This is a genomic window from Leclercia adecarboxylata (assembly GCF_006171285.1).
Lineage (GTDB): Bacteria > Pseudomonadota > Gammaproteobacteria > Enterobacterales > Enterobacteriaceae > Enterobacter > Enterobacter barmai.
In genome coordinates, this window is the sequence record NZ_CP040889.1 from 1,261,661 (window position 1) to 1,723,033 (window position 461,373).

Annotated in this window: 414 protein-coding genes, 6 tRNA genes, 4 rRNA genes, 1 other RNA gene, 30 pseudogenes and 1 riboswitch (2 of these 456 only partly in view); of the genes and pseudogenes, 198 read left to right on the plus strand and 257 right to left on the minus strand. The window is 56.1% G+C overall.

Features of this window, described 5'->3' with window-relative positions; all coding sequences use genetic code 11:
- Positions 1 to 812, plus strand: the 3' portion of a protein-coding gene (locus tag FHN83_RS07755; RefSeq protein WP_139563613.1) for an SDR family oxidoreductase. Its footprint begins 85 nt before the window's first position; the window shows 812 of its 897 coding nt (coding positions 86-897); its start codon lies beyond the left edge, outside the window; the stop codon is at positions 810 to 812.
- 118 nt (positions 813 to 930) lie between these two features.
- On the opposite strand, the gene exbD is transcribed toward FHN83_RS07755, so the two are convergent.
- Both exbD and exbB read right to left on the minus strand, forming a co-directional pair.
- Positions 931 to 1,356 (minus strand): TonB system transport protein ExbD, encoded by a 426-nt coding sequence (gene exbD, locus FHN83_RS07760; RefSeq protein WP_039031800.1) that lies wholly within the window; start codon positions 1,354 to 1,356, stop codon positions 931 to 933.
- A gap of 6 nt (positions 1,357 to 1,362) precedes the next feature.
- Entirely contained in the window at positions 1,363 to 2,094 is a 732-nt protein-coding gene (exbB, locus tag FHN83_RS07765; protein ID WP_039031799.1) for a tol-pal system-associated acyl-CoA thioesterase, read from the minus strand.
- A 251-nt stretch (positions 2,095 to 2,345) separates the two neighbouring features.
- On the opposite strand from exbB, the gene metC reads away from it, so the two are divergent.
- Together metC and yghB are read left to right on the plus strand one after the other, a co-directional pair.
- Positions 2,346 to 3,533: a cystathionine beta-lyase gene (metC, locus tag FHN83_RS07770; protein ID WP_039031798.1), complete on the plus strand. Its 1,188-nt coding sequence runs from the start codon at positions 2,346 to 2,348 to the stop codon at positions 3,531 to 3,533.
- 141 nt (positions 3,534 to 3,674) lie between these two features.
- A complete protein-coding gene (gene yghB / locus FHN83_RS07775; RefSeq protein WP_139563614.1) occupies positions 3,675 to 4,334 on the plus strand; it encodes a DedA family general envelope maintenance protein YghB in 660 nt (219 codons plus the stop codon).
- Between the two features lie 57 nt (positions 4,335 to 4,391).
- On the opposite strand, the gene FHN83_RS07780 is transcribed toward yghB, so the two are convergent.
- Positions 4,392 to 5,288: an AraC family transcriptional regulator gene (locus FHN83_RS07780; protein ID WP_139563615.1), complete on the minus strand. Its 897-nt coding sequence runs from the start codon at positions 5,286 to 5,288 to the stop codon at positions 4,392 to 4,394.
- A 194-nt stretch (positions 5,289 to 5,482) separates the two neighbouring features.
- Between FHN83_RS07780 and yqhD the strand changes: the two genes are divergently transcribed.
- Positions 5,483 to 6,646: an alcohol dehydrogenase gene (gene yqhD / locus FHN83_RS07785; RefSeq protein ID WP_138370221.1), complete on the plus strand. Its 1,164-nt coding sequence runs from the start codon at positions 5,483 to 5,485 to the stop codon at positions 6,644 to 6,646.
- A gap of 105 nt (positions 6,647 to 6,751) precedes the next feature.
- Positions 6,752 to 7,579, plus strand: coding sequence for a 2,5-didehydrogluconate reductase DkgA (gene dkgA, locus FHN83_RS07790; protein WP_039031794.1), 828 nt, complete (start codon positions 6,752 to 6,754; stop codon positions 7,577 to 7,579).
- A gap of 90 nt (positions 7,580 to 7,669) precedes the next feature.
- Here the strand turns inward: dkgA and FHN83_RS07795 are convergent.
- The 5 genes and pseudogenes from FHN83_RS07795 to FHN83_RS07820 form a co-directional block, all read right to left on the minus strand.
- A pseudogene (locus tag FHN83_RS07795) lies at positions 7,670 to 8,680 on the minus strand (DUF3362 domain-containing protein); the annotation flags it as partial.
- A gap of 114 nt (positions 8,681 to 8,794) precedes the next feature.
- Positions 8,795 to 9,124, minus strand: a complete 330-nt coding sequence (locus tag FHN83_RS07800; protein ID WP_000140246.1) for a hypothetical protein — start codon at positions 9,122 to 9,124, stop codon at positions 8,795 to 8,797.
- Between the two features lie 555 nt (positions 9,125 to 9,679).
- Positions 9,680 to 11,200 carry a hypothetical protein gene (locus FHN83_RS07810; RefSeq protein WP_139563618.1) on the minus strand — a complete coding sequence of 507 codons (1,521 nt, stop codon included), beginning with the start codon at positions 11,198 to 11,200 and terminating at the stop codon, positions 9,680 to 9,682.
- 105 nt (positions 11,201 to 11,305) lie between these two features.
- A complete protein-coding gene (locus FHN83_RS07815; RefSeq protein ID WP_176556485.1) occupies positions 11,306 to 12,214 on the minus strand; it encodes a P-loop NTPase fold protein in 909 nt (302 codons plus the stop codon).
- 5 nt (positions 12,215 to 12,219) lie between these two features.
- A complete protein-coding gene (locus FHN83_RS07820; RefSeq protein ID WP_139563620.1) occupies positions 12,220 to 12,576 on the minus strand; it encodes a P-loop NTPase fold protein in 357 nt (118 codons plus the stop codon).
- Positions 12,577 to 13,430: 854 nt separating this feature from the next.
- Between FHN83_RS07820 and FHN83_RS07825 the strand changes: the two genes are divergently transcribed.
- The 8 genes and pseudogenes from FHN83_RS07825 to fghA all read left to right on the plus strand — a co-directional run bounded on the left by FHN83_RS07825 (position 13,431) and on the right by fghA (position 20,180).
- On the plus strand, positions 13,431 to 13,727 hold the full coding sequence (locus FHN83_RS07825) for a helix-turn-helix transcriptional regulator (RefSeq protein WP_017384073.1): 297 nt from the start codon (positions 13,431 to 13,433) through the stop codon (positions 13,725 to 13,727).
- Positions 13,728 to 14,602: 875 nt separating this feature from the next.
- A pseudogene (gene tnpB / locus FHN83_RS07830) lies at positions 14,603 to 14,946 on the plus strand (IS66 family insertion sequence element accessory protein TnpB).
- Positions 14,947 to 14,976: 30 nt separating this feature from the next.
- A pseudogene (gene tnpC, locus FHN83_RS28945) lies at positions 14,977 to 16,540 on the plus strand (IS66 family transposase).
- Positions 16,541 to 16,767: 227 nt separating this feature from the next.
- Positions 16,768 to 17,336: pseudogene (locus FHN83_RS07840) on the plus strand (IS1 family transposase); the annotation flags it as partial.
- A gap of 175 nt (positions 17,337 to 17,511) precedes the next feature.
- Positions 17,512 to 17,784 (plus strand): annotated as a pseudogene (gene frmR, locus FHN83_RS07845) (formaldehyde-responsive transcriptional repressor FrmR).
- Between the two features lie 34 nt (positions 17,785 to 17,818).
- Positions 17,819 to 18,875 (plus strand): annotated as a pseudogene (locus FHN83_RS07850) (S-(hydroxymethyl)glutathione dehydrogenase/class III alcohol dehydrogenase).
- Between the two features lie 43 nt (positions 18,876 to 18,918).
- Positions 18,919 to 19,309: pseudogene (locus tag FHN83_RS07855) on the plus strand (VOC family protein).
- A gap of 60 nt (positions 19,310 to 19,369) precedes the next feature.
- A pseudogene (fghA, locus tag FHN83_RS07860) lies at positions 19,370 to 20,180 on the plus strand (S-formylglutathione hydrolase).
- Positions 20,181 to 20,205: 25 nt separating this feature from the next.
- Here the strand turns inward: fghA and FHN83_RS07865 are convergent.
- The 4 pseudogenes from FHN83_RS07865 to FHN83_RS07880 form a co-directional block, all read right to left on the minus strand.
- Positions 20,206 to 20,360: pseudogene (locus FHN83_RS07865) on the minus strand (resolvase); the annotation flags it as partial.
- A gap of 108 nt (positions 20,361 to 20,468) precedes the next feature.
- Positions 20,469 to 20,732: pseudogene (locus FHN83_RS07870) on the minus strand (IS3 family transposase); the annotation flags it as partial.
- 16 nt (positions 20,733 to 20,748) lie between these two features.
- A pseudogene (locus FHN83_RS07875) lies at positions 20,749 to 21,794 on the minus strand (IS110 family transposase).
- 236 nt (positions 21,795 to 22,030) lie between these two features.
- Positions 22,031 to 22,906: pseudogene (locus tag FHN83_RS07880) on the minus strand (IS3 family transposase); the annotation flags it as partial.
- An 81-nt stretch (positions 22,907 to 22,987) separates the two neighbouring features.
- Between FHN83_RS07880 and FHN83_RS07885 the strand changes: the two are divergent.
- From FHN83_RS07885 to tnpC (FHN83_RS07895), 3 genes and pseudogenes are all read left to right on the plus strand, one after another.
- Positions 22,988 to 23,215 (plus strand): annotated as a pseudogene (locus FHN83_RS07885) (transposase); the annotation flags it as partial.
- 132 nt (positions 23,216 to 23,347) lie between these two features.
- Positions 23,348 to 23,635, plus strand: a complete 288-nt coding sequence (gene tnpB / locus FHN83_RS07890) for an IS66 family insertion sequence element accessory protein TnpB (protein WP_255296512.1) — start codon at positions 23,348 to 23,350, stop codon at positions 23,633 to 23,635.
- Positions 23,636 to 23,665: 30 nt separating this feature from the next.
- A pseudogene (tnpC, locus tag FHN83_RS07895) lies at positions 23,666 to 25,217 on the plus strand (IS66 family transposase).
- Positions 25,218 to 25,394: 177 nt separating this feature from the next.
- Here the strand turns inward: tnpC (FHN83_RS07895) and FHN83_RS07900 are convergent.
- A pseudogene (locus tag FHN83_RS07900) lies at positions 25,395 to 25,671 on the minus strand (copper-binding protein); the annotation flags it as partial.
- A gap of 59 nt (positions 25,672 to 25,730) precedes the next feature.
- Positions 25,731 to 26,620, minus strand: a pseudogene (locus FHN83_RS07905) (IS5 family transposase); the annotation flags it as partial.
- Positions 26,621 to 26,815: 195 nt separating this feature from the next.
- On the opposite strand from FHN83_RS07905, the pseudogene FHN83_RS07910 reads away from it, so the two are divergent.
- The 5 genes and pseudogenes from FHN83_RS07910 to FHN83_RS07930 form a co-directional block, all read left to right on the plus strand.
- Positions 26,816 to 27,957, plus strand: a pseudogene (locus FHN83_RS07910) (FAD-dependent oxidoreductase); the annotation flags it as partial.
- A 234-nt stretch (positions 27,958 to 28,191) separates the two neighbouring features.
- Positions 28,192 to 29,270 (plus strand): annotated as a pseudogene (gene lacI, locus FHN83_RS07915) (DNA-binding transcriptional repressor LacI).
- A 121-nt stretch (positions 29,271 to 29,391) separates the two neighbouring features.
- Positions 29,392 to 32,449 (plus strand): annotated as a pseudogene (gene lacZ, locus FHN83_RS07920) (beta-galactosidase).
- 51 nt (positions 32,450 to 32,500) lie between these two features.
- On the plus strand, positions 32,501 to 33,736 hold the full coding sequence (locus tag FHN83_RS07925) for an MFS transporter (protein WP_255296513.1): 1,236 nt from the start codon (positions 32,501 to 32,503) through the stop codon (positions 33,734 to 33,736).
- 65 nt (positions 33,737 to 33,801) lie between these two features.
- Positions 33,802 to 33,942 (plus strand): annotated as a pseudogene (locus FHN83_RS07930) (maltose acetyltransferase domain-containing protein); the annotation flags it as partial.
- 14 nt (positions 33,943 to 33,956) lie between these two features.
- Here FHN83_RS07930 and FHN83_RS07935 read toward each other — a convergent pair.
- The 9 genes and pseudogenes from FHN83_RS07935 to FHN83_RS28560 form a co-directional block, all read right to left on the minus strand.
- Entirely contained in the window at positions 33,957 to 34,457 is a 501-nt protein-coding gene (locus FHN83_RS07935; RefSeq protein WP_419146409.1) for an IS1 family transposase, read from the minus strand.
- A complete protein-coding gene (locus tag FHN83_RS28950) occupies positions 34,376 to 34,651 on the minus strand; it encodes an IS1-like element transposase (RefSeq protein WP_000179213.1) in 276 nt (91 codons plus the stop codon). Before FHN83_RS28950 ends, FHN83_RS07935 begins: the two co-directional genes overlap by 82 nt.
- Before the next feature lie 164 nt (positions 34,652 to 34,815).
- Complete coding sequence (locus FHN83_RS28535; protein WP_255296515.1) at positions 34,816 to 35,415, minus strand: zinc-binding dehydrogenase; 600 nt, start codon at positions 35,413 to 35,415, stop codon at positions 34,816 to 34,818.
- Positions 35,416 to 35,429: 14 nt separating this feature from the next.
- Positions 35,430 to 35,753, minus strand: a complete 324-nt coding sequence (locus FHN83_RS28540; protein ID WP_255296516.1) for an alcohol dehydrogenase catalytic domain-containing protein — start codon at positions 35,751 to 35,753, stop codon at positions 35,430 to 35,432.
- A gap of 1 nt (position 35,754) precedes the next feature.
- Positions 35,755 to 35,946, minus strand: a complete 192-nt coding sequence (locus tag FHN83_RS28545) for an alcohol dehydrogenase catalytic domain-containing protein (protein WP_255296517.1) — start codon at positions 35,944 to 35,946, stop codon at positions 35,755 to 35,757.
- A 271-nt stretch (positions 35,947 to 36,217) separates the two neighbouring features.
- A pseudogene (locus FHN83_RS28955) lies at positions 36,218 to 36,280 on the minus strand (hypothetical protein); the annotation flags it as partial.
- Between the two features lie 14 nt (positions 36,281 to 36,294).
- Positions 36,295 to 37,423: pseudogene (locus FHN83_RS07950) on the minus strand (IS3 family transposase).
- 511 nt (positions 37,424 to 37,934) lie between these two features.
- A complete protein-coding gene (locus FHN83_RS28555; protein ID WP_255296518.1) occupies positions 37,935 to 38,063 on the minus strand; it encodes a hypothetical protein in 129 nt (42 codons plus the stop codon).
- A 2,008-nt stretch (positions 38,064 to 40,071) separates the two neighbouring features.
- The gene (locus tag FHN83_RS28560) at positions 40,072 to 40,194 is read right to left on the minus strand and encodes a hypothetical protein (protein WP_255296519.1); all 123 of its coding nucleotides are present in this window, start codon (positions 40,192 to 40,194) and stop codon (positions 40,072 to 40,074) included.
- Between the two features lie 1,327 nt (positions 40,195 to 41,521).
- Here FHN83_RS28560 and FHN83_RS28205 point away from each other — a divergent pair.
- The 3 genes from FHN83_RS28205 (at position 41,522) to FHN83_RS07975 (ending at position 43,894) form a co-directional block, all read left to right on the plus strand.
- On the plus strand, positions 41,522 to 42,073 hold the full coding sequence (locus FHN83_RS28205; RefSeq protein ID WP_176556486.1) for a hypothetical protein: 552 nt from the start codon (positions 41,522 to 41,524) through the stop codon (positions 42,071 to 42,073).
- A gap of 1,163 nt (positions 42,074 to 43,236) precedes the next feature.
- Positions 43,237 to 43,437: a hypothetical protein gene (locus FHN83_RS07970; RefSeq protein ID WP_139563623.1), complete on the plus strand. Its 201-nt coding sequence runs from the start codon at positions 43,237 to 43,239 to the stop codon at positions 43,435 to 43,437.
- Complete coding sequence (locus FHN83_RS07975) at positions 43,412 to 43,894, plus strand: hypothetical protein (protein WP_139563624.1); 483 nt, start codon at positions 43,412 to 43,414, stop codon at positions 43,892 to 43,894. The genes FHN83_RS07970 and FHN83_RS07975 overlap by 26 nt, the downstream gene beginning before the upstream one ends.
- Positions 43,895 to 44,029: 135 nt before the next feature.
- On the opposite strand, the pseudogene FHN83_RS07980 reads toward FHN83_RS07975, so the two are convergent.
- A pseudogene (locus FHN83_RS07980) lies at positions 44,030 to 45,205 on the minus strand (YgiQ family radical SAM protein); the annotation flags it as partial.
- A gap of 223 nt (positions 45,206 to 45,428) precedes the next feature.
- Here FHN83_RS07980 and FHN83_RS07985 point away from each other — a divergent pair.
- Positions 45,429 to 46,904: a TrkH family potassium uptake protein gene (locus tag FHN83_RS07985; RefSeq protein ID WP_139563626.1), complete on the plus strand. Its 1,476-nt coding sequence runs from the start codon at positions 45,429 to 45,431 to the stop codon at positions 46,902 to 46,904.
- 37 nt (positions 46,905 to 46,941) lie between these two features.
- On the opposite strand, the gene ftsP is transcribed toward FHN83_RS07985, so the two are convergent.
- From ftsP to FHN83_RS08005, 4 genes are all read right to left on the minus strand, one after another.
- On the minus strand, positions 46,942 to 48,354 hold the full coding sequence (gene ftsP, locus FHN83_RS07990; protein ID WP_039031791.1) for a cell division protein FtsP: 1,413 nt from the start codon (positions 48,352 to 48,354) through the stop codon (positions 46,942 to 46,944).
- 59 nt (positions 48,355 to 48,413) lie between these two features.
- A complete protein-coding gene (plsC, locus tag FHN83_RS07995; RefSeq protein ID WP_039031790.1) occupies positions 48,414 to 49,151 on the minus strand; it encodes a 1-acylglycerol-3-phosphate O-acyltransferase in 738 nt (245 codons plus the stop codon).
- Positions 49,152 to 49,272: 121 nt separating this feature from the next.
- Positions 49,273 to 51,531 carry a DNA topoisomerase IV subunit A gene (parC, locus tag FHN83_RS08000; protein ID WP_139563627.1) on the minus strand — a complete coding sequence of 753 codons (2,259 nt, stop codon included), beginning with the start codon at positions 51,529 to 51,531 and terminating at the stop codon, positions 49,273 to 49,275.
- Between the two features lie 119 nt (positions 51,532 to 51,650).
- Positions 51,651 to 52,052, minus strand: a complete 402-nt coding sequence (locus FHN83_RS08005) for a YgiW/YdeI family stress tolerance OB fold protein (RefSeq protein WP_138370223.1) — start codon at positions 52,050 to 52,052, stop codon at positions 51,651 to 51,653.
- Positions 52,053 to 52,191: 139 nt separating this feature from the next.
- Here FHN83_RS08005 and qseB point away from each other — a divergent pair, with 139 nt between their 5' ends.
- The 5 genes from qseB (at position 52,192) to lysM (ending at position 55,808) form a co-directional block, all read left to right on the plus strand.
- Positions 52,192 to 52,851, plus strand: coding sequence for a quorum sensing response regulator transcription factor QseB (gene qseB / locus FHN83_RS08010; protein WP_139563628.1), 660 nt, complete (start codon positions 52,192 to 52,194; stop codon positions 52,849 to 52,851).
- On the plus strand, positions 52,848 to 54,197 hold the full coding sequence (gene qseC, locus FHN83_RS08015) for a quorum sensing histidine kinase QseC (RefSeq protein ID WP_139563629.1): 1,350 nt from the start codon (positions 52,848 to 52,850) through the stop codon (positions 54,195 to 54,197). The genes qseB and qseC overlap by 4 nt, the downstream gene beginning before the upstream one ends.
- A 106-nt stretch (positions 54,198 to 54,303) precedes the next feature.
- The gene (locus tag FHN83_RS08020) at positions 54,304 to 54,885 is read left to right on the plus strand and encodes an NAD(P)H-dependent oxidoreductase (protein ID WP_139563630.1); all 582 of its coding nucleotides are present in this window, start codon (positions 54,304 to 54,306) and stop codon (positions 54,883 to 54,885) included.
- Positions 54,886 to 54,914: 29 nt separating this feature from the next.
- The gene (locus FHN83_RS08025) at positions 54,915 to 55,229 is read left to right on the plus strand and encodes a putative quinol monooxygenase (protein WP_039031847.1); all 315 of its coding nucleotides are present in this window, start codon (positions 54,915 to 54,917) and stop codon (positions 55,227 to 55,229) included.
- Between the two features lie 138 nt (positions 55,230 to 55,367).
- Positions 55,368 to 55,808 carry a peptidoglycan-binding protein LysM gene (lysM, locus tag FHN83_RS08030; protein ID WP_138370227.1) on the plus strand — a complete coding sequence of 147 codons (441 nt, stop codon included), beginning with the start codon at positions 55,368 to 55,370 and terminating at the stop codon, positions 55,806 to 55,808.
- 43 nt (positions 55,809 to 55,851) lie between these two features.
- Here lysM and FHN83_RS08035 read toward each other — a convergent pair whose 3' ends face one another.
- The 3 genes from FHN83_RS08035 to FHN83_RS08045 are packed head-to-tail and all read right to left on the minus strand — an operon-like array spanning position 55,852 to position 60,152.
- Positions 55,852 to 57,039, minus strand: coding sequence for a glycoside hydrolase family 88 protein (locus tag FHN83_RS08035; protein ID WP_139563631.1), 1,188 nt, complete (start codon positions 57,037 to 57,039; stop codon positions 55,852 to 55,854).
- Positions 57,040 to 57,067: 28 nt separating this feature from the next.
- A complete protein-coding gene (locus tag FHN83_RS08040) occupies positions 57,068 to 58,312 on the minus strand; it encodes an oligosaccharide MFS transporter (protein ID WP_171029962.1) in 1,245 nt (414 codons plus the stop codon).
- Positions 58,313 to 58,343: 31 nt separating this feature from the next.
- On the minus strand, positions 58,344 to 60,152 hold the full coding sequence (locus FHN83_RS08045) for a DUF2264 domain-containing protein (RefSeq protein ID WP_139563632.1): 1,809 nt from the start codon (positions 60,150 to 60,152) through the stop codon (positions 58,344 to 58,346).
- Positions 60,153 to 60,318: 166 nt separating this feature from the next.
- On the opposite strand from FHN83_RS08045, the gene FHN83_RS08050 reads away from it, so the two are divergent.
- On the plus strand, positions 60,319 to 61,155 hold the full coding sequence (locus FHN83_RS08050; RefSeq protein WP_139563633.1) for a helix-turn-helix transcriptional regulator: 837 nt from the start codon (positions 60,319 to 60,321) through the stop codon (positions 61,153 to 61,155).
- A gap of 6 nt (positions 61,156 to 61,161) precedes the next feature.
- On the opposite strand, the gene FHN83_RS08055 is transcribed toward FHN83_RS08050, so the two are convergent.
- Positions 61,162 to 62,634 carry a Cu(+)/Ag(+) sensor histidine kinase gene (locus FHN83_RS08055; protein WP_139563634.1) on the minus strand — a complete coding sequence of 491 codons (1,473 nt, stop codon included), beginning with the start codon at positions 62,632 to 62,634 and terminating at the stop codon, positions 61,162 to 61,164.
- Positions 62,624 to 63,307 (minus strand): copper response regulator transcription factor CusR, encoded by a 684-nt coding sequence (gene cusR, locus FHN83_RS08060; RefSeq protein ID WP_039031778.1) that lies wholly within the window; start codon positions 63,305 to 63,307, stop codon positions 62,624 to 62,626. Before cusR ends, FHN83_RS08055 begins: the two co-directional genes overlap by 11 nt.
- A 189-nt stretch (positions 63,308 to 63,496) precedes the next feature.
- Here cusR and FHN83_RS08065 point away from each other — a divergent pair, with 189 nt between their 5' ends.
- Genes FHN83_RS08065 through FHN83_RS08080 form a run of 4 tightly spaced genes read left to right on the plus strand, consistent with a single transcriptional unit; the run spans position 63,497 to position 69,698 of the window.
- Positions 63,497 to 64,876 (plus strand): efflux transporter outer membrane subunit, encoded by a 1,380-nt coding sequence (locus tag FHN83_RS08065; RefSeq protein WP_139563635.1) that lies wholly within the window; start codon positions 63,497 to 63,499, stop codon positions 64,874 to 64,876.
- A gap of 30 nt (positions 64,877 to 64,906) precedes the next feature.
- A complete protein-coding gene (gene cusF, locus FHN83_RS08070) occupies positions 64,907 to 65,248 on the plus strand; it encodes a cation efflux system protein CusF (RefSeq protein ID WP_139563636.1) in 342 nt (113 codons plus the stop codon).
- 29 nt (positions 65,249 to 65,277) lie between these two features.
- Complete coding sequence (locus FHN83_RS08075; protein WP_419146410.1) at positions 65,278 to 66,555, plus strand: efflux RND transporter periplasmic adaptor subunit; 1,278 nt, start codon at positions 65,278 to 65,280, stop codon at positions 66,553 to 66,555.
- The gene (locus FHN83_RS08080) at positions 66,552 to 69,698 is read left to right on the plus strand and encodes a CusA/CzcA family heavy metal efflux RND transporter (protein ID WP_139563637.1); all 3,147 of its coding nucleotides are present in this window, start codon (positions 66,552 to 66,554) and stop codon (positions 69,696 to 69,698) included. Before FHN83_RS08075 ends, FHN83_RS08080 begins: the two co-directional genes overlap by 4 nt.
- Here the strand turns inward: FHN83_RS08080 and rclR are convergent.
- Positions 69,695 to 70,557 (minus strand): annotated as a pseudogene (gene rclR, locus FHN83_RS08085) (reactive chlorine-specific transcriptional regulator RclR). The gene FHN83_RS08080 and the pseudogene rclR sit on opposite strands and share 4 nt — an antisense overlap.
- A 159-nt stretch (positions 70,558 to 70,716) precedes the next feature.
- Here rclR and rclA point away from each other — a divergent pair.
- Positions 70,717 to 72,048, plus strand: a complete 1,332-nt coding sequence (rclA, locus tag FHN83_RS08090) for a reactive chlorine resistance oxidoreductase RclA (RefSeq protein WP_139563638.1) — start codon at positions 70,717 to 70,719, stop codon at positions 72,046 to 72,048.
- Between the two features lie 34 nt (positions 72,049 to 72,082).
- On the opposite strand, the gene parE is transcribed toward rclA, so the two are convergent.
- Genes parE through nudF form a run of 5 tightly spaced genes read right to left on the minus strand, consistent with a single transcriptional unit; the run spans position 72,083 to position 76,492 of the window.
- Positions 72,083 to 73,975 (minus strand): DNA topoisomerase IV subunit B, encoded by a 1,893-nt coding sequence (gene parE / locus FHN83_RS08095; RefSeq protein WP_139563639.1) that lies wholly within the window; start codon positions 73,973 to 73,975, stop codon positions 72,083 to 72,085.
- A gap of 28 nt (positions 73,976 to 74,003) precedes the next feature.
- Positions 74,004 to 74,585: an esterase YqiA gene (yqiA, locus tag FHN83_RS08100; RefSeq protein WP_039031771.1), complete on the minus strand. Its 582-nt coding sequence runs from the start codon at positions 74,583 to 74,585 to the stop codon at positions 74,004 to 74,006.
- Positions 74,585 to 75,412 (minus strand): 3',5'-cyclic-AMP phosphodiesterase, encoded by an 828-nt coding sequence (cpdA, locus tag FHN83_RS08105; RefSeq protein ID WP_039031770.1) that lies wholly within the window; start codon positions 75,410 to 75,412, stop codon positions 74,585 to 74,587. Before cpdA ends, yqiA begins: the two co-directional genes overlap by 1 nt.
- 28 nt (positions 75,413 to 75,440) lie before the next feature.
- A complete protein-coding gene (locus tag FHN83_RS08110; RefSeq protein WP_003862516.1) occupies positions 75,441 to 75,863 on the minus strand; it encodes a DUF1249 family protein in 423 nt (140 codons plus the stop codon).
- Positions 75,860 to 76,492, minus strand: coding sequence for an ADP-ribose diphosphatase (gene nudF / locus FHN83_RS08115; RefSeq protein ID WP_039031769.1), 633 nt, complete (start codon positions 76,490 to 76,492; stop codon positions 75,860 to 75,862). The genes FHN83_RS08110 and nudF overlap by 4 nt, the downstream gene beginning before the upstream one ends.
- A 205-nt stretch (positions 76,493 to 76,697) precedes the next feature.
- Between nudF and tolC the strand changes: the two genes are divergently transcribed.
- From tolC to FHN83_RS08130, 3 genes are all read left to right on the plus strand, one after another.
- The gene (gene tolC, locus FHN83_RS08120; RefSeq protein WP_039031768.1) at positions 76,698 to 78,119 is read left to right on the plus strand and encodes an outer membrane channel protein TolC; all 1,422 of its coding nucleotides are present in this window, start codon (positions 76,698 to 76,700) and stop codon (positions 78,117 to 78,119) included.
- A gap of 174 nt (positions 78,120 to 78,293) precedes the next feature.
- Entirely contained in the window at positions 78,294 to 78,965 is a 672-nt protein-coding gene (locus FHN83_RS08125) for a DUF1190 family protein (RefSeq protein ID WP_138370236.1), read from the plus strand.
- Positions 78,966 to 78,967: 2 nt separating this feature from the next.
- Positions 78,968 to 80,128 (plus strand): glutathionylspermidine synthase family protein, encoded by a 1,161-nt coding sequence (locus FHN83_RS08130; protein WP_139563640.1) that lies wholly within the window; start codon positions 78,968 to 78,970, stop codon positions 80,126 to 80,128.
- A 94-nt stretch (positions 80,129 to 80,222) separates the two neighbouring features.
- Here the strand turns inward: FHN83_RS08130 and ygiD are convergent, their stop codons facing one another.
- Positions 80,223 to 81,011, minus strand: coding sequence for a 4,5-DOPA dioxygenase extradiol (gene ygiD, locus FHN83_RS08135; protein ID WP_139563641.1), 789 nt, complete (start codon positions 81,009 to 81,011; stop codon positions 80,223 to 80,225).
- A gap of 196 nt (positions 81,012 to 81,207) precedes the next feature.
- Here ygiD and zupT point away from each other — a divergent pair, with 196 nt between their 5' ends.
- Complete coding sequence (gene zupT, locus FHN83_RS08140; RefSeq protein ID WP_039031764.1) at positions 81,208 to 81,981, plus strand: zinc transporter ZupT; 774 nt, start codon at positions 81,208 to 81,210, stop codon at positions 81,979 to 81,981.
- Between the two features lie 41 nt (positions 81,982 to 82,022).
- On the opposite strand, the gene ribB is transcribed toward zupT, so the two are convergent.
- The gene (ribB, locus tag FHN83_RS08145) at positions 82,023 to 82,676 is read right to left on the minus strand and encodes a 3,4-dihydroxy-2-butanone-4-phosphate synthase (protein ID WP_139563642.1); all 654 of its coding nucleotides are present in this window, start codon (positions 82,674 to 82,676) and stop codon (positions 82,023 to 82,025) included.
- A 104-nt stretch (positions 82,677 to 82,780) separates the two neighbouring features.
- Positions 82,781 to 82,931: riboswitch (FMN riboswitch) on the minus strand.
- A gap of 120 nt (positions 82,932 to 83,051) precedes the next feature.
- Between ribB and ubiK the strand changes: the two genes are divergently transcribed.
- Positions 83,052 to 83,348, plus strand: coding sequence for a ubiquinone biosynthesis accessory factor UbiK (gene ubiK, locus FHN83_RS08150; RefSeq protein WP_138370240.1), 297 nt, complete (start codon positions 83,052 to 83,054; stop codon positions 83,346 to 83,348).
- Positions 83,349 to 83,424: 76 nt separating this feature from the next.
- Here the strand turns inward: ubiK and hldE are convergent, their stop codons facing one another.
- Genes hldE through FHN83_RS08165 form a run of 3 tightly spaced genes read right to left on the minus strand, consistent with a single transcriptional unit; the run spans position 83,425 to position 89,074 of the window.
- Positions 83,425 to 84,855, minus strand: a complete 1,431-nt coding sequence (hldE, locus tag FHN83_RS08155; protein WP_138370241.1) for a bifunctional D-glycero-beta-D-manno-heptose-7-phosphate kinase/D-glycero-beta-D-manno-heptose 1-phosphate adenylyltransferase HldE — start codon at positions 84,853 to 84,855, stop codon at positions 83,425 to 83,427.
- A 40-nt stretch (positions 84,856 to 84,895) separates the two neighbouring features.
- Complete coding sequence (glnE, locus tag FHN83_RS08160; RefSeq protein ID WP_139563643.1) at positions 84,896 to 87,754, minus strand: bifunctional [glutamate--ammonia ligase]-adenylyl-L-tyrosine phosphorylase/[glutamate--ammonia-ligase] adenylyltransferase; 2,859 nt, start codon at positions 87,752 to 87,754, stop codon at positions 84,896 to 84,898.
- Positions 87,755 to 87,772: 18 nt separating this feature from the next.
- Positions 87,773 to 89,074, minus strand: a complete 1,302-nt coding sequence (locus tag FHN83_RS08165) for an inorganic triphosphatase (RefSeq protein WP_139563644.1) — start codon at positions 89,072 to 89,074, stop codon at positions 87,773 to 87,775.
- A 238-nt stretch (positions 89,075 to 89,312) separates the two neighbouring features.
- Here FHN83_RS08165 and FHN83_RS08170 point away from each other — a divergent pair, with 238 nt between their 5' ends.
- Both FHN83_RS08170 and FHN83_RS08175 read left to right on the plus strand, forming a co-directional pair.
- Entirely contained in the window at positions 89,313 to 89,933 is a 621-nt protein-coding gene (locus FHN83_RS08170) for a TIGR04211 family SH3 domain-containing protein (RefSeq protein WP_039031844.1), read from the plus strand.
- Between the two features lie 61 nt (positions 89,934 to 89,994).
- The gene (locus FHN83_RS08175; protein WP_039031759.1) at positions 89,995 to 91,236 is read left to right on the plus strand and encodes a multifunctional CCA addition/repair protein; all 1,242 of its coding nucleotides are present in this window, start codon (positions 89,995 to 89,997) and stop codon (positions 91,234 to 91,236) included.
- A gap of 10 nt (positions 91,237 to 91,246) precedes the next feature.
- Here the strand turns inward: FHN83_RS08175 and bacA are convergent, their stop codons facing one another.
- Positions 91,247 to 92,065 (minus strand): undecaprenyl-diphosphate phosphatase, encoded by an 819-nt coding sequence (bacA, locus tag FHN83_RS08180; RefSeq protein WP_039031758.1) that lies wholly within the window; start codon positions 92,063 to 92,065, stop codon positions 91,247 to 91,249.
- 105 nt (positions 92,066 to 92,170) lie between these two features.
- Positions 92,171 to 92,539: a bifunctional dihydroneopterin aldolase/7,8-dihydroneopterin epimerase gene (gene folB, locus FHN83_RS08185; RefSeq protein WP_039031757.1), complete on the minus strand. Its 369-nt coding sequence runs from the start codon at positions 92,537 to 92,539 to the stop codon at positions 92,171 to 92,173.
- Positions 92,540 to 92,646: 107 nt separating this feature from the next.
- On the opposite strand from folB, the gene plsY reads away from it, so the two are divergent.
- The 9 genes from plsY to ureG all read left to right on the plus strand — a co-directional run bounded on the left by plsY (position 92,647) and on the right by ureG (position 98,959).
- Positions 92,647 to 93,261 carry a glycerol-3-phosphate 1-O-acyltransferase PlsY gene (plsY, locus tag FHN83_RS08190; RefSeq protein ID WP_139563645.1) on the plus strand — a complete coding sequence of 205 codons (615 nt, stop codon included), beginning with the start codon at positions 92,647 to 92,649 and terminating at the stop codon, positions 93,259 to 93,261.
- A gap of 213 nt (positions 93,262 to 93,474) precedes the next feature.
- Positions 93,475 to 94,302, plus strand: a complete 828-nt coding sequence (locus FHN83_RS08195; RefSeq protein WP_139563646.1) for an urease accessory protein UreD — start codon at positions 93,475 to 93,477, stop codon at positions 94,300 to 94,302.
- Positions 94,303 to 94,312: 10 nt separating this feature from the next.
- Positions 94,313 to 94,615 carry an urease subunit gamma gene (locus FHN83_RS08200; RefSeq protein ID WP_039031754.1) on the plus strand — a complete coding sequence of 101 codons (303 nt, stop codon included), beginning with the start codon at positions 94,313 to 94,315 and terminating at the stop codon, positions 94,613 to 94,615.
- Between the two features lie 9 nt (positions 94,616 to 94,624).
- Positions 94,625 to 94,939 (plus strand): urease subunit beta, encoded by a 315-nt coding sequence (locus FHN83_RS08205; protein ID WP_039031753.1) that lies wholly within the window; start codon positions 94,625 to 94,627, stop codon positions 94,937 to 94,939.
- The gene (ureC, locus tag FHN83_RS08210; RefSeq protein ID WP_139563647.1) at positions 94,932 to 96,635 is read left to right on the plus strand and encodes an urease subunit alpha; all 1,704 of its coding nucleotides are present in this window, start codon (positions 94,932 to 94,934) and stop codon (positions 96,633 to 96,635) included. Before FHN83_RS08205 ends, ureC begins: the two co-directional genes overlap by 8 nt.
- Positions 96,636 to 96,644: 9 nt before the next feature.
- On the plus strand, positions 96,645 to 97,109 hold the full coding sequence (gene ureE, locus FHN83_RS08215) for an urease accessory protein UreE (RefSeq protein WP_138370247.1): 465 nt from the start codon (positions 96,645 to 96,647) through the stop codon (positions 97,107 to 97,109).
- A 9-nt stretch (positions 97,110 to 97,118) separates the two neighbouring features.
- Entirely contained in the window at positions 97,119 to 97,658 is a 540-nt protein-coding gene (locus tag FHN83_RS08220) for a HupE/UreJ family protein (protein ID WP_138370248.1), read from the plus strand.
- Entirely contained in the window at positions 97,658 to 98,332 is a 675-nt protein-coding gene (locus tag FHN83_RS08225) for an urease accessory protein UreF (RefSeq protein WP_139563648.1), read from the plus strand. The genes FHN83_RS08220 and FHN83_RS08225 overlap by 1 nt, the downstream gene beginning before the upstream one ends.
- Positions 98,333 to 98,341: 9 nt before the next feature.
- A complete protein-coding gene (ureG, locus tag FHN83_RS08230; RefSeq protein WP_039031748.1) occupies positions 98,342 to 98,959 on the plus strand; it encodes an urease accessory protein UreG in 618 nt (205 codons plus the stop codon).
- 47 nt (positions 98,960 to 99,006) lie between these two features.
- Here the strand turns inward: ureG and FHN83_RS08235 are convergent, their stop codons facing one another.
- Entirely contained in the window at positions 99,007 to 100,989 is a 1,983-nt protein-coding gene (locus FHN83_RS08235) for a S8 family serine peptidase (protein ID WP_139563649.1), read from the minus strand.
- A gap of 332 nt (positions 100,990 to 101,321) precedes the next feature.
- Here FHN83_RS08235 and FHN83_RS08240 point away from each other — a divergent pair, with 332 nt between their 5' ends.
- On the plus strand, positions 101,322 to 101,987 hold the full coding sequence (locus FHN83_RS08240) for a response regulator transcription factor (RefSeq protein ID WP_039031746.1): 666 nt from the start codon (positions 101,322 to 101,324) through the stop codon (positions 101,985 to 101,987).
- Positions 101,988 to 102,006: 19 nt separating this feature from the next.
- Here the strand turns inward: FHN83_RS08240 and tsaD are convergent, their stop codons facing one another.
- On the minus strand, positions 102,007 to 103,020 hold the full coding sequence (gene tsaD, locus FHN83_RS08245) for a tRNA (adenosine(37)-N6)-threonylcarbamoyltransferase complex transferase subunit TsaD (protein WP_039031745.1): 1,014 nt from the start codon (positions 103,018 to 103,020) through the stop codon (positions 102,007 to 102,009).
- A 236-nt stretch (positions 103,021 to 103,256) separates the two neighbouring features.
- Between tsaD and rpsU the strand changes: the two genes are divergently transcribed.
- From rpsU to rpoD, 3 genes are all read left to right on the plus strand, one after another.
- Entirely contained in the window at positions 103,257 to 103,472 is a 216-nt protein-coding gene (gene rpsU / locus FHN83_RS08250; protein ID WP_001144069.1) for a 30S ribosomal protein S21, read from the plus strand.
- 116 nt (positions 103,473 to 103,588) lie between these two features.
- Complete coding sequence (gene dnaG, locus FHN83_RS08255) at positions 103,589 to 105,334, plus strand: DNA primase (protein WP_138370252.1); 1,746 nt, start codon at positions 103,589 to 103,591, stop codon at positions 105,332 to 105,334.
- A gap of 14 nt (positions 105,335 to 105,348) precedes the next feature.
- Complete coding sequence (rpoD, locus tag FHN83_RS08260; protein ID WP_072036725.1) at positions 105,349 to 107,331, plus strand: RNA polymerase sigma factor RpoD; 1,983 nt, start codon at positions 105,349 to 105,351, stop codon at positions 107,329 to 107,331.
- 90 nt (positions 107,332 to 107,421) lie between these two features.
- On the opposite strand, the gene mug is transcribed toward rpoD, so the two are convergent.
- Positions 107,422 to 107,928, minus strand: a complete 507-nt coding sequence (mug, locus tag FHN83_RS08265; RefSeq protein WP_039031742.1) for a G/U mismatch-specific DNA glycosylase — start codon at positions 107,926 to 107,928, stop codon at positions 107,422 to 107,424.
- Between the two features lie 125 nt (positions 107,929 to 108,053).
- On the opposite strand from mug, the gene FHN83_RS08270 reads away from it, so the two are divergent.
- Positions 108,054 to 108,129: transfer RNA gene (locus FHN83_RS08270), tRNA-Ile, on the plus strand.
- 60 nt (positions 108,130 to 108,189) lie between these two features.
- Here the strand turns inward: FHN83_RS08270 and FHN83_RS08275 are convergent.
- The 3 genes from FHN83_RS08275 to FHN83_RS08280 all read right to left on the minus strand — a co-directional run bounded on the left by FHN83_RS08275 (position 108,190) and on the right by FHN83_RS08280 (position 111,230).
- On the minus strand, positions 108,190 to 109,572 hold the full coding sequence (locus tag FHN83_RS08275) for an APC family permease (protein ID WP_139563650.1): 1,383 nt from the start codon (positions 109,570 to 109,572) through the stop codon (positions 108,190 to 108,192).
- Complete coding sequence (locus FHN83_RS28210; RefSeq protein ID WP_176556487.1) at positions 109,562 to 109,738, minus strand: hypothetical protein; 177 nt, start codon at positions 109,736 to 109,738, stop codon at positions 109,562 to 109,564. Before FHN83_RS28210 ends, FHN83_RS08275 begins: the two co-directional genes overlap by 11 nt.
- Positions 109,739 to 109,811: 73 nt before the next feature.
- Positions 109,812 to 111,230, minus strand: a complete 1,419-nt coding sequence (locus FHN83_RS08280; protein WP_139563651.1) for a glutamine synthetase family protein — start codon at positions 111,228 to 111,230, stop codon at positions 109,812 to 109,814.
- Positions 111,231 to 111,454: 224 nt separating this feature from the next.
- On the opposite strand from FHN83_RS08280, the gene puuD reads away from it, so the two are divergent.
- The 8 genes from puuD (at position 111,455) to FHN83_RS08320 (ending at position 118,758) form a co-directional block, all read left to right on the plus strand.
- Positions 111,455 to 112,207, plus strand: a complete 753-nt coding sequence (gene puuD, locus FHN83_RS08285) for a gamma-glutamyl-gamma-aminobutyrate hydrolase (RefSeq protein ID WP_197057144.1) — start codon at positions 111,455 to 111,457, stop codon at positions 112,205 to 112,207.
- 25 nt (positions 112,208 to 112,232) lie between these two features.
- Positions 112,233 to 112,790 carry an HTH-type transcriptional regulator PuuR gene (puuR, locus tag FHN83_RS08290; RefSeq protein ID WP_039031738.1) on the plus strand — a complete coding sequence of 186 codons (558 nt, stop codon included), beginning with the start codon at positions 112,233 to 112,235 and terminating at the stop codon, positions 112,788 to 112,790.
- A gap of 257 nt (positions 112,791 to 113,047) precedes the next feature.
- On the plus strand, positions 113,048 to 114,535 hold the full coding sequence (gene puuC / locus FHN83_RS08295) for an aldehyde dehydrogenase PuuC (RefSeq protein WP_139563652.1): 1,488 nt from the start codon (positions 113,048 to 113,050) through the stop codon (positions 114,533 to 114,535).
- 2 nt (positions 114,536 to 114,537) lie between these two features.
- A complete protein-coding gene (locus tag FHN83_RS08300; RefSeq protein ID WP_039031736.1) occupies positions 114,538 to 115,818 on the plus strand; it encodes an NAD(P)/FAD-dependent oxidoreductase in 1,281 nt (426 codons plus the stop codon).
- Positions 115,819 to 115,860: 42 nt separating this feature from the next.
- A complete protein-coding gene (gene puuE / locus FHN83_RS08305; protein ID WP_139563653.1) occupies positions 115,861 to 117,126 on the plus strand; it encodes a 4-aminobutyrate transaminase in 1,266 nt (421 codons plus the stop codon).
- Between the two features lie 326 nt (positions 117,127 to 117,452).
- Positions 117,453 to 117,944, plus strand: a complete 492-nt coding sequence (locus FHN83_RS08310; protein ID WP_138370254.1) for an Hcp family type VI secretion system effector — start codon at positions 117,453 to 117,455, stop codon at positions 117,942 to 117,944.
- Positions 117,945 to 117,953: 9 nt separating this feature from the next.
- Complete coding sequence (locus tag FHN83_RS08315) at positions 117,954 to 118,349, plus strand: polymorphic toxin type 44 domain-containing protein (RefSeq protein WP_139563654.1); 396 nt, start codon at positions 117,954 to 117,956, stop codon at positions 118,347 to 118,349.
- Positions 118,327 to 118,758, plus strand: coding sequence for a hypothetical protein (locus tag FHN83_RS08320; RefSeq protein ID WP_139563655.1), 432 nt, complete (start codon positions 118,327 to 118,329; stop codon positions 118,756 to 118,758). Before FHN83_RS08315 ends, FHN83_RS08320 begins: the two co-directional genes overlap by 23 nt.
- A 42-nt stretch (positions 118,759 to 118,800) precedes the next feature.
- On the opposite strand, the gene FHN83_RS08325 is transcribed toward FHN83_RS08320, so the two are convergent.
- The 11 genes from FHN83_RS08325 to FHN83_RS08380 form a co-directional block, all read right to left on the minus strand.
- Entirely contained in the window at positions 118,801 to 119,253 is a 453-nt protein-coding gene (locus FHN83_RS08325) for a hypothetical protein (protein ID WP_139563656.1), read from the minus strand.
- A 336-nt stretch (positions 119,254 to 119,589) separates the two neighbouring features.
- Positions 119,590 to 120,579, minus strand: coding sequence for a glycosyl hydrolase family 8 (locus tag FHN83_RS08335; protein WP_139563657.1), 990 nt, complete (start codon positions 120,577 to 120,579; stop codon positions 119,590 to 119,592).
- Positions 120,580 to 120,588: 9 nt separating this feature from the next.
- The gene (gene bcsD, locus FHN83_RS08340; RefSeq protein WP_039031732.1) at positions 120,589 to 121,056 is read right to left on the minus strand and encodes a cellulose biosynthesis protein BcsD; all 468 of its coding nucleotides are present in this window, start codon (positions 121,054 to 121,056) and stop codon (positions 120,589 to 120,591) included.
- On the minus strand, positions 121,056 to 124,928 hold the full coding sequence (locus FHN83_RS08345; RefSeq protein ID WP_039031731.1) for a cellulose biosynthesis protein BcsC: 3,873 nt from the start codon (positions 124,926 to 124,928) through the stop codon (positions 121,056 to 121,058). The genes bcsD and FHN83_RS08345 overlap by 1 nt, the downstream gene beginning before the upstream one ends.
- A 13-nt stretch (positions 124,929 to 124,941) precedes the next feature.
- On the minus strand, positions 124,942 to 127,407 hold the full coding sequence (bcsB, locus tag FHN83_RS08350) for a cellulose biosynthesis cyclic di-GMP-binding regulatory protein BcsB (RefSeq protein WP_139563658.1): 2,466 nt from the start codon (positions 127,405 to 127,407) through the stop codon (positions 124,942 to 124,944).
- Complete coding sequence (bcsA, locus tag FHN83_RS08355; protein WP_052246239.1) at positions 127,404 to 129,524, minus strand: UDP-forming cellulose synthase catalytic subunit; 2,121 nt, start codon at positions 129,522 to 129,524, stop codon at positions 127,404 to 127,406. Before bcsA ends, bcsB begins: the two co-directional genes overlap by 4 nt.
- A 21-nt stretch (positions 129,525 to 129,545) precedes the next feature.
- Positions 129,546 to 130,352 carry a cellulose biosynthesis protein BcsQ gene (gene bcsQ, locus FHN83_RS08360; protein ID WP_039031729.1) on the minus strand — a complete coding sequence of 269 codons (807 nt, stop codon included), beginning with the start codon at positions 130,350 to 130,352 and terminating at the stop codon, positions 129,546 to 129,548.
- Positions 130,343 to 130,942: a cellulose biosynthesis protein BcsO gene (bcsO, locus tag FHN83_RS08365; RefSeq protein WP_139563659.1), complete on the minus strand. Its 600-nt coding sequence runs from the start codon at positions 130,940 to 130,942 to the stop codon at positions 130,343 to 130,345. The genes bcsQ and bcsO overlap by 10 nt, the downstream gene beginning before the upstream one ends.
- 461 nt (positions 130,943 to 131,403) lie before the next feature.
- Entirely contained in the window at positions 131,404 to 132,066 is a 663-nt protein-coding gene (locus FHN83_RS08370) for a DUF799 domain-containing protein (protein WP_139563660.1), read from the minus strand.
- A gap of 11 nt (positions 132,067 to 132,077) precedes the next feature.
- Positions 132,078 to 132,422: a DUF4810 domain-containing protein gene (locus FHN83_RS08375; protein WP_139563661.1), complete on the minus strand. Its 345-nt coding sequence runs from the start codon at positions 132,420 to 132,422 to the stop codon at positions 132,078 to 132,080.
- Between the two features lie 12 nt (positions 132,423 to 132,434).
- Positions 132,435 to 133,112 carry a CsgG/HfaB family protein gene (locus FHN83_RS08380; protein WP_139563662.1) on the minus strand — a complete coding sequence of 226 codons (678 nt, stop codon included), beginning with the start codon at positions 133,110 to 133,112 and terminating at the stop codon, positions 132,435 to 132,437.
- Between the two features lie 906 nt (positions 133,113 to 134,018).
- Here FHN83_RS08380 and FHN83_RS28565 point away from each other — a divergent pair.
- Positions 134,019 to 134,147, plus strand: coding sequence for a SymE family type I addiction module toxin (locus FHN83_RS28565; protein ID WP_419146411.1), 129 nt, complete (start codon positions 134,019 to 134,021; stop codon positions 134,145 to 134,147).
- Positions 134,148 to 134,189: 42 nt separating this feature from the next.
- Here the strand turns inward: FHN83_RS28565 and FHN83_RS08390 are convergent, their stop codons facing one another.
- From FHN83_RS08390 to FHN83_RS08415, 5 genes and pseudogenes are all read right to left on the minus strand, one after another.
- Positions 134,190 to 134,504, minus strand: coding sequence for a hypothetical protein (locus FHN83_RS08390; protein WP_039031723.1), 315 nt, complete (start codon positions 134,502 to 134,504; stop codon positions 134,190 to 134,192).
- Between the two features lie 635 nt (positions 134,505 to 135,139).
- A pseudogene (locus tag FHN83_RS08395) lies at positions 135,140 to 137,050 on the minus strand (hemagglutinin repeat-containing protein); the annotation flags it as partial.
- Positions 137,051 to 137,337: 287 nt separating this feature from the next.
- The gene (locus FHN83_RS08405; RefSeq protein ID WP_139563664.1) at positions 137,338 to 137,589 is read right to left on the minus strand and encodes a MafI family immunity protein; all 252 of its coding nucleotides are present in this window, start codon (positions 137,587 to 137,589) and stop codon (positions 137,338 to 137,340) included.
- 10 nt (positions 137,590 to 137,599) lie between these two features.
- The gene (locus FHN83_RS28845; protein ID WP_327062112.1) at positions 137,600 to 138,301 is read right to left on the minus strand and encodes an EndoU domain-containing protein; all 702 of its coding nucleotides are present in this window, start codon (positions 138,299 to 138,301) and stop codon (positions 137,600 to 137,602) included.
- Between the two features lie 23 nt (positions 138,302 to 138,324).
- Positions 138,325 to 140,719 (minus strand): annotated as a pseudogene (locus FHN83_RS08415) (hemagglutinin repeat-containing protein); the annotation flags it as partial.
- 87 nt (positions 140,720 to 140,806) lie between these two features.
- On the opposite strand from FHN83_RS08415, the gene FHN83_RS08420 reads away from it, so the two are divergent.
- Positions 140,807 to 140,944, plus strand: a complete 138-nt coding sequence (locus tag FHN83_RS08420; RefSeq protein WP_139563665.1) for a SymE family type I addiction module toxin — start codon at positions 140,807 to 140,809, stop codon at positions 140,942 to 140,944.
- A 40-nt stretch (positions 140,945 to 140,984) separates the two neighbouring features.
- On the opposite strand, the gene FHN83_RS08425 is transcribed toward FHN83_RS08420, so the two are convergent.
- From FHN83_RS08425 to FHN83_RS08435, 3 genes are read right to left on the minus strand one after another with little or no spacing between them, the layout of a single operon-like run.
- A complete protein-coding gene (locus FHN83_RS08425; protein ID WP_139563666.1) occupies positions 140,985 to 141,290 on the minus strand; it encodes a hypothetical protein in 306 nt (101 codons plus the stop codon).
- Positions 141,287 to 150,712 (minus strand): hemagglutinin repeat-containing protein, encoded by a 9,426-nt coding sequence (locus tag FHN83_RS08430; RefSeq protein WP_327062113.1) that lies wholly within the window; start codon positions 150,710 to 150,712, stop codon positions 141,287 to 141,289. Before FHN83_RS08430 ends, FHN83_RS08425 begins: the two co-directional genes overlap by 4 nt.
- Positions 150,713 to 150,724: 12 nt before the next feature.
- Positions 150,725 to 152,392: a ShlB/FhaC/HecB family hemolysin secretion/activation protein gene (locus tag FHN83_RS08435; protein ID WP_139563668.1), complete on the minus strand. Its 1,668-nt coding sequence runs from the start codon at positions 152,390 to 152,392 to the stop codon at positions 150,725 to 150,727.
- Between the two features lie 292 nt (positions 152,393 to 152,684).
- Here FHN83_RS08435 and FHN83_RS08440 point away from each other — a divergent pair, with 292 nt between their 5' ends.
- Positions 152,685 to 153,854 carry a DNA repair protein gene (locus FHN83_RS08440; RefSeq protein ID WP_139563669.1) on the plus strand — a complete coding sequence of 390 codons (1,170 nt, stop codon included), beginning with the start codon at positions 152,685 to 152,687 and terminating at the stop codon, positions 153,852 to 153,854.
- Here FHN83_RS08440 and FHN83_RS08445 read toward each other — a convergent pair whose 3' ends face one another.
- The gene (locus FHN83_RS08445; RefSeq protein ID WP_139563670.1) at positions 153,855 to 154,619 is read right to left on the minus strand and encodes a siderophore-interacting protein; all 765 of its coding nucleotides are present in this window, start codon (positions 154,617 to 154,619) and stop codon (positions 153,855 to 153,857) included.
- A 147-nt stretch (positions 154,620 to 154,766) separates the two neighbouring features.
- Between FHN83_RS08445 and FHN83_RS08450 the strand changes: the two genes are divergently transcribed.
- Complete coding sequence (locus FHN83_RS08450) at positions 154,767 to 155,261, plus strand: PadR family transcriptional regulator (protein ID WP_039031720.1); 495 nt, start codon at positions 154,767 to 154,769, stop codon at positions 155,259 to 155,261.
- Here the strand turns inward: FHN83_RS08450 and FHN83_RS08455 are convergent.
- Together FHN83_RS08455 and FHN83_RS08460 are read right to left on the minus strand one after the other, a co-directional pair.
- Complete coding sequence (locus FHN83_RS08455; RefSeq protein ID WP_139563671.1) at positions 155,258 to 156,817, minus strand: methyl-accepting chemotaxis protein; 1,560 nt, start codon at positions 156,815 to 156,817, stop codon at positions 155,258 to 155,260. The genes FHN83_RS08450 and FHN83_RS08455 overlap by 4 nt on opposite strands.
- 337 nt (positions 156,818 to 157,154) lie before the next feature.
- A complete protein-coding gene (locus FHN83_RS08460) occupies positions 157,155 to 158,675 on the minus strand; it encodes a PAS domain-containing methyl-accepting chemotaxis protein (protein WP_039031718.1) in 1,521 nt (506 codons plus the stop codon).
- Between the two features lie 431 nt (positions 158,676 to 159,106).
- On the opposite strand from FHN83_RS08460, the gene ygjG reads away from it, so the two are divergent.
- Positions 159,107 to 160,486 carry a putrescine aminotransferase gene (gene ygjG, locus FHN83_RS08465; protein WP_171029964.1) on the plus strand — a complete coding sequence of 460 codons (1,380 nt, stop codon included), beginning with the start codon at positions 159,107 to 159,109 and terminating at the stop codon, positions 160,484 to 160,486.
- Between the two features lie 147 nt (positions 160,487 to 160,633).
- On the opposite strand, the gene FHN83_RS08470 is transcribed toward ygjG, so the two are convergent.
- Positions 160,634 to 161,236 carry a helix-turn-helix domain-containing protein gene (locus tag FHN83_RS08470; RefSeq protein WP_139563672.1) on the minus strand — a complete coding sequence of 201 codons (603 nt, stop codon included), beginning with the start codon at positions 161,234 to 161,236 and terminating at the stop codon, positions 160,634 to 160,636.
- Positions 161,237 to 161,278: 42 nt separating this feature from the next.
- Between FHN83_RS08470 and FHN83_RS08475 the strand changes: the two genes are divergently transcribed.
- Positions 161,279 to 161,968, plus strand: a complete 690-nt coding sequence (locus FHN83_RS08475; RefSeq protein ID WP_139563673.1) for a B3/4 domain-containing protein — start codon at positions 161,279 to 161,281, stop codon at positions 161,966 to 161,968.
- Between the two features lie 105 nt (positions 161,969 to 162,073).
- Here FHN83_RS08475 and lsrG read toward each other — a convergent pair whose 3' ends face one another.
- Genes lsrG through lsrA form a run of 6 tightly spaced genes read right to left on the minus strand, consistent with a single transcriptional unit; the run spans position 162,074 to position 167,759 of the window.
- A complete protein-coding gene (gene lsrG, locus FHN83_RS08480) occupies positions 162,074 to 162,367 on the minus strand; it encodes a (4S)-4-hydroxy-5-phosphonooxypentane-2,3-dione isomerase (RefSeq protein WP_039031714.1) in 294 nt (97 codons plus the stop codon).
- Complete coding sequence (lsrF, locus tag FHN83_RS08485) at positions 162,364 to 163,251, minus strand: 3-hydroxy-5-phosphonooxypentane-2,4-dione thiolase (protein WP_139563674.1); 888 nt, start codon at positions 163,249 to 163,251, stop codon at positions 162,364 to 162,366. The genes lsrG and lsrF overlap by 4 nt, the downstream gene beginning before the upstream one ends.
- A gap of 11 nt (positions 163,252 to 163,262) precedes the next feature.
- A complete protein-coding gene (gene lsrB, locus FHN83_RS08490) occupies positions 163,263 to 164,264 on the minus strand; it encodes an autoinducer 2 ABC transporter substrate-binding protein LsrB (RefSeq protein ID WP_139563675.1) in 1,002 nt (333 codons plus the stop codon).
- 1 nt (position 164,265) lies between these two features.
- Positions 164,266 to 165,243, minus strand: coding sequence for an autoinducer 2 ABC transporter permease LsrD (gene lsrD / locus FHN83_RS08495; RefSeq protein ID WP_139563676.1), 978 nt, complete (start codon positions 165,241 to 165,243; stop codon positions 164,266 to 164,268).
- Positions 165,244 to 166,275 (minus strand): autoinducer 2 ABC transporter permease LsrC, encoded by a 1,032-nt coding sequence (gene lsrC, locus FHN83_RS08500; RefSeq protein ID WP_138370276.1) that lies wholly within the window; start codon positions 166,273 to 166,275, stop codon positions 165,244 to 165,246. It lies immediately after the preceding gene.
- On the minus strand, positions 166,272 to 167,759 hold the full coding sequence (lsrA, locus tag FHN83_RS08505; protein ID WP_139563677.1) for an autoinducer 2 ABC transporter ATP-binding protein LsrA: 1,488 nt from the start codon (positions 167,757 to 167,759) through the stop codon (positions 166,272 to 166,274). The genes lsrC and lsrA overlap by 4 nt, the downstream gene beginning before the upstream one ends.
- Positions 167,760 to 167,973: 214 nt before the next feature.
- Here lsrA and lsrR point away from each other — a divergent pair, with 214 nt between their 5' ends.
- From lsrR to FHN83_RS08520, 3 genes are all read left to right on the plus strand, one after another.
- The gene (gene lsrR / locus FHN83_RS08510; protein WP_039031708.1) at positions 167,974 to 168,945 is read left to right on the plus strand and encodes a transcriptional regulator LsrR; all 972 of its coding nucleotides are present in this window, start codon (positions 167,974 to 167,976) and stop codon (positions 168,943 to 168,945) included.
- Between the two features lie 33 nt (positions 168,946 to 168,978).
- Positions 168,979 to 170,613 (plus strand): autoinducer-2 kinase, encoded by a 1,635-nt coding sequence (lsrK, locus tag FHN83_RS08515; RefSeq protein WP_139563678.1) that lies wholly within the window; start codon positions 168,979 to 168,981, stop codon positions 170,611 to 170,613.
- 166 nt (positions 170,614 to 170,779) lie between these two features.
- A complete protein-coding gene (locus FHN83_RS08520) occupies positions 170,780 to 172,801 on the plus strand; it encodes an NADPH-dependent 2,4-dienoyl-CoA reductase (protein ID WP_139563679.1) in 2,022 nt (673 codons plus the stop codon).
- A 92-nt stretch (positions 172,802 to 172,893) separates the two neighbouring features.
- On the opposite strand, the gene rlmG is transcribed toward FHN83_RS08520, so the two are convergent.
- Positions 172,894 to 174,030: a 23S rRNA (guanine(1835)-N(2))-methyltransferase RlmG gene (gene rlmG, locus FHN83_RS08525; RefSeq protein ID WP_138370281.1), complete on the minus strand. Its 1,137-nt coding sequence runs from the start codon at positions 174,028 to 174,030 to the stop codon at positions 172,894 to 172,896.
- A gap of 85 nt (positions 174,031 to 174,115) precedes the next feature.
- On the opposite strand from rlmG, the gene FHN83_RS08530 reads away from it, so the two are divergent.
- From FHN83_RS08530 to sstT, 4 genes are all read left to right on the plus strand, one after another.
- The gene (locus FHN83_RS08530) at positions 174,116 to 174,619 is read left to right on the plus strand and encodes a YgjP-like metallopeptidase domain-containing protein (protein ID WP_138370282.1); all 504 of its coding nucleotides are present in this window, start codon (positions 174,116 to 174,118) and stop codon (positions 174,617 to 174,619) included.
- A 69-nt stretch (positions 174,620 to 174,688) separates the two neighbouring features.
- Positions 174,689 to 175,687, plus strand: coding sequence for a Gfo/Idh/MocA family protein (locus tag FHN83_RS08535; RefSeq protein WP_138370283.1), 999 nt, complete (start codon positions 174,689 to 174,691; stop codon positions 175,685 to 175,687).
- Between the two features lie 273 nt (positions 175,688 to 175,960).
- Positions 175,961 to 176,929 carry a TerC family protein gene (locus tag FHN83_RS08540; protein ID WP_139563680.1) on the plus strand — a complete coding sequence of 323 codons (969 nt, stop codon included), beginning with the start codon at positions 175,961 to 175,963 and terminating at the stop codon, positions 176,927 to 176,929.
- Positions 176,930 to 177,213: 284 nt separating this feature from the next.
- The gene (gene sstT, locus FHN83_RS08545; protein ID WP_139563681.1) at positions 177,214 to 178,455 is read left to right on the plus strand and encodes a serine/threonine transporter SstT; all 1,242 of its coding nucleotides are present in this window, start codon (positions 177,214 to 177,216) and stop codon (positions 178,453 to 178,455) included.
- A 138-nt stretch (positions 178,456 to 178,593) separates the two neighbouring features.
- Here sstT and FHN83_RS08550 read toward each other — a convergent pair whose 3' ends face one another.
- Positions 178,594 to 180,081, minus strand: a complete 1,488-nt coding sequence (locus FHN83_RS08550) for a UxaA family hydrolase (RefSeq protein WP_039031701.1) — start codon at positions 180,079 to 180,081, stop codon at positions 178,594 to 178,596.
- 17 nt (positions 180,082 to 180,098) lie between these two features.
- Complete coding sequence (gene uxaC, locus FHN83_RS08555; protein WP_139563682.1) at positions 180,099 to 181,511, minus strand: glucuronate isomerase; 1,413 nt, start codon at positions 181,509 to 181,511, stop codon at positions 180,099 to 180,101.
- 468 nt (positions 181,512 to 181,979) lie between these two features.
- Between uxaC and FHN83_RS08560 the strand changes: the two genes are divergently transcribed.
- The 11 genes from FHN83_RS08560 (at position 181,980) to FHN83_RS08610 (ending at position 189,285) form a co-directional block, all read left to right on the plus strand.
- A complete protein-coding gene (locus FHN83_RS08560) occupies positions 181,980 to 183,278 on the plus strand; it encodes an MFS transporter (protein ID WP_039031699.1) in 1,299 nt (432 codons plus the stop codon).
- Between the two features lie 121 nt (positions 183,279 to 183,399).
- The gene (gene exuR, locus FHN83_RS08565; protein WP_138370285.1) at positions 183,400 to 184,176 is read left to right on the plus strand and encodes a transcriptional regulator ExuR; all 777 of its coding nucleotides are present in this window, start codon (positions 183,400 to 183,402) and stop codon (positions 184,174 to 184,176) included.
- A gap of 351 nt (positions 184,177 to 184,527) precedes the next feature.
- Entirely contained in the window at positions 184,528 to 185,190 is a 663-nt protein-coding gene (gene yqjA, locus FHN83_RS08570) for a DedA family general envelope maintenance protein YqjA (protein WP_039031697.1), read from the plus strand.
- A gap of 4 nt (positions 185,191 to 185,194) precedes the next feature.
- Positions 185,195 to 185,578, plus strand: coding sequence for an EnvZ/OmpR regulon moderator MzrA (gene mzrA, locus FHN83_RS08575; RefSeq protein ID WP_039031696.1), 384 nt, complete (start codon positions 185,195 to 185,197; stop codon positions 185,576 to 185,578).
- Positions 185,579 to 185,732: 154 nt separating this feature from the next.
- Positions 185,733 to 186,101, plus strand: a complete 369-nt coding sequence (locus FHN83_RS08580; protein ID WP_139563683.1) for a DUF1090 domain-containing protein — start codon at positions 185,733 to 185,735, stop codon at positions 186,099 to 186,101.
- Positions 186,102 to 186,130: 29 nt separating this feature from the next.
- Complete coding sequence (locus tag FHN83_RS08585) at positions 186,131 to 186,436, plus strand: DUF883 family protein (protein WP_039031694.1); 306 nt, start codon at positions 186,131 to 186,133, stop codon at positions 186,434 to 186,436.
- A gap of 2 nt (positions 186,437 to 186,438) precedes the next feature.
- The gene (locus tag FHN83_RS08590) at positions 186,439 to 186,837 is read left to right on the plus strand and encodes a phage holin family protein (protein ID WP_039031693.1); all 399 of its coding nucleotides are present in this window, start codon (positions 186,439 to 186,441) and stop codon (positions 186,835 to 186,837) included.
- Positions 186,834 to 187,148 (plus strand): YqjK-like family protein, encoded by a 315-nt coding sequence (locus FHN83_RS08595; RefSeq protein WP_039031692.1) that lies wholly within the window; start codon positions 186,834 to 186,836, stop codon positions 187,146 to 187,148. The genes FHN83_RS08590 and FHN83_RS08595 overlap by 4 nt, the downstream gene beginning before the upstream one ends.
- A gap of 221 nt (positions 187,149 to 187,369) precedes the next feature.
- On the plus strand, positions 187,370 to 187,762 hold the full coding sequence (locus tag FHN83_RS08600; RefSeq protein ID WP_176556488.1) for a DoxX family protein: 393 nt from the start codon (positions 187,370 to 187,372) through the stop codon (positions 187,760 to 187,762).
- 65 nt (positions 187,763 to 187,827) lie between these two features.
- Positions 187,828 to 188,814: a glutathione S-transferase family protein gene (locus FHN83_RS08605; protein WP_039031690.1), complete on the plus strand. Its 987-nt coding sequence runs from the start codon at positions 187,828 to 187,830 to the stop codon at positions 188,812 to 188,814.
- 105 nt (positions 188,815 to 188,919) lie between these two features.
- A complete protein-coding gene (locus tag FHN83_RS08610) occupies positions 188,920 to 189,285 on the plus strand; it encodes a DUF805 domain-containing protein (RefSeq protein WP_039031689.1) in 366 nt (121 codons plus the stop codon).
- A 39-nt stretch (positions 189,286 to 189,324) separates the two neighbouring features.
- Here FHN83_RS08610 and FHN83_RS08615 read toward each other — a convergent pair whose 3' ends face one another.
- Positions 189,325 to 190,221 carry a LysR family transcriptional regulator gene (locus FHN83_RS08615; protein ID WP_039031688.1) on the minus strand — a complete coding sequence of 299 codons (897 nt, stop codon included), beginning with the start codon at positions 190,219 to 190,221 and terminating at the stop codon, positions 189,325 to 189,327.
- 105 nt (positions 190,222 to 190,326) lie between these two features.
- Here FHN83_RS08615 and FHN83_RS08620 point away from each other — a divergent pair, with 105 nt between their 5' ends.
- The gene (locus FHN83_RS08620) at positions 190,327 to 191,028 is read left to right on the plus strand and encodes a pirin family protein (RefSeq protein WP_039031687.1); all 702 of its coding nucleotides are present in this window, start codon (positions 190,327 to 190,329) and stop codon (positions 191,026 to 191,028) included.
- Positions 191,029 to 191,076: 48 nt separating this feature from the next.
- On the opposite strand, the gene FHN83_RS08625 is transcribed toward FHN83_RS08620, so the two are convergent.
- Both FHN83_RS08625 and FHN83_RS08630 read right to left on the minus strand, forming a co-directional pair.
- Positions 191,077 to 191,487 (minus strand): Spy/CpxP family protein refolding chaperone, encoded by a 411-nt coding sequence (locus FHN83_RS08625; protein ID WP_039031686.1) that lies wholly within the window; start codon positions 191,485 to 191,487, stop codon positions 191,077 to 191,079.
- Between the two features lie 141 nt (positions 191,488 to 191,628).
- Positions 191,629 to 192,270: a helix-turn-helix domain-containing protein gene (locus tag FHN83_RS08630; protein ID WP_139563684.1), complete on the minus strand. Its 642-nt coding sequence runs from the start codon at positions 192,268 to 192,270 to the stop codon at positions 191,629 to 191,631.
- A 314-nt stretch (positions 192,271 to 192,584) separates the two neighbouring features.
- Here FHN83_RS08630 and FHN83_RS08635 point away from each other — a divergent pair, with 314 nt between their 5' ends.
- On the plus strand, positions 192,585 to 194,048 hold the full coding sequence (locus FHN83_RS08635; RefSeq protein ID WP_139563685.1) for a DUF1254 domain-containing protein: 1,464 nt from the start codon (positions 192,585 to 192,587) through the stop codon (positions 194,046 to 194,048).
- A 220-nt stretch (positions 194,049 to 194,268) separates the two neighbouring features.
- Here the strand turns inward: FHN83_RS08635 and FHN83_RS08640 are convergent, their stop codons facing one another.
- The 12 genes and pseudogenes from FHN83_RS08640 to garP form a co-directional block, all read right to left on the minus strand.
- On the minus strand, positions 194,269 to 194,526 hold the full coding sequence (locus FHN83_RS08640; protein WP_139565432.1) for a bacteriocin immunity protein: 258 nt from the start codon (positions 194,524 to 194,526) through the stop codon (positions 194,269 to 194,271).
- Between the two features lie 4 nt (positions 194,527 to 194,530).
- The gene (locus FHN83_RS28570) at positions 194,531 to 194,965 is read right to left on the minus strand and encodes an HNH endonuclease signature motif containing protein (protein ID WP_419146415.1); all 435 of its coding nucleotides are present in this window, start codon (positions 194,963 to 194,965) and stop codon (positions 194,531 to 194,533) included.
- Positions 194,966 to 194,995: 30 nt separating this feature from the next.
- Positions 194,996 to 195,567, minus strand: a pseudogene (locus tag FHN83_RS28575) (S-type pyocin domain-containing protein); the annotation flags it as partial.
- 138 nt (positions 195,568 to 195,705) lie between these two features.
- Positions 195,706 to 195,959: pseudogene (locus FHN83_RS08650) on the minus strand (bacteriocin immunity protein).
- Positions 195,956 to 196,210 carry a DUF7683 domain-containing protein gene (locus tag FHN83_RS08655; protein WP_419146416.1) on the minus strand — a complete coding sequence of 85 codons (255 nt, stop codon included), beginning with the start codon at positions 196,208 to 196,210 and terminating at the stop codon, positions 195,956 to 195,958. The pseudogene FHN83_RS08650 and the gene FHN83_RS08655 overlap by 4 nt, the downstream one beginning before the upstream one ends.
- Complete coding sequence (locus FHN83_RS08660) at positions 196,210 to 197,766, minus strand: S-type pyocin domain-containing protein (RefSeq protein ID WP_139563687.1); 1,557 nt, start codon at positions 197,764 to 197,766, stop codon at positions 196,210 to 196,212. Before FHN83_RS08660 ends, FHN83_RS08655 begins: the two co-directional genes overlap by 1 nt.
- Positions 197,766 to 198,260, minus strand: coding sequence for a hypothetical protein (locus FHN83_RS28215; RefSeq protein WP_176556489.1), 495 nt, complete (start codon positions 198,258 to 198,260; stop codon positions 197,766 to 197,768). The genes FHN83_RS08660 and FHN83_RS28215 overlap by 1 nt, the downstream gene beginning before the upstream one ends.
- Before the next feature lie 360 nt (positions 198,261 to 198,620).
- Positions 198,621 to 198,997: RNase P RNA component class A (gene rnpB, locus FHN83_RS08670), an RNA gene on the minus strand.
- A 32-nt stretch (positions 198,998 to 199,029) separates the two neighbouring features.
- Positions 199,030 to 200,175, minus strand: a complete 1,146-nt coding sequence (garK, locus tag FHN83_RS08675; protein ID WP_139563688.1) for a glycerate 2-kinase — start codon at positions 200,173 to 200,175, stop codon at positions 199,030 to 199,032.
- Positions 200,176 to 200,235: 60 nt separating this feature from the next.
- On the minus strand, positions 200,236 to 201,126 hold the full coding sequence (gene garR, locus FHN83_RS08680; RefSeq protein WP_139563689.1) for a 2-hydroxy-3-oxopropionate reductase: 891 nt from the start codon (positions 201,124 to 201,126) through the stop codon (positions 200,236 to 200,238).
- Positions 201,127 to 201,157: 31 nt separating this feature from the next.
- A complete protein-coding gene (gene garL / locus FHN83_RS08685; protein WP_039031683.1) occupies positions 201,158 to 201,928 on the minus strand; it encodes a 2-dehydro-3-deoxyglucarate aldolase in 771 nt (256 codons plus the stop codon).
- A gap of 15 nt (positions 201,929 to 201,943) precedes the next feature.
- Complete coding sequence (gene garP / locus FHN83_RS08690; protein ID WP_039031682.1) at positions 201,944 to 203,278, minus strand: galactarate/glucarate/glycerate transporter GarP; 1,335 nt, start codon at positions 203,276 to 203,278, stop codon at positions 201,944 to 201,946.
- A 414-nt stretch (positions 203,279 to 203,692) separates the two neighbouring features.
- On the opposite strand from garP, the gene garD reads away from it, so the two are divergent.
- From garD to FHN83_RS08730, 8 genes are all read left to right on the plus strand, one after another.
- Positions 203,693 to 205,264 carry a galactarate dehydratase gene (gene garD / locus FHN83_RS08695; RefSeq protein WP_039031681.1) on the plus strand — a complete coding sequence of 524 codons (1,572 nt, stop codon included), beginning with the start codon at positions 203,693 to 203,695 and terminating at the stop codon, positions 205,262 to 205,264.
- Between the two features lie 179 nt (positions 205,265 to 205,443).
- Positions 205,444 to 206,298 (plus strand): tagatose bisphosphate family class II aldolase, encoded by an 855-nt coding sequence (locus tag FHN83_RS08700; protein WP_139563690.1) that lies wholly within the window; start codon positions 205,444 to 205,446, stop codon positions 206,296 to 206,298.
- 22 nt (positions 206,299 to 206,320) lie between these two features.
- On the plus strand, positions 206,321 to 207,592 hold the full coding sequence (gatZ, locus tag FHN83_RS08705) for a tagatose-bisphosphate aldolase subunit GatZ (protein ID WP_139563691.1): 1,272 nt from the start codon (positions 206,321 to 206,323) through the stop codon (positions 207,590 to 207,592).
- A 14-nt stretch (positions 207,593 to 207,606) separates the two neighbouring features.
- A complete protein-coding gene (gatA, locus tag FHN83_RS08710) occupies positions 207,607 to 208,074 on the plus strand; it encodes a PTS galactitol transporter subunit IIA (RefSeq protein WP_138370293.1) in 468 nt (155 codons plus the stop codon).
- A gap of 27 nt (positions 208,075 to 208,101) precedes the next feature.
- Positions 208,102 to 208,386, plus strand: coding sequence for a PTS galactitol transporter subunit IIB (gene gatB, locus FHN83_RS08715; protein WP_139563692.1), 285 nt, complete (start codon positions 208,102 to 208,104; stop codon positions 208,384 to 208,386).
- Positions 208,387 to 208,390: 4 nt separating this feature from the next.
- Entirely contained in the window at positions 208,391 to 209,761 is a 1,371-nt protein-coding gene (locus FHN83_RS08720) for a galactitol-specific PTS transporter subunit IIC (protein WP_139563693.1), read from the plus strand.
- Between the two features lie 42 nt (positions 209,762 to 209,803).
- Complete coding sequence (gatD, locus tag FHN83_RS08725) at positions 209,804 to 210,847, plus strand: galactitol-1-phosphate 5-dehydrogenase (protein WP_139563694.1); 1,044 nt, start codon at positions 209,804 to 209,806, stop codon at positions 210,845 to 210,847.
- A gap of 110 nt (positions 210,848 to 210,957) precedes the next feature.
- Entirely contained in the window at positions 210,958 to 211,731 is a 774-nt protein-coding gene (locus FHN83_RS08730) for a DeoR/GlpR family DNA-binding transcription regulator (RefSeq protein WP_139563695.1), read from the plus strand.
- 94 nt (positions 211,732 to 211,825) lie between these two features.
- Here FHN83_RS08730 and rsmI read toward each other — a convergent pair whose 3' ends face one another.
- Positions 211,826 to 212,689, minus strand: coding sequence for a 16S rRNA (cytidine(1402)-2'-O)-methyltransferase (gene rsmI, locus FHN83_RS08735; protein WP_039031672.1), 864 nt, complete (start codon positions 212,687 to 212,689; stop codon positions 211,826 to 211,828).
- A gap of 62 nt (positions 212,690 to 212,751) precedes the next feature.
- On the opposite strand from rsmI, the gene FHN83_RS08740 reads away from it, so the two are divergent.
- The 4 genes from FHN83_RS08740 to dolP are packed head-to-tail and all read left to right on the plus strand — an operon-like array spanning position 212,752 to position 216,404.
- Complete coding sequence (locus tag FHN83_RS08740) at positions 212,752 to 214,854, plus strand: penicillin-binding protein activator (protein ID WP_139563696.1); 2,103 nt, start codon at positions 212,752 to 212,754, stop codon at positions 214,852 to 214,854.
- A complete protein-coding gene (locus FHN83_RS08745) occupies positions 214,812 to 215,207 on the plus strand; it encodes a YraN family protein (RefSeq protein WP_139563697.1) in 396 nt (131 codons plus the stop codon). Before FHN83_RS08740 ends, FHN83_RS08745 begins: the two co-directional genes overlap by 43 nt.
- Before the next feature lie 21 nt (positions 215,208 to 215,228).
- Positions 215,229 to 215,819: a DnaA initiator-associating protein DiaA gene (gene diaA, locus FHN83_RS08750; protein ID WP_032614385.1), complete on the plus strand. Its 591-nt coding sequence runs from the start codon at positions 215,229 to 215,231 to the stop codon at positions 215,817 to 215,819.
- A gap of 9 nt (positions 215,820 to 215,828) precedes the next feature.
- A complete protein-coding gene (dolP, locus tag FHN83_RS08755) occupies positions 215,829 to 216,404 on the plus strand; it encodes a division/outer membrane stress-associated lipid-binding lipoprotein (RefSeq protein WP_039031669.1) in 576 nt (191 codons plus the stop codon).
- Between the two features lie 33 nt (positions 216,405 to 216,437).
- On the opposite strand, the gene FHN83_RS08760 is transcribed toward dolP, so the two are convergent.
- Entirely contained in the window at positions 216,438 to 217,082 is a 645-nt protein-coding gene (locus FHN83_RS08760) for an NAD(P)H-binding protein (RefSeq protein WP_039031668.1), read from the minus strand.
- A 126-nt stretch (positions 217,083 to 217,208) separates the two neighbouring features.
- Between FHN83_RS08760 and FHN83_RS08765 the strand changes: the two genes are divergently transcribed.
- The gene (locus FHN83_RS08765; RefSeq protein WP_039031667.1) at positions 217,209 to 217,727 is read left to right on the plus strand and encodes a type 1 glutamine amidotransferase domain-containing protein; all 519 of its coding nucleotides are present in this window, start codon (positions 217,209 to 217,211) and stop codon (positions 217,725 to 217,727) included.
- Here FHN83_RS08765 and FHN83_RS08770 read toward each other — a convergent pair.
- Positions 217,707 to 218,141, minus strand: a complete 435-nt coding sequence (locus FHN83_RS08770; RefSeq protein WP_039031666.1) for a YhbP family protein — start codon at positions 218,139 to 218,141, stop codon at positions 217,707 to 217,709. The genes FHN83_RS08765 and FHN83_RS08770 overlap by 21 nt on opposite strands.
- Positions 218,142 to 218,155: 14 nt before the next feature.
- Between FHN83_RS08770 and FHN83_RS08775 the strand changes: the two are divergent.
- Positions 218,156 to 218,496 (plus strand): annotated as a pseudogene (locus FHN83_RS08775) (GIY-YIG nuclease family protein).
- Here FHN83_RS08775 and FHN83_RS08780 read toward each other — a convergent pair.
- Together FHN83_RS08780 and ubiT are read right to left on the minus strand one after the other, a co-directional pair.
- On the minus strand, positions 218,483 to 218,986 hold the full coding sequence (locus tag FHN83_RS08780) for a GNAT family N-acetyltransferase (RefSeq protein ID WP_039031664.1): 504 nt from the start codon (positions 218,984 to 218,986) through the stop codon (positions 218,483 to 218,485). The pseudogene FHN83_RS08775 and the gene FHN83_RS08780 sit on opposite strands and share 14 nt — an antisense overlap.
- A complete protein-coding gene (ubiT, locus tag FHN83_RS08785; RefSeq protein WP_039031663.1) occupies positions 218,980 to 219,504 on the minus strand; it encodes a ubiquinone anaerobic biosynthesis accessory factor UbiT in 525 nt (174 codons plus the stop codon). Before ubiT ends, FHN83_RS08780 begins: the two co-directional genes overlap by 7 nt.
- 221 nt (positions 219,505 to 219,725) lie before the next feature.
- Between ubiT and ubiU the strand changes: the two genes are divergently transcribed.
- From ubiU to FHN83_RS08800, 3 genes are all read left to right on the plus strand, one after another.
- A complete protein-coding gene (gene ubiU / locus FHN83_RS08790; RefSeq protein ID WP_139563699.1) occupies positions 219,726 to 220,721 on the plus strand; it encodes a ubiquinone anaerobic biosynthesis protein UbiU in 996 nt (331 codons plus the stop codon).
- A gap of 8 nt (positions 220,722 to 220,729) precedes the next feature.
- Positions 220,730 to 221,608 (plus strand): U32 family peptidase, encoded by an 879-nt coding sequence (locus FHN83_RS08795; protein WP_039031661.1) that lies wholly within the window; start codon positions 220,730 to 220,732, stop codon positions 221,606 to 221,608.
- Positions 221,609 to 221,686: 78 nt separating this feature from the next.
- Positions 221,687 to 222,694 carry a luciferase-like monooxygenase gene (locus tag FHN83_RS08800; RefSeq protein WP_039031660.1) on the plus strand — a complete coding sequence of 336 codons (1,008 nt, stop codon included), beginning with the start codon at positions 221,687 to 221,689 and terminating at the stop codon, positions 222,692 to 222,694.
- A gap of 85 nt (positions 222,695 to 222,779) precedes the next feature.
- On the opposite strand, the gene mtr is transcribed toward FHN83_RS08800, so the two are convergent.
- From mtr to FHN83_RS08860, 12 genes are all read right to left on the minus strand, one after another.
- Positions 222,780 to 224,024 carry a tryptophan permease gene (gene mtr / locus FHN83_RS08805; RefSeq protein ID WP_039031659.1) on the minus strand — a complete coding sequence of 415 codons (1,245 nt, stop codon included), beginning with the start codon at positions 224,022 to 224,024 and terminating at the stop codon, positions 222,780 to 222,782.
- A 142-nt stretch (positions 224,025 to 224,166) separates the two neighbouring features.
- A complete protein-coding gene (locus FHN83_RS08810; protein ID WP_039031658.1) occupies positions 224,167 to 226,074 on the minus strand; it encodes a DEAD/DEAH family ATP-dependent RNA helicase in 1,908 nt (635 codons plus the stop codon).
- The gene (yrbN, locus tag FHN83_RS28960) at positions 226,067 to 226,147 is read right to left on the minus strand and encodes a protein YrbN (protein WP_138370335.1); all 81 of its coding nucleotides are present in this window, start codon (positions 226,145 to 226,147) and stop codon (positions 226,067 to 226,069) included. The genes FHN83_RS08810 and yrbN overlap by 8 nt, the downstream gene beginning before the upstream one ends.
- 110 nt (positions 226,148 to 226,257) lie before the next feature.
- Positions 226,258 to 227,142 carry a lipoprotein NlpI gene (gene nlpI, locus FHN83_RS08820; RefSeq protein ID WP_039031657.1) on the minus strand — a complete coding sequence of 295 codons (885 nt, stop codon included), beginning with the start codon at positions 227,140 to 227,142 and terminating at the stop codon, positions 226,258 to 226,260.
- A gap of 110 nt (positions 227,143 to 227,252) precedes the next feature.
- Positions 227,253 to 229,385, minus strand: a complete 2,133-nt coding sequence (pnp, locus tag FHN83_RS08825; protein ID WP_039031656.1) for a polyribonucleotide nucleotidyltransferase — start codon at positions 229,383 to 229,385, stop codon at positions 227,253 to 227,255.
- A 240-nt stretch (positions 229,386 to 229,625) separates the two neighbouring features.
- Positions 229,626 to 229,895: a 30S ribosomal protein S15 gene (rpsO, locus tag FHN83_RS08830; RefSeq protein ID WP_032614416.1), complete on the minus strand. Its 270-nt coding sequence runs from the start codon at positions 229,893 to 229,895 to the stop codon at positions 229,626 to 229,628.
- A 152-nt stretch (positions 229,896 to 230,047) separates the two neighbouring features.
- Positions 230,048 to 230,992 carry a tRNA pseudouridine(55) synthase TruB gene (gene truB / locus FHN83_RS08835; RefSeq protein ID WP_139563700.1) on the minus strand — a complete coding sequence of 315 codons (945 nt, stop codon included), beginning with the start codon at positions 230,990 to 230,992 and terminating at the stop codon, positions 230,048 to 230,050.
- On the minus strand, positions 230,992 to 231,393 hold the full coding sequence (rbfA, locus tag FHN83_RS08840; RefSeq protein ID WP_039031654.1) for a 30S ribosome-binding factor RbfA: 402 nt from the start codon (positions 231,391 to 231,393) through the stop codon (positions 230,992 to 230,994). The genes truB and rbfA overlap by 1 nt, the downstream gene beginning before the upstream one ends.
- Positions 231,394 to 231,501: 108 nt before the next feature.
- Entirely contained in the window at positions 231,502 to 234,192 is a 2,691-nt protein-coding gene (gene infB, locus FHN83_RS08845) for a translation initiation factor IF-2 (RefSeq protein ID WP_039031653.1), read from the minus strand.
- Between the two features lie 24 nt (positions 234,193 to 234,216).
- Positions 234,217 to 235,719, minus strand: a complete 1,503-nt coding sequence (gene nusA, locus FHN83_RS08850; protein WP_039031652.1) for a transcription termination factor NusA — start codon at positions 235,717 to 235,719, stop codon at positions 234,217 to 234,219.
- 27 nt (positions 235,720 to 235,746) lie between these two features.
- The gene (gene rimP / locus FHN83_RS08855; RefSeq protein WP_032614627.1) at positions 235,747 to 236,199 is read right to left on the minus strand and encodes a ribosome maturation factor RimP; all 453 of its coding nucleotides are present in this window, start codon (positions 236,197 to 236,199) and stop codon (positions 235,747 to 235,749) included.
- Between the two features lie 207 nt (positions 236,200 to 236,406).
- Positions 236,407 to 236,483: transfer RNA gene (locus FHN83_RS08860), tRNA-Met, on the minus strand.
- A 286-nt stretch (positions 236,484 to 236,769) separates the two neighbouring features.
- Between FHN83_RS08860 and argG the strand changes: the two genes are divergently transcribed.
- A complete protein-coding gene (argG, locus tag FHN83_RS08865; RefSeq protein WP_039031651.1) occupies positions 236,770 to 238,104 on the plus strand; it encodes an argininosuccinate synthase in 1,335 nt (444 codons plus the stop codon).
- A 155-nt stretch (positions 238,105 to 238,259) separates the two neighbouring features.
- Here the strand turns inward: argG and FHN83_RS08870 are convergent.
- From FHN83_RS08870 to rlmE, 6 genes are all read right to left on the minus strand, one after another.
- Positions 238,260 to 238,346 (minus strand) — tRNA-Leu (locus tag FHN83_RS08870).
- Between the two features lie 13 nt (positions 238,347 to 238,359).
- Positions 238,360 to 238,692, minus strand: coding sequence for a preprotein translocase subunit SecG (gene secG / locus FHN83_RS08875; RefSeq protein WP_139563701.1), 333 nt, complete (start codon positions 238,690 to 238,692; stop codon positions 238,360 to 238,362).
- 221 nt (positions 238,693 to 238,913) lie between these two features.
- Positions 238,914 to 240,251, minus strand: a complete 1,338-nt coding sequence (gene glmM, locus FHN83_RS08880; protein ID WP_114385673.1) for a phosphoglucosamine mutase — start codon at positions 240,249 to 240,251, stop codon at positions 238,914 to 238,916.
- Positions 240,244 to 241,092, minus strand: coding sequence for a dihydropteroate synthase (gene folP, locus FHN83_RS08885; RefSeq protein ID WP_039031648.1), 849 nt, complete (start codon positions 241,090 to 241,092; stop codon positions 240,244 to 240,246). The genes glmM and folP overlap by 8 nt, the downstream gene beginning before the upstream one ends.
- A 94-nt stretch (positions 241,093 to 241,186) precedes the next feature.
- The gene (gene ftsH / locus FHN83_RS08890; RefSeq protein WP_039031647.1) at positions 241,187 to 243,121 is read right to left on the minus strand and encodes an ATP-dependent zinc metalloprotease FtsH; all 1,935 of its coding nucleotides are present in this window, start codon (positions 243,119 to 243,121) and stop codon (positions 241,187 to 241,189) included.
- A gap of 102 nt (positions 243,122 to 243,223) precedes the next feature.
- Positions 243,224 to 243,850 carry a 23S rRNA (uridine(2552)-2'-O)-methyltransferase RlmE gene (gene rlmE, locus FHN83_RS08895; RefSeq protein WP_039031646.1) on the minus strand — a complete coding sequence of 209 codons (627 nt, stop codon included), beginning with the start codon at positions 243,848 to 243,850 and terminating at the stop codon, positions 243,224 to 243,226.
- A gap of 122 nt (positions 243,851 to 243,972) precedes the next feature.
- On the opposite strand from rlmE, the gene yhbY reads away from it, so the two are divergent.
- Positions 243,973 to 244,266 (plus strand): ribosome assembly RNA-binding protein YhbY, encoded by a 294-nt coding sequence (gene yhbY / locus FHN83_RS08900; protein WP_032614629.1) that lies wholly within the window; start codon positions 243,973 to 243,975, stop codon positions 244,264 to 244,266.
- A 152-nt stretch (positions 244,267 to 244,418) separates the two neighbouring features.
- Here yhbY and greA read toward each other — a convergent pair whose 3' ends face one another.
- On the minus strand, positions 244,419 to 244,895 hold the full coding sequence (gene greA, locus FHN83_RS08905) for a transcription elongation factor GreA (protein WP_039031645.1): 477 nt from the start codon (positions 244,893 to 244,895) through the stop codon (positions 244,419 to 244,421).
- A gap of 246 nt (positions 244,896 to 245,141) precedes the next feature.
- Here greA and dacB point away from each other — a divergent pair, with 246 nt between their 5' ends.
- Genes dacB through pmrB form a run of 3 tightly spaced genes read left to right on the plus strand, consistent with a single transcriptional unit; the run spans position 245,142 to position 248,280 of the window.
- Positions 245,142 to 246,575: a serine-type D-Ala-D-Ala carboxypeptidase gene (gene dacB / locus FHN83_RS08910; RefSeq protein WP_039031644.1), complete on the plus strand. Its 1,434-nt coding sequence runs from the start codon at positions 245,142 to 245,144 to the stop codon at positions 246,573 to 246,575.
- A gap of 2 nt (positions 246,576 to 246,577) precedes the next feature.
- Complete coding sequence (gene pmrA / locus FHN83_RS08915) at positions 246,578 to 247,240, plus strand: two-component system response regulator PmrA (protein WP_039031643.1); 663 nt, start codon at positions 246,578 to 246,580, stop codon at positions 247,238 to 247,240.
- Positions 247,237 to 248,280, plus strand: a complete 1,044-nt coding sequence (gene pmrB, locus FHN83_RS08920; RefSeq protein WP_139563702.1) for a two-component system sensor histidine kinase PmrB — start codon at positions 247,237 to 247,239, stop codon at positions 248,278 to 248,280. Before pmrA ends, pmrB begins: the two co-directional genes overlap by 4 nt.
- 36 nt (positions 248,281 to 248,316) lie before the next feature.
- Here pmrB and cgtA read toward each other — a convergent pair whose 3' ends face one another.
- From cgtA to rplU, 4 genes are all read right to left on the minus strand, one after another.
- Positions 248,317 to 249,492, minus strand: a complete 1,176-nt coding sequence (cgtA, locus tag FHN83_RS08925) for an Obg family GTPase CgtA (RefSeq protein WP_039031641.1) — start codon at positions 249,490 to 249,492, stop codon at positions 248,317 to 248,319.
- On the minus strand, positions 249,489 to 250,472 hold the full coding sequence (locus tag FHN83_RS08930; protein WP_039031640.1) for a DMT family transporter: 984 nt from the start codon (positions 250,470 to 250,472) through the stop codon (positions 249,489 to 249,491). Before FHN83_RS08930 ends, cgtA begins: the two co-directional genes overlap by 4 nt.
- 96 nt (positions 250,473 to 250,568) lie before the next feature.
- On the minus strand, positions 250,569 to 250,826 hold the full coding sequence (rpmA, locus tag FHN83_RS08935; RefSeq protein WP_007673187.1) for a 50S ribosomal protein L27: 258 nt from the start codon (positions 250,824 to 250,826) through the stop codon (positions 250,569 to 250,571).
- A gap of 19 nt (positions 250,827 to 250,845) precedes the next feature.
- A complete protein-coding gene (rplU, locus tag FHN83_RS08940) occupies positions 250,846 to 251,157 on the minus strand; it encodes a 50S ribosomal protein L21 (RefSeq protein ID WP_003025032.1) in 312 nt (103 codons plus the stop codon).
- Between the two features lie 256 nt (positions 251,158 to 251,413).
- Here rplU and ispB point away from each other — a divergent pair, with 256 nt between their 5' ends.
- Positions 251,414 to 252,385 carry an octaprenyl diphosphate synthase gene (ispB, locus tag FHN83_RS08945; RefSeq protein ID WP_039031639.1) on the plus strand — a complete coding sequence of 324 codons (972 nt, stop codon included), beginning with the start codon at positions 251,414 to 251,416 and terminating at the stop codon, positions 252,383 to 252,385.
- Positions 252,386 to 252,615: 230 nt separating this feature from the next.
- Complete coding sequence (gene sfsB / locus FHN83_RS08950) at positions 252,616 to 252,903, plus strand: DNA-binding transcriptional regulator SfsB (RefSeq protein ID WP_039031638.1); 288 nt, start codon at positions 252,616 to 252,618, stop codon at positions 252,901 to 252,903.
- Between the two features lie 60 nt (positions 252,904 to 252,963).
- On the opposite strand, the gene murA is transcribed toward sfsB, so the two are convergent.
- The 7 genes from murA to mlaF all read right to left on the minus strand — a co-directional run bounded on the left by murA (position 252,964) and on the right by mlaF (position 257,755).
- Positions 252,964 to 254,223 (minus strand): UDP-N-acetylglucosamine 1-carboxyvinyltransferase, encoded by a 1,260-nt coding sequence (gene murA, locus FHN83_RS08955; protein WP_039031637.1) that lies wholly within the window; start codon positions 254,221 to 254,223, stop codon positions 252,964 to 252,966.
- A gap of 52 nt (positions 254,224 to 254,275) precedes the next feature.
- Positions 254,276 to 254,530 carry a BolA family iron metabolism protein IbaG gene (gene ibaG, locus FHN83_RS08960; protein ID WP_032614457.1) on the minus strand — a complete coding sequence of 85 codons (255 nt, stop codon included), beginning with the start codon at positions 254,528 to 254,530 and terminating at the stop codon, positions 254,276 to 254,278.
- A 126-nt stretch (positions 254,531 to 254,656) separates the two neighbouring features.
- Positions 254,657 to 254,947: a lipid asymmetry maintenance protein MlaB gene (mlaB, locus tag FHN83_RS08965; protein WP_039031636.1), complete on the minus strand. Its 291-nt coding sequence runs from the start codon at positions 254,945 to 254,947 to the stop codon at positions 254,657 to 254,659.
- A gap of 1 nt (position 254,948) precedes the next feature.
- Positions 254,949 to 255,584 carry a phospholipid-binding protein MlaC gene (gene mlaC, locus FHN83_RS08970; RefSeq protein WP_039031635.1) on the minus strand — a complete coding sequence of 212 codons (636 nt, stop codon included), beginning with the start codon at positions 255,582 to 255,584 and terminating at the stop codon, positions 254,949 to 254,951.
- A gap of 3 nt (positions 255,585 to 255,587) precedes the next feature.
- The gene (mlaD, locus tag FHN83_RS08975; RefSeq protein WP_139563703.1) at positions 255,588 to 256,148 is read right to left on the minus strand and encodes an outer membrane lipid asymmetry maintenance protein MlaD; all 561 of its coding nucleotides are present in this window, start codon (positions 256,146 to 256,148) and stop codon (positions 255,588 to 255,590) included.
- A 4-nt stretch (positions 256,149 to 256,152) separates the two neighbouring features.
- Positions 256,153 to 256,935 (minus strand): lipid asymmetry maintenance ABC transporter permease subunit MlaE, encoded by a 783-nt coding sequence (gene mlaE, locus FHN83_RS08980; RefSeq protein WP_039031634.1) that lies wholly within the window; start codon positions 256,933 to 256,935, stop codon positions 256,153 to 256,155.
- A gap of 7 nt (positions 256,936 to 256,942) precedes the next feature.
- Positions 256,943 to 257,755 (minus strand): phospholipid ABC transporter ATP-binding protein MlaF, encoded by an 813-nt coding sequence (gene mlaF / locus FHN83_RS08985; protein WP_039031633.1) that lies wholly within the window; start codon positions 257,753 to 257,755, stop codon positions 256,943 to 256,945.
- Positions 257,756 to 257,985: 230 nt separating this feature from the next.
- Between mlaF and FHN83_RS08990 the strand changes: the two genes are divergently transcribed.
- The 11 genes from FHN83_RS08990 to npr all read left to right on the plus strand — a co-directional run bounded on the left by FHN83_RS08990 (position 257,986) and on the right by npr (position 265,905).
- The gene (locus FHN83_RS08990; RefSeq protein WP_039031632.1) at positions 257,986 to 258,963 is read left to right on the plus strand and encodes a calcium/sodium antiporter; all 978 of its coding nucleotides are present in this window, start codon (positions 257,986 to 257,988) and stop codon (positions 258,961 to 258,963) included.
- 13 nt (positions 258,964 to 258,976) lie between these two features.
- Complete coding sequence (gene kdsD, locus FHN83_RS08995) at positions 258,977 to 259,963, plus strand: arabinose-5-phosphate isomerase KdsD (protein ID WP_039031631.1); 987 nt, start codon at positions 258,977 to 258,979, stop codon at positions 259,961 to 259,963.
- 14 nt (positions 259,964 to 259,977) lie between these two features.
- A complete protein-coding gene (gene kdsC, locus FHN83_RS09000) occupies positions 259,978 to 260,544 on the plus strand; it encodes a 3-deoxy-manno-octulosonate-8-phosphatase KdsC (RefSeq protein WP_039031836.1) in 567 nt (188 codons plus the stop codon).
- The gene (gene lptC / locus FHN83_RS09005) at positions 260,541 to 261,116 is read left to right on the plus strand and encodes an LPS export ABC transporter periplasmic protein LptC (RefSeq protein WP_039031630.1); all 576 of its coding nucleotides are present in this window, start codon (positions 260,541 to 260,543) and stop codon (positions 261,114 to 261,116) included. Before kdsC ends, lptC begins: the two co-directional genes overlap by 4 nt.
- Entirely contained in the window at positions 261,085 to 261,639 is a 555-nt protein-coding gene (gene lptA, locus FHN83_RS09010) for a lipopolysaccharide ABC transporter substrate-binding protein LptA (RefSeq protein WP_039031629.1), read from the plus strand. Before lptC ends, lptA begins: the two co-directional genes overlap by 32 nt.
- A gap of 6 nt (positions 261,640 to 261,645) precedes the next feature.
- Entirely contained in the window at positions 261,646 to 262,371 is a 726-nt protein-coding gene (gene lptB / locus FHN83_RS09015) for an LPS export ABC transporter ATP-binding protein (RefSeq protein WP_039031628.1), read from the plus strand.
- A gap of 47 nt (positions 262,372 to 262,418) precedes the next feature.
- Complete coding sequence (rpoN, locus tag FHN83_RS09020) at positions 262,419 to 263,852, plus strand: RNA polymerase factor sigma-54 (RefSeq protein WP_039031627.1); 1,434 nt, start codon at positions 262,419 to 262,421, stop codon at positions 263,850 to 263,852.
- A 22-nt stretch (positions 263,853 to 263,874) separates the two neighbouring features.
- Entirely contained in the window at positions 263,875 to 264,162 is a 288-nt protein-coding gene (gene hpf, locus FHN83_RS09025; protein ID WP_039031626.1) for a ribosome hibernation promoting factor, read from the plus strand.
- Between the two features lie 82 nt (positions 264,163 to 264,244).
- Entirely contained in the window at positions 264,245 to 264,736 is a 492-nt protein-coding gene (ptsN, locus tag FHN83_RS09030) for a PTS IIA-like nitrogen regulatory protein PtsN (protein WP_039031625.1), read from the plus strand.
- Positions 264,737 to 264,781: 45 nt separating this feature from the next.
- Positions 264,782 to 265,636 carry an RNase adapter RapZ gene (gene rapZ / locus FHN83_RS09035; protein WP_039031624.1) on the plus strand — a complete coding sequence of 285 codons (855 nt, stop codon included), beginning with the start codon at positions 264,782 to 264,784 and terminating at the stop codon, positions 265,634 to 265,636.
- On the plus strand, positions 265,633 to 265,905 hold the full coding sequence (npr, locus tag FHN83_RS09040) for a PTS phosphocarrier protein NPr (RefSeq protein WP_032614489.1): 273 nt from the start codon (positions 265,633 to 265,635) through the stop codon (positions 265,903 to 265,905). Before rapZ ends, npr begins: the two co-directional genes overlap by 4 nt.
- On the opposite strand, the gene mtgA is transcribed toward npr, so the two are convergent.
- The 5 genes from mtgA to lptF form a co-directional block, all read right to left on the minus strand.
- Positions 265,902 to 266,627 carry a monofunctional biosynthetic peptidoglycan transglycosylase gene (gene mtgA, locus FHN83_RS09045; RefSeq protein ID WP_139563704.1) on the minus strand — a complete coding sequence of 242 codons (726 nt, stop codon included), beginning with the start codon at positions 266,625 to 266,627 and terminating at the stop codon, positions 265,902 to 265,904. The two genes, npr and mtgA, sit on opposite strands and share 4 nt — an antisense overlap.
- The gene (elbB, locus tag FHN83_RS09050) at positions 266,624 to 267,277 is read right to left on the minus strand and encodes an isoprenoid biosynthesis glyoxalase ElbB (protein WP_139563705.1); all 654 of its coding nucleotides are present in this window, start codon (positions 267,275 to 267,277) and stop codon (positions 266,624 to 266,626) included. Before elbB ends, mtgA begins: the two co-directional genes overlap by 4 nt.
- A gap of 233 nt (positions 267,278 to 267,510) precedes the next feature.
- Positions 267,511 to 269,844, minus strand: a complete 2,334-nt coding sequence (arcB, locus tag FHN83_RS09055; protein WP_139563706.1) for an aerobic respiration two-component sensor histidine kinase ArcB — start codon at positions 269,842 to 269,844, stop codon at positions 267,511 to 267,513.
- Positions 269,845 to 269,978: 134 nt separating this feature from the next.
- Entirely contained in the window at positions 269,979 to 271,061 is a 1,083-nt protein-coding gene (gene lptG / locus FHN83_RS09060; protein WP_039031621.1) for an LPS export ABC transporter permease LptG, read from the minus strand.
- A complete protein-coding gene (gene lptF / locus FHN83_RS09065) occupies positions 271,061 to 272,161 on the minus strand; it encodes an LPS export ABC transporter permease LptF (RefSeq protein WP_039031620.1) in 1,101 nt (366 codons plus the stop codon). Before lptF ends, lptG begins: the two co-directional genes overlap by 1 nt.
- A gap of 266 nt (positions 272,162 to 272,427) precedes the next feature.
- Here lptF and pepA point away from each other — a divergent pair, with 266 nt between their 5' ends.
- The 5 genes from pepA (at position 272,428) to ahr (ending at position 278,977) form a co-directional block, all read left to right on the plus strand.
- Positions 272,428 to 273,939, plus strand: a complete 1,512-nt coding sequence (gene pepA / locus FHN83_RS09070; protein ID WP_039031619.1) for a leucyl aminopeptidase — start codon at positions 272,428 to 272,430, stop codon at positions 273,937 to 273,939.
- A gap of 121 nt (positions 273,940 to 274,060) precedes the next feature.
- Positions 274,061 to 274,504, plus strand: coding sequence for a DNA polymerase III subunit chi (gene holC, locus FHN83_RS09075; RefSeq protein WP_039031618.1), 444 nt, complete (start codon positions 274,061 to 274,063; stop codon positions 274,502 to 274,504).
- Positions 274,504 to 277,359, plus strand: a complete 2,856-nt coding sequence (locus FHN83_RS09080; protein WP_139563707.1) for a valine--tRNA ligase — start codon at positions 274,504 to 274,506, stop codon at positions 277,357 to 277,359. Before holC ends, FHN83_RS09080 begins: the two co-directional genes overlap by 1 nt.
- Before the next feature lie 11 nt (positions 277,360 to 277,370).
- Positions 277,371 to 277,874 (plus strand): GNAT family N-acetyltransferase, encoded by a 504-nt coding sequence (locus FHN83_RS09085; protein ID WP_039031834.1) that lies wholly within the window; start codon positions 277,371 to 277,373, stop codon positions 277,872 to 277,874.
- Between the two features lie 83 nt (positions 277,875 to 277,957).
- The gene (gene ahr, locus FHN83_RS09090; RefSeq protein ID WP_039031616.1) at positions 277,958 to 278,977 is read left to right on the plus strand and encodes an NADPH-dependent aldehyde reductase Ahr; all 1,020 of its coding nucleotides are present in this window, start codon (positions 277,958 to 277,960) and stop codon (positions 278,975 to 278,977) included.
- A gap of 91 nt (positions 278,978 to 279,068) precedes the next feature.
- Here the strand turns inward: ahr and FHN83_RS09095 are convergent, their stop codons facing one another.
- Complete coding sequence (locus FHN83_RS09095; protein ID WP_139563708.1) at positions 279,069 to 280,706, minus strand: dihydroxyacetone kinase subunit DhaK; 1,638 nt, start codon at positions 280,704 to 280,706, stop codon at positions 279,069 to 279,071.
- Positions 280,707 to 280,843: 137 nt separating this feature from the next.
- Between FHN83_RS09095 and FHN83_RS09100 the strand changes: the two genes are divergently transcribed.
- On the plus strand, positions 280,844 to 282,346 hold the full coding sequence (locus FHN83_RS09100; protein ID WP_139563709.1) for a helicase HerA-like C-terminal domain-containing protein: 1,503 nt from the start codon (positions 280,844 to 280,846) through the stop codon (positions 282,344 to 282,346).
- Here FHN83_RS09100 and FHN83_RS09105 read toward each other — a convergent pair.
- Positions 282,323 to 283,267 (minus strand): TIGR01212 family radical SAM protein, encoded by a 945-nt coding sequence (locus tag FHN83_RS09105; protein WP_139563710.1) that lies wholly within the window; start codon positions 283,265 to 283,267, stop codon positions 282,323 to 282,325. The genes FHN83_RS09100 and FHN83_RS09105 overlap by 24 nt on opposite strands.
- 681 nt (positions 283,268 to 283,948) lie before the next feature.
- Here FHN83_RS09105 and gltB point away from each other — a divergent pair.
- Together gltB and FHN83_RS09115 are read left to right on the plus strand one after the other, a co-directional pair.
- On the plus strand, positions 283,949 to 288,409 hold the full coding sequence (gene gltB / locus FHN83_RS09110; RefSeq protein ID WP_138370315.1) for a glutamate synthase large subunit: 4,461 nt from the start codon (positions 283,949 to 283,951) through the stop codon (positions 288,407 to 288,409).
- A 9-nt stretch (positions 288,410 to 288,418) separates the two neighbouring features.
- Positions 288,419 to 289,837 (plus strand): glutamate synthase small subunit, encoded by a 1,419-nt coding sequence (locus FHN83_RS09115; RefSeq protein ID WP_039031611.1) that lies wholly within the window; start codon positions 288,419 to 288,421, stop codon positions 289,835 to 289,837.
- A gap of 71 nt (positions 289,838 to 289,908) precedes the next feature.
- On the opposite strand, the gene sspB is transcribed toward FHN83_RS09115, so the two are convergent.
- From sspB to zapE, 5 genes are all read right to left on the minus strand, one after another.
- Positions 289,909 to 290,400 carry a ClpXP protease specificity-enhancing factor gene (gene sspB, locus FHN83_RS09120; protein ID WP_139563711.1) on the minus strand — a complete coding sequence of 164 codons (492 nt, stop codon included), beginning with the start codon at positions 290,398 to 290,400 and terminating at the stop codon, positions 289,909 to 289,911.
- Between the two features lie 5 nt (positions 290,401 to 290,405).
- Positions 290,406 to 291,044 carry a stringent starvation protein SspA gene (gene sspA, locus FHN83_RS09125; protein WP_039031606.1) on the minus strand — a complete coding sequence of 213 codons (639 nt, stop codon included), beginning with the start codon at positions 291,042 to 291,044 and terminating at the stop codon, positions 290,406 to 290,408.
- A 312-nt stretch (positions 291,045 to 291,356) separates the two neighbouring features.
- Positions 291,357 to 291,749, minus strand: a complete 393-nt coding sequence (gene rpsI / locus FHN83_RS09135) for a 30S ribosomal protein S9 (protein ID WP_003025138.1) — start codon at positions 291,747 to 291,749, stop codon at positions 291,357 to 291,359.
- Between the two features lie 15 nt (positions 291,750 to 291,764).
- Positions 291,765 to 292,193: a 50S ribosomal protein L13 gene (gene rplM / locus FHN83_RS09140; RefSeq protein ID WP_024551131.1), complete on the minus strand. Its 429-nt coding sequence runs from the start codon at positions 292,191 to 292,193 to the stop codon at positions 291,765 to 291,767.
- A 292-nt stretch (positions 292,194 to 292,485) separates the two neighbouring features.
- Positions 292,486 to 293,610 carry a cell division protein ZapE gene (zapE, locus tag FHN83_RS09145; RefSeq protein ID WP_139563712.1) on the minus strand — a complete coding sequence of 375 codons (1,125 nt, stop codon included), beginning with the start codon at positions 293,608 to 293,610 and terminating at the stop codon, positions 292,486 to 292,488.
- Between the two features lie 190 nt (positions 293,611 to 293,800).
- Between zapE and zapG the strand changes: the two genes are divergently transcribed.
- The 3 genes from zapG (at position 293,801) to degS (ending at position 296,890) form a co-directional block, all read left to right on the plus strand.
- A complete protein-coding gene (zapG, locus tag FHN83_RS09150) occupies positions 293,801 to 294,199 on the plus strand; it encodes a Z-ring associated protein ZapG (RefSeq protein WP_039031604.1) in 399 nt (132 codons plus the stop codon).
- Between the two features lie 170 nt (positions 294,200 to 294,369).
- A complete protein-coding gene (gene degQ, locus FHN83_RS09155) occupies positions 294,370 to 295,734 on the plus strand; it encodes a serine endoprotease DegQ (RefSeq protein ID WP_139563713.1) in 1,365 nt (454 codons plus the stop codon).
- Positions 295,735 to 295,822: 88 nt separating this feature from the next.
- The gene (gene degS, locus FHN83_RS09160; protein WP_039031831.1) at positions 295,823 to 296,890 is read left to right on the plus strand and encodes an outer membrane-stress sensor serine endopeptidase DegS; all 1,068 of its coding nucleotides are present in this window, start codon (positions 295,823 to 295,825) and stop codon (positions 296,888 to 296,890) included.
- Between the two features lie 67 nt (positions 296,891 to 296,957).
- On the opposite strand, the gene mdh is transcribed toward degS, so the two are convergent.
- Entirely contained in the window at positions 296,958 to 297,896 is a 939-nt protein-coding gene (mdh, locus tag FHN83_RS09165) for a malate dehydrogenase (RefSeq protein WP_039031602.1), read from the minus strand.
- A 404-nt stretch (positions 297,897 to 298,300) separates the two neighbouring features.
- Between mdh and argR the strand changes: the two genes are divergently transcribed.
- From argR to yhcN (FHN83_RS09180), 3 genes are all read left to right on the plus strand, one after another.
- Positions 298,301 to 298,771, plus strand: a complete 471-nt coding sequence (gene argR, locus FHN83_RS09170) for a transcriptional regulator ArgR (protein WP_032614540.1) — start codon at positions 298,301 to 298,303, stop codon at positions 298,769 to 298,771.
- A 376-nt stretch (positions 298,772 to 299,147) separates the two neighbouring features.
- Positions 299,148 to 299,411, plus strand: a complete 264-nt coding sequence (yhcN, locus tag FHN83_RS09175; RefSeq protein ID WP_039031600.1) for a peroxide/acid stress response protein YhcN — start codon at positions 299,148 to 299,150, stop codon at positions 299,409 to 299,411.
- Between the two features lie 113 nt (positions 299,412 to 299,524).
- Positions 299,525 to 299,788 (plus strand): peroxide/acid stress response protein YhcN, encoded by a 264-nt coding sequence (gene yhcN / locus FHN83_RS09180; RefSeq protein ID WP_039031599.1) that lies wholly within the window; start codon positions 299,525 to 299,527, stop codon positions 299,786 to 299,788.
- A gap of 61 nt (positions 299,789 to 299,849) precedes the next feature.
- On the opposite strand, the gene FHN83_RS09185 is transcribed toward yhcN (FHN83_RS09180), so the two are convergent.
- The 5 genes from FHN83_RS09185 to aaeX all read right to left on the minus strand — a co-directional run bounded on the left by FHN83_RS09185 (position 299,850) and on the right by aaeX (position 304,823).
- A complete protein-coding gene (locus tag FHN83_RS09185; protein ID WP_039031598.1) occupies positions 299,850 to 300,119 on the minus strand; it encodes a barstar family protein in 270 nt (89 codons plus the stop codon).
- 45 nt (positions 300,120 to 300,164) lie between these two features.
- A complete protein-coding gene (locus tag FHN83_RS09190; RefSeq protein WP_138370322.1) occupies positions 300,165 to 301,619 on the minus strand; it encodes an NAD-dependent succinate-semialdehyde dehydrogenase in 1,455 nt (484 codons plus the stop codon).
- An 87-nt stretch (positions 301,620 to 301,706) separates the two neighbouring features.
- Positions 301,707 to 303,674: a p-hydroxybenzoic acid efflux pump subunit AaeB gene (gene aaeB / locus FHN83_RS09195; RefSeq protein WP_139563714.1), complete on the minus strand. Its 1,968-nt coding sequence runs from the start codon at positions 303,672 to 303,674 to the stop codon at positions 301,707 to 301,709.
- Between the two features lie 5 nt (positions 303,675 to 303,679).
- Positions 303,680 to 304,612, minus strand: a complete 933-nt coding sequence (aaeA, locus tag FHN83_RS09200) for a p-hydroxybenzoic acid efflux pump subunit AaeA (protein ID WP_139563715.1) — start codon at positions 304,610 to 304,612, stop codon at positions 303,680 to 303,682.
- A 7-nt stretch (positions 304,613 to 304,619) separates the two neighbouring features.
- On the minus strand, positions 304,620 to 304,823 hold the full coding sequence (gene aaeX / locus FHN83_RS09205; protein ID WP_072036688.1) for a p-hydroxybenzoic acid efflux pump operon protein AaeX: 204 nt from the start codon (positions 304,821 to 304,823) through the stop codon (positions 304,620 to 304,622).
- 177 nt (positions 304,824 to 305,000) lie between these two features.
- Here aaeX and aaeR point away from each other — a divergent pair, with 177 nt between their 5' ends.
- Positions 305,001 to 305,924 (plus strand): HTH-type transcriptional activator AaeR, encoded by a 924-nt coding sequence (gene aaeR / locus FHN83_RS09210; protein WP_039030635.1) that lies wholly within the window; start codon positions 305,001 to 305,003, stop codon positions 305,922 to 305,924.
- Positions 305,925 to 305,979: 55 nt separating this feature from the next.
- On the opposite strand, the gene tldD is transcribed toward aaeR, so the two are convergent.
- From tldD to csrD, 8 genes are all read right to left on the minus strand, one after another.
- A complete protein-coding gene (gene tldD / locus FHN83_RS09215; protein WP_139563716.1) occupies positions 305,980 to 307,425 on the minus strand; it encodes a metalloprotease TldD in 1,446 nt (481 codons plus the stop codon).
- Between the two features lie 86 nt (positions 307,426 to 307,511).
- Positions 307,512 to 311,309 (minus strand): AsmA2 domain-containing protein YhdP, encoded by a 3,798-nt coding sequence (gene yhdP / locus FHN83_RS09220; protein ID WP_139563717.1) that lies wholly within the window; start codon positions 311,307 to 311,309, stop codon positions 307,512 to 307,514.
- Positions 311,310 to 311,351: 42 nt separating this feature from the next.
- A complete protein-coding gene (gene rng / locus FHN83_RS09225) occupies positions 311,352 to 312,821 on the minus strand; it encodes a ribonuclease G (protein ID WP_039030638.1) in 1,470 nt (489 codons plus the stop codon).
- Complete coding sequence (locus tag FHN83_RS09230; RefSeq protein ID WP_039030639.1) at positions 312,811 to 313,404, minus strand: Maf family protein; 594 nt, start codon at positions 313,402 to 313,404, stop codon at positions 312,811 to 312,813. The genes rng and FHN83_RS09230 overlap by 11 nt, the downstream gene beginning before the upstream one ends.
- Before the next feature lie 9 nt (positions 313,405 to 313,413).
- Positions 313,414 to 313,902: a rod shape-determining protein MreD gene (gene mreD / locus FHN83_RS09235; RefSeq protein WP_032614566.1), complete on the minus strand. Its 489-nt coding sequence runs from the start codon at positions 313,900 to 313,902 to the stop codon at positions 313,414 to 313,416.
- Complete coding sequence (mreC, locus tag FHN83_RS09240) at positions 313,902 to 314,918, minus strand: rod shape-determining protein MreC (protein WP_039030640.1); 1,017 nt, start codon at positions 314,916 to 314,918, stop codon at positions 313,902 to 313,904. The genes mreD and mreC overlap by 1 nt, the downstream gene beginning before the upstream one ends.
- Positions 314,919 to 314,980: 62 nt before the next feature.
- Positions 314,981 to 316,024: a rod shape-determining protein MreB gene (gene mreB / locus FHN83_RS09245; RefSeq protein WP_000913396.1), complete on the minus strand. Its 1,044-nt coding sequence runs from the start codon at positions 316,022 to 316,024 to the stop codon at positions 314,981 to 314,983.
- Between the two features lie 279 nt (positions 316,025 to 316,303).
- On the minus strand, positions 316,304 to 318,244 hold the full coding sequence (gene csrD, locus FHN83_RS09250; RefSeq protein WP_139563718.1) for an RNase E specificity factor CsrD: 1,941 nt from the start codon (positions 318,242 to 318,244) through the stop codon (positions 316,304 to 316,306).
- 184 nt (positions 318,245 to 318,428) lie between these two features.
- On the opposite strand from csrD, the gene FHN83_RS09255 reads away from it, so the two are divergent.
- The 13 genes from FHN83_RS09255 to FHN83_RS09315 all read left to right on the plus strand — a co-directional run bounded on the left by FHN83_RS09255 (position 318,429) and on the right by FHN83_RS09315 (position 330,546).
- Positions 318,429 to 319,403, plus strand: coding sequence for an MDR family oxidoreductase (locus FHN83_RS09255; protein WP_139563719.1), 975 nt, complete (start codon positions 318,429 to 318,431; stop codon positions 319,401 to 319,403).
- Between the two features lie 77 nt (positions 319,404 to 319,480).
- Entirely contained in the window at positions 319,481 to 320,482 is a 1,002-nt protein-coding gene (gene msrP, locus FHN83_RS09260) for a protein-methionine-sulfoxide reductase catalytic subunit MsrP (protein WP_138370327.1), read from the plus strand.
- Positions 320,483 to 321,082 (plus strand): protein-methionine-sulfoxide reductase heme-binding subunit MsrQ, encoded by a 600-nt coding sequence (gene msrQ, locus FHN83_RS09265; protein WP_139563720.1) that lies wholly within the window; start codon positions 320,483 to 320,485, stop codon positions 321,080 to 321,082.
- A 233-nt stretch (positions 321,083 to 321,315) separates the two neighbouring features.
- Entirely contained in the window at positions 321,316 to 321,768 is a 453-nt protein-coding gene (gene aroQ, locus FHN83_RS09270) for a type II 3-dehydroquinate dehydratase (RefSeq protein ID WP_139563721.1), read from the plus strand.
- A gap of 22 nt (positions 321,769 to 321,790) precedes the next feature.
- Positions 321,791 to 322,261: an acetyl-CoA carboxylase biotin carboxyl carrier protein gene (gene accB / locus FHN83_RS09275; protein WP_039030646.1), complete on the plus strand. Its 471-nt coding sequence runs from the start codon at positions 321,791 to 321,793 to the stop codon at positions 322,259 to 322,261.
- Positions 322,262 to 322,271: 10 nt separating this feature from the next.
- On the plus strand, positions 322,272 to 323,621 hold the full coding sequence (gene accC, locus FHN83_RS09280; RefSeq protein ID WP_039030647.1) for an acetyl-CoA carboxylase biotin carboxylase subunit: 1,350 nt from the start codon (positions 322,272 to 322,274) through the stop codon (positions 323,619 to 323,621).
- Between the two features lie 108 nt (positions 323,622 to 323,729).
- A complete protein-coding gene (locus FHN83_RS09285; RefSeq protein ID WP_039030648.1) occupies positions 323,730 to 323,975 on the plus strand; it encodes a YhdT family protein in 246 nt (81 codons plus the stop codon).
- Entirely contained in the window at positions 323,965 to 325,416 is a 1,452-nt protein-coding gene (gene panF / locus FHN83_RS09290; protein ID WP_138370329.1) for a sodium/pantothenate symporter, read from the plus strand. Before FHN83_RS09285 ends, panF begins: the two co-directional genes overlap by 11 nt.
- A gap of 11 nt (positions 325,417 to 325,427) precedes the next feature.
- Positions 325,428 to 326,309, plus strand: a complete 882-nt coding sequence (gene prmA / locus FHN83_RS09295) for a 50S ribosomal protein L11 methyltransferase (RefSeq protein ID WP_039030650.1) — start codon at positions 325,428 to 325,430, stop codon at positions 326,307 to 326,309.
- A gap of 377 nt (positions 326,310 to 326,686) precedes the next feature.
- Positions 326,687 to 327,652 (plus strand): tRNA dihydrouridine synthase DusB, encoded by a 966-nt coding sequence (gene dusB / locus FHN83_RS09300; RefSeq protein WP_039030651.1) that lies wholly within the window; start codon positions 326,687 to 326,689, stop codon positions 327,650 to 327,652.
- A gap of 23 nt (positions 327,653 to 327,675) precedes the next feature.
- A complete protein-coding gene (gene fis / locus FHN83_RS09305) occupies positions 327,676 to 327,972 on the plus strand; it encodes a DNA-binding transcriptional regulator Fis (RefSeq protein WP_000462905.1) in 297 nt (98 codons plus the stop codon).
- Positions 327,973 to 328,172: 200 nt separating this feature from the next.
- Positions 328,173 to 328,337: a DUF2556 family protein gene (locus tag FHN83_RS09310; protein WP_039030652.1), complete on the plus strand. Its 165-nt coding sequence runs from the start codon at positions 328,173 to 328,175 to the stop codon at positions 328,335 to 328,337.
- Between the two features lie 127 nt (positions 328,338 to 328,464).
- On the plus strand, positions 328,465 to 330,546 hold the full coding sequence (locus FHN83_RS09315) for a putative bifunctional diguanylate cyclase/phosphodiesterase (protein ID WP_139563722.1): 2,082 nt from the start codon (positions 328,465 to 328,467) through the stop codon (positions 330,544 to 330,546).
- A gap of 10 nt (positions 330,547 to 330,556) precedes the next feature.
- On the opposite strand, the gene envR is transcribed toward FHN83_RS09315, so the two are convergent.
- Positions 330,557 to 331,204 carry an acrEF/envCD operon transcriptional regulator gene (gene envR, locus FHN83_RS09320; RefSeq protein ID WP_139563723.1) on the minus strand — a complete coding sequence of 216 codons (648 nt, stop codon included), beginning with the start codon at positions 331,202 to 331,204 and terminating at the stop codon, positions 330,557 to 330,559.
- A gap of 393 nt (positions 331,205 to 331,597) precedes the next feature.
- Here envR and FHN83_RS09325 point away from each other — a divergent pair, with 393 nt between their 5' ends.
- The 7 genes from FHN83_RS09325 to FHN83_RS09355 all read left to right on the plus strand — a co-directional run bounded on the left by FHN83_RS09325 (position 331,598) and on the right by FHN83_RS09355 (position 340,933).
- The gene (locus tag FHN83_RS09325) at positions 331,598 to 332,737 is read left to right on the plus strand and encodes an efflux RND transporter periplasmic adaptor subunit (RefSeq protein ID WP_139563724.1); all 1,140 of its coding nucleotides are present in this window, start codon (positions 331,598 to 331,600) and stop codon (positions 332,735 to 332,737) included.
- Between the two features lie 10 nt (positions 332,738 to 332,747).
- Entirely contained in the window at positions 332,748 to 335,861 is a 3,114-nt protein-coding gene (locus FHN83_RS09330; RefSeq protein WP_138370333.1) for an efflux RND transporter permease subunit, read from the plus strand.
- Positions 335,862 to 336,181: 320 nt separating this feature from the next.
- Positions 336,182 to 336,403 carry a lipoprotein gene (locus tag FHN83_RS09335; RefSeq protein ID WP_039030657.1) on the plus strand — a complete coding sequence of 74 codons (222 nt, stop codon included), beginning with the start codon at positions 336,182 to 336,184 and terminating at the stop codon, positions 336,401 to 336,403.
- Between the two features lie 375 nt (positions 336,404 to 336,778).
- A complete protein-coding gene (locus tag FHN83_RS09340; RefSeq protein ID WP_039030658.1) occupies positions 336,779 to 337,804 on the plus strand; it encodes an amino acid ABC transporter substrate-binding protein in 1,026 nt (341 codons plus the stop codon).
- Between the two features lie 68 nt (positions 337,805 to 337,872).
- Positions 337,873 to 339,054, plus strand: coding sequence for an amino acid ABC transporter permease (locus tag FHN83_RS09345; protein ID WP_139563725.1), 1,182 nt, complete (start codon positions 337,873 to 337,875; stop codon positions 339,052 to 339,054).
- 9 nt (positions 339,055 to 339,063) lie between these two features.
- Positions 339,064 to 340,167: an amino acid ABC transporter permease gene (locus tag FHN83_RS09350; protein WP_139563726.1), complete on the plus strand. Its 1,104-nt coding sequence runs from the start codon at positions 339,064 to 339,066 to the stop codon at positions 340,165 to 340,167.
- 7 nt (positions 340,168 to 340,174) lie between these two features.
- The gene (locus FHN83_RS09355) at positions 340,175 to 340,933 is read left to right on the plus strand and encodes an amino acid ABC transporter ATP-binding protein (RefSeq protein WP_139563727.1); all 759 of its coding nucleotides are present in this window, start codon (positions 340,175 to 340,177) and stop codon (positions 340,931 to 340,933) included.
- A 101-nt stretch (positions 340,934 to 341,034) separates the two neighbouring features.
- Here the strand turns inward: FHN83_RS09355 and rrf (FHN83_RS09360) are convergent.
- The 7 genes from rrf (FHN83_RS09360) to FHN83_RS09390 form a co-directional block, all read right to left on the minus strand.
- A 5S ribosomal RNA gene (gene rrf, locus FHN83_RS09360) occupies positions 341,035 to 341,150 on the minus strand.
- A 43-nt stretch (positions 341,151 to 341,193) separates the two neighbouring features.
- Positions 341,194 to 341,269 (minus strand) — tRNA-Thr (locus tag FHN83_RS09365).
- A gap of 14 nt (positions 341,270 to 341,283) precedes the next feature.
- Positions 341,284 to 341,399 (minus strand): 5S ribosomal RNA (rrf, locus tag FHN83_RS09370).
- Positions 341,400 to 341,463: 64 nt separating this feature from the next.
- Positions 341,464 to 344,367 (minus strand): 23S ribosomal RNA (locus FHN83_RS09375).
- Positions 344,368 to 344,564: 197 nt separating this feature from the next.
- Positions 344,565 to 344,640, minus strand: a tRNA-Ala gene (locus FHN83_RS09380).
- Positions 344,641 to 344,745: 105 nt separating this feature from the next.
- Positions 344,746 to 344,822, minus strand: a tRNA-Ile gene (locus FHN83_RS09385).
- Positions 344,823 to 344,892: 70 nt separating this feature from the next.
- A 16S ribosomal RNA gene (locus tag FHN83_RS09390) occupies positions 344,893 to 346,426 on the minus strand.
- The 16S, 23S and 5S rRNA genes sit together here with 3 tRNA genes alongside, the layout of an rRNA operon.
- Before the next feature lie 472 nt (positions 346,427 to 346,898).
- Between FHN83_RS09390 and FHN83_RS09395 the strand changes: the two genes are divergently transcribed.
- Positions 346,899 to 347,453 (plus strand): gamma carbonic anhydrase family protein, encoded by a 555-nt coding sequence (locus tag FHN83_RS09395; protein ID WP_039032050.1) that lies wholly within the window; start codon positions 346,899 to 346,901, stop codon positions 347,451 to 347,453.
- Here the strand turns inward: FHN83_RS09395 and FHN83_RS09400 are convergent.
- The 6 genes from FHN83_RS09400 to dprA are packed head-to-tail and all read right to left on the minus strand — an operon-like array spanning position 347,429 to position 351,211.
- Entirely contained in the window at positions 347,429 to 347,677 is a 249-nt protein-coding gene (locus FHN83_RS09400; RefSeq protein WP_039032051.1) for a DUF1488 domain-containing protein, read from the minus strand. The genes FHN83_RS09395 and FHN83_RS09400 overlap by 25 nt on opposite strands.
- Complete coding sequence (aroE, locus tag FHN83_RS09405) at positions 347,674 to 348,492, minus strand: shikimate dehydrogenase (RefSeq protein WP_139563728.1); 819 nt, start codon at positions 348,490 to 348,492, stop codon at positions 347,674 to 347,676. Before aroE ends, FHN83_RS09400 begins: the two co-directional genes overlap by 4 nt.
- Before the next feature lie 3 nt (positions 348,493 to 348,495).
- On the minus strand, positions 348,496 to 349,068 hold the full coding sequence (tsaC, locus tag FHN83_RS09410; protein WP_039032053.1) for an L-threonylcarbamoyladenylate synthase type 1 TsaC: 573 nt from the start codon (positions 349,066 to 349,068) through the stop codon (positions 348,496 to 348,498).
- A gap of 4 nt (positions 349,069 to 349,072) precedes the next feature.
- On the minus strand, positions 349,073 to 349,615 hold the full coding sequence (locus tag FHN83_RS09415) for a type I DNA topoisomerase (RefSeq protein ID WP_072036740.1): 543 nt from the start codon (positions 349,613 to 349,615) through the stop codon (positions 349,073 to 349,075).
- A gap of 26 nt (positions 349,616 to 349,641) precedes the next feature.
- Positions 349,642 to 350,115 (minus strand): DUF494 family protein Smg, encoded by a 474-nt coding sequence (gene smg / locus FHN83_RS09420; RefSeq protein WP_039032055.1) that lies wholly within the window; start codon positions 350,113 to 350,115, stop codon positions 349,642 to 349,644.
- Positions 350,087 to 351,211, minus strand: a complete 1,125-nt coding sequence (gene dprA / locus FHN83_RS09425; protein WP_039032056.1) for a DNA-protecting protein DprA — start codon at positions 351,209 to 351,211, stop codon at positions 350,087 to 350,089. The genes smg and dprA overlap by 29 nt, the downstream gene beginning before the upstream one ends.
- 127 nt (positions 351,212 to 351,338) lie before the next feature.
- Between dprA and def the strand changes: the two genes are divergently transcribed.
- The 5 genes from def to mscL all read left to right on the plus strand — a co-directional run bounded on the left by def (position 351,339) and on the right by mscL (position 356,124).
- Entirely contained in the window at positions 351,339 to 351,848 is a 510-nt protein-coding gene (gene def / locus FHN83_RS09430) for a peptide deformylase (protein WP_039032057.1), read from the plus strand.
- Between the two features lie 25 nt (positions 351,849 to 351,873).
- On the plus strand, positions 351,874 to 352,821 hold the full coding sequence (gene fmt / locus FHN83_RS09435) for a methionyl-tRNA formyltransferase (protein ID WP_139563729.1): 948 nt from the start codon (positions 351,874 to 351,876) through the stop codon (positions 352,819 to 352,821).
- 52 nt (positions 352,822 to 352,873) lie between these two features.
- A complete protein-coding gene (rsmB, locus tag FHN83_RS09440; protein WP_139563730.1) occupies positions 352,874 to 354,160 on the plus strand; it encodes a 16S rRNA (cytosine(967)-C(5))-methyltransferase RsmB in 1,287 nt (428 codons plus the stop codon).
- Between the two features lie 22 nt (positions 354,161 to 354,182).
- Entirely contained in the window at positions 354,183 to 355,559 is a 1,377-nt protein-coding gene (trkA, locus tag FHN83_RS09445; protein WP_039032060.1) for a Trk system potassium transporter TrkA, read from the plus strand.
- 148 nt (positions 355,560 to 355,707) lie between these two features.
- On the plus strand, positions 355,708 to 356,124 hold the full coding sequence (gene mscL, locus FHN83_RS09450; protein ID WP_039032061.1) for a large-conductance mechanosensitive channel protein MscL: 417 nt from the start codon (positions 355,708 to 355,710) through the stop codon (positions 356,122 to 356,124).
- On the opposite strand, the gene FHN83_RS09455 is transcribed toward mscL, so the two are convergent.
- From FHN83_RS09455 to rpsJ, 31 genes are all read right to left on the minus strand, one after another.
- Complete coding sequence (locus FHN83_RS09455) at positions 356,092 to 356,337, minus strand: alternative ribosome-rescue factor A (protein ID WP_039032070.1); 246 nt, start codon at positions 356,335 to 356,337, stop codon at positions 356,092 to 356,094. The two genes, mscL and FHN83_RS09455, sit on opposite strands and share 33 nt — an antisense overlap.
- Positions 356,338 to 356,392: 55 nt before the next feature.
- Positions 356,393 to 356,818, minus strand: a complete 426-nt coding sequence (gene zntR, locus FHN83_RS09460) for a Zn(2+)-responsive transcriptional regulator (RefSeq protein WP_138371063.1) — start codon at positions 356,816 to 356,818, stop codon at positions 356,393 to 356,395.
- Between the two features lie 2 nt (positions 356,819 to 356,820).
- A complete protein-coding gene (locus FHN83_RS09465; protein ID WP_139563731.1) occupies positions 356,821 to 357,189 on the minus strand; it encodes a DUF1992 domain-containing protein in 369 nt (122 codons plus the stop codon).
- A gap of 106 nt (positions 357,190 to 357,295) precedes the next feature.
- Positions 357,296 to 357,679, minus strand: coding sequence for a 50S ribosomal protein L17 (gene rplQ / locus FHN83_RS09470; RefSeq protein ID WP_001216368.1), 384 nt, complete (start codon positions 357,677 to 357,679; stop codon positions 357,296 to 357,298).
- 40 nt (positions 357,680 to 357,719) lie between these two features.
- The gene (locus FHN83_RS09475) at positions 357,720 to 358,709 is read right to left on the minus strand and encodes a DNA-directed RNA polymerase subunit alpha (RefSeq protein WP_002919219.1); all 990 of its coding nucleotides are present in this window, start codon (positions 358,707 to 358,709) and stop codon (positions 357,720 to 357,722) included.
- A 25-nt stretch (positions 358,710 to 358,734) separates the two neighbouring features.
- Positions 358,735 to 359,355, minus strand: a complete 621-nt coding sequence (gene rpsD / locus FHN83_RS09480) for a 30S ribosomal protein S4 (RefSeq protein ID WP_032614687.1) — start codon at positions 359,353 to 359,355, stop codon at positions 358,735 to 358,737.
- A 34-nt stretch (positions 359,356 to 359,389) separates the two neighbouring features.
- Positions 359,390 to 359,779: a 30S ribosomal protein S11 gene (gene rpsK, locus FHN83_RS09485; protein WP_003863312.1), complete on the minus strand. Its 390-nt coding sequence runs from the start codon at positions 359,777 to 359,779 to the stop codon at positions 359,390 to 359,392.
- Positions 359,780 to 359,795: 16 nt separating this feature from the next.
- The gene (rpsM, locus tag FHN83_RS09490) at positions 359,796 to 360,152 is read right to left on the minus strand and encodes a 30S ribosomal protein S13 (protein ID WP_003031135.1); all 357 of its coding nucleotides are present in this window, start codon (positions 360,150 to 360,152) and stop codon (positions 359,796 to 359,798) included.
- Between the two features lie 146 nt (positions 360,153 to 360,298).
- Positions 360,299 to 360,415: a 50S ribosomal protein L36 gene (rpmJ, locus tag FHN83_RS09495; RefSeq protein ID WP_000868187.1), complete on the minus strand. Its 117-nt coding sequence runs from the start codon at positions 360,413 to 360,415 to the stop codon at positions 360,299 to 360,301.
- A gap of 31 nt (positions 360,416 to 360,446) precedes the next feature.
- Entirely contained in the window at positions 360,447 to 361,778 is a 1,332-nt protein-coding gene (gene secY / locus FHN83_RS09500; protein WP_039032064.1) for a preprotein translocase subunit SecY, read from the minus strand.
- 7 nt (positions 361,779 to 361,785) lie between these two features.
- Positions 361,786 to 362,220 carry a 50S ribosomal protein L15 gene (rplO, locus tag FHN83_RS09505; RefSeq protein WP_039032065.1) on the minus strand — a complete coding sequence of 145 codons (435 nt, stop codon included), beginning with the start codon at positions 362,218 to 362,220 and terminating at the stop codon, positions 361,786 to 361,788.
- Between the two features lie 3 nt (positions 362,221 to 362,223).
- Positions 362,224 to 362,403 carry a 50S ribosomal protein L30 gene (gene rpmD / locus FHN83_RS09510; RefSeq protein WP_003863301.1) on the minus strand — a complete coding sequence of 60 codons (180 nt, stop codon included), beginning with the start codon at positions 362,401 to 362,403 and terminating at the stop codon, positions 362,224 to 362,226.
- A 6-nt stretch (positions 362,404 to 362,409) separates the two neighbouring features.
- A complete protein-coding gene (gene rpsE, locus FHN83_RS09515) occupies positions 362,410 to 362,910 on the minus strand; it encodes a 30S ribosomal protein S5 (protein ID WP_007369821.1) in 501 nt (166 codons plus the stop codon).
- Between the two features lie 14 nt (positions 362,911 to 362,924).
- A complete protein-coding gene (gene rplR / locus FHN83_RS09520) occupies positions 362,925 to 363,278 on the minus strand; it encodes a 50S ribosomal protein L18 (RefSeq protein WP_032614694.1) in 354 nt (117 codons plus the stop codon).
- Between the two features lie 9 nt (positions 363,279 to 363,287).
- Positions 363,288 to 363,821, minus strand: coding sequence for a 50S ribosomal protein L6 (gene rplF / locus FHN83_RS09525; RefSeq protein WP_039032066.1), 534 nt, complete (start codon positions 363,819 to 363,821; stop codon positions 363,288 to 363,290).
- A gap of 12 nt (positions 363,822 to 363,833) precedes the next feature.
- Positions 363,834 to 364,226, minus strand: coding sequence for a 30S ribosomal protein S8 (rpsH, locus tag FHN83_RS09530; protein WP_032614699.1), 393 nt, complete (start codon positions 364,224 to 364,226; stop codon positions 363,834 to 363,836).
- Between the two features lie 30 nt (positions 364,227 to 364,256).
- Positions 364,257 to 364,562: a 30S ribosomal protein S14 gene (gene rpsN, locus FHN83_RS09535; RefSeq protein WP_032614701.1), complete on the minus strand. Its 306-nt coding sequence runs from the start codon at positions 364,560 to 364,562 to the stop codon at positions 364,257 to 364,259.
- Between the two features lie 14 nt (positions 364,563 to 364,576).
- Positions 364,577 to 365,116, minus strand: coding sequence for a 50S ribosomal protein L5 (rplE, locus tag FHN83_RS09540; RefSeq protein WP_039032067.1), 540 nt, complete (start codon positions 365,114 to 365,116; stop codon positions 364,577 to 364,579).
- Positions 365,117 to 365,130: 14 nt separating this feature from the next.
- Complete coding sequence (gene rplX, locus FHN83_RS09545) at positions 365,131 to 365,445, minus strand: 50S ribosomal protein L24 (protein WP_003863287.1); 315 nt, start codon at positions 365,443 to 365,445, stop codon at positions 365,131 to 365,133.
- Between the two features lie 10 nt (positions 365,446 to 365,455).
- Entirely contained in the window at positions 365,456 to 365,827 is a 372-nt protein-coding gene (rplN, locus tag FHN83_RS09550; RefSeq protein ID WP_004160583.1) for a 50S ribosomal protein L14, read from the minus strand.
- A gap of 165 nt (positions 365,828 to 365,992) precedes the next feature.
- Entirely contained in the window at positions 365,993 to 366,247 is a 255-nt protein-coding gene (gene rpsQ / locus FHN83_RS09555) for a 30S ribosomal protein S17 (RefSeq protein WP_008503489.1), read from the minus strand.
- Complete coding sequence (gene rpmC, locus FHN83_RS09560; RefSeq protein ID WP_032614707.1) at positions 366,247 to 366,438, minus strand: 50S ribosomal protein L29; 192 nt, start codon at positions 366,436 to 366,438, stop codon at positions 366,247 to 366,249. Before rpmC ends, rpsQ begins: the two co-directional genes overlap by 1 nt.
- Positions 366,438 to 366,848, minus strand: a complete 411-nt coding sequence (gene rplP, locus FHN83_RS09565; protein ID WP_002919759.1) for a 50S ribosomal protein L16 — start codon at positions 366,846 to 366,848, stop codon at positions 366,438 to 366,440. The genes rpmC and rplP overlap by 1 nt, the downstream gene beginning before the upstream one ends.
- A 12-nt stretch (positions 366,849 to 366,860) precedes the next feature.
- A complete protein-coding gene (gene rpsC, locus FHN83_RS09570; RefSeq protein WP_000529945.1) occupies positions 366,861 to 367,562 on the minus strand; it encodes a 30S ribosomal protein S3 in 702 nt (233 codons plus the stop codon).
- Positions 367,563 to 367,579: 17 nt separating this feature from the next.
- Positions 367,580 to 367,912, minus strand: a complete 333-nt coding sequence (gene rplV / locus FHN83_RS09575; protein WP_002919773.1) for a 50S ribosomal protein L22 — start codon at positions 367,910 to 367,912, stop codon at positions 367,580 to 367,582.
- 14 nt (positions 367,913 to 367,926) lie between these two features.
- Positions 367,927 to 368,205, minus strand: a complete 279-nt coding sequence (gene rpsS, locus FHN83_RS09580) for a 30S ribosomal protein S19 (protein WP_001138115.1) — start codon at positions 368,203 to 368,205, stop codon at positions 367,927 to 367,929.
- 16 nt (positions 368,206 to 368,221) lie between these two features.
- Positions 368,222 to 369,043 (minus strand): 50S ribosomal protein L2, encoded by an 822-nt coding sequence (gene rplB / locus FHN83_RS09585; RefSeq protein ID WP_000301859.1) that lies wholly within the window; start codon positions 369,041 to 369,043, stop codon positions 368,222 to 368,224.
- A 17-nt stretch (positions 369,044 to 369,060) separates the two neighbouring features.
- Positions 369,061 to 369,363 carry a 50S ribosomal protein L23 gene (gene rplW, locus FHN83_RS09590; protein ID WP_035894975.1) on the minus strand — a complete coding sequence of 101 codons (303 nt, stop codon included), beginning with the start codon at positions 369,361 to 369,363 and terminating at the stop codon, positions 369,061 to 369,063.
- Entirely contained in the window at positions 369,360 to 369,965 is a 606-nt protein-coding gene (gene rplD / locus FHN83_RS09595; protein WP_003031119.1) for a 50S ribosomal protein L4, read from the minus strand. Before rplD ends, rplW begins: the two co-directional genes overlap by 4 nt.
- Positions 369,966 to 369,975: 10 nt before the next feature.
- The gene (rplC, locus tag FHN83_RS09600) at positions 369,976 to 370,605 is read right to left on the minus strand and encodes a 50S ribosomal protein L3 (RefSeq protein WP_016538466.1); all 630 of its coding nucleotides are present in this window, start codon (positions 370,603 to 370,605) and stop codon (positions 369,976 to 369,978) included.
- A 32-nt stretch (positions 370,606 to 370,637) separates the two neighbouring features.
- Positions 370,638 to 370,949 (minus strand): 30S ribosomal protein S10, encoded by a 312-nt coding sequence (gene rpsJ, locus FHN83_RS09605; protein WP_001181005.1) that lies wholly within the window; start codon positions 370,947 to 370,949, stop codon positions 370,638 to 370,640.
- Positions 370,950 to 371,339: 390 nt separating this feature from the next.
- On the opposite strand from rpsJ, the gene FHN83_RS09610 reads away from it, so the two are divergent.
- Positions 371,340 to 371,813: a prepilin peptidase gene (locus FHN83_RS09610; RefSeq protein ID WP_138371061.1), complete on the plus strand. Its 474-nt coding sequence runs from the start codon at positions 371,340 to 371,342 to the stop codon at positions 371,811 to 371,813.
- Here FHN83_RS09610 and bfr read toward each other — a convergent pair.
- The 11 genes from bfr to fkpA all read right to left on the minus strand — a co-directional run bounded on the left by bfr (position 371,797) and on the right by fkpA (position 379,992).
- Positions 371,797 to 372,273, minus strand: a complete 477-nt coding sequence (gene bfr, locus FHN83_RS09615; RefSeq protein WP_032614711.1) for a bacterioferritin — start codon at positions 372,271 to 372,273, stop codon at positions 371,797 to 371,799. The two genes, FHN83_RS09610 and bfr, sit on opposite strands and share 17 nt — an antisense overlap.
- A gap of 70 nt (positions 372,274 to 372,343) precedes the next feature.
- Complete coding sequence (gene bfd / locus FHN83_RS09620; protein WP_039032069.1) at positions 372,344 to 372,538, minus strand: bacterioferritin-associated ferredoxin; 195 nt, start codon at positions 372,536 to 372,538, stop codon at positions 372,344 to 372,346.
- Between the two features lie 177 nt (positions 372,539 to 372,715).
- Positions 372,716 to 373,900 carry an elongation factor Tu gene (gene tuf / locus FHN83_RS09625; protein ID WP_114316183.1) on the minus strand — a complete coding sequence of 395 codons (1,185 nt, stop codon included), beginning with the start codon at positions 373,898 to 373,900 and terminating at the stop codon, positions 372,716 to 372,718.
- Between the two features lie 69 nt (positions 373,901 to 373,969).
- The gene (gene fusA / locus FHN83_RS09630; RefSeq protein WP_138370786.1) at positions 373,970 to 376,084 is read right to left on the minus strand and encodes an elongation factor G; all 2,115 of its coding nucleotides are present in this window, start codon (positions 376,082 to 376,084) and stop codon (positions 373,970 to 373,972) included.
- Positions 376,085 to 376,180: 96 nt separating this feature from the next.
- Complete coding sequence (gene rpsG / locus FHN83_RS09635) at positions 376,181 to 376,651, minus strand: 30S ribosomal protein S7 (RefSeq protein WP_004106370.1); 471 nt, start codon at positions 376,649 to 376,651, stop codon at positions 376,181 to 376,183.
- Positions 376,652 to 376,747: 96 nt separating this feature from the next.
- The gene (gene rpsL, locus FHN83_RS09640; protein WP_003023654.1) at positions 376,748 to 377,122 is read right to left on the minus strand and encodes a 30S ribosomal protein S12; all 375 of its coding nucleotides are present in this window, start codon (positions 377,120 to 377,122) and stop codon (positions 376,748 to 376,750) included.
- 124 nt (positions 377,123 to 377,246) lie between these two features.
- Positions 377,247 to 377,534: a sulfurtransferase complex subunit TusB gene (gene tusB / locus FHN83_RS09645; protein WP_139563732.1), complete on the minus strand. Its 288-nt coding sequence runs from the start codon at positions 377,532 to 377,534 to the stop codon at positions 377,247 to 377,249.
- Between the two features lie 7 nt (positions 377,535 to 377,541).
- Positions 377,542 to 377,901, minus strand: a complete 360-nt coding sequence (tusC, locus tag FHN83_RS09650) for a sulfurtransferase complex subunit TusC (RefSeq protein WP_138370784.1) — start codon at positions 377,899 to 377,901, stop codon at positions 377,542 to 377,544.
- Positions 377,901 to 378,287, minus strand: a complete 387-nt coding sequence (gene tusD / locus FHN83_RS09655; protein ID WP_139563733.1) for a sulfurtransferase complex subunit TusD — start codon at positions 378,285 to 378,287, stop codon at positions 377,901 to 377,903. The genes tusC and tusD overlap by 1 nt, the downstream gene beginning before the upstream one ends.
- Entirely contained in the window at positions 378,287 to 379,009 is a 723-nt protein-coding gene (locus FHN83_RS09660; protein ID WP_039031549.1) for a helix-turn-helix transcriptional regulator, read from the minus strand. Before FHN83_RS09660 ends, tusD begins: the two co-directional genes overlap by 1 nt.
- 164 nt (positions 379,010 to 379,173) lie before the next feature.
- Entirely contained in the window at positions 379,174 to 379,992 is an 819-nt protein-coding gene (fkpA, locus tag FHN83_RS09665; protein WP_039031548.1) for an FKBP-type peptidyl-prolyl cis-trans isomerase, read from the minus strand.
- A gap of 236 nt (positions 379,993 to 380,228) precedes the next feature.
- Between fkpA and FHN83_RS09670 the strand changes: the two genes are divergently transcribed.
- Positions 380,229 to 380,447, plus strand: a complete 219-nt coding sequence (locus FHN83_RS09670) for a protein SlyX (protein WP_039031547.1) — start codon at positions 380,229 to 380,231, stop codon at positions 380,445 to 380,447.
- Positions 380,448 to 380,498: 51 nt separating this feature from the next.
- Here the strand turns inward: FHN83_RS09670 and slyD are convergent, their stop codons facing one another.
- The 4 genes from slyD to kefG form a co-directional block, all read right to left on the minus strand.
- Entirely contained in the window at positions 380,499 to 381,086 is a 588-nt protein-coding gene (gene slyD / locus FHN83_RS09675; RefSeq protein WP_039031546.1) for a peptidylprolyl isomerase, read from the minus strand.
- 94 nt (positions 381,087 to 381,180) lie between these two features.
- Positions 381,181 to 381,381: a YheV family putative zinc ribbon protein gene (locus tag FHN83_RS09680; RefSeq protein ID WP_039031545.1), complete on the minus strand. Its 201-nt coding sequence runs from the start codon at positions 381,379 to 381,381 to the stop codon at positions 381,181 to 381,183.
- Between the two features lie 11 nt (positions 381,382 to 381,392).
- Entirely contained in the window at positions 381,393 to 383,198 is a 1,806-nt protein-coding gene (gene kefB / locus FHN83_RS09685) for a glutathione-regulated potassium-efflux system protein KefB (protein WP_039031544.1), read from the minus strand.
- A complete protein-coding gene (gene kefG, locus FHN83_RS09690; protein WP_039031556.1) occupies positions 383,198 to 383,749 on the minus strand; it encodes a glutathione-regulated potassium-efflux system ancillary protein KefG in 552 nt (183 codons plus the stop codon). The genes kefB and kefG overlap by 1 nt, the downstream gene beginning before the upstream one ends.
- Before the next feature lie 124 nt (positions 383,750 to 383,873).
- On the opposite strand from kefG, the gene FHN83_RS09695 reads away from it, so the two are divergent.
- From FHN83_RS09695 to FHN83_RS09710, 4 genes are read left to right on the plus strand one after another with little or no spacing between them, the layout of a single operon-like run.
- Positions 383,874 to 385,778 (plus strand): ABC transporter ATP-binding protein, encoded by a 1,905-nt coding sequence (locus tag FHN83_RS09695; protein ID WP_139563734.1) that lies wholly within the window; start codon positions 383,874 to 383,876, stop codon positions 385,776 to 385,778.
- On the plus strand, positions 385,775 to 386,791 hold the full coding sequence (locus FHN83_RS09700) for a hydrolase (RefSeq protein WP_139563735.1): 1,017 nt from the start codon (positions 385,775 to 385,777) through the stop codon (positions 386,789 to 386,791). The genes FHN83_RS09695 and FHN83_RS09700 overlap by 4 nt, the downstream gene beginning before the upstream one ends.
- 2 nt (positions 386,792 to 386,793) lie before the next feature.
- On the plus strand, positions 386,794 to 387,012 hold the full coding sequence (locus FHN83_RS09705; protein ID WP_039031541.1) for a YheU family protein: 219 nt from the start codon (positions 386,794 to 386,796) through the stop codon (positions 387,010 to 387,012).
- A 30-nt stretch (positions 387,013 to 387,042) separates the two neighbouring features.
- The gene (locus FHN83_RS09710) at positions 387,043 to 387,912 is read left to right on the plus strand and encodes a phosphoribulokinase (RefSeq protein WP_139563736.1); all 870 of its coding nucleotides are present in this window, start codon (positions 387,043 to 387,045) and stop codon (positions 387,910 to 387,912) included.
- Positions 387,913 to 387,980: 68 nt separating this feature from the next.
- On the opposite strand, the gene FHN83_RS09715 is transcribed toward FHN83_RS09710, so the two are convergent.
- The gene (locus FHN83_RS09715; RefSeq protein WP_039031539.1) at positions 387,981 to 388,385 is read right to left on the minus strand and encodes an OsmC family protein; all 405 of its coding nucleotides are present in this window, start codon (positions 388,383 to 388,385) and stop codon (positions 387,981 to 387,983) included.
- A gap of 310 nt (positions 388,386 to 388,695) precedes the next feature.
- Between FHN83_RS09715 and crp the strand changes: the two genes are divergently transcribed.
- Together crp and FHN83_RS09725 are read left to right on the plus strand one after the other, a co-directional pair.
- Positions 388,696 to 389,328 carry a cAMP-activated global transcriptional regulator CRP gene (gene crp / locus FHN83_RS09720; RefSeq protein WP_000242758.1) on the plus strand — a complete coding sequence of 211 codons (633 nt, stop codon included), beginning with the start codon at positions 388,696 to 388,698 and terminating at the stop codon, positions 389,326 to 389,328.
- 57 nt (positions 389,329 to 389,385) lie between these two features.
- Positions 389,386 to 391,473: a YccS/YhfK family putative transporter gene (locus FHN83_RS09725; RefSeq protein WP_139565433.1), complete on the plus strand. Its 2,088-nt coding sequence runs from the start codon at positions 389,386 to 389,388 to the stop codon at positions 391,471 to 391,473.
- A 76-nt stretch (positions 391,474 to 391,549) separates the two neighbouring features.
- Here the strand turns inward: FHN83_RS09725 and argD are convergent, their stop codons facing one another.
- From argD to ppiA, 5 genes are all read right to left on the minus strand, one after another.
- Positions 391,550 to 392,770, minus strand: a complete 1,221-nt coding sequence (gene argD / locus FHN83_RS09730; RefSeq protein WP_039031537.1) for a bifunctional acetylornithine/succinyldiaminopimelate transaminase — start codon at positions 392,768 to 392,770, stop codon at positions 391,550 to 391,552.
- 87 nt (positions 392,771 to 392,857) lie between these two features.
- On the minus strand, positions 392,858 to 393,421 hold the full coding sequence (gene pabA / locus FHN83_RS09735; RefSeq protein ID WP_139563737.1) for an aminodeoxychorismate synthase component 2: 564 nt from the start codon (positions 393,419 to 393,421) through the stop codon (positions 392,858 to 392,860).
- 30 nt (positions 393,422 to 393,451) lie between these two features.
- On the minus strand, positions 393,452 to 394,054 hold the full coding sequence (locus FHN83_RS09740) for a putative adenosine monophosphate-protein transferase Fic (protein ID WP_039031535.1): 603 nt from the start codon (positions 394,052 to 394,054) through the stop codon (positions 393,452 to 393,454).
- A complete protein-coding gene (locus tag FHN83_RS09745; protein WP_138370778.1) occupies positions 394,044 to 394,211 on the minus strand; it encodes a YhfG family protein in 168 nt (55 codons plus the stop codon). Before FHN83_RS09745 ends, FHN83_RS09740 begins: the two co-directional genes overlap by 11 nt.
- 108 nt (positions 394,212 to 394,319) lie before the next feature.
- Entirely contained in the window at positions 394,320 to 394,892 is a 573-nt protein-coding gene (gene ppiA, locus FHN83_RS09750; RefSeq protein ID WP_039031534.1) for a peptidylprolyl isomerase A, read from the minus strand.
- 278 nt (positions 394,893 to 395,170) lie between these two features.
- On the opposite strand from ppiA, the gene tsgA reads away from it, so the two are divergent.
- Positions 395,171 to 396,352 (plus strand): MFS transporter TsgA, encoded by a 1,182-nt coding sequence (gene tsgA / locus FHN83_RS09755; RefSeq protein WP_139563738.1) that lies wholly within the window; start codon positions 395,171 to 395,173, stop codon positions 396,350 to 396,352.
- Between the two features lie 3 nt (positions 396,353 to 396,355).
- Here the strand turns inward: tsgA and FHN83_RS09760 are convergent, their stop codons facing one another.
- Positions 396,356 to 397,672 carry a cytosine deaminase gene (locus FHN83_RS09760; protein WP_139563739.1) on the minus strand — a complete coding sequence of 439 codons (1,317 nt, stop codon included), beginning with the start codon at positions 397,670 to 397,672 and terminating at the stop codon, positions 396,356 to 396,358.
- Between the two features lie 240 nt (positions 397,673 to 397,912).
- Between FHN83_RS09760 and nirB the strand changes: the two genes are divergently transcribed.
- The 5 genes from nirB to FHN83_RS09785 all read left to right on the plus strand — a co-directional run bounded on the left by nirB (position 397,913) and on the right by FHN83_RS09785 (position 403,433).
- Positions 397,913 to 400,456: a nitrite reductase large subunit NirB gene (gene nirB, locus FHN83_RS09765; protein ID WP_138370776.1), complete on the plus strand. Its 2,544-nt coding sequence runs from the start codon at positions 397,913 to 397,915 to the stop codon at positions 400,454 to 400,456.
- Positions 400,453 to 400,779 (plus strand): nitrite reductase small subunit NirD, encoded by a 327-nt coding sequence (nirD, locus tag FHN83_RS09770; protein ID WP_039031530.1) that lies wholly within the window; start codon positions 400,453 to 400,455, stop codon positions 400,777 to 400,779. Before nirB ends, nirD begins: the two co-directional genes overlap by 4 nt.
- A gap of 155 nt (positions 400,780 to 400,934) precedes the next feature.
- Positions 400,935 to 401,744: a nitrite transporter NirC gene (gene nirC, locus FHN83_RS09775; protein WP_139563740.1), complete on the plus strand. Its 810-nt coding sequence runs from the start codon at positions 400,935 to 400,937 to the stop codon at positions 401,742 to 401,744.
- Between the two features lie 11 nt (positions 401,745 to 401,755).
- Positions 401,756 to 403,129, plus strand: coding sequence for a siroheme synthase CysG (gene cysG / locus FHN83_RS09780; protein WP_139563741.1), 1,374 nt, complete (start codon positions 401,756 to 401,758; stop codon positions 403,127 to 403,129).
- A gap of 133 nt (positions 403,130 to 403,262) precedes the next feature.
- Entirely contained in the window at positions 403,263 to 403,433 is a 171-nt protein-coding gene (locus FHN83_RS09785) for a YhfL family protein (protein ID WP_039031528.1), read from the plus strand.
- Between the two features lie 112 nt (positions 403,434 to 403,545).
- On the opposite strand, the gene trpS is transcribed toward FHN83_RS09785, so the two are convergent.
- The 12 genes and pseudogenes from trpS to pilM form a co-directional block, all read right to left on the minus strand.
- Complete coding sequence (gene trpS / locus FHN83_RS09790) at positions 403,546 to 404,550, minus strand: tryptophan--tRNA ligase (protein ID WP_039031527.1); 1,005 nt, start codon at positions 404,548 to 404,550, stop codon at positions 403,546 to 403,548.
- Entirely contained in the window at positions 404,543 to 405,304 is a 762-nt protein-coding gene (gene gph, locus FHN83_RS09795; protein WP_039031526.1) for a phosphoglycolate phosphatase, read from the minus strand. The genes trpS and gph overlap by 8 nt, the downstream gene beginning before the upstream one ends.
- The gene (rpe, locus tag FHN83_RS09800) at positions 405,297 to 405,974 is read right to left on the minus strand and encodes a ribulose-phosphate 3-epimerase (RefSeq protein WP_039031525.1); all 678 of its coding nucleotides are present in this window, start codon (positions 405,972 to 405,974) and stop codon (positions 405,297 to 405,299) included. The genes gph and rpe overlap by 8 nt, the downstream gene beginning before the upstream one ends.
- Before the next feature lie 41 nt (positions 405,975 to 406,015).
- Positions 406,016 to 406,828 carry an adenine-specific DNA-methyltransferase gene (gene dam / locus FHN83_RS09805; protein WP_039031524.1) on the minus strand — a complete coding sequence of 271 codons (813 nt, stop codon included), beginning with the start codon at positions 406,826 to 406,828 and terminating at the stop codon, positions 406,016 to 406,018.
- A 67-nt stretch (positions 406,829 to 406,895) separates the two neighbouring features.
- Positions 406,896 to 408,218 carry a cell division protein DamX gene (gene damX, locus FHN83_RS09810; protein ID WP_139563742.1) on the minus strand — a complete coding sequence of 441 codons (1,323 nt, stop codon included), beginning with the start codon at positions 408,216 to 408,218 and terminating at the stop codon, positions 406,896 to 406,898.
- Positions 408,219 to 408,310: 92 nt separating this feature from the next.
- Positions 408,311 to 409,399: a 3-dehydroquinate synthase gene (gene aroB, locus FHN83_RS09815; protein ID WP_039031522.1), complete on the minus strand. Its 1,089-nt coding sequence runs from the start codon at positions 409,397 to 409,399 to the stop codon at positions 408,311 to 408,313.
- 57 nt (positions 409,400 to 409,456) lie between these two features.
- On the minus strand, positions 409,457 to 409,978 hold the full coding sequence (gene aroK, locus FHN83_RS09820) for a shikimate kinase AroK (protein ID WP_010436374.1): 522 nt from the start codon (positions 409,976 to 409,978) through the stop codon (positions 409,457 to 409,459).
- A 302-nt stretch (positions 409,979 to 410,280) separates the two neighbouring features.
- Positions 410,281 to 411,510, minus strand: a pseudogene (gene hofQ, locus FHN83_RS09825) (DNA uptake porin HofQ); the annotation flags it as partial.
- The gene (locus FHN83_RS09830) at positions 411,425 to 411,817 is read right to left on the minus strand and encodes a HofP DNA utilization family protein (RefSeq protein WP_139563744.1); all 393 of its coding nucleotides are present in this window, start codon (positions 411,815 to 411,817) and stop codon (positions 411,425 to 411,427) included. The gene FHN83_RS09830 and the pseudogene hofQ, both read right to left, overlap by 86 nt.
- Positions 411,807 to 412,268, minus strand: a complete 462-nt coding sequence (locus FHN83_RS09835; protein WP_139563745.1) for a HofO — start codon at positions 412,266 to 412,268, stop codon at positions 411,807 to 411,809. The genes FHN83_RS09830 and FHN83_RS09835 overlap by 11 nt, the downstream gene beginning before the upstream one ends.
- Complete coding sequence (locus FHN83_RS09840; protein WP_139563746.1) at positions 412,252 to 412,791, minus strand: PilN domain-containing protein; 540 nt, start codon at positions 412,789 to 412,791, stop codon at positions 412,252 to 412,254. Before FHN83_RS09840 ends, FHN83_RS09835 begins: the two co-directional genes overlap by 17 nt.
- Positions 412,788 to 413,570: a pilus assembly protein PilM gene (gene pilM / locus FHN83_RS09845; protein WP_039031519.1), complete on the minus strand. Its 783-nt coding sequence runs from the start codon at positions 413,568 to 413,570 to the stop codon at positions 412,788 to 412,790. Before pilM ends, FHN83_RS09840 begins: the two co-directional genes overlap by 4 nt.
- Positions 413,571 to 413,690: 120 nt before the next feature.
- Here pilM and mrcA point away from each other — a divergent pair, with 120 nt between their 5' ends.
- The gene (gene mrcA, locus FHN83_RS09850; protein WP_039031518.1) at positions 413,691 to 416,243 is read left to right on the plus strand and encodes a peptidoglycan glycosyltransferase/peptidoglycan DD-transpeptidase MrcA; all 2,553 of its coding nucleotides are present in this window, start codon (positions 413,691 to 413,693) and stop codon (positions 416,241 to 416,243) included.
- 40 nt (positions 416,244 to 416,283) lie between these two features.
- On the opposite strand, the gene nudE is transcribed toward mrcA, so the two are convergent.
- Entirely contained in the window at positions 416,284 to 416,844 is a 561-nt protein-coding gene (gene nudE / locus FHN83_RS09855; RefSeq protein WP_039031517.1) for an ADP compounds hydrolase NudE, read from the minus strand.
- 322 nt (positions 416,845 to 417,166) lie between these two features.
- On the opposite strand from nudE, the gene FHN83_RS09860 reads away from it, so the two are divergent.
- From FHN83_RS09860 to pckA, 5 genes are all read left to right on the plus strand, one after another.
- Positions 417,167 to 419,302, plus strand: coding sequence for an intracellular growth attenuator family protein (locus FHN83_RS09860; protein WP_138370766.1), 2,136 nt, complete (start codon positions 417,167 to 417,169; stop codon positions 419,300 to 419,302).
- A gap of 63 nt (positions 419,303 to 419,365) precedes the next feature.
- Positions 419,366 to 420,049, plus strand: a complete 684-nt coding sequence (gene yrfG / locus FHN83_RS09865; protein ID WP_139563747.1) for a GMP/IMP nucleotidase — start codon at positions 419,366 to 419,368, stop codon at positions 420,047 to 420,049.
- A complete protein-coding gene (hslR, locus tag FHN83_RS09870; protein WP_039031514.1) occupies positions 420,046 to 420,447 on the plus strand; it encodes a ribosome-associated heat shock protein Hsp15 in 402 nt (133 codons plus the stop codon). The genes yrfG and hslR overlap by 4 nt, the downstream gene beginning before the upstream one ends.
- A 23-nt stretch (positions 420,448 to 420,470) precedes the next feature.
- On the plus strand, positions 420,471 to 421,349 hold the full coding sequence (gene hslO, locus FHN83_RS09875; protein WP_039031513.1) for an Hsp33 family molecular chaperone HslO: 879 nt from the start codon (positions 420,471 to 420,473) through the stop codon (positions 421,347 to 421,349).
- A gap of 378 nt (positions 421,350 to 421,727) precedes the next feature.
- A complete protein-coding gene (gene pckA, locus FHN83_RS09880) occupies positions 421,728 to 423,347 on the plus strand; it encodes a phosphoenolpyruvate carboxykinase (ATP) (protein WP_139563748.1) in 1,620 nt (539 codons plus the stop codon).
- An 89-nt stretch (positions 423,348 to 423,436) separates the two neighbouring features.
- On the opposite strand, the gene envZ is transcribed toward pckA, so the two are convergent.
- Together envZ and ompR are read right to left on the minus strand one after the other, a co-directional pair.
- Positions 423,437 to 424,783 carry a two-component system sensor histidine kinase EnvZ gene (gene envZ / locus FHN83_RS09890; RefSeq protein WP_039031511.1) on the minus strand — a complete coding sequence of 449 codons (1,347 nt, stop codon included), beginning with the start codon at positions 424,781 to 424,783 and terminating at the stop codon, positions 423,437 to 423,439.
- Positions 424,780 to 425,499 carry a two-component system response regulator OmpR gene (gene ompR, locus FHN83_RS09895; RefSeq protein WP_001157751.1) on the minus strand — a complete coding sequence of 240 codons (720 nt, stop codon included), beginning with the start codon at positions 425,497 to 425,499 and terminating at the stop codon, positions 424,780 to 424,782. The genes envZ and ompR overlap by 4 nt, the downstream gene beginning before the upstream one ends.
- Positions 425,500 to 425,725: 226 nt before the next feature.
- Between ompR and greB the strand changes: the two genes are divergently transcribed.
- From greB to feoC, 5 genes are all read left to right on the plus strand, one after another.
- Positions 425,726 to 426,199, plus strand: a complete 474-nt coding sequence (gene greB, locus FHN83_RS09900; protein ID WP_139563749.1) for a transcription elongation factor GreB — start codon at positions 425,726 to 425,728, stop codon at positions 426,197 to 426,199.
- An 87-nt stretch (positions 426,200 to 426,286) separates the two neighbouring features.
- Positions 426,287 to 428,608, plus strand: a complete 2,322-nt coding sequence (locus FHN83_RS09905; protein ID WP_039031509.1) for a Tex family protein — start codon at positions 426,287 to 426,289, stop codon at positions 428,606 to 428,608.
- A 326-nt stretch (positions 428,609 to 428,934) separates the two neighbouring features.
- Positions 428,935 to 429,162, plus strand: a complete 228-nt coding sequence (feoA, locus tag FHN83_RS09910) for a ferrous iron transporter A (RefSeq protein ID WP_039031508.1) — start codon at positions 428,935 to 428,937, stop codon at positions 429,160 to 429,162.
- Positions 429,163 to 429,192: 30 nt separating this feature from the next.
- A complete protein-coding gene (gene feoB / locus FHN83_RS09915; RefSeq protein ID WP_139563750.1) occupies positions 429,193 to 431,511 on the plus strand; it encodes a Fe(2+) transporter permease subunit FeoB in 2,319 nt (772 codons plus the stop codon).
- 8 nt (positions 431,512 to 431,519) lie between these two features.
- A complete protein-coding gene (feoC, locus tag FHN83_RS09920) occupies positions 431,520 to 431,756 on the plus strand; it encodes a [Fe-S]-dependent transcriptional repressor FeoC (protein ID WP_138370760.1) in 237 nt (78 codons plus the stop codon).
- Between the two features lie 39 nt (positions 431,757 to 431,795).
- On the opposite strand, the gene FHN83_RS09925 is transcribed toward feoC, so the two are convergent.
- Complete coding sequence (locus FHN83_RS09925) at positions 431,796 to 432,065, minus strand: YdgH/BhsA/McbA-like domain containing protein (RefSeq protein ID WP_039031505.1); 270 nt, start codon at positions 432,063 to 432,065, stop codon at positions 431,796 to 431,798.
- A gap of 114 nt (positions 432,066 to 432,179) precedes the next feature.
- Complete coding sequence (gene bioH, locus FHN83_RS09930; RefSeq protein WP_139563751.1) at positions 432,180 to 432,953, minus strand: pimeloyl-ACP methyl ester esterase BioH; 774 nt, start codon at positions 432,951 to 432,953, stop codon at positions 432,180 to 432,182.
- Between the two features lie 36 nt (positions 432,954 to 432,989).
- Between bioH and gntX the strand changes: the two genes are divergently transcribed.
- The 3 genes from gntX to gntT all read left to right on the plus strand — a co-directional run bounded on the left by gntX (position 432,990) and on the right by gntT (position 435,924).
- A complete protein-coding gene (gene gntX / locus FHN83_RS09935; RefSeq protein ID WP_139563752.1) occupies positions 432,990 to 433,673 on the plus strand; it encodes a DNA utilization protein GntX in 684 nt (227 codons plus the stop codon).
- Between the two features lie 58 nt (positions 433,674 to 433,731).
- On the plus strand, positions 433,732 to 434,307 hold the full coding sequence (gene nfuA, locus FHN83_RS09940; protein WP_039031502.1) for a Fe-S biogenesis protein NfuA: 576 nt from the start codon (positions 433,732 to 433,734) through the stop codon (positions 434,305 to 434,307).
- Positions 434,308 to 434,607: 300 nt separating this feature from the next.
- Positions 434,608 to 435,924, plus strand: coding sequence for a gluconate transporter (gene gntT / locus FHN83_RS09945; RefSeq protein WP_039031501.1), 1,317 nt, complete (start codon positions 434,608 to 434,610; stop codon positions 435,922 to 435,924).
- A 148-nt stretch (positions 435,925 to 436,072) separates the two neighbouring features.
- Here the strand turns inward: gntT and malQ are convergent, their stop codons facing one another.
- Together malQ and malP are read right to left on the minus strand one after the other, a co-directional pair.
- Complete coding sequence (gene malQ / locus FHN83_RS09950) at positions 436,073 to 438,157, minus strand: 4-alpha-glucanotransferase (protein WP_139563753.1); 2,085 nt, start codon at positions 438,155 to 438,157, stop codon at positions 436,073 to 436,075.
- 9 nt (positions 438,158 to 438,166) lie between these two features.
- Positions 438,167 to 440,560, minus strand: a complete 2,394-nt coding sequence (malP, locus tag FHN83_RS09955) for a maltodextrin phosphorylase (RefSeq protein ID WP_039031499.1) — start codon at positions 440,558 to 440,560, stop codon at positions 438,167 to 438,169.
- A gap of 584 nt (positions 440,561 to 441,144) precedes the next feature.
- Here malP and malT point away from each other — a divergent pair.
- Positions 441,145 to 443,850, plus strand: coding sequence for an HTH-type transcriptional regulator MalT (gene malT / locus FHN83_RS09960; protein WP_039031498.1), 2,706 nt, complete (start codon positions 441,145 to 441,147; stop codon positions 443,848 to 443,850).
- A gap of 81 nt (positions 443,851 to 443,931) precedes the next feature.
- Here the strand turns inward: malT and FHN83_RS09965 are convergent, their stop codons facing one another.
- The 3 genes from FHN83_RS09965 to glpE are packed head-to-tail and all read right to left on the minus strand — an operon-like array spanning position 443,932 to position 445,913.
- Complete coding sequence (locus FHN83_RS09965) at positions 443,932 to 444,690, minus strand: DeoR/GlpR family transcriptional regulator (RefSeq protein WP_039031497.1); 759 nt, start codon at positions 444,688 to 444,690, stop codon at positions 443,932 to 443,934.
- A gap of 18 nt (positions 444,691 to 444,708) precedes the next feature.
- Positions 444,709 to 445,539, minus strand: a complete 831-nt coding sequence (gene glpG, locus FHN83_RS09970) for a rhomboid family intramembrane serine protease GlpG (protein ID WP_139563754.1) — start codon at positions 445,537 to 445,539, stop codon at positions 444,709 to 444,711.
- A 44-nt stretch (positions 445,540 to 445,583) separates the two neighbouring features.
- Positions 445,584 to 445,913 (minus strand): thiosulfate sulfurtransferase GlpE, encoded by a 330-nt coding sequence (glpE, locus tag FHN83_RS09975; protein ID WP_039031495.1) that lies wholly within the window; start codon positions 445,911 to 445,913, stop codon positions 445,584 to 445,586.
- 220 nt (positions 445,914 to 446,133) lie between these two features.
- Between glpE and glpD the strand changes: the two genes are divergently transcribed.
- Positions 446,134 to 447,642: a glycerol-3-phosphate dehydrogenase gene (gene glpD, locus FHN83_RS09980; protein ID WP_139563755.1), complete on the plus strand. Its 1,509-nt coding sequence runs from the start codon at positions 446,134 to 446,136 to the stop codon at positions 447,640 to 447,642.
- Between the two features lie 183 nt (positions 447,643 to 447,825).
- On the opposite strand, the gene glgP is transcribed toward glpD, so the two are convergent.
- The 6 genes from glgP to asd form a co-directional block, all read right to left on the minus strand.
- Positions 447,826 to 450,273: a glycogen phosphorylase gene (gene glgP / locus FHN83_RS09985; RefSeq protein ID WP_139563756.1), complete on the minus strand. Its 2,448-nt coding sequence runs from the start codon at positions 450,271 to 450,273 to the stop codon at positions 447,826 to 447,828.
- A 19-nt stretch (positions 450,274 to 450,292) separates the two neighbouring features.
- Complete coding sequence (gene glgA, locus FHN83_RS09990) at positions 450,293 to 451,726, minus strand: glycogen synthase GlgA (RefSeq protein WP_039031492.1); 1,434 nt, start codon at positions 451,724 to 451,726, stop codon at positions 450,293 to 450,295.
- Positions 451,726 to 453,021, minus strand: a complete 1,296-nt coding sequence (gene glgC, locus FHN83_RS09995; RefSeq protein WP_039031491.1) for a glucose-1-phosphate adenylyltransferase — start codon at positions 453,019 to 453,021, stop codon at positions 451,726 to 451,728. The genes glgA and glgC overlap by 1 nt, the downstream gene beginning before the upstream one ends.
- 18 nt (positions 453,022 to 453,039) lie before the next feature.
- Positions 453,040 to 455,013 carry a glycogen debranching protein GlgX gene (gene glgX, locus FHN83_RS10000; RefSeq protein ID WP_139563757.1) on the minus strand — a complete coding sequence of 658 codons (1,974 nt, stop codon included), beginning with the start codon at positions 455,011 to 455,013 and terminating at the stop codon, positions 453,040 to 453,042.
- Positions 455,010 to 457,196 carry a 1,4-alpha-glucan branching enzyme gene (gene glgB / locus FHN83_RS10005; protein ID WP_039031489.1) on the minus strand — a complete coding sequence of 729 codons (2,187 nt, stop codon included), beginning with the start codon at positions 457,194 to 457,196 and terminating at the stop codon, positions 455,010 to 455,012. The genes glgX and glgB overlap by 4 nt, the downstream gene beginning before the upstream one ends.
- A 249-nt stretch (positions 457,197 to 457,445) precedes the next feature.
- On the minus strand, positions 457,446 to 458,549 hold the full coding sequence (asd, locus tag FHN83_RS10010) for an aspartate-semialdehyde dehydrogenase (RefSeq protein WP_039031488.1): 1,104 nt from the start codon (positions 458,547 to 458,549) through the stop codon (positions 457,446 to 457,448).
- Between the two features lie 177 nt (positions 458,550 to 458,726).
- Between asd and yhgN the strand changes: the two genes are divergently transcribed.
- A complete protein-coding gene (yhgN, locus tag FHN83_RS10015; protein ID WP_039031487.1) occupies positions 458,727 to 459,320 on the plus strand; it encodes an NAAT family transporter YhgN in 594 nt (197 codons plus the stop codon).
- Positions 459,321 to 459,495: 175 nt separating this feature from the next.
- Here the strand turns inward: yhgN and FHN83_RS10020 are convergent, their stop codons facing one another.
- Complete coding sequence (locus FHN83_RS10020; protein WP_139563758.1) at positions 459,496 to 459,942, minus strand: hypothetical protein; 447 nt, start codon at positions 459,940 to 459,942, stop codon at positions 459,496 to 459,498.
- A 1,091-nt stretch (positions 459,943 to 461,033) separates the two neighbouring features.
- Positions 461,034 to 461,373: the 3' end of a gluconate transporter gene (gene gntU, locus FHN83_RS10035; RefSeq protein ID WP_139563760.1), read on the minus strand. It continues 1,001 nt past the right edge of the window; 340 of the gene's 1,341 nt are visible here — the last part of the coding sequence; the start codon falls outside the window, past its right edge — the gene reads right to left on this strand; the stop codon is at positions 461,034 to 461,036.

A 461,373-nucleotide genomic window follows, 5' to 3' on the forward strand; every position in this document is an offset into this window, starting at 1 on the left:
GCGTACAGAGCAAAATGGACCCGGTGCCGGATTGCGGCGAAAAAACCTATAAAGGCAGCGGCAGACTACAGGATCGTAAGGCACTGGTGACAGGGGGCGACTCCGGGATTGGGCGCGCTGCCGCCATCGCTTACGCGCGTGAAGGCGCAGACGTTGCCATCAACTACCTGCCCGCCGAGGAAGAGGACGCTCAACAGGTTAAGCAGCTTATTGAAGAGGCCGGACGCAAGGCGGTGCTTATTCCCGGCGATCTGAGTGATGAAAAATTTGCCCGCTCGCTGGTGCATAAAGCCCATCAGGAACTAGGCGGACTGGACGTGCTGGCGCTGGTGGCCGGTAAGCAGGTGGCGGTGGAGAAGATTGCCGATCTGACCACCGAGCAGTTTAAGCAGACCTATGCCGTAAACGTGCTGGCATTGTTCTGGATAACCCAGGAGGCGCTGCCGCTGCTGCCTGCCGGGTCGAGCATCATCACCACCTCGTCGATTCAGGCCTATCAGCCGAGCCCGCACCTGCTGGACTACGCCTCAACCAAAGCGGCGATCCTCAACTTCAGCCGCGGGCTGGCAAAACAGGTAGCGGAGACCGGCGTGCGCGTCAACGTGGTGGCCCCGGGGCCCATCTGGAAGGCGCTGCAAATCTCCGGCGGCCAGACCCAGGAGAAGATCCCGCAGTTTGGTCAGCAGACCCCGATGAAGCGCGCAGGGCAGCCTGCGGAGCTGGCGCCGGTGTACGTCTATCTGGCGAGTCAGGAATCAAGCTACGTGACGGCAGAAGTGCACGGCGTGTGCGGTGGGGAACATCTGGGATAGTTGTTCGTTGCCGGGTGGCGGCTTCGCCTTACCCGGCCTACGTTTCGCATGTAGGCCGGGTAAGCGTAGCGCCACCCGGCAAAAACAATTACGGCAACCCAAGGGTTGCCGTAATTGTTTATTTAGCCACTGTCTTCTCTTCGCCGACTAAACCTATCTTCAGGTAACCCGCCTGATGCAGCGTGTCCATTACCTTCATCATGGTTTCGTAGTCGACCGTTTTATCGGCACGGAAGAAGACCGTCGTGTCTTTCTTGCCTTCGGTCAGGGCGTTCAGCGCCGGGATCACCGACTCATCAGTCACCGGATCGTTACCCAGGAACATGGATTTATCGGCTTTAACGGACAGATAAATCGGTTTTTCCGGGCGCGGCTGCGGCTGACTGGATGACGCAGGCAGATTCACCTTCACGTCCACGGTCGCCAGCGGCGCCGCAACCATGAAGATAATCAGCAGAACCAGCATGACGTCGATAAACGGCGTCACGTTGATTTCGTGCATTTCGCCGTTATCGTCCAGATTTTCATTAAGACGCATTGCCATGGCGAATCAACCTACGTGAAATTTCTGAGCAGAACGGACCGGCTTCGCAGCGCTGGCGCTGAGATCCAGATCGCGGCTTTGCAGCAGCAGAACCTGAGCGGCAACGTCGCCGAGGGTCGCTTTGTAGCTGCCGATCATACGGGCGAAGATGTTATAGATAACCACCGCCGGGATGGCCGCGACCAGACCAATGGCCGTCGCCAGCAGCGCTTCGGCGATGCCGGGTGCCACAACCGCGAGGTTGGTGGTTTGCGTCTGGGCAATGCCGATGAAGCTGTTCATGATGCCCCAGACGGTACCGAACAGACCGACGAACGGTGAAATAGCACCGATGGTCGCCAGGTAGCCGTTGCCGCGTCCCATATGACGGCCAATAGCCGCAACGCGACGCTCCAGGCGGAAGCCGGTACGCTCTTTAATACCTTCGTTGTCTTCACTGCCTGCGGAAAGTTCCAGCTCGTTCTGTGCTTCGTTGATTAACTGGGTGGTCAGGCTCTTCGCCTGGAAGGAAGAAGCCATGTCGCTCGCCTGATTCAGGGTGCGGGCTTCGGCCAGCTGCTGCTGCTCGCGCTTAAGACGACGCTTATGCGAAATAAGCTCAGCGCTCTTACTAAAGAAAATAGCCCAGGTGACGACAGACGCCAGAATCAGGCCGATCATGACAATCTTCACCACGATGTCGGCATGATGATACATGCCCAAGACGGAGAGATCCGTCTGCATCAAATTATTACCCACTCGGTATCTCCAGGACACAAATCACAAAATCTGAGCATAATAATATCAAAACAGCGTCGAATTGATAGTAGTTCTCATTAGTATTTACATAGTGCCGTAAATTCGTTTCATTTTCCTTGCGCTTACGCAGGAAAAATTTCCCGGAAACAAATTTTAAAAAATTTTCCGCTGAACCAGTGAGCGTTGACGTGACCATTTTTACTTTCGTGATAGTGTGGACGTCCAGACGTATAAAAACAGGTTGCGCAGATATGAAAGAGAAGCATCTTGATACTACCCTCGTCCAGGCGGGACGCAGTAAGAAATATACCCTTGGCTCGGTGAACAGCGTCATCCAGCGCGCCTCGTCGCTGGTGTTTGATACCGTCGAAGCGAAAAAGCACGCCACCCGCAACCGGGCCAACGGCGAGCTGTTTTACGGACGTCGCGGGACGCTAACCCATTTCTCGTTACAGGAAGCGATGTGCGAGCTGGAAGGCGGCGCGGGCTGCGCGCTGTTCCCCTGCGGCGCGGCGGCGGTAGCGAATACCATTCTGGCGTTCGTCGAGCAGGGCGACCATATCCTGATGACCAACACCGCCTATGAGCCAAGCCAGGACTTCTGCACCAAAATCCTCAGCAAGCTGGGCGTCACCACCGGCTGGTTCGACCCGCAGATTGGCGCCGGGATCGCCGAACTGATCCAGCCTAATACCCGAATTGTATTCCTGGAATCGCCGGGCTCCATCACTATGGAAGTGCATGACGTGCCTGCCATCGTAGAGGCGGTGCGCAGCAAAGCGCCGGACGCCATCATCATGATCGATAACACCTGGGCGGCGGGCGTGCTGTTTAAGGCGCTCGATTTTGGTATCGATATTTCTATCCAGGCGGCGACCAAATACCTGATTGGCCACTCTGACGGCATGATCGGCACTGCGGTCTCTAACGCCCGCTGCTGGGAGCAATTGCGTGAGAATGCCTATCTGATGGGCCAGATGGTGGATGCCGATACCGCCTACATGACCAGCCGCGGCCTGCGCACCCTGAGCGTGCGCCTGCGTCAGCATCATGAAAGCAGCCTGCAGGTTGCCCGCTGGCTGGCGCAGCATCCGCAGGTGGCGCGCGTTAATCATCCGGCGCTGCCGGGCAGCATCGGGCATGAGTTCTGGCAACGTGACTTTACGGGCAGCAGCGGTCTGTTCTCGTTTGTGCTCAATAAGCGCCTGAGCAACGACGAACTCTCCGCGTATCTGGACAACTTCTCGCTGTTCAGCATGGCCTATTCGTGGGGCGGCTTTGAATCGCTGATTTTACCCAACCAGCCAGAGCAGATTGCGGCCCTGCGTCCGGGCGGTGAAGTGGACTTTACCGGCACCCTGATCCGCCTGCATATCGGCCTGGAAAACGTCGACGATTTAATCGCCGATCTGGAAGCCGGGTTTGCGCGAATCGAATAGCGCAGGGCGATAAAAACACTCCGCGGACACTTTTCTCCACAATCCCTGCAGAAAAGTCTGATTTGTTGCGCCTGCGATCAAAGCCCGCAGGCGAAATAGGGAGTACAATAGCCTTATAAATGCTGTTCCACAGGAAAGCCCATGGCTGTTATTCAAGATATTATCGCTGCACTCTGGCAACACGATTTTGCAGCACTGGCGGACCCGCACGTGGTTGGGATTGTCTATTTCGTCATGTTCGCCACGCTGTTTCTGGAAAATGGGTTACTGCCCGCCTCCTTTTTACCGGGCGACAGCCTGCTGCTGCTGGCAGGCGCGTTAATCGGTAAAGGGGTCATGGACTTCACTCCCACCATGGTGATCCTCACCTCGGCCGCCAGCCTGGGCTGCTGGCTCAGCTATCTGCAGGGCCGCTGGCTCGGCAATACGCGGGTGGTGAAAAGCTGGCTGGCGCAGCTGCCGCATAAATACCACCAGCGGGCGACCTGCATGTTCGATCGCCACGGCCTGCTGGCGCTGCTGGCCGGGCGTTTCCTGGCGTTTGTCCGCACCTTGCTGCCCACCATGGCGGGCATTTCCGGGCTCTCTAACCGCCGCTTCCAGTTCTTTAACTGGCTGAGCGCCCTGCTGTGGGTCGGCGTGGTGACCACGCTCGGCTACGCGTTAAATATGATCCCCTTTGTGAAACATCATGAAGATCAGGTCATGACCTTCCTGATGATCCTGCCGATTTTCCTGCTGGTGGCGGGCCTGTTGGGGACGATTGTGGTGGTGATCCGCAAGAAGTACTGCAGCGCCTGAAAAAATCCCCTCACCCTGACCCTCTCCCCCCAGGGGAGAGGGAATTTGACCCCCACCCTACCCCTGCATTGTTCTGATCCGCGCCGCATCTTCCCCTGGCGTTACGCCAAAGTAGCGCTTGAACTCACGGCTGAACTGCGAGGCGCTCTCATACCCCACCCGCAGCGCGGCGGCGCTGGCCTTCATGCCGTCGTGAATCATTAACATGCGCGCCTTGTGCAGGCGGTAGCTCTTGAGATACTGCAGCGGCGAGGTGCTGGTCACCGATTTGAAGTTATGGTGGAACGCCGACACGCTCATGTTGGCCTCGGCCGCCAGCTGGTCCACGCTCAGGTTTTCGGTGTACTGGCTCTCGATGCGCTTTAGCACCCGGCCAATGAGGCTGAAGTGGGTCTGACGGCTGACCAGCGCCAGCAGCGCCCCGCCGCCCGGCCCGAGCAGGACGTGGTAGAGGATCTCGCGCACAATCTGCTTGCCCAAAATGCGCGCATCCAGCGGGCGCTCCATCACATCCAGCAGTCGTTCAATGGCGCAGAGGATCTCATCCGTCAGGGTGGCGGAGTTGATGCCGCTCGCCGCCATCGACGGGCGAAACAGTTCATCCTCGCCAATGTCCATCAGCAGCTCCTGGAGCTGCAGAATGTCAATATTTAAGCGGATCCCTGCCAGCGGGACCGTCTCTGTCGCGAAGGTTTCACATTCGAAGGGTAAAGGTACTGTCAGGAGCAGATATTCGTTGGTGTCGTAACGGAAGACGCGCTCGTTGATATAGCCAATTTTGTGGCCGGAAAAGAGAAAAATGATACCCGGCTGGTACATCACCGGAGTGCGGGCGTAGGGCTGGGTGCCGTACAGCAGGCGAACGTCCGGCAGCAGGGTGTCGAGATTATTTTCATTATCTTTCAGCCTGTTAATTTGTTCCGTTAGCTGCTGACAGATCGCGTCACGTTTCATCTTCTCTCACTCAGGGGTTGTTTTCCGACACCTGCAGTGTGCGCATTTTTACTTATTTTCTCCAGTACTGTGTAGAAATGGGCAAGACAACGGCAGGAATGTGCATTGAGAGAAACCTGTGCGCTCGCCACAATGAGCACCATCAGGCAGCCCCGTGGCCGCCCCGTTTTTTCACCCACCAAAGGGAACGAACAATGAACAATTTCAATCTGCATACCCCGACCCGCATCCTGTTTGGTAAAGGCGCTATCGCCGACCTGCGCGAGCAGATCCCGGCCGATGCCCGCGTGCTGATCACCTACGGCGGCGGCAGCGTGAAGAAAAATGGCGTGCTGGATCAGGTCTACTCCGCGCTGGAAGGTCTGGACGTGCGTGAGTTTGGCGGCATCGAGCCAAACCCGTCTTACGAAACGCTGATGAACGCGGTGAAAATCGCCCGTGAAGAGCAGATCACCTTCCTGCTGGCGGTAGGCGGTGGTTCCGTACTGGACGGCACCAAGTTTATCGCCGCAGCGGCCCACTACGATGAAAACATCGACCCGTGGCATATCCTGCAAACCGGCGGCAGCGACATCAAAAGCGCCATCCCGATGGGCTCCGTGCTGACCCTCCCGGCTACCGGCTCCGAGTCCAACAAAGGCGCGGTGATCTCTCGTAAAACCACCGGCGACAAGCAGGCCTTTATGAACGAGCACGTGCAGCCGGTATTTGCGGTGCTGGATCCGGTTTACACCTACACCCTGCCGCCGCGCCAGGTGGCGAACGGCGTGGTGGATGCCTTTGTTCATACCGTTGAGCAGTACGTCACTTATCCGGTGAACGCCAAAATTCAGGATCGTTTCGCCGAGGGCATTCTGCTGACCCTGATCGAAGACGGCCCGCTGGCGCTGCAGGAGCCAGAAAACTACGAGGTGCGTGCCAACGTGATGTGGGCCGCGACTCAGGCGCTGAACGGCCTGATTGGTGCCGGCGTGCCGCAGGACTGGGCAACCCATATGCTGGGCCACGAGCTGACGGCGATGCACGGCCTCGATCATGCCCAGACCCTGGCGGTGGTACTGCCTGCGCTGTGGAACGAAAAACGCGATACCAAACGCGGCAAACTGCTGCAGTACGCTGAGCGCGTCTGGGGTATTACCGCCGGTTCTGAAGATGAGCGCATCGATGCCGCCATTGCCGCTACCCGCAACTTCTTCGAGCAGCTTGGCGTGCCAACGCGCCTCTCCGGCTACGGCCTGGACGGGAGCTCCATCCCTGCCCTGCTGGCAAAACTCGAAGAGCACGGCATGACACAAATCGGCGAACATCACGACATTACCCTCGACGTCAGCCGCCGTATTTACGAGGCCGCGCGCTAAGCGATTTTACGCGATTGCCTTTCGTTTTTCGGCATTTAGGCCAGGCTTAATGCACATACGCCACCGGGGGATTACCCCTGGTGGATGTCCAATGAAGGAGGAAAAATGGCAAACCAAACCGTAATCAAGCTTCAGGACGGCAACGTAATGCCCCAGTTGGGGCTCGGCGTATGGAAAGCCGGTAACGACGAGGTCGTCTCCGCCATTCACAAAGCACTGGAAGTCGGCTATCGCTCCATTGATACCGCTGCCGCCTACAAAAATGAAGACGGCGTCGGCAAGGCTCTTGCCAGCGCTGGCCTGCCCCGCGATGAGTTATTCATTACCACCAAGCTGTGGAACGACGACCAGAAGCGTCCGGCAGAAGCCCTGCAGGAGAGTCTGGACAAGCTGCAGCTCGACTTTGTCGATCTCTACCTGATGCACTGGCCGGTTCCGGCTATCGATCACTATGTCGAGGCCTGGCAAGGGATGCTCGACCTGCAAAAAGCCGGGCTGGTGAAGAGCGTCGGGGTCTGTAACTTCCAGGTCCACCATCTGCAACGACTGATTGATGAGACGGGCGTCGCCCCGGTAATCAACCAGATTGAACTGCACCCGCTGATGCAGCAGCGTCAGCTGCACTCCTGGAATGCGACCCACAAGATCCAGACTGAATCCTGGAGCCCGCTGGCGCAGGGCGGTGAAGGGGTGTTCGATCAGAAGATCATCCGCGACCTGGCCGACAAGTACGGCAAAACCCCGGCACAGATTGTCATTCGCTGGCATCTGGACTGCGGACTGGTGGTGATCCCGAAATCCGTTACGCCATCGCGCATCGCGGAAAACTTCAACGTCTGGGATTTCCGTCTGGATAAAGACGAACTGGGTGAAATTGCGAAGCTGGATAAAGGCAAGCGTTTAGGCCCGGATCCGGACCAGTTTGGCGGGTAATCCCCTCACCCTGCCCTCTCCCCATAGGGGAGAGGGTATTCAATTATGTAGGCCCGGTAAGCGCTAGCGCCACCGGGCATTTTTTCAGGCTTAACCGGCCTTGCGTTTTACACTCTTCTTCGCCGTTGCCCCACCGTTCGAACGCTGGTGCACAATCGGCGTGTGCTTGGTCAGGGCCGGACGCGTGTTGCGGTTCTGGCGACGCGCTTCGCGCATCTCTTCAACCGTTGGCGCAGGCACCAGGCAGTCGCGGCGGGAACCGATCAGGTGCTTTTTACCCATCTCTTCCAGCGCCTGGCGGATCAGCGGCCAGTTTTTCGGATCGTGATAACGCAGCAGGGCTTTGTGCAGACGACGCTGCTTGTCACCCTTCGGCACCACCACATCCTCACTCTTATAACCAATCTTACTCAGCGGGTTCTTGCCGGTGTAATACATTGTGGTCGAGTTGGCCAGCGGCGACGGATAGAAGTTCTGCACCTGATCCAGACGGAAACGGCGCTGCTTGAGCCACAGGGCGAGGTTGACCATGTCTTCGTCACGCGTCCCCGGGTGCGCGGAGATGAAGTACGGGATCAGATACTGCTCTTTCCCGGCCTGTTTCGAGTAGGTGTCGAACAGCTCTTTGAAGCGGTCGTAGCTGCCCATCCCCGGCTTCATCATCTTCGACAGCGGCCCCTCTTCGGTATGCTCCGGGGCAATCTTCAGGTAGCCGCCCACGTGGTGGGTCGCCAGCTCTTTGATGTAGCGCGGATCTTCCACGGCGATGTCGTAACGCACGCCGGAAGCGATGAGGATCTTCTTGATGCCCTTCAGATCGCGGGCGCGACGGTAGAGGTTGATCGTCGGCTCGTGGTTGGTGTCCATGTGTTCGCAAATGCTCGGATAGACGCACGACAAACGACGGCAGGTCTGCTCCGCACGCGGCGACTTACAGCGCAGCATGTACATGTTGGCCGTCGGGCCACCCAGATCGGAGATCACGCCGGTAAAGCCCGGGACCGTGTCGCGAATGGCTTCGATTTCGTTGACGATGGAGTCTTCAGAGCGGCTCTGAATAATGCGCCCTTCGTGCTCGGTGATCGAACAGAGCGAGCACCCTATAATTCTGATCATTTAGAAATTTTTTTGCGTTTAAAATCAATGAATTGAAAGATTTCATTTTTCTAAGTCTGATAAAACAGATGAAAACCCAACTGACTATACTCATAAAACTCAATCTTTGCGCTGCTGTACGATACCAGTAATTACAGGTGCCGAGTTTAACATCATGAAAAGTAGCCCAATAATGAATGACGCAACGCCAGCTGCGGTGCCTAACTTCTGACTGAACACCATTGAAACAAAGTACATATTTGGGATAAAAACGGACATAGCAATCACGAAAAGTAACTTATTCAGATAATTATTTATTCGGGTCTTAACCTCAACTCTATCATAAAAAGCCATCGAAACGTAAGCAGTTATCAGTGAATAAAAAGACCATGTCATATAGTTAACCGATTCATTAAATGCCTCTCGCAAAAGCAAAGCACTTTCTGTCATTCCTACCTCATTAAATCAATAGAAAATAAATCTGAATAATTTATTTTTAAAAGAAAAGAACACAACATAACTTCAGTAGTTATGATTAATCCCTGAATGATTATTTCTTAGCAAGATATAACATGCTTAATGTATATCAGGCAATAAAACTCCCAAAGACCACCGCTGTGGTCTTCAGGTATAGGATTTAAAGAACGAACTCAGTCCGGAAACGTATCACTATCTTCTGTAACGTCCGCTTTCTCTGGTAACATTCTGTTTTTAATATACTGTGAATTCCTGCAGATGAGAGGAAAAATCTCCGAGTTATTCATTATACAACTCGTTGCCGTACGGGCGTCCTCCGGAGACCATGATGAAAATGAAAACGTCTGACGGTCAAGCCATTGAGACAATAATACATTATCAACAGAAGCGCTAAACAGCGCCGCAATAGCCCTGCGTTCAACGGCCTTCTCAGGTTCAATAAACGACAACTCATTATGAAAACGGGTAATAATCGCAATACGGCTGTCAATACGAATATGTCTTTCAAGTAAGACATCGTGCAACTCATCAAGTACAGTCTCTCTGGGTATCGTCGAGGCAAGACCACAGAAAATGAATGTTCTCGGCATTTGTGACAACGTCTGGCTCTGCATCACGGAACCATGATGCAAAGATACCCACACTACCTTCCATCCGGATATGCTGCCCCTGAAGTTGCATTTGTTCAAGGATAAAGCGCATGTTCACAGGAAGAACCGTAAAACACTCAATAAGCCTTTCAGAAGAACTAAATACTCCACATGCCAGGGCGTTCAGCTTTTTCTTCAAAATATCAAACTGCTCACCTGACTGATATACGTCATGGAGAAATACTGGACCCATAGCATTCACATCAGACTCAATTATTTTCTCTGACAGTGCTTTTTGACGCTCTCGCACAAATATTAAAAGAGAGGTTGCATTTGTAGCTTCTTTGATGACGTCATACTGACCTTTAACAAAGCTCAGGACAGGTATATTCACCAGAAGACCTAAATCAACAATCCTGCCAACAGCATTTTTGATGTACGGCAGAACATTTTTATCCTTAAGTGCTATAAAGATACTCTCGGCAGTACGTAGATAACGAAGATATGCAGCCAAAGCCAGGTCAAACCGTTCCTCACCAATATGTTCACTGTACGACTCGATACCGGCATAGTTACCATGGAGCACCATGTGAGCAACAGCCTGTGCAGCAAATTCCGCAGGGAAGAGATTCCTCGTCGCCGTATTATTAAGATAATATTGATTTAAAACATTATTATTCCAGTCCGGGCTCAGAACAATTTTTCTGAAATGGATAACGTCCTCAACAACCTGACGATTTTTAAGCGTCATTATTGCAGAGCTAACCTGAGCCCCACCTGTACCATCATTCTTTCCAATTACGTTCTGTACCGCCTTCGATGCAATATTGATATGCCGGATAATTCCCGGATTAAAAAGGTCTATCTGAGGTTGCTCAGCTCCATAGCGTAACATCTCCTCCCGACCGTGATTTCCGATATCTAGTGTGCCAATTTTCAGGTTTGACAAGGTCTCTTCATTATTGACAAGGTATTCCACATAAAATACGCCATCTACAAAATTCTCCATTTTATTCAGTAGTGATTCACCGGCCAGAACAGAGTATGAATCAGCTTCCTGCAGCAACGTCTTCGTGGATTCAGCCTCCAATTTTTCTGAATCCTGAATTTCATCAAGTTTACTCACAATAAACGATATTTGCCTTTCGACGAAAGGCTCTAGGCTTATCCGCCCGTCAGCCATCAGTTTCTGCAGACTCAATACGAAACCTTCATCATTCTTTTCTCTGAGTGAAACAGCATAACTCTGATTCAGCATTTGCACTGCGACTTTGAGTTGCGGTTCGGCGAGAGCCTGACACTTCTCATCCATCCGGCTATAAGAAACCAGCCAGTCTCGCATCTGAATATGTGGTGCCACTCGCTGCCATGCTTCAGCGAAACCCCACAAGGCCGTCAGTTCTTCAAGCCGTGGGATATTTATAGCACCAATCGCGTCTTTAAGAGGCGTATCAAGCAACTCGCTCCCCGGCAAGCTCCACCGTGGACTGATAGTGGATGCTCATCAGAAATTCGCTCCATCTTTCTGTATCGTTATTAAAAATTCGGGATATTTGTTGATAAGTTAGCGAGAGCATCTCGTCAAAATCATCCGAGCAATACCGGGTTCGGTCTGACTAGCTTTGGGATCGCGAAGTAATACTTTAATATCTCGCTCCCCGTATCTGACCACCAGTAAGTAGAGAGCAATAAGAATATGGCGATGATCTTCTGTTGCAGGAACGGTAAGGTTCAGAATATGAATATCATTAACAAACTTCTTCATTAATCGCGGTGTGATACGAGGATACTCAGAGGGTTTCCAGCGCTCAAGCAACACCGTTGCTTCCCGGCACGCTATCCCTGCATCCTCATTTACTGTTTCTTTCCAGTACTGCCTTAACGCTTCCTGCCATCCTGCCGAAATAAGAGGAGGAACCTGAAAACTTACAGGAATCCGCTTTGCAATAAACTCACGCCCGCTGAAACCCGCCACAGAAAGTGAGGCTGAAACCTGTCTTGCCGAATAGGGCACCACTATCCTGAAGTGTTCATGAGTGGCTCCGGCAATAAGCTCCATATCACTCCAGAGCTCTTTCACTTTGTCTGCACTGATTCGGTCCAGATTATCAATGATAAGGATGAAGCGATCTCCATGGGAAATGACCTCTTTGGAGGTAAATCCCTGCAGAGCTTCAGCCAGCTCAATAGCTCCGACCTCCTTATTAACTAGCCAAGTCTCTTCAATCCTGTCAGTACTGTTGCGTTTGAACAAATCACCAATACTCGAATACCCTTTCTTTCTGTACCATTCCATGTTCTGCAGGCATGCCAGTCCTGCGACCATAATGGCAGGAGAAAGAAACGCGGCCACCTCAACATAAAAAAGCCACCCTAATAATGACTCCTTGTTAGTAAAATATTGATTAAGGTCTGTTAGCACATAACGAAGCATCTGCACGGAAAGCAATGACAGTAAAATAAAAACGGTCAACCAGCTTAGCCTGCTGCTGACCCTCTTGTCGTATTCAACGATGTTACCCAGAGCCAGATTTTCCGGGAGCCCGGACATTGTAGGCTGACCCCGTGGTGGATGACATCGATAAGCGCTTTTTTAGTTGAGCCATGATGGTAACGTTCTGCATCAAAGTTAATGAACGTAAAATCATCTTTAAGCTTTTTCTGCAGGAACTTCAATATTGTTGACTTACCTGAACCCAGCTCACCTTCCAGACCAATAATATTGACATCAGGTGTCCTGATGATCTGAGCCACATTCTCTGCAACTTTTTCATGACTGCTGCCTCTAAACATATCCTGGTCAGCGGGTGATTCCGTCTGCAATCGTAGAGTCATTCAGCAATTTCCTTCGTTATAACGTAAGATTCTTTCACTATTAGACACAGTACAGAGCCCACAGCAACCAAATGACTGCAGCCGGGGCAGTTTAGTTTTAAGCATGCATAAGCCGATTTCGATGGAATCCCTTTCACACAATAATATTGAATTGAAGCAATGAAAACATTAATGTGTTTGTTGTGACTAGCTGCAGGGGCGGAAGAAATTCCAAAGCCTGACAAACCGGAACAGGGCTTGCTCTGCTCCGGTTTTATCCAGTTCATCTTGAAGCCCTTGTTTTTGTTACATATCCCTGCTCACTCTTTCAGCCATTGTTAAGCTTCTTGTGTGTAATCTGCGAATAATACGGATGCAAAATTGATGCAATGGATTATACATACCTACAGCGCACGTTACGCTGAGCTGAATCGAATTTCAGAGAACGTTCTTCGCTATTACCCTGCCCAGCCAGTTGAACACATTTTATCATCCGGCCCCGAGAGTGACATGTTCTCTGCCGGTACAGCCTTCATCAGAGTCAAACTAGACGTTATTTACAGGCAAAAAAGACAGCTACAGAGCTTAAGTCTGACATTATTCGTGGCTGTGTCTGCCTTCGGAGTTTTCAGCTTATCCCGATAACAGCGGTTTTGAAAAATTGACGTTTTTTACACCGGTACATTGCCCGAACGCAATCTCCCCCGTAGCGAAATACCGCCCCGCAGAAAATCGTCCATGCTCGGCATGCCCCTGGAACATCAGCATCTTTTCAATAAAGGTTTTACAGCCTATAGTCTGTATAACACAAAATACACCTTACCTGCTGTATTACAGGGCGGTACTCCCTACTCAGTCTGCGAGGCAGGTCACTTATGAATAATCAGTTCCCGATAAAAACGCTGAACCAGCTCAGACCTGTGCTAATCGGGTTTCGCAAAATCAAGGGCTTCACGCAAAAAGATGTGTCTGAGAGGCTTGGCGTAACGCAGCAAACCTATGCCCGCCTGGAAGCAAACCCTGCTAGCGCCAGTATTGATCGTCTGTACAAGGTATTCAGTATTCTGGGCGTAGAAATAACGCTGTCATCTATTTCCCCTTCACCCTTCATTTCCCACACAGAGATGAGGGGGGCATTTGACAGCACTCCCGCCAGACGGGAGAAATGGTGACTATTAGAAGTTTGCTAGTTTTGTCGAATGACGCCAACTACATGTCCGCATCCATCGAGTAGTGGCTTCAAGCCACGATTGTCACTGCCTCCGCTGCCTTTTTCCAGTAACTCTCTCCTTTTAATTCTAATATTTAGGGGTGTCAACGCAAAGCAGAAACGGCACCTTCTTTGCGAGACAGAAATGACCTGTGATTGCCTGGCCGATTTATGGCAGCTAAGTGCGAGAAGCGGATATAGCGAATTCGCCATTGTACGGGATTAGCAGGTTTACTGAAGCAACCTGCGATGGCGTTATGGCAATAGTCAGTCCCCTGTCCAGTCGGCATAGGTGGCCACCTCGTCACCGCCGGGGATAAACTGATTGAAGCCTCCGCGCAAAATCACTGTAAGCGTCAAGCCACTGCCGCCTGTTGCGATTACTAACGATTGACGATGATAGAGTCCTCTTATTAACGTTAATGGACTCTATCAATGTCAAACACTCTTCAGCCCCGCAGGGCGCGGGCGTCCTACTCAATGGACTTTAAGCTGGCTCTCGTCGAAAAGTCATATCAGCACGAGCCTGTGTTGCCCGGTTGGCGCGGGATAATGGAATTAATGACAATCTGCTGTTTACCGGCGCCAGCGTTACAGACATCTTCTGCCCGATGAAATACAACGGTCAATCAGAGAGCAAGACTCTGTTATCCCCGTTGTCTTGCCTGATATGGTCCTGTCACACCATGCTGAGCCGCACTATGAATCCGCCGCTCCAGCCTGCCGCGAGGCCATGACATGCGAGGTGACTGTCGGCGGTGCCAGCCTGCGTCTGTCCGGGGATTTATCACCTGCACTTCTGAAAACGCTGATCCGCGAGCTGAGCGGGAGGAGCCGATGATACCCTTACCGTCAGGCACTCGTATCTGGCTGGTTGCACCGATATGCGTAAGTCCTTCAATGGTCTGGGCGAACTGGTCCAGCATGTTCTTGATGACAATCCGTTCTCCGGCCACCTGTTTATCTTCCGTGGTCGTAAAGGTGACACCGTGAGGATCCTCTGGGCTGATGCTGACGGTCTGTGTCTGTTTACCAAACGTCTGGAAGAGGGACAGTTCGTCTGGCCTGCTGTACGCGACGGCAAAATCGCCATCACCCGCTCACAACTCGCCATGCTCCTCGATAAGCTGGACTGGCGGCAACCTAAAACTGCACGCCTTAACTCACTGACGATGTTGTAAAAAGCGCATGACCGCATTATAAATGGGGTCATGAGTCAGGACTATCTCGCCCGTATCGCTGCGCTGGAAGACGCGCTTCGCCAGAAAGACAGCCAGCTCAGTCTCGTTGCTGAGACTGAGTCGTTCCTGCGTTCGGCGCTGGCCCGCGCAGAAGAAGAGAACGTGAAATAGAACATCTGCGGGCTCAGATAGAAAAACTGCGCCGAATGCTGTTCGGTACCCGTTCAGAAAAGCTACGCCGGCAGGTCGAAGAAGCCGAAGCCCTGCTGAAACAGCAGGAGCAGCAAAGCGATCGTTACAACGGCCGGGACAATGATCAGCAGGTTCCGCGTCAGTTGCGCCAGTCCCGTCATCGTCGCCCGTTACCGGAACATCTTCCCCGCGAAATAAACAGACTGGAGCCAGCTGAAACCAGCTGTCTGGTTGCGGTAGTGATATGGCCTATCTCAGCGAAGTCAGCGCGGAGCAACTGAGCTGGTCTCCAGCGCCCTGAAAGTGATCCGCACGGTCAGAGTGAAAAAGGCCTGTACCCGATGCGACTGCGTCGTTGAAGCGCCAGCGCCCTCACGTCCTATCGACCGGGGCATCGCCGGGCCGGGTCTGCTGGCCCGCGTGTTAACGGCCACTGTGAACACCTGCCGCTGTATCGCCAGTGCGAAATCTTTGCCCGTCAGGGTGTGGATCTGAGTCGTGCGCTGCTCTCCAACTGGGTGGATGCGTGCTGCCGGTTAATGGCCCCGCTGGATGAAGCCCTCTACCACTACGTGATGGACTGCCGCAAACTGCATACGGATGACACTCCGGTGCCCGTGCTGGCGCCGGGCAGAAAGAAGACGAAAACCGGGCGTATCTGGACATATGTCCGTGATAACAGAAGCGCGGGTTCATCAGATCCGCCAGCGGCATGGTTCGCCTTCACCGGACCGACAGGGGAAACACCCTCAGCAACATCTTCGGCACTATCATGGCGTGCTGCAGGCAGATGCCTTCGCAGGGTACGACAGGTTGTTCAGCGCAGAGCGTGAAGGTGGCCCGTTGACAGAAGCGGCATGCTGGGCTCATGCGCGGCGCAAAATCCATGACGTCTATATCAGCACCCGGACGGCCACAGCAGAGGAGGCTCTGAAGCGCATCAGTGAGTTATACGCGATAGAAGAGTACGCGGCCTTCCGGCATCTCAGCGGCTGGCCGCCAGACGGTCCCGAAGTAAACCGTTGCTGATATCCCTGCATGACTGGTTGGTGGAGAAAAGTGCCACTCTGTCGAAAAAATCCCGGTTAGGCGCGTTCGCTTATGCACTGAACCAGTGGGATGCCCTGTGTTACTACTGCGATGATGGTCTGGCAGAGCCGGATAATAACGCTGCTGAGCGAGCGCTACGAGCGGTCTGTCTGGGCAAGAAAACTACATCTTCTTCGGCAGTGATCATGGTGGTGAACGTGGTGCCCTGCTGTATGGTCTGATCGGAACGTGCAGGCTGAACGGTATCGATCCAGAGGGTTACCTTCGCCATATCCTGAGCGTATTGCCGGAGTGGCCCATCAACAAAGTGGCCGAACTGCTGCCATGGAACGTAGATCTCACCAATAAATAGCCGTCAATACGGCGCTCACTTAACGCTACAAATCACTTATTCTTTTCCGTTAATAAAATGCAGGAGCAAAGTCATGACTGGCGAAATTCGTGGGCAGGCAGGCCACGAAAACAGAGAGTACCTATACAGGGGTAACTTACTGATTTAGTGTATGATGGTGTTTTTGAGGTGCTCCAGTGGCTTCTGTTTCTATCAGCTGTCCCTCCTGTTCAGCTACTGAAGGCGTGGTGCGTAACGGTAAAAGTACTGCCGGACATCAGCGCTATCTCTGCTCTCACTGCCGTAAAACATGGCAGCTACAGTTCACTTACATCGCCTCTCAGCCCGGTACACACCAGAAAATTATTGATATGGCCATGAATGGCGTCGGATGTCGCGCCAGTGCACGCATTATGGGCGTTGGCCTCAACACGATTTTGACACTTAAAAACCGGCCGCAGTCGGTAAACTCACGCATACAACCGGGCAGTGACGTTATTGTTTGCGCGGAAATGGACGAACAGTGGGGTTACGTCGGCGCTAAATCACGCCAGCGCTGGTTGTTTTACGCGTATGACAGGATACGGAGGACTTGTGGCGCACGGTGAACGCACGTTGGTCACGCTGGAGCGTCTTCTGGGCCTGCTGTCGGCCTTTGAGGTCGTGGTATGGATGACGGATGGCTGGCCGCTTTATGAATCACGCCTGAAGGAGAACTGCACGTTATCAGCAAGCGATATACGCAGCGCATTGAGCGGCATAACCTGAATCTGAGGCAGCATCTGGCAAGGCTGGGCAGGAAGTCACTGTCTTTCTCAAAATCGGGGAGCTGCATGACAAAGTCATCGGGCATTATCTGAACATAAAACACTATCAGTAAGTTGGAGTCATTACCGGTGCTCTGATATATTTATTATACTATAGTGGGGTATGTGTTGATCTTAATGTAATACTCCCTATAGTATAAGAAATACAGAGCAGTGAGGTAAGCAATGCCCAGTACTCCTCTGAAGAGAAAAAGGTCCTAACCCGGGTTCGCCGTATCCGGGGTCAGATTGATGCTCTGGAAAGAGCACTTGAAAGTGGCGCTGAATGCCGTTCCGTTCTCCAGCAAATCGCCGCCGTCCGGGGCGCCGCTAACGGACTGATGGCAGAGGTGCTGGAGAGCCACATACGGAAACCTTGACCAGAATGACAGCTACAGTCATGAAGTCAGTAAATCAGTTGACGATACGATTGAGCTGGTTCGTGCCTATCTTAAATAGGTGAGGCCATTATTACATTGAGGATATATTACGTATGAAATCACGTGCCGCTGTTGCAGGAAGCCCCAGATTGTTGAAATGATGTTGCTCCGCCTAAAAAGGCGAGGTGCTGATTAAAACACCCACAGGTGTCTGCCATACCGATGCCTTTACCCTCTCAGGGAATGACCCTGAGGGCGTTTTCCCGGTGGTTCTCGGCCACGAGGAGCCGGTATCGTCGTTGAAGTTGGTGAAGGCGTCACCAGTGTGAAGCCGGGTGACCATGTTATTCCGCTCTACACCGCTGAATGCGGGGAGTGTGAATTCTGCCAGTCCGGTAAAACGAACCTCTGTGTATCGGTTCGCGAGACTCAGGGCAAAGGACTGATGCCTGACGGGACCACTCGCTTTTCATACAACGGTCAGCCTCTTTACCACTACATGGGATGTTCCACATTCAGTGAATACACCGTTGTGGCCGAGGTTTCTCTGGCAAAAATTAACCCGGAGGCGAACCATGAACACGTCTGCCTGTTGGGTTGTGGCGTCACCGGTATTGGCGCCGTCCATAACACGGCTAAAGTGCAGCCGGGCGATTCAGTTGCCATTTTTGGTCTGGGGCAATTGGTCTGGCTGGCCGACAGGGGGCGTCGTATTCGCTATCGATATAAACAAAATTTGACTGCCCGTCAGTTCGGGGCCACTGACTGCATTAACCCGAATGATTATGACAAACCGATTAAAGATGTTCTGCTGGATATCAACAAGTGGGGTATTGACCATACCTTTGAATGTATCGGTAACGTTAACGTCATGCGTGCAGCGCTGGAAAGTGCTCACCGTGGGTGGGGGCAGTCCGTTGTCATTGGTGTCGCAGGGGCCGGACAGGGATTTCCACCCGTCCTTTCCAGCTGGTCACCGGGCGCGTATGGAAAGGTTCCGCGTTTGGCGGAGTAAAAGGCCGCACTCAGCTCCCCGGTATGGTCGAGGATGCCATGAAGGGGATATTGACCTTGAGCCATTTGTAACCCATACGATGACACTGGATGAAAAATGACGCCTTCGAGCTTATGCATGAAGGCAAATCTATCCGGACAGTGATTCATTACTGATCCCATCAGAATTTTAATCAACTCAAACTGAAGGAAGTGGAAAATGACAACTCCGGTAATTTCTGGTGACGGCATCTTTTCTCATGTGTTCATTGGCGCAGCCGATGTCGAGAAATCCTCCGCATTTTACGATGTCGTCCCGGGCACGCTTGGTATCAACCTCGGCCCGTTTGGCAACGGCTGGGTACTCTATGGCCGCGAAAAGCCGGCATTTATCATTGCCCGTCCGGGCAACGGTGAAGCACCTTCCGCTAACGGGGTGACTGTCGGCTTCGCTGCTGCCACCCCGGAAGAGGTTGATGCTTTCCATGCTGCCGGCCTGCCGCCGGTGGAGCTGATGAAGGTCAACGCCCGCGTGGTCACCTTCCGGGGCCTATGCTGCCTACCTGCGGGATCCGGCGGGTAACAAAATCACGGCGTATACGTTTATCTGACGTCCGGATTTAAAGATACTTCGGCTTCGGTCAGGGGAAATAACCATGAGATAACGGCTGATGGAACTCATTGAGCAGCATGCCAGCTCTGGCGGCTGGCAAAACGTGTACCGGCATTATTCACAATCCCTTAATTGTGAAATGAATTTCGTGTGTATCTTCCTCCCAAAGCAGTAACAGAAAAACTGCCGGTACTATACTGGTTGTCGGGCCTGACCTGTACTGAGCAGAATTTCATCACCAAATCAGGTATGCAGCATTATGCAGCCCGGCATAACGTCATCGTTGTTGTCCCGGATACCAGTCCCCGGGGTAATAATGTCCCGGATGCCGACAGTTGATCTTGGCCGGGGCCGGTTTTATCTGAACGCGACGGAACAGCCGTGGAATGTTCATTACAGGATGTATGACTATATTCTCAGAGAGCTTCCGGATGTCGTCATGAATCATTTTCCTGCAACGGCAAGAAAATCTATATCCGGTCATTCTATGGGAGGCTGGGTGCTCTGGTGCTGGCTCTGCGAAATCCTGGTGAATATGTGAGCGTATCAGCATTTTCCCCGATAGTATCGCTTCTCAGGTGCCATGGAACAGGCATTTAGCGCTGAAAACAGAAAAACGTGGGAAGCCTACGATCCAGTCAGCCTCATTTTACAGGGTGAAAATTACCAGAAATCTTCATTGATCAGGGGCTGAGTGACGCCTTTTATGAAGAGCAACTGCGCACCAAAATCCTTAGAGAGTATGCAATGAGATGAACCTCAATGCGTCGTTCCGATATCATACTGGATACGACCACAGCTATTATTTCATTTCCAGCTTTATTGGTGAGCGCCAGCACCATGCCAACAGGCTCAGGCTGTCAGCATGAGTTGATTTCCAGCCTCAGAAAATGCTTAATTTTCAGGCCTGAACAGGGCCTGAACCCTGCAGACCTGAGATGTGTACTGTAACTGGTGGCTTCAGCAGTTTCTCTTATGCTCAGTTTCTTGACCTGTCGGTAATACAGAACTTTCTTATGTCGTTCCTGATCGGCCTGTTTGCCCCGGTGAATAGCCACGGATAATCAGACACTTCCGAGCCGTTGATGGACTGACCCCGCCCCGGTGACGATCCTGCCCTATAGTTTGGACTGACCCCACGCCTGTCAAATCTGTCCTCACGAGGCCTGTTCGAAGGCCTCGGACTGACGCCGCCGAGGTGGCTGTGGCGCCGGGACCGGTTATAGAAGACTTCAATGTAATCGAAGATCCGCCGGGCCAGATCCCTGTTTTATATATGCGTTTTCTGATCCGTTCTTTTCAGCGAACTGAAGAACGATTCGGCCACCGCATTATCCCAGCAGTTGCCACGCCGGCTCATGCTCGGCGCCGGTTATGGCCCGGTAGAAGCGCTGCCAGTCGTCACTGCCGCTGGCTGCCCCGACGCCCTTCTAAGAGTCAAGCTGTTATCGGGATACTGTTGATCCGCCTGTTTTGATTGCGCAGTAACGTGTAAACTTCGCGGGAGATATATCGCTTTAGACAGCGTATCGCTTCCATTTTGTATGTCCTTCGGCTACACGCGGCGACATATTCCTTTGTTTGCGTCAGTTCGTAAGCGTCCGATGGCGATGATGTGAAGTGCACTATTTGCAGCACGATCTCCACCACGATTAAGTCGGTAACGGTTCGTTTTTCCAGAAGAAACGGGGACCGGGCTGACACCACAGTGCCGCAAATCCTGATTCTGATCTTAACCGTTGAGGATTGTCTCCGGCAGTGATCAGCAACTGTGAAGCGCTTTCGTATCCGATAGCATTACGTTTAATCAGCTCAGGTGCCAACTCGTCGACAATTGCCGCAATCATGACATCCAGATCAGCGATTTCGTCATGTAACTCGAGATAGCGTCGGGCAAGGACTTTAATGAAATGCGATAAACGTTGGTTACATTGCGGTATTCACTGGCATCAGGTCTCCAGAACTGGGGTCTGATGAGCTGCATGCGCGTCATATTTCTGAGCTGTTCACGTAATTCATCCGGGGCAGAGATAATATTTGAATGGATAATCTGGAGAGCGACTCTGCGGGCTGATATTGCTGTTTTTCGGCAAGTTTTTTAACCCGCAGGGACTCAATCATGCCATCACGCGTTTTGGGGTAACTGTCTGATGCCTGAGAATGCTGCATGAGCGGCACATTCAGCATCAATTGTGTCACTTTACCCCGTTTGCGTCGCTCCATCCGGTCTGGAGCAGTCACCTCAAGAACTTCTAACCCGGCGTTCTGAAAATAACGAAGCAAACCAGGAATACTCAACACCAATTCGCTTTAATGTCCCAAACGAGGTCATCCATGCCATCTGCCGGTAACCTTGTCGTGTTGTGGAGAAATACTGAGTCCCAAGGACTTTATTGTTCTGATCTACGACAGCGGCAACGTGCAAATCTTTATGATGTATCCACGCCACCCACAACGGCAGCTTCGGTAACTTTATCAACCATGACAGAGCTCCTGTGAGGAAACAGAGTTGAATCTCCAGACAGATAACCGGACAGGACAGTAACGAGACAAGCCGTCAGGCCCTTCTTGAGTCACGCGCATCGGTGAGGAGATGCCTCGCATGAAGCGCTTCCGGCAACCGACGGGTCGAGGCAGGACACAAAAGGTCGATCGCTGTGTGAGTCAGGATGCGGGAAGGTCTTCACTGCATCAGTAATCACACCAATCTGGTTGCAAACCAAACTAAGTGGTGGTAAAGACTGACATCGGCATTATTACTATCGCTGTGGAACATCACCCCGACGGGCTTACCACGGGTTTCCCATGCCATTTCCAGTGCTTTCATGGTGAGCCTGCTGTCCGGCGAGAACGACATGGCCCAGCCCACTGGTTTTCTTGCAGGGTCGAGAACAACGGCGAGTACGCCCAGCTTACCCGTCCAGATATAGGTCACATCACCGCACCACACCTGATTTGGTTCCGTTACGGCGAACTGTCGCTCAAGATGATTCGGGATAGCAACGTGCTCATGACCGCCACGCTTAATGGTGAGTCGGCTGCTGGCAACTGACCAGCCCCAGCTCTTTCATGAGTCTGCCAGCAAGCCAGCGCCCCATCTGGTAACCTCTCTGGGTTGCCATTGGCGGCGCTTCCTCAGAGCCGTGGCTGATGCCATGCAGTTCAAGTACCTGACTGCGTAATACAGCCCGTCTGCCGTCTGGCTTTTCAGGACGTTTTTCCAGTATTTGTAGCTGCTGCGATGAACCCCGAACACATGGCAGAGAGTGGCCACAGGATAACGCGCCCTGAGTTTCCCGATTATCGAGAACTGTTCAGGGTCTGACATCAAACGCGGTAGCCTTTTTAATATTTCATTTTCCATTTCAATACGTTGTAGCTTTTTCCTGAGCTCACAGTTTCAATTTGTTCGGGGTAATGGGGAGGCTTTTGGTGTTTTGCCCTGCCGTTCATCACGTAATTGTTTCACCCATCGCGTCATTGTGGAAAGGCCGACATCCATAGCGCTGGCTGCATCTGCCACGGTGTAGTTCTGGTCAACGACCAGTTGAGCGGATTCGCGTTTAAACTCTGCGCTGAAATTTCTTTTTTTCATTATGACACCTGTGTTGTTCTGAGGTGAGCATATCACCTCTGTTCAGGTGGCCAAATTCAGTAAACCACTTCATATCAGCCTGGAGCCTGTGTTGCCCGGTTGGCGCGGGATAATGGAATTAATGACAATCTGCTGTTTACCTGGCGCCAGCGTTACAGACATCTTCTGCCCGATGAAATACAACGGTCAATCAGAGAGCAAGACTCTGTTATCCCCGTTGTCCTGCCTGATATGGTCCTGTCACACCATGCTGAGCCGCACTATGAACCCGCCGCTCCAGCCTGCCGCGAGGCCATGACATGCGGGTGACTGTCGGCGGTGCCAGCCTGCGTCTGGGATTTATCACCTGCACTTCTGAAAACGCTGATCCGCGAGCTGAGCGGGAGCCGATGATACCCACCGTCAGGCACTCGTATCTGGCTGGTTGCCGGGGTCACCGATATGCGTAAGTCCTTCAATGGTCTGGGCGAACTGGTCCAGCATGTTCTTGATGACAATCCGTTCTCCGGCCTGTTTATCTTCCGTGGTCGTAAAGGTGTGAGGATCCTCTGGGCTGATGCTGACGGTCTGTGTCTGTTTACCAAACGTCTGGAAGAGGGACAGTTCGTCTGGCCTGCTGTACGCGACGGCAAAATCGCCATCACCCGCTCACAACTCGCCATGCTCCTCGATAAGCTGGACTGGCGGAAACCTAAAACTGCACGCCTTAACTCACTGACGATGTTGTAAAAAGCGCATGACCGCATTATAAATGGGGTCATGAGTCAGGACTATCTCGCCCGTATCGCTGCGCTGGAAGACGCGCTTCGCCAGAAAGACAGCCAGCTCAGTCTCGTTGCTGAGACTGAGTCGTTCCTGCGTTCAGCGCTGGCCCGCGCAGAAGAGAAATAGAGAACGAAGAGCGTGAAATAGAACATCTGCGGGCTCAGATAGAAACTGCGCCGAATGCTGTTCGGTACCCGTTCAGAAAGCTACGCCGGCAGGTCGAAGAAGCCGAAGCCCTGCTGAAACAGCAGGAGCAGCAAAGCGATCGTTACAACGGCCGGGACAATGATCAGCAGGTTCCGCGTCAGTTGCGCCAGTCCCGTCATCGTCGCCCGTTACCGGAACATCTTCCCGCGAAATAAACAGACTGGAGCCAGCTGAAACCAGCTCGGTTGCGGCCAGTGATATGGCCTATCTCAGCGAAGTCAGCGCGGAGCAACTGGAGCTGGTCTCCAGCGCCCTGAAAGTGATCCGCACGGTCAGGGGTGAAAAGGCCTGTACCCGATGCGACTGCGTCGTTGAAGCGCCAGCGCCCGTCCTATCGACCGGGGCATCGCCGGGCCGGGTCTGCTGGCCGCGTGTTAACGGCCAAATACTGTGAACACCTGCCGCTGTATCGCCAGTGCGAAATCTTTGCCCGTCAGGGTGTGGATCTGAGTCGTGCGCTGCTCTCCAACTGGGTGGATGCGTGCTGCCGGTTAATGGCCCCGCTGGATGAAGCCCTCTACCACTACGTGATGGACTGCCGCAAACTGCATACGGATGACACTCCGGTGCCCGTGCTGGCGCCGGGCAGAAAGAAGACAAAACCGGGCGTATCTGGACATATGTCCGTGATAACAGCGCGGGTTCATCAGATCCGCCAGCGGCATGGTTCGCCTTCTCACCGGACCGACAGGGGAAACACCCTCAGCAACATCTTCGGCACTATCATGGCGTGCTGCAGGCGAGATGCCTTCGCAGGGTACGACAGGTTGTTCAGCGCAGAGCGTGAAGGTGGCCCGTTGACAGAAGCGGCATGCTGGGCTCATGCGCGGCGCAAAATCGCGACGTCTATATCAGCAGGACGGCCACAGCAGAGGAGGCTCTGAAGCGCATCAGTGAGTTATACGCGATAGAAGAGAAATACGCGGCCTTCCGGCATCTCAGCGGCTGGCCGCCAGACGGTCCCGAAGTTAACCGTTGCTGATATCCCTGCATGACTGGTTGGTGGAGAAAAGTGCCACTCTGTCGAAAAAATCCCGGTTAGGCGAGGCGTTCGCTTATGCACTGAACCAGTGGGATGGTGTTACTACTGCGATGATGGTCTGGCAGAGCCGGATAATAACGCTGCTGACGCGCTACGAGCGGTCTGTCTGGGCAAGAAAAACTACATCTTCTTCGGCAGTGATCATGGTGGTGAACGTGGTGCTTCTGTATGGTCTGATCGGAACGTGCAGGCTGAACGGTATCCAGAGGTTACCTTCGCCATATCTGAGCATTGCCGGAGTGGCCCATCAACAAAGTGGCCGAACTGCTGCCATGGAACAGTCTCACCAATAAATAGCCGTCAATGGCGCTCACTTAACGCTTACGTTCACCTGAGGTGTTTTGGTTATCTGGCGTTACGTGACAGTGTTGGTCAGATACTTCCACCTCTTCAGAGTAAGTTTGATATGGAAAAAACGCTCCCGGACGGGAGCGTAATGACTTCGGCGTCAAATGAGGGGATGGAGGCTGCGGGTTAATTCTGGGTGATCTGGCTGCGTGCTTTTCAGCCTGCTGCTGATGAATAACGGAAGATAGACCATTATTCGCCTTCTCATGCACAACAGCGGCTTTCTCATGCTCGTTCATTTCGGAAAATGGCTTAGCAGTTTCTTGGGTGTTCTCAGGTTTGGATTTCATCATTTTTTTATGCATTTCAGCCATGTCCTGATGGGCAGCAGAATTGCCGTTTTGCATCATTTCATGGGACATTGCGGCTGATCGTGACCGCTCATATCCATCATTTTCATGCTCCCCGGCTTTGTGAATAAATCAGATTTCGGAAGTCCCCCGTAGCGGGTTGTGTTTTCAGCAGGCTACGCACGCTTTCAGGCATACCTGCTTTCATCATTTCAGCGCTCGTACCGTGGCCATAGCCTCTGCAACCCTGACCATATGTCGCAGTGTGAACCTCGAACAGCTGTTTTACCCGGTATCCGTTTCCGCTATCGAGCGACGGTTATAATCTGTTGTCCATTTCCACCGCGCATTACTCCCGGTCAGCCGCTGATTCGCAACAGCACGGTTACGGTCTGCATATTCACCGGGCCAGTAACCCGCGCCTTTTCGGGGCGGGATAAGCGCGCTGATTTTCTTACGCCGCAGTTCATCGTGACAGAGCCGGGTGTCGTAAGCGCTCCTGCCGATGCTGCCCTGATTTTTCTGTGAGTCTGCCGGATAAGACCCGGAAGGCTTCTGAGTCCGTCACATTGTTCAGCGACAGGTCTGCACAGATGATTTCATGTGTGTTGCTGTCAACTGCCAGATGCAACTTTCGCCAGATACGGCGGCGTTCCTGGCCATGTTTTTTGACTTTCCATTCGCCTTCACCAAAGACCTTCAGCCCGGTGGAATCAATCACCAGATGCGCGATTTCACCCCGGGTGGGCGTTTTGAAACTGACATTAACCGACTTTGCGCGCTTGCTGACACTGGTGTAATCCGGGCAGCGCAACGGAACATTCATCAGTGTAAAATGGAATCAATAAACCCTGTGCAGCCCGCAGGGTCAACCAACACCGTTTAATGACCAGAACGGTGGTGATGGCGAGATCAGAATAGCGCTGAGGTCTTCCCGTGAAAGGCGTTGCCGACTCATACCGCCTGAATAGCTTCATCATCCAGCCAGAAAGTTATGGAGCCACGGTTGATGAGGGCTTTATGGGTGGGCCAGTTGGTGATTTTGAACTTTTGCTTTGCCACGGAACGGTCTGCGTTGTCGGGAAGATGCGTGATCTGATCCTTCTCAGCAAAGTTCGATTTATTCAACAAAGCCAAACAGAAGCCACTGGAGCACCCTCAAAAACACCATCATACACTAAATCAGTAAGTTGGCAGCATCACCTTTTGCGTCTATAGTCATGATGTCAAATGAACGCGTTTCGACAGGAAATCATCATGAATAAATATCAGGCAGTTATTATTGGTTTTGGCAAGGCTGGAAAACATTAGCCGTCACGCTGGCAAAAGCAGGTTGGCGTGTGGCTCTCATCGAACAACAAATGCAATGTGGCGGGACCTCGTATTAATATCGGCTGTATCCCAACCAAAACATTGGTTCATGACGCACAGCAGCACACAGATTTTGTCCGTGCCATACAGCGTAAAAATGAAGTGGTTAATTTTTACGTAATAAGAATTTTCATAATCTTGCGGATATGCCCAATATCGACGTGATCGACGGCCGCGGAGTTTATCAATAATCATAGCCTGCTGTGTTCATCGGCCTGAGGGAAATTTGGAGATTCATGGCGAGAAAATTTTATTATACCGGTGCACGCCGTGGTTCCGCCAATTCCGAATTACCACACACGGGTGTATATGACAGCACCGGATTACTTAATCTAAAAGAATTGGGCATTTAGGTATTTTGGGCGGCGGATATATGGCGTTGAGTTCGCCTCTATGTTCGCTAATTTTGGCAGCAAAGTAACCATTTTAGAGGCAGCTTCGCTGTTTTTGCCTCGGGAAGATCGGGATATTGCTGATAATATCGCGACGATTTTACGCGATCAGGGCGTCGATATTATCCTCAATGCCCATGTGGAGCGAATCAGTCACCATGAAAATCAAGTGCAAGTGCATAGCGAGCACGCCCAACTGGCGGTGGATGCACTGTTAATAGCTTCCGGTCGTCAACCGGCTACCGCTTCGTTACATCCAGAAAATGCCGGTATCGCAGTAAACGAGCGCGGGGCAATTGTCGTTGACAAGCGATTACATACCACCGCAGACAATATTTGGGCGATGGGAGATGTTACCGGCGGGCTGCAATTTACTTACATATCACTGGATGATTACCGCATTGTACGTGATGAGTTACTGGGTGAAGGCAAACGTAGTACTGATGATCGGAAAATGTGCCTTATTCCGTATTTATGACACCGCCCCTGTCCAGGGTTGGTATGACAGAAGAACAAGCCAGAGAGAGTGGTGCTGATATTCAGGTGGTGACATTGCCTGTAGCTGCAATTCCGCGCGCCAGAGTGATGAACGATACCCGTGGGGTATTAAAAGCGATTGTTGATAATAAAACCCGGTAATGCTGTCAACCTGTTGATGACTATTTTAATCTGTAGTCATTCAATCCTTGTAACATCAGGATGATCCTGGTGTCAGTGAAAATACGAAATCAACACGTTGGTATCATTACCCACCTGTGAACTGACGTCGGCATTTTGAATCTCACTTCGGCGTGCCCCCTCCGAATGGCGCAAAACATTTCGTGGTATGGCATGATAGCACCCGAAGAGAGTCAATTCAGGGTGGTAAATGTGAAACCAGTAACGCTATACGATGTCGCAGAGTATGCCGGTGTCTCTTATCAGACCGTTTCCCGCGTGGTGAACCAGGCCAGCCACGTCTCTGCGAAAACGCGGGAAAAGGTGGAAGCGGCGATGGCGCAGCTGAACTACATTCCCAACCGCGTGGCACAACAACTGGCGGGGAAACAGTCGTTGCTGATTGGCGTTGCTACCTCCAGTCTGGCCCTGCACGCGCCGTCGCAAATTGTCGCGGCGATTAAATCTCGCGCCGATCAACTGGGTGCCAGCGTGGTGGTGTCGATGGTAGAACGAAGCGGCGTCGAAGCCTGTAAAGCGGCGGTGCACAATCTTCTCGCAACGCGTCAGTGGGCTGATCATTAACTATCCGCTGGATGACCGATGCCATTGCTGTGGAAGCTGCCTGCGCTAATGTTCCGGCGTTATTTCTTGATGTCTCTGACCAGACTCCCATCAACAGTATTATTTTCTCCCATGAAGACGGTACGCGACTGGGCGTGGAGCATCTGGTCGCATTGGGTCACCAGCAAATCGCGCTGTTAGCGGGCCCATTAAGTTCTGTCTCGGCGCGTCTGCGTCTGGCGGGCTGGCATAAATATCTCACTCGCAATCAAATTCATCCGATAGCGGAACGGGAAGGCGACTGGAGTGCCATGTCCGGTTTTCAACAAACCATGCAAATGCTAAATGAGGGCATCGTTCCCACTGCGATGCTGGTTGCCAACGATCAGATGGCGCTGGGCGCAATGCGCGCCATTACCGAGTCCGGGTTGCGCGTTGGTGCGGATATCTCGGTAGTGGGATACGACGATACCGAAGACAGCTCGTGTTATATCCCGCCGTTAACCACCATCAAACAGGATTTTCGCCTGCTGGGGCAAACCAGCGTGGACCGCTTGCTGAAACTCTCTCAGGGCCAGGCGGTGAAGAGCAATCAGCTGTTGCCCGTCTCACTGGTGAAAAGAAAAACCACCCTGGCGCCCAATACGCAAACCACCTCTCCCCGCACGTTGGCAGATTCCTTAATGCAGCTGGCACGACAAGTTTCCCGACTTGAAAGCGGGCAGTGAGCGCAACGCAATTAATGTGAGTCAGCTCACTCATTAGGCACCCCAGGCTTTACACTCTATGTGTCCGGCTCGTATGTTATGCGAAAATGTGAGCGGATAACAATTCACGCAGGATACAACTATGACAATGATTACGGATTCACTGGCCGTCGTATTACAACGTCGTGACTGGGAAAACCCTGGCGTTACCCAACTTAATCGCCTTGCGGCACATCCCCCTTTCGCCAGCTGGCGTAATAGCGAAGAGGCTCGCACCGATCGCCCTTCCCAAGAGTCGCGCAGCCTGAATGGTGAATGGCGCTTTGCCTGGTTTCCGGCACCAGAAGCGGTACCAGAAAGCTGGCTGGAGCGCGATCTTCCTGACGCCGATACTGTCATCGTCCCCTCAAACTGGCAGATGCACGGTTACGATGCGCCTATCTACACCAACGTGACCTATCCCATTGCGGTCAATCCGCCGTATGTTCCCACGGAGAATCCGACGGGTTGTTACTCGCTCACATTTAATGTTGATGAAAGCTGGCTACAGGAAGGCCAGACGCGTATTTTTGATGGTGTTAACTCGGCGTTTCATTTGTGGTGCAACGGGCGCTGGGTCGGTTACGGACAGGACAGTCGTTTGCCGTCTGAATTTGACCTGAGCGCATTTTTACACGCCGGAGAAAACCGCCTCGCGGTGATGGTGCTGCGCTGGAGTGACGGCAGTTATCTGGAAGATCAGGATATGTGGCGGATGAGCGGCATTTTCCGTGACGTCTCGTTGCTGCATAAACCGAGCACGCAAATCAGCGATTTCCATGTAGCCACTCACTTTAATGATGATTTCAGCCGCGCTGTACTGGAGGCAGACGTTCAGATGTACGGCGAGCTGCGCGATGAGCTGCGGGTGACGGTTTCTTTGTGGCAGGGTGAAACGCAGGTCGCCAGCGGCACCGCGCCTTTCGGCGGTGAAATTATCGATGAGCGTGGTGGTTATGCCGATCACGTCACCCTACGTCTGAACGTCGAAAACCCGAAACTGTGGAGCGCCGAAATCCCGAATCTCTATCGTGCGGTGGTTGAACTGCACACCGCCGACGGCACGCTGATTGAAGCAGAAGCCTGCGATGTCGGTTTCCGCGAGGTGCGGATTGAAAATGGTCTGCTGCTGCTGAACGGCAAGCCGTTGCTGATTCGCGGCGTTAACCGTCACGAGCATCATCCTCTGCATGGTCAGGTCATGGATGAGCAGACGATGGTGCAGGATATCCTGCTGATGAAGCAGAACAACTTTAACGCCGTGCGCTGTTCGCATTATCCGAACCATCCGCTGTGGTACACGCTGTGCGACCACTACGGCCTGTATGTGGTGGATGAAGCCAACATTGAAACCCACGGCATGGTGCCAATGAATCGTCTGACCGATGATCCGCGCTGGCTACCCGCGATGAGCGAACGCGTAACGCGAATGGTGCAGCGCGATCGTAATCACCCGAGTGTGATCATCTGGTCGCTGGGGAATGAATCAGGCCACGGCGCTAATCACGACGCACTCTATCGCTGGATCAAATCTGTCGATCCTTCCCGCCGGCGGAAGGCGGACGACACCTTCGCAACCGATATTATTTGCCCGATGTACGCGCGCGTGGATGAAGACCAGCCCTTCCCGGCTGTGCCGAAATGGTCCATCAAAAAATGGCTTTCGTTGCCTGGAGAGACGCGCCCGCTGATCCTTTGCGAATACGCCCACGCGATGGGTAACAGTCTTGGCGGCTTCGCTAAATACTGGCAGGCGTTTCGTCAGTACCCCGTTTACAGGGCGGCTTCGTCTGGGACTGGGTGGATCAGTCGCTGATTAAATATGATGAAAATGGCAATCCGTGGTCGGCTTACGGCGGTGATTTTGGCGATACGCCGAATGATCGCCAGTTCTGCATGAACGGTCTGGTCTTTGCAGACCGCACGCCGCATCCGGCGCTGACGGAAGCAAAACACCAGCAGCAGTTTTTCCAGTTCAGTTTATCCGGGCGAACCATCGAAGTGACCAGCGAATACCTGTTCCGTCATAGCGATAACGAGCTCCTGCACTGGATGGTGGCGCTGGATGGCAAGCCGCTGGCAAGCGGTGAAGTGCCTCTGGATGTCGCTCCACAAGGTAAACAGTTGATTGAACTGCCTGAACTACCGCAGCCGGAGAGCGCCGGACAACTCTGGCTAACGGTTCACGTAGTGCAACCGAACGCGACCACATGGTCAGCAGCCGGACACATCAGCGCCTGGCAGCAGTGGCGTCTGGCGGAAAACCTCAGCGTGACACTCCCTCCGCGCCCCACGCCATCCCGCAACTGACCACCAGCGAAACGGATTTTTGCATCGAGCTGGATAATAAGCGTTGGCAATTTAACCGCCAGTCAGGCTTTCTTTCACAGATGTGGATTGGCGATAAAAAACAACTGCTGACGCCGCTGCGCGATCAGTTCACCCGCGCACCGCTGGATAACGACATTGGCGTAAGTGAAGCGACCCGCATTGACCCTAACGCCTGGGTCGAACGCTGGAAGGCGGCGGGCCATTACCAGGCCGAAGCAGCGTTGTTGCAGTGCACGGCAGATACGCTTGCCGACGCGGTGCTGATTACCACGGTCCACGCGTGGCAGCATCAGGGGAAAACCTTATTTATCAGCCGGAAAACCTACCGGATTGATGGAAGTGGTCAAATGGCGATTACCGTTGATGTTGAAGTGGCGAGCAATACGCCACATCCGGCGCGGATTGGCCTGACCTGCCAGCTGGCGCAGGTAGCAGAGCGGGTAAACTGGCTCGGATTAGGGCCGCAAGAAAACTATCCCGACCGCCTTACTGCGGCCTGTTTTGACCGCTGGGATCTGCCATTGTCAGACATGTATACCCCGTACGTCTTCCCGAGCGAAAACGGTCTGCGCTGCGGGACGCGCGAATTGAATTATGGCCCACACCAGTGGCGCGGCGACTTCCAGTTCAACATCAGCCGCTACAGTCAACAGCAACTGATGGAAACCAGCCATCGCCATCTGCTGCACGCGGAAGAAGGCACATGGCTGAATATCGACGGTTTCCATATGGGGATTGGTGGCGACGACTCCTGGAGCCCGTCAGTGTCGGCGGAATTCCACCTTAGCGCCGGTAGCTACCATTACCAGTTGCTCTGGTGTCAAAAATAATAATAACCGGGCAGGCCATGTCTGCCCGTATTTCGCGTAAGGAAATCCATTATGTACTATTTAAAAAACACAAACTTTTGGATGTTCGGTTTATTCTTTTTCTTTTACTTTTTTATCATGGGAGCCTACTTCCCGTTTTTCCCGATTTGGCTACATGACATCAACCATATCAGCAAAAGTGATACGGGTATTATTTTTGCCGCTATTTCTCTGTTCTCGCTATTATTCCAACCGCTGTTTGGTCTGCTTTCTGACAAACTCGGGCTGCGCAAATACCTGCTGTGGATTATTACCGGCATGTTAGTGATGTTTGCGCCGTTCTTTATTTTTATCTTCGGGCCACTGTTACAATACAACATTTTAGTAGGATCGATTGTTGGTGGTATTTATCTAGGCTTTTGTTTTAACGCCGGTGCGCCAGCAGTAGAGGCATTTATCGAGAAAGTCAGCCGTCGCAGTAATTTCGAATATGGTCGCGCGCGGATGTTTGGCTGTGTTGGCTGGGCGCTGTGTGCCTCGATTGTCGGCATCATGTTCACCATCAATAATCAGTTTGTTTTCTGGCTGGGTTCTGGCTGTGCATTCATCCTCGCCGTTTTACTCTTTTTCGCCAAAACGGATGCGCCCTCTTCTGCCACGGTTGCCAATGCGGTAGGTGCCAACCATTCGGCATTTAGCCTTAAGCTGGCGCTGGAACTGTTCAGACAGCCAAAACTGTGGTTTTTGTCACTGTATGTTATTGGCGTTTCCTGCACCTACGATGTTTTTGACCAACAGTTTGCTAATTTCTTTACTTCGTTCTTTGCTACCGGTGAACAGGGTACGCGGGTATTTGGCTACGTAACGACAATGGGCGAATTACTTAACGCCTCGATTATGTTTTTTGCGCCACTGATCATTAATCGCATCGGTGGGAAAAACGCCCTGCTGCTGGCTGGCACTATTATGTCAGTACGTATTATTGGCTCATCGTTCGCTACCTCAGCACTGGAAGTGGTTATTCTGAAAACGCTGCATATGTTTGAAGTACCGTTCCTGCTGGTGGGCTGCTTTAAATATATTACCAGCCAGTTTGAAGTGCGTTTTTCAGCGACGATTTATCTGGTCTGTTTCTGCTTCTTTAAGCAACTGGCGATGATTTTATGTCTATTCTGGCGGGCAATATGTATGGTTTCGGCGTGGCGCCCGGTGCTGGGTCTGGTGGCGCTGGGCTTCACCATTTCCGTGTTCACGCTTAGCGGCCCCGGCCCACTTCTCTGCTGCGTCGCCGTGAATGAAGTCGCTTAAGAAATTAATGTCGGATACGGCGCGAGCGCCTTATCCGACCAACTTATCAGGACGGAATGTTAAAAATGAACATGTCGATGACAGAAAAAATAAAAGCAGGCAAGCTATTTACCGATATGTGCGAAGGCTTACCTGAAAAAAGACTTCGTGGGAAAACATTAATGTATGAGTTCAATCACTCGCATCCATCAGAAGTTGAAAAAAGGGTAATGACTCCAACTTATTGATAGTGTTTTATGTTCAGATAATGCCCGATGACTTTGTCATGCAGCTCCACCGATTTTGTGAGCGACAGCGACTTCCGTCCCAGCCGTGCCAGGTGCTGCCTCAGATTCAGGTTATGCCGCTCAATTCGCTGCGTATATCGCTTGCTGATTACGTGCAGCTTTCCCTTCAGGCGGGATTCATACAGCGGCCAGCCATCCGTCATCCATATCACCACGTCAAAGGGTGACAGCAGGCTCATAAGACGCCCCAGCGTCGCCATAGTGCGTTCACCGAATACGTGCGCAAACCGTCTTCCGGAGCCTGTCATACGCGTAAACAGCCAGCGCTGGCGCGATTTAGCCCCGACGTATCCCCACTGTTCGTCCATTTCCGCGCAGACGATGACGTCACTGCCCGGCTGTATGCGCGAGGTTACCGACTGCGGCCTGAGTTTTTTAAGTGACGTAAAATCGTGTTGAGGCCAACGCCCATAATGCGGGCGGTTGCCCGGCATCCAACGCCATTCATGGCCATATCAATGATTTTCTGGTGCGTACCGGGTTGAGAAGCGGTGTAAGTGAACTGCAGTTGCCATGTTTTACGGCAGTGAGAGCAGAGATAGCGCTGATGTCCGGCGGTGCTTTTGCCGTTACGCACCACCCCGTCAGTAGCTGAACAGGAGGGACAGCTGATAGAAACAGAAGCCACTGGAGCACCTCAAAACACCATCATACACTAAATCAGTAAGTTGGCAGCATCACCTGGCAGCTGAAAGTATGAATAATAACGCCCTGACAGGATATTTTATTGCACCCTGTCAAAAGTCATACATTCTTTCCCGGTTTTTGCTTTCTCATACCGGATAACTCTATTTAAGGCTTAAGGATAACCTTCGTCCATCCTTCATCCCGCTCATCGAAGTGCTTATATCCGGCAGGAGCCTCTTCAAGCGAAAGACGATGAGAAATTATTTTGCCCGGACTGGCTTTATCGTGATGGATGAGGCGAGACAGCTGACGGTTATAGGCCTTAACGTTCGCCTGGCCGGTACGGATTGCCTGTCCTTTAAACCAGAAACTCCCAAAATCAAATGGCATCTTACCCTCTCTGGCAAGCTCCGATTCAGCCCCCGGATCCTGAGGAATAAAGACGCCAACCACACCAATTCCCCCGGTTGCTTTCGTCGACGCAACAAGACTGTTCATGGTGACAGAGTTATCTTCATGGCCATGTTTGTTACAGCACTGATAGCCAACACATTCGCAGCCACAATCCGTACCGCGTCCATCCGTCAGGTCGAGAATTTTTTGTACAGCTTCATCGCCAGTAGCATTGATGCCCGTCGCCCCCATTTTTTCAGCCAGAGCCAACCGGTCTGTGTGCGTATCAACCACAAACACCTGTGAAGCACCTTTAATGATCGCCGAATGAGCTGCCATCAAACCGACCGGCCCCGCGCCATAAATGGCCACGCTTTCACCGGGCTTCAATCCGGCAAGTGTTGCATGCCAGCCGGTAGGAAAATGTCAGAGAGCATCACATAATCATCTTCTTTTTCTGCCGCATCAGGGGGAAGAACAAGGCAGTTAAAGTCGGCAAATGGCACCCGAAGCAGTTCCGCCTGCCCCCCCTCCCAGGGACCCATTTCAGCAAAACCATAAGCTGCGCCTGCCGAACCCGGATTGGTAGTGAGACAAAAGCCGGTCAGACCTTTTTCACAGTTTTCGCAAAAACCACATCCCACGTTAAACGGCAGACAAACATAGTCGCCCACCTTAATACGTTCAACGCCTGAGCCAATTTCGACCACTTCACCCAGGTGTTTCGTGACCCAGAATCCGTCCCTGTTCAAAGCTGGTCCGGCCCTCATACATGTGCAAGTCCGACCCACAAATGTTGGTGGTGGTGATGCGGACGAGTACATCCGTGGGGCGGACAATTTTCGCATCCGGTACGTCTTTTACTTTTACATCATAAGGACCGTTGTAAATTACTGCTTTCATGATCTTCTCCTTCTTGCGTGCGGAAAGGAAATGCTGCCCGGCGGATTGGGGTATCAATCGAGTTTAGCTGCCATAACAGATCTCGCGATCGGCGAAAGGACGATTAGGATGTTTCTTAACTAAGGAAGGTGCGAATAAGCAGGTCATTTCTTCCCAAGCTGACTCGCTGATTAAAATTTCGCGGATCTGGGCCGATTTTTTTCCCGCAAACACATCGAATCAGCCTATTTAGGCGGCTTTTTTCCACCATTTCTGGCGTTATTTCCGGTTTTTACTGAGATCTCTCCCACTGACGTATCATTTGGTCCACCCGAAACAGGTTGGCCAGGGTGAATCGCCACGGATAATCTAGACACTTCCGAGCCGTTGATAATACTGGTTTTCATATTCTGTCGGTGACATCTGTTCGCTAGAACCATGCCGACGCTTACTGTTATAAAACATTTCGAAGTAATCAAAATATCACTGCGGGCTTCTTCCCGCGTTCCGTAGATCTTTTCTTTATCCGTTCACGTTTCAACAACTGGAAAACTTTCTGCAACCGTATCATGGCAGTTACCGCGACGGCTCATGCTACCCTCCGTGCCGTGTGATTTCAGGAACGACTGCCACTCATGGCTTGTGTACTGACTGCCCTGATCCGAATGAACCAGCACCTGTTTTTCGGGATTACGCCGCCATACAGCCATCAGCAGTGCGTTCAGGACAATGTCCTTTGTCATCCGGGATTGCATGGACCAGCCGATAATTTTGCGTGAGAACAGATCAACAACAACGGCAAGATACAGCCAGCCTTCGTGGGTCCTGATGTAGGTTATGTCCGTTACCCAACGCTCATCAGGAGCATCCGGATTGAACTGTCGCTGGAGCCTGTTGGGTGACACGATACTGGCCTCGCCTTTACGTGCCCGCGGGCTTCGGTATCCGACCTGAGCCTTTATTCCGACACGTTTCATCAGTCTCCAGACTCTGTTTACTCCGCACTGTTGCCCGCTGTCACGCAGATCCAGATGGATTTTGCGATAACCATAGACGCATCCCGATTCCAGCAGAACTGTTTAATCTGTCCTGTCAGTCAGGTCTGCCTGATGGCGTTGTGAATGCGGCTGCTGAAGCGCGTAAAACCACTGGGATGAACATCCAGCACCCGACAGAGCAGGCGAACAGGCCAGCAACAGGAGTTGTCACGGATAAAGGCGTACCTCAGTCGGACAGCTTTGCGAAGTACGCCGCGGCTTTTAATATTGCCGTTCGTCGGTAACCCGTTTCAGCTCTTTCTGGAGACGGCGGATCTCGGCCTGAGCATCTGACTGTTCTTTATTAGTGGAAGAATCCGACCGTACTTCTTTATCCGTGCATAAAGGCTGTGGGTGGTGATATCGAGACGTGTTGCAACGCTGGCAACAGAATAACCGCGATCAACAACCTGTTTGACTGCTTCAGTTTTAAACTCTTCAGGATAACGCTTACCGCTCATGGGCACCTCTCTTTAAGTCATCTTAAATGACTCTGAGGTGTCTGTTAAACGCGTGGCGATTCACCTCGCGTCCTTCCGTTCAGTATAGCTCAGTCCCTGACACCACCGAGAACGGAATGACGTCCCCTTTCTCCCTCCCGGTGTTGCGTTCAAGCTCCCTGACATACTGCTGTAAAAGTATAAGGTTATGTAACAGCTCTACATTTTCAGCCATCATCTTTTGATTTCTTCCCTCAGCTCATTTCTCTGACGGCGATACTTTTCTTTCAGCTTGATCTGCTGCTCAATGCCCTGCTCATCAACCGGCGCGGTGCCCGCACGTTTTTCAGACTGCGGATAGCCTCCTGACCTGCCTGTACTCAGGACAGTTATAATTCAGGGTGCCGTTTGCCAGCCCTGCTCGTTTTCCACAGCATACTGGCTGATACGCTCCCCTGATAACATCAGTTCCCTCAGGGCCTGCTCTGCTCTTGCCTGTGTTTTTAACCCCCGACTGTTCGTTCGTCATGCTCTATTCATCCTTTTCAAAAAAGCGGACAGCATCTGCATAAAAATCTCTCTCAAGCATCAGAAAATCCCTGTCAGCCTGAGGAGCATTATTTCGCACGGCAATCTCCAGAAGGTTGTCATAATGAGCCATCCTGCGTTTCCACACGGGAACACAGCTCCGGCCAGCATGTTCTCACATCCCGGATTGCAGGACGCTGACTGAACAACCGCCTTAAACTCGCAGTCACCAAGCAGGCCTTCATGCTGGGAGCAAGAATTAAGTTCCCGGAAGCTGAGAGAGTTCGGTATCAACCCTTTCAATCTCGGCAGCGAATGCCTGAGGATCCCCGGCTAAATGCGAAGCGTTGAGTGCACCGGACATATACCACTCCGTCATGCCTCTGATTAAGTGCTTAAACTGCCGGATAAGATCATTAGTAGAAATCAGATCAAGACGCCTGAGGTACAGCAAGTGAACGGCGAAACTGATGGGTTCGCAATGGCCAGAAAGCCCCTCCCGAATCTCCATCCGCGTTCATCATCACGTATGTTTGGATTTAAAAGCCTGAACTCATCAATATGGTCACGTCGGATGAACAGATGGTGTCTTTTCACAAATTTCTTTGCCCACTCAGTCTGGCGCTGCGTCCCCATAAAGAGAGTTCCCATAGCGACAAACAACCCAGTCTTCGTGACTTCCACCTTCCGGGGCGAACTTATGCAACACCGAACGAAGTCCTGGATACACATCATAAATCAGTGAACCGTGCATCACGCCGCACTTCGCTGTGTCTCATCCCCGACATGGCCTGTATCACATTCATGACTTTTAACGTCAGCTCAAAATGCCGTGTTCAGCTTTATGTGATCAACGCCAATAAAATCAGATCTCCAGCGCTTATTTTTATGTACCGAGAACCAGCCCATCCCGGGGCAAGTGTCGCGAAAGCGCCCGAATTTCCCCGGCAACAATATTGTAGTAATACGCGGCCCGGTAATGGTATGCTTTTTGCTGTCCCTCTTTACGGGCTTCCAGCGACGTATAGTAAGGCGAATCATAAAACCGTTTATGATGCGCACAGCCGGGAAAACCCGTCAAAATCGAAATCACTGATTTCAGCATCCAGTTCAGTAATCAGCCCTTCCCAGCAGACATCTAAGACTGAAAGGCATACAATATGTCTGGTTTGAATCATCCACACTGTTGTAACTGTCGAAGCTAATATCAGGAAAGTAACCGTATTTTCGAAGACGGGTATGACCTGTCAGCGAATATCCGCCAGTCCATAAAGTAATTACGTAATGTTCTTTCAGAACGCTTCCTGCCGTGCTCATCCTCCTCCTTCATCTTTACAATGAAAGCATTCCGGACAAGCGGAAAACGAAGCTGAAACAGACTGCGATACCCCATAGACTCAATAATACGGGCTCCCGCCACAATGTTTGCACATTTCCGGATCAGTGACTGCGTCTTCGCGGTCCTGCCGACAATCAGAGCAGGCTGGCTGAGATGATTTTGGCTTCAAGACGCAGTTCAGGATCCCGTATGCCTGAAAATTAACGGTTCTTAACGTTTCACCAATATGGGTTCTGACATAGCGATTGGTCCAGACATCATCCCTGAAATAAATATTCAGCGTCTCCTCATTGATAAAACGCATATCATGTTCATCTGAGCTGGCGATAACCGTTATTCAGACGTTCAAAGCTTTTGTTTTCTAGTGCCTCACAGATGATATCCTCAGTCGGAAACTCATCCCTGAACGAAGCGGCGTTCCGGCAGGAAACTCCGCCATTCGACTACGGCTTACCTTTTTCTTCAAATCTGCCATACCAGCCACACCTTCTCGCTGAAGTTTAACGCGCGCTCAGGGTCGCCTCATCTACCAGCCCAAGCCGTAAATCAATCTTCAGGAGTAACGTTTCATAACGCTCCACAGCATTGACCGAACCGATGTACAACGGTTTTCCATACTCGATAGCATGCCTGAATGACAGCAGGAGCCATACAGACTCCAGCGTTTCCACAACGCAACTTTTTGAACATTCGACACAATGAGAAAAATCCGCACAAGCCTTTGGTGTCCAAATCGTTTTTGCTTTTTATAAAGCGCAATTCAATATCTGTAGGCGGCTCCTGCGATCGACATCCCGGCCATTCAATAAAGATCCACACCCTCATCGCTTCCACGCAGATCGATCCCCAGCTCATCAGCAACTTTTACCCGCTCGGATAACGCACGTGTCGCAATCCCCTGATTCATAAGCGTATCGTGCAGCACTGAAGTTCCTTCGCCCCCTGTGGGTTACCTGCAGCATAATTCCGCCTGTAAGTGCCCCAGTTATGCTGTGCTTTTCCGCCGTAATCAGACCATTCTTTAATGTTCTGTCCGTATACTGCTCAGACGTTTTGCGCCAGAAACGGTAATTGATGGAAGCGAGGGATTAAGCTGCCGCATCGTGGCCCACGCCCCTCAGAGTTAGAAAATTTAGTCAGATGACTGGGATTAAGAGAATAAAGCTTACGGAATTTCACCTGCGGCTCACTCAGAAACAGCGCCTGTACCGGAGGGAGTTATCTGCGGAAACCAGATAGTTAACGATGTCGTCCTGAGCCTGATAAAGACAGAAACCAGTAATAGCCCGCACGTTTGGTCACATACTCCGATTTACCTATCGTCAGACGTATATACTTATTCGCTCTCCCTTATAAACATAATCAGTGCTGATACCCTTTTCATCCAGATGTATATCATCCCGCGTCAGACCCAGAACCTGAGAGGTGTTTCCCATGTGTGGTAACAGAACAGAAAAGAAGTAAGAAAGTAATTTTCCAGAACGTCCCTGATGATGATCTCTGCCCTGCTGACCCCGTTCTCTCCCGGATACCGGAAATACGCTTCATAAACAGGTGCCAGCAAAGACGGTGAGAAATGCCGCACCCCTTTTTCCGATTTAGCGATATGCTCCCGGATACATCCGCAAGGAACTCATTCATGGATGACAACTGCCTCAGGATCTGAAAGTTCATTCGTATAGCTATCCCTTCCTGTGCTGATACGTTCCTTTCGGTAAGAATTCATATTCATACCGCCTCTGAATCTGCCCGCCCGTAAGCAAAAACCGGTTGACCACGGACAAGTAGTGTCTTGCCATCCTGACTGAAATTTTTCGCCGACGAATATCGTTCATGAGATGTTTAATATACATTTCAACGCCTTCAGCCGTGCCATAGTCATACTGATTGACTGACTGCCATATAAAAACATATTGAGATAACGGAAAATGGTTAACCTTCCGGCGGGATGACAGAAGAAATCGTTTCAGAGAGGCAATAAAATCGCGTTTTCAGGGCGGGCAAGATGTGAATGTTCACTAAACCATCCGGGGAGCAACACATAATCTGAAAAATGAGCCTGAAGATAAACGTCAAGTAAATAATATCGGTTCAGATCCCGCTGAGTGATGTGTCCGCTCGTCCCCATGACAGCACATTTTCGGCCATCCACGTTATCTGCGTTTCACTCCGGCTCATATATGGCTCCATCGCGACCTGCAGCACCGTCAATCAATGTCCATGACCCCGGCGACTGCATCAGAAATCTGGTTTTGCTGAAGAAAGACGATGTATTTCATCGTCGTATTTTCGCTTTTATGGCCCATCCAGTATTTTACTGTACAGCGCATTTGCGGCCTGATCGGGATAGCAACTCAGTGCCGAGCGTAAAAATGGGTCGCAAACGTTGCCCGCAAATCATGGGGTTTATGTCTGAACACATTTCCCGGAGCAGACCGGGCCGCGATGGCGAAAACTGTACCAGCGGGAGTAAAGGCTTTTCAGACATCCGTTTCCGTTTGCCATTAAAAATAAAGGCTCGTGCCGCCCTTCCCCACCCTGTCGTGCACGCCATTTTGGATCTTCTTTTCATACTCCTCATCCGCCAGATAATCCAGAACCTGCTCGTACAATCGTCTGGTGATGAAGAGTTCTCGCGTCATCCCAAACTTCGTATGAACTCCGCATCTCGGACCAATATGAAGCCCCTGATGGTCAACTCAGATACAGGGACACTGGCAAGGTACTCTTCAGTAAAGAGTGACGACGGCAGGGTCAGCATTCATCCAGCCGTAGCCCACAATTTTCATCAGCACAATCATTAAACTGAACAACCCGGACTCAGATTTCAGTGCCTCACCCGGATATGAACCTCTGCATCATTCAGTGGGTTGATTGTCCTTTTGTTGTGCTGGTTATCCTGATGGCAAGATCCGAACTTATCACCTTGCGTCGCCCGTCAACGACTTTTCGACCAACGTAAAAATGAGCTGGCAGCCAGCTCACCACTTGCCCAGAAATACGTAAAACCGTCGGATAACGCTGATGTACACCGCCGCGGTGGATGAGGCGATGCGCCCCTGCCTTACGGCCCCCAGAAGATACCCCTGAAGCCATATGTGGGCTTTGGTATTTCAACGTTCCCGGGTGAAAGGGTCAAGTCCGTTATCCTCCAGCCACCTTATCCAGCGTAAAATGCCGGGCTAAAGGCTTTAAATCGGCCTGCAGGATAGCTTTATCCATAAGATAAAGTGTACATATCGGCTCAGTTTTCGATTCTGGATGCCGCTAATAAAGGTATTTCAGCATACAGAAATCGGGTTCAAATTTCAGTTTCGGCTCTGTTGCATCCAGTTTGCTGACACGCCCATAACGCGCATGAATGTTAGTGATTATCCTCACAGTCTGTCGCCCTGAAACGCCACCTCATGCCTACACTATAAATCCGGAAGAAGAAAAACAAACAACCAGGTTGCCGGGGTGAATATGCAAATCAGGAGGAAAGTAAAGATGTAACGACACCATCACGATGCAATACATTGACCTCAACACGTTACCCGGACCATACGTGATAAACATCACAAATCCTTTGAGTGAAGAACTTAAGATGTGATTTTCATTTCCCGGCACAAACCGTGCCCTTAAAAAACAGGCAACGGATACATCTTAATGCCAGAAGTAAACCTTAATTGATTGAATACAGCCTGAGTCCATTGCAAAAATAACACACAGGGTAAATTCGCATATACAGAACCCAACGAAAAGCAAAAGAAACCTGTAACACATTTCGTTTACCTGTCACTTTCAATTGTAAAAGCCAGCAGAAAAAGCGCATATAACTATATTTATCCCTGCGGGGACTTTTGTTTGTGCTATATATTTTTTACAGAGAACCGCAACGCGTCCAAACACAAGAATATATTTACCTCTGGAAAATGGTCTGACTCCCTTTCACGTGGTTGTAGTGACCTGTTCTGTGATTCATGTAATGTCTTTTCTGGATGAGGAAAATATGTCATCACTGATATTTTATACAGACGAAGCACAAGCACTGATTGTAACAGATACCCTTGCCGTCACCGATAATGGGGAGCCGTTATCTTTTGTTTCCAAAGCAGGTTACATCCCCCAGCTAAGAACCATCATAGCAGGAACGGGGGCAGGTGGATTTTCTAACACGGTTGCTTGAAGCATCAACCAGAATGGTCGTATCAGGTATACAAAATCTCAATTATCATACATCGGCCTGTCTAAGGAGGCTGTGGAAACAATACAAGCATGACCATGCAATTCCCTCTTCTTCAACGGTGACAACCAGTGTTTATCAGTTCGCAATTTGCGAGGAAACAGGAAATATCGTTTCGTTCGCCTATCGCTCAGTCCATGATTTCGAATCAGAGCAATTACAATACGGAACAGGAGTAAAACCTGAGTGCCAAATCTTGGATGGGGATTTGTTGCAGACAATTCCTGTAATGATGAATGAACAAAGGGCTATACAGGCGACATACCCACACCCGGAACGGATCCATATTGGCGGTGAGATGATTGCGCATTATCTGACATCATCTATGTATCAATGCTTTAAGATTGGGGAATTTGAGGATTTCAGAACTCAGGGAGAGTATATATTGAGCAGGATTTAGGCAAAACGCGGTTCAGATAAAGTGCTTTTAACAGGCTTGCTGAACATTAAAAGGATATCTCTCAATTACGATGAATAGCTTGAATTCTAAAAATAGAAAAGTAGAGTTTAACTCTAAATACATAAAAACAAGAGTAAAAGAGCAGCCGCCGAAGCAGCCGCGCATGATGTTGATCGAGAAGCGGATCATCTCATACGCCGGGATGCGCGCGTTGCCGTATGACGGGTGCGGCACACGCTTGTACGGCAGGGCAAACACGCTGTCCATCTCTTCGGTAGAGAGCGGGATCGCCGGGGGGTTAACCCAGATGTAGCGCTCGCCGTGCTTTTGCATCAGGGCACGCGCACAGCCCGGGTTGGTTTCGTGGTGCAGAATACGCGACGCGTGCGCATAAAGGACCTTGTCGCCTTTCACCTTCTCAAAGGAGGGCAGCAGCACGTAGGTCTTTTCCCACGGCTTTGGACGCGGCGGCTGCACGACGATGGCTTTCGCTTCGGCCTTCTTCGGCGCTACGGGTTTGTTATCCGCACACGGCAGATCTTCGCCGTACGGATGCGGGATCGGGTCGATTTTACCCGGCATGTCGATGATACGGGAATCCACCCCTTTCCAGCCCGGCAGCGCCTCTTTCACCATGATGGCGGTATTGCGCACGTCGCGGATGTCACCCACCGGCTCGCCCTGGGCCAGACGGTGCGCCACTTCCACCAGCGGACGTTCGCCGTTGCCGAAGATCAGCATGTCGGCTTTGGAGTCCACCAGCACCGAACGGCGCACGGTATCAGACCAGTAGTCATAATGCGCGGTACGGCGCAGGCTCGCTTCGATACCCCCGAGGATGACCGGCACGTCTTTCCATGCTTCTTTGCATCGTTGGGTGTAGACGAGGGTGGCGCGATCCGGGCGCTTGCCCGCCACGTTATCCGCGGTGTAGGCGTCGTCGTGACGCAGTTTGCGGTCGGCGGTGTAGCGGTTGATCATCGAGTCCATGTTGCCGGCGGTGACGCCGAAGAACAGGTTCGGTTTACCCAGACGCATAAAGTCGTCTTTGCTGTTCCAGTCCGGCTGGGCAATGATCCCGACGCGGAAGCCCTGGGCTTCAAGCATACGACCGCAGATCGCCATGCCAAAGCTCGGGTGATCGACATAGGCATCGCCCGTCACCAGGATAATGTCGCAGCTGTCCCAGCCAAGTTGGTCCATCTCTTCACGAGACATCGGCAGGAAAGGTGCCGGTCCAAAGCAGGCCGCCCAGTACTGGGGCCAGGAGAAGAGGTCACGATCCGGCTGGATCAGGGAAATGGCGCTCATAATGCTTCCGAAGAAAAAATAATCAAAGGGCGGCGATTATACGCTGTTCTTCTGCCATAAATGAAGGGGGGAAATGCGCCAAACTGGCGCCAGGTTAACGAAACTTTTACAAACCCTGTAAACAACCTGCCATAATGCCGCCTGCTGGCGAATTACCCTGACAATACTCAGGTCTTTGCCAGTTTATGCACAGCAAAAAAAGGCTATAACGGGGAATTTCACTTTGCGACGCAACCGCTCTTCTCAGGTTTCTCAGCTACAGGTCGTACTGCATCTGTGCGGATTTTTAGTATTGCTTTACAGCTTCTCGATGCTGCCGCCGATGGCCATCGCGCTGGCAAATAAAGAGCGCAGCTATCTGGCCTTTTTAAGCACCTTTGTGACCTTTTTCACCCTCGGCGGCGGCACCTGGCTGATGACCCGCCATGCCGGGATCCAGCTGCGCACCCGCGACGGGTTTGTCATTATCGTCCTGTTCTGGTTTCTCTTCTCAATAATTAGCGCCATGCCGCTGTGGATGGATGACGTTCAGGAACTGTCGCTGGCGGATGCGCTGTTTGAAGGGGTATCGGGGATCACCACCACCGGGGCGACGGTGATTGGCGACGTCAGCGCTCTGCCCAAATCGTACCTCTACTATCGCGCCCAGCTTAACTTTATCGGCGGCCTCGGAGTCATCGTGCTGGCGGTGGCGGTACTGCCGTTCCTCGGCATCGGCGGCATGAAGCTTTATCAGTCTGAAATGCCGGGGCCGTTTAAAGAGGAGCGGCTCACGCCCAGGCTGGCGGATACCTCGCGCACCCTGTGGCTCACCTATCTGCTGCTGGGGCTGACCTGCACCCTGGCCTACTGGCTGGCCGGAATGTCTTTTTTCGACGCGCTGTGTCATGGACTTTCTACCGTCTCCCTCGGCGGTTTTTCCACCCGTAGCGAAAGTATCGGCTTTTACGACAGCCATGCGGTAGAGCTGGTCGCCGGGCTGTTCTCCCTGCTCTCCGCCTTCAACTTTACCCTCTGGTATGTGGCCATTGCCCGCCGCACGCTGAAACCTTTTCGCCGCAACCTGGAGCTGAAGTTCTTTCTGGTCGCCGCCGCCATCATCACTCTGATCACCGCCTGGCAGGTGTGGCACGCAGGCATGTACAACATTCCTGACAGTCTGGTGCATGCCTTTTTCCTCGCCAGCTCGATGATGACCGATAACGGCCTGTCTACCGGCGACTATGCCCAGTGGCCCGCGCACACCATTTTCCTGCTGTTGCTGGCCAGCTTCTTCGGCGGCTGTGTCGGCTCAACCTGCGGCGGCATCAAGGCGCTGCGCTTTCTGATCATGTTCAAACAGTGCCGTCAGGAGCTGCATCAGCTCGGCCATCCGCGCGCCCTTCTGCCGGTGCGCATCGGCAAAAGCGTGGTGAACGAGCGCGTACTACGGTCTGTCTGGAGCTTCTTCTTTCTCTACGTGCTGTTCACCGCCTTTTTTATCTGGGCGCTGAATCTGATGGGGTACGATCTGTTCACCTCCTTCGCCACGGTCGCTGCCTGCATCAACAACATGGGGCTGGGGTTCGGTGAAACCGCGTCGACGTTCGGCACGCTGACGGAAGGGGCAAAATACCTGATGTGTATGGCGATGATTCTGGGGCGTCTGGAGATCTATCCGATTCTGATCCTCTGCTCGCGCTTCTTCTGGCGAGCATAGAAACAGTACGCCCGGCAGGGATGCCGGGCGGAAAGAATTACGGGGCCGGGTTCACCAGCAGCTGTCCCACCGAGCCTCGATCCGCCATCTCCAGCGTCTGGCTGTGGAACAGGAACGGGAAATGCGGCCACGAAGGTTGCCCGTAATAGACCAGCAGCTCCACCTGCCCGTCGACCCAGACGGTATCTTTCCAGCCGCGATCTTCCGGGAACGGCATGGCGCCGTTGACGTTGCGGATCAGGAAACTCACCCCTTCGATGTGGAACGACTGCGGCATGTCGGCGCGCACCGTCCAGCGCTCCCAGGAGCCCTGCTGGGCGGTGATGTCGATACGGTTCACGTCCCACAACTGGCCGTTAATGCCCGGATCGTCGCCGAGGCTGATATCCCGGCTGCGCACCGGCGTGCCGCCGAGGATCTCTTCCGGCAGCAGGCGCATCGGCAGGGTATCGGTGACCAGCGGCAGCAGGCCGGTTGGACGCAGGGTTAACACCAGGGTGGAGACCAGAATGCTCGACGGCTCAAAGAAGCCGCGCAGGCGGTCAACGATGCCTGCCGCCTCACCACAGGTAACCGACACCTCTTCCCCGTTGGTCATATCCACGAGGATTTCGCGCCGCTCGCCCGGGGCCAGCGCCAGCTGCTTAACCGACACCGGTGCCGGTAAAAAGCCCTGATCCCCGGCGATCACGTGCAGCGGGCGGCCATCGCTCATCTGCAGCTGATAGCGACGGGAGTTGGAGGCATTGAGCAGACGCAGGCGCACCCAGCCGCGGGATACCTCGACATAGGGGCTTTGCGCGCCGTTAACCAGCAGCGTATCGCCAACAAAACCGCCGCTGCCCGGCTCGCTGTACTCCGGCGTGCCGAAGTTATCCAGACGCTTATCCTGAATAATGAGCGGGAAGTCATCGACCCCGTAATGATTGGGGATCGGCAGAGATTTGCTGACCTCATCCTCTATTAGCCACATCCCGGCCAGGCCGTTGTAGACCTGCTGCGCGGTGCGGTTCGGGGTATTGGCGTGATACCAGAGGGTAGAGGCGCGCTGGCGGACCGGCAGAACCGGCGCCCAGTCGGCGCTGGCGGACATCATGCGTGGGGCGCCGCCCAGCAGCGGACCCGGCACCTGCATACCGCTGATGGTCATGGCGACGTTATCCGCCAGGCGGTTGCTGTAGATCAGTTTGACGTCATCGCCGCTCCAGACGCGCACCGTCGGGCCCAGGTAGCGCCCGTTGATGCCCCAGACCGAGGCCCGCGTGCCCTGAGTGAATGACCAGTGGGCGCGCTGCAGCGTCAGGAACAGAGGCTGTCCGCGGCGGGATTCGAGTAACGGCGGGATGGGCAGCTGCGGCTGCTGCCCGGCGGCGTTTGCCCTCAGCGGAACCGCGCCTGCACAAAGGGCGATCCCTGATGCCTGAATAAACTGACGGCGACTGAGTGACATATTGGCTCCATGTATAAACGTGCTAACAACACGGGAATTCGTTTTCCCTTTAAGCCGGCTTAAACCTTGCCAGCGGCTTCGCGCTCGGCGACTTCTTTATCGAGCTCAGCGATTTTATTCAGCATTAATTCGCGGCAATGTGCCGCCAGCTCGCGCACCTGATCTTTGCCATATTTACTGACATCCACTGGCGGCAGCATCTCGACAATCACCAGACCGTTACGCAGACGGTTGAGGTTTATCTTATTCGATGTATTGGAAACACACACTGGAATAATCGGAACGCCTGCCGCAATTGCGGCATGAAACGCGCCAGTTTTGAACGGCAGCAGGCCGCGACCCCGGCTGCGGGTCCCTTCCGGGAACATCCAGATGGAGATTTTGCGCTTTTTGAAGTGGTTCACCACTTCGGCAATGGTGCCATGCGCTTTGGCGCGGTTGTTACGGTCAATCAGCAGGTTGCCGGTCAGCCAGTAGAGCTGGCCGAAGAACGGGATCCACAGCAGGCTTTTTTTGCCCACGGTAACGGTTGGCGGCTGCACGATTTTCGCCGCGGTGACCATGTCGTAGTTATTCTGATGGTTACCGATATAGATAGCGTTGCCATAGCTCTCTGCCCCTTCCGGCAGACGGGTCTCGACTTTCAGGCCAAACAGCGGCCCCAGACGGGCAAACATGTGGCCAAAGGTGGCAACGTGCTTTGGATTACGCGGGCTGAACAGGCAGTAAACAGAGCCGAAGATACAGACCAGAATGCAGTAGATAACGGCAATAATGGCACGAACAATTAATAGCATAGCGACCTCAAAAACCCCTGACAGCTGACAATTATACTGCAACTGGAAGCGGGTAACTCTTTTGTTTTTATAACGGATATTTTTCGCAAGCCCCCTCCTGAACGGAGGGGGAGAGACGCTGTTACTCTGCGGTGTCGTCCGCGTTACCACGGTTCGGAGAGTCGATCTCCACGCGGTCAATACGCTGCAGGCCACGCATCAGCGATCCCCTGCGACCACGTTCGCCCACCACTTTCTGCAGCTCTTCCGGACGCAGTTTGATTTTGCGTTTACCCACATGGATGGTCAACGTGCTCTGCGGTGGCAGAATAAAGAGGTGCGCCAGGCTGTCCTCTCCCGCTGCCGCATCCGCCGCGGAGATGTTGATAATCTTATTGCCTTTGCCTTTCGACAGCTGCGGCAGATCGCTGAGCGGGAACATCAGCATGCGGCCGGCAGCGGTGATCGCCAGCAGCATGTCGCTCTCGTTTTCAATCACCAGCGGCGGCATGACCCGGGCATTGTCCGGCAGGCTGATCAACGCCTTGCCCGCACGGTTACGCGAGATCAGATCGTTAAAGGTACAGATGAAGCCGTAACCCGCATCGGAGGCCAGCAGCAGCTTCTGCTCATCGCCTTCCATCAGCATATGTTCGACGGTCGCCCCCGGCGGCAGCGTCAGCTTGCCGGTGAGCGGCTCGCCCTGCCCGCGCGCAGACGGCAGGGTAATAGGATCGATGGCATAGCTGCGCCCGGTGGTATCGATAAAGGCCACCGGCTGGTTGCTCTTGCCCTTCACCGCGGCTTTGAAGCTGTCGCCCGCTTTATAACTCAAGCCCGGCGCGTCGATGTCGTGACCTTTGGCGCTGCGCACCCAGCCGCTCTGTGACAGCACAATGGTCACCGGCTCGGACGGCTGCATGTCATGCTCGCTCATCGCTTTGGCTTCTTCGCGCTCGTGCAGCGGTGAACGGCGATCGTCGCCGAAGGCGTCGGCATCGGCCTGCAGCTCTTTCTTCAGCAGGGTGTTCATCTTGCGCTCGGAGGCGAGGATCGCCTGGAGCTGATCGCGCTCTTTTTCCAGCTCGTTCTGCTCACCGCGGATCTTCATCTCTTCCAGTTTGGCGAGATGGCGCAGTTTCAGCTCGAGGATCGCTTCGGCCTGGGTTTCGCTGATGCCAAAGCGCGACATCAGGGCCGGCTTCGGCTCGTCCTCGGTGCGAATGATCTCAATCACTTCGTCGATATTGAGGAACGCCACCAGCAAACCTTCAAGGATATGCAGGCGCTTAAGCACTTTCTCCAGACGGTGATTCAGTCGGCGGCGCACCGTATCGCGGCGGAACGTCAGCCACTCGGTGAGGATCTCCAGCAGGTTTTTCACCGCCGGACGGCCGTCGAGGCCAATCATGTTCAGGTTGATACGGTAGCTTTTTTCCAGATCGGTGGTGGCGAACAGGTGGTTCATCACCGGCTCCATGTCCACGCGGTTGGAGCGCGGCACGATCACCAGACGGGTCGGGTTCTCGTGGTCGGATTCGTCGCGCAGGTCATCGACCATCGGCAGCTTTTTGTTGCGCATCTGGGTCGCGATCTGCTCCAGCACTTTCGCGCCCGAGACCTGGTGCGGCAGCGCGGTGATGACCACGGCGCCGTCCTCTTTGGTCCACACCGCGCGCATGCGCACGGAGCCGCGACCGTTCTGGTAGATTTTGCGGATTTCCGCGCGGGAGGTGATGATCTCCGCTTCGGTCGGGAAGTCCGGCCCCTGTACGATATCCAGCAGCTCGTCCAGCGAGGTCTTCGGCTGTTCAATCAGGGCGATCGCCGCTTTCGCCACTTCACGCAGGTTGTGCGGCGGGATATCCGTCGCCATCCCGACGGCGATGCCGGTGGTGCCGTTCAGCAGAATGTTCGGCAGACGCGCAGGCAGCATCTTCGGCTCCTGCATCGTACCGTCGAAGTTCGGTACCCACTCCGCGGTGCCCTGGCCCAGCTCGCTGAGCAGCAGTTCGGCATATTTAGAGAGACGGGATTCGGTGTAACGCATCGCCGCGAACGACTTCGGATCGTCCGGCGCGCCCCAGTTCCCCTGGCCGTCGACCAGCGGGTAACGGTAGGAGAACGGCTGGGCCATCAGCACCATCGCTTCATAACAGGCGCTGTCGCCGTGCGGATGGTATTTACCCAGAACGTCACCCACGGTACGGGCGGATTTTTTAAACTTGGCGCTGGCGTTCAGGCCCAGCTCAGACATCGCATAAACGATGCGGCGCTGAACGGGTTTCAGGCCATCTCCAATAAACGGCAACGCCCTGTCCATGATGACGTACATGGAGTAGTTCAGGTAGGCGTTTTCCGTAAATTCATGTAGCGCGAGGCGCTCTGCCATATCGCTCATTTAATGGGATTCCTCAACTCAGAAACCTGCTGGTTTCAGGCAATATTGCCGCAGATACTACCTCATCTGGCGAGTCGAGTCACAAAGAAAAAGGGCCGGAATACCGGCCCCTCGGTGGGTTATTTATTCAGCTTGATAACCTGTTTCACGTCGATTTCGAAATCGTTCCACTCTTTATCCACTTTGCCCTGCAGTTCAACCTTATCCTGCGGGGTAATGGTCTGGCCGTTCCAGTGCTTGTTGTCGATCTCCACGTTTACCGTGCCGCTCTCATCGCGGAAGGTGTAGCGGTCATCAGACAGCCGCTCGGTGATGTTTCCGCGCAGTTTCACCCAGCTGTCGTCCTTCATATCCTTGACCTTCTGCGCCGTGGTGAGGTTGGCGTCATTATCGACAAAACCACCCTGCTGGGTTTGCGTCTGGGTTGCCGTTGCGGATGGGCCGTTAAACCCGCCCTGCGCCGCAAAAACCGGCGCGGTGGTGATCATCATGATGGCAGCAATAGCAGCGAATTTTTTCATCTTAACTCTCCCTTTAATGTCGTTTCGCAGTCCATTAAACAGGGTAAACCTTAACGACTTCTTAAGCGGAAAATTTAAATTTTTTTACTGTACAGCCGGGCGTTACAGAGGGTTTACTGGCGGCATCAGGGAGGGAAATATGCGCATTTTACTGGTAGAAGACGACAAACTGATTGGCGATGGCATCAAGGCCGGGCTGACGAAAATGGGCTTCAGCCTGGACTGGTTCACCGACGGTGACACTGGCCGCGCGGCGCTCTACAGCGCCCCCTATGACGCGGTGGTGCTCGACCTGACGCTGCCGGGTCTTGACGGGCTGCAGATCCTGCGCGAGTGGCGGGAAAAGGGGCGCAGCGAGCCGGTGCTGATTTTAACCGCGCGGGATGCCCTCGACCAGCGCGTCGAGGGGCTGCGTCTCGGGGCCGATGATTATCTCTGTAAACCCTTTGCCCTGATCGAGGTGGCCGCCCGCCTCGAAGCGCTGGTGCGCCGTAGCCACGGGCAGGCGCACAGCGAACTGCGCCACGGCGGCGTGACGCTCGATCCCTCCCGTCTGGTGGCTGCGCTCAATGGCGACACCCTGGTGCTGAAACCGAAAGAGTTCGCCCTGCTGGAGCTGTTAATGCGCAACGCTGGCCGCGTGCTGCCGCGCAAACTGATTGAAGAGAAGCTCTATACCTGGGATGACGACGTCTCTAGTAACGCCGTGGAAGTCCACGTTCACCATCTGCGCCGCAAGCTCGGCAGCGACTTTATCCGCACCGTGCACGGCATCGGTTATACCCTGGGTGATGCATGAAACTGACCCAACGCCTGAGCCTGAAGCTGCGCCTGACGCTGCTGTTCATGGTGCTGTCGCTGGCGGCGTGGTTCGCCGCGAGTATCGTCGCCTGGCATCAGACCACTGATAAGCTCGATAAGCTATTCGACACCCAGCAGATGCTGTTTGCTAAACGGCTGCTGACGATGGATCTCGACGAGATCCGCGCCCCGGCGCGCATGCGCGAGGTGCCAAAAAAAGCGAAACACGGCCATCTGGATGACGACGCCCTGGCCTTCGCCATCTACACCCCCGACGGCAAAATGGTGCTGAACGACGGCGAGAACGGGCGCGACATTCCGTATCACTATCGCCGGGAGGGTTTCGACAACGGGCGGCTGGACGACGATAACGACGAATGGCGATTCCTGTGGCTCACCTCACCGGACGGCAAGTACCGGGTGGTGGTCGGCCAGGAGCGGGAGTACCGCCAGGAGATGGCGCTGGACGTGGTGCGCTCGCAGCTCACGCCGTGGCTGGTGGCGCTGCCGGTGATGCTGCTGTTGCTTATCGTGCTGCTGAGCCGTGAACTCTGGCCGCTGAAAAAGCTGGCGCACACCTTGCGCGCCCGCTCGCCGGATGCCACCGACCGGCTGGCGACGCACGGCGTGCCCGTTGAGGTTCGCCCGCTGCTCGACGCGCTGAATCATCTCTTCGCCCGCACCCAGGCCATGATGGCCCGCGAGCGCCGCTTTACCTCGGATGCCGCCCACGAGCTGCGCAGCCCGCTTACCGCCCTGAAGGTGCAGACCGAGGTGGCGCAGCTGTCGCTGGACGATCCTGAGGCGCAGGCGAAAGCCCTGATCCAGCTGCATGCCGGTATTGACCGGGCATCGCGGCTGGTTGAGCAGCTCCTGACGCTGTCGCGCCTGGATTCGCTGGAGAGCCTCGAGGATGTGGGATCCCTGAACATGGCCGAACTGCTTCAGTCGGCGGTAATGGATAGCTATCATCCGGCGCAGCAGGCCGGGATCGAAATGCGCCTGAATATTAACGCTCCGCAGGTCTCGCGTCCCGGCCAGCAGCTGCTGCTGAGCCTGCTGGTGCGCAACCTGCTGGATAACGCCGTGCGCTACAGCCCACGCGGCAGCGTGGTGGATGTGACCCTTGATAGCCGCAGTTTTACCGTGCGTGACAACGGTCCGGGCGTTGCCCCCGCCGCGCTGGCGCGGATCGGCGAGCGTTTCTATCGCCCGCCCGGGCAGGAGCAAACCGGCAGCGGGCTGGGGTTGTCCATCGTGAAGCGGATTGCCGCCCTGCACCGGATGACGGTCACGCTCAGCAATGCACCGGACGGCGGGTTTGCCGTCACCCTCGGCTGGTAGGAGATTATTGCGTTTTTAGCAAAAGACTTTGCACATTTTGCTCATTTTACCGCACCGCTGTCGCGCGTAGAATGGCCCTCAGACTCGCTACTCTGAGGACAACTTAATGAGCAATATTCTGATTATCAACGGCGCGAAAAAATTCGCCCACTCCAATGGCCAACTGAATGACACCCTGACCGAGGTCGCGGACGGTTTCCTGCGCGACGCCGGACATGATGTTAAGGTCGTGCGCACCGACGGCGAATACGATATCCAGGCCGAAGTGCAGAACTTCCTCTGGGCTGACGTGGTTATCTGGCAGATGCCAGGCTGGTGGATGGGCGCGCCGTGGACCGTGAAAAAGTACATGGACGATGTCTTTACCGAAGGTCACGGCTCGCTGTACGCCAGCGACGGCCGCACCCGTTCCGACGCCTCGAAGAAGTACGGTTCCGGCGGTCTGATCCAGGGCAAAAAATACATGCTCTCCCTGACCTGGAACGCCCCGATGGAAGCCTTCACCAAAGAAGATCAGTTCTTCCACGGCGTGGGCGTTGACGGTGTTTATCTGCCGTTCCACAAAGCCAACCAGTTCCTGGGAATGGAGGCGCTGCCGACCTTTATCACTAACGACGTGATCAAAATGCCGGACGTGCCACGCTATATCGCAGAATATCGCAAGCATCTGGCTGAGATTTTTGCTTAACTGGTAGCATGTTATCAGGAGAAATGACCATGCTTACCGTTATTGCTGAAATCCGTACCCGTCCTGGACAACATCACCGTCAGGCGGTGCTGGATGAGTTCGCGAAGATTATCCCAACCGTTTTAGAAGAAGCCGGCTGCCACGGCTATGCGCCGATGGTGGACACCGCCGCAGGCGTCAGCTTCCAGACTACCGCCCCGGACTCCATCGTGATGGTTGAGCTGTGGGAAACCGTGGCGCACCTCGAAGCGCATCTGCAGACTCCGCACATGAAGGCGTGGAGCGAAGCGGTGAAAGGTGACGTTCTGGAAACGCATATCCGTATTCTGGAGAGCGGGGTTTAACCCTCACCCCAACCCTCTCCCAAAGGGAGAGGGAGAAAATCGTAGGCCCGGTAAGCGTAGCGCCACCGGGCTTTTTTTATCACCTTAAAGCGCACCTGCTATGCTTATTCCTGATTTCATTGTTATCTGGAGGAAGGAATGGGAATTTTTAACTTCGTTAAAGAAGCAGGTGAAAAGCTGTGGGACAACCTGACCGATCACAAAGGTCAGAGCGATAAAGTCTCGGAGCATCTTAAAAAGCTCAATATCCCGGGCGCCGAGAAGGTGCAGGTCAACGTCAACGACGGCAAGGCCGTGGTGACGGGCGACGGGTTGACCCAGGAGCAGAAAGAGAAAATCCAGGTCGCGGTGGGGAACATCGCCGGGGTCAGCGAGGTGGAAAACAGCATCACCGCCACCGACACCCAGCAGGAAGCCACCTACTACACGGTTAAATCGGGCGACACCCTGAGCGCCATCTCCAAAACCGTGTATGGCGATGCGTCGAAGTACAACAAAATCTTTGAAGCCAACCGCCCTATGCTCTCCAGCCCCGATAAAATTTATCCGGGCCAGACGCTGCGTATCCCTGAAGCCTGAGGATAAGCTACCCCCTCTCCTCTGTCAGGAGAGGGGAAAATGACTACCAGTACAGTTTCCAGCTCTGGGTAAAGCGCACCAGCGCTTCGACGTAGAAGTAATCTCCCCAGCTGGCACACTCATCCACGCCTTTATTGCTGGCGAGGTGGTACACCGAGTGCTTCAGCACGCCGTTGCCCTTCTCCTCTTTGCCCATCAGATAGTGCTTCGTCAGCGACGACATAATGCCTTTCGCCCACGCCAGATAGCGCGCCCGGTCGGGGTCGGTCACCGGCAGGTGCTTCACCAGCTCCAGCAGACCGCAGACCGCAATCGCCGCCGAGGAAGCGTCGCGCAGGGCGTCGGTGCCCACCAGGGCCAGATCCCAGTGACAGACGTAATCTTCCGGCAGGCGGTTGAGGAAGTAGTTCGCCAGCCGCTTCGACAGGGCGATCATCGTCTCGTCGCCGGTGTAGATGTAGCTCAGCAGGAAGCCGTAAATCCCCCACGCCTGGCCGCGCGACCAGCAGGAGTCATCCGCATAGCCCTGCTGGGTATTGCCGTAGCGCGGCGCGCCGGTGACCACATCCATATAGTAGGTGTGGAAGGTGGAGGCATCTTCACGAATCAGCCAGGTCGCGGCCTGCATCACGTGGGCTTTAGCGGCCTCGGCAAAGCGCGGATCGCCGGTCTGCTCGGTTGCCCAGTAGAGCAGCGGCAGGTTCATATTGCAGTCGATGATCATTCGTCCTGCCTGCTCCGGATCGGAGAGATCGCCCCACGCCTGGATGATCTTCGCCTTCTCGTGGAAGCGCTCCAGCAGGGCTTCCGCCGCCAGCAGCGAGAAGCCGCGCGCCTCGCGGTTACCGGTCAGTCGCCAGTCCGCCACGCAGGAGAGCGTATACAGGAAGCCGAGATCGTGGGTGTTGGTGTCGCTGCGCCCGGCAATGCGCAGGCCAAACGAGCGGGTGTGCTTGCGGGCCATCGCGCGAAACTTCTCGTCGCCGCTCATCTCCCACGCCAGCCACAGCTGCCCGGTCCAGAAGCTGGTGGTCCACTCGACGTTATCGGTCAGGGGATAGAACCCCTCCCGGCAGGTTTCTGCCGGGAACTTGTCGCCGAATTCCGTTAAATGACGGCTAATCAGGTCGAGGATGTGGCGGCGCGCCGAGCTTAATTCATCGCTAAAGGCATGTTCATCCACGGGCACAGGAATATCGCCCAGGTGCTCCTCAGTGATACGACTTAACATAATTCGGTTCCTTCTTTGACGGCGTAAATTAGTGGTGTTCTGCAACGTTCAGCGTTTTTGCCCCGCGCCATTTGCTCTGGCAGGCGGATAACGTGAAGGCGGAAATAAGGGTGAAGGTCAGCGCCGTAGCGCCCATGATGATATAGGTCTGCTCAAAGCCGATGCGGTCATACATATATCCCGCAGGGGAAGAGACCACCACGTTGCCGACGTAGAGCATCGCCTGATAGCCCAGCAGGTACATAGTGGCGTTGACGCGTTTATCGAAATGTTCGGCGATATATTTAAAGACCGACACCAGCAGGAGACAGATTTCCAGGCCGTAGAGCGGCTTGAGAACGGAAATAAGCAGGTGCGAATCGCACATCCCGGAAATAATCAGCCGCGCCCCGACAATCAGGCCAACAATTAATAACCCGCGTTTGGCGCCAATAAAGTTCACGAACAGCGGGATCACCATATACATGACGAACTCCATCCCCGACTGGACGGTGCCCAGATAGCCAAACACCGCGTTGCCCTGGTGAACATCATCGAAGAAGGTGACGAAATAGCGCGAGAACTGCTGCTCGGCGATAAACATCATCCACGCCACGCCCGCCACGTAGAGGCAGAAGGCCCAGAACTTGCGGCTGCGCAGTAAGGCATAGACATCCGCCGGGGCGATTTTCTCTTTGGTCAGCACCTCACCGGCGTGCGCCGAGTTAGTGTTCACCTTCAGGCTCAGGAGGACAATCAGCATGATCACCGACGCCACGCTGCCCATAATGAAGTTGTACGCCGGAGAGAGGTTAAACAGCAGGCCGGAGAACGAAGATGCCACCGCCCAGCCGAGCGATCCCCACATGCGGATCTGACCAAACTCCATGCCGTTGAGACGGCTGAAACGGTCGGAATAGGATTCGCACGCCGCCACGCCCGCATACCAGGCGAAACTTAAATAGAGCGCGCCGATAATAATCCCCAGCATGGTGTTGGACATTAACAGCGGCTGATAAACGTAAATAAAGAACGGCGCCATCAGGGCGGACATCGCCACCACGAAATAGAGCAGGTATTTGCTCATGCCGATCTTATCCAGAATATAGCCGTAGATCGGTTTGAGAATAACGGAGAAGACGCCGTTCACCGCAAATACGGTGCCGATGACCGAACCGCTCAGATTCGCTTTTTGCCCGAGCCAGATTGCCAGCAGGCCAATACTGGCCGACCAGGTAAAGAAATAGAGAAAAATAAAACTGCTGATTTTGTAATATTCAGTTTTGTTACTCATACCATCCTCGCCGATATTCAGGGTAAGGCGCTTATAAAATGAACGACAGCTTACGTTCGCTTCCGGACGCGCAAATCACGGCCCGGTTATCTTTTATTTCCAGTTGCGGAGTGTTTGCTTCCTGAATCTCTTCCCCGGTGGCGAGCACCGCGCTGCACAGCCAGCTCTCTCCAGGTAAAAGCGTGGTGGTGAGCACCGGAATGGCGGCACACTCCGCAAACATGATGCTGCTGTTCGGCGGCGTCACCACGCTGTCGGGCTGACGGGTGATGGCCGGCGAGAGATCGACAATCGCGCTGCTACCGTTCTTCGCATTCAGGAAACTGCCGCGTCCGATAAGCCGGGGGGCGGTTTTCATGACCGCAAACCCGCCCTCCACCGTCTGTAGGGTGCGCGCGCTGTTGATGCGGTGCAGGCGCAGATGCCACTCGCCGAACGGCACCAGCCAGCTCTCGATGTGGACGTCATGCCACGGCGACCAGCGCGAAAAGATGAAGTTCTCGTCGACGCGAACCTCCCCGCATTCGCGGCGACCGCGGAAGTAGTTATCGCCATCCGCCAGCAGCAGCATGGAGTCGCAGGCGGCATGCTTAAGGCCGAAGCGTCCGCGCTCGATGGTGAAACCAAAGCGGCTGGAGTAGGCAAATTTGGTGTATTTCGCCTCGGTGTTGACGTAGTTGTTCAGCTCCAGCTGCCCGGCGGTGAGCATCGTGACGTGATCCGCCTGCATCAGGATCTGCCCGGCATGGGGGATGACCCGCTTTTCGGCCAGCGCAGGCAAGGGCTGCTCTTGTGCCTGCCAGAACGGATGGCTCTCCGGCAGGGCCAGGATCAGGTAGGTTTTCAGCGCCCAGTAGGGCGAGCCCGGCGCGTTATAGTCCTCGCACATCGCCAGATTCGGGTAGGCAAAGCCGAGCGTCAGGATGCCGTCGCGATCGGTAATCGGCTGCTGCTGCCACCAGCGCAGATGACGCAGAACGATCCCTTTCACGATGCCCGGCGTGAAGACCTCCAGCCCGGAGAAGGCCACCGCGCTCCAGAAGGCGACCATCGCGAAGCGGTAGGTCAGGCTGCGGCCAAAGGGCACCGATGCGCCGTCTGCGGCCGACATATAGATAAAATCTTCCGCAAACAGCGCTGAGCGCTGGCGCAGCACCTCTGCCCGGGCGTCATCCCCGCTCAGGGTGGCGTAGATCAGGCCGTAAAAGTGAAACGCCATGGAGATGTAGTAGTCTTTTGGCCGACCCGGGCCGTCGGAGTACCAGCCATCCCCCAGATAGTAAGCGTCCATCATGGCGAAGCGGCGATCGATGGCCTGCTGGTCGTACGGCAGCCCCGCGCGCTTAAAGCCAAGCTGAACCATAATGGCGAAGTAGTTCCAGTTGCTGTCCGGCATGGTCGCGTCGGTGATCTGGTTCAGCCAGGCGTGCAGGTTCATCACCTCGCGCTCGCTGAAGCGATCCGTGAGCCTCTCCTGCAGCAGCGCCAGCCCCAGGCCATAGGCCGCCATCTCCACCAGCCGCTGATCGTAAGGCGCGGTTTCGCCCCAGTAGCCTGCGCTTTGTGGGTCGGTGCCCTCTTTAATAGCGGTGATGTACTTGTCGCTGAACGGCGTGCTGTCCCCTGCGGCCATCAGCGGAAACAGCCCCCACAGTACCCGGGACAGCCCCTCCATCTCGGCAACGTCCGTGGCGTAGTGGGCACAGGTATCGCCCAGCGAAAAACGGGAGCTGCCCGCCGGGAACTGCTTGTCCACAGCAGTCAGCAGCCTGTTCAGCGACGCCACCAGACCCTGGCGGGATGACAACGGATTTGATTTTTCTTTGTTTACCGCGCACATAGGCTCGTCCTCGTAATCAACTGCGGCAAAGCATAGTTAATCAGCAAGGTGCAGAAATGTTAGCCGGGTCACAGGAGTGAGAGATGAATAAACCCGCAGTTGAGGAAATTTAAAAAGGTGGTTTATAAAGGGTCAGGAAAAGGAAAAAGTTGAGTTTTATTGCACTATGCGCGAGACCCCGACGGCGGAACACCTTGAGCTGATTGCCCTGAACGATACCATCGTGTCGTTCAGTCGCCTGTTCGCCAACACCGTGCGCTATCACCACTGGCACCAGTGTCTGGAAATTCTCTATGTCGAAGAGGGCTTTGGCGTGGCGATTGTCGATAATCGCCACTACACCATGCGCCCCGGCAGGCTGTTTTTCTTCCCGCCGTTCACCCTGCATAAGGTGATGGTTGATCCCCAGGCTGAGGCGAACTATCGCCGGACCATTATTCATCTCGACCAGCATGCGGTGATGAAAGCCCTTCGCGATTTTCCCCAGACCCAGCAGCGGCTAAAGAAGCTGTCCCGGCGCGGGGGAGAGGCCTGGGTGGCGGACGTGGCGCACTGCCACAGCCATATCGATCATCTGTTCAGCTGCTACCCGCCGCCGCTAAACAGCGAGCGCGTCGCCAGCCTGCTGATCGGCCTGTTCGCCATGCTGCCGCACGATGACGAAGGCCAGCCCGGGAATAGTCAGGGCATCGCCAGCCAGGTGATGTTCTGGCTGGATGAGCACTATCGGCAGAAATTCAGCCTTGATGCCCTGGCAGATGAGCTGGGGAAATCCCGCAGCTACGTATCACGGAAATTTCATGCCGAAACGGGCGAGAAAATTCACGATTATCTGAATACGTTAAGGTTACGCAAAGCCTGCGAGTGCCTGCTGCACTCGGATGCCAGCGTGCGGGAGATTGCCGCGCGGGTGGGGTTTTCGGATGTGACCTATTTTATCAGCGCGTTTAAAAAGGGCATCGGCGAGACGCCCTTACAGTACAGGAAGAATCACACCGGCTGAGAATGTTTATTGCACCGGGATCTGCTGGCGGTGCTTCGCGGGCAGGGTCAGAATAAAGCGCGTGGATTTTATATCTGACTCAACGGATACCCGGCCGTAATGGGCGGTAATAATGGACTTAACGATAGCCAGACCGATTCCGCTGCTGCTTTCATCCTTGCGCTGCCGGGAGGGATCGACCCGATAAAAACGATCGAACAGCCGGGGTAAATGTACTGGCGCAATGGGGGGGCCGGGGTTCTCCACAATAATATGGACTTCCCCCTCCCCGGCGCGCAGGTGGACGGTAATGGTGCCTCCGCGCGGCGTGTAGCGGATGGCATTGGAGAGTAAATTGCTCAAAGCCCTGCGCAGCATCAGTGGGTCACCCTCCACCAGACTGGTGTGCCCTTCCAGCCTGAGCGCCACCCCGCGCTCCTCGGCCAGGGCCTCAAAGAAGTCGAATACCGTGGTGACCTCCGCCGCCAGGTCCAGCGTCTCTTTCTCGGGGATCAGCTGGTTGTTGTCTGCCTGAGCAAGGAACAGCATATCGCTGACCATTTTCGACATCCGCGAGAACTCCTCCAGACTGGAGTACATCACCTCCTCCAGCTCTCTGGCACTCCGCGGCTGGCTGAGGGCGATTTCGGTTTGCGTCACCAGGTTAGTGATCGGGGTGCGCATCTCGTGGGCAAGATCGGCAGAAAAATTGGCCTGCCGGTTAAAGACATCCTCTATGCGCTCAATCATATGGTTAAAGGAGATCACCAGCCGTTCCAGCTCAATAGGGACATCTTCGTTATTTAACCGGACACCCAGATCTGCGGAGCTAATATTCTTGATCTGCTGACTTAAGCTGCGGATAGGTTTATGCCCCTGATAGACGGCAAACAGCACAATAAAGATCACGATAACGCTGATTATCGAGGCCATTATCATCAGCTTATTTTTGAGGTCGTTAATATAATGAAGATGAAAATTGATCGATAACGCCATCAGTAAATTATAGGCCTGGGTGCCATCGGCTTTTTTGCCGATGGGCAGCATCATTAAACGCCAGGTGCTGTTGTCCATCGGCTCGTTATTATGCATTCCCTGATGAGGAGAAGGATCGTGCCATGAGAGGACATTCCCGGCGCGTAACTCACGGGCAAGGGCGGGATCGCGGAGAATAGCGCTCAGATCGGGTCCGATCGCAGACTGGAAAACGGGTCGGTCATCGGTATCCAGCAGCATGACCGAGACGCTGGCGTAGCCTGCGACCACATTTTGCAGGATTTCCAGCCGCTGTTTTTCCGGCTCTTCCTGATGGCTCAGTACCGTCTCCAGCGTGGCGCCAATCTGCTTCATATCGTGAATATCACGCTCTTCAAAATGGGCCTTTACGGAGTGGATCATTATCCAGGTAAAGACAAAAAAAGAGGCGATAGTGGCAAGGCTAATAAAAAATGTCAGGCGCGTGGCCAGAGAAAATGGCCGGGAGGAGCGCTTAAAGATCATCCGGAACCTCAAGCATATAGCCTACGCCGCGCACCGTCTGAATTAACCGCGGCTCAAAGTCGTTATCAATTTTTGCCCGCAGCCTTTTCACTGCCACATCAATGGCGTTGGTGTCACTGTCAAAATTCATGTCCCACACCTGCGAGGCAATCAGCGAACGGGGCAGGACTTCGCCCTGGTGACGAATAAAGAACTCCAGCAGGGTAAACTCTTTGCTGGTCAGCGTAATGCGGGTGCCGCTGCGGGTGACTTTTCGGCTGACCAGGTCGAGGGTTAAATCGGCTACCTGAAACTGGCTTTCGACAATGACGGCAGCGCCACGGCGTAACAGCGTTTTTACCCGCGCCAGCAGTTCAGCAAAGGCGAAGGGTTTCACCAGATAGTCATCCGCGCCCAGCTCAAGCCCTTTAACCCGGTGCTCAATGGTGCCGAGCGCAGTCAGCAGCAGGATGGGCATGCCTTTGTTGGCTGCACGCAACATTCTGACAATGTCCCAGCCGTTCACATCCGGCAGCATGATATCGAGGATCAGCAGGTCATAGTCGGCGGTCATCGCCAGGTGGTAACCATTAAGCCCGTTATCCGTCAGATCGACGACGAACCCGGCCTCGGTCAATCCTTTGGTTAAATACTCACCCGTTTTTTTCTCATCTTCGACGATCAGCAGCTTCATGACGCCCTTCTCCCTGCACCTTATTTGCGAGTTTTTGATTGTAGGGCAGACGGATCGGATAGCAATGGCTTAATCGCAAAATGACAGCTTTGTCATTTTCCTGTCACCCGTCAAACAGAGTCCCTTTTGTAGAGTAAGCCCCACTGAGACATACCCATTATTAAGCGTCCTGTCCGGGCCATAAAAACTATGCACAAATTAAAATTACTGACGCTCAGCGGGATATTTGTTCTGACGGGCTGTATTTCCCTGGCACCGAATTATTCACGCCCTGATTCCCCGGTTCCACAGCAATTTTCCCTTAGCCAGAATCAGCTGGTGTCGACGCCTGCGAATTATCAGGATACGGGCTGGCGGAGGTTCTTTGGCGATCCGCAGGTGAAAAAGTTGATCGGTGAAGCCCTGCTGAATAACCGCGACCTGCGAATGGCGGCACTGAAGGTGCAGGAAGCCAGAGCGCAGTATGGCGTGACGGATGCCGACCGCTATCCGCAGCTCAACGCGACCGCGAGTAACACCTGGAGCGGTAAACTTGCGGACGATAGCGGCACCCGGCAGCAATATCAGGCCGGGCTGGATCTCAATTACGATCTCGATTTCTTTGGCCGTTTAAAAAATCTGAGTGAAGCCGAACGGCAGAACTATTTTGCCAGCGAAGAAGCACGCCGTGCGGTCCATATTCTCCTCATCGCAAATGTGTCACAAGGTTATTTCAGGCAGCGACTGGCGTATGCGCAATTACAGGTTGCTCAGGAGACGTTAGCCAATTACAGGCAGTCATACGCTTTTATAGAGAAACAGCTGGTGACCGGCAGCAGTAACGTGCTGGCGCTGGAGCAAGCGCGCGGGGTTATTGAAAGTACCCGCAGCGATATTGCGAAACGCAAAGGGGAACTGGCACAGGCGAATAATGCGTTACAGCTGCTGCTGGGCACCTATAACACCCTGCCGGATGATACCGCGGTGAGCGAGGTGGATATCAACGGCGTAACGTTACCGCCATCGCTCTCTTCGCAGATCCTGTTGCAACGTCCCGATATTATGCAGGCCGAACATGGTCTGCTGGCTGCTAATGCGAATATTGGCGCTGCCCGCGCGGCCTTTTTCCCCTCAATCACCCTGACCGGCTCGTTATCCGGCAGCAGTACAGATCTTTCAAGCCTGTTTTCAAACGGGATGTGGAATTTTATACCCAAAATCGACCTACCTATTTTTAACGCCGGGCGTAATCAATCCAGCCTGGATTTAGCGGAAATTCGCCAGCAACAGTCGGTGGTGAATTACGAGCAAAAAATAGAGTCCGCCTTTAAAGAGGTCGCCGACACCCTGGCGCTGCGCCAGAGCCTGGCGGATCAACTCGCGGCCCAGAAGCGTTATCTGGCCTCGCTGCAGATTACCCTGCAGCGCGCTCAGACCCTCTATCAGCATGGCGCGGTCAGCTATATCGAAGTGCTGGATGCCGAACGCTCCCTGTTTGCCACCCAACAGACCTTACTCGACCTTAATTACGCCCGTCAGGTCAACGAAATTACCTTATTCACCGCCCTCGGCGGCGGCTGGATTGAATAACGACATCACCCAACTTAAGGAATAGTAATCATGAATATCGTCTCTAAAGCCGTTCTGTTCAGCCTTTTTTCTGCTGTCGCCTTTAGCGCGACAGCCAGTGAGATGAGCACAATGCATGCGGCAGCGCCGGCTGCGCAGCAAGAGCAGATCGTACAGGCCACGGGTGAAGTCAAACTCATCGATCCGGACGCGAAAAAAATCACCATTGCCCACGGCCCCGTCGCCGCGCTGAACTGGCCAGCGATGACGATGCGTTTTACCTTCACCCAGGCATCGCAAATCCAGGGCATAACAGCGGGTGACCAGGTCGAATTTACGTTTATCCAGCAGGGCAATATCTCACTGTTGCAGGATATTCGCCGCCAGGATTAATCGTGGCGTACATCATCAATGGAACGTGCATGGGCAATAATATGACGTTTTTTACCCCTAAAAACACCGCGCTTCTGGTCAGCGGCGTAATACTCGGCGGGATACTTTCAGCGGGTGTGTCCTCTTATTTTTCAGCAGCACATTCAACGGCTGATGTTCCTCATGATGCAGAACACGCCTCGCGGAAAGTGCTGTTCTGGTATGACCCGATGTATCCAAATACCCGTTTCGACAAGCCCGGCAAATCGCCGTTTATGGATATGGATCTGGTACCAAAATACGCCGATGGCGATGCGGAAGCCGCCGCTGCGCCGGGGATCCGCATCGATCCCACTCAGACCCAGAATCTCGGCGTCAAGACAGAGCCCGTTCGCCGCGGGTCGCTGGAATATCGCCAGACTTACCCGGCAAACGTCAGCTACAACGATTACCAGATTGCGATTATCCAGGCGCGGTCGGCCGGTTTTATCGAGAAAGTGTACCCCCTCACCGTCGGGGATAAAGTGCAAAAAGGCGCGCCGCTGGTGGAGCTCACCATCCCGGAGTGGGTTGAAGCGCAAAGTGAATATTTACTGCTGCGTGACACCGGCGGAACCGGCACCCAGACCGAAGGCATTCTTGAGCGCCTGCGGCTGGCGGGTATGCCTGATGAGGATATTCGTCGCCTGAAAGCGAGCCGTAAAATCCAGACCCGGTTTACCCTGAAAGCGCCGATTGATGGCGTCATTACTGCCTTTGACCTGCGCACCGGGATGAACATCGCCAAAGACAATATTGTCGCCAAAATCCAGGGGATGGATCCCGTGTGGATCAGCGCTGCGGTACCGGAATCCATCGCATGGATGATCACCGATGCGTCACAGCTGGCGATTTCGGTTCCGGCCTGGCCGGATAAATCCTTCGCCATCAGGAAATGGTCGCTGCTGCCAAGCGTTGATGCCACCACCCGGACGCTGCAGCTGCGGCTGCTGGTGGATAACCCCGATGAGTCGTTGAAACCGGGCATGAATGCCAGGCTGAAGCTGAACAGCCAAAGTCAGCCCATGCTGTTGATCCCGTCTAAGGCGCTAATCGACAACGGTGACGAGCAGCGGGTGATCACCGTTAATGCCGACGGGCGCTTTGTACCGAAGCGGGTCCAGGTGTTCCATGAGTCGCAGGGGGTGACGGCGATCCGCAGCGGGATTGCTGAAGGGGAAAAAGTCGTGTCCAGCGGCCTGTTCCTGATCGACTCCGAGGCCAATATCGCCGGTGCCCTCGACAGGATGCGCGCGGCCGACACGTCAGCTCAAGGACATGAACAATGATTGAATGGATTATTCGCCGTTCGGTAGCCAACCGTTTCCTGGTCGTGATGGGGGCGTTATTTCTCAGTATCTGGGGTGCCTGGACCATTATTCACACCCCGGTTGATGCCCTGCCGGACCTGTCCGATGTTCAGGTGATTGTCAAAACACAGTATCCCGGACAGGCGCCACAGCTGGTGGAAAACCAGGTCACCTACCCGCTGAGCACCACCATGCTCTCGGTGCCGGGGGCGAAAACGGTGCGCGGCTTTTCACAGTTTGGTGATTCCTACGTGTACGTCATTTTTGAGGACGGCACCGATCAGTACTGGGCGCGTTCCCGTGTACTGGAGTACCTCAATCAGGTGCAGGGTAAACTGCCCGCAGGGGTCAGTGCCGAAATAGGCCCGGACGCCACCGGCGTGGGCTGGATCTTTGAGTATGCGCTGGTCGATCGCAGCGGCAAACACGATCTCGCCGAGCTGCGTTCATTACAGGACTGGTTCCTGAAGTATGAGCTGAAAACGATCCCTGACGTGGCGGAAGTGGCGTCGGTGGGCGGCGTGGTCAAAGAGTATCAGATCCTGGTCGATCCGCAGAAACTGACCCAGTTCGGCATCAGCCTGGCAGAGGTTAAATCGGCACTGAATGCCTCGAATCAGGAAGCAGGCGGCTCCTCGGTTGAGCTTTCCGAAGCGGAATATATGGTGCGGGCCAGCGGCTATCTGCAAAGCATTGATGACTTCAACAGCATCGTCTTAAAAGCCGGTGCCGAGGGTGTGCCGGTCTATCTGCGTGACGTCGCGCGGGTCCAGATTGGCCCCGAGATGCGCCGCGGCATTGCCGACCTCAACGGTGAAGGCGAAGTCGCCGGCGGCGTGGTGATCCTGCGTTCCGGTAAAAACGCCCGGGCGGTCATTTCAGCGGTAAAAGCGAAACTGGACAGCCTCAGAAAGAGCCTGCCAGACGGGGTGGAGATCGTGACCACTTACGATCGCAGCCAGCTGATTGACCGGGCGATTGACAACCTGAGCCATAAGTTACTGGAAGAGTTCGTGGTGGTTGCGCTGGTCTGCGCCCTGTTTCTCTGGCATCTACGTTCGGCGCTGGTGGCGATTATTTCACTGCCGCTGGGCCTGTGCTTTGCCTTTATCATCATGCATTTTCAGGGGCTTAACGCCAATATCATGTCGCTGGGCGGGATTGCTATCGCCGTCGGCGCAATGGTCGATGCCGCCATCGTGATGATTGAAAATGCCCATAAACGCCTTGAGGAGTGGGACCACCAGCATCCAGGGCAGAAAATGTCCAACGCCACGCGCTGGCAGGTGATCACCAACGCCTCGGTAGAGGTGGGTCCGGCGCTGTTTATCAGCCTGCTGATCATCACCCTGTCATTTATTCCCATCTTTACCCTCGAAGGCCAGGAAGGTCGTCTGTTCGGCCCCCTGGCCTTTACCAAAACCTGGTCGATGGCTGGGGCCGCGCTGCTGGCTATTATGGTGATCCCGGTCCTGATGGGCTTCTGGATCCGGGGTAAAATCCCGGCAGAAAACCGTAATCCCTTGAGCCGCGTGCTGATCCGCCTGTACCACCCGCTGCTGCTGAAGGTGCTGCACTGGCCGAAAGCGACCCTGCTGGTGGCGATGCTGTCGATCCTGACGATTATCTGGCCGCTCAGTAAAGTGGGGGGTGAGTTTCTGCCGCAAATCAATGAGGGCGATCTGCTGTATATGCCCTCCACCCTGCCGGGCATATCGGCCGCGCAGGCGGCTCAAATGCTGCAAATTACCGACAAACTGATCATGACCGTGCCGGAAGTGGCCCGCGTCTTCGGCAAGACCGGGAAAGCCGAAACGGCGACCGACTCCGCGCCGCTGGAGATGGTGGAAACCACCATCCAGCTGAAACCTGAAGATCAGTGGCGACCGGGGATGACGATGGACAAAATCATCGCTGAACTGGATAAGACCGTACGTCTGCCAGGACTGGCGAACCTCTGGGTACCGCCCATCCGTAACCGCATTGATATGCTCTCGACCGGGATAAAAAGCCCGATTGGCATCAAAGTGTCAGGCACGGTGCTGGCGGATATCGACGCCCTGTCGGAACAGATCGAAGTGGTCGCCAGAACGGTACCCGGCGTGACGTCTGCCCTGGCCGAACGGCTGGTTGGCGGGCGTTACCTGAACGTCGATATTCAGCGTGAGAAAGCCGCTCGTTACGGCATGACCCCCGCTGACGTGCAGCTGTTTATCACCTCTGCGGTTGGCGGGGCGATGGTCGGCGAAACGGTGGAAGGCATCGAGCGCTATCCGATTAACATCCGCTATCCGCAACGTTATCGCGACAGCCTGGAGCAGCTGCGCCAGTTGCCGATCCTGACCCCGATGAAACAGCAAATTACGCTGGCGGATGTCGCCGAGGTGAAGGTGACGTCCGGGCCGTCGATGCTGAAAAGTGAAAATGCCCGGCCCACAGGCTGGATCTATATCGATTCCCGCGATCGCGACATGCTGTCGGTCGTGAACGATCTCAAAAAAGCGATCGCCGAAAACGTGCAGCTCACGCCGGGCACCAGCGTGACCTTCTCCGGTCAGTTTGAGTATATGGAGCGCGCCAGCCAGAAGCTGAAACTGATGGTACCCATGACGCTGATGATCATCTTTATACTGCTGTATCTGGCCTTCCGCCGCGTTGGCGAAGCCTTGCTGATCATCACCAGCGTGCCTTTTGCGCTGGTGGGGGGGATCTGGTTCCTCTACTGGATGGGGTTTCATCTGTCGGTCGCCACCGGTACCGGGTTTATTGCGCTGGCCGGGGTCGCCGCAGAGTTTGGCGTGGTGATGCTGATGTATCTGCGCCATGCCATTGAGGCGGATCCTTCCCTGGACAATCCGCGCACCTTCAGCGCCGAAAAACTGGATGCGGCGCTGTATCAGGGTGCGGTTCTGCGCGTGCGGCCTAAGGCGATGACGGTAGCGGTGATCATTGCCGGGTTACTGCCCATTTTATGGGGCACCGGGGCCGGCTCAGAGGTCATGAGCCGGATTGCCGCCCCGATGATTGGCGGGATGATTACCGCTCCGCTGCTGTCGCTGTTTATCATCCCGGCGGCCTATAAACTGATGTGGCTGCGCAGATCCCGCCGCACCGGGGGTTAACCGGGTTGTCCCAGGGCCTGAACCCGTTTTCGGTATTCCCCAGGGGTGCAACCGAACGCCCGGGTGAAGGCCTTATGAAACGACGATTCACTGGCATAGCCCACCGACTCGGCAATCAACAGGATTGACCGCGAATCGCGTGACAGGGCCTGGGCAGCAATCTGCATCCGCAGGGTTGTCAGCACCGCCAGGGGCGTTGAATCAGACACCTCGCGAAAAAGCTGGGCAAAGCTGGCGCGTGACATATGTACCCGACCTGCCAGCGCTTCAACGGTCAGGGGTGGGAGGGCTGTTCCAGCATCTGGAAGATCACCGTGCCAAGCCGGGGATGCAGCAGCAGATTCAGCACGTTTTTCTCGGACGAGGCGTTGTGGGTCAGCCAGTCACGCACCGCGAGCGCAAACAGCGCCGCCCCCTGCTGGCTGCACAGCAGGTTCGAGCCGGGCCGATCCGCGCTGGACTCCTGCTGCATCAGGGCGATTGCCGCCTGCAACCAGCGAAACGTGGTGCTGTCAGCATCCGGCGCCAGCCACAAGGCTTCTGGCAGTGCCGTCAGGAAATAACGCGCCGAAGGCTGGAGCTGCAAACTGCCGCAGACGATAAAGGTCCGCGCCTCCCCTTTCTGGCTCAAACGATGGGCGGAATTCTGCGGCAGGATCACCACCCTTCCCGGGCGCAGGGTGTAAATCTCACCAGAAGGTAACTCCACCTCGGCACCGCCCTCGGTAACCGTATGCCAGCGAATGACCGCAAGATCGCCTGCGGCATGGGGCAGTTGCCAGTCGTGACTCAGATGGCAGTTTTTATCGATACTCCCTTCGGCTGCATTAAGGATCAGCAAACGGCTTAGCGCATCCATACCGGACTCCTGAACAGGAAATTAAGGCCTGGATTATACATTAAGAGCCAATTAAAAGACGATTGGACAGTATTACCAGCGTTACGGAGAAGCGGCTTTTTAACCCTCGTCGGTATACTTCTCACATCAAATATTCATCCAGACACGTGGAGAGACGCTGTGGAACAGTATCAGGCAATCATTATCGGATTTGGCAAGGCGGGGAAAACCCTGGCAGCAACCCTGGCAAAAGAGGGGTGGAAAGTGGCGATCGTTGAACAGTCCAGTTCAATGTACGGCGGAACCTGCATCAATATCGGCTGTATCCCAACCAAGACCCTGGTTCATGGCGCGCAACAGAAACACGGCTTTGCCGCAGCAATGGAACGTAAATCCTCTGTGGTGGAATTTTTACGTGAGAAAAATTACGTCAATCTGACGCAGTCAGAGAACGTTGACATCATTGATGGGCGGGCTGAGTTTATCGATAACACCAGCGTTCGCGTGTATCAGGATGACGGGGTGATTGAACTTAAGGGTGACAAGATATTCATTAATACTGGCGCGCAATCTGTCGTCCCGGATATCGACGGGATCACCACCACGCCCGGCGTGTATGACAGCACCGGACTGCTCAATTTGACCACCCAGCCAGAGCACCTCGGCATTCTCGGTGGGGGGTACATCGGAGTGGAATTCGCGTCGATTTTTGCCAACTTTGGCAGCAAAGTGACCATCTACGAAGCGGCTCCCCTGTTCCTGCCGCGCGAAGATCGTGATGTCGCCGATGCCATAGCAGCCCTGCTGCGTGATGATGGCGTCCGCATTATCCTCAATGCCCGGGTGCAGGCGCTTTCTTCCCGGGAGGGTCGCGTACTCATCCATACGCCAGAGGGGGTTGATGACGTTGACGCATTGCTGGTCGCTTCCGGGCGCAAACCGGCCACGGAACAGCTGCAGTTGCAGAATGCGGGTGTGGATGTCGATAGCCGCGGAGGCATCATCGTCAATAAATACCTGCGTACCTCTGCCGATAATATCTGGGCGATGGGGGATGTGACGGGTGGGCTGCAATTTACCTATATCTCACTCGACGATTTCAGGATCGTCCGGGACAGCCTGCTGGGTGAAGGGAAGCGCACAACGGACGATCGCCAGAACGTGCCTTACTCGGTGTTTATGACGCCCCCGCTTTCACGGGTGGGTATGACGGAGGAGCAGGCGCGCGCCAGCGGGTTAAACATCAAGGTTGCCACCCTGCCCGTTGCGGCTATCCCGCGTGCAAGAGTCATCGATGATACCCGTGGTGTGCTCAAAGCGGTGGTAGATGCGGACAGCCAGCGAATTTTAGGGGTCTCACTGCTCTGCCCTGATTCACATGAAATGGTCAATATCGTCAAAACGGCGATGGATGCCGGGCTGCCGTATACCGCTCTGCGGGATCAAATTTTCACCCATCCTACGATGAGTGAATCGCTGAACGATCTGTTTGCCGGCTTTATCTGCCCCTGAAAGCAAAAACCCTGCATCGCAGGGTTTTCAGATATCAGCCCTCGATATCCGCCAGGTCGCCCTTCTCCTGCAGCCAGTTGCGGCGGTCTTCCGAGCGCTTCTTGGCCAGCAGCATATCCATCATCGCGTTGGTCTGCTGCTCGTCTTCATCGCTGATGGTCAACTGCACCAGACGGCGGGTATTTGGATCGAGCGTGGTTTCGCGCAGCTGCAGCGGGTTCATCTCGCCCAGCCCTTTAAAGCGCTGCACGTTAGGTTTGCCCTTCTTGCGCTTGAGCTGCTCCAGTACGCCCGCTTTCTCTTCTTCCGTCAGGGCGTAATAGACCTCTTTACCGAGATCGATACGGTACAACGGCGGCAGCGCCACATACACATGGCCGTTTTTCACCAGCGTACGGAAGTGCTTCACGAACAGCGCGCACAGCAGGGTGGCGATGTGCAGACCATCGGAGTCCGCATCCGCAAGGATACAGATCTTGCCGTAACGCAGCTGGCTCAGATCCTCGCTGTCCGGATCGATACCGATCGCCACAGAGATGTCATGCACCTCCTGGGACGCCAGCACCTCATCGGAAGAGACTTCCCAGGTATTCAGGATCTTACCCTTCAGCGGCATGATCGCCTGATATTCACGATCGCGCGCCTGTTTGGCCGACCCGCCCGCGGAGTCCCCTTCGACGAGGAACAGCTCGGTGCGGTTCAGATCCTGCGCGGTACAGTCCGCCAGCTTGCCCGGCAGCGCAGGGCCGCTGGTGAGCTTTTTACGCACCACTTTCTTCGCGGCACGCAGACGGCGCTGGGCGCTGGAAATTGCCATTTCGGCCAGCATCTCTGCGGCCTGCACGTTCTGGTTCAGCCACAGGCTGAAGGCATCTTTTACCACGCCGGAGACAAACGCCGCGCACTGGCGCGAGGAGAGGCGCTCTTTGGTCTGCCCGGCAAACTGCGGATCCTGCATCTTCACGGAGAGGACGTAGGCGCAGCGCTCCCAGATATCTTCCGCCGACAGCTTCACGCCGCGCGGCAGAATATTGCGGTATTCGCAGAACTCACGCATCGCGTCCAGCAGGCCCTGGCGTAGGCCGTTAACGTGGGTTCCGCCCTGCATGGTCGGGATCAGGTTAACGTAGCTTTCGGTCAGCAGCTCGCCGCCTTCCGGCAGCCACAGCAGCGACCAGTCCACCGCTTCCGTATCACCGGCAAAATTACCGATAAAGGGTTTTTCCGGCAGGGTCGGCAGGCCGTTAACCGCTTCGCCCAGGTAATCGTTCAGTCCGTCCTGGTAGCACCAGCGCTGCTCGCTGTTGTTAACCTCATCCTTGAAGGTGATTTCCACCCCAGGGCAGAGCACCGCTTTCGCTTTCAGAATGTGCGTTAAGCGTGAGACGGAAAAGCGCGGGCTGTCGAAGAAGCTCTCGTCCGGCCAGAAGTGGACGCTGGTGCCGGTATTGCGTTTGCCGCAGGTACCGATCACCTTCAAATCCTGCACTTTATCGCCGTTCTCGAAAGCGATGTTGTAGACCTGGCCGTCGCGCTTAACGGTCACTTCAACCCGTTTTGACAGGGCGTTGACCACGGAGATACCTACCCCGTGCAGACCACCCGAGAACTGGTAATTTTTGTTGGAGAACTTACCGCCCGCGTGCAGGCGGCAGAGGATCAGCTCAACGGCCGGCACACCCTCTTCCGGGTGGATATCGACAGGCATGCCGCGGCCGTCGTCGATCACTTCCAGCGACTGGTCGGCATGCAGGATAACGTCAACGCGTTTGGCATGACCCGCCAGCGCTTCGTCAACACTGTTATCAATAACTTCCTGGCCCAGATGGTTTGGGCGCGTAGTATCGGTGTACATCCCCGGACGGCGGCGAACCGGCTCAAGCCCGGTGAGTACCTCAATGGCATCAGCGTTATAGGTTTGCGTCATGATTTAAACTAGCAATTCGCAGCGATTGTCAGAGGCTGTGCAGACCAAGGAAATCGACAATCTGGGTGAAATGATCCTCAAAGCCCGTGAAGGCATGATTACCGCCCTCTTCTACAGTCTGGCGGCAGGAGGCGTAATACGCCACTGCCTGGCGATAATCCAGCACTTCATCACCCGTCTGTTGCAGCAGCCAGATGAGATCTGGCGCTTCCAGCGGATCAATCTGCATAACTTTGAGGTCGTAAATATGGCGAGACTCTAGCACATATTGCTGTCCGGTGTAGGGGTTCTCGTTGTGGCCGAGATAGCCCACCAGCAGCTCAAAAGGCCGCACCGCCGGGTTTACCACCACAGCAGGGACCATAAAGCACTGGGACAGCCAGGTGGCGTAGTAGCCGCCGAGGGAGGAGCCCACCACACCAAAGGACTCGCCGCCGTGCGCCATGACGATGGCCTCCAGCATTTCGGCGGCGTCTGCCGGGTACGGCGGCAGCTGCGGGACGATCATCTCAACGTGGGGATGATGCACTTCCAGCCATTGGCGAAACAGCGTCGCTTTTGCCGAGCGCGGGGAGCTGTTGAACCCGTGCAGATAGAGGAGCGCAGACATCAGTATCCTTCTGAAGCGGTATCCGGGCGGAACTCGGTGCCTTGCAGGCGGCAGACTTCGGTCGTCAACGAGCCGTCGGCATGCAGTTCCAGCCAGCGCCAGCCTGGCGCAATAGTATCAAGCGTGAAGTTTGCGCAGTGCGGTTTAAACTGCACGCAGGTAGAAGGCGTAGCCAGCAGGCGACGACCGTTCCAGTCGAGATCCTGCTCCTGGTGAATATGGCCGCAGAGTAAGTGCTTCACCCGGGGGAATTTTTCCAGCACCTGATCCAGCGAGGCAGAGTTGCGCAGGCTGTGCTGATCGAGCCAGCTGCATCCTGCCGGTAGCGGATGATGATGCAGTAAAAGCAGGGTGTGACGCGCCGGCTCGGCCTCAAGTTTCGCTTCGAGCCACTCCAGCTGAAAATCGCTCAGCTCGCCGTGCGGTACGCCGAAGACCTGGCTGTCGAGCAGCAGTATTTGCCAGTTGTCACCGGTGTAAACCCTTTTGGCTGGCGAAATGCCTGAATCCTGAAGCGCGCTGTACATCGCAGGTTGAAAATCGTGATTTCCGGGTAGCCAGACGCAGGGCGCGTTAAAGCTCGCGATACCTTCAGCAAAATGCTGATAAGCCGCGGCGGTTTGGTCCTGCGCCAAATCGCCCGTTGCGACTATCAGATCGCATTCGCGCTTCTGGGCATGAATGGCTTCCAGAACAGCCTGATAACTCTCCCAGGTGTTCACACCTAACAGGGTCTCATGCTTATTGGCAAACAGGTGAGTATCGGTAATTTGTAATACCCTGACTGGCGCCCCACCAGCAACAGTCAGGTTCAACAGGCTTTCCAAATGGTGTCCTTAGGTAGGTTTCACGACGCTAACAAACCGGAATCGCCATCGCTCCATGTGCTAAACAGTATCGTAGCCAGTCGGCCAAAAACTGATTAATTTGATGCTTTTCGTCACGTTGATGCAACTTTTTATTTGGGTAATCATATCGCGCTTTGAAGCGGAAGATCTGCTGACTTGAACACACTTCAGCGACCATCGCGTCGTGATACAGCCGCACCGTCATCGACGGTAGGCTCCAGTAGCTGATGGAAGGCGCCGTTTGTTCAATTTCCACCAGCGTAGTGTAACGGGTTGATTCTGTAATCGTTAACCGATACTGCGCGTTGCTCACCTGATAGCTCACTGTTTCGCCGGGCGCGTCGTTACGCGGCAGCAATCGGCGCAGCTGGGCGAAATTGGTTTCGCACAGGCGCATCATTTCAGGGAAGTCAGGTGTATAACGCTTCATTTTTTCCACTCGTTTCGTAAGTCCTGATAATGCAGCTGGAGCCATTGCAAAGCGATGACAGAAGCCGCGTTGTCGATTTTCCCCTCTTCTACCCATTGATAAGCCTGCTCCCGGCTTACCACATGAACACGAATATCTTCGTTTTCATCAACCAGACCGTGAATACCTTGTGCGGTCGTGGCGTCCACTTCCCCTACCAGAACCGATAAACGCTCGCTGGTGCCACCGGGGCTTGCCAGATAATTCGAAATCGGTTTTGTGCGCCCGACAATCAGCCCGGCCTCTTCCATCGCCTCACGACGCGCGACGTCATCCGGCGTCTCGCCCGCTTCAACCATCCCGGCCACCATCTCCAGCAGCCACGGGCTTTCGCTGGTATCCAGCGCGGCAATGCGAATCTGCTCTATCAGTACCACTTCGTCCCGCACTGGGTCAAAGGGTAGCAAGACTGCGGCATGCCCGCGCTCAAAAATTTCGCGCTTCACTTCGCCACTCATTTCGCCGTTAAACAGACGGTGGCGAAAACGGTACAATTCCAGTGAAAAAAATCCGCTGTAGAGCGTTTCTCGTGCAATAATTTCTACATCGTTTTTTGTGAAAGTCACTGGCATCTTTTCTGGTTTATGCATGTTTGCATCCTGTTATAAATGGTGACGTTAACGTGAAATTCAATTTTGCTTAACTGCGGTTTCTAACTCAGTATGGTAAATTGGTGCAAGTTACCGCCGCATGGCACGGAACGCCAACCTTTTGCAGTGGCGAAGTCTGCTAGAATCGGTAGATATTTTTTAATTAGATCAGCGCTAACAAAGAGCTTCACAACAAGGAAAGCAAATGAAGAAATTGCTCCCCATCCTCATCGGCCTGAGCCTGACGGGCTTCAGCGCGTTGAGTCAGGCAGAGGACCTGATGCAGGTTTATAAGCAGGCACGTCTGAGCAACCCGGAACTGCGTAAGTCCGCCGCCGATCGTGATGCTGCATTTGAAAAGATTAATGAAGCACGCAGCCCATTATTACCACAGCTGGGTTTAGGTGCAGATTATAGCTATAACAACGGTTACCGTGATGCTAACGGCGTCGATTCTAACGTAACCAGCGGTTCACTCCAGTTAACCCAGACGCTGTTTGATATGTCCAGATGGCGTAACCTGAGCCTGCAGGAAAAATCGGCCGGTATTCAGGATGTCACTTATCAGACCGACCAGCAAACGCTGATCCTCAATACCGCAACCGCCTACTTCAAAGTACTGAGCTCAATCGACACGCTCTCCTATATTGAAGCGCAGAAACAAGCCATCTACCGCCAGTTAGATCAGACCACCCAGCGTTTCAACGTGGGACTGGTAGCGATCACCGACGTGCAGAACGCCCGTTCACAGTACGATAGCGTACTGGCGAACGAAGTGACGGCGCGTAACGATCTGGATAACGCCGTAGAACAGCTGCGTCAGGTCACCGGCAACTACTATCCACAGCTGGCCTCGCTGAACGTTGATCGCTTCAAAGCCGAAAAGCCGCAGGCGGTGAATGCCCTGCTGAAAGAAGCTGAAAACCGTAACCTCAGCCTGCTGCAGGCGCGATTGAGCCAGGATCTGGCCCGCGAGCAGATCCGCCTGGCACAGGATGGTCATCTGCCAACCCTGAGCCTGAGCGCGTCTACCAGCGTGTCTAATACCAGCTACAGCGGTTCCAGAACCAGCGGTGCCCAGTACAACGACAGCGATGTCGGCCAGAATAAAATCGGCCTGAACTTCTCCCTGCCAATCTATCAGGGCGGCCAGGTTAATTCTCAGGTCAAACAGGCGCAGTACAACTTTGTGGGTGCCAGCGAGCAGCTTGAAAGCGCGCACCGCAGCGTGGTGCAGACCGTGCGTTCCTCCTTCAACAACGTGAACGCCTCTGTCAGCAGCATCAACGCCTACAAACAGGCCGTGGTTTCTGCCCAGAGCTCACTGGATGCTTCTGAAGCTGGCTACGCGGTAGGTACCCGTACCATCGTTGACGTGCTGGATGCGACCACCACGCTGTACAACGCCAAACAACAGCTCTCCAACGCCCGTTACAACTACCTGATTAACCAGCTCAACATCAAGCAGGCGCTGGGTACGTTGAACGAGCAGGATCTTCTGGCGCTGAACGGCTCTCTGGGTAAACCCATCTCCACTACCCCAGAAGTCGTGGCTCCGGAAAATCCACAGCAGGTTGCCTCTGCTGATGGCTTAACCGCAGCCGCTGCAAGCACCAACGCTAACTGATGATTATACCCGGCCGGGGCTCTCCTGGCCGGGTAGTATCGCGCTGTCCGACAAAAAAACGTAAGCCAACGTAAAGATCCCCCAGATTCGCCCCCATCGCTTCAATTTCCACCACTCATCCTCTATTCTGAGCCTTATTTTCTGTGTTTTACCACTGGGTCCTGGAAGACAATCATGAAACGGACAAAATCCATTAATCACGCGACGTTCCGCAAAAGCTGGAGCGCTCGTCACCTCACTCCTGTCGCCCTGGCGCTGGGCGCTGTGTTTATGCTGGCAGGCTGTGAGAAAACCGACGAAACGGTATCCCTCTATCAGAATGCCGATGACTGTGCTGCAGCCACCGGTAAAAGCGCGGAGTGTACCGCTTCATACAACAACGCCCTGAAGGAAGCGGAACGTACCGCGCCGAAATACGCCAGCCGTGAAGACTGCGTGGCGGAATTTGGCGAAGGTCAGTGCCAGCAGGCACCTGCTCCGGCTCAGGCAGGCACGGCACCTGAAAACCAGGCCCAGGCACAATCCAGCGGTAGCTTCTGGATGCCATTAATGGCCGGTTACATGATGGGCCGTCTGATGAGCGGCGGCGCAGGCTACCAGCAGCAGCCGTTGTTCAGTTCGAAAAACCCGGCCAGCCCGGCATACGGCCAGTACACCGATGCCAGCGGTAAAGGTTACGGCGCAGCCCAGCCAGGCCGCACCATGACCGTTCCGAAAACCGCCATGGCGCCAAAACCGGCTACCACCAGCACCGTCACCCGCGGCGGCTTTGGTGAGTCTGTTGCTAAACAGAGCACCATGCAGCGCAGCGCGGCCGGCACTTCAACACGCTCCATGGGCGGCTGATAATGGAACGAGTCAGTATTGTTGAGCGCCCGGACTGGCGCGAAAAAGCCACCGAATACGGTTTCAACTTCCACACCATGTACGGCGAGCCGTACTGGTGTGAAGATGCCTACTACAAGCTGACCCTCGCCCAGGTTGAAAAACTGGAGGAGGTCACGGCAGAGCTGCACCAGATGTGCCTGAAGGTGGTGGAGAAGGTGATTGCCAGCGATGAGCTGCTGACCAAATTCCGCATTCCGAAACACACCTGGGGCTTTGTGCGTCAGTCGTGGAAAACCAACCAGCCGTCGCTCTATTCCCGCCTCGATCTGGCGTGGGATGGTACCGGCGAGCCGAAGCTGCTTGAGAACAACGCCGATACGCCGACCTCCCTGTATGAGGCGGCTTTTTTCCAGTGGATCTGGCTGGAAGATCAGCAGAACGCAGGCAACCTGCCCGAGGGCAGCGACCAGTTCAACAGCCTGCAGGAGAAGCTGATTGAGCGCTTCGCTGAACTGCGCGAGCAGCACGGCTTCAACCTGCTGCACTTTGCCTGCTGTCGTGACACGGTTGAAGATCGCGGTACGGTACAGTACCTGCAGGACTGCGCCGCCGAGGCAGACGTTGCCAGCGAATTCCTCTACATGGAAGATATCGGGCTCGGTGAAAAAGGCCAGTTTACCGACCTGCAGGATCAGGTGATCAGCAACCTCTTCAAGCTCTACCCGTGGGAATACATGCTGCGCGAAATGTTCTCGACCAAGCTGGAAGACGCTGGCGTGCGCTGGCTGGAGCCGGCCTGGAAGAGCATCATCTCCAACAAAGCCCTGCTGCCAATGCTGTGGGAGATGTTCCCGGATCATCCGAATCTGCTGCCTGCCTACTTCGCGGAAGATGACTATCCGCAGATGGATAAGTATGTCAAAAAGCCGATTTTCTCCCGCGAAGGGGCTAACGTATCGATTATCGAAAACGGTAACACCGTGGAAGCGGTAGAAGGTCCGTATGGCGAAGAAGGGATGATCGTCCAGCAGTTCTGTCAGCTACCTAAGTATGGCGACAGTTACATGCTGATCGGCAGCTGGCTGATCAACGACCAGCCCGCCGGGATTGGCATTCGCGAAGATCGCGCGCTGATCACCCAGGATCTGTCGCGCTTCTATCCGCATATTTTTATTGAGTAGTTGATTTGCCGGGTGGCGCTGCGCTTACCCGGCCTACAAAACCATGCGAACCCGTAGGCCGGGTAAGGCGAAGCCGCCACCCGGCATTTATTGATTACCCCACCTGCACCGACAACATACTCAAACTGCCCATCTCGATGCCGTCCACCGGAGTCGTAATCGGTTCCTGACCATCCCACGCGCCTAAGATATAGAGCAGCGGCAGGAAATGTTCCGCCGTCGGGTTGGAGAGTGAACCGCCGTCGTGCGCGAGATAGTTCACCAGCGGATGTTCCTCTGCTGGCCCCTGCCAGGTCAGGTTTTCTTTTACGTAATCGTTGAACGATGTCGCCCACGGATATGGCGTGTTTTCACCATGCCAGCGGGCGGTGCGCAGGTTATGCACCACGTTGCCACTGGCCACCAGCATGATGCCCTCGTCACGCAGCGCCGCAAGCTTCTTGCCTGTCTCCAGGTGCCAGGCCGCGGGTTTGGTGCTGTCGATACTCAGCTGCACCATCGGGATATCGGCATCGGGATACATTTTTATCAGCACGCCCCAGGAGCCATGGTCAAAACCCCACGCCTCTTTATCCAGAGCGACCGGGACAGGTGCCAGCAGCTCCACCAGCTGCTGCGCCAGGGCCGGCGAACCCGGTGCCGGGTAGTGCGTGTCGTACAGCGCCTGCGGAAAACCACCAAAATCATGAATCGTTTTCGGCGCTTCCATCGCGGTGACGCCGGTGCCACGGGTAAACCAGTGTGCAGAAATCACCACGATAGCTTTCGGACGTGGCAACGTCTCTCCCAGATGACGCCAGGCGCGAGTATAGACGTTATCCTCCAGCACGTTCATGGGGCTACCGTGGCCCAAAAACAGCGCTGGCATACGAGAAGATGTCATGATGATATCCTTACACAAGATGTCGATTTGATAGCTTTACCTTACCTGTTATCAGGATAAGATGAACTCAGATAACCATGATGAAGATCATCAGGAAATTTGAATGTAAGGGATCTGTAAAGGCGCCTGGACCCGCTCGCTTTACGCGCGTTTAGCCTTTAATATGAATGAGAATCATTATCATAAGGAGAGGTGAATGTCAGTTCCCCTGATTCTGACTATTCTTGCAGGCGCCGCCACCTTTATCGGCGCCATGCTCGGCGTGCTGGGCCAGAAGCCCTCAAACCGCGTGCTGGCATTTTCCCTCGGCTTTGCCGCCGGGATTATGCTGCTCATCTCCCTGATGGAGATGCTACCCGCCGCCCTTGGCACCGAAGGTATGTCGCCGGTGCTTGGCTACGGGATGTTTGTCTTTGGCCTGCTGGGCTATTTTGCGCTGGACAGAATGTTACCCCATGCGCACCCGCAGGATCTGATGCAAAAAGGAACTCAGCCGCTGCCGCGCAATCTGCGTCGTACCGCGCTGCTGCTGACCCTGGGTATCAGCCTGCATAACTTCCCCGAAGGCGTTGCTACTTACGTGACCGCCAGCAACAATCTGGAGTTAGGCTTTGGCATTGCCCTGGCGGTGGCGTTGCACAATATCCCTGAAGGGCTGGCGGTTGCCGGGCCGGTCTATGCGGCTACCGGGTCAAAGCGTAAAGCGGTGTTCTGGGCAGGTATTTCCGGGATGGCGGAGATCGCAGGCGGCGTGCTGGCCTGGCTTATTCTCGGCAGCCTGATCTCGCCGATTGTGATGGCAGCCATTATGGCGGCAGTGGCGGGCATTATGGTGGCGCTGTCGGTAGATGAGCTGATGCCGCTCGCCAAAGAGATCGACCCGAATAATAACCCCAGCTACGGCGTGCTGTGCGGGATGTCGGTGATGGGGCTCAGTCTGGTGCTGCTCCAGACGGCAGGAATAGGATAAAAAAAACGCCGGGTTAACCCGGCGTTTTTTATGCTGCGTTATCAGCTGGCTTTGCGCTCGTTCGCCTGGCGATACGCCACCAGATCTTCGATAGTCACAACAGCCATGTTGTGTTTAACCGCAAAGTCGATGCACTCCGGCGCACGAGCCATAGAGCCATCATCATTGGTCAGTTCACACAGGACACCGGCGGGTTTGAAGCCTGCCAGCGTCACCAGATCGATAGTCGCTTCGGTGTGACCGCCGCGAGTCAGGACGCCGCCCGGCTGCGCGCGCAGCGGGAAGACATGGCCTGGGCGATTCAGGTCAGAAGGTTTTGCCCCATCGGCAATGGCGGCACGCACGGTGGTGACGCGGTCAGCGGCAGAGACGCCGGTGGTCACGCCGCTGGCGGCTTCGATGGTAACGGTAAAACCGGTACCGTAAGCGCTGGTGTTGTTCTCTACCATCATAGGCAGATCCAGCTGTTTACGGCGATCTTCGGTGATACACAGGCAAACAATACCGCTGCCGTGACGGATGGTCAGCGCCATCTGTTCAACGGTCATGGTTTCGGCGGCGAAAATCATATCGCCTTCGTTTTCACGATCTTCATCGTCAAGCACCATCACGCCGCGGCCTTCGCGAAGCGCAGCAAGCGCATGCTCAACACGGTCAGTAGAGGTACCGAAAGAGGAAAGGAGCGTCTGATTCATGGTAAAAAAACCTCATTAAAATTATGGTTACCAGAATCAGGGCAGTCTTAGGAGCGCCGTAGTACGGCAAAAAAATAACGTGAGCGGGCCTCGCCCGGCTGGTTCGTTACTCTCTCCCATCCGGACTTTAACCGTCGGCCCCGGAATTACACCGGATCTGCTGACCTTTGAGTTTGCACCCAAAGCGCTCGCGGGCTTTCAACATGGTGTTGATTTACCGCCGGTGGGGAATTTCGCCCCGCCCTGAGAATAAGCGGGATAACTATAACGCTAATGATTATGTTCGGCAACGCATAAGCTTCACACAATTCTGGTTTAAGGATCCCCGTAACGCGCTACAATGGTTCTAAACACCTTTTCTTCAAGGGAACTATGATGATCGACCCAAAAAAAATTGAACAACTTGCCCGCCAGGTCCATGAATCCATGCCAAAAGGCGTGCGTGAGTTTGGTGATGACGTTGAGAAAAAGATCCGCCAGGTGCTGCAGGCGCAGCTGATGCGTCTGGATCTGGTCAGCCGTGAAGAATTTGACGTGCAGACGCAGGTGCTGTTGCGCACCCGCGAGAAGATTGCCCTGCTGGAGCAGCGCCTGACCGAGCTGGAAAACCGTAATGTTGTTGATGAAGTAAAACCGGCCCCGGCGATCCCACCGGTGGACGATCAGGCTTAAGCCTGTAACGCCCGGTGGCGCTTCGCTTACCGGGCCTACAAGCTTATGTTGGGGTGAGGGCATCAGCCCGCACCGGCTACTTGCTGTCTTTCTGGATCTTCTTAATGATGTTGGTGGTTGAACACCCGTCCTCAAAGTTGAGCACCATCACTTCCCCGCCGTTAGCCCACACCTCTTCGCTACCCGCGATCTGTTCAGGCTTGTAGTCACCGCCCTTAACCAGCAGATCCGGCAGGATCCCGGCAATCAGACGCTGTGGGGTGTCTTCTTCGAACGAGACGACCCAGTCCACCGCTTCCAGCGCGCCCAGCACGATCATCCGCTGCTCAAGCGGGTTCACCGGACGGGTTTCGCCCTTCAGACGTTTGGTAGACGCATCGCTGTTCACCGCCACAATCAGGCGATCGCCCAGCTTGCGCGCGTTCGCCAGATAAGAGACGTGACCCGCGTGCAGAATGTCGAACACGCCGTTGGTCATCACCACTTTTTCACCACGCTTACGCGCGGCGGCAACGGCCACTTTCAGCTCGTCTTCGCTCATCACGCCAAAACCGGTATCGGCACGACCGCGCACCGCGTTTTCCAGCTCGATTGGCGAAACGGTAGAGGTACCCAATTTGCCCACCACAACGCCTGCAGCGGCGTTAGCAAAATAGCAGGCCTCTTCCAGGGTGTTGCCCGCCGCCAGGGTGGCCGCCAGCACGCCAATCACCGTATCGCCCGCACCGGTGACGTCATACACTTCCTGCGCCTGAGTGGGCATATGCAGCGGCGCTTTACCCGGCTGCAGCAGGGTCATCCCCTGCTCGGAACGGGTCACCAGCAGGGCGGAGAAGTCAAAATCGGCGATGATCTTCATGCCGCGCTCGACAATCTCATCCTCGGTTTTGCATTTACCCGCCACCGCTTCAAATTCAGAGAGGTTAGGCGTCAGCAGCGTCGCCCCGCGATAGCGTTCGAAGTCGGTGCCTTTCGGGTCGATCAGCACCGGCACACCGGCAGCGCGCGCCAGTTTGATCATCTGCTGAACGCTGGCCAGCGCCCCTTTCGCGTAGTCAGAGAGCACCAGCGCGCCGATGTTGCCCAGCGCCTGGTTGATGCGCTCGTGCAGCGGCTCAGGATCCACGCCTTCAAAGCCCTCTTCAAAATCGAGGCGGATCAGCTGCTGGTTGCGCGACAGCACGCGCAGCTTGGTGATGGTCGGGTGCGTCGGAACAGAAACGAAATCACATTTGACGTTCACATCCGCCAGCGTCTTGCTCAGCGCCCGTGCGGCGTCATCGATGCCGGTTAAGCCCACCAGACGGGAATGCGCGCCGAGAGACGCAATGTTCATCGCCACGTTTGCCGCGCCGCCAGGACGCTCTTCAATGGTATCCACCTTCACCACCGGGACCGGCGCTTCCGGGGAAATGCGGCTGGTTGGCCCATACCAGTAGCGATCCAGCATGACATCGCCAACAACCATAACTCCAGCACGTTCAAACTCTGGCAGTGTTACTTTCATTCCTGACTCCAGAAAGATTCACAATTTGCGCGCGATAATATCACACTTGTTTTGTTACGCACGGTTCCACCAGCCACTTCTGCCAGCAGGCGCGCACCAGCTCTCGCTCGGCGTTAAAGCAGTCGAGCGGCAGATGACCGGGCTGCTCCTGCAGCGCCAGATGGTGCAGCTCATCGCGCAGCGTGGTGTAAGCCCGGGTCAGCGCCAGCGCCTCGTGCTCGTCCATAATGTCGTTCTGAGCCAGCAGTTCCAGAATGCGCACGTTATCCGACCAGCGGGTCAGCTTCGGTTTGGCGTGGGCGTCGCGCAGCACCAGATACTGGGTAATAAACTCAATATCGGTGATACCGCCCTCATCGGCTTTAATATCAAAGCGATCCTTGTGTTTGTTCCCAAGATGGGCGCGCATTTTCTCGCGCATCTCGCGCACCTCGGTCTGCAGCGTCTGGCCCTCTCGCGTGGCGGTGAGCACGTCACGACGAATGGCATCGAACTGCGCTTTCAGCTGCGGATCGCCGTATACCACCCGGGCGCGCACCAGGGCCTGATGTTCCCACGTCCAGGCCTCGTTCTTCTGATACTCGGCGAACGACTCGGTGGATGTCACCAGCATGCCCGCCGCCCCGGACGGACGCAGGCGGGCATCCACTTCATACAGAATGCCCGACGAGGTGCGGGTGCTGAACAGGTGCATGATGCGCTGGGCCAGTCGCAGGTAGAACTGACGCCCGTCGATCTCACGCTCGCCGTCGGTCATCACATCCACCGGGCAATCGTGCAGGAAAATCAGATCCAGATCGGAGCTGTAGCCCAGCTCCCAGCCGCCCAGCTTGCCGTATCCCACCACCGCAAAGCCGCGCCCTTCCCGATCGGCCAGGTGCTTCGGCTGGCCGTAACGCGCCACCATCTGCACCCATGCCTGATGGACCACGGCATCGATAATGGCTTCCGCCAGCCAGGTTAAGTGATCGCTCACTTTCATTACCGGCAGCGTTCCGGCGATATCGGCAGCGGCCACGCGCAGCAGCTGCGCCTGCTTAAACTGGCGCAGCGCCTCCAGCTGTTGCTCTTCGTCCTCTTCCGGCACGCGTAGCAGATACTGACGCAGCTCGTCCCGGTAGGCGTCGGTCGCAGTCGGCTGATAGAGGGTGTTGGGATCGAGCAGCTCATCCAGCAGCAGCGGATAGCGCGCCAGCTTGGTCGCCACCATCGGCGAGGCGGCACAGAGCGAAATCAGGTGCTTAAGCGCGCCAGGGAACTCGCTCAGCAGCTCCAGATAGGTAGTACGGGTGATGATCCCGCTGAGCAGCGGAGTCAGGCGCGACAGCGGCACCGGGGCATCGGCGCGGGAGCAGACGTCGCTGAGCAGGTGCGGCATCAGGTGGTCGAGCACCTGCCGCCCGCGCGGGCCAATGGCGCGCTTGTTCAGCTCAAGGCGGAAGTCGGCAATCAGCGCCACCACCCGATGACGGTCGTCGTCACTTAAATGCGCCAGCACCGGGGTAGTGTCATCTTCCTGCAGCGCATCCTGCCACAGCTCGCGCCAGTGCTCGGACAGCTCATAATCCTGCGATTCGCTTTCATCGTCGCCGATCAGGTCGTTAAAAATACGTCGTACCGCTGCCATATGCGCATCCAGCGCGTCGGTCAGCGCCTGCCAGTCGTCCACGCGCATGCCCCAGGCGAGGCGGGCGCGATTGAGTTCATCCCCCGGCAGGGTCTGGGTTTGTTCGTCGTTAATGCTCTGCAGCAGGTTCTCCAGCCGACGCAAAAAGAGGTAGGCGTCACGCAGGATTTGCGCGTCGCCTTCCGCCAGCAGGTTAAGCTGCGCGATAGCCTCAAGCGTCGGCAGCAGCGAGCGGGACTGCAGCGACGGCTCGCGTCCGCCGCGGATCAGCTGGAATACCTGGACAATAAACTCGATCTCGCGGATGCCGCCCGCCCCCAGCTTGATGTTGTCTTTCAGGCCGCGACGCCGCACTTCCCGGGCAATCATCCCTTTCATGTTGCGCAGCGACTGAATAACGCTGAAGTCAATGTAGCGACGGAACACGAACGGGCGCAGCATGGCGCGCAGCTCAGAGGCATAGGCGCCGTCGTTATCGCCCATGATCCGCGCCTTAACCATCGCGTAGCGCTCCCAGTCGCGCCCCTGCTCCTGGTAATAGTCTTCCAGCGCGGCAAAGCTCAGCACCAGTGGGCCGCTGTCGCCGAACGGACGCAGGCGCATATCCACGCGATAGACAAAGCCATCCTGCGTGGGTTGATCCAGGGCCTTAATCAGCCGCTGACCCAGACGGGTAAAGAACTGGGCGTTATCCAGCTCACGGCGTCCACCGCGGGTGGTGCCCTTCTCCGGCCAGGCGAAGATCAGGTCGATGTCCGACGAGAAATTGAGTTCACCGCCGCCGAGCTTGCCCATCCCTAAAATCAGCAGCGGCTGCGGGGCGCCTTCATCGCTGCACGGCGTGCCCCATTCCCGGCAGCAGGCGTCGTACAGCCAGTCGCGCGCGGCGACGATCAGGGTTTCCGCCAGGTGACTTAACTGCTGCAACGTGCTCTCTTCACTCACCAGCATCAGCGCCTGCGCCCAGGCGATGCGCACCATCACCCGACGGCGGAAGTGGCGCAGCACGCGCATCAGCGCGGCTTCATCGCTGACCTCCGCCAGCGCGTCGCCTAACCACCGGGCGTAGTGCTGCCACTCATCCGCCTGGGGAGGCGCGGCCTCAAGTTCAGTCAGCCAGTCAGGATGGGCGGTGACGCTCTCCTGCACGAAGTCGCTGAACGCCAGCATCTGCCGGGCCTGCTCGCTTAATGACGAGGCGGGTAATGCTTCCGGCAGACGCTCACATACCGTCTGCCACTGCTGCTGTAAGGGTGAAGAAAGCGGCATCATGGGGGTTCCTTGCCTGCGTTAACGTTTTCCGCTGTGCAGCCAGAATGGCTCCTGCGAAATGGCTTCGTTACGGAAATGCTCAATTTCAATGTGCTGGCGGGTCTTGATGGCATACAGCAGCCCCTGCCAGTTTTCCAGCCAGGCGCGGGCCGCCGGGCCGTCGTACGCCCCTGACAGAAGCAGCATGCTGTCGACGTTACGCGCCAGACGAATCAGCTGATCGCCATACTGGTCGCCCAGCGGATGGGCGAAAATGGTTTTCAGTTCCGCCGCGTGGCGGGAGAGCTGGATATCGGCGAAACGCTTGAAGTTATCGGCAATTTTGGCCTGCGCTTTTGCATCCAGGAAGGTACGCCAGCCGCGGGTCACCAGAAACTCGGTCAGCGCCAGTTTCGCGGTAGCGGTTTGCGGGCTGTAGACCGCCGTCTCGGCAGAGACATCCGACGCCATCAGGGTTTCGGTCTGGGTCAGCAGATCGCGTAAGTGAGCACTCGCTTTACGTGGAACAATACCGCCGAACAGCGTCAGGCTGTGGCGCACCAGCGCCATCGCCGCCAGCACCTCGGCTTTCGCCCCTTTCACGCCGCGGACCCACAGCTCTTCGTGGTATTGCCACTGGCTCAGCGCCAGCTCCAGCGAGGCTTCAAACCCCTGCTCAATGGACGACTTTGGCGCGACGCGCATAATCTCAAGCGGTTTAAGGGTGCGCGGCGCATTGCCCTGGGCCAGATGATAGCCACGGGCCGCCTTGCTCAGGCTCCCCTGACGCAGACCGCTCTGGGTCACCAGCTTGCGCGCCAGCTTCAGCACGTCATCGGCGTGGCCTTCCAGCAGCTCAAGCTCCAGCTCGCAGATGGGTTCCTGGAACTCACCCGCTTTCACCTCGCCCCGGTCGAGGGCGATTTCGATGCGGCTCTTCCCTTCGTTCACCAGCCACTTTTCGCGCCAGAAATCGGTGCTGAATAGCGGGCTGGCGCTCTCCTGCAGCCCTTCAGGCAACTGGCCTTCCGGCCACACTTCCGCCGGGAAGCGCGCCAGATCCAGCGCAGGCTGGTCAATTTCAATATTGTATTCCGGGCGCTGATGCAGGCCGCCGACCACGCGGCCGGCGATTTTCATGGTCATCTCGTAGCGACCATCAACACCGCGGATGCGCAGCCCCATATCATGGCGACGCAGCCACAGGTCCTGGGTTTCGTAATAGATGTTGAGCAGTTGCACCGGCTCGTGATGTTCACCTGTCAGCTGGTGCAGATGGTTTTTCAGCGCGTCAACGCTGTCATTTTCAACGATAAACTTTAATTCGATTTCCTGAGCCATGGCCTTGTTCTTTTGATTGCAGCACTGCGGGGTAAATTTAGGCGAACTTACTCGCCAGTTTTTTGTCAGTAAATAGTATTTTGCGCCAGATTGCCACGCAATGAGCAATTTGACGGCCGTAGAGTTTGCAAAAGTGGCAAACAGTACACGGAGGATTCCGAATGCTGACGAATCCTTTGCGTGGAGAAGCCGTTACCACTACTATCGTTCCACTTTTTATGAAAATAACGACTGCCTGATGCTTAAATTACGCCTAATCGGACTGACATTACTTGCCTTTAGCGCCGCGACAGCGGTTCACGCTGAAGAGAAACGCTACGTTTCTGACGAACTGAATACCTGGGTACGCAGTGGACCGGGTGACAATTATCGCCTCGTGGGTACGATTAATGCCGGCGAGGAAGTGGTGCTGTTACAGAGCAACGCCGACTCCAGCTATGGCCAGGTGCGCGACAGCAGCGGCCGTACCGCGTGGATCCCGTTGAAAGAGCTTAGCACCAGCCCAAGCCTGCGCACCCGCGTGCCGGATCTGGAAAACCAGGTCAAAACCCTGACCGACAAACTCACCAACATCGACGCCACCTGGAATCAGCGCACGGCTGAAATGCAGCAGAAAGTGGCCCAGAGCGACGGGGTGATCAACGGTCTCAAAGACGAAAACCAGAAGCTGAAAAACGAGCTCATCGTCGCCCAGAAAAAGGTGAGCGCAGCCAACCTGCAGCTGGATGACAAACAGCGCACCATCATCATGCAGTGGTTTATGTATGGCGGCGGCGTGCTGGGTATGGGTCTGCTGCTGGGTCTGGTGCTGCCGCATCTGGTGCCGAGCCGTAAGCGTAAAGACCGCTGGATGAACTAAATCGCTATCTCTGCCACACTTACGTATTATTTTGCCAAATTTTGATACGGGAGAGTGTGGCGTGAAGATTTATCTGGTCGGTGGTGCGGTTCGTGATGCGTTGTTAGGTCTGCCGGTCAAAGATAAAGACTGGGTGGTGGTGGGAGCCACCCCTCAGGAGATGCTCGATGCGGGCTACCAGCAGGTAGGCCGCGATTTTCCTGTCTTTCTGCACCCCCAAAGCCGCCAGGAGTATGCTCTGGCGCGTACCGAGCGCAAATCCGGCGTCGGCTACACCGGTTTCACCTGCCATGCCGACCCGGACGTCACCCTCGAAGACGATTTGCAGCGCCGTGACCTGACCATCAACGCCCTCGCGCAGGATGAAGACGGCCATATTATTGATGCCTACGGCGGTCAGACGGATCTGCAAAACCGCATTCTGCGCCATGTTTCCCCCGCTTTTTCCGAAGATCCGCTCCGCGTACTGCGCGTGGCGCGTTTTGCTGCCCGCTATGCCCATCTGAGCTTCCGCATCGCCGATGAAACCCTGGCGCTGATGACCGCGATGACCGAAGCAGGCGAGCTGGAACACCTTACCCCCGAACGCGTGTGGAAAGAGACCGAGAATGCGCTGACCACGCGTAATCCGCAGGTTTTCTTCCAGGTGCTGCGCGACTGCGGCGCGCTGAAGGTGCTGTTCCCGGAACTGGACGCGCTGTTTGGCGTACCGGCCCCGGCGAAGTGGCACCCCGAGATCGATACCGGTATCCATACCCTGATGACCCTGAGCATGGCGGCGATGCTCAGCCCGGAGGTGGATGTCCGCTTTGCCACCCTCTGCCACGACCTCGGCAAGGGATTAACCCCGCCTGAATTATGGCCGCGCCACCACGGACACGGCCCGGCAGGCGTGCGTCTGGTGGAAAAGGTCTGCCAGCGGATGCGGGTGCCTAACGAAATCCGCGATCTGGCGAAGCTGGTCGCCGAGTTCCATGACCTGATCCACACCTTCCCGATCCTCAAACCGGCCACCATCGTTAAGCTGTTCGACAGCATTGACGCCTGGCGCAAGCCGCAGCGCGTGGAGCAGATCGCCTTAACCAGCGAAGCCGACGTGCGCGGGCGCACCGGGTTTGAAGCCTGTGATTATCCGCAGGGGCGGTTGCTGCGCGAAGCGTGGATCGTGGCGAAAGCCGTGCCGACGAAAGCGGTGGTCGAAGCCGGATTTAAAGGCCCGGAGATTCGGGAAGAGTTAACCAAACGGCGGATTAAGGCGGTAGCGGACTGGAAGGAAAAGCGTTGCCCCCAGCCTGAAGGCTGAGGGCGGGCAATCAGAAGAAGACCACGTAAACCGCGGCCGCCACGATAAAGCGATAGATGGCGAACGGGATAAACGAGATGCGCTTGATCAGCTGCAGGAAGGTTTTGATGGCGATCAGCGCCACGATAAAGGCGGTGATAAAGCCCACCGCAAACATCGGGATGTCACCGGCGGTCAGGAAGTGGTAGCTCTTGTAGAGGTCGAGCGCGGTGGCGCCCATCATCATCGGCACCGCCAGCAGGAAGGAGAACTCAGAGGCCGCATAGCGGCTCACCCCCATCAGCATCCCGCCTGAAATCGTCGCCCCGGAGCGGGAGAAGCCCGGCCACAGCGCCAGACACTGGAAGCAGCCAATCATAAACGCCTGACGGTAGGTCATATCATCCAGACCCGGTGCGCGCGGCTCTTTCGGCTTCAGCAGCTCGGCGGCAATCAGCAGGACACCGCCGACCACCAGGGCATACATCACGTTAATCGGGTTAAACAGCGACTTGATGGTGTCGTGGAGCACCAGCCCCAGCACCACCGCCGGGATCATGCCGAGCAGAATGTGCAGCAGCGTCAGACGCCCTTTGCCGGAACCTTCATGCGGCGGATGACCAAAATGAATGCCAATCAGGCCGAACAGGCGACGCCAGAACATCACCACCACCGCCAGAATGGATCCTAACTGGATCACCACTTCAAAGGTTTTCGCCGTTTCGCCCTCGAACCCCAGCAGGTGGCCGACAATGATCATGTGGCCTGTACTGGAAACCGGCAAAAACTCTGTCAATCCTTCGACCACACCCAGTATTGCTGCCACCAGCAGGGAGTGCATATCGCTCATCAATAAACCCCTAAAAAGACAGAAAAAACGGGTTACCGCGAGGGTAACCGTAAAAGGAACAGCTGTAAGACTGATTTAACAGGAATTGGTTTAACGTTTATACCGTTAAATATTTCCTTTCAGATTTTGGCTACGCTCAATAATGACGCCGACGTTGGCGGCCCGCGCCACTGCGCCAGGCTTGCTGAGTTTGATGCGCACCCATGGGGAATTGAAGCGGCTCAGCAGCAGCTCCGCCACCTCTTCCGCCACGCGCTCCACCAGCGCAAAACGCTGGCCTTCCACGTGGCTGATGACCGCTTCACTCACGTCGGCATAGCTCAGACAGTCGTTTACATCATCGCTTTTTGCCGCAGCGACGTTATCCCAGCCCATTTCGATATCGAACACGAGTTTCTGTTCGATGGTCTGTTCCCAGTCATACACCCCAATAGTGGTGATTACCGAAAGTTGCTCTATAAATACTATATCCATCACGACCTGCCTGGTTTTTGGCTAAACCGGATACCACTCCCGGCGAATTATGCGTATTATCCACAGATGCTAAGTACAAAACGACATTTTCAAAACGGAACAGCGTTATGAGTGCAATCGCGCCTGGAATGATCCTCCTCGCCTACCTTTGCGGCTCAATTTCCAGCGCCATTCTGGTCTGCCGTATTGCCGTGTTACCCGACCCACGCGTAAGCGGTTCCGGGAATCCGGGGGCGACCAATGTACTACGAATTGGCGGCAAAGGAGCAGCCGTAGCGGTTTTGATTTTTGACGTTCTGAAAGGAATGCTTCCCGTCTGGGGCGCGTATGCGCTGGGCGTCACGCCGTTCTGGCTGGGGCTGATTGCGATTGCCGCCTGTCTGGGCCACATCTGGCCAGTATTCTTTGGTTTTAAAGGCGGAAAAGGCGTCGCCACTGCCTTCGGTGCCATTGCGCCTATCGGCTGGGATCTGACCGGCGTGATGGCCGGTACCTGGCTGCTCAGCGTGTTGCTTAGCGGTTACTCTTCTCTTGGCGCCATCGTCAGCGCGCTGATTGCCCCGTTTTACGTCTGGTGGTTTAAGCCGCAGTTTACCTTTCCGGTGTCGATGCTCTCTTGTCTGATCCTGTTGCGTCATCATGACAATATTCAGAGGTTGTGGCGCCGCCAGGAGACGAAGATCTGGAGCAAGTTGAAGCGGAAGAAGAAAGAGCCGCAGTAGGGTTTTAGCGGCACCGGTGTTGAGCGACGGAGAAGCCGGGTGGCGGCTGCGCCTTACCCGGCCTACAAAATCCACAACATGCACCATCCGTAGGCCCGGCAAGCGCAGCGCCGCCGGGCATTGCGGCCCCCCATCCATAAGCGACTCATATGACAGCCTTCATTTCCGCCAGGGCATACTAAAAAAACCCGACGGCGAGCAGATGGATGAAGCATGTCAGCAACTCAGGCAGATGAAAAAACAGCGAAAGGCTGGCAGGCATCCCTTGCGCTGCACTTTTCCCACACGCCTGAAAAAACCCTCCTTCACTCTGCCCGCCACGTCGGGCCGCTCACCGTGCAACGCCCGTTCTATCCCGAAGGCGAAACCTGCCATCTCTATCTGCTGCATCCCCCTGGCGGGATTGTCGGCGGGGACGAACTGGCGATCGGGATCCACCTTGAGGCCAGAAGCCATGCATTGATCACCATGCCCGGCGCCAGCAAGTTCTATCGCAGCACGGGCGCGCTGGCGCGGCTGGATCAGCACTTCACCCTGGACGAGCAGGCAACCCTCGAGTGGCTGCCGCAGGACACGATTTTCTTCCCCGGCTGCAACGCCGCCCTGCGCTCGGTGTTTCATCTCCAGCGCAGCAGCACGCTGCTGGCCTGGGAGCTGTTTTGCCTGGGCCGCCCGGTGATCAACGAGGCCTTTAGCCACGGTCGTATTGAGAGCCGCCTCGAAGTCTGGCTTGAGGGCGAGCCGCTGTTAATCGAACGCCAGCATCTGGCAGACGGCGATCTGACGCCGGTGGCGGAACATCCGTGGATCGGCACGCTGCTGTTTTATCCCGCCAGCGACGCGCAGCTGGAGGATGTCCGCGCGCTGCTGGCCCCGCTGCAACAGGTTGCCGGAGCCACCCTCACCGACGGCCTGCTGTCGGTGCGCTTTCTTGCCCATGACAACCTGATTTGCCAGCAGGCGATGCGTGAGATCTGGCAGCACCTGCGTCCGCAACTTACCGCCAGAGCTCCCTGCTCGCCCCGCATCTGGCACACCTGAGAGAAGCACGATGGAACTGACCCCCAGAGAAAAAGACAAGCTGTTGCTGTTTACCGCCGCGCTGGTGGCGGAGCGTCGCCTCGCCCGCGGCGTGAAGCTCAATTACCCGGAATCGGTGGCCCTGATCAGCGCCTTCATTATGGAAGGGGCGCGCGACGGGCAGACGGTTGCGGAACTGATGGAAGCGGGCCGCCATGTCCTGACCCGCGCGCAGGTGATGGAGGGCGTGCCGGAGATGATCCCGGACATTCAGGTGGAGGCCACCTTCCCGGACGGCTCCAAGCTCGTCACCGTCCACAACCCGATCCTCTGAGGGGGCAGCATGATCCCAGGTGAATATCAGATACAACCCGGCCAGATCGTTATTAATGCGGATCGCAAAACCCAGACGGTGATCGTCGAAAACCACGGCGACCGCCCGATCCAGGTGGGATCCCACTACCACTTTTATGAGGTGAACCCGGCGCTGAAGTTCGATCGTGAGGCGACCCGAGGCTACCGGCTGAACATTGCCGCAGGCACCGCCGTGCGCTTTGAGCCGGGCCAGAAGCGTGCCGTCACGCTGGTCGAGGTCTCTGGCGCGCAGCGTATTGTCGGCTTTCGCGGCGAGGTGATGGGCGAGGTTAACCATGGCTGAAATTTCGCGTCAGGCGTATGCCGACATGTTTGGCCCCACCACCGGGGATAAGGTTCGTCTGGCCGACACCGAACTGTGGATCGAGGTGGAAAACGATCTGACGATCTACGGCGAAGAGGTGAAGTTCGGCGGCGGAAAAGTGATCCGCGACGGCATGGGCCAGGGACAGATGCTGGCGCAGGAGTGCGTGGATCTGGTGTTGACCAACGCCCTGATCGTCGATCACTGGGGGATCGTTAAAGCCGATATCGGCGTGAAAGACGGCAGGATCTTCGCCATCGGCAAAGCGGGCAACCCGGACATTCAGCCCGGCGTGACGATCCCGATTGGCGCGGCCACGGAAGTGATCGCCGCCGAAGGGAAGATCGTCACTGCAGGCGGGGTCGATACCCACATCCACTGGATCTGCCCGCAGCAGGCGGAAGAGGCGCTGGTCTCCGGCGTCACCACCATGATCGGCGGCGGCACCGGCCCTGCCGCAGGCACCAACGCCACCACCTGCACGCCGGGCCCCTGGTATATCACGCGCATGCTGCAGGCCATTGATACCCTGCCGGTGAACGTCGGCCTGCTGGGTAAAGGCAACGCCTCAAACCCGGATGCCCTGCGCGAACAGGTTGCAGCCGGGGCGATTGGCCTGAAAATCCACGAGGACTGGGGCTCAACGCCTGCCGCCATTGACTGTTCCCTGACGGTGGCAGACGAGATGGATATTCAGGTGGCGCTGCACAGCGACACCCTCAACGAGGGCGGATTCGTGGAAGACACCCTGGCGGCCATCGCCGGGCGCACTATCCACACCTTCCACACCGAAGGGGCGGGCGGCGGCCACGCGCCGGATATTATTACCGCCTGCGCGCACCCGAATATTCTGCCCTCCTCCACCAACCCGACGCTCCCCTACACCGTCAACACCATCGACGAACATCTGGACATGCTGATGGTCTGCCACCATCTCGACCCGGATATCGCCGAGGACGTGGCCTTTGCCGAATCGCGCATTCGCCGGGAGACCATCGCGGCAGAAGACGTGCTGCACGATATCGGCGCATTCTCGCTCACCTCGTCAGACTCGCAGGCGATGGGCCGGGTGGGAGAAGTGATTATCCGCACCTGGCAGGTGGCGCACCGCATGAAGGTCCAGCGCGGCCCGCTGGCGGAGGAAACCGGCGATAACGATAACCTGCGCGTGAAGCGCTATATCGCCAAGTACACCATCAACCCGGCGCTGACCCACGGTATTGCCCATGAAGTCGGATCGGTTGAGGCCGGAAAACTGGCGGACCTGGTGGTCTGGTCCCCGGCCTTCTTCGGCGTGAAGCCCGCCACCATCGTCAAAGGCGGGATGATCGCCTGCGCGCCGATGGGCGACATTAACGCCTCGATCCCGACGCCGCAGCCGGTGCACTACCGGCCGATGTTTGGCGCGCTGGGTGCCGCCCGTCACGCCACCCGCCTGACGTTTCTCTCCCGGGCCGCAGCCGATAACGGCATTGCGCAGCAGCTGAACCTGCAGAGCGCCATCGCCGTGGTTAAAGGCTGCCGGACGGTGAAAAAGGCCGACATGATCCACAACGGCCTGCAGCCGAACATTACCGTGGATGCGCAAACCTACGAGGTGCGCATTGACGGGGAACTGATTACAAGCGAACCGGCAGAAATCCTGCCGATGGCGCAACGCTATTTCCTGTTCTGAGGAGCCTTTATGATCACCTTAACCCAACGCCTCGATCATCCCCATCCCGTTACCGCACAGGTGACGCTGCCCATTGATGTGCGGGTAAAGAGCCGCGCCCGCGTGGTGCTTAACGATGGCCGCGACGCCGGTCTTATACTGCCGCGCGGTCTGCTGCTGCGGGGCGGCGACCTGCTTGCCAGTGACGATGGTCATGAAGTGGTGGAAGTCATCGCCGCACCGGAGCCGCTATCGGTGGTGCACTGCGCCGATCCGTTCCTGCTGGCCCGCGCCTGCTATCACCTGGGCAACCGCCACGTCCCGCTGCAGATCATGCCCGGCGAGCTGCGCTATCACCACGATCACGTGCTCGACGAAATGCTGCACCTGCTGGGTCTGGACGTGGCCTTCGCCACCCTGCCCTTTGAGCCGGAAGCGGGCGCTTATGCCAGCGAAGGGCACTCACATTCGCACTCACACGCTCATTCACATTAAGGACTCACCATGCGCAAGTTGTTACCCCTGCTTCTGCTGGCCTTCTCTCTGCCCGCGCTGGCCCATCCGGGACACGGCACCGACAGTTTTCAGGCGGGCTTTTTCCATCCCCTGACCGGGCTTGACCATCTTCTGATGTTGACCGGCGCGGGCGTGCTCGCCGCCCTGAGCGGCCGCAGGCTGCTGATGCCCTTTGCCACCCTCGGCATGATGCTGACCGGTGCCGTTGCGGGCAGCCTGTTGGGCGGCTTTAGCGGCATGGAGATGCTGATCATCGCCTCGCTGGCGGTGTGTGGCGCCATGATGTTCAGAACCGAAAACCGCCTGCTGCTGGCCGTTCCTCTGCTTGCCATGTTCCACGGCTGGGCGCACGGCGTGGAGATGGCGGGCCACAGCTTCTGGTTGTTCACCAGCGGCTTTATGCTCGCCAGCGCCGCGGTGCTGTGCGCAAGTTTTGCCGCAGGCATGCTGCTGCGCCGCCACGACGGGCTGCGTAAAATCTTCGGCGGCGGGCTTATCGCCTCTGCCCTGCTGGCGCTGATGAGCTGATGGAGTCGTCCCGCCAGTGGCTGCGCCTGATGCAGCTCTCCAGCAGCAGCCTGCCGGTGGGCTCTTTTACCTGGTCCCAGGGGCTGGAGTGGGCGGTGGAAGCGGGCTGGGTCACGACGGCCGACGCCTTTAAGCGCTGGCAGTGCCAGCAGATGGATCAGGGCTTTTTCTGCGTCGATCTGCCGCTGTTTTACCGTCTGTACCACGCCTGCGAGCTGCACGATATCGCTGCCGCCTCGCGCTGGACGGCGTACCTGCTCGCCTGCCGGGAGACCCGGGAGTTGCGCGAAGAAGAGCGCAACCGCGGGGCGGCGTTCACCCGGCTGATTAAGCACTGGGAGCCGGACTGCCCGCCCGAATGGCTGTCGCTATTTGCCCGCAGCCAGCTGTGCGGGATGGCGTGGCTCGGCGTGCGCTGGGACATCGGGATGCGCGAGATGGCGCTGAGCCTCGGCTACAGTTGGATCGAGAGCGCGGTGATGGCGGGCGTGAAGCTGGTGCCGTTTGGGCAGCAGGCCGCCCAGCAGCTGATTATCGAGCTCTGCGATCGCTATGCCGACGGGCTGGAGCAGGCGCTGCTGCGCAGCGATGACGAGCTGGGCGCGGCCACCCCGCTCGCCGCCATCGCTTCGGCGCGACACGAAACACAATATTCACGGTTATTCCGTTCCTGAGGAGTCTCTATGTCTGAGTACAAACACCCCCTGCGCGTGGGCGTCGGCGGCCCGGTGGGTTCGGGTAAAACTGCCCTGCTGGAAGCACTGTGTAAAGCGATGCGCGACACCTGGCACCTGGCGGTGGTCACCAACGATATCTACACCAAAGAGGATCAGCGCATCCTCACCGAGGCGGGGGCGCTTGAGCCGGAACGCATCGTGGGGGTGGAGACCGGCGGCTGTCCGCATACCGCGATCCGCGAAGATGCCTCGATGAACCTGGCGGCGGTGGAAGCGTTAAGCGAGAAGTTCGGCAATCTGGATCTGATCTTTGTGGAGAGCGGCGGCGACAACCTCAGCGCCACCTTCAGCCCGGAGCTGGCAGATCTGACGATCTACGTGATCGACGTGGCGGAAGGGGAGAAGATCCCGCGCAAAGGCGGGCCGGGGATCACCAAATCCGATTTTCTGGTGATCAACAAAACGGATCTCGCCCCCTACGTCGGTGCCTCGCTGGAGGTGATGGAGCGCGACACCAACCGCATGCGCGGCGACCGCCCGTGGACCTTTACCAACCTGAAGGCGGGTGACGGGCTGGCGACCATCATTAGCTTCCTGGAAGAGAAAGGAATGCTGAAGGTGTAATAAAAAAGCCTGGCATTACGCCAGGCTGCTTCCGTTATTAACAGCTGTTATTTACAGCTGTTTCCTGATGCGCCCTGCACGCGCCATGCTCCCCAGGTACCGCCCTTGCCCGGCTCTTCCTGACCCGGGTTCACGTACCACTGGTTAAACCAGATTTTGCCGTTATGCGACACTTTGGTGCATTTTTTCGGATAGGCGATTTTCGGATTATAGGCCGCCACATCGCTGGCGGGCGCCGCCGGTTTGCTCACCTTGATGGTCATGCTGTCCTGGGCAGTACGCCCGTCTTCACCGGTGGTGGTGAGGGTGTAGGTGACCTCGCCTTCCGTATTAGCCGGGATGACCGCATAAGCGTGAGCATTGTTCACGCTGCTGACCAGGCTGCCGTTCAGCTTCTCCTGCAGCCAGAACGTACCGGAACCTTTGGTCACGCTCCAGGTAAAGGACTTCGCGTTCAGGCTCTGGCTGCCGTCCAGCGGATAAGTGCTTACGCCGGTGGTGGGGAAAACCATGGTGTGATCGGCACCTGCCGCTGCGGTCGGTGCTGGCAGGACTTTATCGCCGTCCTTCAGCGCCAGAATGCGGGCTACGGCACGTTCCATATCAGGCTGGGTACCAATTTTTGACGAATTATCCCCTGCCAGCGGCGTGCCAGTTTCCTGCAGGATCTGGCGCATCTGCACCGGCGTCACGGTAATGCCGTGCGCCTGGGCAATACCAGAAAGACTTGCCACTACACCTGCAATAATAGGGTTAGCGGAAGAGGTGCCGGAGAAGGTAGCGGTGTATTCCGCATTGGTGCTTTTGTACAGATCGCCGCCGCCCGTGGTCGCGACGTCCCAGCATCCCCAGGATGAACTGGTGACGCGGGAGCCGTAGGTGGTGAAGTAGGCTTTCTTACCGTCTTTGGCGCAGAATGCCCCGGCAATGATGGCCCCGGAATCGCGCGTATTCACATCAAATTTGCCGTTGAATGCCGGATGGTCAAGGTTAACGCTGCCGTTGCCTGCCGCTTCGATCACGTACACGCCTTTGTCGGTCAGCGCCTTGATGATGTCGTAATAGCTCTGAACGTTTTCCTGCGGCACATAGCAGGCGTTAGTGTTACAGCCCGTGATTTCGCCACCGCCGGTCTGCATCCCCATCTGCACCACGTCGCCCGCTTTCAGCAGGGGGATCATGTTGTAGAGGTTGTTATATTGCCATGCGGAGAAACCTACCCGGCTTTTCCAGCTCAGACCGCGCACGCCTGCGCCGATGTCTTTCGCCGCCATGATGCCGACGGACGCAGTATCGTGGTCGTCACCGACACGATAGCGGCTGTCGCCCTTGGTCAGGGCCGGGGTTGGCAGGTTAATATGGCTGGTATTCCAGATATAGTTCTCCATGGAAATAATCGTCACACCGTCGCCAGCATTACCCGCATATTGGTTTACGCTGTCGCGGTTAACGCCCCCCATATAATAACCCTGTCGTTTGTCAGTTGGCGATTTTGCATAATCCTGCAGCTGACGAAAATCGGGTACAGCGGCATCACCGACGGTATTTTGCAATGAGGATGTCAGTAACGGCTGCGTTTGCCCTTCATCTTTATTGTATTTATCAAGCGAGACCGGCAGCGTTTCGGGATAAACAAGTTCGATATTCTGGTTTTGCTCCAGTTCAGCGATCACGCTATTAATATAGGCTTTATCGGTGCTTTTGTTTTCCGGCAACTCGATACGCAGATAACGATCGAAGCCATATCGTGCATTAAGCTCTGATAATTCATCAGACTGGCTGCTGCGTAAATTATTGGACCGGAACATGGTGGTGGGCACCAGCGTAGGGTCGCTAAGGGTTAATTTGCTCGCTGTCGTGGTGGCAGGCGTGCTGGTCGATTTCAGCAGTGGCTTGCTGGGCTTAAGCTTCACCACAATCGCCACATAGGATTCACCTGTCTGAGCCAGTTCAGCCTGCGGTGCCGTTTCGGCCCAGGCTGAAGAGGTGACTGCTGCGCAAATTAACAGTGAGAGAATACTTTTTTTCATTTTAGCCAACGTTCCTTTATGACATATAATTAATAACCTTCCTGATTTTCAGCATGAATGAAAAATACCCCATGGCCAATGAGAGCCTTCTTTTAAAAAATAAGAATACTCTCGCCATGAAATTTTCAGCCGCTAATAACAGCCTGCCAGAATATGTCAACGTGAAGCGAGGATAAAAATAACCAAATTCGTTGTGCGGAGTTTAAAAAAAGATAAAGCAAGTCCAGTTTACGCTATTAATGTTTTTACATCACCAGCAAGTTACTATTCTCTTCCTGTAAAATATCTGCCTGCTATATCCATTAATGTCGCGTGAATACCTCAGGAATCCAATGACTATTAAAATTGCAATTGCGGATGAACATACCCTTATTCGCCGGGGACTTCACGCTATGATCATGAACCGCACCGCGCACGGTGACGATACCGTCCCTGGGATCTTTTCCATCTCGGGTGAAGCGGCGGCGACGAGCGAGTTACTCACCCTGCTTGCCCGGCATCCAACAGATATTTTACTGCTGGGGTATACGCTCACCCGTTCACTAAATGATATGGAGGGGCTGACGCTGGTGAAATGGTTAGGGCATCACTATCCGACGCTTAAAATCATTATGCTTTCGCCCGACACCAACCCGCTCATCATCCGCCTGGCGCTGGAGGCGGGAGCCAGCGCCTATCTGAGCCAGCATATCAATGAGACGATCCTCCGCCAGGCGATTCAGTCGGTAATAAGCGGCGAAGTCTTTGTTGAGCACTCGCTGATGAACACGCTATTCCACAAAAGAGCGGCCAACGAAGCCCTTTCGCCGCGGGAGACGGAAGTGCTGCGTTTGATCTGCAAGGGGCTTAGCCTGACGGATATCTCACGGCGTCTGCATCTGAGCATCAAAACCGTGAGCGCACATAAAATGCGGGCAATGGAGAAGTTGGGGGTCAGTAACAGCTGCCAGCTTTACTGCCTGCTCGCTAAAACCCGGATGTTTGATATCGCTCTCTGACATCCGGGTAAGGCTGACATCAGGCGGCGGGTAACTCCGCCAGCGGCCAGCGCGGACGCACTGAAACACTAAGATCTGCCGTGGCGTTCGATTTCAGGCGCACCATTCCGGCATAAGCGATCATCGCCCCGTTATCGGTGCAAAATTCCGGGCGGGCATAGAACACTTCACCGCGGCGTTTTTGCATCATCTCTGCCAGTTTCGCGCGCAGCGTACGGTTGGCGCTCACGCCGCCCGCCATCACCAGGCGCTTAAAGCCGGTCTGATCCAGCGCGCGCTTGCACTTGATCATCAGCGTATCCACCACCGCATCTTCAAAGGCACGGGCGATGTCGGCGCGGGTCTGATCGTCGCCTTCATTATTACGGATGGTATTTGCCGCGAAGGTTTTCAGCCCCGAGAAGCTGAAATCCAGCCCTGGCCGGTCGGTCATCGGACGCGGGAAGACAAAGCGCCCTTCCGTGCCCTGGGCCGCCATCTTCGACAGCATCGGGCCGCCCGGGTAATCGAGTCCCAGCAGTTTGGCAGTTTTGTCGAAGGCTTCACCCGCAGCATCGTCAATGGATTCGCCCAGCAGTTCATACTGACCAATACCGGTCACGCTAATCAGCTGGGTATGGCCGCCGGAAACCAGCAGCGCCACGAACGGAAATTCAGGCGGATTATCTTCCAGCATCGGCGCCAGCAGATGCCCTTCCATATGGTGAACCGCAATAGCCGGTACATCCCACGCGAACGCCAGCGAACGCCCGATGGTGGCGCCCACCAGCAGCGCGCCCACCAGACCCGGGCCGGCGGTATAGGCCACGGCGTCGATATCTTTCGCCGTAAAGCCTGCCTCTTTCAGCGCCGCCTGGATCAGGGGCACCGTTTTACGCACATGGTCGCGGGACGCCAGTTCCGGCACCACGCCGCCGTAGTCGGCATGTAATTTTACCTGACTATACAGTTGGTTGGCGACCAGCCCTTTTTCATCGTCGTAGATCGCGATGCCGGTTTCATCGCAGGATGTTTCAATACCCAGTACACGCATGACTTGTTTTACCTCACTCAGATACCGCGCAGTGTAGAGCCTGGGCGGGTTGATGTAAAACTTTCCTCACCCCTGGAGTTCTCTTCGTGTATACTCCTCACCCTTATAAAAGTCCCTTTCAAAAACGGCCGCGGTGCTTTACAAAGCAGCAGCAATTGCAGTAAAATTCCGCACCATTTTGAAATAAGCTGGCGTTGATGCCAGCGGCAAACCGAATTTATAAAGGTGAGAGTTACATGCCGGTAATTAAAGTACGTGAAAACGAGCCGTTCGACGTAGCACTGCGTCGCTTCAAGCGTTCATGCGAGAAAGCAGGTGTTCTGGCTGAAGTTCGTCGTCGTGAGTTCTATGAAAAACCAACGACTGAACGTAAGCGCGCTAAAGCTTCTGCTGTGAAACGTCACGCGAAGAAACTGGCTCGCGAAAACGCACGCCGTACTCGTCTGTACTAATCTATTGAGGACGCACGTCCTCAATTGTCAGACAGAGTAGTAGTCGTAAGGCCGTGCTTCCGGAAGGAATGCGCGGCTTGTTTTCGTTTATGAGTCACTAAAAATTCATGGGGCCTATGGCTGGACGAATCCCACGCGTTTTCATTAATGATCTGCTGGCAAGAACCGACATCGTCGATCTCATCGACGCGCGGGTAAAGCTGAAAAAGCAGGGCAAGAACTATCACGCGTGCTGTCCATTCCATAACGAAAAAACCCCCTCTTTCACCGTGAACGGTGAAAAACAGTTCTACCACTGCTTCGGCTGTGGCGCGCACGGCAACGCCGTCGACTTTTTGATGAACTATGACAAGCTCGAGTTTGTTGAAACCGTCGAAGAACTGGCTGCCATGCACAACCTTGAAGTGCCGTATGAAGCAGGCAGTGGGCCAAGTCAGATAGAGCGTCATCAGCGACAAACGCTGTATCAGCTGATGGACGGCCTGAATTCGTTTTACCAACAGTCTCTTAAGCAACCTGCTGCTGAGCCTGCGCGTCAGTATCTGAACAAGCGCGGACTGAGCGACGATGTCATTGCGCGTTTCGCTATTGGTTTCGCCCCTCCCGGCTGGGATAACGTGTTAAAGCGTTTTGGCGGCAATAGCGAAGATCGTAAATCTCTCATCGACGCGGGCATGCTGGTCACCAACGACCAGGGACGTAGCTATGACCGCTTCCGCGAGCGGGTGATGTTCCCCATTCGCGACAAGCGTGGCCGGGTAATTGGTTTTGGTGGCCGCGTGCTGGGTGATGCCCTGCCGAAATACCTCAACTCCCCGGAAACCGATATTTTCCATAAAGGCCGCCAGCTGTATGGCCTGTATGAAGCCCAGCAGAATAACGCTGAACCGCAGCGGCTGTTGGTGGTCGAAGGCTATATGGATGTGGTGGCGCTGGCGCAGTTCGACATTAACTATGCCGTTGCGTCGCTGGGTACCTCCACCACCGCTGACCATATTCAGCTGCTGTTCCGGGTGACCAATACGGTCGTCTGCTGTTACGACGGCGACCGGGCCGGACGCGAAGCCGCCTGGCGAGCACTGGAAACGGCATTACCGTACATGACCGACGGGCGCCAGTTGCGCTTTATGTTCCTGCCCGACGGCGAAGACCCGGATACGCTGGTGCGTAAAGAGGGCAAAGCGGCATTTGAAGCACGGATGGAGCAGGCTCAGCCGCTCTCCACGTTTCTGTTTAACAGCCTGATGCCGCAGGTGGATTTGAGCACCCCGGATGGCCGTGCGCAGCTCAGTACGCTGGCGCTGCCGTTAATCACTCAGGTGCCCGGCGAAACGTTACGCATCTACCTGCGCCAGGAGCTGGGTAAGAAACTCGGCATTCTGGATGACAGCCAGCTTGAACGTTTAATGCCAAAACAGGCTGAAAGCGGAGCGGTTCGCCCTGCCCCTCAGCTAAAACGCACAACCATGCGTATACTGATAGGACTGCTGGTACAAAACCCGGAACTGGCCCCACGCGTGCCGTCTCTGGAGGGTTTGAACCATGAAAAGCTGCCCGGACTTGGCTTATTTGCAGAACTGGTCAACACTTGTTTGTCACAGCCAGGTCTGACCACCGGACAACTTTTAGAGCACTATCGCGGAACAAAAGCGTCCGCAACCCTTGAAAAACTGTCGATGTGGGACGATATAGCAGATAAAGAGATTGCTGAAGAGACCTTCACCGACTCGCTCAACCATATGTTTGATTCGATGCTTGAACTGCGCCAGGAAGAGTTGATTGCTCGCGAGCGCACACAGGGTTTAAGCAGCGAAGAACGCCGGGAGCTCTGGATGATTAACCAGGAACTGGCGAAGAAATAAATTTAACGGCTTAAGTGCCGAATATCGTTCGGGTAGATCCCGACAGCCGCACTGAGAGGCAGCGGCAAAAATACAAGTACGCCCTCGCTTTAAAGGTTGGCTGCAGCACCGCCGACACCAATCAAACGAATAAGTGTGGATACCGTCTTATGGAGCAAAACCCGCAGTCACAGCTGAAACTTCTTGTCCAACGTGGTAAGGAGCAAGGCTATCTGACCTATGCCGAGGTCAATGACCATCTGCCGGAAGATATCGTCGACTCCGATCAGATCGAAGACATCATCCAAATGATCAACGACATGGGTATTCAGGTGATGGAAGAAGCCCCTGATGCCGATGATCTGTTACTTGCTGAAAACTCAAACAACACCGACGAAGATGCAGAAGAAGCTGCTGCACAGGTTCTGTCGAGCGTTGAATCTGAAATCGGCCGCACCACCGACCCGGTTCGCATGTACATGCGCGAAATGGGTACCGTTGAACTGTTGACCCGCGAAGGCGAAATTGACATCGCAAAACGCATCGAAGACGGGATCAACCAGGTTCAGTGTTCCGTTGCCGAATACCCGGAAGCGATCACCTATCTGCTCGAGCAGTACGATCGTGTGGAAGCGGAAGAAGCTCGCCTGTCCGATCTGATCACCGGTTTTGTCGATCCGAACGCGGAAGAAGACATGGCCCCTACGGCGACTCACGTCGGTTCTGAACTGTCTCAGGAAGAGATGGATGATGATGAAGACGAAGAAGACGAAGATGGCGATGACGACAGCAGCGATGACGACAACAGCATCGACCCTGAACTGGCTCGCGAGAAGTTCGGTGAACTGCGCACGCAGTATGAAGTCACCCGCGACACCATCAAAGCCAAAGGCCGCAGCCACGCAGCCGCTCAGGAAGAGATCCTGAAGCTGTCTGAAGTGTTCAAGCAGTTCCGTCTGGTGCCAAAACAGTTCGATTACCTGGTTAACAGCATGCGCGTGATGATGGATCGCGTACGTACCCAGGAACGCATCATCATGAAGGTGTGCGTTGAACAGTGCAAAATGCCGAAGAAGAACTTCATCACCCTGTTCACCGGCAACGAAACCAGCGAAACCTGGTTCAACGCGGCTATCGCGATGAACAAGCCGTGGTCTGAAAAACTGCGCGACGTGGCTGACGACGTCCATCGTGGCCTGCAGAAGCTGCAGCAGATTGAAGAAGAGACCGGCCTGACCATCGAGCAGGTTAAAGACATCAACCGTCGTATGTCCATCGGTGAAGCGAAAGCCCGCCGTGCGAAGAAAGAGATGGTTGAAGCGAACTTGCGTCTGGTTATCTCCATCGCCAAGAAGTACACCAACCGCGGTCTGCAGTTCCTGGATCTGATTCAGGAAGGCAACATCGGTCTGATGAAAGCGGTTGATAAGTTCGAATACCGTCGTGGTTACAAGTTCTCCACCTACGCGACCTGGTGGATCCGTCAGGCTATTACCCGCTCTATCGCGGATCAGGCGCGCACCATCCGTATTCCGGTGCATATGATTGAGACCATCAACAAGCTCAACCGTATTTCTCGCCAGATGCTGCAGGAGATGGGCCGCGAGCCGACGCCGGAAGAGCTGGCCGAGCGCATGCTGATGCCGGAAGACAAGATCCGTAAGGTGCTGAAAATCGCTAAAGAGCCAATCTCCATGGAAACGCCAATCGGCGACGATGAAGATTCGCATCTGGGTGATTTCATCGAGGATACCACCCTCGAGCTGCCGCTGGACTCTGCCACCACCGAGAGCCTGCGTGCCGCCACCCACGACGTTCTGGCTGGCCTGACCGCCCGTGAAGCGAAAGTCCTGCGTATGCGTTTCGGTATCGATATGAACACCGACCACACGCTGGAAGAAGTGGGTAAACAGTTCGACGTTACCCGCGAACGTATCCGTCAGATCGAAGCGAAGGCGCTGCGTAAACTGCGCCACCCAAGCCGCTCTGAAGTGCTGCGTAGCTTCCTGGACGACTAATCCAGGTAAACAGCAAAAAGCTCCCAACCGGGAGCTTTTTTTTGGCTTTTTTCCCTCTCCCCTATGGGGAGAGGGCCAGGGTGAGGGGACTTAAAGCCCCCGCGTCACCAGCGCCTGGTCCAGCTCCCGGTACGCCTCCACCAGCTTCTCCAGCGTCGCCCTGTTCAGCCCGCTCGGATTAGGCAGTACCCACACCTGTGTCACGCCGATAGTGATCTTCTGCTTCCCCCACTGCACCCCACGCTGGCTGAACGCCTGCTCGTACGCCTGCTTGCCGAGGATCGCCAGCGCCGCGGGCTGATAGTCCTCAATCTTCTTAATTAACTCCCGTCCGCCGCTGCGCAGCTCATGCAGGTCCACCTCGCTCGCCTGCACCGTCGGGCGCTCCACCAGCATAGTGATGCCGCAGCGGGTATCCAGCAGCTGCTGCTCCTCTTCCGGCTTGAGTAACTTATCGGTAAAGCCAGCCTGGTAGATCACCTTCCAGAAGCGATTACCGGGGTGCGCAAAGTGAAAACCGGTGTGGGCAGAGGACTTGCCCGGATTGATGCCGCAGAACACAACCCGCAGGCCTGGCGCAAGGATATCGCTGATCATTTTTACTCCCGATGAATAGATCACTTTGAAAGTATAAAAGATTGAAAATGCGTTGTTTATAAAAACAGCAGGCAGGTGCGTATGGCTGGATTGCCGCGAGGAGTTACTTTATAATCCTCCGCCACGGCCCCTTAGCTCAGTGGTTAGAGCAGGCGACTCATAATCGCTTGGTCGCTGGTTCAAGTCCAGCAGGGGCCACCAAATATCAAGGGCTTAGATAAGCAATTATCTAAGCCCTTTTTTATGGGTTCAGGTAAGCCATCACCCCTGTTCGGCGTTCCTCGCCTCATACTGCGGCGGCGGTTTACGGAAACGCTGAGTCAGATACGCCAGATACAGCATGCCCAGCGCAGCCCATATCAGTCCCAGCGTCAGGGACGTTGCTTCAAGGTTGACCCACAGCACCCCTACCGTCACCGCACCAATCAGCGGCAACAGCAGATAATGGAAGCGATCTTTCCAGGTTTTGTTATAACCCTTACGCCGCCAGAAGTGGTTGTAAACCGACAGGTTTACGAAGGTAAAGGCCACCAGCGCGCCAAAGTTGATCAGCGCCGTGGCGGTCACCAGATCAAAGAACAGAGCCGACAGCGCCACAATGCCCACCATGATCACGTTCAGCGCCGGGGTACGCCATTTGGGATGGATATAACCAAACACGCGCTCCGGGAAAACGTTGTCACGTCCCATCACGTACAGCAGGCGCGATACGCTGGCGTGCGATGCCAGCCCGGAGGCCAGGGTGTTAACGAAAGTGGTACACAGGAAGATCGACTGGAACAGCTTACCGCCCACATAAAGGGCAATCTCCGGCAGCGCAGCATCAGGATCTTTAAAGCGGCTGATGTCCGGGAAAAAGAGCTGCATTGCGAAAGAGGCGACGATAAAAATTAGCCCGCCGTACAGTGCCGTCAGAAATATCGCTTTCGGGATCACCCGTGCGGCATCCGGCGTCTCTTCGGAAAGCGTAGTTACGGCGTCGAAACCCAGGAACGAGAAACAGACGATGGTCGCCCCGGTGATGATCGGGATCAGGTGCGCATTCTCGCTGATAAAAGGCCTGAGCGACCAGACGGTCCCGACCCCTTCCCCTTTGTGCAGCCCCTGAACCACCAACACCACAAACACCACCATGATGGAGACCTGCACCAGCACAAACAGGGTATTAAAGTTCGCCACCAGGCTGACGCTCTTCAGATTCGCGGCGGTCAGAATGGCGACAAAAGAGACCACCCAGATCCACGGCGGAACTTCGGGAAACATCGCTGAGAGGTAAATTTTGGCCAACAGCACGTTAATCATCGGCAGGAAGAGATAATCGAGCAGCGATGACCATCCCACCATAAAGCCGACGTGGGGGCTGATCGATTTTTGCGCGTAGGTATAGGCGGAGCCCGCCTCCGGGAACTGGCGCACCAGCTTGCCGTAGCTGATGCCCGTAAACAGCACCCCCGCCAGCGCCAGCAGATAAGAGGCCGGAACATGACCGTTGCTGATGCCGGACACAATGCCGAAGGTATCAAACACGGTCATCGGCGTCAGATAGGCCAATCCCATCATGACCACCTGCCACAGCTTGAGCGATTTACGCAGCCGGGGCTTACTCGCTTCTGAGGCGATATTTAATGAGGTGTTAATAGCCATAGAGGTTCACCCCCATGCTGGCGGGGATCTGTCGGCGCGTCGTCCTGACAACAAACCTGCTTAGCAAGGGGGTAAAGCATAAATAGAAGGAGACAGCGTACCGGCGGGCGGCGCGTTCGCACTCATGGCCCCCCTCTCCCTGCGGATAGACAGATATCTGCATCATCTCAATTCCTCATCACACAATGTGTCGTTAACAGAACCCCGCAGCGCCCATATGCAGACCGCGGGGCGCTTTTTCAGGCGTTTTTAAGCATCCACTCGATTTCGGTTTCGGTGATCAGCCGTTCGAATTGCAGCAGTTCGTCGTTCTTACAGGCGTGGTACACGTGGCAGAAACGTTCTCCCAGGCGCTCGCGCAGGGTATCGTTTTGCATAAACTCCCACAGGGCATCGCTCTGGCGGATCGGGAATGGCAGGCCTTCCTGCTCCAGCCCGTTGCCTTCCACCTCTTCATGCAGCGGCAGCGTATTGTCGAGCCCGTGTAAAATACCGGCGAAAATCGCCGCCATAACCAGATAAGGGTTGGCGTCCGCGCCTGCCACCCGGTATTCGACGCGGTGGTTATGGCGATCGCCGCAGGGAATACGCAGCGCCACGGTGCGGTTGTTATGGCCCCATGAAGCCTGGGTCGGCACATACATGCCCGGCTGGAAGCGACGGTAAGAGTTAACGTTCGGGGCCAGCAGCGCCATGGACGCCGGCATCAGGTCGATCATTCCCGCCAGCACCCGCTTCAGCAGGGCAGAATCTTCCCCATCCTCATCCGCCAGGATATTTTCCCCTTTGCTGTTCTGCATGCTGATGTGGATATGCATCCCGCTGCCCGCATGCTCTTCATAGGGTTTGGCCATAAAGGTGGCGTGCATCTTATGCTTCTCGGCCATCAGACGCACCAGACGTTTCAACGCCAGCGCATCGTCGCAGGCGTCCAGCACGTTATCGGTATGGTGGAGGTTGATTTCGAACTGGCCAGGCGAGGCCTCCGCCACCGCCCCGTCCGCCGGGATGAGCTGGAGCTGCGCCAGTTCATCAATGTCGTTCAGCACGTCGGCAAAGTGGTTAAGATTATCAACGGAGTAAACCTGGCTCTGGGTGTTGCGATCGTGAGTGCCCGGTGCGCACGGCGGTTGCAGATAGCCTTCAGCATCGCGTTGACGATCGAGTAAATAGAACTCCAGCTCTACCGCTACCACCGGGAACACGCCGTGCTCGCGAAGCTGCAGCCAGAGGCGGTTCAGCACGTTCCGGGGCTCAACGTCAAAGGGAGCGCCATCTTCATCAACCATGGTCAGTAACACCTGACCGATATACTCCGGGTCAGCCGCGGAGGGCGTTAAGGTCCCCAGTACAGGAACGCAGGTGCAGTCCGGTTCACCCATATCCTGCCCAAGCCCGGCCTCTTCAACCACATTCCCCAGAATATCCATGGCAAACACCGACGCCGGGAAGTAGCACCCTTTTTCCAGCTTGTTCAGTCCAGCGACGGGAATACGTTTACCCCGGAAGCAGCCATTCAGATCGGTCAGCAGCACATCGACATACTGCGTGTTTGGATAACGCTCCAGATAGCGCCTCACCTCATGGCTAAAGGCGCTAACCCATCGCTCTTCCGACTTCTGCACAAAATTCTCTACTTCCAGGATACTGGTTTCCATCATTCACCGCCGTTGTGTTGAGTTTGGACTCTGACTTTCACTGTTAAATATAATGTCCATGACCCAACTTAGTATGCAAATAAATTGTTTGTCAAATGTTAAATTAAGTTTGCAAAGGGCAGATCTCACTGCTAGATTGAGAAAATATTGAACGAAATGGCCGCTTTTACGGCTAGCGCGGTCATAATTTAGTCCACTTTGTGAAGGCGATCATGGAAAATATAATGTACAAACCCGTCATCGGCGTGGTGATGTGTCGAAACAGGCTGAAGGGTCACGAGACCCAGACCCTGCAAGAAAAGTATCTGAATGCCATTATTCATGCAGGCGGACTGCCCATCGCCCTGCCGCATGCCCTGGCGGAACCCGAGCTGCTTGAAGCTCTGCTCCCTACTCTGGACGGCATCTATCTGCCGGGCAGTCCAAGCAACGTACAGCCGCACCTTTATGGTGAAAACGGCGATGAGCCTTACGCCGATCCCGGGCGAGATCTTCTGAGCATGGCGCTGATTGGCGCGGCGCTGGAAAGGCGCATCCCCATTTTCGCCATCTGCCGTGGGTTGCAGGAATTGGTTGTCGCCACGGGTGGGACTCTGTATCGTCGTCTCTTCGAGCAGGCCGACCTGCTTGAACACCGCGAGGATCCTGAGCTGCCGGTGGAATTGCAGTACGCCCCGTCTCATGAAGTTCAGGTCAATGAGGGGGGATTGATTTCTCAGCTGATACCGGGCTGCAACACGTTTTGGGTAAACTCTCTTCATGGACAAGGAGCCAAAACCCTGAGCGATCGCCTGCGCGTAGAGGCCAGTTCTCCGGACGGGCTGGTAGAGGCGATTAGCGTACATCAGCATCCGTTCGCCCTGGGTGTGCAATGGCATCCCGAATGGAACAGCAGCGAATATGCCCTGTCTCGACTGCTGTTCGAAGGATTTATCACCGCCTGTCAGCGCTACGCCGCCGAAAAGCAGCGGCTCTGACCACTACCGTTAAGGAAATGCAAATATGAGCGATGACGGCCTGGCGCCAGGAAAACGTCTGTCAGAGATCCGCCAGCAACTGGGTCTTTCACAGCGTCGTGCCGCCGAACTGTCTGGTTTAACACATAGTGCCATCAGCACCATAGAGCAGGACAAAGTCAGTCCTGCCATCAGTACGCTGCAAAAGCTGCTGAAGGTTTATGGGCTGTCGCTCTCGGAATTCTTTTCTGAGCCAGAAAAACCTGATGCACCGCAGGTGGTGATCGATCAGGACGATCTTATCGAAATGGGCAGTCAGGGTGTTTCGATGAAGCTGGTTCATAACGGGGATCCGAACCGTACGCTGGCAATGATTTTTGAAACGTACCAGCCAGGAACCACAACCGGAGAGAGGATCAAGCATCAGGGTGAAGAGATAGGCACCGTACTGGAGGGTGAAATCATGCTGACGTTTAATGGTCAGACTTATCACCTGGTTGCCGGACAAAGCTATGCCATTAACACCGGCATACCGCACAGCTTCAGCAACACCTCGGCAGGGATTTGCCGAATTATCAGTGCCCACACCCCTACCACATTCTGATTTCTGGCCTGAGATATTCTCAGGCTTTCTTCAGGCCAACGCCGCCGGGTTTATTATTTCCGGCGGCGTGAAGAAAACGCAAATAAACACGTTCTCGCGGCGGGAAATGTATTTCCCGGCGGCCCCGAATAATACGCGCAAATAACTTAGCGCTTAATCCGGCACAGACAGGTTATTCATCCTGGGACGCCCCACGGCTGTGTATTGCCTGAACAGGCCGAATTTACTTTATCTGGTTACGCTACGAAGGAGTTTATATGGATTTTCAGCACCTGAGTTACTGGCAGAATAAAGCCAAAAGTCTGGAAATAGAGACCCGACTTTTTATTAACGGCGACTACTGCGACGCCGCCGATAATAGCACCTTTGAGACCCTCAACCCGGCGGCGGCGCAACCCCTGGCGCAGGTAGCCCGGGGCAAAAAAGCCGATGTCGATCGGGCGGTGCAGGCTGCCCGCCAGGCCTTTGATGACGGCGCATGGTCCCAGGCCTCCCCGGCAAAACGCAAAGCGGTGCTCTACGCCTTCGCCGAACTGATGGAGCAACACCGGGAAGAGTTAGCCCTGCTGGAAACCCTCGATACCGGCAAGCCCATCCGCCACAGCCTGCGCGACGACGTTCCCGGCGCGGCGCGGGCCATCCGCTGGTACGCCGAAGCGCTGGATAAAGTCTATGGCGAAGTCGCCCCTACCGGCGCGGGTGAACTGGCGATGATCGTCCGGGAGCCCATCGGCGTGGTGGCCGCCGTGGTGCCGTGGAACTTCCCCCTGCTGCTGGCCTGCTGGAAGCTCGGCCCGGCGATGGCGGCGGGTAACAGCATCATCCTGAAGCCTTCCGAAAAATCCCCCCTCACCGCCCTGCGCCTCGCCGCACTGGCAAAAGAGGCTGGATTGCCCAACGGAGTATTCAACGTTATCAGCGGCTTTGGTCACGAGGCGGGCCAGGCGCTGTCGCAGCACCCGGACGTGGACGTGATGACCTTTACCGGCTCCACGCGCACCGGCAAGCAGCTGTTAAAAGATGCGGGCGAGAGCAACATGAAGCGCGTCTGGCTGGAGGCGGGCGGCAAAAGCGCCAACATCGTCTTTGCCGACTGCGCGGATCTGGACCAGGCGGTGAGCGCCACGGCGGCAGGCATTTTCTACAACCAGGGGCAGGTCTGCATTGCCGGAACGCGCCTGCTGCTGGAGGAGAGCATCGCCGACGCATTCCTGGAAAAGCTCAAACAGCAGGCCCGCAACTGGCAGCCAGGCGACCCGCTCGATCCCAACACCACGCTCGGAACGCTGATCGACGCCAGCCATGCAGATACGGTCCACGGCTACATCCGGGCAGGCAGCGAGCACGGCACCCTGCTGCTGGACGGGCGCAACACCCCCTGGTCTGCCGCCATCGGCCCGACCGTCTTTGTCGATCTCCCTGCGAATTCCCCTCTGCATAAAGAGGAGATCTTTGGCCCGGTGCTGGTGGTCACGCGCTTTAAAGATGAAGACCAAGCCCTGGCGCTGGCCAACGACAGCCAGTACGGCCTGGGTGCCGCAGTCTGGACCCGGGATCTCTCCCGCGCCCACCGACTCAGCCGCCGCCTGAAGGCCGGATCCGTCTTCGTGAACAACTACAACGACGGCGACATGACCGTGCCTTTCGGTGGCTACAAGCAGAGCGGCAACGGGCGGGATAAGTCGCTGCACGCGCTGGAAAAATTCACCGAACTGAAAACCATCTGGATTGATCTGGAGCTTTGATCATGACCGAACATACCACCAGTTATTACGCAGACAGCGCCAACCCGCATGAACCCTATCCGACGCTGAGCGAATCCATCACCTGCGACGTCTGCGTCGTCGGTGGCGGCTATACCGGCCTCTCTTCCGCCCTGCATCTGGCGGAAATGGGCTTTGACGTTGTCGTGCTGGAGGCGGCGCGGATCGGCTATGGCGCCAGCGGGCGCAACGGCGGCCAGCTGGTTAACTCCTACAGCCGCGACATCGACGTGATAGAGCGAACCTACGGCCCGGACACCGCCAGAATGCTCGGCGACATGATGTTCGAAGGCGGGAACATCATTCGCGAACGCATCAAACGCTACCAGATCCAGTGCGACTACCGTCCCGGCGGCCTGTTCGTGGCGCTCAACAACAAGCAGCTCGATACGCTGGAAGAGCAAAAGGAGAACTGGGAGCGCTACGGCAACAACCAGCTGGAGCTGCTGGATGCCCGCGCGATCCGTCGCGAAGTGGACAGCGATCGCTACGCGGGTGCCCTGCTGGATCACAGCGGCGGCCATATTCATCCCCTGAACCTGGCCCTCGGTGAAGCCGACGCTATCCGTCTGAACGGCGGAAGGGTGTTTGAACAATCCCCGGTGACCCGCATTCAGCACACCAGCCCGGCGGTGGTAAGTACCGCCCAGGGCCAGGTGACGGCACGCTATGTGATCGTCGCCGGCAACGCCTATCTGGGCGATAAGCTGGAGCCTGAGCTGGCGAAGCGCAGCATGCCCTGCGGGACCCAGGTGGTCACCACCGCGCCGCTCTCTGAGGATCTTGCCCGCTCGCTGATCCCGAAAAACTACTGCGTCGAAGACTGTAACTATCTGCTGGATTACTACCGTCTGACCGCCGACAACCGCCTGCTCTACGGTGGAGGGGTGGTCTATGGCGCCCGCGATCCTGCCGACGTGGAGCGGCTGGTGATGCCCAAACTGCTGAAAACCTTCCCGCAGCTGCAGGGGGTGAAAATTGACTATCGCTGGACCGGCAACTTCCTGCTGACGCTGTCGCGGATGCCGCAGTTTGGCCGCCTCGATAACAACATCTATTACATGCAGGGCTACAGCGGTCACGGCGTGACCTGTACCCATCTGGCGGGGCGGCTGATTGCCGAGCTGCTGAGCGGGGATGCGCAGCGCTTTGACGCCTTCGCGAATCTGCCGCACTACCCCTTCCCGGGTGGCCGGAGCCTGCGTATTCCCTTCACCGCGATGGGGGCGGCTTACTACAGCCTGCGCGATCGTCTCGGTATGTAATCACACCATTCCAGTAAACCATTTTCAGCAAGGGGACAGATCATGAGTAACAATGAATTCCATCAGCGTCGTCTTTCCGCCACCCCACGTGGCGTGGGCGTGATGTGTAACTTCTTCGCCCGTTCAGCGGAAAACGCCACGCTGACCGACGTGGAGGGGAATGACTATATCGATTTCGCCGCCGGGATCGCGGTGCTGAACACCGGCCATCGCCACCCGGAGATGGTGGCGGCGGTTGAAGAGCAACTGCACCACTTCACCCACACGGCCTACCAGATCGTCCCTTACGAGAGCTATGTGACGCTGGCGGAGAAGCTGAACGAACTGGCCCCGGTACGCGGCCCGGCCAAAACGGCGTTCTTTACGACCGGCGCCGAAGCGGTTGAAAACGCGGTCAAAATCGCCCGCGCCCACACCGGTCGTCCCGGGGTTATCGCCTTCAGCGGCGGGTTCCATGGCCGTACCTACATGACCATGGCCCTGACCGGCAAAGTCGCCCCGTACAAAATCGGATTTGGTCCTTTCCCGGGCTCGGTCTATCACGTGCCTTACCCGTCAGCGCTGCATGGCATCACCACGCAGGATGCCGTCGCGGCCATCGAACGTCTGTTTAAAGCGGATATCGAGGCGACGCAGGTAGCAGCCATTATTTTCGAACCGGTGCAGGGCGAAGGCGGGTTCAACGTCGCGCCACCTGAGCTGGTGGCGGCCATCCGCCGCATCTGCGATGAGCACAGTATCGTAATGATTGCCGATGAGGTGCAAAGCGGCTTCGCCCGCACCGGCAAGCTGTTCGCGATGGATCATTACGCTGACAAACCCGACCTGATGACCATGGCGAAAAGTCTGGCGGGCGGGATGCCGCTCTCCGGCGTGGTGGGTAACGCGCAGATCATGGATGCGCCAGCCCCGGGCGGACTGGGGGGAACCTACGCCGGTAATCCGCTGGCCGTGGCCGCCGCGCACGCGGTGCTGAAGATCATCGACAGTGAGGGGTTGTGCGCCCGTGCCCAGCAGCTGGGTGAACGCCTCGCCGCTACGCTCGAGGAGAGCAAAGCCTGGTGCCCTGGACTTGTGGCGGTACGCGGAGTGGGCTCGATGATCGCCGCGGAGTTCAACGATCCCGACAGCGGCCAGCCCTCTGCCGCACTGGCGCAAGCCATCCAGAAGAAAGCGCTGGAGCAGGGCCTGCTGCTGCTGACCTGCGGTCAGTATGGCAACGTGATCCGCTTCCTCTATCCGCTGACCATCCCGGAGGCGCAGTTCAACCAGGCGCTGACGATTTTACAGCAGGTCACGCGCGGTTAAGCCATTGTGTGCCGACGTCATACGGACGTCGGCATTACCGCCAGCCTCCTTCCCTACGCTCAGTGCGTCCGGTACGGCTCCCTTACATAGTCCCGCAAGATATACACCATGTCATGCAGCAGCCCGGTCAGGTCCTGCGCCACCTTATCCGGCAGCGTATTCCCCGGTAACGCCAGAAAAAATAAAACATATAAAAATTAAATTTCTTAGATTTAATTATTACAGGGATCTATTAAGGTAACTACTGAGATATAAAAAATTACATTCTGTAAAATCATGTCATCGTATTGTCTGGATAATTTCTTACCTGAATGGAGTTAACCGGAATGGCTATACCCGCGTACTTATTTTTAAAGGATGATGGCGGTGCGTTAATCAAAGGATCGTCTGACGTACGGGATCGTGAAGGCAGTGTGGAGGTTATTGGTTTTAGTCACCGATTATATACCCCAACCGATAACAATACGGGAAGGATTACAGGCAATCGTATCCACGGTTCTTTTATCATCGAAAAAGAGTTTGATAGCTCATCAACGTACCTGTATAAAGCGGTCGCCACCGGACAAACATTAAAATCCGCAGAATTAAAATGGTACAAAATCAATGATGGCGGGCAGGAGGTTGAGTACTTCAATATGTTACTTGAGAATGTCAAAGTTGTCTCCGTTGCTCCCATAATGCATGACTGTAAAGATCCTGCCACTCTCCACCAAAACCATATCGAGCAAGTCGAATTTCGTTACGAAAAAATCACGTGGAAGCACTGTGATGGTAATCTTATTTTTTCAGATTCATGGAATGAACGTAAAACGGCATAAGGATATGCAATGGCTATTATTCCAATCATGCCTCCCGGTGGTTTTTCCCTGTTGCGCAAAAATATAATGGAAGCCAAAGCACTGGGAATGTGCAGAGGCATGGCGACCCCAACCACTTATTACTGGTTTTATAATAAAGTCAGAAATGGCGGTCCGTGGGATTACAAACAGAAAAACAGGTTATGGGCAGATTTCGGCAATTTTAATTATGGTGCTACAGGCTATGTAAGCGGCATACCCCCTGCAATTTTATTAAAGGGTGCGGGATTTGCGCAGTCCAGAGCAGGCACATCCAATGTAGAAGAGTGGGGGCACTGGTGGGAAATACCTCCCTACGGAGACGATCCAGAAGATCAGAAATGGATAAAGCAAGGTATTGATTATGCGATACAGCACGGTTATTAAATACGGGCACCGTACATTAACTCTCGTACTGCTCCTGCTGGTGGTCTGTTTTGCGTTCTACCATTACAGCCAGAGTAATGCTTATGACGATCGCTTGTACGCATCAAAGCAGCTGAATGAAAATACCTGGCTTTATATCACACAATACCAGGGTGGTAATGCGACTGTTTCTGATGTCTTCCGTTACTATTTATCGGGCGAATATTCTGAAGATCCCCTTAAAGCCGTGAAGGAAATGAAACCCTTTTTAACGGCGGATACGAGTACAGCCACCGTGACAAAAATTGGGCGGCTGCTGACGGTTCGCGTGAAAGGTAAAGTCTACAACTTCACCAACTCGGTAATGTATTTATCAAAGGGTAACGCTGTATTCCCGATTATCGAACTGTATGCCAGCGGTACAGAGTGACTTAATCCCGGCTGGCGTCGCCGCCAGCCTCCTTCCCTACGCTCAGTGCGTCCGGTACGGCTCCCTTACATAGTCCCGCAAGATATACACCATGTCGTGCAGCAGCCCGGTCAGGTCCTGCGCCACCTTATCCGGCAGCGTATTGCCCAGTAACGCCAGGTTCAGCGACTGGAGATACTCCACCATCAGGTAGGTTTCCTGCCAACAGAGCGGCATAGCGGAATCCACCACGTCATCGACGGTGAGTTGGGCGATAAGGTGCGAGGGCAAGTCTTCATCGCACAGGTGCGCCAGCCGGGTGAGCACGTGCGACAGCTGTCCGCATAATGCCAGACGCGGGGCAGTCTCTTTTGTTTCCAGCAGGACGGTCACCAGGGCCGCGCAACGATCCGTGACCTCAAACAGGTCAGCAGAGACGGGCAGCGGTGCGGTGAGCAGATGGTGGATAATGCTTTCGTCAGATTCAGGGTAAGACAGGGTTGGGATCGTAGCCATAAGGCATCCTCCTTGTACGAAAAATGAGATCACTACCAGAGTTCCTACGCTCAGGGGGTGACGCTGACGGAGGTAGGAATGCCGACGTACAAGGGGATCGGCCAGCCTTTCGACTGCTCCGCCCGCGCCACCGTAATCATATCGGCATACGCGCTGGCAGCACACCGGATCGTAAATCCGGGTCACCTTATACTAAAGCGGGTTCCTACGCCCGGTTGCAGCTTCTACCGCAACGAGGAGACTCTATGCCTTGTTTTGTCCCACAGAAAGAAAAAAGCGCCACCGCAAGTCATTCTTGCGAGGCGCTTTCCAGAATCCCACGATAAGAGGGGAAAATTATCTTGCCAGCGACACCAGCATCTTCAGACTCGCGGAGTAATAATCCTCCTGCGCCGTGATCTGCGGCTCGCCCGCCGGGAGTTGGCCCATCGCCAGATCACGCACCGCCAGTAACCCGCCCGCCATCATATAGGGTGCCGGATCGCCTGTGGTGACATTCACCCAAGCAGGCGTCTGGGTGCGGGAGAATCGTCCCCAGTACGCGGTATAGGGCGCCATCAGCGGGCTGGTTGGCTGATACCACTTCACGTACAGCGGCACGCGGATCGCGTCGTAGCTGAAGCGCGCAGGCCACTCTTTGGCCGGGGTGACGCGACCGTCGGCAGAGAGTGAAACCCAGTCCGCCGGGAGCTGGGTGTCGCCGAAGCGCATTTTCACCAGCAGCTTCTGCCCGTCGTTAATCAGGTCACGCCACACCGTCAGATGGCTGCGCTTCGCGAAATCTTCCCACGCCGGGAAGATAAAGTACGACGGGTTCAGATTCACATGGCTGTTGAGGTTAAAGCCTTTCGCTCCAGGCAACATCACGCGATAGCCAGCAAAGCTGATGACGTTGCGGGCCACCAGCTCTTTGGTAATAGCGTCCGACGCGTTCAGATAGCTGCTGTCGTTCCACTGGGTGCCCGCCTTTAACAGCGCCCAGGCGATAAAGGTATCGCCGTCGGTGGCGTTGTTTTTATCCATAACCGGATCGGCAGCCACCGGGTTAAAGCGCCAGTAGAACAGCCCCGTCTGCGGATTTTGCAGGTTCTTTTTGGTCCAGGTCCAGATTTTGTCAAAACCGGCGCGATCGTTGTTGCGCACCGCCATCATCATGGCGAAGCCCTGCCCCTCGGTGTGGCTCACGCTGTTGTTGCCGGTATCAATGATGCGACCGTCCGGCATCAAAAACCGCGCCTTGTAACTGTCCCATGCGCTTGTGGCAAAGACCTGCTGGCTGACTATCAGCCCCAGCGCCAGAACCACGATTTTAGCTCGCTGCCACATGGCCAATCCTTATTGATTATTTTGGTATCTGAAATGGATAACCGTAGCCGAGGGGGATGCCTCCCGCCACAGCGATACGTGTGATTTTCCGCCCTGTTCGCGCAGCCAGCGGGCGTAGAGCCCTTCCAGCACCGCGCTGAAGGCGTGGTTCCACGCCATCTGTTTTGCCTCTTCCGGCGGTACCGGGAGCGCAGTGTGGCAGATGCGCAGCGCCGTGTCGCTGGCGTCGATATCAATATAGCCCCAGTTAAAGGCCGCGAGCCGGGCGTTGATCTGCCCTTCGAGCTCGCCCACCGTGTGCGCCAGCCCCAGCGGGAAGCGCTCGCCCAGCGAGTCGCCCATCTGCACGAGGAACGAGCGGCTCTGCGCCTCGCCGACGTTGGCCACCATACTCTCAATCATCACGTGGATCAGCGCAAACCAGCCCGACTGCGACTGTTGATGCTGGTAATACTGCAAAAGCTGTTGATCATTCATCACTTGTTCCCCAGAAGGTAGCGGAAGTAGATATTGGCGCTACTTTCGTTGTAATCACCGAAGGTGTCATACCCGATCTGCCCGCCGATGGTCATATCTTTGTTCAGCTTGTAGTCCGTTGACGCGCGCAGGTTGTAGCCCAGACCGTTCTCGCTTTTGCCACTGTAAAACGCCTCTTTGGCAAAACCGCGTGAGACGTAATCTTCCAGCTGGCGCTGCATCGCGGAATCCGTCGGGAAGTACGGGCTCTCGTCCTGAGAGTAGGACTGATAACCAATCGACGCCCCTAGCCCCAGCTTCCAGTTGTCGTATTTCTGGGTGTAATCCACCGGGAAGGAGACGCTGATGTAGTCCTGCGGGCTGAAGTAGCCCCCCTGCCCGTAGCTGAAGTAGCTCAGGTTTTTGTCGAAGTTCATGTAGTTCATGTTGATGCCGGCTTTCAGCTCGCGATCGGCGGCGTAGTAAGGGCGGAAATAGACCCCCGCTGAGCCGTTGACGCTGGTGTTGCTCGGCACGTTCTCCCCGACGTAGTCATAGACGCCAACTCCGGCGTAGAAGCCCGCATCGGTATTGTCGTAGCTCAGCTGCGCGCTGCCGCCGTTTTTGGTGACCTGACCCCACTTCTTGCCGCTGTATTTATCTTCCACACCGACATAGGAGAGCAGGCTGTCCACCACCGCGCGACGCTCGCCGGTGAGCACCAGCTTGAGGTAGTCCGTCAGCTGCGGCGACCACTGGATCCCACCGACAACGGTATTCAGATCCTGGCCCAGCGGCGTGGAGCCGACATCAATTTTGTACTGATCCCCGGTGAGGGCCATCGCCACTTCCACACCCTGGGCGCTTTGCGAGCCCTGGGACGGCACCTTGATCTTGTCGATGTTCGGCAGCTCAGGCGGCGTGGTGGTGGAGGCGTTATACAGCTCCTCGGCAACCCCACCCTGGATCAGCGCCCCGGTACCAAACCGGCGGCTGGATTCGTCGGACGAGGTGCCCGCATCGAGGCTGATCGGCGTGACGTTCACGTCCAGACGAGAGTCGCCGAACGGCACGGTGGACCACTGCAGCGGCGCCTTGATTTCGGTCAGCTTGCTGAGCCCCTCTTCACCGTCACGCGCGCGCAGGGCGGTTGAACCCCGGGCCCAGGTGGCGGTTTTATCCACCAGCATCTCCATCATGTTATCCACCTGGCGCAGCGTCCCGGCCTGAGCGGTTTCTACCGGCAGATCGGTGCGCACGGTGCCCGGCGGCGCGGTCTGTGGATTACGCGCCAGCTGGGCCACCTGCCACGGCATCGCCTGGCCGTAGAGCGACGGGGAATCCGCCACCGCGCCGGTACTGGAAGTGCCGACAAACGGGTTGTCGGCTAAGGCCAGACCGCCCAGCATCGGGGCGGTTTCACCGCTGTTATCCTGCAGGCCGAGCAGCTTGCCGCGCGCGGTGCGCAGATAGCTCATCGCCTGCTGATGGTTACCTTCGGCCTCGGAGACCCGGGCCAGCAGCAGCAGGCGTTCCGGCGTGCCGTCGTTGGTCAGCCCGGTGCTCAGCTGCTTCGCCTTATCGACGTTTTTGCTGGCCAGCGCCACGTCAATCGCCCCGGCGCGGGCATCCTGCTGCGGCGTGTCGCGGGTCATCAGGTAGTCATAGACCACCCCCGCCTCTTTGTTCATCTTCCCGGACTGATAGACGCGCGCCATGGCAAACATCAGATCGGTGTTCTGCGGATCGTTCTGCATGGCGCGGATCAGCTTGTCGTAGGCCGCAGCGTAGTTGCCCTGGGTGCGCAGACGATCGGCCTCGTTGATCACGTAGCCGTTACGAATGCTCGCCAGCTGGGTTGGGGTACTGCGCGACTGCAGCTCCGGGTTGGCAAGCCAGGCCTGGGCTTCGCCGCCCAGTCCCGCCTGGTTGAGCACCGCCACCTGATCGGCATAATCCCCGGCGTTACCCTGCACGCCACGGCGCATGTTGTCGTGGACCACGCTCACCGCGGTGGTGACGTCCCCGCTCTGGGCCAGCATCCGCGCCAGCTTGCCGGCATCCGCCGGGCTCTGCGGTGGACGCGCCGCCAGCGCTTTCAGGGTGTTGGCCGCCGCAGTACGATCTCCCGACGCCAGATAGCGCTCGGCGACGTTCATCTGCAGGTTGTAGTTCACCCGCTGGGACAGCTCGCGCATATCGCTGTTCTGGCTGGAGGCCGGAATGCGCGACAGCAGCGTCTGCGACTGCTGCCAGGCGTTGTTTTCGCTGGCGAACAGCGCGGCGGCATAGAGTTCGCTGTTGCTGGCGTTCGGACGGAACGCCGGAGCCATGGCGTTGGCCGCCTCCGCGCTGCGCCCCTGCTTCTGCAGGAGACGGGCTAAATCAAGTCGCAGCCAGGGATCGGACGGATAGCGGGCCGTTCCCTGCTGCAACAGGGCGATGGCGCGCATCTGATCGCCGCTGGCCGCCGCCTGCTGGGCCTGACGACGCAGCGGATCGGTCGGATTGCCGCCGGAGACGCGCGGCTGGAGCCTCGCCTGCAGGCTGGCCGGCAGGGTCTGCAACATCGCCTGGGCTTCGGCGGTTTTATTCTGCTCGCGCAGGACGTAGTAGAGGTTTTCCCGGGCAGAGCCGTTGTTTGGCTGCTCGTTCAGCAGGCCGCGCAGGGTCTGTTCCGCCGAGGTGTAATCTTTGTTATGCCGCTGGACATCGGCGCGGAACAGCTTCGCCGCCGCCCCCTGCTCGCCGCTGCGCTGGGCCAGAGGTGCGCTCAGGGCCAGCGCCTGGCTGACGTTGCCCTGCTTGTAAGCCGCCTGCGCCTGCGCCAGCTGGCCGTAGAACTCGGCATCCTGCGCCTGCTGCTTGCGCTCCTCAGAGGCCGCGCCGCCGAGGCTTGCTGCACGGTTCAGGTACTGCGCCCCTGCGGCGTAGTCGCCCTTGCGCAGGGCAACGTAGCCCATCCCGGCCAGCGCGTCGGCATCTTCCGGGTTCGCTTTCAGCACCTGCTCAAACTGGCTGCGGGCGGTGTCGGTATTGCCGCTGTTCAGCGCCACATAGCCTTCGCCTTTTGCCGCCCCGCCGATGCTTTTACGGAAATAGTCCTGCACCGCCGTATCAGTGGGATGGCGTTGCAGATAGGTCTGGTAATAGGCTTCGTCGCCCGCCTGCGGCCCCAGCCACAGCAGGGCCTGACGCAGGGATTTATCCGCATCCTGGCTGCCGCTCGCCAGATCCTGCAGGATGTTCATCCCTTCACGGCGGGTGTTCTCCTGATAGGTCAGCACTTTGCCCAGCGCAATTTTGACGTTGTTATCCTGCGGATACTGCACGCGCAGCTGACGCAGCTCGCTCACCGCCTGCGGATAGAGTGATTTGTCCCCGGCCATGGTCAGATAGTATTCCGGGGCCAGGCTCGGCGGCGGCTGGTTGCCGGTAAACAGGCTCTGCCAGGTGGCAAGGGCGGCAGGAATGTTGCCGCTGCGCGCCTGCTGACGGGCCAGCTCCAGCTGCCCGCGCGGCACCTGCTGCATCTGCTTCGCGTTATCCAGCGCCTGCAGATTTGCATCCTGCGGCGAGACCGCCGTTAAGCGCTCGCGCCATTGGGCCGCCCCCTTCACGTCACCGGCCTGCTGTGACCATAAGGCCATCAGGTACAGCGCCTGGGTGTTATTAGGGTCCACCATCAGCACTTTTTTCAGCGATTCCATCGCCAGGTTATCGTGAGACTTTTCGTGCCAGTAGTTCGCCTGGTCGAACAGGGCTTTCAGCGCCGGGTTATTGGCCGACTGCGCGGCATCCGCCGCCTGGGCACCCTGAATTCCCCCGAGCGCCAGCCCGCTGAACAGGCACAGCACAGGCAGATGTCTGGCGGTTTTGTTTTTATTTTCCATAGTGTTACCACCCTTACTCACGATCTGAATCCTGTGGGTTAAGACGTTTATGCGCGCGTTTTTTCAGTAACGAGTAGAGGCTCAGGCCAATAATCGTCGCAAACAGCAGACCAAAAATTGCCAGCATGGCGGAGTGCTGCGTGGCATACCACACTACCATCATGTACCAGGGCATCTGGCCGCTCGGGAGCTGCGGGCCGACGCGGAAGCTGCGCACGCCGTTTTCATCGGTGATGATCGCCGTGTCGCCCCTGATCCCGGCGTTAATGCGGGCGGAGTTCAGGTCGTTATGCAGACGCGAAAGCTGCTCGTCGTTGCTGCCAATCGCCATCACCACCAGACGTTGCGGGTTCCACTGGGAGCGGAAGCTGACAAAGCCGCGCCAGGACTCGTTCGACGAGAAGTAACGGTCGGCATCGACGGCGGTCGTGTTCCAGTTTCCTTCCAGCAGGTTCTGCACTCTGTCCAGCATCTTCGGCTCGCGCACGCCAAAGGTGTGCTCGTTGCTGATAAAGGGTGACTGGGCCAGCAGGGCGCGGTTGAAGGCGGTCTGATTCAGCGAAGAAACCGCCAGCACGTCGCTTTCACCGAGGCGCAGCAGGTTCGCTCCGCCAGACGGCAGACCGAACATCACGCGGTTGTTGTTCAGCGCGGTACCGGTGGCGTTACCGGAGCGGGCGGAGAGATCCAGCAGGGTGCTGATCTCGCTTTCGCTCGGGTTTTCCGGCAGAAGTAATACCGTCTGCGAGAAGTCCGCCAGGCGGGTGAACGGGAACGAAGCACCCACAAAGTAAGAGAGATTCGGCAGCAGCGTGAAGTGGCGCGAATTGCTCAGGTCGATGCTCGACTCTTCGTCGATGCGGCTCTTGATGTTGTTATTGAGCAGCACGCTGCACGGCGCGTTCTCCTGGGTCTGGATGTTGAAATAGAGCTGCAGCTGGTTGTCGCCGTAAATCAGATACGGCTCCAGCGGCATAACAAAATTCTCCTGACGCGCATCGCCGCCGAGCTTGTGCCACAGCCCTTCCAGCAGCCCCTGTTTGTTGACCGGCAGATTACGCAGGAAGGTGCCGTTGAAGGTCATCGACAGGTACGAGCGCTGCTCGTCGATCCAGCTTTCGGACGGGAAACGGTAGGCGATTTTCAGCGGAATGGTGTCGCCATCCCACATAAACAGATCCGGCGCGGCGCGGAACGCCAGGGTCAGCGGCTCGTGCCAGATGCCGGTCACCGTCAGGCTCTGATCTTTACGCATCAGCTCGCTCAGCAGCACCGGGCGGTCGGTGGCGATCCAGCGCGGCGCATCGTAAGGTTTGCTGACCGGGATGTTCTGGGCTTCCACCGGCAGGCTGGTGGTCTGGCCGTTGAACTGGCCGCGGGTCAGACGCCATGCCGCACTCCTGAGCTGTTGCTCGTTATTGCCCACTACCAGCAGCAGCTTGTAGATCGGGTTGGCCGGGTTATCCACCACCTGCAGCATCGCCCCGTTCGAGGCGGGCAGGGTTAAGCCGCCAATCGACTCGCCAGGCTTGCCGAGCAGGATGCCGTTTTTCTCCGGCAACTGGTCATGCAGGGCATCAAACGAAATACCGCGGTAGTCCGCTTCGATCCCCAGCCACGAGGCGATCAGCGCCGCCGCCCCCACCTGCTCCGGCAGGGTTTTGGCCGGGAAAGCGAAGGTCAGCGTGGTCGGAGTCATCTGCATTTCGTCGAGGAACGGACGCGGGAAATGGCTCAGATCCGCGCCAATGTTCAGCTGCTGCGCCTCCAGATCGAGCCGCGTGTTCGGCATGATGGTGACCTGGTAGCTGTCGGACAGATCCCGCTGACACAGCAGTGCGTCGCCGTCGTTGATTTTGAAGCTGATGTTGTTGCGTGACACCACCATCGCCGCCGGAATGTCCAGCTGATAGTTGGACACGTTGCTGTCGGCGGAGCCCAGCGGCACCGTGCCCAGCGGCTGGCCGTTGAGCATCAGCTGCAGCGTGGTGTTGCGCGCCGCCATCGCCGGAGAGACCTTCAGGTTCAGCTCCAGCTGGGCGTTGGTGATCACCTGGTCCGCCGAAAGGGTAAAGTCGATCCCGCCCTGAAGCTGCCCACCGCTCAGCACCACGCCATTCGGCTGCCCCATCTGGGCGACGGTGATGCTGCTGGTGGTACCGGGGGTGATCCCCATCGGCACCGGAGAAGCAGGCGCGGCATCGGGTGCCGGGGTCGCAGGCACCGCATCCGGCATCGGGCTGGCAGGCTCTGCGGCCGCCTCAGCCGCAGACGGGGTCTGGAACGCGGGCAGCGTATCGGGAGCAGGCAGTGAAGCCGGCGCCGTGTCCGCAGCGGGCTGCGCCGCCTCCGTCACCGGGGGCGGGAGATCTGTCGGCAGCAGCGATTCCACGGTGGTCGGCTCTTCCGCCGTCACCGGCTGCGCCAGTACGCCAAACACAAAAAGCAACTGCAGGGCTTTGCGGGTCATCCCTTTCATACAGCGGTATCCTCGGTGGCATTATTCCTGCGCCCTGCATCCTCATGGCGTTGACGACGCTTGTTACGACGGTCTTTCCAGGTCAGCCAGAACAGATCAAATACGCTGCGAATAATGATAAACAACGAGCGGAACGGGTTGTCCTGGCGTTTAGGCGGGTTGATCCACGCATCGGCGCGGGCCAGCACCACGCGCACCAGTTCGCGGCGGCGGTCCAGCGGGATCTCGTCAAACATCAGGCGAATGTACTGCTCATCGTGGGCAATCACATTCACCGGGATGCTGATCGCCCCCGACTGCAGCTGCAGCTCAATCTCTTCGATCTCGTCGGTAAGGTGGCGGTCATCCACCACCGCAATACGGCAGCCGCCCATGGATAAATCCAGGGTATGGCTGCGCGAGGAGATACCGCTGGCGTAGTGGATCACCACCGGCACGCTGGCATCGATACGGATGGTTTTACGCGTCTGGCGGGTTTCCCGCGCTACGGCGATGGCGGCCAGCAGGAAGATCAGGCTGTAGACGCCCCAGCCGACGTTAAGGGCGATAACCATCGGGTCGACGCTGAAGTAGTCATGGGCGACGGCGCGCACGATACCGGCGATCACCCCCGCCGCCAGCAGCACCGCGATAATCAGGTGCGGACGGACAATGCTGAAGTCGAAGTAGCCCACATCCAGCAGCGCGCCTTTATCGGTCACGTTGAACTTGCCGCGTTTCGGGAAGATCAGGGTGATTACCGTCGGCAGCACCAGGTGGAAGGCCAGCACCAGATCGTAAATCTCACCCCAGAAGCTGTAGCGGAAGCGCCCGTTGACCCGCGAGTTCACATAGATACAGAGGAACAGGTGCGGCAGCATATAGGCGAAAATCAGGCTCGCCGAGGAGTGGATAATGTTCAGGTTAAACAGCAGATAAGCCAGCGGCGCGGTAAGAAACGCCACGCGCGGCAGGGCAAACTGGAAAGACAGCATGGCGTTAAGATAGCACAGACGCTGCTGCCACTTCAGGCCCCGGCCCAGCAGCGGGTTATCGACGCGCAAAATCTGGGTCATGCCGCGTGCCCAGCGGGTACGCTGGATCACGTGCACCACCAGACGTTCCGTCGCCAGCCCTGCCGCCAGCGGAATATCCAGATAGGCCGACTTCCAGCCCAGGCGCTGCATCTTCAGCGCGGTGTGGGCATCTTCGGTGACGGTTTCTACCGCAAAGCCGCCAATCTCTTCCAGGGCGCTGCGGCGGATCACCGCGCAGGAGCCGCAGAAGAAGGTGGCGTTCCAGTTGTCGTTTCCGCGCTGGATCTGCCCGTAGAACAGCTGGCCTTCGTTAGGAATATCGCGGCCCGCAGAGAGGTTACGCTCGAACGGATCCGGCGAGTAGAAGTAGTGCGGCGTCTGCATCAGCGCCAGCTTCGGATCCTGCAGGAAGGCACCCACCGTCGCCTGCAGGAAGATACGCGTCGCCACGTGGTCGCAGTCAAAGACGCAGATCAGCTCGCCTTTGGTGAGCTTCATGGCGTGGTTGAGGTTGCCCGCTTTGGCGTGGGAGTTATCGTTACGCGTGATGTACCCTACCCCGACGTTGGCGGCAAACACCGCAAACTCGCTGCGCTTGCCGTCATCCAGCAGGTAGATTTTCAGTTTATCCGCCGGATAATCCAGGCACTGCGCCGCCAGCACGGTATCGCGCACCACGTCCAAGCTCTCGTTATACGACGGGATATAGATATCCACCGTCGGCCACTGGGCCATATCATCGGGCAGCGGGACGATCTTGCGCTGTAACGGAAAGAGGTTTTGCAGATAACTTAAAATAATGGTTATCCAGATATAGAGTTCGGCGAGAAATAACCCGATCCCCAGTATGGCCTCTATTTCGGAATTAAAATGCAGCGTCTGCGTGGCCCGAAACCAGATATATCGTGTGGACATTAACACCGCCACAATCATCATGATTACCGACACGCGGTGGTGTTTGCTAAAACCAAGCAGCATTAGCGCCCCGATGCTGATTAAGCCGAAGATATACTGCTTCTGGCTATCCATCGGGGTAATAATAATAAGCACTGCAATAGGCGCTAAGACCAATAGCAGTAAATAAAACAGCGCCTTTTTCATAGGACGTCCTGGAAATTGTCGTCAGAAACTGGAGGTTCTCAGACTGGCGTGCACGGCGCCGTCACCGACCTGAATACCCAAAATAGCCGCGATACGCTTACTCACCAGCTCGATATCGAACGCCGCCGCCGAGGTGGCGCTGAAATCCAGTATCGACTGCTGTGAGGCATTGGCCTCAGGCACGCTTTCATCCCGGTTGATCACACCAAGCAGGCGATCGCCGAGGCGTTGCTGTAAGAAGGCGGTGACGTCACGGCTGATATGGCGCCGGTTATCACTCTGGTTCACCAGGAAATAGTATCCGGCCTTGTTATCTGGCGGTGCGCCGCCGGTCAGCCGGTGGTTTTCAATGTGGGGCAGCAGCGACAGCGATGCGGTGTCGGCCAGCAGGGTCACGAGGTGCAAATCGGCCAGCGGAGAGATCGCCTTCAGCGCCGGGTTCGGCCCTGGCGGGAAGTCGGCCAGAATAACCAGCCCCGGGTAGCTCAGCAGAGAACTTAACCCGCGCGCGAGGAAATTGCTGTCGCTGGTGAGGTTGTGTTCAAAGATCAGGCGCTGCTCTTCCGTCACTTCGCCATAGGGCAGGACGAACATATTGTTGCCCGCCGTGAGCACTGACTGGCTCCAGTCTGCCGACTCATTGGCACGGGCAACGTAGCCGCGACCGTCGGACAACGGTACGCCAAAATGCAGACGCAGCGCGTTCTGTACATCGAAGTCAATGGCCAGAACTTTATTGCCGGAACGAGCCAGAGCATAAGCGAGGTTGGCCGTGACCGTGGTTTTCCCTACTCCGCCTTTTGGCGAGCAAATACACACTAACGGCATGAAGCGATTTTCTCCAGGAGCGGTTGTAACGGAAGATCTTTCACCGGATGGCTGGCGCGTTCGGACGTTTTGGTCGCGAACAGCTGCTCAAAGCGCACCGGCTCCGCCGGTTTCGGCGCAGGGACGGCCTCAGCAATGGGCACCACAGGCGCAGGCGTTGCCCGCAGCTCAGCCTGCGGCACCAGGGCTGGCACCTCTTTCACCGGCGGCGGGCTTGTCGGCTCGGGTTTTAGCTGGTCAAAGAACGAAGGTGCAGCCGGGTTAATCGGCGATTGTTCCCCTTTTTCTGCGCTAACGGCATTCATGCTTTGCATGATCGACGGCGCAGCACCCGCGGGCCCGGCCACAGGAGCTTTCGTCAGGCTGGCAAGGGCAATATCCAGTTCACCGGGTTTCACCGCCTGTGGAACAGGAACGGCGACGCTGCCGGCTTTCGCCAGCGCCGAATCGTTATCCACACCTGCCAGCTGGTTGATGATCGCCCAGCCGCTGGCGGAAGCCTGCTTGTTTTGCGCAGACAAGTCCTTGAAATTGATGTCACCGGTGCGCGTTTTATCCTTGAAACGCTGCAAATCATCATAATTTTTCATGGCATTACTCGTGATTCACAAGTCAGTATTTTTTGTTTCCTGCATGACTTTGCCAGGGACAACAGTTTTATGGGAATACGAACATGTAAAGGGGATGAGTGATTAACAACCGTCATAAAGTACTTCCCTTTACGCGTGGTCATATTTGTTTAGTAAATGTTCTAATGCATATTACGTAGAGCTAATACTATGTACAAGCTTATCGACAGATCGCGTAATTTCTCCACTATCCGCCAGCAGAACCCATAACATAAAGATAAAATCTTGCTCTTCGTTATCCCTACAACAGATTAATCCAGCGAAAATATAACATGTGACGTTTAATATCGACAGGTAACTATAAACATGAGTTATGAAAAACAGGATATATCGGTGAGCGCTCCGGGTTAACCGGTGTTTGCGGGCAGGTTAAAAAGAGGGGCAATAAATTAATCCCGGCACAGGGGCCGGGATTGAAGAGGTTACTGAGCAGTCTGCCCGTATTTCGGCGAACGCGGGCCATATAACAAACCCCGCGGCCCTGGGCTAAACAGACGTGCGCTGGCGATGCGGGCAACGTCATAGGCTTTGTCCGTAGCCGAATGCGCAATCTGGGTGATCGCCGCGTTGATTACCATTCCCAGCAGGCCACCGTTGTTATTGGTCTGGCCTTCATTACTTGAAGCCGAGGCAGCGCCTGTCCACAGCTCTTTTCCGGTGCGCAAATCCACCAGACGCGCCGAGGCAATAACCCGCGTATCGCTGCTGATCACCTGGTAAGAGGTGCCGTAATCGGTGATGGTGATATACATCACCGCATCCGCGCTGAAGATATCGTGCAGTTTTTTCAGCGGGATCGCGCTGATGTCGTCAGGATGGGTCGCGCCGTTTTGTTTAAACGTCTCTTCCACCACTGCCACCGGGAACACATAGTAACCGGACTCGGCAAGCGGCTGGGTTACGTTGCTCAAAAAGCCGTGGTTCGCGTTGATGTCCGGCGACTTATTTACTGGCGGCAGCACCAGAATGCTGCGCGGTTTACTTTCTTTAAAAGCGGAATAATCGGCCGGGGGCGTCTTATTGGTTGTGCAACCCGTTACGACCAGCGTCAATGCCAGGGTCAGAAGAGCGGAGATTCCTTTCATTTTAGGTTCCGTTATTTTTTCGTGGTGAGGAAATCAATATAAGAAGCCGATTCCGGGTACTGTTTTTTCTCGGCGTTAAATTCGGCCATCGCCAGATCTCTGTTCCCGGTATTGCTGTAGAGCATCCCCAGTTGGGCATGCACGCCAGGCGGCACAGGTTTGCTGCTGGCCTGCGATGCCGTAATCAGTTTCTGCAGTGAGGCGATCTGCTCCTGCGGGCTGGTTTTACTGGTGTAGTAGTCATAAACAGTGTCCTGATAATCACCCCAGGTATAGATCTGCTGCGGTGATTTTGTTGCACACCCGGCCAGCAGCAGCATAGCTGCGCCGGAAAGCAGGCTTTTTATCTTTGCCATCATTAATTCCTTTTAATGTGTATTTGACGGGTCCCAGCTGCCGTTTTCAGTACCGGCAACCAGGTTATTTACCGCTTCGCGGATCGCGAGATCGAGAACTTTGCCGTTCAGCGTGGCGTCGTAGCTGGCCGTGCCGCCAAAGCCGAGCACTTCACGGTTAGACAGCGTGTATTCACCCGCTCCCTGGGATGAATAAACCACTTCGGAGGTGCTGACGTTAACCACGTTGAGAGCCACTTTCGCATACGCCACCTGCGACTTGCCGCGCCCCAGAATGCCAAACAGCGCCCTGTCGCCGGTCTCTTTGCGACCAAACTCCGTCACATCACCCGTGATGACGTACGACGCCCCTTTCAACTGCTGACGCTTTCCGCTGATGCCGGACTCGTTTTTAATCTCTTCCATATTTGCGCGATCCAGCACGTTGAAGCGGCCAGTTTGCTGCAAATGGGTGATCAAAATGGTTTTTGACTGATTACCCAGATGGTCGACGCCATCTGAAAAGATGCCATTCATGTAGCTGGAGCGGTTATCAAATTTCCCGACCGATATCGGGCTGCGCTGCCCCTGCCACGAGGTGTTATAAGTGGCAACTTTCGCCACTTCAACGGACCGGGAGGATTCCGTTGCACAGCCTGCAAGTAATAACGCGCTTAAGCAGAGCGAAGTGGCAATAAATTTATTGACCATGATATTTAAATTTCCTTTTAGAAAAAATGGTGTTAGCACCATTCTCCTTATTGATATTATTCGAAGGTTTTTGGGTTTTTTAAGAGGTAATTAATTATAAATAAAACTTTATTAAACACACAGCGTTAGCGATTCCATTATGACAGACAGCGATTCATTTTGTTCGTGTTTATATATTTTTCAGATTTTATCTTGCCTGCGTTTGATTAACGCAATAATCACCCTCCTGTCAGTAATCAAAAACCATTCAAATTACATATACAAACCTTACAAAAATGCACACCATGAATAATAAACATAAGATTTAAAATAAAATAAAATAAAAACAATCCTTATATACATTAGCGCGCTATGAAAAAAGTTTACCCTATGTTAGGGTAATAGTGTTAAGTTAATCGAAATGCCACATCTGATTTCTTTCAATAAACCTTGAGAATTAACCAATGAGCATCTGGCCTTTTTTAGAGGAAGAGTTAATACTTTACAGGGATACCTCTAACGCAATTAACGATTTGTTAGTTACCTATGAAAACGAATGCTTTAGTCTCATGCAACAAATCAAAGGTTCTTCATTTTCGGAGGCTCAAAGGCATTTTGACCGGCTTTATGAGATTAAGAATAAGCTATGTACCATTCAATATCAGTACGGGTTTGGGTTAAACGAAAAACTACAGAATTTGATATTTTATCTTAATCATGATGACATCGATTTTCGGCAATTTGTGTATATAAATATCTGCAATGGATTGTACTGGTCAGATGTAAGCAGAACGGATACTTGACATTCCCGGCGTTAGAACGGTTATAAATATTCAGGAGGCTGTTTAAGCGCCCGACATTTTAGCTACCGCGCCTGTGTGTTTAATTATATTAGTGTTGTTAAAGAGCCTGTATCTGTATGACCAATTGCTATTCCCACAGCCCGGCCTGCGCCTGAACGGCAACTGGCTGGCTGAAGCGGGATTCAGCACCGACACCCCAGTCATTGTCAGCGTGGAGCAGGGAAGACTGGTGATCGAGCCGGTTAAGGGCTGACGGGTAAAAAGATCCCAGCTCGGTGGCCGGGATCTATGATGATTAATAAAAATCTGGATCAACCAGACCTTCAGCCTTCACGATTTCAAGGAAGCGCTTATAGGCATCTTCATCTCGTTCTAATATATCATCCAGCAACTTTTCTTTAATCAGTGCCCAATGATGAATGCTCTTCGCATTATTTTCAAAATACATTGCCTTAAAATCCATTTCTGATTCAATTACAGTCACTTGACTCGCTCTATATGCAATCAAGCCTCCATAGTTTTTGGGAAACCCATAAAAATATGTTTCGTCACCAAACCAATAAATTGAAAACACATTTATAACTGTTCCATCTTTCTCTCTGATTTTCATTTAATTAGCCCTTTAATATTTTCGAACACATCTGCCGGATTAGAGCTAATCCTTTGTGGAGTATCAATTTTAATATCATAAGCTTTACCAGTAGTAGAGTTGTACTGATAATGAATAGTTATTGATTCTCCCTTGGCATTTTTCTGGACTGCCTGCATCTTCTGGAAACCTGCACTTGCAGGGAAACGCGGATCATTATTCATGCCGAGCAGTTTTTCTCCTGCTGCCGGATTTTCCTGCACGTGTTTCCATACTATTTGTTCATTCAAATCCCTCGGTACTGCCGATTGTTTACCCGGTTTCGCCGTCGATATTTTCTCCGCCGCACTAATCAGGATTTTGTTATCAATAATACCGGCTGCTTTACCCGCTAATGATAACGCTTTTTCTGCCGGGATTGACGTCAACAGAGCCAGCGCGTAGTCCTTCGCCTCTTCCGCTGTCAGCAGAGCCATTACCGTATCAGAGCCTGGATTGTTACTCAGGATGGCTTTGATAATATCCGCGCTTTCCGGCAAATCACCGCGCACAATATCCTGTAATCCGGCCTGCACCTGCTCCGGCGAGAGATTGTTGTCCTGCGCATATTTCACCCAGGATGTAGCTGCCTGTCCGGTTTCTGTCATCCCTTTCGGCAGACTCAAAGCATTATTCTCAACCGCATTCTTCCCGGCCCCGGCACCCGCTGCCGCAGCCGCCGTGCTGTCACCCGCCAGGCCACCCGCCATTCCCGCCGAAATCGTGGCCAGGGCGCTGACCGTCTGCTTCTGCTCCTCGCTCAGTTTCGACGGGTCTTTCACGTCCGGATACAGTACGCCCGCGATGGCCTTCGCGGCAAGCTCACCCGCTGCCGCGCCTGCGGCGCCTGCTGCGGCGCTGTTCCCCTGCAGGGCGGCAACCGCCCCGCCCAGAATGGCGTGGGCAATGGCTTTGCCCGCGACATCATCCTCACTGAGACCTGACCTGTGGCCGATGGCATACGCCAGCTCCGGGGCTGCCGCGCCCGCCAGCGCCCCGGCCATATTCCCGCCCGCAAGGCCCTGCAGCGCCGCCGTGGCCGCCTGGATACCCCGCTGGATAGTGCTGCCGGTGCCGTACTTCTCCATGGCCGTTTTGTATTCGGACGTCTCACGCAGCGCTTTCTGATACTCCGCTTTTTGCTCTTTGCTGGCATCCGGCCCCGGCTCGTATTTGCCCTCTTTCGCCAGTTTGTTCCGGGCCGCATTCAGGCCGGTGATTTCCCCCTGGGTCCGGGCGATATCGGCCGCCTGCGCACCAATTTCAAGGATCAGCTGCGCTGCCTGCAGCCGCTTCTGCTCTTTCTCCTTGTCGAAGATCGGGCTGATACTGCCGTTGGCATGCTCCGTGTCACGGCTCAGGTCGGCCACATCCTGCTGCTGGTTCGCCGTATCGCGGACGGTGATGGTCCCCTCGCTCACTGCCGCCCGGGTGGTGCCTTCCGCGTGGCCGCTGCTGCCCAGCCCGGCAATCAGGCCGTTCGCCATGTTCCCGGCAAACTGCTGCCCGATATTGCCCCCGGAACTGATGCCCGCGCCCTGGTGTCCGGTCCTGAAGTCCGCCCGGTTGTGGATATCCCTGAAGCCCAGCGTGCCCGTGTCGAGACGGTTTTTCTCCGCCTCCGCCGTCGAGGCAATCACCCCGCCGTCCAGCTGCGTGTGGTTCCCCACCGTCACGTCAAAACCGCCCTTCCCGGCGAAGATCCCGCTCTGCTCCTGCACCGAGTCGTAGTCGCTGGCGATTTTGTCCCGGCTGGCGCTGATGCTCCCCGAGAATCCGCCCGCCCCGAAGGTGTACCCCACCCCGCCGCTGACGCTGCCCTGCTTACTGTTGTAGTGGTCGCTGTCCTGCGTACTGGCAATGGTCAGGTCGCGCCCGATATCCGCCTTCACGGTTTCGCCGCTCACCTGCGCGCCGGCCAGCGTGGTATCGCGCCCGCTGTTAATCGTGAGCTGACGGCCCGCATCCACCGTGGCCTCGTTCTGCCGGACCCCGTTGCCCTTCTCGTGCCCTTTGCTGCTGCTGGCACTCGCCGAGATGCTGATGCCCGTCCCGCCGGATCCCGCCCCCAGCCCGACGCCCACGCTGCCGCCGCTGCTGCTGTTTTTACCCGTCGTCTGCTGGGTGTCCTGCGAGGCAAGCAGGTTCACGTCCCGGGCCGCATCAAGCAGCACGTCCTTACCGGCCTTAACCCGGCTGCCCGCCACGGTGATATCGCTCCCGGTGGCCTTAATCGTGACGTTGCTGCCCGCGTTCAGGCTGCTGCCCGCCGATGTTTCGCTCCGCATGTGCGAGGAGGATTTTGACGACTGTGAGCCCAGCGAGGCGTTGATGCCGACGGTGTTGAAGCTTCCGCTCTGGCTGGTGCCCTGCTCGCGCATGTCGTGGGTGGATTTGCTGGTGCCGACGGTGAAGCCGATACCTCCCGTGCCCATCAGGCCGGACTTTTTGGTCTCCTTGAAGCGTCAGGAGGTGTCGGTGTTGGTGGCCGCCACCGCTGAGCCCAACACCCGCAGGTTGTTGCCCGCAATAACTTTTGTTGGTTATTAACCCAGCCCCCGGACCCAACACCTGCTACGCGGGTTTGTACCGCGTTTTAATTTATCTCCAGTACTGTTTAAGAACATATACCTCTATGATCGATTGCTGTTCCCGCAACCCCAGCCTGCGCCTTAATGACAACGGACTGGCAGAGGCGGTATTCAGTAATAGCACTCCGGTCACGGTCAGCGTGGAGCATGGACAACTATTGATTGCGTCAGTTAAGGGCTGACGGGTGAAAATATCCCGGCGCGGTGGCCGGGATTAATCATAGTTATTTCTCTGGATTTATATATGTATATCTACTATCTATTTCCAGGCCAAGATCATTAGCTATTTTAAGCACCTGCGTGTATTCATCTTTGCTAATCACAACATCATGATCAGCGATGTGATCACATAGTGTCTCGAATGCTAATACACTCTCTGAGAACCCAATATAATCGAGAGCAAAGTCAACGAGCGAAGGATCCAACCGATCCTTTAACCCTTCACCTAATGATTTAATTTTTTCATTAATATCCATCGCGCCTACGCTATTTCTTAATCGGTTTTAAAGTTGGAGGTGTCGGATTACTATCCGGGAACGCTGTTACTATTTTCCCACTAGCTGGCTCGTATACCACACGAACTCTAACACCTTCTCGCTCTTCCCAGGCAACCCATCTTGCTGGATTTCCTGCATTTGTATACGCCCCACCCGTTCCGGTCTGGGCAAACCATTTAGTATCAGGTGAAGTAGCTATATCACCCACAGCATGAACAACCTTGTCTGCTGACCAGCTTTGAGGGAAAACTGTTTTTCCTGGATTTCCGGGATACAGATGTCCACCTTGCGTAGGACTATCCCCATATAAAATATGCTGTTTCGCTTCCGGAGAAAGGATATCAACATATTTCTGGTTTGCAGGGGATAATCCTAGATCTGAGCTTTTCGCGACAGATAAAAACGCCTTAGCAGCTACATACTGGATTAACTTCGCTTCACTGGTCGGTACCCCACTGGCCAGGATTTCCGCAGCTTGTTGTGCCGTCATGTTTCCATCCGCACTCAACGCACTGACCGGAACTCCAAAGAGCTCGCCCCAGGCGGTCAACAGGCCTTTAACGGCATCCTGGCCTTCCGGCATATCTCCTTGGGCATTTTTGACCAGGGCTGCTGCGATTTCATCCGGTGTAGCACCGTCCTTAATCATGGAGGCACCGAGCGAGGCTTGCGACATACTTATGTCTGCCATGCCTTTTCCGAAAATGTTCGGATTCAGCGCATTATTCTCAACCGCATTCTTCCCGGCCCCGGCACCCGCTGCCGCAGCCGCCGTGCTGTCACCCGCCAGGCCACCCGCCATTCCCGCCGAAATCGTGGCCAGGGCGCTGACCGTCTGCTTCTGCTCCTCGCTCAGCTTCGACAGGTCTTTCACGTCCGGATACAGCACACCCGCGATGGCCTTCGCCGCAAGCTCGCCTGCTGCCGCGCCCGCGGCACCTGCTGCTGCGCTGTTCCCCTGCAGGGCGGCAACCGCCCCGCCCAGAATGGCGTGGGCAATGGCTTTGCCCGCGACGTCATCCTCCCTGAGACCCGACCTGTGGCCGATGGCATACGCCAGCTCCGGGGCCGCTGCACCCGCCAGCGCCCCGGCCATATTCCCGCCTGCCAGCCCCGACAGCGCGGCCGTGGCCGCCTGGATACCCCGCTGGATCGGGCTGCCGGTGCCGTACTGAGCCATCGCGTTCCCGTAGGCCCGCTCCGCCACCGCTTTGTCCGTCACTGTTTTACCTTCCCGGGCCAGCTGCTGACGGGCTTCATCCAGCGCCTGCGGATCCTTGGCCGCTGCCCGGCCAGCCAGCTCGCCCTGCGTCCTGGCGATGTCCATGGCCTGGCTGCCAATCTCGCCGATGAGACTCACCATCTGCAGCCGCTTCTGCTCCTTCTCCTTGTCGAAGATCGGGCTGATGCTGCCGTTCGCATGCTCCGTGTCCCGGCTCAGGTCGGCCACGTCCTGCTGCTGGTTCGCCGTATCGCGGACGGTGATGTTCCCCTCGCTCACCGCCGCCCGGGTGGTGCCTTCCGCGTGGCCGCTGCTGCCGCCCGCGACTATCATCCCGCCCGGCATATTGCCCCTGAACTGGTCGCCGCCGAAGTCACCGCCGCTGCTCACGCTGATGCCGCTGTGGCTGACCTTATAGTCAGCTTCGTTATGGATATCGCTGAAGCCCAGGGTACCCGTATCCAGGCGGTTTTTACCCGCCTCAGCGGTGGAGGCTATCGCGGCGCCGTCCAGCTGGGTGTGGCGGCCGACCGTGATGTCGAAACCACCGTCACCGGCATACAGCCCGGTCTGCTCCTGCACCGAGTCAAAGGTGCTCTTCATTTTGTCCTGGCTGGCGCTGACATAGGCCGAGCCGGTCATGCTGCCGAAGTTGAAGCTGCCCCCCGCCGCCACGCTGGTCTGCTTCGACTTATAATCGTTGCTGTCCTGCTGGCTGCGCATCAGGAGGTCGCGCCCGATGTCGGCCACGATTTTGTCACCGCTAACCTGCGCACCGTCAAGAATGGCATCGCGTCCGCTGGTCATCGAGACCGTGCCACCGCTGTCGAGGGTGGTCTCCGTCCATGCGGTGCCGTTACCCTTCTCTTTTCCGTTGGCCGCATTCACGCTGGCAAAGACGCCGATACCGTAGCCCGATGTGCCACCACCGACGCTGACCCCGACGCTACCGCCGCTGCTGCTGTTTTTACCCGTCGTTTTTTCGGTATTCGCGGCACCGCCCAGAACAATGTCATTTGCGGCTGCAAGGGCAGTATCCCCTCCGGCCTTCAGCTGGCTGCCGGCAATCAGGATATCGCCGCTGTTTTTACCCTGCCCCTGGCCCGTGGCGGTGATCGCCATGTGACCGCCCGCATTCAGCGTGCTGCCTGCAACGGCATCGCTCTGCGCATGCTGCTCCGATTTCGACTTCTGCGACGACAGGGAAAGGCTGACCCCTAGCCCGTTGTTCGTATCCCCGTCAGACTTCGCCAGAGCCGCGCCTTGGTCAGCCTGCACGCCTGACAACACCGCCTTCGTCGCCTTCAGGGCCGCCAGCCGGTCGTCGCTCTCGTTTGCCACATCCCGCGCCGTGGTGACCGCGCTGTTCAGCGCGCTCCCCGCCGTGCCGGACAGGGCCACCGTCAGGCCGCTGCTCTTCTGCTCGTACTTTTCATCCCGGGTGCGTCTGTCGTGGCCCGGTTCAATCACCACGCTGTCGCCCTGAACCGCAATATCCTTCCGGGCGATGATATCCGCCCCGGCAATGTGCGCCTGCTTACCTGCCGTGATGCTGACGTCCCCGCCCGTCGAGCCGACGGTGCTGAAGCTCCCGCTCTGGGTGGTGCCCTGCTCGCGCAGGTCGTGGGTGGATTTGCTGGTGCCGACGGTGAAGCCGATGCCGCCGGTGCCCATCAGGCCGGACTTTTTGGTCTCCCTGAAGCGCCAGGAGGTGTCGGAGTTGGTGGCCGCCACGATGTCGACGTTGTTCGCCGCCGACAGCGCAACGTCACCGTCGCCTGCCACCGCCGAGCCTAACACCCGCAAGTTGTTGCCCGCCTGCACCGTCACGTTATCGCCGCTCAGCAGGGAACCTTTCTCCCGCGTCGCGCTGTCTTCCTGGATGGTATGTTTTTACTCAGAGAGTCACCGCTGGAAACGGTGTTGCTCCCTGCTTTCAATTTTATCCAGTGCTGTTAAAGAACCTGTATCTGTATGACCAATTGCTATTCCCGCAGCCCCAGCCTGCGCCTGAACGGCAACTGGCTGGCAGAGGCGGGATTCAGCACCGACACGCCGGTCATGGTCAGCGTGGAACAGGGAAGACTGGTGATCGAGCCGGTTAAGGGCTGACGGGTAAAAAGATCCCGGCGCGTAGGCCGGGATTTATCATTTAGAAGCCATTTATAACCACTTCACCCTGATCATATTTCTTTGTTTGATATGCATTATTTTCAAAGATGCATTGATTAAAGTTCTTAATCAACAGATTACATCCCTCATCCTCGATCGTTGTGTTCCCAATAAAGTGAAGCTTCAGATTGTCCGAAAGGAAAATTTTAAAACCATCTTGAGTTTCTTCTATTCTTTCAATTAAATATTGATTATCAAAAGGTCTTCCATAGGGGCCATCTGGCAGAAAGAAGTAAAATGAACTTCTCTTACTTACCCATTGCTTAACTATTTCATTTGGCTTCATTTTTTTATGATCCAGTCATTCTGTGGTGTAGGTAAAAATATCTGAGTACCTCCGCCATGTAGTATAGGATTAGTTCCCTTAGTACCAGTTTGGGCTGCTGCTGCACCTTCGTAATATGTAGTTCCTTTAGGTATTTTTATAACTGCTTGATTTTGGAAAGTGTTTCCCCACTCAGGAAGGACAGCACTATCTAGCTGGGATTGCAACGGGCCTTTTGAAGGTTCTGGAGTCCAATAACGACCATCAGCTTTTGCTGAACCACCATAATCCCGGTATAGATAAATATCTGTTTCTGCAACTTTCTCAGTATATGTTCCACTTCTGAAGGTCGAAGCTGGTGCACGCTGATCATTTGGATTACCTAACGGGCCGGATTCATATGGCCCGTAAGATTTTATGGTTCGTGCTGATTGAGAGGTCTCAGGAGATACAATTTTATTCGTTAAAGAACTTAGTTTGTTTGCTGCTGCCGTACCTAAAATAGGTGCAACTGAAGCGGCTACAATTTTCATCCCATCATAGGTTTCGATGTAAGCTGCTGCTGTAGCTTTATCGACACCAAGCTGTTGCATGACATAGTTCACCATCGCATCCTTCACCTGCTGCTGATTCTGCGCATCAACGCTGGTGATATTCAGCAGGTTCACTATCTGTCCGTAAGCATCCCCGTACTGCTGGCTGGCTTTCGAGTTATAGTTGCCGGTATTTTCATATTCACCTTTGGCCGCGATAACCTCCAGCCTTGCTCCGGCACAGGCCGCACTCCCGGCATTACCGTTACCGCAGGCATCTATAACTTTCTGATCGCTCGCAATATCTTTTTCGCGCAGCTCATTGATGGTCTGCTGCGCTTGTTCTCGTACTGCCGGGTCCTTGCTGTTGAGTTTCAGCTTCGCTAACTCAAGCTCTGTCTTTTCAGACACACTCAGGAAGTTATTCTCCGCCGCATTCTTCCCGGCCCCGGCACCCGCTGCCGCACCCGCCGTGCTGTCACCCGCCAGCCCGCCGGCCATCCCCGCCGAAATCGTGGCCAGGGCGCTGACCATCTGCTTCTGCTCCTCGCTCAGCTTCGACAGGTCTTTCACGTCCGGATACAGCACGCCCGCGATGGCTTTCGCCGCAAGCTCACCCGCTGCGGCGCCCGCGGCACCTGCTGCGGCGCTGTTCCCCTGCAGGGCTGCGACTGCCCCGCCCAGAATGGCGTGGGCAATGGCTTTACCCGCGACGTCATCCTCACTGAGACCCGACCTGTGGCCGATGGCATACGCCAGCTCCGGGGCCGCTGCACCTGCCAGCGCCCCGGCCATGTTCCCGCCCGCAAGGCCCTGCAGCGCGGCCGTGGCTGCCTGGATACCCCGCTGGACCGGGCTGCCGGTGCCGTACTTCTCCATGGCCGTTTTGTATTCGGACGTCTCACGCAGCGCTTTCTGATACTCCGCTTTTTTCTCTTTGCTGGCATCCGGCCCCGGCTCGTATTTGCCCTCTTTCGCCAGCTTGTCCCGGGCCGCATTCAGGCCGGTGATTTCCCCCTGGGTCCGGGCGATATCGGCCGCCTGCGCACCAATTTCAAGGATCAGCTGCGCTGCCTGCAGCCTCTTCTGCTCCTTCTCCTTGTCGAAGATCGGGCTGATGCTGCCGTTGGCGTGCTCCGTGTCGCGGCTCAGATCCGCCACGTCCTGCTGCTGGTTTGCCGTATCGCGGACGGTGATGGTCCCCTCGCTCACTGCCGCCCGGGTGGTGCCTTCCGCGTGGCCGCTGCTGCCCAGCCCGGCAATCAGGCCGTTCGCCATGTTCCCGGCAAACTGCTGCCCGATATTGCCCCCGGAACTGATGCCCGCGCCCTGGTGTTCGGTCCTGAAGTCCGCCCGGTTGTGGATATCGCTGAAGCCCAGCGTGCCGGTGTCGAGGCGGTTTTTCTCCGCCTCCGCCGTCGAGGCAATCACCCCGCCATCCAGCTGGGTGTGGTTCCCCACCGTCACGTCAAAGCCGCCCTTCCCGGCGAAGATCCCGCTCTGCTCCTGCACCGAGTCGTAGTCGCTGGCGATTTTGTCCCGGCTGGCGCTGATGCTCCCGGAGAATCCGCCCGCCCCGAAGGTGTAGCCCACCCCGCCGCTGACGCTGCCCTGCTTACTGTTGTAGTGGTCGCTGTCCTGCGTACTGGCAATGGTCAGGTCGCGCCCGATATCCGCCTTCACGGCTTCGCCGCTCACCTGCGCGCCGGCAAGCGTGGTGTCGCGCCCGCTGTTAATCGTGAGCTGACGGCCCGCATCCACCGTGGCCTCGTTCTGCCGGACCCCGTTGCCCTTCTCGTGCCCTTTGCTGCTGCTGGCACTCGCCGAGATGCTGATGCCCGTCCCGCCGGATCCCGCCCCCAGCCCGACGCCCACGCTGCCGCCGCTGCTGCTGTTTTTACCCGTCGTCTGCTGGGTGTCCTGCGAGGCAAGCAGGTTCACGTCCCGGGCCGCATCAAGCAGCACGTCCTTACCGGCCTTAACCCGGCTGCCCGCCACGGTGATATCGCTCCCGGTGGCCTTAATCGTGACGTTGCTGCCCGCGTTCAGGCTGCTGCCCGCCGATGTTTCGCTCCGCATGTGCGAGGAGGATTTTGACGACTGCGAGCCCAGCGAGGCGTTGATGCCCACGGTGTTGGTGTTGCCGCTGTCAGAGGCCCCCTTCGCCTGGTCCATCGCCACCGCCTGGTCGGACTGCACCAGGGATAACGCCGCCTTCGTCGCCTTCAGGGCCGCCAGCCGGTCGTCGCTCTCGTTTGCCGCATCCCGCGCCGTGGTGACCGCACTGTTCAGCGCGCTCCCCGCCGTGCCGGACAGGGCCACCGTCAGGCCGCTGCTCTTCTGCTCGTACTTCTCATCCCGGGTACGTCTGTCGTGGCCCGGTTCAATCACCACGCTGTCGCCCTGAACCGCAATATCCTTCCGGGCGATGATATCCGCCCCGGCAATGTGCGCCTGCTTACCTGCCGTGATGCTGACGTCCCCGCCCGTCGAGCCGACGGTGCTGAAGCTCCCGCTCTGGGTGGTGCCCTGCTCGCGCAGGTCGTGGGTGGATTTGCTGGTGCCGACGGTGAAGCCGATGCCGCCGGTGCCCATCAGGCCGGATTTTTTGGTCTCCCTGAAGCGCCAGGAGGTGTCGGTGTTGGTGGCCGCCACGATGTCGACGTTGTTCGCCGCCGACAATGCAACGTCACCGTCGCCCGCCACCGCCGAGCCTTTCAACAGCAGGTTGTTGCCCGCCTGCACCGTCACGTTATCGCCGCTCAGTAGGGAACCTTTCTCCCGCGTCGCGCTGTCTTCCTGAATGGTGTGGGTGGTCTTTTTGCTCAGGAACCCGCTGCTGGTTTTGGTTTTCTCCCGGTAGCGATAGTCGCTCTCGGTGGCCGTGGTGAGACTGACGTCGCGGCCCGCCGCCACGCCGATATCACCCTGCGCCGTCACCTCTGCCGCCTGCGCGTTCATGTCGCGCCCGGCGACGATCACCGTGTTGCCACCGCTGGCGATCTCCGTTCCCTGCTGACGCACGGACTCATCGACAGCGGTTTTTTTCTTCGTTTTGCTGCTGGCGCTTTCGGTGCTGGCCTCTGCCAGCAGGTTCACATCGCGACCGGCCCGGATGCCCACATCCCCTTCGGCGGCGATCCCTGCGGCTCGCGCGTTGAGATCGTTGCCAGCGAGCAGGGTCAGATCGCCCCCTGCCGTCAGCGTGCTGCGCTGCTGCGTAACGGACGCCGTCTCTGTCGTTGCGCTGTTGCGCTCATACCGGCTCTCGCTAATCTCATTCGCGGAGATATTAATATCGTTGCCCGCCGCCATGCCGAGGCCGCCACCCGCCGCCACGCTGGCGCCGGTGATATTGATATCCTGCCCGGCACGCATCGTCAGCCCGTCCGTTGCCGCAATGGAAGAGGTGATGCCCACATCCGTACCGCTTAAGCGCATGCGGCCCGCATCCACATTCCACGCCTGTGCGCGGGTGATGTTGTTAATGCTGCCCGTCACACTCTCCAGCCCCAGGGTTTTACCGCTGATGGTGGAACTGATGTTGTTGATATCACCGAGCGCGCTCAGGTTCAGCCCGCCGCCTGCGCTGATAAGCCCGGCGTTAAGGTTGTTGATGCTGTTGCTGCTGTCGATGGACAGCCCCTTCTGCGCCAGCAGCGAACTTCCGCTGTTGGTGACATTGCCGCCCGCCAGCTGCACGTTATTGCCGGAAATGACGCTGCCGCTCTGCACCCTGACGTCTTTTGGCGACAGGTACACCTTCGGGATCATCACGGTCTGGCCGTTAACGGTGGCGGCTTTCCACCACAGAATACTGTGGTCGAGAGTGGCTATCTGGTCTGCCGTCAGCGCCACCCCGAACTTCAGCCCCAGCGAGGTTTGTGCGTCGGCGGCCTTGTCCATCAGATAGCGCATCTGATCGAGATCGGAGCCCAGACCGCTGATATAGCGTGATCCGGTCTGGTTCAGCACGTAGTTACTGACGTACCGCGTATCAAAGGCGGCATCGCCAAGGAAGCGGTAATTTTTCTCCGGATCCAGCCCAAGGCGGTCGAGCATGTACGCGGAACCCAGGAACTGTTTGCTGTCGGTATACTGGCTGCCCGTTTCACGCGGGGCGGCGCCTGGATTGACACCCAGCAGCTTCCACAGGTCGCCAAACAGGGAGGGATCGAGCTGCCCCAGCCCGTCGAGTTTCGGATTGACGGTGATGAGGTACGGGCTGTCAGGATCGGTAGAGGTGACAAAATAGCCGTTCTTACCGGAAGGCAGAGGATAATTGCCTTCAAGGCCGCCAGGTACGAGGTTTACGCCATCGGCAATTGCCTGACCCTCAGCAGCGTTCTGCCAGTCCGGTGCGGTGATGGCCGTTGTGCTGGCATCAGCCAGTGACTGCTGATTCGCGCCACCTGCGATGCTCTGTGTTGATGGCGTATTCAGGTCCGGCGCAACAAGGGTATTGCTGATGGTTCCCGCGTTTGACGTGGTGTTTGTGTTGCTGATGTCATTGTCGAACCTGGCGGTGACAATGCCGCCCGCCTGAATGACTGCGCGGTAAATGTCGCCGAGTTCAGTTTCAGTGGTTTTCCCGTCCAGCGTAAAACGAATTTTATCCGAAACAGGGTCGGGCAGAATGACTGTTCCAATATCAATATTACCTTCGACGTTGGAGGTAATGATGCTGTCAGGGTCTGCATAACCCACCTGTCCCCGGTAGACATATTTCCAGTATTCTGAGGTGGTTGAGTTCTGCCAGGACTGGCTGGAAAGTGTATTGCCCGTCAGGAAAATATCACCGGAGGCGAGGATCGCACTGGCATTATTCTCAAGACGACCGGCGTTAATGGACAGATCGTTGCCAGAGCGAATGCCAGCCACACCACCAGTAGCTGAAACGGCGGTCACCGTCTGGCTGAGGGCAAATTTTTGCTCGCTCTGATCGGCTCGCATACCCCAGGCGGTACTGCCTTTATTCACCGTACAGTGCGTGTTAGCGACCCCGGTACAGATTTCCGCGGGATACCTTGCGATATATTTCCCGTAGCTGCCGTCAGGCAGCTGAGAGAGGTCGATATCGATGGTCGCATTCCCCAACCCGGAAATCGAGGCAGGGTTATAGGTTGTGGTGCTCGAGGTGGTAAGGCCATCGCGGGTATTCAGCAGATGCCCGGTTCTGAGCGTGATATCCCCCTTCGTGGTTTCGATATTGCCGGAGATATTGATGATTTCTGTATTCGCCGCCCCGGAGGCATCCTTCTGCATCACCAGGTCTTCGCCCGCCAGCATATCGCCCCGCAGGTTCGCAATACGATCCGCGAACAGCGACAGGTTATTTCCGGCATAGAGCAGCGCGGTATTGATCACCGACCCGGCGGCGGTGAGCGCCATATTTCCGGCGGTGCCGGTAAAGCCATCAAGCGTGATATCGCCCTGGCTGGAGAGGCTGACATCGCCGCCGGCCTGCAGCGAGCCGCTGCTGTTCATGGCAATCTCACTGCCGGAGAGCGAAGTCGTGCCGCCTCCTGCGGTAATCAGGCCATTATTGGTCACCTTGCCCGCGGCGTTCAGCGTGATGCCGTTGCCCTGCAGGATGCTCTGGTTGCTGATGTCGCCCCGGCTGGTAATGGTCAGCTGGTCGTTTGCCGCCACCACGCCCTGCGCCGTCCAGCTGTTTACCAGCTTCAGCGTCAGGTTGCCGAGCGCCACAATCTGGCCCACGCCGCTGAGGGAGGCCGCTTCGGTAAGCAGATCGCCCCCGCTGAACAGGTTCCCGTTATCGTTGCTGATACTGTCACTGTTCAGCATCAGGCTGCTGTTGCCGAGCAGCGTGCCGCTGTTGGTCAGCGTCTGCGCATTCACCGCCAGCTGTGCCGCCTGCAGAGTACCGGCGTTAGTCAGGCTGTTGCCGGTATAGGTGGCGTGTTGCGTCGCCATCATCGTGCCGCTGTTAGCGAGCTTCGCCACATTCATCAGCAGGTTCGTCGCCTGCAGCCAGCCCGCGCCGTTGTAATCCGCCGTGGAGAGCGTCAGGTCGCCACCGGTGAGGATGTTGCCGTTATTGCGGACCTGCGTGATGCTGGTGAGCGTGGAGTTTCCGTTCCCCTGAATCGTACCGTTATTGCTCACCACCGGGGCGGTCACGCTGAGGGCGTTCTGGCTGAGAAGGACGCCGTTGGTCTGGTTGGTCAGCGTATCCAGCAGCGTAAGCGTCAGGCCGCTGTCGCCCTGTAAACGTCCGTCGTTGTTAAGCGTGCGGGCATCAAGCTGGGTGTTATCCCCCTGCATCTGGCCGCTGTTGCTGATGTCGCCCGCCCGGACGGTAAGGCCTGCCCCGCTCAGCATTTTCCCTGCCTGCATCAGGTCGCCTGTCAGCTGCAGATTAAGTCCGCTGACGCCGCTGATTTCCCCGCTGTTGCTGAGCGAGTCTCCGTCAATATTCAGGTTTTTCGCGCTCAACAGCCCCTGGTTGTCGAGGGCTTTTCCACTGATCCGGACACTGTTCAGGGCAGTAATTTTGCTGCCGGTGACGGCGGCCATGTCGCCGCTTAACGTCAGCGCCAGATCCTGGGCACTCTGGATGGCACCGCTGTTGGTCAGATTTGTGCCTGCAAGGGAGAGGTTCTGCCCCTGCAACCGGCCGCTGTTGGTGATGTCCTGTGCGTTCACCGTCAGCGCCTGCTGGCTCAACAGGTCTCCCCGGTTATTCAGGGCGCCGGTGGTCTCCAGTTCCAGTCCGTTCAGACCAAAGACTGTTCCGGCATTGTCGATGCTGCCCTGCGTCAGGCTGAGGGTATTCCCCTGCAGCGTGGCGGTGTTGGTGAGCCGCACGCCCGTCAGCTGCATGTCGCCTGCGGCGAGCAGATTACCGTTGTTGGTCAGGTACGGTACGTGGAACCTCAGATTGCCCTGGCTCATCAGGTCGCCGTTGTTCAGCAGCGAGCCGGTTAAGCGGGTATCAAACTGGCCTGCAGCAAGCGCGGAGCCACTATGCTGCCAGTCGCCTGCATTCACGCTGAGATCCTGCCCCTGGATGATGCCTGCGGTAGCGAGCTGTCCGGTGGCGATCGCCAGCGAGCCTGCGGTCAGCCAGCGTCCCGCCGCTCCCTGGGAAAGGTTATCCCCGGAAAGGGTCAGCGCATCGACGCCCTGTAACAGCCCTTCGCCGCTGAGGGTGCTGGCCGCAACCGCCAGCGCACCGTCACTGGCGATCAGGCCGTGGTTAGTGATATTCGGGATAGCCAGGCTCAGATTCGCGGCGCTGTAAAGGGTGCCGTTGTGCTGGTTGTCCAGCGTCCCGGTATTCAGCAGCAGGGACGTGTCGCCCTGCAACAGCCCGGCGTTGATAAGCGTCTGCGACTGCGTATTAAGTGCTGACGCGATGGCGACGCCGCTGTTTTCCAGCGTCGGCGCGCTCAGGGTCAGGGTATTCGCGCTGCTTTTGCCGCTGTGGGATAACGTCTCGCTGGCGTTAACGGTCAGGGCCTCTCTGGCGGCCTGCGTCCCCTTCAGATCTGCCTGTCTGGCGGTAATGCTCAGGTTACGGCCCTGAATTTGCGAGGCCCCGGTGGTGGCGATCTGCTGTCCGGACACGCTGAGATCGCCGGTGGCGTTCATCGCTCCGTTAAGCGTCTGGCTGGCGGCGCTGAGAGAGAGCGTATTCCCCGCCACCAGCTCGCCGTTATGCGTCAGGGTAGTGGCATTGAGCGACAGGTTTTGCCCGGCCGTCATGCGCCCGTTGAGGGTGGCGCTGTCGCGGGCAGTCACGCTGATATGCCGGGCGGCATCCGTTTCGCTGCGGGCGTCCTGGCTGAGGTGTTGCGCCGTGAGGGAGACATCCTGCCCGGCGGTCAGTTTTGCATTGCCGTGCGACAGCGTACCCCTGGCGTCGAGCACGAGGTCACGGTCGCTGTTCAGCGAGCCATCCTGCAACGCCAGTTCGCTCTGGCTGTTCAGGGTAATGTTGCCCCCGGCTTTATGGTCGCCGGTCAGCGCCATACTTTCGCCCTTCGCGGTAATCCCGCCGCTGGCCAGGCTGTTATGCATCGTCAACCTGCCGCTGGCATCAAGGGTGATATCCCCCTCGCGGGCATTCAGGTTGCCGAGGTTAACGCCCACCCCTTTTTCGCTGGAGACCAGGCGAATACGGTTGGCGTACATCCCGCCCAGCGCCCCGGTGTCCACCGCTACTTTCGGCGCAGGGCCTTCGCCCGGGATGGCGCTGATGCTGCCATCGGCCGCAACCCGGTTCGCCCCTGCCACCACCGTCAGGGATTTGGCGTGCAGTTGGGCGTTGATGTCGGTGGCACGGGAGATAATCGACACCGCGTCGCTCTGACTTGCGTCCAGGCCCTGGCCTTCAATCAGGATGCTGCCCTTGCTGACATCCAGCGACTGCAGTTTGCCGCTGGCGTCGAGCACCGGTTTGCCGGTGGTCAACGTCGCGTTAGGAGTGTTGATGAACCCGCAGCCGTTACAGGTGATGCCGTAGGGGTTGGCGACCATTACGTTAGCGGCTTTGCCCGCCACTTCGGTATAGCCCTGCAGCTGCGACCGGTTGGTGCCGGTGACTTCGTTGATAATGCCCGTCGCTTCCCTGCCCGCCGTCAGGTTGGGGTTGCCCTGAATCAGCCCGCCAAGCTGGGTCTGATTCATCTTGCCGGTGGCATTGTTGAGGATCAACCCCTCTTTACCAACGTTGTAATCCTGATACTGGTTATGCGATATACCTGCGCCGTTCGGGGTGGCGATATTGACCACCGGCACGCCGTTAGCGGCCTGATCCTGCTGGGTGTTGCCGGTTGGCGTCAGCGTTGCCGCCACGGCAGGCAGCATCGGCTGCGTGGCGAGCAGCACGCTCAGTAAGGCGCTGAGTACGCGCCGGGGTAAACTCACCTGTTCCTTGTCCATCATCCCTGTCCCTTAAAACGCCACCGACACGCGGTAATAAATATTCAGACGATCCGGCCCCAGCCAGTCCGGATACGCAAGCGGTGTGCCCGCCGTTAACTGGCTTGAGAAGACGCGGTTCACGCTGTTCAACCCCACCGCCGCGCCCCACAGGGTGCCGGAGGCGTAGCGGTCGAAACCGTCTTTTTTCAGCCAGCCGCCGTCCAGCGCCGCCAGAGCGCCGATCTGCCCGATCCACGGCAGGGTGAAGAGCGAATAGTTGATCTCATTTCGCCAGTAGCCGCCGTTATCGCCGGAAAGATACTGCTCCTTAAAGCCGCGTACCGAGGTCTCGCCCCCCAGAGTTAAGCGCTCGCTGCCGTAGAGCCGGTCGGGGGACCACTGAAAATAGGCGCTGGAGAGCCACCACAGCCGGTCGGCCAGCGGTTGCTGATAGCTGGCGTTCAGGCTCCATTTGCGAAACTCCGCTTTTGGCACATCGCCGTGCTTGTCGTTGTCATCCTCAGCCCCCAGCCAGGGCACGCCCTGGGTGAAGGTCGGGTTAAAGGTCGCCACGCCGGTGGCGATTTTTTGCGTGTGGTTGATGCCCAGCGAAAAGCTCGAAAGCTTGCGGCTGCTTGTGGCGAGCAGGACATCGTCGAGGTAGTTATGGTTGATACGGTGGGTCAGGCCCACCGCGGCGCTGGTCTTGATATCGCCATTACGGAACAGCACCCAGGAGCCGTTCAGCCGGTGAGTTTCGTTATCGCCGGTCGAGCGCCAGCGATAGCCATTGTTATCGATGGTGCTGAGGTAGTTGCTCCAGCTGTAGCTGTAATCGAGCAGGCCATAGCCGTAGGGCACGCTGACGCCTGCGGCAAAATTCTGCGCATCCTTACTGCTGGAAAAATCGCTGCTGCGCCCGCCGCTGATAAACCACTTATCGGCGATCCCCAGAAGGTTGTTGCCGGTGAGCGCGCCGCTGAGCTGGCCGGTGCCGGTGCTCTTTTGCCCGCTGTTATCGAAGCTTATCGAGCCGTTAAGCGGGAATTCCGGGTCGGCGGTGAGATTAACGATCGAGTATCCCTGGCGCTCGCCGGGCAGGATCTCTATCTGAACAGGGGTCTGACGCACCCGGTTCAGCTGCTCCATCCCCTGTTCGATATCGCGCAGGTTGAGGATCTTGCCCACCCGTCCCGGGAAGGTCATATCCAGCGTGCGTTCCGGCACGCCTTCCAGGCGGATCTGCTCGAGCTTGCCTTCCAGCACCGCGATATGCAGCGTGCCACGGCTCAGATCCTGCTCGGTCAGAAAGGCGCGGCTGGTGATGTACCCCCGGCTGATATACCAGTCTGAGACCGCATGCGTCAGGGCGCTGAGGCCCGCCATATTCAGGCACTGGTTGCGCCAGGGCGCGGTAAGGCGGCGCTCGGCAACGTCCGGCATGGCAGTGGCACCGTCCAGCACGATCTGGTTGATAACAAAACAGGGGCCGCCAGCGGCAGGTTGTACGGGGGATGAAGAGGCCGCGGGCAGGACCGTGCTGCGTTCCAGCTCGTCGCGCTGGCGCTGGTTTTGATCCAGCAGCTGCTGTTGCTGCTGTTGAACAGCGCTGCGATCCGCTGGCGACAGCAACGCCGCGTAGGCACTGCCGAGTGGCCATAAAATGAGAGTGACAAAAAGCCCTGTTAATCTGGTCATCCTTACCTTCACTACATCCCTGCCTTCTGTCCGTTTTCAGACTGGCGTACAAAAAAGGAGCAAAATATGTCAAAAAGTAACCTGTGTAAATGCACGTAAAAGGTCGACAGGGTTTTTTTCAGACTTTTTTTGCTCTTTTAGGAATTTATTCAGGAAATGAATGCGAAATGCGCCCGCGCAAATTTAACGCACGTCGTCGTCGCGCCATTCATCAGACATGTGTATTATTCCCTGTTGTTTTCCTGACAACTATCCTTAACTCAAATACTTAAGCGCCAAAGCGAAAAGCATCATGAGCACACCGATCAAACGGCTGGAAATCATTAAAAACGCCATTGAGCTTGAAGATGACGACATCATCGAGAGCCAGCTGGCACGGTTAAAAAGCGAAGCCTTTGACGATGAGCTTCGGGCGATCGTCGTGGCGCTTGAGCAGAAAAACTACACCGCGGCGTTAACCGCTATCGCCAGCTGGTTACAGAGCCAGCGCGCCGTCGCCCCGTGGCGCGACCCGCAGCTTGCCGCCAGCAAGCTGGAGCTGAAGGCGCTGGAGGAGCGCCTGCGTGATTTAATCGATCGCCGCAATGCCCGCGTCCAGCAGCTGGATGAATTTAACGACCTCTACCTCACCCGCCTCGGCCCGCTGATGAGCCAGATCCTCGCCCTGCGCAAAACCCTGGCGGAGCTCAATCTGCGCCGCCAGCAGGCGGAAACCCGCCGTCGGGAAGCGGACTATCGCCGCTGCCAGCAGTACGTTGCCCAGGCGGTGGAGGTGCTGACCACCCTGACCCAACACTGGCGCGATCTGCCCGCCGACTCGATGCAGGCCGCCGCCGCGCGCAAGCATCTGCAGCAGCAAAGCAACCTGATTGCCAACCTGCTGGCCGAAGCCCAGGAGCTGGAAACCGGCTTAACCCGGGAAGAGGAGCCCGCCCGCCAGGCACGGGACGAAGCCAACGACGAGTATGAAAAATACCGCGAGCAGCAGCACGAAGCGGAGATCCGCCTGCGCAAGGGCCAGGATCTCTCAGAAGAGGATCAGAACGAGTTAAAACGGCTCTGGCGTCAGGCGAGCAAGCTCTGTCATCCGGATCTGGTGGCGGATGAGCTGAAAGAAGAGGCGAACGCCATGATGGTGCAGCTGAACCAGGCGAAGCAGCGTGGCGACGTGAAGGCGATCCGCTCCCTGGTGGCCCGCCTGCATCAGGGGCTGGAGCCGCTGATGGCCAGCGACAGGCTGAACGATCTGACGCGTATCCGCAAAAAGATGGCCCAGGTGCGCGAACAGATCGACACCCTGGTGAGCGAACTGGCGGAGCTGGAAAAAGAGGAGTCCTGGCTGCTGGTCTCCTCGCTGAGCAATATGGAAACTTATTTTGCCCAGCAGGAGAAAGCCTTACGTGAGGTGCGCGCCTCGCTGGAACATCAGGTCAGCGAAGCGCAGCTCGACGACGTGGCCTGACTATTTGGCGTGCCAGTAAGCGCTGGCACGCACCAGCTTCTGATCGATGGCGTCGGTTTCAAACAGGCGACTCAGGTTTTTCACCACCTTCCCTTCCCCGGTCAGCCAGATGAAGTAATCCTCCGCCGGCACGCTGAGGGCGGTCAGACGATCCGCCACCGCCTGCTCGTTATGCCCCACCACCCAGGTGATGTTGAACTCGCTCAGGTGCGCCAGATAGTCCTGACAGGCGGCATCCCCGACGGTCACCACGGCATGCACTTCCGGGCGCACCGGCAGGGCGCGCAGCGCCTCCAGACGGCGGCGCAGGGCGGGCATTCCCGACTCATCGCAGACGTAGAGCTGCCAGGCGTAATCTTCCGGCACCACCAGGGAACCGCGCGGGCCGCCGATGGAGAGCGTATCCCCCGGCTTTGCCTCTACCGCCCACTGGCTTGCCACCCCGCCGTCGTGGATAAAGAAGTCGAGCGCCAGCTCGTGACGGGCCGCGTCATACAGCGGAGTGTAATCCCGCGCCTGCGGACGCACGCCGTCGCCCCAGTTAACGCCCTCGTCCGTCACCACCGGCGGCACAAAGGTCGTGCCCGGTTGCGGGAAAAAGACTTTGGAATGGTCGTCGAAGCCGCGGGAGCTGAAGCCCTCCAGCGCCTCGCCGCCTAACACGATGCGCTGAAAACCGGCACTGACGCGCTCAACGCGGAGTACGTTCAGCTCGCGAAAACGCAGGTCGTTGCGGACACGTTGTGGGTAGCGGGTAGTGGTCATAATTTGCCTTCGTGATGTGAAAACGATATATCGAAAATGAAAGTTAAATGATAATGATTGCTAATAAACAAAAATGCAAGATGTTTTAGATTGCATCTAAAACTAATTTAGATATAAATTAGATATATCAAATTAAAGGAAAACCCTATGCGACAGGCACACGAAGGCGGCGGACGCCGTCAGCGCTTTTTTGGTCACGGTGAGTTAAGGCTGGTGATTCTGGACCTCCTGACCCGCAATGCCAGCCACGGTTATGAGCTGATTAAAGACATTGAAAGCATGACCCAGGGAAACTACACGCCGAGCCCTGGGGTGATTTATCCCACGCTGGATTTCCTGCAGGATCAGCAGTTCATCACCTTCACCGAAGAAGAGAACGGGCGCAAACAGATTGCCATCACCGTAGCCGGACAGCGCTGGTTGGATGAGAACCTGGAACAGCTTGAGAACATCCAGGCGCGCATCAAAGCACGCTGCGTGGGCTTCCAGCTGCGTAAAAACCCGCAGATGAAGCGGGCACTCGACAATTTTAAAGCGGTGCTGGATTTGAAGGTCAACCAGGAAGGATTGAGCGACGCGCAGCTTAAACAGATTATTGCGGTTATTGACCGCGCGTCGCTGGAGATCAATCAGCTGGATTAAGCGACGGCTTCCCCGCTAACGCGGAACACCTTCACCAGCTCTTTCAGGTTCATCGCCTGATCGTTAAGGGAGGATGCCGCCGCCACGGACTCTTCCACCAGCGCGGAGTTCTGCTGGGTGGTGGCATCAATCAGGCCAATGGCGCTGTTGATCTGCGAGATGCCTTCCGTCTGCTCGTGGCTCGCCTGACGAATTTCGCGCAGGATGACGTCCATCTCCTGCACGTTCCCCACCATGCCATTGATCAGCCCGCTGGCTTTTTCCACCAGCGCCATCCCGTCCTGCGTCTGGCTGGTTGAGCTCTCAATCAGCTGGCGAATTTCGCTGGCCGAAGTAGCGCTTTTCTGCGCCAGCTGGCGAACCTCACCGGCCACCACCGCAAAGCCGCGACCATGCTCACCCGCGCGGGCCGCTTCTACCGCCGCGTTCAGCGCCAGAATGTTGGTCTGGAAGGCAATGGAGTCGATCAGGTTGATGATGTCGGACATCCGGTTAGAGGTCTCGTTGATCAGGCGCATTTTGCTGGTGACCTGCAGCATCATCTCGCCGTTGTTTTTCACCACCCTGGCCGCATCGGCCGAGAGGGTCGTCGCTTCCCCGGTATGTGACGCGGTGTTTTTCACCGTCGCGGTGATCTGCTCCATCGACGCCGCCGTTTGCTCAACGGAGCTGGCCTGCTCTTCGGTTCGCGCAGCCAGATCCTGGTTGCCCGCCACAATCTGCGCCGCAGCGCTGGAGATACTCTCCGAGCCGGTCTGCACCTGCTGAACAATCTCCAGCAGACGAACTTTCATCTCCATCAGCGCCGTCAGCAGCTGGCCGGTTTCGTCTTTCCCGTGGGAGGCCATGCTGCGGGTCAGATCGCCCTCGGCAATGGCCTGGGCAAAATCCACCGCCTCGCCCAGCGGACGGGTAATCGAGCGCACGATAAACCACCCCATCAGGCTGCCCACCGCCACGCTGAACAGGGTGATAAGGATCAGCAGCAGGCGGTTGCTTTTGAAATCGCCGTCCACCTCCACGCCCGCGCGCTGCATCTCGGTGTCCTGGATCGCAATCAGCTCCTGCACCTTCGCCTTATAGGCCTGCTGCAGGGTGAGGGTGTTGGTCATCATCTCCTGAATCGCCCCGGCCCGATCGTTGCTCTGCACCGCCTGCAGGATGCGGTAGCGGGAGTCAAGATACTGCTGGCGGACCCCGCGGATATCGCTCAGCACCTGCTGGGATTTAGCATCCTGCAGGGCCGTGTTCAGCTCGCCCAGGATCAGGGTGATACGCTCGCTGATCTCTTTCAGATGCTGCTCTGATTGCGCCGTGTACTTGCCCTGGTCGTCCAGCAGCATCAGCTGTTGAGTGCTAATAAATTCCTGGAAGTTTTCGATTAACTGGTTGGCTTTTACCGTGGTGGGATAATCGCTGGTGATGATGGATTGCATCCCGTTATTTGCCCGGTTAAGGCTCATCAGAGATAAACTCGCACTTATCCCCATCAGGACAATAAAGAATCCAAACGCCAGAAATAATTTCGTGCCGATTTTTACGTCATGTAAGAACATATTTACTCCATCGATGTGATTATTTCTCAGACGATCAGCGTTATCGGTAACTTCATCGCTAACTTTATGACTTTGATCGCTTTTTTATTTCATAACCACCTTAATAGATAGGCACTGGCTATTAATTCTGGCTCATCGATCGTTACGTGACCACCGGAACAGGCTTTTTTGACACCGCATTAGGGAAAACAGACTCAGGCAGGAAGAATAAACTGAGGCGATTTTTTTTAGTTATTTAATATTCAATTAACAACTAACGATAAAAAGAAATACAGCTCATAAATAAAAAGCCGTTTACTCCTCGCAGAGCAAACGGCTTTTTTGGAACACGACTGACTCAGTGCAGGACGGTGACCGCATCTTCCAGACGTTTCGCCCGATGCTTCACCATCGCCGACACCTGCGCGCTGGTTTCGACCAGCGCCGCGTTTTTCTGGGTAATCGAATCCAGTTCAGCGACCGCCCGGGTCAGCTCCGACAGGCCTGACGCCTGCTCGGAGGTGGACTGGCTGATCTCGGCGATCAGTCGGGTGACGTTCTGCACTTTCTCGACGATGTCGTCCATGGTACGTCCGGCGGCATGAACCTGCTCCGAGCCGGACAGCACTTTACTGGCGCTGGCGTCGATCAGCTTGCGGATATCGTTGGCGGCGTTAGCGCTGCGGCTGGCCAGATGACGTACTTCCCCGGCCACCACCGCGAAGCCTTTGCCCTGCTCCCCTGCTCTGGCCGCTTCTACCGCCGCATTCAGCGCCAGAATATTGGTCTGGAAGGCGATGTCGTTAATCAGCTTGGTGATGGAGCCGATACGCTGGGTGCTGTCGGCAATCTCGTCCATGGTTTTGACCACCGTCTGCATCGCGTGTCCGCCTTCGGTGGCGGCGTCGCTGGCGGCGATAGAGAGTTTATCGGCATCGACGGCGGTTCGGGTGTTGCTCTGCACGGTCATCGCCAGCTGGTTCATGGTCTCGACGGTCTGTTTCACGTTGGAGACGGTCTGGTGCGTGCGATCGTTGAGGTCGTCGTTGCCCCGCGCCAGCTGGTCGCTGCCGTCGCGCACGTTAACCACCTGGCTTGAGACGTCGTTGATCAGCCAGCGGCACATCAGGCCGAGCTGCCCGACCGCCCGCAGGGTCAGCCCCAGCTCGTCGCTGCGGTTAAGGTGCTCCACGCTGTTGCGCTCGCCCGTCGCCACCTTCAGCGCCTGGCGCGCCACGTTTTCAACCGGACGCACGATCTGCTGTTCAAACAGCAGGGTTCCCAGCAGCATCACCAGCGCGCTGGCGCCCAGTGCCGCCCAGCCCGCCCCGGTGGCGAACAGGGTCGCCGCCAGCACGGCAAACAGCGCCGTCATCACGCTGCGCACCCGCCAGCGCAGCGGCATCGCCGGGAGTTTACCGGCCCAGCCTCTGGCAACCACCAGCCCCTTATGCACCCGCTTTTTGCTGCGCCCTTCGTTCAGGGCTTTATACAGCGGCTCCACGGCGGCAATCTCCTCCGGCGTGGCCTTCACGCGAATGGACATATACCCGGTAGTCTGGCCGTTGCGCACCATCGGCACCGCATTGGCGCGCACCCAGTAGTGATCGCCATTTTTACGGCGGTTTTTGACGATGCCGCTCCAGGGCTCACCCTGTTGCAGGGTGGACCACATGTCGGCAAAGGCCGCTTTTGGCATGTCCGGGTGGCGAACGAGGTTGTGCGGCTGCCCGACGAGTTCGGCCAGCGTGTAGCCACTCACCTGAACAAAGGTGTCATTGGCCTGGGTAATGTAGCTGTGCAGATCGGTGGTGGACATCAGGGTGGTGTCATCTTGCAGCGGATATTCACACTGCGTGACAAACGGTTGAGGCGACATAGGCATCCCTTGCAGGTTACTTGAATGTTATTTTTGTGGCGTAAATATTTTACGGCGGTAACGAACATATCTTTAGATGTTAAACATGCCTAAGATCGCAAAACGCAACTAAACCGCATTTTTTGTGTGTTTTTTTAATTTATTGATATCTAATGATTTCAATTCGCAACTACTCCTGAAGGAGGATCCCTGTCTGCCCCCAATACAGCCTATATCCGCCCTAAAACAGGGCAAATGCACTGCCAGCGGGCATCTCTGCATCTGAAAGTTCCATGTCGCAGCGGCCGCGCTGCCGTTTTGCATGATTAAATATTGTGTAACATTATTTTAACCTGGCGTTTATCCCGATTTTTGTTAAGTCCCCGGATGTGGCGTAAAGCCTGCAATACTTAATCCAGTATCATGTGATACGCCATACCCGGGAGCATATTTTGAACAGGTTACCTTCCAGCGCGTCGGCCCTTGCCTGTACCGCGCACGCCCTGAATCTCATTGAGAAGCGAACGCTTGATCATGAGGAGATGAAACAACTTAACCGCGAGGTGATTGATTACTTCAAAGAGCATGTAAATCCCGGGTTTTTGGAATACAGAAAATCTGTTACTGCAGGCGGGGATTACGGAGCCGTAGAGTGGCAAGCAGGAAGTCTCAATACGCTTGTCGACACCCAGGGACAGGAGTTTATAGATTGCCTGGGTGGATTTGGTATTTTCAACGTGGGGCACCGTAATCCAGTAGTGGTTTCCGCCGTACAAAATCAGCTTGCAAAACAACCCCTTCATAGCCAGGAACTGCTTGACCCTTTACGGGCGATGCTGGCAAAAACGCTGGCGGCACTGACGCCGGGGAAACTGAAATACAGCTTCTTCTGTAACAGCGGCACGGAATCGGTCGAAGCGGCGATCAAACTCGCCAAAGCGTACCAGTCGCCGCGCGGGAAATTCACCTTTATCGCCACCAGCGGTGCTTTCCACGGCAAGTCGCTGGGGGCCCTCTCTGCCACGGCGAAATCCACCTTCCGCAAACCCTTTATGCCGCTGCTGCCGGGCTTCCGCCATGTGCCGTTCGGCGATATCAACGCCATGCGTACCATGCTGAGCGAATGCCGTAAAACCGGCGATGACGTGGCGGCGGTGATCCTCGAGCCTATCCAGGGCGAAGGGGGCGTGATCCTGCCTCCGCAGGGCTACCTGCCCGCGGTGCGTCAGCTGTGCGATGAGTTTGGCGCGCTGCTGATCCTGGACGAAGTGCAGACCGGCATGGGCCGCACCGGCAAGATGTTCGCCTGCGAGCATGAGAACGTGCAGCCGGACATCCTGTGTCTCGCCAAAGCGCTGGGCGGCGGCGTGATGCCGATTGGCGCCACGGTCGCTACCGAAGAGGTGTTCTCGGTGCTGTTCGACAATCCTTTCCTGCACACCACCACCTTTGGCGGCAACCCGCTGGCCTGTGCCGCGGCGCTGGCGACCATCAACGTGCTGCTGGAGCAGAACCTGCCCGCCCAGGCGGAGCAGAAAGGCGACATGCTGCTGGACGGCTTCCGCCAGCTCGGGCGTGAGTACCCGGACCTGGTGCAGGATGCGCGCGGTAAAGGGATGCTGATGGCGATTGAGTTTGTCGATAACGAAACCGGCTACAGCTTCGCGAGCGAGATGTTCCGCCAGCGGGTGCTGGTTGCAGGCACGCTGAACAACTCGAAAACGATCCGCATCGAACCGCCGCTGACGCTGACCATTGAGCAGTGTGAGCTGGTGCTGAAAGCGGCCCGCAAGGCGCTGGCAGCGCTGCGGGTGAGCGTGACTGAAGCGTAAAATACGCCGGGCGGCGCGATGCTTGCCCGGCCTACGAGTCTGTGCCTGTTGTTGCCCGGTGGCGCTTCGCTTACCGGGCCTATAACTGCCACAACGACGTTGGTTTTTGTAGGCCGGGCAAGCGTAGCGCCCCCGGCATGTCAAATTTTACCGGTGAAACTCAGCCACGGTCATGGTAAACCGCAGCACGCTCTCCCCGTCGTTCACATAGCTATGCGCCGCGTCGGTTTTCGCCACCGCCGACGCACCGGCAATCACCTGATTAACGCTCTCCTCCACCTTCAGGGTTAATACTCCCGCCTCCACGTGAAGCAGTTCAAATGTCCCTGCCGGATGGCCTGGCGAGCTGAAGCTTTCTCCCGGCTGCATCTCCCATCGCCAGAGCTCAATCATGTCCGGGCCGGCGGTGCCCGCCAGCAGTCGGGCGCTGCCGCCCTTCTCACCCTGCCAGAGCACCGGGATCGCCGCTTCCTCGATAATGTGCACCTGCGGCTCGCTGGCGACGTTGACGATGTCCGCCACCGAGATGCCCAGTGCCGCCGCCAGTTTGCAGAGGATCGCAATGCTGGGGTTAGCCGCCCCTTTCTCGATCTCCACCAGCATCCCTTTGCTGACGCAGGCCCGGCGCGACAGCTCATCCAGCGACAGCTTTTTCTCTTTCCGCCAGTTGCGGATACGGTTTGCCACCGCCAGGCTTACCTGGGCGACATCGGCACCCGTTGCAGTCATTATATTGACTTTATCAGTCATTGGTCATTACCATGGTATAAAACAGTCAATACAGGATTATTTATGTCCCTTCTCACGCCGTCAATAGACCCGCGCCTTGCCGGGATCGCGCCGGGGTTCCGCGCACTGAGCATTGTGGTTGAAGCTGCGCCGATTACCGCGCCGGAGGTTGCGCCTGCGGTGTTAGCCCAGGCCTGCCAGCAGGTATTAAATGATGACGTGGCCTGGGCCGATGCCCATCTCGCCGCCTGGGATGAGGTGTTCAAGGCCTTTGGCGCTAAACCGAAACGCACGCCCTGCTCCGCCAGCGCCCTGCGCAAGCGGGTCCTGAAAGACGGCACATTGCCGCCGCTCGATCCGGTGGTGGATATCTACAATGCCATCAGCATCCGCTACGCCATTCCGGTGGGCGGGGAGAATCTCGCCGCGTATACCGGGGCCCCGCGCCTGACCCTGGCCGACGGCAGCGAACCTTTTGATACCTTCAAAGAGGGGCAGCCGAGCGTGGAACATCCCGATGCGGGAGAGGTTATCTGGCGCGATGACCTGGGAGTGACCTGCCGCCGCTGGAACTGGCGACAAGGGGTGCGTACCCGCCTTGATAGTAAGGCGCAGACCATGTGGTTTGTTCTCGAAAGCCTGCCCGAGATGCCGTTAACGGCGCTGGAGGCGGCGGGGGATGAGCTGGTCAGCCATCTGCAAAAATTGATGCCGGGGGCAACGGCGCAGGTGCAGCTGCTGGAGCTGGCCTGAAAAACGCCGGGCGGCGCTGCGCTTGCCCGGCCTACAAAACCCGAACATTGTGGCCTTTGTAGGCCCGGTAAGCGCAGCGCTACCGGGCAACAAACCGCACAACCCCTACTCCGGCATCAACCCGACGAAACACCGTTTTTTACGCGGCTCCGACATCAAATCCTCAAGCTGTTCCACGCATGCCAGGTAATGCGGGGTCTTTTTATGCGCCGCCACCGCCTCTTCATCCTTATAGGCTTCGTAGATAAAGAACCGGGTTTTCACCCGCGGATCCTGCAGCACGTCGAAGCGCAAATTGCCCGGCTCCTGGATCGCTCCTTCGTGGTTGGCGCGAAACACCTGCAAAAACTCGTCTACCTTATCCGGCTTAATGTTGATCTCCACTAACGTCACGTTCATTGTCCTTCTCCCTGTTTTTCTTCCAGCCAGAACTGATACGCCTCGCGGGCGCTCATCTTCTCGTGTACCACTTTCTTCACCGCCTTCAGCATCGCCAGCGGCGCGCTGGACTGGAAGATATTGCGTCCCATATCGACGCCCGACGCGCCCTGGTCGATGGCGCGGAAGCACATCTCCAGCGCCTCCTGCTCCGGCAGCTTTTTCCCCCCGGCGATCACAATCGGCACCGGGCAGCTGGCGGTCACTTTTTCGAATCCCTCTTCCACAAAATAGGTTTTGACGAACTGGGCCCCCATTTCGGCGGCGATACGGCTGGCGAGAGAGAAGTAGCGCGCATCCCGGGCCATCTCTTTGCCCACCCCGGTCACCGCCAGGGTCGGCATGCCGTAGCGACTGCCTGCATCCACCAGCTTGATGATGTTGTTGATCGACTGATGCTCATACTCGCTGCCGATATAGACCTGCGCCGCCACCGCGCAGACGTTGAGGCGCAGGGCATCCTCCATCGCCACCGCCACGCACTCGTTGGAGAGCTCGCCGAGCATCGAGTTGCCCCCGGAGGCGCGCAGCACCACCGGCTTATTGGTGGCGGGCGGCACGGTGCTCCTGAGAATCCCGCGGGTACACATCAGCACGTCGGTTTCACCGAACAGCGGCGCGATGGAGAGATCGATACGCTCAAGCCCGGTGGTCGGCCCCTGGAAATAGCCGTGATCGAAGGCCAGCATCACCGTGCGGTTGCTGTTGGGGTTGAAGATCCGCGCCATGCGGGACTGCATCCCCCAGTCCAGCGCCCCGCACCCTTTCAGGGTGAAAGGCACGTTCTGCTGCGGTCGGTCGATGCCAAAGTTCTTACCCTCTTTGATGTCGTCTAAATCAGCCATGTTCTCTCCCGTCAGAAGTCGTAGTTGTTGATGTTCTCTTTGGTGAACACCACCCGCTCCGGCAGCAGCACGATGCCGTTGCCTTTCGCTTCATACTGATAGCCCTGCACGCTGTTCGGCTCGACCTTCAGGGCGCCGATATCTTTGATCTCCACGCTGTCGCCCACGTTAAGATCGCCTTTTTTCAGCAAACGATCGGCGACATTGACCGCAATTTTGCCCTGCTGTACCACGTCCCACAGGCCAAAGGCTTTTACCGTCCCGCGCTCCACGTACGGACGCATCACGTTTGGCGTGCTGAAGCCGACAATCGCCACCCCTTCACGCTTCAGGTTTTCTGCCGCCTGGGCGGCCGCTGGCAGGGCGTTGGCGTCCGGGGCGATGATCGCATCCAGATCCGGATAGGCTTTTAAGATCCCTTCGGCGGTCTGCAGGGATTTGGTGGCATCGTTATAGCCAAACTGGGTGGTAACGATCTGCCACTGAGGATGATCTTTGGCGATTTTGGCTTTCGCCTCTTTCACCCACTGGTTCTGATCGGTGACGGTGGGGCTGGAGTAGAAGAACGCCACTTTGGCATCCGGTTTGGTCACCTGCTTCGAGGCCATCTCCACCAGCAGGCCGCCGAGCTGTTCCGGGGTGCCCTGGTTGATGTAGATGCTGCGGCACTCCGGTTTGGTGTCGGAGTCCCAGGTCAGCACTTTCACCCCGCGCTGCATGGCGCGCTTCAGCGCCGGGCAGAGGCCGTCGGGCGACACCGCCGAGACGATAATGGCGTTGTAGCCCTGATTGACGAAGTTATTGATCAGCTGCACCTGCCCGGAGACGCTCGGCTCGGTCGGGCCATCGTAGGTGACGTCCGTTCCCAGCGCTTTACCCGCCTCTTTCGCGCCGTTGCCGCCGCTGGTAAAGAAGCCGACGCCCACCAGTTTCGGGATAAACGCGATGCGATCCGCCGCCTGGGTCGTTGCCACGCTTAACGCCACTGCCAGCACCATCAGTTTTATTTTCATCTTACGCTCCGGGTAGTTTTGTGAAGAGAGATCGCACCCATTCACGGTGCAGACTCAGTGAACGTCCCATCACCACCACAACCAACAGCGCCCCTGACAGCGCGCTCGACACCTGGTTGGGGATGCCGACCATCTGTAACCCCTGTTGCAGATACCCCACCAGCAATGCCGCCAGTGCAGTACCTAATACCGAACCTGAACCGCCATAAATATTCGCCCCACCCAGCACCGCGGCGGTGAGCGCCGGCATCAGCAGATCGCGCCCTAAATCGGAGCGCGCCGAGCCGAAATAGGAGACCATCACCAGGGCGGCAATTGCCGAGGCTATCCCCACCAGGCCATACAGCGCGTAAGGCATGCCGTTGACCGACAGCGCCGCATAGCGCGCCGCGCGCGGGTTCTGCCCAATCAGAAACAGATGTCGGCCAAAGCGCCCGCGATGGGTGATAAGCCAGAAGAAGAAGGTAATCATCGCGAACAGCACCAGCGGGATCGGCAGCCCCAGCACGGTGAGGTTGGCAAAGGCCGTGAAGCTCTCCGGGAAGCCGCCAATGCCTTCATACCCGGTGGCCCCGGCCATGCCCGAGAGCAGCAGCGCCCCGCCGCCGTACAGGTAGAGCGTGCCGAGGGTGATCACCAGCGGGCTGATCCCGGTGTAGTGAATCAACGCCGCGTTAAACAGCCCGCACAGCAGCCCGAGCAGCAGGGTGAGCGGGATCGCCGCCACCATCGGCACGCCGGACTGCATCATCACCCCCAGCGCGATGGCGCACAGGCCAATGATGGAGCCGAGCGAGATGTCGATCCCGCCGCTGATGATCACTAATGTCAGCGGCAGGGCCACGATGCCGATGCAGATAAAGTCGCTGGTGCTGAACAGCAGCATGTTGATGTCGAGCATCCGCGGATTGAGGGTGCCGAACAGCAGGATCTCCAGCACCAGTAAAAGCAGCAGCGCCCACTCCCAGTTAAGCTTCATTTACGCCACCTCTTTTTTGCGTTTGGGAAACGGGGTGACGTGCTTTCCCCCTTTGTTTCCCGGCTGGAATCGGCTGTACTTCAGCGCCCGCTGATGACGCGCCAGCGCCTGGCGCAGCCGTCCGTCGAGCACCAGCACTCCCAGCAGCACCAGCCCGGCGATAAAGTCGTTCCACCAGGCCGGTAGGCGGAACAGCACCAGCACGGTGTCGATCTGGGTCAGGAAGAAGGCCCCCAGCAGGGCGCCGATTAAGGTGCCGGTGCCGCCGAGCAGGGAGATGCCCCCCAGCACGCAGGCGGCGATGGCTTTCATCTCCAGCCCGCTGCCGGTCTGGTTCGGCACGAAGCCGATCTGCGCGGCAAAGACGATCCCGGCGCAGGCCGCCAGCACGCCGTTTAGGGTAAAGGCCGCCATCCGGGTGCGGTTGACCGCCACGCCCAGCTGACGGGCGGCGGCGAGGTTATCCCCGACGGCGTAAAAATCCCGGCCAAAGGCGGTGCGCGACAGTGTCCAGGCCCCAACGGCGGCAAAGGCCAGCACCACCATCCCCAGCGGGGATATCCCGAGCGCCACCGGCTCCGACAGGGATTTCAGGCTCACCGGCAGGCCCTCGATCCACTTCCCGTCGGTCCAGAGCAACATCGCCCCGCGATAGAGTCCCAGCGTGCCGAGGGTGGCGACAATCGCCGGAATACGCAGCCCCACCACCAGCAGGCCGTTAAAGGCCCCGGCCAGCGCGCCGATAGCCAGTGCAAACAGGATCGCCACCGGCAGGCCGTAGCCGTTGTTCAGCGCCACGCCCACGGCAATGGCGCACAGCCCGACAATCGAGCCGACCGACACATCGATATTGCGGGTCAGCATCACCAGCCCCGCCCCGAGAGCCAGCAGGATCAGAATTTGCGAGCTGGCGAAGATCATCCCCAGGGTCTGCAAACTGAGGTAGGCCGGGTTGAGCGCCACCAGCACCACAAACAGGGCGAGGATCGCCAGCAGCGCGCTGAGCTCGCGGTTTTTCAGGAGTGTTTTCATGCCTGCCCTCCAAAGGCCAGGGCCATCATGCGATCGAGGCTGACGGCGTGGCGCGGCAGTTCCCCGCTGAGCACCCCCTGATGCATCACCAGCACCCGATCCGCGAGACCCGGGAACTCGTCCATGTCGCTGGAGATCATCAGCACCGCCACGTTTTGCGCCGCCACGCTTTTAATCAACTGGTAGATATCGGCCCGGGCGGAGACGTCCACCCCGCGGGTCGGTTCATCGACGATCAGCAGCAGCGGATTGGCTTCCAGACAGCGCGCCAGCAGCACCTTCTGCTGATTGCCCCCCGACAGGGTGCGCACGGTCTGATCGGGACTATTGAGTTTGATCCCCAGCGCCCGGTGATAACGCTCCACCACCGCCGCCTCGCGTTTGCGCTGCTGCCAGAGGGAGGGCTCGTTCAGCGCCACCGTGTTCCAGCGAACCGGCGCATCCAGGAACAGGCCGGACACCTGCCTGTCTTCCGGGAGATAGACCAGCCCCTTCTCCAGCCGGGCGCTGACCGGATCTTTATCGATCTGCTGGTTCTCAAGCCAGATCTTCCCGCCACGCGGCGGGCGCAGGCCGTACAGCGTTTCGGCGAACTCGGTGCGCCCGGAGCCCACCAATCCGGCGAGGCCGACAATCTCCCCGGCGTAGATCTCCAGGCTCAGGTCGATAAACCCCTCACCGGTGAGCGTCTCCACCCGCAGCACCGGGAAATCCTGGGCCTGAGTGCGGCGATTGCCCGGCAGCGCCAGCCACAGCTTTTGCGTGTCGCTTAAGCTCCTGTCACGGCTGACCGGGGTCATGGCGGCGATCAGCGCGTTGTCGTCGTAGTCTGCGGTTTCGCCGCTCAGTACGATGGCCCCGTCGCGCATCACCGAGACGTGGCTGGCGAGCTGGCGTATTTCGGGCAGCTTGTGGGAGATAAAGACAATCCCGACGCCCGTCCCCTGTAGCGCGCGGATCTGGCGGAACAGGCGCTCCGTCTCCCCCGGCGTCAGCGAGGCGGTGGGTTCATCGAGGATCAATATCTTCGCTTCCCGCATCAGCCCGCGCAGGATCTCCACCATCTGCTGATCCGCCACCTCCAGAGTGCTGGCGGCGGCATCCAGGTTGAGCTGGCACTGGAGCTGCGCCAGCTTCTCGGCCAGACGCTGGGCGGTGGCCTGCCCGCGCGGCAGGCGGAAGAGAATGTTCTCGCGCACGCTGAGATTGGGAAACAGCATCGGCTCCTGCGGCACCAGGTAGATGCCAAGCGCATGCGCCTGACCCGGTTTGAGACGAGCAAAAGGACGGCCGGCAATAGAAAGTTCACCGCTGTCGGGCGTTTCGACCCCGGCGACAATCTTCATCAGCGTGGATTTCCCGGCCCCGTTGCCGCCCATCAGGGCGTGCACCTGACCTGCAAGCAGAGTGAAATCAATGTTTTTCAATACTGGAACGCCGGAGAACTGCTTCTGGATCCCGCGCGCCTCGATAAGTGCTGTCATTATCGCTCCGCTATTGAACAAATGATTTTTGAAATTAATAATGTTCAAAAGCGTAGACGGTGAACTATATTTACAACCGTGCAGGGATCACAGTTTTATCGATAGGATCCCGATAAAGCTGAAACATTCCGGAATATCCGTTTTGCCGTGTGGCTCACAGATTCAAGCCGCGGCAAAGCGAACATATGATCTAAATTTTGATAAGAGTTCAAATATGGGCGAGAAACGCGTTGCCGAAGAGGGACGATTTGCCGGACTGGCGCTATCGGAAGAAGAACTGGTGGCGCGCGTGGCGTGGTGCTACTACCACGACGGCCTGACGCAGAACGATATCGGCGAGCGGCTGGGTCTGCCGCGGCTCAAGATTTCGCGTCTGCTGGAGAAGGGCCGACAGTCCGGGGTGATCCGGGTGCAGATTAACTCCCGCTACGAAGGATGCCTGGGGCTGGAGACCGAGCTTCAGCAGCGTTTTGGCCTGAAGCTGGTGCGCGTGCTGCCTGCGCTGAATACCCCGGCGATGAGCGTGCGCTTAGGCATTGGCGCCGCACAGTCGTTAATGGGCGTGCTGGAACCCGGCCAGCTGCTGGCGGTGGGATTTGGTGAAACCACCATGAGCTGTATTCAGCACTTAAGCGGCTTTATCAGCTCCCAGCAGGTGCGGCTGGTGACCCTTTCCGGCGGCGTCGGGCCCTATATGACCGGCATCGGCCAGCTGGATGCCGCCTGCAGCGTCAGCATGATCCCCGCCCCGCTGCGGGTGTCGTCTGCGGAAGTGGCCGGGATCCTGAAGCGGGAAACCAGCGTGCGGGATGTGATCCTCGCCGCCACCGCCGCCGATGCGGCGGTCGTCGGGATTGGCGCCGTGAATCAGCGCCGGGATGCCACCATCCTGCGCTCCGGCTATATCAGCGAAGGGGAACAGCTGATGTTTGCCCGACGGGGGGCGGTGGGCGACATCCTGGGCTATTTCCTTAATGCCGAGGGCGAACGGGTCCCTGAACTGGAGATCCACCGTGAATTACTGGGCGTCACCCTCGATGAACTGGCGCAGTTGCCCACCATCGTTGGCGTCGCCGGAGGAGAAGAGAAAGCCGATGCGATTTATGCCGCACTGAAGGGTCGCCGTATCAATGGCCTGGTGACGGAAGAGACGACAGCCCGCGCGGTGCTGGCTCTGGCGAGTTAAGGCCCGGCCCTGCGCTAACATTGAGGCAAGCTCATGAGTTACCTTTTAGCGTTAGATGCAGGGACAGGCAGCGTTCGCGCCGTAATTTTCGATCTGCAGGGCAACCAGATAGCCGTCGGCCAGGCCGAGTGGAAGCACCTGAGCGTGGAGAACGTCCCCGGCTCGATGGAGTTCGACCTCGACACCAACTGGCGGCTGGCCTGCCAGTGTATCCATCAGGCGCTGGAGCGGGCGCACCTTGGCGCAGCGGATATTCAGTCCGTCGCCTGCTGCTCAATGCGCGAGGGGATTGTCCTGTACGACCGCAACGGCGAAGCCATCTGGGCCTGCGCCAACGTCGATGCCCGCGCCAGCCGCGAAGTGGCTGAACTCAAAGAGATCCACGACTACCGCTTTGAATCCGAAGTCTATGACGTCTCCGGCCAGACCCTGGCCCTGAGCGCCATGCCCCGCCTGCTGTGGCTGGCGCACCATCGCCCGGACATCTACCGCAAAGCCGCAACCATCACCATGATCAGCGACTGGCTGGCGGCGAAGCTCTCCGGCGAGCTTGCCGTTGACCCTTCCAACGCGGGCACCACCGGCATGTTAGATCTGTTCTCCCGCGACTGGCGTCCGGCGCTGCTGGATATGGCCGGGCTAAGGGCCGATATTCTCTCCCCGGTAAAAGAGACCGGCACCCTGCTCGGCGCTGTCACCCACGAAGCCGCGCAGCAGTCGGGCCTGCGGGAGGGCACCCCGGTGGTGATGGGCGGTGGCGACGTGCAGCTGGGCTGTCTGGGGCTGGGCGTGGTGCGCGCCGGGCAAACTGCGGTGCTGGGGGGCACCTTCTGGCAGCAGGTGGTTAACCTGCCGCAGGTGCGCACCGATCCGCAGATGAACATCCGCGTGAACCCGCACGTGATCCCGGGGATGGCGCAGGCGGAGTCGATCAGCTTCTTTACCGGGCTGACCATGCGCTGGTTCCGCGACGCCTTCTGCGCCGAAGAGAAACTGATCGCCGAGCGGATGGGGATGGACACTTACGCCCTGATGGAGGAGATGGCCAGCCGGGTGCCGGCGGGCTCTCACGGGGTGATGCCAATCTTCTCCGACGCCATGCACTTTAAGCAGTGGTATCACGCTGCGCCGTCGTTCATTAACCTCTCCATCGACCCGGAAAAATGCAACAAGGCCACCCTGTTCCGCGCCCTGGAGGAGAACGCGGCGATTGTCTCCGCCTGCAACCTGGCGCAGATTTCGCAGTTCTCCGGCGTGGTCTTTGACGTTCTGGTGTTTGCCGGCGGTGGTGCGAAAGGGACGCTGTGGAGCCAGATCTTAAGCGATGTCACAGGCCTGCCGGTGCGCGTGCCGGAAGTGAAAGAGGCTACCGCGCTCGGCTGCGCCATTGCCGCCGGAACCGGCGCCGGGCTGTATAGCGATATGGCCGCCACCGGGGAGAAGCTGGTGAAATGGAGCCGGGAGTTCACCCCGAATCCGGCGCACCGGGAGCTGTACGACGGCATGATGCAGAAATGGCAGGCGGTATACGCCGATCAGCTCGGGCTGGTAGACAGCGGGCTGACCACCTCGATGTGGCAGGCGCCGGGGCTGGTGCGGACATCCCCCTCACCCCGGCCCTCTCCCCAAAGGGGCGAGGGAGAAATGCCGACCGAGCCCACTCTGTAAGACCGCACCCGCCTGTTCCCTCTCCCCTATGGGGAGAGGGTTAGGGTGAGGGGTAATCTTTGAATCCCATCACAATCACCGCATTCCCCTTTTCCCTTTTACTCCGTGCTGGCTAAATTACTAACTCATCCGACCACATAACAATAATTTTACACTGGAAGAGACTATGAGCCGCTACCCGTCGTTATTCGCCCCCCTCGATCTGGGGTTCACCACGCTCAAAAACCGCGTGTTAATGGGCTCGATGCATACCGGGCTGGAGGAGCGGCCGGACGGCGCACAGCGGCTGGCCGCGTTCTACGCCGAGCGCGCCCGTCACGGCGTGGCGCTGATCGTCACCGGCGGCGTGGCCCCTGCCCCCTCCGGCGTCGGTATGGAGGGCGGCGCGGTGCTGAACGATGCGGCGCAGCTGCCCCACCACCGGATCGTCACCGATGCCGTCCACCAGCAAGGCGGCAAAATCGCCCTCCAAATTCTGCATACCGGGCGCTACAGCTATCAGCCTGACCCGGTTGCTCCGTCGGCGATCCAGGCTCCGATCAACCGCTTTAAGCCCCATGCCCTGACTCACGATGAGATCCTGACCCTGATCGACGACTTTGCCCGCTGCGCGGCCCTGGCGCGGGAAGCGGGCTACGACGGCGTGGAGGTGATGGGCTCCGAAGGCTATCTGATAAACGAATTCCTCGCCGCCCGCACCAACCAGCGCGACGACGAATGGGGCGGCGACTACGCTCGTCGGATGCGCTTCGCCGTCGAAGTGGTGCGTGCCGTGCGCGAGCGCGCCGGGAGCGATTTTATTATTATCTTCCGCCTGTCGATGCTCGACCTGGTGGAGGGCGGCGGCACCTTCGACGAAACCGTCCAGCTGGCGCAGGCCATTGAGGCGGCCGGGGCAACCATCATCAACACCGGGATCGGCTGGCACGAGGCGCGCATCCCGACCATCGCCACCCCGGTGCCGCGCGCGGCGTTCAGCTGGGTCACCCGCAGGCTGAAGGGCAAGGTGTCGATCCCGCTGGTGACCACCAACCGCATTAACGATCCTCAGGTGGCAGACGATGTGATCTCACGCGGCGATGCCGATATGGTGTCGATGGCGCGGCCGTTCCTTGCTGACGCCGAGCTGCTGTCGAAAGCGCAGAGCGGTCGGGCGGATGAGATCAACACCTGTATTGGCTGCAACCAGGCCTGCCTGGATCAGATTTTCGTCGGCAAAGTCACCTCCTGCCTGGTCAACCCGCGCGCCTGTCACGAAACCCGCATGCCGATCGTGCCTGCTGTGAATAAAAAGCGGCTGGCGGTGGTGGGCGCAGGTCCGGCGGGGCTGGCGTTTGCGGTGAATGCCGCGTCGCGCGGCCACAGCGTGACGCTGTTTGACGCGCTCCCTGAGATCGGCGGGCAGTTTAATATCGCCAAGCAGATCCCCGGCAAAGAGGAGTTCTACGAGACGCTGCGCTACTACCGGCGGATGATCGACATTACCGGCGTGGATCTGCGGCTCAACCAGTGGGTGGGCGCGGAAGATCTGCTCGACTTTGACGAGACGATCCTCGCCAGCGGGATCGCCCCGCGAACGCCTGAGATCGAGGGCGTCTCACACCCGAAAGTGCTGAGCTATCTCGACGTGCTGCGCGACAAGGCGCCGGTGGGAGATCGCGTAGCGATTATCGGCTGCGGCGGGATCGGCTTTGATACCGCCATGTACCTGAGCCAGGCGGGCGAGGCCACCAGCCAGAATATCGCGGAGTTCTGCGCGGAATGGGGTATCGACACCAGCCTGAACCAGGTGGGCGGTTTGCGCCCGGAAGGACCGCAACTGCCGAAAAGCCCGCGCCAGATCGTGATGCTGCAGCGCAAGGCCAGCAAGCCGGGCGAAGGGCTGGGTAAAACCACCGGCTGGATCCACCGCGCCACCCTTCTCGCCCGCGGCGTGAAGATGATCCCGGCGGTGAGTTACCAGAAGATCGACGACGAAGGATTGCATGTGCTGATCGGCGGTGAACCGCAGCTGTTGCGCGTGGATAATGTGATTTTGTGTGCCGGTCAGGAGCCGAAGCGCGATCTGGCGGAGCCGCTGCGCGAGGCGGGCAAAACGGTGCATTTGATTGGCGGGTGCGACGTGGCGATGGAGCTGGATGCCCGGCGGGCGATTGCCCAGGGGACGAAATTAGCGTTGGAGATCTAGAACATTGCCGGGCGGCGCTGCGCTTGCACCGGCCTACAAGACCGTAGGCCCGGTAAGCGAAGCGCCACCGGGCATCAGACCGCACAACAATCTTAACGACGGCGACCCAGCTTAACCGCCTTCAACACCACGAACTTGTTGTTGGTCGCCACCGTGGTGCAGTTACCGAAGATCTTCTTCAGCTTGTGGAAGTAGTCCAGATGACGGTTAGCCACGATATACAGCTCACCGTTGATTTTCAGGCAGCGGCGCGCATGGTGGAACATCTCCCAGGCGACGTTATCCGTCAGGGCGTGTTTCTGGTGGAACGGCGGGTTGCACAGCACCGCGTTAAAGCGGAACGGCTCCACGCCCGACAGCGCGTTGTTGATCATAAACTCGCAGCGATCCAGCGCTTCCGGCATGTTGGTTTCCACGTTTAGACGGCTGGAGGCCACCGCCATCGGCGACTCATCGCTGAAGACCACGCTGGCTTCCGGGTTCTTCGCCAGCAGCGTCAGACCGATCACCCCGTTACCACAGCCGAGATCGACGATCTCCCCTTCCAGATTTTCCGGCAGATGCTCGATAAAGAAGCGCGCGCCGATATCCAGCCCGGTACGGGAGAAGACGTTCGCGTGGTTATGGATGGTCCAGTCGGTGCCTTCCAGCTTCCAGCTCAGGGTCTCCGGCGCGTCGGCCAGCTCGGGTGCCGTGAAAGTACAGTTGATCAGACGGGCTTTTTTCCACGCCAGCGTAGTGGTGGTTGGCCCCAGCACTTTCTCGAACAGTTCCAGCGTGGAGGTATGGATATCACGCGCTTTGGCCCCGGCGATAATGCGCGTCTCTGGCGTCACCACCTTGCGCAGCGCACGGAGCTGCTGCTCCAGCAGCGCCATTGTTTTCGGCACTTTGATCAGCACCACGCCCGGCGCCTGCGGGTAGTCCGCGGTGCTGTCGAGGAACTTGACGCTGGATTCGGCGATGTCGTTGTGACGCAGGTTCTCGCGCGTCGCCAGCTCGCTCAGGTATGAATCCCCGATGCTGTAAGGCGTATGTTCGGCCAGTGCGCAACCCAAGGCGCCAAAAGCATCATTCAGGATCAGAACCGGGCCGCTGATTTCAGTGTCATCCAACTGCTGCAGCAGATATTCATCCGCCGCTTCCCACGCCTGAAGCGGGTTAACGTCGTCCGTTTCCGGGAAACGTTTTAAGTCGAGTGAACGGAAACCGTTGTCTAAGTGGCTCATCGGCCCTCCTGAATGGTAAAATTTCGGCGTTATCCCTGAAAAGGGTGCGTGAGTATACCCGTTTTCAAATTATTTTGGGGTTTTGATGAACCAGCTGACTTACCTCCAGGGCTACCCGGAGCATCTGCTTTCCCAGGTCCGCACCTTAATTGCCGAGCAAAAGCTGGGGGCGGTACTGGAAAAACGCTACCCGGGCACCCACGATTTCGCCACCGATAAAGCCCTCTGGCAGTATACGCAGGATATGAAAAACCGGTATTTACGCAGCGCGCCGCCCATCAATAAGGTGATGTACGACAACAAGATCCACGTCCTGAAGAACGCGCTGGGTCTGCACACCGCCATCTCGCGCGTGCAGGGCGGCAAGCTCAAGGCCAAGGCCGAGATCCGCGTGGCAACCGTGTTTCGCAACGCGCCGGAAGCCTTCCTGCGCATGATCGTGGTGCATGAGCTGGCGCACCTGAAAGAGAAAGAGCACGACAAAGCGTTCTACTCCCTGTGCTGCCATATGGAGCCGCAGTACCACCAGCTGGAGTTTGATACCCGGCTGTGGCTGACGCATTTATCGTTAAAGAGTAATGAGAATTAGCGCACTCGATTTGTCATCATGACATGCTACAGTGGCATCAGGTTCCCTTAACGGAGTTCGTGAACGTTTATGATACGTTTCGCAGTCATTGGGACGAACTGGATCACCCGTCAGTTCGTCGATGCCGCCCATGAGACCGGCAAATATAAACTTACCGCAGTCTATTCCCGCAGCCTTGAACAGGCGCAGACCTTTGCGAACGACTACCTCGTCGAACATCTGTTTACCTCGCTCGAGGAGATGGCGCAGAGCGATGCCATTGACGCGGTTTATATTGCCAGCCCCAACTCCCTGCACTTCCCGCAAACGAAGCTGTTCCTCAGCCATAAAAAGCATGTGATCTGCGAGAAGCCGCTGGCCTCGAATATCGATGAGGTTGAAGCCGCCATTGCCCTTGCGCGGGAAAACCAGGTGGTACTGTTCGAAGCGTTCAAAACCGCCAGCCTGCCGAATTTCCTGCTGCTGCAGCAGTCGCTGTCGAAAGTGGGCCGCGTCCGCAAAGCCTTCATCAACTACTGTCAGTATTCGTCACGCTACCAGCGCTATCTGGACGGCGAGAACCCAAACACCTTTAATCCGCAGTTCTCTAACGGCTCGATTATGGATATCGGTTTCTACTGCCTGGCCTCGGCGGTGGCGCTTTGGGGCGAGCCGCACCGGGTTCAGGCAACCGCCAGCCTGCTGGAAAGCGGCGTCGATGCCCACGGTCTGGTGGTGCTGGATTACGGCGATTTCAGCGTGACGCTGCAGCACTCCAAAGTGAGTGACTCGGTGCTGCCGAGCGAAATCCAGGGCGAGAACGGCGCGCTGGTTATCGAGAAGATCTCCGAGTGCCAGAAGCTGAGCTTCGTGCCGCGCGGCGGCAAGCCTCAGGAGCTGACGCAGCCTCAGCATATCAACACTATGCTTTATGAGGCAGAGGTGTTCGCGCGTCTGGTCGAAACCCAGGAAGTTAACCATCCGGGCCTTGCGGTGAGCCGTACCACGGCGAAGCTGCAAACCGAAATCCGTCGCCAGACGGGGGTGGTTTTCCCGGCGGACGGCCTTAACGCAGAAGTTACCGCGTAAAGCTGTGTAATGAATCAATGCAGGTCATTGACGAAACCAATGACCTGACATATTTTGTTACCTGCAAAGGGGAGTAACTTCCTGGTCGGTGGATCGTCATTACGATGCGTGTAATACCGCATCCGGTCGCCGGGCAACGAAAAAGGAATACGATGAGCGTATTCCTTTCTTGTTGTAAGTGAGACCTTGCCGGTAGGCGAGGTCTATGCACAAAAAACGCAACGACTATCGTCTTCTGACGTTAGTCGTTTTTTTTTGTGGAAGGAAAATTGTATGAATACTGTCGGTACTCCGCTGCTGTGGGGTGGATTCGCAGTCGTGGTGGTCATCATGCTGGCGATTGACCTCTTCCTGCAGGGTCGACGCGGCGCACATGGCATGACCATGAAGCAGGCGGCCGCCTGGTCGCTGGTATGGGTCACCCTCTCCCTGCTCTTCTGTGCCGCCTTCTGGTGGTATCTCTCCGTTACGCAAGGCCGCGCGGTGGCCGATCCCCAGGCGCTGGCGTTCCTGACGGGTTATCTGATCGAAAAAGCCCTGGCGGTGGATAACGTCTTTGTCTGGCTGATGCTGTTCAGCTATTTTGCGGTGCCTGCGGCGTTGCAGCGTCGGGTGCTGGTGTATGGCGTGCTGGGCGCGATCGTGCTGCGTACCATCATGATCTTCGCCGGTAGCTGGCTGATTACCCAGTTCGAATGGCTGTTGTACGTCTTCGGTGCCTTCCTGCTCTTTACCGGCGTGAAGATGGCGCTGGCGAAAGAAGATGAAACCGGTATTGGCGAAAAGCCGCTGGTGCGCTGGCTGCGCGGTCATCTGCGCATGACCGACACCATCGAAAACGAGCACTTCTTCGTGCGTAAGAACGGCCTGCTGTTCGCCACGCCGCTGCTGCTGGTGCTGATCATGGTGGAGCTGAGCGACGTGATCTTTGCGGTCGACAGTATTCCGGCGATTTTCGCGGTGACCACTGACCCGTTCATCGTCCTGACCTCAAACCTGTTTGCGATCCTTGGCCTGCGTGCCATGTACTTCCTGCTGGCGGGCGTGGCGGAGCGCTTCTCAATGCTGAAGTACGGTCTGTCGGTGATCCTGGTGTTTATCGGTATCAAGATGATGATTGTCGATTTCTACCATATCCCGATCGCCATCTCGCTGGGCGTGGTGTTTGGTATCCTGGTTCTGACTCTGATCATCAACGCCTGGGTGAATCACCAGAACGATAAGAAACGGCAGATCGGGTAACAATCGCCCGGCGGCGCTATGCTTGCCGGGCCTACGGTTTTGTAGGCCGGGTAAGCGTAGCGCCACCCGGCACTACCTTGCGCAGAGGGGTTTAAGCGAACCACCCAGCAAAAATGTAAACGCACAGTTAAAAAATATGACGCAACACGTAAATTCCAGCATTTTGCTCTTCCCAGGCTTCGCGCATTCAATATACTCATCCTGACAAACACACACCTCTAACCGGAATATAAGTGCCTCAGAGCATCTCCGGGACGGAACGCAATCTCACTGAAGGAATTTTTATGACCATGCAATCCCCTGGTCTGCTCGCGCGCCTGGCGCAGGGCAGCCTCGTTAAACAAATACTGGTAGGTCTGGTGCTGGGTATTTTACTGGCCCTGGTCTCTAAACCCGCCGCCATCGCCACCGGCCTGCTCGGCACCCTGTTCGTTGGCGCGTTAAAGGCCGTCGCACCGGTCCTGGTGCTGATGCTGGTGATGGCCTCCATTGCCAACCACCAACACGGACAAAAAACCAACATTCGCCCTATTCTGTTCCTTTATCTGCTGGGGACCTTCTCTGCCGCGCTGACGGCGGTAGTCTTTAGCTTCCTGTTCCCGTCCACGCTGCATCTCACCTCTGCCGCGGGCGATATCACTCCGCCATCGGGCATCGTGGAAGTGCTTCGCGGCCTGCTGATGAGCATGGTCTCTAACCCGATTGACGCCCTGCTGAATGCCAACTATATCGGCATTCTGGTGTGGGCTGTTGGTCTGGGCTTTGCCCTGCGCCACGGTAACGACACTACCAAAAATCTGGTGAATGACGTATCCAACGCCGTCACCTTTATGGTGAAAGTGGTTATTCGCTTTGCGCCAATCGGTATCTTCGGTCTGGTCTCCTCCACCCTGGCGACCACCGGGTTTGAAACCCTGTGGGGCTATGCCCAGCTGCTGGTGGTGCTGGTGGGCTGCATGCTGCTGGTGGCGCTGGTGATCAACCCGCTGCTGGTGTTCTGGCAGATCCGCCGTAACCCGTATCCGCTGGTGCTGACCTGCCTGCGTGAGAGCGGCGTCTACGCCTTCTTCACCCGCAGCTCTGCGGCGAACATTCCGGTGAACATGGCCCTGGCCGAGAAGCTGAACCTGGATCGTGATACCTACTCCGTCTCCATCCCACTGGGTGCGACGGTGAACATGGCGGGTGCGGCGATCACCATCACCGTGCTGACCCTGGCCGCCGTGCATACCCTGGGCGTGCCGGTCGATCTGCCAACCGCGCTGCTGCTGAGCGTCGTGGCCTCGCTGTGTGCCTGCGGTGCATCGGGTGTGGCGGGGGGTTCTCTGCTGCTGATCCCGCTGGCCTGTAATATGTTCGGTATTCCGAATGAAGTGGCGATGCAGGTTGTGGCGGTAGGCTTCATCATTGGCGTGCTGCAGGACTCCTGCGAAACCGCGCTGAACTCCTCCACCGACGTGCTGTTTACCGCTGCGGCCTGTCAGGCTGAAGACGCGCGTCTGGCGAAAAACGCTCTGCGCAATTAATAAAAAAGCCCGGTGGCGGCTACGCCTTACCGGGCCTACAGGATAAAAGCAAAACGGCAACCCTGAGGTTGCCGTTTTTAGTGTTTGTACCCTCTCCCCGTGGGAGAGGGTCAGGGTGAGGGCATCAGGCCGCACCGCTTACAGCGTTACACCACTCTTAAAGATCGCCAGCTCGCGGAAGTCGTTTTTCTCGTTGCAGGCCTGCTTGCCGTTGGCGATATCCACAATCACATCAACGAATTCCGTTAACAGCTGCGGCATCGCTTTGCCGTGGATCAACTGACCGGCATCGAAATCAATCCAGTGCTTTTTCTTCGCCGCCAGCTCGCTGTTGGTGGCGATTTTCACCGTTGGCACAAAGCCGCCGTACGGCGTACCGCGACCGGTGCTGAACAGCACCATATGGCAGCCCGCACCCGCCAGGGCGCTGGTGGCGACGGCGTCGTTGCCCGGCGCGCTTAACAGGTTCAGACCCGGCGTGTTCAACCGCTCGCCGTAGCGCAGAACATCCACCACCTGGCTGGCACCCGCTTTCTGGGTACAGCCGAGGGATTTCTCTTCCAGCGTGGTGATCCCGCCCGCCTTGTTGCCCGGGGATGGGTTCTCGTAAATCGGCTGGTTGTGGGCGATAAAGTACTGCTTGAAGTCGTTCACCATGGTGACGGTTTTTTCAAAGGTCGCTTCATCGCGGCAGTGGCTCATCAGAATGCGCTCGGCACCGAACATCTCCGGCACTTCGGTCAGCACGGTAGTGCCGCCGTTGCCGATGACGTAATCGGAGAACTGGCCCAGCATCGGGTTCGCGGTGATGCCGGACAGGCCGTCCGAACCGCCGCACTCCAGACCAAACTTCAGCTCGCTCAGCTTGCCCGCTTCGCGCTGGTCGTGGCGCATCACCTCATACAGCTGATGCAGGTGTTCCAGACCGGCTTCCACTTCGTCGTCCTGGTGCTGGCACACCATAAAGTGAACGCGGGAAGGATCGAAATCGCCCAGCGTTTCACGGAAGGCATCCACCTGGTTGTTCTCACAGCCGAGGCCGATCACCAGCACCGCCCCGGCGTTCGGGTGGCGAACCATGTTTTGCAGCATGGTACGGGTGTTGATGTGGTCGTCGCCCAGCTGGGAACAGCCGTAGGTGTGGCTGAAGAGGAACACGCCGTCGGTGCCTTCTGCTTCATTGGTCTCTTTCAGGAAACGGCTCTGGATCTGACGGGCGATGCCGTTAACGCAGCCGACGGTGGGCAGGATCCACAGTTCATTGCGAATACCCACCTCACCGCTGGCGCGGCGGTAGATCTGGACGTCACGATCTGCCGCCTGGCTGCTCTCAGCCTGCAACTCAGGTTGATAGCTGTACTCATCCAGATCGCTCAGATTGGTGCGGGTATTGTGGGAGTGAATGAATTCACCCGCCGCGATATCCGCCAGCGCATGGCCAATAGGCAGACCGTATTTAACAACGTTCTCCCCTTTGGCAATGGGCTGCAGGGCAAATTTGTGCCCGCGCGCCATGTCCTGGCGCAGCGTGACGGTCTGGTTACCAAACGTCACGTCCAGCCCTTCGCTCAGGTCGGCCAGCGCGACCGCAACGTTGTCCAGCGAATGGATTTTGATGTATTGCATATCAACCTCAGACGGCCTTAGTTCAGTTCAATAGCGAAGTAGTCGCGCGCGTTGTTAAAGCAGATGTTTCTCACCATTTCGCCCAGCAGCTGTATATCGGCCGGCGCTTCGCCCGCGGTGACCCAGCGGCCAATCATCTGGCACAGAATGCGGCGGAAGTATTCGTGGCGAGTATAAGAAAGGAAGCTGCGGCTGTCGGTCAGCATCCCGACAAAGCGGCTCAGAAGACCAAGCTGCGCCAGCTGTGTCATCTGACGCTCCATGCCGTCTTTCTGATCGTTGAACCACCAGCCGGAACCGAACTGCATCTTGCCCGGCATCCCTTCGCCCTGGAAGTTGCCGATCATGGTGCCCAGCACTTCGTTATCGCGCGGGTTCAGGCAGTAAAGAATGGTTTTTGGCAGCAGGTTCTCTTCGTTCTGTTTGCTCAGCAGTTTGGACAGCTCTTCCGCCAGCGGACGGTCGTTGATGGAGTCGAAACCGACGTCGGCGCCCAGCAGTTTGAACTGACGCAGGTTGTTATTGCGCAGCGCGCCGATGTGGTACTGCTGCACCCAGCCGCGACGGGCATATTCGGCCGCCAGCCAGACCAGTACCGCAGTTTTAAACTGCGCCACTTCGTGCTCGCTCAGGCTTTCACCCGCCAGACGACGCGCCAGAATGCTGTCCAGCTCGCCTTCGTTGGCGTCGGCAAACAGCACTACGTCCAGCGCATGGTCAGAAACCTTACAGCCGTGAGCCGCAAAGTGGTCCAGACGTTTGGTCAGCGCAGCCTGCAGATCGCTGAAGCGGCGGATGTCGGTGTCGGAGACTTCGGCCAGTTTCGCCATGTAGTCGGCAAAGGTCGCCTGCTCAATGTTGAAGGCTTTATCCGGGCGCCAGCTTGGCAGCACTTTGACGTCAAAAGAGGCGTCTTTGGCGACAACGGCGTGATGCTCCAGGGAGTCAATCGGATCGTCGGTGGTGCCGACCATCTTCACATTCATCTGCTTCATGATGCCGCGGGCAGAGAATTTGTCCTGGGCCAGCAGCTCGTTGCATTCGTTCCAGATCTCATCCGCCGTGGACGGAGAGAGCAGCTTGCCGGTGATGCCAAACGGACGGCGCAGCTCCAGGTGGGTCCAGTGGTACAGCGGGTTACCGATGGTGTGCGGCACGGTCGCGGCCCAGGCGTCGAATTTTTCACGGTCGGACGCGTCGCCGGTACACAGGCGTTCCGCTACGCCGTTGGTGCGCATGGCGCGCCACTTATAGTGGTCGCCTTTCAGCCAGATGTCATACAGGTTTTTGAAACGGTAATTTTCGGCAACCTGCTGCGGCGGAAGGTGGCAGTGGTAGTCGAAAATCGGCTGGTCTTTCGCGTAATCATGGTACAGGCGGCGGGCGAATTCAGTATCTAACAGGAAATCTTCAGTCATAAACGGAGTCATGTCGTTATCCTCTTAACGGGCACGTCAGTCAGCAATGTTCAGATGCTGCAAAGTTATCACACCAATTTCCAGAGGCCGATGATTTTTTCGTGAGTTAGATCAATAAACGTCGACAAATAATCTACATCTAAAGTGTTAAATAACGCCTAACCCCGCGCCAGCTCTGGCCTGACAGAGCCTCGACATTACCCTTACAATTATTGACACTTTTGTGATGTCACTCACCTTTTAAAGTTGTATGACAAGTTATCGTTCTGCCGTCGCAAATTATAAGCCGACGGAATGCATTACCGGTGCCTCAGGCGTCGGACTCAGCGGTAAGGATACCGAATTATGCAAGTTACTTATGGCAAGGTTCGGGCCGTACCGGGAGTATTTCCGGTTACGCCCTCCCGTTAAAAACATCTCACGCCATGCGTAGAGATGCCCGTACTCCGGTGCGGCAATAACATAACGATGAGGTTTTACATGCGTAAAATTAAAGGGTTACGTTGGTACATGATCGCACTGGTGACGCTTGGCACCGTGCTGGGCTACCTGACGCGTAACACCATAGCGGCGGCTGCGCCAACGCTGATGGAAGAGCTGCACATCTCCACACAGCAATACTCCTATATCATCGCGGCCTATTCCGCGGCTTATACCATCATGCAGCCGGTAGCGGGCTACGTGCTGGATATTCTGGGGACTAAAGTTGGCTACGCGGTGTTTGCCGTCACCTGGGCAATCTTCTGCGGCGCAACCGCGCTGGCAGGCAGCTGGGGTGGCCTGGCGCTGGCACGTGGCGCGGTCGGTGCAGCTGAAGCTGCGATGATCCCGGCGGGCCTGAAAGCGGCCTCCGAGTGGTTCCCGGCGAAAGAGCGTTCCATTGCGGTAGGCTACTTCAACGTGGGTTCCTCTATTGGCGCGATGATTGCTCCGCCGCTGGTGGTATGGGCTATCGTGATGCACAGCTGGCAGCTGGCGTTTATTCTCTCCGGCGTGCTGAGCTTCGCCTGGGCGATGTCCTGGCTCATCTTCTACAAACACCCGCGCGATCAGAAGAAGCTCTCTGACGAAGAACGCGACTACATCATTAACGGCCAGGAATCCCAGCACCAGACCAATAACGGCAAGAAAATGTCTGTCCTGCAGATCCTGGGCACCCGCCAGTTCTGGGGTATCGCCCTGCCGCGTTTCCTGGCTGAGCCAGCATGGGGGACCTTCAACGCCTGGATCCCGCTGTTCATGTTTAAAGTGTACGGCTTTAACCTGAAAGAGATCGCCATGTTCGCCTGGATGCCAATGCTGTTCGCAGACCTGGGCTGTATCGTCGGCGGCTACCTGCCACCGCTGTTCCAGCGCTGGTTTGGCGTGAACCTGATTGTCTCCCGTAAAATGGTTGTCACCATGGGCGCCCTGCTGATGATTGGCCCGGGCATGATAGGCCTGTTCACCAGCCCGTATATTGCTATTGCCCTGCTGTGCGTCGGTGGTTTTGCTCACCAGTCTCTGTCCGGTGCGCTGATTACCCTCTCTTCCGACGTGTTCGGTCGTAATGAAGTGGCGACAGCGAACGGCCTGACCGGGATGGCTGCCTGGACCGCAAGCACCCTGTTTGCCCTGGTCGTCGGTGCGCTGGCTGACACCATCGGCTTTAGCCCGCTGTTCGCGGTTCTGGCTGTCTTCGACCTGATGGGCGCGGTGCTTATCTGGACGGTACTGAAAAGCAAATCCGCTGAAGAGCTGCAGAAAGAGTCCCTCGGAAGGCCGGCGACGCAGAGTTAGATTTATTGCCGCCATACAGCTAAAAAGCCGCTTCCGGGCGGCTTTTTTGCGAGCCAAATCTGGAGACAAATGGGTAAAAGTGGTATAACAAATAATTCGCCGTACCCTGCCTGGAGCGCATATGGAAATCAACGAACCCCGTCGTCTTTATCAGCAACTTGCCGCTGAGCTGAAAACTCGCATCGAGCAAGGCGTTTATCTGGTGGGTGACAAATTGCCTGCCGAGCGCTTTATTGCTGATGAAAAAAGCGTCAGCCGCACCGTGGTTCGTGAAGCCATCATCATGCTGGAAGTGGAAGGCTATGTTGAGGTGCGTAAAGGGTCCGGCATTCATGTGATCTCCAGCCAGGCAAAACACTCCCCGGCGCCGGATGAAAATCTGGAATTTGCTAACTACGGCCCGTTCGAGCTGCTCCAGGCTCGTCAGCTTATCGAGAGCAATATCGCCGAGTTTGCGGCGACCCAGGTGACCAAGCAGGACATCATGAAGCTGATGGAGATCCAGGATAACGCGCGCAAAGAGAAATGCTTCCGCGATTCCGAATGGGACCTGCAGTTTCACGTTCAGGTGGCTTTAGCGACGCAGAATACCGCCCTGGCTGCAATCGTGGAAAAAATGTGGACTCAGCGCGTTCATAACCCGTACTGGAAAAAACTGCACGATCACATCGATTCCCGCACCGTGGATAACTGGTGCGACGATCATGACCAAATTCTTAAGGCGCTGATTCGTAAAGACCCGCATGCGGCAAAACTGGCGATGTGGCAACATCTCGAGAACACCAAACAGATGCTGTTCAATGAAACCAGTGACGACTTCGAATTTAATGCCGACCGCTATCTTTTTGCTGAGAATCCGGTCGTTCACCTCGATAGCGCCGTCAGTCACGCAAAATAGTTTCCTTCTTCCTCTGGCAGGCGCTTCGCTGCGCCTTCCGCACCCGGTGGGTAAGTAAACATCTATAGTGTCAGCCTTTGTAAATAGCCTCGCGTCCTCTCCCTGGGTTAAGACAAAATCACTCTTCGACATACGCAATTTCTGTGACGGATCCCATTGGGGTTTGTTACAATTAGATGCAAATTGCCGTTTAGCTTGTTAGTTAGTGCTTGCTTACCTAGCCATTTAACAGGGAACAGTTCTGGCCACACACTGTGTCCGCGAGCGACCATAATGAAATCATAAAAAATGTCGCCGTGCTGTTTGCCCCGGTTGACAGGTGCGTCGTTAACCGATTTCCAGGAACACTGAATGGAACTTTTGACCCAACTACTTAATGCCTTATGGGCTCAGGATTTCGAAACGCTGGCCAATCCTTCCATGATTGGCATGCTCTATTTTGTCCTGTTTATGATTCTGTTTCTTGAAAACGGTCTGCTGCCGGCCGCTTTCCTGCCAGGCGATAGTCTGCTGGTGCTGGTTGGCGTGCTCTGTGCAAAAGGGGCAATGCAGTTTCCGCAAACCGTGCTGCTGCTGACTATCGCGGCCAGCCTCGGCTGCTGGTTGAGCTATATCCAGGGGCGATGGCTTGGCAATACGCGCATCGTGCAGAACTGGCTGTCGCATTTACCGGCGCACTATCACCAGCGGGCGCATCACCTGTTCCACAAACATGGGCTCTCTGCGCTGCTGGTTGGCCGTTTTATCGCCTTTGTCCGCACCCTTTTGCCAACGATTGCCGGTCTTTCCGGTCTCAGCAGCGCGCGTTTCCAGTTCTTTAACTGGATGAGCGGCCTGCTGTGGGTGCTGATCCTCACCACGCTTGGGTATCTGCTCGGCAAGACGCCGGTGTTTTTGAAGTATGAAGATCAATTGATGTCCTGCCTGATGCTGCTGCCGGTTGTGCTGCTGGTGTTCGGGCTGATTGGTTCGCTGGTTGTTCTCTGGAAGAAAAAACATGGAAGTCAGGGCTAACGTAATGGCCAGTTCAAACGCGTCACTGCGTCGTCTCTCTTATGCCATGATCGCGCTGGTGATGTTCAGCGCGCTCTTGCTGGCCTGGTCTGCGCTGCAAAAGCAGGAGTCGACGCTCGCTATCCGCGCCGTCAGTCAGGGCGTCAGCATGCCGGATGGTTTCTCCATCTGGCATCATCTGGATGCCAACGGCATTCAGTTCAAAAGCATTACTCCGCAGAACGACGTGCTGCTGATCACCTTCGACTCCAGCGTAGAGAGCGCTGCCGCGAAGAAGGTGCTCGATCGCAGCCTGCCGCATGGCTACATCATTGCTCAGCAGGATGACAACAGTCAGACGGCAGCATGGCTGACGCGTCTGCGAGATACGTCGCGCCTGTTAGGTTAAATTTCCACTATTCTGAATCTTTTCACTCACTTTGGTGATATCACCGTTTACTTACTATGCTTAAGTACGCGGAGCACCTCTCATTCGTACTCCGCACGACCCTGGAGATCGACATTCCCGCAGGTTATGTCGAAAACAATGGAAGGTTTCAACAATGAAATACCGCATCGCCCTGGGCCTCGCCCTTTTTTCTTTGAGCACAGCATCGTTCGCTTCATCTCTTTGTCAGGAGAAGGAACAGGATATCCAACGCGAGATCAGTTACGCTGAAAAGCATAACAATCAGAGCAGAATCAATGGATTGAAAAAAGCTCTGAGCGAAGTCAAAGCTAACTGCTCCGACAGCAAATTGCGCGCCGATCATCAGCGCAAGATTGCCGAGCAGAAAGAGGAGATTGCTGAACGCCGTCGGGATCTGACGGAAGCAAAAGAGAAAGGCGATGCGGATAAAGTTGCCAAACGTGAGCATAAACTGCAAGAAGCGCAGAACGAACTGAAAGCGCTTGAGTCTCGCGACTACTGATCTAATGGACATCGTAACAGGAGAGAATCATGTCAAAAGATACCACGTCAGACCATTTACGCGCTGAACTGAAGTCCCTGGCGGATACCCTGGAAGAGGTGCTGAGCTCCTCAAGCGACAAGTCGAAAGAAGAGCTGAGCAAACTGCGCAATAAAGCGGAGAAGGCCCTGCACGAGAGCCGCTATCGCCTGGGTGAAACCAGCGACGTGCTGGCGAAACAGACCCGTGAGGCCGCCGCGCGCGCTGATGAGTACGTGCGTGAGAATCCTTGGGCCGGCGTAGGCATTGGTGCTGCGGTGGGCGTTGTCATCGGCATGCTGCTTACGCGACGTTAATTATGGAAGATTCACGTCAACCACAAGGGCCCGCAAAAAACGTCCTCGGTATCGGACAGCGGATTTTAACCACACTTGTCGGCATCGCTGAGACGCGAATCCGGCTGGCAGTGGTTGAACTGGAAGAAGAGAAAGCTAACCTCTTCCAGCTGCTACTGATGTTGGGGTTGACCATGCTCTTCGCCGCCTTTGGCCTGATGAGCCTGATGGTATTGATTATCTGGGCAGTCGATCCGCAGTATCGTCTTAATGTGATGATTGGCACCACCGTGGTGCTGCTGCTTGCCGCCCTGATTGGGGGAATATGGACGATGCGCAAAGTGCGCCACTCCACCCTGTTACATCATACCCGTAAGGAACTGGCCAACGATCGGTCGTTGCTGGAGGATGACAAAAAGTGAGCAGAAGCCGATCGGAACGTGAGCGAGAAAAAGCATTTTTGCTGAGCCAGATCCAGCAGCAAAGGCTGGATCTGTCGGCCGGCAGCCGTGACTGGCTGGAAGCGACGCACAGTTACGATCGCGGATGGACGATGTTCCTCAACCTGCGCGCCTGGGCGCTGGTAGGGAGCAGTATCCTGGCGGTGAAAGCTGTCCGCCATCCGAACAGGCTGATCCGCTGGGCGCGTCGTGGCTTTGGTATCTGGAGCGCCTGGAAGCTGGTTAAAACCACACTTACCCAGCAACAGCTTCGCAAATCCGAAACGCACTGACGTTTAGCCTGCTCCACTCGTAAAGCGCCTGAGGGCGCTTTATTTTTATCCCCTCCCCCTCTGCTTGCTCAATATCTTTGATAAAGATTGACAGTTTTCCTTGCTAACAATCGGCATTCGCCCCGTTTATGATTCTCTCCATCGACAGCGAGACCGCGGCATCCGCCCGATTTTGCACATTAAATAGGTTTCACAGCCCAAATGGTTCCCTGGAGAGTAAGATGAAAAAATTAGAAGATGTTGGTGTACTGGTAGCGCGCGTTCTGATGCCAATCCTGTTTATTACTGCAGGCTGGGGCAAAATCGGTGGTTATGCCGGTACCCAGCAGTATATGGAAGCAATGGGCGTTCCGGGGTTCCTGCTGCCGTTGACCATTCTGCTTGAACTGGGTGGTGGTCTGGCAATCCTGTTCGGTTTCCTGACTCGTACTACCGCGCTGTTCACCGCAGGCTTCACCCTGCTGACCGCGTTCCTGTTCCACAGCAACTTTGCGGAAGGCGTGAACTCTCTGATGTTCATGAAAAACCTGACCATCGCGGGCGGTTACCTGCTGCTGGCTATCACCGGTCCGGGTGCGTTCAGTATCGACCGCGTCCTGAATAAGAAGTGGTAAGCACGCTATACTGAATCAAAAAGCGAGGAGATCTCTCCTCGCTTTTGCTATCTAAGGAGGAATAAATGGGACAACTCGTAGACGGCGTCTGGCAGGATACCTGGTATGACACCAAATCAACCGGGGGACGTTTCAAACGTTCTGTTTCGGCCTTCCGTAACTGGCTCACCGCCGACGGTGCGCCTGGCCCGAGCGGTGAAGGCGGCTTTGCGGCCGAGAAAGATCGTTATCACCTCTATGTTTCTCTGGCCTGTCCGTGGGCGCACCGTACCCTGATCGTCCGCGCCCTGAAGGGGCTGGACTCGCTGATCCCCGTCTCGGTGGTGCATCCGCTGATGCTGGAGAACGGCTGGACCTTTGGCGATGACTTCCCGGCGGCCACCGGCGACTCGCTCTATCACCATGATTTTCTTTACCAGCTCTACCTGCGCGCCGATCCGCACTACACCGGCCGCGTTACCGTTCCGGTACTGTGGGACAAGAAAAATCAGACCATCGTCAGCAATGAGTCGGCCGAAATCATCCGCATGTTTAACACCGCGTTTGATGCCCACGGAGCCCGGGCGGGCGATTATTATCCGCCTGCGCTGCGCGATAAGATTGATGACCTGAATAGCTGGATCTACGACAACGTCAATAACGGCGTCTATAAGGCCGGTTTTGCCACCAGCCAGGAAGCCTATGATGAAGCCGTGACCAACGTCTTTAAGTCGCTGGAGCGTCTGGAGCAGATCCTGGGCCAGCACCGCTATCTGACCGGCAACCAGCTGACCGAAGCGGATATTCGTCTGTGGACCACGCTGGTGCGCTTTGACCCGGTTTACGTCACCCATTTTAAGTGCGACAAACACCGGATCAGCGATTACCTCAACCTGTACGGTTTCCTGCGCGACATTTATCAGATGCCGGGGATCGCGGAGACGGTCGATTTTGACCACATCCGTAACCACTACTATCGCAGCCATAAAACCATCAATCCGACGGGCATTATTTCCATTGGCCCGTGGCAGGATCTGAACGAACCGCACGGGCGCGACGTCCGCTTCGGCTAAGCCTCAGGGGCGCTGTTCCGGCGCCCTTTACACCCCTTTATTCCCGTCTATGCTTTAGTGGATCGCTTAAAAAACAAGTGATTAATTGCTATTGAGGTCAAAAACATGGACTGGTATCTGAAAGTACTGCGGAATTATATTGGGTTTAAAGGTCGCGCCCGGCGCAAAGAGTTCTGGATGTTCACCCTGGTGAACTTCATTCTGATTTGCGTGCTGGGGCTGATCGACAAGATGCTGGGCTGGGAACGGGCTGGCGGCGAAGGCATTCTGACCACCCTGTATGGCTTGCTGGTGCTGCTGCCCTCATGGGCCGTGCTGTTTCGCCGGCTGCATGATACCGACCGAACGGCGTGGTGGCTGCTGCTGGCGCTCATTCCGATTATCGGCTGGTTGATCATTGTGATCTTCAACTGCCAGCGCGGTACGGAAGGTGAAAACCGCTTTGGGCCGGATCCACTGCTGAACAAATGACAGGTTGCCCGGCGGCGCTATGCTTGCCGGGCCAACAGGTTACTTCTGGGTAAAGAGCTTCTGGATCTCGCGCAGACACCAGGATTTGGCCTCGCCCATGCTGTCACGACGCCACGCCATAATGATATCCACTTCGCTTGTGTACTCCGGGCTGACAACCCGCAGACGCCCTTCGGCAATATCTTTTTCGACAAACGGATACGGCATGGTGGCCACACCCAAACCGGCCAGCAGCGCCTGACGTTTATCTTCCAGCGTACTGACGGTGAGGCGCGGCTGCTTATCAAGCAGCTGAACGGTTAACACCGGACGCTCGCGGGCGGTATCGGCCACCGCCACGCCGCGGTATTTTACGCGGGTCACTTCAGACAGCGGCTCGGGCTCCTGATGAATCGGGTGATCCGGCGCGGCAACGTACACATTCATTACGGTATAGAGCTTGCGGGAGTTGATCTCCGACGAAGAGCGGAAGTGCATGTCCGGCGCAATCACAATATCCGCCCGGCCCTGCTCCAGACGCTCCCACGCCCCGGCAAGCACTTCGGTGATAATGGAAAGCTGGGTATTGGCTTTATCCGCCAGACGCTCCACCAGCGGGTAGAGTGCCGCAGTAGGTACCAGCGCTTCGGTGACCAGCGTCAGGTGCGTTTCCCAGCCGCGGGCCAGCGCTTCGGCGTCGGTGGTCAGCTTATCCGCCGCTTCCAGCAACACGCGCCCGCGCTCCAGCAGCATTCGCCCGACGTTGGTGAATTTTGTTCGGTGACCGGAGCGGTCAAACAGCACCACATCCAGCTCTTCTTCCAGCTTCTGCATGGTGTAGCTCAGGGCAGATGGCACGCGCCCCAGTTCATCTGCTGCTGCAGCGAAGCTACCGCGACGATCGATGGCGTCCATCACGCGCAGCGCTTCAAGGGTCAATGCTCTCTCTTTAGCCATGGCGTTCTCATTCAGGAAATTTGAACATACCGGGCAGAATATCTGGCTAACAATGCAGCGTCCATACCTTTACCATTGTTTTAGTGTAAAGAGAGGTCAAGTTTTATGATTACGACAAGAACAGCTAAACAGTGCGGACAAGCCGATTTCGGTTGGCTGCAGGCCCGCTACACCTTTTCCTTTGGACACTACTTTGACCCGAAACTGCTGGGCTATGCCTCTTTGCGTGTACTGAACCAGGAAGTTCTCGCACCGGGGGCCTCGTTCCAGCCGCGTACCTATCCAAAAGTGGATATCCTGAACCTGATCCTTGAAGGCGAAGCAGAGTACCGCGACAGCGAGGGCAACCATGTCCAGGCGAAAGCCGGTGAAGCATTGCTGATAGCCACCCAGCCCGGCATCAGCTATAGCGAACATAACCTCAGCAAAGACAAGACGCTGACGCGTCTGCAGCTGTGGCTGGATGCCTGCCCGGAGCGGGAAAACCCGCTGCTGCAGAAGATCGACCTGCTGGATGCGAAACAGCAGCTGCTGGCCTCGCCGGATGGCAGTTCAGGCAGCCTGCAACTTCGCCAGCAGGTGTGGCTGCACCATATCGAACTGGATAAAGGGGAGCGTCTGAGTTTTCAGCTGCACGGCCCGCGCGCCTACCTGCAATCTATTCACGGCACGGTACATGCGCAGACCCCAGCAGAGGAGCGTGAAGCGTTAACCTGCGGGGATGGGGCGTTTATCCGCGACGAGGCGAATATCACGCTGGTAGCCGACACGCCTTTGCGTGCGCTGCTGATTGATTTGCCTGTCTGAGTCCATGCTGCCGGGTTTGCTCATGCTTACCCGGCCTGCACGAATGGCTTACTGGCTCATGGCCTGGGCAATCTGTGAGCGTACCTCGGCGCGCTGTTCCGGAGTCAGAACCTGGCTCACATCGAAGTAATATTTCACGCGATAGTAACGCGCCTGCTCCTCAATGTGGCCGATCGCAGCCAGCTGGCCCTTCACCGCTTTCTCATCCCATTTACCAGACTGGATCACGTCGATCAGCGTGCCATTTTTTACGTCGTTGGTCGGAATCTTATTGACGTTTTCTTCCAGTTGCTGGTGCAGAGCCTTAATCTTCGCGGTCTGCTCACTGCTGAGTTTCAATTGCTGAACGACAGGATCCTGGGCAGGCTGCGGCGCAGTTGTCACCTCTGCCGCCTGTGCCACGCCAGCAAAGCCTGTCAGCGATGCCGTCAGCAGCGCGATACGGAAAATCTTTTTCATCTCACAATCCTTAATTATCTGTCAGGAAAGAACCCGGGGAGTATTTTTCAATTACGGATGAGGATCTGTGAGAAAGTATATAAACAATTTTGTATGTAAGCACAGGGATTTTACGAGCCTTACGCCTGATAGTTGCCAGTACTAAAAATCATGTGGCAGGGTCCTGTCGATTGAAATCAGTTTCCCTTTTTTAACAGTGATATATTGCCCTTCCTTTAATTCTGCGAGCACCCGAAAAACATAACTTCTGGAGAGATTGGTTCTGCGAATGATAAAGTTCGCAATCCCCTCATTTTCCTTGGTATTCACGCTTCTTCGGTAAAGATAGCGCCGTAACATGGCTTTGATAGTGTGATAGCCAGAATCTGTTCTTCTCTCGACATGAACATCTAAAGCCACAATGAGCATATAGGAAAGAATTGTCGTCAGCTCTTTCATATAACTCTTAGATGTGTCGTAAAATATCCGTTCAAAATCATCCACACTTATTTGTAATATTGTTACAGCAGTAAGCGTCATATAGTTGAAGGAGATGACCGGGCACATCCACTCCAGTAGACCGACGGGCATAAATTCGATAGTAGTACCAATGATTCTGGGATCTTCATCCATTGCGATTGATAATACGCCTTCCGAAACATAATAAATTGAACCTGGCTCTATAATAAGTGGTTCATTTGCGTTGAATGAAAAAGTTTTTGCACAAGCAATAACGTCCTCCTGGTGCTTATTAAGGTCAAGAGTCCGGTAGTGCTCATGAATTTTTTCAAAGACAAACTGCATCGCACTCTCCGTTAGTAATAATGCAAATTGACATTATAGTCCTCAGGGCAACACCGGGCGTCAATTTCGGCATAAGTCCCGGCATGGACTATCGCAAACAAAAAATGCGCGTAAACTAATAAACCAGATTAAGCAACACGCATTCAAATACCTTAACCGTTTTTATTGTTAAAAACGAGAGCGCCGCTATGCCTTTCTTTGACAAAAGTGAGGCGTGCTCATTATCGACCTTAACCCATTGCTTAATTGAATTTTAATGACGATATCCGGGCTCTTGACGACCTGGTTCAAACAAATAAGTAAGGTGTTCAATTATGAAGCTTAAATATCTGACAGTAGCGACCGCCCTGATATTCAGCGCTGGCGTAACGGCACAGTCCGCTCCTTTAACCATTCCTCAGGCGACAAAGTTTGATGAACTGGCAACCACACCGGCAGAAGTGACGATGCCGGAATCTTATGTCAAAGCCATCGCGCAGCAGGCCTATATCTGGGGCTGGCCGATGGTAAACCAGTTTAACCGTCGCGAGACGATCACCAAAGCGCCGTATCCTGCGCTGAATGGCGGCATGGTGCCCGTCGCGCCGATGGGTCAGCTGAGCATGCTGACCGACTATATCAAGCCGCAGGAGACCTTTGTGACCTGTCCAAACCAGGATGTGGCTTACGGCCTGGGCTTCTTTGAACTGGATAAAGAGCCGGCGGTCATTCAGGTTCCTGATTTTGGCGAGCGCTTCTGGGTCTATGCTATCTATGACGCGCGTACGAATCAGATTGGTAATGTGGGCAAACCCTACGGGACCAAACCGGGCTTCTATCTTCTGGTTGGGCCTAACTGGAAAGGGGAGACGCCAAAAGGCTTCGAAGGCGTAATACATTCATCCACTGAGATGGCGAACGTTATCCCGCGCATTCAGATGGATGATACCCCAGACGATCGCGCCGCAATTCAGGCCCCCATCAAAGAGGTGATGACGTACCCGCTCAGCGAATTCACGGGCAAAATGAAGTCATATGAATACTCTACAATCCCGGCGATTGGTGATAAACCGGATCCAAATTCCGGTGAAACCCGGTGGGTTGTTCCAGAAAAATTCTTTGACCAGTTTGCTAACGTGTTGAATAAAGTTCCGCCACTGCCGGGTGAAGAGGCCATGTATACCCAGTATCGTCATCTGGTTGAGGCCGGTAAAAAGGATCCGCAAATTCGTAAATGGATGGACGAAGCCGCAGTTCAAACGGATAAAACCGTCATCGCCGATTTCTTTAAATGGAAAAATAATGGCGTACCGGCGGGCAACGGCTGGAACCGTTCGAAGAATAATGCCCAGTTCGGGGTCGATTATTACAACCGTACCGGGACGTCAAAATCGAATATGTTCGATAATAAGCCTGATGAAACCCAATATTTCTACACCGACAATGCGGGTAACGGCAGCCAGCTTTCAGGCGATCATGATTACACGGTGACATTCCCGCGAGGGGGCCTTCCGCCTGTTAAGGGATTCTGGTCATTGACGCTGTACAACAGTAAGCATCTGTTCAGCCCGAACGAACTGAATCGTTATTCGCTGGGGACAAAAAATCAGAACCTCAAATATAACGCTGATGGTTCGCTGACGCTGTATGTGAGCAAAACCAATCCGGGTGAGGCAAAAGTGAATAACTGGCTTCCGGCGCCTGACGGAGTTTTCTCACTCTATATCCGCGCCTACTGGGGTGAAAAAGCCATTCTTGATGGCACCTGGCAGCCACCAAAAATTGAAATGACGAAGTAACTCCTGCCGGCCACAAAGCAAAAACCCCGCCGAAGCGGGGTTTTATAAAGAGTTGAAGCTGACCGATAAGGCGGCTTCGTTCGACCATACGTCAGGTATCTACAGCGCTAGGATTGTCTTGTGTCGCAGACTGTATCTCACTTTGTGTGACAGATAAAACTGATTAAACATCAACAGAAAGGCCGGGATAAAGCCCAGCCTTTCTGTTCACATATGTGATTTACTCACCGCGAAAGCCAGGTTTACCGTTGGCTTTACGCCATTCTTTGACCAGTTGAACGATACCTTCCGGGCTATCGTCCTGTCCGTCTTCAGGGTAAAAGATAAGGTCCGAACCAGAAGGATGTTCGCATAACCTTACAAACTCCAGGATATTTTCCACATCTTCCTGCTCAGTTTCCCCTTCAGCATTAAAGATTTTACGTACAAAGCCCAAAAATTCGTTCTCGGTATAATCAGAGATTTCTTTCCTATCCATCATATTATTTCCTCGATCCTGCGGAATGTATTTCTATGTGGCGCTTCGGGGTTATAACGCCCATATTATCCACATTGTAGACCTCACCACCTTTGCTTATGAGTTTGATGTGATGTATTTCAAACTTTGTTCTCCCACCGACTCTGCCATCACTAAAAGATACTGGCGCTCTTCCTTTCTGCATATGTCGAATATTCGCTCCCCGAAATTGTCTTGATAGCTCAGGGGCTTTACTGACTTCTTCCCAGAATGCTTCCCTAAACCCATCAAAACTGGAGAATGTACGCCCACGCAGTTTATCAGCTATCTGAGACGGGATAAGCGAGCCGTTACCCTGACCCGCATCAGCTAACCATGTACCTGTAACTTTCTGACCTTTACCTGTGACTTGTCCCGGATTGTTGCGAATGTAGATATAAATCGGCGGAATATCTGACACAGGCAGGATCAGGATATAATCCGCAAAATTTTTCTCATCCGGTGCCGGGGTTGACGTACTGGTGATCTGAGTTCCATCCGGCAACGGGTTAACAAGGATCGTTCCCGGTAGCCGGGTGGGGTTTGATTGCCTGTATTTGACGGAGTGCGTACACCAGAATGGTCCGGGGTCCAGATGATTGTTACCGGGCTTTCTTCCTCAATGGTGAAGGTGTACGCCTGTCGGGTGCTGTCCCACTGCATTTTACGGACCCGCACCCTGTCTTTACCGGATGGGGTGTGCCAGCCATGCGGAACGGGATTTCCGTTGCTGTCATTCTCCCATGTATAGCGAACGCGCGTGGGCGCTTCACTCATCTGTGCAAGCCGCATTCGGTCGATGAAATCTTGCTCACCGTCGTTCAGCCGTCCGGGCATCATACCGACTAAAAACCCGGCAACGGATGCGCCTGCACCAGCCGTTGCGATTTCAGCACCGCGTACCGCCCATGTACCATAGGTAGCAAAGCGCCCGCCAATCTGTTCAAGAACGTTAACCCCGGCGGTAGCTGTCTGTGCCCTGGTTGCACTGGCAGCGGCTGCAACTGCGGCCTGATATTCCATTTCTTCGTGATTGCCGTTGAACCACTTATAAAGAGCGCTGCGCTTTATTGGTATTCCACTTTGTGTTGCAGATAAAGCGAATTAGCAAATAACAGAAAGGCCGGGATAAAACCCAGCCTTTCTGTTCACACATGTAATTTACTCACCGCGAAAGCCTGGTTTACCGTTGTCTTTGCGCCATTCTTTGACCAGTTGAACGATACCTTCCGGGCTATCGTCCTGTCCGTCTTCAGGGTAAAAGATAAGATCAGGACCTGCGGGATGTTCCGTAAGCTGTTTAAAATCTAAAATATTTTTGATGTCTTCACTTTCGGTTATATTGCAAAATTGCATAATCTACGGACACACTCTAAAAAATTACTTTCAGAATAATCGCTGAATATCTTTTTCAAGCTATTTCTCCGCCAGAAATTTGCACGATAACGTTATCTGAATAAAATTTTTCACCGAGTAAATTCTCTAAATTCAATGCCTGTTTCTGGCTAACATTAAATCCTGCGATGCCTTTGACAAATGCATCTTCGTCATCTTGTCCCCATCCCATAATAGCAGTAACTTCCTTCAATTTGCTTTGAGGGATCTCTACTTCTAAAACTAACTCTTCACTTTGTTTATCAAAAACTTCCACAGAATAGATTATCATCACTTTTCTACCTTTCTGGTTGGATCTGCTGGCTTGGTCTGCTCACCAGTTATATGATTGAACTCGCCTAAATGTTTACGGCCCGAACGATCATAGACTTCGACTGTGCCATGCTGAGAATCCCATTCGTAAATTTTACCTTTGGAATCTTTCCATCGGGCGCGAAGTTGCCCGCCACCTTGAATAGCAGTCTTACGTGGTGCTCTTTTCGCATCAGGGAACGCTGGTAAGGGCGGAGCGCCTTTTGGTGCCGTGTGGTATTTGTGATCCGCATTAAGATAGATATAAATCGGCGGAATGTCTGACACAGGCAGGATCAGAATGTAATCCGCGAAATTTTTCTCATCCGGTGCCGGGGTTGACGTACTGGTGATCTGAGTTCCATCCGGCAGAGGGTTAACAAGGATCGTTCCCGGTAGCCTGAGTGGGGTTTGATTACCTGTATTTGACGGAGTGCGTACACCAGAATGGTCCGGGGTCCAGATAATTGTTACCGGGCTTTCTTCCTCGGTGGTGAAGGTGTACGCCTGTCGGGTGCTGTCCCACTGCATTTTACGGACCCGCACCCTGTCTTTACCGGACGGGGTGTGCCAGCCATGCGGGACGGGGTTTCCGTTACTGTCATTCTCCCATGTGTAGCGAACGCGCGTGGGCGCTTCACTCATCTGTGCAAGCCGCATTCGGTCGATGAAATCTTGCTCACCGTCGTTCAGCCGTCCGGGCATCATACCCACTAAAAACCCGGCAACGGATGCGCCTGCACCAGCCGTGGCGATTTCAGCACCGCGTACCGCCCATGTGCCATAGGTAGCAAAGCGCCCGCCAATCTGTTCAAGAACGTTAACCCCGGCGGTAGCTGTCTGTGCTCTGGTTGCACTGGCTGCGGCTGCAACTGCGGCCTGGTACTCCATTTCTTCATGGTTGCCGTTAAACCACTTGTACAGGGTGCTGCGCTTCTTCGGTTTTGGGATATCCGGGGCTGGTGGCTTTTTCTTTGCTGTCTGTGCGTGCTGTGGTGCATCTGAGTCGGTTGCTGCATCCGTAGCAGGAGCCGCCTTAAACAAGCCCATATCAGCAAAATTGGTATGAGGCTCCTGCTGCGTCCCTGCATCGTTACAGCCTTCACCACGAAGACAGGATTTTGCAAAAACCCGGTTATGTTCCCGCTCTTCTGCCCGTCGCTTCTCTTCTGCTTCCTGAGCGGCTTTACGTTCTGCAAATAGTTGTGCTTGCGCGGCAATCGACGGATCCACTCCCGGCCCTACCCACTGCCCGGCAGGTGCGATAATCCAGTTAGACCCTGAAGGGCAGGCACAGCGCACGACTGAACCATCTACCGCGGCTATTTTCCCCATATTGGTATCGCGTGGTTCTCCCGAAACCACAACACCAGGTTCGCCACATTTGGGACACCGGGTCGTTTTATCACCAACACGCATGACTCTGCGCCCGTGCTCGGTATCGTTGGACATAGAAGCAATACAGACAGCGCCAGTGGTCGTTTTATCACCTTCCAGCGCCGTTCCCCGTCCGTAGCAATCTGAACGATGTCCCATTACGCTACCTCATGGGCAGATAAAAAATCCTCCGGAACAGGATCATCTTCATACTTAACAATAAATCCGCAGTTAGCAGGCGTGCTGATAATTTCATCCCCGTTTTCCAGAAGCCTTCCGACCAGCCCCATTCCTTTACCTGCCACGGTGTGAGACTGACCTGCGCTGGTGGCAATCCTGCTCTTTGTGCCATCTGCATAGGTAACGGTGCAGCCTTCATACAATACACTGGCATACTGACCATTACTGAGCAGGGCTTTTGCGCCTTTGTTCGGATCGGGTTCAAATTCATCAGCAATACCTCCTCGCCGTGTCAGACTCCCTGCAACAGCAGGCCGATAAACGGCAGCGACGGGACGTTGCTGTAACGCCAGCTGTTTCATGACAATTTTACGGGCATCTTCGGGCATTTCAGCGATTTGTTCAGGGGTGAATGCTGGCTCTTTCAGGCTTGCCAGAATTTCCGGGGTAAGATCGTTGTTGTACTGTTTCATAAGTCCTTCTACTTGTTATAAAAATAATTCCGATGGTCATTTTACAAACAATAACCACATAAACAACAAGTATTTGACTTAAGGTAAATTTTCATCCGTAACATTCGGTAAACACTACTCAATCTCGAGTTTTACTGACAGTTGGCGGTGTTAAAGCTTTTGTTGTATGGACAATGTTTCGAGCTGGTGACAAGGCTAAAGCTTGAAATGCGTAGTCTGAAAAAAAGGCTGTAACGATTGCCACGCTTTAGAGTATTCAGGGCAGAACAGGCGTTGATATGCCTCGTCTGTATCACATTTTCATCTATGGCTGTCTGAGACATAAAAGCAAAAACCCCGCCGAAGCGGGGTTTTATAAAGAGTTGAAGCTGACCGATAAGCCGGGTTCTGTCGTGGACAGTCATTCATCTAGGCCAGCAATCGCTCACTGGCTCAAGCAGCCTACCCGGGTTCAGTACGGGCCGTACCATGTGAACCCCTATTTGGCCTTGCTCCGGGTGGAGTTTACCGTGCCACGGACTGTTACCAGCCGCGCGGTGCGCTCTTACCGCACCCTTTCACCCTTACCTGATCCCACTTGCGTGGGCCATCGGCGGTTTGCTCTCTGTTGCACTGGTCGTGGGTTTCCCCCCCAGGCGTTACCTGGCACCCTGCCCTATGGAGCCCGGACTTTCCTCCCCTCCGCCCGTCTCCCCCGAAAGGGACGACGACGAAGCGGCGACTGTCTGGTCAGCTTCGGCGCGCAGTATAGAGGGTTTGTACGCCGCTGTCACCCTTCCGTGCGCATCCCCACCTGCAGGGTGGCGGCAATATTGCGCGAGGCGCGATAAATATTGTCAAACGCGCCGCGGAACGCCTCCTCCAGGGTGCTGATGCTGGTCAGAACGCTGAACACCGCGTCGATGCCGTACTGATGCACAATGCCGACATCCGTGGTCAGGCTGCCGGCAATGCCGATCACCGGCTTGCGGTATTTGCTGGCGACGCGCGCCACGCCCACCGGCACCTTGCCGTGAATACTTTGACTGTCCAGGCGCCCTTCACCGGTCACAACCCAGGTACAGTCGTGAATATGCTCTTCGAGATTGAGCGCCTGGGTGACGATTTCGATGCCGCTTTTCAGCTCCGCACCGAGAAACGCCATTAGCGCGGCGCCCATGCCGCCTGCCGCGCCTGCGCCAGGTACATTTTTGACATCAATACGCAGCGAGGCGTTAATCACGTCTGCGTAGTGGGAAAGATTGTTGTCGAGCTCCAGGATGTTGGCTTCTGTCGCCCCTTTCTGCGGGCCGAAGATGCGGGATGCGCCCTGCTCGCCGATCAGCGGATTGCTCACGTCGCAGGCCACGCGGATCGCGCAGGATTTAAGGCGCGGATCGAGAGCCGAAATATCAATGTTGTTCAGCGCCATCAGGCTGCCGCCGCCGTGGCCGATCTCGGTGCCGTTGGCATCCGTCAGTTTTGCGCCGAGGGCCTGAACCATTCCCGCGCCGCCGTCGTTGGTCGCGCTGCCGCCAATCCCGATAATGATATTGCGCGCGCCTTTATCCAGTGCCGCGAGGATCAGCTCCCCCGTCCCGCGGGTGGTGGTGATTAACGGGTTGCGCTGTGCCGGTGGAACCAGTGACAGACCGCTGGCAGACGCCATCTCGATAAATGCCGTCACGCCATCGCCGGAGATCCCCCAGCAGGCATTGACGTTTTCGCCCAGTGGGCCCGTCACAACTGCGTGCTGCATTGTGCCGTTGGTGGCGGCAATCATCGCTTCAACCGTTCCCTCCCCGCCATCCGCCACGGGAACCGAAACATACTCTGCATCGGGAAAGATCTCCCGAAAGCCTTTTTCTATCGCCCGCGCTACCTCGGTGGCAGACAGGCTTTCTTTATAAGAGTCAGGGGCGATTACGATTTTCATAGTTATAGCCTGTTACCGCTTAAGGCAAAAATAGCGGGCGCGTTCCCGCGCCCGTCTTTGTTAGCGAGTGACTTCCACTTTCGCCAGTTTTTCGTAATAGCAGGCGATGGCGCTGTGGTCCGCCGTGCCCAGCCCGTCGGCACGCAGGGCCTGCATCATCTCCATCACCGCCGCGGTCAGAGGCAGCTGCGCACCCACGCCGTGAGACGTGTCCAGCGCGTTGGCCAGATCCTTGATGTGCAGATCGATACGGAAGCCCGGCTTGAAGTTACGATCCATCACCATTGGCGCTTTGGCATCCAGTACGGTGCTGCCCGCCAGGCCGCCGCGAATGGCCTGATAAACCAGATCCGGGTTCACGCCCGCTTTGGTCGCCAGGGTCAGCGCTTCGGACATCGCCGCAATGTTCAGGGCCACAATCACCTGGTTTGCCAGCTTGGTTACGTTACCCGCGCCAATCTCACCGGTATGCACCACAGAACCGGCCATCGCTTTCAGCAGGTCGTAGTACTTGTCGAAAATCGCCTTATCGCCGCCCACCATCACCGAGAGGGTACCGTCGATGGCTTTCGGCTCGCCGCCGCTCACCGGCGCATCCAGCATGTCGATGCCCTTCGCTTTCAACGCTTCGCTGATTTCACGGCTGGCCAGCGGTGCGATGGAGCTCATGTCGATCACCATGGTGCCCGGTTTGGCTCCTTCAATGATGCCGCCTTCACCCAGCGCCACCTCTTTTACGTGCGGGGAGTTTGGCAGCATGGTGATGATCACATCGCACTGCTCGGCAATGGCTTTTGCCGTGGCGGCGGTTTCTGCGCCTGCGGCAATCACGTCGGCAATGGCTTGCGGGTTACGGTCTGCAACCACCAGTGAGTAACCTGCTTTGATGAGGTTTTTACTCATTGGTTTACCCATGATACCCAGGCCAATAAAACCAACTTTCAGTGTCATATTTGCGTCTCTCTTTATTCAGTGGTGGTGGTTATTTCTTGAAGGAATCAGCTAACTTCTGGGTGGCGGAGCGGAACACGCCAAGGTCGCTGCCAACGGCAACAAAGGTCGCGCCCCATTCCAGGTAACGGCGGGCATCGGCCTCAACCGGCGCCAGAATGCCGGACGGCTTACCGTGCGCTTTGGCGCGGGCAAAGATGTGCTGAATGGCGCGCTGCACTTCCGGATGATTAGCGTTACCCAGGTGGCCAAAGGCCGCCGCCAGATCGCTTGGGCCGACGAAGATGCCGTCTACGCCGTCAGTGGCGGCAATGGCATCAACGTTATCCACGCCCTGCTGGCTCTCAATCTGTACCAGGATGGTGATGTTCTTGTTCGACTGGGCCAGGTAGTCCGGCACGGTGCCAAACATATTGGCGCGATGGGAGACCGACACGCCGCGAATACCCTCCGGCGGATAGCGGGTAGAGGCCACCGCCTGCACCGCCTCTTCGACGTTCTCCACAAACGGGATCAGGAAGTTGTAGAAACCAATATCCAGCAGGCGCTTGATAATCACCGGCTCGTTGGTCGGGACGCGCACAACCGGCGCGCTGTGGCTGCCTTTCAGCGCCATCAGCTGCGGGATAAACGTGGTGACGTCGTTCGGCGCATGTTCACCGTCCAGCACCAGCCAGTCAAAACCAGCCAGCCCCAGCACTTCGGTGCTGATTGGGCTTGCCAGCGCGGACCAGCAGCCGATCTGAATCTGATGCGCCGCGAGGGCCGCTTTAAATTTGTTCGGGAAAATATCGTTACTCATCGCTTATACCTTTGCTTATTTCTGCAATTCCATACGTTTGATGTCACCCACTACGAACAGGTAGCAGAACATCGCCATCAGCGCCGAACACCCGACAAACACCAGGGCCGCGTTGAACGAATGCAGTTCACTGACCAGATAGCCAATCACCAGCGGAGTGACGATTGACGCTACGTTGCCAAAGACGTTAAACACACCACCGCACAGGCCGACAATCTCTTTTGGCGCGGTATCGGAAATAACCGGCCAGCCCAGAGCGCCAAACCCTTTACCGAAGAAGGCCAGCGCCATCAGCCCTACCACCAGCGCGGTGTTGTTGGTGTAGTTGCACAGAATGATTGAGGAGGCCAGCAGCATACCCAGCACAATCGGCAGCTTACGCGCCAGGGTAATCGACTTCCCTTTCTTAATCAGGTGATCCGAGAAGACGCCGCCCAGTACGCCACCGGCAAAACCGCACAGCGCCGGGATGGAGGCCACCAGACCCACCTTCAGAATCGACATCCCCTTCTCCTGCACCAGGTAAATCGGGAACCAGGTGAGGAAGAACCAGGTGATGGTGTTGATAAAGTATTGCCCGAAAAACACGCCCAGCATCATGCGGTTGGACAATAGCTGTTTGATGTAATGCAGCTTCGGACCGCTGGCCGCTTTGTCGCCCGGCTTTTTGTGATCCATGTCGACCACCGCGCCGCCGTCCTTGATGAACTTCAGCTCCTCAGCGCTCATGCGTGGGTGGTCGGTTGGGTTGTGAATCAGCTTCACCCACAGGCCGGTCAGCACAAAGCCAATCACGCCCATCACGGTAAAGACATGTTCCCAGCCCCAGGCGAAGGTCAGCCAGCCGAGCAGTGGGGAGAACAGCGCCAGCGAGAAATACTGGGCGGAGTTAAAAATCGCCGATGCGGTACCGCGCTCTTTGGTCGGGAACCAGGCCGCCACGATGCGGGCGTTAGCCGGGAAGGACGGTGCCTCGGAGAAGCCGAGCATAAAGCGCATAAAGAACATTGAAACGCCTGCCCACGCCAGCGGGAAGAGATCCACAAAGCCCTGCAGGAAGGTGAACAGCGACCAGAAGAACAGGCTGTAGGTATAAACCTTTTTCGAACCGAACTTATCCAGCAGCCAGCCGCCGGGGATCTGCATCAGCAGGTAGGCCCAGCCGAAGGCGGAGAAGATGTAGCCCATCGACACGGCGCTTAACTGCAGCTCTTTGGCGACTTCCGTTCCGGCAATAGAGAGCGTGGCGCGGTCAGCGTAATTGACTGCGGTAACAATAAAGATAATGAGCAATATTAAATAACGGGTAGGGGCACCCTTTTTTGTTTCAACGGTAGTATCCAGCAACATATTTATTTCCTCTGGTACATCAATGAAAGTGTTTTTATTATTTTTAGAGCGAGGCATTCCTGATTATTTTGCTAATAACAGGTAATCGCGGTTAATTAACCGAATCCATGAAAGCGTTAATGAGTATAATCAAGCGCCCTGCACCGCGCATTGTGGCAACGCTCAATTATCGACGGCGTGATGAATATTATTTTGAGCATATGCACAAACCCCTGGGCGCTGATGCACAGATTTCACCATTGCCCCCCTTATGCGCAGGCGAAGGTCAAAAATGAGTGATCGAGATCACATTATTAATCCCCAGCGCCTGACATTCTTTATTCCACTGAGCAGAGTCTTTATTTCCTATAACAAGAAAATAGACGTACTCTTTTACCCATTAATTATCCCCCATTCGCTGGAGAATACTGGACAATGGCCGACATTGAAATTCGACAAACGTCGCCGACCGCGTTTTATATTAAGGTGCACGACACCGATAACGTGGCGATTATTGTTAACGATCAGGGGTTAAAAGCCGGAACGCGTTTCCCGGACGGGCTTGAACTGATCGAGCATATTCCGCAGGGCCATAAAGTGGCGCTGGTCGATATCCCGGCGCAGGGCGAAATCGTGCGTTACGGCGAAGTCATCGGCTATGCCGTGCGGGCGATCCCGCAGGGCAGCTGGATTGATGAATCGCTGGTCGCCCTGCCGGAAGCCCCGCCGCTGAACACCCTGCCGCTGGCAACCCGCGTACCGGAGCCAATGCCAGCCCTGGAAGGCTACACCTTTGAAGGCTATCGCAATGCGGACGGCAGCGTGGGCACCAAAAACCTGCTTGGCATCAGCACCAGCGTGCACTGCGTGGCGGGGGTGGTCGATTTCGTGGTGAAGATCATCGAGCGCGATCTGCTGCCAAAATACCCGAACGTCGACGGCGTGGTGGGTCTGAATCACCTTTACGGCTGCGGCGTGGCGATCAACGCCCCGGCGGCCATCGTGCCGATCCGTACCGTCCACAATATCGCCCTGAACCCGAACTTTGGCGGTGAAGTGATGGTGGTCGGCCTCGGCTGTGAAAAACTGGTGCCTGAGAAACTGCTGCAGGGGACCGAAGATACCCAGGCCATTCCTGTCGACAGCGCCAGCATCGTGCGTCTGCAGGACGAGCAGCACGTCGGCTTCCGCTCCATGGTGGATGACATTCTGCAGGTCGCGGAGCGCCATCTGACAAAACTCAATCAGCGCAAGCGTGAAACCTGCCCGGCTTCTGAGCTGGTGGTAGGCATGCAGTGCGGGGGCAGCGACGCCTTCTCCGGCGTGACCGCTAACCCGGCCGTGGGCTATGCCTCGGACCTGCTGGTGCGCTGTGGCGCCACGGTGATGTTCTCCGAAGTGACCGAGGTGCGCGATGCGATCCACCTCCTGACGCCACGCGCCATCAACGAAGAGGTGGGCAAACGCCTGCTGGAAGAGATGGCCTGGTACGATAACTATCTCGATATGGGTAAAACCGACCGCAGCGCCAACCCCTCTCCGGGCAACAAGAAAGGCGGCCTGGCGAACGTGGTGGAAAAAGCGCTGGGCTCTATCGCCAAATCGGGCCAGAGCGCCATCGTTGAGGTGCTCTCTCCGGGCCAGCGTCCAACCAAACGCGGCCTGATCTACGCCGCCACGCCTGCCAGCGATTTCGTCTGCGGCACCCAGCAGGTGGCCTCCGGGATCACCGTTCAGGTGTTCACCACCGGGCGCGGCACGCCGTACGGCCTGATGGCGGTTCCGGTGATCAAAATGGCAACCCGCACCGAGCTGGCTAATCGCTGGTTCGATCTGATGGATATTAACGCGGGCACCATCGCCACCGGGGAAGAGAGCATTGAGGACGTGGGCTGGAAGCTGTTCCACTTCATCCTCGACGTGGCGAGTGGACGTAAGAAGACGTTCTCCGATCAATGGGGATTACATAACCAGCTGGCGGTATTCAACCCGGCACCGGTGACCTGAGTTTTGCAGTAAACCTCACTTTAGCATGGCTTCGGCCATGCTTTTTTTTTGCCTTTCGTTCTTTCGCAACCTTCCTTTCACTTTCGCTTCTTTCGTTTTTACGATATCAATCACAAAAAAGCATTCCGAAACACTATATCTTCTTTCGAAGAAAACAAACGAAAGGTTTCGGAGGAAGGATGTACATCATTTCGACCAAAGCGATGCTCACCAAAGCCCAGCGGGAAGGTTATGCGGTGCCGGCTTTCAATATTCATAACCTCGAAACGCTGCAGGTGGTTGTCGAGACAGCGGCCGAGATGCGCTCGCCGCTGATCGTCGCCGGTACGCCCGGCACCTTCAGCTACGCCGGGATCGGCAACATCGTAGCCATCGCTGACGCGCTGGCAAAAACCTGGAACCAGCCGCTGGCGATCCACCTCGATCATCACGAAACGCTCGATGATATTGCACAGAAAGTGCAGGCCGGTGTGCGCTCGGCGATGATCGACGGCTCGCACCTGCCCTTTGCCGACAACGTGGCGCTGGTGAAGGAGGTCACCGACTACTGCCATCGCTATGACATCAGCGTGGAGGCGGAACTGGGCCGCCTCGGCGGGCAGGAAGATGACCTGGTGGTCGACAGCAAAGACGCCCTCTATACCCATCCGCAGCAGGCCCGCGAGTTCGTGGCGCTGACCGGTATCGACTCCCTCGCGGTCGCCATCGGCACCGCCCACGGCCTCTATACCGCCACGCCAAAACTCGATTTTGAGCGCCTGGCGGAGATCCGCAGTCAGGTGGAGGTGCCGCTGGTGCTGCACGGTGCCTCTGGCCTTTCAGCCGCTGATATCCGCCGGGCAATCGATCTCGGCATCTGCAAAGTGAACGTCGCCACCGAGCTGAAAATTGCCTTTTCCGACGCCCTGAAAACCTGGCTGGCCGAACACCCCGAGGCCAGCGATCCCCGTCACTACATGATCCCCGCCAAAGCCGCCATGAAAGAGGTGGTGCGCAAAGTCATTAACGACTGTGGCTGCGAAGGCAAACTGTAAACCACGCGAACCGGAGGAAACGGTGAAAAATATTATTGCCCGCCACAAGGCGGGAGAGCATCTCGGCATCTGTTCAGTCTGCTCAGCGCACCCGCTGGTGATCGAGGCGGCCCTGCGCTTCGATCTGGACACTGACAACAGCGTGCTGATTGAAGCCACGTCCAACCAGGTGAATCAGTACGGCGGCTATACCGGCATGAAACCGGCTGATTTCCGCGATTTTGTGCTCAACATAGCCGAAAAAGTCGGGTTCCCGCAGCAGCGGTTGATCCTCGGCGGCGACCATCTGGGCCCCAACTGCTGGCAGAACGAGCCCGCAGAGACGGCGATGGAGAAAGCCGTCGCGCTGATTAAGGCTTATGTGGCCGCGGGCTTCAGCAAAATCCATCTCGACGCGTCGATGTCCTGCGCCGACGATCCGGTGCCGTTAGATCCGGTGGTGGTGGCGCAGCGTGCGGCGCGGCTGTGCCGGGCGGCGGAAGAGACCGCCACCGACGCGCAGAAGGCGGCGCTGACCTACGTGATTGGCACCGAAGTGCCGGTGCCGGGCGGGGAGGTCAGCAGCATCGACAGCGTGCACGTCACCCGCGTAGAAGATGCCGCCCGCACTCTCGAAACGCACCAGACCGCGTTCCATGCGCTGGGGCTGGATGAGGCGATGACCCGCGTGATTGCCATCGTGGTACAGCCCGGCGTGGAGTTCGATCATACCCAGATCATCCACTATCAGCCGGAGGCCGCCAAAGCGCTCTCGGGCTGGATCCGCCAGACGCCGATGGTCTATGAAGCCCACTCTACCGATTATCAATCCCGTCAGGCCTACCGGGAGCTGGTGCGGGATCACTTTGCGATCCTCAAGGTCGGCCCGGCCCTCACCTTCGCCCTGCGCGAGGCGATTTTTGCCCTGGCGCAGATGGAAGCGGCGCTGATCGCCCCGGAAAACCGCAGCCGGGTGCTGGAGGTGATCGACGAGGTGATGCTGAACGAGCCGGATTACTGGAAAAAATACTATCGCCCGACCTGGAGCCAGGCGATGGTGGACATTCACTTTAGCCTGTCCGACCGCATTCGCTACTACTGGCCGCACCCGCGTATTCGTCAGAGCGTGGAGAAACTGCTCGCGAATCTGGGCACCCAGACCCTGCCGCTGGGGCTGATCAGCCAGTATCTGCCCGTGCAGTTCGAACGCGTCACGGCCCGCACTATCGCCACGACGCCACAGGATCTTGTCATCGACAAAATACAGGACGTGTTACGCGCGTACCGCTACGGCTGCGCCCCTGACGCCCACTGAAACCCGGAGACGCTATGAGCAAACTGTTTGTCCGTACCGGCATTGATTTTGCCACCTGCCAGCAGGCGCTGGCCCATATTGGCGAGGAGATGCTGGCGAAAGGGGTGGTGCATGCCACCTACCCCGCCGCGCTGGTAGAACGGGAAGCGGTATTCCCGACCGGCATCGCCCTTGAAAAACATGCCGTGGCGATCCCGCACTGTGAGGCGGTACATGCAAAAGAACCGGCTATCTACCTGATTCGACCGGACAAGCCGGTGAATTTTCAACAGGCGGACGACGATGCAGAGATCGCCGTGTCGCTGATTATCGCCCTGATCGTTGAAAACCCTGCGGCGCAGCTCGTTCTCCTGCGCCGGTTATTTAGTGAGCTGCAAAACCCAACCACGCTGGAAGCGCTGCTTAACGCGCCGGATCACCAGCTGGGGGCGCTGTTTGAAGAGGCCATCATGATGGCGGAACCCTGCAAGCAGGCCTCATAACATACTGATAATAAGAAGGAGTACCCTATGAAACGCAAAGTTATCGTTGCCTGTGGCGGTGCCGTCGCGACCTCCACCATGGCCGCAGAAGAGATCAAAGAGCTGTGTGAAGCCCACAACATCACGCTGGATCTGGTCCAGTGCCGGGTCACCGAAATTGAGACCTATATGGACGGGGCGGATCTGATCTGCACCACCGCGAAAGTCGATCGCACCTTTGGCGACATCCCGGTGGTCCACGGCATGCCGTTTGTGTCGGGCGTCGGCATTGAAGCCCTGCAGCAAAAAATCCTGACCATCCTCGAGGGATAAGATCATGTTTACCGAAATCATGCGGTATATCCTCGATCTTGGGCCGACGGTCATGCTGCCCATCGTCATCATCATCTTCTCGAAGCTGCTGGGGATGAAGCTGGGCGACTGCTTTAAATCCGGCCTGCATATCGGGATTGGCTTTGTCGGGATCGGGCTGGTTATCGGCCTGATGCTCGACTCCATCGGCCCGGCGGCCAAAGCGATGGCCGAGCAGTTCCAGATCAATCTTCACGTGGTGGACGTCGGCTGGCCGGGCTCATCCCCCATGACCTGGGCCTCGCAGATTGCGCTGGTGGCGATCCCGGTGGCGATTGGCGTTAACGTGCTGATGCTGGTCACCCGCATGACCCGCGTGGTGAACGTCGATATCTGGAACATCTGGCACATGACCTTTACCGGGGCGATGCTGCACCTGGCGACCGGCTCTTACTGGCTCGGCATTCTCGGCGTGGTGGTTCACGCGGCCTTTGTCTACAAGCTGGGCGACTGGTTTGCGAAGGACACGCGGGACTTCTTTGGTCTCGACGGGATCGCCATTCCGCACGGGTCATCCGCTTACCTTGGCCCCATCGCGGTGCTGGTCGACACTCTTATCGAGAAGATCCCGGGGCTCAGGAACATTCACTTCAGCGCCGACGATGTGCAAAAACGCTTTGGCCCGTTTGGTGAGCCGGTCACCGTCGGGTTCGTGATGGGGCTGGTCATCGGCCTGCTGGCGGGATACGACGCGAAAAACGTCCTGCAGCTGGCGGTGAAAACCGCCGCCGTGATGCTGCTGATGCCGCGCGTCATCAAGCCCATCATGGATGGTCTAACGCCGATTGCCAAACATGCCCGTAAACGTCTGCAGGCGAAGTTTGGCGGCCAGGAGTTCCTGATCGGCCTCGATCCGGCGCTGCTGCTGGGGCACACCTCGGTGGTCTCCGCCAGCCTGATCTTTATCCCGCTCACCATCCTGATTGCGGTGCTGGTGCCGGGTAACCAGGTCCTGCCGTTTGGCGACCTCGCGACCATCGGCTTCTTCGTCGCCATGGCCGTGGCGGTGCATCAGGGCAACCTGTTCCGCACCCTGATCTCAGGCGTCATCATCATGGGCATCACCCTGTGGATCGCCACCCAGACCATCGGCCTGCACACGCAGCTTGCGGAGAATGCCGGGGCACTGAAAGCGGGCGGGATGGTGGCCTCCATGGACCAGGGTGGCTCGCCCGTCACCTGGCTGCTGATCCAGCTCTTCACCTGGCAAAACGTCGTGGGATTCGTGGTGATTGGCGCCATCTACGCCAGCGGCGTGCTGCTCACCTGGCGTCGCGCCCGGGCCTTTACGGCGGCCGAAAAAGCACGGGCGCTACAAAGCCAGACGGCTTCTTAATATCCGGGGAGCGCTGCTCCCCTCTTTTTTCTGGAGTGAATCATGAAATCAGTGGTAATTCATGCTGAGGGACTCGTGCGCGTAGAAGAGCGCCCTGTCCCGCACATTCAGGCTGAGGATGACGTGCTGGTGCGGGTCGTCTGCTCGGGGCTTTGCGGGTCGGACATCCCGCGTATTTTCGCCAAAGGGGCGCATTACTACCCCATCACCCTGGGCCATGAATTTAGCGGCTATGTCGACGCCTGCGGTGCTGGCGTTAAGGATTTGCAGGCTGGCGATGCGGTGGCCTGCGTGCCGCTGCTGCCCTGCTTTACCTGCCCAGAGTGTGAAAAAGGCTTCTTCTCGCTCTGTAAGCAGTATCAGTTTGTCGGCTCCCGCAGCGAAGGGGGCAACGCGGAGTACATCGTGGTGAAGCGCGCCAACCTGTTCCGCCTGCCCGCAGAGATGACCATAGAGGACGGGGCGTTTATCGAGCCCATCACCGTGGGGCTGCATGCGTTCCATCTTGCCCAGGGCTGCGAAGGTAAAAACGTTATCATCGTCGGGGCGGGCACCATTGGCCTGCTGGCCATGCAGTGCGCCATGGCGCTGGGTGCGGCAAGCGTCACCGCCATTGATATCAATGATGACAAGCTGGCGCTGGCGACAGCCCTGGGGGCGACGCAGGTCTTCAACAGCAAAACCCTGAGCGCGGAGGAGATGCTGGCAGCCCTTCACGACACCCGTTTCGATCAGCTGGTGCTGGAGACGGCCGGTACGCCGCAAACCGTCGCCCTTGCTATCGACATCGCCGGGCCCCGCGCCCAGGTAGCGCTGGTGGGCACCCTGCATCACGACCTGACGCTCTCCTCCGCAACCTTCGGCAGGATCCTGCGTAAAGAGCTGACCCTGCTGGGCAGCTGGATGAACTACTCCGCGCCCTGGCCGGGTGAAGAGTGGGAAACCGCAGCCCGTCTTCTCAAAGAGAAAAAATTGCAGCTCGCGCCCCTGATCGCCCATACCGGCAACAGCGAAAGTTTTGCCAGCGCTATTCAGGCACTGAATGGATCCCCGATGCAAGGCAAAATCCTGCTGCGACTGGACTGAACCCACGAGCCAGCAACCGGAGCTGGCTCACATTTACTTTCGAACGCTAGCGTTCACCTTTCGCATCCCTTCGATTAAACTGGAGCGAGTTAATTATCAGGCAAAACAAAATGAACTCATTTGAGCGAAGGAACAAAATCGTCGATCTGGTGAATGCCAACGGCAGCGTATTGGTGCTCGACCTTTCGAATTCTTTTGGCATCTCCGAGGTGACCATCCGCGCCGATCTGCGTCTGCTGGAAGAGAAAGGTCTGGTGACCCGTTTTCACGGCGGAGCCGCCAGGCCGGGCAGCAATCTGGCCGAGAACGAAAGCCAGGAGGTGCTGCTGGAAGATCGCTACAGCCTCGCCAGCGACCCGAAAAAACGTATCGCCCTTGCCGCCGTGGCAATGATTGAAGAGGGGATGACGGTGATTTTAGACAGCGGCAGCACCACCATGCTGATCGCTGAAGCGCTGGCGAAGAAGGCCAATATCACGGTGATCACCAACAGCCTGCCCGCCGCCTTTGCGCTCTCCGACAATAAAGACATCACCCTGGTGGTGTGCGGCGGCACGGTGCGCCACAAGACTCACTCCATGCACGGCACCATCGCCGAACGCTCGCTGGCGGGCATCAGCGCCGACCTGATGTTTGTTGGCGCCGACGGGATCGACACCACTAACGGTATCACCACCTTCAACGAAGGCTATTCGATCAGCAGCGTAATGGCGGCAGCCGCGCATAAGGTAGTTGCGGTGCTGGACGCGAGCAAATTCAACCGTCGCGGGTTTAACCAGGTGCTGCCGATGGAGAAGATTGACTGCGTGATTACCGACGAAGGGATCGGTGAGAAAGAGCTGAAGAACCTGAAACAAACGTCAGTTGAGCTCATTGTGGTTTAACTGCGCGCGGTGAAAATGCCCGATGGCGCTTCGCTTATCGGGCCTACGATTATTCTGTAGGCCGGGTAAGCGCAGCGCCACCCGGCAAAGCCACTTACTCCCCCTGCTGCTCCAGGGCGTACTTATACAGCGCATTCTTTTTCACGCCGTGGATCTCCGCCGCCAGCGCCGCCGCTTTCTTCAGCGGCAGTTCGGCCTGCAGCAGCGCGAGGGTGCGCAGGGCATCGGCAGGCAGGGCGTCCTCTTCGGCTTTGTGCCCTTCGACAATCAGCACCATCTCGCCCTTGCGGCGGTTTTCGTCCTCTTTCACCCACGCCAGCAGCTCGCCCACCGGCAGGCCGTGGATGGTCTCCCAGGTTTTGGTCAGCTCGCGGGCCAGGACCACGTAACGCGCTTCCCCCCAGACGGCGACCATGTCTTCCAGGCTCTCCAGCAGACGGTGGGTGGATTCGTAGAAGATCAGCGTGCGCGGCTCGGCTTCCAGCGCCTTGAGCACGTCGCGACGGCCCTTGGATTTAGCGGGCAGGAAGCCTTCGTAGCAGAAGCGATCCGACGGCAGGCCCGCCGCGCTCAGGGCGGCAATGGCGGCGCACGGCCCCGGCAACGGCACCACACGGATGCCCGCCTCGCGGCAGGTGCGCACCAGGTGATAGCCCGGGTCGTTAATCAGCGGCGTTCCGGCATCGGACACCAGGGCGATGCTCTGCCCCTCTTTCAGCTTCGCCACCAGCATGGCCGCTTTTTGCTGCTCGTTATGATCGTGCAGAGCAAACATTCGGGCGTTGATGGCGAAATGTTGCAGCAGCAGGCCAGTATGGCGGGTATCTTCAGCCGCAATAAGATCAACGCTTTGCAAGACGGTGAGGGCACGTTGGGTAATATCAGATAAATTCCCGATAGGAGTAGGTACAATATAAAGCTGACCCTGAGAATTATCTGCCGTTTCGTGTTGTTTCATTGTTTCATCCGTATTGCCGATTTAATATTGAGCATTGCGTAAAAAATATCACTGGATACAGTATGGTACCCTTAACGTTTCTTCATAATAAAGTCGCGCGCAGCCTTCCGCTGGTGCTGGCAGCCCTGCTCTTTGCAGGCTGTGGCACACAGGCGCCCGATCAAAGTGCTGCCCATATGGAGGGTACAGCGCAGGCTGACTCCGGCTTCTATCTGCACCAGATGGAGCAGAGCTCGAATGATACCCGGATCAACTGGCAATTACTCGCCATTCGTGCACTGCTGAAAGAAGGTAAAACCCAGCACGCCGCCGATCTGTTTAACCAGCTGCCGCAGGATTTGAACGATACCCAGCGCCGCGAGCAGTCGCTGCTGGCCGCCGAGCTGAAAATTGCCCAGAACGACGTTGCCGGCGCGAAAAAGATCCTCGGCAGTATCGACATCGGTACGCTGGATAAAAACCAGCAGGCGCGTTTCTGGCAGGCCGGTATCGCCGCGGAACAGGGGCGCCCTTCCCTGACGCTGCTGCGGGCGCTGATTGCCCAGGAGCCGCTGCTCTCCGCTGCGGAAAAACAGAAAAATATCGACGCCACCTGGCAGACGCTCTCCGCGATGAATCCGGATCAGGCCAATGCGCTGGTGATCAACGCTGACGAAAATGTCCTTCAGGGCTGGCTGGATCTGCAGCGCGTCTGGTTCGATAACCGCAACGATCCGAACATGCTGAAAGCCGGGATCAAAGACTGGCAGACCCGCTACCCGAACAATCCGGGTGCCACCATGCTGCCCACGCAGCTGGTTAACGTGCAGAACTTCAAGCCTGCCTCCACCAGCAAAATCGCCCTGCTGCTGCCGTTAGGTGGCCAGGCCGCCGTCTTTGGCCGCACTATCCAGCAAGGTTTTGAAGCGGCGAGAAACGGCACCGCCGCCGTCGCAGGCAGCGCGGTTCCCGCCCAGGTCGCCCAGGCGGCTAACGCCGGAGATGTGGTGAGCCCGTCCGCCGCCGAAACTACCGATCTGACCACCACCCAGCCTGTCGCTGCGCCGGAAGGCACAATGCAGAACCCGGTTCAGGCACCTGCCACTCCGCAGCCTGTCGCCGCGCCGGAAAGCAGCGTGCAGGAGCCGGTACAGACTCCGGCGACGACAGACACAACGCAGCCCGTCGCCCAGCCGCAGGCCGCGGCTAATCCGTCTGCCGAGATAAAAGTGTATGACACCAGCACCCAGCCGCTCGATCAGGTGCTGAATCAGGTGCAGCAGGATGGCGCCAGCATCGTGGTCGGCCCGCTGCTGAAAAATAATGTGGAAGAGCTGGTGAGAAGTAACACCCCGTTGAACGTGCTGGCGCTGAACCAGCCGGAGCAGGTGCAGAATCGCCCGAACGTCTGCTACTTCGCCCTGTCACCGGAAGACGAAGCTCGCGATGCGGCGCGCCATATCCATGAGCAGGGTAAGCAGGCTCCCCTGCTGCTGACCCCGCGTAGCCAACTGGGCGATCGCGTTGCTACCGCCTTTGCCCAGGAGTGGCAACAGCTGGGCGGCGGCATCGTTCTGCAGCAGAAATTTGGCTCAACCTCAGAACTTCGCGCGGGCGTTAACGGCGGAGCAGGTATTGCCCTCAGCGGCAGCCCGGTTACGGCCAGCCTGCCACAGCAGCAGGGCGTGACCATCGGCGGCCTGACCATTCCGGCACCGCCAACGGATGCGCAGATTAGCGGCGGCGGAAACGTGGATGCGGCCTACATCGTCGCCACCCCGGAAGAGATCGCCTTTATCAAGCCGATGATCGCCATGCGTAACGGAAGCCAGGCGGGCGTGTCGCTGTATGCCAGCTCCCGCAGCGCACAGGGCACCGCCGGTCCGGACTTCCGTCTCGAAATGGAAGGGCTGCAGTACAGCGAAATCCCGATGCTCGCCGGGGCGAATCCTGAGCTGATGCAGCAGGCGCTCAGCAGCGTGCGTAACGACTACTCCCTGGCGCGCCTGTATGCCATGGGCGTGGATGCCTGGGCGCTGGCGAACCATTTCACCCAGATGCGCCAGGTGCCGGGCTTTACCCTTAACGGCAACACCGGCGATCTCACCGCCACCCAGGACTGCGTGATTAACAGGAAGTTATCATGGCTCAAATACCAGCAGGGACAGATCGTTCCGGCCAGTTAACCCGCAAACAGACCGGCGACGCGCGCGAATTACAGGCGCGTCGCTGGCTTGAGAGCAAAGGACTGCGCTTTATCGCCGCCAACGTCCGCGGACGCGGCGGCGAAATTGACCTTATCATGCAGGATGGCCCGGCTATCGTCTTCATTGAGGTGCGTTACCGCCAGTCATCCCGTTACGGCGGTGCCGCCGCCAGCGTGACCCGGGCCAAGCAACATAAATTATTACACACCGCCCAGTTGTGGCTTGCCCGGCATAATGGCAGCTTTGACACTGTGGATTGCCGGTTCGATGTGGTAGCCTTCACCGGAAACGCCATCGAATGGTTCAAAAACGCCTTCGGCGCAGACGCGTAAATCAGATCGTTAAGGGATACCGTGCTCGAAAGAATTAAGGTTTGCTTCACGGAAAGCATTCAGACTCAGATTGCAGCAGCAGAAGCGCTGCCGGACGCCATCTCCCGCGCGGCGATGACCCTGGTTCAGTCCCTGCTTAACGGCAACAAAATCCTCTGTTGTGGCAACGGCACCTCAGCCGCCAACGCACAGCATTTTGCTGCCAGTATGATCAATCGTTTTGAGACAGAGCGTCCAAGTTTACCTGCCATTGCACTCAACACCGATAACGTGGTCTTAACGGCGATTGCCAACGATCGTCTTCATGATGAGATCTACGCCAAACAGGTGCGCGCGTTAGGGCATGCCGGTGATGTATTGCTGGCGATCTCCACGCGCGGCAACAGCCGCGACATCGTCAAAGCCGTTGAAGCGGCGGTGACACGCGATATGACCATCGTGGCGCTGACCGGCTACGATGGCGGCGAACTGGCGGGGCTGTTGGGTCCGCATGATGTTGAGATCCGTATTCCTTCACACCGCAGCGCGCGCATTCAGGAGATGCACATGCTGACGGTGAACTGTTTATGCGATCTGATCGATAACACGCTTTTCCCTCACCAGGATGATTAAGGAGTATACATGAAGGCACTTTCGCCCCTCGCAGTCCTTATTTCTGCGCTGCTGCTTCAGGGATGTGTCGCTGCAGCGGTAGTGGGTACCGCCGCTGTGAGCACCAAGGCCGCGACTGACCCGCGTACCGTGGGCACACAGGTGGATGACAGCACCCTGGAACTGCGCGTGAACAGCGCATTGTCCAAAGACCAACAGATTAAGAAAGAAGCGCGCATTAACGTCACGGCTTATCAGGGCAAAGTTCTGCTGGCCGGACAGGCACCGAACACTGAACTGGCCTCCCGCGCGAAGCAGATCGCGATGGGCGTAGACGGCGCGACCGAAGTGTTTAACGAAGTGCGTCAGGGCCAGCCGATTGGCCTGGGCGAGGCCTCAAACGACACCTGGATCACCACCAAAGTGCGCTCCCAGCTGCTGGGCAGCGATCAGGTGAAATCCTCTAACGTGAAGGTGACTACCGAGAACGGCGAAGTGTTCCTGCTCGGCCTGGTGACCGATCGCGAAGGCAAAGCGGCGGCGGATATCGCCAGCCGGGTGAGCGGCGTGAAACACGTCACCACCGCCTTTACCTACATCAAGTAAGCTCCCCCGCCCCCTGCCATCGGCAGGGGGCTGTTATCCCTCTCCCTTTGCCCTCTCCCTGATCTTCGCTGAGGGAATAATGTTAACCCCAGCCGGTGACGCGCTGAGCGCCTCCTGCAGCATCACCTCCGCCACATCCCGCGCTTCGACAGACTTCCAGTTACCAGGCAAAAAGCTAAACAGCGGCGCAAACAGCGACTCGCTGAAGCGATGCTTTTCCCGCTCGCCAAGCAGCATTGACGGGCGCACGATGGTCAGCCGCTCCCACTTCTGGGCGATCAGCGCCTCTTCCATTTTGCCTTTTACCTTGTTGTAGAAGAACGGCGAGTGCGCGTTGGCACCCATGGCGCTCACCACCAGCAGATGCTTCGCCCCGAGCCGTTTCCCGGTCAGCGCCGTGTCCACCACCAGGGTGTAATCGGCATGAATAAAGGCCTCTTTGCTGCCCGCCTCACGCCGGGTGGTGCCCAGACAGCAAAAGACGGTATCGACCGGATCCTGGACCTGCGCCAGGGCATCGGTCAGCTGTGGATCGTGAGGATTAAACACCCCTTCGATATCCCCAAGCGGACGACGCGTCGGGGCGGCGATATAGTTAATTTTCCGCTCCTGGATGAGCATACGCAGCAGGTGTCCGCCCACCAGGCCGGTCGCGCCGGTAATTAAAACCTGACTCATTACTCCTCCTTTGCAGATTAGTCCGTATGCGATTTCACGCTGCTCTACCACACTTAGTGGTCTGAACGTTAAGTATTTACCACAAGCTGAGAAAAAGCTGTCTGAAGCCAAAACAACGGAGGAAGCATGAGCAAGAAAATTGCGGTCTTGATCACCGACGAGTTTGAAGATTCAGAATTTACCTCGCCCGCCGAGGCGTTTCGTAAAGCGGGACACGAGGTGATTACAATCGAGAAAGAAGCGGGCAAAACGGTAAAAGGCCATAAGGGCGAAGCCAGCGTCACCATCGATAAAACCATCGATGAGGTGAGTCCGTCGGACTTTGACGCCCTGCTGCTGCCGGGTGGCCACTCCCCGGACTCCCTGCGCGGCGACGATCGTTTCGTTACCTTTACCCGCGATTTTGTCTCCAGCGGGAAACCAGTGTTTGCCATCTGCCACGGCCCACAGTTGCTGATCAGCGCTGAGGTTGTGCGCGGGCGTAAGCTCACCGCCGTGAAACCGATCGTTATCGATCTGAAAAACGCCGGGGCCGAATTCTTCGATCAGGAAGTGGTGGTCGATAAGGATCAACTGGTTACCAGCCGGACGCCGGACGATCTCCCCGCCTTTAACCGCGAGGCATTACGCCTGCTCGGCGCGTAGCCAGTGAAGTTTTTTACCAAAGCCCAGCGTGTTGTCAGTGAACTTCAGTTCATCCAGACGGATTTCCCAGACCGGGGCTGACATCGCGGCGGCAACCGGAAAGCGGCGAATGTAGTGCTTACGCATCGCGTCGCTTTCCTCCCCTTCCAGACGACGGATCTCCCCTTTGAACTGCAGACCGCGGATCAACGCCACTGTTTTGGGCTGGCCGTTGACCGTGCCTGCGACCTTCGCCTGCTGGCCTGTCATCTGCGCGTGACGGGTTTTATCTTCGCTTAACACGTAAAACGCGACGCGCTGCGGATCGTAATAGTAAAAGGCGTTGGCGCACCACAGCTCATCGTCATGATGCACACACCAGGTGACCACGTGCTGCTTCGCCAGCCAGCGATTGATGGCAGCCAGAGTTTCCATTTCGCTTCTCTCTCATGCTAAGGTGCGTTCACCTTAACATACCGAATCTGTCACCGTGTGCTGGTTTCTCTATCTGGTTCGAACCGCTGATAATGCGCTCTATACGGGCATCACAACCGATGTGCCGCGCCGCTTCCTGCAACATCAAACGGGAAAAGGGGCGAAGGCGTTACGTGGCAAAGGGGAGCTGACGCTGGCGTTTTCCGCGATCGCCGGGGATCGCTCGCTGGCGCTCCGGCTGGAGTACCGCATAAAACAGCTGACGAAGCGCCAGAAAGAGCGCCTCGTCAGCGGAGACGGGTCGTTTGAGGCGCTACGTGAGAGCCTGCAAACGTCGCTGATTAAAAGCGATTAAAGTGGTCGTGGTAATCCACCAGGCCGCTGACGCCGTTAAGCGCGTCGTCGGCAAGACGGTGGAGCTGGAACGCCGACTCGGTGCCCGGCCAGCGGCAGCGCAAATCGTAGTGCGCCGCTTTCTCGAAGCCCAGACGGCTGTAGAATTCCGGATCGCCCAGCGTTACCACGGCGGCATAGCCGAACTCATTGAGTGAATCCAGTCCTTCGTAAACCAGCTGGCGCGCCAGACCTTGTCCACGATAGTTTTCATCCACCGCCAGCGGTGCCATGCCAACCCACTGCAGATCTTCACCCTGCACGATGACCGGGCTGAAGGCGACATAGCCGATAACCTGCCCTTCATCATCGGTGGCGACCAGGCCGAGCGTAATCAGGCCGTCTTCACGAAGATCGCGAACCAGTTGCGCTTCAGCCTCACTTTCGAACGACCGGCGTAATAAGGCATCAATACCCGGGGCATCGATCCCAATTTCTACTCGAATCAACATGGCTCACCTACAGAAGTGTGTTTACTTTCCGGCGGCGTTTTCAGACCCGCCTCGACAAAATCGGCCAGTTGCATCAGCGCTACACGCAGCGTCTTCGGCATCTGTTCCAGTTCAATCGCATCCATCAGGTTTTTGACATACAGACCTAACTCGGTATCGCCTTCAATCACCAGACGACGCTGGAAGAAGAGCGTGTCGGGATCCTGCTTGCGTGCCGCGATCATCAGCAGGTCGCTGGCGTCAGCGCTGAAGCTGACGTCCGCCTCAGCGGATTCGCGCACCACCAGCTGCTCATTTTCAACGGAGGTGTACCAGCGCAGACCAATGTCCCGCACCTCGATACTTAACCAGCGCCCTTCCAGAAATTCCAGCTCGCCATCCGCCAACGCCTGGCGGAACTGCCAGCTTAGCACCTGCTCCAGCACCTGGCGCTTCAGCGCAAAGGGGGCCAGCTTAACCGGCACGCTCAGCAGCGACGGGCCAAATTGTACGAGACGTGAACGCAGTTTATCCAGCACGAGCAATACTCCCTGATATCTATAGTCCTGATATTTTGCCATATCCAGTCGTCGGTATAGCGGTGTAAATCAACAAACCGACTTTCGATGTAACCCATTATTGGTGCCATCAATACGCCATTAGCTGCCTTAAATCAAAAATTGTCGCCGGATGGTTAACTAAAATCCCTGTTCGATAACAATTTTGCATCCCCGTGGGGCTGCGAACGTCAGGATAAATTATGGAGCTGCTCTGCCCTGCCGGGAACTTACCGGCGCTTAAGGCGGCCATCGAAAACGGCGCCGATGCGGTCTATATCGGGCTGAAGGACGATACCAATGCCCGTCACTTCGCTGGTCTCAATTTTACCGAGAAAAAGCTGCAGGAAGCGGTGAGCTTCGTACACCAACACCGCCGTAAGCTGCATATCGCTATTAATACCTTTGCCCACCCCGACTGCTATCAACGCTGGCAGCGCGCGGTGGATATGGCGGCCCAGCTGGGTGCCGACGCGCTGATTCTGGCGGATCTCGCCATGCTGGAGTACGCCGCGGAACGCTATCCGCACATTGAGCGCCATGTCTCCGTGCAGGCCTCAGCCACCAACGAAGAGGCCATTCGTTTTTACCATCGCCATTTCGACGTGTCGCGCGTGGTGCTGCCGCGCGTGCTCTCTATTCATCAGGTTAAGCAACTCGCGCGGGTCACGCCAGTTCCGCTGGAGGTTTTTGCCTTTGGCAGCCTGTGCATTATGGCTGAAGGGCGCTGCTACCTCTCCTCTTATCTCACCGGCGAATCCCCCAATACGGTGGGTGCCTGCTCCCCTGCGCGCTACGTGCGCTGGCAGCAGACGCCGCAGGGGCTGGAATCGCGTCTGAACGAGGTGCTGATCGACCGCTATCAGGACGGTGAAAACGCCGGCTATCCAACCCTGTGCAAAGGCCGCTATCTGGTGGATGGGGAGCGCTATCATGCCCTGGAAGAACCCACCAGCCTCAACACCCTCGAGCTGCTGCCGGAGCTGCTGGCCGCCAACATCGCATCGGTGAAAATCGAAGGCCGCCAGCGCAGCCCGGCGTACGTCAGCCAGGTGGCAAAAGTGTGGCGTCAGGCGATCGACCGCTGCATGGCAAACCCGCAGAACTATGCCCCGCAAACGGCGTGGATGGAGACCCTCGGCGCGATGTCCGAAGGCACGCAAACCACGCTGGGTGCGTATCACCGTAAATGGCAGTGAGATAAAGCATGAAATATTCATTAGGACCGGTGCTCTACTACTGGTCAAAAGAGACGCTGGAAGACTTCTATCAGCAGGCGGCAACCAGCCAGGCCGATGTGATTTACCTCGGCGAGGCGGTGTGCAGTAAGCGTCGTGCCACCAAAGTGGGCGACTGGCTGGAGATGGCGAAAACCCTGGCCGACAGCGGCAAGCAGGTGGTGCTGTCAACGCTGGCGCTGGTGCAGGCCTCATCGGAACTGAACGAGCTGAAGCGCTACGTGGACAACGGCGAATTTCTGCTGGAAGCGAGCGATTTGGGCGTAGTGAACCTGTGCGCCGAGCGCAAGCTGCCATTTGTCGCCGGGCATGCGCTGAACTGCTACAACGCCGTGACCCTGCGCCTGCTGCTCAAACAGGGCATGACGCGCTGGTGCATGCCGGTGGAGCTTTCCCGCGACTGGCTGGTGAACATTCTGGCGCAGTGTGACGAACTGGGGATCCGCAATCAGTTCGAGGTGGAGGTGCTCAGCTACGGGCATTTGCCGCTGGCCTACTCCGCCCGCTGCTTTACCGCGCGTTCAGAGGATCTGCCGAAAGACGAGTGCGAAACCTGCTGCATCAAATACCCGAACGGGCGCAGCATGCTGTCCCAGGAGAACCAGCAGGTGTTTGTCCTGAACGGCATTCAGACCATGAGCGGCTACGTTTATAACCTCGGCAACGAGCTGGCCTCAATGAAAGGGCTGGTGGATATGGTGCGTCTGTCGCCGCTCGGCACTGACACCTTTGCGATGATTGACGCCTTCCGCGCCAATGAAAATGGTACTGCCCCGCTGCCGCTGACTGCGAACAACGAATGTAACGGCTACTGGCGACGTCTGGCCGGGCTGGAGCTGCAGGACTAAAAAAAGCTCACTTTGTTAACAATGACTGTGAAATTTTAATGCACTATTAAAGATTCACCGTCGACAAAGTGAGCTGTTATGACTGATAAATCCATTCCGTTTTCGGTGCTGGACCTGGCGCCGATCCCTGAAGGCTCCTCGGCACGGGAAGCCTTTTCACACTCTCTGGATCTCGCCCGCCTGGCTGAACAGCGCGGCTACCATCGCTACTGGCTGGCGGAGCATCACAATATGGTCGGTATCGCCAGTGCGGCTACCTCGGTGCTGCTCGGCTATCTGGCGGCAAATACCACCACGCTGCATTTAGGCTCTGGCGGCGTGATGCTGCCTAACCACTCCCCGCTGGTGATTGCCGAACAGTTTGGCACCCTCAACACCCTTTACCCGGGCCGCATCGATTTGGGTCTGGGCCGTGCGCCGGGCAGCGATCAGCCGACCATGCGCGCGCTGCGTCGCCATATGAGCGGGGAAATCGATAACTTCCCGCGCGACGTGGCAGAGCTGGTGGACTGGTTTGACGCCCACGACCCGAACCCGCAGGTGCGTCCGGTGCCGGGCTACGGCGAGCAGATCCCGGTCTGGCTTTTAGGCTCCAGCCTCTACAGCGCGCAACTGGCCGCACAGCTGGGCCTGCCGTTTGCTTTCGCCTCACACTTTGCGCCGGACATGCTGCATCAGGCGCTGCATCTTTATCGCACCAACTTTAAGCCCTCAGCGCGGCTGGAAAAACCGTACGCGATGGTGTGCATCAACATCATTGCGGCCGACAGCAATCGCGATGCGGAATTCCTGTTTACCTCCATGCAGCAGGCCTTTATGAAGCTGCGTCGCGGCGAGACGGGCCAGCTGCCACCACCGGTGGAGAATATCCATCAGCTGTGGTCGGCCTCAGAGCAGTATGGCGTCCAGCAGGCGTTAAGTATGTCGCTGGTAGGGGACAAAGCGAAGGTGCGTCACGGGCTTGAAGCGGTGCTGCGCGAGACGCAGGCCGATGAGATCATGGTGAACGGGCAGATTTTCGATCATCAGGCGCGCCTGCATTCGTTCGATCTGGCAATGCAGGTGAAAGAAGAGTTGGTGGGGTAGCCTTTTTGCCGGATGGCGGCTTCGCCTTATCCGGCCTACGCGCTCCATGTAGGCCCGGTAAGCGAAGCGCCACCGGGCAATGTGTTTACTGGTAAACAGGCAACAGATTAAAGCTCGACAGCACGTGGACCACTGCGTTGCCAATGCCGAACACCAGAATCAGCGCAATCATCGGCTTACCGCCCCAGACGCGGAATTTTGGGCTACCGAAGCGCTTACGTGATTTGCGTGCCAGCAGCGCCGGGACAATCGCCGCCCAGACGGTCGCCGCCAGCCCGGCATAGCCAATGGCATACAGGAAACCGTTTGGCCACAGCAGGCCACCGATCACCGGCGGCAGGAAGGTCAGCAGCGCGGTTTTCAGACGCCCCAGGGCTGAATCATCAAAACCACACAGGTCGGCCAGATAGTCAAACAGGCCCAGGGTCACGCCGAGGAATGAGCTCGCCACGGCGAAGTTGGAGAAGATCACCAGCAGCAGATCCAGGCTACGGCTGTTCAGCACCCCGCTCAGCGCCTGCACCAGCACATCAATGTTACCGCCCTTCTGCGCGATGCCGATGAATTCCGGACGTGGGATGTTGCCCATTGTCCCCAGCAGCCAAATCACATACAGCCCCAGCGCCAGCAGCGTGCCATAGACCAGGCAGCGGGTGATGGTGCGCGGATCTTTGCCGTAATACTTCATCAGGCTTGGGACGTTTCCGTGGTAGCCAAACGAGGCCAGACAGAACGGCAGGGTCATCAGCAGATACGGGGAGTATGAGGAGTTGCTCTGTGCCACGTTAAACAGGGTCGCTGGCGTAACGTGTCCCAGCAGGCTGCCAAAGGTCAGGAAAAAGGTGATGACCTTCGCGCCCAGCACAATGGCCGTCATCCGGCTCACCGCTTTGGTGCTCATCCAGACGATAAACGCCACGCCAAGGGCAAAGCATAACCCCGCCACGCGCGCCGGCACATCCAGCGACATCTCTGAGAAGGTGTGATGCAGAATCGAACCGCTCGCCGAGATATAGGCGTAGGTCAGGATATAAAGCACGAAGGCAATGGAGATGCCGTTGACTACATTCCAGCGTTTGCCCAGCAGGTCGCGGGTGATGGTGTCGAAGCTCGAACCAATGCGGTAGTTGAGGTTAGCCTCAAGGATCATCAGGCCGGAGTGCAGCATGCAGAACCAGGTGAAGACCAGCGCTGCCAGCGACCAGAAGAACCACGCCCCGGACATGACCACCGGCAGGGAGAACATCCCCGCGCCTATGATGGTGCCGCCGATAATCACCACACCGCCGAGCAGTGAGGGTGACGTTTGGGTGGTGGTTAGTGTCGCCATACAGCCTTTTCTCCAGTCAATAATTTGGGACCTGCATTTTAATGTGCTGCACTGTACCAGTACAATAGTACAAAGGGAATAAAAAAAGCCCCGATAAGAATATCGGGGCTGTATATTTTACTTTACGACTGAAGCGTAAGGCTTACGCGTCACGGCGACGGCTTGGGCCATCTTCGCGACGTGGGCCACGGCTTTCGCGACGCTCACCGCTGAAACGACCTGCACCCGGTGCAGCGCCTTCACGACGAGGACCACGACCGCCTTCACGACGCTCACCGCCGAAACCACGGCCAGCAGGACGATCGCCATCACGACGCGGACCACGGTCCGGACGCGGCTGAGCATCACCCAGCAGCTGCATGTTCATCGGCTTGTTCAGGATGCGGGTACGGGTAAAGTGCTGCAGAACCTCGCCCGGCATGCCTTTTGGCAGCTCGATGGTAGAGTGAGTACCGAACAGCTTGATGTTACCGATGTAACGGCTGCTGATGTCGCCTTCGTTAGCGATAGCGCCAACGATATGACGAACTTCAACACCATCATCACGGCCCACTTCAATGCGGTACAGTTCCATTTCGCCAGCATCACGACGTTCGCGACGTGGACGGTCTTCACCACCACGCTCTGGACGGTCGCCACGTGGGCCACGATCGTTACGGTCGCCACGACGTTCGAAACGATCGTCACGGTCACGGAATTCACGCTTAGGACGCATCGGTGCATCTGGCGGTACGATCAGAGAACGTTCGCCCTGCGCCATCTTCAGCAGTGCAGCGGCCAGCGTTTCGACATCCAGCTCTTCGCCTTCGGCGGTCGGCTGAATCTGCGCCAGCAGCGCACGGTACTGATCCAGATCGCTGCTTTCCAGCTGCTGCTGTACTTTAGCGGCGAATTTTTCCAGACGGCGTTTGCCCAGCAGATCTGCGTTTGGCAGGTCAGCTTCTGGAATGGTCAGCTTCATGGTGCGTTCAATGTTACGCAGCAGACGACGCTCGCGGTTCTCAACGAACAGCAGCGCACGGCCCGCACGACCTGCACGACCGGTACGGCCGATACGGTGAACGTAAGACTCGGAGTCCATTGGGATGTCGTAGTTAACAACCAGGCTGATACGTTCTACGTCCAGACCACGTGCTGCCACGTCGGTTGCAATCAGGATATCCAGACGACCGTCTTTCAGACGCTCCAGAGTCTGCTCACGCAGGGCCTGATTCATGTCGCCGTTCAGCGCGGCGCTGTTGTAGCCACTACGTTCCAGGGCTTCAGCCACTTCCAGGGTCGCATTTTTGGTACGAACGAAGATAATCGCCGCATCAAAATCTTCTGCTTCCAGGAAACGCACCAGCGCTTCGTTTTTACGCATACCGTATACAGACCAGTAGCTCTGGCTGATGTCCGGGCGAGTAGTTACGCTGGACTGGATGCGCACTTCCTGCGGCTCTTTCATGAAGCGGCGGGTAATGCGACGGATCGCTTCCGGCATGGTTGCAGAGAACAGAGCGGTCTGATGACCTTCCGGGATCTGCGCCATAATCGTTTCTACGTCTTCGATGAAGCCCATGCGGAGCATTTCGTCAGCTTCATCCAGAACCAGACCGCTCAGTTTAGAGAGATCCAGCGTACCGCGCTTCAGGTGATCCAGCAGACGACCCGGCGTACCGACGACGATCTGTGGGCCCTGACGCAGGGCGCGTAACTGCACGTCGTAACGCTGGCCGCCGTACAGGGCAACCACGTTTACGCCACGCATATGTTTAGAGAATTCAGTCATAGCTTCCGCAACCTGAACAGCCAGTTCACGGGTCGGAGCCAGTACAAGGATCTGCGGTGCGCGCAGGTCCGGATCGATGTTGTTAAGCAGCGGCAGCGAGAATGCTGCAGTTTTACCGCTACCAGTCTGGGCCATGCCCAGCACGTCACGACCAGAGAGCAGATGTGGGATACATTCTGCCTGGATCGGAGATGGTTTTTCGTAACCCAGATCGTTAAGGGCTTCAAGGATAGGAGCCTTCAGGCCCAGATCTGCAAAAGTGGTTTCGAATTCAGCCATGTAGTACGAGTGCCTCAATGTCAATGGCGGCCAGTCTACATAACTCGTCGTGAAAATTTTCGGTAATTTTCATTAAAAGTGTGAACCGGCTCAAAGTAGGTGTATTGACGAACAACAACGCCCTCACCCGTTAAGATGATGGCAATCAAAAAAATGATTACGGGCTGATGTTTATGTCGTCAGCTATTGCTGGTCCGATTCTGCCAGGTCGTCATGCTCCTGGCCCAAGAGCGATAATTCCAACAATGCATAACGGTGCTCAACGTAGTTGTGTACGTTATTAGCGACCGCTAATTTGAACAGTGCCGTGGCGCTGTCCATATCCCCCAGACTTAGGTAGTACTTACCTAAATAGAAGTTGGTTTCACTGAGATGCTCAGCGAGCGAGGTGTTATCCGTTGCGTCTGCCTTGAGCCTTTCCATCAGCGTTGCTTCGCTGATGTTGCCCAGGTAGAACTCGACAATATTCCATCCCCACTGTTCCTTGTCCGATTTTTCGAAGCGTTGCTTTAACGCGTCTTTAGCCTGCTTTTCGTCGAGCTTCTGCTCAACAATGAAAAGCCACAGGCTACGGAAAGGATCGTTAGGATCGTCTTGATAAAACGCCAGCAGATCATCTTGCGCTAACTTGTCACGACCGCCGTAATACAGGGCGATCCCGCGATTCAAGTGCGCGTAGTTGTAAGTTGGATCAAGCTCAAGTACAGAATCAAACGCTTCATAGGCAGCATCAAAATTGCCTGCCTGCGTTAAATAAATGCCTAAGTAATTGAATACTTCAGGCATATCCGGTCGGATCGCCAACGCTTGTGAAAAATCATTTCGCGCCAGTGCCCTCAGACCGAGACTATCATACAACACTCCGCGCTCATATAAAAGCTGTGCGCGTTCGTCATCGGTTAAAGCCCGACTGGCAAGAATTTGTTCCATGCGTGCCAGAATCACTTCCTGCTGCAAAGTCGGTTGCAGTGGCACTGCGAGGACTTCACTTTTACGCCAGGCAGAGTTGCTGCATCCTGCCAGCGTCAAAGCTGTCGCAACGAAACACCAGCGCAGAAAAGGCTTCATTTCCCACTCCCGAAGACAACTATTGGATGAACGTCCTGTCCCCCGGCGGCTCAACAAGGCGTCCTGCCTGATAACAAGCCCCCCGCTTGCGCGGAGGGCAAAAGGCAACCTTACTCGCCCTGTTCTGCTGCCGGAGCTTCCGGCGCAGCGGCAGAGGATTGCTCGGTCGCTTCTTTAATGCTCAGACGGATACGGCCCTGGCGGTCAACTTCCAGAACTTTAACCGGAACTTCCTGACCCATCTGCAGGTAATCGGTCACTTTCTCAACGCGCTTGTCAGCGATCTGAGAGATGTGAACCAGACCTTCTTTACCGCCACCGATGGCAACGAATGCGCCAAAGTCAACGATACGGGTCACTTTACCGCTGTAGATACGGCCCACTTCGATCTCTGCAGTGATCTCTTCGATACGACGAATAGCGAATTTCGCTTTCTCGCCGTCGGTCGCTGCGATCTTCACAGTACCGTCATCTTCGATTTCGATGGTGGTGCCGGTCTCTTCGGTCAGAGCACGGATAACAGAACCGCCTTTACCGATAACGTCTTTGATCTTGTCCGGGCTGATCTTGATGGTGTGGATACGTGGTGCGAACTGAGAAATGTCGCCACGCGGCGCATTAATCGCCTGTTCCATTACGCTCAGGATGTGCAGACGTGCACCTTTCGCCTGGTTCAGCGCAGCATGCATGATCTCTTTGGTGATGCCTTCAATTTTGATATCCATCTGCAGGGCAGAGATACCTTCGCGGGAACCCGCAACTTTGAAGTCCATATCACCCAGGTGATCTTCGTCGCCCAGGATGTCAGACAGAACAACGTAGTTGTCGCCTTCTTTCACCAGACCCATCGCGATACCCGCAACGGCTGCTTTCACAGGAACACCCGCGTCCATCAGTGCCAGAGAAGCACCACACACGGAAGCCATGGAAGAAGAACCGTTAGATTCGGTGATTTCAGAAACCACGCGAACGGTGTACGGGAATTTATCAGCATCTGGCATTACAGCCAGTACGCCGCGCTTCGCCAGACGACCGTGACCAATTTCACGACGCTTCGGCGAGCCAACCATACCGGTTTCACCTACGGAGTACGGAGGGAAGTTGTAGTGGAACAGGAAGCTGTCAGTGCGCTCGCCCATCAGTTCATCGATGTTCTGTGCGTCACGGGCAGTACCCAGGGTCGCGGTAACCAGCGCCTGCGTTTCACCACGGGTGAACAGTGCGGAACCGTGAGTACGTGGCAGAACGCCAGTACGCACATCCAGACCACGGATCATGTCTTTTTCACGGCCATCGATACGCGGCTCGCCTGCCAGAACGCGGCTACGAACAACGTTTTTCTCGATAGCGTGCAGAATTTCGCTCAGCTCGTTAGCGTCCAGGGATTCATCTTCTGCAACCAGCGTAGCGATGGTTTCAGATTTGATGACGTCAACCTGAGCATAACGCTCCTGCTTGTCGGTGATGCGGTAAGCATCGCTCAGACGTGCTTCTGCCAGGGCTGCAACGCGTGCATTCAGCGCGTCGTTTACTGCTTCTGGCTGCCAGTCCCAACGTGGTTTACCGGCTTCTTTCACCAGGTCGTTGATGTTCTGGATAACGATCTGCTGCTGGTCGTGGCCAAATACCACAGCGCCCAGCATCTGGTCTTCGCTCAGCAGTTCTGCTTCGGATTCAACCATCAGTACCGCAGCTTCTGTACCGGCAACTACCAGGTCCAGCTTGCTCTCTTTCAGCTCGTCCTGAGTTGGGTTCAGAACGTACTGGTCATTGATGTAACCAACGCGCGCAGCACCGATAGGACCGTTGAATGGAATACCAGACAGGGACAGGGCTGCAGATGCGCCGATCATCGCAACGATGTCCGGGTTAACCTGTGGGTTAACGGAAACAACGGTGGCGATAACCTGGACTTCGTTCACGAAGCCTTCCGGGAACAGCGGACGAACCGGGCGGTCAATCAGACGCGCAATCAGGGTTTCGCCTTCGCTTGGACGGCCTTCACGACGGAAGAAACCACCCGGGATTTTACCGGCAGCGTAGGTACGCTCCTGGTAGTTTACGGTCAGTGGGAAGAAGTCCTGACCTGGTTTTGCTTTTTTCTGGCCAACTACGGTTACGAATACCGCGGTGTCATCCATGCTTACCATAACGGCAGCAGTAGCCTGACGCGCCATCATGCCGGTTTCCAGCGTAACGGTATGTTGACCGTACTGGAATTTACGAACGATCGGATTCAGCAAGATTCTGTCCTTTCTTAAATGAATGACAGCACACCAGAGGCGTGCTGACTTTTACCGGACCTTCTTCGCATCCTCGCGACTAATGACAACCGACACCCTCATGAGTGAAGCCTCTCATTAGCCGCGCGAACCTCTGCAATGAAGATCATTTATAGCAACAATACATTAGTTTCCAGTGAATTGCTGCGGTCTGGTTGAAAAAAGGGGCCATAAGGCCCCCTTTTCTGAAACTCGCAAGACTTAGCGACGCAGACCCAGACGCTCGATCAGCGCGGTGTAGCGTGCAACATCTTTACGTTTCAGGTAGTCGAGCAGTTTACGACGCTGAGAAACCATACGCAGCAGACCACGACGGCTGTGGTGATCTTTTTTGTGCTCTGCAAAGTGACCCTGCAGGTGGTTAATCTGTGCAGTCAGCAGTGCAACCTGAACTTCGGTAGAACCGCTGTCGTTAGCATCACGACCAAACTCAGAAACGATTTTAGCTTTAGCTTCAACGCTTAGAGACATTTTAAAACTCCAAAATATAAAGAATGAAAGGAAGCCGATCTCTAATTCAGCTTTCCCATGTATAACGCATGTCAATTGTTAAACAATTTTCCAGACGTTAAGCCGCAATATTCTACCCGCCTCCCCTGCTTATCGCAAGGTGAGGCGTCAGCTTATGCCGGATATTCAACCACCAGACGACGTGGTGCGACGCGACCTTCGTCGTCGATTTCACCCATACCGATAAAAGTGTTCTCATCCCCTTCCGTTACGCGTACCAGCCCCTGCGCAGGCACACTCGCCGTACGCACCGGGTTGCCGTTTTTAAAGTAAACGGAGGAGGTTAACGGCAGATTCACCACCGGATAGTCCGAAGCAGGACTGTCCATCGGCATCAGTAAAGGGTCCAGCAAATCCGCGACTTCAGCGCCCTGCGCCTGCGCCTGATCTACCAGCGCCTGCAGCTGCTCCAGCGTCACCATCCGCTCAGCCGGGTATTTGCTGACCGCCAGACGACGCAGATAAATGACGTGTGCGCCACAGCCCAACTTTTCACCCAGATCGTCGATGATGGTGCGGATGTAGGTGCCTTTTGAGCAGTGCACTTCCAGCTCCAGCTCATCGCCTTCGTGACGGATGAACAGCAGCTCATACACCGTAATCGGACGGGCCTCGCGAGGTACTTCAATCCCCTGACGGGCATACTCATAGAGCTTTTTGCCTTGGTACTTCAGCGCCGAATACATTGACGGCACCTGCTGGGTATCGCCACGGAAGCTCTCCAGCGCAGCCTCAAGCTGCTCAGCGCTGAACGTCACCGGACGCTCTTCAACAACCTGACCATCCGCATCGGAGGTGTCCGTACGCTGGCCCAGCTTTGCAATCACGCGGTAGCGTTTGTCCGAATCCAGCAGATACTGGGAAAACTTCGTCGCTTCACCCAGGCAAATCGGCAGCATACCGGTCGCCAGCGGATCCAGCGCACCGGTATGTCCAGCACGGTTAGCATTGTAGAGACGTTTTACTTTTTGCAGCACGTCGTTGCTGGAAGCCCCCTGAGGTTTATCCAGCAGCAGCACGCCGTGCACGTCGCGACCGCGACGACGAGGACGACTCATCAGTCCTCCTTTTTATCGTCCGGGTTCACACGACGCTCATCATCCTGCTTCACCACGCTGGTGACCAGGTTGGACATGCGCATCCCTTCAACCAGTGAGTTGTCGTAGAAGAAGGTCAGTTCCGGCACGATACGCAGACGCATAGCTTTGCCCAACAGGGAACGGATAAAACCGGATGCATCCTGCAGTGCTTTGATACCCAGCTTAACCGCCGCTTCATCCTGATCGTTCAGGAAGGTGACAAACACTTTGGCATAGGCAAGATCGCGGGAGACTTCGACACCGGATACGGTGGTCATCATGCCCAGACGTGGGTCTTTAATTTCGCGCTGCAGGATGATTGCGATCTCTTTTTGCATTTCCTGCGCTACGCGCTGAGGGCGACCAAATTCTTTCGCCATAATAAATTCTCCAGACAAAAAAGGGGCTAAAGCCCCTTTTTAAAATTATTGCCGGGTGGCGCTTCGCTTACCCGGCCTACGCAGTTGCGGCCCAAAAGCCCACAAAGATTACGCGATGGTACGCTGAATTTCGATGATCTCGAACACTTCGATCATATCGCCAACGCGAACGTCGTTGTAGTTCTTCACGCCGATACCACATTCCATACCGTTACGGACTTCGTTAACGTCATCTTTGAAGCGGCGCAGGGATTCCAGCTCGCCTTCGTAGATAACCACGTTGTCACGCAATACGCGGATTGGGTTGTGACGCTTGATGTTACCTTCGGTAACCATACAGCCCGCGATCGCACCGAATTTCGGTGATTTGAACACGTCACGAACTTCAGCCAGACCGATGATCTGCTGTTTCAGTTCCGGAGACAGCATACCGCTCATCGCTGCTTTCACTTCGTCGATCAGGTGATAGATGACGGAGTAGTAACGCAGATCCAGGCTTTCCGCTTCGATCACGCGACGCGCAGAAGCATCGGCACGAACGTTGAAGCCAACCAGAATTGCGTTGGACGCTGCTGCCAGGGTTGCGTCGGTTTCGGTGATACCACCTACGCCGGAACCGATGATCTTCACTTTCACTTCGTCGGTAGACAGTTTCAGTAAAGAGTCGGAGATCGCTTCCACAGAACCCTGAACGTCTGCCTTCAGAACGACGTTCACTTCGTGAACTTCGCCTTCGGTCATGTTGGCGAACATGTTCTCGAGTTTAGATTTCTGCTGACGAGCCAGTTTAACTTCACGGAATTTGCCCTGACGGTACAGCGCAACTTCACGCGCTTTCTTCTCGTCACGAACAACGGTCACTTCATCACCGGCAGCCGGAACACCGGACAGGCCGAGGATTTCCACAGGAATGGATGGACCCGCTTCCAGCACTTCACGACCCAGCTCGTCACGCATTGCACGAACACGGCCATATTCGAAGCCACACAGAACGATGTCGCCTTTGTTCAGGGTACCTTCACGGACCAGAACGGTAGCCACCGGGCCACGGCCTTTATCCAGGAAGGATTCAATTACCGCGCCGCTCGCCATACCGTTGCGAATCGCTTTCAGCTCCAGAACTTCAGCCTGCAGCAGGATTGCGTTCAGCAGGTCATCGATACCGGTACCGACTTTTGCAGAAACCGGGATGAACTGAGACTCACCGCCCCACTCTTCCGGCATAACACCGTACTGGGACAGTTCGTTTTTAACGCGATCCATGTCCGCTTCTGGCTTATCGATTTTGTTCACAGCAACAACCAGAGGCACCTGCGCCGCTTTCGCGTGCTGGATAGCTTCGATGGTCTGTGGCATTACGCCATCGTCTGCCGCAACCACCAGAACAACGATATCCGTTGCCTGAGCACCACGAGCACGCATAGAGGTAAACGCGGCGTGGCCCGGGGTATCCAGGAAGGTGATCATCCCGTTATCGGTTTCTACATGGTATGCACCGATGTGCTGGGTAATGCCGCCTGCTTCGCCAGAGGCGACTTTGGTGGAACGAATGTAGTCCAGCAGAGAGGTTTTACCGTGGTCAACGTGACCCATGATGGTCACAACTGGAGCACGCGGCTCAGCTGCTGCGCCAGTGTCACGGTCGCTCATTACCGCTTCTTCCAGCTCGTTTTCACGACGCAGGATAACTTTGTGGCCCATCTCTTCGGCAACCAGCTGTGCGGTTTCCTGGTCGATGACCTGGTTGATGGTCGCCATAGCGCCCAGCTTCATCATTGCTTTGATGACCTGAGAGCCTTTAACGGCCATCTTGTTCGCCAGATCGCCAACGGTGATGGTTTCGCCGATGATAACGTCACGGTTAACGGCCTGAGCTGGCTTCTGGAAGCCCTGCTGCAGCGCGGAACCTTTACGCTTGCCACCTTTACCACCGCGACCCGCTGCACGCGCTTCTTCGCGATCGGCTTTGGATTCAGCGTGCTTGTTGCCTTTCTTCTGAGGACGCGCAGTTTTGGATGCGGTGCGGGTACGGCCACGGCCACCTTCAACCTCACGGTCGTTTTCGTCTTCTGCCTGACGCGCGTGCTGAGAAGTAGTTACGTGGTAATCGCTGTTGTCTTCAGACGGTTCAGCGGTATTCACGCCGTTCTTCTCGTTTTCTTCTGCCATACGGCGCGCTTCTTCAGCAACACGACGTGCGTCTTCTTCCAGCTTACGGCGTGCTTCTTCTTCCGCTTTACGCTTCAGTTCGGCAGCTTCATTTTCACGACGGGCTTTTTCCGTCTGGGCTGTTTTGGTCATTTCGTCAGTCTGTTGATTGCTCACTTTGTCTTTTTCCGCCGCGTCACGCTTCGCTTTATCACTGGCATCGCGCTTCGCTTTTTCTGCGGCCTCACGTTCAGCTTTTAATTCTGCCTCACGTTTGGCGGCTAATTCCGCCTCACGCTGAGCTTGTTCTTCCGCTTCACGCTGTGCCTGCTCTTCCGCTGCAAGGCGTTCAGCCTCTTGCGGATCACGTTTTACAAAGGTGCGCGTCTTGCGGACTTCGATTTGTACCGATTTGCTTTTTCCACCGGTACCTGGAACATTTAACGTACTGCGCGTTTTACGCTGTAACGTCAGTTTATCAGGCGCTGAGCCGTGCTCACGGTTCAGGTGCGATAATAAGGTTTGTTTTTCTTGCGCGGTCACTGAGTCATCAGCAGACTTAGGGATCCCTGCATCAGCAAATTGCTGTACCAGGCGGTCCACGGAAGTCTGAATCTCAGCAGCCAGCGTTTTTACAGTTACATCAGTCATGCTGTTCCTTCCTGCTACAGTTTATTACGCTTCGTCGCCGAACCAGCAGATATTACGTGCGGCCATGATGAGCTCGCCGGCTTTCTCGTCGGTTAAACCGTCGATATCAGCCAGGTCATCAACGCCTTGTTCAGCGAGATCTTCCAGCGTACAAACACCACGGGCAGCCAGCTTGAACGCGATCGCACGATCAAGACCTTCCAGATTCAGCAGGTCATCAGCCGGCTTGTTATCACCAAGGCTTTCTTCCTGAGCCAGTGCCAGGGTGGTCAGTGCGTTTTTAGCGCGGTCACGCAGGGCTTCAACGGTTGCTTCGTCCAGACCGTCAATTTCCAGCAGTTCTTTCATTGGCACGTAGGCCAGTTCTTCCAGCGTTGAGAAACCTTCTTCAACCAGAACGGTGGCGAAGTCTTCGTCAATGTCCAGGTATTTAGTGAAGGTATCAATGGCTGCATGGGCTTCAGCCTGGTGCTTAGCCTGCAGGTCGTCAACGGTCATTACGTTGAGTTCCCAGCCGCTCAGCTGCGAAGCCAGACGGACGTTCTGACCGTTACGGCCGATAGCCTGTGCCAGGTTACCTGCTTCGACGGCGATATCCATGGTGTGCTTGTCTTCGTCTACAACGATAGAGGCAACGTCAGCCGGAGCCATCGCGTTAATCACGAACTGCGCCGGGTTGTCGTCCCACAGAACGATATCAATACGCTCGCCACCGAGTTCAGTCGAAACGGCCTGAACACGCGCGCCACGCATACCGACGCAAGCACCGACCGGATCGATACGCTTGTCGTTGGTTTTCACCGCAATTTTCGCACGAGAACCCGGATCGCGGGCAGCGGCTTTAATCTCGATCACTTCTTCGCCAATTTCTGGCACTTCAATGCGGAACAGTTCGATCAGCATTTCAGGTTTAGAACGGGTCACGAACAGCTGAGCACCACGCGCTTCTGGACGCACAGCGTACAGAACGCCGCGGATACGGTCGCCCGGACGGAAGTTTTCACGCGGCAGCATGTCTTCACGCAGGATAACGGCTTCAGCGTTACCGGCCAGCCCTTCAGATTTGATCTCCAGAGAGATGTTGTCGCGGTTAACTTTTTTCACCACACCAGTGACGATTTCGCCTTCCTGATCGCGGAACTGGTCAACGACCATGGCGCGCTCAGCTTCACGTACTTTCTGGACGATAACCTGTTTAGCAGTCTGGGTGGTGATACGGTCGAAGGTGACGGATTCGATCTGATCTTCAACGTAATCGTCAACGTTCAGGCTCTCATCTTCGAAACGTGCCGCTTCCAGAGTGATCTCTTTCGTTGGCTGAGTTACTTCTTCAACGATAACCCAACGACGGAAAGTATCGAAATCGCCGCTCTTACGATCGATGCTTACGCGAACATCAATCTCTTGTTCGTATTTTTTCTTGGTTGCCGTAGCCAGTGCACTTTCCAGCGCTTCAAAAATCTTCTCGCGCGGCAGTGATTTTTCGTTGGAGACGGCTTCAACAACAGCCAAAATTTCTTTGTTCATCGCGGGCTTTTCACCTCATCCAGACTGTTAAAAGTGGGGAACCAGGTTCGCCTTCTGGATATTACTCAGCGCGAACACTTCATCTTTGCCTTCGACTGTTACTGTGATCATCTCACCATCAACGGCCTTAATAACGCCCTGCCATTTACGGCGGTTTTGTACAGCCATGCGCAGAACGATAGCCGCTTCTTCACCAATGTAGTGCGTGTAGTGTTCAGCAGTGAACAGCGGGCGATGCAGACCAGGCGAGGAAACTTCCAGGTTATAGGCGACGGTAATAGGATCTTCAACATCAAGAACCGCACTCACCTGGTGGCTAACATCAGCACAATCATCAACATTGATGCCATCTTCACTATCAATATAGATGCGCAGCGTGGATGTACGGCTGCGAATGAATTCGATGCCGACCAGTTCGTAGCCCAGTGCTTCGACTGGCGCTTTAATCATCTCTGTTAATTTTTGGTCTAATGTGGACAAGCCCACCCCCAAGACGTAAAAAAAGGGCATAAAGCCCAGTTATTCTGTAGTCAGATAACAAAAAACCCCGATAAATCGGGGCTTTAGATAACTGAACCCTATAGCCACAACTGTGGCCTGGAGCACTTTCAAAAAGAATTTTTTCAAATCCAGCTACGAAGGCGCTAAGTCTTCACAGTATATTTGAAAAAGGACTTTATAGGAAAGTGGTTGCGGGGGCCGGATTTGAACCGACGACCTTCGGGTTATGAGCCCGACGAGCTACCAGGCTGCTCCACCCCGCGCCTGAAACGTGGCAAATTCTACTCGCTGTGGGTAAAAAATGCAAATAATGCTGGGATTTGGTACCGAGGACGGGACTTAAAATCGGCATACAGTATATTGATAGCGTAGGGCCCCTGTCAACCCTGTGAACCGCAGCGATTCAGACGGGAAATTTTTACAAAAAATACACGAATCTCTTTCGGTACTTGCCAAAAGATGATTAAATGAAAACTCACTTATTCTGCATAAAAATGCATTTTAGGGTGAAGCGATCACTCATCAGTCAATCAAGCAGGGTTTTATTTTATGACGACGATTCTCAAGCATCTTCCGCAAGGACAACGTATTGGCATCGCTTTTTCAGGCGGCCTGGATACCAGCGCTGCACTGCTGTGGATGCGCCAGAAGGGAGCGGTTCCGTATGCATATACTGCGAACCTGGGTCAGCCGGATGAGGACGATTATGACGCGATCCCTCGTCGTGCCATGGAGTATGGTGCAGAGAATGCTCGTCTGATTGACTGCCGTAAGCAGCTGGTTGCCGAAGGTATCGCTGCCATTCAGTGCGGTGCTTTCCACAACACCACCGGTGGCCTGACCTATTTCAACACCACTCCGCTCGGCCGCGCAGTTACCGGCACCATGCTGGTTGCCGCCATGAAAGAAGATGGTGTTAACATCTGGGGCGATGGCAGTACCTATAAAGGCAACGACATCGAACGTTTCTACCGTTACGGTCTGCTGACCAACGCCGAACTGCAGATCTACAAGCCGTGGCTGGATACTGACTTCATCGATGAACTCGGCGGCCGTCATGAAATGTCTGAATTTATGATCGCCTGTGGCTTTGACTACAAAATGTCAGTCGAGAAAGCCTACTCCACCGACTCCAACATGCTGGGTGCCACGCACGAAGCAAAAGACCTCGAGTTCCTGAACTCCAGCGTGAAGATCGTAAACCCGATCATGGGCGTGAAGTTCTGGGACGAAAACGTCAAAATCCAGGCAGAAGAAGTGACCGTACGTTTCGAGCGCGGCCACCCGGTTGCCCTTAACGGCCAGACCTTCTCTGACGACGTGGAGCTGATGCTGGAAGCTAACCGCATCGGCGGCCGTCACGGCCTGGGTATGAGCGATCAGATTGAAAACCGTATCATCGAAGCGAAAAGCCGTGGCATCTACGAAGCTCCGGGGATGGCGCTGCTGCACATCGCTTACGAGCGCCTGCTGACCGGTATCCATAACGAAGATACCATCGAGCAGTATCACTCTCACGGTCGTCAGTTGGGTAAACTGCTGTATCAGGGCCGTTGGTTCGACCCGCAGGCGCTGATGCTGCGTGATGCCCTCCAGCGTTGGGTGGCAAGCGCCATTACCGGTGAAGTGACCCTGGAACTGCGTCGCGGCAACGACTACTCGATCCTGAATACCGTCTCTGACAACCTGACCTACCAGGCAGAACGTCTCACCATGGAAAAAGGCGAGTCCGTCTTCTCCCCGGACGATCGTATTGGTCAGCTGACCATGCGTAACCTGGATATCACCGATACCCGCGCCAAGCTGTTCACCTATACCGAGAACGGTCTGCTTTCCGTATCCACCGGCAATGGTCTGCCGCAGGTTGAGAATCTGGAAAAGTAATCGCGAATTAACAAAGACAAAAGGCGCCTGAGGGCGCCTTTTTTAATGTCTGCTATTTCTGTTTTCGTAGGCCCGGCAAGCATCGCGCCGCCGGACAAAACCATAAACTTCAGACGAAAAAAAAGACGTCTTTCGACGTCTTTCTTTCGGAATATTGGTACTGAGGATGGGACTCGAACCCACAAGCCCGTTAGGGCACTACCACCTCAAGGTAGCGTGTCTACCAATTCCACCACCTCAGCACGGATACTTCTCTTACTGCGGGATATCGCTGGTCGGCTTAGCCGGTGCAGCTGGCTGAGTCTGCTCAGATTTCTCTGGCGCGCTCAGATTGTCCCACTCGCTTCCTTTGTTGATCTTGTTGCTATTGATATTGCCAAGCGCCAGACTGATGATGAAAAACAGCGTTGCCAGAATCGCCGTTGCGCGGGTCATGAAGTTACCAGAACCACTTGAACCGAACAGCGTACCAGAAGCGCCTGCTCCAAAGGAGGCCCCCATATCAGCGCCTTTACCTTGCTGCAGCATGATCAGCGCTACCAGAGCGATGGCTACAATAAGGAAAACTACCAAAAGAGCTTCGTACATAATCAACCTGTTCCTTGCGGATTTGCCGCATACCAATGCTTCAACCAATAAGCAGGAAATTTGCTTTCCCACTGAAGCGGGTGTGAATACTAACCAAAGCGAATGACCTTCGCAAGGGCAATTTCGGCTCATTGTATCAAGTGCGGAAAAAAACAGCAAAACCGCCACAACTGTACAAAACAAAGGCGGCACAGGCCGCCTTTTTAAGCACTTAACCGGATTTACGCTGCTTTGACCGCATCAGCGATACGATGGGCAAATTCGGTGACCTGCGCTTCGTCTTCCCCTTCCACCATTACACGGATCAGCGGTTCTGTACCTGACTTACGCAGCAGGACGCGCCCACGGGAGCCCAGCGCCGCTTCCACCTCGGCCATTACCGCTTTCACATTCTCGTTTTCCAGCGGGTCGCCCTTACCTGCGGTAAAGCGGACGTTAACCAGGATCTGCGGGAACATTTTCATACCACTGCACAGATCGTGCAGGGACATATGGTTACGCACCATCGCCGCTACTACCTGCAGGCTTGCGACAATACCGTCACCGGTAGTAGTTTTGTCGAGCAGGATCACGTGGCCGGAGTTTTCGGCCCCAATGCGCCAGCCTTTCTCCTGAAGTTTTTCCAGTACGTAGCGATCGCCCACTTTCGCGCGCACAAACGGGATGCCCAGCTGCTTGAGCGCCAGCTCGAGGCCCATGTTGCTCATCAGGGTACCGACGGCGCCGCCGCGCAGTTGCCCCTGACGCAGACCTTCGCGGGCAATGATATAGAGGATCTGATCGCCGTCGACTTTATTGCCTTCGTGGTCGACCATGATGACGCGGTCGCCGTCGCCGTCGTAAGCGATACCCAGATCGGCCTTTTCTGCCAGCACGCGCGCCTGCAGGGCGCGGACATCCGTTGCGCCCACTTCGGCATTGATGTTCAGCCCGTTTGGTTCGCAACCGATAGCCACAACCTGCGCGCCCAGCTCACGGAACACATTAGGCGCGATGTGGTAGGTGGCACCGTTCGCGCAATCGACCACAATTTTCAGATGACCCAGGCTCAGCTCGTTCGGGAAGGTACCTTTGCAGAATTCAATGTAGCGACCCGCAGCATCGACGATACGGCTGGCTTTACCCAGCTCAGCGGAGTCAACGCAGGTGAGCTCTTTTTCCATTTCCGCTTCAATCGCTTCTTCAACATCATCCGGCAGCTTGGTACCGTCAATGGAGAAGAATTTGATGCCGTTATCGTAGAACGGGTTATGCGACGCAGAGATAACAATGCCCGCTTCCGCACGGAAAGCGCGGGTGAGGTAAGCAACTGCCGGCGTTGGCATTGGGCCGGTGAAAGAGGCCGACAGCCCGGCAGCTGACAGACCCGCTTCCAGCGCAGATTCGAGCATATAGCCGGAAATACGGGTGTCTTTACCGATAATGATTTTGCGCGAGCCGTGGCTTGCCAGCACCTTGCCAGCCGCCCAGCCTAACTTCAGCACAAACTCAGGCGTAATTGGCGCATCGCCCACGCGTCCACGAATGCCGTCGGTACCAAAAAATTTACGATTACTCATAGCGGGAGTTTTCCTTAGCTGCCAGTGTGGCTTCCACCACTCGCATGGCTTCTGCTGTTTCTTTTACGTCATGGACGCGAATTATATTTGCTCCCTGCATCGCTGCAATCACCGCACAGGCCAGACTACCACTCAGGCGCTCTGATGGCCCAACATTAAGCAGTTGCCCTATCATGGATTTTCTCGACATTCCGACCAGCAGCGGCAGGCCAAAATGGTGAAACTCAGATAAGCGAGCAAGAAGTTCGTAGTTATGAGAGAGATTTTTACCGAAACCGAAGCCCGGGTCGAGCAGCAATTTCTCTTTTGCGATACCGGCACGTTCACAGCGCGCAATATGCTCTTTGAAGTAGCGGTTCACGTCTGCAAACACGTCACTGTATTTCGGTGCATCCTGCATGGTTTTCGGCTGACCCTGCATATGCATCAGGCAGACCGGCAACCCGGTCTCGGCAGCCGCCTCAAGCGCGCCGGGTTCGGTGAGGGAGCGAATGTCATTAATTATGTGAGCACCCACTCTGGCCGATTCGCGGATCACCTCTGGCTTTGAAGTATCTACCGAGATCCAGACTTCGAAACGCTGGGCAATTGCCTCCACCACCGGAATGACGCGCGACAGCTCTTCGTCAACGCTGACATCCGCCGCCCCTGGACGCGTCGACTCTCCACCTACATCGATAATCGTCGCGCCGGCATTGATCATCAGATTCGCATGCCTGACCGCATCAATAAGCGAGTTATGCGTGCCGCCATCTGAAAAAGAGTCTGGCGTGACGTTCAGGATCCCCATCACATGCGGATGAGAAAGATCGAGATAAGAATCCTGGGCGAAGAGTTTCATGGCAAGTCCCTGATTTTTTGGTTAAGCAGACAAGAAAAACCCCGGGGCAAGCCCCAGGGTTTCAGGTAAAGAAAACTTCATTTACAGCGGTGACTTATTTGTCGCCCAACTGTTCTGACATGGTGTTGCCCGGGTTCGGCGTACGCGGTTCATCGACCGGACGCGGCGCACGTGGCGTACCGTTGTTGTCAGAGTTGTTGGAAGCGCCTGGATCTTCCCAGCCCGCCGGTGGACGAACATCACGGCGTGCCATCAGGTCGTCGATCTGCGGCGCATCGATGGTCTCATATTTCATGAGCGCATCTTTCATGGCGTGCAGGATATCCATATTGTCATTCAGGATCTGACGGGCGCGACCGTAGTTACGTTCAATCAGCGCTTTCACTTCCTGGTCGATGATACGTGCTGTTTCATCGGACATATGTTTCGCTTTCGCCACGCTGCGGCCGAGGAACACTTCGCCTTCTTCTTCCGCATACAGCAGCGGACCAAGTTTGTCGGAGAAGCCCCACTGGGTCACCATGTTACGCGCCAGGTTTGTCGCGACTTTAATGTCGTTAGACGCGCCGGTCGAAACATGTTCCACACCGTAGATAATCTCTTCTGCCAGACGACCACCGTAAAGGGTCGAAATCTGGCTTTCCAGTTTCTGGCGGCTGGCGCTGATAGCATCGCCTTCCGGCAGGAAGAACGTCACGCCAAGCGCACGGCCACGAGGGATAATCGTCACTTTATGCACCGGATCGTGTTCCGGTACCAGGCGACCGATAATCGCATGACCTGCTTCGTGGTAAGCCGTGGACTCTTTCTGCGCTTCCGTCATCACCATGGAGCGACGTTCCGCACCCATCATGATTTTGTCTTTCGCTTTCTCGAACTCCACCATGGAAACCACACGCTTGTTGCCACGGGCAGCAAACAGCGCAGCTTCGTTCACCAGGTTAGCCAGATCGGCACCGGAGAAGCCCGGTGTACCGCGTGCAATGATTGCCGCATCGATGTCCGGAGACAGCGGTACGCGACGCATATGCACTTTCAGGATCTGCTCACGACCACGAACGTCTGGCAGACCTACCACAACCTGACGGTCGAAACGACCTGGACGCAGTAGCGCAGGGTCAAGAACGTCCGGACGGTTAGTCGCCGCGATAACGATGATACCTTCGTTACCTTCGAAGCCATCCATTTCAACCAGCATCTGGTTCAGCGTCTGTTCACGTTCATCGTGACCGCCACCCAGGCCCGCGCCACGCTGGCGGCCTACGGCGTCGATTTCATCGATGAAGATGATGCACGGTGCTGCTTTCTTGGCCTGTTCGAACATGTCACGCACACGAGATGCACCGACACCCACGAACATTTCCACGAAGTCAGAACCTGAAATGGTAAAGAATGGCACCTTCGCTTCACCTGCGATGGCTTTCGCCAGCAGGGTTTTACCGGTACCCGGAGGGCCGACCATCAGGACGCCTTTCGGGATCTTACCGCCCAGTTTCTGGAAGCGGCTCGGCTCGCGCAGGTACTCGACCAGTTCACCTACCTCTTCTTTTGCTTCGTCGCAACCTGCCACGTCAGCAAAAGTGGTTTTGATCTGGTCTTCCGTCAACATACGCGCCTTGCTCTTACCGAACGACATGGCACCTTTGCCACCGCCGCCCTGCATCTGACGCATAAAGAAGATCCAGACGCCGATAAGAAGCAGCATCGGGAACCAGGAAATGAAGATAGAAGCCAGCAGGCTTGGCTCTTCCGGCGGCTCACCGACCACCTTGACGTTTTTAGTCAGAAGGTTATCAAGCAGCTTAGGATCGTTCACCGGAATGTAAGTCGTGTAACGGTTACTATCTTTCTTGGTAACGTTGATCTCACGTCCGTTGATACGCGCTTCGCGAACCTGATCCTGGTTGACCTCTTGCAGGAAGGTAGAGTAGTCCACCTTGCGGCCATTAGACTCGCTGGGCCCAAAGCTCTGGAATACTGACATCAGCACAACGGCAATGACCAGCCAGAGTATTAGGTTTTTCGCCATGTCACTCAAGGGATTAACCTCTTATTACAACTGTGTTAAAAACAGCGTCAGGATACTCTGTATCCGATTTATTTCAAACTTTCGCCTGAAATTCACCGGCTATCATTTTCGCCCGGTCGCTACAATATACACTTCACGTGAACGCGCACGCGAAGAGTCCGGCTTACGAACTTTAACCTTCGTAAACAGGGAGCGAATTTCCTTCAGATACTCCTCGAAACCTTCGCCCTGGAACACCTTCACTAAAAAACTACCACCCGGCGCTAATACATCACGACACATTTCTAACGCCAGTTCTACCAGATACATGGAGCGAGGGATATCCACCGCCGGTGTTCCGCACATATTTGGCGCCATATCGGACATGACAACCTGAACTTTACTGTCACCTACCCGTTCAAGTAACGCTTTCAGTACTAATTCATCACGAAAATCGCCCTGAAGGAAGTCCACACCAACGATGGGATCCATAGGTAAAAGATCGCAGGCGATAATTCGGCCAGTTCCGCCGATTTGTGTTACCGCATACTGCGACCATCCACCGGGCGCTGCACCGAGGTCGACAATCGTCATCCCCGGCTTAAAGAGTTTGTCACTTTGCTGTATTTCATCAAGTTTAAACCAGGCACGAGAACGTAACCCCTTTTTCTGTGCCTGTTGAACATATTTATCGCTAAAGTGTTCCTGGAGCCAGCGGCTCGAGCTAGCAGAACGCTTTTTACCTGTCATTTAACTTTCCGTCCTGGTTCATCGTAGCCTGTGGTGTAAATTTCCACTCAGCAATTTGGCGATATTAGGGAGATGGCGGTAGAATGAACCGTTTTCAATCCCAACGTAAGCAAAAATATACGATGAATCTGAGTACTAAACAAAAACAGCACCTTAAAGGTCTGGCACATCCGCTCAAGCCTGTAGTTATGCTTGGCAACAATGGTTTGACCGAAGGGGTACTGGCCGAGATTGAACAAGCGCTGGAGCACCACGAATTAATCAAGGTGAAAATTGCCTCTGAAGACAGAGACACCAAGACCTTGATCGTGGAAGCAATCGTGCGCGAGACCGGCGCCTGTAATGTACAGGTCATCGGTAAAACGCTGGTGCTCTACCGCCCATCTAAAGAGCGTAAAATCTCGCTGCCACGCTAAGATTATCCTGAATTGAACACAGTTACTGTGTAAAACGAGGGGTTTTTCTTTAGCAGGTGAGCAAAATGCCATGCTCCTTGAGTTGATAAAAGGCCGCTATGCGGCCTTTTTCCTATCTTTACAATGTATCAACATCTGCCCGTGGATGCGAATTACAGGTAATCAACCTTGGTAATTTCGAATTCCACTTCGCCACCTGGGGTGCGGATGGTGACAACATCGTCCTGCTCTTTACCCACCAGGCCGCGTGCGATTGGTGAGTTTACCGAGATCAGATTCTGCTTAAAGTCAGCTTCGTCATCACCCACGATGCGGTAGGAGACCTCTTCATCGGTATCCAGATTGATCACGGTGACGGTGGACCCAAAAATAACGCGCCCGTTATTTGGCATTTTTGTGATATCAATCACCTGTGCATTCGACAGCTTGGCTTCGATATCTTTAATACGCCCTTCGCAGAACCCCTGCTGTTCACGCGCAGCGTGATACTCAGCATTCTCTTTCAGATCTCCATGCTCACGCGCATCAGCGATCGCAGCAATGATTTCAGGGCGGCGAACAGATTTCAGGAAATCCAGTTCTTCACGCAGTTTTTCAGCGCCACGTAAGGTCATCGGAATAGCTTGCATTTGTTATACCTCTTTGACATTCCTGTTGGGTACGGGTAACCGACCCGACGACTGGCCCCGCAGGCATCACAGCCTGGCACAGGTCAGAAGCAAAAGAAAACTGACCCGGAAGCAAACTCCCAGGTCAGCAGCAATTTTTCAATTTGATACGCATTTTACCGCGAAGTTCAGTATGGGTCATCGTTTACTTTACAGGGCGTTGGGCCGTAGTATGGCGGTTTGTTTCCGGGTTGTTAGCGCGAGATTATGCGATTTTCCAGATTTATCATCGGATTGACCACCACTATAGCGTTCACTGTCCAGGCAGCGAACGTCGACGAGTATATTAATCAGCTGCCCGATGGCGCCAATCTTGCTCTGGTCGTGCAAAAGGTGGGGGCCCAGGCGCCTGAGATTGATTATCACAGCCAGCAGATGGCCCTGCCCGCCAGTACGCAAAAGGTGATCACGGCGCTGGCTGCCCTGCTGCAGCTGGGACCTGATTTTCGTTTCACGACCACGCTTGAAAGCAAAGGCAACATCGAGAGTGGCGTACTGAAAGGCGATCTTATCGCTCGCTTTGGCGGCGATCCGACCTTTAAGCGTCAGGATATTCGCAACATGGTCGCCGTGTTAAAGAAGTCTGGCGTCCAGCGCATTGAAGGTAATGTGCTCATTGATACGTCCATTTTCGCCAGCCATGATAAAGCGCCCGGCTGGCCGTGGAATGATATGACCCAGTGCTTCAGCGCCCCGCCTGCGGCAGCGATTGTCGATCGCAACTGCTTCTCCATTTCGTTATACAGCGCACCAAAACCCAACGATTTAGCCTTTATTCGGGTGGCGTCTTACTATCCGGTCAACATGTTCAGCCAGGTGCGTACGCTGGCGAAAGGCTCACCGGAAGCGCAGTACTGCGAACTGGATGTGGTCCCGGGCGATCTGAACCGCTTTACCCTGACCGGTTGCCTGTCGCAGCGCGCCGATCCGCTGCCGCTGGCCTTCGCTATTCAGGACGGCGCAAGCTATGCGGGGGCGATCCTCAAAGATGAGCTGAAGCAGGCCAACATTACCTACAGCGGTACCCTGCTGCGCCAGACGCAGAGCAACGAGCCCGGCACCGTGATTGCCAGTAAGCAATCGGCACCGCTGCACGATCTGCTCAAAATCATGCTGAAAAAATCGGACAACATGATCGCCGATACCGTATTTCGTATGATTGGCCATGCACGCTTCGGCGTACCTGGCACCTGGCGTGCCGGTTCAGATGCGGTGCGTCAGATCCTCCGCCAGCAGGCCGGTATCGATCTTGGCAACACCATCGCGGTGGATGGTTCAGGTCTGTCGCGTCATAACCTGATCTCCCCTGCCACCATGATGCAGGTGCTACAGTACATTGCTCAGCACGACACTGAACTAAACTTCATCTCAATGTTGCCGCTTGCCGGTTATGACGGCTCATTGCAGTACCGTGCGGGGCTACACGCTGCGGGCGTCGATGGCAAAGTCTCTGCCAAAACGGGTTCCCTGCAAGGGGTGTATAACCTGGCCGGGTTTATCACCACCGCCAGCGGACAGCGAATGGCATTTGTGCAGTACCTTTCTGGCTATGCGGTTGAACCTGCTGACCAACGTAACCGCCGTATCCCGCTGGTGCGCTTTGAAAGCCGGCTTTACAAGGACATTTATCAGAATAACTAGCGATGAAATTACTCATTGTTGAAGACGATCTGCTGCTACAGGAAGGGCTGGCCCTGGCGCTCTCGGCCGAGGGCTACACGCTTGATTGCGCGGGTACCGCCGCCGAGGCTGATGGCCTTATCCAGAGCGGCGAGTATAGCCTGGTAATCCTCGATCTTGGCCTGCCGGATAAAGACGGGGCGACCCTGCTGAGCCAGTGGCGCCGCCGGGGGTTCGATAATCCCGTGCTGATCCTGACCGCCCGCGACGCGCTGGAAGACCGGATTAACGGCCTGGACTCCGGCGCCGACGACTATCTGGTTAAGCCCTTTGCACTGGCGGAACTCCAGGCGCGCGCCAGAGCGTTGATCCGCCGCTATCAGGGGCACAGTGATAATCTGCTCAGCGACGGCGATCTCACGCTGAATCTGCAAACGCAGCAGGTTTTACAGCACTCCCGGCCGGTTGAAGTCACCCCAAAAGAGTTCGCCCTGCTGACGCGGCTGATCATGCGTACCGGCCAGACCGTCCACCGGGAGACCTTGCAGCAGGATATCTACTCCTGGCAGGACGATCCGGGCTCCAACACGCTGGAGGTTCACATCCATAATCTGCGGCGTAAGCTGGGTAAAGACCGGATCAAAACGGTGCGCGGCGTGGGATATCGCCTTGAGAGTCAAAAATGAACAGCATGCGCCGTCGTCTGATGGTGCTGTTGGCAGTGATTTTGCTGTTCTTTCAACTGGTCAGCGTCATCTGGCTGTGGCATGAGAGCCGGGAGCAGATCAGCTTCCTGGTGAGCGAGACGCTCTCCGCAAAAGCCCGTAATCAGCATGTCGAGAAAGAGATCCGGGAGGCGATCGCCTCGTTGCTGGTCCCTTCGCTGGTGATGGTCGGCTTTACGCTGCTGTTCTCCTTCTGGGCCGTCAGCTGGATCACCCGTCCGCTCAATCAGCTACGCACCAGCCTGGCAAACCGATCTGCCGACAATCTCACCCCGCTGCCGATGTACTCCGACATGGAAGAGATTGGTGCCGTCACCACCTCCCTGAATCAACTCCTTGCCCGGCTGGATCAAACCATTCAGCAGGAGCGTCTGTTCACCGCTGACGCCGCGCACGAGCTGCGCACGCCATTGGCGGGCATACGCCTGCATCTGGAGCTGATGGCGCAGTCAGGCTCGCCTCAGGCGACGACACTGGTTACCCGCATCGACCAGCTGATGCATACCGTGGAACAACTGCTGATGCTGGCCCGCGCGGGCCAGGCTCTGGCCAGTGGGCACTACGACACGGTTAACTGGAGTGAAGCGATTTTTGCACCGCTGGCGCTGGAGAATGAGGCGAAAAGCCATACCCTCATCTGGCCGCAGGCGGGCCCGCAGAGCGTGCAGGGTGACGCCACCTTGCTGCGACTGATGCTGCGCAATTTGCTGGAAAACGCGGTGCGATACAGCCCGGCAGGAACCACCATTGAAGTGGGAATGCAGGAAGTCGACGGCGGTACGTGGGTGAGTGTCTGCGATCAGGGGCCTGGCATTGAGGAAGCCCATCGCCAGTCAATTACCGAGCCGTTCCGTCGTATCGATCAACGCTATGGCGGTAGCGGACTGGGATTGAGCATTGTTCAGCGTATCGTGCAGCTGCACCGCGGCAGGCTGACGCTGGAGAATCGACCTGAAGGTGGATTAATTGTCGCCTGCTGGCTACCGGAAAAACTGAACTAAAAAAAAGCCCCCTTGATAAGGGGGCTCATGACCGTCTTAACGCTTATAGATGAACTCGACGCCTTCTTCGTCGTCTTCATCCCAGTCGTCATCCCAGTCTTCGTCGTCTTCTGCTTCCGCCTGCTCTTCGAGCTGCTCGCGGTGGTAGTCATCCCACATGAATTCGACTTTTTCAGGCTGTTTCGCTTCTTCTGCCTGGGTAACCGGGTTCTCGATGATAAAGGTCATCACATCCCAGCACAGGTCTTTTACGCCCATCTGGCTTGCCGCAGAGATGAGATAGTACTTATCTTCCCAGCCCATCGCTTCAGCAATGGCTTTCGCCTTCGCTTCGGCTTCAGCTTTGTCCATCAGGTCAATCTTGTTGAAGACCAGCCAGCGCGGCTTGGCAGCCAGTTTATCGCTGTATTTTTCCAGCTCGCCAATAATGATACGGGCGTTTTCTACCGGATCGGAACCGTCGATCGGATCGATATCGATGAGATGCAGCAGAACGCGGCAACGCTCAAGGTGCTTCAGGAAGCGAATACCTAAGCCCGCCCCTTCGGCAGCGCCTTCGATCAGGCCCGGGATGTCGGCCACCACGAAGCTCTTCTCGTTGTCCATACGCACCACGCCGAGGCTTGGTACCAGGGTCGTAAACGGATAGTCAGCCACTTTCGGTTTAGCTGCAGAGACGGCGCGGATGAAGGTAGATTTACCCGCATTCGGCATCCCCAGCATACCGACGTCAGCCAGCAGCATCAGCTCCAGCTGCAGATCGCGCTTATCGCCCGGTGTACCCATCGTTTTCTGACGCGGAGTACGGTTAACGGAAGATTTGAAACGGGTATTGCCCAGACCGTGCCAGCCGCCTTTAGCAACCATCAGGCGCTGACCGTGTTTGGTCATGTCACCCATGGTTTCGCCAGTGCCCTGATCGATGACGCGCGTACCGACAGGAACTTTAACCGTAACGTCTTTACCACGTTTACCGGTACAGTCACGACTCTGGCCGTTCTGGCCACGCTCAGCACGGAAAGATTTTTCAAAACGATAATCGATCAGGGTGTTGAGGTTCTCGTCAGCTTCAAGCCATACGTCACCGCCGTCACCGCCGTCGCCGCCGTCAGGGCCGCCACGCGGAATGTATTTTTCACGGCGGAAGCTAACGCAACCATTACCGCCATCACCTGCCACGACCAGGATCGTTGCTTCATCAACAAACTTCATTTTACTCTCCGTAAATCATTCGCCTGAGCGGGGGACACTACGACCGCTTCACTTTTGCGCCAACGTCCCCAAAGACGATGACCAATGGCGGAATACATCGCGCCCGCAACCACGACAAACGCACCGAGATAAGCCAACAGGTTTAACATCGGTTTGACGAAGAAATCGGGCCAGGCCATTGATAATAAATCTGAAAATAACAGTGTAAACAGAGGCGTCAGGGTAATCAGCGCGCTCACCTGCGCTGCCTGCCAGCGCGCCATCGCTTCAGCCAGGGCACCATAGCCCACTAGCGTGTTCAGACCACAAAAGATCAGACACGCCAGCTGCCAGTCGCTAAGCTGGGTAATCACACCCGGCTTCGCCAGCGGCAACAGTGCAATTGTACATAAAGTGTACAGCAAAAACAGGATCTGCTGTGACGCCAGACGGCGCAATAACACCTTTTGCGCGACGCCATAACTCACCCACACCGCCGCCGCACCCACGCCGAAAATCACACCCCAAGTGTAATCCGTCAGACGGGTAAAAATTTCTATCAGGCTGGTATTGAAGAACAACACCAGACCGCAGAGAAGCATCAGCGCCCCGATAATCTGCGTGCCGCGCATCTTCTCTTTAAGGATGAAGACGCTGGCAACCATCATGCCTACCGGTGAAAGCTGACCAATAACCTGCGAGGCCGTGGGACTGAGGTACTGCAGGGAAGAGCTGAACAAAATGAAGTTGCCAAACAGGCCGCCCGTCGCAATCGCCAGCATTACCAGCCAGCGTGGCTTACGAAAGATGCGCAGAGGGGGAAGCTTACCTTTTATCGCCAGGATAATCCCCAACCCAATGCCGGCCATCAGGAAGCGGTAGAACACCACCGTTGGCGGCTCCATCACTTCCAGTACCTGCTTCATTGCAATTGGCAGCGCACCCCAGCACATTGCGGTCGTGAGCGCCAAAAGAATACCAATGCCGGCCTGCTGCTTCATGCCCGTTTTCCCTACAGAAAAAATTACCGGGTTTCCAATGTAAAAAGCCCCGCAACAGGTTGCGGGGCTTTAATCCGTTACCGGACCGAGAAAACCTTACTCAGCAACAATGCTGATGTATTTACGGTTGTTCGGGCCTTTAACTTCAAATTTCACTTTACCGTCTGCTTTAGCAAACAGAGTGTGGTCACGACCGCAACCTACGTTGTTACCAGCGTGGAATTTGGTGCCACGCTGACGAACGATGATGCTACCCGCCAGAACGGTTTCGCCACCGAAACGCTTAACGCCAAGGCGTTTAGCTTCTGAATCGCGACCGTTACGTGTGGAGCCGCCAGCCTTTTTATGTGCCATTTAAATCTCTCCTCAGGTCTTAGGCGCTGATGCCAGTAATTTTCACATCAGTGAACCACTGACGGTGGCCCTGCTGCTTACGGTAGTGTTTACGACGACGAAACTTAACGATTTTAACTTTCTCGCCACGACCATGAGCAACAACTTCAGCTTTGATAACGCCGCCATCAACGAAAGGAACGCCGATTTTGACTTCTTCACCGTTTGCGATCATCAGAACTTCAGCGAATTCAACAGATTCGCCAGTTGCGATGTCCAGCTTTTCCAGGCGAACGGTCTGACCTTCGCTTACTCGGTGTTGTTTACCACCACTTTGGAAAACCGCGTACATATAAACTCCGCTTCCGCGCACATCCTCGTGTGATTCAGAGTGCGCTATAAATATTCACAATAGGGCGCGAATATTACGCAAAACGCGAGCCTTTGACAAGTGCTACAGTCAATACATGAAGAAAAAAAACACAACGCGTACGGTAACGTTTATCTGCCGCGTTTTTTCAGTACAATCAGCGCTACTATTGATAAACCGAACCCTTCGTTAGCCCATTTGATATGTGGTAAACAGGACTACAAGCCCGGCTTTTGCGATGAATTTAGAAAAAATCAATGAGTTAACCGCGCAAGATATGGCGGGTGTGAATGCAGCAATCCTGGAACAGCTCGATTCTGACGTTTCCCTAATCAATCAGTTGGGCTATTACATCGTCAGCGGCGGGGGCAAACGCATCCGTCCGATGATCGCTGTGCTGGCCGCTCGCGCGGTCGGCTATCAGGACAATGCCCACGTCACGATCGCGGCGCTGATCGAATTTATTCATACCGCCACGTTGCTGCATGATGACGTCGTCGATGAGTCCGACATGCGTCGTGGCAAGGCCACCGCCAACGCCGCGTTTGGTAATGCCGCCAGCGTGCTGGTAGGCGATTTTATCTATACGCGTGCCTTCCAGATGATGACCAGCCTGGGATCGTTGAAGATCCTTGAAGTGATGTCCAAAGCGGTGAACGTTATCGCGGAAGGCGAAGTTCTGCAGCTGATGAACGTCAACGATCCGGACATCACCGAAGAGAACTACATGCGGGTGATCTACAGCAAAACCGCGCGTCTGTTCGAGGCCGCTGCGCAGTGCTCCGGTATTCTTGCTGGCTGTACTGACGAGCAGGAACGCGGGCTGCAGGATTACGGGCGCTACCTTGGCACCGCCTTCCAGCTGATTGACGATCTGCTCGACTACAGCGCCGATGGCGAGACGCTCGGCAAAAACGTTGGTGATGACCTCAACGAAGGTAAACCGACACTGCCGCTGCTACATGCCATGCGTAACGGCACCCCTGAGCAGGCAAAGCTCATCCGCGAAGCCATTGAGCAAGGAAACGGCCGGCACCTTCTGGAACCGGTACTGGAAGCAATGGCAACCTGTGGTTCTCTGGAGTGGACGCGCCAGCGTGCAGAGGAAGAGGCTGATAAAGCCATTGCCGCCCTCCAGGTTATTCCTGACAGTCCATGGCGAGATGCCCTAATCGGCCTCGCGCATATCGCTGTTCAGCGCGATCGATAATTACCCATGAACTCTCTTTTACGTGAAAAGAGAGTTCTAATAAGTTCCAAATCTTATTCCGGTAAATTGTTAAATAATTCGCTTACAGACCGCATGAATAAAGCCTTGGCAAAATCCGAATGTGGCTTCGTGTAATGCGAACTTTTTAGAACCGATGTTCGAAGTAGGTATAGTAACACTGTCATTTAAGAGGAAATGACGTACTCATACCAGAACAGAGGGATTGCTGAATGGATAAGAAATTTACCGACTGGCACTCGGCTGACATTATCGCCGCGCTGCGTAAAAAGGGAACATCACTGGCTGCAGAATCCCGCCGAAATGGTCTTAGTTCTTCTACCCTGGCAAATGCGCTGACGCGTCCCTGGCCGAAGGGAGAACTGATCATTGCCACGGCGCTCGGCACCGACCCCTGGATCATCTGGCCATCGCGCTACCACGATCCGCTCACCCACGAATTTGTCGACAGAACGCGCATGATGCGGCAGAAAAGAGAAGGCAAAGAGCGCCAGGAGTGACGCTCTGTTAGACGGGAATAGCAACCCCCCGGTCGATACGGCAGGGGGCTGCCAGGACGATTACTCGCCCTTCACACGCTCAATGTTGGCACCCAGTGCGCGCAGTTTATCTTCGATGCGTTCATAGCCGCGATCGATGTGATAAATACGATCCACCAGCGTAGTACCTTCCGCAATACAACCCGCCAGCACCAGGCTCGCAGATGCACGCAGATCCGTTGCCATCACCTGAGCACCGGACAGTTTTTCAACGCCATGACAAATCACGGTGTTGCTTTCGATCTCAGCGTGCGCGCCCATACGGATCAGTTCCGGCACGTGCATAAAGCGGTTTTCAAAGATCGTTTCGGTGATCACACCCGTCCCTTCCGCCACCAGGTTCAGCAGAGTGAACTGCGCCTGCATATCGGTTGGGAATGCCGGATGCGGAGAAGTACGCACGTTGACGGCCTTCGGACGCTTACCGTGCATATCCAGGCTGATCCAGTCTTCGCCGGTTTCAACATCGGCACCCGCTTCACGCAGCTTGGCCAGAACCGCATCAAGGGTATCAGGCTGGGCGTTACGGCAGACGATTTTACCGCCGGAGATAGCTGCAGCGACCAGGAAGGTCCCGGTTTCGATACGGTCAGGCAGGACGCGATACACGCCGCCACCCAGGCGTGCAACGCCTTCAATGGTGATACGGTCGGTGCCCTGGCCGGTGATCTTCGCTCCGAGCGTGTTCAGGAAGTTTGCGGTATCCACGATCTCCGGCTCGCGCGCGGCGTTCTCGATGATGGTGGTACCTTCAGCCAGCGTGGCCGCAGACATGATGGTGACGGTAGCGCCAACGCTTACCTTGTCCATCACGATGTGCGCGCCCTTCAGACGGCCATTCACGGACGCCTTAACGTAGCCCTCTTCCAGCTTAATTTCTGCGCCCAGCTTCTCCAGGCCAAAAATGTGCAGATCGACCGGACGCGCGCCAATAGCGCAACCGCCCGGCAGAGAGACCTGACCCTGGCCAAAACGTGCCACCAGCGGACCCAGCGCCCAGATAGAGGCGCGCATGGTCTTCACCAGGTCGTACGGCGCAGAGAAGTTGTTCACGTTGCTGGCATCGATCCACACGGATCCATTACGCTCAACCTTGGTACCCAGCTGGCCGAGCAGCTTCATGGTGGTATCAATGTCTTTCAGCTTGGGTACGTTCTGGATCTCTACCGGCTCTTCCGCGAGCAGTGCGGCGAAGAGAATTGGCAGCGCGGCGTTTTTGGCGCCGGAAATTGTGACTTCGCCCTGGAGGCGCGTAGGCCCCTGAACACGAAATTTGTCCATGTGATTACTCTCTGTATGAATTCAACCGTGCTGCGGGCAAACCACCCTCAGCTCAAAAACCGTTTAGTTTGCGATCGCGTGCCCACTCAGTTGGGGTAAACGCTTTGATCGACAGGGCATGGATACGATTATCCGCGATATATTCCATCAGCGGCGCATAGACAGCCTGCTGCTTCTTCACGCGGCTCATGCCGTCAAAAATCTCACCCACAGCAATAACCTGAAAATGGCTGCCGTCGCCGGAGACGTGGGCTTCCTGAAGGGCGAGTGCGTTCATCAGCACTGTCTGGATTTCATGATTTTCCATGGGTTCTATATCATCTGGTAGTGAAAACAAGCCCAACATCTTAGAGCAAAGTGACGCGGTCTTAAACAAGCAAAAAGCCCCGACGATGAAACTGTCAGGGCTTTTGATAGTAACGTACTGAAAAAATTAGCGAGGCAATACGTCTTCCGGCAGATTATAGAGCTGGGCCAGCGTGACGACGTTGTCGCTGACGCCCGAAAGCGTCACCTGTGCGCCCTGCCGCTTGCCCGTTGACACCAGGTGAACCAGCAGCGCCACACCCGCCGTATCCACGCGAGAGATACCGCTCAGGTCGATACGGGAAACACCCTTCATGGCATCTTCACGCGCATCCCAGAGAGGATTCAGATAATCCTGATCCAGCTCGCCTGAGAGGAGTAACGTCTCACCCTCACGGGTCCAGCTCAGCTGCGACATATTACTTGTTCCCTTCCAGGGTAATTTTCTGACGTGCGATGCTGTTCAGCTGTGCAGTCAGACCATCGATACCCTTGGTACGCAGCAGATCGCTCCATTCGTTCTGCTTGGTGGTAATCATGCTGACGCCTTCTGCAATCATGTCGTAGGCCTGCCAGTTACCGGTCTGGGTGTTCTTACGCCACTGGAAATCCAGACGCACTGGCGGACGACCGTTCGGATCGACGATGGTCACACGGATAGGCAGGATAGTAGCGGAACCCAGCGGCTGTTCCGGCGCGATCTGATACGTCTGGCCGTGGTACATCGCCAGTGCCTGGCCGTAAGCCTGCTTCAGATATTCACGGAATGCAGTGAAATAGGCTTCACGCTGTGCTGGCGTGGCGTCTTTGTAGTAACGGCCCAGCACCAGTGCACCGGCATATTTCACCTGCACATACGGCAGCAGCTCCTGATCGACCACGTCACGCAGGTAATCGGGGTTGGAACGGATCTTAGGCTGCTCGTTTTTGAGGCGATCGAAGGTTTTCTTTGCTGCCTCATTCATCTGTTGATAAGGATTGCTCTGATCGGCTGCGTTAGCTGCAGTCAGAGGGGCAATCATCAACATGGCAACCATTAACAGTCGTTTAATCATGAATTACTTCTCCTGAGATGAATTCGTCGTGCCAACAGGCGGCGTAATGTCACTCTGCGCAGGGGTTTGCGCAGCCTGATTCTCGTCACCCCCTTTACTGTTACTGTTGTAAAGGAACTGACCAATCATATCTTCCAGCACCATGGCTGATTTTGTATCCTGAATGACACCACCGTCTTTCAGGATAGTCGTTCCCAGCTCGGGATCTTCAAAACCGATGTTCAGGGCCAGATATTGTTCACCTAACAGGCCGGATGTACGGATAGAAAGGGAGCTGGTATCCGGGATATGGTTGTAGCGCTCTTCGATATCCAGCGCGACGCGCGGCAGGTAGGTTTTCTCATCCAGCGTGATATCGGCAACGCGCCCTACTACCACCCCGCCAATACGCACCGGTGAACGGCTCTTCAGGCCACCGATATTATCGAAAGTGGCATAAACGCGGTATGTCGGCTCGGTACGGATGGTCGTCACATCGGCCACTTTAAAACTTAAAAACAGCGCTGCCAGCAGTGCCAGCAACACAAATACGCCTACCCAAATTTCTACTTTTTTCGTTTGCATGAACTCATTTCCCAAACATCAGTGCGGTGAGCACAAAATCCAGTGCCAGTATGGCCAGCGACGAATGAACAACGGTGCGAGTGGTTGCCCGGCTGATCCCGGCAGACGTCGGGATCGCATCGTAGCCGTTGAACAGCGCAATCCAGGTGATTGTCACGGCAAATACCGCGCTTTTAATCAGGCAGTTAACCAGGTCCAGACGCCAGTCAACGGCACCCTGCATCGCTGACCAGAAGAAACCGGCATCAATCCCTTTCCACTGGACGCCAACCATCGAACCGCCCCAGATCCCGACCGCGACAAAGAGGATAGTCAACAACGGCAGGGAGATCATGCCCGCCCAGAAGCGCGGTGAGATCACCCGGCGCAGCGGATCCACGGCCATCATCTCCATACTGGAGAGCTGCTCGGTGGCCCGCATCAGGCCGATTTCCGCCGTCAGCGCCGAACCGGCACGCCCTGCGAACAGCAGCGCAGCGACCACCGGCCCCAGCTCACGCAGCAGGGAGAGCGCCACCAGCATACCGAGGCTGGTTTCTGCGCTGTAGGTGGTGAGAACCAGATAGCCCTGCAGCCCCAGCACCATGCCGATGAAGACCCCGGAAACAATGATAATGAGCATCGACAGCACGCCGACATTATACAGCTGGCGTACCAGCAAAGGGGCATGTTTGCGGAATTCCGGTTTCCCGACCAGCGCATTGAATAACATCAACCCGGCACGCCCGAACGTCCTGATGGTTTTTATGCCACGGTGTCCGAGAGAGGCCAACGCATTTAACAGCATGAGTGGCTTAACTCCCTATTCCCAATAAATCTTTATGATAATCACCCGCCGGATAACGGAACGGCACCGGGCCATCTGCAATGCCGTCAAGGAACTGACGGACTCGCGCATCGCTGTTGGTCTGCAATGACTGGGCGCTACCGTGCGCCACAATTTTCTTATCCGCTACGATATAGGCGTAGTCGGCAATGCTCAGCACTTCGGGTACGTCGTGAGAGACCACGATACAGGTTACACCCAGCGCGCTGTTCAGTTCAGAGATCAGTTTGACCAGCACGCCCATGGTGATGGGATCTTGCCCGACGAACGGCTCGTCGAACATGATCAAATCGGGTTCCAGCGCAATGGCGCGCGCCAGGGCCGCACGACGGGCCATCCCGCCAGAGAGTTCGGAAGGCATCAGTTTCGCCGCGCCGCGCAGACCTACGGCCTCGAGCTTCATCATGACGGTGCTCTTTAACAGCTCCGGCGGCAGGTGCGTATGTTCACGCAGCGGGTAGGCGACATTATCGAAGACGTTCATGTCAGTAAATAGCGCGCCGGACTGAAACAGCATGCTCATGCGTTTACGCACGGTATAAAGGCGCGAGCGCGACATCGCCGGGATATTTTCGCCATCAAAGAGGATTTCGCCCTGCGCTGGCGGGATCTGACCACCAATCAGGCGCAATAATGTCGTTTTACCAATGCCGGACGGGCCCATGATGGCGGTAATTTTACCGCGTGGCACGGTGAGAGAGATATTGTCAAAAATGACCCGGCTGCTGCGCGTGAAGCTGACGCCACGGACATCGACTAAATTCGCCTCATTCAGGCTCATGTACATTTCCTTTCTGTTGCCGGTTCAGGATCGGCTTGATGCCTGATTTCGCCGCAAACCCAACATTTTTACAGAATATTACCTCTGGGGGTAAGCGAAAGCTGGCATTTGTTTTACTTTTACAGCGCATAAAGTCAAAATTAGGAATTCGTTACGCCCACAGACAGTATGCAGCGGCAGAGATTTTTTTCTCGGTGGACCGGCGAGTATACCTGAAGAAAGGACTTTTGATGCTTCTTGCAACGGCACTGTTAATAATTGGTTTACTTTTGGTGGTCTACAGTGCCGACCGTCTGGTGTTCTCCGCATCAATACTCTGTCGTTTATTGGGCGTTCCCCCGCTAATTATAGGGATGACAGTGGTCAGCGTCGGCACCTCCCTGCCGGAGATCATTGTCTCTGCCGCCGCCTCGATGCACGATCAGGTCGATCTTGCCGTGGGAACGGCTATTGGCTCCAATATCGTCAACATTTTGCTCATCCTGGGCCTTGCTGCGCTACTGCATCCATTTCGCGTGCATTCTGATGTTCTGCGGCGTGAATTGCCGCTAATGTTAATTGTCAGCCTGCTGGCGGGTTACGTGTTATATGACGGGCAGTTAACCTTTAGCGACGGCATTTTCTTGCTGGCGCTGGCGGTCATCTGGCTGTTGTATATCGTCAAGCTTGCCCGAGCGGCAGAAAAGCAAGGCAGTGACACCTTAACCCGTGAACAGGTAGCAGAGTTGCCGCGTGAGGGAAATTTACCCGTCGCGCTGCTCTGGCTGGGCGTGGCATTAATCATCATGCCCATGGCGACGCAGATGATTGTTGATAACGCCACGGTGCTGGCCAACTATTTCGCCATGAGCGAATTGACTATCGGCCTGACGGTGATTGCCATTGGCACCAGTCTCCCCGAACTCGCGACGGCTATCGCCGGGGCGCGTAAGGGCGAGGACGACATGGCGATTGGCAATATCATCGGCGCCAATATTTTCAATATTGCCATTGTGCTTGGCCTGCCTGCCCTGATTGCCCCTGGCGCGTTCAATCCGCTCGCGTTCAGCCGAGACTACGGGGTAATGGTGGTCGTCAGCGCAATCTTCGCCCTGCTCTGCTGGCGGCGAAAAAGGCAGATTGGTCAGGGTGCTGGCGCGCTGCTGACGGTGGGATTTGTCGTATGGATGGCGATGCTGTACTGGCTCTCGCCGCTTCTCTCTGGGTAAACGGAAACGCATTATGTCGCAAATAGAATTGCAGCCGGGTTTTGACTTTCAGAAAGCAGGAAAACAGGTTCTGGAGATTGAACGTGAAGGTCTGGCGCAGTTAGATCAATATATCAATCATGACTTTAGCCTTGCGTGTGAGAAACTTTTCCACTGCACCGGTAAAGTCGTGGTGATGGGGATGGGCAAATCCGGCCACATTGGCCGTAAAATGGCCGCTACCTTCGCCAGTACCGGTACGACCGCGTTTTTCGTTCACCCTGGCGAAGCGGCGCACGGCGATCTGGGCATGGTTTCATCCCAGGATATCGTCATTGCGTTATCCAACTCGGGCGAATCGAATGAGATCCTGGCGCTGATCCCGGTGCTAAAGCGCCTGCAGGTTCCGCTTATCTGCATCACCAGCCGCCCCGAGAGCAGCATGGCGCGCGCCGCGGATATTCACCTGTGCGTCAAAGTGCCAAAAGAAGCCTGCCCCCTGGGGCTGGCGCCGACCTCCAGCACCACTGCCGCGCTGGTCATGGGTGATGCGCTGGCCGTCGCCCTGCTTGAAGCGCGCGGCTTTACCGCTGAAGATTTCGCCCTCTCCCACCCCGGCGGTGCGCTGGGGCGTAAGTTGCTGCTGCGCGTGAATGACATCATGCATACTGGCGATGAAATCCCACACGTCAGTAAAGATGCCTCCCTGCGCGATGCGCTGCTGGAAATTACCCGCAAAAACCTGGGCATGACCGTCATCTGCAATGACCAGTGGAAGATTGACGGGATCTTCACCGACGGGGATTTGCGTCGGGTATTTGATATGGGCGTGGATGTCCGCAAGCTGGGTATCGCCGATGTCATGACCACAGGCGGCATTCGGGTGCGTTCCGGCACGCTTGCCGTCGAAGTGCTGAACCTGATGCAGTCCCGCCATATCACCTCCGTTATGGTTGCAGATGGCGACCAGTTGCTGGGTGTGGTACATATGCATGATCTTCTGCGCGCTGGCGTAGTGTAATGAAGGATAAGACAATGATTAATACGGGTGCTTCCCTTGCAACCTGTTATGGCCCGGTAAGTGCGCAAATGATGTCGCAAGCTGAAAAGATTCGCCTGCTGATCCTGGATGTGGATGGCGTGCTCTCTGATGGTCTGGTTTATATGGGCAATGATGGCGAAGAGCTGAAAGCGTTCAACGTACGTGATGGCTACGGCATTCGCTGTGCCCTGACGTCTGGCATAGAAGTTGCCATCATTACCGGACGTAAGGCTAAACTGGTAGAAGATCGGTGCGAAACGCTGGGCATTACACATCTCTATCAGGGGCAATCCGATAAGATGGTCGCTTTCAGGGACTTACTTGGTAAACTTGCCATTGCGCCGGAAAATATCGCCTATGTCGGAGACGATCTTATTGACTGGCCAGTAATGGCAGAAGTGGGACTCAGCATCGCCGTGGCCGATGCCCATCCGCTTTTGATCCCGCGCGCTGACTATGTCACCCGTATCAACGGTGGCCGTGGCGCAGTACGAGAAGTCTGCGACCTGTTGCTGCTGGCGCAAGGTAAGCTTGATGAGGCCAAAGGGCAATCGATATGAGTAAAACCAGACGTTGGGTTATTATTCTGCTAACGCTTGTTGCACTGGTACTGATTGGCGTGAATCTCGCTGACCGGGACGACGAACAAGCGCCGACGGTCAACACGAACGATCCGACGTATAAAAGCGATCACAGCGATACCGTCGTTTACAGCCCCGAAGGGGCGCTGAATTACCGCCTTATCGCTCAGCACGTTGAGTATTTTTCCGAACAGGGCGTCTCGTGGTTTACCCAACCGGTGATGACCACGTTTGATACCAATAAGATCCCGACGTGGTCGATTAAATCAGACCGGGCAAAACTGACGAATGACCGTATGCTTTATCTGTATGGTCATGTTGAAGTGAATGCGCTGACCGCCGATTCGCAGCTGCGCAAAATCACAACCGATAACGCACAGATAAACCTTGTGACGCAGGATGTAACCTCGCAGGATCTGGTTACGTTATACGGCACAACATTTAATTCCAGCGGTCTGAGAATGCGCGGGAACTTACGCAGCAAGAACGCAGAGCTGATTGAAAAGGTTAGAACCTCCTATGAAATTCCAAGCAAACAAACTCAGCCTTAATAGTGTTATAGCCGGCGCGCTGCTGGCCCTCAGCCTTCCTGCGCTTGCTGTGACGGGTGATACCGAGCAGCCGATCCATATCGAATCTGACACGCAATCACTCGATATGCAGGGCAACGTGGTGACCTTTACCGGCAATGTGGTCGTGACTCAGGGCACCATCAAAATCAACGCCGATAAAGTCGTGGTGACGCGTCCTGGCGGTGAGGACGGAAAAGAGATTATCGATGGCTACGGCAACCCGGCCACCTTCTACCAGATGCAGGATAACGGTAAGCCGGTGAAAGGCCACGCTTCCCAGATGCACTACGAGCTGGCGAAAGATTTTGTGATTCTTACCGGTAATGCGTACCTGGAGCAGCTCGACAGCAACATCACGGGCGACAAGATCACTTACCTGGTTAAAGAACAAAAAATGCAGGCCTTCAGTGAAAAAGGCAAACGCGTGACTACCGTACTGGTTCCATCGCAGCTGCAGGACAAAAACAGCACTCAGGCCCCGGCACAGAAAAAGAGTAACTAATTCGTTATGGCAACATTAACTGCAAAGAATCTCGCCAAAGCCTATAAGGGCCGCCGCGTAGTGGAAGATGTCAGTTTGACCGTTAACTCCGGCGAGATTGTCGGCCTGTTGGGTCCTAACGGTGCGGGTAAAACCACCACGTTTTACATGGTTGTGGGCATTGTGCCGCGCGATGCGGGTAACATCATCATTGATGATGAAGATATCAGCCTGCTGCCCCTGCACGCGCGTGCGCGTCGCGGCATCGGCTATCTGCCGCAGGAAGCCTCGATTTTTCGCCGTCTGAGCGTTTACGACAACCTGATGGCCGTACTGCAGATCCGCGATGATTTGACCTCTGAGCAGCGTCAGGATCGCGCCAACGAGCTGATGGAAGAGTTCCATATTGAGCACCTGCGCGACAGCCTGGGTCAGGCGCTTTCCGGTGGTGAACGCCGCCGTGTGGAAATTGCCCGCGCGCTGGCAGCCAATCCGAAATTTATTCTGCTCGATGAACCTTTTGCCGGTGTAGACCCGATTTCGGTTATTGATATCAAACGTATTATTGAGCATCTGCGGGACAGTGGTCTTGGCGTTCTTATCACCGACCACAACGTGCGCGAAACGCTGGCGGTGTGTGAGCGTGCTTATATCGTCAGCCAGGGCCATCTTATCGCCCACGGTACCCCGCAGCAGATCCTCGAAGACGATCATGTTAAGCGCGTGTACCTTGGGGAAGACTTCAGACTCTGATAGGGTAGAAGCTAAGTCTCGCGTAAACGGAGAAAAATGCTCTGAACATGAAGCAAGGTTTGCAATTAAGGCTCAGCCAACAGCTGGCCATGACGCCGCAGTTACAACAGGCCATTCGTCTGTTGCAGCTGTCGACGCTGGAACTTCAGCAGGAGCTCCAGCAAGCGCTGGACAGTAACCCCCTCCTCGAGCAAACCGATCTTCACGACGAGGTAGAAACTCAGCAAACCCAGGATAACGAAACCCTCGACACGGTTGATGCGTTAGAGCAGAAAGAGATGCCTGACGAACTCCCGCTCGATGCCAGCTGGGATGAGATCTACACCGCCGGAACCCCATCCGGCACGCGGGCAGACTATCAGGATGACGAGTTACCGGTGTATCAGGGTGAAACCACCCAGTCGCTGCAGGATTACCTGATGTGGCAGGTGGAGCTGACGCCGTTTTCCGATACCGATCGTGCCATCGCCACCTCCATTGTGGATGCCGTCGATGAGACCGGCTATTTGACCGTGTCGCTGGACGATATCCTGGAGAGCATCGGCGACGATGATATTGAGATTGAAGAGGTCGAAGCGGTTCTGAAACGCGTGCAGCGTTTTGACCCGATCGGCGTCGCCGCGCGCGATTTGCGCGATTGTCTGCTGATTCAGCTTTCGCAGTTTGTGAAAGAGACCCCGTGGCTGGAAGAGGCCCGGCTTATCATCAGCGAACATCTGGATCTGCTGGCCAACCACGACTTCCGTTCACTGATGCGTGTGACGCGACTGAAAGAAGAGGTGCTGAAAGAAGCGGTCAATCTGATTCAGTCGCTGGATCCGCGCCCGGGGCAGTCCATCCAGACCAGCGAGCCCGAGTATGTCATTCCTGATGTGCTGGTGCGTAAGCATAACGGTCTGTGGACCGTGGAGCTGAATTCCGACAGCATCCCCCGCCTGCAAATTAATCAGCAGTACGCCTCAATGTGCACCAGCTCCCGCAACGACTCGGATAACCAGTTTATCCGCAGCAATCTGCAGGAGGCACGCTGGCTGATCAAAAGCCTGGAGAGCCGCAATGATACCCTGCTGCGCGTCAGCCGCTGCATCGTCGAGCAGCAGCAGGCGTTTTTTGAGCAGGGTGAAGAGTTTATGAAGCCGATGGTGCTGGCCGATATTGCCCAGGCCGTCGAGATGCACGAATCGACAATTTCACGCGTGACGACGCAGAAGTATCTTCACAGCCCGCGCGGTATTTTTGAGCTTAAGTATTTTTTCTCCAGCCATGTCAACACCGAAGGCGGCGGCGAAGCCTCGTCGACGGCGATCCGGGCGCTGGTGAAAAAGTTAATCGCCGCGGAAAACCCCGCGAAACCACTGAGTGACAGTAAGTTGACCACCATGCTGTCCGAACAAGGTATCATGGTGGCACGCCGCACTGTTGCGAAGTATCGAGAGTCTTTATCCATTCCGCCGTCAAACCAGCGTAAACAACTGGTCTGACACAACCGATAAGGAAGACACTATGCAGCTCAACATCACTGGACATAACGTCGAGATCACTGAGGCCCTGCGCGATTTTGTGAATACTAAATTCGCCAAGCTCGAGCAGTATTTTGAGAGGATCAACCAGGTCTACGTTGTGTTAAAAGTGGAAAAAGTGACTCATATCTCGGATGCTACCCTGCACGTCAACGGGGGCGAAATCCATGCCAGTGCGGAAGGGCAGGACATGTACGCGGCTATCGACGGCTTGATCGACAAGCTGGCACGACAGCTAAACAAACATAAAGATAAACTGAAACAACACTAATTGTCCGGGCAGTTAACGGGTGCAGGTCGGCCTGTTGTGAAACACAACGGGCCCTTTGTACAGTTAGCGCTTAGGTGAAATTATGATGAATAACGATTCCACTCTACAACTGAGCAGTGTCCTTAATCAGGAATGTACCCGCAGTGCCGTTCACTGCCAGAGCAAAAAACGTGCGCTGGAGATCATCAGTGAACTGGCCGCAAAACAGCTGAGCCTGCCGCCACAAGTGGTCTTTGAAGCGATCCTGACCCGTGAGAAAATGGGCAGTACCGGCATCGGCAACGGCATCGCCATTCCCCATGGCAAACTGGAAGAGGATACTCTGCGTGCTGTAGGGGTGTTTGTTCAACTGGAAACACCTATCGCCTTTGATGCCATTGATAACCAGCCTGTCGATCTGCTGTTTGCCCTGCTGGTGCCAGCCGATCAGACTAAAACGCATCTGCATACGCTTTCGCTGGTGGCCAAACGTCTGGCGGATAAAACCATCTGTCGCCGTTTGCGTGCGGCGCAGAGCGACGAAGAGCTCTATCAAATTATTACGGAAACGGAAGGCAATCAGGATGATGCGTAATCGGGTGATGGCTTTGACATCTGTAGTCCTGAGGAGAAACGGTACATGGTGCTGATGATCGTCAGCGGGCGTTCGGGGTCCGGAAAATCGGTCGCCCTGCGCGCGCTGGAAGATATGGGCTTTTACTGCGTGGATAACCTGCCGGTGGTGCTGCTGCCCGACCTGGCGCGTTCGCTGGCGGATCGGCAGATTTCTGCCGCGGTCAGCATCGACGTTCGTAATATGCCTGAATCGCCGGAGATCTTTGAGCAGGCGATGAGCAGCTTGCCGGAAGCATTTTCACCTCAGCTTCTGTTCCTTGACGCCGATCGCAACACGCTGATCCGTCGCTACAGCGATACCCGCCGCCTGCATCCGCTCTCCAGCAAAAACCTGTCGCTGGAAAGCGCTATCGACCAGGAGAGCGATTTGCTGGAGCCGCTGCGCTCCCGCGCCGATCTGATCGTCGACACCTCTGAAATGTCGGTCCATGAACTGGCGGAGATGCTGCGTACCCGTCTGCTGGGCAAACGCGAACGCGAACTGACGATGGTCTTTGAATCGTTCGGCTTTAAGCACGGCATTCCAATCGATGCAGACTACGTGTTCGACGTGCGCTTCTTACCGAACCCGCACTGGGATCCGAAGCTGCGTCCGATGACCGGCCTCGATAAGCCCGTCGCCGCGTTCCTTGACAGACATACGGAAGTGCATAACTTTATCTATCAGACGCGCAGCTATCTTGAACTCTGGTTGCCAATGCTCGAGACAAACAATCGCAGCTACTTAACGGTGGCGATTGGCTGTACCGGGGGCAAACACCGTTCGGTCTATATTGCTGAGCAACTGGCTGACTATTTCCGCTCGCGCGGTAAAAACGTGCAGTCCCGTCATCGTACGCTGGAAAAACGTAAAACATGACCGTAAAGCAGACCGTTGAAATCACCAACAAGCTGGGCATGCACGCACGCCCGGCGATGAAGTTATTTGAACTGATGCAGGGGTTTGACGCGGAAGTTCTGCTGCGTAATGACGAAGGCACCGAAGCCGAAGCCAACAGCGTAATTGCTCTGCTGATGCTGGATTCGGCGAAGGGCCGTCAGATTGAAATCGAAGCCACCGGCCCGCAGGAAGTCGAGGCGCTGGCGGCGGTGATTGCGTTGTTTAACGCCGGATTTGATGAAGATTAATGCAGCTTATTAGCCTGCATAAAGCCTTCGCCACCCAGCTGGCGCATCTGGCGCAGGATCCACGCCTGACGGCTGCGTACATAGCCTGATGGCGCGCTGGCCTTAAAGCGGATCGGATTCGGTAACACAGCCGCCAGCAGCGCGGCCTCCGACGCCGTCAGACGGCTGGCTGGTTTGTTGAAATAGCGCTGCGACGCGGCTTCAACGCCAAACACACCCTCGCCAAACTCCGCGATATTCAGATAGACCGTCAGGATCCGTTTTTTACTCCACACCGTTTCGATACCCAGCGTCAGCCCGGCTTCAAAGCCCTTTCTTATCCAGCTGCGCCCGTCCCATAGAAACAGGTTTTTCGCCGTCTGCTGAGAAAGCGTCGATGCCCCCCGAATGCGGCTCTCGTTGCGCTCGTTATGCGCTAACGCCTTCTCAATCGCCCCGACGTCGAATCCCCAGTGTTCAGGGAATTTTTGATCTTCGGCGGCAATCACGGCCAGCCCCATCCAGGGAGAGATCTCATCCATACTCACCCAGTCAGAGTGGGCGATGTAGCTGAAATTGCCGCTCAGCCAGTTACCCAGCTGACGTTCAACCATCACCGCTGAAAACGGCACTGGCAGGAAGCTAAACAAGGCGATACCCCCGCCCCAGAAAACCGCCATGACCAGCAGAATGCGAATGACGATCCGTCTTAACCAGCCAGCTTTAGGACGCTTTAACCTCATTCAGCAAGCACCAGCACGCGGGTGACCAGCTTCTCGATACCCGTCGCGGCTTCCGCGATGGTTTGCGCCAGCATGTAAGCGGGCGTGGTCACGATCCTGTTCTCTTCATCGACCACGATATCGTCCACCGGACAAGGGATATGTTCACCGCCCATATCCTCAATGACCTCGGCGGTATCGATATCAGTCCCGATGGTCAGGCGCAGCGGTTTATCAAAAATGGCCGGCAGCATCGCGGGAGCGATACAGATAAAGCCCAGCGGCTTGCCTGCCTCATGCATCTGCAGGGCCAGCGCTTTTAAATCGTTATCTACCCGGCAGGCACTGCCCTGCCGGGCAAAATCACTCAGATTCTTGGCCGCACCAAAACCGCCCGGCACAATCAGCGCATCCAGTTCAGCGGCCAGGGCCTCGCTGAGCGGGCGAACCTCTCCACGTGCGATCCGTGCTGCCTCAACGAGGACATTACGGCTTTCGGCCATCGTTTCGCCGGTCAGGTGGTTGATCACGTCTGACTGGGCTTTATCCGGTGCAAAACAGACCGCTTCGGCACCGTTACGCGCCAGGGCCAGCAGCGTCAGAACGGCCTCATGAATTTCTGAACCGTCGTAAACTCCACAGCCGCTCAGGACTACACCAACCTTTTTCATCATGCGATCCCTCTCGAAAAATGTTAAATGCGCATTAAAAATTCTGATTAAAACGGTGTGCTTCACACATTTAACTGATTCATGTAACAAAGTATTTAAGATTTGCTATCTTAACTGCGTGCGGCCTAAATTTTCCGGCTACGCCATCTACGACAAAAACATCTTTATATTCAGGCGCAGCCAAGATTTCCCTGGTGTTGGCGCAGTATTCGCGCACCCCGGTTTAGCCGGGGTCATTTTTTTCTGCTCTCCACCCAGGCTTTCAGCACGGCCACATCGTTCTGCCACTCCTGCTTCATCTCTTCAACCCATTCACCTACGTTGTCTTCCCACGCCGGTAAATCCGGGGACTGAATCTGTTGGCCGAGCTGTTGCAGATGACGCAAACCCACCGACCCGGCCGCGCCTTTGATCTTATGGCCTTCTTCCACGATGCCTTTCTGATCCCGCGCCGTCAGGTTGGACTCCAGCACGTTCAAATAACCCGGCATCATCTTCTCGAAAATCGCCAGGCCGTCGGTGATCAACTTCGGACCAACCAGATCGATGTACTGCTCAAGCATGTCGATATCCAGCAAAGACTTCGCTTTCTCTGTATCTACCGTCGTCATGGTGCTCTCCTCTTCGTCACAGGTGTCCCAGAACTTCTTAATCATGGCGGTTAAGGCAGGTACCGCCAGCGGTTTGCTCAGCACATCGTCCATACCCGCGTCCAGGTACTCTTTTTTGTCCTTCAGCACGTTGGCGGTCAGCGCCACCAGCGGCGGCAGTTCGTCGCTGGCGTAACGGCTCGTCAGCTCACGCGAGATGTCCAGCCCGGTCATGTCCGGCAGCTGAATATCCAGCAGCACCAGGTCGTACTCGCCCGGCGTGAACATCTCCAGCGCGGCTTTACCGGTCATGGCAACATCGACGCTGCTGCCGAGTTTCTCCAGCACCGAGCGCGCCACAATCACGTTCAGCTCGATATCTTCTACCAGCAGCACGTGCAGGGCGGGCAGCGGCATATCGTCGTGAGCAAAGGTATCTTCAACCTCTTCCGCCACGGCCGGGGCACGCACGCTCAGCTTAAACACGGAGCCGTGCCCTGGGTTGCTGGAGACCGTAATGTCGCCCCCCATGCTCTTCGCCAAGCGGCGCGATACCGCCAGGCCAATGCCGGTGCCGGTGGCAGGTTTGCCCCCCTTGCTGTCTTTGACCTGATAATACATGGCGAAGATTTTATCCTGCTCCTCCTGCGGAATACCGATCCCGGAATCTTCCACTTCGAAATGCAGCATCTCGCCCTCGCCGTAGCGCACGCGAACCGCCACCTGACCGTTCTGAGTAAATTTGACCGCGTTGCTGATCAGGTTCCACAGGATCTGACGCAGGCGCGTGCCGTCGGTGACCACCTTGTGCGGCAACGGCAGGGTCGGTTCCATCACAAAGCGTAGCCCTTTCTGCTGCGCCTGCAGGCCAGAGAGGTTTTCCAGATCGGCAAGGAAGCTGGTGAAGTCCACCGGCTGGTTATCCAGCTGGACTTTACGTCGCTCCATCTTATCCATATCAATAATATCGTTGAAGATATTGCCGAGCGTCACCGCCGAAACATGGATGGTTTTAAGATATTTCTCCTGCTCGCCGGTCAGTTCGGTGTCGAGCAGAATGCGGCTTAACCCGACGATACCGTTAAGCGGAGTACGCAGCTCATGGCTGATGGTGGAGATAAAGGTGGTTTTATCCCGGCTGGCGCGCTCCAGCGCATCCTGATAGCGCTTCCGCTCGGTAATATCACGCCCGAAGCCCATCAGCCCGTGGCGTTTCCCGACGCGGTCGTAGTACGGCACTTTACGGATTTCGAAGCAGGCTTTACGCCCGTCCGGGTAGTCGAGCCACTGCTCATAGGTCAGGGAGACGTTATGGCGGAACACCTTCTCATCGGTTTCGATAACTTTGGCGGCCGCTTCGGGGGAGTAGACGTCCTGCGGGCGCAGGCTGACGAGCTGTTTTTCACTTTTGCCGGTCAGGAGTTCCATCGCCCGGTTACAGCCGGAGAACTCTTTGTCTTCGTTGCGATAGAAGACCAGATCCGGTGAGGCATCCAGGAAAGAGCGCAGGAAAGAAGATTGCTGCTCGAGCTGGATTTGCGTCTGTTCGCGCTCTTTCATCTCGATTTTCAGCTGTTCCAGCGTGGTCTGGCGCTCGGCCTCCGCCTTCACGCGGTCTGAGATCTCCTGGTTCAGCTGGGCAATGTTGTCTTTAAGCTGGACGTTGAGCTTCAGGTCGCGCTCGCGCATCTCCTCCAGCTTTTCTACTACCCGGGTCAGCCGCTGGCGGGACTCTTCCAGCTGTTCAACCACCACCGAGAGAAAATAGACCGCCCACGGGGTAATCAGCAGGCCAAAGAAAATGGAACGAATCAGGTCGATGCTTTCCACCTGGCCGTGCAGCACCATGGTAATGGCCATCTGCACCACAATCGCCAGCACCACCAGCGCCAGCGCCAGCAGCAGGGAGAAGCGCACCAGGCCAAGCTTCATCATCAGATCGACATAGTATTGCGCCAGTAACCGAATTTGCTTCATAGGGGATCTCTTCACGACGTCATCGCACAATAATACTCAAATTCCAGGCAAGACGTTGAAGGTTGTGCAAAAAAGTGAGGGGTAAAACAGAGGATGCGCCTCACTTCCCGGGCGGGGAAGCGAGGCGAGAAGGGTCAGGAGCGCTTCAGTAACAGCCAGAGGCTGATCAGGAAGAAAGAGGCGCTCGGCAGCAGCGCGCCGATCACCGGCGGTATGCCGTACACCAGGGTCAGTGGACCGAAAATCTGATCGAGGACGTAGAAGACAAAGCCGAAGCTGATGCCCGTCACGACCCGCACGCCCATAGGAACGCTACGCAGCGGACCGAAGATAAACGACAGCGCCATCAGCATCATCACCGCCACCGAGAGCGGCTGGAAGACCTTGCTCCACATGTTGAGCTGATAACGACCGGCATCCTGGCCGCTCGACTTCAGGTACTTCACGTAGTTGTGCAGACCGCTGATGGAGAGCGCATCCGGGTCCAGCGCCACCACACCGAGCTTGTCCGGCGTCAGGTTGGTTTTCCAGGTGCCGGAGACGGTTTGCGACCCGGTGATCTGTTTTGGATCCTGCAGGTTTGACTCATCCACCTGCGACAGACGCCAGACCTTTTTATCGGCATCAAAGGCGGCCGTCGCGGCGTAACGCACCGCCTGCAGACGACGCTGGTCGTTAAAGCTGTAGATGCTCACGCCGCCAAGAGTGCTGTCGCCGGTGACGCGCTCGATATAGACAAAGTTATTCCCGTCTTTCGCCCACAGCCCCTGCTGGGTAGAGAGCAGCGAGCCGCCGTACATCTGCTGCGCGCGGTAGTTACGCGCCATCTGTTCGCCCTGTGGCGCAACCCACTCGCCCATCGCCATGGTCAACAGCACCAACGGGATCGCGGTTTTCATGACGGACAGCGCTACCTGCATGCGGGTAAAGCCGGAGGCCTGCATCACCACCAGCTCACTGCGCTGGGCCAGCATCCCCAGCCCCAGTAGCGCCCCTAACAGCGCCGCCATCGGGAAGAAGATCTGCACGTCTTTTGGAATGCTGAGCAGGGTATACATCCCCGCGCCCATGGCATCGTAGCTCCCCTGCCCGGCCTTTTTCAGCTGGTCGACAAACTTAATGATGCCGGAGAGCGACACCAGCATGAACAACGTCATCATGATGGTGGTAAAGATGGTTTTACCGATATAGCGGTCAAGAACGCCAAACGCCTGCATTACACCGCTCCTTTACGCGTAAACCGGGCCCGTACACGGCGCATCGGCACGGTGTCCCACATGTTGAGGGCGACGGCCAACAGCAGATAGAGTCCGTTAATCACCCAGGTCCAGATAACCGGGTCAATTTTTCCTTTACCACCGTTCGATTTGATCGAGGTCTGCAGCAGGAAGAACACCAGATAAAGCAGCATCGCAGGCAACATGGAGAGCACGCGGCCCTGACGTGGATTCACCACGCTGAGCGGCACCACCATCAACGCCATCATAAATACGGTGAATACCAGCGTGATGCGCCAGTGCAGCTCCGCACGGGCGCGATTGGTATCGGTATTGATCAGCGTGCGCATGCTCATCTGTTCAGTATCGGTAGGATCCAGCGCAACCGCCTGATGGCCAATAATCGCCTGATAGTTCTGGAAATCGGTGATGCGGAAATCACGCAGCATCGCCGTTCCTTCGAAGCGGGTACCTTTGTTCAGGGTCACAATCTGCGAACCGTCTTTACCCTGGGCGAGCTGACCGGAGTCGGCCACCACCACGGAGGGACGGGCGTTGCCCTTGGTGCGGATCTGCGCGAGGAACACTTCGTTGAAACGGCTGCCATCCACGCTTTCGATAAACAGCACGGAGTTACCGTCAGTCGCCTGCTGGAACTGGCCCTGGGCCAGTGCGGCCATGCCGGGGTTGGCTTTCGCTTCGGCCAGCACTTCGTCCTGATGACGAGAAGAGACAGGACCGGCCCACATGACGTTCACGGCGGCCACGATGCCGGTAAACAGCGCCAGGATCATGGCGGCTTTAACCAGCACCGCTTTGCTCAGACCGCAGGCATGCATGACCGTGATTTCGCTTTCGGTATAGAGTTTACCGAGCGTCATCAGCAGTCCGAGGAAAAGGCTAAGTGGCAGGATAAGCTGCGCCATTTCAGGCACGCCCAACCCAAGCAGAGAAAGCACCAGATTTGTGGGAATTTCGCCATCGACAGCCGCGCCGAGGATCCTCACCAGTTTCTGACAGAAAAAGATCAGAAGCAGGATGAAGAGTATCGCCAGCTGGCTTTTGAGCGTCTCCCGCACCAGATATCTTATGATTATCACATTAAATACGCCCGTAAAAACCCGTCTCTTTGCAGGAAAATCGCTTGTTTCATGGCTTAAACGTCATTTATTCTCTTGAGTCGTCGAAATCATCGCTAAGATTAGAACACCCGACGGATTCGCGCTTCAGGAGTTATTATGACGTGCCGAAACCGTAATAACGTAAGATTAACACGAAGTCACCGCAACAGCGGGTACGAGTTACGAAAGGTTTCAATTCTATCCGTAGCTGCCGCTGTTGTCTTTAAGATTCAGGAGCGTAGTTCATGGAGTTCAGTGTAAAAAGCGGTAGCCCGGAGAAACAGCGGAGTGCCTGCATCGTCGTCGGCGTGTTTGAACCCCGCAGACTCTCTCCGATCGCCGAACAACTCGATAAAATCAGTGACGGCTACATCAGCGCCCTGCTGCGCCGCGGCGAGCTGGAAGGCAAGCCGGGACAGACATTGCTGCTGCATCACGTGCCTAACGTCCTGTCCGAGCGCATCCTGCTGATTGGCTGTGGCAAGGAGCGCGAGCTGGACGAGCGCCAGTACAAACAGGTTATTCAGAAAACGATTAATACGCTGAATGATACTGGCTCAATGGAGGCCGTGTGCTTTCTGACCGAACTGCACGTCAAAGGCCGCAACACCTACTGGAAAGTACGTCAGGCGGTAGAGACAGCCAAAGAGACCCTGTACAGCTTCGATCAGCTGAAAACCACCAAAAGCGAACCGCGTCGCCCGCTGCGTAAGATGGTCTTTAACGTCCCTACCCGCCGTGAGCTGACCAGCGGTGAACGCGCCATTCAACATGGTCTGGCGATCGCTGCCGGTATCAAGGCCGCGAAAGACCTGGGCAACATGCCGCCAAACATCTGTAACGCAGGCTACCTTGCGTCACAGGCGCGTCAGCTGGCTGACTCCTACAGCAAAAACGTCGTCACCCGCGTGATTGGCGAACAGCAGATGAAAGAGCTGGGAATGCACTCCTACCTGGCCGTCGGCAACGGTTCACAAAATGAATCTCTGATGTCGGTCATTGAGTACAAAGGCAACCCGGCTGAAGACGTGCGTCCGATTGTGCTGGTGGGTAAAGGCCTGACCTTCGACTCCGGCGGTATCTCCATCAAGCCTGCCGAAGGCATGGATGAGATGAAGTACGACATGTGCGGCGCGGCGGCGGTTTACGGCGTGATGCGCATGGTGGCCGAGCTGCAGCTGCCGATCAACGTGATCGGCGTGCTGGCGGGCTGTGAAAACATGCCGGGTGGACGTGCCTATCGTCCGGGCGATGTCCTCACCACCATGTCAGGCCAGACCGTTGAAGTGCTGAACACCGATGCCGAAGGCCGCCTGGTGCTGTGCGACGTGCTGACCTACGTTGAGCGCTTCGATCCAGAAGCGGTTATCGACGTGGCAACCCTGACCGGCGCCTGCGTGATTGCCCTGGGCCATCACATCACCGGCCTGATGTCGAACCACAACCCGCTGGCGCACGAGCTGATCGGTGCGTCCGAACAGGCGGGTGACCGCGCATGGCGTTTGCCAATGGCCGATGAGTACCAGGAGCAGCTGGAGTCTAACTTTGCGGATATGGCCAACATCGGTGGGCGTCCAGGCGGTGCCATTACCGCGGCCTGCTTCCTGGCGCGCTTTACCCGCAAGTACAACTGGGCTCACCTGGACATCGCGGGCACCGCATGGCGCTCTGGTAAAGCCAAAGGCGCAACCGGCCGTCCTGTTGCCCTGCTGTCACAGTTCCTGCTGAATCGTGCGGGTTTTAACGGCGAAGAGTAATTGCCGTCTGATGCCCGGTGGCGCTACGCTTACCGGGCCTACGGAAAGATGCCGTTTGTAGGCCGGGTAAGCGCAGCGCCACCCGGTTTTGCATTTAAATCCACAACAAGAAACCCCATATATGAAAAACGCAACGTTCTATCTTCTGGACAATGACACTCAACAGGATGGCTTAAGCGCCGTTGAACAGCTGGTGTGTGAAATTGCCGCAGAACGTTGGCGCGCGGGTCTTCGCGTGCTGATTGCCTGCGAAGATGAGCAGCAGGCCATCCGTCTGGATGAAGCGCTGTGGGCCCGACCGGCGGAAAGTTTTGTTCCGCATAATCTGGCGGGAGAAGGGCCGCGCGGCGGTGCTCCGGTGGAGATCGCCTGGCCGCAAAAGCGTAACAGCAGCCCACGCGATATTCTGATTAGCCTACGTACCGGCTTTGCAGATTTTGCCACCGCTTTCACAGAAGTGGTAGACTTTGTCCCTTACGAAGACTCCTTAAAACAACTGGCGCGCGAACGCTATAAAGCGTATCGCCTGGCTGGTTTTAACCTGAATACGGCAACCTGGAAATAATGGAAAAGACATACAACCCACGCGATATCGAACAGCCGCTTTACGAGCACTGGGAACAGCAGGGCTATTTCAAGCCTAACGGCGATGAAAGCAAAGAGTCCTTCTGCATCATGATCCCGCCGCCGAACGTCACCGGCAGTTTGCATATGGGGCATGCCTTCCAGCAGACCATCATGGACACCATGATCCGTTACCAGCGCATGCAGGGCAAAAACACCCTGTGGCAAGCCGGTACTGACCACGCGGGTATCGCTACCCAGATGGTGGTTGAGCGTAAGATTGCCGCTGAAGAAGGTAAAACCCGTCACGACTACGGCCGCGACGCCTTTATCGACAAAATCTGGCAGTGGAAAGCAGAATCTGGCGGCACCATTACCCGTCAGATGCGCCGTCTCGGCAACTCCGTGGACTGGGAGCGCGAGCGCTTCACCATGGACGAAGGTCTTTCCAACGCCGTTAAAGAAGTCTTCGTCCGTCTGTATAAAGAAGACCTGATTTACCGTGGCAAGCGCCTGGTAAACTGGGACCCGAAACTGCGCACCGCTATTTCTGACCTGGAAGTGGAAAACCGCGAGTCTAAAGGCTCCATGTGGCATATCCGCTATCCGCTGGCCGACGGCGAGAAAACCGCAGACGGTAAAGATTACCTGGTTGTCGCCACCACCCGTCCGGAAACTCTGCTGGGCGATACCGGCGTGGCCGTTAACCCGGAAGATCCGCGTTACAAAGATCTGATTGGCAAATTTGTGGTTCTGCCGCTGGTGAACCGCCGTATTCCGATTGTGGGCGACGAACACGCCGACATGGAAAAAGGCACCGGCTGCGTGAAGATCACCCCGGCACACGACTTCAACGACTACGAAGTAGGTCGTCGCCACGCCCTGCCAATGATCAACATCCTGACCTTTGACGGCGATATCCGTGAAAGCGCAGAGGTCTACGACACCAAAGGCGAAGAGTCTGACGTTTACTCAAGCGATATCCCGGCAGAGTTCCAGAAGCTGGAGCGTTTTGCCGCGCGTAAAGCGGTCGTTGCCGCTGTCGACGCCCTGGGCCTGCTCGAAGAGATCAAACCGCACGATCTGACCGTCCCTTATGGCGACCGTGGCGGCGTGGTGATCGAGCCGATGCTGACCGACCAGTGGTACGTTCGTGCCGACGTGCTGGCGAAACCTGCGGTGGAAGCCGTCGAAAACGGCGACATCCAGTTCGTACCAAAACAGTACGAAAACATGTACTTCTCCTGGATGCGCGATATTCAGGACTGGTGTATCTCCCGTCAGCTGTGGTGGGGTCACCGTATCCCGGCATGGTATGACAACGAAGGCAACGTCTACGTTGGCCGTACGGAAGACGAAGTGCGTCAGGAAAACAACCTGAGCGCCGACGTTGCCCTGCGTCAGGACGAAGACGTGCTGGACACCTGGTTCTCCTCCGCGCTGTGGACCTTCTCCACCCTCGGCTGGCCGGAAAACACCGACGCGCTGCGTCAGTTCCACCCAACCAGCGTGATGGTGTCCGGCTTCGACATTATCTTCTTCTGGATCGCCCGCATGATCATGATGACCATGCACTTCATCAAAGATGAAAACGGCAAGCCGCAGGTTCCGTTCCATACCGTCTACATGACCGGTCTGATCCGTGACGACGAAGGCCAGAAGATGTCCAAGTCCAAGGGTAACGTTATTGACCCGCTGGACATGGTTGACGGTATCTCCCTGGAAGAGCTGCTGGAGAAACGTACCGGCAACATGATGCAGCCGCAGCTGGCTGAGAAGATCCGCAAGCGCACCGAGAAGCAGTTCCCGGACGGCATCGAGCCGCACGGCACCGACGCCCTGCGTTTCACCCTGGCGGCGCTGGCTTCAACCGGTCGCGACATCAATTGGGACATGAAACGTCTGGAAGGTTACCGCAACTTCTGTAACAAGCTGTGGAACGCCAGCCGCTTCGTACTGATGAACACCGAAGATCAGAATTGCGGCTTTAACGGCGGCGAAATGACCCTGTCCCTGGCAGACCGCTGGATCCTGGCTGAATTCAACCAGACCACCAAAGCGTTCCGCGAGGCGCTGGATAACTACCGCTTCGATATCGCGGCAGGCATCCTGTACGAATTCACCTGGAACCAGTTCTGCGACTGGTACCTGGAGCTGACCAAACCGGTCATGAACGGCGGTACTGAAGCGGAACTGCGCGGCACGCGTAATACGCTGATCACCGTTCTGGAAGGTCTGCTGCGCCTGGCGCACCCGATCATCCCGTTCATCACCGAAACCATCTGGCAGCGCGTGAAGGTCATCGCTGGCATCAACGCTGACACCATCATGCTGCAGCCGTTCCCGGCATTCGACACCGCGCAGATTGACGAAGCTGCTGCATCCGATACCGAGTGGCTGAAGCAGGCGATCGTCGCCGTGCGTAACATCCGTGCCGAAATGAACATCGCGCCGGGCAAACCGCTGGAACTGCTGCTGCGCGGTTGCAGCGAAGCGGCACAGCGTCGCGTGAACGAGAACAGCACCTTCCTGCAGACTATGGCGCGTCTGGAGAGCATCACCGTGCTGCCTGCTGATGATAAAGGTCCGGTCTCCGTGACCAAAATCATCGACGGCGCCGAGCTGCTGATCCCGATGGCTGGTCTGATCGACAAAGATGCTGAGCTGGCACGTCTGGCGAAAGAAGTGGCTAAAGTTGACGATGAGATTGGCCGCATCGAAAACAAACTGTCCAACGAAGGCTTTGTTGCCCGTGCGCCGGAAGCGGTGATCGCCAAAGAGCGTGAAAAGCTGACCGGTTACGCGGAAGCGAAAGCGAAGCTGATTGAGCAGCAGGCCGTTATTAGTGCGTTGTAATGAGTGAAGCAATGCGTGTAAATGCTCCTGTAACGGCGCACCTGCGCCGTATCACCGCCACGGATAACCCGGCCATTGCCGGCGTTATCCGCCGGGTATCAGCCGAATACGGCCTCACGGCCGATAAAGGTTATACCGTTGCGGATCCCAATCTCGACGAACTGTACGCTCTGTACAGCCAGCCGGGGCATGCCTATTGGGTTGTAGAGCAGAACGGGCAGGTTGTGGGTGGCGGTGGCGTTGCACCGCTCGCCTGCAGCGAGCCGGACATCTGCGAACTGCAAAAAATGTATTTCCTTCCCGTCGTCCGCGGACAAGGCTTAGCGAAGAAACTGGCGCTACAGGCGCTGGATCACGCCCGTGCTCAGGGCTTTAAGCGCTGCTACCTTGAAACCACCGCCTTCCTGACCGAAGCCATCAGGCTGTATGAGCATCTCGGCTTTGAGCACATCGACCAGCCGCTGGGCTGTACCGGCCACGTCGATTGCGAAGTGCGGATGCTGAAAACGCTGTAATTCCCCTTCCCGCCCCCTTCTGTTAAGCGGCTGTAAACTGAATGCTCTACACTCTCAGTTCAACACCACGAGGGGGAATACTGATGTCAAAGATAAAAAGCTACGCCGCACCGCAGGCGGGTGCAGAGCTTGAGCTGTACGAATACGATGCGGGCGAGCTGCTAGCAGAAGACGTCGAAGTGCAGGTGGATTACTGCGGGATTTGCCATTCCGACCTGTCAATGATCGATAACGAATGGGGCTTCTCACAATATCCGTTGATTGCCGGTCACGAAGTTATCGGCCGCGTGGTTGCCCTGGGCGATGCCGCGCAGGATAAAGGCCTGAAGATAGGTCAGCGCGTGGGCATCGGCTGGACCGCCCGTAGCTGCGGTCACTGCGACGCCTGTATCAGCGGCAACCAGATCAACTGTCTGGAAGGTTCAACGCCAACCATTCTGAATAAAGGCGGTTTCGCCGATAAACTGCGCGCCGACTGGCAGTGGGTCATTCCTCTCCCTGAGCAGATGGATATTGAATCCGCCGGTCCGCTGCTGTGCGGCGGGATCACCGTCTTTAAACCGCTGCTGATGCACCATATCACCGCCACCAGCCGTGTAGGCGTGATTGGTATCGGTGGTCTGGGCCATATTGCCATCAAGCTGCTGCATGCGATGGGCTGTGAAGTCACCGCGTTTAGTTCAAACCCTGCCAAAGAGAAAGAAGTGCTGGCGATGGGGGCGGATAAAGTGGTGAACAGCCGCGATCCTGAAGCACTGAACGCGCTGGCGGGGCAATTCGATCTGATCATCAACACGGTAAACGTCGATCTCGACTGGCAGCCCTACTTTGAAGCGCTGGCTTACGGCGGCAACTTCCATACCGTGGGTGCCGTGATGAAGCCGCTGCCTGTTCCTGCCTTTACGCTGATTGGCGGCGATCGCAGCATCTCCGGTTCCGCCACGGGTACACCGTACGAGCTGCGCAAACTGATGAAGTTTGCCGGACGCACCGGTGTCGCCCCGACCATCGAGACGTACCCGATGTCGAAAATCAACGAAGCCATTCAACACGTTCGTGACGGCAAGGCCCGTTACCGCGTGGTATTGAAAGCAGATTTTTAAGCCGTTATTGCCCGGTGGCGGTTGCGCCTTACCGGGCCTACGCGTGCTTTGTAGGCCCGGTAAGGCGCAACCGCCACCGGGCGTTTCTCCACTACCGCACTAACGCGCCAAACACCTCTGCAACCGCCACCGCGCCCGGATCGGTCACCCCAGCCAGATTCTCTTTATTGACGTACGATGAACGCCCTGCTCCGGCTTTTTGCATACTGGCTGTCGCTTGTGCACCCTTTTTCGCGGCCTCTGACGCGGCCTGGATACCCCCTCTTTGCAACGCTTCCAGCGCCGGCTGGAGGGCATCGATCAGGGTACGATCCCCCAGATCGGCCCCGCCATAGTGTTTCATTTGCGCAAGCCCGGTCAGCAAGGCATCCGGCAACGGCTTGCCGCTACGCAGCGCCTGCCCGGCAGCGGTAAAGAAGATCGACATTAATACGCCGCTCGACCCGCCCATTACCGTCGCCAGCCGTTCGCCCACTACCAGCAACAGCTGCGGCAGATCGTTCAGCGGCAGGCGATCCTCCTCCAGCCATTGCGCAATATCCCTCGCCCCTTGCGCAAAGGTCGAGCCGGTATCGCCATCCCCGACTTTCGCATCCAGGGCGTTAAGGCGGTTTTCAAGGGCGATTAACCGCTCCGTCACCGCAGCGACGTGCTGCGCAACCCGCGCATTTGCCGACGGGGTAAATTCCACGCTGTCATGCAGCGGGGTATGCTTCAGCGTACGCAGCGGCTCAAAGGCCACGGGCTTTTGCCAGCCCAGCGTCTCTACCGGCGCGTTGAGCGCCTGCTCAAACGTCTTGTTCAGCTTCAGCAGGGATAACGAAAAACCTTTCATATCCAGCGAGCTCACCAGCGGCGCCGGGCCAATCAGATACGCAATCCGATCCTTCAGGGCGGAATGCGCCAGCTCTTTGGTCAGCAGCGCCATCTCCAGGGCCGACACGCCGCCAAGGTTATTGATGAGCACCGCCAGCCGTCCCTCGCCCGCCTGCGCCAGCAGCGGTTGCACCAGGGTATCAATAATCTCCCTGCTGTTTTGCGTATCCACCACCGAGGCTCCGGGCTCGCCGTGGATCCCCAACCCCAGCTCAACATGGCCTTTTTTGATGCGCCCCTCTTCATCGTCGCTGCCCGGCAGGTTGCAGGTCTGCATCGCCACACCCAGGCTCCAGAGGTTGTCGCAGGCCTCGCGTGCCATATCGCGCACCTCGTTTAACGACTTACCCTGTTCGGCGGCATATCCGGCGACCTTATGTACCAGCGCGGTTCCGGCGATGCCGCGCGGCTGCTTGTTATCCGGCAGGGCGATATCATCGGCCACGATCACCATCTCCACTTTGAGCCCGTAGCGCTTGGCTTTTTCTGCCGCGAGGCCAAAGTTGAGACGATCCCCGGTGTAGTTTTTGACAATCAGCAGACAGCCACGATCCCCCGTCACCGCCACAATGGCGCTGAGCACCGCCTCAACGCTCGGTGAGGCGAACAGATCGCCGCAGACGGCTGCGGTCAGCATCCCTTTACCAACAAAACCCGCATGGGCCGGTTCATGGCCGGAGCCACCGCCGGAAATGACCGCGACGCGACTTTTATCCCAGTCGGCACGCACCACCACGCGGATAGCCGGATCGATATCCAGCCTGGCGAGATTGCCGTGTGGAGCGGAGATCAGCATACCTTCAATGGCATCATTGACCAGCTGTTTGCGGTCGTTAAAGAAGAATCTGGACATAGCTTTCCAATATGTTGTTTACCGTATGCAAAAGCATAGCCCGCGTTGCGTAATGCGCTGCAAAGTAAGAAATTGACACATTCAATTTGCCGTCAGGTTGCCTATACTCCACGCAGGATCCCACGAGGAAATGCATCATGAGTACACCCCTGCTGATTGCCCGCACGCCGGATACTGAGCTGTTTTTACTGCCCGCGATGGCGAACCGTCATGGCCTAATCACAGGCGCAACGGGTACGGGTAAAACGGTGACGTTGCAAAAGCTGGCCGAGTCATTTTCGAACACTGGCGTGCCGGTGTTTATGGCTGACGTAAAAGGCGATCTCAGCGGCGTTGCCCGGGAGGGGGTCGCATCGGATAAGTTACTCGAACGGCTGAAAAACATCGGCGTCACCGACTGGCAGCCGCAAAGCAATCCGGTGATGTTGTGGGATATTTTCGGCGAGAAGGGGCATCCGGTGCGGGCGACCGTTTCCGATCTCGGCCCGCTGCTGCTGACGCGTCTGCTCGATCTGAACGAGGTGCAGTCTGGCGTGCTGAACATTATCTTCCGCATTGCCGACGACCAGGGGCTGCTGCTGCTCGATTTCAAAGACTTGCGGGCCATTACGCAGTACATCGGCGATAACGCCAAAGCCTTCCAGACGCAGTACGGCAATATCAGCTCCGCCTCCATTGGCGCCATCCAGCGTGGATTACTGAGCCTTGAGCAGCAGGGAGCCGAACACTTCTTTGGCGAGCCGATGCTGGATATCAAGGACTGGATGCGTACCGACAGCAGCGGTAAAGGCATCATCAACATCCTGAGTGCGGAAAAGCTCTACCAGATGCCGAAGCTCTACGCGGCCAGCCTGCTGTGGATGCTCTCTGAACTCTTTGAACAGCTGCCGGAAGCAGGCGATCTGGAAAAACCGAAGCTGGTCTTCTTTTTTGACGAAGCCCATCTCCTGTTCAGCGATGCGCCGCAGGTGCTGCTGGATAAGATCGAGCAGGTGATCCGCCTGATCCGCTCTAAAGGCGTGGGCGTCTGGTTCGTTTCGCAAAACCCGGCTGATATTCCTGACAACGTGCTGGGCCAACTGGGTAATCGCGTCCAGCATGCCCTGCGCGCCTTTACGCCTAAAGATCAGAAGGCCGTGAAAGCCGCGGCCCAGACCATGCGCGCCAATCCAGCGTTTGATACCGAAGCGGCCATTCAGGCGCTGGGCACCGGCGAGGCGCTGATCTCTTTCCTCGATGCCAAAGGCAGCCCATCCATGGTCGAGCGCGCGATGGTCATTGCGCCCAACTCCAGAATGGGGCCAGTCAGCGACGACGAGCGTAACGGGCTGATCAACCACTCTCCGGTCTACGGTAAGTACGAAGATGAGGTGGACCGGGAGTCGGCGTTTGAAATGCTGCAGAAAGGGGTGCAGGCCACCACGGAACAGCAGCAGGCGCCTGCCGCTAAAGGCCAGACCGTGGCGGTCGATGACGGGATCCTCGGCGGCTTAAAAGACATTTTGTTTGGCAGCACCGGGCCGCGCGGAGGTAAACGCGACGGCGTGGTGCAAACCATGGCGAAAAGCGCGGCGCGTCAGGTGACGAATCAGATTATACGCGGTGTGCTGGGCAGCTTATTGGGCGGACGCCGCCGGTAACGTCGGCGCCCAGGGTGTACCCAGCGCCGAGCCCTGCACACCCTGCTCATTCAGATAGCGGTCCAGCTCCACCATCCCCGTCCAACGGTTCTCGCACCACAGCGGTGCCAGCAGCGTTGGACGGCGGGCGCTGGCAGAGATGCGGTGATACACCACCTCCGGCGGCGTGTGGCGAATCATCTCCCCGGCGGTGAGGACATACTCGTCCAGTTCAATGCCGTTCAGTCGCCCGGCCTCCCACGCTTTCGCCATAATGCTGCCCGTGACGATATGCAGCGGGTGCAGCTTGATGCCATCCACCCCGGTCTCGACTACCTTATTCAGGGTTTCCAGGGCGTGATGCTGCCCTTCTCCCGGCAGGCCGACGATAAGATGGCTACAGACTTTCAGCCCGCGCTCCCGCGCCAGCCGGGCAGTACGTTGATAGCAGGCAAAATCGTGTCCACGATTGATGCGATGCAGAGTTTTATCGTGCGCGGTCTGCAATCCCAGCTCCAGCCAGATCTCATATCCCTGCTCTTTATACTCGCTGAGCAGATCGAGTACCGCCTCGGGCACGCAGTCCGGGCGCGTGCCGACGCAGAGCCCGACAATATTCGCCTGGCTCACCGCCTGCTGATACATCAAGCGCAGCACCTGCACTTCAGCCCAGGTGCTGGTATAAGCCTGGAAATAGGCCAGATACTGCTTCGCACGATTCACCCGCGTGGACTGATGAGCAAGCTGGGCGGCAATGGACTGATGCTGCTGCGCTTCGTCAGCAAAGGAGGCTACATTACAGAAGGTGCAGCCGCCGCGTCCGATAGTGCCGTCGCGATTCGGGCAGCTAAAACCCCCGTGGAGCGACAGCTTATGGACCTTTTGCCCGTACCGGCGTGAAAGATCCCCACCAAACATATTGACTAATTTCTGTAACTGCATAATCTGTTAGACCGCCCCGTAGAAAGGGGACAAGCCTGCCATTTTTAACCGCCGTCGGCGATGACCTGGATCAATCGCCACGGTGCGCTTTTATCCTTTGCATAAATAACCAAGATAATTGCAATTTCATTCATCGCCTGCTTAATTACTTTTCCTTATGTTCTGATGGTTTTTTTCATTTATATCGTCCGTGCTAAAAAACAGTGACATCATGCGGGTTATTCCCATGCGGCGGCATTATATCCTGCTTAAATCGCACTATTTAGCATGCTACAGCGATAATACCGCTTTCATATAGTGAGTCAGATCACACTACCCCAAAGCCCACAGCAAGGTTACAGGGATGTGAAAGAGGTTAAATATCCATACAAATCAACTCACTAACCTTTCTTTAGCACATTTTTGTATAAATAAGATTGCCATTTGACCTGTGTACAGATTCCCGATAAGTTGGAAATCCGCTGGAAGCTTTCTGGATGAGCAGCCTGCTCATCATATTTATGCAGTAATTGAGATTCCCTCTGAAGCAAGTCCTCAAACTTGTTTACCTGCGCGAAAAGGATATTAAGAGGGCGAATGCGAGGTACGCGTATGAAACGCAAACCCCGTCGCCATGCTCTTTCTGTGCCTGTGCGCCACGGTTCAGTGGGAAGCCCGACGAGCCTGGGGAGGTTCACTGATATGTTGTACGATAAATCCCTTGAGAAGGATAACTGTGGTTTCGGCCTGATCGCCCACATAGAAGGCGAACCTAGCCACAAGGTAGTGCGTACCGCTATACACGCACTGGCCCGTATGCAGCACCGTGGCGCTATCCTCGCGGATGGTAAAACCGGCGACGGTTGCGGTCTGCTGCTGCAAAAACCGGATCGTTTCTTCCGCATCGTGGCGGAAGAGCGCGGCTGGCGTTTAGCTAAAAACTACGCCGTCGGCATGCTGTTCCTGAATCAGGACGCTGAAAAAGCAGCCGTATCACGCCGCATCGTCGAAGAAGAACTTCAACGCGAAACCCTGTCTATTGTCGGCTGGCGCGATGTGCCAACCAACGAAGGGGTCCTCGGTGAAATCGCCCTCTCCTCGCTGCCTCGTATCGAGCAAATCTTTGTCAACGCGCCTGCGGGCTGGCGTCCGCGTGATATGGAACGCCGCCTGTTCATCGCCCGCCGCCGCATTGAAAAACGCCTGCAGGACGATAAAGAGTTCTACGTTTGTAGCCTCTCGAACCTGGTGAACATCTATAAAGGTCTGTGTATGCCGGCTGACCTGCCGCGCTTCTACCTGGACCTGGCGGACCTGCGTCTGGAATCGGCCATTTGCCTGTTCCACCAGCGCTTCTCCACCAACACCGTACCACGCTGGCCGCTGGCTCAGCCGTTCCGCTACCTGGCGCACAACGGCGAAATCAATACCATTACCGGTAACCGCCAGTGGGCACGCGCCCGTACCTATAAATTCCAGACCCCGCTGATCCCGGATCTGCACGATGCCGCGCCGTTCGTGAACGAAACCGGCTCTGACTCCAGCTCCATGGATAACATGCTGGAACTGCTGCTTGCCGGCGGGATGGATATCGTCCGCGCCATGCGTCTGCTCGTTCCGCCAGCCTGGCAGAACAACCCGGATATGGATCCGGAGCTGCGTTCCTTCTTCGACTTTAACTCCATGCACATGGAGCCGTGGGATGGCCCGGCCGGCATCGTCATGTCCGACGGCCGCTTTGCCGCCTGTAACCTGGACCGTAACGGCCTGCGCCCTGCGCGCTACGTCATCACTAAAGACAAGCTGATTACCTGTGCCTCTGAAGTAGGTATCTGGGATTACCAGCCTGACGAAGTGGTGGAAAAAGGCCGCGTTGGGCCTGGCGAGCTGATGGTTATCGATACCCGTGTCGGTCGCATTCTGCACTCTGCGGAAACCGATAACGATCTGAAGAGCCGTCATCCGTATAAAGAGTGGATGGAGAAAAACGTCCGCCGTCTGGTGCCGTTCGAAGATCTGTCGGATCAGGACGTGGGCAGCCGCGAGCTGGATGATGATACTCTTGCCAGCTACCAGAAACAGTTTAACTACAGCGCGGAAGAGCTGGACTCCGTTATCCGCGTGCTCGGTGAAAATGGCCAGGAAGCGGTCGGCTCCATGGGCGACGACACCCCATTCGCCGTGCTCTCCAGCCAGCCGCGTATCATTTACGACTACTTCCGTCAGCAGTTTGCGCAGGTTACCAACCCGCCAATCGATCCGCTGCGTGAAGCACACGTGATGTCGCTGGCCACCAGCATCGGCCGTGAGATGAACGTCTTCTGCGAAGCCGAAGGCCAGGCCCACCGTCTGACCTTTAAATCGCCGATTCTGCTCTACTCCGATTTCACCCAGCTGACCACCATGAAAGAGGAACATTATCGCGCCGACACGCTCGATATTACCTTTGACGTGACCGAAGCGAGCCTCGAAGAGACGGTGAAAGCGCTGTGTGATAAGGCCGAACAGATGGTGCGTAACGGTACCGTCCTGCTGGTCCTCTCCGACCGTAACATTGCGAAGAACCGCCTGCCGGTTCCGGCGCCAATGGCGGTGGGTGCAATCCAGACTCGCCTGGTGGACAAGAGCCTGCGCTGCGACGCCAACATCATTGTTGAGACCGCAAGCGCCCGCGATCCGCACCACTTTGCCGTGCTGCTGGGCTTTGGCGCGACGGCGATCTACCCGTACCTTGCCTACGAAACGCTGGCAAAACTGGTGGACACCAACGCCATCGAAAAAGACTACCGTACCGTGATGCTGAACTACCGTAACGGCATCAACAAAGGTCTGTACAAGATCATGTCCAAAATGGGCATCTCGACCATCGCCTCTTACCGCTGCTCGAAGCTGTTCGAAGCCGTGGGTCTGCATGATGATGTCGCGGATCTGTGCTTCCAGGGCGTGATCAGCCGTATCGGCGGAGCGGACTTCAGCGACTTCCAGCAGGATCTGCTGAACCTCTCCAAACGCGCCTGGCTGGCGCGTAAGCCGCTGGATCAGGGCGGACAGCTGAAGTACGTGCACGGCGGCGAATACCACGCCTATAACCCGGACGTGGTGCGCACCCTGCAGCAGGCCGTTCAGAGCGGCGAGTACAGCGATTATCAACAGTATGCTGAACTGGTAAACAACCGTCCGGCGGCCACGCTGCGTGATCTGCTGGCGCTGAACCCGGGTGATACCGCCGTCAGCATCAACGACGTTGAACCGGCGACCGAGCTGTTCAAGCGCTTTGATACCGCCGCGATGTCTATCGGCGCGTTAAGTCCGGAAGCCCACGAGGCGCTGGCAGAAGCGATGAACAGCATCGGCGGGAACTCTAACTCCGGCGAAGGCGGTGAAGATCCGGCGCGCTACGGCACCAATAAAGTGTCGCGCATTAAGCAGGTTGCTTCCGGTCGCTTCGGTGTGACGCCTGCCTACCTGGTCAACGCTGACGTGATTCAGATTAAAGTCGCTCAGGGTGCAAAACCGGGCGAGGGCGGTCAGTTGCCGGGTGACAAAGTGACCCCGTACATCGCCAAACTGCGCTACTCGGTACCGGGCGTGACGCTGATCTCCCCGCCGCCGCACCACGATATCTACTCTATCGAGGATCTGGCGCAGCTGATTTTCGACCTGAAACAGGTCAACCCGAAAGCGATGATCTCCGTGAAGCTGGTTTCCGAGCCGGGTGTGGGCACTATCGCCACCGGCGTGGCGAAAGCCTATGCCGACCTGATTACCATCGCCGGTTACGACGGTGGTACTGGCGCAAGCCCGCTCTCCTCCGTGAAATATGCGGGCTGTCCGTGGGAGCTGGGTCTGGTTGAAACCCAGCAGGCCCTGGTGGCTAACGGTCTGCGTCACAAGATCCGCCTGCAGGTGGACGGTGGCCTGAAAACCGGCCTCGACATCATTAAAGCGGCGATTCTGGGTGCAGAGAGCTTCGGTTTCGGTACCGGTCCGATGGTCGCGCTGGGCTGTAAATACCTGCGTATTTGCCACCTGAACAACTGCGCAACCGGTGTTGCAACCCAGGACGAGAAGCTGCGTAAGAACCACTACCACGGTCTGCCGTTCAAAGTGACTAACTACTTTGACTTCATCGCCCGCGAAACCCGCGAGCTGATGGCGCAGCTGGGCGTGACGCGTCTGGTGGATCTGATTGGCCGTACCGACCTGCTGAAAGAGCTGGACGGGTTCACCGCCAAACAGCAGAACCTGAAGCTGTCCCGTCTGCTGGAAACGGCTGAGCCTAAGGCAGGCAAAGCGGTGTACTGCACCGAGAACAACCCGCCGTTCGACAATGGCGTGCTGAACGCTCAACTGTTGCAGCAGGCGAAGTCGTTTGTGGATGAGAAGCAGAGCAAAACCTTCTGGTTTGATATTCGCAACACCGACCGTTCCGTGGGCGCAAGCCTCTCGGGTTATATCGCACAGACGCACGGCGACCAGGGTCTGGCTGCCGATCCGATTACCGCGCACTTCAGCGGCACCGCGGGCCAGAGCTTCGGCGTCTGGAACGCAGGCGGCGTTGAGCTCTACCTGACCGGCGATGCCAACGACTACGTCGGCAAAGGCATGGCGGGCGGTCTGCTGGCGGTACGTCCTCCGGTGGGTTCAGCCTTCCGCAGCTGTGATGCCAGCATCATCGGCAACACCTGTCTGTACGGTGCAACCGGTGGTCGTCTGTTCGCCGCAGGTCGTGCGGGCGAGCGTTTCGCGGTGCGTAACTCCGGTGCTATCACCGTGGTTGAAGGCATCGGCGATAACGGCTGTGAATACATGACCGGCGGGATTGTCTGCGTACTGGGTAAAACGGGCGTTAACTTCGGTGCGGGTATGACCGGTGGTTTCGCCTATGTCCTGGATGAAAGCGGTGACTTCCGTAAACGCGTGAACCCGGAGCTGGTGGAAGTGCTGGATGTTGAAAGCCTGGCGATCCACGAGGAGCACCTGCGTGGGTTGATTACCGAGCACGTGCACCACACCGGTTCCGTGCGCGGCGAAGAGATCCTGGCGAACTGGCCGGCGTTCTCAGCGAAATTCGCGCTGGTTAAACCGAAGTCCAGCGATGTTAAAGCCCTGTTGGGTCACCGTAGTCGTAGCGCAGCAGAGCTGCGTGTGCAGGCGCAGTAAGGAATTCAGATGAGCCAGAATGTTTACCAGTTTATCGACTTGCAGCGCGTTGATCCGCCGAAGAAGCCGCTGAAGATCCGTAAAATTGAATTTGTTGAAATCTACGAGCCGTTTTCCGAAGGCCAGGCCAAAGCACAGGCAGACCGCTGCCTGTCCTGCGGTAACCCGTACTGCGAGTGGAAATGTCCGGTCCATAACTACATCCCAAACTGGCTAAAGCTGGCCAACGAAGGGCGTATTTTTGAGGCAGCCGAGCTGTCTCACCAGACCAACACCCTGCCGGAAGTGTGCGGCCGCGTGTGTCCTCAGGACCGTCTGTGTGAAGGCTCCTGCACCCTGAACGACGAGTTCGGTGCGGTGACTATCGGCAATATCGAACGCTATATCAATGATAAAGCGTTCGAAATGGGATGGCGTCCGGATATGACCGGCGTGCGTCAGACCGACAAACGCGTGGCGATTATCGGTGCCGGTCCGGCGGGCCTGGCCTGTGCCGACGTGCTGACCCGCAACGGCGTGAAAGCCGTGGTGTTTGACCGTCACCCGGAGATCGGCGGTCTGCTCACCTTCGGCATCCCGGCCTTCAAGCTGGAAAAAGAGGTGATGACCCGCCGCCGTGAAATCTTCACCGGCATGGGCATTGAGTTCAAACTCAACACCGAAGTGGGCCGTGACGTACAGCTCGACGATCTGCTCAAAGATTACGACTCGGTATTCCTGGGCGTGGGCACCTATCAGTCGATGCGCGGTGGGCTGGAAAACGAAGACGCGTCGGGCGTATATGACGCGCTGCCGTTCCTGATTGCCAACACCAAGCAGATGATGGGTTACGGCGAAACCGCTGATGAGCCGTACGTCAGCATGGAAGGCAAACGCGTGGTGGTTCTGGGCGGTGGTGATACCGCGATGGACTGCGTGCGTACCTCCATTCGTCAGAATGCCACGCACGTTATCTGTGCCTATCGTCGTGACGAAGAGAACATGCCGGGCTCCAAACGCGAAGTGAAAAACGCGCGTGAAGAGGGCGTGGAGTTCCAGTTCAACATCCAGCCTCTGGGTATTGAAGTGAATGCCAACGGTAAAGTCAGCGGCGTGAAGATGGCGCGTACTGAGATGGGTGCGCCGGATGCGAAAGGCCGTCGTCGCGCGGAAATCGTTGCCGGTTCCGAGTATGTGATCCCGGCCGATGCGGTGGTGATGGCGTTTGGTTTCCGTCCACACAGCATGGAGTGGCTGGCGAAACACAGCGTTGAGCTGGATTCTCAGGGCCGCATCATTGCCCCGGAAGGCAGCGATAACGCCTTCCAGACCAGCAACCCGAAAATCTTCGCCGGTGGCGATATCGTTCGCGGTTCAGACCTGGTAGTTACCGCCATTGCCGAAGGCCGTAAAGCGGCTGAGGGCATCATGAACTTCCTGGAAGTGTAAACACTACGGTCCGGCGGGATCCACTCTCGTCGGGCCGCACAGGACAAAAAAAAGGGCCAATGGCCCTTTTTTTATTTCACAACGCGTAACGATGGACGCCCACCGCGCGGCGGCGGTGTATCGTCAGGATCATCGTCGTGATCGGGTTTATCGCCGTCGATAATCGACATGACCGGCTCGCTTTCGCTCTCGGTCGCGCCATTTTCATCGTTGAGGCTGGAAACGTCTTCATCATAAGCCGCTTCCGGCTCAAACATGGTGCCCGCGCCGTTTTCACGCGCATAGATTGCCAGTACGGCAGCCAGCGGCACAGAAACCTGACGCGGAACGCCGCCGAAGCGGGCATTGAAGCGCACTTCGTCGTTCGCCAGCTCAAGACCGCCCACCGCGCGCGGCGCGATGTTCAGCACAATTTGCCCGTCACGTGCGTATTCCATAGGAACCTGCACGCCCGGTAACGTCACATCCACTACCAGGTGCGGCGTGAGCTGGTTATCCAGCAGCCATTCATAGAAGGCACGCAGCAGATACGGACGGCGCGGAGACAGCTGTGACATTTCCACAATCATTAGCCCCGGCCGAGACGCATTTCACGTTCAGCTTCAGTCAGAGAAGCCAGGAAAGAGTCGCGTTCAAATACGCGCGTCATATAGCCTTTCAGCTCTTTCGCGCCCGGACCGCTGAACTCAACGCCCAGAATCGGCAGACGCCACAGCAGCGGAGCCAGGTAGCAGTCTACCAGGCTGAACTCGTCGCTCAGGAAGAATGGACGCTGACCGAACACCGGTGCGATGGCCAGCAGCTCTTCACGCAGCTGTTTACGCGCGGCATCGGCTTCTGAGGAGGAACCGTTAGCAATAACGTTCATCAGCGTATACCAGTCTTTCTCGATACGCTGCATGTACAGACGGCTTTCCCCACGCGCAACCGGGTAGACCGGCATCAGCGGCGGATGCGGGAAACGCTCATCCAGATATTCCATAATGATACGGGATTCCCACAGGGTCAGCTCACGATCCACCAGCGTTGGCACGCTCTGGCTTGGGTTGAGATCGATCAGATCCTGAGGCGGGTTATCCTTTTCCACATGCTCGATCTCAAAACTGACACCCTTCTCGGCCAGCACGATACGAACCTGATGGCTATAAATGTCAGTAGGACCAGAAAACAGCGTCATTACCGAACGTTTGTTGGCAGCGACAGCCATGAAAACCTCCAGGTATATTCAGAATTTTTACTGCTACCGGCCATACAGGCCAGCCAGATGTTTTACTGCCCATCCCAGGGAATTCTTAATCCTGTTCAAAAAGAGAACAAAAATCGAGCATTCACCGTTATTTGGACACAAAAGTGGATGATAGTTTACCAGATTTTGCGACCTTTGTGGTGAGGGGATTCTGGAAATGCGGAAAAAGAGGTCAGAAAGGAAGTCTGCAAGGGAAGGCGTTGCGCTTTCGCCATAAAAAAACCCGCCGAAGCGGGTTTTTCGCAAATTGTTGTCTGCCGAAGCAGAAACCAATTAACGTTTGGAGAACTGTGGACGACGACGTGCTTTACGCAGACCGACTTTCTTACGTTCAACCTGACGAGCATCACGAGTAACGAAGCCAGCTTTACGCAGTTCGCCACGCAGGGACTCATCGTACTCCATCAGAGCGCGGGTGATACCGTGACGGATCGCACCAGCCTGACCAGAGATACCACCACCTTTAACAGTGATGTACAGATCCAGTTTCTCAACCATGTCGACCAGTTCCAGCGGCTGACGAACTACCATGCGGGCAGTTTCACGACCGAAGTACTGTTCCAGAGAACGTTGGTTGATAACGATTTTACCACTGCCCGGTTTGATGAACACGCGAGCGGCGGAGCTTTTGCGGCGACCAGTGCCGTAGTATTGATTTTCAGCCATTGCCTATAATCCCGATTAGATGTCAAGAACTTGCGGTTGCTGTGCCGCGTGGTTGTGCTCGTTACCTGCGTAAACTTTCAGTTTACGGTACATAGCACGACCCAGCGGGCCTTTTGGCAGCATGCCTTTAACCGCGATTTCAATCACACGCTCAGGACGGCGGGCAATCATCTCTTCAAAGGTCGCTTGTTTGATACCGCCGATGTGGCCGGTGTGGTGATAGTACACTTTGTCAGTACGCTTGTTGCCGGTTACAGCAACTTTGTCAGCGTTCAGAACGATGATGTAATCACCGGTATCGACGTGCGGAGTGTATTCCGCTTTGTGCTTACCGCGCAGGCGACGAGCCAGTTCGGTAGCCAGACGGCCCAGAGTTTTACCGGTCGCGTCAACAACATACCAGTCGCGTTTTACGGTTTCTGGTTTAGCTGTAAAAGTTTTCATTAAAAGCTTACCCAAATAAATAAGTTACACGTTGGTGAACACCCAAACGTTTAGTAGTTGAGGTTCACACGACATTGTCCAGCAAACCTACCCCTTCGAATAGCCTATGCCGGCGCAGAGAAAGTTTTGGGAAAAAAACCTTCTTGTAACGTGGGGTCGCAAGATTATAGAGAAGTCAGGGGTAAAGATCGACCCCTAATTGTGATTTGACGCGGGTTTTTCCGGGGTGTGGAAAGTGCGCTCTGGTGCCCTCACCCCCAGCCCCTCTCCCACGGGGAGAGGGTAGCTATCTTTAAGGCATGTGTTCGCGCTTGAGGTACTCTTCGCTCTGCATCTCCTGCAGGCGTGACAGGCAGCGCTGGAACTCAAACTTCAGCCGCTCCCCCTGATAGATCTCATATAAAGGCACGGCGGCGCTCACCACCAGCTTAACGTGGCGCTCGTAAAACTCATCCACCAGCGCGATAAAACGTCGGGCTTCGCTCTCCATTAGCGTGGTCATCACCGGCACATGAAACAGCATTACCGTATGGAACAGGCGCGAGAGCGCAATATAGTCGTGCTGGCTGCGGGCATCGACACAGAGGGTATCAAACGACACGGCGAGGGTCTGGTTGACGACGCCCAGCGTTTGCAACGGACGATGGTTTACCTCCAGCACCGGGGCGTCACCCCGTTCCGCACCGGCCAGCGCCAGCCACAGTTTGTCCATCTGCTGCTGTGTCTCTTGATTTAACGGCGAAATCCACAGATGGGCCTGGGTCAGGGTACGCAGACGGTAATCGACGCCAGCATCCACGTTCATGATGTCGCAATGCTCTTTAATCGCCGTGATAGCGGGCAGGAAACGAGCGCGTTGCAGGCCGTTTCGGTAGAGCTCATCCGGCGGAATGTTTGACGTCGCCACCAGGGTAATGCCCCGGGCAAACAGCGCTTTCATTAAGCCGCCCAGCAGCATGGCGTCGGTAATGTCCGAGACAAAAAACTCATCGAAGCACAGCACATCGGTTTCGGCTTTAAAGCGTTCGGCGACGATATCCAGCGGATCGCTCTGCCCCTGCAGAGCCGTCAGCTCCTCATGCACCCGCAGCATAAAGCGGTGAAAGTGCAGGCGCTGTTTACGCGTGCCGGGCAGGCTCTGATAAAACAGATCCATCAGCCAGGTTTTGCCGCGTCCGACGCCTCCCCACATATATAAGCCGCGTACCGGCGCCACACTCTGGAGCTCTTTCTTGCCCAGCAGTCGTCCAAATGCGGCTTTTAACCCCCCGGCAGGCGCGGCCTCAACCGGCTTTGTTGTCAGTGCATGCCAGATGCTGTCCAGACGACTTACCGCTTCACGCTGGACGTTATCTGGCTGATGGGTGCCCTCATTCAGGGCCTGTTGGTAACGCGATGTTGGGGAGAGGTTCTGCATGATGTTATTGTTATTCCTTCAATTAATACCCGTCAGACTGCGCAGTTGACGAAAAAAAGGCCGTTCTACAGTACGCGATGATGCGGCGGGATTCCACTTCTAAGGAAATAGCGGTTATAGTGGCATAATCAGGCCCTGGCATGGAGCCGAGCCAACACCCTACGGAACCACAAGACAACGGGAGAAGTTCATGACCTGGGAATATGCGCTAATTGGTTTAGTCGTCGGCATCGCTATTGGCGCCGTGGCCATGCGTTTTGGAAATCGCAAACTGCGTCAGCAACAGGCGTTGCAGTACGAACTGGAAAAGAACAAAGCTGAGCTGGAAGAGTATCGTGAAGAGCTGGTAAGCCACTTTGCTCAGAGCGCCGAGTTGCTGGACAACATGGCGCATGATTACCGTCAGCTTTATCAGCACATGGCGAAAAGCTCCAGCAGCCTGTTGCCGGAGATGAGCGCGGAAAACAATCCGTTCCGCAACCGTCTGGCGGAATCCGAAGCCGGTAACGATCAGGCCCCGGTCCAGATGCCACGTGACTACTCCGAAGGTGCATCCGGCCTGCTGCGCGGTGGCGCAAAGCGCGAATAATCGCATATCGAAAATAAATTTTACGGGCGCAGCCCTTGCGCCCGTCCTTTCTTCCCGACCCCAGCTATTATTTAGTCAAACACCTCATTGTTCAGCGTTTTAAAATTCAATAACATCAGACTGTTTTAGGGCCGTTATTCCTTCATTCCAGGTTGCGAGAGCCAGCATAAATGAACAAGAAAAATCAGCTGTTGAGCGCGTTAGCATTGAGCATCGGATTATCCCTGTCGGCCTCTTATCCGCTGGCCGCCGCACTCCCTTCGCAGGTTCCGGGCGAGGCCGCGCTGCCGAGCCTGGCCCCGATGCTGGAAAAGGTCCTCCCCGCTGTGGTGAGCGTGCAGGTCGAAGGTACCGCCGTGCAGAGCCAGCGCATTCCGGAAGAGCTGAAAAAATATTTTGGCGACGAAGCCCCCGAACAGGCGCAGCCTTTTGAAGGGCTGGGCTCCGGCGTGGTGATTGACGCCGCCAAGGGCTATGTCCTGACCAATAACCACGTTATCAGCCATGCCGATAAAATCAGCGTGCAGATGAACGATGGCCGGGAGTTCGACGCCAAACTGATTGGCGGTGACGATCAGAGCGACATCGCATTGCTGCAGCTGCAGAATCCCACCGGCCTGACGCAAATCGCTATTGCTGATTCCGATAAGCTGCGCGTGGGTGATTTCGCGGTGGCGGTAGGTAACCCCTTCGGCCTCGGGCAGACCGCCACGTCCGGCATCGTCTCTGCGCTGGGTCGCAGTGGTCTGAATCTCGAAGGGCTGGAAAACTTTATCCAGACCGACGCCTCCATTAACCGGGGCAACTCCGGCGGCGCGCTGCTGAATCTCAACGGCGAGCTGATTGGTATTAACACCGCGATCCTCGCCCCTGGCGGCGGCAGCGTCGGGATTGGCTTTGCCATCCCCAGCAATATGGCCCGTACCCTGGCGCAGCAGCTGATTGAGTTTGGCGAAGTGAAGCGCGGCCTGCTGGGCATTAAAGGCACGGAAATGAGCGCCGATATCGCCAAAGCGTTCAACCTGAACGTGCAGCGCGGTGCCTTCGTCAGCGAAGTGCTGCCGAATTCCGGCTCTGCAAAAGCGGGCGTGAAATCCGGGGACGTCATCGTCAGCCTGAACGATAAACCGCTGAGCAGCTTTGCCGAACTGCGCTCGCGCATCGCCACCACCGAGCCTGGCGCCACGGTTAAGCTCGGCATTTTACGTGACGGAAAACCGCTGGATCTGCAGGTTACACTGGATAAAAGCACCTCGTCATCGGCCAGCGCAGAGATGATTGCCCCGGCGCTGCAGGGGGCGACCTTGAGTGACGGGCAGTTAAAAGACGGCACCAAAGGCATCACCCTTGATAGCGTCGAGAAGAGCAGCCCTGCCGCACAGGCGGGTCTGCATGAGAATGATGTGATTATTGGGGTGAACCGCGTTCGCGTGCAGTCTATCGCCGAAATGCGCAAAGTGCTGGAAACTAAACCGACCGTTATCGCCCTGCAGATCGTGCGCGGCAACGACACGCTCTATATCTTGCTGCGTTAAGCCTGTACCTGTCCGGACATCGACCCGTGTGATGTCCGGATAAGTCATGCTATGCTGCTTGCGTTCTCCCTTTAACGACGCCCGTATCATGGTTTTGAAGCTAATTCGTTCGGTCGCCATCGGCCTGGTTGTAGGTGGCCTGTTACTGGCCGCGATGCCCTCTTTACGTCAGTTCAATCAGCTGGCTGCGCCGCAGTTCGACAGCGCTGATGAAACGCCTGCCAGCTACAATCAGGCAGTACGCCGCGCCGCCCCTGCGGTGGTCAACGTTTATAACCGTGGGCTGAACAGCACCAGCCATAACCAGCTGGAGATCCGCACCCTGGGCTCCGGGGTGATCATGGATGAACGCGGCTACATTATTACCAACAAACATGTCATCAACGATGCCGACCAGATCATCGTTGCGCTGCAGGATGGCCGCGTCTTTGAAGCCCTGCTCGTTGGTTCAGACAGCCTGACGGATCTGGCAGTCCTCAAAATCAACGCCACGGGCGGTCTGCCGGTTATCCCCATCAATCGTAAACGGACGCCGCATATCGGCGACGTGGTGCTGGCGATTGGTAACCCCTATAACCTCGGGCAGACCATTACTCAGGGGATTATCAGCGCCACCGGGCGTATCGGCCTGAACCCTTCCGGACGTCAGAACTTCCTGCAAACCGATGCCTCCATCAACCACGGCAACTCCGGCGGCGCGCTGGTGAACTCGCTGGGCGAACTGATGGGCATCAACACCCTGTCGTTTGATAAAAGCAACGACGGCGAAACTCCCGAAGGTATCGGCTTCGCGATCCCGTTCCAGTTGGCCAACAAGATTATGGATAAGCTGATTCGCGACGGACGCGTGATCCGCGGCTACATTGGCATCGGCGGGCGTGAGATTGCTCCGCTGCACGCTCAGGGTGGCGGCATCGATCAGATTCAGGGGATTGTGGTGAACGAAGTCACCTCCGGCGGACCGGCGGCAGAAGCAGGCATTAAGGTCAACGATGTGATCGTCTCGGTGAACGGTAAACCGGCGCTGTCGGCGCTGGAAACCATGGACCAGGTGGCGGAGATCAGGCCTGGCTCAATCATCCCGGTGGAAGTGATGCGTGATGATAAGAAACTGACCCTGCAGGTGACCATTCAGGAATATCCGGCCACCAACTGAGTCAGCAGGCATAAAAAAACCGGAGCATCGACTCCGGTTTTTTATTGCCCCGAGGGAAGAGCGTCGCTTATTTGTTAACGAACTCTTCGCCCAGAACGATATCGTTCTTCAGAGTATCCAGCATGCCGGCCATCGCCTGCTGTTCAAACGCGCTCAGGGTGCCGATAGATTTACGCTCTTCGATACCGTTTTTACCCAGCAGCAGCGGCTGAGAGAAGAAGCGTGCGTGCTCGCCGTCACCTTCAACGTAAGCGCATTCCACCACGCCTTGCTCGCCCTGCAGCGCGCGTACCAGAGACAGACCGAAACGTGCCGCAGCCTGGCCCATAGACAGGGTTGCAGAACCGCCACCCGCCTTCGCTTCCACCACTTCGGTGCCGGCGTTCTGGATACGTTTGGTCAGGTCAGCCACTTCCTGCTCGGTGAAGCTCACGCCTGGGATCTGGGACAGCAGTGGCAAAATGGTCACGCCAGAGTGGCCGCCGATAACCGGCACGTCGAGTTCGGTTGGCTGCTTGCCTTTCAGTTCCGCAACAAAGGTGTTGGAGCGGATGATGTCCAGCGTGGTCACGCCAAACAGTTTGTTCTTGTCATACACGCCCGCTTTTTTCAGCACTTCTGCCGCGATAGCAACGGTGGTGTTAACCGGGTTAGTGATGATACCGATGCAGGCTTTCGGGCAGGTAGTCGCTACCTGCTGAATCAGGTTCTTAACGATACCCGCGTTCACGTTGAACAGGTCGGAACGATCCATACCTGGCTTACGCGCAACGCCTGCGGAGATCAGCACAACGTCCGCGCCTTCGAGGGCCGGGCGAGCATCTTCACCGGAGAAGCCTTTGATTTTGACAGCCGTAGGGATGTGGCTAAGGTCAACCGCCACACCAGGGGTTACCGGGGCGATATCATACAGAGAGAGTTCTGAGCCTGCAGGCAGCTGAGTTTTCAGTAGTAGGGCAAGCGCCTGGCCGATACCGCCAGCAGCGCCGAGGACTGCGACTTTCATCCTAAACTCCTTATTATGGTGAGCTAACTTTCTGTTACTCCGTCGCGGCGACCTTAATTCAGCAGATCAATAATTACAATCGTGGTGTTCTAAGAATTAGCGGTCACGCGCTTTTCGCATCTGCCGCAAGGCTATCGGGCGTTATGCGGTGACTAAGCAACGAATCAAGAGGTGGTTACAATACACCCTCGCAAGCCACCAAAACAACATCAATTTGATAACATTTAATTTACTTTTAAGCTTATTTGCGAGGCGTGACGCAGGCATGTTCCTTGATAACGAATTTTGATAAAATCACTCCCTTTCATAACATTATTTCAGCCTAAGATTGGGCAGATAATTTGCATAAAAATTCATCCATGTGCATAATAATGTTGTTTCTACCGCTATATTTCGGGTGATTTATGCGAATCTCTTCTAAACAAGAAGAATTGGTTAAAGCGTTCAAAGCGCTGCTTAAAGAAGAAAAATTTAGTTCTCAGGGTGAGATCGTCCAGGCCCTGCAGGAAGAGGGTTTCGAAAACATCAACCAGTCGAAAGTCTCCCGCATGTTAACCAAATTCGGCGCGGTGCGTACCCGCAACGCCAAAATGGAGATGGTCTACTGTCTGCCTGCCGAACTGGGTGTGCCGACAACCTCGAGCCCGCTGAAGAACCTGGTGCTGGACATCGACTATAACGATGCCGTGGTGGTGATCCACACCAGCCCGGGTGCGGCTCAACTGATTGCCCGCCTGCTCGACTCGCTGGGTAAAGCGGAAGGTATCCTCGGCACCATCGCCGGTGACGATACTATCTTCACCACCCCGGCCAACGGTTTCTCGGTGAAAGACCTCTACGAAGCCATCCTGGTGCTGTTCGAACAGGAACTCTGATCCCCTTCCCTGCTGCCGTCGCGGCGGGGAATCTTCTGCTCCCGCCTCGTTCACCCCTACAATCTGTTATCTGCAATTTAACAAATAGTGCGATTTTCTGCCCAAATACATTCACTCAGTGAATGATAAAACGCAAAATCGCACGAATAATCAAAGTCCCGTATCCCATTAATTTTATTAGAAATAAGTGACAAAACCCCGCTTAAACCCCGATTTTTTATTCCCTGTAGTTATAAAAATGCTTTTGCTTAATACGTGATTACACAAGAAACAATTAGCATGGTATTAATTTTTGCCGTTATTAGTGTATACTTGATTTTGTGATGAGGGTCACGAAACGAAGACCCCAGTAAAGAATATGACGAGGAAAAGAATCATGAAAATCAAAACTACCGTAGCCACGCTAAGCATTCTGTCTGTTCTCTCTTTCGGTGCCTTTGCCGCCGATTCAATCAACGCCGATCAGGCTCAGTCTCGTGAATCTATCGGTACCGTTTCAATCGGTGCAATCGGTACTTCGCCGATGGACATGAACCAGATGCTGAACAAAAAAGCCCAGGAGCAGGGTGCGTCTTCCTACCGCGTGATCGAAGCGCGTACCGGTGACCACTGGCATGCGACTGCTGAGCTGTACAAATAAGTTTTACCAGGCACGACCCGAACTACCCGATATCTCTGTTCAACGGCACCAGGCATAAAAATAGCAGCACAACCCTTCTCGCCGTTGAGCTTGCCCTGTAAGGAGTAAAGACTATGAACACTAAATTAATCATCGCCGCAGGTTTCGCTTCCGTTCTCTCATTTGGTGCCAGCGCAGCTGTACATCAGGTGAATGCCGATCAGGCACAAAGCCTGCAACCAATGGGAAGCATCTCTGTAGGTGCAGTTGCTGGTTCTCCGATGGATGTCCGTGAGGCACTGGCAGCAAAAGCTGAAAAAGCGGGCGCCAGCAGCTACCGCGTTACCGAACTGAACACCGGCGACCACTGGCATGCGACCGCCGAGCTGTACAAATAAACCCTCGTCGTATTGATTTACGACTTGCCCCTGCTCCGCAGGGGCTTTTTTATGCCCTTCACTAACGTACGTTAAAGCGAATCTGCCCTTCCAGCTCCTCTTCCGCCTCATCAAACAGCAGGATCAGCGCGCCAAAACGCCTGCGCAGCTTTTCCGGCAAATGGATAAATTCGATTTCAAGCGGTAGCGGCAACTGGCTGCTGGTGACGATGTCCCACAGGGAGTCCAGATCCGTCACGCTCTCCTGTCCCATGCCAAAGGCTCGTGAAAATTCACGGTAGAAGTCTTCCTGACTGTCGATTTCATCAAAATCAAACGTATAGATATTCATTGCCAGCCACCCCGTCCAGGTGGGCGGCTTAAGCCGCCCTGTCGATTATAATCCCCCGATATGCAGGGTTTTCACTTCCAGGAACTCCTCCAGTCCCAGTACTGACCCTTCGCGACCCAGTCCCGACTCTTTCACCCCGCCAAAAGGCCCAAGCTCTGTAGAAACCGCGCATTCGTTAATCCCAATCATGCCGCTCTCAATGGCCTGCGACACGCGGAACACCCGCTGCAAATTCTGGGTATAGAAATAGGCGGCCAGGCCATAGGGCGTATTGTTGGCGCGCTGGATCACCTCCTCTTCCGAGGTAAAGCGGAAGCAGGCCGCCACGGGTCCAAAGGTCTCTTCGCTGGCAAGTGCCATCCCTTCATGGCAATCCCCCAGTACCGTTGGCTGCCAGAAGTTTCCACCCAAGGAATGAGCCTTGCCGCCCGCCAGCACCGTCGCCCCTTTGGCAACCGCGTCCTCAACGTGCTCACGCACTTTTTTCACCGCGGAAGCTTCAATCAGCGGCCCGACAACGGTGCCCTCTTCCAGGCCATCACCGACTTTTAAGTCGTTTACGGCGGCGGCGAGTTTGCTGACGAACGCTTCGTACACCGACTCCTGAATATAGAAGCGGTTAACGCTGACGCAGACCTGGCCCGCATTGCGAAACTTGTTGGCAATCGCCCCTTTCACCGCAGCATCAATGTCGGCATCCTCAAAGACGATATAGGGTGCGTTGCCGCCCAGCTCCATCGACACTTTTTTCATGGTTTCGGCGGCATTGCGCATTAAGGTTTTGCCGACCGCCGTCGAGCCGGTAAAGGAGATTTTGCGCACCTCCGGGCTAGACATGATCGCGTCGCTTATCTCTGCGGTATTGCCCGCCACTGCGTTAAGCACGCCGTCCGGTACGCCCGCTTTTTTAGCCAGCGTCAGCAGCGCAAAGGCGCTCAGCGGCGTGTTGTTGGCCGGTTTTATTACGCCGGTACAGCCGGCAGCCAGGGCCGGGCCCAGCTTGCGGGTCAGCATCGCCATGGGGAAATTCCACGGCGTGATGGCCGCCACGACGCCAATCGGTTCGCGGGTGGCAAGAATGCGGGAGCCGGGTTTAACCGGTGGGATGATTTCGCCGTTGGCGCGTTTGGCCTCCTCGGCAAACCACTGGATAAAGCTCGCCGCGTACTCCACTTCCCCTTCCGCCTCTTTCAGCGGTTTGCCCTGCTCGGTGGTCATCAGCTGGCCAAGCCACTGCTTGTTTTCAATGATGAGTTCATACCAGCGATAGAGGATGGCCGACCGCTCTTTTGCGGTTCTGGCACGCCAGGCCGGGAAAGCACGGCTCGCGGCGGCGATAGCCTCTTCGGTCTCTTTTTTACCTGCTTTTGCCACCTGGGCGATCGCCGCCCCGGTAGCCGGGTTAAGTACATCGAATGTTGTATCGAGCGTTTTCCATACGCCATCGACTAAATATCCGGTCTGAAATAGCGCACTGTCCTGTAGAGCCTGGGTAGTCATGTATCCTCCCAATCCGGGTTTAAGTACTTGCCCGAATAAGTATAGCCATAAAAAAACCGACGCTTATGGCGTCGGTTTTCAGGAGGATCAGCTGTCGGTGAGGGCATTCTGGTAGCGATGGAGCATGCCCACCAGCCGCTGCACCGGTTCGGTCACCTGTCGCGGCGCCTCCCAGATGCGCAGTTTTTCCTGGTAGATCTCCAGTTCGCCCAACAGCTGGGTAAAGTAGCGTCGGCGCTTGTCGTCGCTGGAGGCGGATATCACATGATCCGCAGTACGTCGCAGCTGGCGGTGGAACGCCGAGAGATCGTCATTCACCGGGATCGGGGCATTGCGCAGACGCTGGTGGGCGATGATCAGCGTCAGGGCCAGGCGGAACTTGGCGATATCCCCCGGGAACTTGGTCAGCAGTAAAAAGAGCTGCTGGTAGAGCGCAGGCAGGTGGTTCTCTTTGCGCCGGGCGGTATTGGTCGTCATCGCCGAGACGGCAGCAGATACAAACTGGTTCAGCAGCACGCGGCCGGTTCTGGCCTGGGAGTTATCGCGCACCAGCAGGATCACCATCATCGCCAGGAAGCAGCCGACAATCTGCCCCAGCGCGCTGTCGAGAAACTGGCTGAAGTGGAAGGTCATCGGGTTATCCAGCACCAGAATATTGATGGTACTGGCCAGCGCCCCCAGCGAACCCAGGCGGCGCTTCTGTACCTCGATACCAATAAAGAAGGCCATCACGGCAAGACTGATACAGAGCAGCAGCATGCTTTGCTGGGTCGACGGAAGAACCACCAGGAAATAGAAGGCGCCAAGCGGCAGCGCTGCCAGGGTGCCGTACAGGAAATCGAGCGCCACCATCCGGGGATTTGGCAGACGCATCGCCAGCGAAGTCACCACCGCAATCATCACCATCGCACCGCTACCGGAGGTCCAGCCGGTCCACAGCCAGAACAGCGTCCCGAGCATACAGGCGAGAGTGGTCCGCCAGAAGTTCACCATCGCATGGTGACGTTCCGCCGACTCGGCCTTGACTACCACTTCGCCCTGCAGCACCTCCTCTTCGGTGGCACTGATTTTGGTATTGCCGATCACCCCACGTTTGAGCAGCAGATAGCGCGTCGCCGCCCCGACCCAGGTATAGATGGTCACCGGGGTGTCGCGCTCGCCGGTCCAGGCGATGACCCGGCGCATACGTTTGAGCTGTTTATGCACATCCTGAACGGTGGTGACGGGGACGGCAAACTGCTCCCGGAAGGTATCGGTGATTGCCTCCGGGCGCGTGTTCTGGATCAGGTAGGTTTCGCAGGCCTGGGTGATCAGCGTTAAGGAGACGGTATTGAGCGCCTTCAGGCGGCGGTTAGCCCGCGACCAGCGGGACGACTCCATATTGAGGTTGCTGCGCATCCCTTCCAGGGCGGTGGTACGACGCACCAGCGCGCTCCAGGCGTTATCCACCTCTTCACTGTCGCCGTGCTTAATGCACAGCTGCATGAGCTGATACTGGGCAACGATCAGCGCGTCCAGTTCGCGATCCACTTCCTGTTTTATCGAGCGCGGGGAGAACAGCAGATCCGCCACGATCGCACAGACGATCCCCATGACGATCTCGCTGCAGCGCTCCACGGCAAACTGCGGCGCCAGCAGAGGGTTGGTCTGGATGGTGATGATAATGATCAGCGCCGTATAGCCGGAAAGGCCCCAGGCGTAGGAGTTCTCCACCCGTACCAGGGAGGAGATCCAGGTACAAAAGCCAGCCCAGATACAGCACACCATCAGCATCAGCAGCGGGGTGCGGATCATCAGGATAACGATAGTCAGCGCGGCGATACAGCCGATAAAGGTGCCGACGATACGCAGCATCCCGCGATAGCGAATAGCGCCGGAGTAAGGTTCACCACCCGCTGCAAACGCCGGGCCCGCGGCGACAATCGCCGCCGTTAACACCGCCCAGCGGGGCGTTTCCAGCTGAAAGTGGAACCCGACAAACAGCGCCAGCACGATGGCGAAGGCCAGCTTAACCGCAAAGCGCAGGTGCTGGTTGGCGATGGAGAAGATACCCATGGCGATTAACCAAACTCACGCAGGCGGTGGGCAATTTTGCGGAACAGCGAGTCGTGGCTGGCATCCCGGTCTTTCTCACCGGTGATCACCACCGTTGCCGTTGTCCCCGCAGGCCACAGGTCACCCTGCTGTTCATCCAGACGAATGCGTACCGGCACGCGCTGGGCCAGACGTACCCACTCCAGATTGGAATCGACCGTCGCCATCCCCTTGCTGTCGCGGGTGGCGCTGGAGTTGGTCACCCCTGCCGACACGCTGTCGACGGTGCCTTTCAGCACCCGGTTGCTGCCAAGGGGGGTGATTTCCGCCCGGTAACCCGGACGAACGCTTTCCAGCTTGGTCTCTTCCATATAGGCGAGCACGTAGAAGGAGTGCTGTTTGACTAGCGCCACGGCGGTGGAGCCGCGGGTAATAAATTCGCCGGTGTAGACGTTAAGGTTGGTCACCCAGCCGTCGGACGGTGCGCGGATCACGGTACGCTCGAGATCGAGCTTCGCCAGATCGCGGGTCGCTTCGGCTTTCGCCTGTTGATGCAGAACGGTTTGCAGCACGTTGTTGGACTGGTCGATCTCCTCCCGGGACATCGCCTGCACCCCCAGCTTATTACGGCGTCCGGCTTCACGACGCTTTTCCGCCGCCAGCGCCTGGTAGTAGGAGACATCCGCTTCGGCCTGTTCCAGCGCTTTCTGGTAACGTGGCTGGTCGATGGTGAACAGCACCTGATCTTTTTTGACCAGCTGGTTGTCATGCACGTTAACGGCGGTGATCAGCCCCGCCACGTCCGGGGCGATGGCCACGATGTCGGCGCTAAAGCGCGCGTCACGCGTCCACGGCGACTCGGTGTAATAGACCCACGCGCGGAAAATAGCGATGAACGCGAGGATGACCAGTGCCAGCGTAATGGCGGTACGGGAGATTTTTCTTGTTAGTGTTTTCACATCTACCTCAAACAAACATGCGCGATACGAGATAGAACAGGCAGCAATAGAGCGCGGAATTGAACAATGCAGGGTGCCAGACGAAATCATAGATCCCGGTTGGAGCCAGCACCTTTCGCACCAGCCAAAAAATTGCCAGTGATAAAAGTAGTTCGAAGAATATCGGTGGGAACGACAATCCGAACACCACGATAACGGGAAACAGACTCATGTTGACCTTGATTAGAGCGAGCAGGCGAAAGAATTATTCAGCGTACGGCACCGCAGAAGTGGCCAGAAAAGCCGGGCGAGAGTGGCGTAGCTATAATGTATTAATAATATATTAACGTAACTGTTATGCTGTTATCTATCATATGTGATCTAAATCACTTTTAACTCAGAGTGAATAATGGAACGTCTAAAACGGATGTCAGTTTTTGCCAAAGTCGTTGAGCTGGGCTCCTTTACCGCCGCGGCGAGGCAACTACAGATGAGCGTATCGTCGATAAGCCAGACCGTTGCCAAACTGGAAGATGACCTCCAGGTGAAGCTGCTCAACCGCAGCACCCGCAGCCTCGGCCTGACGGAAGCCGGCAAAATTTATTACCAGGGCTGTCGGCGAATGTTGTATGAAGCCCAGTCGGTGCATGAGCAACTCTATGCCTTCAACAACACCCCTATCGGCACGCTGCGCATCGGCTGCTCTTCAACTATGGCACAAAATGTCCTGGCCGAAATGACCGCCGATATGTTGCAGGAGTATCCGGGGCTGACGGTGAATCTGGTCACCGGCATTCCCGCCCCGGATCTGATTGCCGACGGGCTGGACGTGGTGATCCGCGTGGGAGCCCTGCAGGACTCCAGCCTCTTTTCGCGTCGTCTGGGCAGTATGCCGATGGTGGTATGCGCGGCGAAAAAGTACCTCGCCAGAGCGGGAAGCCCGGAGAAACCGGCGGATCTCAGCAATCACGCCTGGCTGGAGTACAGCGTGCGCCCGGATAACGAGTTTGAACTGGTCGCGCCGGAAGGGCTCTCGACCAAACTGCTGCCGCAGGGGCGCTTTGTGACCAACGATCCGATGACCATCTCCCGCTGGCTGGTGGCCGGGGCCGGGATCGCCTATGTGCCGTTGATGTGGGTGATCAACGAGATCAACAGCGGTGAGCTGGAGATCCTCTTCCCGCGCTATCAGTCGGATCCGCGTCCGGTGTATGCGGTCTACACCGAAAAGGACAAACTGCCGCTGAAGGTGCAGGTGTGCATTAACTATCTGACGGACTATTTTGTGAAGGTGGCGGCGCTGTTTCAGGAGATGCGGGGACGGAAGGAGTGACGCCTAACAATCCCCTCTCCCTTTAAGGGAGAGGGTTAGGGTGAGGGTGATAAATTTACGCGGTACCGCCGACGGTCAGGTTATCCACCTTCAGGGTTGGCTGGCCGACACCCACCGGCAGGCTCTGCCCCTCTTTACCGCAGACACCGACGCCGTTGTCCAGCTTCAGGTCGTTACCGACCATCGAGATCTGCTGCATCGCTTCAATACCGGAGCCAATCAGGGTGGCACCTTTCACCGCTTTGGTCACTTTGCCCTTCTCGATCAGATAGGCTTCTGAAGTCGAGAAGACAAATTTACCGGAGGTGATATCCACCTGGCCGCCGCCGAAGTTCGGGGCGTAGATCCCGTACTCAACGGATTCGATAATTTCCTGCGGCGTGGATTTGCCCGCCAGCATATAGGTGTTGGTCATACGCGGCATCGGCAGGTGCGCGTAGGATTCGCGACGGCCATTACCGGTTGGCGCAACGCCCATCAGGCGCGCATTCATTTTGTCCTGCATGTAGCCTTTCAGGATGCCGTTTTCGATTAGCACATTGTACTGACCCGGGGTGCCTTCATCATCGATGGAGATCGAGCCACGACGATCGATCATCGTCCCGTCATCCACCACGGTGCAGAGCTCAGAAGCGACCAGCTCCCCAACCTGACCGCTGAATACGGAGGTTCCGCGACGGTTGAAGTCACCTTCCAGACCGTGGCCGACCGCTTCATGCAGCAGCACGCCAGGCCAGCCCGCGCCCAGCACCACCGGCAGCGTACCCGCAGGTGCCGCGACGGCAGAAAGGTTCACCAGCGCCATACGCACTGCCTCTTTCGCCCAGGCGTCGGCACGGACTTCACCGTCCACCGGGTTCAGGAACCATTCGTAACCGAAACGTCCGCCGCCGCCGCTGGAGCCGCGCTCGCGTTTGCCGTCCTCTTCCACCAGCACGCTGACGGAGAGACGCACCAGCGGACGCACGTCGGCGGCCAGAGTGCCGTCCGTCGCCGCCACCAGGATCAGCTCGTACACGCCGCTCAGGCTGGCAGAGACTTCCTGCACGCGCTTGTCTTCCGCGCGGGCCACTTTGTCCACCCGACGCAGGATATCCAGCTTCTCTTCACGGCTCATGCTTTGCAGCGGATCGACGCTGGTATAGAGCGCGGAGTGCTGCACTTCGCCCAGGGTTTTCACCCGGCCATCGCCGTGATCGCGCACGATGGTGCGGGCCGCCTGGGCGCTTTGCTCCAGGGCAGTCAGGCTGATCTGGTCCGCATAGGCAAAACCGGTTTTCTCACCGCTGATGGCACGCACGCCGACGCCCTGGTCGATGTTGTAAGAGCCATCTTTAATGATGCTGTCTTCTAAAACCCAGGATTCGTGATAGCTCGACTGAAAGTAGAGATCGCCGTAGTCGAGACGGCGTTCGGTCAGTTGACCAAGAATGGAAAACAGGTCCTGATGGCTCAGGCCGTTCGCTGCCAGCAGATGTTCACTTACCAGGTTCAGACTCATCGTTTTGCTACTCGTTCGTTGCCGTCCACAGGACGTATCTAAGATCTTATCTATTGAGAGTGAGGCAATTAATTGCCCGCGTCAAATCATTGCTGTGCATCTTTGCGTGGCTGACGCAGCACTTCATTAATCTGTGGTTTATCCACCGGGCCGGTGATGTGATAGCGCAGAATGGAGACTTTGCTCCACAGCGGCCCCAGCACTTTACTGGCGGCAAATACCGCCGCGCCGACAATCGGGTTAACGGCAAAGGCCGCCGCCACGCCCACGGTCGCGGAAATTTCCGGTGCCACCACGGCTTCCATATCCAGTTCACGCCGCACCAGATTGACGGAGCCTTTCATGGCGATATCCGCTTCCAGCCCGTCAACCAGCGTATCGTCGGTGTGCAGAACCCCGTCCTTGATCCACGCGGTGCTGCGAATAGAATCGAAGTAGAAGCCTTCATTAAAGGTATCGCTGAAGTCAAAGCGCAGCTTGCGCAGCAGGGCGTCGAAACTGAGTAAACGCAGCAGCTGCCCGGCATGGCCGGTGCTGAGATCGGCAATTTCACCTTTACCCAGCCGCGCTTTCAGAATGCCGTTCAGCGATGCTTCGTCAGGCTTCCAGGGCATGTCGCGCCAGTGCAGATCGTAATCGACGTCAAATGATGAGCCGCGAACCGGAGTGGCAATGCCAAAATAGTTTGCGGCGGCATCCAGCTTGTTACCCTTGATTTGCCCCTTCAGGGAGGTGCGCTGCTCGCGGGCGCCGTTCACCCACTCGCCGTTAGCGGTCAGGCGTCCGAAGCCGGTATCAATCAATCCGCCCGCCAGGGTCAGGGTATCGCCCTTGATGGTGAAATCGCCATTAATACGGCCATACTTCTGGCCCCACAGCCAGCACTCGGCACAGCGCAGCTGTAAGTCAGGCCAGCCGCTAAAATTCATCCGCGTAGTGCTGGCTAACGGTGAAACGTTATTGCCCTTTCCGCCCGTGACGGTGGCCGGGTTGTAATAGAGATAGCGGATATCTGCCTGCCACGGCGCGGTATCACGCATCAGCAGGCTGGCGTTGATCTCCCGCCCCTGGGCCTCGACCTTGGAACCGTTGATGGTAGGCTGCGAGACAATGCTCAGGTTGTTCCACTGCTGGCCACCCAGCGTCAGGGCTGGCGTGCGTACCGTGATGTGCTGCGGGAACTGCGCCGCATCATCGACATTTTGCCCGACTCCGCTCTGGAAAAGCGCCAGCCATTCTGCCCCGTCCAGCGGCGGGAGATTCAGCTCCACGCCCGCCTGCTCCGGCAGCGGCGGCAGGGTGCGGCTGTCGGTGGTCCAGATAGCCTTATCCAGCGTCAGCTTGCGGTTCAGCAGCCAGCGGCTGTTAAAGTGATTATCCCCACCGGCATTGCCGGTGAGGGTAAAGCTGTTGAGATCCCCGTCGACGTTCAGCTTCACCGGCAGCGGCTCGCCCGCGCTCTTATTCAGCGGTGAAGGCAGATCGCTGCTGACGCTCTTCAGGTCGCTGCTGATATCCACCTTGTAATGCGCGCTGCCACGGTAAGGCAGATCGATCGCCACTTTGCCGTTCCAGGGCACGCGACCTTCAAGGGACTGGCTGACCACTTTTGGCAGCACATCCATTCGCGCAGGCTGCCAGCTGGCATCCATATTGACCGCCACCTGGTAGGCTTTCTCGCCTTCGGTGGTAGAGAAATCGATATTCACCGGCTGGCTGAACCAGTTTGCGGTCAGCGGCCCGCTTTTCAGATCGCCATTCACGAAGCTGAACTGGCCGGTCAGATTTTTCAGCGTGCTGTCCAGCGGCTTGATGAACAGGCTGTTGTTTTTCAGCCTGACGTCACCTTTGGCGGTGGTCATGGTGCCGTCAAACGGGATATCCAGATGTAAGCGAGCATTCACATCGCCATCTAACTGGAGCTGCTGAAGGGTGGCGCCCAGCGAATCATCCAGCGGCGTCTCTTCGAAGTACGGCCCGACGGCTTTTCCGGGCCCGTTGATATCGGCGTCGATCAGCAGTTTTTCTTTTGAATAGTCGGGGATCACCGCGGTCAGATTGCTGGCCTTCACGCCGCCCAGCGCCACACCGTCGGTTTTCATCCACAAGCCGTCGTTGATGAAGTTGAGCTCAATATCAAGGTTTTTCAGCGCCGGCCAGTCGGGCTGGAAGGCATAGGTGGCGTTGCGTAACGGCACCAGCACCTGGAACTGACCTTCGTTGTGCTTATAGGGGAACAGATGGGGATTGCCGCCATAGGCCAGGGTCGCGCTGTCCGCCTGCCCGCCCTGAATGGCGCCGCTCAGGTAATCCACCAGCGCTTTGCCCATCAGATTTTCAGGAAAATAGCGCCAGGCCTGAGAACCGTCGTCGGTGCTGATGCCCGCCAGGATCCCCAGCCAGGGTTCATCGCCCGCCGGCTGCAGATAGCGGAAATCCCCCCGGGCGTGCACCGCTTTGGCCTTCACGTCGATGTCGCGCCCGTCGAGCTGGAAGCCTTTCTCGTTTTTAAGCCAGTGAAGGGTCGCCGTGCCTTTTTCGATCTCCAGCGGCGCGCGGAAGACGGTTTCATACGGCATTTTTGCATCGTTAATGTGGGCCACCAGACGGCCATCTTCCATGCTGCCTTCCAGCGTGCCGCTGAAGTGCTCGGCACCCGGCAGCATCTCCCACTGCTTCCAGGCGAGATCGGTCCAGGCGATGTTGAAGCGGGTCTTTTCCGTGGCCTGCAGCGGAATATCCAGCGCCAGAGCATTGATTGCTCCCACCGGCTGGGTGGCCTGCCAGACGTCGCCCAGCGCCGGAGAGAGTTTCGCCGCAATGGTCCGCAGCCCGTCGAGGCCGGACAGCTCCAGATTGCTGGCGCGAATACGCAGCTCATCGCTGCGTTTGCTGTCGGCCCCGCCCACGTCCTGCTCAGGGATCCAGGCCAGCGACAGCGCTCCGCGCGGCCATGCTTTGTCGTCCAGGGTAATACGGGTATCTGGAATGGCGAACTGCCAGCCCTCTTTCTCGCGGGTTACGTGGGCGGTGAGGTTATCAACAGAGAGCTCATGCTGACGCGTTTTGCCCGGCCAGGTGGCGCCGCCCTGCTTCAGCCAGAGATCCCCGCTGGCGATCTGACCGTTAGTGAGTGTCATCCAGCCTTCAATGCTGAACTGTGCGGTTTCGAGCTGCATATTCTGCTGCAGCCAGTCCCCCAGCCAGGGTTTGACGTCCACGTCATCGGCCTGCATCCACACTTTGCCGTTATTCAGCAGACCATTATCGTCACGCAGATCCATGCGCACCTGCATCACGCCGTGCTGACCGTTCAGGCTGGAGAGGCTGACCTGTCCCTCTGCACGATGGCGCTCTTTGCCGTTAAGCCAGGTTAACTGGGGGATCGCCAGCTCGGCGCGCTGCCCTGAGAGGGTAATAAAGCTAATTTTGCTGTCACGCAGATCGAAATGATCGAACTGGCGCAGAAAAAGATCGCTGACACGGCTTGCTTCGAAGCCCTCACCCTGTTCGTTGCTGCGCAACGGGGAATTGGTCAGAAACTGCAGCTGATAGAAGGTGAGATCGCGAAACTGCCAGCGCAGGTGCAGCAGGCTTTGCCACACGTCCAGCGCCAGGGTCAAACGACTGATTTTAAGGTGGCCGCCGTCTTTCAGCTGCGCGTCAATGTCGCGCACTTCCAGCGTCGGGCCAAAATTCTGCCAGCTCGCGTCAAGCTGGCCTGCCGTAATGGGTAAGCCGGTTGCGGACTCTATCTTCGCCAGCAGCTGCGGGCGCCAGTTGTCCAGATGCGGCAATGCGAGACGCAGCCCGCTTACGAGCAACGCGACAATCACTATCAGCGTTGCCCCTGTAAGCAGTAAAATCCCCGGCAGTCGCCTCACGCCTCTCTCCTTGTCAGCCGTTTTCTCGCAGCACGCTGCGTGTTACATCATCACCACGTCAAACTGCTCCGGGTTATAGAGCGGCTCGATTTGTACTTTCACCTGTTTGCCGACAAAGATTTCCACTTCCGCAAGGGCGTGTGACTCTTCCCCTTTCAGGGCTTCCGCCACCGAAGGAGAAGCATAGACCAGGAAACGGTCGGAGTCGTAGGCGTGATGAACGCGGACGATCTCACGCATGATCTCATAGCAGACCGTTTCAACCGTCTTCACCGTGCCGCGGCCATGGCAGGTCGGGCACTCGTTGCACAGTACATGCTCCACGCTTTCGCGGGTGCGCTTGCGGGTCATTTCCACCAGCCCAAGCTGGGAGAAGCCGTTGATGCTGGTTTTGACGCGATCTTTACTCAGCGCCTGCTCCAGGGAATGCAGCACGCGGCGGCGGTGGTCTTCGTTACTCATATCGATAAAGTCGATGATGATGATGCCACCCAGATTGCGCAGACGAAGCTGACGCGCAATGGCCTGCGTCGCTTCAATATTGGTGTTAAAAATGGTGTCGTCCAGATTGCGATGCCCGACAAACGCCCCGGTATTGATATCCACGGTGGTCATCGCTTCGGTCTGGTCGATAATCAGATAGCCGCCGGATTTGAGTTCGACCTTACGCTCCAGCGCGCGCTGGATTTCGTTCTCGACGTCATACAGATCGAAAATCGGCTGGCGTCCGGTGTAGTGCTCCAGCAGGCCCGGCATTTCAGGAATGTACTCGGCGGTAAACTCGAGCAACGCGTCATAGGTCAGACGGGAGTCGACGCGGATACGGTCCAGTTGGGCATCGGCGAAGTCGCGCAGCACACGCTGGGCCAGCGCCAGCTCGCCGTACAGCTGATAGCGCGTCTGGTTGCGTTTTTTACGCTCCATCACTTTGGTCCAGACGCGTTTCAGGTAGGCGGCATCCGAGGCCAGATCTTCTTCGCTGATCCCCTCTGCGGCGGTGCGAATAATAAAGCCGCCCTGCTCGTCGCAGTAAGCGCCCACCACCTTTTTCAGCCGCTCGCGCTCGCTTTCGCTCTCGATACGCTGAGAAACGCCCACGTGAGAGGCGCCAGGCATAAAGACCAGATAACGGGAGGGTAAGGTGATGTCGGTGGTCAGACGCGCGCCTTTGGTACCCAGCGGATCTTTCACCACCTGCACCATCAGATCCTGGCCCTGACGCACCAGCTCGGAGATATCACGAACGGTGAACTGCTTTTGCTCTTCTCCTGCCACGCACTCGGTGTGCGGCATGATATCCGAGGCGTGCAGGAAGGCCGCTTTATCGAGTCCAATATCTACAAATGCCGCCTGCATACCCGGTAGTACACGACTGACACGACCTTTGTAGATATTGCCTACTATTCCGCGTCGCGCTTCACGCTCAATATGGATTTCCTGAAGAATGCCGCCATCAATGTAGGCCACACGGGTTTCCGAGGGCGTTACGTTTACCAACAATTCAGCCGTCATAATTATCCCTTCCCTCACGCAGTGAGTTAAAATTGCTCAGCAACTCATACGTTTCCACCAGCGGTAAGCCGACTACGGCGTGATAGCTGCCATTGATCTTCCTGACAAAACAGCCACCCAACCCTTGAATACCGTATGCACCTGCTTTATCCATAGGTTCACCGCTGGCGATATAACCGGCGATATCCTCATCAGTGAGTACTCTGAACGTGACCTCAGTGACAACCAGGCAGTCGAGCACATGCTGACTGTCTGCCAGCGCGACGGCGGTCATCACCTGATGCGTTTGCCCGGACAATTTGCGCAGCATCCTGAACGCATGCTCGCTGTCGTGCGGTTTCTCGAGGACTTCACCGTTAAGGATCACGATGGTATCTGCGCCCAGCACCGGTAAATCACGCGGCACCTGCGCCACGCCTGCCTGGGCTTTCTCCCGCGCCAGGCGGGAAACATACTGCTGAGCACTTTCGCCCTCGGCACGTTTCTCTTCAATGCCGGTAACGATGCGTTCAAAAGATACCCCTAACTGTGTCAGGAGTTCCTGACGGCGTGGGGAGCCGGAAGCGAGATACAAAGACGTCATAGAAACCTTTTATTGCACGGCAAATTGCTGGCGGACCTTACGCATCAGCAGGAATAACCATGGCCAGAGCACACCGTTTACTACACTACTCCAGAACACTTCCGGACGGAAAGAGACGTTGATCACTAAAAACTCTGCCCAGAAAACAATGATATCCGCGGCCATAGATAACAACATCACCACCAGCGCCTGTTGCCAGAGCGCCAGATTACGAAAGAGCTGGAATTTCAGTGCGACCAGGTATGCGATGATACTCATGGACAGCGCGCGTACGCCAAGCGTCGAGCCACTGATCAGATCCAGTATGGCACCCATCACAAAACCTGTGCCCACATTTACGCGGTGCGGCAGGGCGAGGATCCAGTAGAGCAAAATCAGCAGCACCCAGTTTGGCCGGAAAACGAGAATGTCATCCGGCCAGGGCATGACTTGCAGCAACAGCGCGATCAAAAACGAGAGCCAGATAACCCAGCGTCCCTGGCTACGGTAGCTTGCCACTATTGCCCTCCCGGGGAGAGTTGCGGTGGCGGCGGCGCATCAGGCGGTGGCTGGGTCAGCCCTGTTGCCGGCGCAGGAACTGGCGCTGGCGGCCCCATCGAGTTTGGCGCAGGCAGAACCTGCGGCATCATCTGCATCAGGCGTTCATTCGCCACGCGATGCACATCTTCCGGCGTCATTGGGTTGCTGCCGTTACGATCGGCACCCCACAACAGCAGCAGATAGCGCAGGCGCTGCAGACCCGCCGTTGGACGTGCCTGAATCACGGTGTAGGCGCGCTGGGTGTCCAGCTTCACGGAGGAGACCACCCCAACCGGATACCCTTCCGGGAAACGACCGCCCAGACCAGACGTCACCAGCACATCGCCCACGCGAATATCGGTATTCGCCGGCAGATGTTCCAGCTGCAGATCGTCCGTACAGCCGTTACCGGCGGCAATCACGCGGATGTCGTTACGCAGCACCTGAATCGGCAGCGCATGGGTCGCATCGCAAATCAGCAATACGCGGCTGGTGAGCTTGGCAACGGCCACCACCTGACCGACGACGCCTTTATCGCTGATAACAGGCTGGCCTTCGTATACGCCATTGACGCTGCCCTTGTCGATGACCACCTGATCGCTGTAGGGATCGTTAACGGTGGAGATCACCTGGGTCACCATCTTCTGCTCATCCTGACGCAGCGGGGAGCCTAAGAGTTCGCGCAGACGGGCGTTCTCCTGCTTGTACTGGCCAAGCATCAGCAGTTCGCTGTTTTTCAGCAGCAGTTCCTGGCGTAACGCGCGGTTTTCAAGTTCGAGTTGATCGCGTGAGGACAGGGTTTGCGAGACGCTGTCGAGTAATTCACGGGGACCATTTGATACAAAGTAGAAAGGACTGACGGCGGTATCCATGTACGTTCTGATCTGGCTGAACGTACCGAGGCGGCTATCGGCAATAATGACACCAAGCGCTACCAGCACCCCAAGGATGAGGCGAAACTGTAGCGACGGGCCACGGCTAAAAATTGGCTTCATAGGCTATGCGTACTCTCGCGTCAGAGAGAAAGGGTAGCCATCCGCTACCCTTTCACACCTGACTACTCTTCGCTGAACAAGTCGCCGCCGTGCATGTCGATCATTTCCAGCGCCTTGCCGCCGCCACGGGCTACGCAAGTCAGTGGATCTTCAGCAACTACGACAGGAATACCTGTCTCTTCCATCAACAGGCGGTCGAGGTTACGCAGCAGCGCACCACCACCGGTCAGAACCATACCGCGCTCGGAGATATCGGAAGCCAGTTCCGGCGGGCACTGCTCGAGGGCAACCATGACGGCGCTGACGATACCGGTTAACGGCTCCTGCAGCGCTTCGAGGATCTCGTTGGAATTCAGGGTAAAGCCACGCGGAACGCCTTCTGCCAGGTTACGGCCGCGAACTTCGATCTCGCGAACTTCGTCACCCGGGTAAGCAGAACCGATCTCGTGCTTGATACGCTCTGCGGTGGCTTCACCGATCAGAGAGCCGTAGTTACGGCGAACGTAATTGATGATCGCTTCGTCGAAGCGGTCGCCGCCGATACGTACGGAAGAGGAGTAAACCACACCGTTCAGGGAAATAACGGCCACTTCAGTGGTACCGCCACCGATATCGACGACCATGGAACCGGTTGCTTCGGAGACCGGCAGACCGGCACCGATTGCTGCAGCCATTGGCTCTTCGATCAGGAAGACTTCACGCGCACCAGCGCCCTGAGCGGATTCACGAATAGCACGACGTTCAACCTGGGTAGCGCCAACCGGCACACACACCAGAACACGTGGGCTCGGACGCATAAAGCTGTTGCTGTGCACTTGCTTGATAAAGTGCTGAAGCATTTTCTCAGTCACGAAGAAGTCAGCGATAACGCCGTCTTTCATCGGACGAATGGCAGCGATATTACCCGGCGTACGGCCAAGCATCTGCTTAGCGTCATGGCCTACAGCCGCTACGCTTTTCGGTGAACCAGCACGATCCTGACGAATGGCCACAACTGAAGGCTCATTCAGTACGATGCCTTGTCCTTTTACATAAATGAGGGTATTCGCGGTACCCAGGTCAATGGACAGGTCATTGGAAAACATGCCACGAAATTTTTTCAACATACTAAGGGATAATCCTGAAAGCTGGGGCGGAAAACAAAATCCGCTTACTTTACCAACCACACGCAGCAGCGACAAGGCGCAAAAATCGCCTGCTACGGTGAAAATTTGTGCAGCACGTTTCCTTTGTTACAAATCGTCGCCTGACTCCCTCAGGGCTGAGAAAAAACAGCCTTCCTCACGTTCATTTGTAACCCGTTAAAGGTCGTTCACTGTCATTTTGCTCGTCATACATCACGCTACAGGCGCGATATTCTACGTGAAAACTTACCAAACGGCAGGTTAAACAGAGTATCTTTGCGAATATTTTTTCACATTGCTGTCAAGAGGCTGAGAGGCCGCAAAAAAATCCCCCTGACCCCCTGTCACACCGCGCTCTGTCAACGTCTGCCATTCCGTTCGCGACCGCACACCTGTAGCAAATACACGTGTTTGCGTTCCTTTGCACGCTTCCACCAGGCTCTGCACCAGCAGCTGGTTTTCCGTGCGTTTTTCGATATTCCTTACCAGCCCCGGATGCAGCTTCAGTAACTCCACCTCCAGCGCCTTGATCCAGCTGGTGCTGACCAGCGTTAAACCCGCCTGCGTAACCGCCACGCGCGCGCCCAACGCATTAATCAACCGAACGACCGGCTGTAACCGACTGATGTGTTGACAAACATCCGCCTCTGCAAGTTCAAAAATAATCCGCTTGCGCTGCGATTTTTCACATTGCATCAACACATCCCGCAGCCAGCGCTGGAATCGCGGGCGGATCAGGGACTCAACCGTGACCTGCAATGCCAGGTGCTCTTCGGGCCAGAAGGATAAGAATGGCATCAATCGCGATATTTGCTGGCGATCGTACTCTTCGGACAGGCCAAACTGCAGCACCATCGGGAGATACTCCGCCGACACCACCTCTTCGTTGCCGTCGAAGATCCGGCACAGCAATTCCCGGTGATGAACCTGGCCGCTGGTCAGCACCGCCGGTTTTTGATAAATCCGCGGGCCACCGCGGGTAAGCATCTGCTCAATTAAGGTTCGCCAGCGCACGTTGCCGCGCCCTTTTTCAGGCAGGGAGTCATCATAAACCGCCCAGCCGTTCGCCCCCTGCAACACCGCATTGCGGGTGGCGGCTTCGGCATGCTCCATCACCTGCTCGGTGGACTGTCCCCCGCGCCAGGCGCAAATGCCAATATGCACCATGTCTTCGCGATCGAGCATTTTGCTCGGCGGCAGCGCATCCACTGATTTCAACAGCAGGCTGGCGATACTTTCGGACTCTTTCAGGGTGCGGTGCGGCAGTAACACGGCGTAATCACTGCGGTGATAGCGTGCCAGCAGTGCGCCGGGATAGCGCATAATAAAGGTGGAGAGCATATTGATGAGCGTAAACAGGTGCTCCTCTGCTACCGCCCGCCCCCAGTTATCTTTCAGCAGATCGAAGTCCGGCAGACGGACAATCATCACCACCCCGTGGGTACCCACGTTCTCCTGATCTTCCAGCAAAGTCCCCAGCTGGTTATCAAAGAACAGGCGATTATTAAGGCCGGTTTTGTTGTCCTGGGCGGCATAGGAGCGGATCAGCGTGTCGATGCGGCTACGCTGGTCGCTGGCAAACTGGATTTCAGAGAGCAGGACGTCCAGCGCGCTGCTGGTGCGCGATGGCCATTCATAGACCGAGCCGCGCACCTGCGCGCCGCGTTCCCCGTTGAGGATCCGCGCTGAACGCGACTCCAGCAACTCCTGCCCGGAGAGCTGACGCCGTAGCCAGCGCACCGCCAGGAAGATCAGCACCACCACGAAGAATACCGCCAGAGTGAGCGGCGCGGTGGTCATCATGGAACGAAAATAACTGGTCATTGGGTCCTGATAGACCAGGCTTATCGTCAGACCGGGATTTTTCAGGGAGGGGACGGTGAGCTCGAGCGTCTGGAGAGGAGAACCCGCCTGCCGGTAATAGGTTTGCCCGGTATGGCTTAGAAGGATGTGATCGCCCTGCTTAATCTCCACCCGCGTGATATCCACCGGGGCCATGAGTTCATCCAGCTCGCGGGTAAGTTCTGGAAAGGGGGTGCTGACAAGGCGGGCATCAATCACCGACGCCACGGAATGGACGCGGTTCGCCAGCTTCCCCTGGATCGCATTATAGAAACTGAGCGAGCAGCCAATAAAGATGACAAAAATGGTCATCCCGGTAAGCAGGGAGATAAAAGCGGAGAACTTCGTCGATAATCGCATCCTTGAGATTACTCCGTGAGTTGGTGAGGATAGCAAGTGAGTACTAACTTGCAATACGGCATCGGCATACTACCAAATCAGGTGTATCTGGCAATTTATTGCGTTAAATCGGCATCGCATGTCATTGAGCGAGTATAGTCTTCAAAAATTTTTTTCCAATCATCATCCCAGGTAAGGAATTCGTATGCAGGCTTTGATCTTAGAACAGCAGGAAGGCAAAACTCTTGCATCAGTGCAATCTATTGAGGAGAGCCGTCTGCCTGAAGGTGCCGTGACCGTTGACATCGACTGGTCCAGCCTTAATTACAAAGACGCCCTCGCCATAACGGGCACAGGCAAAATCATCCGCAATTTCCCAATGGTTCCAGGTATCGATTTTGCCGGGCGTGTACACGCCAGCGAAGATCCGCGTTTTCATGTGGGCCAGCAGGTGCTGCTGACCGGCTGGGGCGTGGGCGAGAATCACTGGGGCGGACTGGCGGCACAGGCGCGCGTCAATGGCGACTGGCTGGTGCCAATGCCAGACGGGCTCGATGGCCGCAAAGCGATGATCATCGGCACCGCCGGTTTTACCGCCATGCTGTGCGTGATGGCGCTGGAAGAGGCCGGCGTACGCCCTGAATCTGGTGAAGTGGTGGTGACGGGCGCCAGCGGCGGCGTCGGCAGCACGGCGGTTGCCCTGCTGCATAAGCTGGGTTACCAGGTCGCGGCGGTATCCGGCCGCGAAAGCACCCACGACTATCTGCGAAGCCTTGGTGCCAGCCGCATTCTGGGCCGGGATGAGTTCGCCGAGACCCGTCCGCTGGAAAAACAGATCTGGGCCGGGGCCGTTGATACCGTGGGCGACAAAGTGCTGGCGAAAGTGCTGGCGCAGATGAACTACGGCGGCTGCGTGGCGGCATGCGGTCTGGCGGGCGGTTTTGCCCTGCCGACCACGGTGATGCCGTTTATTCTTCGCAACGTCCGTTTGCAGGGAGTCGATTCCGTGATGACCCCCGCTGAGCGCCGGACACAGGCCTGGGAGCGACTGGTTCGCGATCTGCCTGCCTCCTTCTACGCGCAAAGTGCCACGCAGATTAGCCTTGAACAGGCACCGGAGTATGCCGCGAAAATCATCAGCAACCAGATCCAGGGCCGTACCCTGGTGAAGCTCGCCTAATCTTCAAATTTTCGTGACATATTCGCTTTAACCCTGCTCCTCCGTCATGCTTAGAAAAATGCATGACGGAGGAAGCCATGAAAGTGAAACCCCTGACGGAAGCCGATATCACTGCGGAATCCGTTTTTATGCTCAAGCGCCGCCAGATCCTCAAGATGCTGGGGATAGGCGCCGGTGCGCTGACGCTCTCACCCCTCGCCCAGGCCGATCTGCTGGACTGGTTTAAGGGCAACGATCGTCCGAAAGCGCCCCCAGGAAAGCCCCTCACCTTTACCCAGCCCGCGCAGTGGCAAAGCCAGCTGGCGAAAACCCCGGAAGAAAAAGTGACGGGCTACAACAACTTCTATGAGTTTGGCCTGGATAAAGCCGATCCTGCCGCCAATGCCGGAAGCCTGAAAACCAACCCCTGGACGCTGAAAATCGACGGCGAAGTGGCAAAACCGCTGACCCTGGATTACGACGATCTCACTAAGCGCTTCCCGCTGGAGGAGCGCATCTACCGCATGCGCTGCGTCGAGGCCTGGTCGATGGTGGTGCCGTGGATCGGTTTTCCGCTGCATAAACTGCTGGCCCTGGTGGAGCCCACCAGCGATGCGAAGTATGTCGCCTTCCAGACCCTTTACGCCCCGGAAGATATGCCCGGCCAGAAAGATCGGTTTATCGGCGGCGGGCTCGATTACCCGTATGTAGAAGGGTTACGTATTGATGAGGCGATGCATCCCCTCACGCTGCTCACCGTCGGCGTGTATGGTAAAGCGCTCCCGCCGCAAAACGGCGCGCCCATCCGCCTGACCGTACCCTGGAAGTATGGCTTCAAGGGGATTAAATCTATCGTCAGCATCAAGCTGACCCGCGAGCGCCCGCCGACTACCTGGAACCTGGCCGCACCGAACGAGTACGGTTTTTACGCCAACGTGAACCCGCATGTCGATCATCCGCGCTGGTCGCAGGCCACGGAGCGCTTTATCGGCTCAGGCGGTGCGCTGGACGTGAAGCGCCAGCCCACGCTGCTGTTTAACGGCTATGCCGATCAGGTCGCATCACTCTATCGCGGCCTCGACTTAAAGGAGTTTTTCTAAGTGCGTCTGACGGCAAAACAGACTACCTGGCTGAAAGTGGCCCTGCATCTTGCAGGGTTGCTTCCTTTTATATGGCTATTCTGGGCCGTCAGCCACGGCGGCTTCAGCGCCGACCCGGCCAAAGATATCCAGCACTTTACCGGCAGGACCGCGCTGAAGTTTTTACTGGCGACCCTGCTGGTGTCGCCCCTGGCGCGCTACGCAAAACAGCCGCTGCTGATCCGCACCCGCCGTCTGTTAGGCCTGTGGTGCTTCGCCTGGGCGACGTTACATCTCACCAGCTATGCGTTACTGGAGCTGGGCATTAATAATCTGGCCCTGCTGGGGAGCGAACTGGTGACCCGTCCTTACCTGACGCTCGGGATTGTTAGCTGGGTGATTTTGCTGGCATTAACCCTCACATCCACGCAGTACGCCCAGCGAAAACTGGGAAGGCGCTGGCAACTTCTGCATAATTTTGTCTATCTTGTCGCGATCCTCGCGCCCATCCACTACCTTTGGTCAGTGAAAATCCTCTCGCCGCAGCCGATCGTCTATGCGCTGCTGGCTGTGGGGCTTCTGGCGTGGCGATATAAGAAGTTTCGCCAGTGGTGGCGATAATGAACGAAACTGTGCGTATTCCCGCAGATCGTTTACCCTTCCCGGGCATTTATCCGAATGCTGTTGATAATCTTCCCTGATAAGACCAGTATTTAGCTGCCAAATGCTACGAAATCGTTATAATGTGCCACTTTGGTTTCCCCGACGGGTTTTTCGTAGCCTGAGAGGGTGACAATCGCGCATCGAAGGTATATTTTGTTTTTTACCGTAGATTCGCAGGAGATAGCGGCACAATGGCTGACAAGTTTCACATCTTAGTTTTGAACGGGCCGAACCTGAATATGCTCGGCACCCGTGAACCCGAGAAGTACGGCACGCTGACGTTAACCGAGATTGTTAACCGTTTGGATAGCGAAGCAGCGGCGCTTAATGTGGAACTTGACCATTTTCAGTCGAACGCGGAGTACGCACTCATCGACCGAATTCATCAGGCTAAAGACACCACGGACTATATCCTGATCAATCCGGCCGCGTTTACGCACACCAGTGTTGCTATTCGCGACGCGCTGCTGGCAGTGAGCATCCCGTTTATTGAGATCCACCTCAGCAACGTGCATGCGCGGGAGCCGTTCCGCCACCACTCCTACCTGTCGGATATCGCCGCTGGCGTTATCTGTGGACTGGGGGCTGACGGTTATTCATTCGCTTTACAGACAGCGGTAAAACGCCTGTCACAATCACACTAAACAAAGAGTACGGAACCCACTCATGGATATTCGTAAGATTAAAAAACTGATCGAGCTGGTTGAAGAATCAGGCATCTCCGAACTGGAAATTTCTGAAGGCGAAGAGTCTGTACGCATCAGCCGTGCAGCGCCAAACGCAAGCTTCCCGGTTATGCAACAAGCTTACGCTGCACCAATGATGCAGCAACCAGCTCTGTCTAACGCTGTCGCGCCAGCGGCTACTCCAGCAATGGAAGCGCCAGCAGCAGCAGAAATCAGTGGCCACATCGTACGTTCCCCAATGGTTGGTACTTTCTACCGCACCCCGAGCCCGGACGCTAAAGCGTTCATCGAAGTGGGCCAGAAAGTTAACGCGGGCGATACCCTGTGCATCGTTGAAGCCATGAAAATGATGAACCAGATCGAAGCTGACAAGTCAGGTACTGTGAAAGCGATTCTGGTCGAAAGTGGTCAGCCGGTTGAATTTGACGAGCCGCTGGTCGTCATCGAGTAACGAGGCGAACATGCTGGATAAAATTGTTATCGCCAACCGCGGCGAGATTGCCCTGCGAATCCTTCGTGCCTGTAAAGAACTGGGCATCAAGACCGTCGCTGTGCACTCAAGCGCGGACCGCGATCTGAAACACGTATTACTGGCGGATGAGACGGTCTGTATTGGCCCGGCTCCGTCCGTAAAAAGCTATCTGAATATCCCGGCAATCATCAGCGCCGCTGAAATCACCGGCGCGGTGGCTATTCACCCGGGTTACGGCTTCCTCTCTGAGAACGCCAACTTTGCTGAACAGGTAGAGCGTTCCGGCTTTATCTTCATCGGTCCGAAAGCTGACACCATCCGCCTGATGGGCGACAAAGTGTCTGCGATCACCGCCATGAAGAAAGCAGGCGTTCCTACCGTACCAGGCTCCGACGGCCCACTGGGCGACGATATGGATGCTAACCGTGCCCATGCAAAACGCATTGGCTACCCGGTTATCATCAAAGCGTCCGGCGGCGGCGGCGGTCGTGGTATGCGCGTTGTGCGCAGCGACGCTGAACTGGCCCAGTCCATCTCCATGACCAAAGCGGAAGCAAAAGCAGCTTTCAGCAATGACATGGTTTATATGGAAAAATACCTCGAAAACCCACGCCACATCGAAATTCAGGTGCTGGCAGACGGTCAGGGTAACGCTATCTATCTGGCAGAACGCGACTGCTCCATGCAGCGTCGTCACCAGAAAGTGGTCGAAGAGGCACCAGCACCGGGCATCACCCCGGAACTGCGTCGCTACATCGGCGAGCGCTGCTCTAAAGCCTGTGTGGATATCGGCTATCGCGGTGCAGGTACTTTCGAGTTCCTGTTCGAAAACGGCGAGTTCTACTTCATCGAGATGAACACCCGTATTCAGGTTGAACACCCGGTTACCGAAATGATCACCGGCGTTGACCTGATCAAAGAGCAGCTGCGTATCGCTGCGGGTCAGCCACTGTCCATCAAACAGGAAGAAGTGATCGTCAAAGGCCATGCGGTGGAATGCCGTATCAACGCCGAAGACCCGAACACCTTCCTGCCAAGCCCGGGTAAAATCACGCGTTTCCACGCGCCGGGTGGTTTTGGTGTGCGCTGGGAGTCTCATATCTACGCCGGTTACACCGTACCGCCGTACTATGACTCAATGATCGGCAAGCTGATCTGCTACGGCGAATCCCGTGACGTGGCGATTGCCCGCATGAAGAACGCCCTGCAGGAGCTGATCATCGACGGCATCAAAACCAACGTCGATCTGCAGATGCGTATTATGACTGACGAGAACTTCCAGCATGGTGGCACCAACATCCACTATCTGGAGAAGAAACTCGGTCTTAATGAAAAATAAGCACAGATAAGCAGCAAAAGGCCGGTTAATCCGGCCTTTTTTATTTCTGGGGGTTGCGAAGCCCCATAAGGTACAATCCCCGCTTTCTTTTTCCACAAGGGACAAAAAATGGACAAACGTTTTGTTCAGGCCCATAAAGAAGCGCGATGGGCGCTGTGGTTAACCCTTCTTTATCTCGCTGCATGGTTAGTGGGCGCTTACCTACCTGGTTCTGCAATTGGTATCACCGGTCTCCCTCACTGGTTTGAGATGGCCTGCCTGCTCATCCCGCTGGTGTTTATTGTGCTCTGCTGGGCGATGGTGAAATTCATCTATCGCGATATTCCGCTGGAGGATGACGATAATGCAGCTTGAAGTGATCCTGCCGCTCGTCGCGTATCTGTTCATTGTTTTTGGCCTGTCCGTTTACGCCATGCGCAAACGTACCACCGGCACCTTCCTGAACGAGTATTTCCTCGGCAGCCGCTCAATGGGCGGCATTGTGCTGGCGATGACCCTGACCGCCACCTATATCAGCGCGAGTTCCTTTATTGGCGGCCCGGGTGCGGCCTATAAATATGGCCTGGGCTGGGTGCTGCTGGCGATGATCCAGCTGCCCGCCATCTGGCTTTCGCTCGGCATTCTGGGGAAAAAATTCGCTATCCTGGCGCGTCGCTACAATGCCTTGACCCTCAACGACATGCTGTTTGCCCGCTATCAGAGCCGCCTGCTGGTCTGGCTTGCCAGCCTGAGCCTGCTGGTGGCCTTCGTGGGCGCCATGACCGTACAGTTCATCGGCGGCGCGCGCCTGCTTGAAACCGCAGCCGGTATTCCCTATGAAACGGGCCTGCTGATTTTTGGTATCAGTATCGCGCTGTACACTGCCTTTGGCGGCTTCCGCGCCAGCGTGCTCAACGACACCATGCAGGGCATGGTAATGCTGATTGGCACCATCGTGCTGCTGGTGGGCGTGGTCCATGCGGCGGGCGGGTTAACCCACGCGGTGGAAACCCTGCAGACTATCGACCCGAAACTGGTTTCACCGCAGGGCGCGGACGACATTCTGTCCCCGACCTTTATGACCTCCTTCTGGGTGCTGGTCTGCTTCGGAGTGATTGGCTTACCGCATACCGCCGTGCGCTGCATCTCCTATAAAGACAGTAAAGCGGTGCATCGCGGGATTATCATTGGCACCATCGTGGTGGCGATCCTGATGTTCGGTATGCACCTTGCCGGCGCTCTGGGCCGGGCGGTGATCCCGGACCTGACCGTGCCGGATCTGGTCATTCCGACCCTGATGGTAAAAGTGCTGCCCCCTTTTGCTGCCGGGATCTTCCTTGCCGCGCCAATGGCGGCGATCATGTCGACAATTAATGCTCAACTGCTGCAAAGTTCCGCTACGATCATTAAAGATCTCTACCTGAACATGCACCCGGAGCAGATGAACAACGAGCGCCGCCTGAAGCGGATGTCCGCTGCAATCACCCTGGTTCTGGGCGCGTTGCTGCTGCTGGCCGCGTGGAGACCGCCAGAGATGATCATCTGGCTGAACCTGCTTGCGTTTGGCGGCCTGGAAGCCGTGTTTCTCTGGCCGCTGGTGCTTGGCCTCTACTGGGAGCGCGCCAATGCTGCCGGTGCGCTGAGCGCGATGATCGTCGGTGGCGTGCTGTATGCCGTGCTCGCCTCCTTTAAGATCCAGTACCTGGGCTTCCATCCGATTGTGCCTTCGTTACTGCTAAGTTTGCTGGCGTTTGTGGTGGGGAACCGTTTCGGTCAACCCGCTCCGCAGACCGCCGTCATTTCTACTGATAAATAAAGAGTTTTGCCATGCCGTGGATCCAACTGAAACTGAATACGACCGGCGCTAACGCCGAAGAGATGAGCGATGCGCTGATGGAGGCTGGTGCGGTCTCAATCACCTTCCAGGACACGCATGACACGCCGGTGTTTGAACCGCTGCCGGGTGAAACGCGCCTGTGGGGCGATACCGACGTCATCGGGCTGTTTGATGCTGAAACCGATATGGCCGACGTGGTCATGATTCTGGAAAATCATCCGCTGCTGGGCGCAGGCTTTGCGCACAAAATCGAGCAGCTGGAAGATAAAGACTGGGAACGCGAGTGGATGGATAACTTCCACCCGATGCAGTTCGGCAAGCGTCTGTGGATCTGCCCAAGCTGGCGCGACGTGCCGGATGAAAATGCGGTCAACGTCATGCTCGATCCGGGCCTCGCGTTTGGCACTGGCACGCACCCGACGACCTCTCTGTGCCTGCAGTGGCTGGATGGTCTGGATCTGGACGGTAAGACGGTGATCGACTTTGGCTGCGGCTCCGGGATCCTCGCCATTGCCGCCCTGAAGCTGGGCGCGGCAAAAGCCATCGGGATCGACATCGATCCGCAGGCGATTCAGGCCAGCCGCGATAACGCCGAACGCAACGGCGTCTCCGATCGTCTTGAACTTTATCTACCGAATGACCAGCCACAGGCCATGAAAGCCGACGTGGTGGTCGCAAACATTCTGGCCGGTCCGTTACGTGAACTGGCGCCGTTAATCAGCGTGCTGCCCGTTGAGGGCGGTCTGTTGGGCCTTTCCGGTATTCTCGCCAGCCAGGCTGAGAGCGTATGCGAGGCGTACGCCGATCTGTTCACTCTCGATCCGGTGGTGGAGAAAGAAGAGTGGTGCCGCATAACCGGTCGTAAAAAATAGAGCGTTATTCGTTTGCCTGTTTTTTAAACCGCTCCTATGGTTAAAGACCAGGCAACCCATAGACGAAGATCATGTTCTAAAATGAGACGCAGATCGCAAAGAACCGGGGAAATCTGCTGTTAAAAACAGCAGATTATTCGGCTTTAGGTTTCATTAATTAAGAAAAAACGAGAAGTTTTAGGAAATTGTAAGCGGCCATAAAATCGCCACTCACATTTAAGTGAATGATTTATATCGCATATAATTTTGGCTGTTGTGCTTTGTCCCTGATTCCATGATCTGTAACAGGGGATTGTTCAAAGTTTGGCCTTTCATCTCGTGCAAAAAATGCGTAAGATACGCCGCCTTGCAGTCACAGTATGGTCATTTCTTAACTCATGCGCATCGGAAACCACCAGCTCAGAAATCGCCTGATCGCAGCACCTATGGCAGGTATTACCGACCGACCATTCAGGACGCTGTGCTATGAGATGGGAGCAGGACTAACCGTTTCAGAGATGATGTCGTCTAACCCGCAGGTTTGGGAAAGCGATAAATCCCGTCTTCGGATGGTGCATATTGACGAACCAGGTATCCGCACCGTGCAAATCGCCGGGAGCGTGCCTGAAGAGATGGCAGATGCCGCGCGTATCAACGTGGAGAGTGGCGCCCAGATTATTGATATCAATATGGGTTGCCCGGCCAAAAAAGTGAATCGCAAGCTTGCAGGTTCAGCCCTTCTGCAATACCCCGACCAGGTGAAGTCAATCCTGACGGCGGTTGTCAGCGCAGTGGACGTTCCTGTTACGTTAAAGATTCGCACGGGTTGGTCGCCGGATCACCGTAACTGTGTAGAGATTGCCCAACTGGCCGAAGACTGTGGCATTCAGGCCCTGACCATACATGGACGCACACGCGCCTGTTTGTTCAACGGCGAAGCTGAATACGACAGCATTCGGGCAGTTAAGCAGAAAGTTTCCATTCCGATTATCGCGAATGGCGACATTACTGACCCGCTTAAAGCCAGAGCTGTGCTCGACTATACAGGGGCTGATGCTCTGATGATAGGACGTGCGGCTCAGGGAAGACCCTGGATCTTTCGGGAAATCCAGCATTATCTGGACACTGGGGAGCTGCTTGCCCCGCTGCCTCTGGCAGAGGTTAAGCACTTGCTATGCGCACATATTCGGGAACTGCACGACTTTTATGGTCAGGCTAAAGGGTACCGAATCGCGCGTAAACACGTATCCTGGTATCTCCAGGAACACGCTCCGGATGACCAGTTTCGGCGCACATTCAACGCCATAGAGGATGCCAGCGAACAGCTGGAGGCGTTGGAGGCATACTTCGAAAATCTTGCGTAATGAAATAAAGAGCTGACAGAACTATGTTCGAACAACGCGTAAATTCTGACGTACTGACCGTTTCCACCGTTAACTCTCAGGACCAGGTAACTCAAAAGCCCCTGCGTGACTCGGTTAAACAGGCACTGAAGAACTATTTTGCTCAACTGAATGGTCAGGACGTCAACGACCTGTATGAGCTGGTACTGGCTGAAGTTGAACAGCCCCTGTTGGACATGGTGATGCAATACACCCGTGGTAACCAGACCCGTGCTGCTCTGATGATGGGCATCAACCGTGGTACGCTGCGTAAGAAACTGAAAAAGTACGGCATGAACTAATTTCGATTAGCTAAATGCTTGTATAAAAAGGCGCTACTCGGCATGGGGACGCGCCTTTTTTTATGCCCCGCTTTCCCCCATTTTTTAACCCCCGTGACGCCGTTTCAAAGCGAAACGTAAACATCCGTCTGCCCACTTCTCAGCCGCTATTTTTCGTGTATATTTCCTGCACTCTTGTCAATTGTTCCCGGAAATTCCGAATGATCCGTAAGTATTGGTGGTTAGTCGTCTTCGCGATTAGCGTTTTCCTTTTCGATGCGCTGTTAATGCAGTGGATTGAGTTGATGTCTACGGAAACAGACCAATGCCGCAACATGAATTCGGTGAATCCACTCAAGCTGGTCAATTGCTCAGATCTGGATTAAGCACCCGTTTTTCCTCGAAAAATGTGCGGGTTTAAAACCCTTTGAGGCATCTCCATTGGATGATAATGTCTCAGCCCGTCTCACCCGGTATCACGTAATACCCCACTGTGTATGAGTTGATGAGATCATGCTGGTTAGCCAATACGACCAACTTCTTGTGGTTATCTCTTTTGTTGTCGCGATCCTTGCATCCTATACCGCGCTGAATATGGCAGGGCGGGTTGCCGGCAGCACCGGCGTCGCGGCACATGTCTGGCTGACGGGCGGTGGTATCGCCATGGGGATCGGGATCTGGGCCATGCACTTTATCGGCATGCTGGCGATGGATATCTCCATGCGGATGAACTACGACCTGCTGGTAACCGCCCTCTCCATGCTGATCGCCATCTTCGCCTCTCTGTTCGCCCTCTGGCTGGTGAGCCGCGACCATTTACGCAGGCGGCGCTTGTTTACCGGTGCGGTGATTCTGGGTGCGGGCATCGTGGCGATGCACTACACCGGCATGGCCGCATTACAGGTTGAGCCTGCTATCGTCTGGCACATGCGCTGGGTTGCGCTGTCGGTGGTTATCGCCCTGCTCGCCTCGCTGGCTGCCCTGTGGCTGACGTTTCGTCTGCGTCGCGATGCCGCCCAGGTGGCGCTGATGCGTGCGGGCGCCGCCGTGCTGATGGGCGTTGCCATTGCCGGCATGCACTATACCGGCATGAAGGCCGCCCAGTTCCCGTTGCAGGTGCATATGCATCATCAGGGAGTGAACGGCAGCTGGCTGGCGGTGCTGGTGAGCGTCGTCGCGCTCTCTATTCTGGGCATCACGCTGCTGGTCTCGATGTTTGATGCCCGACTGCAGGCCCGCACCTCCCTGCTCGCCTCATCGCTGGCGGAAGCCAACCGCGAGCTGGCACAGCTGGCACTGCACGATACGCTGACCCGCTTGCCGAACCGCGTGCTGCTGGAAGACCGTCTCGATCAGGCGATTAACAAAGCCGATCGCGAAGGGAAACTGTTTGCCCTGCTGTTTATGGATCTGGATGGCTTCAAAGCCGTTAACGATGCCTACGGACATGATACGGGCGACAAGCTGCTGGTGGCGGTCACGGAGCGTCTCGAACAGCCGCTGAAGGGCCAGTACACCCTCGCCCGTATTGGCGGCGATGAGTTTGTGCTGCTCGCCGAGATCGACGCGCCGAACGATGCCGCATCGCTTGCCAGCTCGCTGGTGCATGTTATCGATCAGCCCTTCAGCCTTGAGCTGTACGATCTGGTGGTGACCCTCAGCGTAGGGATTGCCATCTATCCTCACGATGGCAAAAACCAGCGCGAGCTGATGTTTAACGCCGATGCGGCAATGTATCACACCAAGCATATGGGGCGTAACGGCTACCACTTCTTCCAGCCGTCGATGAATGCCCTGGCACAAAATCAGCTGCAGCTGATGAACGATCTGTGGCTGGCGCTGGAGCGCAAGGAGCTGCATCTGGTATATCAGCCCAAGTTCCAGGCACCGGTTGGCCCCATTGTCGGCTTTGAAGCCCTGCTGCGCTGGCAGCATCCTACGCAGGGTCTGTTATCTCCCGATCAGTTCCTGCCGATGGCGGAAAAGAGCGGGCTGATCATTCCTATCGGCAACTGGGTGATTGATGAGGCCTGTCGTCAGCTGCGCGCCTGGCATCTTGAAGGCCATAGCGAATGGTCGATGGCGGTGAACCTCTCCACGCTACAGTTTGAGCAGCCCCAGCTGGTTGACACGGTCATGGGCAGCCTGGCGCGGCACTCAATTCCGCCGCATACCTTGATTCTGGAAGTGACCGAAACCACGGCCATGAACAACCCTGATGAGAGCGTACGGGTGCTGACGGAACTGACCCAGGCCGGGGTAAAAGCCTCAATCGATGATTTCGGCACCGGCTATTCCAGCCTGCTGTATCTGAAAAAGCTGCCCGCCTGCGAGCTGAAAATCGATCGGGCGTTTGTAAAAGATCTCAACGGCGCGGGTGATGATGCGACTATCGTGTCTGCCATTGTCGCGCTGGCAAAGACGCTCAACCTGAAGGTGGTGGCCGAAGGGGTGGAAACCGAGGAGCAGCAGAACTTTTTGACCGAACTCGGATGCAATACGCTGCAGGGCTATCTGCTGGGTAAACCCGTCTCGGCGCAGACCATCAACGCCCTGAGCCACGATCCGCAGGCGATGCTGGCACAGCAAATGTAACGCGATGCCGCTACGATGCGGCGTCGTATAACCTGTGTGGTCGGTGGGCAACCGGTAACGTTGAGAAGATATTGTCCACCAGCTCAGGGGCCTGCTGATACAGATCCACTCTTTCCGGGTTCATTAGCCAGTTTTTAATGAGCCCGGAAAAAAAACCATGAAAAACAATTAACGTCGTGTCGATATTGATCTCTGCGGAGACGCTCCCGAGAATAATGCATTGCTGCAACATTTCACGAACGTTTTCATAGTTGAAACCGATCCTTTCCCGAATTTGACTCTCTAAAATCATCCCCCGGTCAAATTCACATTTGTGATAGAGGATCTGCAATAAAGCTCGCTGGCGTCGATCCCGGGCAATATATTGCAAAGCCGTAACAAACTGCTCACGCAAAATTAATAACGGATCGCTTTGTTCAACCTGCGATAGCCGGGCATGAATTATCTCGCGCAGCGGTCGTTGCTCCTGCCAGATAGCGTTGAATATTTCGGCTTTACTGGTGAAGTGCCAGTAAACGGCCCCCCGCGTCAGGCAGGCGGCATCGGCGATATCCGTCAGCGTGGTGCTGGCAACGCCCCGCGCGGCAAACTGTTCTATCGCAGCCTCAATCAGTAACTGACGTGTCTTCTGTGCCTCGGCCTTGGTTTTGCGCGCCATAGAAAATCGCTCATTTAACAGGTTAATGACTTTTACAGAACAACGGTGATGACCGTCAGAGGGCCAATTATCCATCAGTCTGGAAAATAATGATGAACAAAAAAAGTTAACTCAATTAATTTATAAATCACCGTGATGTTTACTCTATATTTAATTCATAAAATATATGAACCCATCTAAAGCAAAAGTGGCAACGATACATAGCCAGACGTGCTATACCGTTGTTTACTCTCACTCCGCGCCAATTTTTTTATCCTCATTTCATTCTCAGCACTTATAAATCAAAAACTCGCCCGGCCATTCTTTATTATGGCGCCCGCCGTTTTCCGTTTACCTCTCCTTAACGCTTAACCCTGTGGGTTAATGCGGATTGATGATTTTGAAGGAATAGTCATGACGCCTAATTTCAGGTTTTTACCTTTATCCGGTTTTATCATCGGTGCCGCATTGCTCGTGGGTTGTGACGATCATGCCGGACAGGCACAGCTGCCGCCGACGCCGCAGGTGATGGTACATGTAGTGAAAAGCGCCCCCCTGGCGGTGACCACCGAGCTGCCAGGCCGGACCGACGCTTACCGCGTCGCCGAAGTTCGCCCGCAGGTCAGCGGCATTGTGCTGAAGCGCAACTTCACGGAAGGCAGCGATGTAAAAGCCGGTGAGTCGCTATATCAGATCGATCCGGCCACCTACCAGGCGGCCTATGACAGTGCTATGGGCGAGCTGGCCAAAGCCAAAGCCGCCGCCAGCATTGCCCACCTGACGGTGAAACGCTATGTCCCCCTGGTCGGTACGCAGTACGTCAGTAAGCAGGAATATGACCAGTCCGTGGCTAACGCCCGCCAGGCTGATGCCTCGGTGATGGCGGCTCAGGCTGCGGTCGAAACTGCACGCATCAACCTGGCCTACACCAAAGTGACGTCGCCCATCAGCGGGCGGATTGGTAAATCCAGCGTCACCGAGGGGGCGCTGGTCGCTAACGGACAGGCCACGGCGCTGGCCACGGTCCAGCAGCTCGATCCGATTTATGTCGATGTCACGCAGTCCAGCAACGATTTTATGCGCCTCAAGCAGTCCAGCCTGCAGACCGGCGAAGGCACCAGCAGCGTACAGTTGCTGATGGAGAATGGTCAGCCGTACCCGCTGAAAGGCTCGCTGCAGTTCTCAGATGTCACCGTGGATGAGAGCACCGGCTCAATTACCCTGCGGGCGATTTTCCCCAACCCGCAACACATCCTGCTGCCCGGCATGTTTGTCCGCGCGCGCATCAATGAAGGTACCCAGCCGCACGCGATCCTGGTTCCGCAGCAGGGCGTCACCCGCACTCCGCGCGGTGAGGCCAGCGTGATGGTGGTGAACGCTAAAAACCAGGCCGAAGCCCGTAACGTTGTCGCCCCTCAGGCGATTGGCGATCAATGGCTGGTCACGGATGGCTTGCAGGAAGGCGATCGGGTGATTATCAGCGGGCTGCAAAAAGTGCGTCCTGGCGTCGCGGTAGTGGCAACGCCGGACACCGCCGCGCAGAAAGCGGGATAAGGAACAGAGCATGGCTAACTTCTTTATTCAGCGCCCGATCTTTGCGTGGGTGCTTGCCATCATCCTGATGATGGCGGGCGGGCTGGCGATCCTGAAGCTGCCGGTGGCGCAGTATCCCACCATCGCGCCCCCTGCCGTGGCTATTTCGGCCACCTATCCCGGCGCGGATGCTCAGACGGTGCAGGACACGGTGACCCAGGTTATCGAGCAGAACATGAACGGCATCGATAACCTGATGTACATGTCCTCCACCAGCGACTCTGCGGGCAGCGTGACCATCACCCTTACCTTCCAGTCCGGCACCGACCCTGATATTGCCCAGGTGCAGGTGCAGAACAAATTGCAGCTGGCGATGCCCTTACTGCCGCAGGAAGTGCAGCAGCAAGGGATTGGCGTGGAGAAGTCGAGCAGCAGCTTCCTGCTGGTGGCCGGTTTTGTCTCGGACAATAAAAACCTGAGCCAGGACGATATCTCTGACTATGTGGCCTCTAACGTCAAGGATGCGATCAGCCGCACCTCCGGGGTGGGCGACGTTCAGCTGTTTGGCGCCCAGTATGCGATGCGTATCTGGCTGGATGCGAATAAGCTGAATGCCTACCAGCTGACGCCAGTAGACGTGATTAACCAGTTAAAAACCCAGAACAACCAGATTGCGGCCGGTCAGCTTGGCGGTACGCCGTCGGTGCCGGGCCAGCAGCTCAACGCCTCGATCATCGCCCAGACGCGACTGAAAACCGCCGAAGAGTTCGGCAACATCACCCTGAAGGTCAACCAGGACGGGTCGATGGTGCATCTGAAAGATGTCGCCCGCATTGCGCCCGGCGGTGAAAACTACAACATGGTGACCAAAATCAATGGTCAGGCGGCGACCGGGCTTGGCATCAAGCTGGCTACCGGTGCCAACGCGCTGGATACCGCCGCGGCGATCAAAACCAAGCTGGCGCAGCTGCAGACCTTCTTCCCGCAGGGGCTGAAGGTGGTCTATCCCTATGACACCACGCCGTTTGTGAAGATCTCCATTCATGAAGTGGTGAAGACGCTGTTTGAAGCCATCATTCTCGTTTTCCTCGTGATGTACCTGTTCCTGCAAAACCTGCGCGCCACGCTGATCCCGACCATTGCCGTACCGGTGGTGCTGTTGGGTACTTTTGCGGTGCTGGCGGCGTTTGGCTTCTCAATAAACACCCTGACCATGTTTGGCATGGTGCTGGCGATAGGCTTGCTGGTGGATGATGCCATCGTGGTGGTGGAGAACGTCGAGCGCGTCATGGTGGAAGAGAAGCTCCCGCCGAAAGAGGCGACGCAAAAATCGATGTCGCAAATTCAGGGGGCGCTGGTCGGTATCGCCATGGTGCTGTCGGCGGTATTTATCCCAATGGCCTTTTTCGGCGGTTCCACCGGGGCGATCTATCGCCAGTTCTCCCTGACCATCGTCTCGGCGATGGCGCTTTCGGTGCTGGTAGCGCTAATCCTGACGCCCGCCCTGTGTGCCACCCTGCTTAAAGCCCCCAGCGAGCATCATGAGAACAAAGGCGGCTTCTTCGGCTGGTTCAACGCCCTGTTCGACAAGAGTGTGGCGCATTACAGCAATAGCGTCAGCCATATTCTGCGCAAGACCGGTCGCTATCTGGTGGTCTATGTCCTGATTGTCGGCGGCATGGCGGTGCTGTTCCTGCGTCTGCCTACCTCGTTCCTGCCGGAAGAGGATCAGGGCGTGTTTATGACGATGGTGCAGCTCCCGGCGGGTGCCACCCAAACCCGCACCCAAAAGGTGCTGGATCAGGTTGAGCACTACTACCTCAACAATGAGAAGGCCAACGTGGCGTCGGTCTTTACCGTTAACGGCTTTAGCTTCAGCGGCCAGGGCCAGAATGCCGGGGTGGCGTTTATCAGCCTTAAGCCATGGGAGGAACGCCCGGGTGCCGAAAACAGCGTCGGTGCTATCGTCAGCCGGGCAACGCGGGCCTTCAGCCAGATTAAAGACGGGCTGGTCTTCCCGTTCAACCTGCCCGCAATCATCGAACTGGGTACCGCAACGGGCTTCGATTTCGAACTGATTGACCAGGCCAACCTGGGACATAACCAGCTGACGCAGGCCCGAAACCAACTGCTGGGCATGATTAAAGAGCATCCCGATATGCTGGTGCGCGTGCGACCCAATGGACTTGAGGATACCCCGCAGTTCAAGCTGGATATCGATCAGGAGAAAGCGCAGGCGCTGGGCGTCAGCGTGGCGGACATCAACCAGACCATCTCCACCGCGCTGGGTGGAACTTATGTGAACGACTACATTGACCGTGGCCGGGTGAAAAAGGTCTATGTCCAGGCGGATGCCCGCTTCAGAATGCTGCCGGAGGATATCAATCGCCTGTATGTTCGCAGCGCCAGTGGTCAAATGGTGCCGCTCTCCGCATTCAGCCAGTCGCACTGGATCTACGGCTCGCCGCGCCTGGAGCGTTATAACGGCTCCCCTTCGATGGAGATCCTCGGCGAAGCCGCACCTGGGAAGAGTACCGGTGAAGCCATGGTGCTAATGGAAAAACTGGCGGCGAAACTGCCGACCGGGATCGGCTATGACTGGACGGGCATGTCTTACCAGGAGCGGCTCTCCGGCAACCAGGCGCCTGCCCTGTATGCCATCTCGCTGGTGGTGGTGTTCCTCTGCCTGGCGGCGCTGTATGAGAGCTGGTCTATTCCGTTCTCGGTAATGCTGGTGGTGCCACTGGGGGTGGTGGGTGCTCTGCTGGCCGCTTCCCTGCGTGGGCTGAATAATGATGTCTATTTCCAGGTGGGGCTGCTCACCACTATCGGCCTGTCGGCGAAGAACGCCATCCTGATTGTCGAGTTTGCCAAAGATCTGATGGAGAAGGAGGGCAAAAGCATTATTGAAGCCACGCTGGAGGCGTCACGTATGCGTCTTCGTCCCATCCTGATGACCTCGCTGGCGTTTATCCTTGGCGTATTGCCGCTGGTTATCAGCCACGGGGCGGGCAGCGGCGCGCAAAACGCCGTCGGTACCGGGGTGATGGGCGGCATGCTTTCGGCAACCCTGCTGGCGATATTCTTTGTGCCGGTCTTCTTTGTAGTGGTGCGAAGACGCTTTACGCGTCATCATGAGCAGTAACAGATAAAGGCGCTTCGGCGTCTTTTCTTATGATAATAAACAGAGAGTTAGGCTTACCTATTTATTTAACTTATTAATTAGCGGCACAATGAATTGTTTGCTTATGGGTTTAAGAGTCTTCTTTTTAATCTTCCGCTCTCCCTAATCTCTCCATTTTTAACGCGTCAGGCTGGGTATTTCTCCATATTTTTTACAATCCAAATAATTTGAGATTATTCACTCTACATGGCGAATTTGCAGCGGTGGTAAAATAGCCACCAGCTTTGCAGAAGACGTTCCTGACTATATCGCAAAGTTAGATTTCATTTTGAGGTAACACCATGAAAAGATTCATTTCGGTTGCACTCCTTGCTGCGTTGCTTGCTGGTTGCGCGCATGATTCTCCGTGCGTACCGGTATACGACGATCAGGGCAGACTGGTTCACACCAATACCTGTATGAAGGGCACCACGCAGGATAACTGGGAAACCGCCGGGGCGATCGCAGGTGGCGCAGCGGCCATTGCAGGCCTGACACTGGGTATCATTGCCGTATCCAAGTAATCCAGAAAGCGCGGCTCCGGCCGCGCTTTTGCTTTTCAAATTTAGGTTAATTAATAAATCTGAATCTGCTCACATCTTTTTCCCGCATTATTTTCTTTCGCTATTCACGCACTAAATCATCACGTCATTAATGTGTTTCATCATCCGACTTTTGCTCTGATTTGTGGCGCAGGTTGTAATTTCGCACCATTTCAGGGCGCTCGATTTAATTATCACTGTCTACACTCTGCTTTACGCGTTGCGTAATCAATTCTTACGTTAAATGCAAAAACTGGCATCACGTTTGCTTTATTAACGTCGGCCACAGCCACAGACAGGTTAAAGCGTTTATAAACGCCTCACTATAACGATAATTTTCGCCACACAGGATGCATTATGAAAAAGATGATGATGGCTAGCCTCGCCGCTGCAGGTGTGCTTATTGCGATTTCCGGCCAGGCTCAGGCGGGTGCGACTCTGGACGCGGTTAAGCAGAAAGGTTTTGTGCAGTGCGGGATCAGTGACGGCCTGCCAGGTTTCTCTTACGCAGACGCCAACGGTAAGTTCTCCGGTATTGATGTCGACGTATGTCGCGGCGTTGCCGCTGCGGTATTTGGCGATGATACGAAGGTAAAATATACCCCGCTGACGGCTAAAGAGCGCTTTACCGCCCTGCAATCCGGCGAAGTGGATATGCTTTCACGTAATACTACCTGGACCTCATCACGTGATACCGGAATGGGCATGTCATTCACCGGCGTGACCTATTACGACGGCATTGGTTTCCTGACGCACAATAAAGCGGGCCTGAAAAGTGCGAAAGAGCTGGATGGTGCGACGGTTTGTATTCAGGCTGGCACTGACACTGAACTGAACGTCGCCGATTATTTCAAAGCCAATAACATGAAATATACCCCGGTGACCTTCGACCGATCTGACGAATCCGCCAAAGCGCTGGAATCGGGTCGCTGCGATACTCTCGCGTCGGATCAGTCACAGCTGTACGCGCTGCGGATCAAGCTGAGCAATCCGGCGGAATGGATTGTGCTGCCAGAAGTGATCTCCAAAGAGCCGCTGGGCCCGGTGGTCCGCCGCGGTGATGATGAATGGAACTCGGTGGTTCGCTGGACGCTGTTCGCCATGCTCAATGCTGAAGAGATGGGCGTTAACTCGAAGAACGTCGATGAGAAAGCCGCCAATCCGACCACGCCGGATATGGCCCATCTGCTGGGTAAAGAGGGTGACTACGGCAAGGATCTGAAGCTGGATAACAAGTGGGCGTACAACATCATTAAAAAAGTGGGTAACTACGCGGAAATCTTCGAGCGCAATGTGGGTTCTGAGAGCGCGCTGAAGATCAGCCGTGGTCAGAACAACCTCTGGAACAATGGCGGCATTCAGTACGCACCGCCAGTACGCTAAGCATCTTGCTGTAACGGGCACTGCCAGCGCGGTGCCCAGTCCAGAGTCATGGTTACCCGAGGTTTTATATGTCCCATCGCCGCTCAGCCCTGAAAGGAGCCCTCTCCTTTTCTAATCCTGCGGTTCGCGCCTGGCTGTTTCAGATCCTCGCTGTTCTCGCTGTTCTGGCCGTCGCGATCTACCTGTTCCACAACACTGTTACCAACCTGAGCACACGCGGCATTACGTCGGGCTTTGCCTTTCTGGACCGAAGTGCAGGGTTTGGCATTGTTCAGCATCTTATTGATTACAGTGAAGGCGATACCTACGGCCGCGTATTCCTGGTTGGCCTGATGAATACCCTGCTGGTCTCAGCGCTATGCATTGTGTTTGCTTCCCTGCTGGGCTTTTTCCTCGGGCTCGCGCGTCTCTCTGATAACTGGCTGCTGCGTAAGCTCTCCACACTTTATATTGAGACGTTCCGTAACATCCCGCCGCTGCTGCAGATCTTCTTCTGGTATTTCGCCGTACTGCGCAACCTGCCTGGCCCGCGTCAGGCAGTAGATGCTTTCGATCTGGCCTTTTTAAGCAACCGCGGCCTCTATATACCGGCGCCGCAAATTGCCGAAGGGGTGCTGGCATTGCTGGCCGCGCTGGCGTGCACGATCATGGTGTCGGTTGCGCTGTTTCGCTATAACCGCATGCATCAGATTAAAACCGGGCAGCTCCGGCGCACCTGGCCTGTCACACTGGCCTTGCTGGTGATCCTGCCATGGATTGCACATACGGTATTCGGCCCGGCGATACACTGGGATGTTCCGCAGCTGAAAGGATTTAACTTCCGCGGCGGCATGGTATTGATCCCCGAGCTGGCCGCCCTGACGCTGGCGCTTTCGATCTATACCTCGGCCTTTATCGCAGAAATTATTCGCGCCGGTATTCAGGCCGTTCCGCATGGTCAGCATGAGGCCGCACGCTCGCTTGGGCTTCCGAACCCGGTCACTTTGCGCCAGGTCATCATTCCCCAGGCGCTGCGGGTGATCATTCCGCCGCTGACCAGTCAGTATCTCAATATCGTGAAAAACTCGTCCCTCGCGGCTGCGATTGGCTATCCCGATATGGTCTCGCTGTTTGCCGGAACCGTTCTTAACCAGACCGGACAGGCCATCGAAACTATCGCCATTACGATGTCGGTTTACCTGATTATCAGCCTGACTATTTCACTGTTGATGAATATCTATAACCGTCGCATCGCTCTGGTTGAACGCTAAGGAACCATGATGACAAAAGCCGTCTTGTCTCACCCTGCGCGTCCGGCCACAACCGGCAACGGACGCGCCATTACATGGGCTCGTAAAAACCTGTTTTCCAGCTGGAGCAACAGCTTGCTGACTTTGCTGTGCTTCTGGCTGATGTGGGAACTCATCCCGCCGCTCATCAACTGGGCATTTTTGCAGGCTAACTGGGTCGGAACCACCCGCGCCGACTGCACGAAAGAGGGGGCCTGCTGGGTCTTTATTCACCAGCGCTTCGGCCAGTTTATGTATGGGCTCTACCCGCACGACCAGCGCTGGCGCATCAATCTCGCGCTGCTTGCCGGGTTACTCTCCATCATCCCCATGTTCTGGAAGCGGTTGCCGCATCGGGGACGCTACATCGCCTGTTGGGCGGTGATCTATCCCCTGATCGTCTGGGGACTGTTATATGGCGGCATTCTGGGGCTGGATCGCGTTGAAACCCGCCAGTGGGGCGGCCTGACGCTGACGTTAATTATCGCCTCGGTGGGGATTGCCGGCGCACTGCCGTTAGGGATTTTGCTGGCGCTGGGACGCCGGTCAACCATGCCGGTCGTGCGCGTCCTCTCGGTCATTTTCATCGAGTTCTGGCGCGGCGTTCCGCTTATCACCGTGCTGTTTATGTCTTCGGTGATGCTGCCGCTGTTTATGGCGGAAGGCACCACTATCGACAAACTGATCCGTGCTTTGGTCGGCGTCATTCTGTTCCAGTCCGCCTATGTTGCCGAGGTCGTGCGCGGCGGGTTGCAGGCGCTGCCAAAGGGCCAGTATGAAGCCGCCGAATCGCTGGCGCTGGGTTACTGGAAAACGCAGGGACTGGTGATCCTGCCCCAGGCGCTGAAGCTGGTGATCCCGGGCCTGGTGAATACCATCATTGCGCTGTTCAAGGACACCAGTCTGGTGATCATCATCGGATTATTCGATCTTTTCAGTAGCGTGCAGCAGGCTACCGTCGACCCTGCCTGGCTGGGCATGTCGACAGAAGGCTATGTTTTTGCAGCACTTATCTACTGGATTTTCTGTTTTAGCATGTCGCGCTACAGCCAGCATCTGGAAAAGCGCTTTAACACCGGGCGTACACCGCACTGAGGAACCTATGAGCCAGATAACTATGACCCCCGCTGACGCGATGATTACGCTGGATAATGTGAATAAGTGGTACGGGCAATTTCACGTTCTGAAAGACATTAACCTGAAGGTAAAACAAGGCGAGCGTATTGTCCTTTGTGGACCTTCAGGGTCGGGTAAATCAACAACTATTCGCTGTATCAACCATCTGGAAGAGCATCAGCAGGGACGGATTGTGGTGGATGGTATCGAGCTGAACGACGATATGCGCAACGTTGAGCGTGTCCGCCAGGAAGTGGGGATGGTGTTCCAGCATTTCAATTTATTCCCCCATCTGACCGTGCTGCAGAACTGTACCCTGGCGCCCATCTGGGTGCGTAAGATGCCGAAAAAGGAGGCTGAAGCACTCGCCATGCATTACCTGGAGCGGGTACGCATTGCAGAACATGCCCACAAGTTTCCGGGGCAGATTTCAGGTGGACAGCAGCAGCGCGTGGCCATCGCCCGCTCTCTGTGCATGAAACCTAAAATCATGCTGTTTGATGAACCCACCTCAGCGCTCGATCCTGAGATGGTTAAAGAGGTGCTGGATACGATGATAGGGCTGGCGCAATCGGGAATGACCATGCTCTGCGTCACGCACGAGATGGGTTTCGCCAGAACCGTTGCAGACCGGGTGATCTTTATGGATCGCGGAGAGATTGTTGAGCAGGCCCCGCCGGAGGAGTTTTTCTCCAATCCAAAATCAGAACGTACGCGGGCATTTTTGTCGCAGGTTATTCACTAATGCTAGCCGGCCCGGTGGCGCATGCGTCCCGGGCTTTACGTTTTTAGGGCGCAGAAATGCAAAAAGGCCATCCTTTCGGATGGCCTTTTCACTTAATTGATGTCTGGCAGTTCCCTACTCTCGCATGGGGAGACCCCACACTACCATCGGCGCTACGGCGTTTCACTTCTGAGTTCGGCATGGGGTCAGGTGGGACCACCGCGCTACAGCCGCCAGACAAATTCTTTTACTTCTTGCCGAACTTTAACCTAAGTATAAAGTGGTGCTGATACCCAGAGTCGAACTGGGGACCTCACCCTTACCAAGGGTGCGCTCTACCAACTGAGCCATATCAGCACGCTAAATTTGATGCCTGGCAGTTCCCTACTCTCGCATGGGGAGGCCCCACACTACCATCGGCGCTACGGCGTTTCACTTCTGAGTTCGGCATGGGGTCAGGTGGGACCACCGCGCTACAGCCGCCAGGCAAATTCTGTAATCTGTATCAGCTGAAAATCGTCTCAAACCCACCGAAACAGCTTCGGCGTTGTAAGGTTAAGCCTCACGGTTCATTAGTACCGGTTAGCTCAACGCATCGCTGCGCTTACACACCCGGCCTATCAACGTCGTCGTCTTCAACGTTCCTTCAGGACCCTTGAAGGGTCAGGGAGAACTCATCTCGGGGCAAGTTTCGTGCTTAGATGCTTTCAGCACTTATCTCTTCCGCATTTAGCTACCGGGCAGTGCCATTGGCATGACAACCCGAACACCAGTGATGCGTCCACTCCGGTCCTCTCGTACTAGGAGCAGCCCCCCTCAATTCTCCAGCGCCCACGGCAGATAGGGACCGAACTGTCTCACGACGTTCTAAACCCAGCTCGCGTACCACTTTAAATGGCGAACAGCCATACCCTTGGGACCTACTTCAGCCCCAGGATGTGATGAGCCGACATCGAGGTGCCAAACACCGCCGTCGATATGAACTCTTGGGCGGTATCAGCCTGTTATCCCCGGAGTACCTTTTATCCGTTGAGCGATGGCCCTTCCATACAGAACCACCGGATCACTATGACCTGCTTTCGCACCTGCTCGAGCCGTCACTCTCGCAGTCAAGCTAGCTTATGCCATTGCACTAACCTCCTGATGTCCGACCAGGATTAGCTAACCTTCGTGCTCCTCCGTTACTCTTTAGGAGGAGACCGCCCCAGTCAAACTACCCACCAGACACTGTCCGCAACCCGGATTACGGGTCCACGTTAGAACACCAGCCATTAAAGGGTGGTATTTCAAGGATGGCTCCACGCAGACTGGCGTCCACGCTTCAAAGCCTCCCACCTATCCTACACATCAAGGACCAGTGTTCAGTGTCAAGCTATAGTAAAGGTTCACGGGGTCTTTCCGTCTTGCCGCGGGTACACTGCATCTTCACAGCGATTTCAATTTCACTGAGTCTCGGGTGGAGACAGCCTGGCCATCATTACGCCATTCGTGCAGGTCGGAACTTACCCGACAAGGAATTTCGCTACCTTAGGACCGTTATAGTTACGGCCGCCGTTTACCGGGGCTTCGATCAAGAGCTTCTCCTTACGGATAACCCCATCAATTAACCTTCCGGCACCGGGCAGGCGTCACACCGTATACGTCCACTTTCGTGTTTGCACAGTGCTGTGTTTTTAATAAACAGTTGCAGCCAGCTGGTATCTTCGACTGATTTCAGCTCCACCCGCAGGGGCTTCACCTACATATCAGCGTGCCTTCTCCCGAAGTTACGGCACCATTTTGCCTAGTTCCTTCACCCGAGTTCTCTCAAGCGCCTTGGTATTCTCTACCTGACCACCTGTGTCGGTTTGGGGTACGATTTGATGTTACCTGATGCTTAGAGGCTTTTCCTGGAAGCAGGGCATTTGTTGCTTCAGCACCGTAGTGCCTCGTCATCACACCTCAGCGTTAATAAGGTACCGGATTTACCGAACCTCCGCCTACATGCTTAAACCGGGACAACCGTCGCCCGGCCAACATAGCCTTCTCCGTCCCCCCTTCGCAGTAACACCGAGTACAGGAATATTAACCTGTTTCCCATCGACTACGCCTTTCGGCCTCGCCTTAGGGGTCGACTCACCCTGCCCCGATTAACGTTGGACAGGAACCCTTGGTCTTCCGGCGAGCGGGCTTTTCACCCGCTTTATCGTTACTTATGTCAGCATTCGCACTTCTGATACCTCCAGCAAACCTCACAGTTCACCTTCAACGGCTTACAGAACGCTCCCCTACCCAACAACACATAGTGTCGCTGCCGCAGCTTCGGTGCATGGTTTAGCCCCGTTACATCTTCCGCGCAGGCCGACTCGACCAGTGAGCTATTACGCTTTCTTTAAATGATGGCTGCTTCTAAGCCAACATCCTGGCTGTCTGTGCCTTCCCACATCGTTTCCCACTTAACCATGACTTTGGGACCTTAGCTGGCGGTCTGGGTTGTTTCCCTCTTCACGACGGACGTTAGCACCCGCCGTGTGTCTCCCGTGATAACATTCTCCGGTATTCGCAGTTTGCATCGGGTTGGTAAGCCGGGATGGCCCCCCTAGCCGAAACAGTGCTCTACCCCCGGAGATGAGTTCACGAGGCGCTACCTAAATAGCTTTCGGGGAGAACCAGCTATCTCCCGGTTTGATTGGCCTTTCACCCCCAGCCACAAGTCATCCGCTAATTTTTCAACATTAGTCGGTTCGGTCCTCCAGTTAGTGTTACCCAACCTTCAACCTGCCCATGGCTAGATCACCGGGTTTCGGGTCTATACCCTGCAACTTAACGCCCAGTTAAGACTCGGTTTCCCTGCGGCTCCCCTATACGGTTAACCTTGCTACAGAATATAAGTCGCTGACCCATTATACAAAAGGTACGCAGTCACACCACAAGGGTGCTCCCACTGCTTGTACGTACACGGTTTCAGGTTCTTTTTCACTCCCCTCGCCGGGGTTCTTTTCGCCTTTCCCTCACGGTACTGGTTCACTATCGGTCAGTCAGGAGTATTTAGCCTTGGAGGATGGTCCCCCCATATTCAGACAGGATACCACGTGTCCCGCCCTACTCTTCGAGTTCACAGCAAGTGTGCTTTCATGTACGGGACTATCACCCTGTACCGTCGGACTTTCCAGACCGTTCCACTAACACACAAGCTGATTCAGACTCCGGGCTGCTCCCCGTTCGCTCGCCGCTACTGGGGGAATCTCGGTTGATTTCTTTTCCTCGGGGTACTTAGATGTTTCAGTTCCCCCGGTTCGCCTCGTTAACCTATGTATTCAGTTAACGATAGTGTGTCGGAACACACTGGGTTTCCCCATTCGGACATCGCCGGGTCAAAGGTTCATATCACCTCGCCGGCGCTTTTCGCAGATTAGCACGTCCTTCATCGCCTCTGACTGCCAGGGCATCCACCGTGTACGCTTAGTCGCTTAACCTCACAACCCGAAGCTGTTTCACTTCGCGTTGTGAAAATTTGAGAGACTCGAACACACTTTCCATCTGTTCCTGTTACGGAGAACAGACACAGTGTGTCGTTTCAATTTTCAGCTTGATCCAGATTTTTAAAGAGCAAAACTTCGCAGCGCACCTTCGCAGGTACACTCTGAAGTTTTCATGTTGTCGCAGTAAAGGATGGTGGAGCTATGCGGGATCGAACCGCAGACCTCCTGCGTGCAAGGCAGGCGCTCTCCCAGCTGAGCTATAGCCCCATCGTGGTCATCTCTGTACCGGTAATTTTTTCTGAGGCAAGGCGTGGTGACACGAAGCATACTGAAGTATGTGAGTGTCGCCGCAACGCAGCATCAGTAAAAATTTGGTAGGCCTGAGTGGACTTGAACCACCGACCTCACCCTTATCAGGGGTGCGCTCTAACCACCTGAGCTACAAGCCTGCAGAGATTTTTTACTGCTAATTTTCATCAGACAATCTGTGTGAGCACTGCAAAGGCAGGTTCTTTAAGGTAAGGAGGTGATCCAACCGCAGGTTCCCCTACGGTTACCTTGTTACGACTTCACCCCAGTCATGAATCACAAAGTGGTAAGCGCCCTCCCGAAGGTTAAGCTACCTACTTCTTTTGCAACCCACTCCCATGGTGTGACGGGCGGTGTGTACAAGGCCCGGGAACGTATTCACCGTAGCATTCTGATCTACGATTACTAGCGATTCCGACTTCATGGAGTCGAGTTGCAGACTCCAATCCGGACTACGACGCACTTTATGAGGTCCGCTTGCTCTCGCGAGGTCGCTTCTCTTTGTATGCGCCATTGTAGCACGTGTGTAGCCCTACTCGTAAGGGCCATGATGACTTGACGTCATCCCCACCTTCCTCCAGTTTATCACTGGCAGTCTCCTTTGAGTTCCCGGCCTAACCGCTGGCAACAAAGGATAAGGGTTGCGCTCGTTGCGGGACTTAACCCAACATTTCACAACACGAGCTGACGACAGCCATGCAGCACCTGTCTCAGAGTTCCCGAAGGCACCAATCCATCTCTGGAAAGTTCTCTGGATGTCAAGAGTAGGTAAGGTTCTTCGCGTTGCATCGAATTAAACCACATGCTCCACCGCTTGTGCGGGCCCCCGTCAATTCATTTGAGTTTTAACCTTGCGGCCGTACTCCCCAGGCGGTCGACTTAACGCGTTAGCTCCGGAAGCCACGCCTCAAGGGCACAACCTCCAAGTCGACATCGTTTACGGCGTGGACTACCAGGGTATCTAATCCTGTTTGCTCCCCACGCTTTCGCACCTGAGCGTCAGTCTTTGTCCGGGGGCCGCCTTCGCCACCGGTATTCCTCCAGATCTCTACGCATTTCACCGCTACACGAATTCTACCCCCTCTACAAGACTCTAGCCTGCCAGTTTCGAATGCAGTTCCCGGTTGAGCCCGGGGATTTCACATCCGACTTGACAGACCGCCTGCGTGCGCTTTACGCCCAGTAATTCCGATTAACGCTTGCACCCTCCGTATTACCGCGGCTGCTGGCACGGAGTTAGCCGGTGCTTCTTCTGCGAGTAACGTCAATTGCTGAGGTTATTAACCTCAACACCTTCCTCCTCGCTGAAAGTACTTTACAACCCGAAGGCCTTCTTCATACACGCGGCATGGCTGCATCAGGCTTGCGCCCATTGTGCAATATTCCCCACTGCTGCCTCCCGTAGGAGTCTGGACCGTGTCTCAGTTCCAGTGTGGCTGGTCATCCTCTCAGACCAGCTAGGGATCGTCGCCTAGGTGAGCCGTTACCCCACCTACTAGCTAATCCCATCTGGGCACATCTGATGGCAAGAGGCCCGAAGGTCCCCCTCTTTGGTCTTGCGACGTTATGCGGTATTAGCTACCGTTTCCAGTAGTTATCCCCCTCCATCAGGCAGTTTCCCAGACATTACTCACCCGTCCGCCACTCGTCACCCGAGAGCAAGCTCTCTGTGCTACCGTTCGACTTGCATGTGTTAGGCCTGCCGCCAGCGTTCAATCTGAGCCATGATCAAACTCTTCAATTTAAGTTTGATGCTCGTGAATTAAACTTCGTAATGAATTACGTATGTTCACTCAGAGACTTGGTATTCATTTATTGTCCGGAGACATTAAGAATCCATGTCACTTTGAGTGCCCACACAGATTGTCTGATAAATTGTTAAAGAGCAGTGCAACGCGGCTTTCGCTCACCGTTGCGAGGTGGCGTATATTACGCTTTCCTCTTTCAGAGTCAAGCGATTATTTCACGCTTTTCTCCTCAACCGGCCCGGCTGTTTGTGTGAAGTGATTCACATCCGCCGTGTCGATGGAGGCGCATTATAGGGATCCCAGTTTTTAGCACAAGCATTTTTTCGATCTTTTATTCCGACTGTTCTTTTTTCGTTCTTTTCGCCGAAATCCCATCCGATATGCTCAAATAATGACGTAAATCCCCCTTGATCAAGCCGAGTAATAGGATCAAAGTCTTCTGTAGAACGCACATCAGTCGAGGTTGATATGTCTGCAGTAATCCGTCCCTACAAAGATCTTTTCCCGAAACAAGGCGATCGCGTAATGATCGACAGCAGTAGCGTAGTCATTGGCGATGTCCGGCTGGGTGATGATGTCAGTATCTGGCCACTGGTCGCCATTCGTGGTGACGTTAACTATGTCGCTATCGGCGCACGTACCAATATTCAGGATGGCAGCGTACTGCATGTCACCCATAAATCCTCTTATAACCCGGAAGGTAATCCGCTGATCGTGGGTGAAGAAGTTACCGTCGGTCATAAAGTGATGTTGCACGGCTGCACGATAGGCAATCGCGTTCTGGTTGGCATGGGGTCTATTTTGCTGGATGGTGTGGTAGTAGAAGATAACGTGATGATTGGTGCCGGCAGCCTGGTTCCACAAAACAAGAGGCTCGAAAGTGGCTTTCTCTATTTAGGAAGTCCGGTAAAACAGATCCGCCCCCTGACGGAAGCGGAAATAGAAGGTTTGAAGTACTCGGCCAATAACTACGTTAAATGGAAGAATGACTATCTGGATCAGGAAAGCCAGAACCAACCCTGATCGTCCTCATCACCATTACGGATGGCATCGCTGGCTTCTTCTTCCAGATCCCAGCGATGTTCACGAAACCTATCAAGGGGAAGGCCATCCCCAAAACGACGGGCCAACGTTACCCCTTCAATGGCACACATCATTTGCATACCATTAACCAGCGCCGGAAAACAGACGGCCAGCTTTTCTTCATCCCAGATTTCTCGATCCGGAAACTGGATCGCCTGATTCATGCCGATAGCTCCAGTTTAAGTTTTTCAATGACCGGCTCCACTTCTGGCAGAACACCGTGCCAGAGCATCACCGCATGCGCGGCTTGCCCCACCAGCATACCCAGCCCATCAGCAACATGTTTTGCGCCTTGCTGCTCGCACCAGTTAAGAAAAGGTGTTTTGCCTTTCTGATAGAACATGTCATAGCAATAAACATGTTCACTGACTAATGACGAGGGGATTGCAGGAATTTCACCGCCGATGCCACTTGAAGTCGCATTAACGATCAGGTCGAATTCATGGTTGCTCAACGCGTCCATGGCGACAGCATGAATGCTGCCGGTATGAGCGAAAAGTGCGGCCAACTCTTCTGCCCGGGAATAAGTACGGTTCGTTATGGTCACTGCGCAATCCAGCGAAAGCAGAGGTAAAATCACACCCCGCGCCGCGCCGCCTGCGCCAATCAACAGGATCCGCGCGCCGGGTTTGATAAATGATAAACGTTCCAGATCGCTCAGCAGGCCAATACCATCTGTGTTGTCCCCCAAAATTCGGCCGTCTTCAAGACGCTTGAGGGTATTCACGGCTCCCGCAAGGGAAGCCCGCTCTGTTAACTCATCGGCGCGCCCGAAAGCCTCTTCTTTAAAAGGCACCGTGACATTCGCTCCTTTTCCGCCACCAGCAAAAAAAGCCTCCAGCGTCGTTACAAAGGCATCAACGGGCGCAAGTACGCGGCCATAAGGGTGATCGATATGCAGTTGTTGCGCGAACTGCTGATGAATAAACGGCGACTTGCTATGCGCAATTGGATTACCAAAAACGGCGTAGGTTTCCATCTGTTACCCCTGGCGAAAACGCTCGCCGGTCAAAGCATCACGAATTTCTGACGGATTCTGCCGGCCACCGGTATTACCGATAACCACAGGGAAATCGCTGCCAAACTGCGCTACCACCTCTTCTGAGGTGCGGCAAGGAGGCAATCCCGTCAGGTTGGCGCTGGTTGAAACCAGCGGCTTACCAAAATGATTACATAATTCGATAACCAGTGGATGGTCCGTCACGCGCACCGCAAGGGAGTCGAAACGCCCCGTCAGCCATCGTGGCGTTGTCGGCAAAGCAGGAAACACAAAGGTTACCGGCCCCGGCCAGGCTGAAAAAATGGTTTCACGCTGCGCTGACGTCAACATGGAATCATCAATATAAGGCTTAAGCTGTTCAAAACTGGCAGCGATTAAAATCAGGCCTTTTTCGACCGGACGCTGTTTCAGTGTTAATAAGCGTGTTACGGCTAATTCGCTGTCGGGATCGCATCCCACCCCAAAAACAGCTTCTGTTGGATAGGCGATGACTTCTTCATTCTTCAGCACGTCCACTGCATACGCAACGGAGCCTGGTTGCAGGTTATTCTTCACTTTATTATTCCGCCGAAACCGGCTTTCCACATTGTTTACTGGCGCAAAAGCGCTTCATCCCTTGCGCCGTTTTTTTCTCGATAAGTAGCGGGTAATGGCACTCAGGGCAGCTCCCCGCCACCGGTTTGAAATTGGTAACAAACTGACATTCAGGATAACGATCGCAGGAGTGGAATGTCTTACCATAGCGTGAGCGGCGTTGAACGAGATGACCGCTGTCGCATTGCGGACAGGCTAAGGCTGTTTCATCTGGTTTATCGATTTGTTCAGTGTGATCGCACTCGGGATAGCGGCTGCAGCCGATAAACATGCCAAAACGCCCCTGGCGCAGCGCCAGATCGCCACCACATTGCGGGCATGCCTGTCCCTCCAGAACTTTAACAATATGCCCGTCCGCCTGATTTTTCAGGGGACGGACATAATCACATTCTGGATAGTGCGAACAACCGAGAAACGGCCCGTGTTTACCGGACCGGATAACAAGTTCTGCCCCACACTGCGGGCAGGACTCATTTTTACGCACCGTAAATAGTGCTGATTTGGCCATAACAACTCTTGGTGCTGCATGATGAATTAATGCAGCATACCTTCATTCACTTCAAAGAGTAATTCTTCCATTTGCTGATAGGCATTTTCACACCCTGGAATATTGAACAGAACCATCAGGATGACCCACTTCAGATCTTCCAGCTCAAATTCTGCCGTATCCAGCGCCATGACGCGCTCTATCACCATTTCTCGCGTTTCGAGGTTCAGCACCTGAATCTGCTCCAGGAATAAGATAAATCCCCGGCAACTGGCATCCAGCCTTTCACACTCTTCAGCCGTATAGATGCGTACAGACAGTGGATCGGAAACTAACTGCATCGGTTCGGCAAGGCCTTCCTGATAATCAGCCAGTTTTTCCAGCCATATTAACGCGTTGTAAATATCTTCCCGTTCGAAACCTGCATCGGTGAGATCGCGTGTGAGTTTGTCCTGATCCACGCGTGCTTCAGCTTCGTTATGGATGTAAGTCTCAAACAAATACATGAGTACGTCGAACATGGCTTGCCCTCCTTAATCGGACATAGCCGCCGGGTACAGCTGCGATCCATCCTGCTAACTCCAATTCCAGTAGCTGTGCTACCGTTACTGGCACAGGTTGGCCGGCACGTTCAGCGACAACGTCAACAGGTGTTACCTCATCTCCTACGTTAGCCAGGAGCTCAGGAAATGGCAATGCTACCTGGTCCTGATCTGATGAATAAAGCCAATTTTCGGGATCCTCTGGCAACCATTTCAGTCCAGATTGCAAACTTTCCAGAATATCGTCTACCGCCGTCACGGGCGTCGCGCCTTGCTTTATTAACCAGTGAGGACCTTCACTTCCCGGGCTCCCTATTGCTCCCGGTAATGCGAAGACTTCACGCCCCTGTTCAAGCGCACATTTGGCCGTCACAAGCGAACCACTTCTTATCAGCGCTTCTATAACGAATACCCCCTGACTGAGGCCGCTAATAATGCGGTTACGCCGAGGGAAATTCCCCGGCCACGGAGGTGTCGCGAGTGAAAACTCAGAAATAACAGCCCCGCCACTCTCAACAAGTTGCGAAGCCAACGCCTTATGGCGACGAGGATAGACATCTGCCAGCCCGTTTCCCAGAACTGCAACGCTTTTACCTTTAACGTTAAGCGCAGCGCGATGCGCGATACCATCGATACCACAGGCGAGGCCGCTGGTGATCGTAAGCCCCGCCTGAGCCAGCTGCTCACAAAGAATCTTCCCCCAGCGCTCCCCATACCAGGAGTGAGTACGGCTGCCTACGACGGCCAGTTGCAGGCTCGACAGCAACGAGGGGTTTCCCCTGACAAACAAAGCGCCCGGGTAATCTGTGATAGCGCGTAGCTGGCCTGGATACAGGGCACTATCCGCACTTATCAGGTGATGCCCTTGCTCTGCCAGCCACTCCATGCTGCGATCGATTTCATTAGGCGGAACTGATAAAAACTTCGCCTTTTGCTTATGGGTGAGCCCCATTTCCACCAGCAGAGCGTCATCAATATGGGGCTCGCGCTGCATCCGCTGCGCTATCGCCACCATCTTGTCGCCGTACAATTCTCCCGTGCTTATCAGGCGTAGCCAAATCTCTGTGGATGTCATCCTTTCCCCTGCCACAAGCCGCTATAGCAATCTTTGCGATTGGTCACTGATGCTGTCAATCAGAGGGGGTTTTGTCTAGAATAGAGGTTATATTCTTATCAACTCCTGAACACGACTCTGGAAATATATGGCAGTTTTGCAAGTGTTACATATCCCGGACGAGCGCCTTCGCAAAGTCGCCGAACCGGTTAAAGAAGTGAATGCAGAAACTCAACGTATCATTGATGATATGTTCGATACGATGTACGCCGAAGAAGGCATTGGTCTCGCGGCTACGCAGGTGGACATTCACCAGCGCATCATCGTCATCGACGTTTCTGAAAACCGCGACGGGCGCCTGGTGTTAATCAATCCGGAGCTCCTGGAAAAAAGCGGCGAAACCGGTATTGAAGAAGGTTGTCTCTCTATTCCTGAGCAGAGAGCGCTGGTACCGCGTGCAGAAAAAGTCAAAATCCGCGCGCTCGATCGCGACGGTAAGCCGTTCGAACTGGAAGCGGATGATCTGCTGGCCATCTGCATTCAGCATGAGATGGATCATCTGGTCGGTAAACTCTTTATCGATTATCTCTCTCCACTGAAGCAGCAGCGTATTCGTCAGAAAGTAGAGAAACTGGATCGCATGCGCGCTCGCGCTTAATGTGACCCCGGATACAAGGAATAACGTGTCTACATCACTACGTATCATCTTCGCAGGTACACCTGACTTTGCAGCGCGTCATCTGGACGCGCTGTTGTCGTCTGGCCATCAGGTTGTTGGCGTATTTACCCAGCCCGACCGTCCGGCAGGCCGTGGCAAAAAACTGATGCCGAGCCCGGTTAAAGTGCTGGCAGAAGAGCACGGTTTACCGGTGTTTCAGCCCGCGTCGTTACGGCCGCAGGAAAATCAGCAGCTGGTTGCTCAGTTGAATGCAGATGTCATGGTGGTTGTGGCGTATGGCCTTATCCTACCAAAGGCGGTTCTTGATATGCCTCGCCTGGGCTGCATTAATGTCCATGGTTCACTGCTCCCACGCTGGCGCGGCGCGGCGCCAATCCAGCGTTCTTTATGGGCCGGCGATGCCGAAACTGGCGTGACGATTATGCAGATGGACGTAGGTCTGGATACCGGCGACATGCTGTATAAGCTCTCTTGCCCAATTACTGCCGAAGACACCAGTGGCACCCTGTATGACAAACTGGCTGAACTTGGGCCTAAAGGCCTGATTGATACTCTGCAACAATTGGCAGAGAGTCGGACTCAACCCGAAGTCCAGGACGAAGCGTTAGTGACACATGCTGAAAAGCTCAGCAAAGAAGAGGCCCGCCTCGACTGGTCTCTTTCTGCTGCTCAGCTTGAGCGCTGCATCCGGGCATTTAATCCGTGGCCAATGAGCTGGCTGGAAATAGACGGGCAGCCGGTGAAAGTCTGGAAGGCTTCCGTGATTGATAGCAACACCAACGCTGCACCTGGAACAATTATCGAAGCCAGTAAGCAGGGTATTCAGGTCGCGACAGTTGAAGGGATCCTTAATCTGGAATCCTTACAACCTGCAGGTAAAAAAGCCATGAGCGCGCAGGACCTTCTGAACTCTCGCCGTGAATGGTTTACGCCTGGCAACAGTCTCGCCTGAGATCATCTCAATTTAAGGCCCGGAGTTTCCGGGCATTTTTATTTTTGCGGTTATGAAAAAACAAAATTTACGCAGCCTGGCAGCACAGGCAATCGAGCAAGTGGTCGAACAGGGCCAGTCACTGAGCAATGTTCTGCCACCGTTACAGCAAAAAGTTTCCGATAAAGATAAGGCACTGCTTCAGGAGCTGTGCTTTGGTGTCCTGCGCACGTTACCCCAGCTGGAATGGTTGATCGGCAAACTCATGGCGCGCCCGATGGCGGGCAAGCAGCGCGTCGTTCACTATCTGATCATGGTTGGCTTCTATCAGTTGCTGCATACCCGTATTCCTCCTCATGCTGCACTGGCAGAAACCGTAGAAGGCGCGGTTGCAGTAAAGCGCCCGCAGCTTAAAGGGCTGATTAATGGCGTTTTGCGTCAGTTTCAGCGTCAGCAAGATGAGCTGCTGGCTGAGTTTGCCCGTACGGAAAAACGTTTCCTGCATCCCGACTGGTTATTAAAACGTCTGCAGAAGGCCTATCCCCAGCAGTGGGAAACGCTGATTGAGGCCAATAACCAGCGTCCACCGATGTGGCTGCGCGTTAACCGCAATCACCACTCACGCGATGCCTGGCTGGCATTGCTGGAAGAAGCCGGGATGACCGGGTTCTCTCATCCTGAATATAGCGACGCGGTGCGTCTGGCTGCGCCAGCTCCGGTGCATGCCCTTCCAGGGTTTGAACAGGGCTGGGTGACCGTTCAGGACGCTTCAGCACAAGGCTGTATGACCTGGCTTGAACCGCAGAATGGCGAGCGGATCCTTGATCTCTGCGCCGCGCCGGGCGGTAAAACCACACACATTCTGGAAGTCGCGCCGCAGGCAAGCGTGATGGCCATCGACGTTGACGAACAGCGTCTTTCTCGTGTCTACGATAACCTCAAACGTCTGGGCATGAAGGCCGAGGTGAAGCAAGGGGACGGGCGGACGCCTGCCCATTGGTGTGGGGATGAGCAGTTCGATCGTATTTTACTGGATGCCCCTTGCTCAGCTACCGGTGTTATACGCCGTCACCCGGATATTAAATGGTTGCGCCGTGACCGGGATATCAAGGAACTGGCACAGCTGCAGTCAGAGATCCTAGACGCCATCTGGCCACATCTGAAATCAGGCGGGACGCTGGTTTATGCCACCTGTTCTGTGCTGCCAGAAGAGAATAGCCAGCAGATCGCCGCGTTCCTGAAGCGTACCCCTGATGCCCGTCTGCATCTGACCGGCACGCCAGAGTTACCCGGCAAACAAAACCTGCCCGGGGCAGAAGAAGGCGATGGCTTCTTTTACGCTAAGCTAATCAAAGAGTGATGTTGATAACGGGTCACAAGATATGAAGATAATCATTCTGGGCGCGGGACAGGTAGGCGGTACGCTGGCAGAAAACCTGGTCGGTGAGAATAACGACATCACTATCGTTGATACCAACGGCGATCGTCTGCGCGGGCTGCAGGATAAATTCGATCTGCGTGTGGTACAGGGTCATGGCTCTCACCCGCGGGTGTTGCGAGAAGCCGGGGCTGATGACGCAGACATGCTGGTAGCTGTCACCAGTTCTGATGAAACCAATATGGTTGCCTGTCAGGTTGCCTATTCGTTATTTAACACTCCAAACCGAATCGCGCGCATCCGTTCTCCGGATTATGTTCGCGATGCCGACAAGTTGTTTAATTCCGAAGCGGTTCCGATCGACCATTTGATCGCGCCAGAGCAGCTGGTTATCGACAGTATCTACCGGTTGATCGAATACCCGGGCGCACTGCAGGTTGTTAATTTTGCGGAAGGCAAGGTCAGTCTCGCGGTGGTCAAAGCCTACTATGGCGGCCCATTGATCGGTAACGCACTCTCAACGATGCGCGAACATATGCCACACATTGACACGCGCGTCGCCGCGATTTTCCGTCATGACCGCCCTATCCGTCCGCAAGGTTCAACCATTGTCGAAGCCGGGGACGAAGTCTTCTTTATCGCCGCATCACAGCATATCCGTGCGGTAATGAGTGAGCTCCAGCGGCTGGAAAAACCCTATAAGCGCATCATGCTGGTCGGTGGCGGTAATATCGGTGCCGGCCTGGCACGACAGCTGGAAAAAGATTACAGCGTCAAATTGATCGAACGCGATCAACAGCGCGCCGCTGAACTGGCAGAAAAACTGCAAAATACGATCGTTTTTTATGGCGATGCGTCGGATCAGGAGCTGCTTGCCGAAGAGCATATCGATCAAGTCGATCTTTTCATTGCTGTTACCAACGATGATGAAGCGAACATCATGTCAGCAATGCTGGCTAAACGGATGGGTGCGAAAAAGGTCATGGTGCTGATCCAGCGTCGGGCCTATGTCGATCTGGTGCAGGGCAGCGTGATTGATATTGCGATTTCGCCGCAACAGGCAACCATCTCTGCCCTGCTGAGCCATGTGCGAAAAGCAGATATTGTGGGAGTTTCTTCCCTGCGTCGTGGTGTGGCAGAAGCGATCGAAGCCGTGGCGCATGGTGATGAGAGTACATCACGTGTGGTTGGACGTACTATTGATGAAATTAAACTCCCGCCGGGCACCATTATTGGTGCAGTAGTGCGCGGTAATGATGTGATGATTGCCAATGACAATTTACGTATTGAGCAAGGCGATCACGTCATTATGTTCCTGACGGATAAAAAGTTTATTACCGACGTCGAACGTTTGTTCCAGCCAAGTCCTTTCTTCCTGTGATCGCCAAAAAGGTGCTGTTAGCAGCACCTTTTCTATTTAACCCAATAATATGTAAGGGTTATATTTCTGTGACGCATGTCTCTCTTCAATGGCAATCCGCTAATGATTTGTTAAACTTGTATTTGTCAGCTGGCACAAGGAGAACAAAATGAGTTTTATCAAAGAATTTCGCGAATTTGCGATGCGCGGAAATGTAGTGGATTTGGCTGTGGGTGTCATTATTGGTGCGGCGTTTGGCAAGATCGTTTCATCACTGGTTGCCGATATCATCATGCCACCACTGGGGCTGTTGATTGGCGGGATCGATTTTAAACAATTCGCCGTAACGCTACGTGAAGCACAGGGTGATATCCCTGCTGTGGTAATGCACTATGGCGTATTTATTCAAAATGTATTTGATTTTGTGATTGTTGCTTTCGCCATCTTCATGGCCATCAAGCTCATCAACAGATTAAATCGTAAGAAAAAAGAAGAACCGGCAGCCCCGCCAGCACCATCGAAAGAAGAAGTCTTGCTTACTGAAATCCGCGATTTACTGAAAGCGCAGAACAATCGCACTTTGTAATCCCCTTAAAGCAAGAAGGCCAGTGGTAAGAAAGCGATTCGCTTGCTTGCCACTGGCCTCCCAGTTACCCCGTTTTGCATGTTTAGTTTTACGCAGATAACTTCCTTTCCCTTTCTTATTTTTCTCGATTCGCTGTCTGAATAAGGGATCATGCAATAGTGCTTCAATGGCGTTATCGTTGATCTGCCCTTTCTTGTGTTGATAATGGCTCATACTCTCTCCAGTGTTCAAAATATCAACGCGAGTGTAGGTGGAGTTGATAATAAAATCAACATCCGCCAGACCCGCCATTTGCCCCTTGTTCAAGGGTTTCCAGAATAGAACAATAAACACTGCTGTGTGCGGTACCACAACACGCATCATTCAGTCGCTGTAATGACAGCCGCATGGTTTGAAGCTCTTCGATGCGCGCTTCAACCTCACTCAATCTTGCCTGCACAATGCTTTTGGATTCCTGACAGGTGTGGTGTTCAGGATCGATGCGGATCGACAGTAACTCGCGGATCGACTCCAGCGTGAAACCCAGCTGTCGCGCATGGCGAATAAACTTCAGGCGTTGAAGATCCCTGTCGGTGTACAACCGAAAACCGCCCTCCGTGCGTATTTCATGTTCCATCATCTGCTGCTTTTCGTAATACCGAATGGTATCGGGTGTGACGTCTGCCAGCTTCGCAATTTCGCCAATACGATACATTTCTAGTCCTCCTTAATTTTTTGCATCAACCGCCCGGCGTAATCACCATGCAGAAACTCAGTACTTACTCCTGCCTGACGAAGTTTAAGCTCCAGGAGAGCAAGACGACGAGTGTAATCCGTATACTCTGCAGATCCTTCCCTGACGGTGGCGAGGAGTTGAGACAGCTCGAGCGCCTGTTTACGCTGTTCAAGTTCAGGAGGGAGACAACCGGCATTTTTCAACATGCGATAGCCGGCGCGCAGTTCAGGAGGTACATGCGAATCGTCATCCAGTACCAAAGGCTGGCCATTGCCGGGTAGGTTATCGAATTCACCCTGCCGTTGGGCATCCTGAATGTGTCTCTCTGCCCATTGGTCGAGTAGCCACATAGCAAAACTCCGGAGAGAAGGAAAAGAATATGACTATTGTAGAAAAGTGGGGATGCAGCAGATATAAAAAAACCCGCCGAGGCGGGTTTTTTTACGATACTACAGATTACTCTGCAGCAGCTTCTGCTTTCTCTGAACGATCAACCAGCTCGATGTAAGCCATCGGAGCGTTGTCGCCTGCACGGAAGCCACACTTCAGAATGCGAGTGTAACCACCGGCACGGCTCGCGAAACGCGGGCCCAGTTCATTAAACAGTTTTGCCACGATCTCGTTATCACGAGTGCGGGCGAATGCCAGACGACGATTAGCAACGCTGTCAGTCTTGGCAAGAGTAATCAGCGGCTCAACTACGCGACGCAGCTCTTTCGCTTTAGGCAGGGTCGTCTTGATGATTTCATGACGAACCAGTGAACCTGCCATGTTGCGGAACATAGCCTGGCGATGGCTGCTGTTGCGGTTCAGTTGACGACCACTCTTACGATGGCGCATGACCTTATCCTTCTCAGTAAAACCTTAACCTGTGATCCGGTTACTCGTCAGCAATGCTTGCCGGTGGCCAGTTTTCCAGGCGCATGCCCAGAGACAGACCACGTGAAGCCAGCACGTCTTTAATCTCAGTAAGAGATTTTTTACCCAGGTTCGGCGTTTTCAGCAACTCAACCTCGGTACGCTGTACCAGATCACCGATATAGTGGATAGCTTCTGCCTTGAGGCAGTTAGCAGAGCGGACAGTCAATTCCAGATCGTCAACAGGGCGCAGCAGGATCGGATCGAATTCTGGTTTCTCTTCTTTCACTTCCGGCTGACGTACATCACGTAAGTCAACGAAAGCTTCCAGTTGTTCTGCCAGGATGGTTGCCGCACGACGAATCGCCTCTTCAGGATCGATTGTGCCGTTGGTTTCCATTTCGATGACCAGCTTGTCCAGGTCGGTACGCTGTTCTACACGCGCTGCTTCAACATTGTAGGCAATACGCTCTACAGGGCTGTAGCATGCGTCGACCAGCAGACGGCCGATTGGGCGCTCATCTTCTTCCGAATGAATTCGGGCAGAAGCCGGCACATAACCACGACCGCGCTGAACTTTGATACGCATGCTAATAGCTGCGTTCTCATCGGTCAGGTGGCAGATCACGTGCTGCGGCTTGACGATTTCGACATCACCATCATGGGTGATGTCGGCTGCAGTCACAGGGCCAATGCCAGATTTATTCAGAGTAAGAATAACTTCATCTTTACCCTGAACTCTCACCGCCAGCCCTTTCAGGTTGAGCAGGATTTCAAGGATATCTTCCTGAACGCCTTCTTTGGTGCTGTACTCATGAAGTACACCATCAATCTCAACCTCGGTCACCGCGCAACCCGGCATCGATGAGAGCAGAATACGGCGCAGTGCGTTACCCAGAGTATGGCCAAAGCCACGCTCTAAAGGCTCAAGGGTCACCTTGGCGTGCGTCGAACTCACTTGCTCGATATCTACCAGGCGCGGTTTTAGAAACTCTGTCACAGAACCCTGCATTGTGTCCTCTCTTTGGTACTAAGCTTTACTTGGAGTAAAGCTCGACGATCAGGTGTTCGTTAATGTCCGCAGACAGATCAGAACGTTCCGGCTGACGCTTGAACGTACCTTCCATCTTGCCAGCATCAACTTCCAGCCAGGTTGGCTTTTCACGCTGCTCAGCCAGCTCCAGAGCGGCTTTCACGCGAGATTGCTTTTTCGCTTTCTCACGAATGCTAACAACGTCATTCGCTTTAACCTGATAAGAAGCGATGTTAACAACACGACCGTTTACCATGATTGCTTTATGGCTAACCATCTGACGTGCTTCAGCACGAGTGGCGCCAAAGCCCATACGGTATACAACGTTGTCCAGACGACCTTCCAGCAGAGCCAACAGGTTTTCACCGGTGTTGCCTTTCAGACGTGCTGCTTCTTTATAGTAGTTACGGAACTGACGCTCCAGCACACCGTACATACGGCGAACTTTCTGCTTTTCACGCAACTGCACACCATAGTCAGACAGACGCGGTTTACGCGCACCGTGCTGGCCAGGAGCTTGTTCAATTTTACACTTGGTATCGATCGCGCGAACGCCAGACTTAAGGAATAAGTCGGTGCCCTCACGACGGCTCAGCTTGAGCTTAGGACCCAAATATCTTGCCATTTTCTATCTCCAACAAACCTGGAAAACGAACGCGTTATACGCGACGTTTTTTCGGCGGACGACAACCGTTATGAGGGATCGGAGTCACATCAGTAATATTAGTGATGCGGAAACCAGCGGCGTTCAGAGCACGAACGGTAGATTCGCGACCCGGACCCGGACCTTTTACCATAACTTCCAGATTCTTGATGCCGTATTCTTTTACGGCTTCAGCGCAACGCTCTGCTGCAACCTGAGCTGCGAACGGAGTGGATTTGCGAGAACCACGGAAACCGGAACCACCGGCTGTTGCCCAACCCAGTGCGTTACCCTGACGATCAGTAATAGTAACGATGGTGTTGTTGAAAGAAGCATGGATATGAGCCACGCCGTCAGAGACTTGTTTTCTTACACGCTTACGTGCACGAACTGGTGCCTTTGCCATTATTCAATCACCCCGATTATTTCTTGATCGGTTTGCGCGGACCCTTACGGGTACGTGCGTTGGTCTTAGTACGCTGACCGCGCACTGGCAGACCACGACGATGACGCAAACCGCGATAGCAACCAAGGTCCATAAGGCGCTTGATGCTCATGCTAACTTCACGGCGCAGATCACCTTCAACGACAAATTTGGCAACTTCGTCACGCAGCGTGTCGATTTGTTCTTCAGACAGCTCACTGATCTTAACATCTTCAGCGATACCCGCTGCAGCCAGAATGGCTTTAGAACGGGTCTTGCCGACGCCATAGATCGAAGTTAATGCGATCACAGCATGTTTCTGATCAGGAATGTTAATGCCTGCTATACGGGCCACTATGCACTCCTACTATTTAATATGTACGCACCATGCTGAAAAGCCCGTTTTCAGGATACTCAAATGGAAACGTACAGACATACAAAAGATTGGCTGGCTAATCTAGCCAGCTCAACCCAACTTTGCAAGAAAAATATGCGAAATAATCAGCCTTGGCGCTGTTTATGCTTCGGCTCGGCACTGCAAATCACACGGATGACACCATCACGCTTAACGATTTTGCAGTTACGGCATAATTTCTTGACGGAAGCACGAACTTTCATTTTTACTCTCCGTAACTTCTCGGGCGACCTTTTAGCGGCCGTAGCCTTTCAGGTTCGCCTTCTTCAATGCAGACTCGTACTGACTTGACATCATCAGAGTTTGCACTTGAGCCATAAAGTCCATAATCACGACAACAACGATAAGCAGTGAGGTTCCACCGAAGTAGAACGGTACTTTCATCGCATCACGCATGAACTCCGGGATCAGGCAAATAAAAGTAATATAAAGCGCACCAACCAAAGTCAGGCGAGTCATTACTTTATCGATATACTTCGCCGTTTGCTCTCCCGGACGAATTCCTGGTACAAATGCACCGGACTTCTTCAGGTTATCTGCTGTTTCACGTGGGTTGAAGACCAACGCCGTGTAGAAGAAACAGAAGAAGATGATCGCAGACGCATAGAGTAACACATAAAGCGGTTGCCCAGGCTGCAAATACAGCGAAATTGTTGTCAGCCAGTTCCAACCAGTACCGCCCCCGAACCATGACGCGATGGTTGCCGGGAACAGAATAATACTGGAAGCGAAGATTGCCGGGATTACCCCTGCCATATTCACTTTCAGCGGTAAATGTGTGCTCTGTGCAGCATAGACACGACGACCTTGCTGACGTTTTGCGTAGTTTACCACAATGCGGCGTTGACCACGTTCAACGAAGATAACAAAGAACGTCACTGCAAATACTAATACTGCAACCAACAGCAACAGGAGGAAGTGCAGGTCGCCTTGACGCGCTTGCTCGATCGTATGGGCAATGGCTGGCGGGAGTCCCGCAACAATACCAGCGAAAATAATGATCGAAATACCGTTACCGATACCACGTTCAGTAATTTGTTCGCCGAGCCACATCAGGAACATTGTTCCTGAGACCAGACTTACAACAGCGGTGAAATAGAATGCAAAGCCCGGGTTAATAACCAGGCCCTGCATACCAGGCATATTCGGAAGACCGGTAGCAATACCGATCGACTGAAATATTGCCAGCACCAGAGTGCCGTAACGGGTGTACTGGCTGATCTTACGACGACCAGACTCCCCTTCTTTCTTCAGTTCTGCCAGAGTCGGATGAACGACAGTCAGCAGCTGGATAATAATCGATGCCGAAATGTACGGCATGATACCCAGAGCAAAGATAGAAGCACGGCTGAGAGCACCACCAGAGAACATGTTAAACATTTCAATGATGGTGCCACGCTGTTGCTCAAGCAGTTTGGCAAGTACAGCGGCATCAATACCAGGGATCGGAATGAAAGAGCCAATACGGAAAACAATCAGCGCACCGATCACAAACAAAAGTCTGCGTTTCAGTTCGCCAAGCCCACCTTTGGCACTTTGAAAATCTAATCCCGGTTGTTTAGCCATCTGCTACTTATTCCTCAATTTTACCGCCAGCAGCTTCGATAGCAGCACGAGCACCTTTAGTAACACGCAGGCCACGAACAGTTACCGGAGTAGAAACTTCACCAGACAGGATCACTTTCGCGAACTCGATCTGAATACCGATAATGTTTGCTGCTTTCAGCGTGTTCAGGTCTACAACGCCGCCTTCAACTTTCGCCAGGTCAGACAGACGAACTTCGGCTGTGATCGCTGATTTGCGAGAAGTGAAGCCGAACTTCGGCAGACGACGGTACAGTGGCATCTGACCACCCTCGAAACCGCGACGTACGCCACCGCCAGAACGAGAGTTCTGACCTTTGTGACCACGACCACCGGTTTTACCGAGGCCAGAACCGATACCACGACCCAGGCGTTTACCCGCCTTTTTAGAGCCTTCGGCCGGAGACAGAGTATTTAAACGCATCTCTTACTCCTCAACTTTAACCATGAAGTAAACCGCGTTGACCATACCACGAACAGCAGGAGTATCCTCGCGCTCAACGGTATGACCAATACGACGCAGACCCAGGCCAAGCAGCGTTGCCTTGTGTTTCGGCAGACGTCCGATTGCACTGCGGGTTTGTGTAATTTTAATAGTCTTTGCCATGGTCAATTACCCCAGAATTTCTTCAACGGATTTACCACGCTTGGCAGCGACCATTTCTGGAGATTTCATATTTTCCAGGCCATCAATAGTTGCACGAACCACGTTAATCGGGTTGGTGGAACCATATGCTTTAGCCAGAACGTTATGAACTCCAGCAACTTCCAGAACGGCGCGCATTGCACCACCGGCGATGATACCGGTACCTTCGGAAGCTGGCTGCATGAAGACACGAGAACCCGTGTGAGTACCCTTAACAGGGTGCTGCAGGGTGCCGTGGTTCAGCGCGACGTTAATCATATTGCGACGGGCTTTTTCCATCGCTTTCTGGATCGCTGCTGGAACTTCACGCGCTTTACCGTAACCAAAACCAACGCGACCGTTACCGTCACCAACTACAGTCAGAGCTGTGAAGGAGAAAATACGACCACCTTTAACGGTTTTAGATACGCGGTTAACCGCGATCAGCTTTTCCTGCAGTTCGCCAGCCTGTTTTTCGATGTGAGCCATCTTACACCTCTACCTTAGAACTGAAGGCCAGCTTCACGGGCAGCATCTGCCAGTGCCTGGACGCGACCATGATATTGGAACCCGGAACGGTCAAAGGACACAACTGTGATGCCTTTTTCCAGAGCGCGTTCAGCAACAGCTTTACCTACAGCTGCAGCAGCGTCTTTGTTACCGGTGTACTTCAATTGTTCTGTAATAGCTTTTTCTACAGTAGAAGCAGCTACCAGAACTTCAGAACCGTTTGGTGCAATGACCTGTGCGTAAATGTGACGCGGGGTACGATGTACCACCAGGCGAGTTGCACCCAGCTCTTTGAGCTTGCGGCGTGCGCGGGTCGCACGACGGATACGAGCAGATTTCTTATCCATAGTGTTACCTTACTTCTTCTTAGCCTCTTTGGTACGCACGACTTCGTCGGCGTAACGAACACCCTTGCCTTTATAAGGCTCAGGACGACGGTAGGCGCGCAGATCTGCTGCAACCTGACCGATCAGCTGTTTATCAGCGCCTTTCAGCACGATTTCAGTCTGAGTCGGACATTCTGCAGTAATACCTGCTGGCAGCTGATGTTCAACAGGGTGTGAGAAGCCCAGAGACAGGCCTACTGCATTCCCTTTGATCGCTGCACGGTAACCTACACCAACCAGCTGAAGCTTTTTAGTGAAGCCTTCGGTAACACCAACAACCATTGAGTTCAGCAGGGCACGCGCGGTACCAGCCTGAGCCCAGCCATCAACGTAACCAGTACGTGGGCCGAAGGTCAGAGCGTTGTCTGCATGATTAACTTCAACAGCATCGTTGAGGGTACGAGTCAGCTCGCCATTTTTACCTTTGATCGTAATAACCTGACCGTCGATTTTTACATCAACGCCGGCAGGAATAACGACCGGTGCTTTAGCAACACGAGACATTTTTTCCTCCGATTAGGCTACGTAGCAGATAATTTCGCCACCAAGACCAGCCTGGCGCGCTGCACGATCAGTCATAACACCTTTAGAGGTAGAAACAACTGCGATACCCATGCCGGCCATAACTTTTGGCAGCTCATCTTTTTTCTTATAGATGCGCAGGCCTGGGCGGCTGACACGCTGAATGCTTTCTACAACAGCTTTACCCTGGAAATACTTAAGAGTAAGTTCCAGTTCCGGCTTGGTGTCGCCTTCAACTTTAAAATCTTCGATAAAACCTTCTTCCTTCAGCACGTTGGCAATTGCCACTTTCAGCTTGGCGGAAGGCATGGTGACCGCAACTTTGTTCGCGGCCTGACCGTTACGGATACGGGTCAGCATATCCGCGATCGGATCTTGCATGCTCATCTGTCTTTACTCCCGTGATTCAATTGGTAATTACCAGCTAGCCTTTTTCAAGCCTGGTACTTCACCGCGCATGGCGGCTTCACGCAGTTTGATACGGCTCAACCCGAACTTGCCCACGAAACCATGTGGACGACCTGTTTGACGACAGCGGTTACGCTGACGAGACGGGCTGGAATCACGCGGCAGAGACTGCAGCTTGAGAACAGCATTCCAACGATCTTCGTCGGAAGCGTTCACATCAGAAATGATCGCTTTCAGTTCAGCGCGTTTAGCGAAGAATTTATCAGCTAAAGCCACGCGCTTTACTTCGCGTGCTTTCATTGATTGCTTAGCCATTCAGTAACCCTACCTTACTTGCGGAACGGGAAGTCAAACGCAGCCAGCAGAGCGCGGCCTTCTTCGTCAGATTTCGCAGTAGTGGTAATGGTAATATCCAAACCACGCACGCGATCGACTTTATCGTAGTCGATCTCTGGGAAGATGATCTGCTCACGGACACCCATGCTGTAGTTGCCACGACCGTCGAAAGACTTTGCGGACAGGCCACGGAAGTCACGGATACGAGGAACAGCAATAGAGATCAGGCGCTCAAGGAACTCCCACATGCGTTCGCCACGCAGAGTTACTTTACAGCCGATCGGATAGCCCTGACGGATTTTGAAGCCTGCAACAGATTTGCGTGCTTTGGTGATCAGCGGTTTTTGACCGGAGATTGCTGTCAGATCAGCTGCTGCGTTATCCAGCAGTTTCTTGTCAGCGATCGCTTCACCAACACCCATGTTCAGGGTGATCTTCTCGACCCGAGGGACTTGCATGACAGAATTGTAGTTAAACTCAGTCATGAGTTTGTTAACTACTTCGTCTTTGTAGTAATCATGCAGTTTCGCCATCGTACTACTCCAAATTACTTGATAGTTTCGCTGTTAGACTTGAAGAAACGGACTTTTTTGCCGTCTTCGAATCTAAAGCCTACACGGTCAGCCTTACCGGTTGCCGCATTGAAGATTGCAACGTTAGAAACCTGAATTGCAGCTTCTTTTTCAACGATGCCACCTGGCTGGTTCAGGGCCGGAACCGGCTTCTGATGTTTCTTGACCAGGTTGATACCTTCAACGACGAGTTTGCCGGAAGACAGAACATTTTTTACTTTACCGCGTTTACCTTTATCTTTACCGGTTAACACGATAACTTCGTCATCACGACGGATTTTCGCTGCCATGATTCGCTCCTTAGAGTACTTCTGGTGCCAGAGAGATAATTTTCATGAACTTTTCAGTACGAAGTTCACGAGTTACCGGCCCAAAGATACGCGTGCCGATAGGCTGCTCGCTGTTATTGTTTAAAATAACGCATGCATTACCATCGAAGCGAATGACAGAACCGTCAGGGCGACGAACACCCTTCCTGGTGCGCACCACTACCGCTTTCAGCACATCACCTTTCTTGACCTTACCACGTGGAATTGCTTCCTTGATGGTGATCTTGATGATGTCGCCTACGCCTGCGTAGCGACGGTGCGAGCCACCCAGAACCTTGATACACATTACGCGACGTGCACCGGAGTTGTCGGCGACGTTCAGCATAGTCTGTTCTTGGATCATTTCAGTGCTCCGCTAATGTCAACTACTACCTGAGACTCTAAAATCAGAGCCGTTAAAAAGCCCCATATCGAGGGCGCGGCATTATAACACCGCTTCTGCAATATGGGTAGAAAAAATAAACGGCCCATTGCTGAGCCGTTTATTCGTATCGAGAAGGCTACTCTATTACAGAACCGCTTTCTCTACAACGCGAACCAGCGTCCAGGACTTAGTCTTGGACAGTGGACGGCATTCACGGATTTCAACCTTGTCGCCGATACCACATTCGTTGTTCTCGTCATGTACGTGCAGTTTGGTCGTACGCTTGATGAATTTACCGTAGATCGGGTGTTTCACAATACGTTCGATAGCAACAACGATGGATTTCTCCATTTTGTCGCTAACAACACGACCTTGCAGAGTACGGATTTTATCGGTCATTACGCACCCGCCTTCTGAGTCAGTAAAGTCTTAACGCGTGCAACATCACGACGCACTTGCTTCAGCAGGTGAGTCTGTTGCAGCTGGCCACTTGCAGCCTGCATACGCAGGTTGAACTGCTCACGCAGCAGGTTCAGCAGCTCAGCGTTCAGCTCTTCTACGCTTTTTTCACGCAGCTCATTTGCTTTCATTACATCACCGTCTTAGTTACAAAGGTGGTTTTGATAGGCAGTTTCGCTGCTGCCAGGCCGAAGGCTTCACGGGCCAGCTCTTCCGGAACACCGTCCATTTCATACAGGACTTTGCCCGGCTGAATCAAGGCAACCCAGTACTCCACGTTACCTTTACCTTTACCCATACGAACTTCCAGCGGCTTCTCGGTAATTGGTTTGTCCGGGAATACACGGATCCAAATTTTACCTTGACGCTTAACTGCACGGGTCATAGCACGACGTGCTGCTTCGATCTGACGTGCAGTCAGACGACCACGGCCAACAGCTTTCAGACCGAAAGTGCCGAAGCTAACATCCGTACCCTGCGCCAGACCACGGTTGCGGCCTTTGTGCACTTTACGGAATTTTGTACGCTTTGGTTGTAACATCAGCGACGCTCCTTATTTACGGCCTTTACGCTGCTGCTTTTTAGGTTGCGCAGCCGGTTTTTCCGGTTGTTCAACAGCAGCCATACCACCCAGGATCTCACCTTTGAAGATCCATACCTTAACGCCGATTACACCGTAAGTGGTGTGCGCTTCAGAGGTGTTGTAGTCGATGTCAGCACGCAGAGTGTGCAGCGGTACGCGACCTTCGCGGTACCATTCGGTACGTGCGATTTCCGCGCCGCCCAGACGGCCGCTAACTTCAACTTTGATACCTTTAGCGCCCAGACGCATTGCGTTCTGTACGGCACGCTTCATAGCACGACGGAACATAACGCGACGTTCCAGCTGTGAAGTGATGCTGTCAGCAACCAATTTAGCGTCCAGTTCAGGCTTACGAACTTCAGCGATATTGATCTGTGCAGGAACGCCAGCGATATCCGCTACGACCTTGCGCAGTTTTTCTACGTCTTCGCCTTTCTTACCGATTACGATGCCAGGGCGAGCAGTGTGAATGGTCACACGGATGCTCTTAGCTGGACGCTCGATAACGATACGAGATACAGACGCTTTAGCCAGTTCCTTAGTCAGGTACTGACGTACTTTAAAATCGCTGTCCAGGTTGTCAGCGAATTCTTTGGTGTTCGCAAACCAGGTTGAGTTCCATGGTTTTACAATACCCAGGCGAATACCATTAGGATGTACTTTCTGACCCATTGCTAGTCTCCAGAGTCTCAGCGATCGGACACAACCACAGTAATGTGGCTGGTGCGCTTCAGGATGCGATCTGCACGACCTTTCGCACGCGGCATAATGCGCTTCATGCTCGGGCCTTCGTCTACGAAGATTTTCGCGACTTTCAGATCGTCAATGTCAGCGCCATCGTTGTGTTCAGCGTTAGCAATGGCAGATTCCAGAACTTTCTTGACCAGTACAGCCGCTTTCTTATTGGTGTAGGTCAGAATATCCAGGGCCTGCGACACTTTCTTACCGCGAATCAGGTCAGCAACAAGGCGAACCTTCTGAGCAGAAGAACGAGCATGGCGATGTTGAGCTAAAGTTTCCATCTCTTCCTCCTACCTTATTTCTTCTTCGCTTTTTTATCAGCAGCGTGGCCGCGATAAGTACGAGTCGGTGCGAATTCACCCAGTTTGTGACCGACCATTTCGTCGGAAACAAATACTGGAACGTGCTGACGACCATTATGGACAGCGATGGTCAAACCGATCATGTTAGGAAAGATCGTTGAACGACGGGACCAAGTGCGCAGGGGCTTCTTGTCTCCGCTTTCCACCGCTTTCTCTACCTTCTTCAGCAAGTGCAGGTCAATAAAAGGACCTTTCTTGAGAGAACGTGGCATGGCTTATCCTCTAATATTATTTGCTACGGCGACGTACGATAAATTTATCAGTACGCTTGTTGCTGCGGGTCTTCTTACCTTTGGTCTGAACGCCCCACGGAGTTACCGGGTGCTTACCAAAGTTACGACCTTCACCACCACCATGTGGGTGGTCGACTGGGTTCATCGCAGTACCGCGAACGGTAGGACGAACACCACGCCAGCGTGCAGCACCTGCTTTACCCAGAACGCGCAGCATATGCTCAGCATTGCCAACTTCGCCCAGAGTAGCGCGGCAGTCTGCTTCGACTTTACGCATTTCACCAGAACGCAGACGCAGGGTGACATAAGCACCATCACGCGCAACGATCTGAACGTAAGTACCAGCGGAACGTGCCAGCTGACCGCCTTTACCTGGTTTCATTTCTACGTTATGAACGGTAGAACCAACCGGGATATTGCGCATCGGCAGGGTGTTACCTGCTTTGATTGCAGCATCAACGCCAGACTGAATCTGGTCGCCAGCTTTCAGGCCTTTAGGGGCCAGGATGTAACGGCGTTCGCCATCTTTGTACAGAACCAGCGCGATGTTCGCGGAACGGTTCGGATCGTACTCAAGACGCTCAACAACTGCTGGGATACCGTCTTTGTTGCGTTTAAAGTCAACAATACGATAAGCCTGCTTGTGGCCACCACCGATGTGACGAGTGGTGATACGGCCATTGTTGTTACGACCACCGGATTTGCTGTTCTTTTCCAGCAACGGAGCAAAAGGCTTGCCCTTGTGCAGCTCAGGGTTAACCACTTTAACAACGTGGCGACGACCCGGAGATGTCGGTTTACATTTAACAACTGCCATTGTATTACTCCTCCGACTTACTCAGCGCCGCCAACGAAGTCCAGATTCTGGCCTTCTTTCAGGGTGACGTAAGCTTTTTTCCAGTCGCTACGACGACCGATACGCTGTCCGTGACGTTTAACTTTCCCTTTAACTACCAGGGTGTTAACGACTTCGACTTCGACTTCAAACAGTTTCTGCACAGCAGCTTTGATTTCTGCTTTGGTCGCGTCTTTAGCAACTTTGAGAACGATGGTGTTACTTTTTTCCATCGCAGCAGACGCTTTTTCAGAAACGTGCGGTGCACGCAGCACCTTCAGCAGACGTTCTTCACGAATCATGCCAGCATCTCCTCAACTTGCTTAACAGCATCAGCAGTCATTACGACTTTGTCGAAGGCGATCAGGCTAACCGGGTCGATACCAGTTGCATCGCGTACGTCAACCTTGTGCAGGTTGCGCGCAGCCAGGAACAGGTTCTCGTCCAGCTCACCGGTGATGATCAGCACATCTTCCAGAGCCATGTCTTTCAGTTTCTGTGCCAGCAGCTTAGTTTTAGGCGCTTCTACAGAGAAAGATTCGACAACGATCAGACGATCCTGACGTACCAGTTCGGACAGGATGCTTTTCAGCGCGCCGCGGTACATCTTTTTGTTAACTTTTTGACTGTGGTCCTGCGGGCGAGCAGCGAAGGTCACGCCACCGGAACGCCAGATCGGGCTCTTGATAGAACCTGAACGCGCACGGCCGGTACCTTTCTGGCGCCACGGCTTTTTGCCGGAACCAGTTACTTCAGCACGAGTCTTCTGAGCACGAGTACCCTGACGAGCACCAGCTGCATAAGCAACAACAACCTGGTGAACCAGCGCTTCGTTGAAATCACGACCGAAGGTAGTTTCGGAAACAGTCAGCGCGCTCTGCGCGTCTTTCAATACTAATTCCATTGCTATCCCCTTACGCCTTCACAGCTGGTTTAACGATCAGGTCGCTACCGGTTGCACCCGGAACCGCACCTTTAACCAGCAGCAGGTTGCGCTCAGCGTCAACACGTACTACGTCCAGGCTCTGAACGGTTACACGTTCGTTACCCAGCTGACCTGCCATTTTCTTGCCTTTGAACACTTTGCCCGGAGTCTGGTTCTGACCGATAGAACCCGGAACGCGGTGAGACAAGGAGTTACCGTGAGTAGCGTCCTGGGTACGGAAGTTCCAGCGCTTAACGGTACCAGCAAAACCTTTACCTTTAGAGGTACCGGTTACGTCAACTTTTTTAACTTCTGCAAACAGCTCAACGCTAATGTCCTGACCTACGGTGAACTCTTCGCCTTCAGCAAGACGGAATTCCCACAGACCACGGCCAGCTTCTACGCCAGCTTTAGCGAAGTGACCAGCTTCCGGCTTGGTTACACGGTTAGCTTTTTTAGCACCAGTGGTAACCTGAACGGCACGGTAGCCATCGTTAGCCAGATCTTTAACCTGAGTAACGCGGTTTGCTTCAACTTCGATTACGGTTACTGGGATAGAAACGCCATCTTCAGTGAAGATGCGGGTCATACCCACTTTTTTACCGACTAAACCAATCATTGTATCAACCTCTCAATCGCTCGATGACCTGATTAACCCAGGCTGATCTGCACGTCTACACCGGCAGCCAGATCCAGACGCATCAGAGCATCAACGGTTTTCTCAGTTGGCTCAACGATGTCAACCAGACGCTTGTGAGTGCGGATCTCGTACTGATCACGCGCGTCTTTGTTAACGTGCGGAGAGATCAGAACGGTAAAGCGCTCTTTGCGGGTCGGCAGCGGGATCGGACCACGGACTTGCGCACCAGTGCGCTTAGCAGTCTCGACGATTTCCGCGGTTGATTGATCGATCAGACGATGATCAAACGCTTTAAGGCGGATACGGATTCTTTGGTTCTGCATGAGACCAGAGCTCCAATTATTTTATAAACGAAAATGATCACTACTCAGACCCATTACGATTGATGGGAGAGTGTAACCGTTCTTACGTAGCCCCCCGATTGGGAGCGTTGTTAGGCAACTGAAAAAGATTGTTGCCCGGGGTTCAGATTGAACCAGCTGTCAATTACGACAAGCCCGCGCATTATACGTAAATCTGCGCAAGACGCAAGCCTGGTTTAGAAAATAGACGGTAGCGCTCACTTTTTGCGAGGCGCCTCGTAAACGTGCTGCAAAATTACCGCGTCGCGATAACAGTCAGGAAGGCGTCTCGCAGAGTTATGTTTTTTTATTTGTTTAGCCTTCAGGTTTGAGAGGAGTATGGCCGCACACATTACATGGAGGTCAAGGCCAATGCTCACTACCCTACCCTTTCTGATAACCTACCTGGGTTTAACCATCCTGCTTGTTCGTGAGGATATCCGATCGCATTTGCTTCCGGATAAATACCTGTGTCCTCTGCTCTGGGCTGGTCTGCTTTATCACCTTTGTCTTCGTCCCGAGCAGTTGCCTGCCGCAGTGGCGGGCGCGATAGCGGGCTATGCTGGTTTCGCGATTATTTATTGGACTTATAAATTGATTCGAAAACGTGAAGGTCTGGGATATGGTGATGTGAAGTATCTGGGTGCACTGGGTGCCTGGCATGGGTGGTGCGTGCTTCCTGTACTGGCTTTATCAGCTGCCCTGTTGGCAACGCTTTATCTTTTGATACTTGCGATGTGCAAACCTGAAAAACAGGTATTAAAAAACCCGCTACCATTTGGGCCTTTTATGGCGGCAGCGGGTTTAATGCTGGGCATGGACAGCCTGATCAGCTTTCCACTTTAATCTGCGACTGGAGGTAATTTTGCAGCCCAATTTTACCAATAAGATCCAGTTCAGTTTCGAGCCAGTCAATATGACCTTCTTCATCGGCCAGGATCTGAATCATCATGTCGCGGCTGACGTAATCGTGAACGCTGTCCGCATAAGCGATAGCTTCACGCAAGTCTTTCGCACCCTCAAGTTCCAGTGCCAGATCCGAACGCAGCATTTCTTCGACATCTTCACCAATGCCCAGCTTGCCAAGATCCTGCAGGTTGGGGATACCTTCGAGAAATAAAATACGCTCGATGTACTTATCGGCATGTTTCATCTCGTCGATAGATTCATGGTATTCAACGTCGTTGAGGCGAGTCAGCCCCCAGTTTTTGAACATTCTCGCATGGAGAAAGTATTGATTGATTGCGACAAGCTCATTTCCCAATAATTTATTGAGATAACTTATGATTTTAATATCACCTTTCATTATAGTCCCTCCGCTTCCACTCATTGAAGCGTAGATGGGGCTACAGGGATGTCAAAAAAAAGAGTGAGTCTCAGGCAATCTCTTTGTATTCCGGGATCTGCATCAATTCATCCTGCATGATTTCACGGGCAGCACGAACGCACTTACCGCATTGATTTCCTACTGGAATAAACTTACGCAGCTGCTGAAAAGATTGAGGTTGAAACTGGCGAACGGCCTGCCGAATTTTTTTATCGCTTACACCGTTACATAAACAAACGTACATAACCACTCCCGTTCAAAATATGCGCAAAGTGTAAGTGAGAATAATTATGATTACAATAGCACAATCGCCATGATACGGGGCGGGAGCGAACAAAAAATGCGAAAATTTGTGACAGGGACAATCCTGCAAAAACAAAAAAGGACGCCGAAGCGTCCTTTTTAATTCAGGGATAATTAATTAGCCCAGAACTTTAGCAACAACACCCGCGCCAACGGTACGGCCGCCTTCACGGATTGCGAAACGCAGACCGTCGTCCATCGCGATTGGGTGGATCAGGGTAACAACCATTTTGATGTTGTCGCCTGGCATTACCATCTCAACGCCTTCTGGCAGTTCGATGGTACCGGTCACGTCAGTAGTACGGAAGTAGAACTGTGGACGGTAGCCTTTGAAGAACGGAGTATGACGGCCGCCTTCGTCTTTGGACAGAATGTACACTTCAGATTCGAACTTGGTGTGTGGCTTGATTGAGCCTGGCTTAGCCAGAACCTGACCACGTTCGATTTCTTCACGTTTGATACCACGCAGCAGAACACCAACGTTCTCACCGGCACGGCCTTCGTCCAGCAGTTTGCGGAACATTTCAACGCCGGTACAGGTAGACTTCGCAGTCTCTTTGATACCAACGATTTCAACTTCTTCACCAACTTTGATGATACCGCGCTCTACACGACCGGTAACAACGGTACCACGACCGGAGATGGAGAATACGTCTTCGATTGGCAGCAGGAATGGCTTGTCAATCGCACGCTCTGGTTCCGGGATGTAAGAATCCAGGTAGCCAGCCAGTTCGATGATTTTCTCTTCCCACTCAGCTTCGCCTTCCAGCGCTTTCAGAGCAGAACCACGAACGATTGGAGTGTCGTCGCCCGGGAAGTCGTACTGGGACAGAAGTTCACGAACTTCCATTTCTACCAGTTCCAGCAGCTCTTCGTCATCAACCATGTCGCATTTGTTCAGGAACACGATGATGAAAGGAACGCCTACCTGACGACCCAGCAGGATGTGCTCACGGGTCTGAGGCATCGGGCCGTCAGTCGCAGCAACAACCAGGATCGCGCCGTCCATCTGCGCAGCACCGGTGATCATGTTTTTAACATAGTCGGCGTGGCCCGGGCAGTCTACGTGTGCGTAGTGGCGAGTCGGGGTGTCGTATTCAACGTGGGAAGTGTTGATGGTGATACCACGAGCTTTTTCTTCTGGTGCGTTATCGATCTGGTCGAATGCACGAGCAGAACCACCGTAGGTTTTTGCCAGAACGGTAGTGATTGCAGCAGTCAGGGTAGTTTTACCGTGGTCAACGTGGCCGATAGTACCAACGTTGACGTGCGGTTTTGTACGTTCAAATTTTTCTTTAGACACGGCTATATTCCTTACTATAGTGCTCTCCCCTTTGGAGAGAGCACGGGACTTAGGTTTTAATCCTGTGGATTATTTACCACGGGCTTCAATTACGGCCTGAGCAACGTTGTTCGGCGCATCATCATACTTCAGGAATTCCATAGTGTATGATGCACGACCTTTGGTCAGAGAACGCAGCTGAGTTGCATATCCGAACATTTCAGACAGCGGAACTTCAGCGTGGATCTTAACGCCAGTTACTTCAGATTCCTGACCACGCAGCATACCGCGACGACGGCTCAAGTCACCGATAACGTCACCGGTGTTCTCTTCAGGAGTTTCTACTTCAACCTTCATGATCGGCTCAAGCAGAACTGGTTTCGCTTTCTTAAAGCCTTCTTTAAAGGCGATAGAAGCTGCCAGTTTAAACGCCAGTTCAGAGGAGTCAACGTCATGGTAAGAACCGAAGTGCAGACGAACACCCATGTCTACTACCGGATAACCAGCCAGTGGACCAGACTTCAGCTGCTCCTGGATACCTTTATCAACGGCAGGGATGTATTCGCCAGGAATTACACCACCTTTGATGTCGTTGATGAACTCGTAACCTTTCGGATTAGAGCCCGGCTCCAGTGGGTACATGTCGATCACAACGTGACCATACTGACCACGACCACCAGACTGCTTAGCGTGTTTACCTTCAACATCGGTAACTTTCTGACGAATCGCTTCGCGATAAGCAACCTGAGGTTTACCTACGTTAGCTTCAACGTTGAATTCACGCTTCATACGGTCAACGATGATGTCCAGGTGCAGTTCACCCATACCGGCGATGATGGTCTGGTTAGATTCTTCATCAGTCCATACGCGGAATGATGGGTCTTCTTTAGCCAGACGGCCCAGAGCCAGACCCATTTTTTCCTGGTCAGCTTTGGTTTTTGGTTCAACGGCGATAGAGATTACCGGCTCTGGGAACTCCATGCGCTCCAGAATGATTGGGTGATCTGGGTTACACAGGGTGTCACCAGTAGTCACGTCTTTCAGACCGATAGCAGCAGCGATGTCGCCCGCACGAACTTCTTTGATCTCTTCACGTTTGTTCGCGTGCATCTGTACGATACGACCGAAACGCTCACGTGCAGCTTTCACGGAGTTCAGGATGGTGTCACCGGAGTTAACCACACCAGAGTACACGCGGAAGAACGTCAGGTTACCCACGAACGGGTCGGTAGCGATTTTGAACGCCAGAGCAGCAAACGGCTCGTCATCACTTGCGTGACGCTCAGCCGGCGTGTCTTTACCGTCGTCCAGGATACCGTTGATCGCAGGAACGTCTACCGGGGATGGCAGGTAGTCAACTACCGCATCCAGCATCGCCTGAACACCTTTGTTCTTGAACGCAGAACCACAGGTTACCAGGATGATCTCGTTGTTAAGAACACGCTGACGCAGAGCTTTTTTGATCTCTTCTTCAGTCAGTTCTTCACCACCCAGGTATTTCTCCATCAGGTCTTCTGAAGCTTCAGCAGCGGACTCGATCAGGTTCTGGTGCCATTCGTCAGCCAGGTCCTGCATGTCAGCCGGAATATCTTCATAAGTGAAGGTAACGCCTGCGTCTTCTTCATTCCAGTTGATGGCTTTCATTTTCACCAGGTCGATAACACCGGTGAAACCTTCTTCAGCACCAATTGCCAGCTGCAGCGGAACAGGGTTCGCGCCCAGACGGGATTTGATCTGACCAACAACTTTCAGGAAGTTCGCACCCATACGGTCCATTTTGTTAACGAACGCAATGCGTGGAACTTTATATTTGTTTGCCTGACGCCATACGGTTTCAGACTGTGGCTGAACACCACCAACTGCGCAGTAAACCATTACCGCACCATCAAGAACACGCATGGAACGTTCTACTTCGATAGTGAAGTCAACGTGGCCCGGGGTGTCGATGATGTTTACGCGATGCGGTTCATACTGCTTAGCCATACCAGACCAGAATGCAGTAGTCGCTGCAGAGGTGATGGTAATACCACGCTCCTGCTCCTGCTCCATCCAGTCCATGGTAGCGGCGCCGTCATGAACTTCACCGATTTTGTGGTTTACACCGGTGTAGAACAGAATACGTTCGGTGGTAGTGGTTTTACCGGCGTCGATGTGCGCACTGATACCAATGTTACGGTAGCGTGCGATGGGTGTTGTACGAGCCATTTGATTCCTCGTTTATCTTTTTAGGCGTTCAGTTAAGTAACCCAAAGCGGGCTGCTTCGCTGAAGCGCCCGCCTGGTGACTAATACTCCGAAGGGATTACCAACGGTAGTGTGCGAACGCCTTGTTGGCTTCTGCCATACGGTGAACGTCTTCACGTTTCTTAACTGCAGTACCTTTGTTGTCTGCAGCATCAGAAAGTTCGTTCGCCAGACGCAGAGCCATGGATTTATCACCGCGTTTACGAGCAGCTTCAACGATCCAACGCATTGCCAGAGCATTACGACGAACCGGACGAACTTCAACTGGTACCTGATAAGTAGAACCACCAACGCGGCGAGACTTAACTTCTACAGTCGGGCGCACGTTGTCGAGAGCGACTTCGAAAGCTTCCAGTTCATTTTTACCAGAACGCTGAGCCAGGGTCTCCAGCGCGCTGTATACGATTGCTTCTGCAGTAGATTTTTTACCATCTACCATCAGGATATTTACAAATTTTGCCAGCAGTTCTGATCCGAATTTCGGATCTGGAAGAATTTTACGCTGACCAATGACGCGACGACGTGGCATGGGAATACTCCGTTGTTAATTCAGGATTGTCCAAAACTCTAAGAGTTTAGTGTGACATTAAGATAAATCAGTTTGGCCTTACTTAACGGAGAACCATTAAGCCTTAGGACGTTTCACGCCGTATTTGGAGCGAGATTGCTTACGGTCTTTAACGCCGGAGCAGTCAAGCGCACCACGAACGGTGTGGTAACGAACACCCGGGAGGTCTTTTACACGACCGCCACGGATCAGGATCACGGAGTGCTCCTGCAGGTTGTGACCTTCACCACCGATGTAGGAAGTCACTTCAAAACCGTTGGTCAAACGCACACGGCATACTTTACGCAGTGCGGAGTTTGGTTTCTTAGGAGTGGTGGTATATACACGAGTACATACGCCACGTTTCTGCGGGCAGGCTTCCAGCGCAGGCACGTTGCTTTTTGCAACTTTGCGAGCGCGTGGTTTGCGTACCAGCTGGTTAACTGTTGCCATTAAATAGCTCCTGGTTTTAGCTTTTGCTTCGTAAACACGTAATAAAACGACCTCATACAATATGAGGACGCGAAATTTTAGGGCTACGTCGAAAAGGTGTCAAGAATTATACAGCGATCTCAGATCACCAGTTCAGTTGGCCGGTGTGCTGAATGGCCAGATTGACGAAATCAGTATAGCTAACCACGTCAATTTTGGTTGAAATTTGACCAGAGAGACCGCGTGCATCGATGTCATCTTTAAGCGCTGAGACAGAGATGGGGGCATTGCAGAGAATATCAACAAAACGGCTGCCTTCTACTGCCGCCAGAATGCCATCCTGAATAAGCAGCACGGCATCGCCCTCTCGCAGCATGTTTAACAGGCTCTCGATGTCGCAGTGCCAGGGGGAGTGGCTCAGGGTATGGAGCATGACCGCCTCAGAATGTCAGTATGGTGTCGTAATGGGAAAGCTGTTCACGCAGTAACGCCGGTGCGAGTACGGTAGCGTCCAGAACAAAGGGCGTGCTCTCATTCAGGCCACGCGCCTGCAGGGAAGCCGCACAGACGTAGAACGTTTCGATGTCATACAGCGGCAGGACTTTAAATGTCGCGATGTAATCGCGCGCCAGCACCACCTGCGGCTGCTGACCGGCAAGCAGCTGAAACACGCCGTCGCCAATGAAGAAAACACCGATCTCTTCCGTCAGCGCAGAAGTAGCCAGTAACGCATCCAGCCCTTCCCTTCCGGAAGCACTGCCATGCGGGGCAGAATTAAATACAAACGCAACGCGGTTCATCAGAATTGCACCATCCGGTCGCAGGTTAATGCAGCCTGAGCCAGCGCCCCGAGGCCGCTGAGGGAAAAGCCGTCATTAAGATTCGCAGCCGGCAAGCCCAGGCGTTGCGCTTCGTTCGCATCGCTCACGCCCCGACGTAGCGCCGCCGCCACGCAGATATGCAGGTCAACGCCGTGCTCCTGGTTCAGCGCCTGCCAGGCACGCACCAGATCGAACTCGTCTGATGCCGGCGACGTCAGCTGGTTAGCGTTATATACGCCTTCCCGATAAAAAAAGACGCTGACAAGCTCATGACCGGCCGCCAGCAGTGCGCGGGCAAACTGCAACGCGCTGCTGGCCTGCTGTGTACCGTACGCCGGGCCTGTCACCATGAGTGCAAAACGCATTACTTCTCTTGCCCCAGGAAATCGCCGCTTTTGAACTGACGGATGTAGAGATAGACCGTGTGCTTGGAGATATTGAGACGATCGGCCACCTGGTTAATAGCGTCTTTAATATCGAAGATGCCTTTTTCATAGAGGTTAAGCACGATCTGACGATTCTTGGCATTGTTAGAGACATTGCGATCGGCATTAACTTCTTCGATGGTGAATTCCAGCGTCTGGGTGACGAGATCTTCAACGGAAGAGGCAAAGTTGACAGAGGATCCGACATCCGGCGTTTCTGGCGGAATAAACGTGCTCATGATCTGGGAGAACGGCACATCAAGGTTCATGTTGATGCACAGTAAGCCAATCACGCGATGATCACGGTTGCGGATGGCGATGGTCACGGACTTCATGAGAACGCCGCTCTTCGCGCGGGTGAAATAGCATTTGGAGACGCTGCTGTCCGCGCCGGTCATGTCGTGCAGCATACGCAGTGCAAGGTCGGTGATCGGCGAGCCAATTTTACGGCCAGTATGCTCACCATTGGCAATGCGGATGGCAGAACATTTCAGATCTTGCAGGGAGTGCAAAACGATTTCGCAGTGGGACCCAATGAGCATCGCTAACCCGTCCACTACCGCTTCGTAGGATTTCAGAATATCGAAATCGGTCTGATCGAAAGGACGTTGATCCAGCAAATCAAGTTCGCTGGTTTCGTTGGTTAAAAGCGACCTGGTCATGAAAAAAACACTCCTTTTCAGGAGCCTGTCGGTAGGTTTTCAGGGCAGGCTCATTATTTACACGGGCAATTAAATTAATACAGCGTAGGTAGCGCTTCCAGTGTTAATTATATCTACACCACAATAAAAAAACCGCCGCTTCAGGGGCGGCGGTTTTTACCGGTTTACTTCTTGGTGGCTTCTGCCGGCGCTTCTGGCTTCGCGTCAGGCTTAGCATCCGCTTTCGGCGCTGGCTTGATGTCCAGCAGCTCTACGTCGAATACCAGCGTGGAGTTAGCCGGGATACCCGGGACGCCAGTTTTGCCATAAGCCAGATCAGGTGGGATGACCAGCTTGATTTTACCGCCTTTCTTGATGTTCTTCAGGCCTTCAGTCCAGCCAGGAATAACCCCATCCAGACGGAAGGAGAGCGGCTCACCACGGGTGTAAGAGTTATCGAACTCTTTACCGTCGGTCAGCGTACCTTTGTAGTTAACAACAACGGTATCGCTGTCCTTCGGTGCGTCGCCGGTACCTTCTTTCTCTACTTTGTAGACCAGGCCAGTAGGAGAGGTTTTCGCGCCTTTCTCTTTAGCGAAAGCGTCACGGTAGGTTTTGCCTTTCGTTTCGTTCTCAGACGCGTCTTTCTCCATCTTCTCCTGCGCTGCGCCTTTCACGCGCGCTTCGAAAGCCTGCAGAGTCTGCTCGATTTCCTGGTCAGACAGTTTGCTCTTGTCCGCAAACGCATCCTGAACGCCCGCGATCAGCTGAGCCTGGTCCAGTTTGATGCCCAGTTTTTCCTGCTCTTTCAGAGAGTTTTCCATGTAACGGCCCAGAGATGCGCCCAATGCGTAGGCTGATTTCTGGTCGTCATTTTTGAACGCCGCATTGCTGTCAGCAGTCGCAGCAGGTTTCGCAGCAGTATCAGCAGCGAAAGTCAGCGGCGCATGCAGAGCGACAGCCATCGTGGTCGCCAGCAGCGTTACTTTAAACAGTGATTTCATCCATTTCTCCAGGGCCGGGGACTCTCACCCCGTGTTAAGCGTAAATGAGTAGCGTACTATAAAACGTTGAGGAACAAATCTACAGGTAGACACCCCTGATTAGCACCACATTTCAGACTATTTTTGTTTAAATTAGTTTCGCAGCAATGGGATGTTTACTGCGCGCGGGGATAATCTCGGGTAATATTCGCCGCCGCCAGCCCCGGTCGGGGTTAAAGAGACAAACGAGGTGAATCATGCAGAATACAGAAATGGAAGCGCGTCTGGCTGAGCTTGAAAGCCGTCTGGCTTTTCAGGAGATCACCATCGATGAGCTGAATCAGACCGTCACCGCACACGAACTGGAAATGGCCAAGCTGCGGGATCTGCTGCGTCTGTTAACCGAAAAAGTGAAAGCGTCGCAGGCCTCGCACATCGCGTCGCAGTCAGAAGAGACGCCGCCGCCCCACTATTAAGACGTAAAAAAAGCGGGAATATCCCGCTTTTTTGCGCTTAAGGCGTAACGATTAGTGGCAACCGCAGCCGCCGTTACCGCCGCAACCGCCTTTACCGTGGTCGTGACCATGGTCGTGATCGTGGCCGTGACCGCCGCAGCAGCCGTCGTGACCGTGATCGTGGTCATGACCGTGCGCACCGTGAACGTGGCCGTGAGCCAGCTCTTCTTCAGTGGCTTCGCGGATGGCAACCACTTCAACGTTGAACTTCAGGTTCTGGCCAGCCAGCATGTGGTTGCCGTCAACCACAACGTGGTCGTCTTCAACTTCAGTGATTTCTACTGGAACCGGACCCTGGTCAGTTTCAGCCAGGAAACGCATGCCAACCTGCAGCTCGTCAACGCCCATGAAGACGTCTTTAGGAACACGCTGCACCAGGTTTTCATCGTACTGACCGTAAGCATCGTTAGACGCAACTTCTACGTCAAATTTGTCGCCAACTTCATGACCGTTCAACGCGTTTTCCAGACCGGAAATCAGGGAACCGTGACCGTGCAGGTAGTCCAGCGGCGCACTCACCGGAGACTCATCAACCAACACACCGTCTTCTGTACGTACCTGATAGGCCAGGCTGACCACCAGGTCTTTTGCTACTTTCATGATATCTCCTGAGCGTGGGAAAATTGCTGGCGCAGATTGTAGCCGAATTCTGCACCCGTGTACCCTTTAGCTTAAAAAAACTCGGGACATATCGCTAGTCCGGATGAAAAATGCCGATCACTTGTTCTTCTTTGCGAACGTGCTCGCGCGCCTCTTTATCGGCCTCACGCATCTGGTGCCCGCACTTAACACACTCAACAATATCGATATTGTTCTCACGCCACATGGCCAGTGAATCCTGAGCCTGACAGGCCGGGCATTTCGCGCCGGCGATAAAACGTTTACGTACCGCCATTCTCTACCTCGTTATTCAAACTCATCCCAGCCATCCAGCTGCCGACGCTCCTGCTGCATCTCTCGCTGGAAAATCTCTTCCAGCTCACGACGCGCCTCCCGTACGCGAGAGATCTGCACCGTATCGGTATGCACCGGCATCAGTTCGCGCAGCATGCGCATATCCAGACGACGAAAATGTAACTGCGCGCGCTGGGCCTGATGCGGATGCATCCCCAGCGTCACTAATGTTTTACGCCCCAGCTCCAGCGCACTGGAGAAGGTCTCGCGGGTAAAATACTTTACCCCGGCCTGGAGCAGCTCGTGTGCCTCAACACGTCCTCGCGCACGGGCAAGAATATGCAGATGCGGAAAATGCTGCTGGCAGATCTCCACCAGCTTCATGGTGTCTTCAGGATCGTTACAGGTGATGACGATCGACTCTGCCGCCTCTGCCCCTGCGGAGCGCAGCAGTTCGACCTGAGTGGCGTCACCGTAATAGACCTTGTAACCGTATTTGCGCATCAGGTTGACCGCGCTGATGTCGCGCTCCAGCACCGTCACGCGCTTTTTATTCGCCATCAGCAAACGCCCGATGACCTGCCCAAAACGTCCGAAGCCCACTACAATAACCTGGGGTTTATCATCTTCCACCCACGGGGCTTCATGCTCATCTTCCGGGGCATTGATGCGGCGGGATAACTGCTTATCGATAAGCTTCATCAACAGCGGGGTAGTCATCATCGACAGCGTAACGGTCACCAGCAGCAAGGCCATCTGATCATGCTGGAACAATCTCTGGGATGATGCTGTGGAGAAGAGCACAAAAGCAAACTCTCCCCCCTGGCTCAGCACCCCGGCAAGCTGTGCCCGCTCCGTCTGACGCAAACCGTAAACCCGCGCCAGCACGTAGAGCACCAGCATTTTGACCGCCACCAGCACGACAACACTCATCACGACCCACAGGATATGGGTGTAGAGCACGCCAAGATTCAGCGCCATGCCGACAGAGATAAAGAACAGCCCTAACAGCAGCCCTTTAAAGGGATCGATGGCAATTTCCAGTTCGTGCCGGTACTCACTCTCCGCCAGCAGCACCCCCGCAATGAAGGTGCCCAGCGCCATCGACAGCCCCAGCGCGTCCATAAACAGCGCCGAGCCCAGCACCAGCAGCAGCGTCGCGGCGGTAAACACTTCCCGCACTCCGGACGCCGCAATAAAGCGGAACACCGGACGGAGCAGATAGCGCCCGCCCACCAGCATGCCGGCAAAGGCCAGCACCTTCATGCCGATCTTCATCCAGTCGAAATGTTCATCTCCCGACCCCGCCAGCAGCGGAACCAGGGCCAGCGCCGGGATCACCGCCAGATCCTGGAACAGCAGGATCGAGAAGCCCAGCTGTCCCGCCTCGCTGCGGTTCATGCCCTTATCGCGCATCAGCTGTAACGCCATCGCCGTGGAGGACATCGCCAGACCAATCCCGCCGACCACCGCGGCCTGCCATGAGAACTGGGTCAGCATCAGGAGTCCGCCGAGGATCACCGCGCTGCACAACACCTGCGCGGCGCCAACGCCGAAGATAGAGCGCCGCAGCTGCCAGAGCTTCGCCGGGTTCAGCTCGAGGCCGATGATAAACATCAGAAAGACGACGCCCAGCTCGGAGAAGTGCAGGATTTCGTCGACGTCGCTGATGAACCCCAGCCCCCACGGTCCGATGGCAATGCCCGCCAGCAGATACCCGAGCACCGCGCCAATCCCCAGACGCGACGCCAGCGGCACCGCCACCACCGCGGCGAGCAGGAACAACACCCCTGCCAGCAAAAGATCCGAGCCTTCCATCAGTGGCCTCCCGTCAGCGTTGGCGCTGCCAGCCAGTCGCCGTACGCTCTTGCATGGCTGGCGAGCTCGTCCTGAGGCTGCCGACGAGCCCAGTAAACGACGATTGGGCTCAGCCAGTGCATGCGGCACATGGCCGCCGTCAGCTCGAACGGGCGTAAAATATCGTTCATTGAATAGCGGTTAAGCCCATCGTGGCGGTAAGCACTCTCCGGCTCGCCGGTGGTAATGACGTTCCGCCAGTACTTTCCCGCCAGCTGGTTTCCTCCCGGGCCACTGGAAAACCCGCGGCTCAGCACGCGATCCAGCCACTCCTTCAGCAGCGCCGGGCAGCTGTAGGTATAGAGAGGATGCTGGAACACGATAACGTCGTGCTGGCGCAGCAGCTCCTGTTCACGAGGGATATCGATAAAAAAATCGGGGTAGTGCGCGTAAAGATCGTGCACCGTCACATTACTGAGCTGTAATGCCGGTTGTAGCAAAACCCGGTTGGCGACCGAGTCCTGAGACTCCGGATGGGCATACAGCAGCAGCACTTTTGCTGTCTGGGACATCATTCCTCTCCCGGGTCGTCATCACTGTTATTTTGGGCTACCATGGCACACCCACGCGGCGCGTGGCGGCACATTTAACCTGATTATAATGACAACTTAACATAGTCGGAACATACGGCGCTCTATGATTGTTTTCTCCTCATTACAAATTCGTCGCGGCGTACGTGTCCTGCTGGACAACGCTACAGCCACCATCAACCCGGGCCAGAAAGTGGGCCTGGTGGGCAAAAACGGCTGTGGTAAATCCACGTTACTGTCATTGCTGAAAAACGAAATCACTGCCGACGGCGGTAACTTCACCTACCCTGGCAACTGGCAGCTGGCCTGGGTAAACCAGGAGACGCCTGCCCTGAGCGTCCCGGCGATGGACTATGTTATCGACGGCGACCGGGAGTACCGCAAGCTCGAAGCCGAACTGCACGCCGCCAACGAACGTAACGACGGTCATGCGATCGCCACCGTACACGGCAAACTCGACGCCATTGATGCCTGGACCATCCGCTCCCGCGCCGCCAGCCTGCTGCACGGTCTGGGGTTCAGCAACGAGCAGTTGGAGCGTCCGGTAAGTGATTTCTCCGGTGGCTGGCGCATGCGCCTTAACCTGGCCCAGGCGCTGATCTGCCGCTCTGACCTGCTGCTGCTTGATGAACCGACTAACCACCTCGATCTGGATGCGGTCATCTGGCTGGAAAAGTGGCTGAAGAGCTATCAGGGCACGCTGATCCTGATCTCCCACGATCGCGACTTCCTCGATCCGGTAGTGTACAAAATTATTCATATCGAACAGGAAACCATGTTCGAGTACACCGGCAACTACAGCTCGTTTGAGCGTCAGCGTGCGGTCCGTCTCTCCCAGCAACAGGCGATGTACGAAAGCCAGCAGCAGCGCGTGGCGCACCTGCAGAGCTTTGTCGATCGCTTCAAGGCGAAGGCGTCAAAAGCTAAACAGGCTCAGAGCCGCATTAAGATGCTGGAACGCATGGAGATGATTGCCCCGGCGCACGTCGATAACCCGTTCCACTTTAACTTCCGGGCTCCGGAAAGCCTGCCCAACCCGCTGCTGAAAATGGAAAAGGTCAGCGCCGGCTATGGCGATCGCATTATCCTGGATTCTATCAAGCTCAACCTGGTGCCGGGTTCCCGTATCGGTCTGCTCGGGCGCAATGGCGCCGGTAAATCGACGCTGATTAAGCTGCTGGCAGGTGAGCTTGCGCCTGTGCGTGGCGACATCGGTCTGGCGAAGGGTATTAAGCTCGGCTACTTCGCCCAGCATCAGCTGGAATTTTTACGCGCTGATGAATCACCGCTGCAGCACCTGGCGCGTCTGGCCCCGCAGGAGCTGGAGCAGAAGCTGCGTGATTATCTGGGCGGCTTCGGTTTCCAGGGCGATAAAGTCAGCGAGAATACCGAACGCTTCTCCGGCGGTGAAAAAGCCCGTCTGGTGCTGGCGCTGATCGTCTGGCAGCGCCCTAACCTGCTCCTGCTCGATGAACCGACTAACCACCTCGATCTCGACATGCGTCAGGCGCTGACCGAAGCGTTAATCGAATTCGAAGGCGCGCTGGTGGTCGTTTCGCACGACCGTCACCTGCTGCGCTCCACCACCGACGATCTCTATCTGGTGCATGACGGCAAAGTCGAGCCGTTCGATGGCGATCTGGAGGATTATCAGCAGTGGCTGAGCGACATTCAGAAGCAGGAAAGCCAGCCTGTGGAAGGGGCTAAAGAGAACGTCAACAGCGCCCAGGCCCGTAAGGATCAGAAGCGTCGCGAAGCAGAGCTGCGCACCCAGACCCAGCCGCTGCGTAAAGAGATTACCCGTCTGGAAAAAGAGATGGAGAAGCTCAACGCCACGCTTGTCACGGTGGAAGAGAAGCTCAGTGACAGCGGTCTGTACGACCAGAGCCGCAAAGCCGAACTGACAGAGTGTCTGCAGGTTCAGGCAAAAACCAAATCCAGCCTTGAAGAGTGTGAAATGGCCTGGCTCGACGCGCAGGAGCAGCTTGAGGACATGCTCGCATCCCTATGACACAAACAATCCCATCTGATTTCAATTTTCCCCACGACGAGAGCGCGACATTTGTCCCCATGCGCGGCGTGGCGAACCCGCATCTGCAAACCATGCTCCCGCGCCTGCTGCGCCGGAAGTTACAGTTCACGCCCCACTGGCAGCGGCTCGACCTGCCGGATGATGACTTCGTGGATCTCGCCTGGAGTGAAGATCCCTCTCAGGCGCAGCATAAACCGCGACTGGTGGTGTTTCATGGTCTGGAGGGGAGCCTGCACAGCCCTTATGCCCACGGTTTGATCCATGCCGCGAAAGAGCGCGGCTGGCTTGGCGTGGTGATGCATTTTCGCGGCTGCAGCGGCGAACCGAACCGGCAAAAACGGATCTACCACTCCGGCGAGATCGAAGATGGTCGCTGGTTCCTGAACTGGCTGGTGCAGACCCACGGCCCGGCACCCACCGCGGCGGTAGGCTATTCACTGGGCGGCAATATGCTCGCCTGCCTGCTGGCAAAAGAGGGTGATAACGTCCCGCTCGACGCGGCGGTCATTGTCTCTGCGCCGTTCATGCTTGAGCAGTGTAGCTATCATATGGAGAAGGGGTTTTCCCGCGTTTATCAGCGCTATCTGCTGAACTTACTGAAAGCCAACGCCGCCCGTAAGCTCAAGGCCTACCCGGACACGTTGCCTGTCAGCCTTCAGCAGTTGAAACGGGTGCGTCGCCTGCGCGAATTTGACGATCTGATCACCGCGAAAATCCACGGTTTTGCCGATGCTATAGACTACTATCGCCAGTGCAGCGCCATGCCGTTGCTGAATCAAATCACCCGGCCTACGCTGATTATTCATGCGAAAGACGATCCCTTTATGGATCATCACTCGATCCCGGCGCCGGACCATTTACCGGCCAACGTGCAGTATCAACTAACCGAACATGGCGGACACGTGGGCTTTATCGGCGGCACGCTGCGTCGACCGCAGATGTGGCTGGAGACACGTATCCCGGACTGGCTGACCACATATCTGGAAAAGTAAACATGATCATTCCCTGGCAGGATCTGGCTCCCGAAACGCTGGATAATCTGATTGAAAGCTTTGTATTGCGTGAGGGCACAGATTATGGTGAACATGAACGCACGCTTGAAATGAAAGTCGCCGATGTTAAACAGCAGCTTAAAAGCGGTGAGGCCGTTCTGGTGTGGTCCGAACTGCACGAGACGGTGAATATCATGCCCCGTGGTCAGTTTCGCGACTGATCGCACACTCTTTCCACTCAGGGAGTTGCTATGTCCGCCAGACATCCGGTTATTGCCGTTACAGGGTCGAGTGGTGCAGGCACCACCACCACCAGCCTCGCCTTCCGTAAGATCTTCTCGCAACTGCATCTGCGTGCTGCAGAGGTAGAGGGCGACAGCTTTCACCGCTACACCCGTCCTGAGATGGATATGGCAATCCGCAAAGCGCGCGATCTCGGCAAACATATCAGCTACTTTGGCCCCGATGCCAACGACTTTGGCATGCTGGAGCAGACCTTCGCGGAATACGGACGCAGCGGGACCGGCCAGTCGCGCAAATACCTGCATACCTATGACGAAGCGGTGCCGTGGAACCAGGTGCCGGGTACCTTTACTCCCTGGCAGCCGCTGCCGGAACCCACCGACGTGCTGTTTTATGAAGGTCTGCACGGCGGGGTCGTCACGCCGCAACACGACGTGGCGCGCCATGTCGATCTGCTGGTGGGCGTGGTGCCTATCGTTAACCTGGAGTGGATCCAGAAGCTGACGCGGGATACCAGCGAGCGCGGCCACTCCCGTGAAGCGGTGATGGATTCCGTGGTTCGCTCCATGGAGGATTACATTAACTTCCTCACGCCGCAGTTTTCCCGCACCCATATTAACTTTCAGCGCGTCCCGACCGTGGACACCTCGAACCCGTTTGCGGCAAAAGCCATCCCTTCGCTGGACGAGAGCTTTGTGGTGATCCATTTCCGCAATCTGGACGAGATCGATTACCCCTGGCTGCTGGCGATGCTGCAGGGCTCGTTTATTTCGCACATGAATACGCTGGTGGTGCCGGGCGGCAAGATGGGGCTGGCGATGGAGTTAATCATGACGCCGCTGGTGCAGCGGCTGATGGAAGGCAAGAAGATCGCTTAATCTGTTCTCCCTCTCCCTGTGGGAGAGGGTCGGGGTGAGGGCATCAGACCGCACGATGCCCCACAAGCTTATGCCTCGATCACTTCATACGAATGGGTAATTTTGACCGCTTTTTCCAGCATCAGCGCCACGGAGCAGTACTTCTCCGCAGAGAGATCCACCGCGCGGGAGACCGCAGCGTCTTTCAGCTCTTTGCCGGTCACCACGAAGTGAAGATTGATATGGGTAAACAGGCGCGGCGCTTCATCCCGGCGTTCTGAGGTCAGCTTTACTTCGCAGTCAGTCACGTCGTGACGGCCTTTTTGCAGAATCGATACCACGTCGATTGCGCTGCATCCACCCGCCGCCATCAGAACCACTTCCATCGGACTTGGCGCTTTGTCACCGGAGTTGCCATCCATCAGTATCTGGTGGCCCGAGGCAGACTCACCGAGAAAGGTTAACCCTTCAACCCATTTCACACGTGCTTGCATTTTTATTAACTCCAGGATTGCATTTTTCCTGTCAGATTACGCGCCAGTAACAATTCTGGCAACGGAAGTCGACCTGCATCAAGCTGAAGCGAGACACCAGGAGACACGCGGCAAAACCTATGCTAAAACAGTCGAGATGCTACAGTAATACATTGACGTTACACATGTATGCAGAGGACATCACACATTACAGGCTGCTAATTATTGTGACAGCCGCTCCCCAGGCAGGGGGAAGAATTCGATTGCAACCCCCAGAGTACAGGTACACAGCCAGACTCTGGAGACAGCTTATAACAGAGGATAACAGCGCATGGTGCTTGGCAAACCGCAAACAGACCCGACTCTCGAATGGTTCTTGTCTCATTGCCATATTCATAAGTACCCATCGAAGAGCACGCTGATTCACCAGGGTGAAAAAGCGGAAACGTTGTATTACATCGTCAAAGGCTCAGTAGCAGTGCTGATCAAAGATGAAGAAGGCAAAGAGATGATCCTCTCTTACCTGAATCAGGGAGACTTTATCGGTGAACTGGGCCTGTTTGAAGAAGGTCAGGAGCGTAGCGCCTGGGTCCGTGCGAAAACCGCGTGTGAAGTGGCTGAGATCTCTTATAAGAAATTCCGCCAGCTGATCCAGGTTAACCCGGATATCCTGATGCGCCTCTCTTCGCAGATGGCTCGCCGTCTGCAGGTCACTTCCGAGAAAGTGGGCAACCTCGCCTTCCTGGACGTGACGGGCCGTATCGCTCAGACTCTGCTGAACCTGGCGAAACAGCCAGACGCCATGACCCACCCGGACGGTATGCAAATTAAAATCACCCGTCAGGAAATTGGTCAGATCGTCGGATGTTCTCGTGAGACGGTGGGCCGTATTCTGAAAATGCTGGAAGATCAGAACCTGATTTCCGCCCACGGTAAAACCATCGTGGTTTACGGAACACGTTAATTCCACTCAGACGGCGTGGCATCGCACGATGACACGCCGTTTTTGTCTCTCTCACCCATGTGGCGCAGGCTCATCTATCACCCGGAAGTTAACTACGCACTGCGGCAAACCCTGGTGTTGTGTCTCCCTGTGGCTGTGGGTTTAGTTCTCGGTTATCTGCAATACGGTCTGCTGTTCTCCCTCGTCCCCGCCTGCTGCAACATTGCTGGCCTCGACACGCCCCATAAACGCTTTTTTAAACGCCTGATTATTGGCGGCTCGCTGTTTGCCGGCTGTAGCCTGGCCGTGCAGCTGTTGCTGGCGCGCGATATACCGTTGCCCCTCATTCTGACGGTGCTGGCGATGACGTTAGGGGTCACGGCAGAGATCAGCGCCCTGCATGCCCGCCTGCTGCCCGCCTCGCTGATTGCCGCCATCTTTACCCTGAGCCTGGCGGGAAATATGCCGATCTGGGCGCCGCTGCTCATCTACGCGCTGGGCACCCTGTGGTACGGGCTGTTCAACTGGTTCTGGTTCTGGATGTGGCGCGAGCAGCCGTTGCGTGAATCCCTGAGCGTGCTCTACCGCCAACTGGCCGATTACTGCGAAGCCAAATACACCCTGCTGACCCAGCATACCGACCCTGAAAAATCGTTACCGCCGCTGCTGGCCCGCCAGCAGAAGGTGGTCGACCTGATTAGCCAGTGTTATCAGCAGTTGCACATGCTTGCCGCGAACAAAAATCATGAATACAAGCGGCTGCTGCGTACCTTCCAGGTGGGTCTGGATCTGCAGGAGCACATCTCCGTCAGCCTGCATCATCCGAAGGAGGTGCAAACGCTGGTGGAGCGCAGCCACGCCGAAGCGGTGATCCGCTGGAACGCCCTGACCGTCGCCGCCCGTCTGCGCGTGCTGGCGGATGACATTCTCTATCATCGCTATCCCACCCGCTTCAACATGGACAAGCAGCTTGGCGCGCTGGAAAAAATCGCCCGCCAGCACCCGGATAACCCGGTGGGTCAGTTCTGCGCATGGCACTTCAGCCGGATTGCCCGCGTGCTCCGCACCCAGCGTCCGCTCTATCCGCGCGATCTGATGGCGGACAAGCAGAAGCGCCTGCCGCTGATCCCCGCCCTGAGAAGCTATCTGTCGCTTAAATCTGCCGCCCTGCGCAATGCGGCCCGCATCAGCGTGATGCTGAGTATCGCCAGCCTGATGGGCGTGGCGCTGCATCTGCCTAAGCCTTACTGGATCTTAATGACCGTCCTGCTGGTGACGCAAAACGGCTACAGCGCCACGCGGGTACGCATTCTCCACCGGGCGGCCGGTACCCTGGCGGGGCTGGTTATTGCCGGCGTTACCCTGCACTTCCACGTTCCGGAAGGCTACACCCTGACGGGGATGCTGATGGTCACCCTGGTAAGTTATCTGTTCATTCGTAAGAACTACGGCTGGGCGACGGTGGGCTTCACGGTGACCGCCGTGTACACCCTTCAGCTGATCACGCTGAACGGGGAGCAGTTTATTATCGCCCGACTGGCCGACACCCTGATTGGCTGTTTAATCGCTTTCGGCGGGATGGTATGGCTGTGGCCGCAATGGCAAAGCGGGCTGCTGCGCCAGAACGCCCACGACGCGCTGGAGGCCGATCAGGAGGCCATCCGCCTGATCCTCAGCGACGATCCGCAACCCACACCGCTGGCGTGGCAGCGCATGAAGGTTAACCAGGCGCACAACGCGCTGTTCAACTCCCTGAATCAGGCGATGCAGGAGCCGGGCTTCAATTCAGCCTATCTGGCGGATATGCGGCTGTGGGTGACGCACAGCCAGTTTATCGTCGAACATATCAATGCGATGACGACGCTGGCGCGGGAACATACGATGCTGACGCCCGATCTGGCGCAGCGGTATTTGCAGTCGTGTGAAATTGCGCTTCAGCGCTGTCAGCAGCGTCTGGAGTATGACGCGCCGGGGGAGAGCGGAGACAGTAATATTCTGGAAGCGCCAGAGACCCTGACGCACGGCCCCATGAGCACGCTGGAACAGCATCTGCAGCGTATTCTGGGGCATCTGAACACCATGCACACCATTTCGTCGGTGGCGTGGCGCCAGCGCCCGCATCACGGTATCTGGTTGATCCGGCGGCTGAAACGCACGCCGTATTAATTGCCGGGTGGCGCTGCGCTTACCCGGCCTACAAATCCGTAGGCCCGTGCAAGCGCAGCGCCGCCGGGCAACACAACTACGCCTGAACCACCCGCTTCACCGCGTTCGCAAAGCGGTTCATCCCTTCGTCGATATCCGCGCTTTCCACCAGCAGCGACGGCGCAAAGCGCATCACGTCCGGTCCGGCGTTGAGCACCATCGCCCCTTCGCTGGCGGCGGCATAGAGGAAATCACGCGCCCGGCCTTTGTACTGCGGCTTCAGCTCGGCGCCAATCAGCAGCCCCATGCCACGGATATCGCTGAAGACATCGTACTGGGCATCGATCTGCTGGAGATGCTTCACGAACTGCTCGCGCTTCGTATTAACGCCGCTCAGCACTTCCGGGGTATTGATGATATCGAACGCCGCCCCTGCGACCGCACACGCCAGCGGGTTGCCGCCGTAGGTGGAGCCGTGAGAGCCCACGTGGAACGCCGAGGCGATATCCTGGGTGGTGAGCACCGCGCTGACCGGGAAACCGCCGCCGAGTGCCTTGGCGCTGGTCAGGATGTCCGGCGTCACGCCGTAGTGCATATAGGCAAACAGATCTCCGGTGCGCCCCATGCCGCTCTGCACTTCATCAAAGACCAGCAGCGCCTGGTGCTGATCGCACAGATCGCGCAGTCCCTGCAGGAATTCTGGCGTTGCCGCCATCACGCCGCCTTCGCCCTGGATGGGCTCGACAACTACCGCGCAGGTGTGATCGTCCATCACCGCTTTTACCGCATGCAGATCGTTAAACGGCACGTGGATGATGTCGGCCGGTTTCGGGCCAAAGCCGTCGGAATATTTTGGCTGACCGCCCACGGTCACGGTAAACAGCGAACGACCGTGGAACGCGTTATGGAAAGCGATGATTTTGCTTTTAAACGGGCTGTGGCGGGTGGACGCGTAATACCGGGCCAGCTTAAAGGCCGTTTCGTTGGCTTCGGTGCCGGAATTCATAAACAGCACGCGTTCGGCAAAGGTGGCGTCGATGATTTTACGACCCAGACGTAGCGCGGGTTCGTTGGTAAAGACGTTGCTGGTGTGCCACAGGGTTTCGCCCTGGCTTTTCAGCGCCTCGACCAGCGCCGGGTGACAGTGACCTAACGCCGTCACTGCAATGCCGCCCGCAAAATCAATGTACTCTTTGCCCTGTTGATCCCAGACGCGGCTACCTTTCCCTTTCACCGGGATAAACTCAGCCGGTGCATAAATTGGCAGAATCACCTCATCGAATGTCGCGCGCGTAATTGCAGATTGTTCAGTTGCCATGTAACCCCACCCTTTTTTAAGCAAAAAGCAGAAGTGAAAATATAATCACGAAATATGCTTAAAAAATCACTTCATGGCAACTAAAAATCAACGATTGAGGAAATTAGCCAGCAGCTGGTGGCCCTGCTCGCTGAGAATGCTTTCCGGGTGGAACTGCACCCCCTCCAGATCCCATTCCCGGTGGCGGATACCCATGATCTCCTGCGTTTCGCTCCAGGCGGTGACCTCAAAGCAGTCGGGTAAGGTAGGCGGATCGATGACCAGGGAGTGGTAGCGGGTGACGGTAAGCGGGTTATTCAGGCCAAGGAACACTCCCGTGCCGGTGTGCGTTACCGGGGAGGTTTTGCCGTGCATCACTTTGGCGGCCCGCACGATGGTGGCGCCAAAGACCTGGGCGATAGCCTGATGTCCGAGGCAGACGCCCAGAATCGGCAATTTACCGGCATAGTGGCGGATCACCGCCAGCGAAATGCCGGACTCATCTGGCGTGCAGGGTCCGGGAGAGATCACAATTTTCTGCGGATTGAGCGCCGCGACATCCTCCAGAGAGAGCACGTCGTTGCGCCGGACCTCCACCTCCGCCCCCAGTTCGCAAAAATACTGGTACAGGTTCCAGGTGAAGGAATCGTAGTTATCAATCAGCAGAATCATGGCGGCTCCCGAAAAAATGGCCGCCCTATTCTACTCAGTTTCCCGGGCTTCGCTTACCACTTTACTGAAGATTGCGTTCAACGCGCTCAGATCCCCCATCGCCCCGCTCTGGTTGGCCTGCGCCCACGCCTCAGGATCGATATCGCGCCAGTCGAGCTGATAGCCCGCATGGATCGCCAGCTGCTCAAAGAAGATGCGCTGAACAATGCCGTTGCCGATGCGGAACGGGTGCAGGACGTTGATTTCGCAATAGTAGTGGCTGAGGCGGTTGATGAAGTCCGCTTTCTCAAGCCCGACGAGATACCCCTCTTCTTCCAGATCCTGCATCAGGGCGTTGCCCTCTTTTTCGATGTAGGCGAAGTGGCAGAAGCGGGTATCGCCCTGGTAGATATCCATTTCACGAATATCACCTGCCCAGTCGAAGATATCCTGATAGATATGCTGATGAATGGCGCACAGATGCGGCAGTCCGCGCAGCAGCGGCCCCAGGCCGAGGGTAGCCGCGCGCAGGGCAGTGAGTTCATACGCCGCCTGCGCAAGACGCTCCGCCTGGCGGATGCCCAGCCGGTTACGCATCACATTCAGTCCGGGATAGAGATAGGGATCGCGATCGTTGCCGTATTTATCGCTCATAGTGCCTCCTGAGTTCCTCAAGACGCAACTGTGCCTCGTCGGCGCTGAGCGTGACTAGCGGACTGTCGACCCCTTCAAGACGGCGACTGGCCTGAAAATTCGCGTTTCGCTGTTGTTCCCAGAGACGGGATTTTTGTTTCTCAGTGAGTTTTTTCACCTGTTACCTCCCTGCTTGTGCCCGTGTTGCCACAAGTATAAGCAGCAAACTGCAGTTTCGCAGGGAGGTAAAGGCAACGCGGGCAAAGACTGCCCGCGCCAGCAGGGATTAAGGCAGGACTTTCGCAGAGAGGATAACTACCGGTTTTGTCGGCACATTCTGGTAAGGGCCGACGTCGTGCGTCTGCACCTGAGAAATTTTATCGGCCACATCCATGCCTTTCACAACTTTACCAAATACCGCATAGCCAAAATCACGCTGGCCGTGGTCGAGGAAGGCGTTGTCCGCCACGTTGAGGAAGAACTGGCTGGTGGCGCTGTCTTTATCGGCGGTACGCGCCATCGAGATGGTACCGCGGCTGTTGCGCAGGCCGTTATCCGCTTCGTTCTTGATTGGCGGGTTAGGCTGCTTCTGCTGCATCTGCTCGTTGAAGCCGCCGCCCTGCAGCATGAAGCCTGGGATCACACGGTGGAAAGTGGTGCCGTTATAGAAACCGCTGTTCACGTAATCGAGGAAGTTTTTCACAGAAATTGGGGCTTTCTGACTGTTCAGTTCCAGCTCAATGTTGCCGGCAGAGGTGGTCAACAGAACGTGCGGGTCTCCTTTCGCTGCCAGCGCAGCAGGAGAGAGGGCTGAGAGAGCAAGTACAGCCGCGACAGCCGCCAGGGTTGATTTGAGCATGAGAATTCCTTAACAAAGCGCAGTAAAGAAAGCGAATGGCTTGATTCTAAAGAGCAGTATGAACCTAGGCCAGCCATTTACCTAATTTTACCAATTTGAAACAGATGTAACCGCCGGGCAAACTCAGGCCAGTGAAGTTAACGTGATTAATATCACTCTTTTCTATGCAATTGATGAATAATTTATCTTAAAAGATTTAATTAGATCACATTCACGATTAAAATCTGGCCGCCCGCAGCGCAGTCAACGCGCTTTACATCTCTATTCACAGGCCAGTCATGACTAACAGCAATCGTATCAAGCTCACATGGATCAGCTTCTTCTCCTACGCCCTCACCGGTGCGTTGGTAATTGTCACCGGGATGGTGATGGGAAATATCGCAGACTATTTCAACCTGCCCGTTTCCAGCATGAGTAACACCTTTACCTTCCTTAACGCCGGGATCCTGATCTCCATTTTCCTCAATGCCTGGCTGATGGAAATCGTCCCGCTGAAAACCCAGCTGCGTTTTGGCTTTGTGCTGATGGTGCTTGCCGTGGCGGGTCTGATGCTCAGCCACAGCATCGCCCTCTTCTCCGCCGCCATGTTTGTGCTGGGTCTGGTCAGCGGGATCACCATGTCCATCGGGACATTCCTCATCACCCACATGTATGAAGGTCGCCAGCGCGGCGCGCGCCTGCTGTTCACCGACTCCTTCTTCAGCATGGCCGGGATGATCTTCCCGATGGTGGCCGCCGCGCTGCTGGCCCGCAGCATCGAGTGGTACTGGGTCTATGCCTGCATCGGTGTGGTCTACGTGGCGATCTTTGTTCTGACCTTCGGCTGTGACTTCCCGGTTCTGGGCAAAAAAGCGCAGACCACCAGCGAGCCGGTTGCGAAAGAAAAATGGGGTATTGGCGTCCTGTTCCTCTCCGTTGCCGCCCTGTGCTACATCCTGGGCCAGCTGGGCTTTATCTCCTGGGTGCCGGAGTACGCCAAAGGTCTGGGGATGAGCCTGAACGATGCCGGCAAGCTGGTCAGTGACTTCTGGATGTCGTACATGTTCGGCATGTGGGCGTTCAGCTTTATCCTGCGCTTCTTCGATCTGCAGCGCATCCTCACCGTGCTGGCAGGCGCTGCCACCGTGCTGATGTACCTGTTCATCAACGGTTCCCCGGAGCAGATGCCGTGGTTCATTCTGACGCTCGGCTTCTTCTCCAGCGCCATTTACACCTCGATCATCACCCTGGGCTCCCTGCAGACCAAAGTGGCTTCGCCTAAGCTGGTTAACTTCGTGCTGACCTGCGGCACCATCGGCACCATGCTGACCTTCGTGGTTACCGGCCCGATTGTTGCCCACAGCGGCCCGCTGGCAGCGTTACACACCGCGAACGGCCTCTATGCGGTGGTGTTTGTGATGTGTCTGGTGCTGGGCTTTGTGACCCGCCACCGCCAGCACAAGGCAGCAGCGGCACACTAACTCTTAAGCCCCTTTGCGCTCGGTAAAGGGGCTGTTTTTGGTAAAGAACACTTCTTCTCCGCCGCTGTCCGTCTGTACCCAGGTCTGCGCCAGCTGGGTCGTCGCAATCACCCTGCCCTGACGAATCGACCAGCGCACCGGCACCTGGCAGCGCACCGCTTCAAAGCCGCTTTCCGCTGGCAAGATAATTAAGTTTGCCGGGTTCCCCGTTTCGATACCGTAATCGCTCAGCCCAAACGTGCGCGCGCTGTTGTGGGTGATGAGGTTGAGTCCGCTATCAATTTGCTGATAGCCCATCATCTGACAGACGTGCAGCCCCATGTGCAGAACCTGCAGCATATTGCCGGTACCCAGCGGATACCAGGGGTCAAACACGTCGTCATGGCCGAAGCAGACGTTAACCCCCGCCTCCAGCAACTCCTTCACCCGGGTAATGCCGCGCCGCTTTGGATAGTCGTCAAAGCGCCCCTGCAGATGGATATTCACCAGCGGATTGGCGACAAAGTTAATCCCGGAGAGCTTCAGCAGACGAAACAGCCGCGAGGTATAAGCCCCGTTATAGGAGTGCATCGCGGTGGTATGGCTGGCGGTAACGCGCGGGCCGATCCCGGCCTCATACGCCAGCGCGGCCACCGTTTCGACAAACCGCGACTGCTCGTCGTCGATCTCATCGCAGTGAATATCCAGCGGACGGTCGTACTTCTTCGCCAGTTCAAAGGCGATATGCAGCGACTGCACGCCATATTCCCGGGTGAACTCAAAGTGCGGGATAGCGCCTACCACGTCAGCCCCCAGCCGTAACGCCTCTTCCAGCAGTGCGGCGCCGTTGGGATAGGAGAGGATCCCCTCCTGCGGGAACGCGACGATTTGCAGGTCGACCCATGGCGCGACCTCCTGCTTCACCTCCAGCATCGCCTTCAGGGCGGTGAGGGTCGGATCCGAGACATCCACATGGGTGCGCACAAACTGGATGCCGTTGGCGATCTGCCACTTCAGGGTCTTCCAGGCCCGGGCTTTAACATCCTCGTGGCTAAGCAGCGCCTTGCGCTCCGCCCATCTTTCGATGCCCTCAAACAGCGTCCCGGACTGGTTCCAGTTCGGCTCACCCGCGGTCTGGGTGGTATCCAGGTGGATATGCGGCTCGATAAAGGGCGGAATGGCCAGCCCGCCGCGAGCGTTTAACACCTCATAGCTCTCGCTCTGCTTCTCGCCCGTTGGGGTGATTTCGCCAAAACGACCGTTCTCAATAGCCAGTTGCCATAAGCCATCCCGTCCCGGTAAACGGACGTTCTGGATAAGCCAAAGCGGTGCTGTAGACATCATGTTCTCCCTAAAATGAGGGCTGAAATTCAGGAGTAGCTGAAATTAAAAATTAGCCTCCTATTTTGTACACAAAATCATCGATTACGAAAAGCCTGAGATTTCCAGTACTTATAAAAAACCTGACAAATCAACAAACTACCCACTAAGGAGTAGTTGAAGGCGTATTTGATTTGCATCAATAAGCGGCTTTGCTGAATCGTTAAGGTAGGCAGTAATAGAAAAGAAATCGAGGCAAAAATGAGCAAAGTCAGACTCGCTATCATCGGTAACGGCATGGTCGGCCACCGCTTTATTGAGGATCTCCTTGATAAAGCCGATGCCAACCGGTTCGACATTACCGTGTTCTGTGAAGAACCCCGTAAGGCGTACGACCGCGTGCACCTCTCCTCCTATTTCTCTCACCACACCGCCGAAGAGCTCTCTTTAGTGCGCGAAGGTTTTTACGAGAAACATGGCGTGAAGGTTCTGGTGGGCGAGCGCGCTATCACCATCAACCGTCAGGAAAAAGTGATTCATTCCAGTGCGGGACGCACGGTTTTTTACGACAAGCTGATCATGGCGACTGGCTCATACCCGTGGATCCCGCCGATCAAAGGGTCTGAAACTCAGGATTGCTTCGTCTATCGTACCATTGAAGATCTGAACGCCATTGAATCCTGCGCCCGTCGCAGCAAACGCGGCGCGGTTGTCGGCGGCGGCCTGCTCGGCCTCGAAGCCGCTGGCGCGCTGAAAAACTTAGGCGTTGAAACCCACGTCATCGAATTTGCCCCGATGCTGATGGCAGAGCAGCTCGACCACATGGGTGGCGAGCAGCTGAAACGCAAAATTGAAAGCATGGGTGTGAAAGTTCACACCAGCAAAAATACCAAAGAGATCGTGCAGGAAGGCACCGAGGCGCGTAAAACCATGCGCTTCGCCGACGGCAGCGAGCTGGAAGTCGACTTTATCGTCTTCTCCACCGGTATTCGCCCGCGCGACAAGCTGGCCACTCAGTGCGGTCTGGCCGTTGCCCAGCGCGGCGGGATCATGATCAACTCCACCTGCCAGACCTCCGATCCGGATATCTACGCCATCGGTGAATGCGCCAGTTGGGAAAATCACGTCTACGGTCTGGTTGCCCCGGGCTACAAGATGGCGCAGGTGACTGCCGACCATATCCTCGGCAATGAAAACGCCTTCACCGGCGCGGACATGAGCGCCAAGCTGAAGCTGCTGGGCGTGGACGTAGGCGGTATCGGCGATGCGCACGGTCGCACGCCGAACTCCCGCAGCTACGTCTACCTCGACGAAAGCAAAGAAGTTTATAAACGTCTTATCGTCAGCCCGGATAACAAAACCCTGCTCGGCGCGGTGCTGGTGGGTGATACCAGCGATTTCGGCAACCTGCTGCAGCTGGTGCTGAACGCCATTGAGCTGCCGGAGAATCCGGACGCGCTGATCCTGCCAGCCCACGCGGCCAGCGGCAAGCCGTCCATCGGGGTTGATAAGCTGCCGGACAGCGCGCAGATTTGCTCCTGCTTCGACGTCACTAAAGGCATGCTGGTTGCCGCCATCAACAAAGGCTGCCACACCGTTGCGGCGCTGAAAGCTGAAACCAAAGCCGGTACCGGCTGCGGCGGCTGTATCCCGCTGGTGACCCAGGTGCTGAACGCCGAGCTGGCGAAACAGGGCATCGAAGTCAACAACAACCTGTGCGAGCACTTCGCTTACTCTCGCCAGGAGCTGTACCACCTGATCCGCGTTGAAGGCATCAAATCCTTCGACGAGCTGCTGCAAAAACACGGTCAGGGCTATGGCTGTGAAGTCTGTAAACCGACCGTCGGTTCTCTGCTGGCCTCCTGCTGGAATGAGTACGTGCTCAAGCCGCAGCACACTCCGCTACAGGACACCAACGACAACTTCCTGGCGAACATCCAGAAAGACGGTACCTACTCCGTCATTCCACGTTCTGCCGGCGGTGAAATCACCCCGGAAGGGCTGGTGGCTGTCGGTCGCATCGCACGCGAGTTTAACCTCTACACCAAAATCACCGGTTCCCAGCGTATCGGCCTGTTTGGTGCGCAGAAAGACGACCTGCCGGAAATCTGGCGTCAGCTGATTGAAGCGGGCTTCGAAACCGGTCACGCCTATGCCAAAGCGCTGCGTATGGCGAAAACCTGCGTGGGCAGCACCTGGTGCCGCTACGGCGTGGGCGACAGCGTCGGTTTCGGCGTCGAGCTGGAAAACCGCTACAAAGGCATCCGCACCCCGCACAAAATGAAGTTCGGCGTCTCTGGCTGTACCCGTGAATGTGCTGAAGCGCAGGGTAAAGACGTGGGGATCATCGCCACTGAGAAAGGCTGGAACCTGTATGTCTGTGGTAACGGCGGGATGAAACCGCGTCACGCGGACCTGCTGGCGGCGGATATCGACCGTGAAACGCTGATTAAGTACCTCGACCGCTTCATGATGTTCTACATCCGTACCGCGGACAAACTGACCCGTACCGCGCCGTGGCTGGATAACCTGGAAGGCGGCATTGACTACCTGAAGTCCGTTATCATCGACGACAAGCTGGGCCTGAACGCGACGCTGGAAGAAGAGATGGCTCGCCTGCGCGATGCCGTGATTTGCGAATGGACCGAAACCGTCAACACCCCGTCGGCGCAGGTTCGCTTCAAACACTTTATCAACAGCAACCAGCGCGACCCGAGCGTGCAGGTCGTGCCTGAGCGCGAACAGCATCGTCCGGCGACGCCGTATGAACGCATTCCGGTGACTCTGGTGGAGGAAAACGCATGAGCCAGTGGGTAAACATCTGCAAAATCGACGAGATCCTGCCAGCCACCGGCGTGTGTGCGCTGTTGGGTCATGAGCAGGTTGCCATTTTCCGTCCACGTCACGACGAACAGGTTTTTGCCATCAGCAATATCGACCCGTTCTTTGAGGCCAGCGTGCTTTCCCGCGGGATCATCGCGGAACATCAGGGCGAGCTGTGGGTTGCCAGCCCGCTGAAAAAGCAGCGTTTCCGCCTGAGCGACGGCCACTGCATGGAAGATGAGAGCCACTCCGTGAAGCACTATGACGTCCGCGTCAAAGACGGCAAGGTGCAGCTGAGAGGCTGATAAAACCGGAGGGTGCAATGCCCTCCGTTATTTGATTTTGATTTTGTAGGCCCGGCAAGCACAGCGCCGCCGGGCGTTGCCGGATGGCGAAGCAAGCTTCTTATCCGGCCTACGGTTTATTTATTATTTCTTTAATTATTATTTTGGATAATCAAATGTTTACAGACACTATTAATAAGTGTGCGGCTAACGCTGCGCGTATCGCACGCCTCAGCAAAAATAGTCCTCTCGGATTCTGGATCAGTTCCGCGATGGCCGGTGCCTATGTGGGCCTGGGGATCATTTTAATTTTCACCCTCGGTAATCTCGTCGACCCATCCGTTCGTCCGCTGGTGATGGGCGCTACCTTCGGGATCGCGCTGACCCTGGTCATCATCGCAGGTTCTGAGCTTTTCACCGGTCACACCATGTTCCTGACGCTGGGCGTGAAAGCCGGCACCATCACCCAGAGCCAGATGTGGGGCATTCTGCCGCAGACCTGGCTCGGTAACCTGGTGGGCTCCGTGTTTGTCGCGCTGCTTTACAGCTGGGGTGGCGGTAGCCTGCTGCCGGTGGATACCAGCCTCGTTCACACCGTCGCCCTGGCGAAAACCACCGCCCCGGCGATGGTCCTGTTCTTTAAAGGCGCGCTCTGTAACTGGCTGGTGTGTCTTGCGATCTGGATGGCAATCCGTACTGAAGGTGCCGCGAAGTTCATCGCGATCTGGTGGTGCCTGCTGGCCTTTATCGCCTCCGGTTACGAACACTCCGTTGCCAACATGACGCTGTTTGCCCTCTCCTGGTTTGGTCACCACAGCGAAGCCTATACCCTGTCAGGCATCGGTCATAACCTGTTGTGGGTAACGCTAGGCAATACCCTTTCTGGGGTTGTATTTATGGGTTGGGGTTACTGGTATGCTACCCCTAAAGCGGAGCGTCCAACTCCTGCCACCATCGCAACCGTTCAGGCGAAAGCCAACCAGTAAGAGGTAATGTCGTGGATCACCTGCCAATATTCTGTCAATTACGCAATCGTGACTGCCTGCTCGTGGGCGGTGGCGATGTGGCTGAACGTAAAGCCCGCCTGCTGTTAGAGGCAGGGGCCCGACTCACCGTAAACGCCCTCGACTTCGCCCCGCAGTTTACCGTGTGGGCGCAGGAAGGGATGCTCACCCTGGTTGAGGGTGAGTTCAACGAATCTCTGCTCGATACCTGCTGGCTGACCATCGCCGCTACCGACGACGATGTGGTTAACCAGCGCGTCAGCGACGCCTGTGAAACCCGGCGGATCTTCTGCAACGTGGTGGATGCGCCGAAAGAGGCGAGTTTCATCATGCCGTCGATTATCGACCGCTCGCCGCTGATGGTCGCCGTCTCCTCCGGCGGTACCTCGCCGGTGCTGGCGCGCCTGCTGCGCGAAAAGCTCGAAGCCATTCTGCCGCAGCACTTAGGCCATGTAGCCCACTATGCGGGTCAGTTGCGCGCCCGGGTGAAAAAGCAGTACGCCACCGTCGGCGAACGCCGCCGCTTCTGGGAAAAATTCTTTGTCAACGACCGGCTGGCGCAGTCGCTGGCTAACCAGGATCGCAAAGCCGTGGATGACACCACCGAGCAGCTGCTGAGTGCACCGCTCGATCACCGTGGCGAGGTGGTGCTGGTGGGCGCAGGTCCGGGCGATGCCGGCCTGTTAACCCTGAAAGGGCTGCAGCAGATCCAGCAGGCGGATATCGTGGTTTATGACCGTCTGGTCTCTGATGACATCATGAACCTGGTGCGCCGGGATGCCGACCGGGTGTTTGTCGGCAAGCGCGCCGGATATCACTGCGTACCGCAGGAAGAGATTAACCAGATCCTGCTGCGTGAAGCGCAAAAGGGGAAACGCGTGGTGCGTCTGAAAGGCGGCGATCCCTTTATCTTCGGGCGCGGCGGCGAAGAGCTGGAGACGCTGTGTGACGCAGGCATTCCGTTCTCGGTGGTGCCGGGCATTACCGCCGCCTCTGGCTGCTCGGCCTATTCCGGTATCCCACTGACCCACCGTGATTACGCCCAAAGCGTGCGTCTGGTTACCGGCCACCTGAAAACCGGCTGCGAACTGGACTGGCATAACCTGGCCGCGGAAAAACAGACCCTGGTGTTCTATATGGGGCTGAACCAGGCGGCGACCATTCAGGCGAAACTGCTTGAACACGGCATGGATGCAGAAATGCCGGTTGCGCTGGTGGAGAACGGCACGTCGATCAAACAGCGTGTGGTCAGCGGTGTATTAACCCAGTTGGGCGAGCTTGCCCAACAGGTTGAAAGCCCGGCGCTGATCGTGGTAGGCCGCGTGGTGGCGTTGCGTGACAGACTAAACTGGTTCTCCAACCACTGAGCCAGACTGAACATATTCCCCGCTCAATGAGTAGTCCTGTTATGGACTACTCCTCTCTTACCCCTGTCGATAACATACCTTCCGTGAAAGCATATTTTCATATATTCCCTCATGTTACAGACAAGGAAGCGTTATGTTCAAACTGGCAAAGATTGCCCTGGTTGCAGGCATCTTAACGACTCTTACGGCATGTACCGGCCGTGTTGAAAACACCAAAAATAACTGCAGCTACGATTACCTGCTGCACCCGGCGATCTCTATCTCCAAGATCATCGGCGGCTGTGGCCCGGCAGCGAGTCAGTAAGCGTTTTTCAGGCATAAAAAAACCGGGGAGTTCCCGGTTTTTTTTCGCAGAGTGGCGCTATTACACTACCCCGTAGGCCGGGTAAGGCAAAGCCGCCACCCGGCAAACAAGCTTAAGGTTTCGCCACAAACCCAATCGCTTCGTACACCGCTTTCAGCGTTTCAGAGGCGCGTGCGCTGGCCTTCTCGGCACCCTCTTTCATCACTTTCTGCAGGAAGGCTTCGTCATTACGGAACTGGTGATAACGCGCCTGCAGTTCGGTCAACATGCCGGAAACCGCGTCAGCCACTTCGCCTTTCAGATGACCATACATTTTGCCTTCGAAGTGCTGCTCCAGCTCAGGAATGCTGCGCCCCGTCACGGCGGAGAGAATATCCAGCAGGTTAGAGACGCCCGCTTTGTTCTGCACGTCGTAACGCACCACAGGCGGCTCGTCCGAGTCGGTAACCGCACGCTTGAGCTTCTTAACCACCGCTTTCGGATCTTCCAGCAGGCCGATAACGTTGTTGCGGTTATCGTCTGACTTGGACATCTTCTTGGTTGGCTCCAGCAGGGACATCACGCGAGCGCCGGACTTCGGAATAAACGGCTCTGGCACCTTGAAGATGTCGCCGTAGATCGCATTGAAGCGCTGGGCGACATCGCGGCTCAGCTCCAGGTGCTGCTTCTGGTCTTCACCCACCGGAACCTGGTTGGTCTGGTACAGCAGGATGTCAGCGGCCATCAGCACCGGATAGTCAAACAGACCGGCGTTGATGTTTTCGGCGTAACGGGAAGATTTATCCTTGAACTGGGTCATACGGCTCAGTTCGCCGAAATAGGTGTAGCAGTTCAGGGCCCAGCCCAGCTGCGCGTGTTCCGGCACATGGGACTGAACGAAAATGGTGCTTTTCTCAGGATCGATACCGCAGGCCAGATAGAGCGCAAGGGTGTCGAGCGTCGCTTTACGCAACTGCTGCGGATCCTGGCGCACGGTAATGGCGTGCTGGTCAACGATGCAGTAGATACAGTGATACTCATCCTGCATGTTCACCCACTGACGCAGCGCACCCATATAGTTGCCAATGGTCAGTTCACCTGAGGGCTGTGCGCCACTAAATACGATGGGCTTAGTCATTTTTCAATTCCTGATTTTCACTGTGCGAAAGCCCGAGAACGGGCAGTAAATCTTTGAAGTGGTCGAAGACAAAATCCGGCTCACTCAGCGTAATGGATTCACCGTAGTTATAACCATAGGTGAGGCCAACGGACGGGCAGCCTGCGGCCCTGGCAGCCAGAATATCATTGCGCGAATCACCTACAAAGAGCAGTGCTTCAGGCGATAAAGATAATTTTCCTGCCACCAGCAGTAGCGGTTCGGGATGCGGCTTCTTGTTCTGCACGTCATCGCCACCGACAATCACCGAGAAATAGTGGGCAATATCCAGCGCTTCCAGCAACGGCGCGACGAACGCTGTCGGCTTATTGGTCACCAGCGCCAGCGGCATACCCTTAGCATGCAGCGCGCCCAGCGTACCGGCCACATCCGGGAACAGGAAGCTGCCCTCTTCCACCGTCTCTTCATAAAAACGGTTAAACAGCTTACGCAGGACACGAACCTGCTCTTCCTGCGGGATATCCGCATGATCGACACCCGGCTTGCCCTGCGCCGCACGTTGGATCGCCCGTTCCTGACGCGCCCAGGTCAGCGCGCGTTCCATCAGCACGTCCGCCCCGTTACCGATCCACGTAACCACGCGCTCTTCGCCCGCGACCGGCAGTTCCAGCGCGTACAGCGCCTGATCCACTGCCGCTGTTAAACCCGGCGCGCTGTCCACCAGCGTGCCGTCGAGGTCAAATGCAACGCCCCGAATTGCCTGCAAATTATCCATGACTTACCTTCGCCAGTTCACTGCGCATTTCATCAATGACTTTTTTGTAGTCCGGCTGATCGAAAATAGCCGAACCCGCGACAAACATATCCGCGCCCGCCGCAGCGATTTCGCCGATGTTGTTGACCTTCACGCCACCGTCCACTTCGAGGCGGATATCAAAGCCAGACTCGTCGATACGGCGGCGCACTTCACGCAGCTTATCCAGCGTTTGTGGAATGAAGGACTGCCCGCCAAAGCCCGGGTTCACGGACATCAGCAGGATCACGTCCAGCTTATCCATAACGTAATCAAGGTAGCTCAGCGGCGTGGCCGGGTTAAAGACCAGGCCCGCCTTACAACCGTGCTCTTTGATCAGCTGCAGCGTGCGGTCAACGTGTTCGGAGGCTTCAGGATGGAAGGTGATGATGCTGGCGCCCGCGGCGGCAAAATCCGGCACGATGCGATCAACCGGCTTCACCATCAGATGCACATCAATGGGTGCGGTGACGCCATAGTTGCGCAGCGCCTTCAGGACCATCGGGCCGATGGTCAGGTTAGGCACGTAGTGGTTATCCATAACGTCGAAATGAACGACATCCGCACCGGCAGCCAGGGCTTTCGCGGTGTCTTCGCCCAGCCGGGCAAAATCAGCCGAAAGAATTGAGGGTGCAATCAAATACTGTTTCATCCGCATCTCCTTGAACTTTGTTTAACGGCGGGCGAAACGGCTCAGGGCAGATAGAGAGCCAGCAGTTCGTCCACCTTTTTACGTGTACCGCCGTTGCTGCTGATGCTGCGCCGGACCTTGACCTGAAAATGCTCAGCGGCCTTGTACCATTCGCGCGTATCGGGCGTGTCGTGATTCGAAATTAACACCGGGATACTTTTGCTGACCAGTTTTTCCGCCATCTCCGCCAGACGCGCCTGCTCGGCGGGACTGAAGCTGTTGGTATGATAGGCGGTGAAGTTCGCCGTTGCCGACAGTGGAGCATAAGGCGGATCGCAGTAGACCACCGAGTTAGCGTCAGCTTTATCCATACACTCTTCATACGAGAGGCAATGGAACTCCGCATTCTGCGCTTTTTCAGCAAAGTGATACAGCTCGGCCTGCGGGAAGTACGGGCGCTTGTAGCGACCAAAGGGCACGTTGAATTCACCACGCAGGTTGTACCGGCACAGGCCGTTGTAGCCATGGCGGTTAAGATAGAGGAACAACAGCGCACGGCGGAACTTGTCCTGGCTCTGATTAAACTCAGCGCGATGCTGATAGTAAACGTCCGGGTTGTTGTTCTCTGGCGTAAACAGCTTGCGCGCCTCATCGACGTACTCATCGGTACGCTCTTTTACGATGGTATAGAGGCTGATCAGATCGCTGTTGATATCCGCAAGGATATAGCGGGAGTAGTGGGTATTGAGAAATACCGAGCCCGCGCCAACAAAGGGTTCGACAAGACACTCGCCGTCTGGCAGGTGTTTTTGAATATCATCGAGCAGGGGGTATTTCCCCCCTGCCCATTTCAGAAAAGCGCGATTTTTTTTCATGCTGACTAACTGATTACACCTTCTCCGGCTGTGGAGAAAGCTCCGACAGCATCCTGCGCTTCACAGATTACTTCAAATCGGACTGAACCTGACGGATCGGCTTCGCCCACGGATTTTTCGCCTGAACGTCGGCTGGCAGCGTGGCAACCGCGCGTTTTGCTTCATCTTTAGAAGAGTACACACCGCTCACCAGCACATACCATGGCTGACCGTTACGGGTGGTCTCGTAAACAACGAAGTTTTTCAGGTTTGATTTTTTCGCCCAGCCGTTGAGGTTGTCATAGCTGGAAGAGCTGCTCAGCTGCAACGTGTAGTTGCTGGACGGCGCAGACTTCAGTGAACTCACATTCCCTGTAGATTTACCGGTGCTGGCAGAAGCCGCAGGCGCGGTTGCTGCTGGCGTCGAGGCGGTTGCCGCAGGCGCGGTTGCTGCTGGCGTCGAGGCGGTTGCCGCCGGCGCTGGCGTAGCCGTCGCTTTCGGTGCCGCCGCGGTTGCCGCTGGCGCTTTGGCCGGGGCGCTGGTTGCCGTTTCAGTGTGCTTCGGCTGCGCGGCGGCTTTCGGCGCTTCGGCTTTGGCAACTGGCTGTGGCTTCACTTCACGCTTCGGCTCGATAACCGTCTGCTTACGTTCCTGATGCTGTGCAGGTTTAGTCTGACGTGGCGCAGTTTCTGTAGCCGCCGTCTGCTGCTGCCCGGTGGCACCACGAACTGGCGCGACGGTCGCAGGCTCGGTCGGCAGCGTGGAGTTAACCACCACGTTGTTGACCTGCTGCTGGCTCTGCGGCTGCGTCAGGGCATTATTCAGATCGCCCTGCACTTCAACACGCTGCTGGCCTTCCGGGGTCGCCGGAGACTGGCCCTGAGTTGGCGTGGAGGCAACTGGCGGCAGAGAGATCTCCTGCTGGGTATTCCCGGCAGTATTCTCTGCAGAAGTGGTGCCTGGCGCAGGCTGGGTGCCATTCGCCTGATCGGCAGCACTGCCGGAGAGATCGATGCTCTTCTCGCCGGACGCGGTTTGTTCAGCAGGCGTGGTTGACGGGGCTTTGAGTGCAGAGCCGACGCCGATAATCAGCAGCAGCAGGACCAGCACGCCCAGACCCATCATAATGTACTGGCGGGAAGCGGGCTTCGCCGGAGCGGCTTTACGCTTACGCGGGCGACGCTCTACGGGCTCTTCGTCCATTGAATCTTCTTCGGACTCATAATCCTCTTCTTCACGCTCGTCGCGGGCGGCGCGGCCACGCGAAGGACGAGGATCGTCATTGTCCAGATCGACCTCATCAAAGTTAATTTGCGGATCGTTATCACGTTCTGAAGACTGGCGAGTACGACCAGTACGACGATCGCTGGGATCGGGTTTCAGCTCGTCTTCTGGTTTGAATTCATCCATTTAACACCCCACTAAAAGGCTTATGCCTACAACTTTGCACATCACCTGAAGCAAACTGGCTACGTGTTACCGCAGCCGGACCTTTCTAATAGTTACGCTTGCTGGCAATCAGCAATAGCGCCAAGAACGACATCGTGCGGCACACCGCCACGAACTTCACTCTTTCCGATGGCAAGCGGGAGTACCAGACGCATCTCGCCTGCTAATACTTTTTTATCACGCATCATGTGCGGCAAGTAGGCCTGCGCTGACATTTCTCGCGGCCCCGTCACCGGCAAACCGGCGCGCTCAAGCAGCGTGATAATGCGTTGTGTATCCGCCTTGCTGAACTGACCCAGACGCTCCGAGGTGCGTGCGGCCATTACCATTCCCGCCGCCACGGCCTCGCCATGCAGCCAGTTACCGTAGCCCATTTCGGCTTCGATAGCATGACCGTAGGTGTGCCCCAGATTCAGTAAAGCACGTAAGCCTGTTTCGCGCTCGTCTGCGGCAACCACTTCTGCTTTCAGCTCACAACAACGGCGAATACAGTACGCCATCGCCTGACCATCCAGGCGCAACAGGGCGTCCATATTCTCTTCAAGCCAGCTAAAGAACTCGCCGTCCAGAATAATGCCGTACTTGATCACTTCCGCCAGGCCAGAGGCCAGCTCGCGCTGAGGCAGCGTTTGCAGACAGTCGAGATCCACCACCACCGAAGCGGGCTGGTAGAACGCGCCAATCATGTTTTTGCCAAGCGGATGGTTAACGGCGGTTTTGCCACCAACGGAAGAGTCGACCTGCGACAACAGCGTGGTAGGAATTTGAATAAAACGGACACCGCGCTGATAGCTTGCCGCAGCAAACCCCGTCAGATCGCCAACGACACCGCCGCCTAAAGCCAGCAGTGTAGTGTCGCGACCGTGCGGTTTTTGCAGTAATGCGGTGAAGACGGTATCGAGTACCGTCAGGCTTTTATACTGCTCGCCATCAGGCAGAATCACACTGTCGACCTTCACGCCAGCCTGTTCGAGCAGCTGACGTACGCGGTCGAGATAAAGCGGAGCCAGAGTCTCATTGGTGACCAGCATTGCCTGATCACCCGCTTTCAGTGGTAAGAAGGAAGCTGGGTCGTTAAACAAACCAGCCGCGATAGTGATAGGGTAACTCCGTTCACCGAGAGTGACTGTAATCCTCTCCATAACGCGACATCCACCTTAAATGCTTTTACCCGCAGGCGAGTGTATATAAAGCCAGAATCAGTTGCTTTCCAGCATATGAATAATCTGGTTTGCGACCACTTTTGCGCTCTGGTCGTCTGTGCGAATGGTGACGTCAGCAATCTCTTCGTACAGCGGATTGCGTTCACCAGCCAGTGCTTCCAGAACTTCGCGTGGAGGCGTCTCAACCTGTAGCAACGGGCGTTTTTTATCACGCTGCGTACGCGCCAGTTGTTTTTCGATGGTCGTTTCGAGATAGACCACGACACCGCGGGCGGAGAGACGGTTGCGAGTTTCGCGAGATTTTACAGAGCCGCCGCCGGTAGCCAGCACAATGCCCTGCTTTTCCGTAAGTTCATTGATGACTTTTTCTTCACGGTCACGGAAACCCTCTTCGCCTTCTACGTCGAAGACCCAGCCCACATCAGCTCCGGTTCGTTTCTCAATCTCTTGATCAGAATCGTAAAATTCCATATTGAGTTGTTGAGCTAACTGGCGCCCAATAGTGCTTTTGCCGGCACCCATAGGCCCAACCAGAAAGATATTGCGTTTCTCTGCCATTTTTTCGGTACTACTAAGACTATTCGTTAATGGTAAACCCGCTTCGCCGATACCTGGCGTAACAGGACATGAACTGAAACCTCATATGCGATAGAGCGAGAGTCAGACTAAAAATTATCTCAGTACTCCAGCTTGTTTGGCAACAGAATAAATCACCAGGCTTGCCGCTTAAGTTATTAAGGGGTGAGATTGTGTAAGCTGATTCTCAAATCGGTACTCCTTGTATGCTAATTCATGCCCCACGTCAAACATCTGCAACAAACAGAATGCAAAATCACGCGGGGCATTACTGCCCAGTATGGCGTTGCAACCAGACGTGGGGTGATAAAAACCACTAATTCCCGGCGCTCGTTGTCTTTACCCTGATGGCGGAAAAGTTGCCCCAGGAGAGGAATACGGCTCAAGCCTGGCACATTTTCGCTGCCGCTTTTATGCCTCTGAGAAAAAATTCCCCCTAAGGCCAGCGTTTCACCACTTTTAACTTCAACCTGGGTTTCAATCTCCTGCTTATCGATGGTCAGGGTTTCACTGTCGGCCTGCTGCAACACCTGGCCCGGGCTGTTCTCGCTGATACGCAGCTTCAGGCGTACCCGACCGTTGGCCAGCACCACCGGCGTCACCTCCATGCCCAGCACCGCCTCTTTAAACTCTACCGACGTCGCCCCGCTCTCTCCGCTGGAGACCTGATAAGGGATCTCGCTCCCCTGTTTGATGCTGGCGGGCTGCATGTGGGATGCCAACAGCCGCGGGCTGGCGATGATATCTACCTGCTGCTTTTGTTCGAGGGCGGAGAGCTCAATGTCCAGCAGCCGGCCATTAATCCGCCCGATATTAAAGCCCACCTGCGTGGTCGCGGCGTTAACCGCAAGATCGGCGCTGAGTATCGTCAGCTGTCCGGGCTTACCCGCCTGCTGAGCCTGGGCCAGACTCCACTTCACCCCTAACTCGCGCAGGCTTTTTTCACTCATGCTGACGATGTGCGCCGCGAGCTCGACCTGCGCTACCGGCAGATCCATCTGCGTCACCCAGTGCTGTAGTGCGTCCAGCGCTGCCCGGGTGTCGCGCACCAGCAGACGATTGGTGCGCTTGTCCACCGCAAGGCTGCCTTTCGGGCTAAGGAGCTTTTCGGCCGCCTGCTGGAGATCGCTCGCATCCGCATACGAGAGAGGGAAGCTGCGCGCCTCCAGCGGCACGCTGAGCTGGCGCTTTGCGCGCTCCGCCTCTTTTCTGGCCTGCTGCTGCTGTTGCCAGGCGGCGCTGTGAATATAAAAGATGCCCTCCTGCTGGCGCATCACCAGCCCGGCGCTGGTCACTACCGTCTGTAGCGCCTGTAGCCAGGGCACCTTCTGCAGACGCAGCGAGACGTTGCCGCTCACGTCCGGGGCGATAATCATGTTGCGGTTCTCCTGCTCCGCCAGAGCCTGCAGAAGCTGGGCGACCGGCACATCATCCACCACCAGATTGACGGCCGCCGTTTCCGCTGCCAGCGCCTGGCTGGCGATCAGCAGCAGTGCCACGATCCCTGTTTTCATGTTTCGTTCCTTGTCGTTGCCATCGCCACAGCGGCTGTTCACAGACCTCAGAGGTGTCGATGACCAGCTCCTTTTCATCCAGCGTCATTACCCGCCCACCCTGAGGCAGCGTCTCGCCGCGGCGCACCCGCAGCCAGCGCGACGTTTCATCCCTGACGATCCCCACCGGCACCGCGCCGGACACCAGCCCGGCATAACGCCACTGGCTCAGGACGGCGTCGGGGCAGCGTGATACCGGGGCCTGAAACGGATCGCGCATGCCGAGAAGCAGCGGCAGTAAAAGCAGCACGCCCCTGTTAACCCGCATTCTGCCGCTCCAGCTGGAGGGTAATCCGTAGCTTTTGCTGCTCTGGCTGGATGGTAAAACGCCCGACCGCCACATCGCGCCGGGCGAGGGTGGCAAACAGCGTGGGGATCTGCGCCCACACCGCATCGACCACCAGCTCCCCGCCTGCGCTGACGGGCTGCCAGCGCACCATCCGCATCTCACCGGTATCGAACTCCAGCGGCGAAAAAGGGCGCGTTGCCACGGACGCTGGGACGTCATCCTCGGGGAAGAGCTTACGCACTGCGGTCCATAAGCGGGCGTTGATCGCCGCATCTTGTTCATGCTGAGCCTGCTGCGTCGTGAGCTGTTGATGCTGTATGTGTAGCTGCACACCGGTGACGCCGAACAGCATCAGCCCGGAACTGACGCCCCAGCACAGGCCGCGCCAGCGCGGAGACAGCCTGTACCAGATGTCAGGATGGATCCGCATAAGCCTGCTCCTTGCGGGTCAGCGTCCAGCTAAACTCCCAGCGTCCCTGCGCGTCCTGGCGCATCTCCCCCGGCGTTCCCGGCCCGAATCCGGGCAGCAGGCGTAGTGCCGTCTCCAGCGCCGCAAGCGCCGGTAAGGTAGTGGCGTATCCGTGGAGCGAGAGCGTGGACTGCTTAAAGCGAAGCTGCGCCAGCCATGCCTGCTCCGGCAGGGCGTGGGCCAGGGCGATCAGTTCCGCCTGCCAGGCCTCCGTGCTGGCTTTTTGCCGCGCCCAGCGCTGGCGTTGCTGGCGCTGAACAACACGCGCCGCCCACTGCTTTTGCCGCTGCTCCAGCGCCTGTCGCAGCGCCAGATCGCTGGCCTGCCTATGGGCGTAAACATCCGTCTGCAGAGATGAGCTGGCCCGAAGGGCCGTCCAGAGCACCAGCGTTAAGAGCAGCGAGCCGGTAAACAGCAGGCCCCAGAAGCGCAGGCAGTGGCGTTTTTGTTGCTGACGCCACGGCAGCAGGTTTGCGGTCCTCATACCGGATAGACTCCCGCCGCCAGCGCCAGCGCGACGCTAAAATCCGCGCCATTTTCAGGCAGCGGCGGCTGCCGGTGGGGTACCACGCACCAGGGATCGAAACTGGCCATATCGCAGCAGGCGATCTCCTCAACCCTGAGCGCCAGCAGCGCGGCCAGCCGTTCGACGTCGGGGGCTTCCGCCAGCCCGCGCCTGCCCCACTGGTGGCGCATCGCCCAGAGCCACTGGTCCCGATCGCGCCAGGCGATACACTGGGCGGGCGCCTGCACAAAAGGCAGCAGATGCGTCAGCGCTCCGGCATCGGGCGTGATGGTGGTGAGTTGCAGGCGCAGGACCCGGGCCAGCTCCAGAAGCGCGTCGATCTCCTTATTTTGTGCGGCAGTAATCTGAAATGTCTGGCTGAAGGTATCTTCTGCATAGTCAAAACGCAGGGCTTCGGGCGCCATCTCCAGTTCACGGCTCAACGCGGATGCAATCCAGGCCGTCTGCTCGCTGTCGCGCAGGGTCATCGCCGGGCGCGGCAGCGTGCGCTGCAGGGTGCGGGCAGCCGGAAAGGCGAGAAATATTTGATGCTGATGCGGCAGCGTCTGACGCCATTCGCGCAGGGCCGCAGCCAGTTGTTCGGGCTGAAGAATTTGCCCGTCGTGGATAATGCCCTCCGCCAGGGGGAGCTGCCACCAGCGGCGCAGACCCCACCCCGACTTTTCGCGCACCAGCGCGACGGCCAGAACCTTATCCTGTTGAATATGAACGCCTGTTCGCCATGTTTTAAACGCCATGTTTCACGATCTCCTTATCGTCCCTGGGGATGACGGCTATATCAATGCTACAGGCTTGCCTTTATACTACCGCGCGATTGTTTAGAAACTGCCCAGTTCAAACTAAATGGGAAATCTCCAGTGAAGTTCGTAAAGTATTTATTGATCCTTGCAGTCTGTTGCATTCTGCTTGGAGCAGGCTCGATTTTTGGTTTGTACAAATATATTGAGCCGCAACTGCCTGATGTCGCTACGCTTCGTGACGTACGACTTCAGATCCCGATGCAGGTTTATAGCGCCGATGGCGAGCTGATTGCCCAGTACGGTGAAAAGCGCCGTATCCCGCTGACGCTGAATCAAATTCCGCCAGTCATGGTGAAAGCCTTTATTGCCACAGAAGACAGCCGCTTTTATGAGCACCACGGCGTTGACCCGGTGGGGATTTTCCGTGCTGCAAGCGTAGCGCTGTTCTCCGGCCATGCTTCGCAGGGGGCAAGTACCATCACCCAGCAGCTGGCGCGTAACTTCTTCCTGAGCCCTGAAAAAACGCTGATGCGTAAGGTTAAGGAAGTGTTCCTGGCGATCCGCATTGAGCAGTTGCTGAACAAAGATGAGATCCTTGAGCTTTACCTCAACAAGATCTATCTCGGCTACCGTGCCTATGGCGTGGGCGCGGCGGCGCAGGTCTATTTCGGTAAATCCATCGAGCAGCTCACCCTGAGTGAGATGGCCACCATCGCCGGTCTGCCGAAGGCGCCTTCCACCTTTAACCCGCTCTACTCGCTGGATCGCGCTACGGCGCGTCGCAACGTGGTGCTGTCGCGTATGCTGAGCGAGGGCTATATCAGCCAGACCCAGTACGATCAGGCGCGCAACGATGTGATTGACGCCAACTACCATGCCCCGGAAATTGCCTTCTCCGCGCCGTACCTCAGCGAGATGGTTCGTCAGGAGATGGTTTCCCGCTACGGCGAGCAGGCCTACGAAGATGGTTACCGCGTTTACACCACCATCAGCCGCAACGTCCAGCAGGGCGCGCAGCAGGCGGTGCGTAACAACGTGATTGATTACGATATGCGTCACGGCTACCGCGGTCCGTCAAACGTGCTGTGGAAAGTGGGTGAATCGGCGTGGAACAGCAAAAAAATCACCGATACCCTGAAGCCGCTTCCGGGCTACGGGCCGTTCGTGGCGGCGGTGGTGACCCAGGCCAATCCGCAGGAAGCCACGGCGATGCTCGCCGACGGCACTTCGGTGTCGCTGCGGATGGAAGGGGTGCGCTGGGCGCGTCCGTATCGCTCTGATACGCAGCAGGGCGTGACGCCGCGTAAAGTGACCGATGCGGTACAGGTAGGTCAGCAAATCTGGGTTCGCCAGGTGAACGACGCCTGGTGGCTGGGGCAGATCCCGGACGTTAACTCGGCGCTGGTCTCCATCGATCCGCATAACGGCGCGGTGCTCGCGCTGGTTGGCGGCTTCGACTTTAACCAGAGCAAATTTAACCGTGCCACTCAGGCGCTGCGTCAGGTCGGTTCCAATATCAAACCCTTCCTCTACACCGCGGCAATGGATAAGGGTCTGACCCTCGCCAGTATCCTCAATGACGTGCCGATCTCCCGCTGGGATGCCGGGGCCGGTTCCGACTGGCGTCCGAAAAACTCACCCGCAGAGTACGCCGGTCCGATTCGCCTGCGTCAGGGGCTGGGACAGTCGAAAAACGTGGTGATGGTGCGCGCCATGCGTGCCATGGGCGTCGATTATGCGGCGGAATATCTGCAGCGCTTCGGCTTCCCGGCGCAAAATATCGTGCATACCGAGTCGCTGGCGCTGGGCTCCGCCTCCTTTACCCCGCTGCAGGTCGCGCGCGGCTATGCGGTGATGGCCAACGGCGGCTTCCTGGTCGATCCGTTCTTCATCAGCAAAATCGAGAACGATCAGGGCGGTGTCCTGTTTGACGCCCGACCGAAAATCGCCTGCGCAGAGTGTGATATTCCGGTGATCTACGGTGACACGCCTAAGTCAGAGGCGCTGAACAACCAGGACATGGAAGATGTCGCGATTTCTCAGGAGCAGCAGAATGCGGCGGTGCCGATGCCGCAGCTCCAGCAGGCGAACCAGGCGCTGGTTGCCCAGACCGGTGCTCAGGAGTATGCCCCGCACGTGATTAACACCCCGCTGGCGTTCCTGATCAAAAGCGCGCTGAACAGCAACATCTTTGGTGAACCAGGCTGGCAGGGCACGGGCTGGCGTGCCGGTCGTGATTTGCAGCGCAAGGACATCGGCGGCAAAACCGGGACCACCAACAGCTCGAAAGATGCCTGGTTCTCGGGTTACGGTCCGGGTGCGGTAACGTCGGTGTGGATCGGCTTTGACGATCACCGTCGTGATTTAGGCCGTACCACGGCGTCCGGAGCGATTAAAGATCAGATTTCCGGTTACGAAGGCGGAGCCAAAAGCGCTCAGCCGGCGTGGGATGCCTTTATGAAAGTCGTTCTTGATGGCGTACCGGAACAGCCGCTCACGCCACCGCCGGGTATCGTCACGGTCAATATCGATCGCAGCAGCGGTCAGCTGGCTAACGGCGGTAACAGTCGTGAAGAGTATTTCATCGAAGGCACGCAGCCAACGCATCAGGTGGTGCATGAGGTGGGTACAACCTTGATTGATAACGGCGAAACGCAGGAGCTCTTCTGATACATCTTCCCCCTTTCCCTGTGGAGAGGGGGATTTTCCGCTACAGCCTTCCCTGTCCTTTCAGCCATTCACGCACCAGGAACAGCGCGCTTACGTTCCGGGCTTCGTTAAAATCAGGCTCTTCCAGCAGATCCATCAGATGCGCCAGCGGCCAGCGTACCTGCGGCAGCGGTTCCGGTTCATCCCCTTCCAGCGACTCAGGGTAGAGATCTTCCGCCAGCACGATATTCATTTTGCTGGAGAAATAAGACGGTGCCATGCTGAGCTTTTTCAGGAAAGTGAGCTCTTTCGCACCAAAACCGACCTCTTCTTTCAGCTCACGGTTTGCGGCTTCATAAACCGACTCGCCGGGATCGATAAGTCCCTTTGAAAAGCCCAGCTCGTAAGATTCCGTTCCCACCGCGTATTCGCGGATTAAAATCAGGTGCTCGTCGACAATAGGCACAATCATGACGGCTTCGCGCGTGGAGGGACGCATACGCTCGTAGACGCGGCGCACGCCGTTACTAAACTCCAGGTCCACGCTCTCAACGTTAAACAGGCGCGATTTGGCGACGGTTTCAACATTCAGGATGGTGGGCTTTTGTAAGGGTTTGCTCATTTTGACGGGTCTTTGCTGGGTGAACTGGCGTCATTGTGCGATATGCCGCACGGTTTCGGCAATGTCAATCGCGCTTTATTTACATTATTGCAACTTTATGAGATTCATTCCTCATTTCAAGTCAAAAGTCAATAGGTTGAAATTGTTCCAGGAATTTGCTGATATTCCGCCACGGTTGCCTTTGCTATCATCTGCGATCACTGGGATGCGCTTCAAATTGCTCAAGTTCAACGCCTTACATGCCGATAGCCAACCACAGACACGCATTCACTGTTAAGGTGCTACTGACTACACCTGTAAGAAAAAGTAAGATGGGGAAAGCATGAGCACCATTTTGATTGTCATCGCTGCTATGCTGGCCTGCGCATTCATTGCAGGGTGGTTGTACAGACGTCGGGCGCAGCATCGATATCGCCTGCCTTATCTCAATGCCTTTACCGGGGCGAGCACACGCAAACTCACCGCAGAAGAGCGCAGCGCGATCGAGCAATATCTCGAGTCGTTTAACCGTATCCAGCAGACACCTGCAACAGGTGCCAGCGCCGCGCCAGTATCGTTAAGCCTGAATGCCCAGAGCAATACCGTGCACAGCCTGACGCGCTCCATTACCCGCTACGGTATTACCACCGACGATCCCAATAAATGGCGCTACTACCTCGACTCCGTCGAAGTGCATCTGCCGCCGTTCTGGGAACAGTACATCAACGATGAAAACAGTGTTGAGCTGATCCACACCGACTCTATCCCGCTGGTGATTGCCCTGAACGGCCACTCCATCGCCGAGTATGTTCAGGAAGCCCCGCACCTGGCACTGGAACATGTCAGCTCAACCCAGGCCTCGATTCGTGGCGAAGAGACCGAGCAGATTGAGCTGCTGAACATTCGCCAGGAGACCCACGAAGAGTACGCTCTCAGTCGCCCGGACGGCATTCGTGAAGCGCTGCTGATTGTCGCCGCCTTCCTGCTGTTCTTCTTCTGCCTGATGAGCCCGGATGTCTTTGCCCCCTGGCTTGCCGGTGGCGGCGTGCTGCTGCTGGCGGCGGGCTTATGGGGACTCTTCGCCCCACCGGCGAAAAACGCCCTGCGTGAGATCCACTGCCTGCGCGGGACGCCAAAGCGCTGGGGTCTGTTTGGCGAGAACGATCAGGACCACGTCAATAATATCTCGATGGGCATTATTGACCTGATCTACCCGCGCCACTGGCAGCCGTGGCTGGCCCAGGATTTAGGGCAAAAGACCGACGTTGATATCTATCTGGACCGCCACGTGGTGCGCCAGGGGCGCTATTTATCCCTGCATGACGAGGTGAAGAACTTCCCGCTGCAGCACTGGCTGCGCAGCACGGTAATTGCGGTTGGCGCAGGGCTCGTACTGGCGATGCTTGTTCTCCTCGTGCCGCTGGATATGCCGATCAAATTTACCCTCTCATGGATCAAGGGCGCCCAGACCATCGAGGCAACCAGCGTCGATCAGCTTGAAAACGCCGGGGTGCGCATCGGTGATACCCTGCATCTGCAGGGCACCGGGATGTGTAATATCCACGCGGCGGGCAACTGGAACGCGCGCCAGAGCTCGCCTTTTGCACCTTTTGACTGCTCGCAGCTGATCTGGAATGACGCGGCCCCGCTGCCGCTGCCTGAATCGGATACCGTTAACAAAGCCACGGCGCTGACTCAGGCCCTGAGCCGCCAGCTCCATCCTAAACCGGAAGATGAGACGCGCGTCAGCCCGGCATTACGCTCCGCCATTCAGAAATCGGGCATGATCCTGCTGGATGATTTTGGCGATATCGTCCTGAAAACCCAGGATCTGTGCGCAGAGGCGGACGAATGCGTCAGGCTGAAGAACGCCCTGGTGAATCTCGGTAACAGCAAGGACTGGGAAGCGCTGGTCAAGCGCGCTACCGCTGGCCGTCTTGATGGCGTTAACGTCCTGCTGCGTCCGGTGAGCGCCGAGTCGCTGGAAAACCTGGTCGCCACCTCTACCGCGCCGTTCGTGATGCGCGAAACCTCCCGTGCCGCACAGGCCCTTAACAGCCCGGCGCCCGGCGGCTTTGTGATTGTCAGCGATGAGGGCAGCGATCTGGTCGATCAGCCTTATCCGCCGGTAGCGCTGTACGACTACCCGGCCCAGGAGCAGTGGGGTGAGTTTCAGCGGCTGGCGCAGATGCTGATGCGCACGCCGTTCAGCGCGGAAGGGATTGTGACCAACATCTTTACCGATGCCAACGGCACCCGCCATATCGAACTGCACCGCATACCGGATAGCGCCGCTTTATGGCGCTACATCGCCACCTCACTGCTGATGCTGGCGATGGTGCTGTGCATTATCTGGAACGGCGTGATGGCCCTGCGCCGCTACCAGCGCTCGCGCACCCGCCTGGCCGAGATCCAGCAGTACTACGAAAATTGCCTCAATCCGAAGCTGATCCCCACCCCTGAGAGCCTGATCGGATAACTTCTGTGCGCGACAAGATATGCTACCCTGTCGCGCACGTTTCTTCTGGCTGGAGTATTCCCCATGCATCTTGATATCGCCTGGCAGGACGTTGATACCGTCCTGCTGGATATGGACGGCACGCTGCTCGATCTCGCGTTTGATAACTACTTCTGGCAAAAACTGGTGCCGGAGACCTACGGCGAGCAGCAAGGGATCACCCCGCTGGAGGCGCAGGAATTCATACGCCAGCAATATACCGCCGTACAACATACGCTAAACTGGTACTGCCTGGACTACTGGAGCGAACGCCTCGGACTGGATATTTGCGCGATGACTACCGCTCAGGGCGTGCGCGCCGTACTGCGTGAAGATACTGTTCCCTTTCTGGACGCGCTCAAAGCCAGCGGTAAGCGGCGCATTCTGTTGACCAACGCGCACCCACATAATCTGGCGGTGAAGCTGGAACATACCGGACTGGGTTCACACCTTGATTTATTACTTTCCACCCACACATTTGGTTATCCGAAAGAGGATCAGCGACTGTGGCAGGCGGTGGCAGAAGAGACCGGCCTGCAGCCAGAGAGAACGTTGTTCATTGATGACAGCGAACCCATTCTGGATGCGGCGGCAAAATTTGGCATTCGTTATTGCCTTGGCGTGACCAATCCTGATTCTGGCCTGGCTGAAAAAAGCTATCTTCGCCATCCGGGGATGAACGACTATCGCCGGATGATCCCCTCACTCACCGTGAAGGAGAAGCCATGAAAGAGAAACCCTCCGAAGGGGTAAGACTGGATAAATGGCTGTGGGCTGCCCGCTTTTACAAAACGCGCGCCCTCGCCCGCGAAATGATTGAAGGCGGCAAGGTGCATTACAACGGGCAGCGCAGCAAACCGAGCAAGCTCGTGGAGCTGAACGCCACCCTGACGCTGCGTCAGGGCAATGACGAACGAACGGTGATCGTAAAAAACGTCACCGAACAGCGTCGCCCGGCAGCGGAAGCCAGCACCCTGTACGAAGAGACGGCAGAAAGCGTTGAAAAACGCGAGAAGATGGCCCAGGCGCGCAAGCTTAATGCCCTGACCATGCCGCATCCCGACAGGCGACCGGACAAGAAAGAGCGTCGCGATCTGATTAAATTTAAAAATGGCGAGAATGAGTGATTCTTGCCGAACGAGAGATGACTATGGCCCAACACGACCAATTACACCGCTATCTGTTTGAACAATTTGCCGTTCGCGGCGAGCTGGTTACGGTATCCGAAACCTGGAAACAGATCCTGGAAAACCACAACTATCCGCTGCCGGTTAAGACCGTGCTGGGTGAGCTGCTGGTCGCCACCAGCCTGCTGACTGCGACCCTGAAATTTGCCGGTGACATCACCGTGCAGCTGCAGGGTGATGGCCCGATGAGCCTGGCGGTGATCAACGGCAACAACCAGCAGCAGATGCGCGGCGTGGCGCGCGTTCAGGGCGACGTCCCGGAAAATGCCGATCTGAAAACGCTGGTCGGCAACGGCTATCTGGTGATCACCATCTCCCCGGAAGAGGGCGAGCGCTATCAGGGCGTTGTGGGTCTGGAGGGCGATACCCTGGCGGCCTGTCTGGAAGATTACTTCATGCGTTCCGAACAGCTGCCGACGCGCCTGTTTATCCGTACCGGCGAAGTCGATGGCCAGCCGGCGGCAGGCGGGATGCTGCTGCAGGTTCTGCCTGCACAGGACGCTCAGACCAATGATTTTGAGCACCTGGCGACCCTGACCGAAACCATCAAAGCCGAAGAGCTGCTCACCCTGCCGGCGAACGACGTGCTTTGGCGTCTGTACCACGAAGAAGAGGTGACCCTGTACGATCCGCAGGACGTTGAGTTCAAGTGCACCTGTTCCCGTGAACGCTGTGCGGGTGCCCTGAAAACGCTGCCGGATGAAGAGATCGACAGCATCCTGGCGGAAGATGGCGAGATCGACATGCACTGCGATTACTGTGGGTCTCACTACGTCTTCAACGCAATGGACATTGCCGAGATCCGCAACAACGCCTCTCCGGCCGATCCTCAGCTGCACTAAGCCCTGTCGTTAACTGCCCTCCTGTGGGGGCAGTTGACCTTCTTCCCTTTCCCGCTACTCTTTAATTTCATTCACTATTCCTCCTCCCCCTGCTGAATCGTTACCAGTCATGTAAGGCTTTCGTAATTTTCTTTCATGTATGCGCTTACATTCACATTCTCGTAGTTAAATTTACCGCCCATTAACCTTTTAAGAACATTTTCCCCAACCGAAAAGTGATTCCTGCCATAATCTGCTCCGCGAGTGACAGGAGTCACAGCGTTTTCCGTCATTAAGGGTTTTTGTCCAGATACGCAAATCTATGAGCCCGGTCGCGGTTAACATTCGAAGAAAAACCCTACAATTTCAGGCAGTATAAATTGGCTAAGGAGCAGTGATATGCGTGTTAATGGTTTAACCCCGCAAGATCTCATGGCTTATGGTATCAACGATGCTCAGGATATCGTCTACAACCCCGATTACGATACGCTGTATCAGGAAGAGCTCAATCCAGCGCTGGAAGGCTACGAGCGCGGGATCCTGACGACGACCGGCGCCATTGCTGTCGATACCGGTATCTTTACCGGTCGTTCGCCGAAGGATAAATACATTGTCCGTGACGACACCACCCGCGACACCCTGTGGTGGGCCGATCATGGCAAAGGGAAGAACGACAACAAAGCGATCTCCCCTGAAACCTGGCAGCACCTGAAGACCCTCGTCACCCAACAACTTTCCGGCAAGCGTCTGTTCATTATCGACGCTTACTGCGGCGCCAACGCCGACACCCGTCTTTCCGTTCGCTTTATCACCGAGGTGGCCTGGCAGGCGCATTTCGTGAAGAACATGTTCATTCGCCCCACCGAAGAAGAGCTGCAGAGCTTCGAGCCTGACTTTGTGGTGATGAACGGTGCGAAGTGCACCAACCCGAACTGGAAAGAGCAGGGGCTGAACTCCGAAAACTTTGTCGCCTTTAACCTGACGGAACGTATCCAGCTGATCGGCGGCACATGGTACGGCGGCGAAATGAAGAAAGGGATGTTCTCGGTGATGAACTACCTGCTGCCGTTGCAGGGCATTGCCTCCATGCACTGCTCGGCGAACGTCGGCGAGAAAGGCGATGTGGCGGTCTTCTTTGGCCTCTCCGGCACCGGTAAAACCACCCTCTCCACCGACCCGAAACGCCGCCTGATTGGCGACGACGAACACGGCTGGGACGATGACGGGGTGTTTAACTTTGAAGGCGGCTGCTACGCCAAGACCATTCGTCTGTCGGCAGAAGCGGAGCCGGATATCTTCCAGGCGATCCGCCGCGATGCGCTGCTGGAGAACGTGACGGTACGCGCCGACGGCTCGGTGGATTTTGACGATGCGTCAAAAACCGAAAACACCCGCGTCAGCTACCCGATCTACCACATCGACAACATCGTTAAGCCGGTCTCAAAAGCGGGCCACGCGACCAAGGTGATCTTCCTCACCGCCGACGCGTTTGGCGTGCTGCCGCCGGTTTCACGCCTGACCGCCAGCCAGACACAGTACCACTTCCTCTCCGGTTTTACCGCCAAGCTGGCCGGTACCGAGCGGGGTGTCACTGAGCCAACGCCAACCTTCTCCGCCTGCTTCGGCGCAGCCTTCCTGTCGCTGCACCCGACGCAGTACGCCGAAGTGCTGGTGAAACGCATGCAGGCCTCAGGCGCCCAGGCGTACCTGGTCAACACCGGCTGGAACGGCACCGGCAAGCGTATCTCTATCAAAGATACCCGCGCCATTATCGACGCCATTCTGAACGGTTCGCTGGATGATGCGGAAACCTTCACCCTGCCGATGTTCGATCTGGCGATCCCGACCGAACTGCCAGGCGTGGACAGCCACATCCTCGATCCGCGTAACACCTACGCGTCGCCGGAGCAGTGGCAGGAAAAAGCCACTCAGCTTGCGAAACTGTTCGTGGAAAACTTTGAGAAGTACACCGACACGCCAGCGGGTGCGGCGTTGGTTGTTGCAGGACCTAAGCTGTAGAGATTGTGCCGGGTGGCGCTGCGCTTACCCGTCCTACAAAAACCCTGAATGTAGGCCGGGTAAGGCGAAGCCGCCACCCGGCTTATTTTTTAGCTCTCTTTCACCTGCCTGCGCGGAAACGGAACCGGCAGCCACGCGCGGATACTCAACCCGCCCCGCTCGCTGGTGCCAATCTCCAGCAGACCGTTATGGTTATCCACGATACGCTGCACAATCGCCAGGCCTAAACCGGTGCCGCTGGTGCTGCGCGCGCTGTCGCCACGCACAAACGGCTGGAACAGATGTTTACGCTGTTCCGGTTTGATCCCCGGGCCGTCATCTTCCACCTGGAACCAGGCGCGATTCAGTTCGGAGCCACTGCTGACCTTGATCCAGCCGTTACCGTAGCGGGCGGCGTTGACCACCATATTCGCCACGGCGCGCTTGATGGAGAGCGGATGCATCCGCACGGTGATATCGCCCGGCTGCAGATCGGTTTCGATTTCACGCTCGTAGCCGCTCTCGGCCGCCACCACTTCGCCCAGCACCGCGTTAAGTTCCGCGATCTCCATCGGCATCTCCTGCCCGGTACGCAGGTAGTCGATGAACTGCTCGATAATGGCGTTGCACTCTTCGATGTCCTTGTTAATGGACTCCGCCAGGTAGCCGTCCTCCTCGCCCATCATTTCAGTGGCGAGGCGAATACGCGTCAGCGGGGTGCGCAGGTCGTGGCTGACCCCGGCCATCAACAGGGTACGGTCATCCGCCAGCTGCTTCACCCCGGCCGCCATATGGTTGAAGGCGCGGGTCACCGAACGCACTTCCGACGCGCCATACTCGCGCAGCGGAGGCGGAATAATCCCTTTACCGACCTGAAGCGCCGCGTGCTCCAGGTCGACCAGCGGTCGGTTCTGAATACGGATAAACAGCCACGCGCCGCCTATCGCCAGCAGCATGATCGCCAGGGTGTAACGGAACAGTGGCGAGAAGTCGCCCTGATGGATTTCGGTCAGCGGCACGCGCACCCAGATATTGGGTGACAGCCAGGTTTTCAGCCAGACGACCGGCGAGCTTTTGTTGACCTCAACGCGCACTTCCGTTGGGCCGCCCAGCTGCTGCGCCATCTGCTGGCTAAGGAATTCATAATGCTGAGCCCAGCGCAGGCCTGCGTCTTCCGCCGCTTCGTTAGAATAGAGCGATATCCCCAGCTCACGGTAGATCTCACGGCGAAATGCCGGAGGAACCACCAGCTGCGTGCCATCTTCCAGCTGCAGTTTATCGGTCATCAGCATACGGACTTCGTAGGCCAGGACCTTATTAAACTGCTGCAGGCTCGGCAGGATCGCAAAGTTCAGCACGACCAGATAGGTCGTCACCAGGCTGACAAACAGCAGGGTGACGATCAGTAACAGGGTGCGGGCAAACGAGCTACGCGGCGAGAAACGCATTCGCCTCATGCTTTAGAGCCGTCCGGGACAAACACGTAGCCCAGACCCCAGACGGTCTGGATATAGCGCGGGTGCGCCGGATCCTCTTCCACCATGCGGCGCAGGCGGGAGATCTGTACGTCGATGGAACGCTCCATCGCGGAATATTCACGGCCACGCGCCAGGTTCATCAGCTTATCGCGGGAGAGCGGCTCACGCGGATGGCTGACCAGGGCTTTCAGTACCGCGAACTCACCGCTGGTCAGCGGCATTGGCTCATCTTCACGGAACATCTCGCGGGTGCCGAGGTTCAGCTTGAACTTGCCGAAGGCAATCACCGCCTCTTCCTGGGACGGCGCGCCCGGCAGTTCGTTCGCCTGACGGCGCAGCACGGCACGGATACGGGCCAGCAGCTCGCGCGGGTTAAACGGTTTTGGAATGTAGTCGTCGGCGCCAATTTCCAGGCCCACGATACGGTCAACCTCTTCCCCTTTCGCCGTCACCATAATGATCGGCATCGGGTTGCTCTGGCTACGCAGACGACGGCAGATGGAAAGGCCATCCTCGCCCGGCAGCATCAGATCCAGCACCATCAGGTGGAAGGATTCGCGGGTCAGCAGGCGGTCCATCTGTTCGGCGTTGGCGACGCTACGAACCTGGAAGCCCTGCTCGGTCAGATAACGCTCAAGGAGCGCACGCAGGCGCATGTCGTCATCCACCACCAGAATCTTATAATTCTCTTGCATTGTCAGTACTCCCAAAGGTTCGGATAATCTTGAACAGCGTATTCTAAAAAAGTGCGCGTCCACGACCAGCTAATTCTGGTATAAATTCTAGTCGAAATTGTTACAAAGCATATTTAACAGCAGCTTATCTGTACATTCCGTCACATAACTCATTATTAATCCTGTCTGATAAGATAAGTGATACGTAATGTGCGCAAGGTAAGCAACCCTGTTGTAAGGCCAGAGAATGAAAACGCCCCTGATCACCCGCGAAGGGTATGAAAATCTGAAGAAAGAGCTGGACACCCTGTGGCGTGAAGAGCGCCCGGAGGTGACAAAAAAAGTGACCTGGGCAGCGAGCCTCGGCGACCGCAGTGAGAATGCCGACTACCAGTACAACAAGAAGCGACTGCGTGAAATCGACCGCCGGGTGCGTTATCTGACCAAATGCCTCGAGAACCTGAAAATCGTCGATTATTCCCCGCAGCAGGAGGGCAAGGTCTTCTTCGGCGCGTGGGTCGAGATCGAAAATGACGAGGGCGATCTCAAGCGCTTTCGTATTGTCGGCTACGATGAAATTTTTGGTCGTAAGGATTACATCTCCATCGATTCACCGATGGCCCGGGCGCTGCTGAAAAAAGAGGTGGGCGATCTGGCTGTCGTCCATACCCCGGCGGGTGAAGCCAGCTGGTACGTCAATGAAATCGAGTACGTAAAATAGTCCGAGAGCGCCCTCCACGACTGGCATTTTGCAGTGCCAGTCCGTATAACTATCCCCTGATTTTTCGACCCACAAGATGAAATAGCCATGATGAAAGATTCGCTCTGCCGCATTATTGCGGGTGAACTTCAGGCAAGGGCTGAACAGGTAGAAGCTGCCGTTCGCCTGCTTGATGAAGGGAACACCGTGCCGTTTATTGCACGTTATCGTAAGGAAGTGACTGGCGGTCTGGATGATACGCAGCTGCGTAACCTGGAGACCCGCCTCGGCTATCTCCGTGAACTGGAAGACAGGCGCCAGGCGATTCTGAAATCCATCGGCGAACAGGGCAAGCTGACCAGCGAACTGGAAGCAGCCATCAACGGCACCCTGAATAAAACCGAACTCGAAGATCTCTATCTGCCGTATAAACAAAAACGCCGCACCCGTGGACAGATCGCCATTGAAGCAGGCCTGGAGCCGCTGGCCGATCTGCTGTGGACGACGCCGTCCCACGACCCGGAAACCGAAGCCGCGAAGTTTATCGATGCCGATAAAGGCGTGGCCGACACCAAAGCCGCCCTCGATGGCGCCCGCTACATCCTGATGGAGCGCTTTGCCGAAGACGCTGCCCTGCTGGCAAAAGTGCGTGATTATCTGTGGAAGAACGCCCATATCGTCTCCACCGTGGTCAGCGGCAAAGAGGAAGAAGGGGCGAAATTCCGCGACTACTTCGATCACCATGAACCGATCTCAACCGTGCCGTCCCACCGCGCGCTGGCGATGTTCCGCGGTCGCAACGAGGGCATTCTGCAGCTCTCCCTGAACGCCGACCCGCAGTTTGACGAGCCGCCAAAAGAGAGCCACGGCGAGCAGATCATCATTGACCATCTCGGCCTGCGCCTGAACAACGCTCCGGCGGACAGCTGGCGCAAAGGCGTGGTGAGCTGGACCTGGCGTATCAAGGTGCTGATGCACCTCGAAACCGAACTGATGGGCACCGTGCGCGAACGCGCCGAAGACGAGGCGATCAATGTCTTTGCCCGTAACCTGCACGATCTGCTGATGGCTGCCCCGGCGGGCCTGCGCGCCACCATGGGCCTCGATCCGGGCCTGCGTACCGGCGTGAAGGTGGCCGTAGTGGATGGTACCGGCAAGCTGGTGGCTACCGATACCATCTATCCTCATACCGGTCAGGCAGCGAAAGCCGCGGTTGCCGTGGCGGCGCTGTGCGAGAAGCACAACGTTGAGCTGGTGGCGATCGGCAACGGCACCGCCTCCCGCGAAACCGAACGTTTCTTCCTCGATTTGCAAAAGCAGTTCCCGAAAGTGACGGCGCAAAAAGTGATTGTCAGCGAAGCGGGTGCGTCGGTGTACTCGGCGTCCGAGCTGGCAGCGCAGGAGTTCCCGGATCTGGACGTCTCCCTGCGCGGTGCGGTCTCTATCGCCCGCCGTCTGCAGGATCCGCTGGCGGAGCTGGTGAAGATCGACCCGAAATCCATCGGCGTGGGCCAGTACCAGCACGACGTCAGCCAGACGCAGCTGGCGCGTAAGCTGGATGCGGTGGTGGAAGACTGCGTAAACGCCGTTGGCGTTGACCTGAATACCGCCTCCGTCGCCCTGCTGACCCGCGTGGCGGGTTTAACCCGGATGATGGCGCAGAACATTGTTGCCTGGCGCGATGAGAACGGGCAGTTCCAGAACCGCCAGCAGCTGCTGAAGGTGAGCCGTCTGGGACCTAAAGCGTTCGAGCAGTGCGCGGGCTTCCTGCGTATCAACCACGGCGACAACCCGCTGGACGCCTCCACCGTTCACCCGGAAGCCTATCCGGTGGTGGAGCGCATTCTGGCGGCCACCCAGCAGGCGCTGAACGCGCTGATGGGTAACAGCAGCGAACTGCGTAACCTGAAAGCGGTCGACTTCACCGATGAGAAATTTGGTGTGCCGACGGTGTCCGACATCATCAAAGAGCTGGAGAAACCGGGTCGCGACCCGCGTCCGGAGTTCAAAACCGCGCAGTTTGCGGATGGCGTCGAGACGATGAACGACCTGCTGCCGGGTATGGTGCTGGAAGGCGCCGTCACCAACGTCACCAACTTCGGTGCGTTTGTGGATATCGGCGTTCATCAGGATGGCCTGGTGCACATCTCCTCTCTGGCCGACAAGTTCGTGCAGGATCCGCATACCGTGGTGAAAGCCGGCGACATCGTGAAGGTGAAAGTGCTGGAAGTGGATCTGCAGCGCAAGCGTATCGCCCTGACCATGCGTCTGGACGAGCAGCCTGGCGAGACCAACGCCCGTCGCGGCGGCGGAAACAGCGAGGCGCGCCAGCAGCGTCCGGCAGCGAAACCGCGCGGTCGTGAAGCACAGCCATCCGGTAACAGCGCGATGATGGATGCGCTGGCAGCGGCAATGGGTAAGAAGCGTTAATATTGGCAGTGCCCGGTGGCGCTTCGCTTACCGGGCCTGTAAAACCGTAGGCCGGGCAAGCGCTGTGCCGCCCGGCAAACAGAGCGCAGGAATTAAATAAATATGGAACCGATTGCATACCCATATTTAAACCGATAATTATCACTCTATTAACAATAAGTCTTTTTTTCTCTCACCAGCAGTCTTCGCAAATATTGAGCAAGGTCAATCCGGCTGCAAATTAATAGCGCCATGTACATTCCGTCACATATTTAGCATTGATGATAGAAACTATTCTCATTACCATTGTGCCTGTAGATTATTTAACCTTTCGTTAAGTAGGCACTATGCAATTCACTCCAGACAGCGCGTGGAAAATTACCGGTTTCACGCGCGAAATCAGCCCGGCCTATCGCCAGAAACTGCTCTCTTTAGGAATGCTTCCCGGCTCCTCTTTTAACGTTGTTCGCGTTGCCCCGCTGGGCGATCCGATCCATATCGAAACCCGACGTGTGAATCTGGTTCTGCGTAAGAAAGATCTCGCATTAATAGAAGTTGAAGCTCTGTCTCAATAAAACGCCAGCTTTCGTAGCGAGTCTAAAAGAATGAAAAAATTAACCATTGGCTTAATTGGCAATCCCAATTCCGGCAAGACCACCTTATTTAATCAGCTTACCGGCGCACGTCAGCGCGTCGGTAACTGGGCGGGCGTCACGGTCGAGCGTAAAGAGGGTTTGTTCACCACTACCGACAACCAGGTTACGCTCGTCGATCTGCCCGGCACCTACTCGTTAACCACTATTTCCTCCCAGACCTCGCTGGATGAGCAGATCGCCTGCCACTATATTCTGAGCGGCGACGCCGACCTGCTGATCAACGTGGTGGATGCCTCGAACCTCGAGCGCAATCTCTACCTGACGCTGCAGCTTCTCGAGCTGGGCATCCCCTGCGTGGTGGCGTTGAATATGCTCGATATTGCCGAGAAGCAGCAGATCCGCATCGACGTCGACGCCCTCTCTGCTCGCCTGGGTTGCCCGGTGGTGCCGCTGGTTTCTACACGCGCCCGCGGTATCGACGCCCTGAAGCTCGCCATTGACCGACACAGCCGTAACGCCGACGTGGAGCTGGTGCACTACCCCCAGCCGCTGCTGCGTGAAGCCGGGATCCTCGCTCAGGAAATGGCGCACAGCATGCCGTTAAAACAGCGCAACTGGCTCGGCCTGCAGATGCTGGAAGGCGATATCTACAGCCGCGCCTACGCCGGTGATGCCGCGCAACAGCTTGATGCGTCCCTGGCGCGCCTGAACGACGAACTGGACGATCCTGCCCTGCACATCGCCGATGCCCGCTATCAAAGCATCAATGCCATTTGCGACGTGGTCAGCAACGCCCTCACCGCCGAGCCAAGCCGCTTTACCCGGGCGATGGACAGGGTGATCCTCAACCGTTTCCTCGGCCTGCCGGTGTTTCTGCTGGTGATGTACGTGATGTTCCTGCTGGCCATCAACATTGGCGGCGCGCTGCAGCCGCTGTTTGACGTCGGCTCCGTGGCGATCTTCATTCACGGCATTCAGTGGCTGGGCTATACGCTGCACCTGCCGGAATGGCTGACCATTTTCCTCGCCCAGGGGCTGGGCGGCGGGATCAACACCGTCCTGCCGCTGGTGCCGCAGATCGGCATGATGTATCTGTTCCTCTCCTTCCTGGAGGACTCCGGTTACATGGCCCGCGCGGCCTTCGTGATGGATCGCCTGATGCAGGCTCTCGGCCTGCCGGGTAAATCCTTCGTGCCGCTGATCGTGGGCTTCGGCTGCAACGTGCCGTCGGTGATGGGCGCCCGCACGCTGGATGCGCCGCGCGAACGCCTGATGACCATCATGATGGCGCCATTTATGTCCTGCGGCGCGCGGCTGGCGATTTTTGCGGTCTTTGCCGCCGCCTTCTTCGGTCAGGAGGGGGCGCTGGCGGTCTTCTCGCTCTACGTGCTGGGCATCGTCATGGCGATCCTCACCGGCCTGATGCTCAAACACACCATCATGCGCGGGGAAGCCACGCCGTTCGTGATGGAGCTGCCGGTCTACCACGTTCCGCACCTGAAAAGCCTGCTGATCCAGACCTGGCAGCGCCTGAAAGGCTTTGTCCTGCGGGCGGGTAAAGTGATTGTGGTGGTGAGTATTTTCCTGAGCGCGCTGAACAGCTTTACCCTCAGCGGCCAGGCGGCGGATAACATTAACGACTCCGCGCTGGCCTCCGTCAGCCGCGTCATCACCCCGCTGTTCAAGCCGATTGGCGTGCACGAAGACAACTGGCAGGCCACCGTCGGGCTGTTCACCGGCGCGATGGCAAAAGAGGTGGTGGTCGGTACCCTGAACACCCTCTATACCGCTGAAAATATTCAGGAAGCGGAGTTTAACCCGGCCGATTTCCACCTCGGCGACGAACTGTTCAGCGCCGTGGATGAAACCTGGCAGAGCCTGAAAGAGACCTTCAGCCTGAGCGTGCTGGCGAACCCGATTGAAGCCAGCAAAGGCGACGGCGAGATGGCGACCGGCGCCATGGGCGTGATGAGCGAGAAATTCGGCAGCGCTTCGGCGGCCTACAGCTACCTGATCTTCGTTCTGCTCTACATTCCGTGCATCTCGGTGATGGGCGCCATCGCCCGCGAATCCAGCCGCGGCTGGATGGGCTTCTCCGTGCTGTGGGGGCTGAATATCGCCTACTCGCTGGCAACGGTCTACTACCAGACGGTCAATTTCAACCAGCATCCGCAGTACAGCCTGGCGTGTATCCTGGCGGTGGTGCTGTTTAACGTGCTGGTGATTGGCCTGTTGCGCCGGGCTCGCAGCCGCGTGGACGTCAATCTGCTGGTGAAAGGCAGGACCGCGGCGGCCTGCTGCGAAAGTCCGGCCAGCGACTGTCATTAGGAGGCGGCATGGCATCGTTAATTGAAGTGCGTGATTTGCTGGCGTTGCAGGGACGAATGGAGGCCACCCAGCTCAGCCAGATCCTGCATACTCCGCAGGCGATGATCGAGGCCATGCTGCAACGACTTGAGGCGATGGGCAAAGCGAAGCGCATTCAGGAGGATGCCGACGGCTGCTTAACCGGCAGCTGTAAAAGCTGCCCTGAAGGAAAAGCCTGCCTCAGGGAGTGGTGGGCGCTGCGTTAATCGTAATAAAGCCGGGCAGGGCTGCCCGGCTTCATCTGTTTATTTGTAGACTTCTGCGGTCGCGCGGATGTCTTTCTGATCTTTGTTGGCGCTGGTGACGACATAGTACTTACCGCCCAGCTCATCTGCTTTCTGTGAAAGCTCTTTTCTGGCATCCATTGGCGCAGTGGTGTCAGACGTAGAGACAGTACCAACCTTCGTCAAATTCATCTCTTTCACTTTATCTTTCTGGATCTCTTCTGCCGCCATCACGCCAAAAGAGAGTGATCCAATAACCAGAGAAGCAACAATACCTGTGACAAGTTTCATAGTTATGACTCCCAAAGAAGGATTGTAATTTTGATTATCGAAAGCGGGGCAACCGCAACGATATAGTGAGTATTGTTGCGGTACGTCACTTTTTCCAGGTGGAAAAGAAAATAATCAGTTTAAACGCTGACTTAGGGCCATCAACGCCGCGCAAAATTCAGCGGGGTGAGAGATAAAGGGCGCATGCGCCGCTTTGGCCAGGATCAGGGCTTCGCTCTGCGGCCACTGCGCATCCAGCAGCGGCACGATTTTGCGCGGTACCAGCCCGTCAAGATAACCATAAATACGCAGATGCGGCAGCGACAATGCCGCCAGCGGCTCCCGCAGATCGGCCGTTTTCAGGATCTCCAGCCCGCCGTTGAGTACGTTCACCTCAGGCATCGGCAGGGCGAGGACCGTGCTTTTCAGCAGACGCGCATCCTGCCGCGCGCTTTCGGTCCCCATGGTTTGCAGCGCAAGAAACCGCTCCACCGTGCGCTGAAAATCGTCGCTCAGCTGCTGCTGAAAACCGGCTAATACCTCAGGCTTAATGCCTGGCCACCCGTCGCGGGCGCTAAAACAGGGGGATGACGCTACCGTCACCAGCGCCTGGACGCGTTCCGGGTGGTCAAGGGCGATCTGGCTCGCCACCAGCCCGCCGAGGCTCCAGCCCAACCAGATCGCCTTATCCGGCGCCTGGGCCAATACCTGCTCCGCCATCTCCTCAAGCGACATCGCCCCAAAATCGCGGCTGCGGCCAAAGCCCGGCAGGTCCACCAGGTGCAGCGTAAATTGCGAGGCCAGTTCCTCACTGACGCAACGCCAGACTTCAGCATTCAGTCCCCATCCGTGCAGCAGCACAAGATGACAATTTCCTGTCCCAACGGTCTGCCACCAAAGCGTGTTCATCGATTACTGTTCTCTTTTTTCACAAGGAGGATGTCTATGCTAACAGTGCCCGGCTTGTGCTGGCTATGCCGGATGCCGCTTGCGCTCGGCCACTGGGGAGTCTGTTCCCTGTGCGAAAGAGGGATTGCGGCCCGGACGTGCTGTTGCCCCCAGTGCGGCTTACCGGCCTTCAACCCTCACCTGCCCTGCGGACGCTGCCTGCGCAAGCCGCCGCCGTGGCAGGCCCTGGTGGCGGTGTGTGGCTATACACCGCCGGTGAGCCCGCTGGTGCATCAGTTCAAATTTTCCCGCCGCACCCAGCTGGCACAGCCGCTGGCTAGACTGTTACTGCTGGCGCTGTTGCTTGCCAGACGCAGCCGGGCTTTGCCGCGTGTCGATATGATGGTCTGCGTGCCGCTCTGGTCCCGGCGCCACTGGCGGCGCGGGTTTAACCAGAGCGATCTGCTCTGTCGTCCGCTGGCCCGCTGGCTGAACTGCCGCTATGTTCCCGATGCCATTCGCCGTATCCGCGCCACTCCGGCGCAGCATCAGCTCAGCGCGAGATTACGTAAACGCAACCTGCAGCACGCTTTTGCGCTTGAATTACCGGTGGCGGGACGCCATATCGCTCTGGTGGATGATGTCGTGACAACAGGCGCTACCGTCGCGGAACTCTCCCGCCTGCTTTTGCGAAGCGGCGCGGCGTCGGTTCAGGTATGGTGTCTGTGTCGAACCTTGTAGCGCCCTCTGGTTGGGCGTATTATACCCAGGTAATTTAGTCAACTATTAGGCCAATGCTATGATCCGTATTTCCGATGCTGCACAAGCGCACTTTGCCAAACTGCTGGCAAATCAGGAAGAAGGGACCCAGATCCGCGTATTCGTGATCAACCCGGGCACCCCGAATGCAGAATGCGGCGTCTCTTATTGCCCACCGGATGCTGTGGAAGCAACTGACACCGCCCTGAAGTTTGAGCAACTCACTGCCTATGTCGATGAGCTGAGCTCACCGTATCTGGAAGATGCGGAAATTGATTTTGTAACCGACCAGTTGGGTTCACAGTTAACGCTGAAAGCGCCAAACGCCAAAATGCGTAAAGTGACCGACGATGCCCCGCTGATGGAGCGCGTTGAGTACCTGCTGCAGTCCCAGATTAACCCGCAGCTGGCTGGCCACGGTGGTCGCGTCTCCCTGATGGAGATCACCGAAGACGGTCTGGCCATTCTGCAGTTTGGCGGCGGCTGTAACGGCTGTTCCATGGTCGACGTCACCCTGAAAGAAGGGATCGAGAAGCAGCTGCTGAACGAGTTCCCGGAGCTGAAAGGCGTACGCGATCTGACAGAACACCAGCGCGGCGAACACTCTTACTATTAAGTTTCCGCTATCTGTTGCCCGGCGCTAAACGCTGCCGGGCAAACTCCCCTGCTTTCCCTGCCTCATAACATGACCTGCGTCTCAGAATTCACATTTTGACCGCCAGGGTCATTCTCAAGCCGCACATGTTACCCGTATCATTCTCGTGGGCACTAAAACAGCTTTACGCCGACCGACTAAACTTAAGATTTAGAAGGCAGCCAGCCTGTGTGCCATCAGTTAGCCGTTCCCAGTTGGGGCAACATTAATATGTCGTTGAAACAATGACGTTACCCATAACAATTTTAAGGCCAGATAATCATGCCATTAGTCATCGTCGCTATCGGTGTAATCCTGTTACTGCTCTTGATGATCCGTTTCAAAATGAACGGTTTTATCGCCCTTGTTCTGGTGGCACTTGCTGTCGGCCTGATGCAGGGTATGCCGCTGGTAAAAGTTATCAGCTCCATTAAAGCTGGGGTGGGCGGTACGCTCGGTAGCCTGGCGCTGATCATGGGCTTCGGCGCCATGCTCGGTAAAATGCTGGCTGACTGCGGTGGCGCACAGCGCATCGCGACCACGCTGATTGCCAAATTCGGCAAAAATAACATTCAGTGGGCGGTGGTTTTAACCGGCTTCACCGTGGGTTTCGCCCTGTTCTACGAAGTGGGCTTCGTGCTGATGCTGCCGCTGGTGTTTACCATCGCCGCGTCTGCCAGCATCCCGCTGCTGTATGTGGGCGTACCGATGGCCGCTGCGCTGTCCGTAACCCACGGCTTCCTGCCGCCGCACCCGGGCCCAACCGCTATCGCCACCATCTTCCATGCGGACATGGGTAAAACCCTGCTGTTCGGTACCATCCTTGCGATCCCGACAGTTATTCTGGCCGGCCCGGTCTTTGCCCGCTGCCTGAAAGGTATCGACAAGCCGATCCCGGAAGGTCTGTACAGCGCGAAAACCTTTACCGAAGCCGAGATGCCAAGCTTTGCGGTCAGCGTCTGGACCTCTCTGGTACCGGTCGTGCTGATGGCTATGCGTGCCGTCTGCGAGATGATCCTGCCGAAAGGCCATCCGGTTCTGGGCGTCGCCGAGTTCCTGGGTGACCCGGTGATGGCAACCCTGATTGCCGTTCTGATTGCGCTGTTCACCTTCGGTCTGAACCGTGGCCGTTCCATGGACCAGATCAACGACACCCTGAGCTCTTCGATCAAAATCATCGCCATGATGCTGCTGATCATCGGTGGTGGCGGTGCGTTCAAACAGGTTCTGGTTGATAGCGGCGTGGACAAGTACATCGCTTCCATGATGCATGAAACCAACATCTCCCCCATCCTGATGGCATGGTCTATCGCGGCGGTCCTGCGTATCGCGCTGGGTTCCGCAACCGTTGCGGCTATCACCGCGGGTGGTATCGTTGCTCCGCTGATTGCGACCACCGGCGTTAGCCCTGAGCTGATGGTTATCGCGGTCGGTTCCGGTAGCGTGATTTTCTCCCACGTAAACGATCCGGGCTTCTGGCTGTTCAAGGAGTACTTCAACCTGACCATCGGTGAGACCATCAAATCCTGGTCCATGCTGGAAACCATCATCTCGGTTTGCGGGCTGATCGGGTGTCTGCTGCTGGGTATGGTTGTCTGATGTGACATTGCCGGGTGGCGGCTACGCCTTACCCGGCCTACAAAACTGAACCGGTGAACGTGCGACAATTATCCGCCTAATCCCCGTAGGCCCGGTAAGCGCAGCGCCACCGGGCAATAAAAAACCCGCCATCTGGCGGGTTTTTGTTTTACTTCTTCGCAGCCGCTTTTCGCCGCTTGTCCAGGTCCTTAATCAGCTTGTTCACCCCTTCGTCAGCAAACATCGCTTCAAGCGAGGTGGACAACTTACGCCGCCAGTTTTTGTACTGGTAGCTGGTGCCCGGAATGTTCACCGGCTCCGCCATATCGATCCAGTCTTCCGGCTGTAGCCCTAACAGGGCGCTGTTACTGTCGGCGATGTAACGCTGCAGGCCGCGGTTAAGCGTGGCGGTCATCGACATCATCGACGCCTTATGCCCGGTGCGTTTCGGCAGGCAACCGTGCGCGTGCAGCGCATCCAGCAAACCCTGCTTCGACAGCTCGCGATCCTGGTACAGGCCGCGCAGCATCACGTCGTCAGGGTAGAGACCCAGCGTCTTGCCCAGGGTAAGGTCACCGCTGTCCCACCAGCCCCGAAGCGTAGGAAGGTCATGCGTCGTCGCGACTGCCATTGATTGTTCTGGATACGCCTCCGGCGCGCGGAAGTTCTTCTCAAGGTCGTTTTCAAAATAGAGCACTTTGTAGGAGTAAACGCCGCTGTCACGCAGCTTGCTGACGATTTCCACCGGCACGGTGCCGAGATCTTCGCCAATCACCATGCAGTTGTGGCGCTTACTCTCGAGGGCAAGGATAGAGAGCAGATCGTCCACCGGATAATGCACATAGGCCCCGTGGTCGGCGGTTTCGCCATATGGGATCCACCACAGACGCAGGACCGACATCACGTGGTCGATACGCAGCGCGCCGCAGTTCTGCATGTTGGCGCGCAGCAGCTCGATAAAGGGCTCATAGGCGCGGGCCGCAATCACATGGGGATCCATCGGCGGCAGGCCCCAGTTCTGACCCAGCGGGCCAAGAATATCCGGCGGCGCACCGACAGACGCTTTCAGGCAGTAGAGCTCGCGATCGCACCAGGTCTCCGCCCCGCCCTCGGCCACGCCCACCGCCAGGTCGCGGTAAAGACCAATCGGCATGTCGTAGCCCTGGCTCTCCTGCCAGCAGGCCGCAAACTGGCTGTAAGCCAGCCACTGCAACCAGAGGTAGAAATCGACCTCTTCGGCATGCTCTTCGCAAAACGCTTTCACCGCAGGGGAATTGACGGACTGATACTGCTCAGGCCAGACCGGCCAGCCCCAGCGCATTTCGTCCTCTTTCACCTGATACGCATGCAGCGCGTCAAACGCCGCCTGCCAGTAGAGGCTCTCCCCTTCCCGGGTAACAAACTCGCGGAACGCCGCCATCTGGTCGTCCTCACGCTGCGCAAAGCCTTTCCACGCCATGCGCAGGGCGGCCATCTTCAGCGCGGTGACGCTGGCGTAATCCACCCACTCGGCATCGCGGGCGCGCTGCAGCGCCTGACGGGTGGTCTCCATGCCCCACCACGCCTGGGCCTCGTCGCTGTTGCGGAAATCTTCAACGGCGTTCACGTCGATGTAAATCACGTTCAGCCAGCGACGGGACGACGGGCTGTACGGGCTGGCGCTCTCCGGGTTGGCCGGATAGAGCGCGTGAATAGGGTTGAGGCCGATAAAGGCCCCGCTGCGCTTGCCGACATCGGTCAGCATCTTTTTCAGATCGCCGAAATCGCCGATCCCCCAGTTAGCCTCAGAGCGCAGGGTGTAGAGCTGCACGCAGGCGCCCCACAGCTTCTTGCCCTCTTTCAGCGCCTGCGGCTCGTAGCAGCGTTTTGGCGCCACAATCACCCGACAGTGCCAGCGACTGCCGTCCTGGGTCAGCGTCAGGGTGTGGTAGCCCTCCGGCAGTTTTGCCGGAAGGTTGAGTTTTTTACCGCCCGTGGCATGGCCTTTGTGCTGATGCCCCTCTTCAGTGGTCAGCAGCCAGCTAAATTCGCCGCTGCCTTCGAGGGTCAGCGGCATCTTTTTCCCGGTGGTGTAGACCATCACGTTCGGGACGGGAGTCACCGCCGCTTTCGCGACGGGTTTGGCTTTATGCATGGCATCCAGCAAACGTCTCTTGGTTTCAGCACCAATAGACTGCGGTTTACCATGAGCATTGATGTAGCTGGGGCTGATCCCCGCCGCCAGCGCGGCATTATCGAGACGTTTACTTTCCATCGCGCTTCCTTAGCGTTTTGCCTGCCAGATGCGGGCCTGGTAGTCGCGGATTGAACGGTCGGAGCTGAACATGCCGCAGCGCGCGGTGTTCAGAATGCACGCCCGGGTCCAGGCTTCCTGGTCACGGTACAGAACATCAACCTGCTTCTGCGCCTCGACGTAGCCGGCAAAGTCCGCCATCAGCAGGTACGGGTCGCCGCCCTGCTTGCCGATGCTGTGCAGCATCTGGTCGAATGCGTGCTTGTCGCCGTCGCTGTATTTGCCGCTCTCCAGCTCTTTCAGTACCGCATCCAGCAGTTTGTCTTTTTTACGCCATTTCACCGGGTCGTAACCTTTGGCTTTGATGGCTTTCACCTCTTCCACAGTATGGCCGAAGATAAAGATGTTCTCGTCGCCCACCTGCTCGGCGATCTCCACGTTCGCGCCGTCCAGCGTACCCACGGTCAGCGCGCCGTTCAGGGCCAGCTTCATGTTGCCGGTGCCGGAGGCCTCTTTACCGGCGGTCGAAATCTGCTCGGAGACATCCGCCGCCGGGATCAGCAGCTCAGCCGCAGAGACGCAGTAATCCGGCAGGAAGACCACTTTCAACTTGTCGCCCACTTTCGGATCGTTATTCACCGCGTCGGCCACTTTATTGATAGCGAAGATGATGTTTTTTGCCAGGTAGTAACCCGGCGCCGCTTTCGCGCCAAACAGGAACACGCGCGGCACGCGGTCGGCCTGCGGGTTCTCGCGGATCTCTTTGTAGAGCGCCAGAATGTGCAGCAGGTTCAGGTGCTGACGCTTGTACTCGTGCAGACGTTTAATCTGGATATCAAAAATCGCGTTCGGGTTGATCTCAATCCCGGTGCGGGTTTTGACGAACGCCGCCAGGCGCACTTTGTTGTCCTGCTTGATGGTGCGGTAGGTCTCGCGAAACGCCGCATCGTCAGCATACTTTTCCAGGTTGATCAGCTGGTCGAGATCGTTAGCCCACTCTTTGTCGAGCGAGGCGTCCAGCAGCGCGGCCAGTTTCGGGTTGCACTGTTTGATCCAGCGACGCGGCGTGATGCCGTTGGTGACGTTGTGGAACTTGTTCGGCCACAGCTGGTGATATTCCGGGAACAGATCTTTCACCACCAGGTCGGAGTGCAGTGCCGCCACGCCGTTCACCGCAAAACCGCTCACCACGCACAGGTTAGCCATGCGAACCTGCTTGTCGAAGACCACCGCCAGCTTCGCCCAGACCGCTTTATCGCCCGGCCAGGTTTTATCAACCAGCTTCTTAAAGCGGTTGTTGATCTCGTTGATGATCTGCATATGACGAGGCAGCAGGGTTTTAATCAGCTTCTCGTCCCAGCACTCCAGCGCCTCTGGCATCAGGGTGTGGTTGGTGTAGGCGAAGGTCTTGCTGGTGATGGCCCAGGCGTCGTCCCAGCTCAGCTGATGCTCATCGATCAGCACGCGCAGCAGTTCCGGGATGGCGATGGTCGGGTGGGTGTCGTTCAGCTGGATCACTTCGTAATCCGCCAGTTCGGTGAGTTTGCGGCCCGCCAGGTGATGGCGACGCAGGATATCGGCCACGGAACAGGCGCACTGGAAGTACTGCTGCATCAGGCGCAGCTTTTTACCCGCCAGATGGTTGTCGTTCGGGTAGAGAACTTTGGTCAGCTTGTCGGCGTCGATGCCCTGCTGCTCGGCACGCAGGAAATCGCCGTCGTTGAATCGGGTCAGGTTGAACGGATGAGCGTGCGTCGCCTGCCACAGGCGCAGCGGCTGCGCCACGCCGTTACGGTAGCCCAGCACCGGCAGATCCCAGGCCTGGCCGGTGATGGTGAAGCCCGGCTCCCACTGGCCCGCTTTCGTCACTTTACCGCCAATGCCCACCTGCACATCCAGCGCTTCGTTGTGGCGGAACCACGGGTAGCTGCCGCGATGCCAGTCATCCGGGGCTTCCATCTGCTGGCCGTCGGCGAATGACTGGCGGAACAGACCGTACTGGTAGTTCAGACCATAGCCAGTAGCCGACTGGCCTACCGTCGCCATCGAGTCGAGGAAACAGGCCGCCAGACGACCCAGGCCGCCGTTGCCCAGCGCCGGATCGATCTCCTCTTCCAGCAGGTCGGTCAGGTGGATGTTGTGCGTGCTCAGCACGTCGCTCACCTCCTGATACCAGCCGAGGTTCAGCAGGTTGTTGCCGGTCAGACGGCCAATCAGGAACTCCATCGAAATATAGTTGACGTGGCGCTGACCTTTCACCGGTTTTACCGCGGGTTGGGCGCTCAGCAGCTCGGCGAGCGCTCCGCTGACGGCCTGCCACCACTGGCGGGAGGTCATCTCTTCAGCGGCATGTAGTCCAAAACGCTGCCACTGACGCGTCAGGGCAGCCTGGAATTGAGCTTTGTTGAAAGTAGGCTGTGACATAGGGAATCTGCATCCTGTAGAGAGAAATTAACACGTTGGTGCTAGTGTGCCTGGCTCCTTATGGCTCTTCCTCCTCCCGCCGGGGATTAGGCGGGGAGGAGTAGCGGGGATGAGCGATAAAGTGTGATCGCGGCCACTTTCTGCTGCCGGAGTGTGGGGCATTGAGGATGAAATTAACGGGAAGAGGCTCAAAAAAATGAAATGCGGTTTCGCCTGAAATATACCGCACGGAAATAATTACTTACCCGACGTAATATCACTCAGAATTTACTGCATCTCAAATCGTTATTTCAGGAAAGTAATCATTCCACGACTTAATTAACTTTTCACAGCATTTACGCTTCTATATTCCTTTTTATGCTTAACCGTCCGAAAACTCGCCAGGCCAGTATCCATGCGCTTTGGAGGCTCACTGGAAAAGTTCCCTTCCCCCCACATAACTTTTTGTGACAGAGTGCAAATTCAGGGACATAAAACCCGGACATAACTTGCAATAAAAAGGTTTCTGACCGACCTTATATGCATTAATTACGAAGCGCAAAAAAAATCAAAAATCTCGATTTCCACACAGTGAAGTGAAACCTATGTTGATTCCGTCCAAATTAAGTCGCCCGGTTCGTCTTGACCATACTGTGGTCCGCGAACGGTTGCTGGCGAAACTTTCCGGCGCGAACAATTTTCGACTGGCGCTGGTAACGAGCCCTGCCGGGTACGGCAAAACAACGCTCATTTCGCAGTGGGCATCCGGCAAAACCGATCTCGGCTGGTACTCCCTGGATGAGGGCGATAACCAGCAGGAGCGTTTCGCCAGTTACCTGATCGCCGCCATTCAGCAGGCGACCAACGGACACTGCGTGACCAGCGAAAGCATGGTGCAAAAGCGGCAGTACGCCAGCCTCTCCTCGCTGTTTTCTCAACTGTTTATCGAGCTGGCCGAATGGCATCGCCCGCTTTATCTGGTCATTGACGATTACCACCTGATCACCAACCCGGTCATTCATGAGTCGATGCGCTTCTTCCTGCGCCATCAGCCGGAGAACCTGACCCTGGTGGTTCTGTCGCGCAACCTGCCGCAGTTGGGCATTGCCAACCTGCGCGTGCGCGACCAGCTGCTGGAAGTGGGCAGCCAGCAGCTCTCCTTTACCCATCAGGAAGCGAAGCAGTTCTTCGACTGCCGTCTGAAATCCCCTATCGAGGTGGCCGAGAGCAGCCGTCTGTGCGACGACGTGGCAGGCTGGGCGACCGCCCTGCAGCTGATTGCCCTCTCCGCACGGCATAACAACAGCTCGACGCAGCAGTCCGCCCGCCGCCTGTCGGGGATCAACGCCAGCCACCTCTCCGATTACCTGGTGGATGAAGTGCTCGACAGCGTCGATCAATCCACCCGCCAGTTCCTGTTAAAAAGCTCCCTGCTGCGCTCGATGAACGATGCGCTGATCGTGCGCGTCACCGGCGAAGACAACGGCCAGATGCGCCTGGAAGAGATTGAACGCCAGGGATTGTTCCTGCAGCGCATGGACGACTCCGGCGAATGGTTCAGCTACCACCCGCTGTTTGGCAGCTTCCTGCGCCAGCGCTGTCAGTGGGAGCTGGCGACCGAACTGCCGGAAATCCACCGCGCCGCCGCCGAGAGCTGGATGGCACAGGGTTTCCCGAGCGAGGCTATCCACCACGCGCTGGCAGCGGGCGACGCCCATATGCTGCGCGATATCCTGCTCAACCACGCCTGGAGCCTGTTTAATCACAGCGAACTGGCCCTGCTGGAGGAGTCGCTGCGCGCCCTGCCGTGGGAAAGCCTGCTGGAAAACCCGCGTCTGGTACTGCTGCAGGCCTGGCTGATGCAGAGCCAGCATCGCTACAGCGAAGTGAACACCCTGCTGGCCCGCGCCGAGCAGGAGATGAAAGGCGAGATGGACGCCGCCCTGCACGGCGAATTTAACGCCCTGCGCGCGCAGGTGGCCATTAACGACGGCGACCAGGAAGAGGCCGAGCGGCTGGCGATGGTCGCGCTGGAAGAGCTGCCGCTGGCAAACTTCTACAGCCGTATCGTTGCCACCTCGGTGCATGGCGAAGTGCTGCACTGTAAGGGCGATCTCACCCGCTCCCTGTCGCTGATGCAGCAGACCGAGCAGATGGCGCGCCGTCACGACGTCTGGCACTACGCCCTGTGGAGCATGATCCAGCAGAGCGAAATTTTATTTGCCCAGGGCTTCCTGCAGGCCGCCTGGGAGACGCAGGAAAAAGCGTTCAACCTGATCCGCGATCAGCATCTGGAACAGCTGCCGATGCACGAGTTTCTGCTGCGCATTCGCGCCCAGCTGCTGTGGGCGTGGGCGCGTCTGGACGAAGCCGAAAGCACCGCCCGTCACGGGGTCGACGTGCTCTCCACCTACCAGCCGCAGCAGCAGTTACAGTGTCTGGGCCTGCTGGTGCAGTGTTCCCTGGCGCGCGGCGATCTGGACAATGCCCGTAACCACCTTAACCGTCTGGAAAACCTGCTCGGCAACGGTCAGTACCACAGCGACTGGGTATCCAACGCCGATAAGGTGCGGGTGATCTACTGGCAGATGACCGGTGACAAAAAATCGGCGGCCAACTGGCTGCGCCAGACGCCGAAGCCGGCGTTCGCCAATAACCATTTCCTGCAGAGCCAGTGGCGCAACATTGCCCGGGCGCAGATCCTGTTAGGTGAGTTCGAACCGGCAGAGATGGTGCTGGAAGAGCTGAACGAGAATGCCCGCAGCCTGCGTCTGATGAGCGATCTCAACCGCAACCTGCTGCTGCAAAACCAGCTCTACTGGCAGGCAGGTCGTAAAAATGACGCCCAGCGCGTGCTGCTCGAAGCGCTGCAGCTGGCGAACCGTACCGGGTTTATCAGCCACTTTGTGATTGAAGGCGAGACCATGGCGCAGCAGTTGCGCCAGCTGATTCAGCTCAACACCCTGCCGGAGCTGGATCAGCACCGCGCCCAGCGCATCCTGCGGGAGATTAACCAGCATCACCGTCACAAGTTTGCCCACTTCGATGAGACCTTTGTCGAGCGTCTGCTGACCCACCCGGAAGTGCCGGAGCTGATCCGCACCAGCCCGCTGACCCAGCGCGAGTGGCAGGTTCTGGGGCTGATTTACTCAGGTTACAGCAACGAGCAGATCGCCGGTGAGCTGGCCGTGGCGGCCACCACCATTAAAACGCACATTCGTAATCTGTATCAGAAGCTGGGGGTTGCCCACCGTCAGGATGCGGTGCTGCATGCGCAGCAGCTGTTGAAGATGATGGGGTACGGCGTGTAATTCATTGCCCGGCGGCGCTACGCTTGCCGGGCCTACGCTTTTCGTAGCGTCGGGTAAGCGCAGCGCCACCCGACACCACAGTCAGCACAGTTCTAACTGCAACTTATTATCCCGAATCACTTTTAATACCCCTTCCGGCGGCATCACGTCCGTATAGACCGCATTCACCATGCTGATGCTGCCCATATTCACCATCGCGTTACGGCCAAACTTGGAGTGATCCACCACCAGCATCACGTGCCGCGAGTTCTCAATGATCGCCCGCTTGGTGCGCACTTCGTGGTAGTCAAACTCCAGCAGCGAGCCGTCGCTGTCGATGCCGCTGATACCCAGGATGCCAAAGTCGAGGCGGAACTGGGAGATGAAGTCGAGGGTCGCCTCACCGATAATGCCGCCGTCGCGGCTGCGCAGCTCACCGCCCGCCAGAATGATGCGAAAATCCTCTTTCTGCATCAGGGTGGTGGCCACGTTCAGGTTGTTGGTAACGATGCGCAGGTTTTCATGCCCGAGCAGAGCATGAGCCACCGCTTCCGGCGTGGTGCCGATGTCGATAAACAGCGTCGCGCCGTTGGGGATCTGGCTCGCCACCTTACGGGCGATGCGCTCCTTCTCGGAGGTCTGCGTCGCCTTGCGGTCGTGCCAGGAGGTATTCACCGAGCTGGACGGCAGCGCCGCGCCGCCGTGGTGGCGCAGGATGCGGTTCTGATCGGCCAGGTCGTTAAGGTCGCGGCGGATGGTCTGCGGGCTGACGGCAAACTGCTCCACCAGCTCTTCGGTACTGACGTATCCCTGCTTTTTCACCAGATCGATAATGGCGTCATGACGTTGTGTTTGTTTCATCGGAGTTCCCTGCCAGAATTATGTTCGTTTTCGCGCATTTAGCGTATCGGCAAACGCCATCGCCAGCCCGACCGCCAGCCCGGCTACGTGTGCGCCATTGGCAATCGCCATTCCAAATAGATCAAACCATCCGGCAATAATCCAGATTAAGGCAAAGGTCATCAACCCGCGCTGCAGGTAGATGCCGCTCTGGGGATCGCGCTCGCCGCGCAGCCAGACGTAGCCCATCAGCGCGTAGACCACGCCGGAAAGCCCCCCGAACCACGGGCCGCCAAACTTATGCTGGATAAAGCCGCTGAGCAGCGCGCTGATAAGGGTGAGTACGATGAGCTTGCCGCTGCCGAGCCGCTTCTCCACCGCCCCGCCGAGATACCACCACCACAGCAGGTTAAAGAGAATATGCAGGAACGAGAAGTGCATCAGCGCGTGGGTAAAGTAGCGCCAGAATTCGAACTCTACCGAGGCGTCATACGGCCAGGAGAGCATCAGCATCACCTGCTGATCGCCCACCACGTTCATCATAATGAAGACCAGAATACAGGCCGCCATCAACACCAGGGTGAACGGCCCCGCGCGTTCGCGCACGGTCGCAAGGAAAGGAAAGCGCTGGTAACGCAAACCGCTCCCGGTATGGCCGGACTGCCAGCTCGCCGCCAGATAGCGCGCATCGCCGGGGTTTTCCATAAAGCGCGCCAGTTCAGCGTTAACCCGGTCGGCCTGGCTCTCATCCGCCAGCCAGACGTCGGTCTGCGTATGTTGTTGAATGGTGAGGATAACCCCCTGCGTCGCCATGTAGTCGACAAACGCCTGGGCAACGCGCGGGTTGTTAAAAGAGGTAATCAGTAGCATCGGCGGCAGTCGCTTATTCCACACAAAAGGGGACAGTATATACCCTAAATGCCGGCGTGCTCGACTTCTGCCGGGAAATGACGGTGCCAGGCATCGAATCCGCCGTCCACGCTGTAAACCGCGTCATAGCCCTGTTGCAGCAGATACTGCGCCGCACCCTTGCTGCTGTTGCCGTGATAGCACATCACCATCACCGGGGTATCGAAATCGTTGTCGCGCATAAACTCGCTCAGCGAGGCATTGGTCAGATGGAATGCGCCCGGCGTGTGGCCCATGGCAAAACTTTGCGGATCGCGAATATCCACCAGCACCGCCGTTCCCTGGTGCATCTTCTGATGGGCTTCTTCTACGTTAATACATTCAAATTGTTCCATGGTGCTCTCTTATCTGTTTGCTCCCTCGCCCCTTTGGGGAGAGGGCCGGGGTGAGGGGAAAAATATACCGCGTAGTGTACGTCGTGGCGGCGGGTAAACGCCATTATGTTAGCTCTATCACTCAAAATTGTTTTTTTGATGTTACAAAAATCCATTTCCTTTGCTAGTATGAGCGATATCGAACATTTTTGAGCTTTAACGAAAGCGGCGTGAGGATACAATGGAAACCAAAGATCTGATTGTAATAGGTGGCGGTATCAACGGTGCGGGCATTGCGGCGGATGCCGCAGGGCGCGGGCTATCTGTCCTGATGCTGGAAGCGCAGGATCTCGCCTGTGCCACCTCCTCCGCCAGCTCCAAATTGATCCACGGTGGCCTGCGTTACCTGGAACACTACGAGTTCCGCCTGGTGAGTGAAGCCCTGGCCGAACGTGAAGTGCTGCTGAAAATGGCCCCGCATATCGCCACGCCGATGCGTTTTCGTCTCCCGCACCGTCCGCATCTGCGTCCGGCATGGATGATCCGCATTGGTCTGTTTATGTATGATCACCTGGGCAAACGCACCAGCCTGCCGGCCTCTGCCGGTGTGCGTTTTGGCGCAGACTCGGTGCTGAAGCCGGAGATCGTGCGCGGATTCGAATATTCCGACTGCTGGGTGGACGATGCCCGTCTGGTGCTCGCTAACGCGCAAATGGTTGAACGCAAAGGCGGCGAGGTCAAAACCCGCACCCGCGCGGTCTCGGCGCGCCGGGAAAACGGGCTGTGGATCGTTGAAGCCGAAGATATCGATACCGGCGAGCGTTTCAGCTGGCAGGCGCGTGGCCTGGTCAACGCCACCGGTCCGTGGGTGAAACACTTCTTTGACCACGGGATGCAGCTGCCGTCGCCATATGGTATCCGCCTGATCAAGGGCAGCCATATCGTGGTGCCGCGCGTGCACACCCAGAAGCAGGCCTACATTCTGCAAAACGAAGACAAACGTATCGTGTTTGTGATCCCGTGGATGGATGAGTTCTCCATCATCGGCACCACCGACGTGGAGTACAAAGGCGATCCGAAGAACGTCGAGATCGACGAGAGCGAAATCAGCTATCTGCTGAAGGTCTATAACGCGCACTTTAATAAGACCCTGGGGCGCGACGACGTGGTCTGGACTTACTCCGGCGTGCGTCCGCTGTGCGATGACGAGTCCGACTCACCGCAGGCCATCACCCGCGATTACACGCTTGATATTCACGATGACCACGGCAACGCACCGCTGCTGTCGGTGTTTGGCGGCAAGCTGACCACCTACCGTAAGCTGGCGGAGCACGCGATGGAAAAACTGGCGCCGTATTATAAAGGTATCGGCCCGGCCTGGACCAAAGGGGCAGTGCTGCCTGGCGGCGATCTCGGCGGCAACCGCGATGACTACGCGGCCAAACTGCGCCGTCGCTATCCGTTTATCAGCGAATCCATGGCCCGCCACTTTGCCCGCACCTACGGCAGCAACTGCGAGTTGATCCTGAAAGAAGCCAAGGATCTGACCGATCTGGGCGAACATTTTGGTCATGAGTTCTACGAGGCGGAGCTGCGTTATTTAGTCGACCATGAGTGGGTACGCCGCGCGGACGATGCGCTGTGGCGTCGCACCAAAGAGGGAATGTGGCTGAACGCGGAGCAGCAGTCGCGCGTTGCGCAGTGGCTGGCTGAGCAGACGGGAAAGCGTGAGCTGTCGTTAGCGTCGTGAGGAAATGCCCGGTGGCGCTGACGCTTACCGGGCCTATAAAAGACTAAGGAACGTAGGCCGGGTAAGGCGAAGCCGCCACCCGGCAAAAAAACAGCGGTGCGGCCTGATGCCCTCACCCCGGCCCTCTCCCACAGGGAGAGGGTGCAAACACTAAAAAAGGCAACTTTCGTTGCCTTTTTGCTTTTACAACCGCACCGGATCAATATGCCAGATCGTCTCGGCATACTCTTTGATGGTGCGATCCGACGAGAAGTAGCCCATGTTGGCGATGTTATGCATCGCTTTGGTGGCCCACTCTTCCGGCTTGCGGTACAGCTCGTCCACGCGGTCCTGACAATCCACATAGCTGCGGTAGTCCGCCAGCACCTGATAGTGATCCCCGAAGTTAATCAGTGAATCCACCAGGTCGCGGTAACGGCCAGGCTCGTCCGGGTTAAATACCCCGGTGGCGATCTGGGTCAGCACCTGACGAAGCTCTTCATCCTTCTCGTAATAGTCACGCGGCGAGTAGCCCTTCGCACGCAGCGCCTCAACCTCTTCCGTGGTGTTGCCGAAGATAAAGATGTTCTCTTCACCCACGTGCTCCAGCATCTCAACGTTGGCGCCGTCCAGCGTGCCGATGGTCAGCGCCCCGTTCAGGGCAAACTTCATATTACTGGTGCCGGAGGCCTCAGTGCCTGCGGTCGAGATCTGCTCCGAGAGATCGGCCGCCGGAATGATCAGCTGCGCCAGACTCACGCTGTAGTTCGGGATAAAGACGACCTTCAGCTTGTCACCAATCTGCGGATCGTTATTGATCACCTTCGCCACGTCGTTGATCAGATGAATGATGTGCTTCGCCATGTAGTAGGCCGAGGCCGCTTTACCGGCGAAGATGTTCACGCGCGGCACCCACTCGGCATCCGGATCGGCCTTGATGCGGTTGTAGCGGGTGATCACGTGCAGCACGTTCATCAGCTGACGCTTGTACTCGTGAATACGTTTGATCTGCACGTCGAACAGCGCTTTCGGGTTGGCGACCACGTTCAGATGCAGCGCCATCCACACCGCCAGCCGCTTTTTGTTCAGCAGCTTGGCGTCGCGCACCGCTTTATTCACCGTCGGGAAATCAGCGTGCTGCTCCAGCTCGCTCAGCTGGCTTAAATCGGTGCGCCAGGTACGGCCAATGTTCTCGTCGAGCACCTCGGAGAGCGGCTGGTTAGCCAGCGCCAGCCAGCGGCGCGGCGTCACCCCGTTGGTGACGTTGCAGAACCGCATCGGGAAGATTTTTGCAAAGTCGGCGAACAGCGACTGCACCATCAGGTTAGAGTGCAGCTCAGACACGCCGTTGACCTTGTGGCTGATCACCACCGCCAGCCACGCCATGCGCACCCGGCGGCCATTGGATTCATCAATGATGGAGGTGCGGCTCAGCAGGCCGGTGTCGTGCGGATACTGCTCCTGCAACGTTTTCAGGAAGAAGTCGTTAATCTCAAAGATGATCTGCAGGTGGCGCGGCAGGATTTTGCCGAGCATATCCACCGGCCAGGTCTCCAGGGCTTCGCTCATCAACGTGTGGTTGGTGTAGGAGAAGACCTGGCAGGTCACCTCGAAGGCCTCGTCCCAGCTGAACTTATGCTCGTCGATCAGCAGACGCATCAGCTCGGGGATCGACAGCACCGGATGGGTGTCATTCAGGTGGATACAGGTCTTCTCGGCCAGGTTGGCGTAGGTTTTGTGCAGCTGGTAGTGGCGGCTCAGGATATCCTGTATGGTCGCGGAGACCAGGAAGTACTCCTGGCGCAGACGCAGCTCGCGCCCCGAGTAGGTGGAGTCGTCCGGGTAAAGCACACGGGAGACGTTCTCGGAGTGGTTTTTATCTTCCACCGCCGCGAAGTAGTCGCCCTGGTTGAATTTACCGAGGTTGATCTCGCTACTGGCCTGAGCGTTCCACAGGCGCAGCGTGTTGGTGGCATCGGTGTCGTAGCCGGGGATAATCTGGTCGTAGGCCACGGCGAGGATCTCTTCGGTCTCGACCCAGCGGCTCTTTTTGCCTTCCTGCTGAATACGACCCCCAAAGCGGACCTTATAGCGGGTGTTGTGGCGCTTGAACTCCCACGGGTTGCCGTACTCCAGCCAGTAGTCCGGGGACTCTTTCTGTCGGCCATCGACGATGTTCTGTTTGAACATGCCGTAATCGTAGCGGATGCCGTAGCCACGCCCCGGCAGGGCGAGGGTCGCCAGCGAATCGAGGAAGCAGGCCGCCAGACGACCCAGACCGCCGTTGCCTAAGCCGGGGTCGTTCTCTTCGTCAATCAGCTCTTCTAAATCCAGCCCCATCTCTTCCAGCGCGGTTTTGACGTCGTCATAAATACCCAGCGACAACAGCGCGTTGGAAAGGGTGCGGCCAATCAAAAACTCCATCGACAGATAGTAAACCTGGCGAGTCTCCTGTGAGAGCTGGGCGCGGTTGGAGCGCAGCCAGGGTTCAACCAGCCGGTCACGCACCGCAAACAGCGTGGCGTTAAGCCATTCGTGTTTGTTGGCGATGACCGGATCTTTGCCGATGGTGAACATCAGCTTGTAAGCGATAGAGTGCTTTAACGCCTCAATGCTTACCGTGGGAGACGCATAGGAAAAGGGTGCATTCATATCTCTGATTCCAGCGTTGTTACATCAAGCGTTGATAAAGATCGCGGTAGGACTGCGCCGCAACTTGCCAGCTAAAATCCATGGCCATCGCCTGGCGTTGAACAAAACGCCATAAAGAGGGACGTGACCACAACACGAAGGCACGACGAATCGCGCGTAACAGCGACCAGGCATTACTGTCCTCGAAGACAAATCCGCTGGCTATTCCGTCTGCCAGGTTCTCCAGCGAGGTGTCGGATACGGTATCCGCCAGCCCGCCGGTACGGCGCACCAGAGGCAGCGTGCCGTACTTCAGGCCATACAGCTGGGTTAAGCCGCAGGGCTCAAATCGGCTCGGCACCAGGATAACGTCGGCGCCACCCATGATGCGATGGGAGAAGGCTTCGTGATAGCCAATCTGCACCCCCACCTGCCCCGGATGCTCGGCGGCGGCGGCGAGGAAGCCCTCCTGTAGCACCGGATCGCCGGCCCCCAGCAGCGCCAGCTGTCCGCCCTGCTCCAGCAGACCCGGCAGCGCTTCAAGCACCAGATCGAGCCCTTTCTGGCTGGTCAGACGGCTCACCACCGCAAACAGCGGCACCTTGTCGTTGACCTTCAGCCCCATAGCAATCTGCAGCTGACGTTTGTTCTCGGCCTTATCTTCCACCGAGTCGCGGTTATAGCGCGCGCTCAGCAGCAGATCGGTCTCCGGGCTCCAGATTTTTTCATCCACGCCGTTGAGAATGCCCGAAAGGCGGCCTTCGCGGTGGCGCTGGGTCAGCAGCCCTTCCATGCCGTAGCCAAACTGCGCTTCGGTGATCTCCCGCGCGTAGGTCGGACTTACGGCGGTGATGTGATCGGCGTAGTACAGCCCGGCCTTGAGGAACGAAATCTGCCCGTTGAACTCCAGCCCATGGATATTAAAGAACGACCATGGCAGTTCTATTTCATCCATGTGTTTGGCTAAATACATCCCCTGATACGCCAGGTTATGCACGGTAAAGACCGATTTTGCCGGATGGCCACGCACCGCCAGATACGCCGGGGCTAACCCGGCGTGCCAGTCGTGGGCATGCACGATGTCCGGACGCCAGAACGGATCCAGCCCGCAGGCCATCTCCGCACCGACCCAGCCGAGCAGCGCGAAACGCAGCACGTTGTCGGTATAGGCAAACAGGTTAGTGTCGTGGTACGGGCTCCCTGGGCGGTCATAAAGATGCGGGGCATCAATCAGGTAGATGCCCACGCCGTTGTAATGGCCAAACAGTAATGTGATGCGCCCGGCAAAGGTCTCACGGCGGCTGACAATCTGCGCGTCAGGCACGCCGCGACGAATATCCGGAAAAGCAGGGAGAAGCACGCGAGTATCGACCCCACCGGCGATTTGCGCCGCCGGTAACGCCCCAATCACATCCGCCAACCCGCCGGTTTTTAGCAACGGGAACATCTCAGAACAAACGTGTAAAACCTGCATCATCGCTCCTGTTTGATCTGCAGTTTACGCAGCATTTCACGCGTAACCAGCACGATACCTTCTTCTGAGCGGTAGAAACGGCGCGCGTCCTCTTCCGCATTTTCTCCAATTACCATGCCTTCCGGGATGACGCAGGCACGGTCGATAACGCAACGACGCAGGCGGCACGAGCGGCCCACCCAGACGTCGGGTAACAGTACTGACGAATCAATGTTGCAGAAGGAGTTCACCCGCACGCGCGGGAACAACACCGACTGCACCACCACCGAGCCCGAAATAATGCACCCGCCAGAAACCAGCGAGTTCAGCGTCATGCCGTGGCTGCCCGAGCGGTCCTGCACAAATTTCGCAGGAGGCAGAGACTCCATGTGGGTGCGGATCGGCCAGTTATGGTCGTACATGTCGAGTTCTGGCGTTACAGAGGCCAGGTCGAGGTTGGCCTTCCAGTACGCTTCCAGGGTGCCCACATCGCGCCAGTACGGTTCTGAATTCGGATCGGACTGTACGCAGGAGAGTGGGAACGGATGTGCATAGGCCATGCCAGATTTGGTGATTTTCGGGATAATATCTTTGCCGAAGTCGTGGCTGGATTTCTCGTCCTTGTCATCCTCTTCCAGCAGCTGGTAAAGGTAATCGGCATCAAAGACATAGATACCCATACTGGCGAGCGACTTAGTGTCATCCCCCGGCATTGAAGGCGGGTTCGCCGGTTTTTCCACGAACTCGATGACTTTGTCGTTTTCATCCACCGCCATAACGCCAAACGCCGTCGCCTCGGCAACGGGCACCGGCATACAGGCCACGGTGCAGCGCGCCCCTTTTTCGACATGGTCGATCAGCATGCGCGAGTAGTCCTGCTTGTAGATGTGGTCCCCGGCAAGGATCACCACATACTCGGCGTCGTAGCGACGAATAATGTCGAGGTTCTGCGTGACCGCATCGGCGGTGCCGCGATACCAGTTTTCGCCGTGTACGCGCTGCTGGGCAGGCAGCAGATCGACAAACTCGTTCATCTCCTCACTGAAGAACGACCAGCCGCGCTGAATGTGCTGCACCAGGGTGTGGGACTGATACTGGGTGATCACGCCAATACGGCGAATACCGGAGTTAAGGCAGTTTGACAGAGCAAAATCGATAATACGGAATTTACCGCCGAAGTGGACGGCGGGTTTGGCACGTTTAATCGTTAAATCTTTTAATCGGGTACCGCGTCCACCAGCAAGAATCAGGGCAACAGACTTCAATGGCAGCTGACGCGCCAACATTAGAGGGTCGTTCTTATCTAACCTAACCATGATCAACTCCTTTTATTATCATCTCTGGAATACACATACACCGTGCGCAGGCCCATGCCAGGCAGTCATAACGACCGGATTATCCTCTCCGGCAAAGGGGGGGATAGCCCGCCACTCCCCTTCGGGTAAAGCAATTTCTGCGACCTCATTGGTGGCGTTGAAGGTGATGAGCCAGCAATCCGAAAGCAGGATCTGCAGGCACGGCACGCCGCTCTGCCACTCGTGCGCGTCCAGGGGTTGCGCCTTTTTATTTAACCAGCGAACATTGCCATCGCCCTCTTCCCACCACTGATTCAGGGTGAGCGCCGGGATCTGCTTGCGCAGATGCACCAGCGCGGCCGTAAAGGCGACCAATCCCTCGTTGGCCTGTTGCCAGTCCAGCCAGGTTAACGCGTTATCCTGGCAATACGCGTTGTTGTTGCCGTGCTGACTGTGGCCATGTTCATCGCCCGCCAGCAGCATCGGCGTCCCCTGTGACAGCAAAAGGGTGGTCAGCAGCGCATGCACGCTGGCGCGCCGCCGTTCAATCACATCCAGATTGCCACTTAATCCTTCAACACCATGGTTAAAACTGTGGTTATTGAAGGTGCCGTCACGGTTTTCTTCGCCGTTTGCTTCATTGTGTTTCTGATTGAAACAAACGCAGTCACGCAGGGTGAATCCGTCGTGCGCCGTCAGCAAATTGACCGATGCAGAAGGCAAACGCCCGTTGCGTTTAAACAGATCGCTGGACGCCGCGAAACGTCCGGCAAAGGCCCCCAGCGACAGATCGCGCGCCAGCCAGAAGCGGCGCGCCGCATCACGATAGTGATCGTTCCACTCGGCAAACAGCGGCGGGAAATTCCCCACCTGGTAACCGCCCGGGCCGACATCCCAGGGTTCAGCAATCAGCTTCACGCCCGAGAGCAGCGGGCAGTTTTTGATGGCCTCAAACAGCGGCGCCTGCTGGCTGTATTCCGGCGTGCGTCCCATCACCGGGGCCAGGTCAAAACGAAAACCGTCGATGTGGAAGGTTTCAACCCAGTATTTCAGGCACGCATACGCGTAATCTGTTACCGCCGGATGGCTGAGGTTGAGGGTGTTACCGCACCCGGTCCAGTTGTGATAATCCCCGTCCTCTCTTAACCAATAATAGCTAGGGTTATCAATTCCGCGCAGGGAGAAGGTCGGCCCCTCAAGATCCAGCTCGGCGCTGTGGTTGAGAACGATATCCAGAATGACCTCGATACCCGCTTCGTGTAGCGCCTTCACCGCGTCACGAAACTCATCCCGCGCCCGGTCGGGATGCGAGGCGTAGCGCGGCTCGAGGGCAAACATCGCCATCGGGTTATAGCCCCAGTAGTTGCTGAGGCCGAGGCGTTGCAGGCGCGGCTCGCTGGCGAAATGGGCCACCGGCAATAACTCCAGAGCCGTGATGCCGAGCTGCTTAAAATAGGCAATCATCACCGGATGGCTGAGCGCCTGATAGGTGCCGCGGATCTCTTCCGGGATTTCAGGGTGCAGCCAGGTCAGCCCTTTGACGTGCGCTTCATAGATGACCGTGTTGCCCCACGGCGTGTTGGGCGGGGCATCCTCTTCCCAGTCGTAATGATCGTTGACCACCACGCTTTTCGGCGCGACGGCGGCGCTGTCGCGGTGATCCGGGGTCTCTTTGCCGCTGTGCAGTAGAACGTCGTCATTCAGCGTGCCATCGACCTGATACGCGCAGGGGTCGAGCAGCAGTTTCGCCGGGTTAAAGCGCAGCCCTTTGGCCGGATCCCAGGGCCCATAAACCCGATAGCCGTAGCGCATGCCGGGGCGGGCATGTTCCAGATAGCCGTGCCAGATATCGCCGCTGCGCGCCACCAGATCGTAGCGATGTTCAATGCCTTTGCCGTCAAACACACAGAGTTCAACCCGATCCGCGTGGGCGGAGAAGATCGTGAAGTTCACCCCCTTCCCGTCGTAGCACGCACCGAGCGGGGCGGGTTTACCGGCAGTGAGTTGCGTCATTCCCCCTCCCGGACCAGCCAGATAGTGGACAGCGGCGGCAGCGTCAGGCTCAGGGATTGTGGACGACCATGGCTCTCCTGTTCATCGCTCTGCACCAGCCCACCGTTACCCGCATTGCTGCCGTGGTAGTGCATGGAGTCGGTGTTCAGCACCTCGCGCCATTTGCCCGGCTGATTGATGCCGAACCGGTAGTGATGGCGCGTCACCGGGGTGAAGTTGCTGGCGACGATGATTTCGTTGCCCGCTTTATCACGACGGACAAAGATCAGCACCGAGCGTTCGTGGTCATCCACCACCAGCCACTCAAAGCCGTAATCATCGAAGTCCAGCTCGTGCAGGGCCTTGTGATGACGGTAGGTATGGTTGAGGTCGCGAACCAGGCGCTGAACGCCGTGGTGCCAGTTGTCGCCCCCTTCCAGCAGATGCCAGTCGAGGCTGGAGTCGTGGTTCCACTCGCGGCCCTGGGCGAACTCGTTGCCCATAAACAGCAGCTTTTTGCCCGGGAAGGCGAACATCCAGCCGTAGTAGGCGCGCAGGTTGGCAAATTTTTGCCATGCGTCGCCCGGCATACGGTCGAGAATCGATTTTTTGCCGTGAACCACTTCGTCGTGGGAGAGCGGCAGGACAAAGTTTTCGGTGCCGTTATAGAGCATGCCGAAGGTCAGCTTGTTGTGGTGATACTGGCGATGCACCGGATCCAGCTTCATGTAATCCAGGGTATCGTGCATCCAGCCGAGGTTCCACTTGTACCAGAAGCCGAGGCCGCCCATTGAAGGCGGACGGGAGACGCCCGGGAAGTCGGTGGACTCTTCAGCCATCGTCACCGCGCCCGGCGACTGCTCGCCGAGAATGCGGTTGGTGTTGCGCAGGAACTCGATCGCTTCGAGGTTTTCGCGGCCGCCGAATTCGTTCGGGATCCACTCCCCCTCTTTGCGGCTGTAGTCACGGTAGATCATCGACGCCACCGCATCCACGCGCAGGGCGTCAATGCCGAAACGCTCGATCCAGTAGAGCGCATTGCCCACCAGGTAGTTGGTCACTTCCCGACGACCATAGTTGTAGATCAGGGTATTCCAGTCCTGGTGATAGCCTTCCCGCGGATCGCTGTGCTCATACAGGCTGGTGCCGTCAAACTGCGCCAGGCCAAAATCATCAGACGGGAAGTGGCCCGGGACCCAGTCGAGGATCACGTTCAGCCCGGCGGCGTGCGCGGCGTTGATAAAGTAGCGGAAGTCATCCCGGGTGCCGAAACGGCGGGTCGGGGCATACATCCCGGTCGGCTGGTAGCCCCAGCTGCCGTCAAACGGGTGCTCGTTGATCGGCAGCAGCTCCAGATGGGTAAAGCCCATCCATTTCACATAGGGGATCAGCTGGTCGGCAAGCTCCCGGTAGCTGAGCCAGAAGTTGTTATCGGTATGACGACGCCAGGAGCCAAGATGGACTTCGTAAATGGAGATCGGCATATCGAACTGGTTGGCCCGGGCGCGCTCTTCGCTCTGGGCGACTTTCTCCGGCAGGCCGCAAATCAGTGACGCCGTTTCCGGGCGCATCTGTGCCTCGAAGGCATAGGGGTCGGCCTTGATGCGCAGCTTGCCGTGAGCATCGATCATCTCATATTTGTACAGCTGGCCGTTTTGCGCGCCGGGGATAAACAGCTCCCAGATGCCGGTTTCACGGCGCAGGCGCATCGGGTGGCGGCGGCCATCCCAGTAGTTGAACTGCCCCACCACGGAGACGCGTTGGGCATTCGGTGCCCAGACGGTAAAGCGGGTGCCGGTGACGCCGTCCATCGTGTCGGCGTGCGCGCCGAGGGTTTCATAAGGCCGCAGGTGCGTACCTTCCGACAGCAGCCAGGCGTCCATCTCCTGTAACAGCGGACCAAAGCGATAGGGATCGTCGATCAGATTCTGCTGACCATGCCAGATCACGGCGAGCTGATAGCGGAAGAAGTTTTTACGGCGGGCCATCACGCCAGCGAAGAAGCCGCGTGAATCGATACATTCGAGTTTACCGACCTTGCGACCGGTTTTGGGTTCAATCACCCACACTTCCGTTGCGTCAGGTAACAGTGCCCGGACTTCCAGCCCGGCGTCAGTGCGGTGCATGCCAAGTACAGAAAACGGATCCGCAAAGTGACCCGCAATAAGCGCATTAATCACGTCTCTATCAATACGAACAGACATGGTGTTCATCCTGTTTTTTTAGTTGCCGCCCCTTTCGCGCGCCGGGTACGACCTTGATGTGACCTGAATGGAACAGCACACTGTGCATCCTCTCTGTTCCATCCAACCTCCAGGCGGAATATGTGGCATCCCGCATAAAGCATAGCCAACGCTTTATATGACTCCCGAAAAATAATGGATCATTTGCGTTTTCGTCCTTTAGTACGCAAAAAAAGGGGTGATAAATCACCCCTTAGTATTAAGTATTTATTACGCCAGCTGACGCAGCATCCTGCGCAGCGGCTCGGCGGCACCCCATAACAGCTGGTCGCCGACGGTAAAGGCGGAAAGGTATTCTGGCCCCATATTTAGTTTACGCAGACGTCCAACAGGGGTAGATAGTGTGCCGGTCACTGCCGCAGGGGTCAGCTCGCGCATGGTGATGTCGCGGTCGTTTGGCACCACTTTCGCCCACTGATTGTGCGATGCGAGCAGCTCTTCCACCGTCGGAATAGACACATCTTTTTTCAGTTTGATGGTGAATGCCTGGCTGTGGCAGCGCAGCGCGCCGATGCGCACGCACAGGCCGTCAACCGGGATCACGGAAGAGGTACGCAGGATCTTGTTGGTCTCGGCCTGGCCTTTCCACTCTTCGCGGGTCTGGCCGTTATCCAGCTGTTTGTCGATCCACGGGATCAGACCACCGGCCAGCGGTACGCCGAAGTTATCCACCGGCAGCTCGCCGCTGCGGGTCAGCTGAGTCACTTTACGCTCGATATCGAGAATGGCGGACGCCGGATTTGCCAGCTCTTGCGCAACGCTTGCGTGCAGCTGGCCCATCTGGGTCAGCAGCTCGCGCATATGACGCGCGCCGCCGCCGGAGGCTGCCTGATAGGTGGCAACCGAGACCCACTCCACCAGATCCTGAGCAAACAGGCCGCCCAGCGACATCAGCATCAGGCTGACGGTGCAGTTGCCGCCGACGAAGGTTTTCACGCCCTTGTTCAGGCCATCGGTGATGACATCCTGGTTAACCGGGTCAAGAATAATGATGGCGTCGTCTTTCATGCGCAGCGAAGAGGCCGCGTCAATCCAGTAGCCCTGCCAGCCGCTTTCACGGAGCTTTGGATAAATTTCGTTGGTATAATCGCCGCCCTGGCAGGTCACGATAATGTCCAGCGCCTTCAACGCTTCCAGATCAAAAGCATCCTGCAACGTGCCTGTGGAACCCCCAAAGGACGGAGCAGCCTGGCCGAGCTGGGAAGTGGAGAAGAAGACCGGGCGGATAGCGTCGAAGTCGCGCTCTTCAACCATGCGTTGCATGAGTACAGAGCCGACCATACCGCGCCAGCCGATAAAACCAACGTTTTTCATAGCATTTTTTTCCTGCAGAGGGTGTGTGCTGTTTATGCAAGCCAGTATTGAACTGGGATATGCTTCACATTACAAAATGCTGCCAAAGTCGCAAGCGAAATTAATCGATGATTGCCCGGCTATCAGAAAAAGAGCTAATCATCCGAGAAACCATACAAGTATCAGGGATAACCTACGATGAGCGAAATCATTTCCGCAGCTGTTTTATTGATCCTAATTATGGATCCACTCGGAAACCTGCCTATTTTCATGTCGGTGCTGAAGCACACCGAGCCGAAGCGCCGTCGGGCCATCATGATCCGCGAGCTGCTCATCGCCCTGCTGGTGATGTTTATCTTCCTGTTTGCCGGCGAGAAAATTCTCGCGTTCCTGAATTTACGCGCTGAAACGGTCTCGATTTCCGGCGGGATTATTCTGTTCCTGATCGCCATTAAAATGATTTTCCCGAGCAGCGAAGGCAACAGCAGCGGCCTGCCTGCGGGTGAGGAGCCGTTTATTGTGCCGCTGGCGATCCCGCTGGTCGCCGGGCCGACCATTCTGGCGACGCTGATGCTGCTGTCGCATCAGTATCCAAATCAGATGAGCCATCTGGTGATTGCCCTGCTGATAGCCTGGGGCGGGACCTTTATCATCCTGCTGCAGTCGTCGCTGTTTTTGCGCCTGCTGGGGGAGAAAGGGGTGAATGCGCTGGAGCGATTGATGGGGTTGATACTGGTGATGATGGCAACGCAGATGTTTTTGGATGGGATTAGGGCGTGGATGAAGGGGTGACGAACGATCCCCTCGCCCCTTTGGGGAGAGGGTTAGGGTGAGGGGAACATGCGGCTTTCCAGGTCGTTCCGTTCATCCCGGTGCCAGACGCCGGGTGGCGGCTACGCCTTACCCGGCCTACAAAACCGTCAGGCACGAAATGTAGGCCGGGTAAGCGCTAGCGCCACCCGGCTTTTTACAGCAGCACGACACCTTCATCTGTACGCAGCCAGCGCGGTGCTTTTAGCGTATCGCTATAAAACCCAACCAGTTCCTGAAGTAAATCTCCTGCCACTCTTTCATCATTTTTTGACAGCGATTGATTCAGCATCAGCTGGGTTAAAAGCTGGCAAAAACGCCCTAACTGATCCGCTGCCGGTTCAAATACAGGCTGTTCCAGCGGTAAGTCATCCACCGTCAGGCTCGCCTTTAAATGCTCGGGAACAGGTTCAAGCAGCGTTGGCTGAAGCAGCGCAAGACAGGCGGAAAGCCGCCCACACAGCGCCATTTTTTCGGCGGGATCGTCGCATTCAACCAATGCATCAACGAATTGCGCGCAGTTGTCTGCCAGATCGGTGAAATCGGTGTTGTGATCGAATGGTGTGGTGAATAAAGAGTGAGAAAAGCTAAGGGTAGTAGTCATAAGACAGCCTCTGATGAGTTTATTTAACCACCGCAGAAGGGACCAACCTTACTGGCGATGGACTGAACGGAGTTGGTCCTACCGGCCTCATCAGCTACCGGCGCGCCTTACGGCGCCACCGTCCAGCCCATCATTGAGATGTAACGGGCTGCGCGATAAAAATGAGCTTTATCACGGATGAGAATAACAGGGGACCAACCCTGACGCCTGATTTTGCAGGCGTGGCGAGAAGATAACGCGTTGCCGTTTGTGTATCAAGCGAGGCTCTGGAAGGCTGCTCGCATAACCAGAAATTAAATCTCCAGCCGCGAAAATAGTCAGGTAAGCAAAACACCCGCAGCGGCTCCCTGGTCCGGCTGAAAATCGCCGAAGCGTTGACTGGAGGCCGGGGCGAGGCGCATGGATGCGCAGAGAGGGGGCGACCTACAGGGATGTAGGATCGCCCCCGACCCGATAGCCGGAAGGAATAAGCTGAGGGTACCGCGAAGCGGCGATTTTCTTTGCCGGGAGCCGGGGTGGTCAGGGGGGCGGCGGCAAGCCCCCCTGACACGTTCACGGGTGACGTGGCATACAGAGAAGCAAGGAACGTAAAGTGAACGGAACCACCACCGTTGCCACATGTTCACGCCGGGTGGCGGCTACGCCTTACCCGGCCTACGTCCCTGCCCTCATATCCAGAAATTAAATCTCCAGCCGCGAAAATAGTCAGGTAAGCAAAACACCCGCAGCGGCTCCCTGGTCCGGCTGAAAATCGCCGAAGCGTTGACTGGAGGCCGGGGCGAGGCGCATGGATGCGCCGGGAGGGGGCGACCTACAGGGATGTAGGATCGCCCCCGACCCGATAGCCGGAAGGAATAAGCTGAGGGTACCGCGAAGCGGCGATTTTCTTTGCCGGGAGCCGGGGTGGTCAGGGGGGCGGCGGCAAGCCCCCCTGACACGTTCACGGGTGACGTGGCATACAGAGAAGCAAGGAACGTAAAGTGAACGGAACCACCACCGTTGCCACATGTTCACCCCAGTGCGGGGTGCCAGAAGCCGGGTGGCGGCTGCGCCTTACCCGGCCTACGGTTTACGGTCTGGCTTTGTAGCCGCTAGCTCAACAGCGTAAACGCAATCATCCCCACAATCGCCCCGGTCGTCCCGAGGATGGTTTCCATCATCGTCCAGGTTTTCAGGGTTTGCGCTTCCGTCGCCCCGGTAAATTTACCGAACAGCCAGAAACCGGCGTCGTTAACGTGCGACACCACAATCGACCCACCCGCGATACAGATAGACAGTGCTGCCATCTGCGCGCCGGAGTAGTTCAGCTGCTCAATCACCGGCATCACCAGCCCGACGGCGGTTAAACAGGCCACGGTTGCAGAGCCCTGAATGATACGCACCGCCGCAGCAAGCACGAAGCAGGTCACCGCAACCGGCAGGCCCATTCCG

Bases quoted from the DNA above. Each gene is read 5' to 3' on its own strand.
- exbD (WP_039031800.1), bottom strand. From the start codon at position 1,356: ATGGCAATGCGTCTTAATGAAAATCTGGACGATAACGGCGAAATGCAC.
- metC (WP_039031798.1), top strand. From the start codon at position 2,346: ATGAAAGAGAAGCATCTTGATACTACCCTCGTCCAGGCGGGACGCAGT.
- yghB (WP_139563614.1), top strand. From the start codon at position 3,675: ATGGCTGTTATTCAAGATATTATCGCTGCACTCTGGCAACACGATTTT.
- FHN83_RS07780 (WP_139563615.1), bottom strand. From the start codon at position 5,288: ATGAAACGTGACGCGATCTGTCAGCAGCTAACGGAACAAATTAACAGG.
- yqhD (WP_138370221.1), top strand. From the start codon at position 5,483: ATGAACAATTTCAATCTGCATACCCCGACCCGCATCCTGTTTGGTAAA.
- dkgA (WP_039031794.1), top strand. From the start codon at position 6,752: ATGGCAAACCAAACCGTAATCAAGCTTCAGGACGGCAACGTAATGCCC.
- FHN83_RS07800 (WP_000140246.1), bottom strand. From the start codon at position 9,124: ATGACAGAAAGTGCTTTGCTTTTGCGAGAGGCATTTAATGAATCGGTT.
- FHN83_RS07820 (WP_139563620.1), bottom strand. From the start codon at position 12,576: ATGACTCTACGATTGCAGACGGAATCACCCGCTGACCAGGATATGTTT.
- FHN83_RS07825 (WP_017384073.1), top strand. From the start codon at position 13,431: ATGAATAATCAGTTCCCGATAAAAACGCTGAACCAGCTCAGACCTGTG.
- tnpB (WP_255296512.1), top strand. From the start codon at position 23,348: ATGCGTAAGTCCTTCAATGGTCTGGGCGAACTGGTCCAGCATGTTCTT.
- FHN83_RS07925 (WP_255296513.1), top strand. From the start codon at position 32,501: ATGTACTATTTAAAAAACACAAACTTTTGGATGTTCGGTTTATTCTTT.
- FHN83_RS07935 (WP_419146409.1), bottom strand. From the start codon at position 34,457: ATGCCGGGCAACCGCCCGCATTATGGGCGTTGGCCTCAACACGATTTT.
- FHN83_RS28545 (WP_255296517.1), bottom strand. From the start codon at position 35,946: ATGAAAGCAGTAATTTACAACGGTCCTTATGATGTAAAAGTAAAAGAC.
- FHN83_RS28555 (WP_255296518.1), bottom strand. From the start codon at position 38,063: ATGGCTCATTATGACAACCTTCTGGAGATTGCCGTGCGAAATAATGCT.
- FHN83_RS07970 (WP_139563623.1), top strand. From the start codon at position 43,237: ATGTCTTTTCTGGATGAGGAAAATATGTCATCACTGATATTTTATACA.
- ftsP (WP_039031791.1), bottom strand. From the start codon at position 48,354: ATGTCACTCAGTCGCCGTCAGTTTATTCAGGCATCAGGGATCGCCCTT.
- plsC (WP_039031790.1), bottom strand. From the start codon at position 49,151: ATGCTATTAATTGTTCGTGCCATTATTGCCGTTATCTACTGCATTCTG.
- parC (WP_139563627.1), bottom strand. From the start codon at position 51,531: ATGAGCGATATGGCAGAGCGCCTCGCGCTACATGAATTTACGGAAAAC.
- FHN83_RS08005 (WP_138370223.1), bottom strand. From the start codon at position 52,052: ATGAAAAAATTCGCTGCTATTGCTGCCATCATGATGATCACCACCGCG.
- qseB (WP_139563628.1), top strand. From the start codon at position 52,192: ATGCGCATTTTACTGGTAGAAGACGACAAACTGATTGGCGATGGCATC.
- qseC (WP_139563629.1), top strand. From the start codon at position 52,848: ATGAAACTGACCCAACGCCTGAGCCTGAAGCTGCGCCTGACGCTGCTG.
- FHN83_RS08020 (WP_139563630.1), top strand. From the start codon at position 54,304: ATGAGCAATATTCTGATTATCAACGGCGCGAAAAAATTCGCCCACTCC.
- FHN83_RS08025 (WP_039031847.1), top strand. From the start codon at position 54,915: ATGCTTACCGTTATTGCTGAAATCCGTACCCGTCCTGGACAACATCAC.
- lysM (WP_138370227.1), top strand. From the start codon at position 55,368: ATGGGAATTTTTAACTTCGTTAAAGAAGCAGGTGAAAAGCTGTGGGAC.
- FHN83_RS08035 (WP_139563631.1), bottom strand. From the start codon at position 57,039: ATGTTAAGTCGTATCACTGAGGAGCACCTGGGCGATATTCCTGTGCCC.
- FHN83_RS08040 (WP_171029962.1), bottom strand. From the start codon at position 58,312: ATGAGTAACAAAACTGAATATTACAAAATCAGCAGTTTTATTTTTCTC.
- FHN83_RS08045 (WP_139563632.1), bottom strand. From the start codon at position 60,152: ATGTGCGCGGTAAACAAAGAAAAATCAAATCCGTTGTCATCCCGCCAG.
- FHN83_RS08050 (WP_139563633.1), top strand. From the start codon at position 60,319: ATGCGCGAGACCCCGACGGCGGAACACCTTGAGCTGATTGCCCTGAAC.
- FHN83_RS08055 (WP_139563634.1), bottom strand. From the start codon at position 62,634: ATGATCTTTAAGCGCTCCTCCCGGCCATTTTCTCTGGCCACGCGCCTG.
- cusR (WP_039031778.1), bottom strand. From the start codon at position 63,307: ATGAAGCTGCTGATCGTCGAAGATGAGAAAAAAACGGGTGAGTATTTA.
- FHN83_RS08065 (WP_139563635.1), top strand. From the start codon at position 63,497: ATGCACAAATTAAAATTACTGACGCTCAGCGGGATATTTGTTCTGACG.
- cusF (WP_139563636.1), top strand. From the start codon at position 64,907: ATGAATATCGTCTCTAAAGCCGTTCTGTTCAGCCTTTTTTCTGCTGTC.
- FHN83_RS08075 (WP_419146410.1), top strand. From the start codon at position 65,278: ATGGGCAATAATATGACGTTTTTTACCCCTAAAAACACCGCGCTTCTG.
- FHN83_RS08080 (WP_139563637.1), top strand. From the start codon at position 66,552: ATGATTGAATGGATTATTCGCCGTTCGGTAGCCAACCGTTTCCTGGTC.
- parE (WP_139563639.1), bottom strand. From the start codon at position 73,975: ATGACGCAAACCTATAACGCTGATGCCATTGAGGTACTCACCGGGCTT.
- yqiA (WP_039031771.1), bottom strand. From the start codon at position 74,585: ATGTCTGCGCTCCTCTATCTGCACGGGTTCAACAGCTCCCCGCGCTCG.
- FHN83_RS08110 (WP_003862516.1), bottom strand. From the start codon at position 75,863: ATGAAGCGTTATACACCTGACTTCCCTGAAATGATGCGCCTGTGCGAA.
- nudF (WP_039031769.1), bottom strand. From the start codon at position 76,492: ATGCATAAACCAGAAAAGATGCCAGTGACTTTCACAAAAAACGATGTA.
- tolC (WP_039031768.1), top strand. From the start codon at position 76,698: ATGAAGAAATTGCTCCCCATCCTCATCGGCCTGAGCCTGACGGGCTTC.
- FHN83_RS08125 (WP_138370236.1), top strand. From the start codon at position 78,294: ATGAAACGGACAAAATCCATTAATCACGCGACGTTCCGCAAAAGCTGG.
- FHN83_RS08130 (WP_139563640.1), top strand. From the start codon at position 78,968: ATGGAACGAGTCAGTATTGTTGAGCGCCCGGACTGGCGCGAAAAAGCC.
- ygiD (WP_139563641.1), bottom strand. From the start codon at position 81,011: ATGACATCTTCTCGTATGCCAGCGCTGTTTTTGGGCCACGGTAGCCCC.
- zupT (WP_039031764.1), top strand. From the start codon at position 81,208: ATGTCAGTTCCCCTGATTCTGACTATTCTTGCAGGCGCCGCCACCTTT.
- ribB (WP_139563642.1), bottom strand. From the start codon at position 82,676: ATGAATCAGACGCTCCTTTCCTCTTTCGGTACCTCTACTGACCGTGTT.
- ubiK (WP_138370240.1), top strand. From the start codon at position 83,052: ATGATCGACCCAAAAAAAATTGAACAACTTGCCCGCCAGGTCCATGAA.
- hldE (WP_138370241.1), bottom strand. From the start codon at position 84,855: ATGAAAGTAACACTGCCAGAGTTTGAACGTGCTGGAGTTATGGTTGTT.
- glnE (WP_139563643.1), bottom strand. From the start codon at position 87,754: ATGATGCCGCTTTCTTCACCCTTACAGCAGCAGTGGCAGACGGTATGT.
- FHN83_RS08165 (WP_139563644.1), bottom strand. From the start codon at position 89,074: ATGGCTCAGGAAATCGAATTAAAGTTTATCGTTGAAAATGACAGCGTT.
- FHN83_RS08170 (WP_039031844.1), top strand. From the start codon at position 89,313: ATGCTTAAATTACGCCTAATCGGACTGACATTACTTGCCTTTAGCGCC.
- bacA (WP_039031758.1), bottom strand. From the start codon at position 92,065: ATGAGCGATATGCACTCCCTGCTGGTGGCAGCAATACTGGGTGTGGTC.
- folB (WP_039031757.1), bottom strand. From the start codon at position 92,539: ATGGATATAGTATTTATAGAGCAACTTTCGGTAATCACCACTATTGGG.
- plsY (WP_139563645.1), top strand. From the start codon at position 92,647: ATGAGTGCAATCGCGCCTGGAATGATCCTCCTCGCCTACCTTTGCGGC.
- FHN83_RS08195 (WP_139563646.1), top strand. From the start codon at position 93,475: ATGTCAGCAACTCAGGCAGATGAAAAAACAGCGAAAGGCTGGCAGGCA.
- FHN83_RS08200 (WP_039031754.1), top strand. From the start codon at position 94,313: ATGGAACTGACCCCCAGAGAAAAAGACAAGCTGTTGCTGTTTACCGCC.
- FHN83_RS08205 (WP_039031753.1), top strand. From the start codon at position 94,625: ATGATCCCAGGTGAATATCAGATACAACCCGGCCAGATCGTTATTAAT.
- ureC (WP_139563647.1), top strand. From the start codon at position 94,932: ATGGCTGAAATTTCGCGTCAGGCGTATGCCGACATGTTTGGCCCCACC.
- ureE (WP_138370247.1), top strand. From the start codon at position 96,645: ATGATCACCTTAACCCAACGCCTCGATCATCCCCATCCCGTTACCGCA.
- FHN83_RS08220 (WP_138370248.1), top strand. From the start codon at position 97,119: ATGCGCAAGTTGTTACCCCTGCTTCTGCTGGCCTTCTCTCTGCCCGCG.
- FHN83_RS08225 (WP_139563648.1), top strand. From the start codon at position 97,658: ATGGAGTCGTCCCGCCAGTGGCTGCGCCTGATGCAGCTCTCCAGCAGC.
- ureG (WP_039031748.1), top strand. From the start codon at position 98,342: ATGTCTGAGTACAAACACCCCCTGCGCGTGGGCGTCGGCGGCCCGGTG.
- FHN83_RS08235 (WP_139563649.1), bottom strand. From the start codon at position 100,989: ATGAAAAAAAGTATTCTCTCACTGTTAATTTGCGCAGCAGTCACCTCT.
- FHN83_RS08240 (WP_039031746.1), top strand. From the start codon at position 101,322: ATGACTATTAAAATTGCAATTGCGGATGAACATACCCTTATTCGCCGG.
- tsaD (WP_039031745.1), bottom strand. From the start codon at position 103,020: ATGCGTGTACTGGGTATTGAAACATCCTGCGATGAAACCGGCATCGCG.
- rpsU (WP_001144069.1), top strand. From the start codon at position 103,257: ATGCCGGTAATTAAAGTACGTGAAAACGAGCCGTTCGACGTAGCACTG.
- dnaG (WP_138370252.1), top strand. From the start codon at position 103,589: ATGGCTGGACGAATCCCACGCGTTTTCATTAATGATCTGCTGGCAAGA.
- mug (WP_039031742.1), bottom strand. From the start codon at position 107,928: ATGATCAGCGATATCCTTGCGCCAGGCCTGCGGGTTGTGTTCTGCGGC.
- FHN83_RS08275 (WP_139563650.1), bottom strand. From the start codon at position 109,572: ATGGCTATTAACACCTCATTAAATATCGCCTCAGAAGCGAGTAAGCCC.
- FHN83_RS28210 (WP_176556487.1), bottom strand. From the start codon at position 109,738: ATGATGCAGATATCTGTCTATCCGCAGGGAGAGGGGGGCCATGAGTGC.
- FHN83_RS08280 (WP_139563651.1), bottom strand. From the start codon at position 111,230: ATGGAAACCAGTATCCTGGAAGTAGAGAATTTTGTGCAGAAGTCGGAA.
- puuD (WP_197057144.1), top strand. From the start codon at position 111,455: ATGTACAAACCCGTCATCGGCGTGGTGATGTGTCGAAACAGGCTGAAG.
- puuR (WP_039031738.1), top strand. From the start codon at position 112,233: ATGAGCGATGACGGCCTGGCGCCAGGAAAACGTCTGTCAGAGATCCGC.
- puuC (WP_139563652.1), top strand. From the start codon at position 113,048: ATGGATTTTCAGCACCTGAGTTACTGGCAGAATAAAGCCAAAAGTCTG.
- FHN83_RS08300 (WP_039031736.1), top strand. From the start codon at position 114,538: ATGACCGAACATACCACCAGTTATTACGCAGACAGCGCCAACCCGCAT.
- puuE (WP_139563653.1), top strand. From the start codon at position 115,861: ATGAGTAACAATGAATTCCATCAGCGTCGTCTTTCCGCCACCCCACGT.
- FHN83_RS08310 (WP_138370254.1), top strand. From the start codon at position 117,453: ATGGCTATACCCGCGTACTTATTTTTAAAGGATGATGGCGGTGCGTTA.
- FHN83_RS08315 (WP_139563654.1), top strand. From the start codon at position 117,954: ATGGCTATTATTCCAATCATGCCTCCCGGTGGTTTTTCCCTGTTGCGC.
- FHN83_RS08320 (WP_139563655.1), top strand. From the start codon at position 118,327: ATGCGATACAGCACGGTTATTAAATACGGGCACCGTACATTAACTCTC.
- FHN83_RS08325 (WP_139563656.1), bottom strand. From the start codon at position 119,253: ATGGCTACGATCCCAACCCTGTCTTACCCTGAATCTGACGAAAGCATT.
- FHN83_RS08335 (WP_139563657.1), bottom strand. From the start codon at position 120,579: ATGTGGCAGCGAGCTAAAATCGTGGTTCTGGCGCTGGGGCTGATAGTC.
- bcsD (WP_039031732.1), bottom strand. From the start codon at position 121,056: ATGAATGATCAACAGCTTTTGCAGTATTACCAGCATCAACAGTCGCAG.
- FHN83_RS08345 (WP_039031731.1), bottom strand. From the start codon at position 124,928: ATGGAAAATAAAAACAAAACCGCCAGACATCTGCCTGTGCTGTGCCTG.
- bcsB (WP_139563658.1), bottom strand. From the start codon at position 127,407: ATGAAAGGGATGACCCGCAAAGCCCTGCAGTTGCTTTTTGTGTTTGGC.
- bcsA (WP_052246239.1), bottom strand. From the start codon at position 129,524: ATGAAAAAGGCGCTGTTTTATTTACTGCTATTGGTCTTAGCGCCTATT.
- bcsQ (WP_039031729.1), bottom strand. From the start codon at position 130,352: ATGCCGTTAGTGTGTATTTGCTCGCCAAAAGGCGGAGTAGGGAAAACC.
- bcsO (WP_139563659.1), bottom strand. From the start codon at position 130,942: ATGAAAAATTATGATGATTTGCAGCGTTTCAAGGATAAAACGCGCACC.
- FHN83_RS08370 (WP_139563660.1), bottom strand. From the start codon at position 132,066: ATGAAAGGAATCTCCGCTCTTCTGACCCTGGCATTGACGCTGGTCGTA.
- FHN83_RS08375 (WP_139563661.1), bottom strand. From the start codon at position 132,422: ATGGCAAAGATAAAAAGCCTGCTTTCCGGCGCAGCTATGCTGCTGCTG.
- FHN83_RS08380 (WP_139563662.1), bottom strand. From the start codon at position 133,112: ATGGTCAATAAATTTATTGCCACTTCGCTCTGCTTAAGCGCGTTATTA.
- FHN83_RS08390 (WP_039031723.1), bottom strand. From the start codon at position 134,504: ATGAAAATCAGAGAGAAAGATGGAACAGTTATAAATGTGTTTTCAATT.
- FHN83_RS08405 (WP_139563664.1), bottom strand. From the start codon at position 137,589: ATGGATATTAATGAAAAAATTAAATCATTAGGTGAAGGGTTAAAGGAT.
- FHN83_RS28845 (WP_327062112.1), bottom strand. From the start codon at position 138,301: ATGGCAGACATAAGTATGTCGCAAGCCTCGCTCGGTGCCTCCATGATT.
- FHN83_RS08420 (WP_139563665.1), top strand. From the start codon at position 140,807: ATGACCAATTGCTATTCCCGCAGCCCCAGCCTGCGCCTGAACGGCAAC.
- FHN83_RS08425 (WP_139563666.1), bottom strand. From the start codon at position 141,290: ATGAAGCCAAATGAAATAGTTAAGCAATGGGTAAGTAAGAGAAGTTCA.
- FHN83_RS08430 (WP_327062113.1), bottom strand. From the start codon at position 150,712: ATGGACAAGGAACAGGTGAGTTTACCCCGGCGCGTACTCAGCGCCTTA.
- FHN83_RS08435 (WP_139563668.1), bottom strand. From the start codon at position 152,392: ATGACCAGATTAACAGGGCTTTTTGTCACTCTCATTTTATGGCCACTC.
- FHN83_RS08440 (WP_139563669.1), top strand. From the start codon at position 152,685: ATGAGCACACCGATCAAACGGCTGGAAATCATTAAAAACGCCATTGAG.
- FHN83_RS08445 (WP_139563670.1), bottom strand. From the start codon at position 154,619: ATGACCACTACCCGCTACCCACAACGTGTCCGCAACGACCTGCGTTTT.
- FHN83_RS08450 (WP_039031720.1), top strand. From the start codon at position 154,767: ATGCGACAGGCACACGAAGGCGGCGGACGCCGTCAGCGCTTTTTTGGT.
- FHN83_RS08455 (WP_139563671.1), bottom strand. From the start codon at position 156,817: ATGTTCTTACATGACGTAAAAATCGGCACGAAATTATTTCTGGCGTTT.
- FHN83_RS08460 (WP_039031718.1), bottom strand. From the start codon at position 158,675: ATGTCGCCTCAACCGTTTGTCACGCAGTGTGAATATCCGCTGCAAGAT.
- FHN83_RS08470 (WP_139563672.1), bottom strand. From the start codon at position 161,236: ATGACTGATAAAGTCAATATAATGACTGCAACGGGTGCCGATGTCGCC.
- FHN83_RS08475 (WP_139563673.1), top strand. From the start codon at position 161,279: ATGTCCCTTCTCACGCCGTCAATAGACCCGCGCCTTGCCGGGATCGCG.
- lsrG (WP_039031714.1), bottom strand. From the start codon at position 162,367: ATGAACGTGACGTTAGTGGAGATCAACATTAAGCCGGATAAGGTAGAC.
- lsrF (WP_139563674.1), bottom strand. From the start codon at position 163,251: ATGGCTGATTTAGACGACATCAAAGAGGGTAAGAACTTTGGCATCGAC.
- lsrB (WP_139563675.1), bottom strand. From the start codon at position 164,264: ATGAAAATAAAACTGATGGTGCTGGCAGTGGCGTTAAGCGTGGCAACG.
- lsrD (WP_139563676.1), bottom strand. From the start codon at position 165,243: ATGAAGCTTAACTGGGAGTGGGCGCTGCTGCTTTTACTGGTGCTGGAG.
- lsrC (WP_138370276.1), bottom strand. From the start codon at position 166,275: ATGAAAACACTCCTGAAAAACCGCGAGCTCAGCGCGCTGCTGGCGATC.
- lsrA (WP_139563677.1), bottom strand. From the start codon at position 167,759: ATGACAGCACTTATCGAGGCGCGCGGGATCCAGAAGCAGTTCTCCGGC.
- lsrR (WP_039031708.1), top strand. From the start codon at position 167,974: ATGGGCGAGAAACGCGTTGCCGAAGAGGGACGATTTGCCGGACTGGCG.
- lsrK (WP_139563678.1), top strand. From the start codon at position 168,979: ATGAGTTACCTTTTAGCGTTAGATGCAGGGACAGGCAGCGTTCGCGCC.
- FHN83_RS08520 (WP_139563679.1), top strand. From the start codon at position 170,780: ATGAGCCGCTACCCGTCGTTATTCGCCCCCCTCGATCTGGGGTTCACC.
- rlmG (WP_138370281.1), bottom strand. From the start codon at position 174,030: ATGAGCCACTTAGACAACGGTTTCCGTTCACTCGACTTAAAACGTTTC.
- FHN83_RS08530 (WP_138370282.1), top strand. From the start codon at position 174,116: ATGAACCAGCTGACTTACCTCCAGGGCTACCCGGAGCATCTGCTTTCC.
- FHN83_RS08535 (WP_138370283.1), top strand. From the start codon at position 174,689: ATGATACGTTTCGCAGTCATTGGGACGAACTGGATCACCCGTCAGTTC.
- FHN83_RS08540 (WP_139563680.1), top strand. From the start codon at position 175,961: ATGAATACTGTCGGTACTCCGCTGCTGTGGGGTGGATTCGCAGTCGTG.
- sstT (WP_139563681.1), top strand. From the start codon at position 177,214: ATGACCATGCAATCCCCTGGTCTGCTCGCGCGCCTGGCGCAGGGCAGC.
- FHN83_RS08550 (WP_039031701.1), bottom strand. From the start codon at position 180,081: ATGCAATACATCAAAATCCATTCGCTGGACAACGTTGCGGTCGCGCTG.
- uxaC (WP_139563682.1), bottom strand. From the start codon at position 181,511: ATGACTCCGTTTATGACTGAAGATTTCCTGTTAGATACTGAATTCGCC.
- FHN83_RS08560 (WP_039031699.1), top strand. From the start codon at position 181,980: ATGCGTAAAATTAAAGGGTTACGTTGGTACATGATCGCACTGGTGACG.
- exuR (WP_138370285.1), top strand. From the start codon at position 183,400: ATGGAAATCAACGAACCCCGTCGTCTTTATCAGCAACTTGCCGCTGAG.
- yqjA (WP_039031697.1), top strand. From the start codon at position 184,528: ATGGAACTTTTGACCCAACTACTTAATGCCTTATGGGCTCAGGATTTC.
- mzrA (WP_039031696.1), top strand. From the start codon at position 185,195: ATGGCCAGTTCAAACGCGTCACTGCGTCGTCTCTCTTATGCCATGATC.
- FHN83_RS08580 (WP_139563683.1), top strand. From the start codon at position 185,733: ATGAAATACCGCATCGCCCTGGGCCTCGCCCTTTTTTCTTTGAGCACA.
- FHN83_RS08585 (WP_039031694.1), top strand. From the start codon at position 186,131: ATGTCAAAAGATACCACGTCAGACCATTTACGCGCTGAACTGAAGTCC.
- FHN83_RS08590 (WP_039031693.1), top strand. From the start codon at position 186,439: ATGGAAGATTCACGTCAACCACAAGGGCCCGCAAAAAACGTCCTCGGT.
- FHN83_RS08600 (WP_176556488.1), top strand. From the start codon at position 187,370: ATGAAAAAATTAGAAGATGTTGGTGTACTGGTAGCGCGCGTTCTGATG.
- FHN83_RS08605 (WP_039031690.1), top strand. From the start codon at position 187,828: ATGGGACAACTCGTAGACGGCGTCTGGCAGGATACCTGGTATGACACC.
- FHN83_RS08610 (WP_039031689.1), top strand. From the start codon at position 188,920: ATGGACTGGTATCTGAAAGTACTGCGGAATTATATTGGGTTTAAAGGT.
- FHN83_RS08615 (WP_039031688.1), bottom strand. From the start codon at position 190,221: ATGGCTAAAGAGAGAGCATTGACCCTTGAAGCGCTGCGCGTGATGGAC.
- FHN83_RS08620 (WP_039031687.1), top strand. From the start codon at position 190,327: ATGATTACGACAAGAACAGCTAAACAGTGCGGACAAGCCGATTTCGGT.
- FHN83_RS08625 (WP_039031686.1), bottom strand. From the start codon at position 191,487: ATGAAAAAGATTTTCCGTATCGCGCTGCTGACGGCATCGCTGACAGGC.
- FHN83_RS08630 (WP_139563684.1), bottom strand. From the start codon at position 192,270: ATGCAGTTTGTCTTTGAAAAAATTCATGAGCACTACCGGACTCTTGAC.
- FHN83_RS08635 (WP_139563685.1), top strand. From the start codon at position 192,585: ATGAAGCTTAAATATCTGACAGTAGCGACCGCCCTGATATTCAGCGCT.
- FHN83_RS08640 (WP_139565432.1), bottom strand. From the start codon at position 194,526: ATGGATAGGAAAGAAATCTCTGATTATACCGAGAACGAATTTTTGGGC.
- FHN83_RS08655 (WP_419146416.1), bottom strand. From the start codon at position 196,210: ATGATAATCTATTCTGTGGAAGTTTTTGATAAACAAAGTGAAGAGTTA.
- FHN83_RS08660 (WP_139563687.1), bottom strand. From the start codon at position 197,766: ATGGGACATCGTTCAGATTGCTACGGACGGGGAACGGCGCTGGAAGGT.
- FHN83_RS28215 (WP_176556489.1), bottom strand. From the start codon at position 198,260: ATGAAACAGTACAACAACGATCTTACCCCGGAAATTCTGGCAAGCCTG.
- garK (WP_139563688.1), bottom strand. From the start codon at position 200,175: ATGAAAATCGTAATCGCCCCTGACTCTTATAAAGAAAGCCTGTCTGCC.
- garR (WP_139563689.1), bottom strand. From the start codon at position 201,126: ATGACACTGAAAGTTGGTTTTATTGGCCTGGGTATCATGGGTAAACCA.
- garL (WP_039031683.1), bottom strand. From the start codon at position 201,928: ATGAGTAACGATATTTTCCCGAACAAATTTAAAGCGGCCCTCGCGGCG.
- garP (WP_039031682.1), bottom strand. From the start codon at position 203,278: ATGTTGCTGGATACTACCGTTGAAACAAAAAAGGGTGCCCCTACCCGT.
- garD (WP_039031681.1), top strand. From the start codon at position 203,693: ATGGCCGACATTGAAATTCGACAAACGTCGCCGACCGCGTTTTATATT.
- FHN83_RS08700 (WP_139563690.1), top strand. From the start codon at position 205,444: ATGTACATCATTTCGACCAAAGCGATGCTCACCAAAGCCCAGCGGGAA.
- gatA (WP_138370293.1), top strand. From the start codon at position 207,607: ATGAGCAAACTGTTTGTCCGTACCGGCATTGATTTTGCCACCTGCCAG.
- gatB (WP_139563692.1), top strand. From the start codon at position 208,102: ATGAAACGCAAAGTTATCGTTGCCTGTGGCGGTGCCGTCGCGACCTCC.
- FHN83_RS08720 (WP_139563693.1), top strand. From the start codon at position 208,391: ATGTTTACCGAAATCATGCGGTATATCCTCGATCTTGGGCCGACGGTC.
- gatD (WP_139563694.1), top strand. From the start codon at position 209,804: ATGAAATCAGTGGTAATTCATGCTGAGGGACTCGTGCGCGTAGAAGAG.
- FHN83_RS08730 (WP_139563695.1), top strand. From the start codon at position 210,958: ATGAACTCATTTGAGCGAAGGAACAAAATCGTCGATCTGGTGAATGCC.
- rsmI (WP_039031672.1), bottom strand. From the start codon at position 212,689: ATGAAACAACACGAAACGGCAGATAATTCTCAGGGTCAGCTTTATATT.
- FHN83_RS08740 (WP_139563696.1), top strand. From the start codon at position 212,752: ATGGTACCCTTAACGTTTCTTCATAATAAAGTCGCGCGCAGCCTTCCG.
- FHN83_RS08745 (WP_139563697.1), top strand. From the start codon at position 214,812: ATGGCTCAAATACCAGCAGGGACAGATCGTTCCGGCCAGTTAACCCGC.
- dolP (WP_039031669.1), top strand. From the start codon at position 215,829: ATGAAGGCACTTTCGCCCCTCGCAGTCCTTATTTCTGCGCTGCTGCTT.
- FHN83_RS08760 (WP_039031668.1), bottom strand. From the start codon at position 217,082: ATGAGTCAGGTTTTAATTACCGGCGCGACCGGCCTGGTGGGCGGACAC.
- FHN83_RS08765 (WP_039031667.1), top strand. From the start codon at position 217,209: ATGAGCAAGAAAATTGCGGTCTTGATCACCGACGAGTTTGAAGATTCA.
- FHN83_RS08770 (WP_039031666.1), bottom strand. From the start codon at position 218,141: ATGGAAACTCTGGCTGCCATCAATCGCTGGCTGGCGAAGCAGCACGTG.
- FHN83_RS08780 (WP_039031664.1), bottom strand. From the start codon at position 218,986: ATGTTGATTCGAGTAGAAATTGGGATCGATGCCCCGGGTATTGATGCC.
- ubiU (WP_139563699.1), top strand. From the start codon at position 219,726: ATGGAGCTGCTCTGCCCTGCCGGGAACTTACCGGCGCTTAAGGCGGCC.
- FHN83_RS08795 (WP_039031661.1), top strand. From the start codon at position 220,730: ATGAAATATTCATTAGGACCGGTGCTCTACTACTGGTCAAAAGAGACG.
- FHN83_RS08800 (WP_039031660.1), top strand. From the start codon at position 221,687: ATGACTGATAAATCCATTCCGTTTTCGGTGCTGGACCTGGCGCCGATC.
- mtr (WP_039031659.1), bottom strand. From the start codon at position 224,024: ATGGCGACACTAACCACCACCCAAACGTCACCCTCACTGCTCGGCGGT.
- FHN83_RS08810 (WP_039031658.1), bottom strand. From the start codon at position 226,074: ATGGCTGAATTCGAAACCACTTTTGCAGATCTGGGCCTGAAGGCTCCT.
- yrbN (WP_138370335.1), bottom strand. From the start codon at position 226,147: ATGAAAATTACCGAAAATTTTCACGACGAGTTATGTAGACTGGCCGCC.
- nlpI (WP_039031657.1), bottom strand. From the start codon at position 227,142: ATGAAGCCTTTTCTGCGCTGGTGTTTCGTTGCGACAGCTTTGACGCTG.
- rpsO (WP_032614416.1), bottom strand. From the start codon at position 229,895: ATGTCTCTAAGCGTTGAAGCTAAAGCTAAAATCGTTTCTGAGTTTGGT.
- truB (WP_139563700.1), bottom strand. From the start codon at position 230,992: ATGAGTCGTCCTCGTCGTCGCGGTCGCGACGTGCACGGCGTGCTGCTG.
- rbfA (WP_039031654.1), bottom strand. From the start codon at position 231,393: ATGGCGAAAGAATTTGGTCGCCCTCAGCGCGTAGCGCAGGAAATGCAA.
- infB (WP_039031653.1), bottom strand. From the start codon at position 234,192: ATGACTGATGTAACTGTAAAAACGCTGGCTGCTGAGATTCAGACTTCC.
- nusA (WP_039031652.1), bottom strand. From the start codon at position 235,719: ATGAACAAAGAAATTTTGGCTGTTGTTGAAGCCGTCTCCAACGAAAAA.
- argG (WP_039031651.1), top strand. From the start codon at position 236,770: ATGACGACGATTCTCAAGCATCTTCCGCAAGGACAACGTATTGGCATC.
- secG (WP_139563701.1), bottom strand. From the start codon at position 238,692: ATGTACGAAGCTCTTTTGGTAGTTTTCCTTATTGTAGCCATCGCTCTG.
- glmM (WP_114385673.1), bottom strand. From the start codon at position 240,251: ATGAGTAATCGTAAATTTTTTGGTACCGACGGCATTCGTGGACGCGTG.
- folP (WP_039031648.1), bottom strand. From the start codon at position 241,092: ATGAAACTCTTCGCCCAGGATTCTTATCTCGATCTTTCTCATCCGCAT.
- ftsH (WP_039031647.1), bottom strand. From the start codon at position 243,121: ATGGCGAAAAACCTAATACTCTGGCTGGTCATTGCCGTTGTGCTGATG.
- rlmE (WP_039031646.1), bottom strand. From the start codon at position 243,850: ATGACAGGTAAAAAGCGTTCTGCTAGCTCGAGCCGCTGGCTCCAGGAA.
- yhbY (WP_032614629.1), top strand. From the start codon at position 243,973: ATGAATCTGAGTACTAAACAAAAACAGCACCTTAAAGGTCTGGCACAT.
- greA (WP_039031645.1), bottom strand. From the start codon at position 244,895: ATGCAAGCTATTCCGATGACCTTACGTGGCGCTGAAAAACTGCGTGAA.
- dacB (WP_039031644.1), top strand. From the start codon at position 245,142: ATGCGATTTTCCAGATTTATCATCGGATTGACCACCACTATAGCGTTC.
- pmrA (WP_039031643.1), top strand. From the start codon at position 246,578: ATGAAATTACTCATTGTTGAAGACGATCTGCTGCTACAGGAAGGGCTG.
- pmrB (WP_139563702.1), top strand. From the start codon at position 247,237: ATGAACAGCATGCGCCGTCGTCTGATGGTGCTGTTGGCAGTGATTTTG.
- cgtA (WP_039031641.1), bottom strand. From the start codon at position 249,492: ATGAAGTTTGTTGATGAAGCAACGATCCTGGTCGTGGCAGGTGATGGC.
- FHN83_RS08930 (WP_039031640.1), bottom strand. From the start codon at position 250,472: ATGAAGCAGCAGGCCGGCATTGGTATTCTTTTGGCGCTCACGACCGCA.
- rpmA (WP_007673187.1), bottom strand. From the start codon at position 250,826: ATGGCACATAAAAAGGCTGGCGGCTCCACACGTAACGGTCGCGATTCA.
- rplU (WP_003025032.1), bottom strand. From the start codon at position 251,157: ATGTACGCGGTTTTCCAAAGTGGTGGTAAACAACACCGAGTAAGCGAA.
- ispB (WP_039031639.1), top strand. From the start codon at position 251,414: ATGAATTTAGAAAAAATCAATGAGTTAACCGCGCAAGATATGGCGGGT.
- sfsB (WP_039031638.1), top strand. From the start codon at position 252,616: ATGGATAAGAAATTTACCGACTGGCACTCGGCTGACATTATCGCCGCG.
- murA (WP_039031637.1), bottom strand. From the start codon at position 254,223: ATGGACAAATTTCGTGTTCAGGGGCCTACGCGCCTCCAGGGCGAAGTC.
- ibaG (WP_032614457.1), bottom strand. From the start codon at position 254,530: ATGGAAAATCATGAAATCCAGACAGTGCTGATGAACGCACTCGCCCTT.
- mlaB (WP_039031636.1), bottom strand. From the start codon at position 254,947: ATGTCGCAGCTGAGCTGGACCCGTGAGGGTGAGACGTTACTCCTCTCA.
- mlaC (WP_039031635.1), bottom strand. From the start codon at position 255,584: ATGATTAAACGACTGTTAATGGTTGCCATGTTGATGATTGCCCCTCTG.
- mlaD (WP_139563703.1), bottom strand. From the start codon at position 256,148: ATGCAAACGAAAAAAGTAGAAATTTGGGTAGGCGTATTTGTGTTGCTG.
- mlaE (WP_039031634.1), bottom strand. From the start codon at position 256,935: ATGCTGTTAAATGCGTTGGCCTCTCTCGGACACCGTGGCATAAAAACC.
- mlaF (WP_039031633.1), bottom strand. From the start codon at position 257,755: ATGAGCCTGAATGAGGCGAATTTAGTCGATGTCCGTGGCGTCAGCTTC.
- FHN83_RS08990 (WP_039031632.1), top strand. From the start codon at position 257,986: ATGCTTCTTGCAACGGCACTGTTAATAATTGGTTTACTTTTGGTGGTC.
- kdsD (WP_039031631.1), top strand. From the start codon at position 258,977: ATGTCGCAAATAGAATTGCAGCCGGGTTTTGACTTTCAGAAAGCAGGA.
- kdsC (WP_039031836.1), top strand. From the start codon at position 259,978: ATGATTAATACGGGTGCTTCCCTTGCAACCTGTTATGGCCCGGTAAGT.
- lptC (WP_039031630.1), top strand. From the start codon at position 260,541: ATGAGTAAAACCAGACGTTGGGTTATTATTCTGCTAACGCTTGTTGCA.
- lptA (WP_039031629.1), top strand. From the start codon at position 261,085: ATGAAATTCCAAGCAAACAAACTCAGCCTTAATAGTGTTATAGCCGGC.
- lptB (WP_039031628.1), top strand. From the start codon at position 261,646: ATGGCAACATTAACTGCAAAGAATCTCGCCAAAGCCTATAAGGGCCGC.
- rpoN (WP_039031627.1), top strand. From the start codon at position 262,419: ATGAAGCAAGGTTTGCAATTAAGGCTCAGCCAACAGCTGGCCATGACG.
- hpf (WP_039031626.1), top strand. From the start codon at position 263,875: ATGCAGCTCAACATCACTGGACATAACGTCGAGATCACTGAGGCCCTG.
- ptsN (WP_039031625.1), top strand. From the start codon at position 264,245: ATGATGAATAACGATTCCACTCTACAACTGAGCAGTGTCCTTAATCAG.
- rapZ (WP_039031624.1), top strand. From the start codon at position 264,782: ATGGTGCTGATGATCGTCAGCGGGCGTTCGGGGTCCGGAAAATCGGTC.
- npr (WP_032614489.1), top strand. From the start codon at position 265,633: ATGACCGTAAAGCAGACCGTTGAAATCACCAACAAGCTGGGCATGCAC.
- mtgA (WP_139563704.1), bottom strand. From the start codon at position 266,627: ATGAGGTTAAAGCGTCCTAAAGCTGGCTGGTTAAGACGGATCGTCATT.
- elbB (WP_139563705.1), bottom strand. From the start codon at position 267,277: ATGAAAAAGGTTGGTGTAGTCCTGAGCGGCTGTGGAGTTTACGACGGT.
- arcB (WP_139563706.1), bottom strand. From the start codon at position 269,844: ATGAAGCAAATTCGGTTACTGGCGCAATACTATGTCGATCTGATGATG.
- lptG (WP_039031621.1), bottom strand. From the start codon at position 271,061: ATGCAGGCGTTTGGCGTTCTTGACCGCTATATCGGTAAAACCATCTTT.
- pepA (WP_039031619.1), top strand. From the start codon at position 272,428: ATGGAGTTCAGTGTAAAAAGCGGTAGCCCGGAGAAACAGCGGAGTGCC.
- holC (WP_039031618.1), top strand. From the start codon at position 274,061: ATGAAAAACGCAACGTTCTATCTTCTGGACAATGACACTCAACAGGAT.
- FHN83_RS09080 (WP_139563707.1), top strand. From the start codon at position 274,504: ATGGAAAAGACATACAACCCACGCGATATCGAACAGCCGCTTTACGAG.
- FHN83_RS09085 (WP_039031834.1), top strand. From the start codon at position 277,371: ATGCGTGTAAATGCTCCTGTAACGGCGCACCTGCGCCGTATCACCGCC.
- ahr (WP_039031616.1), top strand. From the start codon at position 277,958: ATGTCAAAGATAAAAAGCTACGCCGCACCGCAGGCGGGTGCAGAGCTT.
- FHN83_RS09095 (WP_139563708.1), bottom strand. From the start codon at position 280,706: ATGTCCAGATTCTTCTTTAACGACCGCAAACAGCTGGTCAATGATGCC.
- FHN83_RS09100 (WP_139563709.1), top strand. From the start codon at position 280,844: ATGAGTACACCCCTGCTGATTGCCCGCACGCCGGATACTGAGCTGTTT.
- FHN83_RS09105 (WP_139563710.1), bottom strand. From the start codon at position 283,267: ATGCAGTTACAGAAATTAGTCAATATGTTTGGTGGGGATCTTTCACGC.
- gltB (WP_138370315.1), top strand. From the start codon at position 283,949: ATGTTGTACGATAAATCCCTTGAGAAGGATAACTGTGGTTTCGGCCTG.
- FHN83_RS09115 (WP_039031611.1), top strand. From the start codon at position 288,419: ATGAGCCAGAATGTTTACCAGTTTATCGACTTGCAGCGCGTTGATCCG.
- sspA (WP_039031606.1), bottom strand. From the start codon at position 291,044: ATGGCTGTCGCTGCCAACAAACGTTCGGTAATGACGCTGTTTTCTGGT.
- rpsI (WP_003025138.1), bottom strand. From the start codon at position 291,749: ATGGCTGAAAATCAATACTACGGCACTGGTCGCCGCAAAAGCTCCGCC.
- rplM (WP_024551131.1), bottom strand. From the start codon at position 292,193: ATGAAAACTTTTACAGCTAAACCAGAAACCGTAAAACGCGACTGGTAT.
- zapE (WP_139563712.1), bottom strand. From the start codon at position 293,610: ATGCAGAACCTCTCCCCAACATCGCGTTACCAACAGGCCCTGAATGAG.
- zapG (WP_039031604.1), top strand. From the start codon at position 293,801: ATGACCTGGGAATATGCGCTAATTGGTTTAGTCGTCGGCATCGCTATT.
- degQ (WP_139563713.1), top strand. From the start codon at position 294,370: ATGAACAAGAAAAATCAGCTGTTGAGCGCGTTAGCATTGAGCATCGGA.
- degS (WP_039031831.1), top strand. From the start codon at position 295,823: ATGGTTTTGAAGCTAATTCGTTCGGTCGCCATCGGCCTGGTTGTAGGT.
- mdh (WP_039031602.1), bottom strand. From the start codon at position 297,896: ATGAAAGTCGCAGTCCTCGGCGCTGCTGGCGGTATCGGCCAGGCGCTT.
- argR (WP_032614540.1), top strand. From the start codon at position 298,301: ATGCGAATCTCTTCTAAACAAGAAGAATTGGTTAAAGCGTTCAAAGCG.
- yhcN (WP_039031600.1), top strand. From the start codon at position 299,148: ATGAAAATCAAAACTACCGTAGCCACGCTAAGCATTCTGTCTGTTCTC.
- yhcN (WP_039031599.1), top strand. From the start codon at position 299,525: ATGAACACTAAATTAATCATCGCCGCAGGTTTCGCTTCCGTTCTCTCA.
- FHN83_RS09185 (WP_039031598.1), bottom strand. From the start codon at position 300,119: ATGAATATCTATACGTTTGATTTTGATGAAATCGACAGTCAGGAAGAC.
- FHN83_RS09190 (WP_138370322.1), bottom strand. From the start codon at position 301,619: ATGACTACCCAGGCTCTACAGGACAGTGCGCTATTTCAGACCGGATAT.
- aaeB (WP_139563714.1), bottom strand. From the start codon at position 303,674: ATGGGTATCTTCTCCATCGCCAACCAGCACCTGCGCTTTGCGGTTAAG.
- aaeX (WP_072036688.1), bottom strand. From the start codon at position 304,823: ATGAGTCTGTTTCCCGTTATCGTGGTGTTCGGATTGTCGTTCCCACCG.
- aaeR (WP_039030635.1), top strand. From the start codon at position 305,001: ATGGAACGTCTAAAACGGATGTCAGTTTTTGCCAAAGTCGTTGAGCTG.
- tldD (WP_139563716.1), bottom strand. From the start codon at position 307,425: ATGAGTCTGAACCTGGTAAGTGAACATCTGCTGGCAGCGAACGGCCTG.
- rng (WP_039030638.1), bottom strand. From the start codon at position 312,821: ATGACGGCTGAATTGTTGGTAAACGTAACGCCCTCGGAAACCCGTGTG.
- FHN83_RS09230 (WP_039030639.1), bottom strand. From the start codon at position 313,404: ATGACGTCTTTGTATCTCGCTTCCGGCTCCCCACGCCGTCAGGAACTC.
- mreC (WP_039030640.1), bottom strand. From the start codon at position 314,918: ATGAAGCCAATTTTTAGCCGTGGCCCGTCGCTACAGTTTCGCCTCATC.
- mreB (WP_000913396.1), bottom strand. From the start codon at position 316,024: ATGTTGAAAAAATTTCGTGGCATGTTTTCCAATGACCTGTCCATTGAC.
- csrD (WP_139563718.1), bottom strand. From the start codon at position 318,244: ATGCGATTATCGACGAAGTTCTCCGCTTTTATCTCCCTGCTTACCGGG.
- FHN83_RS09255 (WP_139563719.1), top strand. From the start codon at position 318,429: ATGCAGGCTTTGATCTTAGAACAGCAGGAAGGCAAAACTCTTGCATCA.
- msrP (WP_138370327.1), top strand. From the start codon at position 319,481: ATGAAAGTGAAACCCCTGACGGAAGCCGATATCACTGCGGAATCCGTT.
- aroQ (WP_139563721.1), top strand. From the start codon at position 321,316: ATGGCTGACAAGTTTCACATCTTAGTTTTGAACGGGCCGAACCTGAAT.
- accB (WP_039030646.1), top strand. From the start codon at position 321,791: ATGGATATTCGTAAGATTAAAAAACTGATCGAGCTGGTTGAAGAATCA.
- accC (WP_039030647.1), top strand. From the start codon at position 322,272: ATGCTGGATAAAATTGTTATCGCCAACCGCGGCGAGATTGCCCTGCGA.
- FHN83_RS09285 (WP_039030648.1), top strand. From the start codon at position 323,730: ATGGACAAACGTTTTGTTCAGGCCCATAAAGAAGCGCGATGGGCGCTG.
- panF (WP_138370329.1), top strand. From the start codon at position 323,965: ATGCAGCTTGAAGTGATCCTGCCGCTCGTCGCGTATCTGTTCATTGTT.
- prmA (WP_039030650.1), top strand. From the start codon at position 325,428: ATGCCGTGGATCCAACTGAAACTGAATACGACCGGCGCTAACGCCGAA.
- dusB (WP_039030651.1), top strand. From the start codon at position 326,687: ATGCGCATCGGAAACCACCAGCTCAGAAATCGCCTGATCGCAGCACCT.
- fis (WP_000462905.1), top strand. From the start codon at position 327,676: ATGTTCGAACAACGCGTAAATTCTGACGTACTGACCGTTTCCACCGTT.
- FHN83_RS09310 (WP_039030652.1), top strand. From the start codon at position 328,173: ATGATCCGTAAGTATTGGTGGTTAGTCGTCTTCGCGATTAGCGTTTTC.
- FHN83_RS09315 (WP_139563722.1), top strand. From the start codon at position 328,465: ATGCTGGTTAGCCAATACGACCAACTTCTTGTGGTTATCTCTTTTGTT.
- envR (WP_139563723.1), bottom strand. From the start codon at position 331,204: ATGGCGCGCAAAACCAAGGCCGAGGCACAGAAGACACGTCAGTTACTG.
- FHN83_RS09325 (WP_139563724.1), top strand. From the start codon at position 331,598: ATGACGCCTAATTTCAGGTTTTTACCTTTATCCGGTTTTATCATCGGT.
- FHN83_RS09330 (WP_138370333.1), top strand. From the start codon at position 332,748: ATGGCTAACTTCTTTATTCAGCGCCCGATCTTTGCGTGGGTGCTTGCC.
- FHN83_RS09335 (WP_039030657.1), top strand. From the start codon at position 336,182: ATGAAAAGATTCATTTCGGTTGCACTCCTTGCTGCGTTGCTTGCTGGT.
- FHN83_RS09340 (WP_039030658.1), top strand. From the start codon at position 336,779: ATGAAAAAGATGATGATGGCTAGCCTCGCCGCTGCAGGTGTGCTTATT.
- FHN83_RS09345 (WP_139563725.1), top strand. From the start codon at position 337,873: ATGTCCCATCGCCGCTCAGCCCTGAAAGGAGCCCTCTCCTTTTCTAAT.
- FHN83_RS09350 (WP_139563726.1), top strand. From the start codon at position 339,064: ATGACAAAAGCCGTCTTGTCTCACCCTGCGCGTCCGGCCACAACCGGC.
- FHN83_RS09355 (WP_139563727.1), top strand. From the start codon at position 340,175: ATGAGCCAGATAACTATGACCCCCGCTGACGCGATGATTACGCTGGAT.
- FHN83_RS09395 (WP_039032050.1), top strand. From the start codon at position 346,899: ATGTCTGCAGTAATCCGTCCCTACAAAGATCTTTTCCCGAAACAAGGC.
- FHN83_RS09400 (WP_039032051.1), bottom strand. From the start codon at position 347,677: ATGAATCAGGCGATCCAGTTTCCGGATCGAGAAATCTGGGATGAAGAA.
- aroE (WP_139563728.1), bottom strand. From the start codon at position 348,492: ATGGAAACCTACGCCGTTTTTGGTAATCCAATTGCGCATAGCAAGTCG.
- FHN83_RS09415 (WP_072036740.1), bottom strand. From the start codon at position 349,615: ATGGCCAAATCAGCACTATTTACGGTGCGTAAAAATGAGTCCTGCCCG.
- smg (WP_039032055.1), bottom strand. From the start codon at position 350,115: ATGTTCGACGTACTCATGTATTTGTTTGAGACTTACATCCATAACGAA.
- dprA (WP_039032056.1), bottom strand. From the start codon at position 351,211: ATGACATCCACAGAGATTTGGCTACGCCTGATAAGCACGGGAGAATTG.
- def (WP_039032057.1), top strand. From the start codon at position 351,339: ATGGCAGTTTTGCAAGTGTTACATATCCCGGACGAGCGCCTTCGCAAA.
- rsmB (WP_139563730.1), top strand. From the start codon at position 352,874: ATGAAAAAACAAAATTTACGCAGCCTGGCAGCACAGGCAATCGAGCAA.
- trkA (WP_039032060.1), top strand. From the start codon at position 354,183: ATGAAGATAATCATTCTGGGCGCGGGACAGGTAGGCGGTACGCTGGCA.
- mscL (WP_039032061.1), top strand. From the start codon at position 355,708: ATGAGTTTTATCAAAGAATTTCGCGAATTTGCGATGCGCGGAAATGTA.
- FHN83_RS09455 (WP_039032070.1), bottom strand. From the start codon at position 356,337: ATGAGCCATTATCAACACAAGAAAGGGCAGATCAACGATAACGCCATT.
- zntR (WP_138371063.1), bottom strand. From the start codon at position 356,818: ATGTATCGTATTGGCGAAATTGCGAAGCTGGCAGACGTCACACCCGAT.
- FHN83_RS09465 (WP_139563731.1), bottom strand. From the start codon at position 357,189: ATGTGGCTACTCGACCAATGGGCAGAGAGACACATTCAGGATGCCCAA.
- rplQ (WP_001216368.1), bottom strand. From the start codon at position 357,679: ATGCGCCATCGTAAGAGTGGTCGTCAACTGAACCGCAACAGCAGCCAT.
- FHN83_RS09475 (WP_002919219.1), bottom strand. From the start codon at position 358,709: ATGCAGGGTTCTGTGACAGAGTTTCTAAAACCGCGCCTGGTAGATATC.
- rpsD (WP_032614687.1), bottom strand. From the start codon at position 359,355: ATGGCAAGATATTTGGGTCCTAAGCTCAAGCTGAGCCGTCGTGAGGGC.
- rpsK (WP_003863312.1), bottom strand. From the start codon at position 359,779: ATGGCAAAGGCACCAGTTCGTGCACGTAAGCGTGTAAGAAAACAAGTC.
- rpmJ (WP_000868187.1), bottom strand. From the start codon at position 360,415: ATGAAAGTTCGTGCTTCCGTCAAGAAATTATGCCGTAACTGCAAAATC.
- secY (WP_039032064.1), bottom strand. From the start codon at position 361,778: ATGGCTAAACAACCGGGATTAGATTTTCAAAGTGCCAAAGGTGGGCTT.
- rplO (WP_039032065.1), bottom strand. From the start codon at position 362,220: ATGCGTTTAAATACTCTGTCTCCGGCCGAAGGCTCTAAAAAGGCGGGT.
- rpmD (WP_003863301.1), bottom strand. From the start codon at position 362,403: ATGGCAAAGACTATTAAAATTACACAAACCCGCAGTGCAATCGGACGT.
- rpsE (WP_007369821.1), bottom strand. From the start codon at position 362,910: ATGGCTCACATCGAAAAACAGGCTGGCGAACTGCAGGAAAAGCTGATC.
- rplR (WP_032614694.1), bottom strand. From the start codon at position 363,278: ATGGATAAGAAATCTGCTCGTATCCGTCGTGCGACCCGCGCACGCCGC.
- rplF (WP_039032066.1), bottom strand. From the start codon at position 363,821: ATGTCTCGTGTTGCTAAAGCACCGGTCGTTATTCCTGCCGGCGTTGAT.
- rpsH (WP_032614699.1), bottom strand. From the start codon at position 364,226: ATGAGCATGCAAGATCCGATCGCGGATATGCTGACCCGTATCCGTAAC.
- rpsN (WP_032614701.1), bottom strand. From the start codon at position 364,562: ATGGCTAAGCAATCAATGAAAGCACGCGAAGTAAAGCGCGTGGCTTTA.
- rplE (WP_039032067.1), bottom strand. From the start codon at position 365,116: ATGGCGAAACTGCATGATTACTACAAAGACGAAGTAGTTAACAAACTC.
- rplX (WP_003863287.1), bottom strand. From the start codon at position 365,445: ATGGCAGCGAAAATCCGTCGTGATGACGAAGTTATCGTGTTAACCGGT.
- rplN (WP_004160583.1), bottom strand. From the start codon at position 365,827: ATGATCCAAGAACAGACTATGCTGAACGTCGCCGACAACTCCGGTGCA.
- rpsQ (WP_008503489.1), bottom strand. From the start codon at position 366,247: ATGACCGATAAAATCCGTACTCTGCAAGGTCGTGTTGTTAGCGACAAA.
- rpmC (WP_032614707.1), bottom strand. From the start codon at position 366,438: ATGAAAGCAAATGAGCTGCGTGAAAAAAGCGTAGAAGAGCTGAACGCT.
- rplP (WP_002919759.1), bottom strand. From the start codon at position 366,848: ATGTTACAACCAAAGCGTACAAAATTCCGTAAAGTGCACAAAGGCCGC.
- rpsC (WP_000529945.1), bottom strand. From the start codon at position 367,562: ATGGGTCAGAAAGTACATCCTAATGGTATTCGCCTGGGTATTGTAAAA.
- rplV (WP_002919773.1), bottom strand. From the start codon at position 367,912: ATGGAAACTTTAGCTCAACATCGCCATGCTCGTTCTTCTGCTCAGAAG.
- rpsS (WP_001138115.1), bottom strand. From the start codon at position 368,205: ATGCCACGTTCTCTCAAGAAAGGTCCTTTTATTGACCTGCACTTGCTG.
- rplB (WP_000301859.1), bottom strand. From the start codon at position 369,043: ATGGCAGTTGTTAAATGTAAACCGACATCTCCGGGTCGTCGCCACGTT.
- rplW (WP_035894975.1), bottom strand. From the start codon at position 369,363: ATGATTCGTGAAGAACGTCTGCTGAAGGTGCTGCGTGCACCGCACGTT.
- rplD (WP_003031119.1), bottom strand. From the start codon at position 369,965: ATGGAATTAGTATTGAAAGACGCGCAGAGCGCGCTGACTGTTTCCGAA.
- rplC (WP_016538466.1), bottom strand. From the start codon at position 370,605: ATGATTGGTTTAGTCGGTAAAAAAGTGGGTATGACCCGCATCTTCACT.
- rpsJ (WP_001181005.1), bottom strand. From the start codon at position 370,949: ATGCAGAACCAAAGAATCCGTATCCGCCTTAAAGCGTTTGATCATCGT.
- FHN83_RS09610 (WP_138371061.1), top strand. From the start codon at position 371,340: ATGCTCACTACCCTACCCTTTCTGATAACCTACCTGGGTTTAACCATC.
- bfr (WP_032614711.1), bottom strand. From the start codon at position 372,273: ATGAAAGGTGATATTAAAATCATAAGTTATCTCAATAAATTATTGGGA.
- bfd (WP_039032069.1), bottom strand. From the start codon at position 372,538: ATGTACGTTTGTTTATGTAACGGTGTAAGCGATAAAAAAATTCGGCAG.
- fusA (WP_138370786.1), bottom strand. From the start codon at position 376,084: ATGGCTCGTACAACACCCATCGCACGCTACCGTAACATTGGTATCAGT.
- rpsG (WP_004106370.1), bottom strand. From the start codon at position 376,651: ATGCCACGTCGTCGCGTCATTGGTCAGCGTAAAATTCTTCCAGATCCG.
- rpsL (WP_003023654.1), bottom strand. From the start codon at position 377,122: ATGGCAACAGTTAACCAGCTGGTACGCAAACCACGCGCTCGCAAAGTT.
- tusB (WP_139563732.1), bottom strand. From the start codon at position 377,534: ATGCTCCATACCCTGAGCCACTCCCCCTGGCACTGCGACATCGAGAGC.
- tusC (WP_138370784.1), bottom strand. From the start codon at position 377,901: ATGAACCGCGTTGCGTTTGTATTTAATTCTGCCCCGCATGGCAGTGCT.
- tusD (WP_139563733.1), bottom strand. From the start codon at position 378,287: ATGCGTTTTGCACTCATGGTGACAGGCCCGGCGTACGGTACACAGCAG.
- FHN83_RS09660 (WP_039031549.1), bottom strand. From the start codon at position 379,009: ATGACCAGGTCGCTTTTAACCAACGAAACCAGCGAACTTGATTTGCTG.
- fkpA (WP_039031548.1), bottom strand. From the start codon at position 379,992: ATGAAATCACTGTTTAAAGTAACGCTGCTGGCGACCACGATGGCTGTC.
- FHN83_RS09670 (WP_039031547.1), top strand. From the start codon at position 380,229: ATGCAGAATACAGAAATGGAAGCGCGTCTGGCTGAGCTTGAAAGCCGT.
- slyD (WP_039031546.1), bottom strand. From the start codon at position 381,086: ATGAAAGTAGCAAAAGACCTGGTGGTCAGCCTGGCCTATCAGGTACGT.
- FHN83_RS09680 (WP_039031545.1), bottom strand. From the start codon at position 381,381: ATGGCGGTACGTAAACGTTTTATCGCCGGCGCGAAATGCCCGGCCTGT.
- kefB (WP_039031544.1), bottom strand. From the start codon at position 383,198: ATGGAAGGCTCGGATCTTTTGCTGGCAGGGGTGTTGTTCCTGCTCGCC.
- kefG (WP_039031556.1), bottom strand. From the start codon at position 383,749: ATGTCCCAGACAGCAAAAGTGCTGCTGCTGTATGCCCATCCGGAGTCT.
- FHN83_RS09695 (WP_139563734.1), top strand. From the start codon at position 383,874: ATGATTGTTTTCTCCTCATTACAAATTCGTCGCGGCGTACGTGTCCTG.
- FHN83_RS09700 (WP_139563735.1), top strand. From the start codon at position 385,775: ATGACACAAACAATCCCATCTGATTTCAATTTTCCCCACGACGAGAGC.
- FHN83_RS09705 (WP_039031541.1), top strand. From the start codon at position 386,794: ATGATCATTCCCTGGCAGGATCTGGCTCCCGAAACGCTGGATAATCTG.
- FHN83_RS09710 (WP_139563736.1), top strand. From the start codon at position 387,043: ATGTCCGCCAGACATCCGGTTATTGCCGTTACAGGGTCGAGTGGTGCA.
- FHN83_RS09715 (WP_039031539.1), bottom strand. From the start codon at position 388,385: ATGCAAGCACGTGTGAAATGGGTTGAAGGGTTAACCTTTCTCGGTGAG.
- crp (WP_000242758.1), top strand. From the start codon at position 388,696: ATGGTGCTTGGCAAACCGCAAACAGACCCGACTCTCGAATGGTTCTTG.
- FHN83_RS09725 (WP_139565433.1), top strand. From the start codon at position 389,386: ATGTGGCGCAGGCTCATCTATCACCCGGAAGTTAACTACGCACTGCGG.
- argD (WP_039031537.1), bottom strand. From the start codon at position 392,770: ATGGCAACTGAACAATCTGCAATTACGCGCGCGACATTCGATGAGGTG.
- pabA (WP_139563737.1), bottom strand. From the start codon at position 393,421: ATGATTCTGCTGATTGATAACTACGATTCCTTCACCTGGAACCTGTAC.
- FHN83_RS09740 (WP_039031535.1), bottom strand. From the start codon at position 394,054: ATGAGCGATAAATACGGCAACGATCGCGATCCCTATCTCTATCCCGGA.
- ppiA (WP_039031534.1), bottom strand. From the start codon at position 394,892: ATGCTCAAATCAACCCTGGCGGCTGTCGCGGCTGTACTTGCTCTCTCA.
- tsgA (WP_139563738.1), top strand. From the start codon at position 395,171: ATGACTAACAGCAATCGTATCAAGCTCACATGGATCAGCTTCTTCTCC.
- FHN83_RS09760 (WP_139563739.1), bottom strand. From the start codon at position 397,672: ATGTCTACAGCACCGCTTTGGCTTATCCAGAACGTCCGTTTACCGGGA.
- nirB (WP_138370776.1), top strand. From the start codon at position 397,913: ATGAGCAAAGTCAGACTCGCTATCATCGGTAACGGCATGGTCGGCCAC.
- nirD (WP_039031530.1), top strand. From the start codon at position 400,453: ATGAGCCAGTGGGTAAACATCTGCAAAATCGACGAGATCCTGCCAGCC.
- nirC (WP_139563740.1), top strand. From the start codon at position 400,935: ATGTTTACAGACACTATTAATAAGTGTGCGGCTAACGCTGCGCGTATC.
- FHN83_RS09785 (WP_039031528.1), top strand. From the start codon at position 403,263: ATGTTCAAACTGGCAAAGATTGCCCTGGTTGCAGGCATCTTAACGACT.
- trpS (WP_039031527.1), bottom strand. From the start codon at position 404,550: ATGACTAAGCCCATCGTATTTAGTGGCGCACAGCCCTCAGGTGAACTG.
- gph (WP_039031526.1), bottom strand. From the start codon at position 405,304: ATGGATAATTTGCAGGCAATTCGGGGCGTTGCATTTGACCTCGACGGC.
- rpe (WP_039031525.1), bottom strand. From the start codon at position 405,974: ATGAAACAGTATTTGATTGCACCCTCAATTCTTTCGGCTGATTTTGCC.
- dam (WP_039031524.1), bottom strand. From the start codon at position 406,828: ATGAAAAAAAATCGCGCTTTTCTGAAATGGGCAGGGGGGAAATACCCC.
- damX (WP_139563742.1), bottom strand. From the start codon at position 408,218: ATGGATGAATTCAAACCAGAAGACGAGCTGAAACCCGATCCCAGCGAT.
- aroB (WP_039031522.1), bottom strand. From the start codon at position 409,399: ATGGAGAGGATTACAGTCACTCTCGGTGAACGGAGTTACCCTATCACT.
- aroK (WP_010436374.1), bottom strand. From the start codon at position 409,978: ATGGCAGAGAAACGCAATATCTTTCTGGTTGGGCCTATGGGTGCCGGC.
- FHN83_RS09830 (WP_139563744.1), bottom strand. From the start codon at position 411,817: ATGCGGGTTAACAGGGGCGTGCTGCTTTTACTGCCGCTGCTTCTCGGC.
- FHN83_RS09835 (WP_139563745.1), bottom strand. From the start codon at position 412,268: ATGCGGATCCATCCTGACATCTGGTACAGGCTGTCTCCGCGCTGGCGC.
- FHN83_RS09840 (WP_139563746.1), bottom strand. From the start codon at position 412,791: ATGAGGACCGCAAACCTGCTGCCGTGGCGTCAGCAACAAAAACGCCAC.
- pilM (WP_039031519.1), bottom strand. From the start codon at position 413,570: ATGGCGTTTAAAACATGGCGAACAGGCGTTCATATTCAACAGGATAAG.
- nudE (WP_039031517.1), bottom strand. From the start codon at position 416,844: ATGAGCAAACCCTTACAAAAGCCCACCATCCTGAATGTTGAAACCGTC.
- FHN83_RS09860 (WP_138370766.1), top strand. From the start codon at position 417,167: ATGAGCACCATTTTGATTGTCATCGCTGCTATGCTGGCCTGCGCATTC.
- yrfG (WP_139563747.1), top strand. From the start codon at position 419,366: ATGCATCTTGATATCGCCTGGCAGGACGTTGATACCGTCCTGCTGGAT.
- hslR (WP_039031514.1), top strand. From the start codon at position 420,046: ATGAAAGAGAAACCCTCCGAAGGGGTAAGACTGGATAAATGGCTGTGG.
- hslO (WP_039031513.1), top strand. From the start codon at position 420,471: ATGGCCCAACACGACCAATTACACCGCTATCTGTTTGAACAATTTGCC.
- pckA (WP_139563748.1), top strand. From the start codon at position 421,728: ATGCGTGTTAATGGTTTAACCCCGCAAGATCTCATGGCTTATGGTATC.
- envZ (WP_039031511.1), bottom strand. From the start codon at position 424,783: ATGAGGCGAATGCGTTTCTCGCCGCGTAGCTCGTTTGCCCGCACCCTG.
- ompR (WP_001157751.1), bottom strand. From the start codon at position 425,499: ATGCAAGAGAATTATAAGATTCTGGTGGTGGATGACGACATGCGCCTG.
- greB (WP_139563749.1), top strand. From the start codon at position 425,726: ATGAAAACGCCCCTGATCACCCGCGAAGGGTATGAAAATCTGAAGAAA.
- FHN83_RS09905 (WP_039031509.1), top strand. From the start codon at position 426,287: ATGATGAAAGATTCGCTCTGCCGCATTATTGCGGGTGAACTTCAGGCA.
- feoA (WP_039031508.1), top strand. From the start codon at position 428,935: ATGCAATTCACTCCAGACAGCGCGTGGAAAATTACCGGTTTCACGCGC.
- feoB (WP_139563750.1), top strand. From the start codon at position 429,193: ATGAAAAAATTAACCATTGGCTTAATTGGCAATCCCAATTCCGGCAAG.
- feoC (WP_138370760.1), top strand. From the start codon at position 431,520: ATGGCATCGTTAATTGAAGTGCGTGATTTGCTGGCGTTGCAGGGACGA.
- FHN83_RS09925 (WP_039031505.1), bottom strand. From the start codon at position 432,065: ATGAAACTTGTCACAGGTATTGTTGCTTCTCTGGTTATTGGATCACTC.
- bioH (WP_139563751.1), bottom strand. From the start codon at position 432,953: ATGAACACGCTTTGGTGGCAGACCGTTGGGACAGGAAATTGTCATCTT.
- gntX (WP_139563752.1), top strand. From the start codon at position 432,990: ATGCTAACAGTGCCCGGCTTGTGCTGGCTATGCCGGATGCCGCTTGCG.
- nfuA (WP_039031502.1), top strand. From the start codon at position 433,732: ATGATCCGTATTTCCGATGCTGCACAAGCGCACTTTGCCAAACTGCTG.
- gntT (WP_039031501.1), top strand. From the start codon at position 434,608: ATGCCATTAGTCATCGTCGCTATCGGTGTAATCCTGTTACTGCTCTTG.
- malQ (WP_139563753.1), bottom strand. From the start codon at position 438,157: ATGGAAAGTAAACGTCTCGATAATGCCGCGCTGGCGGCGGGGATCAGC.
- malP (WP_039031499.1), bottom strand. From the start codon at position 440,560: ATGTCACAGCCTACTTTCAACAAAGCTCAATTCCAGGCTGCCCTGACG.
- malT (WP_039031498.1), top strand. From the start codon at position 441,145: ATGTTGATTCCGTCCAAATTAAGTCGCCCGGTTCGTCTTGACCATACT.
- FHN83_RS09965 (WP_039031497.1), bottom strand. From the start codon at position 444,690: ATGAAACAAACACAACGTCATGACGCCATTATCGATCTGGTGAAAAAG.
- glpG (WP_139563754.1), bottom strand. From the start codon at position 445,539: ATGCTACTGATTACCTCTTTTAACAACCCGCGCGTTGCCCAGGCGTTT.
- glpE (WP_039031495.1), bottom strand. From the start codon at position 445,913: ATGGAACAATTTGAATGTATTAACGTAGAAGAAGCCCATCAGAAGATG.
- glpD (WP_139563755.1), top strand. From the start codon at position 446,134: ATGGAAACCAAAGATCTGATTGTAATAGGTGGCGGTATCAACGGTGCG.
- glgP (WP_139563756.1), bottom strand. From the start codon at position 450,273: ATGAATGCACCCTTTTCCTATGCGTCTCCCACGGTAAGCATTGAGGCG.
- glgA (WP_039031492.1), bottom strand. From the start codon at position 451,726: ATGCAGGTTTTACACGTTTGTTCTGAGATGTTCCCGTTGCTAAAAACC.
- glgC (WP_039031491.1), bottom strand. From the start codon at position 453,021: ATGGTTAGGTTAGATAAGAACGACCCTCTAATGTTGGCGCGTCAGCTG.
- glgX (WP_139563757.1), bottom strand. From the start codon at position 455,013: ATGACGCAACTCACTGCCGGTAAACCCGCCCCGCTCGGTGCGTGCTAC.
- glgB (WP_039031489.1), bottom strand. From the start codon at position 457,196: ATGTCTGTTCGTATTGATAGAGACGTGATTAATGCGCTTATTGCGGGT.
- asd (WP_039031488.1), bottom strand. From the start codon at position 458,549: ATGAAAAACGTTGGTTTTATCGGCTGGCGCGGTATGGTCGGCTCTGTA.
- yhgN (WP_039031487.1), top strand. From the start codon at position 458,727: ATGAGCGAAATCATTTCCGCAGCTGTTTTATTGATCCTAATTATGGAT.
- FHN83_RS10020 (WP_139563758.1), bottom strand. From the start codon at position 459,942: ATGACTACTACCCTTAGCTTTTCTCACTCTTTATTCACCACACCATTC.